Source organism: Achromobacter xylosoxidans (assembly GCF_001457475.1).
GTDB lineage: Bacteria > Pseudomonadota > Gammaproteobacteria > Burkholderiales > Burkholderiaceae_B > Achromobacter > Achromobacter xylosoxidans.
In genome coordinates this window covers 4,194,543-4,647,631 of record NZ_LN831029.1, presented here as the reverse complement: position 1 = coordinate 4,647,631, position 453,089 = coordinate 4,194,543, and the positions used below count along the sequence as shown (strand labels likewise).

Annotated in this window: 409 protein-coding genes, 2 tRNA genes, 2 pseudogenes and 2 riboswitches (2 of these 415 cut by a window edge); of the genes and pseudogenes, 223 read left to right on the top strand and 190 right to left on the bottom strand. The window is 68.4% G+C overall.

The window, feature by feature from the left end; all coding sequences use genetic code 11:
- From AT699_RS20880 to AT699_RS20860, 6 genes and pseudogenes are all read left to right on the top strand, one after another.
- Positions 1-356 carry the final stretch of a flavodoxin family protein gene (locus AT699_RS20880; RefSeq protein WP_024069734.1) on the top strand. It extends 727 nt beyond the left edge of the window, so 356 of the gene's 1,083 nt are visible here — the last part of the coding sequence; the start codon falls outside the window, past its left edge; the stop codon is at positions 354-356.
- Positions 357-413: 57 nt separating this feature from the next.
- Entirely contained in the window at positions 414-905 is a 492-nt protein-coding gene (locus tag AT699_RS20875; RefSeq protein ID WP_024069733.1) for a DUF421 domain-containing protein, read from the top strand.
- A gap of 166 nt (positions 906-1,071) precedes the next feature.
- Positions 1,072-1,179, top strand: a pseudogene (locus AT699_RS31170) (DUF892 family protein); the annotation flags it as partial.
- A gap of 34 nt (positions 1,180-1,213) precedes the next feature.
- A complete protein-coding gene (locus AT699_RS20870) occupies positions 1,214-1,468 on the top strand; it encodes a hypothetical protein (protein WP_058207444.1) in 255 nt (84 codons plus the stop codon).
- Between the two features lie 8 nt (positions 1,469-1,476).
- On the top strand, positions 1,477-3,396 hold the full coding sequence (locus AT699_RS20865) for a Transaldolase / Glucose-6-phosphate isomerase (RefSeq protein ID WP_024069730.1): 1,920 nt from the start codon (positions 1,477-1,479) through the stop codon (positions 3,394-3,396).
- Positions 3,393-3,779 carry a hypothetical protein gene (locus tag AT699_RS20860; protein ID WP_024069729.1) on the top strand — a complete coding sequence of 129 codons (387 nt, stop codon included), beginning with the start codon at positions 3,393-3,395 and terminating at the stop codon, positions 3,777-3,779. Before AT699_RS20865 ends, AT699_RS20860 begins: the two co-directional genes overlap by 4 nt.
- An 18-nt stretch (positions 3,780-3,797) precedes the next feature.
- On the opposite strand, the gene AT699_RS20855 is transcribed toward AT699_RS20860, so the two are convergent.
- Positions 3,798-4,889: a mechanosensitive ion channel family protein gene (locus AT699_RS20855; RefSeq protein ID WP_024069728.1), complete on the bottom strand. Its 1,092-nt coding sequence runs from the start codon at positions 4,887-4,889 to the stop codon at positions 3,798-3,800.
- Between the two features lie 116 nt (positions 4,890-5,005).
- Here AT699_RS20855 and AT699_RS20850 point away from each other — a divergent pair, with 116 nt between their 5' ends.
- The 16 genes from AT699_RS20850 (at position 5,006) to AT699_RS31680 (ending at position 21,078) form a co-directional block, all read left to right on the top strand.
- Entirely contained in the window at positions 5,006-5,716 is a 711-nt protein-coding gene (locus AT699_RS20850; protein ID WP_024069727.1) for a PIG-L deacetylase family protein, read from the top strand.
- On the top strand, positions 5,713-6,600 hold the full coding sequence (locus AT699_RS20845; RefSeq protein WP_024069726.1) for a glycosyltransferase family 2 protein: 888 nt from the start codon (positions 5,713-5,715) through the stop codon (positions 6,598-6,600). The genes AT699_RS20850 and AT699_RS20845 overlap by 4 nt, the downstream gene beginning before the upstream one ends.
- A 28-nt stretch (positions 6,601-6,628) precedes the next feature.
- Positions 6,629-7,108 (top strand): hypothetical protein, encoded by a 480-nt coding sequence (locus AT699_RS20840; protein WP_026382858.1) that lies wholly within the window; start codon positions 6,629-6,631, stop codon positions 7,106-7,108.
- A gap of 130 nt (positions 7,109-7,238) precedes the next feature.
- Positions 7,239-9,953 (top strand): ATP-binding cassette domain-containing protein, encoded by a 2,715-nt coding sequence (locus AT699_RS20835; RefSeq protein WP_058207443.1) that lies wholly within the window; start codon positions 7,239-7,241, stop codon positions 9,951-9,953.
- A 100-nt stretch (positions 9,954-10,053) separates the two neighbouring features.
- Complete coding sequence (locus AT699_RS20830; protein WP_411469338.1) at positions 10,054-10,839, top strand: BON domain-containing protein; 786 nt, start codon at positions 10,054-10,056, stop codon at positions 10,837-10,839.
- The gene (locus tag AT699_RS20825) at positions 10,836-12,107 is read left to right on the top strand and encodes a glycosyltransferase family 4 protein (protein ID WP_024069723.1); all 1,272 of its coding nucleotides are present in this window, start codon (positions 10,836-10,838) and stop codon (positions 12,105-12,107) included. The genes AT699_RS20830 and AT699_RS20825 overlap by 4 nt, the downstream gene beginning before the upstream one ends.
- Positions 12,108-12,122: 15 nt before the next feature.
- Positions 12,123-12,851: an SDR family oxidoreductase gene (locus AT699_RS20820; RefSeq protein WP_024069722.1), complete on the top strand. Its 729-nt coding sequence runs from the start codon at positions 12,123-12,125 to the stop codon at positions 12,849-12,851.
- Positions 12,842-13,465, top strand: coding sequence for a D-glycero-alpha-D-manno-heptose-1,7-bisphosphate 7-phosphatase (locus AT699_RS20815; protein WP_024069721.1), 624 nt, complete (start codon positions 12,842-12,844; stop codon positions 13,463-13,465). The genes AT699_RS20820 and AT699_RS20815 overlap by 10 nt, the downstream gene beginning before the upstream one ends.
- On the top strand, positions 13,465-14,574 hold the full coding sequence (locus AT699_RS20810) for a glycosyltransferase family 9 protein (protein WP_232254275.1): 1,110 nt from the start codon (positions 13,465-13,467) through the stop codon (positions 14,572-14,574). The genes AT699_RS20815 and AT699_RS20810 overlap by 1 nt, the downstream gene beginning before the upstream one ends.
- Positions 14,562-16,301 (top strand): carbamoyltransferase family protein, encoded by a 1,740-nt coding sequence (locus AT699_RS20805; RefSeq protein WP_024069719.1) that lies wholly within the window; start codon positions 14,562-14,564, stop codon positions 16,299-16,301. The genes AT699_RS20810 and AT699_RS20805 overlap by 13 nt, the downstream gene beginning before the upstream one ends.
- Positions 16,298-17,284, top strand: coding sequence for a glycosyltransferase family 2 protein (locus AT699_RS20800; protein WP_024069718.1), 987 nt, complete (start codon positions 16,298-16,300; stop codon positions 17,282-17,284). Before AT699_RS20805 ends, AT699_RS20800 begins: the two co-directional genes overlap by 4 nt.
- Positions 17,281-18,339: a glycosyltransferase family 9 protein gene (locus AT699_RS20795; RefSeq protein ID WP_024069717.1), complete on the top strand. Its 1,059-nt coding sequence runs from the start codon at positions 17,281-17,283 to the stop codon at positions 18,337-18,339. The genes AT699_RS20800 and AT699_RS20795 overlap by 4 nt, the downstream gene beginning before the upstream one ends.
- Positions 18,336-19,304 carry a glycosyltransferase gene (locus AT699_RS20790; RefSeq protein ID WP_373862783.1) on the top strand — a complete coding sequence of 323 codons (969 nt, stop codon included), beginning with the start codon at positions 18,336-18,338 and terminating at the stop codon, positions 19,302-19,304. Before AT699_RS20795 ends, AT699_RS20790 begins: the two co-directional genes overlap by 4 nt.
- A 2-nt stretch (positions 19,305-19,306) precedes the next feature.
- A complete protein-coding gene (locus tag AT699_RS20785; protein ID WP_054485690.1) occupies positions 19,307-20,320 on the top strand; it encodes a UDP-glucuronic acid decarboxylase family protein in 1,014 nt (337 codons plus the stop codon).
- Positions 20,321-20,439: 119 nt separating this feature from the next.
- Positions 20,440-20,619, top strand: coding sequence for a hypothetical protein (locus AT699_RS20780; RefSeq protein WP_020928704.1), 180 nt, complete (start codon positions 20,440-20,442; stop codon positions 20,617-20,619).
- Between the two features lie 81 nt (positions 20,620-20,700).
- Positions 20,701-21,078 carry a hypothetical protein gene (locus AT699_RS31680; protein ID WP_024069714.1) on the top strand — a complete coding sequence of 126 codons (378 nt, stop codon included), beginning with the start codon at positions 20,701-20,703 and terminating at the stop codon, positions 21,076-21,078.
- A gap of 85 nt (positions 21,079-21,163) precedes the next feature.
- Here AT699_RS31680 and AT699_RS20770 read toward each other — a convergent pair whose 3' ends face one another.
- The 11 genes from AT699_RS20770 to AT699_RS20720 form a co-directional block, all read right to left on the bottom strand.
- Complete coding sequence (locus AT699_RS20770; protein WP_024069713.1) at positions 21,164-21,430, bottom strand: hypothetical protein; 267 nt, start codon at positions 21,428-21,430, stop codon at positions 21,164-21,166.
- Positions 21,427-21,657, bottom strand: coding sequence for a hypothetical protein (locus tag AT699_RS20765; RefSeq protein ID WP_006384560.1), 231 nt, complete (start codon positions 21,655-21,657; stop codon positions 21,427-21,429). Before AT699_RS20765 ends, AT699_RS20770 begins: the two co-directional genes overlap by 4 nt.
- A 37-nt stretch (positions 21,658-21,694) precedes the next feature.
- Positions 21,695-22,243, bottom strand: a complete 549-nt coding sequence (locus tag AT699_RS20760) for a DUF4142 domain-containing protein (protein ID WP_020928701.1) — start codon at positions 22,241-22,243, stop codon at positions 21,695-21,697.
- 211 nt (positions 22,244-22,454) lie between these two features.
- The gene (locus AT699_RS20755; protein WP_049054761.1) at positions 22,455-22,751 is read right to left on the bottom strand and encodes a hypothetical protein; all 297 of its coding nucleotides are present in this window, start codon (positions 22,749-22,751) and stop codon (positions 22,455-22,457) included.
- Positions 22,752-22,820: 69 nt separating this feature from the next.
- On the bottom strand, positions 22,821-23,366 hold the full coding sequence (locus AT699_RS20750; protein ID WP_024069711.1) for a hypothetical protein: 546 nt from the start codon (positions 23,364-23,366) through the stop codon (positions 22,821-22,823).
- 42 nt (positions 23,367-23,408) lie between these two features.
- A complete protein-coding gene (locus AT699_RS20745) occupies positions 23,409-23,732 on the bottom strand; it encodes a BON domain-containing protein (RefSeq protein WP_024069710.1) in 324 nt (107 codons plus the stop codon).
- Between the two features lie 86 nt (positions 23,733-23,818).
- Entirely contained in the window at positions 23,819-24,247 is a 429-nt protein-coding gene (locus AT699_RS32265) for a hypothetical protein (RefSeq protein ID WP_020928698.1), read from the bottom strand.
- A gap of 84 nt (positions 24,248-24,331) precedes the next feature.
- Entirely contained in the window at positions 24,332-24,598 is a 267-nt protein-coding gene (locus AT699_RS20735) for a hypothetical protein (protein WP_006384599.1), read from the bottom strand.
- 69 nt (positions 24,599-24,667) lie between these two features.
- Positions 24,668-25,510 carry a PhzF family phenazine biosynthesis protein gene (locus tag AT699_RS20730; protein ID WP_054471904.1) on the bottom strand — a complete coding sequence of 281 codons (843 nt, stop codon included), beginning with the start codon at positions 25,508-25,510 and terminating at the stop codon, positions 24,668-24,670.
- Positions 25,511-25,584: 74 nt separating this feature from the next.
- Positions 25,585-26,214, bottom strand: coding sequence for a LysE family translocator (locus AT699_RS20725; RefSeq protein ID WP_024069708.1), 630 nt, complete (start codon positions 26,212-26,214; stop codon positions 25,585-25,587).
- 36 nt (positions 26,215-26,250) lie between these two features.
- Positions 26,251-26,655 carry a VOC family protein gene (locus tag AT699_RS20720; protein WP_058207621.1) on the bottom strand — a complete coding sequence of 135 codons (405 nt, stop codon included), beginning with the start codon at positions 26,653-26,655 and terminating at the stop codon, positions 26,251-26,253.
- A gap of 133 nt (positions 26,656-26,788) precedes the next feature.
- On the opposite strand from AT699_RS20720, the gene AT699_RS20715 reads away from it, so the two are divergent.
- On the top strand, positions 26,789-28,135 hold the full coding sequence (locus tag AT699_RS20715) for an aminotransferase-like domain-containing protein (protein WP_024069706.1): 1,347 nt from the start codon (positions 26,789-26,791) through the stop codon (positions 28,133-28,135).
- Between the two features lie 43 nt (positions 28,136-28,178).
- On the opposite strand, the gene AT699_RS20710 is transcribed toward AT699_RS20715, so the two are convergent.
- Positions 28,179-29,147 carry an AraC family transcriptional regulator gene (locus AT699_RS20710; protein ID WP_024069705.1) on the bottom strand — a complete coding sequence of 323 codons (969 nt, stop codon included), beginning with the start codon at positions 29,145-29,147 and terminating at the stop codon, positions 28,179-28,181.
- A gap of 203 nt (positions 29,148-29,350) precedes the next feature.
- Here AT699_RS20710 and AT699_RS20705 point away from each other — a divergent pair, with 203 nt between their 5' ends.
- Genes AT699_RS20705 through AT699_RS20690 form a run of 4 tightly spaced genes read left to right on the top strand, consistent with a single transcriptional unit; the run spans position 29,351 to position 33,748 of the window.
- Complete coding sequence (locus tag AT699_RS20705; protein ID WP_006385128.1) at positions 29,351-29,821, top strand: (2Fe-2S)-binding protein; 471 nt, start codon at positions 29,351-29,353, stop codon at positions 29,819-29,821.
- Positions 29,821-32,109 (top strand): xanthine dehydrogenase family protein molybdopterin-binding subunit, encoded by a 2,289-nt coding sequence (locus AT699_RS20700; protein ID WP_058207442.1) that lies wholly within the window; start codon positions 29,821-29,823, stop codon positions 32,107-32,109. Before AT699_RS20705 ends, AT699_RS20700 begins: the two co-directional genes overlap by 1 nt.
- 52 nt (positions 32,110-32,161) lie before the next feature.
- Positions 32,162-32,734 (top strand): nucleotidyltransferase family protein, encoded by a 573-nt coding sequence (locus tag AT699_RS20695; protein ID WP_197602764.1) that lies wholly within the window; start codon positions 32,162-32,164, stop codon positions 32,732-32,734.
- Positions 32,735-33,748, top strand: coding sequence for an XdhC family protein (locus AT699_RS20690; RefSeq protein ID WP_024069702.1), 1,014 nt, complete (start codon positions 32,735-32,737; stop codon positions 33,746-33,748). It abuts the gene before it with no gap.
- Between the two features lie 36 nt (positions 33,749-33,784).
- On the opposite strand, the gene AT699_RS20685 is transcribed toward AT699_RS20690, so the two are convergent.
- A tRNA-Cys gene (locus tag AT699_RS20685) sits at positions 33,785-33,858 on the bottom strand.
- A 167-nt stretch (positions 33,859-34,025) separates the two neighbouring features.
- Here AT699_RS20685 and AT699_RS20680 point away from each other — a divergent pair.
- From AT699_RS20680 to AT699_RS20665, 4 genes are all read left to right on the top strand, one after another.
- A complete protein-coding gene (locus tag AT699_RS20680; RefSeq protein WP_024069700.1) occupies positions 34,026-36,290 on the top strand; it encodes an Orn/Lys/Arg family decarboxylase in 2,265 nt (754 codons plus the stop codon).
- A 110-nt stretch (positions 36,291-36,400) separates the two neighbouring features.
- Positions 36,401-37,696 carry a MocR-like B6 salvage transcription factor PtsJ gene (gene ptsJ, locus AT699_RS20675; protein ID WP_047991338.1) on the top strand — a complete coding sequence of 432 codons (1,296 nt, stop codon included), beginning with the start codon at positions 36,401-36,403 and terminating at the stop codon, positions 37,694-37,696.
- A gap of 188 nt (positions 37,697-37,884) precedes the next feature.
- The gene (locus tag AT699_RS20670; protein WP_024069698.1) at positions 37,885-38,604 is read left to right on the top strand and encodes a glutamine amidotransferase; all 720 of its coding nucleotides are present in this window, start codon (positions 37,885-37,887) and stop codon (positions 38,602-38,604) included.
- Positions 38,583-38,819: a hypothetical protein gene (locus AT699_RS20665; protein ID WP_024069697.1), complete on the top strand. Its 237-nt coding sequence runs from the start codon at positions 38,583-38,585 to the stop codon at positions 38,817-38,819. Before AT699_RS20670 ends, AT699_RS20665 begins: the two co-directional genes overlap by 22 nt.
- Positions 38,820-38,863: 44 nt before the next feature.
- Here the strand turns inward: AT699_RS20665 and AT699_RS20660 are convergent, their stop codons facing one another.
- From AT699_RS20660 to AT699_RS20640, 5 genes are read right to left on the bottom strand one after another with little or no spacing between them, the layout of a single operon-like run.
- Entirely contained in the window at positions 38,864-40,207 is a 1,344-nt protein-coding gene (locus tag AT699_RS20660) for a four-carbon acid sugar kinase family protein (RefSeq protein WP_024069696.1), read from the bottom strand.
- The gene (locus AT699_RS20655; protein ID WP_024069695.1) at positions 40,204-41,481 is read right to left on the bottom strand and encodes a ribulose-bisphosphate carboxylase large subunit family protein; all 1,278 of its coding nucleotides are present in this window, start codon (positions 41,479-41,481) and stop codon (positions 40,204-40,206) included. The genes AT699_RS20660 and AT699_RS20655 overlap by 4 nt, the downstream gene beginning before the upstream one ends.
- Positions 41,482-41,500: 19 nt before the next feature.
- Entirely contained in the window at positions 41,501-42,040 is a 540-nt protein-coding gene (locus AT699_RS20650) for a VOC family protein (RefSeq protein ID WP_006384193.1), read from the bottom strand.
- Positions 42,041-42,099: 59 nt separating this feature from the next.
- Positions 42,100-43,992, bottom strand: a complete 1,893-nt coding sequence (locus AT699_RS20645) for a TRAP transporter large permease (RefSeq protein WP_024069694.1) — start codon at positions 43,990-43,992, stop codon at positions 42,100-42,102.
- 10 nt (positions 43,993-44,002) lie between these two features.
- Complete coding sequence (locus AT699_RS20640) at positions 44,003-45,025, bottom strand: TRAP transporter substrate-binding protein (protein ID WP_054498644.1); 1,023 nt, start codon at positions 45,023-45,025, stop codon at positions 44,003-44,005.
- Between the two features lie 111 nt (positions 45,026-45,136).
- On the opposite strand from AT699_RS20640, the gene AT699_RS20635 reads away from it, so the two are divergent.
- From AT699_RS20635 to AT699_RS20600, 9 genes are all read left to right on the top strand, one after another.
- Positions 45,137-46,198: a LacI family DNA-binding transcriptional regulator gene (locus AT699_RS20635; RefSeq protein WP_058207441.1), complete on the top strand. Its 1,062-nt coding sequence runs from the start codon at positions 45,137-45,139 to the stop codon at positions 46,196-46,198.
- An 82-nt stretch (positions 46,199-46,280) separates the two neighbouring features.
- Positions 46,281-46,490, top strand: coding sequence for a hypothetical protein (locus AT699_RS31675; protein WP_123767359.1), 210 nt, complete (start codon positions 46,281-46,283; stop codon positions 46,488-46,490).
- A 55-nt stretch (positions 46,491-46,545) separates the two neighbouring features.
- Positions 46,546-47,178 carry a UdgX family uracil-DNA binding protein gene (locus tag AT699_RS20630; protein ID WP_024069691.1) on the top strand — a complete coding sequence of 211 codons (633 nt, stop codon included), beginning with the start codon at positions 46,546-46,548 and terminating at the stop codon, positions 47,176-47,178.
- Positions 47,179-47,376: 198 nt separating this feature from the next.
- Entirely contained in the window at positions 47,377-48,501 is a 1,125-nt protein-coding gene (locus AT699_RS20625) for a TRAP transporter substrate-binding protein (RefSeq protein WP_020928681.1), read from the top strand.
- 150 nt (positions 48,502-48,651) lie between these two features.
- Positions 48,652-49,275 (top strand): TRAP transporter small permease subunit, encoded by a 624-nt coding sequence (locus tag AT699_RS20620; protein WP_006384200.1) that lies wholly within the window; start codon positions 48,652-48,654, stop codon positions 49,273-49,275.
- Positions 49,272-51,308: a TRAP transporter large permease gene (locus AT699_RS20615; protein ID WP_024069690.1), complete on the top strand. Its 2,037-nt coding sequence runs from the start codon at positions 49,272-49,274 to the stop codon at positions 51,306-51,308. The genes AT699_RS20620 and AT699_RS20615 overlap by 4 nt, the downstream gene beginning before the upstream one ends.
- Positions 51,309-51,946: 638 nt before the next feature.
- Positions 51,947-52,357, top strand: coding sequence for a hypothetical protein (locus AT699_RS20610; protein ID WP_006384202.1), 411 nt, complete (start codon positions 51,947-51,949; stop codon positions 52,355-52,357).
- Positions 52,358-52,371: 14 nt separating this feature from the next.
- Positions 52,372-53,253, top strand: coding sequence for a hypothetical protein (locus AT699_RS20605; RefSeq protein ID WP_035181213.1), 882 nt, complete (start codon positions 52,372-52,374; stop codon positions 53,251-53,253).
- Positions 53,254-53,612: 359 nt separating this feature from the next.
- Complete coding sequence (locus tag AT699_RS20600) at positions 53,613-55,997, top strand: catalase (RefSeq protein ID WP_024069688.1); 2,385 nt, start codon at positions 53,613-53,615, stop codon at positions 55,995-55,997.
- Between the two features lie 40 nt (positions 55,998-56,037).
- On the opposite strand, the gene AT699_RS32260 is transcribed toward AT699_RS20600, so the two are convergent.
- Entirely contained in the window at positions 56,038-58,200 is a 2,163-nt protein-coding gene (locus tag AT699_RS32260) for a transporter (RefSeq protein WP_024069687.1), read from the bottom strand.
- 74 nt (positions 58,201-58,274) lie between these two features.
- Entirely contained in the window at positions 58,275-59,267 is a 993-nt protein-coding gene (locus AT699_RS20590) for a DODA-type extradiol aromatic ring-opening family dioxygenase (RefSeq protein WP_024069686.1), read from the bottom strand.
- Positions 59,268-59,515: 248 nt separating this feature from the next.
- Between AT699_RS20590 and AT699_RS20585 the strand changes: the two genes are divergently transcribed.
- Entirely contained in the window at positions 59,516-60,643 is a 1,128-nt protein-coding gene (locus tag AT699_RS20585) for a helix-turn-helix transcriptional regulator (protein ID WP_006384207.1), read from the top strand.
- Positions 60,644-60,692: 49 nt separating this feature from the next.
- Here the strand turns inward: AT699_RS20585 and AT699_RS20580 are convergent, their stop codons facing one another.
- The 9 genes from AT699_RS20580 to AT699_RS20540 all read right to left on the bottom strand — a co-directional run bounded on the left by AT699_RS20580 (position 60,693) and on the right by AT699_RS20540 (position 71,343).
- Positions 60,693-61,577: an alpha/beta hydrolase gene (locus AT699_RS20580; protein ID WP_006384208.1), complete on the bottom strand. Its 885-nt coding sequence runs from the start codon at positions 61,575-61,577 to the stop codon at positions 60,693-60,695.
- 216 nt (positions 61,578-61,793) lie between these two features.
- Positions 61,794-62,903, bottom strand: a complete 1,110-nt coding sequence (locus tag AT699_RS20575) for an acyltransferase family protein (RefSeq protein ID WP_058207619.1) — start codon at positions 62,901-62,903, stop codon at positions 61,794-61,796.
- A 17-nt stretch (positions 62,904-62,920) separates the two neighbouring features.
- Positions 62,921-63,748 (bottom strand): class D beta-lactamase OXA-114f, encoded by an 828-nt coding sequence (locus tag AT699_RS20570; RefSeq protein ID WP_024069684.1) that lies wholly within the window; start codon positions 63,746-63,748, stop codon positions 62,921-62,923.
- A 38-nt stretch (positions 63,749-63,786) separates the two neighbouring features.
- Positions 63,787-65,490, bottom strand: a complete 1,704-nt coding sequence (locus tag AT699_RS20565) for a M56 family metallopeptidase (protein WP_024069683.1) — start codon at positions 65,488-65,490, stop codon at positions 63,787-63,789.
- Entirely contained in the window at positions 65,487-65,876 is a 390-nt protein-coding gene (locus tag AT699_RS20560; RefSeq protein ID WP_024069682.1) for a BlaI/MecI/CopY family transcriptional regulator, read from the bottom strand. The genes AT699_RS20565 and AT699_RS20560 overlap by 4 nt, the downstream gene beginning before the upstream one ends.
- 81 nt (positions 65,877-65,957) lie before the next feature.
- Positions 65,958-68,663, bottom strand: coding sequence for an autotransporter family protein (locus AT699_RS20555; RefSeq protein ID WP_024069681.1), 2,706 nt, complete (start codon positions 68,661-68,663; stop codon positions 65,958-65,960).
- A 73-nt stretch (positions 68,664-68,736) separates the two neighbouring features.
- The gene (locus AT699_RS20550; protein ID WP_058207440.1) at positions 68,737-69,978 is read right to left on the bottom strand and encodes a GGDEF domain-containing protein; all 1,242 of its coding nucleotides are present in this window, start codon (positions 69,976-69,978) and stop codon (positions 68,737-68,739) included.
- A 113-nt stretch (positions 69,979-70,091) separates the two neighbouring features.
- Complete coding sequence (locus AT699_RS20545; protein ID WP_006384929.1) at positions 70,092-70,475, bottom strand: VOC family protein; 384 nt, start codon at positions 70,473-70,475, stop codon at positions 70,092-70,094.
- 142 nt (positions 70,476-70,617) lie between these two features.
- A complete protein-coding gene (locus AT699_RS20540) occupies positions 70,618-71,343 on the bottom strand; it encodes a glutathione S-transferase family protein (RefSeq protein ID WP_024069679.1) in 726 nt (241 codons plus the stop codon).
- Between the two features lie 97 nt (positions 71,344-71,440).
- Between AT699_RS20540 and AT699_RS20535 the strand changes: the two genes are divergently transcribed.
- On the top strand, positions 71,441-72,349 hold the full coding sequence (locus AT699_RS20535) for a LysR substrate-binding domain-containing protein (protein ID WP_024069678.1): 909 nt from the start codon (positions 71,441-71,443) through the stop codon (positions 72,347-72,349).
- Positions 72,350-72,400: 51 nt separating this feature from the next.
- Positions 72,401-72,772: a four-helix bundle copper-binding protein gene (locus tag AT699_RS20530; RefSeq protein ID WP_232254276.1), complete on the top strand. Its 372-nt coding sequence runs from the start codon at positions 72,401-72,403 to the stop codon at positions 72,770-72,772.
- 60 nt (positions 72,773-72,832) lie between these two features.
- Here AT699_RS20530 and AT699_RS20525 read toward each other — a convergent pair whose 3' ends face one another.
- Positions 72,833-73,648, bottom strand: a complete 816-nt coding sequence (locus AT699_RS20525) for an IclR family transcriptional regulator (protein ID WP_024069676.1) — start codon at positions 73,646-73,648, stop codon at positions 72,833-72,835.
- Positions 73,649-73,770: 122 nt separating this feature from the next.
- Here AT699_RS20525 and AT699_RS20520 point away from each other — a divergent pair, with 122 nt between their 5' ends.
- The 3 genes from AT699_RS20520 to AT699_RS20510 all read left to right on the top strand — a co-directional run bounded on the left by AT699_RS20520 (position 73,771) and on the right by AT699_RS20510 (position 77,776).
- Positions 73,771-74,577, top strand: a complete 807-nt coding sequence (locus AT699_RS20520; protein ID WP_006384934.1) for an enoyl-CoA hydratase/isomerase family protein — start codon at positions 73,771-73,773, stop codon at positions 74,575-74,577.
- Complete coding sequence (locus tag AT699_RS20515; protein ID WP_024069675.1) at positions 74,574-76,676, top strand: acetate--CoA ligase family protein; 2,103 nt, start codon at positions 74,574-74,576, stop codon at positions 76,674-76,676. Before AT699_RS20520 ends, AT699_RS20515 begins: the two co-directional genes overlap by 4 nt.
- Positions 76,677-76,780: 104 nt before the next feature.
- Complete coding sequence (locus tag AT699_RS20510) at positions 76,781-77,776, top strand: tripartite tricarboxylate transporter substrate binding protein (protein WP_024069674.1); 996 nt, start codon at positions 76,781-76,783, stop codon at positions 77,774-77,776.
- A 61-nt stretch (positions 77,777-77,837) separates the two neighbouring features.
- Here AT699_RS20510 and AT699_RS32255 read toward each other — a convergent pair.
- The 3 genes and pseudogenes from AT699_RS32255 to AT699_RS31670 form a co-directional block, all read right to left on the bottom strand.
- A pseudogene (locus tag AT699_RS32255) lies at positions 77,838-77,921 on the bottom strand (VOC family protein); the annotation flags it as partial.
- 12 nt (positions 77,922-77,933) lie between these two features.
- The gene (locus AT699_RS20505) at positions 77,934-78,890 is read right to left on the bottom strand and encodes a DUF2332 domain-containing protein (protein ID WP_024069673.1); all 957 of its coding nucleotides are present in this window, start codon (positions 78,888-78,890) and stop codon (positions 77,934-77,936) included.
- 55 nt (positions 78,891-78,945) lie between these two features.
- Entirely contained in the window at positions 78,946-79,101 is a 156-nt protein-coding gene (locus AT699_RS31670) for a hypothetical protein (RefSeq protein ID WP_155523076.1), read from the bottom strand.
- A gap of 427 nt (positions 79,102-79,528) precedes the next feature.
- Between AT699_RS31670 and AT699_RS20500 the strand changes: the two genes are divergently transcribed.
- Positions 79,529-80,110: a hypothetical protein gene (locus AT699_RS20500; protein WP_024069672.1), complete on the top strand. Its 582-nt coding sequence runs from the start codon at positions 79,529-79,531 to the stop codon at positions 80,108-80,110.
- A gap of 241 nt (positions 80,111-80,351) precedes the next feature.
- On the opposite strand, the gene AT699_RS20495 is transcribed toward AT699_RS20500, so the two are convergent.
- Positions 80,352-81,005, bottom strand: coding sequence for an AAA family ATPase (locus AT699_RS20495; RefSeq protein WP_006384940.1), 654 nt, complete (start codon positions 81,003-81,005; stop codon positions 80,352-80,354).
- Complete coding sequence (locus AT699_RS20490; protein ID WP_047991306.1) at positions 81,005-81,367, bottom strand: hypothetical protein; 363 nt, start codon at positions 81,365-81,367, stop codon at positions 81,005-81,007. The genes AT699_RS20495 and AT699_RS20490 overlap by 1 nt, the downstream gene beginning before the upstream one ends.
- Before the next feature lie 254 nt (positions 81,368-81,621).
- Between AT699_RS20490 and AT699_RS20485 the strand changes: the two genes are divergently transcribed.
- The 5 genes from AT699_RS20485 to AT699_RS20465 all read left to right on the top strand — a co-directional run bounded on the left by AT699_RS20485 (position 81,622) and on the right by AT699_RS20465 (position 85,077).
- Positions 81,622-82,584 carry a Bug family tripartite tricarboxylate transporter substrate binding protein gene (locus tag AT699_RS20485; RefSeq protein ID WP_024069670.1) on the top strand — a complete coding sequence of 321 codons (963 nt, stop codon included), beginning with the start codon at positions 81,622-81,624 and terminating at the stop codon, positions 82,582-82,584.
- Between the two features lie 2 nt (positions 82,585-82,586).
- Positions 82,587-83,222 (top strand): glutathione S-transferase family protein, encoded by a 636-nt coding sequence (locus AT699_RS20480; protein ID WP_024069669.1) that lies wholly within the window; start codon positions 82,587-82,589, stop codon positions 83,220-83,222.
- Between the two features lie 13 nt (positions 83,223-83,235).
- Complete coding sequence (locus AT699_RS20475; protein WP_024069668.1) at positions 83,236-84,021, top strand: aldolase; 786 nt, start codon at positions 83,236-83,238, stop codon at positions 84,019-84,021.
- A gap of 118 nt (positions 84,022-84,139) precedes the next feature.
- Entirely contained in the window at positions 84,140-84,694 is a 555-nt protein-coding gene (locus AT699_RS20470) for a helix-turn-helix domain-containing protein (protein WP_006384945.1), read from the top strand.
- A gap of 17 nt (positions 84,695-84,711) precedes the next feature.
- On the top strand, positions 84,712-85,077 hold the full coding sequence (locus AT699_RS20465) for a cupin domain-containing protein (protein ID WP_024069667.1): 366 nt from the start codon (positions 84,712-84,714) through the stop codon (positions 85,075-85,077).
- 21 nt (positions 85,078-85,098) lie between these two features.
- On the opposite strand, the gene AT699_RS20460 is transcribed toward AT699_RS20465, so the two are convergent.
- On the bottom strand, positions 85,099-85,479 hold the full coding sequence (locus tag AT699_RS20460; protein WP_024069666.1) for a hypothetical protein: 381 nt from the start codon (positions 85,477-85,479) through the stop codon (positions 85,099-85,101).
- Positions 85,480-85,706: 227 nt separating this feature from the next.
- Here AT699_RS20460 and AT699_RS20455 point away from each other — a divergent pair, with 227 nt between their 5' ends.
- From AT699_RS20455 to pdxK, 19 genes are all read left to right on the top strand, one after another.
- A complete protein-coding gene (locus AT699_RS20455; RefSeq protein WP_230848831.1) occupies positions 85,707-86,390 on the top strand; it encodes an STN domain-containing protein in 684 nt (227 codons plus the stop codon).
- Positions 86,380-86,928, top strand: coding sequence for an RNA polymerase sigma factor (locus tag AT699_RS20450; RefSeq protein WP_020928616.1), 549 nt, complete (start codon positions 86,380-86,382; stop codon positions 86,926-86,928). Before AT699_RS20455 ends, AT699_RS20450 begins: the two co-directional genes overlap by 11 nt.
- A complete protein-coding gene (locus tag AT699_RS20445) occupies positions 86,925-87,920 on the top strand; it encodes a FecR family protein (RefSeq protein ID WP_024069665.1) in 996 nt (331 codons plus the stop codon). The genes AT699_RS20450 and AT699_RS20445 overlap by 4 nt, the downstream gene beginning before the upstream one ends.
- 125 nt (positions 87,921-88,045) lie before the next feature.
- Positions 88,046-100,636 carry a filamentous haemagglutinin family protein gene (locus AT699_RS20440; RefSeq protein WP_058207439.1) on the top strand — a complete coding sequence of 4,197 codons (12,591 nt, stop codon included), beginning with the start codon at positions 88,046-88,048 and terminating at the stop codon, positions 100,634-100,636.
- Between the two features lie 173 nt (positions 100,637-100,809).
- A complete protein-coding gene (locus tag AT699_RS20435; protein ID WP_058207438.1) occupies positions 100,810-101,508 on the top strand; it encodes an STN domain-containing protein in 699 nt (232 codons plus the stop codon).
- 11 nt (positions 101,509-101,519) lie between these two features.
- Positions 101,520-102,056 (top strand): RNA polymerase sigma factor, encoded by a 537-nt coding sequence (locus tag AT699_RS20430; RefSeq protein WP_223203209.1) that lies wholly within the window; start codon positions 101,520-101,522, stop codon positions 102,054-102,056.
- Positions 102,057-102,060: 4 nt separating this feature from the next.
- Complete coding sequence (locus AT699_RS20425) at positions 102,061-103,026, top strand: FecR family protein (RefSeq protein WP_024069662.1); 966 nt, start codon at positions 102,061-102,063, stop codon at positions 103,024-103,026.
- A gap of 193 nt (positions 103,027-103,219) precedes the next feature.
- Entirely contained in the window at positions 103,220-115,912 is a 12,693-nt protein-coding gene (locus AT699_RS20420) for a filamentous haemagglutinin family protein (protein WP_145964697.1), read from the top strand.
- Between the two features lie 319 nt (positions 115,913-116,231).
- Positions 116,232-117,848 (top strand): ShlB/FhaC/HecB family hemolysin secretion/activation protein, encoded by a 1,617-nt coding sequence (locus AT699_RS20415; protein ID WP_024069659.1) that lies wholly within the window; start codon positions 116,232-116,234, stop codon positions 117,846-117,848.
- Positions 117,849-117,885: 37 nt separating this feature from the next.
- Complete coding sequence (locus tag AT699_RS20410; RefSeq protein ID WP_024069658.1) at positions 117,886-119,808, top strand: DUF2341 domain-containing protein; 1,923 nt, start codon at positions 117,886-117,888, stop codon at positions 119,806-119,808.
- A gap of 13 nt (positions 119,809-119,821) precedes the next feature.
- Complete coding sequence (locus tag AT699_RS20405) at positions 119,822-120,241, top strand: ExbD/TolR family protein (protein WP_006384781.1); 420 nt, start codon at positions 119,822-119,824, stop codon at positions 120,239-120,241.
- A 17-nt stretch (positions 120,242-120,258) separates the two neighbouring features.
- The gene (locus tag AT699_RS20400) at positions 120,259-120,975 is read left to right on the top strand and encodes a Ferric siderophore transport system, periplasmic-binding protein TonB (RefSeq protein ID WP_020928605.1); all 717 of its coding nucleotides are present in this window, start codon (positions 120,259-120,261) and stop codon (positions 120,973-120,975) included.
- A 36-nt stretch (positions 120,976-121,011) separates the two neighbouring features.
- Entirely contained in the window at positions 121,012-122,715 is a 1,704-nt protein-coding gene (locus AT699_RS20395) for a putative porin (protein WP_024069657.1), read from the top strand.
- A 10-nt stretch (positions 122,716-122,725) separates the two neighbouring features.
- The gene (locus AT699_RS20390) at positions 122,726-123,421 is read left to right on the top strand and encodes a DNA repair protein (protein ID WP_223308521.1); all 696 of its coding nucleotides are present in this window, start codon (positions 122,726-122,728) and stop codon (positions 123,419-123,421) included.
- Between the two features lie 107 nt (positions 123,422-123,528).
- Complete coding sequence (locus AT699_RS20385) at positions 123,529-124,002, top strand: YbjN domain-containing protein (protein WP_024069655.1); 474 nt, start codon at positions 123,529-123,531, stop codon at positions 124,000-124,002.
- 104 nt (positions 124,003-124,106) lie between these two features.
- Positions 124,107-125,174: a peptidylprolyl isomerase gene (locus AT699_RS20380; RefSeq protein WP_024069654.1), complete on the top strand. Its 1,068-nt coding sequence runs from the start codon at positions 124,107-124,109 to the stop codon at positions 125,172-125,174.
- The gene (locus AT699_RS20375) at positions 125,107-125,589 is read left to right on the top strand and encodes an MbcA/ParS/Xre antitoxin family protein (protein WP_026383047.1); all 483 of its coding nucleotides are present in this window, start codon (positions 125,107-125,109) and stop codon (positions 125,587-125,589) included. The genes AT699_RS20380 and AT699_RS20375 overlap by 68 nt, the downstream gene beginning before the upstream one ends.
- Positions 125,586-126,068, top strand: coding sequence for an RES family NAD+ phosphorylase (locus AT699_RS20370; protein ID WP_020928601.1), 483 nt, complete (start codon positions 125,586-125,588; stop codon positions 126,066-126,068). Before AT699_RS20375 ends, AT699_RS20370 begins: the two co-directional genes overlap by 4 nt.
- 107 nt (positions 126,069-126,175) lie before the next feature.
- On the top strand, positions 126,176-127,039 hold the full coding sequence (gene pdxK, locus AT699_RS20365) for a pyridoxine/pyridoxal/pyridoxamine kinase (protein WP_006386102.1): 864 nt from the start codon (positions 126,176-126,178) through the stop codon (positions 127,037-127,039).
- 32 nt (positions 127,040-127,071) lie between these two features.
- Here the strand turns inward: pdxK and cynS are convergent, their stop codons facing one another.
- The 6 genes from cynS to AT699_RS20335 form a co-directional block, all read right to left on the bottom strand.
- Positions 127,072-127,515 carry a cyanase gene (cynS, locus tag AT699_RS20360; RefSeq protein ID WP_035182322.1) on the bottom strand — a complete coding sequence of 148 codons (444 nt, stop codon included), beginning with the start codon at positions 127,513-127,515 and terminating at the stop codon, positions 127,072-127,074.
- A 9-nt stretch (positions 127,516-127,524) separates the two neighbouring features.
- Positions 127,525-128,319 (bottom strand): ABC transporter ATP-binding protein, encoded by a 795-nt coding sequence (locus AT699_RS20355; protein WP_006386104.1) that lies wholly within the window; start codon positions 128,317-128,319, stop codon positions 127,525-127,527.
- 5 nt (positions 128,320-128,324) lie between these two features.
- Positions 128,325-129,167, bottom strand: a complete 843-nt coding sequence (gene ntrB / locus AT699_RS20350; RefSeq protein ID WP_024069653.1) for a nitrate ABC transporter permease — start codon at positions 129,165-129,167, stop codon at positions 128,325-128,327.
- Positions 129,167-130,552, bottom strand: a complete 1,386-nt coding sequence (locus tag AT699_RS20345) for a CmpA/NrtA family ABC transporter substrate-binding protein (RefSeq protein WP_020928596.1) — start codon at positions 130,550-130,552, stop codon at positions 129,167-129,169. Before AT699_RS20345 ends, ntrB begins: the two co-directional genes overlap by 1 nt.
- 132 nt (positions 130,553-130,684) lie before the next feature.
- The gene (locus AT699_RS20340; RefSeq protein ID WP_024069652.1) at positions 130,685-131,323 is read right to left on the bottom strand and encodes a response regulator; all 639 of its coding nucleotides are present in this window, start codon (positions 131,321-131,323) and stop codon (positions 130,685-130,687) included.
- Positions 131,324-131,335: 12 nt separating this feature from the next.
- A complete protein-coding gene (locus AT699_RS20335; protein ID WP_006386108.1) occupies positions 131,336-132,478 on the bottom strand; it encodes a sensor histidine kinase in 1,143 nt (380 codons plus the stop codon).
- 192 nt (positions 132,479-132,670) lie between these two features.
- On the opposite strand from AT699_RS20335, the gene AT699_RS20330 reads away from it, so the two are divergent.
- Together AT699_RS20330 and AT699_RS20325 are read left to right on the top strand one after the other, a co-directional pair.
- Positions 132,671-133,594, top strand: a complete 924-nt coding sequence (locus tag AT699_RS20330) for an ABC transporter ATP-binding protein (protein WP_024069649.1) — start codon at positions 132,671-132,673, stop codon at positions 133,592-133,594.
- On the top strand, positions 133,591-134,352 hold the full coding sequence (locus AT699_RS20325) for an ABC transporter permease (protein ID WP_006386110.1): 762 nt from the start codon (positions 133,591-133,593) through the stop codon (positions 134,350-134,352). The genes AT699_RS20330 and AT699_RS20325 overlap by 4 nt, the downstream gene beginning before the upstream one ends.
- Before the next feature lie 42 nt (positions 134,353-134,394).
- Here the strand turns inward: AT699_RS20325 and AT699_RS20320 are convergent, their stop codons facing one another.
- The 4 genes from AT699_RS20320 to AT699_RS20305 all read right to left on the bottom strand — a co-directional run bounded on the left by AT699_RS20320 (position 134,395) and on the right by AT699_RS20305 (position 137,649).
- The gene (locus AT699_RS20320; RefSeq protein WP_006386111.1) at positions 134,395-135,093 is read right to left on the bottom strand and encodes a glutathione S-transferase family protein; all 699 of its coding nucleotides are present in this window, start codon (positions 135,091-135,093) and stop codon (positions 134,395-134,397) included.
- An 81-nt stretch (positions 135,094-135,174) separates the two neighbouring features.
- Positions 135,175-135,567 carry a DUF4168 domain-containing protein gene (locus AT699_RS20315; RefSeq protein WP_006386112.1) on the bottom strand — a complete coding sequence of 131 codons (393 nt, stop codon included), beginning with the start codon at positions 135,565-135,567 and terminating at the stop codon, positions 135,175-135,177.
- A gap of 195 nt (positions 135,568-135,762) precedes the next feature.
- Positions 135,763-136,944: an acetyl-CoA C-acyltransferase gene (locus AT699_RS20310; RefSeq protein WP_020928590.1), complete on the bottom strand. Its 1,182-nt coding sequence runs from the start codon at positions 136,942-136,944 to the stop codon at positions 135,763-135,765.
- 45 nt (positions 136,945-136,989) lie between these two features.
- Entirely contained in the window at positions 136,990-137,649 is a 660-nt protein-coding gene (locus AT699_RS20305; RefSeq protein ID WP_054482198.1) for a 4'-phosphopantetheinyl transferase family protein, read from the bottom strand.
- A gap of 237 nt (positions 137,650-137,886) precedes the next feature.
- On the opposite strand from AT699_RS20305, the gene AT699_RS20300 reads away from it, so the two are divergent.
- Positions 137,887-138,447, top strand: a complete 561-nt coding sequence (locus tag AT699_RS20300; RefSeq protein ID WP_006386116.1) for a LuxR family transcriptional regulator — start codon at positions 137,887-137,889, stop codon at positions 138,445-138,447.
- A 20-nt stretch (positions 138,448-138,467) separates the two neighbouring features.
- Here the strand turns inward: AT699_RS20300 and AT699_RS20295 are convergent, their stop codons facing one another.
- From AT699_RS20295 to AT699_RS31660, 6 genes are all read right to left on the bottom strand, one after another.
- Positions 138,468-139,784, bottom strand: a complete 1,317-nt coding sequence (locus AT699_RS20295; RefSeq protein WP_006386117.1) for a TRAP transporter large permease — start codon at positions 139,782-139,784, stop codon at positions 138,468-138,470.
- A gap of 22 nt (positions 139,785-139,806) precedes the next feature.
- Complete coding sequence (locus AT699_RS20290) at positions 139,807-140,337, bottom strand: TRAP transporter small permease subunit (protein ID WP_006386118.1); 531 nt, start codon at positions 140,335-140,337, stop codon at positions 139,807-139,809.
- Positions 140,338-140,392: 55 nt separating this feature from the next.
- Positions 140,393-141,487 (bottom strand): TRAP transporter substrate-binding protein, encoded by a 1,095-nt coding sequence (locus tag AT699_RS20285; RefSeq protein ID WP_006386119.1) that lies wholly within the window; start codon positions 141,485-141,487, stop codon positions 140,393-140,395.
- 40 nt (positions 141,488-141,527) lie between these two features.
- A complete protein-coding gene (locus AT699_RS20280) occupies positions 141,528-143,087 on the bottom strand; it encodes a class I adenylate-forming enzyme family protein (RefSeq protein WP_024069647.1) in 1,560 nt (519 codons plus the stop codon).
- A 4-nt stretch (positions 143,088-143,091) separates the two neighbouring features.
- The gene (locus tag AT699_RS20275) at positions 143,092-144,273 is read right to left on the bottom strand and encodes an acetyl-CoA acetyltransferase (RefSeq protein WP_006386121.1); all 1,182 of its coding nucleotides are present in this window, start codon (positions 144,271-144,273) and stop codon (positions 143,092-143,094) included.
- Positions 144,274-144,519: 246 nt separating this feature from the next.
- Complete coding sequence (locus tag AT699_RS31660; RefSeq protein WP_123767357.1) at positions 144,520-144,753, bottom strand: hypothetical protein; 234 nt, start codon at positions 144,751-144,753, stop codon at positions 144,520-144,522.
- Here AT699_RS31660 and AT699_RS20270 point away from each other — a divergent pair.
- The 6 genes from AT699_RS20270 to AT699_RS20245 all read left to right on the top strand — a co-directional run bounded on the left by AT699_RS20270 (position 144,752) and on the right by AT699_RS20245 (position 161,867).
- Positions 144,752-156,883, top strand: coding sequence for a type I polyketide synthase (locus tag AT699_RS20270; RefSeq protein WP_024069646.1), 12,132 nt, complete (start codon positions 144,752-144,754; stop codon positions 156,881-156,883). The two genes, AT699_RS31660 and AT699_RS20270, sit on opposite strands and share 2 nt — an antisense overlap.
- A 93-nt stretch (positions 156,884-156,976) precedes the next feature.
- The gene (locus tag AT699_RS20265; RefSeq protein ID WP_024069645.1) at positions 156,977-158,308 is read left to right on the top strand and encodes a hypothetical protein; all 1,332 of its coding nucleotides are present in this window, start codon (positions 156,977-156,979) and stop codon (positions 158,306-158,308) included.
- Between the two features lie 2 nt (positions 158,309-158,310).
- On the top strand, positions 158,311-159,117 hold the full coding sequence (locus AT699_RS20260) for an alpha/beta fold hydrolase (RefSeq protein WP_223821446.1): 807 nt from the start codon (positions 158,311-158,313) through the stop codon (positions 159,115-159,117).
- Between the two features lie 75 nt (positions 159,118-159,192).
- The gene (locus AT699_RS20255; protein ID WP_006385414.1) at positions 159,193-160,338 is read left to right on the top strand and encodes an aromatic ring-hydroxylating oxygenase subunit alpha; all 1,146 of its coding nucleotides are present in this window, start codon (positions 159,193-159,195) and stop codon (positions 160,336-160,338) included.
- A gap of 12 nt (positions 160,339-160,350) precedes the next feature.
- Positions 160,351-160,962, top strand: coding sequence for a LysE family translocator (locus AT699_RS20250; protein WP_020928582.1), 612 nt, complete (start codon positions 160,351-160,353; stop codon positions 160,960-160,962).
- 8 nt (positions 160,963-160,970) lie between these two features.
- Complete coding sequence (locus AT699_RS20245; RefSeq protein ID WP_006385410.1) at positions 160,971-161,867, top strand: alpha/beta hydrolase; 897 nt, start codon at positions 160,971-160,973, stop codon at positions 161,865-161,867.
- 74 nt (positions 161,868-161,941) lie between these two features.
- Here AT699_RS20245 and AT699_RS20240 read toward each other — a convergent pair whose 3' ends face one another.
- Positions 161,942-162,757, bottom strand: coding sequence for a sulfite exporter TauE/SafE family protein (locus tag AT699_RS20240; protein WP_024069643.1), 816 nt, complete (start codon positions 162,755-162,757; stop codon positions 161,942-161,944).
- Between the two features lie 100 nt (positions 162,758-162,857).
- Between AT699_RS20240 and AT699_RS20235 the strand changes: the two genes are divergently transcribed.
- The gene (locus tag AT699_RS20235) at positions 162,858-163,628 is read left to right on the top strand and encodes an AraC family transcriptional regulator (protein WP_054437180.1); all 771 of its coding nucleotides are present in this window, start codon (positions 162,858-162,860) and stop codon (positions 163,626-163,628) included.
- A gap of 12 nt (positions 163,629-163,640) precedes the next feature.
- Here the strand turns inward: AT699_RS20235 and AT699_RS20230 are convergent, their stop codons facing one another.
- Entirely contained in the window at positions 163,641-164,072 is a 432-nt protein-coding gene (locus tag AT699_RS20230) for a hypothetical protein (RefSeq protein WP_024069641.1), read from the bottom strand.
- 413 nt (positions 164,073-164,485) lie between these two features.
- On the opposite strand from AT699_RS20230, the gene AT699_RS20225 reads away from it, so the two are divergent.
- Positions 164,486-164,689, top strand: coding sequence for a cold-shock protein (locus AT699_RS20225; protein WP_006385404.1), 204 nt, complete (start codon positions 164,486-164,488; stop codon positions 164,687-164,689).
- 40 nt (positions 164,690-164,729) lie between these two features.
- A complete protein-coding gene (locus AT699_RS20220) occupies positions 164,730-165,008 on the top strand; it encodes a hypothetical protein (protein ID WP_024069640.1) in 279 nt (92 codons plus the stop codon).
- 56 nt (positions 165,009-165,064) lie between these two features.
- Here AT699_RS20220 and trhA read toward each other — a convergent pair whose 3' ends face one another.
- Complete coding sequence (gene trhA / locus AT699_RS20215; RefSeq protein WP_045953616.1) at positions 165,065-165,709, bottom strand: PAQR family membrane homeostasis protein TrhA; 645 nt, start codon at positions 165,707-165,709, stop codon at positions 165,065-165,067.
- A gap of 277 nt (positions 165,710-165,986) precedes the next feature.
- Here trhA and AT699_RS20210 point away from each other — a divergent pair, with 277 nt between their 5' ends.
- From AT699_RS20210 to AT699_RS20200, 3 genes are all read left to right on the top strand, one after another.
- On the top strand, positions 165,987-166,169 hold the full coding sequence (locus AT699_RS20210) for a hypothetical protein (RefSeq protein ID WP_024069638.1): 183 nt from the start codon (positions 165,987-165,989) through the stop codon (positions 166,167-166,169).
- 20 nt (positions 166,170-166,189) lie between these two features.
- A complete protein-coding gene (locus AT699_RS20205; RefSeq protein ID WP_024069637.1) occupies positions 166,190-167,257 on the top strand; it encodes an extracellular catalytic domain type 1 short-chain-length polyhydroxyalkanoate depolymerase in 1,068 nt (355 codons plus the stop codon).
- Between the two features lie 154 nt (positions 167,258-167,411).
- Positions 167,412-167,924 (top strand): DUF1993 domain-containing protein, encoded by a 513-nt coding sequence (locus tag AT699_RS20200; protein ID WP_024069636.1) that lies wholly within the window; start codon positions 167,412-167,414, stop codon positions 167,922-167,924.
- Positions 167,925-167,971: 47 nt separating this feature from the next.
- Here the strand turns inward: AT699_RS20200 and AT699_RS20195 are convergent, their stop codons facing one another.
- On the bottom strand, positions 167,972-168,475 hold the full coding sequence (locus AT699_RS20195) for a VOC family protein (RefSeq protein WP_006385398.1): 504 nt from the start codon (positions 168,473-168,475) through the stop codon (positions 167,972-167,974).
- 124 nt (positions 168,476-168,599) lie between these two features.
- Positions 168,600-168,971, bottom strand: coding sequence for a DUF1428 domain-containing protein (locus AT699_RS20190; protein ID WP_006385397.1), 372 nt, complete (start codon positions 168,969-168,971; stop codon positions 168,600-168,602).
- 169 nt (positions 168,972-169,140) lie between these two features.
- Between AT699_RS20190 and AT699_RS20185 the strand changes: the two genes are divergently transcribed.
- On the top strand, positions 169,141-170,115 hold the full coding sequence (locus AT699_RS20185) for a GlxA family transcriptional regulator (RefSeq protein ID WP_006385396.1): 975 nt from the start codon (positions 169,141-169,143) through the stop codon (positions 170,113-170,115).
- 75 nt (positions 170,116-170,190) lie between these two features.
- On the opposite strand, the gene AT699_RS20180 is transcribed toward AT699_RS20185, so the two are convergent.
- Positions 170,191-171,579, bottom strand: a complete 1,389-nt coding sequence (locus AT699_RS20180; protein ID WP_230846715.1) for an MFS transporter — start codon at positions 171,577-171,579, stop codon at positions 170,191-170,193.
- A gap of 183 nt (positions 171,580-171,762) precedes the next feature.
- Between AT699_RS20180 and AT699_RS20175 the strand changes: the two genes are divergently transcribed.
- The 3 genes from AT699_RS20175 (at position 171,763) to AT699_RS31150 (ending at position 174,446) form a co-directional block, all read left to right on the top strand.
- The gene (locus AT699_RS20175) at positions 171,763-172,665 is read left to right on the top strand and encodes a LysR family transcriptional regulator (RefSeq protein ID WP_232254208.1); all 903 of its coding nucleotides are present in this window, start codon (positions 171,763-171,765) and stop codon (positions 172,663-172,665) included.
- A 183-nt stretch (positions 172,666-172,848) separates the two neighbouring features.
- A complete protein-coding gene (locus tag AT699_RS20170; RefSeq protein WP_006384270.1) occupies positions 172,849-173,661 on the top strand; it encodes an AAA family ATPase in 813 nt (270 codons plus the stop codon).
- Positions 173,658-174,446 carry an SIR2 family NAD-dependent protein deacylase gene (locus AT699_RS31150; RefSeq protein WP_232254209.1) on the top strand — a complete coding sequence of 263 codons (789 nt, stop codon included), beginning with the start codon at positions 173,658-173,660 and terminating at the stop codon, positions 174,444-174,446. The genes AT699_RS20170 and AT699_RS31150 overlap by 4 nt, the downstream gene beginning before the upstream one ends.
- A gap of 15 nt (positions 174,447-174,461) precedes the next feature.
- Here the strand turns inward: AT699_RS31150 and AT699_RS20165 are convergent, their stop codons facing one another.
- Entirely contained in the window at positions 174,462-175,508 is a 1,047-nt protein-coding gene (locus tag AT699_RS20165; protein ID WP_006384266.1) for a helix-turn-helix transcriptional regulator, read from the bottom strand.
- 370 nt (positions 175,509-175,878) lie between these two features.
- Here AT699_RS20165 and AT699_RS20160 point away from each other — a divergent pair, with 370 nt between their 5' ends.
- From AT699_RS20160 to AT699_RS20120, 9 genes are all read left to right on the top strand, one after another.
- A complete protein-coding gene (locus AT699_RS20160) occupies positions 175,879-176,520 on the top strand; it encodes a WYL domain-containing protein (RefSeq protein WP_006384264.1) in 642 nt (213 codons plus the stop codon).
- Positions 176,521-176,666: 146 nt separating this feature from the next.
- Complete coding sequence (locus tag AT699_RS31145; RefSeq protein ID WP_158646891.1) at positions 176,667-177,590, top strand: dynamin family protein; 924 nt, start codon at positions 176,667-176,669, stop codon at positions 177,588-177,590.
- Positions 177,587-179,842, top strand: coding sequence for a dynamin family protein (locus tag AT699_RS20150; RefSeq protein ID WP_024069629.1), 2,256 nt, complete (start codon positions 177,587-177,589; stop codon positions 179,840-179,842). Before AT699_RS31145 ends, AT699_RS20150 begins: the two co-directional genes overlap by 4 nt.
- 16 nt (positions 179,843-179,858) lie before the next feature.
- Positions 179,859-180,356, top strand: a complete 498-nt coding sequence (locus tag AT699_RS20145) for a hypothetical protein (protein ID WP_127913720.1) — start codon at positions 179,859-179,861, stop codon at positions 180,354-180,356.
- Between the two features lie 3 nt (positions 180,357-180,359).
- Entirely contained in the window at positions 180,360-183,638 is a 3,279-nt protein-coding gene (locus AT699_RS20140; RefSeq protein WP_006384260.1) for an ATP-binding protein, read from the top strand.
- Positions 183,635-184,237, top strand: a complete 603-nt coding sequence (locus tag AT699_RS31140; RefSeq protein WP_006384259.1) for an HNH/ENDO VII family nuclease — start codon at positions 183,635-183,637, stop codon at positions 184,235-184,237. Before AT699_RS20140 ends, AT699_RS31140 begins: the two co-directional genes overlap by 4 nt.
- The gene (locus AT699_RS20130; protein ID WP_006384258.1) at positions 184,234-184,641 is read left to right on the top strand and encodes an SMI1/KNR4 family protein; all 408 of its coding nucleotides are present in this window, start codon (positions 184,234-184,236) and stop codon (positions 184,639-184,641) included. Before AT699_RS31140 ends, AT699_RS20130 begins: the two co-directional genes overlap by 4 nt.
- A gap of 266 nt (positions 184,642-184,907) precedes the next feature.
- Positions 184,908-185,717 (top strand): DinB family protein, encoded by an 810-nt coding sequence (locus AT699_RS20125; protein ID WP_024069628.1) that lies wholly within the window; start codon positions 184,908-184,910, stop codon positions 185,715-185,717.
- 108 nt (positions 185,718-185,825) lie between these two features.
- Positions 185,826-186,773 (top strand): Dyp-type peroxidase, encoded by a 948-nt coding sequence (locus AT699_RS20120; RefSeq protein WP_024069627.1) that lies wholly within the window; start codon positions 185,826-185,828, stop codon positions 186,771-186,773.
- 6 nt (positions 186,774-186,779) lie between these two features.
- On the opposite strand, the gene AT699_RS20115 is transcribed toward AT699_RS20120, so the two are convergent.
- The gene (locus AT699_RS20115; RefSeq protein ID WP_020928567.1) at positions 186,780-187,226 is read right to left on the bottom strand and encodes an SRPBCC family protein; all 447 of its coding nucleotides are present in this window, start codon (positions 187,224-187,226) and stop codon (positions 186,780-186,782) included.
- A 97-nt stretch (positions 187,227-187,323) separates the two neighbouring features.
- The gene (locus AT699_RS20110) at positions 187,324-189,039 is read right to left on the bottom strand and encodes an NAD(P)H dependent flavin oxidoreductase family protein (RefSeq protein ID WP_024069626.1); all 1,716 of its coding nucleotides are present in this window, start codon (positions 189,037-189,039) and stop codon (positions 187,324-187,326) included.
- Positions 189,040-189,120: 81 nt separating this feature from the next.
- Here AT699_RS20110 and pdxR point away from each other — a divergent pair, with 81 nt between their 5' ends.
- From pdxR to AT699_RS20095, 3 genes are all read left to right on the top strand, one after another.
- Entirely contained in the window at positions 189,121-190,623 is a 1,503-nt protein-coding gene (pdxR, locus tag AT699_RS20105) for a MocR-like pyridoxine biosynthesis transcription factor PdxR (RefSeq protein WP_024069625.1), read from the top strand.
- 57 nt (positions 190,624-190,680) lie between these two features.
- Positions 190,681-191,469 (top strand): PhzF family phenazine biosynthesis protein, encoded by a 789-nt coding sequence (locus AT699_RS20100; RefSeq protein WP_024069624.1) that lies wholly within the window; start codon positions 190,681-190,683, stop codon positions 191,467-191,469.
- 144 nt (positions 191,470-191,613) lie between these two features.
- A complete protein-coding gene (locus AT699_RS20095) occupies positions 191,614-192,357 on the top strand; it encodes a sulfite exporter TauE/SafE family protein (protein WP_006384875.1) in 744 nt (247 codons plus the stop codon).
- A 51-nt stretch (positions 192,358-192,408) separates the two neighbouring features.
- Here AT699_RS20095 and AT699_RS20090 read toward each other — a convergent pair whose 3' ends face one another.
- Positions 192,409-193,638 (bottom strand): D-amino acid dehydrogenase, encoded by a 1,230-nt coding sequence (locus AT699_RS20090; protein WP_024069623.1) that lies wholly within the window; start codon positions 193,636-193,638, stop codon positions 192,409-192,411.
- A 44-nt stretch (positions 193,639-193,682) separates the two neighbouring features.
- A riboswitch (glycine riboswitch) is annotated at positions 193,683-193,769 on the bottom strand.
- A 1-nt stretch (position 193,770) separates the two neighbouring features.
- Positions 193,771-193,863, bottom strand: a riboswitch (glycine riboswitch).
- 137 nt (positions 193,864-194,000) lie between these two features.
- Here AT699_RS20090 and blaELC point away from each other — a divergent pair.
- Positions 194,001-195,293, top strand: a complete 1,293-nt coding sequence (gene blaELC, locus AT699_RS20085; RefSeq protein ID WP_024069622.1) for an ELC family class C beta-lactamase — start codon at positions 194,001-194,003, stop codon at positions 195,291-195,293.
- A 27-nt stretch (positions 195,294-195,320) separates the two neighbouring features.
- Here the strand turns inward: blaELC and AT699_RS20080 are convergent, their stop codons facing one another.
- The 3 genes from AT699_RS20080 to AT699_RS20070 form a co-directional block, all read right to left on the bottom strand.
- A complete protein-coding gene (locus AT699_RS20080; protein WP_024069621.1) occupies positions 195,321-196,334 on the bottom strand; it encodes a 3-hydroxybutyryl-CoA dehydrogenase in 1,014 nt (337 codons plus the stop codon).
- Positions 196,335-196,336: 2 nt separating this feature from the next.
- Positions 196,337-197,434, bottom strand: a complete 1,098-nt coding sequence (locus AT699_RS20075; protein WP_024069620.1) for an NAD/NADP octopine/nopaline dehydrogenase family protein — start codon at positions 197,432-197,434, stop codon at positions 196,337-196,339.
- Between the two features lie 190 nt (positions 197,435-197,624).
- Entirely contained in the window at positions 197,625-198,617 is a 993-nt protein-coding gene (locus AT699_RS20070) for an AraC-like ligand-binding domain-containing protein (protein ID WP_006384866.1), read from the bottom strand.
- A gap of 162 nt (positions 198,618-198,779) precedes the next feature.
- Between AT699_RS20070 and AT699_RS20065 the strand changes: the two genes are divergently transcribed.
- The 6 genes from AT699_RS20065 (at position 198,780) to AT699_RS20040 (ending at position 204,906) form a co-directional block, all read left to right on the top strand.
- Positions 198,780-200,183: a spinster family MFS transporter gene (locus AT699_RS20065; RefSeq protein WP_024069619.1), complete on the top strand. Its 1,404-nt coding sequence runs from the start codon at positions 198,780-198,782 to the stop codon at positions 200,181-200,183.
- Between the two features lie 169 nt (positions 200,184-200,352).
- A complete protein-coding gene (locus AT699_RS20060) occupies positions 200,353-200,778 on the top strand; it encodes a CopD family protein (RefSeq protein ID WP_024069618.1) in 426 nt (141 codons plus the stop codon).
- A 201-nt stretch (positions 200,779-200,979) separates the two neighbouring features.
- Positions 200,980-201,819: a MetQ/NlpA family ABC transporter substrate-binding protein gene (locus tag AT699_RS20055; RefSeq protein ID WP_058207436.1), complete on the top strand. Its 840-nt coding sequence runs from the start codon at positions 200,980-200,982 to the stop codon at positions 201,817-201,819.
- A gap of 91 nt (positions 201,820-201,910) precedes the next feature.
- Positions 201,911-203,026: a methionine ABC transporter ATP-binding protein gene (locus AT699_RS20050; protein ID WP_024069616.1), complete on the top strand. Its 1,116-nt coding sequence runs from the start codon at positions 201,911-201,913 to the stop codon at positions 203,024-203,026.
- The gene (locus tag AT699_RS20045) at positions 203,007-203,663 is read left to right on the top strand and encodes a methionine ABC transporter permease (RefSeq protein WP_024069615.1); all 657 of its coding nucleotides are present in this window, start codon (positions 203,007-203,009) and stop codon (positions 203,661-203,663) included. Before AT699_RS20050 ends, AT699_RS20045 begins: the two co-directional genes overlap by 20 nt.
- A gap of 46 nt (positions 203,664-203,709) precedes the next feature.
- On the top strand, positions 203,710-204,906 hold the full coding sequence (locus tag AT699_RS20040) for a trans-sulfuration enzyme family protein (RefSeq protein WP_024069614.1): 1,197 nt from the start codon (positions 203,710-203,712) through the stop codon (positions 204,904-204,906).
- 42 nt (positions 204,907-204,948) lie between these two features.
- Here AT699_RS20040 and AT699_RS20035 read toward each other — a convergent pair whose 3' ends face one another.
- Positions 204,949-206,025 (bottom strand): hypothetical protein, encoded by a 1,077-nt coding sequence (locus tag AT699_RS20035; protein ID WP_024069613.1) that lies wholly within the window; start codon positions 206,023-206,025, stop codon positions 204,949-204,951.
- Between the two features lie 36 nt (positions 206,026-206,061).
- Entirely contained in the window at positions 206,062-206,505 is a 444-nt protein-coding gene (locus tag AT699_RS20030) for a hypothetical protein (RefSeq protein WP_006384859.1), read from the bottom strand.
- A gap of 199 nt (positions 206,506-206,704) precedes the next feature.
- On the opposite strand from AT699_RS20030, the gene ppk2 reads away from it, so the two are divergent.
- Positions 206,705-207,964 (top strand): polyphosphate kinase 2, encoded by a 1,260-nt coding sequence (gene ppk2 / locus AT699_RS20025; protein WP_024069612.1) that lies wholly within the window; start codon positions 206,705-206,707, stop codon positions 207,962-207,964.
- A 22-nt stretch (positions 207,965-207,986) separates the two neighbouring features.
- Here the strand turns inward: ppk2 and AT699_RS20020 are convergent, their stop codons facing one another.
- From AT699_RS20020 to AT699_RS20005, 4 genes are all read right to left on the bottom strand, one after another.
- Positions 207,987-208,367: an RNA-binding S4 domain-containing protein gene (locus AT699_RS20020; protein ID WP_049055401.1), complete on the bottom strand. Its 381-nt coding sequence runs from the start codon at positions 208,365-208,367 to the stop codon at positions 207,987-207,989.
- 50 nt (positions 208,368-208,417) lie between these two features.
- Positions 208,418-210,118, bottom strand: a complete 1,701-nt coding sequence (locus AT699_RS20015; protein WP_232254210.1) for a putative bifunctional diguanylate cyclase/phosphodiesterase — start codon at positions 210,116-210,118, stop codon at positions 208,418-208,420.
- A gap of 147 nt (positions 210,119-210,265) precedes the next feature.
- On the bottom strand, positions 210,266-211,255 hold the full coding sequence (locus AT699_RS20010; RefSeq protein ID WP_006384856.1) for a tripartite tricarboxylate transporter substrate binding protein: 990 nt from the start codon (positions 211,253-211,255) through the stop codon (positions 210,266-210,268).
- Positions 211,252-212,112, bottom strand: a complete 861-nt coding sequence (locus AT699_RS20005; RefSeq protein ID WP_058207435.1) for an amidohydrolase family protein — start codon at positions 212,110-212,112, stop codon at positions 211,252-211,254. The genes AT699_RS20010 and AT699_RS20005 overlap by 4 nt, the downstream gene beginning before the upstream one ends.
- A gap of 103 nt (positions 212,113-212,215) precedes the next feature.
- On the opposite strand from AT699_RS20005, the gene AT699_RS20000 reads away from it, so the two are divergent.
- Positions 212,216-213,103: a LysR family transcriptional regulator gene (locus tag AT699_RS20000; protein ID WP_020928548.1), complete on the top strand. Its 888-nt coding sequence runs from the start codon at positions 212,216-212,218 to the stop codon at positions 213,101-213,103.
- Between the two features lie 144 nt (positions 213,104-213,247).
- On the top strand, positions 213,248-215,080 hold the full coding sequence (locus tag AT699_RS19995; protein WP_024069608.1) for an ABC transporter ATP-binding protein/permease: 1,833 nt from the start codon (positions 213,248-213,250) through the stop codon (positions 215,078-215,080).
- Positions 215,081-215,111: 31 nt separating this feature from the next.
- Here the strand turns inward: AT699_RS19995 and AT699_RS19990 are convergent, their stop codons facing one another.
- The gene (locus tag AT699_RS19990) at positions 215,112-215,915 is read right to left on the bottom strand and encodes an aspartate dehydrogenase (protein ID WP_024069607.1); all 804 of its coding nucleotides are present in this window, start codon (positions 215,913-215,915) and stop codon (positions 215,112-215,114) included.
- Positions 215,916-216,101: 186 nt separating this feature from the next.
- Between AT699_RS19990 and AT699_RS19985 the strand changes: the two genes are divergently transcribed.
- Positions 216,102-216,614 (top strand): GNAT family N-acetyltransferase, encoded by a 513-nt coding sequence (locus tag AT699_RS19985; protein ID WP_024069606.1) that lies wholly within the window; start codon positions 216,102-216,104, stop codon positions 216,612-216,614.
- Positions 216,615-216,662: 48 nt separating this feature from the next.
- Here the strand turns inward: AT699_RS19985 and AT699_RS19980 are convergent, their stop codons facing one another.
- The 4 genes from AT699_RS19980 to AT699_RS19965 all read right to left on the bottom strand — a co-directional run bounded on the left by AT699_RS19980 (position 216,663) and on the right by AT699_RS19965 (position 221,852).
- Positions 216,663-217,580 carry a BMP family lipoprotein gene (locus AT699_RS19980; protein ID WP_024069605.1) on the bottom strand — a complete coding sequence of 306 codons (918 nt, stop codon included), beginning with the start codon at positions 217,578-217,580 and terminating at the stop codon, positions 216,663-216,665.
- Positions 217,577-218,554 carry a Bug family tripartite tricarboxylate transporter substrate binding protein gene (locus AT699_RS19975; protein WP_024069604.1) on the bottom strand — a complete coding sequence of 326 codons (978 nt, stop codon included), beginning with the start codon at positions 218,552-218,554 and terminating at the stop codon, positions 217,577-217,579. Before AT699_RS19975 ends, AT699_RS19980 begins: the two co-directional genes overlap by 4 nt.
- 158 nt (positions 218,555-218,712) lie before the next feature.
- Positions 218,713-220,101 carry an amidohydrolase gene (locus tag AT699_RS19970; protein WP_024069603.1) on the bottom strand — a complete coding sequence of 463 codons (1,389 nt, stop codon included), beginning with the start codon at positions 220,099-220,101 and terminating at the stop codon, positions 218,713-218,715.
- A gap of 257 nt (positions 220,102-220,358) precedes the next feature.
- Positions 220,359-221,852: an MFS transporter gene (locus AT699_RS19965; protein WP_024069601.1), complete on the bottom strand. Its 1,494-nt coding sequence runs from the start codon at positions 221,850-221,852 to the stop codon at positions 220,359-220,361.
- A 157-nt stretch (positions 221,853-222,009) separates the two neighbouring features.
- Here AT699_RS19965 and AT699_RS19960 point away from each other — a divergent pair, with 157 nt between their 5' ends.
- On the top strand, positions 222,010-222,651 hold the full coding sequence (locus AT699_RS19960) for a TetR/AcrR family transcriptional regulator (protein WP_049055648.1): 642 nt from the start codon (positions 222,010-222,012) through the stop codon (positions 222,649-222,651).
- On the opposite strand, the gene AT699_RS19955 is transcribed toward AT699_RS19960, so the two are convergent.
- The 4 genes from AT699_RS19955 to AT699_RS19940 form a co-directional block, all read right to left on the bottom strand.
- Positions 222,638-223,588: a Bug family tripartite tricarboxylate transporter substrate binding protein gene (locus AT699_RS19955; RefSeq protein ID WP_006384921.1), complete on the bottom strand. Its 951-nt coding sequence runs from the start codon at positions 223,586-223,588 to the stop codon at positions 222,638-222,640. The two genes, AT699_RS19960 and AT699_RS19955, sit on opposite strands and share 14 nt — an antisense overlap.
- A gap of 55 nt (positions 223,589-223,643) precedes the next feature.
- Entirely contained in the window at positions 223,644-224,909 is a 1,266-nt protein-coding gene (locus AT699_RS19950; protein ID WP_024069599.1) for a carboxylesterase/lipase family protein, read from the bottom strand.
- 182 nt (positions 224,910-225,091) lie between these two features.
- Positions 225,092-226,042 carry an adenosine deaminase gene (locus AT699_RS19945; RefSeq protein WP_006384919.1) on the bottom strand — a complete coding sequence of 317 codons (951 nt, stop codon included), beginning with the start codon at positions 226,040-226,042 and terminating at the stop codon, positions 225,092-225,094.
- Positions 226,043-226,050: 8 nt separating this feature from the next.
- On the bottom strand, positions 226,051-226,971 hold the full coding sequence (locus AT699_RS19940; protein WP_024069598.1) for a LysR family transcriptional regulator: 921 nt from the start codon (positions 226,969-226,971) through the stop codon (positions 226,051-226,053).
- A gap of 163 nt (positions 226,972-227,134) precedes the next feature.
- Between AT699_RS19940 and AT699_RS19935 the strand changes: the two genes are divergently transcribed.
- The 5 genes from AT699_RS19935 (at position 227,135) to AT699_RS19915 (ending at position 230,964) form a co-directional block, all read left to right on the top strand.
- On the top strand, positions 227,135-227,797 hold the full coding sequence (locus AT699_RS19935) for a hypothetical protein (protein WP_024069597.1): 663 nt from the start codon (positions 227,135-227,137) through the stop codon (positions 227,795-227,797).
- 102 nt (positions 227,798-227,899) lie between these two features.
- Entirely contained in the window at positions 227,900-229,462 is a 1,563-nt protein-coding gene (locus AT699_RS19930; RefSeq protein ID WP_024069596.1) for a lytic murein transglycosylase, read from the top strand.
- Complete coding sequence (locus tag AT699_RS19925) at positions 229,459-230,094, top strand: class I SAM-dependent methyltransferase (protein ID WP_049054187.1); 636 nt, start codon at positions 229,459-229,461, stop codon at positions 230,092-230,094. The genes AT699_RS19930 and AT699_RS19925 overlap by 4 nt, the downstream gene beginning before the upstream one ends.
- A 91-nt stretch (positions 230,095-230,185) precedes the next feature.
- Complete coding sequence (locus tag AT699_RS19920; protein ID WP_058207434.1) at positions 230,186-230,761, top strand: GNAT family N-acetyltransferase; 576 nt, start codon at positions 230,186-230,188, stop codon at positions 230,759-230,761.
- Positions 230,758-230,964, top strand: a complete 207-nt coding sequence (locus AT699_RS19915) for an oxidoreductase-like domain-containing protein (RefSeq protein ID WP_006385007.1) — start codon at positions 230,758-230,760, stop codon at positions 230,962-230,964. The genes AT699_RS19920 and AT699_RS19915 overlap by 4 nt, the downstream gene beginning before the upstream one ends.
- A 52-nt stretch (positions 230,965-231,016) precedes the next feature.
- On the opposite strand, the gene AT699_RS19910 is transcribed toward AT699_RS19915, so the two are convergent.
- The 3 genes from AT699_RS19910 to AT699_RS19900 form a co-directional block, all read right to left on the bottom strand.
- Complete coding sequence (locus tag AT699_RS19910) at positions 231,017-233,443, bottom strand: TonB-dependent receptor (protein ID WP_070543066.1); 2,427 nt, start codon at positions 233,441-233,443, stop codon at positions 231,017-231,019.
- Positions 233,444-233,702: 259 nt separating this feature from the next.
- On the bottom strand, positions 233,703-234,752 hold the full coding sequence (locus AT699_RS19905) for a FecR domain-containing protein (RefSeq protein ID WP_024069592.1): 1,050 nt from the start codon (positions 234,750-234,752) through the stop codon (positions 233,703-233,705).
- Positions 234,745-235,272, bottom strand: a complete 528-nt coding sequence (locus tag AT699_RS19900) for a sigma-70 family RNA polymerase sigma factor (RefSeq protein WP_024069591.1) — start codon at positions 235,270-235,272, stop codon at positions 234,745-234,747. Before AT699_RS19900 ends, AT699_RS19905 begins: the two co-directional genes overlap by 8 nt.
- A 246-nt stretch (positions 235,273-235,518) precedes the next feature.
- Between AT699_RS19900 and AT699_RS19895 the strand changes: the two genes are divergently transcribed.
- Positions 235,519-235,785, top strand: a complete 267-nt coding sequence (locus tag AT699_RS19895; protein WP_024069590.1) for a CopG family ribbon-helix-helix protein — start codon at positions 235,519-235,521, stop codon at positions 235,783-235,785.
- 5 nt (positions 235,786-235,790) lie between these two features.
- Positions 235,791-236,060: a type II toxin-antitoxin system RelE/ParE family toxin gene (locus tag AT699_RS19890; protein ID WP_223203203.1), complete on the top strand. Its 270-nt coding sequence runs from the start codon at positions 235,791-235,793 to the stop codon at positions 236,058-236,060.
- A gap of 5 nt (positions 236,061-236,065) precedes the next feature.
- Here AT699_RS19890 and AT699_RS19885 read toward each other — a convergent pair whose 3' ends face one another.
- The 8 genes from AT699_RS19885 to AT699_RS19850 form a co-directional block, all read right to left on the bottom strand.
- Positions 236,066-236,503, bottom strand: a complete 438-nt coding sequence (locus AT699_RS19885; RefSeq protein ID WP_020928528.1) for an acetyltransferase — start codon at positions 236,501-236,503, stop codon at positions 236,066-236,068.
- 12 nt (positions 236,504-236,515) lie between these two features.
- Positions 236,516-238,255, bottom strand: coding sequence for a M14 family metallopeptidase (locus tag AT699_RS19880; RefSeq protein ID WP_024069589.1), 1,740 nt, complete (start codon positions 238,253-238,255; stop codon positions 236,516-236,518).
- A gap of 57 nt (positions 238,256-238,312) precedes the next feature.
- Positions 238,313-239,179 (bottom strand): ABC transporter permease, encoded by an 867-nt coding sequence (locus AT699_RS19875; protein WP_024069588.1) that lies wholly within the window; start codon positions 239,177-239,179, stop codon positions 238,313-238,315.
- Positions 239,180-239,184: 5 nt separating this feature from the next.
- A complete protein-coding gene (locus tag AT699_RS19870; RefSeq protein ID WP_006385014.1) occupies positions 239,185-240,108 on the bottom strand; it encodes an ABC transporter permease in 924 nt (307 codons plus the stop codon).
- Between the two features lie 187 nt (positions 240,109-240,295).
- Complete coding sequence (locus AT699_RS19865; RefSeq protein ID WP_006385015.1) at positions 240,296-241,828, bottom strand: ABC transporter substrate-binding protein; 1,533 nt, start codon at positions 241,826-241,828, stop codon at positions 240,296-240,298.
- A 53-nt stretch (positions 241,829-241,881) separates the two neighbouring features.
- Complete coding sequence (locus AT699_RS19860; RefSeq protein ID WP_058207432.1) at positions 241,882-243,735, bottom strand: ABC transporter ATP-binding protein; 1,854 nt, start codon at positions 243,733-243,735, stop codon at positions 241,882-241,884.
- Between the two features lie 9 nt (positions 243,736-243,744).
- On the bottom strand, positions 243,745-244,257 hold the full coding sequence (locus tag AT699_RS19855; RefSeq protein WP_054498689.1) for a winged helix DNA-binding protein: 513 nt from the start codon (positions 244,255-244,257) through the stop codon (positions 243,745-243,747).
- 159 nt (positions 244,258-244,416) lie between these two features.
- Entirely contained in the window at positions 244,417-244,905 is a 489-nt protein-coding gene (locus tag AT699_RS19850; RefSeq protein ID WP_006385018.1) for an Lrp/AsnC family transcriptional regulator, read from the bottom strand.
- Between the two features lie 122 nt (positions 244,906-245,027).
- Here AT699_RS19850 and AT699_RS19845 point away from each other — a divergent pair, with 122 nt between their 5' ends.
- A complete protein-coding gene (locus AT699_RS19845) occupies positions 245,028-246,509 on the top strand; it encodes an aminotransferase class V-fold PLP-dependent enzyme (RefSeq protein ID WP_024069585.1) in 1,482 nt (493 codons plus the stop codon).
- A gap of 55 nt (positions 246,510-246,564) precedes the next feature.
- Here the strand turns inward: AT699_RS19845 and AT699_RS19840 are convergent, their stop codons facing one another.
- Entirely contained in the window at positions 246,565-246,921 is a 357-nt protein-coding gene (locus tag AT699_RS19840; protein ID WP_006385020.1) for a hypothetical protein, read from the bottom strand.
- A gap of 136 nt (positions 246,922-247,057) precedes the next feature.
- On the opposite strand from AT699_RS19840, the gene AT699_RS19835 reads away from it, so the two are divergent.
- From AT699_RS19835 to AT699_RS19825, 3 genes are all read left to right on the top strand, one after another.
- Complete coding sequence (locus AT699_RS19835) at positions 247,058-247,675, top strand: class I SAM-dependent methyltransferase (RefSeq protein WP_006385021.1); 618 nt, start codon at positions 247,058-247,060, stop codon at positions 247,673-247,675.
- 198 nt (positions 247,676-247,873) lie between these two features.
- A complete protein-coding gene (gene fmdA / locus AT699_RS19830; protein WP_024069584.1) occupies positions 247,874-249,103 on the top strand; it encodes a formamidase in 1,230 nt (409 codons plus the stop codon).
- A 22-nt stretch (positions 249,104-249,125) separates the two neighbouring features.
- Positions 249,126-249,458, top strand: coding sequence for a zinc ribbon domain-containing protein (locus AT699_RS19825; RefSeq protein WP_020928519.1), 333 nt, complete (start codon positions 249,126-249,128; stop codon positions 249,456-249,458).
- A 151-nt stretch (positions 249,459-249,609) separates the two neighbouring features.
- Here AT699_RS19825 and AT699_RS19820 read toward each other — a convergent pair whose 3' ends face one another.
- From AT699_RS19820 to AT699_RS19770, 11 genes are all read right to left on the bottom strand, one after another.
- Complete coding sequence (locus tag AT699_RS19820) at positions 249,610-250,356, bottom strand: ABC transporter substrate-binding protein (protein WP_006385024.1); 747 nt, start codon at positions 250,354-250,356, stop codon at positions 249,610-249,612.
- 41 nt (positions 250,357-250,397) lie between these two features.
- The gene (locus tag AT699_RS19815) at positions 250,398-250,823 is read right to left on the bottom strand and encodes a copper resistance protein NlpE (RefSeq protein WP_006385025.1); all 426 of its coding nucleotides are present in this window, start codon (positions 250,821-250,823) and stop codon (positions 250,398-250,400) included.
- A 133-nt stretch (positions 250,824-250,956) separates the two neighbouring features.
- Complete coding sequence (locus AT699_RS19810; protein WP_024069583.1) at positions 250,957-251,874, bottom strand: SMP-30/gluconolactonase/LRE family protein; 918 nt, start codon at positions 251,872-251,874, stop codon at positions 250,957-250,959.
- 16 nt (positions 251,875-251,890) lie between these two features.
- Positions 251,891-252,889 (bottom strand): Bug family tripartite tricarboxylate transporter substrate binding protein, encoded by a 999-nt coding sequence (locus AT699_RS19805; RefSeq protein ID WP_024069582.1) that lies wholly within the window; start codon positions 252,887-252,889, stop codon positions 251,891-251,893.
- Positions 252,890-252,948: 59 nt separating this feature from the next.
- A complete protein-coding gene (locus tag AT699_RS19800; protein WP_006385028.1) occupies positions 252,949-253,899 on the bottom strand; it encodes a Bug family tripartite tricarboxylate transporter substrate binding protein in 951 nt (316 codons plus the stop codon).
- Positions 253,900-253,969: 70 nt separating this feature from the next.
- Positions 253,970-255,040 (bottom strand): cyclase family protein, encoded by a 1,071-nt coding sequence (locus tag AT699_RS19795; protein WP_006385029.1) that lies wholly within the window; start codon positions 255,038-255,040, stop codon positions 253,970-253,972.
- A gap of 11 nt (positions 255,041-255,051) precedes the next feature.
- Positions 255,052-255,999: an NAD(P)-dependent oxidoreductase gene (locus AT699_RS19790; RefSeq protein WP_024069581.1), complete on the bottom strand. Its 948-nt coding sequence runs from the start codon at positions 255,997-255,999 to the stop codon at positions 255,052-255,054.
- Positions 255,996-256,679 (bottom strand): RraA family protein, encoded by a 684-nt coding sequence (locus AT699_RS19785; RefSeq protein WP_006385031.1) that lies wholly within the window; start codon positions 256,677-256,679, stop codon positions 255,996-255,998. Before AT699_RS19785 ends, AT699_RS19790 begins: the two co-directional genes overlap by 4 nt.
- Before the next feature lie 37 nt (positions 256,680-256,716).
- The gene (locus AT699_RS19780) at positions 256,717-257,712 is read right to left on the bottom strand and encodes a Bug family tripartite tricarboxylate transporter substrate binding protein (protein ID WP_024069580.1); all 996 of its coding nucleotides are present in this window, start codon (positions 257,710-257,712) and stop codon (positions 256,717-256,719) included.
- A gap of 26 nt (positions 257,713-257,738) precedes the next feature.
- On the bottom strand, positions 257,739-258,605 hold the full coding sequence (locus tag AT699_RS19775; protein WP_038503988.1) for an amidohydrolase family protein: 867 nt from the start codon (positions 258,603-258,605) through the stop codon (positions 257,739-257,741).
- 7 nt (positions 258,606-258,612) lie between these two features.
- Positions 258,613-259,581, bottom strand: coding sequence for a Bug family tripartite tricarboxylate transporter substrate binding protein (locus AT699_RS19770; RefSeq protein ID WP_024069578.1), 969 nt, complete (start codon positions 259,579-259,581; stop codon positions 258,613-258,615).
- Positions 259,582-259,665: 84 nt separating this feature from the next.
- On the opposite strand from AT699_RS19770, the gene AT699_RS19765 reads away from it, so the two are divergent.
- From AT699_RS19765 to AT699_RS19735, 7 genes are all read left to right on the top strand, one after another.
- Positions 259,666-260,415, top strand: a complete 750-nt coding sequence (locus AT699_RS19765) for an IclR family transcriptional regulator (RefSeq protein WP_232067155.1) — start codon at positions 259,666-259,668, stop codon at positions 260,413-260,415.
- Positions 260,416-260,617: 202 nt separating this feature from the next.
- Positions 260,618-261,091 (top strand): OsmC family protein, encoded by a 474-nt coding sequence (locus AT699_RS19760; protein WP_058207431.1) that lies wholly within the window; start codon positions 260,618-260,620, stop codon positions 261,089-261,091.
- Positions 261,092-261,115: 24 nt separating this feature from the next.
- The gene (locus tag AT699_RS19755; RefSeq protein WP_006385036.1) at positions 261,116-261,763 is read left to right on the top strand and encodes a glutathione S-transferase family protein; all 648 of its coding nucleotides are present in this window, start codon (positions 261,116-261,118) and stop codon (positions 261,761-261,763) included.
- A gap of 77 nt (positions 261,764-261,840) precedes the next feature.
- The gene (locus AT699_RS19750) at positions 261,841-262,416 is read left to right on the top strand and encodes a GNAT family N-acetyltransferase (RefSeq protein WP_024069575.1); all 576 of its coding nucleotides are present in this window, start codon (positions 261,841-261,843) and stop codon (positions 262,414-262,416) included.
- Between the two features lie 64 nt (positions 262,417-262,480).
- Positions 262,481-263,026, top strand: coding sequence for a cysteine hydrolase family protein (locus AT699_RS19745; protein WP_024069574.1), 546 nt, complete (start codon positions 262,481-262,483; stop codon positions 263,024-263,026).
- A 6-nt stretch (positions 263,027-263,032) separates the two neighbouring features.
- The gene (locus tag AT699_RS19740) at positions 263,033-263,257 is read left to right on the top strand and encodes a DUF3820 family protein (protein ID WP_006385039.1); all 225 of its coding nucleotides are present in this window, start codon (positions 263,033-263,035) and stop codon (positions 263,255-263,257) included.
- Positions 263,258-263,403: 146 nt separating this feature from the next.
- Positions 263,404-263,736 (top strand): hypothetical protein, encoded by a 333-nt coding sequence (locus AT699_RS19735; RefSeq protein WP_006385040.1) that lies wholly within the window; start codon positions 263,404-263,406, stop codon positions 263,734-263,736.
- 97 nt (positions 263,737-263,833) lie between these two features.
- Here the strand turns inward: AT699_RS19735 and AT699_RS19730 are convergent, their stop codons facing one another.
- Entirely contained in the window at positions 263,834-265,060 is a 1,227-nt protein-coding gene (locus AT699_RS19730) for an MFS transporter (RefSeq protein WP_024069573.1), read from the bottom strand.
- 101 nt (positions 265,061-265,161) lie between these two features.
- On the opposite strand from AT699_RS19730, the gene AT699_RS19725 reads away from it, so the two are divergent.
- From AT699_RS19725 to AT699_RS19695, 7 genes are all read left to right on the top strand, one after another.
- Entirely contained in the window at positions 265,162-266,127 is a 966-nt protein-coding gene (locus AT699_RS19725) for a GlxA family transcriptional regulator (RefSeq protein ID WP_024069572.1), read from the top strand.
- Between the two features lie 65 nt (positions 266,128-266,192).
- The gene (locus AT699_RS19720; protein ID WP_223203202.1) at positions 266,193-267,071 is read left to right on the top strand and encodes a helix-turn-helix transcriptional regulator; all 879 of its coding nucleotides are present in this window, start codon (positions 266,193-266,195) and stop codon (positions 267,069-267,071) included.
- Positions 267,072-267,173: 102 nt separating this feature from the next.
- Complete coding sequence (locus AT699_RS19715; RefSeq protein ID WP_110134599.1) at positions 267,174-269,312, top strand: TonB-dependent siderophore receptor; 2,139 nt, start codon at positions 267,174-267,176, stop codon at positions 269,310-269,312.
- Positions 269,313-269,491: 179 nt separating this feature from the next.
- Positions 269,492-271,624 carry a TonB-dependent siderophore receptor gene (locus tag AT699_RS19710; protein ID WP_024069569.1) on the top strand — a complete coding sequence of 711 codons (2,133 nt, stop codon included), beginning with the start codon at positions 269,492-269,494 and terminating at the stop codon, positions 271,622-271,624.
- 59 nt (positions 271,625-271,683) lie between these two features.
- Positions 271,684-272,091, top strand: a complete 408-nt coding sequence (locus tag AT699_RS19705; protein WP_024069568.1) for a cupin domain-containing protein — start codon at positions 271,684-271,686, stop codon at positions 272,089-272,091.
- A gap of 44 nt (positions 272,092-272,135) precedes the next feature.
- Entirely contained in the window at positions 272,136-273,308 is a 1,173-nt protein-coding gene (locus AT699_RS19700) for a RhtX/FptX family siderophore transporter (protein WP_049055224.1), read from the top strand.
- Between the two features lie 64 nt (positions 273,309-273,372).
- Positions 273,373-274,626 (top strand): Hsp70 family protein, encoded by a 1,254-nt coding sequence (locus AT699_RS19695; protein ID WP_024069566.1) that lies wholly within the window; start codon positions 273,373-273,375, stop codon positions 274,624-274,626.
- A gap of 55 nt (positions 274,627-274,681) precedes the next feature.
- On the opposite strand, the gene AT699_RS19690 is transcribed toward AT699_RS19695, so the two are convergent.
- The gene (locus AT699_RS19690) at positions 274,682-275,605 is read right to left on the bottom strand and encodes a LysR family transcriptional regulator (protein ID WP_024069565.1); all 924 of its coding nucleotides are present in this window, start codon (positions 275,603-275,605) and stop codon (positions 274,682-274,684) included.
- A 397-nt stretch (positions 275,606-276,002) separates the two neighbouring features.
- Between AT699_RS19690 and AT699_RS19685 the strand changes: the two genes are divergently transcribed.
- Both AT699_RS19685 and AT699_RS19680 read left to right on the top strand, forming a co-directional pair.
- A complete protein-coding gene (locus AT699_RS19685) occupies positions 276,003-276,590 on the top strand; it encodes an NUDIX domain-containing protein (RefSeq protein WP_024069563.1) in 588 nt (195 codons plus the stop codon).
- Positions 276,591-276,608: 18 nt separating this feature from the next.
- Positions 276,609-276,944, top strand: coding sequence for a 2Fe-2S iron-sulfur cluster-binding protein (locus AT699_RS19680; RefSeq protein ID WP_020928492.1), 336 nt, complete (start codon positions 276,609-276,611; stop codon positions 276,942-276,944).
- On the opposite strand, the gene AT699_RS19675 is transcribed toward AT699_RS19680, so the two are convergent.
- The 6 genes from AT699_RS19675 to AT699_RS19655 form a co-directional block, all read right to left on the bottom strand.
- Complete coding sequence (locus AT699_RS19675; protein ID WP_038503983.1) at positions 276,941-277,408, bottom strand: SRPBCC family protein; 468 nt, start codon at positions 277,406-277,408, stop codon at positions 276,941-276,943. The genes AT699_RS19680 and AT699_RS19675 overlap by 4 nt on opposite strands.
- Positions 277,312-277,749: an ArsR/SmtB family transcription factor gene (locus AT699_RS31135; protein WP_006385054.1), complete on the bottom strand. Its 438-nt coding sequence runs from the start codon at positions 277,747-277,749 to the stop codon at positions 277,312-277,314. The genes AT699_RS19675 and AT699_RS31135 overlap by 97 nt, the downstream gene beginning before the upstream one ends.
- Before the next feature lie 132 nt (positions 277,750-277,881).
- A complete protein-coding gene (locus AT699_RS19670; protein WP_006385055.1) occupies positions 277,882-279,183 on the bottom strand; it encodes an MFS transporter in 1,302 nt (433 codons plus the stop codon).
- Between the two features lie 122 nt (positions 279,184-279,305).
- Positions 279,306-280,508: a hypothetical protein gene (locus AT699_RS19665; RefSeq protein WP_024069560.1), complete on the bottom strand. Its 1,203-nt coding sequence runs from the start codon at positions 280,506-280,508 to the stop codon at positions 279,306-279,308.
- Positions 280,509-280,522: 14 nt separating this feature from the next.
- Entirely contained in the window at positions 280,523-281,251 is a 729-nt protein-coding gene (locus AT699_RS19660; protein WP_026384438.1) for a helix-turn-helix domain-containing protein, read from the bottom strand.
- 124 nt (positions 281,252-281,375) lie between these two features.
- Complete coding sequence (locus AT699_RS19655) at positions 281,376-281,810, bottom strand: gamma-glutamylcyclotransferase family protein (RefSeq protein WP_024069559.1); 435 nt, start codon at positions 281,808-281,810, stop codon at positions 281,376-281,378.
- Positions 281,811-281,962: 152 nt separating this feature from the next.
- Between AT699_RS19655 and clpB the strand changes: the two genes are divergently transcribed.
- Positions 281,963-284,569 carry an ATP-dependent chaperone ClpB gene (gene clpB, locus AT699_RS19650; RefSeq protein WP_006385057.1) on the top strand — a complete coding sequence of 869 codons (2,607 nt, stop codon included), beginning with the start codon at positions 281,963-281,965 and terminating at the stop codon, positions 284,567-284,569.
- Positions 284,570-284,682: 113 nt separating this feature from the next.
- On the opposite strand, the gene AT699_RS19645 is transcribed toward clpB, so the two are convergent.
- From AT699_RS19645 to AT699_RS19630, 4 genes are all read right to left on the bottom strand, one after another.
- Complete coding sequence (locus AT699_RS19645; protein ID WP_006385058.1) at positions 284,683-285,123, bottom strand: helical membrane plugin domain-containing protein; 441 nt, start codon at positions 285,121-285,123, stop codon at positions 284,683-284,685.
- On the bottom strand, positions 285,120-286,310 hold the full coding sequence (locus AT699_RS19640; protein WP_006385059.1) for an NAD(P)/FAD-dependent oxidoreductase: 1,191 nt from the start codon (positions 286,308-286,310) through the stop codon (positions 285,120-285,122). The genes AT699_RS19645 and AT699_RS19640 overlap by 4 nt, the downstream gene beginning before the upstream one ends.
- 172 nt (positions 286,311-286,482) lie before the next feature.
- A complete protein-coding gene (locus AT699_RS19635; protein ID WP_024069558.1) occupies positions 286,483-288,129 on the bottom strand; it encodes a CehA/McbA family metallohydrolase domain-containing protein in 1,647 nt (548 codons plus the stop codon).
- 138 nt (positions 288,130-288,267) lie between these two features.
- Complete coding sequence (locus AT699_RS19630; protein WP_202730976.1) at positions 288,268-288,867, bottom strand: TetR/AcrR family transcriptional regulator; 600 nt, start codon at positions 288,865-288,867, stop codon at positions 288,268-288,270.
- A 226-nt stretch (positions 288,868-289,093) separates the two neighbouring features.
- Here AT699_RS19630 and AT699_RS19625 point away from each other — a divergent pair, with 226 nt between their 5' ends.
- Genes AT699_RS19625 through AT699_RS19615 form a run of 3 tightly spaced genes read left to right on the top strand, consistent with a single transcriptional unit; the run spans position 289,094 to position 291,645 of the window.
- On the top strand, positions 289,094-290,305 hold the full coding sequence (locus tag AT699_RS19625) for a Tm-1-like ATP-binding domain-containing protein (RefSeq protein WP_024069556.1): 1,212 nt from the start codon (positions 289,094-289,096) through the stop codon (positions 290,303-290,305).
- Positions 290,306-290,316: 11 nt separating this feature from the next.
- On the top strand, positions 290,317-291,147 hold the full coding sequence (locus tag AT699_RS19620; protein WP_020928481.1) for a phosphoenolpyruvate hydrolase family protein: 831 nt from the start codon (positions 290,317-290,319) through the stop codon (positions 291,145-291,147).
- Between the two features lie 54 nt (positions 291,148-291,201).
- Positions 291,202-291,645, top strand: a complete 444-nt coding sequence (locus AT699_RS19615) for an SRPBCC family protein (protein ID WP_024069555.1) — start codon at positions 291,202-291,204, stop codon at positions 291,643-291,645.
- A 69-nt stretch (positions 291,646-291,714) separates the two neighbouring features.
- On the opposite strand, the gene AT699_RS19610 is transcribed toward AT699_RS19615, so the two are convergent.
- The gene (locus AT699_RS19610; RefSeq protein WP_024069554.1) at positions 291,715-292,683 is read right to left on the bottom strand and encodes a LysR family transcriptional regulator; all 969 of its coding nucleotides are present in this window, start codon (positions 292,681-292,683) and stop codon (positions 291,715-291,717) included.
- 150 nt (positions 292,684-292,833) lie between these two features.
- Here AT699_RS19610 and AT699_RS19605 point away from each other — a divergent pair, with 150 nt between their 5' ends.
- The 4 genes from AT699_RS19605 to AT699_RS19590 all read left to right on the top strand — a co-directional run bounded on the left by AT699_RS19605 (position 292,834) and on the right by AT699_RS19590 (position 296,371).
- Positions 292,834-294,300 carry an N-acyl-D-glutamate deacylase gene (locus tag AT699_RS19605; protein WP_058207430.1) on the top strand — a complete coding sequence of 489 codons (1,467 nt, stop codon included), beginning with the start codon at positions 292,834-292,836 and terminating at the stop codon, positions 294,298-294,300.
- 33 nt (positions 294,301-294,333) lie between these two features.
- A complete protein-coding gene (locus AT699_RS19600; RefSeq protein ID WP_024069551.1) occupies positions 294,334-295,293 on the top strand; it encodes a tripartite tricarboxylate transporter substrate binding protein BugE in 960 nt (319 codons plus the stop codon).
- A 126-nt stretch (positions 295,294-295,419) separates the two neighbouring features.
- Complete coding sequence (locus tag AT699_RS19595) at positions 295,420-295,974, top strand: HdeD family acid-resistance protein (protein ID WP_058207429.1); 555 nt, start codon at positions 295,420-295,422, stop codon at positions 295,972-295,974.
- A 4-nt stretch (positions 295,975-295,978) separates the two neighbouring features.
- Positions 295,979-296,371: a CrcB family protein gene (locus AT699_RS19590; protein ID WP_006384302.1), complete on the top strand. Its 393-nt coding sequence runs from the start codon at positions 295,979-295,981 to the stop codon at positions 296,369-296,371.
- Positions 296,372-296,447: 76 nt separating this feature from the next.
- Here AT699_RS19590 and hpnE read toward each other — a convergent pair whose 3' ends face one another.
- Genes hpnE through hpnC form a run of 3 tightly spaced genes read right to left on the bottom strand, consistent with a single transcriptional unit; the run spans position 296,448 to position 299,483 of the window.
- On the bottom strand, positions 296,448-297,773 hold the full coding sequence (gene hpnE / locus AT699_RS19585; protein WP_020928474.1) for a hydroxysqualene dehydroxylase HpnE: 1,326 nt from the start codon (positions 297,771-297,773) through the stop codon (positions 296,448-296,450).
- Entirely contained in the window at positions 297,770-298,633 is an 864-nt protein-coding gene (gene hpnD / locus AT699_RS19580) for a presqualene diphosphate synthase HpnD (protein ID WP_006384298.1), read from the bottom strand. Before hpnD ends, hpnE begins: the two co-directional genes overlap by 4 nt.
- A gap of 19 nt (positions 298,634-298,652) precedes the next feature.
- On the bottom strand, positions 298,653-299,483 hold the full coding sequence (gene hpnC, locus AT699_RS19575) for a squalene synthase HpnC (RefSeq protein ID WP_006384297.1): 831 nt from the start codon (positions 299,481-299,483) through the stop codon (positions 298,653-298,655).
- Between the two features lie 172 nt (positions 299,484-299,655).
- Here hpnC and alr point away from each other — a divergent pair, with 172 nt between their 5' ends.
- Entirely contained in the window at positions 299,656-300,786 is a 1,131-nt protein-coding gene (alr, locus tag AT699_RS19570) for an alanine racemase (RefSeq protein ID WP_006384296.1), read from the top strand.
- A 264-nt stretch (positions 300,787-301,050) separates the two neighbouring features.
- Positions 301,051-301,770: an SDR family oxidoreductase gene (locus AT699_RS19565; RefSeq protein WP_020928472.1), complete on the top strand. Its 720-nt coding sequence runs from the start codon at positions 301,051-301,053 to the stop codon at positions 301,768-301,770.
- A 111-nt stretch (positions 301,771-301,881) separates the two neighbouring features.
- On the opposite strand, the gene hpaI is transcribed toward AT699_RS19565, so the two are convergent.
- Genes hpaI through AT699_RS19545 form a run of 4 tightly spaced genes read right to left on the bottom strand, consistent with a single transcriptional unit; the run spans position 301,882 to position 305,325 of the window.
- Entirely contained in the window at positions 301,882-302,682 is an 801-nt protein-coding gene (gene hpaI, locus AT699_RS19560) for a 4-hydroxy-2-oxoheptanedioate aldolase (protein ID WP_024069548.1), read from the bottom strand.
- Between the two features lie 14 nt (positions 302,683-302,696).
- Positions 302,697-303,500 (bottom strand): 2-oxo-hept-4-ene-1,7-dioate hydratase, encoded by an 804-nt coding sequence (hpaH, locus tag AT699_RS19555; protein ID WP_006384293.1) that lies wholly within the window; start codon positions 303,498-303,500, stop codon positions 302,697-302,699.
- A gap of 25 nt (positions 303,501-303,525) precedes the next feature.
- On the bottom strand, positions 303,526-304,275 hold the full coding sequence (locus AT699_RS19550) for a fumarylacetoacetate hydrolase family protein (protein WP_006384292.1): 750 nt from the start codon (positions 304,273-304,275) through the stop codon (positions 303,526-303,528).
- 21 nt (positions 304,276-304,296) lie between these two features.
- The gene (locus AT699_RS19545) at positions 304,297-305,325 is read right to left on the bottom strand and encodes a fumarylacetoacetate hydrolase family protein (protein WP_024069547.1); all 1,029 of its coding nucleotides are present in this window, start codon (positions 305,323-305,325) and stop codon (positions 304,297-304,299) included.
- Between the two features lie 210 nt (positions 305,326-305,535).
- Between AT699_RS19545 and hpaE the strand changes: the two genes are divergently transcribed.
- Both hpaE and hpaD read left to right on the top strand, forming a co-directional pair.
- Positions 305,536-307,002, top strand: coding sequence for a 5-carboxymethyl-2-hydroxymuconate semialdehyde dehydrogenase (hpaE, locus tag AT699_RS19540; RefSeq protein ID WP_024069546.1), 1,467 nt, complete (start codon positions 305,536-305,538; stop codon positions 307,000-307,002).
- 39 nt (positions 307,003-307,041) lie between these two features.
- Positions 307,042-307,893, top strand: a complete 852-nt coding sequence (gene hpaD, locus AT699_RS19535; RefSeq protein ID WP_006384289.1) for a 3,4-dihydroxyphenylacetate 2,3-dioxygenase — start codon at positions 307,042-307,044, stop codon at positions 307,891-307,893.
- Between the two features lies 1 nt (position 307,894).
- Here the strand turns inward: hpaD and hpaR are convergent, their stop codons facing one another.
- Together hpaR and AT699_RS19525 are read right to left on the bottom strand one after the other, a co-directional pair.
- Positions 307,895-308,341 (bottom strand): homoprotocatechuate degradation operon regulator HpaR, encoded by a 447-nt coding sequence (gene hpaR / locus AT699_RS19530; protein ID WP_006384288.1) that lies wholly within the window; start codon positions 308,339-308,341, stop codon positions 307,895-307,897.
- Positions 308,342-308,454: 113 nt separating this feature from the next.
- Complete coding sequence (locus tag AT699_RS19525) at positions 308,455-309,099, bottom strand: hypothetical protein (protein ID WP_020928470.1); 645 nt, start codon at positions 309,097-309,099, stop codon at positions 308,455-308,457.
- Positions 309,100-309,530: 431 nt separating this feature from the next.
- Between AT699_RS19525 and radA the strand changes: the two genes are divergently transcribed.
- The 3 genes from radA (at position 309,531) to AT699_RS19510 (ending at position 312,121) form a co-directional block, all read left to right on the top strand.
- Positions 309,531-310,895: a DNA repair protein RadA gene (gene radA, locus AT699_RS19520; RefSeq protein ID WP_045953247.1), complete on the top strand. Its 1,365-nt coding sequence runs from the start codon at positions 309,531-309,533 to the stop codon at positions 310,893-310,895.
- A gap of 12 nt (positions 310,896-310,907) precedes the next feature.
- Positions 310,908-311,681, top strand: a complete 774-nt coding sequence (locus AT699_RS19515) for a sulfite exporter TauE/SafE family protein (protein WP_020928467.1) — start codon at positions 310,908-310,910, stop codon at positions 311,679-311,681.
- Between the two features lie 200 nt (positions 311,682-311,881).
- A complete protein-coding gene (locus AT699_RS19510; protein ID WP_006384018.1) occupies positions 311,882-312,121 on the top strand; it encodes a hypothetical protein in 240 nt (79 codons plus the stop codon).
- Positions 312,122-312,323: 202 nt separating this feature from the next.
- Here the strand turns inward: AT699_RS19510 and AT699_RS19505 are convergent, their stop codons facing one another.
- The 3 genes from AT699_RS19505 to AT699_RS19495 form a co-directional block, all read right to left on the bottom strand.
- Positions 312,324-313,280, bottom strand: a complete 957-nt coding sequence (locus tag AT699_RS19505) for a 2-hydroxyacid dehydrogenase (RefSeq protein WP_024069544.1) — start codon at positions 313,278-313,280, stop codon at positions 312,324-312,326.
- Between the two features lie 110 nt (positions 313,281-313,390).
- Positions 313,391-314,362: a Bug family tripartite tricarboxylate transporter substrate binding protein gene (locus AT699_RS19500; RefSeq protein ID WP_006384016.1), complete on the bottom strand. Its 972-nt coding sequence runs from the start codon at positions 314,360-314,362 to the stop codon at positions 313,391-313,393.
- 73 nt (positions 314,363-314,435) lie between these two features.
- Positions 314,436-315,437 carry a tripartite tricarboxylate transporter substrate binding protein gene (locus AT699_RS19495; RefSeq protein ID WP_024069543.1) on the bottom strand — a complete coding sequence of 334 codons (1,002 nt, stop codon included), beginning with the start codon at positions 315,435-315,437 and terminating at the stop codon, positions 314,436-314,438.
- 229 nt (positions 315,438-315,666) lie between these two features.
- Between AT699_RS19495 and AT699_RS19490 the strand changes: the two genes are divergently transcribed.
- From AT699_RS19490 to garL, 5 genes are all read left to right on the top strand, one after another.
- A complete protein-coding gene (locus AT699_RS19490) occupies positions 315,667-316,596 on the top strand; it encodes a dihydrodipicolinate synthase family protein (RefSeq protein ID WP_024069542.1) in 930 nt (309 codons plus the stop codon).
- Between the two features lie 120 nt (positions 316,597-316,716).
- On the top strand, positions 316,717-317,430 hold the full coding sequence (locus AT699_RS19485; protein WP_006384013.1) for a FadR/GntR family transcriptional regulator: 714 nt from the start codon (positions 316,717-316,719) through the stop codon (positions 317,428-317,430).
- A 54-nt stretch (positions 317,431-317,484) separates the two neighbouring features.
- A complete protein-coding gene (locus tag AT699_RS19480; protein WP_020928463.1) occupies positions 317,485-318,591 on the top strand; it encodes an Ldh family oxidoreductase in 1,107 nt (368 codons plus the stop codon).
- Between the two features lie 115 nt (positions 318,592-318,706).
- The gene (locus AT699_RS19475; RefSeq protein ID WP_020928462.1) at positions 318,707-319,702 is read left to right on the top strand and encodes a Bug family tripartite tricarboxylate transporter substrate binding protein; all 996 of its coding nucleotides are present in this window, start codon (positions 318,707-318,709) and stop codon (positions 319,700-319,702) included.
- 66 nt (positions 319,703-319,768) lie between these two features.
- The gene (garL, locus tag AT699_RS19470) at positions 319,769-320,536 is read left to right on the top strand and encodes a 2-dehydro-3-deoxyglucarate aldolase (RefSeq protein WP_020928461.1); all 768 of its coding nucleotides are present in this window, start codon (positions 319,769-319,771) and stop codon (positions 320,534-320,536) included.
- Positions 320,537-320,584: 48 nt separating this feature from the next.
- Here garL and lysA read toward each other — a convergent pair whose 3' ends face one another.
- Positions 320,585-321,814 (bottom strand): diaminopimelate decarboxylase, encoded by a 1,230-nt coding sequence (lysA, locus tag AT699_RS19465; RefSeq protein WP_024069541.1) that lies wholly within the window; start codon positions 321,812-321,814, stop codon positions 320,585-320,587.
- 120 nt (positions 321,815-321,934) lie between these two features.
- On the opposite strand from lysA, the gene AT699_RS19460 reads away from it, so the two are divergent.
- Complete coding sequence (locus AT699_RS19460; protein WP_024069540.1) at positions 321,935-322,849, top strand: LysR family transcriptional regulator; 915 nt, start codon at positions 321,935-321,937, stop codon at positions 322,847-322,849.
- Positions 322,850-323,057: 208 nt separating this feature from the next.
- On the opposite strand, the gene rpsT is transcribed toward AT699_RS19460, so the two are convergent.
- The 7 genes from rpsT to AT699_RS19425 all read right to left on the bottom strand — a co-directional run bounded on the left by rpsT (position 323,058) and on the right by AT699_RS19425 (position 329,141).
- Complete coding sequence (rpsT, locus tag AT699_RS19455) at positions 323,058-323,321, bottom strand: 30S ribosomal protein S20 (RefSeq protein WP_006396042.1); 264 nt, start codon at positions 323,319-323,321, stop codon at positions 323,058-323,060.
- Positions 323,322-323,699: 378 nt separating this feature from the next.
- On the bottom strand, positions 323,700-324,671 hold the full coding sequence (locus AT699_RS19450; protein ID WP_006384006.1) for a FecR domain-containing protein: 972 nt from the start codon (positions 324,669-324,671) through the stop codon (positions 323,700-323,702).
- Positions 324,672-324,870: 199 nt separating this feature from the next.
- Complete coding sequence (murJ, locus tag AT699_RS19445; protein ID WP_006384005.1) at positions 324,871-326,430, bottom strand: murein biosynthesis integral membrane protein MurJ; 1,560 nt, start codon at positions 326,428-326,430, stop codon at positions 324,871-324,873.
- Between the two features lie 112 nt (positions 326,431-326,542).
- On the bottom strand, positions 326,543-327,301 hold the full coding sequence (locus AT699_RS19440; protein ID WP_006384004.1) for a 3-hydroxyacyl-CoA dehydrogenase: 759 nt from the start codon (positions 327,299-327,301) through the stop codon (positions 326,543-326,545).
- 131 nt (positions 327,302-327,432) lie between these two features.
- Entirely contained in the window at positions 327,433-328,089 is a 657-nt protein-coding gene (adk, locus tag AT699_RS19435) for an adenylate kinase (protein ID WP_006384003.1), read from the bottom strand.
- A 92-nt stretch (positions 328,090-328,181) separates the two neighbouring features.
- Positions 328,182-328,946: a 3-deoxy-manno-octulosonate cytidylyltransferase gene (kdsB, locus tag AT699_RS19430; RefSeq protein ID WP_006384002.1), complete on the bottom strand. Its 765-nt coding sequence runs from the start codon at positions 328,944-328,946 to the stop codon at positions 328,182-328,184.
- Between the two features lie 12 nt (positions 328,947-328,958).
- Positions 328,959-329,141 carry a Trm112 family protein gene (locus AT699_RS19425; protein ID WP_006384001.1) on the bottom strand — a complete coding sequence of 61 codons (183 nt, stop codon included), beginning with the start codon at positions 329,139-329,141 and terminating at the stop codon, positions 328,959-328,961.
- 195 nt (positions 329,142-329,336) lie between these two features.
- On the opposite strand from AT699_RS19425, the gene AT699_RS19420 reads away from it, so the two are divergent.
- Positions 329,337-331,574, top strand: a complete 2,238-nt coding sequence (locus AT699_RS19420; protein ID WP_024069538.1) for an IgaA/UmoB family intracellular growth attenuator — start codon at positions 329,337-329,339, stop codon at positions 331,572-331,574.
- Here the strand turns inward: AT699_RS19420 and lpxK are convergent.
- The 3 genes from lpxK to AT699_RS19405 are packed head-to-tail and all read right to left on the bottom strand — an operon-like array spanning position 331,571 to position 333,644.
- On the bottom strand, positions 331,571-332,620 hold the full coding sequence (gene lpxK, locus AT699_RS19415; protein ID WP_024069537.1) for a tetraacyldisaccharide 4'-kinase: 1,050 nt from the start codon (positions 332,618-332,620) through the stop codon (positions 331,571-331,573). The two genes, AT699_RS19420 and lpxK, sit on opposite strands and share 4 nt — an antisense overlap.
- Positions 332,617-333,030, bottom strand: coding sequence for an ExbD/TolR family protein (locus tag AT699_RS19410; RefSeq protein ID WP_024069536.1), 414 nt, complete (start codon positions 333,028-333,030; stop codon positions 332,617-332,619). Before AT699_RS19410 ends, lpxK begins: the two co-directional genes overlap by 4 nt.
- Positions 333,027-333,644 carry a MotA/TolQ/ExbB proton channel family protein gene (locus tag AT699_RS19405; RefSeq protein WP_020928454.1) on the bottom strand — a complete coding sequence of 206 codons (618 nt, stop codon included), beginning with the start codon at positions 333,642-333,644 and terminating at the stop codon, positions 333,027-333,029. The genes AT699_RS19410 and AT699_RS19405 overlap by 4 nt, the downstream gene beginning before the upstream one ends.
- Before the next feature lie 355 nt (positions 333,645-333,999).
- On the opposite strand from AT699_RS19405, the gene xseA reads away from it, so the two are divergent.
- From xseA to pcaF, 6 genes are all read left to right on the top strand, one after another.
- Entirely contained in the window at positions 334,000-335,364 is a 1,365-nt protein-coding gene (xseA, locus tag AT699_RS19400) for an exodeoxyribonuclease VII large subunit (protein ID WP_038503967.1), read from the top strand.
- A 67-nt stretch (positions 335,365-335,431) separates the two neighbouring features.
- On the top strand, positions 335,432-338,707 hold the full coding sequence (locus AT699_RS19395) for an ankyrin repeat domain-containing protein (RefSeq protein ID WP_053500780.1): 3,276 nt from the start codon (positions 335,432-335,434) through the stop codon (positions 338,705-338,707).
- Positions 338,708-338,836: 129 nt separating this feature from the next.
- Positions 338,837-339,415: a superoxide dismutase [Fe] gene (gene sodB / locus AT699_RS19390; RefSeq protein WP_006383994.1), complete on the top strand. Its 579-nt coding sequence runs from the start codon at positions 338,837-338,839 to the stop codon at positions 339,413-339,415.
- A 286-nt stretch (positions 339,416-339,701) separates the two neighbouring features.
- On the top strand, positions 339,702-341,429 hold the full coding sequence (locus AT699_RS19385; protein WP_024069532.1) for a methyl-accepting chemotaxis protein: 1,728 nt from the start codon (positions 339,702-339,704) through the stop codon (positions 341,427-341,429).
- Between the two features lie 96 nt (positions 341,430-341,525).
- A complete protein-coding gene (locus AT699_RS19380; protein ID WP_006383992.1) occupies positions 341,526-342,935 on the top strand; it encodes a chloride channel protein in 1,410 nt (469 codons plus the stop codon).
- Between the two features lie 120 nt (positions 342,936-343,055).
- Complete coding sequence (gene pcaF / locus AT699_RS19375; protein WP_006383991.1) at positions 343,056-344,261, top strand: 3-oxoadipyl-CoA thiolase; 1,206 nt, start codon at positions 343,056-343,058, stop codon at positions 344,259-344,261.
- A gap of 119 nt (positions 344,262-344,380) precedes the next feature.
- On the opposite strand, the gene AT699_RS19370 is transcribed toward pcaF, so the two are convergent.
- Positions 344,381-344,899 (bottom strand): DUF192 domain-containing protein, encoded by a 519-nt coding sequence (locus tag AT699_RS19370; protein ID WP_006383990.1) that lies wholly within the window; start codon positions 344,897-344,899, stop codon positions 344,381-344,383.
- A 92-nt stretch (positions 344,900-344,991) separates the two neighbouring features.
- Positions 344,992-345,237: a cold-shock protein gene (locus AT699_RS19365; RefSeq protein ID WP_006220277.1), complete on the bottom strand. Its 246-nt coding sequence runs from the start codon at positions 345,235-345,237 to the stop codon at positions 344,992-344,994.
- 226 nt (positions 345,238-345,463) lie between these two features.
- On the opposite strand from AT699_RS19365, the gene clpS reads away from it, so the two are divergent.
- The 13 genes from clpS (at position 345,464) to AT699_RS19300 (ending at position 368,774) form a co-directional block, all read left to right on the top strand.
- Positions 345,464-345,778: an ATP-dependent Clp protease adapter ClpS gene (gene clpS, locus AT699_RS19360; RefSeq protein ID WP_006383989.1), complete on the top strand. Its 315-nt coding sequence runs from the start codon at positions 345,464-345,466 to the stop codon at positions 345,776-345,778.
- A 231-nt stretch (positions 345,779-346,009) separates the two neighbouring features.
- A complete protein-coding gene (locus AT699_RS19355; RefSeq protein ID WP_232254283.1) occupies positions 346,010-351,154 on the top strand; it encodes an alpha-2-macroglobulin family protein in 5,145 nt (1,714 codons plus the stop codon).
- Entirely contained in the window at positions 351,151-353,373 is a 2,223-nt protein-coding gene (gene pbpC / locus AT699_RS19350) for a penicillin-binding protein 1C (protein ID WP_024069530.1), read from the top strand. The genes AT699_RS19355 and pbpC overlap by 4 nt, the downstream gene beginning before the upstream one ends.
- Before the next feature lie 55 nt (positions 353,374-353,428).
- Entirely contained in the window at positions 353,429-355,738 is a 2,310-nt protein-coding gene (clpA, locus tag AT699_RS19345) for an ATP-dependent Clp protease ATP-binding subunit ClpA (RefSeq protein ID WP_024069529.1), read from the top strand.
- A 271-nt stretch (positions 355,739-356,009) separates the two neighbouring features.
- Entirely contained in the window at positions 356,010-357,326 is a 1,317-nt protein-coding gene (locus tag AT699_RS19340; RefSeq protein WP_006383985.1) for a paraquat-inducible protein A, read from the top strand.
- 56 nt (positions 357,327-357,382) lie between these two features.
- A complete protein-coding gene (locus tag AT699_RS19335) occupies positions 357,383-359,047 on the top strand; it encodes a PqiB family protein (protein WP_020928439.1) in 1,665 nt (554 codons plus the stop codon).
- A 4-nt stretch (positions 359,048-359,051) separates the two neighbouring features.
- Complete coding sequence (locus AT699_RS19330; RefSeq protein ID WP_006383983.1) at positions 359,052-359,744, top strand: PqiC family protein; 693 nt, start codon at positions 359,052-359,054, stop codon at positions 359,742-359,744.
- A 168-nt stretch (positions 359,745-359,912) separates the two neighbouring features.
- Positions 359,913-363,734 carry a trifunctional transcriptional regulator/proline dehydrogenase/L-glutamate gamma-semialdehyde dehydrogenase gene (gene putA, locus AT699_RS19325; protein ID WP_024069528.1) on the top strand — a complete coding sequence of 1,274 codons (3,822 nt, stop codon included), beginning with the start codon at positions 359,913-359,915 and terminating at the stop codon, positions 363,732-363,734.
- A 187-nt stretch (positions 363,735-363,921) separates the two neighbouring features.
- On the top strand, positions 363,922-365,067 hold the full coding sequence (locus AT699_RS19320) for a branched-chain amino acid ABC transporter substrate-binding protein (RefSeq protein ID WP_006383980.1): 1,146 nt from the start codon (positions 363,922-363,924) through the stop codon (positions 365,065-365,067).
- A gap of 161 nt (positions 365,068-365,228) precedes the next feature.
- Positions 365,229-366,158, top strand: coding sequence for a branched-chain amino acid ABC transporter permease (locus AT699_RS19315; RefSeq protein ID WP_006383979.1), 930 nt, complete (start codon positions 365,229-365,231; stop codon positions 366,156-366,158).
- Positions 366,155-367,243, top strand: coding sequence for an ABC transporter permease subunit (locus AT699_RS19310; RefSeq protein WP_006383978.1), 1,089 nt, complete (start codon positions 366,155-366,157; stop codon positions 367,241-367,243). Before AT699_RS19315 ends, AT699_RS19310 begins: the two co-directional genes overlap by 4 nt.
- Positions 367,240-368,040 carry an ABC transporter ATP-binding protein gene (locus AT699_RS19305; protein ID WP_006383977.1) on the top strand — a complete coding sequence of 267 codons (801 nt, stop codon included), beginning with the start codon at positions 367,240-367,242 and terminating at the stop codon, positions 368,038-368,040. The genes AT699_RS19310 and AT699_RS19305 overlap by 4 nt, the downstream gene beginning before the upstream one ends.
- Positions 368,037-368,774, top strand: a complete 738-nt coding sequence (locus tag AT699_RS19300) for an ABC transporter ATP-binding protein (protein WP_006383976.1) — start codon at positions 368,037-368,039, stop codon at positions 368,772-368,774. Before AT699_RS19305 ends, AT699_RS19300 begins: the two co-directional genes overlap by 4 nt.
- Positions 368,775-368,845: 71 nt before the next feature.
- On the opposite strand, the gene AT699_RS19295 is transcribed toward AT699_RS19300, so the two are convergent.
- Positions 368,846-370,129, bottom strand: coding sequence for an MFS transporter (locus AT699_RS19295; RefSeq protein ID WP_038503956.1), 1,284 nt, complete (start codon positions 370,127-370,129; stop codon positions 368,846-368,848).
- A 132-nt stretch (positions 370,130-370,261) separates the two neighbouring features.
- On the opposite strand from AT699_RS19295, the gene AT699_RS19290 reads away from it, so the two are divergent.
- Together AT699_RS19290 and AT699_RS19285 are read left to right on the top strand one after the other, a co-directional pair.
- Positions 370,262-370,891 (top strand): TetR/AcrR family transcriptional regulator, encoded by a 630-nt coding sequence (locus AT699_RS19290; RefSeq protein WP_024069526.1) that lies wholly within the window; start codon positions 370,262-370,264, stop codon positions 370,889-370,891.
- Between the two features lie 176 nt (positions 370,892-371,067).
- A complete protein-coding gene (locus AT699_RS19285; RefSeq protein ID WP_006383972.1) occupies positions 371,068-371,289 on the top strand; it encodes a hypothetical protein in 222 nt (73 codons plus the stop codon).
- A 65-nt stretch (positions 371,290-371,354) separates the two neighbouring features.
- Here AT699_RS19285 and AT699_RS19280 read toward each other — a convergent pair whose 3' ends face one another.
- Positions 371,355-372,239 (bottom strand): LysR substrate-binding domain-containing protein, encoded by an 885-nt coding sequence (locus AT699_RS19280; RefSeq protein WP_024069525.1) that lies wholly within the window; start codon positions 372,237-372,239, stop codon positions 371,355-371,357.
- Positions 372,240-372,416: 177 nt separating this feature from the next.
- Between AT699_RS19280 and AT699_RS19275 the strand changes: the two genes are divergently transcribed.
- The gene (locus AT699_RS19275; protein ID WP_024069524.1) at positions 372,417-373,040 is read left to right on the top strand and encodes a glutathione S-transferase family protein; all 624 of its coding nucleotides are present in this window, start codon (positions 372,417-372,419) and stop codon (positions 373,038-373,040) included.
- Positions 373,041-373,065: 25 nt separating this feature from the next.
- Complete coding sequence (locus AT699_RS19270) at positions 373,066-374,115, top strand: LLM class oxidoreductase (RefSeq protein WP_006383969.1); 1,050 nt, start codon at positions 373,066-373,068, stop codon at positions 374,113-374,115.
- A 3-nt stretch (positions 374,116-374,118) separates the two neighbouring features.
- Here the strand turns inward: AT699_RS19270 and AT699_RS19265 are convergent, their stop codons facing one another.
- Positions 374,119-375,408: an Nramp family divalent metal transporter gene (locus AT699_RS19265; RefSeq protein ID WP_035181048.1), complete on the bottom strand. Its 1,290-nt coding sequence runs from the start codon at positions 375,406-375,408 to the stop codon at positions 374,119-374,121.
- Positions 375,409-375,532: 124 nt separating this feature from the next.
- On the bottom strand, positions 375,533-375,958 hold the full coding sequence (locus AT699_RS19260; RefSeq protein WP_006383967.1) for an OsmC family protein: 426 nt from the start codon (positions 375,956-375,958) through the stop codon (positions 375,533-375,535).
- A gap of 249 nt (positions 375,959-376,207) precedes the next feature.
- Between AT699_RS19260 and lhpI the strand changes: the two genes are divergently transcribed.
- From lhpI to AT699_RS19225, 7 genes are all read left to right on the top strand, one after another.
- Positions 376,208-377,152 carry a bifunctional Delta(1)-pyrroline-2-carboxylate/Delta(1)-piperideine-2-carboxylate reductase gene (gene lhpI / locus AT699_RS19255; protein WP_024069522.1) on the top strand — a complete coding sequence of 315 codons (945 nt, stop codon included), beginning with the start codon at positions 376,208-376,210 and terminating at the stop codon, positions 377,150-377,152.
- Positions 377,153-377,189: 37 nt separating this feature from the next.
- Entirely contained in the window at positions 377,190-378,362 is a 1,173-nt protein-coding gene (locus tag AT699_RS19250) for an ABC transporter substrate-binding protein (protein ID WP_024069521.1), read from the top strand.
- Positions 378,363-378,539: 177 nt separating this feature from the next.
- A complete protein-coding gene (gene ehuB / locus AT699_RS19245) occupies positions 378,540-379,451 on the top strand; it encodes an ectoine/hydroxyectoine ABC transporter substrate-binding protein EhuB (protein WP_047991190.1) in 912 nt (303 codons plus the stop codon).
- Between the two features lie 9 nt (positions 379,452-379,460).
- Complete coding sequence (gene ehuC, locus AT699_RS19240; protein WP_024069519.1) at positions 379,461-380,114, top strand: ectoine/hydroxyectoine ABC transporter permease subunit EhuC; 654 nt, start codon at positions 379,461-379,463, stop codon at positions 380,112-380,114.
- Positions 380,111-380,782, top strand: a complete 672-nt coding sequence (gene ehuD, locus AT699_RS19235) for an ectoine/hydroxyectoine ABC transporter permease subunit EhuD (protein ID WP_024069518.1) — start codon at positions 380,111-380,113, stop codon at positions 380,780-380,782. The genes ehuC and ehuD overlap by 4 nt, the downstream gene beginning before the upstream one ends.
- A complete protein-coding gene (gene ehuA, locus AT699_RS19230; RefSeq protein ID WP_024069517.1) occupies positions 380,779-381,549 on the top strand; it encodes an ectoine/hydroxyectoine ABC transporter ATP-binding protein EhuA in 771 nt (256 codons plus the stop codon). Before ehuD ends, ehuA begins: the two co-directional genes overlap by 4 nt.
- 123 nt (positions 381,550-381,672) lie before the next feature.
- Positions 381,673-382,785, top strand: a complete 1,113-nt coding sequence (locus tag AT699_RS19225) for an NADH:flavin oxidoreductase/NADH oxidase (protein ID WP_024069516.1) — start codon at positions 381,673-381,675, stop codon at positions 382,783-382,785.
- A 67-nt stretch (positions 382,786-382,852) separates the two neighbouring features.
- Here the strand turns inward: AT699_RS19225 and AT699_RS19220 are convergent, their stop codons facing one another.
- From AT699_RS19220 to AT699_RS19210, 3 genes are all read right to left on the bottom strand, one after another.
- Positions 382,853-383,503: a dUTPase gene (locus AT699_RS19220; protein ID WP_035181018.1), complete on the bottom strand. Its 651-nt coding sequence runs from the start codon at positions 383,501-383,503 to the stop codon at positions 382,853-382,855.
- Between the two features lie 95 nt (positions 383,504-383,598).
- Entirely contained in the window at positions 383,599-384,135 is a 537-nt protein-coding gene (locus AT699_RS19215) for a hypothetical protein (RefSeq protein ID WP_006383957.1), read from the bottom strand.
- An 11-nt stretch (positions 384,136-384,146) separates the two neighbouring features.
- Positions 384,147-384,785: a DedA family protein gene (locus tag AT699_RS19210; protein ID WP_006383956.1), complete on the bottom strand. Its 639-nt coding sequence runs from the start codon at positions 384,783-384,785 to the stop codon at positions 384,147-384,149.
- A 105-nt stretch (positions 384,786-384,890) separates the two neighbouring features.
- Here AT699_RS19210 and AT699_RS19205 point away from each other — a divergent pair, with 105 nt between their 5' ends.
- From AT699_RS19205 to AT699_RS19180, 6 genes are all read left to right on the top strand, one after another.
- Positions 384,891-385,931 carry a metal-dependent hydrolase gene (locus tag AT699_RS19205; protein WP_006383955.1) on the top strand — a complete coding sequence of 347 codons (1,041 nt, stop codon included), beginning with the start codon at positions 384,891-384,893 and terminating at the stop codon, positions 385,929-385,931.
- 204 nt (positions 385,932-386,135) lie between these two features.
- The gene (locus AT699_RS19200; protein WP_006383954.1) at positions 386,136-386,903 is read left to right on the top strand and encodes an IclR family transcriptional regulator; all 768 of its coding nucleotides are present in this window, start codon (positions 386,136-386,138) and stop codon (positions 386,901-386,903) included.
- A 90-nt stretch (positions 386,904-386,993) separates the two neighbouring features.
- Positions 386,994-387,698 carry a dipeptidase PepE gene (gene pepE, locus AT699_RS19195; protein WP_006383953.1) on the top strand — a complete coding sequence of 235 codons (705 nt, stop codon included), beginning with the start codon at positions 386,994-386,996 and terminating at the stop codon, positions 387,696-387,698.
- Positions 387,695-388,624, top strand: a complete 930-nt coding sequence (locus AT699_RS19190) for a DUF1177 domain-containing protein (RefSeq protein WP_006383952.1) — start codon at positions 387,695-387,697, stop codon at positions 388,622-388,624. Before pepE ends, AT699_RS19190 begins: the two co-directional genes overlap by 4 nt.
- Complete coding sequence (locus AT699_RS19185) at positions 388,621-389,310, top strand: AroM family protein (protein ID WP_024069515.1); 690 nt, start codon at positions 388,621-388,623, stop codon at positions 389,308-389,310. Before AT699_RS19190 ends, AT699_RS19185 begins: the two co-directional genes overlap by 4 nt.
- A gap of 13 nt (positions 389,311-389,323) precedes the next feature.
- Positions 389,324-390,313: a Bug family tripartite tricarboxylate transporter substrate binding protein gene (locus tag AT699_RS19180; protein ID WP_006383950.1), complete on the top strand. Its 990-nt coding sequence runs from the start codon at positions 389,324-389,326 to the stop codon at positions 390,311-390,313.
- Between the two features lie 106 nt (positions 390,314-390,419).
- Here the strand turns inward: AT699_RS19180 and coaBC are convergent, their stop codons facing one another.
- The 4 genes from coaBC to AT699_RS19160 all read right to left on the bottom strand — a co-directional run bounded on the left by coaBC (position 390,420) and on the right by AT699_RS19160 (position 396,116).
- Complete coding sequence (gene coaBC / locus AT699_RS19175; protein WP_020928415.1) at positions 390,420-391,616, bottom strand: bifunctional phosphopantothenoylcysteine decarboxylase/phosphopantothenate--cysteine ligase CoaBC; 1,197 nt, start codon at positions 391,614-391,616, stop codon at positions 390,420-390,422.
- A gap of 156 nt (positions 391,617-391,772) precedes the next feature.
- Complete coding sequence (lspA, locus tag AT699_RS19170) at positions 391,773-392,297, bottom strand: signal peptidase II (protein WP_045953244.1); 525 nt, start codon at positions 392,295-392,297, stop codon at positions 391,773-391,775.
- 2 nt (positions 392,298-392,299) lie between these two features.
- On the bottom strand, positions 392,300-395,161 hold the full coding sequence (ileS, locus tag AT699_RS19165) for an isoleucine--tRNA ligase (RefSeq protein ID WP_024069514.1): 2,862 nt from the start codon (positions 395,159-395,161) through the stop codon (positions 392,300-392,302).
- The gene (locus AT699_RS19160; RefSeq protein ID WP_026384487.1) at positions 395,151-396,116 is read right to left on the bottom strand and encodes a bifunctional riboflavin kinase/FAD synthetase; all 966 of its coding nucleotides are present in this window, start codon (positions 396,114-396,116) and stop codon (positions 395,151-395,153) included. The genes ileS and AT699_RS19160 overlap by 11 nt, the downstream gene beginning before the upstream one ends.
- Before the next feature lie 63 nt (positions 396,117-396,179).
- Here AT699_RS19160 and purN point away from each other — a divergent pair, with 63 nt between their 5' ends.
- Positions 396,180-396,845 (top strand): phosphoribosylglycinamide formyltransferase, encoded by a 666-nt coding sequence (gene purN, locus AT699_RS19155; RefSeq protein ID WP_006383945.1) that lies wholly within the window; start codon positions 396,180-396,182, stop codon positions 396,843-396,845.
- An 865-nt stretch (positions 396,846-397,710) separates the two neighbouring features.
- On the top strand, positions 397,711-399,081 hold the full coding sequence (locus tag AT699_RS32495) for an RsmB/NOP family class I SAM-dependent RNA methyltransferase (protein ID WP_047991655.1): 1,371 nt from the start codon (positions 397,711-397,713) through the stop codon (positions 399,079-399,081).
- Between the two features lie 190 nt (positions 399,082-399,271).
- Here the strand turns inward: AT699_RS32495 and AT699_RS19145 are convergent, their stop codons facing one another.
- Complete coding sequence (locus tag AT699_RS19145) at positions 399,272-399,556, bottom strand: hypothetical protein (protein ID WP_024069512.1); 285 nt, start codon at positions 399,554-399,556, stop codon at positions 399,272-399,274.
- 435 nt (positions 399,557-399,991) lie between these two features.
- On the opposite strand from AT699_RS19145, the gene AT699_RS19140 reads away from it, so the two are divergent.
- Genes AT699_RS19140 through AT699_RS19130 form a run of 3 tightly spaced genes read left to right on the top strand, consistent with a single transcriptional unit; the run spans position 399,992 to position 403,799 of the window.
- On the top strand, positions 399,992-401,200 hold the full coding sequence (locus tag AT699_RS19140; protein WP_006384332.1) for a DesA family fatty acid desaturase: 1,209 nt from the start codon (positions 399,992-399,994) through the stop codon (positions 401,198-401,200).
- Positions 401,197-403,488 (top strand): UvrD-helicase domain-containing protein, encoded by a 2,292-nt coding sequence (locus AT699_RS19135; protein ID WP_024069511.1) that lies wholly within the window; start codon positions 401,197-401,199, stop codon positions 403,486-403,488. The genes AT699_RS19140 and AT699_RS19135 overlap by 4 nt, the downstream gene beginning before the upstream one ends.
- 5 nt (positions 403,489-403,493) lie before the next feature.
- Positions 403,494-403,799 (top strand): chorismate mutase, encoded by a 306-nt coding sequence (locus AT699_RS19130; RefSeq protein ID WP_006384334.1) that lies wholly within the window; start codon positions 403,494-403,496, stop codon positions 403,797-403,799.
- 119 nt (positions 403,800-403,918) lie between these two features.
- Here AT699_RS19130 and AT699_RS19125 read toward each other — a convergent pair whose 3' ends face one another.
- From AT699_RS19125 to dapC, 13 genes are all read right to left on the bottom strand, one after another.
- A complete protein-coding gene (locus AT699_RS19125) occupies positions 403,919-405,238 on the bottom strand; it encodes a cytochrome-c peroxidase (RefSeq protein ID WP_024069510.1) in 1,320 nt (439 codons plus the stop codon).
- A gap of 188 nt (positions 405,239-405,426) precedes the next feature.
- Positions 405,427-406,089, bottom strand: coding sequence for a hypothetical protein (locus tag AT699_RS19120; protein ID WP_024069509.1), 663 nt, complete (start codon positions 406,087-406,089; stop codon positions 405,427-405,429).
- Positions 406,090-406,216: 127 nt separating this feature from the next.
- The gene (locus AT699_RS19115; RefSeq protein WP_058207428.1) at positions 406,217-408,838 is read right to left on the bottom strand and encodes a TonB-dependent receptor; all 2,622 of its coding nucleotides are present in this window, start codon (positions 408,836-408,838) and stop codon (positions 406,217-406,219) included.
- A gap of 365 nt (positions 408,839-409,203) precedes the next feature.
- The gene (locus AT699_RS19110) at positions 409,204-409,866 is read right to left on the bottom strand and encodes a lysozyme family protein (protein ID WP_145964696.1); all 663 of its coding nucleotides are present in this window, start codon (positions 409,864-409,866) and stop codon (positions 409,204-409,206) included.
- Between the two features lie 183 nt (positions 409,867-410,049).
- Positions 410,050-412,686, bottom strand: a complete 2,637-nt coding sequence (locus AT699_RS19105; protein ID WP_024069505.1) for a TonB-dependent receptor plug domain-containing protein — start codon at positions 412,684-412,686, stop codon at positions 410,050-410,052.
- Positions 412,687-412,890: 204 nt separating this feature from the next.
- Positions 412,891-415,461: a TonB-dependent receptor plug domain-containing protein gene (locus AT699_RS19100; protein ID WP_024069504.1), complete on the bottom strand. Its 2,571-nt coding sequence runs from the start codon at positions 415,459-415,461 to the stop codon at positions 412,891-412,893.
- 233 nt (positions 415,462-415,694) lie between these two features.
- Complete coding sequence (locus AT699_RS19095; RefSeq protein ID WP_024069503.1) at positions 415,695-416,627, bottom strand: FecR family protein; 933 nt, start codon at positions 416,625-416,627, stop codon at positions 415,695-415,697.
- The gene (locus AT699_RS19090) at positions 416,624-417,112 is read right to left on the bottom strand and encodes an RNA polymerase sigma factor (RefSeq protein ID WP_006386219.1); all 489 of its coding nucleotides are present in this window, start codon (positions 417,110-417,112) and stop codon (positions 416,624-416,626) included. The genes AT699_RS19095 and AT699_RS19090 overlap by 4 nt, the downstream gene beginning before the upstream one ends.
- A gap of 123 nt (positions 417,113-417,235) precedes the next feature.
- Positions 417,236-419,170, bottom strand: a complete 1,935-nt coding sequence (locus AT699_RS19085; protein ID WP_024069502.1) for an ABC-F family ATP-binding cassette domain-containing protein — start codon at positions 419,168-419,170, stop codon at positions 417,236-417,238.
- A complete protein-coding gene (gene prmB / locus AT699_RS19080) occupies positions 419,167-420,063 on the bottom strand; it encodes a 50S ribosomal protein L3 N(5)-glutamine methyltransferase (protein ID WP_024069501.1) in 897 nt (298 codons plus the stop codon). Before prmB ends, AT699_RS19085 begins: the two co-directional genes overlap by 4 nt.
- A 10-nt stretch (positions 420,064-420,073) precedes the next feature.
- On the bottom strand, positions 420,074-421,291 hold the full coding sequence (gene dapE / locus AT699_RS19075; protein WP_020928398.1) for a succinyl-diaminopimelate desuccinylase: 1,218 nt from the start codon (positions 421,289-421,291) through the stop codon (positions 420,074-420,076).
- On the bottom strand, positions 421,291-422,112 hold the full coding sequence (gene dapD, locus AT699_RS19070; protein ID WP_006386215.1) for a 2,3,4,5-tetrahydropyridine-2,6-dicarboxylate N-succinyltransferase: 822 nt from the start codon (positions 422,110-422,112) through the stop codon (positions 421,291-421,293). The genes dapE and dapD overlap by 1 nt, the downstream gene beginning before the upstream one ends.
- 28 nt (positions 422,113-422,140) lie before the next feature.
- A complete protein-coding gene (dapC, locus tag AT699_RS19065; protein WP_024069500.1) occupies positions 422,141-423,337 on the bottom strand; it encodes a succinyldiaminopimelate transaminase in 1,197 nt (398 codons plus the stop codon).
- 47 nt (positions 423,338-423,384) lie between these two features.
- On the opposite strand from dapC, the gene AT699_RS19060 reads away from it, so the two are divergent.
- A tRNA-Leu gene (locus tag AT699_RS19060) sits at positions 423,385-423,471 on the top strand.
- Positions 423,472-423,503: 32 nt separating this feature from the next.
- Here the strand turns inward: AT699_RS19060 and AT699_RS19055 are convergent.
- The 5 genes from AT699_RS19055 to AT699_RS19040 form a co-directional block, all read right to left on the bottom strand.
- The gene (locus AT699_RS19055; RefSeq protein ID WP_024069499.1) at positions 423,504-424,745 is read right to left on the bottom strand and encodes an Arm DNA-binding domain-containing protein; all 1,242 of its coding nucleotides are present in this window, start codon (positions 424,743-424,745) and stop codon (positions 423,504-423,506) included.
- A gap of 142 nt (positions 424,746-424,887) precedes the next feature.
- Positions 424,888-426,354, bottom strand: a complete 1,467-nt coding sequence (locus AT699_RS19050; RefSeq protein ID WP_024069498.1) for a hypothetical protein — start codon at positions 426,352-426,354, stop codon at positions 424,888-424,890.
- Positions 426,351-427,451: a DUF3850 domain-containing protein gene (locus AT699_RS31125; protein ID WP_197602763.1), complete on the bottom strand. Its 1,101-nt coding sequence runs from the start codon at positions 427,449-427,451 to the stop codon at positions 426,351-426,353. Before AT699_RS31125 ends, AT699_RS19050 begins: the two co-directional genes overlap by 4 nt.
- 102 nt (positions 427,452-427,553) lie before the next feature.
- Entirely contained in the window at positions 427,554-427,727 is a 174-nt protein-coding gene (locus tag AT699_RS31655) for a hypothetical protein (RefSeq protein ID WP_155523075.1), read from the bottom strand.
- On the bottom strand, positions 427,724-429,739 hold the full coding sequence (locus AT699_RS19040) for a DNA cytosine methyltransferase (RefSeq protein WP_024069496.1): 2,016 nt from the start codon (positions 429,737-429,739) through the stop codon (positions 427,724-427,726). The genes AT699_RS31655 and AT699_RS19040 overlap by 4 nt, the downstream gene beginning before the upstream one ends.
- A gap of 80 nt (positions 429,740-429,819) precedes the next feature.
- Between AT699_RS19040 and AT699_RS19035 the strand changes: the two genes are divergently transcribed.
- Positions 429,820-430,392: a hypothetical protein gene (locus AT699_RS19035; protein WP_058207424.1), complete on the top strand. Its 573-nt coding sequence runs from the start codon at positions 429,820-429,822 to the stop codon at positions 430,390-430,392.
- Complete coding sequence (locus AT699_RS19030) at positions 430,358-431,149, top strand: hypothetical protein (RefSeq protein ID WP_145964695.1); 792 nt, start codon at positions 430,358-430,360, stop codon at positions 431,147-431,149. The genes AT699_RS19035 and AT699_RS19030 overlap by 35 nt, the downstream gene beginning before the upstream one ends.
- Before the next feature lie 30 nt (positions 431,150-431,179).
- Here the strand turns inward: AT699_RS19030 and AT699_RS19025 are convergent, their stop codons facing one another.
- The 7 genes from AT699_RS19025 to AT699_RS18995 are packed head-to-tail and all read right to left on the bottom strand — an operon-like array spanning position 431,180 to position 434,089.
- Entirely contained in the window at positions 431,180-431,407 is a 228-nt protein-coding gene (locus tag AT699_RS19025) for a hypothetical protein (RefSeq protein ID WP_058207422.1), read from the bottom strand.
- Positions 431,404-431,619 carry a hypothetical protein gene (locus tag AT699_RS19020; RefSeq protein ID WP_024069495.1) on the bottom strand — a complete coding sequence of 72 codons (216 nt, stop codon included), beginning with the start codon at positions 431,617-431,619 and terminating at the stop codon, positions 431,404-431,406. Before AT699_RS19020 ends, AT699_RS19025 begins: the two co-directional genes overlap by 4 nt.
- Positions 431,616-431,996 carry a hypothetical protein gene (locus AT699_RS19015; RefSeq protein WP_024069494.1) on the bottom strand — a complete coding sequence of 127 codons (381 nt, stop codon included), beginning with the start codon at positions 431,994-431,996 and terminating at the stop codon, positions 431,616-431,618. Before AT699_RS19015 ends, AT699_RS19020 begins: the two co-directional genes overlap by 4 nt.
- Complete coding sequence (locus AT699_RS19010; RefSeq protein WP_197602762.1) at positions 431,993-432,523, bottom strand: hypothetical protein; 531 nt, start codon at positions 432,521-432,523, stop codon at positions 431,993-431,995. The genes AT699_RS19015 and AT699_RS19010 overlap by 4 nt, the downstream gene beginning before the upstream one ends.
- Positions 432,523-433,095, bottom strand: coding sequence for a hypothetical protein (locus AT699_RS19005; RefSeq protein WP_024069493.1), 573 nt, complete (start codon positions 433,093-433,095; stop codon positions 432,523-432,525). The genes AT699_RS19010 and AT699_RS19005 overlap by 1 nt, the downstream gene beginning before the upstream one ends.
- A complete protein-coding gene (locus AT699_RS19000) occupies positions 433,092-433,298 on the bottom strand; it encodes a hypothetical protein (protein WP_024069492.1) in 207 nt (68 codons plus the stop codon). Before AT699_RS19000 ends, AT699_RS19005 begins: the two co-directional genes overlap by 4 nt.
- Positions 433,295-434,089 carry a ParB/RepB/Spo0J family partition protein gene (locus AT699_RS18995; protein WP_024069491.1) on the bottom strand — a complete coding sequence of 265 codons (795 nt, stop codon included), beginning with the start codon at positions 434,087-434,089 and terminating at the stop codon, positions 433,295-433,297. Before AT699_RS18995 ends, AT699_RS19000 begins: the two co-directional genes overlap by 4 nt.
- Before the next feature lie 108 nt (positions 434,090-434,197).
- Here AT699_RS18995 and AT699_RS18990 point away from each other — a divergent pair, with 108 nt between their 5' ends.
- Positions 434,198-434,872: a hypothetical protein gene (locus tag AT699_RS18990; RefSeq protein ID WP_058207421.1), complete on the top strand. Its 675-nt coding sequence runs from the start codon at positions 434,198-434,200 to the stop codon at positions 434,870-434,872.
- Positions 434,873-435,103: 231 nt separating this feature from the next.
- On the opposite strand, the gene AT699_RS18985 is transcribed toward AT699_RS18990, so the two are convergent.
- The gene (locus tag AT699_RS18985; protein WP_024069490.1) at positions 435,104-435,337 is read right to left on the bottom strand and encodes a hypothetical protein; all 234 of its coding nucleotides are present in this window, start codon (positions 435,335-435,337) and stop codon (positions 435,104-435,106) included.
- On the bottom strand, positions 435,334-435,462 hold the full coding sequence (locus tag AT699_RS32390) for a hypothetical protein (RefSeq protein ID WP_024069489.1): 129 nt from the start codon (positions 435,460-435,462) through the stop codon (positions 435,334-435,336). The genes AT699_RS18985 and AT699_RS32390 overlap by 4 nt, the downstream gene beginning before the upstream one ends.
- Before the next feature lie 333 nt (positions 435,463-435,795).
- On the opposite strand from AT699_RS32390, the gene AT699_RS18980 reads away from it, so the two are divergent.
- Positions 435,796-436,686 (top strand): manganese catalase family protein, encoded by an 891-nt coding sequence (locus tag AT699_RS18980; protein WP_024069487.1) that lies wholly within the window; start codon positions 435,796-435,798, stop codon positions 436,684-436,686.
- 402 nt (positions 436,687-437,088) lie between these two features.
- Here the strand turns inward: AT699_RS18980 and AT699_RS18975 are convergent, their stop codons facing one another.
- A complete protein-coding gene (locus AT699_RS18975) occupies positions 437,089-437,610 on the bottom strand; it encodes a ferritin-like domain-containing protein (protein WP_058207420.1) in 522 nt (173 codons plus the stop codon).
- An 863-nt stretch (positions 437,611-438,473) separates the two neighbouring features.
- Between AT699_RS18975 and AT699_RS18970 the strand changes: the two genes are divergently transcribed.
- Both AT699_RS18970 and AT699_RS18965 read left to right on the top strand, forming a co-directional pair.
- Positions 438,474-438,887, top strand: coding sequence for a hypothetical protein (locus AT699_RS18970; protein ID WP_058207419.1), 414 nt, complete (start codon positions 438,474-438,476; stop codon positions 438,885-438,887).
- Positions 438,888-439,037: 150 nt separating this feature from the next.
- Positions 439,038-439,442 carry a hypothetical protein gene (locus tag AT699_RS18965; protein ID WP_058207418.1) on the top strand — a complete coding sequence of 135 codons (405 nt, stop codon included), beginning with the start codon at positions 439,038-439,040 and terminating at the stop codon, positions 439,440-439,442.
- Between the two features lie 642 nt (positions 439,443-440,084).
- On the opposite strand, the gene AT699_RS18960 is transcribed toward AT699_RS18965, so the two are convergent.
- The 3 genes from AT699_RS18960 to AT699_RS18950 form a co-directional block, all read right to left on the bottom strand.
- Positions 440,085-440,636 carry a type II toxin-antitoxin system VapC family toxin gene (locus AT699_RS18960; RefSeq protein ID WP_058207417.1) on the bottom strand — a complete coding sequence of 184 codons (552 nt, stop codon included), beginning with the start codon at positions 440,634-440,636 and terminating at the stop codon, positions 440,085-440,087.
- Positions 440,623-441,429, bottom strand: a complete 807-nt coding sequence (locus AT699_RS18955) for a hypothetical protein (RefSeq protein WP_058207416.1) — start codon at positions 441,427-441,429, stop codon at positions 440,623-440,625. Before AT699_RS18955 ends, AT699_RS18960 begins: the two co-directional genes overlap by 14 nt.
- 233 nt (positions 441,430-441,662) lie before the next feature.
- Positions 441,663-442,319, bottom strand: coding sequence for a S24 family peptidase (locus AT699_RS18950; protein WP_058207415.1), 657 nt, complete (start codon positions 442,317-442,319; stop codon positions 441,663-441,665).
- A 146-nt stretch (positions 442,320-442,465) separates the two neighbouring features.
- Here AT699_RS18950 and AT699_RS18945 point away from each other — a divergent pair, with 146 nt between their 5' ends.
- On the top strand, positions 442,466-442,696 hold the full coding sequence (locus AT699_RS18945; RefSeq protein WP_058207414.1) for a helix-turn-helix domain-containing protein: 231 nt from the start codon (positions 442,466-442,468) through the stop codon (positions 442,694-442,696).
- A gap of 11 nt (positions 442,697-442,707) precedes the next feature.
- Here the strand turns inward: AT699_RS18945 and AT699_RS18940 are convergent, their stop codons facing one another.
- On the bottom strand, positions 442,708-443,187 hold the full coding sequence (locus tag AT699_RS18940) for a hypothetical protein (protein WP_058207413.1): 480 nt from the start codon (positions 443,185-443,187) through the stop codon (positions 442,708-442,710).
- An 88-nt stretch (positions 443,188-443,275) separates the two neighbouring features.
- Entirely contained in the window at positions 443,276-443,563 is a 288-nt protein-coding gene (locus AT699_RS18935; RefSeq protein WP_145964693.1) for a hypothetical protein, read from the bottom strand.
- 266 nt (positions 443,564-443,829) lie between these two features.
- Between AT699_RS18935 and AT699_RS18930 the strand changes: the two genes are divergently transcribed.
- The 8 genes from AT699_RS18930 to AT699_RS18895 all read left to right on the top strand — a co-directional run bounded on the left by AT699_RS18930 (position 443,830) and on the right by AT699_RS18895 (position 447,780).
- A complete protein-coding gene (locus AT699_RS18930; RefSeq protein ID WP_024069484.1) occupies positions 443,830-444,357 on the top strand; it encodes a phage regulatory CII family protein in 528 nt (175 codons plus the stop codon).
- A complete protein-coding gene (locus tag AT699_RS18925; RefSeq protein WP_058207411.1) occupies positions 444,351-444,656 on the top strand; it encodes a hypothetical protein in 306 nt (101 codons plus the stop codon). Before AT699_RS18930 ends, AT699_RS18925 begins: the two co-directional genes overlap by 7 nt.
- Positions 444,649-444,954, top strand: a complete 306-nt coding sequence (locus AT699_RS18920; RefSeq protein WP_024069482.1) for a hypothetical protein — start codon at positions 444,649-444,651, stop codon at positions 444,952-444,954. The genes AT699_RS18925 and AT699_RS18920 overlap by 8 nt, the downstream gene beginning before the upstream one ends.
- Positions 444,945-445,427, top strand: a complete 483-nt coding sequence (locus tag AT699_RS18915) for a nuclease domain-containing protein (RefSeq protein WP_058207410.1) — start codon at positions 444,945-444,947, stop codon at positions 445,425-445,427. The genes AT699_RS18920 and AT699_RS18915 overlap by 10 nt, the downstream gene beginning before the upstream one ends.
- Entirely contained in the window at positions 445,424-446,269 is an 846-nt protein-coding gene (locus tag AT699_RS18910; RefSeq protein ID WP_024069479.1) for a helix-turn-helix domain-containing protein, read from the top strand. Before AT699_RS18915 ends, AT699_RS18910 begins: the two co-directional genes overlap by 4 nt.
- On the top strand, positions 446,241-446,999 hold the full coding sequence (locus AT699_RS18905; RefSeq protein WP_145964692.1) for a replication protein P: 759 nt from the start codon (positions 446,241-446,243) through the stop codon (positions 446,997-446,999). Before AT699_RS18910 ends, AT699_RS18905 begins: the two co-directional genes overlap by 29 nt.
- Complete coding sequence (locus AT699_RS18900; RefSeq protein ID WP_024069477.1) at positions 446,996-447,418, top strand: putative PDDEXK endonuclease; 423 nt, start codon at positions 446,996-446,998, stop codon at positions 447,416-447,418. The genes AT699_RS18905 and AT699_RS18900 overlap by 4 nt, the downstream gene beginning before the upstream one ends.
- An 80-nt stretch (positions 447,419-447,498) precedes the next feature.
- The gene (locus AT699_RS18895; protein ID WP_232254213.1) at positions 447,499-447,780 is read left to right on the top strand and encodes a hypothetical protein; all 282 of its coding nucleotides are present in this window, start codon (positions 447,499-447,501) and stop codon (positions 447,778-447,780) included.
- A 328-nt stretch (positions 447,781-448,108) separates the two neighbouring features.
- Here AT699_RS18895 and AT699_RS31650 read toward each other — a convergent pair whose 3' ends face one another.
- Genes AT699_RS31650 through AT699_RS31645 form a run of 3 tightly spaced genes read right to left on the bottom strand, consistent with a single transcriptional unit; the run spans position 448,109 to position 449,776 of the window.
- On the bottom strand, positions 448,109-448,798 hold the full coding sequence (locus AT699_RS31650) for a hypothetical protein (RefSeq protein ID WP_145964691.1): 690 nt from the start codon (positions 448,796-448,798) through the stop codon (positions 448,109-448,111).
- Positions 448,799-448,857: 59 nt separating this feature from the next.
- Positions 448,858-449,442: a hypothetical protein gene (locus AT699_RS18885; RefSeq protein ID WP_058207406.1), complete on the bottom strand. Its 585-nt coding sequence runs from the start codon at positions 449,440-449,442 to the stop codon at positions 448,858-448,860.
- 1 nt (position 449,443) lies between these two features.
- Positions 449,444-449,776: a hypothetical protein gene (locus AT699_RS31645; RefSeq protein ID WP_145964690.1), complete on the bottom strand. Its 333-nt coding sequence runs from the start codon at positions 449,774-449,776 to the stop codon at positions 449,444-449,446.
- 246 nt (positions 449,777-450,022) lie between these two features.
- Here AT699_RS31645 and AT699_RS18880 point away from each other — a divergent pair, with 246 nt between their 5' ends.
- The 3 genes in view from AT699_RS18880 to AT699_RS18870 are tightly spaced (each overlapping or abutting the next) and all read left to right on the top strand, a layout consistent with a single transcriptional unit that may run on beyond the window.
- On the top strand, positions 450,023-450,808 hold the full coding sequence (locus AT699_RS18880) for a hypothetical protein (RefSeq protein WP_024069474.1): 786 nt from the start codon (positions 450,023-450,025) through the stop codon (positions 450,806-450,808).
- Positions 450,805-451,302, top strand: coding sequence for a terminase small subunit (locus tag AT699_RS18875; protein ID WP_006387630.1), 498 nt, complete (start codon positions 450,805-450,807; stop codon positions 451,300-451,302). The genes AT699_RS18880 and AT699_RS18875 overlap by 4 nt, the downstream gene beginning before the upstream one ends.
- On the top strand, positions 451,299-453,089 hold the 5' portion of the coding sequence (locus tag AT699_RS18870) for a phage terminase large subunit family protein (RefSeq protein WP_058207405.1). The gene runs 285 nt beyond the window's last position; 1,791 of the gene's 2,076 nt are visible here — the first part of the coding sequence; the start codon lies at positions 451,299-451,301; its stop codon lies off the right edge, out of view. The genes AT699_RS18875 and AT699_RS18870 overlap by 4 nt, the downstream gene beginning before the upstream one ends.

The following is a 453,089-nucleotide window of genomic DNA, read 5'->3' as shown; positions in this document are numbered from 1 at the left end:
CGCTCAAGGCCAAGCAGGTCGAACTGGATGGCTGGCCCTACCCCAAGCACCTGGCCGGACGCGCCTATGGCCTGGTGGTGCACGGCGACGTGGCCGGCATCGAGGCGCAGCGGCGCGCGCTCAGCGACTGGCTGGACTGGATGGGGCTGGTCGACGCCGGCGCGTCGTCGCGGCTGGACCGCTATATCGGCTACTACCGGCCCTATGCCACCAGCCACGAGGAACTGGATCGCGACCGCGCGGTGCAGCAGGAAGTGCGCAACGTGGCGCGGGCCGTGGCGAATTTCATACCGCGGCTGCGGCGCGGCGCGATGGCGGGGCTGGAACGGGGCATCCGCGATCCGCGCCCGAAATGAATGGACTGCGGCGGCCCGCCGAGGAGGCGTCGCGGTTTCACGCGTGGGAGAAAGATCATGAGTCCTGACTGGTCGGAGATGTTCACCTTCTCGATATCGCCGCTCGAAATCATCATCCGCGGCTCCATCGTCTACTGGTTCATCTTCGTGCTGTTGCGCGTGGCCGGCCGCCGCGATATCGGCTCGTTCGGCGTGGCCGACATGCTGGTGCTGGTGCTGATCGCCGACGCCGCGCAGAACGCGATGGCCGGGGAATACAAGTCCATCGTCGACGGCCTGGTGCTGGTGTCGACGATCGTCGGTTGGACCGTCATCGTCGACAGGGCGGGCTATTTCTTCAAGCCGGTCGGCCGGCTGCTGGCGGCCGACAAGGTCTGCCTGATCCATGACGGCGTCATTGCGCGCCGCAACCTGCGGCGCGAGTACATCACCGAAGATGAGCTGCTGAGCGAACTGCGCCTGAAAGGCGTGACGGATGTCAGCGAAGTGCGGCGCGCCTACATGGAGGCCGACGGCAACATCAGCGTGCTCAAGAAGAAAGCGGATTGAAGCCGCCGCAACCGCGGGCCGGCTGTCGGCGCCGGACCGCGCCAGGCGGAATGCGCGGGGGGGCGGCACGGCGGTTGCTGAGTAGCGCGCGGCGGGCGCCACCTGGCCCGCGCATCCACCGCACGCACTTCAACCTCACGCACTTCACCCCCCACAGGAGTCAGCAATGACGCAGAAGACCTTGCAGGATCTGTTCATCCACGAATTGTCCGATATCTACAGCGCCGAGAAGCAACTGACCCGCGCCCTGCCGAAGATGGCCCGCGCCGCCAGCGCCGCCAAGCCCTGACGCATACCGGGAGACTGTCATGGCCACCACACCCGATCCCCGAGACGCCAATATGCCCGGCCGCAACCGGCCGGGGCCGCCGGACCAGTCGCCGGCGGAGCTGCCCGATCCGCCGGCGCGCAAGCGCGAACCGGATCGGCACGAGCGCTGGCCGCCGGACGGCCTTCCCAATCCCATGCCGGGCGTCGACCCGCAGCAGACCCCGGGCATCGACCGCCTTGGCGATACGGGTCCCGAACAACAGATATGGGTGCGCAGCTGGCGCTCGCTCTAGGAACCCCCATGGACATGTATGTGCCATCCTCTTTTTCCCCGGCGATCCGCGGACGCCGCTTGCGCCTGCCCGCGGACGCCGCCCATCCGCCCGCCGCTGGCCGACGGCCGCGCACCGCCCTGAATGGTTTTGCCTCGGCGCTGCCGCCGGCCCTGGCCGAGCGCCTGGACCAGCGCCTGGCGCTGGCGCACCGCGAAGCCTGGGTGCAGCGGCTGTGGGCCCGCGATGCGACGCTGTGGACCGGCGCCGATGAAGACCGGTGGCTGGGCTGGCTGCGGCCGGGCGCGGGTCCGGCCCGGCCGGCGCGCCTGGCCGCCATCTGCCGCCGGCTGTGCGTGGCGGGCCACGCCGACGCGGTGTTGCTGGGCATGGGGGGCGCAACCCTCGGGGCCGAAGCGCTGGCCCACATCCTGGGCGTGGCCGCGGGCGGCTTGCGCCTGCACGTTCTGGATTCGACCGACGTGGCGCAGATCCTGGCCCTCGAAGCCCGCCTGGACCTGACCCGCACGCTCTTCGTCGTGGCCAGCAAGTCGGGCGCCACGCTGGAATCCGGCATGCTGGCCGCGTATTTCCAGCAGCGCGTGGCCGCGCTGCTGGGACGGCGCGAGGCCGGCCGCCGCTTCGTCGCCATCACCGACCCCGGCACGCCGCTGCAGGCGCGCGCGCTGCGCGACGGCTACGCCGCCGTGTTCGAGGGCGAGCCGACGGTGGGCGGCCGCTATTCGGTGCTGTCGCCGTTCGGGCTGGTGGCCGCGGCATTGCTCGGCCACGATCCCGCCGCGCTGCTGCGGGCCATGCAGCCCATGCTGCGGGCCTGCTCGGCGCAGGTGGCGCTGCATCGCAATCCGGGGCTGGTGCTGGGCGCGCTGCTGGGCGAGGCCGCGCTGGCCGGCCATGACAAGGTCACGTTGCTGGCGGCCCCGGGGCTGCGGCCGCTGGGATGCTGGCTCGAACAGTTGCTGGCCGAGTCCACCGGCAAGGATGGCAAGGGCCTGATCCCGGTCGCGGACGAGCCCCGTTGCCAGCCCGCGGCATACCGCCGCGACCGCCTTTTCGTGCATCTGGCCAGCGCGCAGGCGCCGGACGCCGAGCTGGCGGCGCACGCGAGTGAACTTGCGGCCGCCGGCCACCCGGTGCTGACCTGCACCAGCGGCGCGGGGTTGGCGATCGGACAGGAGTTTTTCCGCTGGCAGGTGGCCACCGCCGTCGCCGCGGCGGTCCTCGGGGTCAACCCTTTCGACCAGCCCGACGTCGAGGCGAGCAAGGCGCGCACCCGGGCGCTGGCAGGCGGCGGGGCCGTCGCCGCGCAGGCGGATGAACCGTTGCTCGTGGAGGGCGCGCTGGCCTTCCATGGCAAGACCGCCACCGCCACCGCCGCATCCGCGGCGGCATTGCTGGCGGCGCACGCCGCGCCGGCCCGGGCGGGCGGGTACATGGCGCTGCTGGCCTATCTGCCGCGCGGACCGGCCTGCGAAAGGTGGCTGGCGTCCGCGCGCGACTGCATCGGACGCGGGACCGGCGTCGCCACGCTGGGTGGCTTCGGCCCCCGCTATCTGCATTCCTGCGGCCAGTTGCACAAGGGCGGCACGGCCTGCGGACGATTCCTGTTCATCACCGCGGACGCGCCGCGCGAACTGGCCGCGCCCGGCTATCCGGCCGGCTTCGGCGCAACCCAGGCCGCGCAGGCGCTGGGGGACATGGAGGAGCTGATGGCGCGCGGCCGCCCGTGCCTGCGCGTGCATATCCAGGGCGACCTCGACGCCGGGCTGGCGCAGCTGGACACGCTGTTGCGCAGGGCATTGGCGCCCGCCACGCTGCCGCCGCCGCTTGCGCCCGGCGCCGTCCAGGCAGAAGCGCGCGCCCGCCACGCGCAATCCCACACCGCGCCCATGCCGGGCGCGGCGACCGCTATCGGAGAGATTCCATGAAGACCACACTGATCATCGCTGCCGCGATTGCCCTCAACACGCTGGCTGTCGGCCCGGCCCTGGCGCAGGCCGGGCAATCCAACGGCGGCGCTGCGCCGCCCGCCGCCACGCCCGACGCCAGCAAGCATAAGGGCGAACCACGGCCGCCGGCGCAAGCGCCATCGCGGCAAACCCAGCCCGGGGCCGGCGCCCGGCACGAGCCGCCGCAGGGCGAGCCCCGGCCGGCCAAGGAAGACCGGCCGGCCGAGCGGCTCGGCGGCGAAGGCGGTTCGGACAGCCGCGGCGCGCCGCGCAGCCAGGGCGGCACCGGGTCGACCGGCCAGGGCGGCATGCCCGGCTCGGGCGCGTCGGCCGGCTCGGGCGGCACGACCGATACCCGTTGAACGACCGATACCCGTTGATCAAGCCGGCCCCGCGTCGGCGCGACGCTCGTCGCCGCCGGGCGGGGGGCGACGCGCCAGGTGCAGGATGCTCTCCGGCAGCGCCAGCGCGATGCCGGCGGCCTGCAGGTCGCGCATGACGCCCAGGTAGATGGCCTGTTGCAGGTCCATGTAGCGGTTGTAGTCGGCGCTCATCACGTAGTAGACCGCCTCGAATTCCAGCGCGCTCTCGGCCATCCGCGCCAGGTGCGCGCGATCGAAGCGGGTGTCGGGCTGCCGTTCGATCTGGGCGCGGATGATGCCGGGCACGGCCGCCACCTGGTCGACCGGGGTGCGATACGTCACCCGGATCGAAAAGACGATGCGCCGCTGCTGCATGCGTTTGTAGTTCTGGATCGTCTGCTTGAGCAGTTCGGTGTTCGAGCAGACGATCTGTTCGCCGCCCAGGCTGCGGATCCGCGTGGTCTTCAGGCCGACGTGTTCGATGCTGCCGGCCACCGTGCCGAAGACGATGAAGTCGCCCGCCTCGAAGGGCTTGTCCAGGCCGATGGAAATCGATGCGAACAGATCGCTGAGGATGGTCTGGACCGCGAGGGCCACCGCCACGCCGCCGATGCCCAGGCTGGCGACCAGCGCGGTGATGTTGACGCCGACATTGTCGAGCATGGCCAGCAGCACGATCACCCAGACCAGCGCCCGCAACAGGAACGAGAGCAGCGTGGCGGTGATCGACCCGGCCCGTCCGCGCGCGGCCACCGCATGGGTCAGGCCGACCTCGATGCCGCGGTCGAGCCACAGCGCCAGTTGCAGCGCCACCAGGACGAACCACAGGTGGCCCGCGCCCGAGCGCCCGGGAAAGGGCGCGCCGGTCAGGTCGGCGGCGACCAGCAGCGAGGCCAGCGCCAGGATCAGCCAGCTGGTCCGCCGCAGCACGCGCGCCGCCGCGCCGGCGGCGCCATGGCCGGCCGGCTGGGCCAGCCGCTCCAGGCGCGACCGTGCCAGCCGCAACACCAGCGTCAGCGCCAGGAACAGCGCGACTCCCAGCGCCACGGCGGCGAGCCACAGGGCAATGGGATGGTCGGCGGGCGCGCCGGAAAACCAGGACGTCAGCATATCGTCTCCTTCATGCGTGAATGCCGGCGGGCAGCAAATGCCGTGCCGCCGCTGGCGCCGGGCGAGGCACGGGAGTTGCTGTGGCGCTCAGTCAGATCGACAGGAATGGCTTGAACATGCCGGCTTCATATTCCCCCGCCGCCGCCGCGCGCGAAATCCTGCCATCGATGCCCCGCATCGTGGTCGTGTCGCCCCACCTGGACGACGCCGTGCTGAGCTGCGGCGCGCTGTTGGGCGCGCGGCCGGGCAGCACGGTGGTGACCGTCTACACCGGCATGCCGGACGCCGCGCATGTGCTGACGGATTGGGACCGCCGTTGCGGCTTCGGCAGCGCGGCCGAGGCGATGCGGGAACGGCGGCGGGAAGATGCCAGGGCCATGGCCCTGGTGCGCGGCCGCGGCCGGGCCCTGGGATTTCTCGACAGCCAGTACGCCGCGTGCGCCGACGCCTGCCTGCCGGCGCTGACCGAGGCGTTGATGCGCACGTTGGCCGAGCTGCGGCCGGACGCGGTGGCGATTCCGCTTGGCCTGCTGCATGCCGACCACGTCCGCGTCAGCGATGCGGGGTTGATGGTGCGCGATGCCTGGCGCGGGCCGGCCTGGCTGGCCTACGAGGACGTGCCGTACCGTTGCCTGCCGGGCATCGTCCAGGCGCGTTTCGCGCGGCTGCATGGCCGGGGCGTGATCGCCGCGCCGGCCGACTTCGCGCTGGATACGCGCGCCAAGCCCCGGGCGGTGGCGGCGTACGCCTCACAGCTCAAGGGTCTGCAACGCGCGCCGGCCGACCTGGGCCGCGAGGAACGCTACTGGCACCTGGTGGACGGATGACCGCCGTGGCGCTCCCGGACCCGCGCATCGCCATCGTGGTGCTGACCCGCAACCGGCGCGAGGAGCTTCGCCGCACGCTGGAGCGGCTGGTCTCGTTGCCACGCCGTTACGCCATCATCGTGGTGGACAACGGCAGCGAGGATGGCAGCGCCGATGCCATCGAGCGCGAGTTTCCCCAGGCGCAGGTGCTGCGGGCCGGCGCCAACCTGGGGGCGGCCGGCCGCAACCTGGGCGTGGCGCGCGTGACCACGCCCTATGTCGCGTTCTGCGACGACGACACCTGGTGGGCGCCGGAGGCGCTGGCGCGCGCGGCCGATATCCTCGACCGGCATGAATCGCTCGCGGTGCTCAATGCGCAGGTGCGGGTTGGTCCCGAGGCGCGGCTGGATCCGGCCTGCGCGGCAATGGCGCGCAGTCCCTTGCCGCCGCTGGCCGGCGTCGGGCCGGAGCTGGTCGGCTTCATGGCTGGCGCCTGCGTCATGCGGGTCGACGCCTTCCGGCGCGCGGGCGGCTACTGGCCGCGTTTCTTCATCGGCGGCGAGGAAGCGCTGCTGGCGCTGGACATCCGTGCCGAGGGTGGGCGCATTGCCTACGCGCCGGCCGTGCAGACCCACCATTGGCCGTCCGCGCAGCGCGATGCGCCGCAACGGCGCCGCCTGCTGGCGCGCAATGCCCTGTGGACGGCATGGCTGCGCCTGCCCATCGGTCTGGCGCTGGCCCGCAGCTGGGCGGTGCTGCGCGCCTTGCCCGGCTGGCGGCCCCGTACCCGCGCCTGCGCCGACGCGCTGGCGCAATGGCGCTGGGTCCGGCGTCATCGCCGCCCGGTGCCGCCCGAGCTGTGCCACGCGTTGCGGCGCGTCTGGCGCGACGACGTCCGTCATTGAAGGTCCTTTCATCGACAAGGAGAACACCATGAAATCCCTGCCCCTGGCCGCTTATTGGGAACGCGATGCGGCCGCCCAGGCCGTGCGGCTGGCCCTGCCCATGCTGGAGGCCGCGCGCGCCGACACCCGCGTCGGCGAAAGCGGCTTTCTGCACGTGGTCGTCATGAATCCGCTGGCCAGGCCGGGCGAATGCGATTTTCCCAGCGCCATCCTGTACGAGGAAAGCGTGGGCGATCCACAGCGCTGGGATGCCGACTATGGCGCGTTCGCCCGCGGCAAGGCCCGCCTGAGCTGGCGCACCGGCCTGTCCAGCCACGAGGTCATCGTGGCGCGCCCGCACTTGCTGCAGGCCAAGGATTCCACGGTATGGGGCAGCGTCTGCATCGACGGCATCGTGGTGGCGGTGAGCGGCGCCAATCCCTGGTTCGACGAGGCCTTCGCGGCCGCGGTGGCGCATCTGTTCAAGGCCGTCGTGCGCGGACGGCGGGAAGCCGCCCTGCGCGGCTGACATCCAGGCCCGCGTGCCGCCCGTCCTGGGCGGCACGCGGGCGGGCAAGGTCGGCGCGCGCAGGCCGGGCGCCGCCGGCGCGGAACGCGGGTTGCTGGCCACGCCCGCTCACCGGCGAGGAGGCCTGGCCATGAACGGATCCGACACGAAAAACGCCCGCGAAGCGCGCAACGCGGTGACGCGCACGATTCTGCAAGCCCTGTGGAAGTACCGGGGACGCACGGCCGCCGCGCTGGCGCTGCTGGTCGCCGCCAAGCTGCTGATGGTGCTGGTGCCCGTGCTGCTCAAGCACATCGTCGACACCTTGAGCGCGCCCGGCCTGCTGACGCTGCCGGTATTCCTGCTGCTGGGGTATGCCCTGGTGCGCTTTGGCGGCAGCGTATTCACGGAACTGCGCGACGTGGTGTTCTCCCAGGTCGTGCAGCGGACGGTCGCCGATTTCACCGTGTCGGTCTTTTCCCGGCTGCAAAGGCTGGGATCGCGCTTTCATGGCGCGCGCCAGACCGGCGCGCTGGCGCGGGACGTCGAGCGCGGCACCACCGGTGTCGGTTTCCTGCTGGGAACCGGCCTGTTCACGCTGTTGCCGACCTTGGTGGAGATCGTGTCGGTGGTGCTGATCCTGGTGATGGGCTACAGCGCCTGGTTCGCGCTCATCGTGCTGGTCACCTTCACGGCCTATTCCGCCTACACCCGCGTGCTGGTGCGCAAGCGCATGGCCTATCAGCGGCGTCTGAACGAACTGGACTCCAGGGCCAGCGGCCGCATGGTCGACAGCCTGCTGAATTACGAGGCGGTCAAGCTCAATGCCAATGAAGGGCTGGAGGCCGAGCGCTTGGGCGGCGTGCTGGGCGACTGGGCCCAGGTGGGCGTGCGCAACCAGCGCTCGCTGTCGCGGCTGCACGTAGGGCAGAGTGGCATCATCGCCTGCGGCGTGGCGGCGGTGATGGTGCTGGCCGGCCAACAGGTGGTGGGCGGCCAGATGACGGTCGGCGACCTGGTGCTGGTCAATGCCTACATTATCCAGATCTGCCTGCCCTTGAACACGCTGGGCCTGGTCTTTCGCCAGGCCAAGGAGGCGTTCGTCAATGCGGAGCGCGTCTGCGACCTGCTGCGCCAGCCGGTCGAGACCGGCGATGATCCGGCCTTGCCGTCCCTGGAACCCGGGGGCGGGGACATTCGTTTCGAAAACGTCGGCTTCGGCTACGAGCCGGGCCGGCAGATCCTGTGGAACATCGATTTCTCGGTGCCCGCTGGCACCACGCTGGCGGTGGTGGGGGGCAGCGGCTCGGGCAAGTCGACCCTGGCGCGCCTGTTGTTCCGCTTCTATGACGTGGACAGCGGCCGCGTGTCGATCAACGGCCAAGACCTGCGCGCGGTCAATGTGCGCAGCATCCGCCGCGCATTGGGAATCGTGCCGCAGGATACGTTGTTGTTCAACGAAACGATCGCCTACAACATCGCCTACAGCAAGCCCGGCGCCACGTCCGACCAGGTGGTCCAGGCGGCGCGGGGCGCGCGCGTGCACGAATTCATCGAAAGCCTGCCGGCCGGCTACGACACGCCGGTGGGCGAACGCGGCGTCAAGCTGTCGGGCGGCGAACGCCAGCGCATCGCGATCGCGCGGGCCATCCTGAAGAATCCCGCGATCATGGTATTCGACGAAGCCACCTCGGCGTTGGATACGCGCACCGAGCGCGCGATCCAGGCGGAACTGCAGCGCATCTCCACGGGCCGCACCACGCTGATCATCGCGCACCGCCTGTCGACCATCGTGCACGCGCACAACATCCTGGTGCTGGACCACGGCCGCATCGTCGAGCAGGGCAGGCACGAGGAGCTGTTGGCCAGGCAGGGCATGTACGCGCAGATGTGGGCCTTGCAGCGCCAGCAATCGGCCCTGGAAGAAGCGCAGGGGCGTTCGACGCGGCAGCCGGTCAATCTGGTCGCCGTGGTCGCCGGCGTGTTGGACGCCTCGCGCGAGGCCGCGCAGGAAAAAGGCGTCAACCTGTACACGCAGATCGGCGGCGAGGCCGCGCGCATCACCGGCGACCCCAGCGAGCTGCAGCAACTGGTGTGGAGCCTGTGCCTGCACGCCATCGCGGTCACGCCGCCGGGCGGGCGCGTGGGCATCCGCCTGCACCGCGAAGGGCCGCTGACCCGCTTGACGGTGACGGACGGGCGCGGCGAACCGGACCGCGACCCGGCGCTGTCCGATGCTGACTTTCACCTGAATCCAACCGACGCGCTGCGGGCGGCGGTGGCGATCGATCCGGCGCAGTTGGCGGCGCAGGCGCAACGCCAGGGCGGCGCGTTCCACGGCGCGCCCGCGAACGACGGCGGCCAGGCGTATTCGGTGGATTTCCCGGTGCGCGCGGTGGAGCCGGCCGCGTTGCGCACCGACATGAACCTGCCCGATCTGCACGGCGTGGCGGTGGTGCTTGTCGACGACCAGCCCGAAGCGCGCGAGATGGTCGCCGAGATCCTGCGCGAGCAGGGCGCGCGCGTCGCGCAGTACGCCGACGGCCAGCAGGTGCTGGCCGCGCTCGAAGCCCTGCCGGCGGCGCGCTGGCCGCAGGTGCTGATCTGCGACCTGTCGCTCGGCGATATCGATGGCTATGAAGTGATCGACCGCATCCGCGCGCTCGAAGCCGAGCGCGGCGCGGCGCTGGCGCATCGCCTGCCCGCCATCGCGCTGTCCGGCCACGCCAGTCCCGATTACCGGTTGCGCAGCCTGCTGGCGGGATTCCAGGTCCACCTGGCCAAGCCGGTCGATCCCAACGAGTTGCTGGCCACCGTCGGGACCTTGTTGCCGCCGTCGCCCGCCCGCGGCGCTTCCGCCGCCTGAGCGGCCCGGCACTTCTTACACGGCATAGTAAGAAGTACCGGATCGCGTCCGCCCGGCGCCACGGACGCCGCGCCGGCATGGCGTTCGCCGCAGCCTCATCATGTCCTCCCCACCCGCCGCGCCCGGCATCGCGGTTCGGCACAGCACTTGCGATATCGATGCATCCACGCGGGGCCCATACCCGCAGTTTTTCTTGAATCGCAACAGGAGAGCCGACATGAATCATCGACCCGGACAGGCGCCCCGCCAATACCAGGACGATCCCGACCGCGAGCCATGGCAGGACCCGGCCCCGTCCTATGGCTACCAGGGCCAGGGCACCCGCGCCGCGCCCGGCGCCCGCGGCACGCATGCCGGCGCGCGCAGCCGCAGCGCGGATCCGGGCCAGAGCAGCTACGGCGGCTTCAGCAATGAGGATCCTTCCTATCAGCGCCAGCAGGTGTACGGCCGCGAGCCGTCTCGCCGCGCCGCGCCGTCAGGTCCCGACTCGTACGGCAGCGAGGACGGCGGCTTCTACGGCAACCGGCCGCCGTGGCGCGACGATGCCGAGATGATGTCGTTCGCCACCGCCGAGCGCGGCGAACCGCTGGGCGGCATGACCTCATGGCGCGAGCGCCAGGCCGGACGCACCGACCCCAAGGGCTATGTGCGGTCGGACGAGCGCGTGCGCGAGATTGTGTGCGAATACCTGGCGCACAGCGGCCTGGACGTGAGCGACGTGTCGGTGGACGTGGCCGATGGCTGCGTCACCCTGACCGGCACCGTGCCGGACCGCCGCACCAAGCATCGCATCGAGGACTGCACCGACAGCTGCGCTGGCGTGCAGGACGTGGACAACCGCATCCGCATCGCCGGGGCGCCCGTCCGAACCGGAGCGGAACAATGAAAAAGATCGCCATCATCAGTGAACACGCTTCGCCGCTGGCGGTTGCCGGCGGCGTCGACAGTGGCGGACAGAACGTCTACGTCGCGCACGTGGCGCGCGAACTGGCGCGCGCCGGCCTGCAGGTCGACGTCTTCACCCGCAAGGACAATCGGGAACTGGAACCGGAACACGCCTGGATGCCCGGGGTCAAGGTGGTGCACGTGCCGGCCGGGCCGGAAGTCTATCTGCCCAAGGAGCAGATGCTGCCCTACATGGATGATTTCTCGCGCTATCTGCTGCGCCATGCCGGCAGGCAGGACAAGGCCTATGACATCATTCATGCCAATTTCTTCATGTCGGCCTGGGCCGCGCTGCCGCTCGCGCAGCGCTACGGCATCCCGCTGGCCGTGACGTTCCACGCGCTCGGCAAGGTGCGTCGCCAGCACCAGCAGGAGGCCGACCTGTTCCCGGACAGCCGCTTCGATATCGAAACCGAGATCGTGCGCCGCGCCGACCGCATCATCGCCGAGTGCCCGCAGGACCGGCGCGACCTGATGGCGTTGTACGACGCCGACCCGCGCCGGATCGACATCGTGCCCTGCGGCTACGACGCCGCCGAGATGGCGCCCCGGCCCATGACGCGGGCGCGGCAGGCGCTGGGGTGGGAGCATCAGGACTTCACCCTGCTGCAGCTGGGCCGCATGGTGCCGCGCAAGGGCGTGGACAACGTGATCCGCGCGCTCGGGCGCCTGCGCCATCGCCATGGCATCAACGCCAGGCTGTGCGTGGTGGGGGGCAATTCGGACGACGCCGATGCCACCGCCACGCCCGAGATCGCGCGGCTGCGCCAGATCGCGCAGGACGAGGGCGTGGCGCCGTGGGTGGAGTTCACCGGCCGCCGTCATCGGGATGACCTGGCGACCTACTACGGCGCCTGCGATGTGTTCGTGACCACGCCGTGGTACGAGCCCTTCGGCATCACGCCGGTCGAGGCCATGGCCTGCGGCCGGCCGGTGGTGGGTTCGGATACCGGCGGCATCCGCAGCACGGTGGTGCATGGCAAGACCGGCTTCCTGGTGCCGCCGCGCGACCCGGACAGCCTGGCCGAGCGGCTGGCCCAACTGGCCGCCGATCCCGCCCTGCGCGCCCGCATGGGCGAGGCCGGACGCCTGCGGGCGCGCCGACTCTACACCTGGAAGCGCGTCGGGCTGGACTTGCTGGCGGTGTATCGGCAGATGGCGGCGCAGGCGGCCCGGCCGGATCGGCATGCGCCGCGCATGGCGGCTTGAGATCAGGAGCGAAAGATGCAGGAATCCGATAGTTTGAAAGGGCGGGTGGTGCTGGTGACCGGCGGCGGCAGCGGCCTGGGACAGGCGCTTTGCAGCATGCTGGCGGGCGAGGGCGCGCGCGTGGCGGTGGCCGATATCGACGAGCGCCGCGCGCAGCAGCTGGCCGAGCGGCTCCAGGCAGAAGGCGGGGACGTCATGGGCTGCGTCATGGATGTGGGCGTGGCGCGTGATGTGCAGGACGGGCTGGATGCCGTGGTGCGCCGCTTTGGCCGGCTCGATGCCGTCGTCAACAGTGCCGGCATCGACGTCACCGCGCCCATCGGCAAGCTCGACGCCGATGTCTGGGAGCGCGTGCTGCGCACCAATCTGACCGGCCCCTTCCTTATGGCCAAGCTGGCCAAGGACCTTCTCAGTCCGGGCGGCCACATCGTCAATGTGGCCTCGACGGCGGCGCGGCGCGCCTGGCCCAATGCCAGCGCCTACCATGCCAGCAAGTGGGGCCTGATGGGGCTGTCGCATGCCCTGCATGCCGAACTGCGGGCTGAAGGCCTGAAAGTGAGCGCGGTGATCGCCGGCGGCATGCGCACCCCGTTCCTGCTGGACCGCTTTCCCGACATCGACGTGGATACGCTGCAGGACCCGGCCAATGTCGCCCGCGCCGTGCGCTTCGTGCTGACGCAACCGGCCGAGACGGTGGTGCCCGAGATCATGGTGCTGCCCATGCGGGAAACGTCATGGCCTTGAGGCCGGCGGTGTTCCTCGACAAGGACGGCACCGTGCTGGTCGACGTCCCGTTCAATGTCGACCCGGGGCGGATGGCGTATGCGCCCATGGCCCATGCCGGCCTGAACCGCCTGGGCGCCGCCGGCGTGGCGCTGGTGGTCATCAGCAATCAATCCGGCGTGGCGCGGGGCCTGTTCCCGCTGGCGGCACTGGAGGCGGTGCGGACTCGGCTGGCGGCGATGTTCCGCGCCGCCGGGGCGCGCCTGGATGGTTTCTACTGTTGCCCGCACCATCCGCAGGGCCGCGTCGCCGGCTACGCCGTCGAGTGCGCTTGCCGCAAGCCCAGGCCGGGCCTGTTGTTGCAGGCCGCCGCGGAGCTGGGCCTGGACCTGTCCGCGTCCTGGTTCATCGGCGACATCCTCGACGACGTCGAGGCCGGCCACCGCGCCGGCTGCCGTAGCCTGTTGCTGGACGTGGGCAACGAGACCGAATGGCGCGAGGGGCCGCTGCGGGTTCCGGATGCGCGCGCGCCCGACCTGGATGCCGCGGCGCGCCGGGTGCTGGCGGAGCGCGGGCGCGCAGACAGGGCGCGGGCGCAAGCGTTGGCGCCGTCCGGGCAGGCGGGAGGCGGATGATGGCGCCGCGGTGGCAGGACTGCGCCCACGTGCTCGGCGTGCGGCTGGACAACATGGGCGACGTGCTGATGTGCACGCCCGCGTTGCGGGCGTTGCGCCAGTCCGGCGCCACCCGCCTGTCCTTGCTGACTTCGACCTCCGGGGCGCGGCTGGCGCCGTTCGTGCCGGAGCTGGATACCGTCCTGGCCTACGACGCCGCGTGGATCAAGAATGAGTCGCGGGGAAATGCCGATGACGCGGACGCCATCGGGCGGCTGCGCGCCTTGCGGCCGGACGCGGCGGTGGTGTTCACCGCCTACAGCCAGAGCGCGCTGCCCGCGGCACTGCTGTGCCACCTGGCCGGCATCCCGCGCGTGTTGGCTTACTGCCGGGAGAATCCCTACCGCCTCATCACCGACTGGGTGCGCGAGACGGAGCCCGCCGACGGCATCCGCCACGAGGTGCAACGGCAATTGGACCTGGTGGCCGAAGTGGGGGCGCGCGCCGACCATGCCGGCCTGTCGTTCCAGGTGCGGCAGCAGGACCGGGTGTCGCTGGCCTGGAAGCTGCACCGCCAGGGCGTGACCGAGACGGGTGGCTGGATTTGCGCGCATGCCGGCGCCACCGCCCCTTCGCGGCGCTATCCGGCGGAACTGATGGTGCGGGCGCTGACCGCGCTGCGCGGCGACGGTCGCCGCATCCTGCTGCTGGGCGGCCATGAGGACCCGGCGCTGGCGCCGGCCCTGGCCGCCGCGCGGCCGCTGCTGCCGGGCCTGATCGACCTGTCGGGCGAACTCAGCCTGGGCGAGCTGGGCGCGGTGCTGGAGGCGGCCGACGTTCTCATCTGCAACAACAGCGGGCCGGCGCACATCGCCGCCGCGCTCGGGCGGCCGGTGGTGGATCTGTACGCACTGACCAATCCCCAGCACACCCCCTGGATGACCGCCGCGCGCGTGCTGAACCAGGACGTTCCCTGCCGATACTGCTATCGCAGCGTGTGCCCGCAGGGCCACCATGCCTGCCTGGCTGGTGTCGATCCCGAGCGCGTCGCGGCCGCGGCGCGGGAATTGCTTGGCGGCGGGCGGGCCGATGCCCCCGCCGCCAGGAAGGAGATGCCATGTTTACCCTAGGAATCAACGCAGCCTATCACGATTGTTCGGCCACCCTGGTGCGCGACGGCGCCGTGGTCGCGGCGGCCGAGGAGGAGCGCTTCACGCGCGTCAAGCATGGCAAGCGGCCGGTGCCGTTCACCACCTGGCAGCTGCCCTACCATGCGATCGATTACTGCCTGTCGGCGGGCGACATCCGCCTGCGCGATGTCGACCACATCGTCTACTCGTATGACCCGGCGCTGCTGGCAGGCAGCCGGCCGCTGGCCGGCGACATCACGCTGCCGCTGGAGCCTTCGCGCGCCGCCCTGGGCGCGGCGGGCGAATCGCCCTGGGACCCGCTGTTCCTTTCGTACCTGGTGAACGCGCCGCGCCAGCTGCTGGACGGCGTGCCGCACCACCTCAAGTCGCCGCGTTTCGACGCCCTGACGCTGGATCACATCATGGAGCGCTGGGTGTTCCTGGATCACCACCTGTGCCACGAGGCCAGCGCGTTCCTGGCGGCGCCCTGCGCGGATTCGGCCGTGCTCACCATGGACGGGCGCGGTGAACGCACCACCACCAGCTATGGCCATTTCTCCGATGGCGAGTACGCCCGGCTCAAGCAGATCGACCTGCCGCATTCCCTGGGGCTGCTGTACGAGGAAGTCACCCGCTACCTGGGATTCCTGCATTCTTCCGACGAGTACAAGGTGATGGCGCTGGCCTCGTTCGGCAAGCCCGAATTCCGCAAGGAGTTCCGCGATATCCTGCGGCTGGAGGAAGAGGGCGGCTATTCGGTGCAGCCGGCGCGGCTGGCCGAACGCTTCGGTCCGCCGCGCCATCGCGGCGCGCCGTTCGAGGACAGGCACAAGCATATCGCCAGTTCGCTGCAGTACGTGCTGGAGGAAACGGCGCTGCACATGGCGCAGTGGCTGCACGAGAAAACCGGCGCGCGCAATCTCAGCATGGCGGGCGGCGTGGCGCTGAACTGCGTGATGAACGCCCGCATCGCGCGCGATGGCCCGTTCGATAGCGTCTGGGTGCAGCCGGCCGCGGGCGATGCCGGCACCTCGCTGGGCGCGGCGCTGTACGTGGACTATCACCGGCGCGGCGGCAAGCGCGCATGGGCCATGGAGCACGCGTATCTGGGGCCTTCGTATGGCGACGAGGAGATCGAGCGCTTCCTGTACGGCGCCAAGCTGGATTTCCGGCGGCTCGACGACGTGGCCGGCGAGACCGCCGCGCTGCTGGCGCAGGAAAAGATCATCGGCTGGTTCCAGGGGCGCATGGAGTTCGGGCCGCGCGCGCTGGGGGCCCGTTCCATCCTGGCCTCGCCGCTGGACAGCGCCATGCAGGCGCGCCTGAACGGGCTGAAGGACCGCGAGGACTTCCGGCCGGTGGCGCCGGTCGTCATGGAAGAGCGCGCCACGCAATGGTTCGACGGCCGCGGCGCGGACGCCATCTGCGCGCCCTTCATGCTGTTCGTCTACGACGTGCTGCCGCACCGGGCCAGCCGCATTCCCGCGGTGCGCCATATCGACGGCACCGCGCGCGTGCAGACCGTGCGGCGCGACCAGAACTCGCGCTACTACGACCTGCTGGCCGCCTTCGAGCGCCTGACCGGCGTGCCGGTGCTGGTCAATACCTCGTTCAACACCCGCGGCGAGCCGGTGGTATGCACGCCGCGCGATGCGGTGGAGTGCTTCTGGACGTCGCCGCTGGACGCGCTGGTCATCGGTTCCTATCTGGTGGAGAAGCCGCGATGAACGCGCCCGCGACGCCTTCCGTTTCGGTGGTGGTGCCGACCTACAAGCGGCCGGCGCTGCTGGCGCGCTGCCTGGCCGCCTTGTCCCGCCAGGATTTTCCGCGCGACGCCTACGAGGTGCTGGTGTGCGACGACGCCGCCAGCGCCGCCACCCGGCGCCAGGTGGAAGGGCTGCGGCGCGCATGGGGCGGCATGCCGGCCTTGCGGTACCTGCCGGTGTCCGGCACCCGGGGGCCGGCCGGCGCCCGCAATCTCGGCTGGCGCGGCGCCAAGGCCGAAATCATCGCGTTCACGGATGACGACACCATCGCCCACCCGGATTGGCTGCGCCACGGCGTGCGCGCGCTGGACGCGGATGTCGCCGCGGTGACCGGGGAGACCGACATGCCGCTGCCGGATCCGCCCAACGATTATGAGCGGGACGCGGCCGGCCTGACCCGGGCCGAGTTCATCACGGCCAACTGCTTCGTGAAACGTTCGGCGCTGGTGGCGGTGGGCGGCTTCGACCCGCGCTACACCATGGCGTGGCGCGAGGATTCCGACCTGCATTTTGCCCTGCTCGACCATGGCATGGCGGTGCGGCGCGCGCGCCACGCGCGGGTGACGCACCCGCTGCGGCCGGCAGGTTTCGCGGCCGGGCTGGGCATGCAGAAAAAGGTAATGTTCGACATGCTGCTGCGCAGGAAGTATCCGCTGCTGTATCGCAGCCGCATCCGCGCGCGGCCGCCGCGCTTCTATCTGGCGGTCACCGCGTCCCTGGTGTGCGCGCTCGCGCTGGCGGCGCTGGGATGGCGCGCCGGCGCCATGGCCGCGCTGGCGGTGTGGCTGGGGCTCACTGCCCTTTTTTTCAGGCGGCGCCTGCGCGGCACCCGTCAGACCGTGCGCGACGTCGCCGACCTGGCGATCACGTCCGCCTGCATTCCGCTGCTGTCGATCGGCTGGCGCGCCATCGGCCTGTTGCGATTCGCCAGGGCCAGGCCATGACGGCCGCGCTGCTCACGCCTCCCGCGAACCGGATCGCCGTATTCCGGGCGCTGCAGCTGGGCGACATGTTGTGCGCCGTGCCGGCGCTGCGCGCCCTGCGCCAGGCCTTTCCGCAGGCCAGGATTTCGTTGATAGGGCTGGCCGGCGCGCGCGAATTCGTGGCCCGCTTCCACGCCTACGTCGACGAGTTGATCGAATTCCCTGGCATTGCGGAGTTCCCCGAGCAGGCCTGCCGGCCGGATGAATTGCCGGCCTTCTTTCGCCGGGTGCGGGCGGCCCGGGCCGACGTGGCTTTGCAGATGCACGGCAGCGGCGTCCATTCGAACCGGATCGTGAGCCGGCTGGGCGCGGCCCGCTGGGGCGGATTCGTGGCCGACGCCGGCGCGCAGATCGAGGGGCGGCGCCTGTGCTGGCCCGACGACCTGCCCGAGCCGCAGCGCTATCTGGCGCTGCTGCGCTTTCTGGGCCTGCCCGCCACCGACGACCGCCTGGAATTCCCGTGCAGCGACGAAGATGCCGCCGCCGCGCAGGCCCTTTTGCGCCGCCACGGGCTCGATCCGGCGCGCCTGGTGCTGATGCACCCGGGCGCGCGGCTGCGTTCGCGGCGCTGGCCGCTGGCGCGCTACGCCGAGGTGGCGCGCGCCTTGCGCGGCGCGGGTTGGCAGGTCGCCTTGACCGGCTCGGACGCCGAGCGGGCATTGACGCGCGAGTTGCGCCAGCGCGCGGGCCTGGCGCTGCCCGACCTGTGCGGCGCCACCACGCTGGGCAGCCTGGCGGCGCTGTTGCGCGCCAGCCGCCTGCTGGTATGCAATGACACCGGCGTCTCGCACCTGGCCGCGGCCATGGGCGCGCGCAGCGTGGTCGTCGCCTGCGGCAGCGATGCGCGCCGCTGGGCGCCGCGCGACAGCCGGCGCCACGTGGTGCTGGCCGCGCCCGTGCCGTGCCGGCCGTGCGCGTACGAAAGCTGCCCGATCGGCCACCCCTGCGCGCTGCGGGTCACGGTGGCCGACGTGCTGGCGCGGGCGCAGGAGCAATTGGCGCGGGGGCTGCCATGACCCAGTCCCGCATGCCGCGCGGCCGACGCCTGCGCATCCTGACCTGGCACGTCCACGGCAACTATCTCTATGCCCTGGGACAGGTGCCGCACGACTTCGTGATACCGGTACTGCCGGGCAATCCGGCCGGGTACGGCGCGCTGGGCAGCCGCATCCCCTGGGGGGACAACCTCGTCCAGGTGCCGGCGGCCGCGCTGCGCGACCAGCGCCTGGACTGCGTCCTGTACCAGTCGCGCCAGAACCTGGAGGATGCCCGCTTGCTGCTGGACGACGCGCAGCGCGCGCTGCCCAGCGCCTACCTGGAGCACAATCCGCCGGAACCGCATCCCACCGACACCCGCCATCCGTTTCACCACCCGCGCGGCCTGCTGGTCCACGTGACGCCGTTCAACGCGCACATGTGGGACAACGGCGATATGCCGGTGCGGGTCATCGAACATGGCGTGCCGCCGCCCCGAGTGACCTATGACGGCAGCGTGGCGCGGGGCATCGTGGTGGTCAACCACCTGGCGCGCCGCGGCCGTCGCATCGGCCTGGACCTGTTCGAGCGCATGCGCGCCCAGACCCCGCTGGACCTGATCGGCATGGACTCGCAGGCCCTCGGCGGGTTGGGAGAAGTGCCCAATATGGAAGTGGCGGCCTGCCTGGCGCGCTACCGCTATTTCTTCAGCCCGATCCGCTACGCCAGCCTCGGGCTGTCGCTGGTGGAGGCCATGCTCTGCGGCGTGCCGGTGGTGGGCTTCGGCGCCACCGAACTGCCCACCGTCATCAGCAACGGGGTGAACGGCTACGTGGACACGCGCATCGAACGCCTGGCGCAGGTGGCGCGGCAACTGCTGGCCGAACCCGAACTGGCCCGGGCGTGGGGGGCGGCGGGGCGTGAAACCGCCCTGCGCCGCTTCGGCATGGAACGCTTCGTGGCCGACTGGCTGAACGCATTCGACTCGCTTATGGAGGCGGCATGAACATGATGAATTTGCCAAAGGGGCGCGCCCTGGTGGCGGGCGGCGCGGGATTCCTCGGCTCCAACCTGTGCGCGCGCCTGCTTGCCGACGGCTGGGAGGTGATGTGCGTCGACAACTTCCAGACCGGGCGGTCGCGCAATGTGGCGATGCTGGCGGCCCATCCGCGCTTTGCCGTGGTGCGCCACGACATCGTCGAGCCGCTCGCCGATGTGCAGGTCGACCGCATCTACAACCTGGCATGCCCCGCTTCGCCGGTGCACTATCAGGCCGATCCCTTGAAGACGTTGCGCACCTGCGTGCTGGGCGCCATGCAATTGCTGGAGCTGGCGCGGCGCTGCGGCGCGCGCGTGCTGCAGGCGTCCACCAGCGAAGTCTATGGCGATCCGCTGGAGCATCCGCAGCGCGAAGGTTATTGGGGCCACGTGAACCCGGTGGGGCCGCGCTCCTGCTACGACGAAGGCAAGCGTTGCGCCGAGACCATCTTCATGGAGTACGCCGCGCATGAAGGCGTGGACGTGCGCATCGCGCGCATCTTCAATACCTATGGACCGCACATGTCGCCCGATGACGGCCGCGTCGTGTCGAACTTCATCGTCCAGGCGCTGGCCGGCAAGCCACTGACCATCTATGGCGATGGCACGCAGACCCGTTCGTTCTGCTACGTGGACGACTTGATCGACGGCCTGGTGCGCCTGATGGAAAGCGTGCCGCCGGACGTGCGGCCGGTGAACCTGGGCAATCCCGCGGAACTGACGATGCTGGAAATGGCGGACATGGTCCGCACCCTGACGGGCGCCAACGTGCCGCTGGTGCATCGCGACCTGCCGGTCGACGACCCGACGCACCGCTGCCCGGATATCTCGCTGGCGCGGGAGCGGCTCGGGTGGACGCCGCGCATCGCGCCGGTCGAAGGCATGGCGCGCACGGTGGCGTATTTTTCCAGCGAGGCCGGCGCCGTCCGGGGTGCCGCGGGGCCGTTGCGAACAGCCGCGGACGCGGCGGCGGGCGTGGCCTGAGGCTGGCGCCGGCCAGCCGCGCCATGACGCCCGCCGGGCATGGCGTTTGCTGCCGATGGGAACCCCCCGGATGGATTCCTCCCCCGGGGCGGACACACTCCGCAAAGACGAGGCACACCATGAAAGCCAAAGACAGCCACACCCATTCTTCCCTGGACGATACCCCGCGCGAGAGCCAGGCCAGCCACAGGGATACCCAGAACCGTTCGAAGAAGGCGGGCCATACCTCGCAGATCGGCACCGGCCAGGACCAGCAAAGCCAGCGCAATCGCGGCGCCGGCGCGCGCAGCAAGCCCTGAATCGCGGCGGAATCGGCGCGCGGCATCGCCTTGCGTGCTGCCTTCGCGCCCGCCTGCCTCGCGCACGGCCAGGAGAAAATCATGAGACATCATTCGTATCGCGGCCAGCGCCTGCAGGCGCTGGCGCTGGCCCTGGGCATGGCGGTCGGCCTGCCGGTCGCGACCCGCGTCGCCGCCGAGCCGGCCACCGGCGGCGCGGGACAGGGGGCGCAGGAATCCGGCAAACCCGCCCCGGCGCCCGCGCCCATGCCGCCCAACGCCGCGCCCGGGCCGTCCAAGGGCGACCCGTCCGCGCCGCCGCCCACCATACCGAAGGGCGCGCCGGCCGATGGCGCCACCCAACCCACGCCGGGGCAGGGCACGGTCCAGGGGTCCACGGCCAACCCGACGCCTGACGGCCGGTTGCCCGGCGGCAGGGCGGGCTCGGGAGGCAGCAAGAGCAACGAATTCGGGCGGTAGGCGGCGGCCGGGGGCGGGCGAATGCCGGCCCTGGCGCGCATGCCGCGAGGCTGGCCGCGCCAGGTCGCGGCGCCGCCAGCACGGTTCAGGCCGGCAGGCGCGACAGCAGGGTCAGCGTGGCCAGCAGGGCCGCGCCCAGCGCCCACAGCATCAGCGCCAGCCGCAGGCTCAAGGACAGTCGGGCGCGGCGCCGGGGCGGGTCGACGGCAAGGGGCAGTGGTGCGGCGGCGGGCGCCTGGTCGGCATTGGCCGCGGCAACCCGGGCGGCGCCTGAACTCGCCCGCGGCGGCGTCAGCGACACCACCGCGTTGCCGATCAGCACCGAAGACGAAGCCGTCTTGGGGTGGCTCATGGCGGGCTGCTCCATACCGACGCCTGCCGGTACTGCTCGGCCCGCGCCAGCGTTCTGTAGAAGTCGGCGCCGGCGCGGACCAGGGCCTCGATTTCCCGTGGCGACAGCTTTTCCTTCAGTGCCGCCAGGCTTTGCGCGTAGTCGGACAGGACCTCCGGCCAATCGGCCAGGGGCCGGTCGGAAACGGAGGTCGCCAACATGCGCGCCAGCAACTCATCACGGTCCATGGCACGATCCCCCGGGCAGCCATACCCGTCGCGGTCATTACTTGTCGGTGGCCTGTTTCAAGGTCTTGGCCATCTGCAAGTGCTGTTGCAGGGTGGGCAGCGTCTGGATGGCGAACTGCTTGACGTCGGGGTCCTTGACGTCGTTCGACGCCTTTTCGAACAGCTTGACGGCATCTTCATGCGCGCCCACGCCGATTTCGTCGGCGTAGGCCTTGTCGAAGCCCTCGTCGCGCAGGCCCAGCGCCTGCAGGCGCGCCTTCTGCACCAGCGAAGGCTCGGTGGGCACTTCGTACCCCTTGCTCTTGGCCAGCGCGGCCAGTTGCTGCCCGGCCTTGCCATGGTCATCGATCATCTTCTGCGCGAAGGTCTTCACCTCGCCGCTGCGCGCCTTTTCCAGGGCCAGCTTGCTGCCCTCGACTTCCAGGTGGCCGGCCTGGGCGGCGTTTTCCATAAAGTCGCGATCGCCGCTGTCCAGCTTGGTCGGGGCCGGCGCGGATGGGACGGCCTGCTGCGCCATGCCGGCTTGCGGGCCGCCGAGAGCGAACAGCGCGAACAGCGAAACCGTGGTCAGGGTGCGGAGGGTCATGGAATTCTCCTGGAGTTGGATAGGGCATCGTGAAAGGGGTGGCGAGCATCGATGACGGCCAGCCCATCAGGCCGCCTTGGGCAGCAGCAAGCCGCGTTCCCGGCGGCGGGGGGCGGACCACAACGCGGACCACAACGGGGCAGCGGTATTTTTTACCGCCGCGGCGCAATGCCCCGGTATCGCTTGACGGCGCATGGTTCAAGGGCGCGCCTCAGGCCGCGTCGTCGTCGGGCGCCGGGCCGGGACGCCCCCCGTTGCGCGCCGCGTCCGGCGGCGCATGCGACACGCCGGCGCCGGTTTCGTCGACCACGCCGTCGGGGGCGATATCGCTGCCGGCATCCTCCGGCGTCAAGGGGTCGGCGGCAGGCCGGTCGCCGGTGCCTTGGGCGTCGCTGTCGCTGTCGCTTTGAGGCGATGACGCCGGCAGATCGCTGGGAGAATCCGACGAGTCGCTGGGGCCGGCGGGGGGCGAGCCAATGGGGTCGGGAATACGGGAGGGGACGGACATGACGGACTCCTTGCGGGATAGCCTCGGGCTTGCCGGCACAGCATCCGGCGTTCCCGGGAGCGGCGTGGCCTATGCCCGCTTCACCCGCCAGGCGCGCCACCATTCCTGCGCGTACGGCGCCAGCGCCAGGCAGACAGAGGCAAGCAGCAACGCCGCCACGTGTCCGGCGGGAGCCGTGGGCAGGCTGGGGCGCAAGCGCCAGTCGGCGGCGACCGTTCCCAGTCCGAACACCGACAGGAACGCGTCCCAGTGGCGCGCGGCCACGATCAGGCCCGCCGCCAGGGGCAGGATCTCCAGGAAACTGTGCACGTGCTGCTCCAGCGGCGATACGCGTCGATGCCGTACGGCGTAGGAAACGTCCCACAACGCGGTGGCCTCGTGCAGGAAAAAGATCACGATCAGCAACACGAACACCAGCGCGTTGATTTCCAGGAACAGGCAGGCCAGCAAGCCAACCCCGATCTCGCCGAACATGAGCAGGTGCAGCGTCGATTCCTTCGGCCCGGCGGTTTGCGCGATGTGGCTGGCGCGATGGCACAGCCAGTCCGCGAACCCCGCCAGCAGCCACAGCGGCAGGATGAGATACCAGAGGATCGCGAACAGGGGATCATGCACGGACGCTTCTCCCGCCGGGCGCCTGCCGGATGAAGGGCCGCCTCACTGCGGCTTGCGGACCTGGATGTTGTTGCGCACTTCGTTCACGCCGGGCACCTGGCGCGCGGCCGCGATGGCGTTCGCGGCGCTGTCTTCGTCGTCGGCGAAGCCGCTCAGCTGCACCGTGCCGCGGTAGGTTTCGACCTGGATGGTGTTGGATCGCAGGCCGGGTGCGCGGATCAAGGCTTCGCGGACCCGCGCCGTCACCGCCACGTCGTCGGTGTATTGGCCGGTGCTGCGGCGGCCGCCTTCCGCGGCGCAGCCGGGCAGCACGATCACGCAGGCGATGCCGAGCAGGGCTGCGCGCAAGATCTGGATGGGAACCATGTGAATCTCCTGTTTGCGGAACGCGGCAGTGCGCTCCGCAAAGCGGCGCAGCAATCGCTATGCCCGTGGCGGCAGCGGGCCGTGGTTCAGCCCAGCCGCCGCAGCACGCGCGCCACCCGCGCGATGCCGCCCGTGCCGCTGGCGGCGCGGCCGACCAGCGTGGTGCCGGCCAGGGTCAGCAGCATGCGGCGCAGCGGCGTGCCGCCGCGCATGCCGCGCCGCATGAGCCATACGCCCAGGCCCAGCACCGCCAGGTGCTCGCCGGGAAAGCCGGGGCGGGCGGCGTCGATCTCGCGCATCCGGCGCAGCCAGGGAGCGTTGGCGGCGCGCCCGGCCTGCGCGGGATGCGGATCGTCGGCGGTGGCATCGGCCGGTTCGATGTCCTCTTCCGGCACGGCGTTGCCCGGCGCCTGGCCGCGGGCGTCCTCCGAATCGGCGGGAGCGCGCGGCGCGGGCGCGGCGGGGGAAGGGGGCGCCGCGCGTGGCAGGCGCGGCGTCGAGTCGGGATGGGGCATGGCGGGCTCCTGGTAACGGGAAGGCGCGGATGGCCAGGCCCCGTTGCCAGCAAGCGCCGCTCCCGCGTCCGGCGGGGCGCCGGCTCAGAAGCGCGTATGCCTGCCGAACGGCTGCTCGGCGGCGGTCGGCTTGTCGAAGGTCGCGGTGTCGCCGTTCAGGTCCGCCACGTGGATCTGCGCCAGGCGGGTCGCTTCGTCGATGGCGGATTGGGCGGACGCAAAGCGTTCATCGATGGCGATGCGTTCCCTGCCCGGACCGGCGGCGGGGGAGATCAAGGTGTACCCGATGCGCCAGGCGCCGTCGTCGTGGACCGGGCGTTCGATCTGGAAATCCCATTTGGTGTTTTCCATGGTGCCTCCTGTGGTGCTTGCTGTCAGGTGCTTCCATGCTAACGCGATCGATCCGGCCCTCCCAACCGCTCAAACGGCCTGCAGCGTGCCGCTCACATGGATGCGGGTGTCGCCGCCGACCCAGACCTGGCCGCTGTCGTCACGCGATAGATGGACGCGGCCGCGCCGGCCCAGGCGCGTGCCCTGGGCGGCGACATAGTCGTGGTCGATCCATCCCTGCGCGAAGAACCACTGCGCCAGCGCGGCGTTCAGGCTGCCGGTGACCGGGTCCTCGACGATGGCGCCGGCCGGGTCGGAAAAGAACGCGCGCACTTCGAATGCGGCCTCGCCGCCCGGCGCGTGAGGGCCGATCACGCCGATGTCGACCGGCGTCGGCCAGCGTCCGGCCGGTTCGAGCGAGAGCACCTTCTCCGCCGACGCCAGCCGGATTCCCAGCCATCCCGGGCCGTTGTCGACCCAGGCCGCGGCCAGGATGTCGCGGGCCTCGATGCCCAGCAGCCGCCGCGCCTGCTCCAGTTCGTCCGCGTCCGGCGCGCCCGCGCGGATCAGCGGCGGGGCGGCGAAGGCCAGCCGCCGCGGGTCGCGCCGGATGCGCACCAGTCCGGCGCCGCACTCCTGCATGACGTGGATATCGTGGCGCGGCGCATGTGCCGCCAGCCACGCGTGGCAGGTGCCCAGCGTGGGGTGGCCGGCAAAGGGCATTTCGCGGTCCAGCGTGAAGATCCTGACGCGGTAGTCGGCCTGCGGATGGGTCGGCGCGACCAGGAACGTGGTCTCCGACAGGTTGAACCAGCGCGTCAGGCGTTGCATGTCGGACGTCGACAGCGCGTCGGCGCCGCTGACGACCGCGACCGGATTGCCGGCAAGCGGGCCGGCGCCGAAGACGTCGACCATATGGACGGTGAGAGGCATCATGTCAGTGCGCAGTTCGATGAAAGGGAAGCCGCGCCGCGCGGCGCGGGCAGGGGAGGGCGATCCATGCGGGCTCAGCCGCGCCAGAACAGCAGCTTCAGCCCCGCGGCGGCGAACACCGCGGCGAGCGCGCCTTCGATGGCGCGCCGCGCTCGCGCGTACAGGGCCGCCATCGACGCGGTCGAGAACAGCAGCGCGTAGCCGCCGAACACGCCCACGCCCAGGGCCACGCAGCCGCCCACGATGGCCGGCAGTTCGTGGGCGGCGCCGTCCGGACCCATCCCGAGCGAGATGATGGCGGTCCAGGCCATGATGGCCTTGGGATTGCCGACGTGCATGAACACGCCCTGGCGGTAACGGGCGCCGAGTCGCCCAGTGCTGCCCGCCGCGCGCGGCGCCGCGCAGGCCGCGGCCGGCCGCAAGGCGGATCGGCCCGTGCGCGCGGCCAGGTACAACAGGTAAAGGCCGCCCGCGATCTTGAGAAGCGCCAGGGCCTGCGCATAGGCGTTGAGCACGGCGGCGATGCCGGTGGCGGCCAGCAGCGCCCAGAACAGCGAACCCGTGACGACGCCGGCCGCCAGCGCCAGGGCCGGACCGCGGCCGTCGCGCATTGCCGTGGCCATGATGGCCATGGTGCTGGGCCCCGGGCTGGCGGTGGCGATCAGATAGGTGCCATAGACCATGGCGAGGTGGCTGGCATTCATGCCGGCTTGCTCCGGGTGAGACACCGCCTTGCGCCCTCAGGGCAGCAGGTCGGCGCGGTGGACGATGTGGATCTTGTTGCCGTCGGGATCGCGCAGGTAGGCGCCGTAATAGCCGTTGCCGTAGCGCGGGCGGGGCCCGGGGGCGCCTGCGTCGGCGCCGCCGTGCGCCAGGCCGGCGGCGTGCGCCGCGTCGACCGCGCCCGTCGAAGGCGCCAGAAAGGCCGTCATGGCGCCGTTGCCCGCGCTCGTGGGTTCGCCGTCATAAGGGGTGTAGACGTAAAAGCGCGGCAGCGCGGCGTGCGCCGCGACCCAGCACAGCGCCGCCGGGCCGCCATCGGGCGAGACGGGGCGGCGGCGCAGTCCGAGCGGGGACAGCACTGCATCATAGAAGCGGCCTGCGCGTTCGAGATCGCGCGTGCCGACGGTAACGTGGCTGAACATGGGTTCCTCCAGGCCGGCCGACATCGCGGCCGGAGCATCCGGCAGCGAACGGGCGGGAGACTGCGGGATCAACGTTACACTATTGAAGACAGCAAAAAGTGTCATGTGACGCTTATTTTTGGAGGCCGCCCGGATGCTGCTGCAATCGCCCTGGATTCCCCGCCTGGCGAACATCGAGGCCAGCCCGGCCGAGCGCCTGGCGCTGGCGCTGGCCGACGATATCGTCGAAGGGCGGCTGGCCGGCGGCGACCGCCTGCCGGCGCACCGCGACCTGGCCAAGCGGCTGCGCATCGGCCTGGGTTCGGTGACCCAGGCCTATGTGTCGCTGGAGCGGCGCGGCCTGACGCGCAGCGTGCAGGGGCGCGGCACGTTCGTCGCAAGCCGGCAGGCGCCGGGCGACGCGGTAATCGACCTGTCTTCCAACGCCCCGCCGGCCGCCCTCGATGCGCGCGTGCTGGCGCGCACCCTGGCCGGCATCGCGCGCAGCATCGACGCCGACCATTTCAATCTCTACGCGCCGCCGGGCGGCCACCTGGAACACCGCCGCGCGCTGGCGCGTTGGCTCGAAACCGTCGGCCTGCCCGTGGAGGCCTCGCACCTGGTGTTGACCAGCGGCGCGCGCCAGGCGCTGTCATTGGCCATCGAACTGGCCTGCGGCCCGCGGGGGGTGCTGCTGACCGAGAGGCTCACGTATCCCGGCGCCCTGGCCCTGGCGCGGAGGCAGGGCTGCCGTGTGCGGGGCGTCGAGATCGATGGCGAGGGCATGGTGCCGCAATCGCTCGCCGCCGCGCTCGAGGCGACCCCGGCAACGGCGGGCCGGGCGGTCTACCTGACCCCGACCCTGCACAATCCGACGACCGCGACGATGGGCGCGGCGCGGCGGCGGGCCATCGTCGACCTTTGCCGCCGCGCGGGCGCATGGATCATCGAAGACGGCGTCTATTCGGTGGCGGCGCCCCATCTGCCGCCGTTGGCGGCCCTGGCGCCGGACCTCTGCCTGCACGTCAATGGCATGTCCAAGGCGCTCGGCCCGGGTTTGCAGATCGGCGCGCTGGCGCTGCCCGCCGCCTTGCGCGACGCGGCGCGGGAACGGTTGCGCGACCTGCCAGCGGGGCCGTCCGCGCTTGCCTGTGCCGTGGTGCAGGAATGGCAGGCCAGTGGCATGATCGCCGCATTGCAGCGCGACTTGCTGCATGAGGCGCGGCGGCGCGCCGGCCTGGCCGCGTCGATCCTCGGGACGCATGCCCTGGCGTTGTCTGCCGACGCCTATCATGCCTGGCTGCCGATGGCGAGCGCGGCGGCCCGGCGCTTCGTGGCCGCCGCCGCCGACAGGGGCGTGCGCCTGACGCCGCCGGAAAGCATGATGGTCGATGCCGCGGACCGCCGGGCGGGCGTGCGGCTCTGCCTGGGCGGCCCCGCTTTCGCGGACCTGGAGATGGCCCTGACGCGGCTGGCGGGCCTGCCAGGCCGGGCGGGATGAGCGGGGGGCGTGCCCGGACCCGGCGCGGCCGGCGCCTGCCCGCTCAGGCTCCCACGACGTCCGCGGGCGCGGGCCCGGCCGGCCCCGGGCTGGCGCCGGGCTGTCCGCGCAGGGCCGCGATGTCGCGCTTGGGCGGCACGCCATACAGGCGGCTGTACTCGCGGCTGAATTGCGAGGGGCTTTCGTACCCCACCTTGAACGCGGCGCTGGCCACGTCCAGGTATTCGTTCAGCATCAGCCGCCGCGCCTCGTTCAGCCGCAGCCACTTCTGGTACTGCAGCGGGCTCATGGCGGTCAGCTGGCGGAAATGGTGGTGGAACGTCGGCGGGCTCATCTGCACGCGCGCGGCCAGGTCCTCCACCCGCAACGGCAGCGCGTAGTGCCGCTTCAGCCATGAGATCGCCCGCGCGATGCGCTGGCCCTGGCCATCCACGGCGGTGATCTGCCGCAGCCTGGCGGCCTGGTCGCTCATCAACAGGCGGTAGTGGATTTCACGCAGCACCAGCGGCGCCAGCACGGGGATGGCGTCGGGTTCGTCGAGCAGGGCCAGCAGGCGCGTGAACGGCGCCAGGATGGTCGGGGTTGCCGTGCCGATGCCGACACCGATTCCCTGGGCGCGTTCGCGCGGCGCCAGCGTGTCGCCCTGGGCGATGAGCTCGGCCAGGATGCGCAGGTCCAGCTTCAGCGCCAGCCCCAGGCAGGGGCGCTCGGGCGTCGCCGCGGTGACTTCCGAATCGCCGGGCAGGTCCAGTGACGTGATCAGGAAGCGTGAGGTATCGTAGGGAAATGCCTGCCCGCCGATCCACATCTGCTTGGCGCCCTGCACGACCAGGACGATGCTGGGTTCGACCAGGCAGGCGCAGGCCGGCGCCACCGCGTCGCGTCGGAACAGGCCCAGCCCCGCAATGGCGGTGTCGAAGTCGCCCGGCCCCGGGGTCCGTCCGCCGATGACGCGCGCCAGCGCCTGGCAGGAAATGTCATGATGCGCCGCCGCATCGGGTGTCAGTGTCATGGTTGGCCGCAACCTCCTGGGCGCACTGTACTCGCCCGGGAACGGCTTGCACACAAAGTCATCAATCCCTCATAGGATCAGGCAAGAAATTCAGCGAAATGCGCTACCAGCGATGGGCGCGATTGCGGAAAATGCTTGTGGGCAGGCACGCTGGACCGTCCTTGCCCGCTCCCCCACCCGCCACGCCCCATGAGGATCCCGCCATGACACGATTGCAAGTCAACGGTCAGCCCAAGGAAGTCTCCGTTCCCGACGATATGCCCCTCTTGTGGGTGCTGCGCGACGAGCTCGGCATGACCGGCACCAAGTTCGGCTGCGGCATGGCGCTGTGCGGCGCCTGTACCACGCACCTGGACGGGCAGCCGACCCGCGCCTGTGTGACGCCCGTGTCCGCCGCGGCGGGCCGGGCCATCAGCACCATCGAAGGCATGGCGGCCGACCCGGTCGGGCGCACCGTGCAGCGCGCCTGGGTGGAAAACAACGTGGCGCAGTGCGGCTACTGCCAGGCCGGCCAGATCATGACGGCGGTGGGGCTGCTCAAGACCACGCCGGCGCCGACCGAACAGCAGATCGACGAGGCCATGAGCGGCAACATCTGCCGCTGCGGCACCTATCCGCGCATCCGCGCCGCCATCCAGCAGGCGGCCGCGCAACTGGCCCAGGGAGGCAAATGATGACGACCACGATGCAGGTTTCGCGGCGCGGTTTCCTCAAGGGCGGCCTGGGCGCGTTGACCCTGGCGGTGACCGGCAATGGCCTGGTGAGCGCGGTGTGGGCGGCCGACGAGCCCAAAAAGTATGGCGCCGATTCCATGCCGGGCGGCACGGTGGACGACCCGCTGGCGTTTGTCTCGATCGCGGCAGACGGCACCGTGACCATCGTGGCGCATCGCGCCGAGATGGGCACCGGGGTGCGCACCAGCCTGCCGATGGTGGTGGCCGACGAGATGGAAGCGGCCTGGGACCGGGTGCGGGTGGTGCAGGCCGATGCCGACGAAGCGCGCTATGGCAACCAGAACGTGGACGGCTCGCGCAGCGTGCGCCACTTCCTGATGCCGATGCGGCGCGTGGGCGCCGCGGCCCGCCAGATGCTGGAAGCGGCGGCCGCCGCGCGCTGGTCGGTGCCCTTGGCCGAGGTGCGCGCCACGCAGCACGAGGTCGTCCATGCGCCCAGCGGCCGGCGGCTGGGCTATGGCGAGCTGGCGGCCGACGCCGCCAAGCTGCCGGTGCCGGCGGGCGATGCGGTCAAGCTCAAGACCCGCGCCGAATTCCGCTATATCGGCAAGGACGAGGTGCGCCTGGTCGACCTGGAGGCCATCGGCAAGGGCGAGGCCATGTACGGCATGGACATGCGCCTGCCCGGCATGGTCTATGCCGTGGTGGCGCGCCCGCCGGTGGTGGGCGGCAAGCTGCGCCGCGTGGACAGCGCCAAGGCGCTGGCGGTGCCTGGCGTGCTGAAGGTGGTGGAGATTCCCGCCATGGCCGGCGCGCCCGCCTTCCAGCCGCTGGGAGGCGTGGCGGTGGTGGCCAGCAATACCTGGGCCGCGATGCAGGGCCGCGCCGCGCTCGCCATCGAATGGGACGATGGCCCCAACGCGGCCTACGACTCGGTCGCCTACCGCGAGACGCTGACCGAGGCCAGCCGCAAGCCGGGCAAGGTGGTGCGCGACCAGGGCGACGCGCCGCAGGCCTGGGCCAAGGCCGGCGAGACCGAGCGCTTCATGGCGGAATACCACGTGCCGCACCTGGCGCATGCGTCGATGGAGACGCCGGTGGCGACGGTGCGGATCCAGGACGGCGCGGCCGAGGTCTGGACCTCGGTGCAGAATCCGGCGGCCGCGCAGGAGGCGGTGGCCAAGCGCCTCAAGCTCAAGCCCGAAAACGTCAAGGTCCACGTGCTGCTGCTGGGTGGCGGCTTTGGCCGCAAGTCCAAGCCGGACTATGTCGACGAGGCGGCCATCGTGGCCCAGGCCATGCCCGCCGGCACGCCGGTCAAGCTGGTGTGGACGCGCGAAGACGACATCCACCACGACTACCTGCATACCGTGTCGGCCGAGCACCTGGAGGCCGTGGTCGGCAAGGACGGCAAGGTGCAGTCCTGGCTGCACCGCAGCGCCGCGCCGACCATCGCGTCGCTGTTCACCGAGGGGGCCAAGGGCGAGCAGTTGTTCGAGTCGGCCATGTCGGCCATCAACATGCCCTACGTGATTCCGAACGTGCGGGTCGAAACGGCCGAGGTCGCCGCCCACGCCCGCATCGGCTGGTTCCGTTCGGTGGCCAACATTCCGCATGCGTTCGCGGCGCAATGCTTCATCGCCGAGCTGGCGCACCGCGCCGGCCGGGACCACAAGCAGTATGCGCTGGACCTGATCGGCCCGGCCCGCCGCATCGATCCGGGCACGCTGGCGGACACCTGGAACTACAGCGAATCGCCCGAACGCTATCCCTACGACACCGGCCGCCTGCGCGGGGTGATCGAGGCGGCGGCCAGCGGCGCCAAGTGGGGGCGCGAGCTGCCGAAGGGGCATGGCCTGGGCCTGGCGTTCTGCTACAGCTTCATGAGCTACACGGCCACGGTGGTCGAGGTGGCGGTGGACGAGAAGGGCGAAGTGCGGGTGGTGGCCGTGGACATGGCGCTGGACTGCGGCCCGCAGATCAAGCCCGAACGCATCCGCGCGCAGATGGAAGGCGGCGCCATCATGGGCCTGAGCCTGGCGCTGCTGGGCGAGATCACCTTCGAGAAGGGGCGCGTCAAGCAGAACAACTTCTACGACTATGAAGTCCTGCGCCATAATGCATCGCCGCGCGTGATCCGCACGCACCTGGTCAACGACGACCATGCCCTGCCGCCAGGCGGCGTGGGCGAGCCGCCGGTGCCGCCGGTGGCGCCGGCGCTGTGCAACGCCATCTTCGCCGCCACCGGCAAGCGGGTGCGCAGCCTGCCGGTGCGCAGCGTCGCTTAGGACCACCGGGGCAGACCGCACCGCGAAAAGAGCCGATTCCGCCATGCCGCCAATGGATACACCTGTCGTCATCGTGCTGGCCGCCGGCCGGGGCGAGCGCTTTGCGCGCTCCGGCGGCGCCCGGCACAAGCTCGATACGCCCCTGGCCGGCATCGCGGTGTTGCAGCGGGTGCGGGATACGGTGGCGCGGTCGGGCCTGCCCTGCCATGTGGTGCTGCCCGGCGACGATCCGGCGGCCGGCATGGGCGATTCCATCGCCCGCGGCGTGCGCGCCACGCCGCGGGCGGCGGGCTGGCTGATCCTGCCGGGCGACCTGCCGCTGGTCGGCGCCGACAGCCTGCGCCGGGTGGCGCGGGCCCTGGCGGCCGCCACGGTGGTGCAGCCGTTCTGGAATGGCCGGCAGGGCCACCCGGTCGGCTTTGGCCGGCCCTGCTACGAGGCCCTGGCGCGGCTCTCCGGAGACAAGGGCGCCGCCGCGGTGGTGGCGGCGCGCCGGCAGGCCGGCGAGGTGTTGGCGCTGGCCCTGGACGATCCGGGCATCGTGGCCGATATCGATACATTGGAAGACCTGGCGCGGGCCGAGTCGCTGCTTGCCGCCCGCCAGTCCCTGCAAGGAGCGGACTGAATGGAAAGTGTGGATGTACGCGTGTTGCGCGCCGCGCGCGACTGGGCCATGGCGGGAGAGCGGGTGTTGCTGGCCACGGTGGCGCGCACCTGGGGATCGTCGCCGCGCCCGACGGGTTCGATGATGGCGCTGCGCGAGGACGGCCGCTGCGTCGGCTCGGTTTCGGGCGGCTGCATCGAGGACGATCTGGTGCTGCGCTATACCCGCGCCCACGGCGGCGCGGGCATGCCGCATGCGACGCCGGAACTGGTGCGCTATGGCGTCCACGCCGACGATGCGCACCGCTTCGGCCTGCCTTGCGGCGGCACCCTGGAACTGCTGCTGGAGTTCGATCCCGACGTCGCCGCGCTGGACACGCTGGTGCGGCAGCTGGAATCCGGGCAGCTGGTCCGGCGCAGCGTCGACTGCGCGACGGGCGCGGTGACGCAGGCGCCGGCTTCGGCGCCGCAGGCCCTGCATTTCGATGGCGCCACCCTGTCCAGCACGCTGGGGCCGCAGTACCGCATGCTGCTCATCGGCGCCGGCGCGCTGGCCGAGTACGTCGCGACCATGGCGCTGTTCAACGATTTCGCGGTCACGCTTTGCGATCCGCGCGTCGAGCACCTGGGCGCCTGGTCGGTGCAGGGCGTGCGCCTGACCACCGAGATGCCCGATGATGCCGTGCGCGCCATGCGTCCGGACACGCGCACCTGCATCGTGGCGCTGAGCCACGATCCCAAGCTGGACGACCTGGCGTTGCTGGAGGCGCTGCACAGCCCGGCCTTCTATGTCGGCGCGATCGGCTCGCGGCGCAACACCGACCTGCGCCGCCAGCGGCTGATCGAGCATTTCGACGAGACCGAGGAATCGCTCAAGCGCCTGCGGGCGCCGGTGGGCCTTTACATCGGCAGCCGCACGCCGGCGGAGATCGCCGTCAGCGTCATGGCCGAGATCCTGGCCGTCAAGAATGGCGTGGCCTTGCCCGCCACGCTCTCGGTGGCCGTCGCCAAGACGCGCGAACCGCGCGCCGCCTAGCGGCCCCGCCGCTGCCGCGCGCGGCCCCCAATGGCCTGGAGGCGCGGGCTGGAATCGAACCAACCTGGACGGATTTGCAATCCATCGCATGACCACTCTGCCACCGCGCCGTTACGTCCTGGTTTGTCCTGACGTGGATATAATTATGTCATAGGACAAAACAAAGGCAAGCGGAAAACCTGCATCGCATCGCGCCGTGAGGATTGCCGTGGCGCTGCGCCGTTGTCCTTGAAGCCGGGCTGCCCCGCGGGCGGCCATCCATCGATCGAGGACAACGATGCTGTTTCAATTTCCTATCGTCATCATTGACGAAGACTTCCGTTCCGAGAACACCTCCGGCCTGAGCATCCGGGTGCTGGCCGAAGCAATCAAGGCGCAGGGTTTCGAGGTGCTCGGCACCACCAGCTATGGCGATCTCAGCCAGTTCGCGCAGCAGCAGAGCCGGGCCAGCGCCTTCATCCTGTCGATCGACGACGAGGAACTGACGCATGGCGAAGGCCTGGCGCCGGCCTTGCTGGCGCTGCGGGAATTCATCGGCGAGGTGCGACGCCGCAATGCCGACGTGCCGATCTACGTCTACGGGGAGACCCAGACGGCGCGCCATCTCCCGAACGACATCCTGCGCCAGCTCCAGGGCGTCATCCATATGTTCGAGGACACGCCGGAGTTCGTTGCCCGCCACCTGGTGCGCGAGGCCCGCGCCTACCTGGAAGGCGTCAAGCCGCCGTTCCTGAAGGCGTTGCTGGACTATGCCGAGGATGGCTCGTATTCCTGGCACTGCCCCGGGCATTCCGGCGGCGTGGCCTTCCTGAAAAGCCCGGTCGGGCAGATGTTCCACCAGTTCTTCGGCGAGAACATGCTGCGCGCGGACGTGTGCAACGCGGTCGAGGAACTGGGGCAATTGCTGGACCACAACGGCGCCATCGGCGCGAGCGAGCGCAACGCGGCCCGCATCTTCAACGCCGACCATTGCTTTTTCGTGACCAATGGCACCAGCACCAGCAACAAGATCGTGTGGCATCACACGGTGGCTCCGGGCGATGTGGTCGTCGTCGACCGCAACTGCCACAAGTCCATCCTGCACAGCATCATCATGACGGGCGCCATTCCCGTGTTCCTGCGTCCGACGCGCAATCACTTCGGCATCATTGGGCCGATCCCGCGCGGCGAATTCGACGTCCAGGCCATCAAGGACAGGATCCGAGCCCACCCATTGCTGCGCCACGTCGACCCGGAGCAGGCGCGTCCGCGCATCCTGGCGCTGACCCAGTCCACCTATGATGGCATCATCTACCATACTGAGACGATCAAGGCCGCGCTCGACGGCTATGTGGATGTGCTGCATTTCGACGAGGCCTGGATGCCGCACGCGGTGTTCCACCCGTTCTATGGCGCCTACCACTGCATGGGCCGGCGGCGGCCGCGGCCGAGCCGCTCGATGGTGTATTCGACCCAGTCCACGCACAAACTCCTGGCGGGGATCAGCCAGGCCAGCCATGTCCTGGTGCAGGATTCGATGACACGCAAGCTGGACCGCCACCTTTTCAACGAGGCCTACCTGATGCACACCAGCACCAGTCCGCAGTACGCCATCATCGCCAGCTGCGACGTGGCGGCCTCGATGATGGAGCCGCCGGGCGGCACGGTGCTGGTGGAGGAAAGCATCGCCGAGGCCATGGATTTCCGGCGCGCGATGCGCGAGGTCGGTTCGCATCTGGCCGCGCACGATTGGTGGTTCAAGGTGTGGGGACCCGACGCCCTGGCGCCGGAAGGCATCGGCCCGGCCGAGGATTGGATCATCCGCGACGAGGGCGACGGACAGGACTGGCATGGGTTCGGGCCCCTGGCCGACGGCTTCAACATGCTGGATCCGATCAAGTCCACCATCGTGACGCCGGGCCTGGACCTGGCCGGCAATTTCGCCGCCGAGGGCATTCCGGCGGCGATCGTCAGCAAGTTCCTGGCCGAGCACGGCGTCATTGTCGAGAAGACCGGCCTGTACAGCTTCTTCATCATGTTCACCATCGGCATCACCAAGGGCCGCTGGATCTCGCTGGTGACGGCGTTGCAGCAGTTCAAGGAGGATTACGAGCGCAACCAGCCGATGTGGCGGGTGCTGCCGGATTTCTGCGCGAAACACCCGCGCTATGAAAACCGGGGATTGCGCGACGTATGCCAGTCCGTGCACGAGACCTATGCCGCCCACGATATCGCCCGCCTGACCACGCGCATGTACCTGGCCGACGTGACGCCCGCGATGAAACCCAGCGACGCCTACGCCTGCATCGCCCAGGGGCGCACCGAGCGGGTGGAGGTCGACCATCTCGAAGGCCGGATCACCACCAACCTGATCACGCCGTATCCGCCCGGCATTCCCCTGCTGATCCCCGGCGAGGTCTTCAACCGCACGATTGTCGAGTACCTGAAATTCTCGCGCGAGCTGAACCGCGAATGCCCGGGGTTCGGCACCGATATCCACGGTTTCGTGGAACTGCCCGACGAGGGCGGCAAGCCGCGCTACTACGTGGACTGCGTCGCGTAGCCGGCCGGGGGGCGCGCTTTCGCCGGCAAGGCAATCATGTCAAACTGGCGCATTGACTTCATGGCGCCATCGTTATGTCAGCGCCCTTGCCGGTATTGACCCAGGCCCATATGAAAATACAAGGAAAGACCGCCGCGGAGATCTTCGAGAGCGTGCGCGGCCTGCTGCAATCCGGATCGTTGCGGGCGGGGCAGGCGCTGCCGCCAGTGCGCGACCTGGCGATCGAGCTGGACGTCAACCGCAACACGGTCGCCGCCGCCTATAAGCGGCTGGCGACGGCGGGGATCGCCTTGACCCAGGGGCGCCTGGGGACGATCATCCGCGACCCGTCCGGTCCCCGGGAACAGGAGGGCGCGCAGGCGGATACGCCGCTGGCGGACCTGGCCAGCGGCAATCCGGATCCGGCCTGGCTGCCCGACCTGACCGCGGCATTCGCCGCGCGTCCGTACGTGCCCCGGCTGTACGGCGAAGCCACCGTCAACCCGGGCCTGGAAGACTACGCCCGGGGCTGGTTCACGCCGGACTGCCCGGCCGCGTTCGAGATCAACCTGACGCATGGCGCGGTCGACGCCATCGAGCGCCTGCTGGGTTCCTACCTGGTGTCCGGCGACCGGGTGGCGGTCGAGGACCCGTGTTTCCTCAGCAGCATCAACATGTTGCGGGTTGCGGGCCTGCAGCCGGTCGGGGTGCCGGTCGACGCGGAAGGCATGCAGGCGCAGGCGCTGGAAGCGGCGCTGGAAAAGGGCGCACGGGCCGTCATCCTGACGCCGCGGGCGCACAATCCGACCGGGTGCGGGCTGAGCGCGAAGCGCGCGCGCGCCCTGGCGCGCGTGCTGGCCCGGCACCCGCAAGTGATGGTCATCCTGGATGACCATTTCGCCTTGCTGTCCGAGGCCGCTTACCACAGCGCGCTGGCGCCGCAGACGCAGCGCTGGGCACTGATCCGGTCCTTCTCGAAGGCGCTGGGCCCGGACGTGCGGGTGGCGCTGGTCGCCAGCGATGCCGCCACCTCGCGCCAATTGCGCACGCGGCTGGCCTCGGGCACCGGCTGGGTCAGCCATCTGCTGCAGGACATGGTGGAAGTGACCCTGGGCCAGCCCCAGGTGGCCAGCCAGATGGCGCGGGCGCGCCAGGACTATGCCGCGCGCAGGCGGCAGCTGGAAGATGCATTGCGCGAGCAGGGGCTGCCCTGCCTGGAGAACGGCGACGGCCTCAATCTCTGGGTGCCGCTGGATACCGACGACCAGGCGGTCGCCCTGGCGCTGGCGCGCAAGGGCTGGCTGGTGCGGCATGGCGGCGCCTTCGGGGTCCAGGGCGGCATCAATGGACTGCGGATCACGCTTTCCGGCATGACGCCCGCCCAGTGCCGCAAGTTGGCGCAGGATATCGGGCACAGCCTGCGCTGAGCCACGGCGCGGCGCGCCATATCGGGTTGTCATTCAATGCTCGCGCGTCCGTGGCGGCCGCGCGTCGCTTGGTCGCGTCACGCTTTCTTATTTGTCCTGGATCTTGATAATATTTTGGCATAGGACAATAATAGCGAGCAACGCCACAGGCGCGTTGCCGCTACTGCCCATCCTGGAAGCCGACCCTCATGACCCTGAACGCCATTGCCTTGCGCCACGTCCACTTCGAAGACCTTGGCGTGCTGGAGCCGCTGTTGCAGGCGCGCGGCTACACCGTGCGCTATGTCGACACGCCGGTGGAGGACCTGCCGGTGGCGGACGCGCTGGCGACGGATCTGCTGGTGGTGCTGGGCGGGCCGATCGGAGCCTTCGATGAACCGCGCTATCCGTTCCTGGCGCGGGAGCTGGAACTGGTGCGCGCGCGCCTGGCGAATCGGGCGCCGACGCTGGGGATCTGCCTGGGCGCGCAGCTCATCGCGCGGGCCCTGGACGCCAACGTCTACCCGATGGCGGCCGGGCCGGAGATCGGCTTCGGCGCCCTGACGCTGACCGACCAGGGCCAACGCTCGGCGCTGGCCGGCCTGCGCGATACGCCGGTGCTGCATTGGCACGGGGACCAGTTCGACATTCCGGCAGGCGCCATCCGGCTGGCGGGCACGGCGGCGGGACCGAACCAGGCGTTCGAGTATGGCGACAGCGTGCTCGGGCTGCAATTCCACCTTGAGGCCGATTTGGGCAACTTCGAGCACTGGCTGGTCGGGCATGCCTGCGAACTGGCCCGCGCCGGCATCGACCCGGCGACGCTGCGGGCCCAGGCGCCGGCAGTGCAGGCCGACCTGCGCGGCGCCGCCCGCGCCGTCTTCAACGACTGGCTGGACCGCATCGTATGCTCAAACACCGAATCGTGATTCACCGCCACGGCCAACTGCTGGGTCATTTCGACGCCAACGCGCGCATGACGCGCCAGGCCGTGACGGAAATTCAAGGCCTGTTCAAGGCGGTCGACGGGTTCCGCTGCGAACTCTGGGTCGAGGCTGGCGAACGGCGCATCCTGGAAAGCGGGCCCGACGGGATCCGCGTGCTGGGCAGCGATACGTTGTTCATCCCCGTCGCGACAGGCTGATTGCCGCTCGGGCGCCGCCGTGCCGCGCCAGTCGCCGCGCTGGCTCAGCGGCCCGTCACCAGATCGTCGAACAACGTATCGCCGCCCATCTGCCCGCCTTTGAGCATCAGCTGCAAGCCGTTGGTGAGCGGATCGTCGCTGTGCGCGACGCTGACGGTGACGCCGGGCGCGAGCGTGCTGTGAAAGCCCAGGCCCCATAGCCCCAGCGCCAGCGTGGCGTGGCTGGAGGTGTCGCCACCGGCGATCCCCAGGCGCGTGAGCTTGCGCCCCGCGGCCGCGCTGGCGCGTACGATGCCCGCCACCAGCCGGCCGGTGGCGCGGGCGGTGGCGGCGGTGCGCTGCGGCGACAGGGCCTGGCCCGGTTCATCGGTGTGCACCAGCACATTGCGGCCCTGGGCCAGGGCGCCGGCCGCCTCCTGGATGCTGGCGCTGGCGTAGGCGGCCTCTCCCAGCAGGCGCTCTACATCCAGCGGCTGCCGCGCATAGCGCCGACTGGCGCCGATCTGGCGCGCCGTGACTGGCGACAGGCTGCCGGCCACCACCAGCACAGGGCCTTGGGCGGGCGGCAGCGCGGGCGCCGAGGACGCCGGGCCGGGGCCGGCGGCGCGCGCCAGCGCCTGCTGCACGCTGCTGGGGCCGACCACCAGCAGCGGCAGCGCCGAGGCGGCGCGCCACAGCAGCCGGCCGATCAGCGGCAGTTGCTCGTCGTCGACCAGGTCCAGCAGCAAGGGGCCGTCGGTCGTGTTCACGATGGCGTCGATCCATGGGTCCACGGCGCGCAGGTCGGCGGCGGCGCGCAGCGGCGGATAGGCGGTGTGCGGCAGCGAGGCGATGCCGGCCAGCCCCTGCGCCGCCAGGTGGCGGCGCAGGTCGGCCTCGTGCATGGGGGTGACGGGATGCGCGCGCATCACCGGGTGCCGGTCGATCCGGTGGACCTCGGCGGCGGCGCCGGCGCGCGCGAACAGGTTGGCGAAGCTGCAATAGCGCCCGATGCCGGGTTGGCCGCCGACGATGGGCACCAGCGGATTGAGCATGTGGCGCCGCAGCTCGGCCACGGCCGCGCCGATGCTGCCCACGTGCGGCGCGCTGTCGAAGGTGGAGCAGCACTTGTAGTGCAGGATGCGGGTGCCGGTGGCGGCCAGGAAGCGGCCGGCGGCGCGCAGCTCGGCCGTCATTTCGTCGGGCGCCATGCCGCGCGCCGCGCCGGCGATGCCGATGGCGTCCAGCGGGCCGGCGCGTTCAAGCTGTTGCGGCGTCGGCACGCCCAGGAACAGCAGGCTGCGCCAGCCGGCCAGCGCCACGTGCGCCAGGGTGTCGGTGGCGCCGGTGAAGTCGTCGCCATACCAGGTGACGCGCGGCGCGGCGGCGCGGGCGAGGCCGTCCGTCATGCGCGCGATCCGAAGTGCGCCAGCGCGCGCCGCAGCTCCGGGGCCTGGGCGGCGAAGGCAGCCAGGTCCTGGCCGGCGCGCACCGCCTGCCAGGCCTGGCGGATGCTTTGCACGCCGGCCGCCGGGCCGTCCGGATGCGCCAGGATGCCGCCGCCGGACATGAACAGCAGGTCGTCGGTGCGCACCGCGGCCCAGGTGGCGGGCACCGTGCCGGCCCACTGGCCGGACGAGAACGCCGGCATCACCGCGTCGTCGATGCCGGGCGTGAGCGGGGCCAGGCAATCGCGCGCGCTCTCGACCACTTCCGCGTCCGGCTGCGAGAACTTGCCTTGCAGGCCGTGCACGTGCATGTGGTCCACGCCGGCCAGCCGCCACAGCGTCTGGTAGGCCTGGAAACCGATGCCCAGCAGGGGGTGGCGCGACAGCGCGCCGTAACCGTTGCGATGGCCGTGCAGCGCCAGCGGCGTGTGGCGCCGCAGGGTCTGGATGGCGGAATGGCCGCACCAGTTCAGGCTGGCCATCACGCAGCTGCCTTGCTCGCGTTCGATCAGGTCGGCGTGGCGCCGCATGGCGTCGGTTTCGTCGGTGATGTTGAAGGCCACCATCACCTGTCGGCCGGTGCGTTCGCGGTGCGCCCGCACCACCGCCATCACGGCGGCCACGCGCTGCGCCAGCGGCGCATGGGCGGGGTTGGCGCAGACCTCGTCGTCCTTGATGAAATCCACGCCGGCCGCGCACAGCCGCGCCACCAGGTGCGCGGTCTGCTCGGGCGACAGGCCGACATTGGGCTTGATGATGGTGCCCACCAGCGCGCCACTGGCCACGCCGGTCAGCTGGCGCGTGCCGGCCACGCCGACCCGCGGCATCTCGAATTGCGCGCGGTAGTCGGACGGCAGTTCCAGCTGCTCCAGCCGCAGGCCGGTCACTTCGCCCAGGTCGTACAGGTTGCCGCCGACCGTGGCGGCCAGGGTCGGCAGGTTGGGGCCGATGTTGGCCACCGGAAAGGCGATGCGCACGCGGGCGCGGCGCAGCACGGCCGGCATGCCGCCCGGCTGGCGCGCCAGCCAGGCGTTGGGCAGGCTGGCCTGGCGGGCGGATTCGAGTTCCTGCACCGATTCGACCTGGGCGCGGGCGCGTGCCCGCAGCTCGTCTGTCTCGCCCTCGACGCGGGTGAAGGTGCCGCAGGACTGCTCGCCCGCCATCACCTCGGCGACGCGCGCCGGGTCCAGCGGGGTTTCGATCAGGTAGGTGGCGCGGATGACTTGGGTGTTCATGGATGGTTTCCGGCCGGCCTCAAAGCTGCTTCAGGTCGGGGAAGGGGCGCACCGGATCGCGGCCGTCCCAGTCGCGAGCGCTGTCGCGGATCAGGTCGAACAGGCGGCCCTTGGGGCCGGCCACCTCGGACAGCTCGATCACCGTGCCCGGGTGGTATTCGGTGTCGAAGTAGATGAAGCGGCCTTTCTCGCCGACCTCGCCCTGCATCTTCGGCACGAATCCCTGCGCCAGCAGGCGCGCCAGGTCGGCGTCATAGTCCTGGGTCCAGTAGGCCACGTGCTGCAGCCCGCTGCGGCCGGCCTGCTGGAAGTCGCGGTACATCGACGGCACGTCGTTGCGGGTCTGGATCAGCTCAACCTGCACGAAGCCCGAATTGGCCAGCGCCACCGAGTTGTGCGGCTCGTACGGCGCGCCGTCGTAGCGGTAGTTCACGATGGGCACCTTGGGGTTGTAGAACCAGGGGCCCACGCCCAGCGTGCGGCTCCAGTAGTCCATGGCGGCCTCGATGTCGGGCACCACATAACCGAGTTGGCGGATCTCGCCCAGGAAACGACTCATGTTGGATTCTTGTGTAGGAAGTGGCGGGAGGGCGCGGCCCGCGATGGGCCGCGCGGCTTTCAGGACGCGGATTTGAGAAACCCGATGGAAATCCAGGGAAAGGCGGCGACAATGACCAGCCCGACCAGCAGCGCCGCGATGTAGCCCCAGATCGGGCGGATGCCCTCGTCGGGATCGACACGGCTGATGGCGCAGGCGCCGTAGTAGCCGACGCCGAAGGGCGGCGCGAACAGGCCGATGCCCATGGCGAAGATGACCACCATGGCGTAATGGACCTCATGCACGCCGGCCTGCGCCGCCACCGGGAACAGCAGCGGCCCGAACAGCACGATGGCGGGAATGCCTTCCAGCACGCTGCCCAGGATGATGAAGGCCACGATCGACACGGCCAGGAAGCCGTAACTGCCGCCGGGCATGCCGGCCATCAGCCGCGCCAGGTCGCCCGAGAAGCCCGATTGCGTCAGGGCCCAGGCCATGGCGGTGGCGCAGCCGACGATCAGCATGATGGCGCCGGACAGCGAGGCGGTCTCGATCAGCATGGGCTTGAGCCGCGCCAGGTCGAAGCGCCGGTAGACCAGCGCGCCCACCACCGCCGAATAGACGATGCCGATGGTCGAGACCTCGGTGGCGGTGGCCACGCCTTCGACCACCGCGGCGCGGATCACGAAGGGCAGCGCCACGGCCGGCAGGGCGATGACGAAGAAGCGGCCGATCTCGCGCGGCGCGAAGCGCTGCGCCAGGCTCAGGTCTTCCTTGCGGTAGCGCCACCACACCACCGAGCACAGCGCCAGCCCCAGCACCACGGCCGGCAGCAGGCCGCCGGTGAAGAGGGCGGCGATGGACACGCCGGTGACCGAGCCGATGGTGATCAGCACGATCGACGGCGGAATGGTCTCGGTCTGCGCGCCGGTGGCCGACAGCAGCGCCACCAGGTCGCCCGGCTTGGCGCCGCGCTTGCGCATCTCGGGAAACAGCACCGGCGCGATCGCGGCCATGTCGGCGATCTTCGAGCCGGAGATGCCCGACACCAGGTACATCGCCCCGATCAGCACGTACGACAGGCCGCCGCGCACGTGGCCCAGCAGGCTGGCCAGGAACTGGATCATGGCGCGCGCCATGCCGGTCATCTCGATCAGCGAACCCAGGAAGATGAACAGCGGCACCGCCAGCAGCATCAGGTGCGACATGCCCTCGTCCAGGCGGCCCACCATCACCAGCATCGGCGTGTTGGTGGTCAGCGCCAGGTAGGAGAACGTCGCCAGCGCGAACGAGAACGCGATCGGCACGCCCGCGAACACGGTGGCGGCGACGATGCCGACGAAGAAGATCACCAGGTTGAGCTTGCCCAGCCCCGTGAACAGCGGCTGCGCCAGCCAGAACGCCGCGACCATCGCCGCCGCGCCGGCCAGCGCCAGCAGCAGGTGCGGCACGGTCTGCGTGCGTAGCAGCCGCAGCAGCGCCACCACCGCCATCAGGCCCATGCCGACCGGAATGGCGGCGGCGCGCCAGGCGTTGCTTAGTTCCAGCGCGGGCGTGATGATGAAGTGTTCTTCGTGTGCGTATTCGATGGCGGGCGCCAGGATCAGGAACAGGAAGGCGAGCGAGGCGGCCAGCGCGCCGGCCTCCAGCTGCGCGCGGCGCGCCGGGCCGATGTGGTTGACCAGCGCCGTCATGCGCATGTGCTCGCCGCGGCGCAACGCCACCACGGCGCCCAGCATAGACAGCCACAGGAACAGGATGGACGCCAGCTCATCGGACCACACCAGCGGGCTGTGGAACACGTAGCGCGCCACCACGCCGGCGAACAGCACCAGGATCTCGATCAGCACGATGGCGGCGGCCGCCAGTTCGATCAGGCCGCCCAGCGCCGCGTCCAGCGCCTCGCCGGCGCGCCGCAGCGGATGGGCCGGCAGCGCGGGCGCGGCGGCGTGGGAAGAAGAGAGCGAGGTCATGGACGCGGCCTCAGGCGAGCTTGCCGACGGCCTGCTCCAGCAGTGCCCAGGCTTCCTGGCCGAAGCGCTGCTGCCATTCGCCGTAGAAGCCTGCCTTGCGCAACTGGTCGCGGAAGCTGTCGGCGGCGGGCTGGTTGAACACCAGTCCCTTGCTTTCCAGGTCGGCCTGCACCGAGGCGTTGAGCTTCTTGATGTCTTCTCGCTGCGCCAGGCCGGCCTCGTTGATGCCGCGCGCCACCACCGCCTTCAGGTCCTGCGGCAGGCCCTCCCACATGCGGCCGTTGGCGATGAACCAGTAGCCGTCCCAGATGTGGTTGGTCAGCGAGCAGTACTTCTGCACCTCGTACAGCTTGGCCACCTGGATGATGGGCAGCGGGTTTTCCTGCGCGTCCACCACCTTGGTCTGCAGCGAGGAATAGACCTCGCTGAACTGCAGGCTGGCCGGCGCCGCGCCCAGGCCCTTGAACATCGAGATCGGCAGCGGGCTGACCGGCACGCGGATCTTCAGGCCATCCATGTCGGCGGCGCGGGCCACCGGCGCCTTGCTGCTGGTGGTCTGGCGGAAACCGTTGTCCCACATCTTCTCGAAGGCGTACAGGCGGCGCTGGGCGATGGCGGCGCGCACGTGGGCGCCGAGCGCGCCATCCATGGCGCCCCAGACCTGGCCGTAGTCCTTGAAGGCAAAGCCCACGGCGTTGATGGCGGCCACCGGCACCAGCGTGGCGATCACCAGCGCCGACGGCGTGAAGAAGTCGATGCCGCCCGAACGCACCTGGGCCAGCATGTCGGTGTCGCCGCCGAGCTGGTTGTTGGGGAAGATCTTGATGTCGACGCGGCCATTGCTTTCCTTGAAGATGCGGTCGGCGGCTTCCTGGGCGCGGATGTTCAGCGGGTGCGAGACGGGCAGGTTGTTGCCGTACTTGAGGGAATAGTCGGCGGCGCGGGCGATCAACGGAAAACCGCCGCCCAGGGCGGCCGCGGCGGGAAGGGCGCACAGGCGGCGCAAGGCACTGCGGCGGGTGAGCAGCTTCATGGTTGTCTCCAGAATCTTGGTTATGATGTTTTTTGAGGTGCCGCAGAAGTCCATCGCGCTGAGGCATGACGGACAATAGTGAACCGGCGCCCGCATCGTCAAACCCGAACAATGATGGTTTTTGATGTGAAAAAGTCCACTCGCGAACGCAAGCTGGCGACCCTGGCCGAGGTCGCGGCGCTGGCCGGCGTGTCCACCGCCACGGCCGACCGCGTGCTGAACCGGCGTCCGGGCGTGCGCGGCAGCACCGCGCAGCGCGTGCTCAAGGCCGCCGCCGAACTGGACTACCTGCCCGAGGCCGACCTGTACGCGGCCATGGCGCCCGAGCCCATGCGGCTGGTGATCCTGCTGCCGCGCGGCAGCAACCGCTTCCTGCGCATGCTGGGCGACAGCGTGAGCTACGCGCACGAGCATTTCGCGCCGCTCAACGCGCGCTGCCAGGTGGATTACGTCGAGAGCTTCAACCCCGAGGCCCTGGCGCAGACGCTGCTGCATCACGGCAAGCGCGCCGACGGCATCGCCTTCATGGCGCTGGAGCATCCGGTGGTGCGCGAGGCCGTCAACGCGTTGGCGCAGCAGGGCGTGCCGACCGTGACGCTGATCTCCGACCTGGCCAACAGCGCCCGCGTGGCCTACGTGGGCCTGGACAACCGCGCCGCCGGCCGCACCGCCGGCTACCTGCTCGCGCGCTTCATCGGCCCGCGCGCCGCGCACGTGGCGCTGATCGCCGGTTCGCGCCACTACCGCGCCCACGAGGAGCGCGAGGGCGGCTTCCTGCAGCTGTACGCCGAGCAGTTCCAGGCCATGCAGGTGGTGGACCTGCGCGAAGGCTACGACGACGCGCAGCGCAACTACGAGCAGACGCGCCAGTTGCTGGAGCAATATCCGCAACTGGCCGGCATCTACAACATCGGCGGCGCCTCCGACGGCGTGGCGCGCGCGCTCAAGGAGGCCGGCCTGCAGCATCGCGTGGTGTTCATCGGCCACGGCCTGACGCCGGACACGCGCGCGCTGCTGATCGACGGCACCATGGACGCCGTCATCACGCAGAGCCCGGTCGAGGCGCTGATGAGCTGCGTGCGCATCTTCTGCAACGTGCGCGACAAGCGCAGCCCCATGAGCGGGGTGGAGATGAACCGCAGCCAGGTGATCCTGCGCGAGAACCTGCCATAGCGCGGCACATCACTTGCTGCACAGGCTTGCCCGTCACGGCGTCCCGCCGTGGCGGCGAGCCCACGCCTGCGAGGACGCCGACATGAGAACCAAACCCCATTCCCACCAGGACTCCCCGGCCGACGCGCCGCACAAGCCCGTGCCTGAAAACGAACGAACCCTGTCGGACCGTCCGGCGGACCCGAACCGCAGTGGCGCCGGCCGCCAGATACCTCCGGGCATGGCCCCCGAGGACGTATGGGACCCGGGCCGGGCCACGCCCGGCGCGCCGCCGGTGGACAACCGTTCCTGACCTTCGGCCTCGCCTTGAAGGCGCCATTGCGTGCAAGCCCGATCGAGGAGACGGCATGAATGCCCACCCGCGGTCCGCCGATGACGCGGACGACGAGATCGACCCCGACCAGCACCCTCGCAAGCTTGCCGATTGCCGCCGCTGCGGCTTGTGGCGCAACGCCACGCAAGCTGTCGGCGGCGAGGGCAAGCGCCGCGCCACCATCATGCTGGTTGGCGAACAACCCGGCGACAAGGAGGACCTGGCTGGCCATCCCTTCGTGGGGCCGGCCGGCGCGCTGCTGGACAGGGCGCTGGAGCAGGCCGGCGTGAGCCGCGACGCGGTCTACATCACCAACGCCGTCAAGCACTTCAAGTGGCAACTGCGCGGCAAGCGCCGCATGCACAAATCGCCGGCGCAAGCCGAGATCGCCGCTTGCGGCTATTGGCTGGAACAGGAGCTCGACGACATCCGGCCGCGGGTCATCATCGCGTTGGGCGCCACCGCGCTCGGCGCGCTGGTGCCCGATCGCAAGCTGACCCTGAAGGCCGCGCTGGGCCAGTCGCTGCTGTGCGGCAAGACGCCGGTGCTGGTCGCATACCATCCGTCATTCGCGTTGCGCAGCCCGGACCCTGAAGGCCGGCAGGCGGCGTTCCAGACCATTGTCGAGGCGTTGCGGCGGGCGGGACGCCTGGCCGACAAAGCGTGAGGGCGCGGCGTCCACATGCCATAGGGTAAATCCCAGCAAACAGCTGATTGTCAGCTTACGTTCAGGAAGGTTTAATCATCGGACGACGCGGCGGCCGCCCCAGGCCTCGGTCCGACGTCGTATCGGCGCCGCGCCTCATGACGCCGCGAGCAGTAACTACAAGCTGGTCATGCATGCCCTTACAGGAGACAGCACACCATGCAACACGTTACGAAACCCCGCCGCAAGTTCATCTCGGGCGCGGCGGCCGCCGGCGCGGCCGCCCTGGCTTTTCCCGCCGTCACCCGCGCGCAGAACGCGCCGATTTCCCTGCGCTTCCAGAGCACCTGGCCCGCCAACGACATCTTCCACGAGTTCGCGCGCGACTACGCCCAGAAGGTCAATGACATGGCCGGCGGCCAGTTGAAGATCGAGGTGCTGCCGGCCGGCGCCGTGGTCAAGGCCTTCGACCTGCTGGACGCGGTGTCCGCCGGCACGCTGGACGGCGGCCATGGCGTGGTGGCCTACTGGTACGGCAAGAACACCGCCGTGGCGCTGTGGGGTTCCGGACCGTCGTTCGGGATGGATGCCAATATGCTGCTGGCCTGGCACGAATATGGCGGCGGCAAGGAGCTGCTGGTCGAGATCCAGAAGGCCATGGGCGTGAACGTGGTGTCGCTGATGTACGGGCCCATGCCGACGCAGCCCTTCGGCTGGTTCAAGCGCCCGATCTCCAAGATCGAGGACGTCAAGGGCGTGAAGTTCCGCACCGTCGGCCTGGCCATCGACATGTACACCGCGATGGGCGCGGCCGTGAACGCGCTGCCGGGCGGCGAGATCGTGCCGGCGCTGGACCGCGGCCTGCTCGACGGCGCCGAATTCAACAACGCTTCTTCCGACCTGGCGCTGGGCTTTCAGGACGTGTCCAAGATCTGCATGCTGCAGAGCTTTCACCAGAGCGCCGAGCAATTCGAGGTGCTGTTCAACAAGGCCAAGTACGACGCGCTGCCTGAACACCTCAAGCACATCCTCAGCTACGCCGCGCAGGCCTCCAGCGCCGACATGTCGTGGAAGGCGTCCAACCGCTATTCCCAGGACTACGTCAAGCTGCAGAAGGACCACAACGTCAAGTTCTACAAGACGCCTGACGCCATCCTGCAGCAGCAGCTCAAGATCTGGGACGAGATGATCGCCAAGCGTTCGGCCGAGAATCCGCTGTTCAAGAAGGTGCTCGACTCCCAGCGCGCCTTCGCCGAACGGGTCGGCCGCTGGCATGGCGACACCACGGTCAATTACCGGATGGCCTTCAACCACTACTTCTCGCGCGGCGGCAAGACCGGCTGACGCCTTTGCCGCCGCCCGTCCCCGTCGGGGCGGGGCGGCGGCGTCCGCGTCGCCATGGCGGGCGCGCGCTCACGCCGCCTGCGCCATGCCCGCCCACGGCGCCGCGCCGCGCGTGCGACGGGGCGGCGCACGTCTTCACCAGGACGTCCGATGATCCGATTCATCCGTTTCATAGACCGCATCTCCACCTTCGTCGGCAAGACCTTCGCCTGGCTCATCGTCATCCTGACCCTGCACGTATGCTGGGAGGTCGGCGCGCGCTACCTGCTGAACCAGCCGAGCGCCTGGGCCTTCGACCTGCAGATGATGTACTACGGCATCCTGTTCATGATGGCGGGCGCCTACACCCTGGCCAAGAACGGCCACGTGCGCGGCGACATCCTCTACGGATTCCTGCCGCCGCGGGTGCAGGCCGGGCTCGACCTGATCCTGTTCATCGTCTTTTTCATCCCGGGCGTCATCGCGCTGGTGTGGGCCGGCTGGCACTACGCCGGCTATTCCATCGCCATCCGCGAGCATTCCTCGCTGATGGCCAACGGGCCGCCCATTTACCCGTTCAAGGCCTTCATCCCGGTGGCCGGGGCGTTCCTGCTGCTGCAGGGCGTGGCCGAGATCCTGCGCTGCGTGCTGTGCCTGCGGCGCGGGGCGTGGCCCTCGCGCGAAGAGGACGTCGAGGAGGTCGACGTCGACAAGCTCAAGGAAATGGTGCACGTCAAGGACGAGGACATCGCCAGGCTCGACCGCTACGTCAAATCCGGAGGGCCGGCGCAATGAAGATCAACAAGGCTCTGTGGTTCGGCCTGTCGTGCATCGGCCTGGTGCTGCTGATGATCGCCTTCCTCACGCCATGGGACAACCTGGGCACCGGACACATCGGCCTGCTGATGCTGGCGCTGATCGTGGTGGCGATCATGCTGGGGTTTCCCACCGCGTTCACGCTGATGGGCATGGGCGTGCTGTTCACCTTCCTGGCCTACTACATGCAGAGCCATGACCCGGCGCGCTCGATGGGGCAGACGCTGGACCTGATGGTGCAGCGCACCTACGCCACCATGACCAACGACTCGCTGATCTCGATTCCGCTGTTCGTGTTCATGGGCTATCTGGTCGAACGCGCCAACCTGATCGAAAAGCTGTTCCGCAGCATGCACCTGGCGCTGGCGCGGGTGCCGGGCGCGCTGGCGGTGGCCACGCTGGCCACCTGCGCCATCTTCGCCACCGCCACCGGCATCGTCGGCGCGGTGGTGACGCTGATGGGCCTGCTGGCCATGCCGGCCATGCTCAAGGCCGGCTACAGCGTGCGCCTGACGGCCGGCGCCATCACGGCCGGCGGCTGCCTGGGCATCCTGCTGCCGCCTTCCGTGATGCTGATCGTGTACGGCGCCACCACCGGCGTTTCCGTGGTGCAGCTCTACGCCGGCGCGCTGTTTCCCGGCATCATGCTGGCGGCGCTCTACATGGTCTACGTCATCATCGTCGCCAAACTGCGGCCCGACATGGCGCCGCCGCTGGCCGAGGCCGAACGCGGCGTGGCGCTGCCGGCGGCCTCGGCGACCCTGGCCAGGCAGGGGTATACGCGCGCGCTGTCGGGCATGCTGGCCGCCTTGTTCAAGGGCCGGCGCAATCGCGACGTGCCGCTCTCCTACCTGGCGCGCAACATGACACTGGCGCTGGCGCCGCTGGCCGCCGCCGGATTGCTGGTGGGCGCGGTCCACTACGCGGTGACGCAGCCCGAGGTCGTGTACGACATACCCGCCGAGCTGCGGCTGGGCTCGGATGAATTCCAGTCGGGGTTGAGCGAGCCGCCGCTTGGCGGGCTGGCGGAGCCGCCCACCGATGGGCTGGCCGAGCCGCCGGCAGGCGGATTGGCGGAGCCTCCCGCCAGCGGCGTGACAGAGCCTGCCGCCAGCGGGTTGGCCGAACCGCCCGGAACGGATGGCGGCGGCCAGGCCGCCACGGCGCCGGGCGCGCCGCAGCGGGCGGGGGCGGGCGCCGCGAGTGGGAACGGCGCGCCCGCCGATACCGCGTCGACGTCCCCGACGGGCGGCGAGAAGCCCGCCCCGCGCGGCTTCTGGATCTTCCTTGGCGTCTGCGTGGCCGCGCTGGCCCTGTTCTACGGGCTGCTGACCTGGGCGCGGCTGGAGATCTTCAAGATGCTGCTGGGATCGTTCTTTCCGCTGGCGGTGATGATCGCCGCGGTGCTCGGTTCGATCGCCTTCGGCCTGGCCACGCCCAGCGAGGCCGCGGCCATGGGCGCGATGGGCGGCGCGCTGCTGGCCCTGGCCTATCGGCGCCTGAACCTGCCGGTGCTGAAGGAGTCGGTGTTCCTGACCGCCAAGACCAGCGCGATGGTGTGCTGGCTGTTCGTCGGCTCGTCGATCTTTTCGGCCGCGTTCGCGCTGCTGGGCGGTCAACGCATCATCGAGGAATGGGTGCTGTCGCTGGGGCTGACGCCGATCCAGTTCCTGCTGCTGGCCCAGGTCATCATCTTCCTGCTGGGCTGGCCGCTGGAGTGGACCGAGATCATCGTCATCTTCATGCCGATCTTCGTGCCGCTGCTCAACGCCTTCGGCATCGATCCGCTGTTCTTCGGCCTGCTGGTGGCGCTGAACCTGCAGACGGCCTTCCTGTCGCCGCCGGTGGCCATGTCCGCCTTCTACCTGAAGGGCGTGTCGCCGCCGCACGTGACGCTGAACCAGATATTCCTGGGCATGATGCCGTTCATGGGCATCCAGGTGGTCGCGATCTTCCTGCTGTACATGTTTCCGGGCATCGGCATGTGGCTACCGACGGTGCTGTATCGGTGATGGGGCGGAGCTATTTCCAGGAGAAATAATAAGCGTCTTCCGGCAAGGAGCGTCGGCAGAAAAATTTGGTGAGGCGAGTGAAGCCATGCTTTCCTTTCCCAAGGAAGTGGCATGGCAAATACCATGGGATTGTTCGCTGGCGAGACCCTGCCGCAGGAAGATGTCCGGTAGGAGGGTCGACGTGGATTTTGGGACCAAGTGGATGGATCGGGCTACGCTGATTCGCTTAGAATCCATGACTATTTCGTGCGAGCATCTGAAAGCAGCTCATCCGTGGGCGCAAGAAGGACGCCGAGTCTTGATCGTCAATTTCACCGGGGCGCTCACGTTTAATGGCATTGTTGCGCAATCCAATCCGCGCGCTCGTGGGCAAGTCGGCGGGCGCCATGGGGCAGTCTATCCATTCAGTTAGCATTGTCGAAATGCGGCCAGCCGAGGCGCGGCGTTGGCACGGGCTTGTTCAGCCGGTCATACAGAATAACTATGTATCGAGCACGTCTACGGCCAGCGGCAGAGTTCGAGCGGACTGGGCATGGAACTGGCCGCGCCTGAGAGCACGGGCAGGCCTGTATAACTTGCTTGGTTCCGTTGCGCGCTGGGGTTATGTCCGTTCGCTTTGCGTGGTCGTGGATGGTCCTATGCACAAGGCCGTTCCCATCGGGATGCTGGCGGCCGTCCCCAACCTTGAAACGACGGCGTTTGGCGTTACGGAAGGACGCGCGTTCACGTGGTATTTGGCGGATGCGCCCAAAGAGTTATATACAGGGGTACTGGGCATGCCCGTGCTTCAGGATGTTGCCCGGGTTTTGATAGACTGTTCCATTCAGCTGGCGTTGGACGGGGGGTACAAAGGTTCTCTCATTTTGCATGCCTCACCAGCTGGCGGCACCCGGCTTCAGCAGTTCTACCGCAGCCTTGGTATGCAACAACTCCCTAGTGGGGCGGGTGCGGTTACTCCGTTACGGTTTTTGCATAGCACCGATGAGTACTTCCTTTTTGACGATGTCCAGGCTGCGGCGTTCTGCGGTACATTCGGAGGACAACGGTAGTTCAGCCGCCGTCCATGGTGTTCTCGTTCCACATGACCAATTTTGTCGCCCGTGTCGACCCACATGTTCTGGCTTCCGCCCTCCAAGAAATTGAGGGACGGAGCTTCGATTTGACCTCGGAAAGCGGCCGGATGGATGCGGAGGCCGTGGTGGAACGTTTGCTGGGACGCTCCGAGTCTGAAGAGCAATTGATTGATGCGGTTGTCCGTATTGAAACCGCTCTTGGATCGCACCAGGAGCACGAGAATGTGCGAGGAGGCATCCGAACGCCTGCCTCAGCCACGTCGGCCGCTGGCTCCGAGATCATGAATCTGGAAGCGATGTCGCAGCAGACCGTGCCGCCGATAGGGTCGCTAGAGTTCGACCAATATATGGATGAAGTAGAGTCCCGGGCTTCCTCGAAGACATCGGGAGGCGAGGCAGTGGCTGCCCGCGAACCAGGTCCGTTTGTGGCTCACTATGACGATTTCGATCGGATCCTGCGTAATACTGAGCATCATCTACAAGCTTATCTGGTCCAGAGCAAGCGCCCCTTTCGCGATCGGTTCATTGCAGCGATCGAGGGCTTCGTTAACGCTTCGAAGCGGGAAGAAAGAACGACCGTGACGCACTATTCCGATCGGTTCGTCGTGTTAGTCCAATTTCACAGCGAGGCGTCGGAGTGGGTGTCTTTCGTATCGGAGGACGGTCTCTTTGTGCGTTTGCAGAATAGCGGCGATCGGCCTGTCGAGTTCGTGCTCAGGAGCGGGCATGATCAGGCGCCCGATAATGAACTGCTCCGGGCTTTTGAGAATAAGCCGGAGCTCGGTGTCAAGGTGATCCATGCGGCTCGGCGAGCCCTCTTTCACGAGACCCGAGACTCCGGTTCAACGGGCATGTCGTCGCTGACAAAATAGCTCGGCTTCCGGCCTTCCCTACGGCCTGGCCACTGAAATGGACCAGGATCGTCGTCATCTTCATGCCGACCTTCGTGCCGCTGCGCGATGCCTTCGGCATCGATCCTGTACTGACCCTTGACCTTCCAACGCTGGCATCGTCCACTCTGCCCGTTCCGTGCGCGAGCGCAGTTCCACCGTCCTGCGCGAGGCCAGGCCCGCTGCCATTGCGATGGCGCCCGCCACCACGGAAATTCTGGATATTCGACGCATGCGCGCGCAAAAAACACCCTGTGGCCGCCGCGGGTACGGCGCTTGCTGGTCCAGGCCGATTGCCCTCGGGCTGGCGTCGGCCAGCCGATACACCCAAGGAGATTGCCATGCCAGGCAGGAAATCCAGCAAGGCCCGGACGCAGGGCGCCGTCGACACCGCGTTCAACAATACGGACAGCGGACCCGCCGCGCCGCCCGCCCCGGATACCGGCTCTCCCGCCATGAAACGCGCGGCCGCCGTCGCGGCGACGGCGCAGGCGCAGCCGCAGCATGCCAACAAGGCGGACGAGTACGGCGAGGCGGGCGCGCGCTGTCCTTACCGGGGCGCCCAGGTTGCGCCGCCGGATGACTCGGTGGGGGCCAGTTCCCTGTCCGAACGCGAACGCAACGCCAAGACCGGCGAGCCGGCCGAGGCGGGCGTGAATGCGGTCGATGGGCAGCTTGGCCGGGTGCGGGCCGATGGGCAGGGCCAGGCGCTGACGACGAACCAGGGCGTGGCCGTGAGCGACAACCAGCATTCGCTCAAGGCCGGGTTGCGCGGCCCGGCGCTGCTCAAGGATTTCATCCTGCGTGAAAAGATTACGCACTTCGACCACGAGCGCATTCCGGAACGCATCGTCCACGCGCGCGGCTCGGCGGCCCACGGCTACTTCGAATGCTATGAGCCGCTGACGGACCTGACGCGGGCCTCGCTGTTCGCCGAGCAGGGCAAGCGCACGCCGGTCTTCGTGCGCTTTTCCACCGTCGCCGGCGAACGCGGGTCGAAGGACACCGCGCGCGACGTGCGCGGTTTCGCGGTCAAGTTCTATACGGACGAGGGCAACTGGGACCTGGTGGGCAACAATATGCCGGTTTTCTTCATCCAGGACGCGATGAAGTTCCCCGATCTGGTGCATGCCGTCAAGCCGGAGCCGCATCATGGCATGCCGCAGGCCGCCTCCGCGCACGATACCTTCTGGGATTTCGTGTCGCTGATGCCCGAATCGACCCACATGCTGATGTGGCTGATGTCCGATCGCGCCATCCCGCGCAGCTATCGCATGATGCAGGGCTTTGGCGTGCATACCTTTCGCTTCGTCAATGCCCGGGGCGAGGCGCGGTTGGTGAAATTCCATTGGAATCCGCTGCAGGGAACGCATTCCCAGGTCTGGGACGAGGCCGTGAAAGTGTCCGGCGCCGATCCGGACTTCCATCGGCGCGATCTGTGGGAAGCGATCGACGCGGGCCACGGGCCGCAATGGGAATTGGGCGTGCAGGTATTCACGGAAGAAGAGGCCGAGCGCTTCAGCTTCGATGTGCTCGACGCGACCAAGATCGTGCCCGAGGAACTGGTGCCGGTGCGGCCCATCGGCCGCATGGTGCTGGACCGCAATCCCGACAATTTCTTCGCGGAGACCGAGCAGGTGGCATTCTGCGCCGCGCACGTGGTGCCGGGCGTCGACTTCACCAACGATCCCCTGCTGGCCGGGCGCATCCATTCCTACGTCGATACGCAGATCTCGCGGCTGGGCGGACCCAACTTCCACGAGATCCCGATCAACGCGCCGCTGGCGCCGGTGCACAACAATCAACGCGACGGCATGCACCGGCAGGCGGTCCACCGCGGCCGGGTGGCCTATGAACCCAATTCCCTGGCCGGCGGCTGTCCGTTCCAGGCCGGGATGGAAGGGTATGTGTCGTTTCCCGAGCCGGTTGGCGGAGACGAACTGCGCGGCCATCCCGAAAAGTTCGCCGAACACTACAACCAGGCCAGCCTGTTCTACCACAGCCAGGTGGATTGGGAGCGCCGGCACCTGGCCAGCGCCTTTGCCTTCGAACTGAGCAAGGTGACCGTGGCCGCGGTGCGGCAACGCATGGTGGCCTCGCTGCGCAACGTGTCCGATGAGCTGGCGCAGTCGGTCGCGGACAGGCTGGGCATGGCGCTGCCCGAGCCGATGCCCCGGGCAGTGCGGCAGGTGCCGCGCCCGGAAGTGGAGCAGTCGCCGTCATTGTCGCTGACGGCCCGCCCGGGCCAGGCAGGCGTGGCGACGCGCAAGATCGCCATCCTGGTCGCCGAGGGCGTGGACGGCGCCGCGGTCTCGGCGGTGGCGCAAGCCTTGATCCAGGCCGGCGCGGTGGTGCGCCTGGTGGGGCAGCGCATCGGCCCCGTGGCCACGGCCGAAGGCGATGCGCTCGACGCGGATGCCTCGCTGGACAACCAGCCCTCCGCCGTGTTCGATGGGGCCGTGGTGCCGGGCGGCGGCATGGCCGTCGACCGTTGGCGGCAGGATGGACGCGCATTGGAATTCGTCCGCGACACCTATCGCCATGGCAAGACGTTGCTGGCGATGGGCGAGGGCGCCGACTTGCTGGAGGCTGCCGGCATCGATCCGGCCTGGCGGGACGACGGGCTGGTCGTGGACCCGGCGCCGGCCCAGGCCGCGACGCTGTTCATCGATTCGCTGGCGCGGCACCGGCATCCGGAGCGCGAGACTTCTCCTCCGCGGGTGTGACGGCAGGCATGGCGGCACGGCGCCCCCGCCGTGCGCCGTTTCAGAAGCTGGCGGCCAGGCGCAGCGCCGCCGTGTAGCCCTCGGCCCGGTTGCGCGCGCCGAATTCCTTGTAGATATGGAACCACACGGGCGGCAGGCCCGGCTGGTAGAAGCTCACCGCGGGGCCGAGCGCCATCACCCGCGAGCGATTGCCGCCTTGCAGGCCCGGCGCGTCGTCATCGCTGAATTGTCGGCTGTAGTAACCGCCGACGCCGAGAGTCCAGGGGCCGGCGTGCTGGCCCAGCGCGAACTCATGCCGGTATTCGATGCCGTTGCGGTAGCGGGTCGCGCGGTTGCGGGTGCTGATGTCGACCTCGAAGCTGGACGACACCTCGAATCCGCCTTCCGTGAGATAAGTGAAGTTGAATATGGGGGAAAAGGCCCAGTGGTTCAGGCCGGGGTTCACCAGCCGCTTGCGGTCGTAGTCGCCGGTGGGGGCGAGCACCTGGAACTGCGCATTGAAATGCAGCCGGGGCGAGGCGTCCCATTGCAGGATCAGGGGCAGCAGCAGCGTGTCGGCGATGCGGAACGTTTCGCCCTTGAGCCGCAGCGGGCCGCCCGGCGTGGGCACGTCGAAGGCCGCGCTCATGTGGAAGAAGGGCTGCACCACGCCGAAACCGTAGCTGGCGCCGAACAGCCTGGTCTGCGTCATGCGCAGGTAGGCGGCGCTGACGGTATGCACGCGCAGCGAGAAATCGTTGTCCAGCTTCGTGCCGTATTGGTCCTTCTGCACCGACGCCGTGTTGTACGAAGTGCGGAACGACAGTGTGCCGAACGGTGTGGCGGGCGGTGACATGCCGGCGCCGAAATCATAGAAGCCGTTGACGGTGGTGGGTATGCCGTTTTCGGTGGCGCTGGCGACGCCGGGCACCGTCATGCAAAGCAGCGCGCAGGCGGCCGCCCGCCAGGCATGGCGATGTCTCATGTTCTTCCCCTTGGATATTGGCATCGTCCGACACGCGTGGCGCCGGCGTTTTGTGTTGTCGGCCGGCCTGCGTGGCCGCGCGTCTAGCGCGCGCTGGCCGGGCGCCAGTCGGTGGCGGCGATCGGCGACGAACCGGATGCCGCCGTGATCCTGGACAGCACCCAGGGTTCGCTGAACGCGCCCCGGACGATGCGCGCGCGCCTCGTTCGGGATGTTCGCCAGCTCGCCCCACAGACAGGCCCAGCGCTGGCATTCGTCCGTCAGCGGCCGGGTCGCGGCTTCCCAGGCGCCGAGCGCTTCGGGAACGTCGCGCGGATCGCGCACATTGGCCATGTGGGCCGCCAACGCGAGACCGTTCTGCATGGCCATGCCGCCGCCCTGGCCCAGGTTGGGTGGTTGCGCATGGGCGGCATCGCCGAGGATGCAGGCGCGGCCGGCGGACCAGCGCTTGCTGTGCACGATCGTGTAGACGTTCCACAGCACTTGGGAGCGGTCGATGCGGTCCAGCAGGAACGACCATTCCGGGAAGCTCTCGCTCCAGCACGGCTGCACGCGGGTGTCGCGCGCCTGGTCGTCGTCCTCCCGGCAGGTCAGCGCCAGGTAGATTTCCTCCGTGTTGATCGGCGTGATGAGCAGTCGGCGCGTGCCGTTCCAGATCTCGATACAGCGTCCGCGCGCCGATGGCGGCAGCTCCTGCTGGGTGGCGCCGACGATGCTGCGCAAGGCGCCTTCCTGCGCGCGCTGACGGTGCAGTTCGAGTCCCAGCGCGCGCCGCACTGGCGAGGCGATGCCGTCGCAACCGATGACCAGGTCGGCGTGGGCGCGGTCGCCGTTGGCGAACACCAACGTGCCGTCGGCCTCGGCCGCCACCACTTCCGCGCCGGTGACGATGCGCGCGCCGGCGTCGCGCGCGGCGGCCTCCAGGCCCGCGAGCAGGTCGCTGCGCGCCACCGCCAGCACGCGCAGGCCCGGCGGCAACAGCGCGGGGACCAGCACCTGGCCCGTATGGTCGCGTTGTTCGACGCCTTCGGCCAGGAAGGCGTTGCGCATGGCGCGCTCATAAGCGCCGATCTCGGACAGCACGGCCAGGCCGTTGGACCACAGGTATATGCCCGAGCCCGCGACGCGCAGTCCGGGCCGGCTTTCGTACACGGTGACGCGCCAGCCGCGCCGGCCCAGCGCCGCCGCGGTGGCCAGGCCGCCGATACCGCCGCCGCTGATAATGGCTTCCAGTGTCATGTCGAATTCCTTTTGCGCCGGCCGTCTCGCCGGCGGCATGTTGAGAGATTGCCGAGGGGGGCGGGCGCGGCGGTTCAGGGCCGGGCCAGGCTCCTGGCGTAGCTGAGCAGCCCCACGCCGCCCATCCATTCCTGGACCGCCTCGTACATGACGATGTCTGCCGGCGCGTCGCGCATCGCGCCCATCAGCGCCGCCCACATGAGCATTTCGGCGCCCCCGGGTCCGGCGTCCTCGCGCACTTGCGCGTGGCGCAGCGCCAGCAGCGCCGCGCTGTCGCCGTCGGCCAGCCAGCGCAGCACCTGCCGGTCCCAGCCGACGTTGACCAGGTTCCGGCCGGAAGCGGCCATTTCGGCTTCACGCTGCAGGATCGCCAACGGCAGGTCCGGGTCTTGCGCGAACGCCGCCATGCCCTGGATCTGCCAGCGCAGCACGCGTTCCATGAGCGGATCGCCGGGGTGTTCCTCGTCCACCGTGATGGGCGGCCAATGGGACAGCCCGCCGCTGGCCATCAGTGCGATGCGCTCGCCGCGGCCCGCCAGCGCCTTGCGCACGGCCGCGCCCAGCGCGTGCGCCCGCCGCCAGGTGGGCAGCGGCGGCGCGAAACAGTTGATGAAGATCGGCACCACGGGAATGTCCGCGTCCGGCCACAGGTACTTGCGCGGCATGAGCACGTTGTGGACAAGTTCGGCCGATTCGCTACGGAACAGTTCGAACCCGTCATCCACCACGGACTGGTATATGGCTCGCGCCACGGCGGGGTGGCCTGGAATGGGCGCGCGCGGCATGCCCAGCCATGCCTCGGTGGCCAGCGTCGGGCCCCAGTGCGTGTCGCCCAGCGCGATGGCCATGCCCGGCATCGCGTGCAGCGTGTACATGTCGAAGTGATCGTTGACGAACGCCACGATCACGTTGGGGCGCGCCGCCGAGATCTGGCGCCTCACGGTCGCGAAGCCGTCCATCATGCGTTGCATCTGGTCGGCAGGCGGCTTGTCGGTCTGGCCGCCCAGTCCCGGCGTGTGGGTCATCGCGAACGCGGCCACGATCGGCGTATTCTGTTCTGGTGACATCGGTGGTCCTTGCTGTGCGTTGCCGCCGCGTCCCGCGGCGGGTAAGAGACGTGTCCGCCGCGCCGTCTGCTCCTCCTCAGGCGGCGCGGCTGGATGGACACGGTTCGGAGTATGGGCAGCGCGCCGGGGCTGGTCATCTCTCAAATTGCAGATGGCCGGGCCCGCCCGCGTTGCTGGCAAACCCCAGTTGCGCGGGGCCTGGAGTTGGCGGACGATTGGCGGCTTTCGGGTCGTTCGGTGCTCCGTCCATGGCCGTCAACGCGGTGTCTGATGCCTTTCTTCTCGATCTCTACGCGTGTTGCGCGGACGCGGGCCGGTGGACGCCGGTGCTGGACCGGCTATGCGGTGAAGTCGGCACCCTGTCCGCCGTGGTGCAGTGCATCGAACTCGATGGCGCGCGGGCGGTTCCCTATTGGGCCGCCTACGATTCGCGCATCGACATGGCCGCGTACCGCAGCGAGGTGTCGGACGCCAGCAACCCGCGGTTCGATTCCTGGCGCTTGCGCCGCGTGGCCTCGCGGCCCGGCCGCATCGCCACCGACCACGAATTGTTCCTGCCCGGGGAGACGGCCATCCGCGATCGGTTGCACGCGCAACTGCGCCGTGCCGGACTGGGGCGATTCATGGGAGCTATGGCGCCGCTGGGGGGCAACCGCTATGCTGCCCTGGTGCTGCATCGCGACCCGCGCGATGACCTGGATTTTTCGCCGCGCCACAAGGAGCGCCTGCGCAGGCTGATGCCGCATCTGCTGCAAGCGGCGGGACTGGCCCAGGCGGCGGCCGCCAGCCGCTGCGCGTCGACGCTGGTCGAGCACTATCTCGGCGCCTGGCCCCGCGCCCTGGCGCTGAGCGACGGGCGCGGCCGCGTATGGTGGGCCAATCGGCAGGCCCGGGCGCTGGACCATAGGTCGGTCGTCAGTCTGCGCGGCCAGCAGTTCAGTGCGCCGCCGTCGGCGCAGACGGCGCTGGTGGACGCCTTGTCCCACGCGTCGCAGACCAGCGAACCCGTTTTCCTGAAACTGACCGGCATACACGGAGCAATGCAGCTGGCGCTGCAGAGGCTGGATGGGCGCGGCGCGTCCGGGGAAGGGCTGGTGCTGGTTTCGTTCGTGGACGCGACGCAGCAGCACGGCCATTTTCCGATCGCCGCGCTGCGCGCGCTGTTCGGCCTGACGGAAGCGGAAGCGCGGCTGGCGAGCGCGCTGGTCGCGGGCAAGACGGTCGAGGCCTATGCGCGCGATCGCGGCGTGACGGTGGGAACGGCGCGTTATCAGTTGAACCAGGTGCTGGGCAAGGTCGGCGCGCGGCGCCAGGCGGATCTGGTCCGCCAGGTATTGTGCTCGGCCGCCGCGCTGGTGGTGCCAGGGCCCGACTGAATTCCGCCCGCCCGCGGACCACGGGATGCGGTCGGCGGGCGGGCCGCCATCACCCGGGGCGGCCGCTCAGCAGGAAGGCGCGCGCCCGCGCGATCCAGGGATGGCCGTCGTCCACGCAGCGGCTGCTGGCGGTGAAATGATCGTGGCCGGCCAGCAGGTCGAGGGCAACGGGCACCCCCGCCGCCTGCAACCGCTGCCGCATGTCGACCGCTTCGGCCGCGAGATTGCCCAGATCGTGCTCGCCGGCGGCGATATAGAAGGGCGGCGCTTGCGGATGCGCGTGCGACACGGGACTGGCCGCCTCCACGTCGGCGTCATTGGGGATGAAGCGGCGGCGTATCGCCAGCGCCGCCGCGCCGAAAGGCTGGTCCGGGTCGCAGGTCAGGTCGTACAGGCCGCTGATTGGCAGCACGCCCTTCACGACGTCGCCGGGCAGGCCCCATTCGCCCAGCCAGCGGCGGTCCAGGGCGGCCAGGCTGGCCAGATGTGCGCCGGCCGAATGGCCTCCCAGGAACAAGCGGTCCGGATCGCCGCCGTAGCGGGCGACATTGCGCCAGGCCCAATGCACCGCCGCGGCCACATCGCGCACGGCGGCGGGGTAGGCGTGGCCCGGGGCCACCCGGTACTCGACCGAAATGAACAAGGCCGGCGTGGCGCATATTGCCGGCGCCATGAAGCCCATCCATTCCTTGTAGCCGGTGGCGAAGGCGCCACCGTGCACGAACAGCAGGCTGGGCAGCGCGGCCGGGCATGCATGGGCGGGGGCATACAGGTCCAGGCGTTGGGCGGGATCCGAACCATGGGCGAGGTCGGGATGAAAGCGCAGATCCGGGCTGGCCGCGGCGCGGCGCGAGCGTTCCAGCACTGATTCGGCATAGGCCTGGCCGCCCGGCAGTCCGGCGGCGGGGCGAGGGGGCAGGGAATCGAAAGCCATGGTAGTCCTCCTGGTCAAGCATCCATGGCCCCACGGACGCGGCGGTGCTGCGCGTCATGGCGGGGCGGGTTAGCAGGGATTCTTGCGGCAGGAGGAGGCCGGCCACCGGCCAGCCTTGCGCTGGATGGTGGCCGTGCCGCGGGGCAAAGCGCGCAAATGATAGGCCGACAAGCGGGCCAGGGCAAGGTCCAGGAAGAAATGCCCGGCGTGGCGTCATCAGCGACGAGTGCGGTTGCCCCAAGTCCGCAGCCAGCGATTCAAGGGCGTGGAATAGACGCGCGCGACCCATATGCCCAGAAGGCACGAACCGATGAAGTAGCCCGGCAGCAGGGCGAGCCTGGCGTCGCCCGCCAGTTGCGCGGGCGGCAGCGCCGTGCGCAGCAGCCCCAGCACCAGCAGGTGCAGCAGGTAGATCTCGTAGCAGTCGCGGCCGCAGCGCATCAGCAGGCGCCGCGCCGGGCCGGGCGCCGAGGGGCTGGCCGCCGGCCCGCCGAGCAGCAGCAGGGCCGTTCCCACGGCGATGGCGCTGGCGCCAAGGATATTGCTCTGGCTGATCGGCCATGCCAGGTAGAGCGCGGCCATGGCGATCCCCACGAGCGCGCGGACCAGGGGGCGCCGCAGCGCCGGCCATGCGCGCCGCCGCGCCAGCGCCGCGGCGCAGCAGCCGATGGCGATCGCGTCGAAGCAGGCGGCATAGCCATACAGCCAGGCTTCGCCGGCGCCCTGATTGGCAAGACGGTAGAGCGGGCCGGCCGCGATCAGCAGCATGGCCAGCGCCAGCAGCAGCCAGGCGCGCCGCAACAGCACGTAGGCCAGCGGAAACAGCAGGTAGAAGGCCATTTCGACCGACAGCGACCACATCACGCCCAGGGGATAGTTGATCCATCCTTCCCGGATGACCAGCGCGTTCATCCAGGCCCCGAGCGCGGCGGCGTTGACGGTCCAGAGCGATACCGCGCTGTCGGCGCGGTTGCCGAACAGCGGCAGGCCGGCCAGCGCCAGCGCGTCGACCAGCAGCAGCGTCAGCACCAGCGTGGGCACGATCCGCGCCAGGCGCAGCAGCCAGAACGACGCCGGCCGGATGGCGTCCAGCCCGCCCCAGCGTTCGAGCGCGTTGCGGGTGATGAGAAATCCCGAGATGACGAAGAAGATCGTCACCGCGTAATTGCCGTTGCGCGCGACGGCGTGCAGCAGCGGCCAGCCCGGCGGGCCGCCCAGCGCCGTATCGCGCAGCGGATAGGCGATGTTGAAATGATGCAGCAGCACCAGCAGGATCGACAGGCCGCGCAGCGCGTCGATGCCGTCATCGCGCGTCGCGCCGTTCATGGCGGGGGCCGGCCGGATCACGGGCGCCACGCGCCGGCCATGGCCGGCCAGTCGCGCACCAGCTCGTCGCGGGCGCGCAGGCCGGCGTTGGGCCGGGTGGCGCGCTCATCCTGCAGCAGGCGGGCGTACACCAGCTGGCGGCCATCCTTGCGCGCCCAGCCGACGAACCAGCCGTAGGCATTGGCCGCCGTGTAGACGCCGTTGCTGCCGGGCGACCCGGTGCCGGTCTTGCCATACAGGCGCCAGCCATCGGCCTGGCCCACCTCGAAGAGGTTTTCGGCAAGCTCATAGGCGGCGGCCTTGACCGGCAATTGCCGATTCACCAGCTTGCGCAGGAAAGCCAGTTGTTCCAGCGGCGAAATGCGCAGCGACGAGATGATCCACGCGCCGTCGGTGCCGTTATGCTTGCCGGGCTCGCCCGAGACGTCCGCATTGCCGTAGCCGAACGCGCTGGTGTAGCGCTGGAAGCGGTCCTGTCCCAGCGCCTTGGCCGTCAGCTGTGAATACCAGACCACCGAATACTTGATCCAGCGCGCCGGATCGGTGGGCTGGCGCCAGGCGTCGCCGCCCCAGTCGGGATAGGCGGGCTGGTAGTTCCAGACCGGCTCGTGCGGGCCTTGCAGGATGCCGGCGTCGGCGCCCATCAGGGCGATGGCCAGCTTGAAGGTCGAGGCCGGCGTGTAGCGCTCGGCGCAGGCCTGCTGCGTGCCTTGCTGGAACAGGATGCGGCCGTCGGCGGCGTCGGCCACCACGGTGCACAGGACGGCGGCCTGGACGGGGCCGCCGCCCAGCGCGGACAGGGAAAGGGCTGCGCCAAGGGCGCACGAAAGGCGTCGAACGGTCATGGTCGATGAAGCGAAATGGGCAGGACGGATAAAAGGGTTCAGGCGTGGCCGGCGCGGCCGTTGAGCAGGACCAGCGTCAGGTCGCGGTCGTCGATATGCAGGCGCATCGCCAGGCAGCGTCCCGCTTCGGTTGAGTTGCCGGTCTTGGACAGGCGCACGTCCCAGTCCCGGGCGCCGACCAGCGGATTGGTGTTGTGATAGCTGAGCCGGCTGCCGGCCGCCTCGACCGTATCGGCAAGCGTGGTCGTGTCGCGCGCGATCTGCGGATAGGCGGCCGCCGCATCGATGATCCGGCCGATGTCGGCGGCGCTGGCGCGATTGGCGTTCGACAGGCCGGTCGCGTCCTGCAGCGTGGTGTGTTCCAGGCGCAGCGCGGCGGCCTTGCGTTGCAATGCCTCGGCGAACGCCGTTTCGCCGCCCGGATAGGCGCGGGCCAGGGCATGGGCGGCGCGGTTGTCCGATGCCATCAGCGCCAGCTTGAGCAGGGTGTCCAGCGTCACGCTGGCGCCGACCGGCAGCGGCGACGCGGCGCCCGAGGCGGTGGCCAAGGCATCGCGCTCGTCGATCCGGATGCGCCGCGACAGGTCTGGCGAAGTGTCCAGCACCACCATCGCGGTCACCAGCTTGGTGAGCGAGGCGATCGGCACGGCGTCGTTCTCGGCGCGGCCGAACAGCGTCGCGCCCGAGCGGCTGTCCAGCACCAGCACATGGGAGGCGCCACTGGCCTCGATCAGTGCCTGGACCCCCGGCATGCGTGCCATCAGTCGTTGCGCCTCTTGCGCCGACAGCGGCTGCGCCGGCCCGGCCGCCAGCGCCGACCAGGCGCCGAATCCGGCCAAGGCGCACGACATCGCCAGCGCCGGCAAGGCCACGGCGCGCCGGGCCGCGAGCGTGTCGGGACGCGCCAGGCGGCGGATGCGGTCGAGCAGGTCGCCGTCGCGCGCGGCGGGCGCCACCGGCGCCGGTGACTCGGTGGCGGCGCGCGCCAGGGCGTGCAGGGCCCGCGCCAGCGGCATGGGGCTGCCGATCAGGGTGGCCGCCATCTGGTCGGCGATGCGCTCGCGCTCGATCCGCAGGCGCCGCGACAGCCACCAGATCGACGGGTGAAAGAACAACAGCACCTCGGCCGCATGCTGCAGCAGGTTGACCAGGTAATCATGGCGGCGCACGTGGGCCAGTTCATGCGCCAGCAACGCGGCCAGCAGGTCCGCCGGCATGCCGGTGACGAGCGAGGCCGGCACCAGGATCACAGGCTTGAGCCAACCAGCCGTTACCGGCGTGGACAGGTTGCGCACCACGCGCAGGCCGACCGCGCGCGACAGCCGCAGGCGGCCGGCCATCCCGGCCACGCGCGCCTGCCAGGCGGGATCGGCCCAGGGCTGGCTGGCGCGCAGCACGCCACGCAGCCAACCCAGCCCCAACAGCACCCGCAGGGCCGCGAGCGCGCTGCCTGCCAGCCAGGCCGCCGCCAGCCACAACGGCCAGAGCGTGGCGGCCGCGCTCGATGCCGGCGCGGCCATGGGGGCGGGCAGGGCGCGCCAGGCGAGCGCCACGTCGGTTGCGCCGATGCCCACGCCGGCCAGCAGCGCCGCGCCCAGCAGCGCGTAGCGCAGCCGTGCATCGTCGCGACGGGTCAGGCACAGCAGCGCCAGCGTCGCCGCGTGCAGGCACAGGATCTTCCAGGCCAGCGCGGGCAGGCTGGCGCCGAGCGTCCAGGCCATGGCGAAGGCGGCGTCGCTCACAGCTTGTCGTCGCGCAGCAGGGCCTCGATCTCGGCCCGGTCTTTCCTGCTGACGTGGCCTTCGCGCAGGGCGGCCAGCACCAGGGCCTTGCCGGAGCCTGCGAAGGCCTTGCTGATCAGGTCCTTGACCAGGCCGCCCTGGGTCGCCTTCTGGCTCTGGGCGGCGGCATACACGTGCGAGCGCTCGGTTTCGTCGCGCGTCAGCAGGCCCTTGCCGTGCATGATCTGCATCAGCCGCAGCACGTTGGCGTAGGTGAGGCTGTCGCGCCCGGCCGCCATGGCCGCGTGGACCTGCTTGACGGTGGCCGGGCCGGTGCGCCACAAGGTTTGCAGGATATCGAGCTCGGCGTTGGTGGGCTTGCCGCCCGCCAGGGATTTCGCGGTCATGAAGGGATGGGTCCTGCGCAGATATAGAAAAAATGTTCTATATCCGGCAGGATAGGCGCTCTAGAAAATTCTGTCTAGATCCTAGAACATCATCCGGAAACCCACGGTGCCGGTGACGACGTAGCTGCCGGAGAAGTCCGCATCCGCGTCGACCTGGCCATAGACGGCATACCGCTTGCCCCAGGCGTAGTCGGCGCCCACGCCGAGATTGCCCCAGGTGCGCGACATGCGGCTTACCACCGGCACGTCCGCGACCTGGATCCGCGTGCCGTCCAGGAACTCGTGTTTCAGGTTGATCACGCCATAGACGTTGGACCGGCGGTCGCTCCCCGTCCCCTGGCCGTTGCTCCTGTAGTCCAGCGCGACGCCCAGGCGGCCTTGCAGGCTGTCGCCCTTGTCGCTTTCGACCCGCGCGCCGAACCTGTCGCTGAAGCGGTCAAAGCGCGTGGAGACATACGTCAGCTGCGCCTGCGGGACCAGGGCCAGGCCTTCGCGCAACCCGAACGCCTTGCCGGCTTCCAGGCCGAGTCCATAGCTTTGCGCCTTGCGGCCGTCCTTCAGCTTGCCCGCCAGGCGGGATTTCAGGTCGCTATCGAACCAGGTCGCCTGCGCCTGGGCGTCGACATAGACGCCGTCGCTGCCATACCAGGTCAGCGTGGGCGTCAGGCCGTAGCGGGTGGTGTCGATGGAGCCGTTGCCGTACACCGACGACACCCGGGTGTCGGAGGTGCCGTAGTGCAGGGCCAGCCCGCCCACCAGGCGCGAACCGTCCTCTTGGCCGGCCAGCACGCGGTCGACCCCGATCTGCATCTTCCAGTCGTCGATGTCCTGGCGCTGGCCGGTGGTGGACACGGCGGGTTCGAGGCGGCTGGTCGAGCCTTCCATGCGAGCCCACACCCCGTTGCGCCCGGCGCCCTGCGGATCGTAGAGACGATCGCCGACCCGCTGGCGCAGCGTGGGCAGCTTGCTCAGTTGCATCAGGGTGTTGGCGTAGGCTTCATACACCGGCACGCCGGGCTGGTACAACGGGCGTTGTCCGGCGGCCGGCGAACCGCCGGCTTGCGGCGCGCCAGGGTCGGCCAGGGACGACCGCAGATACCAACTGCCGTCGCCCGAGTCCTGTTGCAGCGTGTAGCCATAGGCGCCGGCCACCAGCGCCGGGCGTCCGCCGATCACGTAGTCACCGTTGGCAAGGTTGAATTGCCCTGCGGAAAGGCCGTTGACCTGCACGATCTGGATGCCGCGCTGGGTCTGCGCGCCGGCGCCGCCGATGTTCGTCACGGTGACCGGCGTGGTGCCCGCGGTGGCGCCGGTGATCACCAGCTTGTCGGTCGGCGAGTCATCGCCGCCCAGCCGGGTGCGGACTTCCAGGTTGCCGCCCTGCGCGGCGTAGTCGCCGGCAATCGTCAGCGTGCCGAAGCCGCTGCGCGGGCCCGGCGCGATGGTGCCTTTGTTGGTCGTCGCGCCGACGCGCCCGATCCCGGCCAGCCGCGCGCCGGCGAGCACGTCCACCGGTCCGCCGAGGACGCCATCGACCTGCAGCGTGCCGGCCTGCACCTGGGTGTTGCCGGTGAAGGCCGCGCTGTTGCCCGACAAGGTCAGCCTGCCGGCTCCCAGCTTGTTGAAGACGGACGTGCCCGAGAACGCGGTGCCCACGCCGACCTCGCGGCCGTTCGTGTCGAACCAGGCGCCGCCCGCCGCCACCGCCTGCGTGGCAAAGCCCTTCAGGAAATCGCCTTCGTCGCGGTTGGCGCGCAGGATGCCGCCGTCCAGATTGACGGTGACGTTGCCCGCGCCCTTGATGACCGAACCGGTCTCCAGCACGCCACGGCCGCTGGCGTCGCCTGTCAGGTTCAGCGTGCCGGTGGACGTGCCGTCAATGGCAACCCAGGTATCGCGGGCCGCGATGGCCAGCCCGCCTTTCGCCACGGTGAGCGATCCCGTGCCAGCCCAGCCGACATTGATGCGGTCGGTGGCCGAGAGGGTCGAGATGTCGCCTGTCGTGCTCGATACGGTGACCGTGCCGATGCCCCCTGCGTTCTGGCCGATGTAGATCGATGCCGGGGCGCCGGGCGAGGTCGAGGCCTCGGTATGCACCGTGGCGCCATCCTGGACAAGCAGTTCCCCGGTGCCGTCGAAACCAACGTAGATGTTGTTGAACGGGTTCCAGGCCGATGCGCGGCCCGATACCGTGACGTGTCCTTCGCTGCCGGTGTTCCAGCCGATCATCCCCTGGCCGCTGTGCACGGCGCCGCCATTGTCGATCTGCAGCGTGCCCTTGCCGCTGTCGCCAATCAAGAAGGCGTAGGTCGTGTCGAGATTCCAGGTCGATTTCGGCCCGGATACGATAGCCGTGCCGACACTGCCGGCACTGCTGCCAAGGGTGCCCGAGTAGCTTTGCGCCACGCCGCCGTCCAGAATCCGCAGTGTGCCGGTACTGCCCGGATCGGCGCCGATATACACGGGGCTGAGGCTGGTCCAGCTGGACGCCTTGCCGCTGCCGTCAACGCCCGTCACGGTCAGGGTGCCATCGCCGCCGTTGACATAGCCGATGAAGGCCCAATCGTTCCGCACAGACCCGCCATTGCTGATGGTCAGCGTGCCGGCGGCGGATTCTCCGACGGTCAGGTCTCCCCCTACCGTCCAGTCCGGCGAAACCAGTCCGGGCGTTACATCGCCGGTACCGGAGACGGACTGCGCGTTCGCGGGCTGCGCGAAGTTGGCCGCGGATGCGAGCAGGATTACCCACGTTGACAACACCGTACGATTGAAATTCTCTTCGACCACGACACATCCTCCCAGGTAGATTGCGCGCCGCACGCGAGCAGTACGGCATCCGACACGGTTTTTTTATAGGTGTTTACCCACGCTGGACGGCGGCGCGGGCTTCAAAGTCATGCGTGCTGCTTTCTCCACTCGCCGCGTCCCGGAACGCGGCCAGGCCCGGCCCGGCGTCCGCCTGCGCGTGACCCGCAACCGTGCAATTGCGTCCGCGTCGCTTCGCCGCGTAGAGCAGGTCGTCCGCGCGCTGGAGCGCGCTGGTGAAAGACTCGCCGGCCTGCGCCAGCGTCACCCCCATGCTGGCCGTGAAACGCGAATCGGGAGCCTGCGGCGCCCAGCGCTGCGCGACGAAATCCGCGCGGATCTCCTCGGCGATCGCGGCGGCGCTTGCCAGATCGGCCACGGGCAGCAGCAGCAGGAATTCTTCTCCGCCCAGGCGGGCGGCATGAGCCTGGGCGTGCGCCCGCGGCCGCAGCAGGGCGCCGAATCGCGCCAGCACCATGTCGCCAAACGGGTGGCCGAACCTATCGTTGATGCGCTTGAAGTTGTCGATGTCGGCCATGATCAGCGCGGTCGGCGTCGGGCCATCCGATAGCGGGCGCGCGGAACTGGAAGCGAGCAGGTTGTCCAGGCCCTGCCGGTTCAGCAGGCCCGTCAGCGCGTCGGTATGGGCGTGGCGGCGGTATTTCTCTATGGCGTCGTAGCTCGTCGCGATGAACACCGCGAAGGTCAGCACGATGCTCCCGAGCAGCCCGGTGTACTGGATCAGGATGCCCCACACGGACGTGCGCCATTCTCCCGCCGCGAGCGCGGGCGTCGGCGCGGCGAGGTACAGGATGCACTGGCCCGTCAGCACCAGCGCGATGAAGAGGAAAGCGGCGGTGAGCACCCTGTCCGAGGTGGTCGCGGCGTGCCTGGCGAAGGACAGCGTGGCGCGCCAGGTCACCAGCGCGCAACAGGCCTGGACGAAGAACGTTTCCAGCTTCGCGCTGGCGAACAGCACCACCGAGACCACCACCATCGCCGTCGAGGCTAGCAGGATCGCAACGTCAAAGCAGGGCGGCGCGTGGCGGCCGCGGCGGCCCTGCAGCGCGCGACAGGCCAGGATGACACCGCCCAGGATGAAGGCATCCTCGACCACCTGCTTGTACGGCGCCAGCCCGCCGGCCTGCACCAGCATGATGGCGTAGCCCGCGCCCAGGCAAGCCAGGGCGCCGCCCCAGCGCAGCGTGTTGAAGCCGATGAAGTGCGCGGCGCAGAGGCCGGCTGCGCACATCAGGATCGCCGCGGGCACGGACCACTCGAGAAGGGTTGCGGGCATGGCAGGGATAGGTGAAACGAACCAGTCCGGCACATGCCCGACCGACACAATCTGTGTCGAAAAAGATTACAGTGTGTCGCAATGTATCGCCAGCATGCAACAGTCAAGGATTGTCAAGCGTGATGGCACACCGCTTCGACGTTGTAGCCGTCGGGATCCAGGATGAAGGCGCCGTAATAGTGCGGGTGGTATTGCGGACGCAGCCCGGGGCCGCCGTTGTCGCGCCCGCCGGCCGCCAGCGCCGCGCGATGGAACGCATCCACCTCGGCCCGGTTGCGGGCGCGAAACGCTACATGCACGCGCGGCGTGCTGGGCGTGCCCTGGTGGATCCAGAATTCGCCGCCCGGGTCGCCGGCGTCGTCCGCCTGACCCACGCCGAAGCCCATGCCGGTGGACAGCTGCTTGCGCGGCACGTGGCCCAAGGCCGCCAGCGCTTGCAGGTAGAAGGCGCGGCTGCGTTCGAAGTCGCTCACGTGCAATTCGACATGATCCAACATATCGCTTTCTCCGGAGGTTGGCCGCCAGGGGCCGGACCTGCCAGCATAGGCCCGGCGACAGGGCAGGGGCGCTTCGATTTGCAACCTGGGCGCCGCGCCCCGCGCGCTGACACGCTTCGGCGCGGATAACGCCGCGTCCGCGTCACGCCGCGGCGCCGCCCGTATCGCGCAGTACCTGTTCGAGCGGGACCAGGCCCGTCATGGCGCCGCTGCCGATCGCCGGCTTGCCGTCTTCGATCGCCAAGGCGAAGCGAAACGCGGGATCGGCCTCGATGCGCCGGCGCAGTTCCAGGATGCGCGGATAGTCCCGCGGCTCGATCGCCTGATGGAAGTCGGCCCAGCGCGCCACGGCCGCGAACACCGCGTCCGCCAGCGTCGGCCGGCCGCCCAGCAGATAGTCGCTGTCGCCCATCATCGCTTCGAATTGCGCATGCCGCAGGGCGACGAATTGGCGGCCGAACTTGCGCAGGGTTTCCTTCTCGCCTTCGGTGGCTTCCTGCGCTTCCAGCGCGACCCACATGGGATAGAAGGCGCCGGTGAAGCCGGTGTTGAGAAAGGCCAGGTACTGGTGCAGCCGGTCGGCCTGCCGCGTGCCGGGCTCGAAGCTGATGCGTCTTTCGGTGTCGCGCGCCTCCAGCCACAGGGCGATCGCCATCGTTTCGGTGATGACCTGGCCTGCTTCGGTGATCAGCACCGGCGTTTCCACCCGGCCATTCAAGCGCTTGTAGGCGTCGGAGCGCATCTCGCCCAGCATGTCCACCCGGGTGATGCGATAAGGCTGGCCCAGCCATTCAAAGGCGGTCACGAGCCCGGCCGAGCTGCCCAGGGGAAAGCCGGCCGCGAGGATCGGTCCAGATGTGGGATTCATTTTCATTGCTCCGTTGGTTGACGCCTGGAAATATACGTTCGTGGACATTGATTGAATATATGGATAAATTGCGACTCAAAGTCCACAAATAGAGACCATGATGTTGAACCTGAACGATCTGCATTTTTTCGCCCAGGCGGTCGACAGCGGCGGTTTCGCCGCGGCCGCCCGGCGGCTCGGCTGTCCAAAGTCCACGGTCAGCAAACGGGTTGCGACGCTGGAAACAGCGCTTGGCGTGCAGCTGCTGCACCGCACGTCGCGCAGCTTCACGCTGACCGACGTCGGGCGCGACGTGTACGACCACGCCCGCGCGGTGATGATCGAGGCGCAGGCCGCCGAAACGGTGGTGCATCGGCGGCTGGCGGAGCCAAGCGGCACCGTGCGGATCACGGCATCGGTTCCCGTTGCGCAGTTTCAGCTCGCGGATCGCCTGCCCGTGCTGGCGCGGCGGTATCCGAAGCTGCGCATCCAGTTGCACGTCACCGACCGCTTCGTCGATCTGGTGCAAGAGGGCTTCGACATCGCCATCCGCAGCCATTTCGCGGCGCTGCCGGACTCGGACCTGGTGCAGCGGCGCATGGCCGAGGAGCCGATCACGCTGGTGGCCGCGCCGTCCTACGTCGCCGAGCGCGGCGCGCCGCAAGCGCCGCAGGCCTTGGGCGATCACGACGGACTGATGGCCGGCATGGCGACGAAGTCCTGGCGATTGGGCGACGCGAGCGGCCACATCGTGGAGGTCGCGCCGCGCCCGCGCTTGCATGCCGACGAATCCACGGCATTGATGCAGGCCGCGCAGGCGGGACTCGGCATCGTCTGCCTGCCGCGGACGATCTCGGCGCAGGCCGTGAGCGAGGGAACATTAATGCGGGTCTTGCCGGCCTGGACCGCCGGCCGCGTGACGACAACGATCTTGACGCCGCACAAACGTGGCCAGCTACCCGCCGTGCGCGCGGTGATCGATTTCCTGACGCAGGCAGAGGGTGCCGGCGATGGCGCGGTGGCCTGATCCTGACGGCTAAATACGCGCGAGGCAGGCCCTCGCCCCCCGGCATGGCGTTTGCTGGACAGGTTCGTCCCGATCAAACACAAGGAGGACACCATGCCTGGACATGACAAGGATATCGAGGCGTGTACGCGCCTTTGCCTCGACTGCTATCGGACCTGCCTGCAGACCGCGTCGCAGCATTGCCTGGAGGCCGGCGGCGAGCACGTCGAGCCAGGGCATTTTCGCCTGATGCTCGCATGCGCCGAGATCTGCCGGACGGCCGCCCACACGATGCTCATCGGCATCGAGCAGCATGGCAGAGTCTGCGCCGCATGCGCCGAAATCTGCCGCGCCTGCGCGCAAAGCTGCGCCGGCGTGAGTGACATGGCGGAGTGTGAGCAAGCCTGCAAGCGCTGCGCGCAGGCGTGCGAAAAAATGGGGTAGCGGCCGGCGCCAAAGTCGCCATGCGGGCGCGGCGGGAGCCTCTTACCGGATGAGGCCGCGTCAATCTTCGATCCCGACCGCCAGTTCATGCAGGATGCGCGCCTTCAAGGCCAGCAAGGCCGGTGCATGGCGTTGTTCCACGGCGGCAAGCGGCTCGTCGGTGGCCAGGCTCAGGTTCAATGCCAGGGCCGGGCCGCCGATACCTTCCAACGGCGTCGCGAGCGCGATGACGCCCGGTTGCCACGAGGCCGCGCAATAGCCCCGGGTCGACACCTTGGCGATCGCGCGCTCGATGTCCAGGCGGATCGGCTTCCAGGAGGCGCTGCGGTAGCCGTGCATGATCCGCGCCAGCAGTTCGCCGCGCGCCGCGCCGTCCAGCGTGGCGAGGTAGGCGCGTCCCAGCGAGGTCAGTTCGATCGGCACGCGCTGGCCGGCGACGACGGTGCGCAGCGAGGCCTTGCGGTTGTAGCGGATCGATTCCAGGTAGACCATTTCGGCGCGGTCGGCGCTGGCCAGGCCCACGTTGACGTGGCGCTTGAGCGACAGCTCGCGCATCAGCGGTGTCGCGGTCCGTAAAACCGGCGAGGCCGCGCGCATCGCGTGCCCCAGGCTGAGTACCGGCGCGGCCAGGCGGTAGGCGCGCGCGCGCCGATCGTGTTCCAGGAAGCCGCTGGTCACCAGGGTCTGGGTCAGGCGGCTGACCGTTGCCGCGGACAGGCCGGTGCGTTCGGCCAGTTCGCCGTTGCCGAGCAGGTCGGTGCCGGGCCTGAACGCGCGCAGGATTTCCAGCCCGCGCTCGAGCGACCGGTTCTGGCTGACGCCATCAAAGCGCGGGCGCCTGTCGGTGGGCGGTCGGGCGGGCTGTCTTGCGGTCATTCAATTCCACTCTATGGAAATAGGGGCGTGCCAGCCCCCCAATGTAGCGCCTACCGTGTCGTCATGCCAGAAGAAAGCTGCCCCGCCGGGCAGGACCGATCGAACAGCAACGGAGCGAGACGATGGCGGACTACGAATTCATCACACTGCAACGACATGAAGGGGTGGCGACGCTGACGCTGAACCGGCCCGAAAAACGCAATGCGATCAGCGATGCCATGCGCACCGAACTGATCCACGCGCTGGAGGCGGTGGCGCAGGACCGCGCCGTCCGGGCATTGGTGCTGACGGGGGCGGGAAAGGGGTTCTGCGCCGGCGGTGACATCGCCGGCATGCAGCGTCGCATCGAGGCGCCTGCCGGCGAGGTGGCGTTCAACGGGTGGTCGCGGCAGCAGCGGGTCCATCACGCCGTCAGCCTGCTGTACCACATGCCCAAGCCCACCATCGCCGCCGTGAACGGCGCGGCGGCCGGCCTGGGCGCGGACACGGCGTTGAGCTGTGATTTCATCGTGGCGTCCGAGCAGGCCTCCTTTGCCTGGAGCTACATCGCGCGAGGCCTGATCCCCGACGGCGGCGGCATGTATTTCCTGCCGCGCCGCGTCGGCCTGGCGCGCGCCAAGGAGTTGATCTACTCGGGCCGCAGGGTGTCGGCGGACGAAGCGCTGAAGCTGGGCATTGCCGACCGGCTGGCGCGGCCAGGAGACGAACTGGCCATGGCCCAGGGCTGGGCCGCCGAACTGTCCCGGGGCTCGGCCACGGCGCTCGCGCTTGGCAAGTCCATCCTGGATCAGAGTTCCGAACTGTCGGCCGACCAGGTGTTCGCCATGGGCAGCCAGGCGCAGGGTATCTGCTATACCAGCACCGAACACCGTGAGTCGGTGGCGGCGTTCCTGGCCGGCATGGCGCAGGCCAGGGAGCAGGCCCGATGAACCGCGTATGGCAATTGCTGCGGCCCCGCAGCGTGGCGGTGGTGGGCGCGTCGGCCGATCCGGCCAAGACGGCGGGCAGGCCGATCGCCTATCTGCGCAAGCATGGCTTTGACGGGCGCATCTATCCCGTCAACCCGAAGGCGGCCGAGATCGAGGGCCTGCGCTGCTACCCCGATGTACGGTCGTTGCCGGAAGCGCCCGACGTGGCCATCGTGCTGCTCGGCGCGCAACGCACCCAGCAGGCCATCCGTGAACTGGCCGGGATCGGCGCGGGCGCCGCCATCGTCCTGGCCAGCGGCTATTCGGAGACCGGCGAGGAGGGCGCGCGGCGGCAACGCGAACTGCGCGACGCCGCCGGCGCGATGCGGATCCTGGGGCCGAACACGATCGGGCTGGTCAACCTGACCGACCGCATCACGTTGTCGGCCAGCGGCGCCCTGGCGGCGGATCAGCTGGTCGGCGGCGGGATCGGGCTGGTATCGCAGAGCGGGGGGATTCTGGGCGCGCTGCTGTCGCGCGCCACCGCCCGCGGCATCGGATTTTCCAAGCTGATCTCCACCAGCAACGAAGTCGACCTGGACCTGGCGGATTTCATCGGCGCGCTGGCCGATGATCCGGCGACCCGGGTGATTGCGCTCTATGTCGAGACCATCCGCCACCCCGCCGCGTTTCGCGCCGCGGCGCGCAAGGCGATCCGGGCCGGCAAGCCGATCGTGGCCTTCAAGATAGGCCGTTCCGACTCGGGCGCGCAGGCCGCGGCGTCGCACACCGGCGCGCTGGCGGGGGCCGACGCCATGTATGACGCGCTGTTCGAGGAAGCCGGCATCATCCGCGCGCAGGCGTTTTCCGATCTGCTCGATATTCCGGCGGCGCTGGCGAGCGGGAGCCGGCTGGCGGGGCGCCGTATCGCCGTCCTGACGTCGACGGGCGGGGCCGGCACGCTGGTGGCCGACTGCCTTGGGTTGGCGGGCTTCGAACTGCCCGCGCCCGACGCGCCCACCGGCGCGGCCCTGCGGGCGCTGCAGACGGGCGAGCACGCGGCGCTGGACCGCAATCCCATCGACGTGACGCTGGCCGGCCTGCAGCCCGATGTGCTGCGCGGCGCCGTGCGCGCCGTCCTCGAGAGCGACGGGTATGACGCGCTCGTCGCCATCGCGGGATCCTCCGCTGTCGCCCAGCCGGAGTTGCTGGCCAATGCGTTGAGGGATGCGCTTGTTCCCGGCGCCAAACCCGTGGTGGCCTATATCAGTCCGCATGCGCCGCGGGCGGCCGAGTTGCTCAGTCGCCAGGGGATTGCCGCGTTCCAGTCCCCGGAAAGCGTCAGTGCGGCACTGGCGGCGATGTGGCGGGTCCACGCGCCGGCGCGGCCGCCCGCGGCCGACTCCACGGCGCCGTCGCCGGCGCCGGTGTCGTGCCCCGAGCACGGCTCCCTGGACGAAGCCCAGGCCAAAGCCCTGTTCGCGCGGTTTGGCGTGCCCGGCGTGCGCGAGATCGCGGTGCGTTCACCGGCCGAGGCGGTCGAGGCCGCCAGGCAATTGGGACCGCGCGTGGTTCTGAAGTTGCTGTCCGGCGACATTCTGCACAAGAGCGAGGTCGGCGGGGTGGCGGTCAATCTGACGCCCGACGAGATCGGGCCGCGCCTGCGGCGGATGGCCGCGGACGTGCAGCGCCACACGGGGCGGGTGGCCGAGGCGTTCCTGGTGCAGGAGATGGTGGCGGGAGCGGCCGAAGTCATCCTGGGCGTTCATCGCGATCCGCTTGGCACGGCGATTCTGCTGGGAATGGGCGGCGTGGTGGCCGAGCTGATCCGTGACACCACGCTGTTGCTGCTGCCCGAGGATGGCGCGGCCCTGACGGCATGGCAGGTCGAGGCCGCCCTGCGGCGGCTGAAGACCTGGCCGTTGCTCGATGGCTACCGGGGGCGTGACCGCGCCGATGTGCCCGCCCTGGTCGACGCCGTGCTCGCGTTTGCGCGGATGGCGCAAGCCCTGGGCGACCGGCTGGTCGAGGCCGAGATCAACCCGCTGTTCGTCAGGCCGCTCGGTCAGGGCGTCCGCGCGGCCGACGCCATTGCGATCATCGGCGCGGGCGCGGCCTGATTTCGATGGATGGAATTGGCGGGATGGCAGGCGGCCCTGGCATCCCTACACTTTTTCAAGGCGCCGCGAGCAGATCGGCGCTGGACAATACCAGGAGACAAATCATGAAGAACCAATGGATCCGGGCGCGCGGCGCCAAGGGGCTTGCCGCCGCGTTGGCGGCGCTGACTGCGATGGCGATGCCCTTGCTGGCGCGGGCCGCCTTTCCGGAGCGGCCGCTGCGCATCGTCGTGCCGTTCACGCCGGGCGGCGGCACCGATATCATCGCGCGCCAGTTGGCCAAGGGCCTGACCGATGCGCTGGGCCAATCCGTCATTGTCGAGAACCGGCCGGGCGGCAGCACGATCATAGGCACCGAGAACGTGGCCAAAAGCCCGGCGGACGGCTATAGCCTGTTGATGGCGACCTTCGCGCATGCCGTGAATCCCGCCATCCACAAGAAGCTGCCCTATGACACCGACAAGGCGTTCGCGCCGGTCGCGCTGATCGGCAAGTCGCCCAACGTGCTGGTGGTGTCGCCGAAGTCCAGGTTCAAGAGCGTGCAGGACATCCTGGCGTATGCCCGCGCCCATCCCGGCAAGCTGACCTTCGGGTCCTATGGCAACGGCACGTCCGCGCACCTGGCCGGGGAAATGTTCAAGAGCCTGGGCAAGGTGGATATCCTGCATGTGCCCTACAAGGGCGCGGGACCGGGCATCAACGACTTGATGGGCGGGCAGATCGATATGATCTTCTCGACCTCGGCCAGTGTCAGCGGCCAGATCAAGAACGGCCAGTTGCGCGCGCTGGCGGTGACGACCAAGGATCGCTCGCCATCCTATCCGGGCGTGCCGACGGTGGCGGAGTCGGGGGTGCCGGGGTATTTCGTCGACAGCTGGTATGGCGTGTTCGTGCCCGAGGGGACGCCCAAGGACGTCATCGATCGCTTGAATGGCGCCATCAAGACGGTGTCGGCAAATGCGGATTTCCAGGCGGCGCTGCAATTGGAGGGGCTGGTTGCCGAGGTGGGGACGCCGCAGGCGCTGGGCAGTTATGTCAAGGACGAAGAGGAGCGCTGGACCACGATCGTTCAGCAGGCGGGGATCCGCGACATGCCTTAGCGGCATGGCGATTGCGCGCCCGGGCGGGACGCGCATTCCCTTTCAACCCGGCGGGAGATGGTCAAACGGCTTCCAGGTTGTGGCCGTCAGGCCCGATGACAAAGGCGGCGTAGTAGTGGGGATGATAGTGCGGGCGCAGCCCCGGGGGGACCGTCAATCACAGCCATTGCAATGTGGCGCCATGCGGATCGGTCCAGGCGAGGGGGGTTCCGGCAACGCATAGCAAGAACATGCCCGGGGGCTGTTGCGCCGTGTCGGGCAGGAATTGAGGGAAGACCAGCGGGCTTTCGTTGCTGATCCAAATGCAGCGTGACGCCAGCATTGCCCGCGCGAATTCATTGCGCTGCGCCTGATCGGTCACATAGTTGAGGACGGCTGAGTGATACACCACGACGGTGGCATCTGCTGGCGCTTGCGCGACCACAGAGGCAAGGTCGCGCAGCAGATCGCCTCTGATGATCCGGGGCGGTTCGCGCCGACAGATGCGCAGCGCTGACCGAAGCCGTGCGAGCCGATGCTCGTCCTCGGGCCAGACAAGGGTTTCGAGCCATTTCAAATCTGCGTCGAGGCGGACATCGATCGGGCTTAAGTCCAGCCCCGCCCGCCACACAATGTCTGGATACCTGCGGGGCAGCGGTGGCGTGCCGGTGACCGCGCAGGACAGGACGGGGTAGTCCGAAACGCCCACGTCCGGTGTCAGGCGCTGCACGCCCCAGTCGTAGCCATACTTTTCCATCAGCAGGCATAGTCCCGCCGAGGCGCCCACCTCGATCAACGCAATCTTGCCCGGGATCGTGGCGATGGCGGGCATCAGTACCGCGCAGCGCCCGGGTTCGTTGGTCTGGGTGGAGCGGGCCAGCATGAGCGCGCGAATTTCAGCGCCATGGCGCGCCAGCGCCGCATCGAATTCCGCAGGTGATCGAGGCAAGCCCGCCGTATGCCGCAGCGCCGCGAACAGCAGGTTGGGCTGCTGCTTATCGGAAGGCAATCCGCGGAGAAATGTCAATGCGGAAAACGACTTCGCCACATGGAATGCCCATTGTTCGTACAACGGCGATCGCCCAGCAGCTTCGATTTTGGCAAACCTCAGATAGCGGTCGGCTATTCGATCCATGCCATGTCCTCTCCGGATGAATCAGGGCAGATTAGCATCGTCCCGCAACATCGACTCAGGGGGAGAATTCGCCGATATCGCTCCCCGGCGTCCCCGGCAGGACATCACGATGCCGCGCGACGAAACAGGCGAACATCACGGTGAACCGACCGGCGGCCGGGTTGCGATCCGCGACGGTCGCGACCCGGATGTCAGGTATCAGGATTCGCATGGCCAGGCGTATGAGGCGGGTTGGCCAGCGCCTGCGCGCGTAGCAATTCCCGCGTCCTCTGCGCGGTCCTCGGATGATCGGTACTGAGGCTTGCCCGGACTTGGAGCTTCAAGGACTTCTTGTGCAATCGTGCCGTCCGCAGGCGCGGCATGCACTCGCCGCGCTATGTCCGGGAGGCTGGTATCGCGGAATGCGGCGTCCGTGAGGAGCGTGTGCAATGGAGACGATGCCGAGGCGGCGCATTCCGCAATGAGTCTCCCAGATATTGATCGCCGCGGGCAGCCGGCTATCGGAGAGATGCCACTGCCCGCCGATGTCGCGCCAAACCGGGGGCCACGCGGCCACCTTCGCGGCTATAGTGTTGTGCCGTTCCGACCTCCCGTCCTGGCGGCGGGCCGGGACTTGTCTTTTGATTCAGGAAACTTGCATGACCATGACCGCCGAACAGTTCCACAAACGCATATGGGAGATCCTGGACCCCGTGGACGCCGCGTATTTCGAGGTGGTGGCCGCGCCCGCGCCCGATGCGGCCGCGATCGCGAGCCTGGAGGCCGCTGTCGGGTTCGCGCTGCCGGCGGCGTTCGCGGCCTTTTGCCAGCGCACCAACGGCCTGTGCGTGATGGCGCGCGAGGAAGTCTGGCCGCGCGCCAAGGAGTTCGAAGTCGGCCCGGCCTGGACCTTCTGGCGCGGCGTGGTGCTGTTGGGCATCGATGCGCCGGAGTTGCCTGAATGGGCCAGCATTTCGGCGCAACAGCGTCAGCTTGCCGAGGCCGGTCTGCCCGGCATCCTGCCGGTGCTGAAGATCGTGGGCGACGGCAGCCGGATCTGGGGCGTGGACCAGGCGGGGGCCGTCGTGGCGATCGACGACGGGGCTGATCCGGAGCCGGTGGGCGGCGATCTCATCGATCTTTATGCCGAGCAGATCGCCGACCTGATGCAGCGCCAGCAGGACATGGCGCTGCGACTGGCCGAACGCGCCAAGCACAAGCACGGCAAGCTGCCGGGATAGCGGGGCAGCGGAGCGCGGGGTCAGCGCGTGGACGCTGCCGTTTGGGGCGGATCGAAGGCCCGGACCGGCGGCAATGGTCCGTCATGGCGCTCAACCTGCACCGCCGTCAACTGGCCGCCGCAACCCTGCGCCAGCGACGCTGCCCACCGGCGCCTGGTGGCAAGTGGCGCGGGTGATCCCTCGCCGCGGGTCCAGCGTCCGCGCCTACCAGGTCCGAGGTGCCGCCCCGGCGCAGCCCTTTTTATACCGAGCGCAGGCTGCACTGCTCGCTGGCCGACAACGAGGCCTCAACGAGCGGCTTCGCCCAATCAGGCGTGTCCCGCATCTGCGCAAGCGAAGTGGGATAGTGCACCTGGCCCTCGTCCACGTAGAGGACCAGAGCCGGCTCAGGCACGGCCTCGCCAGGCTCTACGTCCACGCTGTTGTCGTAGATCCGCAAGCTGACCAGGTGCGGCATCAATTTCAGCAGATTGCGGCAGGACGTCTTGCAGCGTTCGCGGATGCGTTCTTCGGGGATGTCGTGGCCGCCGCGCGCCACCCGGGCCTGCACTCGCGCGATATGGTGCTCGGCGTCGCGCAGGCCGCAGTACCAGACCAGCACATCGTGTGTCGACGCCGCGGCGATGAGCTTTTCCACGATGGTCTGGCCGCCCAGGGTGGTTTCGAAGGCGAACGACCCGCCCGCCGCCACTGCCGCGTCCAGCCGCCGCACCCCTTCCGCCCAGGCCTCGGCATTGGCCTGTTCCTGGGATCGGCCCAAGCGCTGTACAAGCTCACGAGCGAAAGTGTCAGGGTTGAACCAGGCCATGCCGGCCTGAGTCAGGATATGGCCGCCCACTGAGCTTTTGCCGGCGCCATTCACTCCCGCCAGCACGTACAGAATCGGGCGTTCCATCAAAATGTGGATCCGGCCTTAACTCGGCCAGCCAACGGCCCGGGGTTGCGCATAACGCTTCGCAGGCGCTCGGCCGCGTCGGGGGCGGACAGCGCGGCAAGTCGTTGATCAAAGCTGCGGCGCAGGTCTTCGACCGGGTCTGGCACGGCGGCCTGGGCAGCGCTCAGCGCGTCCATGATCCGTGTGTACTCGGCCACCGTCATGATCACGGCCTCCGGCTCATCGTGGTTCGTGACGACGAGCCTTCCTTCGGCGGCGGCAAGACTGCGCACGACACCCCGCCAGCCGTCCTTCTTGACTGCCGAGGCGGGCTTCGTCGGCAGGCGGGTGATAGGTTCAGCGAGCAATGCGGAAGCAGCCATGATCGTTCTCCCTACAGCGGGTTTGATTGAGCCTTAATAGGTCTTTTGCCCATTTTACCCTTTTTCCCTTAATTGGCCTTATGGAACTGCACGGGGAGACTGTCCGCTTGAATCCACAGCCGAAAGCCGCCACTGGCAACAAGCGCCCCCCGCTCAGGGATTCCCCCAATCACATTTCCCTTGCGGAAAATCAATGCTCTATAGGACACTTTGTGTCATAGCCGCGATCCAGCGGCGGACACAAGGGGAATCCTATGAAGCGCATGATCATGGCCGCCGCGCTGGCGGTGGCCGCAGGGGCGGGTAGCGGCGCGCAGGCCGCGTTTCCGGATCATCCGATCCGGCTGGTGGTGCCGTTCGGCGCCGGCGGCATCACCGATATCGTGGCGCGCCAGGTGGGCAAGGGCATGGGCGATGCGCTCGGCCAGAGCGTGGTGGTGGAGAACCGGCCCGGCGCGGGCGGCGTGATCGCGGCGCAGGTGGCGGCGACGGCGCCGGCCGACGGGTATACGATCTTCATGGGCACGGTGGGCACGCAGGTGGTGAATCCGCTGATCTACGCCAAGCTCAGCTACGACGCCGACAAGTTCGCGCCGGTCGGACTGGTGTCCGGCTCGCCCTATCTGCTGGCGGTGCGCGGCGACCTGCCGGCGGCGAACTTCGCCGACTTCGTGACGTACGCCAAGGCGCACCCGGCCAAGCTGAATTTCGGTTCGGCGGGCACGGCCAGTTCGCCGCATCTGGGGCTGGAACTGCTGAAGCTGACGGCGGGCGTGGATATCGTGCACGTGCCGTTCAAGAGCGGCAGCGAAGCGGTCAACGCGGCCATCGGCGGGCAGGTGGACGTGGTGATGGATGCCAGTCCGGTGATCATGCCGCACGTGGCGTCGGGCAAGCTGCGCGCGCTGGCGGTGGCGGCGGACCAGCGCCTGCCGTCGGCGCCGCAGGTGCCGGCCGCGGGCGAGGCTGGCGACGCGGGGCTGCAGATCAGCTCGTGGAATGCGTTCTTCGCGCCGGCCGGCACGCCGCCGGCGGTGCTGGAGAAACTCAACGCGGCGCTGCGCCAGACGCTGGCCTCGCCTGAATTGAAGACGCGGCTGGCGGCGCAGGGCACGCAGCTGTACACCGGCGCGCCGGACGAATACCAGCGTTTCATCGCGGCCGAAAAGAAGAAATGGGCCGAGATCGTCAAGCGCGCCGATATCAGGATGGATTGACGATGACCACGCATCCCTTGGCGGGACAGCCGCTGGAACTGGCCGATACGCTGCGTTCGGGCAATGCCTGGAAGATCCGGCTGGCCTGCGGTTACATGGGGTTGGCGCTGACGCGCCGCACCTTCGATATCGTGCAGGGCGACCTGGAGACCGAGGCCTTCGGCCGCATCAATCCGTGGCGCCAGGTGCCCGCGCTGCGCACGCCCGAAGGCGTGTGGCTGGCGGAGTCGCAGGCGATCCTGTGGTATCTGGGCCGGGGCACGCCGTGGCTGCCCGAGGGGCGGCTGGCGCAGGCGCAGGTGGCCAGCTGGCTGAGCTTCGAGCAGACCCAGCACATGCACGCCTTCGCGCAGCCGCGGCTGTTGATCCACCTGCGCGGCACGGCGCGGGTGGATGACCCGGCGATGGTCGAGTGGCGCCGCGCCGGCATGCGCGCGGCGGCGTGGATGGAGGACCATCTGGCGGGCCGCGCCTTCCTGGTAGGCGAGGCGCCGACCATTGCCGACATCGCGCTGTATCCCTACACCAGCATGGCGGAGCAGGGCGGCTACGACCTGTCCGCCTTTCCCCACATCAACGCCTGGCTGGCGCGCATGCGCGCGCTGCCGGGTTTTACGCCGTTGTTGGAAACGGCATAGCAAGGAGTCAAAGATGGCCGATACGATGCATTTGGGCAAGGAAGAACTGATCGCGCGGGCCAAGGCCGAGATGCAGCGCCAGTTCGACACGCCCGACTGGACGCTGCGCGAGCGCCTGGCGCTGACCTGCCGCATCCTGTTCGACGGCGGGCACGATTCGGGCCTGGCCGGCCAGATCACGGCGCGCGCGCCGGAACCGAACCGCTACTACACCCAGCGGCTGGGCCTGGGCTTCGACGAAATCACAGCCGGCAACCTGCTGCTGGTGGACGAGGACCTGCGGGTGCAGGAAGGCGGCGGCATGCCCAACCCGGCCAACCGTTTTCATTCCTGGATCTACCGGGCGCGGCCGGACGTCAACTGCATCATCCACACGCACCCGCTGCACGCGGCCTCGCTGTCGATGCTGGAGGTGCCGCTGGAGGTCTCGCACATGGACAACTGCCCGCTGTATGGCGACGTGGCGTTCCTGAAGGACTGGCCGGGCGTGCCGGTGGGCAACGAGGAAGGCGAGATCATCTCGGCGGCGCTGGGCGACAAGCGCGCCATCCTGCTGTCGCACCACGGCATGCTGGTGGCCGCGGGCTCGGTGGAAGAGGCCTGCGTGCTGGCGCTGCAGTTCGAGCGCGCCGCGCGCATGCAGCTGCTGGCGATGGCGGCCGGCACGATCCAGCCGATTCCGCCGGCGCTGGGGCGCGAGGCGCACGACTGGATCCTGACGCCCAAGCGCTCGCAGGTGGGTTTTTCGTACTACGCGCGGCGGGCGTTGCGCCAGCACCCGGACGTGCTGGGCGCGTAGCGCGGTCCGCCCCGGGGCGCGGGCCGGTCATGGCGCCCCGGATGGGCAGGGGAGGCCGACTCGACGGCCGGACGGGTTTCGGGCATGCTTACCGGTCGTTTCCGCCATTTTCCCGCCCATGATCGACTTGCCTCACCGCCTGCGCGCGCTGCGCCGCCAACAATCCCTGTCCCTGGAACAGCTGGGCGAGCGCACGGGCCTGACCAAGAGCTATCTGTCCAAGCTGGAGCGGGGCCTGAGCGAGCCCTCGATCTCCACCGTGCTGCGGTTGGCCGAAGCCTATGGCGTGGGCGTGTCGCAATTGGTGGGTGGCGATGGCGCGGCGCAAGACGAGGTCGTCAGCCTGGTGCGGGTGGCCGATCGCGAAGCGCTGCAGCGGCGCGACCTGGGCACTGAATACCATTACGAATCGCTCGCCGGGCGCCGCAAGGTCAAGGCCATGGAACCCTTCATCGTGCACCCGCCGCGCGAGTTTCCCGACGCGGCCGCGGTGTTTCCGCACCCCGGCGAGGAATTCCTGCTGGTGCTCAAGGGCGCCATCGAGGTCCAGGTCGGCGAACGCGCGTTCCGGCTGGATGCCGGCGATTCGCTCTATTTCGATTCCGAACTGCCGCATCGCATGCGCACGGTCAGCCGCGGCGCGGCCGAGGTGCTGGTGGTGGCGGCGCATTGAACCCCAAGGAAAGCGCAGTGAAGCATGATCAATCGCGGCTGGTCCGCATCGACGCCGGCCCCATGAAGAATCCGGTGCCCGGCAAGCCCAAGCGTCCCCTCTCGGGCGACGCGGCGTTCCGCACCGTGACCGCGTTCGAAGGCAACGGCGGCCGCGCCGAGGCCGGCGTGTGGGAGAGCACGGCCGGCAGTTTCCAGTCCAACACCACCGGCTATATCGAATTCGGCTACATCGTCGAAGGCGCGGCGCGCCTGGTCGAACCGGATGGCACCGTGCACGAACTGACCGTGGGCGAGGCCTTCGTGATGCCGGAGGGCTATACCGGCCGCTGGGAAGTCGATACCTTCGTCAAGAAAATCTATTTCATCAGCCGCACGGCCTGAACGCGCGGCGCTGCAGACGCCCTACGGCGTCGGCCGCTGCGGATAGGCCGAGGTGCCGAAGGTGTTGCCCATGCGGTTGCCGATGGTGGCGGGCGTGGGAAGGCCCATCTGGTTGGGCGGCCGTTGCGTGATGGCTTCGGAGCCCAGCGTGGGCGGCGGCCTGGGCGCCGCGTCGGGCGCCATCTTCTGGTTCAGGCAACCATACGACAGGGCGCGGTAGCCGTTGACCTCGGTTTCGATGCAGGCGCCGCCGGGCGCGGGCCCGGCCGTCGACGCGGGCGGCGGCACCGGCGTGGCCTGCGCGGCGGGCGCGGTCTGGGCGCCCGCCGTCAGGGGCGCGAGCGCCAGCGCGGCCAGCAACAGCAGACCGGCGCGGTGCGGAAAGGGGCAAGGGATGCGCATGCGGGCTCCTTGGAAAAGGCCCGGCGGCCAGTGGCCACCGTGCCATCAGTATAGGGACAGATGATCGCGCGCAGGTGACGATTGCGTGGCGGGCCGGCGCCGCGTGCATGTGGCGTGTCACGATTGCGTCATTCACGCGTCCTAGCATGGCGCCTTTCCTTCGAGGCGGGTGCGCCGGCACTCGCGACAACGGCAATGCCTGGCATTTTTCCTCCATGTTGGCGTCCATGACCTTTGCCTGTCCGCCGGGCGGGGGCTGGATGGGACGCGCCTGCCTGGCGTTGGGGATGTGGGCGCTGGCCGGCGCGGGCAGCGCCGGGGCGCCGCCGCGCGAGATGGCATTCGCCATTGCCGCGCAGCCGCTGGACCAGGCGCTGGCGGAGTACAGCCTGGCCAGCGGCCGCACGGTGCTGGTCGACACCGCCTTGACCGCCGGCCGACACGCGCCCGCGGTGATAGGCACCTATACCCCCGGGGATGCCCTGCGCAGGCTGCTGGCGGGGGCGCCGTTGGCGATCCGCTATGCCAGCACGCATTCGTTCACGCTGGTGGCCGCGCCGCACACGGCGCCGGCGGTGCGCGCGGCCAGCGCGGCGCGGTTGCGAGACACGCCCTACGCGGCTGCGCTGCAAGGCGCGCTCAAACAGGCGCTGTGCAGGGGCTCGGGGGCCGAGCCGGGCCGCTATCGCGCCCTCGTCAAGCTCTGGTTCGACAAGGCCTGGCGCGTTGACAGGGTGGATTGGGTATCGGACACGGGATCGGCGCCATTGAATCGCCGGCTGGAGACCGCGCTGCGCGGGGTGACGGCCGGGCCATTGCCCGCCGGCATGCGGCAGCCGGTGACGATATTGCTGCGGGCCGGTGGCGCTGACGACTGCGCCGCGCCGCGAGGGGCGGGCCATGCGGGATGACAGGTCGCCGGGCTCGCTGCGCGCGCTGTTCCTGGAGCGCTACAACGATTTCCGCAGCCAGCTCAGGCGCCGACTGGGGTCCGATGACCTGGCCCATGACGCGATGCAGGAAGCCTTCCTGAAAGTGAACGACCTGCCGGCGAGTTCGTCGATCCAGCAGCCGGCGGCCTATCTGTTCCGGGTGGCGCTGAACATCGCCGAGGACCAGCGCCGCCGTGATTCACGTCTATTGACGGGGGTGGAGATCAGCGAGCTGATCGGCGGCACGGACGAAGCCGCCGATCCGGCACGCATCGCGCAAGGCCGCAGCCAGATCGACGCGTTCCGTCGCGCCTTGCGCCAGTTGCCCGAGCGCACCCAGCAGATGCTGTTGGCTGCCCGGGTGCACGACGTGCCGCATGCGGAGATCGCCAGGCGCTATGGCGTGTCGGAACGCATCGTATCCAAGGAGCTCAAGCGCGCATTGGTCCATTGCGGCAAGGTGCTGCAAGCGCAGGAGGAGCCAGCGCGACGCGCCGGCGAGGAAGACGAAACATGACGCTGACGGGGCTGCCAGGAAGGCGCAGGGGCGAGGCGTCGGCGCATGACCGCGATGCGCGCGAATGGTTGTTGATGCTGACTTCGGGCGCCGCAACCGAGGCCGATGCGCAGGCATTCCGCGCCTGGCTGCGCCAGGACGCGCGCCACGAGGCCGCGTTCGCCGAACAGAAGCGCCTGTGGCAGGCGCTGGGACCGGCGGTGCGCGAAGAGGCGAAGGCATGGGCCGCGCCGCGTCGTCCGTCGCCGTCGGGCCGGCGCGCCTTCCTGGGGGGCGCGGTGGCGGCGTCGGTCGCGTATCTGGCCTGGCGTCCTCCGCTGGGACTGTGGCCCGGCCTGGGAGAATTCGGCGCCGATTACCGCACCGCCACCGGCGAGCAGCGGCGGGTGGCGCTGGGCGAGGCGCTGGAACTGGAGCTCAATACTCAGACGCGCATCAACGTGCGCTCGGCGCCCGACGCCGGCGCGGTGATCGAACTGGAGGCGGGCGAGGCCGAAGTCCGCGTTGGCCGGCCGCTGAATGCGCGTGGCGAAGCGGCGGCGCCGGCGACACAGGTGGTGGCCGGCGCCGGCCGCATCACCGCGCGCGAGGCGCGGTTCAACCTGCGCTATCTCGACGGCGAAGCCAGCTTGTGCTGCCTGTCCGGCAGTTTGCGGCTGGCGCACGCGCGGGGGGCGTATGACGTGGCCGCCGGGCAGGAGCTGCGCTACGACGGCCAGCGGGTGATGCCGCCGGTGGCGGCGGATACCGAGGCCGTAACGGCCTGGCGCCGCGGCTGGCTGGTGTTCGATCGGGTGCCGCTGGCGGACGTGGTGGAGGAACTGAACCGCTATCGTCGCGGCCGCCTGGTGCTGCTCAACAGCCGGCTGGGCCGGCGCCGGGTGCAGGCGCGCTTCGCGCTGGCGCAGGTGGCGGACGCCGAGCAGTTGATTCGTGACGCCTACGGCGCCGAGGTGACTCGATTGCCCGGAGGCGTGGTGTTGCTGTCCTGAGCTGCCACCAATGTCGGGCCGGGAAGCTGCATGAATTATTTATGACAGGGTTCCGGTCGGCATTTTTCCATCCGTCTGTCTTGTTCCAGGTGGCGACACCCCGATAGGAATGAGGAAGGACGATCATGCAGACACGGTTGGCGCAACGCGGCGGTAGGGCATTGAGGGCGCGTAAGGCGGGGCGCGGGCGTCCGCGCTGGCGTCCGACACAGGTGTCGCAGGCGTTGGCGGTGCTGCTGGTGGCGGGCGGCTGGAGCGGCGCGGCGCAGGCGCAGGCGCGCGCCTTCAGCCCGGCCTGGTTCGCGGACAAGGGCGCGGTGCAGTCGACCGCGCAGCGCACCGGCCGCATGCCCGACGGCAGCCTGGCCGGCATCGGCAACAGCGCCCGCCAGCAGGCGCAGTCGCGCCAGCAGTTGCAGCGCTCGCTGGACAATCTGAATCGCACCGCCGCGGCGGTGGCCGCGCAGCAGGCGGCGCAGGCGGCGGCGCGCGCGGCCGCGGCGGCAAACGGCACCGCCGTGCCGGACGGACTGGCGCCGGGCGGGCTGTGGATCGCCGAGGGCGCGCAGGCCAAATGGGAGGGCGCCAACAAGCCGCGCACCGGCACCGAGGGCGGGCGCCAGCTGGTGACCATCGAGCAAACGCAGTCGCGCGCCATCCTGAATTGGGACACGTTCAACGTGGGCCGCAACACCACGCTGCGGTTCCAACAAAAGGCCGACGACGCGGTACTGAACCGGGTGGTGGGCGCGTCAGCGCGGCCCAGCCAGATCCAGGGCGCGATCCAGGCCGACGGCACGGTGCTGGTGGTGAACCAGAACGGCGTGATCTTCAGCGGCACCAGCCAGGTCAACGCGCGCAACCTGGTGGTGGCCGCCGCCACCATGAGCGACGCGCAGTTCCGCGGCAATGGCCTGTATGGCGACAATGGCCAGCCGACTTTCCGCGACGCCGCCGGCCGCATCGAGGTGCAGGCGGGCGCGCGCCTCCAGACCTCGACGCCGGCCTCCTCGACCACGGGCGGCGGTTATGTGCTGCTGCTGGGCAAGGAGGCCGTCAACGCCGGCACGATCGATACCCCGGGGGGCCAGGCACAACTGGCGGCCGGCGACAGCTTCGTCATCAAGCGCGGGCAGGGGACGGCGGGCAATCAGTTGTCCACCACCCGGGGCAACGAGGTGACGCCCGCGGGCGCGACGGGCCGTGTCGAAAACACCGGCCTGATCCAGGCCGCCCTGGGCGACGTGACATTGACCAGCGCCGAGGTGGCGCAACGCGGTGTGCTGTTGTCGAGCACTTCGGTGAACGCCCGCGGCACCCTGCACTTGGCCGCGGCGGGCGCGGATGGCCGGATCACGCTGGCCGCAGGCAGCGCCACGGCGATCCTGCTGGATCGGGGCGGCGACCTGGCGCTGGACAGCCAGCGCGATGGCCTGCGCGTGCCCCTGGGCGCGCAGACCGATGCGCCCATGGCCGCGGCAGGCAGCGACCGGCGCGACCTGTCCCGCGTGGAAATCCGCAGCGGCGGCACGGTCGATTTCGCGGCGGATTCCATGACGCTGGCCACGGGCGGGCAGATCGTGGTCCACGCCGCCCGGCGCAGCCTGCTGCGCGACGGCGCGGTGCTGGACGTGGCCGGCGCGGTGGGCGTGCCCGTCGCCATGGAAAACAACAACATCAAAATCAACGTGCAGGGCAACGAGCAGCGCGACGCCCCGCTCAATCGCGACAGCGGCAAGCTCAACAGCAGCGATGTGTGGGTGGATCTGCGCGAGCTGGTGTGGGTGCCGGCGGGAACCAACGGCTATGCCACCGATCGCTGGTACACGGCGGGGGGGCTACTGGAAGTGAGCGGCTATCTCGGCACGCGGCCGCACGCGGTCGGCGAATGGATGGCGCAAGGCGGCAATGTCGAGTTCAGTGGCGGCGACGTGGTGACGCGCGCCGGTTCGTCCATCAATCTGTCCGGCGGCACCCTGGACGTGCAGGACGGCATGATCCGCCAGAGCTGGTTGCGAGGCGCGGACGGCCGCTTGTATGAGGTGTCGCGCGCGCCGGTCGACCTGGCCTATGCCGGCCTGTACCTGGGGTACGAGGCGCGCAGCGCGCGCTGGGGCCAGACGAGGTATTTCTACAACCCGCTGCTCGCGCCGCGCGAGCGATTCGAGACCGGCTATACCGTGGGCCGCGATGCGGGCAGGCTGCTGGTGGGCACCAGCGGCGCGGTGCTGGAGGGCGAACTGCTCGGCGCCACCTTCCTGGGCGAGCGCCAGAGCGTCGCCGCGCGCTCTGACCTGGATGGCTACCAGCAATCGCAACGCGCCGCGGCGCGCGGCGCGCAATTGGTGGTGGGCGCCTACACGCCCTATTACGACAAGCGCACCGGGGCGTTGCGGTACACATTGGAACGCAATCAGAACACCGCCGCGCGCGTCGTGCTGGACGGGTGGGTGGCAGCCATCGCCGGCGGCCTGGAACTGGACACCGCCCTGCCCGCGGACCGCGGCGCCAACCTCTTGCTCGACAGCGCACGGTTGAGCGCGTCGGGCCTGGGCGCCGTCAGGATCGCCGCCGCCGACATTGACGCGCGCGCCGACCTGACGGTGGCGCCCGGCGGCGAGATCACGCTGTTTGCCGAGCGGGTGTCGGTGGACGCCACGTTGAGCGCGCGCGGGGGCGCGCTGCGCCTGGGCAGCGTCATGACGCAGGCCACGCCGACCGGCATGCTCGACACCCTGGCGGGCGGCAACGGCGCGGACGAGCGCGTGGCGCTGGGCGCGAACGCCCGCCTGGACGCGTCGGGGCTGTGGCGCAATCTGGCGCCGGCGCAGGCCGGCGCCCTGGCTTATCTGGATGGCGGCAGCGTGTCGGTGCGAGGACGCGGCGATCTGCTGCTGGATGCGGGCAGCACGATCGACGTGGGCTCGGGCGCCGCATTGCGCGCGCCGGGCAAGCTGACCGGCGGCAGGGGCGGCGACATCACGCTGGAGACGCTGGCGGCCGACGGTTCGGCAGGCGGCCGCTTGCGCCTGGCGGCCGACTTGCGCGGCTATGGGGTGGAGGGCGGCGGCACCTTGGCGGTAACGGCGCCAAAGGTGGTGCTCGGCGATGCCGGCGCGGCGGGCGACGGCGCGCTGGTGCTGGAGGCGGCGCTGTTCCAGCGCGGCTTTTCGCGCTACCAGATCGCGGGCAGCGAAGGCCTGGCCGTGGCCGACGACGCGCGCATCGACGTCGCGATGCCGGTCTACCGGCCCGGCGCCGATGCGGCCGAAGTGCCGACCGGCTCGCGGCCGGCCGTGGCGCTGCAAGCCTGGCTGCCGCCGGTCTATCAGCATGATCCGGTGGCGGCAACGATCACGCGCCGGCGCGGCGCCAGCCTGTCACTGCAGAGCGGCCGCAACCTGGCGACGGCCGGCGCCGACGTCGATGCGGCGCTGACGATCGGCCGCGGCGCGCGCGTCACCGTCGACCCCGGCCAGACCCTGCGGCTGCGGGGCGCGGGCCAGATCACGGTGCTGGGCGCATTGAGCGCCGCCGGCGGCAGGATCGACATCCGGCAATTGCGGCTGGGCGATATCGACGTGGCCGAGTCGGTGGAAACCGCCAGCGGACGGGTCCACGACCGGTCCATTCTGGTGGGAGAGCAGGCGCTGCTGGATGTCGCCGGCCGCGCCGAGGCTGGCGTGGACGCGCGCGGGCGCAGGTACGGCGTGGCGGATCAGGGCGGCGCCATCGTCATCGGCGGGGAAATCGACCACGAGCGCGCCACCGCGACCTCCTCCGATGCCTATGTGATCGTGCGGCCCGGGGCGCGGCTGGAGGCCTCGGGCGCCAGCGTGGATCTGGACGTGCAGGGCGTCGGGCCGCTGCGGCTGGACCGCGATGGCGGCCGGATTTCGCTCAGTTCGTACCTGGGCCTGCAGCTGGACGGCCAGTTGGCGGCGCGCGCGGGAGGCCCCGGGGCCGCTGGCGGCACGCTCGATATCGCGCTGGAAACGCCGTTGTACCGCCTATGGGGCGGTGATACGGCCACGGCCGCGGTGCAAGTGCCGCGCGAATTAGTGCTGACGAGCGGCGCCGCCGCGCGCGAGCCGCGTTATGGCCAGGCGCGGCTGGACCTGGCGCGCGTGTTGGCCGGCGCGGGCTTCGATCACATCGGCCTGTTGTCCAACGGCCTGATGTCCTTTGACGGCGCGGTCGACCTGGCGGCCGCGGGCAGTCTGCGGCTTTATGCCGGCGCGTTTTCCCTGGCGACGGGGGCCGACGCGGCGGACAGCCGGGTGATGCTGTCGGCCCCGTATGTGCGCCTGTCGGGCCCGGGCAGATACTTCGCCACCAATGGCCTGACGCGGCCCCGGGTGCTGTTCGGCGATGCGGCCACGGTGGGGGCGGGCAACTTCACCGTGCGTGCCGGCGGCTTGCTGGAGGTCGGCAACAGCCTGTCCTTTGGCACCCAGGGCCAGATCCAAGTCGCCGGCGCCACGCCGCTCGTGGTGACGCGACCAGGCTTTGACCGTGTCGAGCTGCGCAGCGGCGGCGACATGCGCTTCCTGGCCCCCAACGATGATCAGCCGCGCACGCGCCTGTGGACGCGCGGCGACCTGGATCTGGTCGCCGCGCAACTCTATCCGGCCACGGGAGCTGATGCGGAGGTGCTGGCCGGCCACACCCGCGACCTCGCATCCGGCGCACTGGTGTTCGATCCGGCGCGGACCTTGCGCGTCGGCCGTGTGGACGCGGCCGCGGCATTGCCGCCCGTGCCGTATTCCGCGTTCGGCACGCTGCGCCTGGCCGCCGCCAGCGTCGAGCAGGGTGGCGTGCTGCGGGCCCCGCTGGGCGCGATCGTCCTGGGCGACCTGAGCGAACGGTTGGGGACACGGCGCCTGACCCTGCTGCCGGGCAGCGTCACGTCCGTCAGCGGCGCCGGCCTGGTGATGCCTTACGGCGGCACCTCGGATGGGGTGTCATACCGGTTCCAGGGCGAGGAGGTGGCGCTGGTCGGCGTGGGCGGGGCGACGGGCTTCGAGCAGGGCGCCTATCTGCGCACCGGCATCACGCTGGCGTTTCGCGACGTGGATGCGGCGCCGGGCGCGTTGCTGGATCTGTCGGGCGGCGGCGAACTGGCCGGCGCTGGCTTCGTGTCGGGCCGCGGCGGTTCGACCGATGCGCGCTACTTTCCGCTGGTGCGCAACACGCCCGACGGCGGTTTTTTCCTGCCGGCCCTGGCGGACCATCCGGTCTATGCCATCGTGCCGGGCGCGCAACCCGGCTATGCGCCCGCGGGCGGCGAGGCAGGCGCGTCGAGGCCGGGCGTGGGGCGCCAGATCACGGTGGGCGCGGGCGTGCCCGGCTTGCCGGCCGGCACCTATACCTTGATGCCTTCCACCTTCGCGCTGTTGCCGGGCGCCTTCCGCGTCGAGATCAACGGCGCCGCGGCCGCGGGGCCGGCCATCGCGCCGATGCGGCTGCGCAACCTGTCATGGGCGGCCAGCGGCACGTTGTCCACTGCCGGCACGGCCTTGGCCGACAGTTTGCCGAGCCAGGTGATCCTGACGCCGGCCGCCGTGCTGCGAACCTATTCGCAATACAACGAGACCAGCTACGCCAGCTTCGTGCGTGCCGACGCGGTCAGGCGGGGCGTGCCGCGCGCGATGTTGCCGGCCGACGCGCGCACGCTGCGGCTGACGATATTCCCGGGGACGTCCGACGGCCAGGCGCTGCGCTTTGACGGCGTTGCCGATTTCCGGGCGGCGGCGGGCGGTTTCGCCGGCACCGCGGCGCTCAACGGCGGCAGCAGCCAGGTGGAAATCCTGCCGGCCGGCCAGGCGCCGAGCGCCGGCTTTGGCGGCGCATCGGTGCAGGCGGATGCGCTGGCGGCCCTGGGTGCCAACCGGTTGGTGATCGGCACCCTGCCGGTGGTCGAGTATGGACAGGGCGGCCGCTTCTACACCTTCCAGGGCGGCGCGCAGCGGGTGATCCTGCGGTCCGGCGCACAGCTGGCCACGCCCGAGATCCTGGTCTCGTCGCGCGAGATCGAAGTCGAGGCCGGCGCGGGGCTGTCGACGCTGGGACGCGGCGCGCCGTCGGTGGATTCGACGCAGGGCTATGCCTTCCAGCCTGGCGCGGTGGCGCTGTTGGCGCTGTCCAATGGGCGCCTGGATGTGCTGGCGCCCGACGCGCAGGCCGCCGGGTCGATCCGCATCGGCACCTGCGCGGCGGCGCCGTGTCCCTCGGCAACGGGGCTGTACTCCGAAGGCACCATCGCCGCGGCGGTCAACGGCGTGTTCGACCTGGGCGAGGCGGTGCGCTACGGAACCCGCAACCTGACGCTGGCGGTCGGCGCGGTCAATGTCGGCACGGCCACCGCGCTGGAGCAGGCGGCGGCGCGTGGCGTGCTGCCGAGCGGCCTGACCTTGAACCAGGAAATTCTCGCCCGGCTCCTGCGTGGCGATGTCAGTAGCGGCGCGCCGGGGCTCGAAGTGCTGACGCTGACCGCGCGCGACGCCATCAATTTCTATGGCTCCGTGGCGCTCGATACGCGCGACCCGGCCAGCGGCCGCTACAGCCTGGCCACACTGGCGCTGGGCACGCCGGCCCTGTACGGCTACGGTGAAAGCGGCGACGAGGCCGCCATCCGCACCGGGCATCTGGTCTGGAACGGGGCCACGCAGGCGCCCGGCGCGGTGGCGGCGGGCGGCGCCGGCACCGGCCGGGGCACCCTGCGCATTGACGCCGAGCGCATCGAGTTCGGCTACGGCCAGGGGGCGCAGCCCAACGGCGTGGACGACAACGCCCGCCTGGCACTGGGCTTCGGCGCTGTCGTGCTCAATGCCAGCGAACGCGTCACCGCGAACCATCGTGGCAGCCTGGCGGTGTACCAGTCGCAAGGCGCCTATGGCAGCGGTGGCTACGCGTACAGCGGTGGCGACCTGACGGTGAACACGCCGCTGCTGACCGGTGTCGCCGGCTCCGTCAACCGTTTCATCGCGGGTGGCGACGTGCGGGTCGTGGCGCCGGCGGGCGCGCCGGTCGCGCCGGTTCAGGCGCTGGGCGCGGAGCTGAGCCTGACGGGGGCGAACGTGCGGATCGGCGGGGCCATTGTGCTGCCCAGCGGCAAGCTGACGCTGACGGGGCGCGACAGTGTGTTGTTGGGGGCGGGCTCCACGCTGGACCTGGCGGGCCGCGCCATCGCCTTCAACGACGTATGGCGCTACAGCTGGGGCGGCGAACTGATCCTGGAAAGCGGCCTGGGCGCCATCCGCCAGGAAAGCGGAGCGTTGATCGACCTGTCGGCGCGCGAGAACGACGCCGGCGCCCTGCGCGCGGTGGCGCTGTCCCCGACCGGCGGCGAGGTGGCCTTGCTCGGCCGCATACTGGGCGGCGCGTCGGGGCGCTACGACGCGGCAGGCACGCTGGTGCCGTATCGGGCCGGCAGCATCGACATTCGCGCGCAGCGCCTGGGCGCGGCGGGCTCGCTGGATGCCGATTTCGACGCCCTGAATCAACGCCTGAACGAGGGCGGCGTGAGCGGCGCGCGCAGTTTCCAGATCAAGCAGGGCAACCTGACGGTGGGCGACGCCTTGCGCGCCAACGATATCAATCTGTCGCTGGACGGCGGCCACCTGACCGTGGCGGGCCGTGTCGACGCCAGCGGCGAACGGGTCGGCCGCATCCGGCTGGCGGCGCGCGAAGGGCTGACGCTGGCGTCCGGCGCCGTGCTCGATGCGCACGGCACGCTGCTGCGCGTGGACAGCTACGGCAAGATCATCGACGCGCCCAACCGCGCCGTCGTCGAACTCAATGCCGGCCAGGGCGTGCTGACCCTGGCCGGGGGCGCGCGCATCGACTTGCGCCATGGCACGGCGGCCACCCAAGGCACGGCGGCGGGGCAGCACGATGGCGCCGCGCGCGGCACGCTGGAATTGCTGGCGCCGCGCGTCGATGCGGCCGGCAACGCCGGCATCAACGGGGGCGGCGCGCCGGATGCCGCCGCCACATATGGCGACATTGCCATCGAGGCGCGCGGACCTCTGGCCATCGAGGGCGCCAAGGCAATCACGCTGATCGCCACGCAGCGCTACGACGATGCCCGTCCCGGTGATCCCGCCGAGCGCAGCGGCGGGCGCGAATACCAGATCATCGACCAGGATTACCTGAACGAAAAGCATGCCGACAGTGCGGCTTTCATGGGCCGCGCGCTGGCCAACGGCAACCTGCTCGGCGGCAAGCTCGCCGGCCTGAACAATGCCGTCTATCGCGACGTGTTCCATCTGCGGCCCGGCGTCGAGATCGTCAGCCGCAGTGCGGACGGCGACCTGGTCGTGCAAGGCGACCTGGACCTGTCGGGCTATCGCTATGCCAGCCTGAATCCGCGCACGCCGCTGGGCGCCGCGTATGGCTCCGGCGAGGCGGGCGCGCTGGTGCTGCGGGCCAAGGGCAACCTGGATGTATATGGCAGCATCAACGACGGTTTCGCCCCGCCGCCGGCGTCGCCGGACGACGAGAACGGCTGGATCCTGACACCGGGGACGCAGCCCTTCGGCGGTGACGTGGTCCTGCCGCGCGGGGGAGTGGAGCTGGCCGAAGGCACCGAGTTCCCGGGCGGGCGCACCCTGAATTACCCCTTGCCCTTGCAGGCGACCACGCTGGCGGCGGGGACGCGCCTGCCGGTGGAGGCGGTGCTGGACCAGAGCCTGTCGCTGGCCCCGGGCACGGTGGTGTCCGGGGACGTGCGCGATGCGGCCGGACAGTTGCTGTACGGGGCCGGCACCGTGCTGGCGCAGGCCGTGGAACTGCCTGCGGGGACGCGCTTGGGCGCGGGCACGCTGCTGGCGCAGGGCACGGCCTTGCAGGCGTTCACCTGGCCGGCGGACGTGGCCCTGCCGAACCTGCACACCACCCAGGGCAATGAGGCCAACGTGCTGCGTCTGGCGGGCACGATCACGCTCAAGCTGGGCGCGCTGATCCCGTCGCAGGCCAAGCTGATGCTTCCGGCCGGCACCGAATACGTGCCATTGCGGCCGGACGCCACGGCGGCGCAGCGGCGCAATTGGGCGTTGGCGCCGATGCTGCCCGCCGGCAGCCAGTCGTGGTCGGTCCAGCTGGTGGCGGGCGCCGACCTGGAGGCGGCCGATCCGCGCCGCGTCCTGCCGGGCGCAGGCCACCTGACGCTGGCCGACAGCCATTACAACGTCAGTCTGGAGCAGGGCAACGCCCGGCTGGTGTGGGGGCCTGACGCGCCGGATTACGGCGCCGAACCGGGCAAACCGGTGCCGGACGAAATGCAGTGGCTGTGCGATGTCACGCCCGGCCTGTGCGTGCCGCCGCCGCCCTGGGTGTGGGCCGAGGACAACTGGCTGGGGTTCCCCGGAGGCGAGCCGGTGGCCGATGGCGACCTGGCGCTGTGCAAGACATTTCCCGATCAATGCGTCGCGAACAAGACCACCCTGACGATCGTTAACCATACGCAGAACTTCAGCGTGCTGCGCACGGGCACGGGCGATCTGGCGCTGGCGGCGGGGGGAGACATCAGCCTGCGGTCGGCCTATGGCGTCTACACGGCGGGCACGCAAGCGGCCGACGTGGCGCCGGCCTACCTGCTGTCGCGCGGCCGTTATGGCGGCACGGTGCTGGGGGATGCCTACGCCTCGACCTATGAGCCGTTCGTGGCGGACGGGGCCTACCAGGCCTGGTATCCCGAGGCGGGCGGCAATCTCGACCTGTATGCCGGCGGCGCGCTGCGCGGCGACGTATGGGGCAGGACCGTGCCCGCGTCCCTCGAGGGACGCGTGATCGATCCCAGCGTCGGCGTCGGCAACTGGCTGTGGCGCCAGGGCACGGGCAGCGCCAACGGCGGTGACACACCCACGGCATGGTGGATCAACTTCGGCAGCTATACGCAGGCCCCTGCCTCGTTCAAGGATGGCACGCCTTTGCTGGCCGGTTTCACCGGATTCGGCGCGCTGGGCGGCGGCAACGTCAGCGTGCGCGCCGACGGCGACGCCGGCAATATCGACGCGCGCGGCACCGCTTCGGACCCGCGCAGCCAGGGCCTGGTCGTTGCGGTGGGCAGCACCGGCCGCGTCGCTGCCGACGGCGCCCTCGCATTGACCGGCGGCGGGGATATCGACGTGCGCATCGGCGGCCGGCTGAATCCGACCCAGAACGCGCGCGGACTGGTGTCGACGACGACGGGCGCCAAGCCCTTCTATGGCGACCCGGCCCTGGACCTGCAGGGCGCCCTGATCAACCTGCGGGGCAGCGTGCGCCTCTCGGCGGGCGCGGTGGGCGGCCTGGCGCTGCAATATGGCAACAACGCGACCCTGCAGGACGCCAAGGAAAGCCGCGGCTACGATCCCTACACGTCCACCCTGGCCAGCGCCACGGGGGGGCTGGTGCTGATGCCTGGCGACGCGGTCATGCGCGTTGATACGCGCGGCGACCTGGTGCTGGGCGGGGCTGGCGACCCTGGCCGTGTCGCAGTGCCCAACAGCACGCCGTTCCGGCTGCCCGACGGCACCGCGCTGGCGGGCGGCGGCTACAGCTGGTTTTCGATGTGGACCGACAGCACCGCCATTGAACTGGCCAGCGCTGGCGGCAACCTCGCGCCCAGCCGCCAGACCGCGCACAGCGCCCGCAATTCACCGCTGCAGACGGGGCGCAACACGTCGGCCTCGGACGCGCGCTATCTGTATCCGTCGATACTGCGCGCCACCGCCTACGACGGCAGCGTCTACGCCGGCGCGTCCGCGGGCTACCTGAACAGCGAAATCGATGGCGTGCCGTATTCGCTTACCCTGGCGCCGGGCGCTCGCGGCCAACTGGAACTGCTGGCCGGCGACTCGATCTACGCTGGCGGCTACGCCATCAATCGATCCGGCGCCGATCCGACCGTGATGGCGAGCGTGCGCAACCCCGCCTTCGCCGGTTATGACTCCCTGGCCAGCGATGCGGTATTGCTGGGCAACCAGGGGGCCGGCGGTGGCGCCGCGACGCGCGGTATCCATTACCCACTGTTCCATTTCGGCGCACCGACCGCGGGCGCCGCCGGCTCCAACGCCGTGACGCGGCTATATGCGCGCGACGGCGACATCGTCGGGTTGCGCAGCGGCGAGCTGATCAGCGTGGCGCAGGGGCCGCAGGCCGGCCTGAACTGGTTCGAGGCCGCCGGCCCGGTCTGGATGATGGCGGGACGGGACATCGTGGCCTCGGGCACCGACATCGGCAAGCCCACCGCGGTGCCCACCAGCAACGGCTATACCTTCGGGATCGGCGACGGTGTGTCCAGCGGCAATCTGTTCCTGCATCGGGACGGGCTCGATGTTTCGCGGGTCGCGGCGGGCCGCGACATCCTGTACAGCACGTTCCAGGTGGCGGGGCCGGGCGTGCTGGAGGTCACGGCGGGCCGCCACGTGCTGATGGCCGACCGGGCCGCCATCGGCAGCCTCGGCCCGGTGCTGCCGGGCGATCCGCGGCCGGGAGCGTCGATCGCCGTGCAGGCGGGGGTGGGCGCGGCCGGGCCGGACTACGCCGGGTTCCTGGCGCGCTACCTGGATCCGGCGCGGCTGGCCGATGCCGGCCGGCCGCGTGAAGACCAGGGCCTGCCCTTCAAGACCTATGAGGCGGAACTGCTGCTGTGGTTGACGCAGCGCTACGGTTTCGCGGGCAGCGGCGAGCAGGCGCGCGCCTACTTCGACGCCTTGCCCGCCGAGCAGCAGCGGATCTTTGCGCGCCAGGTGTATTTTGCCGAACTGCGCGCAGGCGGCCGCGAATACAACGACAAGTCAGGTCCGCGCAGCGCCAGTTACCTGCGCGGCCGCCAGGCCATCGCGGCGCTGTTCCCGGATACCGCGCCCGGTGCCTACCAGGGCGATCTCACGCTGTATGGCGCGGCCGGTATCCGCACCGCTTTCGGCGGCGACATCCAGCTGCTGACGCCGGGCGGACAGCAGGTGTTCGGCGTGGAAGGCGCGGCGCCGCCCGCCACGGCCGGCATCATTACACAGGGCGAAGGCGATATCCAGCTGTATGCGCTGGGCAGCATCCTGTTGGGCCAGAGCCGCGTCATGACCACGTTCGGCGGCGGCATCACCGCCTGGTCCGCGCAGGGGGACATCAACGCGGGCCGTGGTTCTAAGACCAGTGTGCTGTACACACCTCCCAAACGTGTCTACGACAGCGTCGGCAATGTGACGCTGTCGCCCGCCGCGCCCAGCACGGGCGCGGGCATCGCGACGCTGGCGCCGCTGCCCGAGGTGCCAGCAGGCGATGTGGACCTGTACGCCCCGCTTGGCACCATTGACGCGGGGGAGGCTGGCATCCGGGTCTCGGGCAACGTCAACATCGCCGCCTTGCAGGTGGTCAACGCGGCCAACATCCAGGCCCAGGGCGACAGCCAGGGCGTCCCGGTGGCGGCTGCGGCCAACACAGGCGCGCTGGCGTCGGCCAGCGCCGCCGCCAGTTCCGCGGTCAACGCCGCGCAGGATTCCGTCCAGCGCGCCCAAAGCCAGGCACGCCGGAACCTGCCATCGGTGATCACCGTGCAGATCCTGGGACACGGCGATGAGCCGCTGGCGGGCGCGTCCCGGCCGGCGGCGCCGGGGCCGGCCACCGGCTACGACGCCGCCAGCGCGGTGCAGGTCCTGGGGGCCGGGACGCTGGACGACAGCGAGATGCGCGCGCTCAGCCCGCTCGAGAGAAGTCGGCTGGCGATGTAAGGGCGGACGGCACGCGGGTGACGCGCACATGACGATTGCCGGGCGATGCGGCCTCGATCGTCACGCGGGCGTCACCCGACCGTCACATGCGGCCGCTACCATGCCGCTTCCGCCCTGCGTCCGGCCGTCGCCGGCACGCAGTCGCCACGCCATCTTAGAGACATCGGGGTGTTATGACAGTCACGCAGGCGCCTGGGGCCGCTTGGGCGTTCGCATGGTGGTTCGCGCTCGGCCTGTCGATGCTGCCGCCGGCCGCGCTGGCCCAGCAACGGGCCGCCGAAACCGCGTTGATCCCGTTCGACATCGCCGCGCAGCCGCTGGATGCGGCGCTGGCCGCGTATACCCAGGCCACCGGCATGGCGGTGCTGGTCACCAGCCGCGTGACGGCGGGCCGACAAGGCGCCGCGGTGCGCGGCCGCCTGGCGCCGCGCGAAGCGCTGCGCCAGTTGCTGGCCGGTACCGGCCTGCAGGCGCGCTACACCAGCGCGTCGGCGTTCACGCTGGTGGAGGCGGCGGCTCCCGCGGCGGCGGCGCGCCCGCCGGCCGCCGGCGCGCCGGCGGGCGCCGTGACGCGCTACGCCGGCGTGCTGCAGAACACCGTGACGCGCGCGCTGTGCCAATGGACCGGCGCGCAGTTCGGCCGCTACCGCGCCTCGCTGCAATTGTGGATCGGGCGCAATGGCGTGGTGCGCCAGGCCCGCGTGCTGGCGGGCACCGGCGACGCGCGCCGCGACGAGGCGCTGGCCGGGGTGCTGGCGGGATTGATCATGGACACGCCGCCGCCGGCCGACCTGCCGCAGCCGGTGACCATCGTGCTGGCGCCGCGCCCGGATCCGCGGGCCGATTGCCGCCTGGCCGGCGCGGCGGGTTGACGCGCATGGCCATGACCGGCGACGCCCTGCGCAACCTGTTCCTGTCCAAGTACCAGGAATTCCGCAAGCGCCTGCGCATCCGGCTGGGGTCGGAAGACCTGGCCAACGACGCCATGCAGGAAGCGTGGCTGCGGGTCGACAGCCTGGCCGAGACCGCGCCGGTGGAGTATCCGGCCGCCTATCTCTTCAAGATCGCCTCGAACATCGCCGAGGACCAGCGCCGCGCCAATGCGCGCATCCTGTCGATGGCCGAGATCGAGGAGCTGTACGACATGGCCGACGAGGCGGCCGGCCCGGCACAGGTGGCGGAGGGCCGCCAGCAGGTCGAGGCGCTGGAAGCGGCGCTGGCCGAACTGCCGCGCCGGCGCCAGGCGATCGTGATCGCGGCGCGGGTGGACGACGTGCCGCACCGCGAGATCGCCGAACGTTTCGGCATCTCGGTGCGGACCGTGGAAAAGGAATTGCGCGCGGGGCTGGAGCACTGTTGCGAGAAATTGGAAAAAAAGTATGTCCAGCGCTACGGTCCCCAGGCTCGGGAAACGTCTTAGCTATATGACACCCCTGTTCAGACGCTCCCGCCCCGGTGGCGACCCCGCGGCCGCGCTCAAGCGCGAGGCCCAGGCCTGGGTCGTGCGCCTGGCTTCGGGCCGGGCCAGCGTGGCCGATGGCGAGGCCTTTCGCCGCTGGTGCGGACAGAGCGCCGAGCACGCCCGCATCTTCAAGGAAACGCGCAGCGCCTGGCAGCAGTTGGCGCCGGCCGCGCGCCAGGTCCAGGCGGCGCAGGCGCGCCGTGGCCGCAGCGCGCGGCCGGCGCGGCGCGCCTTCCTGGGCGGCGCGGTGGCGGCCTGCGGCGCGTGGCTGGCGTTCAAGCCGCCGCTGGGCCTGTGGCCAGCCGTCGACGAACTGACCGCCGACGTGCGCAGCGGCACCGGCGAGCAGCGCCGGGTGGCGCTGGCGGGCGATGCCAGCGTGCAGTTGAACACGCAGACCCGCATCAACCTGTCGCGTAGCGGCCAGGCGCAGCAGATCGACCTGCTGGCCGGCGAGGTCGAGCTGGCGACGGCCGGCCAACCCGTCAGCCTGACGGCGGGCGCCGGCCGGATCAACGCCACGTCGGGCTGCGTCAACGTGCGCTACACCGACGGCCAGGTCCGCGTGACCTGCCTGGAGGGCAGCGCCCGCGTCACATCGCGGCAGGACTCGCTGGAACTGACCGCCGCGCAGCAGGTGGTGCTGGGCGCGGCCGGCGCCAGCGGACCGCGGCGGGTGGACCTGGACGCGGTCACCGCCTGGCGCCGCGGGGTGCTGGAGTTCAACGGTGTGCCGCTGGCGCAGGTGGTCGACGAGATCAACCGCTATCGCCCCGGCCGCATCGTGCTGGTGGGCGACCGCCTGGCGGGCAGCCTGGTGCAGGCGCGCTTTTCGCTGGACCAGCTGGCCGATGCCGCGCTGCTGATCCGCGACGTGTACGGCGCCCAGGTCACGTCGCTGCCCGGCGGCATCGTGCTGCTGAGCTGAGCCGGCCGCAGGCGGCCGCCGCCGCGTCCAAAACCTGAAATATGAATTTTTTGTGAAAAAGCGCAGTCGATGACGCTTCAGACGGTCTAGGCACCCATGCGCAGAATCGCCCGGTCCGCGCCGCCGTTTTTTCCCGGCGAACCGGCCCCGGCGCTGCAGATGCCAGATCCGATTCCAGGAAGGAAAAGCCGTCATGCCCAGCCGTAATCACGCTCTTGTTTCCCGCAGTTCCCCGCGGCGTTCGCGCCGTCCCGCCTGGCGCCTGAGGCCGGTGACGCAGGCGTTGGCGGTGCTGCTGGTGGCGGGCGGCTGGAGCGGCGCGGCGCAGGCGCAGGCGCGCGCCTTCAGCCCGGCCTGGTTCGCGGACAAGGGCGCGGTGCAGTCGACCGCGCAGCGCACCGGCCGCATGCCCGACGGCAGCCTGGCCGGCATCGGCAACAGCGCCCGCCAGCAGGCGCAGTCGCGCCAGCAGTTGCAGCGCTCGCTGGACAACCTGAATCGCACCGCCGCGGCGGTGGCCGCGCAGCAGGCGGCGCAGGCGGCGGCGCGCGCGGCCGCGGCGGCCAACGGCGCCGCCGTGCCGGACGGACTGACGCAGGGCGGGCTGTGGATCGCCGAGGGCGCGCAGGCCAAATGGGAGGGCGCCAACAAGCCGCGCACCGGCACCGAGGGCGGGCGCCAACTGGTGACCATCGAGCAAACGCAGTCGCGGGCGATTCTGAACTGGGACACGTTCAACGTGGGCCGCAACACCACGCTGCGGTTCCAGCAGAAGGCCGACGACGCGGTGCTGAACCGGGTGGTGGGCGCGTCGGCCCGGCCCAGCCAGATCCAGGGCGCGATCCAGGCCGACGGCACGGTGCTGGTGGTGAACCAGAACGGCGTGATCTTCAGCGGCACCAGCCAGGTCAATGCGCGCAACCTGGTGGTGGCCGCCGCCACCATGAGCGACGCGCAGTTCCGCGAGCGCGGCATCTACGCCGACGCCGACGGGAAGATCGCCACTTTCCAGGACGCGCTCGGCAAGATCGAGGTGCAGCCCGGCGCGCGCCTGGCCACCGCCGCGCCCGGCAGCGCCACGCGCGGCGGCGGCTACGTGCTGCTGGCGGGCAAGGAAGTGCTCAATGCCGGCGAGATCAGCACGCCGCAGGGCCAGGCGCTCCTGGCTGCCGGCGACAATTTCATCATCCGCCGCGGCCAGGGATCGGACAGCAACATCGCGTCCACCACCCGCGGCAACGAGGTGCAGGTGGCCGGCGCCGGGCTGGCGCGCAACACCGGCCTGATCCAGGCGCCGCAAGGCGACGTCACCCTTACCGCCCAGCGCGTTGAGCAGGCCGGCGTGGTGGTGTCGACCACCTCGGTCGACGCGCGCGGCACCATCCATCTGGACGCGCGCGGCAATGGCGCCGCCGTGACGCTGACCGAGAGCGCCGTCAGCGCCATCCTGGTGGACGCCGGCCTGGCGACGGCGCTGGACGGCCAGCGCGGCAGCCTGCTGCAACCGGCCGTGAGCGGCAATACCGCGCTGGTTCCCGGCGATGAATTCCGCCGCGACCTGTCGCTGCTGCGCATCAGCAGCCAGGGCACGGTGGATTTCCAGGGCGGCTCGCTGTCGCTGGCCACCGGCGGCCAGGTGGCGGTCAAGGCCGATGGCCGCGCGCTGGTGCGCGACGGCGCCCGCATCGACGTGAGCGGCGCGGTCGGCGTGAGCGTGTCGATGGAGTCCAACAACCTCAAGATCAACCTGCAGGGCAACGAACAGCGCGACGCGCCGGTCAACCGCGACAGCAAGCTGCTGAACAACAGCGAGGTGTGGCTCGACCGGCGCGACCTGGTGCGCCTGGCGGCGGGCAGCGGCGGCAACGACACCGACCGCTGGTACACGGCCGGCGGGCTGCTGGAAGTGGGCGGCTACCTGGGCACGCTGGGCGTGCCGGTGAGCCACTGGCTGGCGCAGGGCGGGGTGGTGCGCTTCGATGGCGCGGAGGTGGTCACGCAGGCCGGCTCGGCCATCAACCTGTCGGGCGGCACGCTCGACGTGCAGAGCGGCGAGATCCGCCAGAGCTGGCTGCGCGGCGAGGACGGCCGCCTGTACCTGGCCGACCGCGCGCCGGGCGACCTGCTCTACAGCGGCCTGTACCGGGGCTACGAGGCCGTGTCGCGACGCTGGGGCGAGAACGCCACGCGGCGCTTCTACAACCCGCTGATCGCGCCGCCGACGCGCTACGAGTCGGGCTACACCGTGGGCCGCGACGCCGGCACGCTGGTGGTCTCGACCCGCAACGCGGTGCTGGACGGCGATCTGATCAGCGACACCTACCAGGGCGACCGCCAGACGCGCGCGCCGGTGGCCGGCCAGGACGGCTACAGCCAGTCGCACCGCAACGCGGCGCGTGCGGCGCAGTTCGTGGTGGGCAGCTACAAGCCGTACTACGACACCGCCGGCAATTTCCTGCGCTACCAGCTGGGCGCCACCGGCACGGCCGCCGAGGTGGCGGTGGGCAAGGACCTGGCGGGCCGTTCCGCCGGCCTGGACCTGGCCGATGCGCTGCCCGCCGACCTGACGGGCAAGCTGTTCCTGGACGCCGACCGCCTGAACGGCTTCGGCCTGGGCGCCATCCACATCGCCGCCAGCCGCGGCATCAGCGTCGACGCCGCCTTGCGCAGCGCCGATGGCGGCGAGATCACTCTGTACGCGCCCACCGTCGACATCAACGCCGACCTGGTCAGCCGCGGCGGCCTGATCCAGGCCGGCAACCTGCTGCGCCAGCCTGGCCAGACCGGTCGCGTCGAGGACGTCGCGCTGGCGCCGGCGGCCGGCGCCAAGGCCGCGCTGCGCGTGGCGGGCGGGGTCGTGCTCGATACGCGCGGCGTGTGGAGCAACCTCAAGCAGGACCCGGCCGCGCAACGCGGCCTGGCCGTCATCGATGGCGGCGGCGTGTCGCTGCGCGGCACCGGCGACATGGCGCTGGCGGCGGGCAGCCTCATCGATGTGTCGTCGGGCGCGGCGCTGCTGACCAGCGGCGCGGTGCAGGGCGGACGCGGCGGCAGTGTGACGCTGGAAGCCAACGCCGTCAGCACGCAGGCCGAGTCGGGCGGCAAGGTGTCGCTGGCCGGCGCGGTGCGCGGCTACGGCGTGAGCGGCGGCGGGGCCTTCAGCCTCGCCAGCGGCGGCACCGTCGTGCTGGGCGGCCCGGCCGACGGCCTGGCGGCCGATGCCGTGCGGCTGGATCCGTCCTTGTTCCAGGCCGGCTTCGCCAGCTATGACATCAACGGCCATGGCGGCCTGCGGGTCGCCGAGGGCGCCGACATCGCCGTCGCCATGCCGGCATGGCGCATGCGGCGCGAAGCCGGCGCGCTGCCGGTATCGGGCGCCGACCCGGCCCAGGCCCTGGCGCTGTGGACGCCGCCGCTCTACACGGAAGATCCCAAGCGCGCCAGGCTGAGCCAGCGTGGCGGCGCCAGCCTGACGCTGCGCTCGGATCGCGCCGCCCTGGGCGGCGTGCTCGAGGTGGGCGAGGGCGCGCGGGTCGCGGTGGATCCGGGCCAGTCGATCCGCCTGGTCGGGGGCGACCAGATCACGGTGCTGGGCCGGCTGGTGGCGCCCGGGGGCCTGATCTCGATCCTGGACACGCGCGTGAATTCGCAGCAGAACTACACCCCCAAGGCCAACGGCCGCTCGGTGTGGATCGGCGGGCGCGCGGTGCTGGACGTGGCCGGCGACAGCCACGTCGCGCTGGCCACCGACGGCCGCCGCTATGGCGTGGCGCGCGCCGGCGGCAAGATCGAGATCGGCGGCATGCTGGACTGGGAAGCCGATGCCTACGCTCCGCGCCGGCCGATGGATCGGCACCTGATCCTGCGTCCCGGCTCGCTGCTGGACGCATCCGGATCACAGGCGCTGGTGGACCTGCCCGGCCGCGGCGCCACGCTGCTGGCCTACAACGGCGGCAGCATCGTGCTGGCGTCGGCCAACAGCCTGTACCTGGACGGCGACCTGCGCGCCGCCGCGGGGGGAGCGGGCGCGGTGGGTGGCACCCTGGGCGTGGCGCTGGCGCCCGCCTTCTACCTGAGAAGCCTGGCCGAGGCCGCGGTGCTGACGCCGCGCGTGCTGACGCTGTCGCAGCAGCGGGGCGCCCCGCTGCTGCCCGCCGACCTGCGTCCGGGCGAGCTTGCCGCGGACCTGCGCTATGGCGCCGGCGGCCTGGGCGTGGATCAGGTCCAGGCCGGCGGTTTCGGCAACCTGGCGTTGTTCGCGTCGGTAAGGGCCGAGAAGGGCCTGTCGCTGGCCATGCCCCAGAGCCTGCGCCTGTCGGGCCCGTTGATGCTGAGCGAGAACGCGCCCGCGGACAGCCTGGTGCACCTGGCGGCGCCCTATGTGTTCCTGAATCACGCGGCCTATGAGCCGCCGTTGGGGTCCGACAGCGTGGTGCAGGTCGGCATAGTGGCGCCGGATTGGCTCAAGCGCGGGCATCGCCTGGTGCTGGACGCCGGCATGATGGATCTGCGCGGCATGCGCGACTTGCGCAGCTTCGATGATGTCCAGATCAACCTGACCGGCGACCTGCGCCTGGCGAGGGTGTCGGTGGGCCAGGACTTCAATGGCAATACGCTGCTTGGCGCGCCGAACCGCCTGACCATCACCGCGGCCCAGATCTATCCCACCACCGGCGGCGGCGGCGGGATCGCCGCGGGCGAATACTACGGGCAGGGGGGCGGCAATGTACTGAGAAATCCGAATGCGGTGCTGACGATCCGGCGCGCCACGGATGAATTGCCCGATATGCCGTATTCCGCCTTCGGTTCGGTGACGCTGTCGGGGCCCAATATCGTCCAGGGCGGCGTGGTGCGCGCGCCGCTTGGCTCGATTTTCTTCATGGGGCCTGAAGACGCGCCGTCCAGCGTGCGTTTCCTGGCCGGCAGCGTAACGTCGATCAGCGGCCAGGGGCTGGTAATGCCCTATGGAGGGACAACCGACGGCATCAAGTACCTGTACGGCGGGCAGGAGATCCGCACCACGGGCGTGGGGGGCAATGATCTGAACGGCGCGCCGCCCCGCATGATCCAGATCAACATGAAATCCATCGTGGCCGACGCCGGCTCGCTGCTGGACCTGTCAGGCGGCGGCGAACTGACCGGCGCCGCGTTCGTGCGCGGACGCGGCGGTTCCGTGGACGTGCTCAAGTACGCCATGGCCGACGCCAATCCCGGCTTCGGTTTCAGCAAGTCCGGCAATGCCGTCTATGCCATCGTGCCCGGCTTCGGCGGCGACTATGCGCCGGCCACGAAAGACGCCGCCATGCCTGCGTACGGCCAGCGCGTCACCATCGGCGCCGGCGTGCCGGGCTTGCCGCCCGGCACCTACACGCTGTTGCCCGCCAATTTCGCCATGCTGCCGGGCGCGTTCCGCGTCGAGGCTGGCGCGCCGGGCGTGTTCGACGCCGCGCAGGCCGCGCCGACCCGCGGCGGCTCCTGGGTGACCACGGGCCGGATGACGGCGCCGGGCGTCAACCCGGGCGCGGTGGCCGCCAGTCAGCTGCTGGTGACGCCGGGCGACGTGGTGCGTCGCCATGCGCAATACAACGAAACCTCGTACAGCGCCTTTCTGGTGGCGAACGCGGCGCGCACCGGCACGCCGTTGCCGATGCAGCTGGCCGACGCGGGCATGCTGCGCCTGAAACTGACGCCGGGCGCGGGCCGCGAAGGCACGCCGGCCCTGTCGTTCGGCGGCGTGGCGCGCTTCTCCGCGGCGCCGGGCAGCACCGGCGCGGGCGGCACCCTGGCCGTGGACGTGCGCGGCGGCGGCCTGGAAATCCTGAGTCCGGGGCAGGCGCCGGCCCTGGCCGGCCCTGGCGTGGCCGTTTCCGCGGACGCGCTCAACGCCCTGCGTCCGGCGCGCATGGTGCTGGGTGGCGTGATAGGCGCCTCCACCCAGGCCGATGCGCTCGGTGCGATCAGCCTGGGCGGCGACGCCCAGCGCGTGCTGGTGCGCGGCGGCGCCAGCCTGTACGCGCCGGAGATCGTGCTGTTCTCACCCCACAACGGCAATATCACCATCGAGCAGGGGGCCGTCCTGTCCACCGTCGGGCTGGGGCCGGCGCCGCAGGACGCGCGTGGCGGCTATTACTATTCGGTCCAGTCCAACGGCGCGCTGGTCCTGTCCAATGGGCTGGTCAACCTGCGACCGCCGACGCAGGACGGCCGTGTGGCCATCGACATCGGCGCCTGCGCGGGTGTCTGCTCGGGAACCACGCGCCTGGTGTCCGAAGGCACCATCGGCGCCGCCACCAACGGCGCCTTCACGCTGCGCGACAACGTCGAGTACGGCACGCGCAACCTGATGCTGAGCGTGTCCGGCCTGAATCTGGGCTCGCCGCAGGCGCTGGCCCAGGCCGCGGCGGCAGGACAATTGCCGCCCGGACTGGCGCTGGACCAGGATGCCCTGGCGCGGCTGCTGCGCGGCAATACGGCGTTGGGCGCGCCCGCGCTGGAAAGCCTGATCTTCAATGCCGCCGAATCCATCAACGTGTATGGCGCGGTGACGCTGGACACCCGCGCCGCGGCCGGCCCCTCGGCCTTGCGGCGGCTGGTGCTGGGCGCGCCGGCGGTGTATGGCTATGGCGCGGCGGGCGACACGGCGCGCATCAGTGCGTCGGAATTCGTCTGGGCCGGCTCGGTCAGGGCCGCGGTGGCCGGCAACGTGCCGTTGGGCTACGACCAGCCCGCGGCGCCGGGCGGCGCGGTGCTCGATCGCCTGGGCGACGGCAGCCTGACCATCGCGGCCGATGTCATCCGCTTCGACTACTCGCCCTACACGGTGCCGGCCTCGCTGGTGCCGGCCAACCGGCTGGCGCTGGGCTTTGCCGCGGTCAACCTGGAGGCGGCCCAGATGATCACGGGCGTGTCGACCGGCAGCCTGCACGTCTATCACAAGCAGAACGGCTATGTGGCGGAAGAAGGCTGGCGCTACCAGGGCGGCGATCTGACGCTGCGCACGCCGCTGTTGACGGGTGAGGCGGGCGCGACGCTGGCGTTGCGCGCCGGCGGCGCGCTGGCGCTGACGGGCACCGGCGCCGTGGCGCCCGCCCGCGACGTGCTGGGCGCCACGCTCGATCTGAAGGCGCAGCGCGTCACGCTGGATTCGACCGTGGCGCTGCCGTCGGGCAAGCTGGCCGTCAAGGCCGATGGCGACATCACGTTGGGCGCGGGGGCGCGCATCGACCTGGCGGGACGCGCCTTCACGGCGTTCGATGCCACCCGCTACAGCTGGGGCGGCGACCTCGAACTGAACAGCGTGGCCGGCAACATCGTCCAGGCCGCCGGGTCGGTCATCGACCTGTCGGCGCGCAACCAGCGCGGCGGCCGCATGCAGGCCTTGGCGCGGGGCGCGGCCGGCGGCCGCGTGGCGCTGGACGGCGTCATTCTGGGCGGGGCCAGCGGCGAGCACGATGCCGGCGGCACGCGCGTGCCCTATGACGGCGCCGAGATCACCCTGCGCGCGCAGACGCTGGCGGATTTCGCCGGCCTGAATCAACGCCTGAACCAGGGCGGCGTCACCGGCGCCCGCCGCTTCCAGCTCAAGCAGGGCGATCTGGTGGTGGGCGACGAGGTGCGCGCGCGCGTGGTCGAGATCAGCGTCGACGGCGGCAGCCTGACGGTCAATGGCCGCATCGACGCCAGCGGCCGCCAGGTCGGCAGCATCCGCCTGGCGGCACGCGACGACCTGCGCATCAACGGCCTGCTGGACACGCATGGCACGCGCCTGCGTCTGGACAGCTATGGCAAGGTCATCGACGCCGCCAACCGCGCCATCATCGAACTGACCTCGCGCGACGGCACGCTGGCGCTGGACGCCGGCGCGCGCTTCGATCTGCGCGCCGGCACCGACGACGCCAGCCGCCTGGGCGGCCGCCAACTCGGCACGCTCGACCTGAACGCCCGCCGCCTGGGCGGCGGCGGCGAGCGCGGCGCCATTGCCGGTTCCGGCGACGGCGCCAATGACGTGGCCATCCGCATCACGGGAACGCCGCAGATCCTGGGCGCCAAGACCGTGGCCGTGAATGCCTTCCGCCGCTACGACGACGCGCCGCTGGCGCCCAAGCCGGACGTCAGCGGCAAGACGCCGCAGCTGATCACGCAGGCCTACCTGGACGGCATCGACGGCGAAAGCGTGGCCTACATGAACGCCGCGCTCGGCAATGGCGCGCTGGCCGCCCGCCTGGCGGCCCTGGGGCCGTACCACCTGCGTCCCGGCGTCGAGATCGTCAGCGCCACGCCCGATGGCAACCTGACGGTGTCGGGCGACATCGACCTGTCGAACTACCGCTACGGCCCCAACGCCAACCGCGCGGTGGCCGCGCTGCGCGGCTACGGCGAGCCCGGCAAGCTGGTGCTGCGCGCCGGCGGCGACCTGGCCATCCACGGCAGCATCAACGACGGCTTCGCGCCGCCGCCCGAGACCCTCGACGACAGTGGCTGGAAGCTGGTCGAAGGGCGGTTCCTGGACAATGGCCAGACGCCGTTCGGGGAAGACCTGGTGGTGCCCATCGATGGCGTCCAGCTGGAAACGGGCACCATCTTCCCGGCCGGCCGCGCGCTGAACTACGACCTGCCGGCGCAGGCCGCCACGCTGCCGGCCGGCACCGTGCTGCCGATGGCGGCGACGCTGAACGGCCCGCTGGCGCTACCCGCCGGCCTGGTGCTGACCGGCGACCTGACGCTGGCCGACGGCCGCGTGCTGCGCGCCGGCTCGGTGCTGCAGGAGGCGCTGACGCTGGGCGCGGGCGCCCGTCTGGGCGTGGGCTTTACGCTGCGCAACGAGGCGGCGCTGCAGGCCTTCACCTGGCCCAAGGGCGTGCCGCTGCCGGCCGCGCTCAAGGCCAGCGCGCGCCTGGACCTGGCGCGCGGCTCGCTGATCCCGTCACAGACCTTCATCGAACTGCCCGGCGACCAGCCCATCAACCTGCGTCCGGTCGGCCCGGACGGCCGGCAGGGCCGCAACTGGGCCCTGGCGCCGATGCTGGGCGAAGGCGCCAGCGCCTGGAGCCTGATGGCGGTGGCGGGCGCGGACCTGACCGCGGCCGACATGGCGGCGCGGCGCGCCGACGGGCAGGGCGACATCATCCTGGCCGACACGCACTACGGCCGGCTGGGCTTTGGCACCAAGACCATCACCAGCGTCTTCATCGGCGACCGTGTGCTGACGCAGCTCGCCATCACGGACCTTGGCTTGGACCCGTCGTTGCTCGGGACCTCGCCAAAGGCCATCGCCGAAAGCTTCTTCATGACCGAGGATGAGTTCTGCGCTGGCACGGGCTACTGCGAAACGGCCTCGCGCACGCTGACGCTGGCCGGGGCGATCATGTATTTCGGCGACCCTGCCTACGTCGGCTACTCCGTCAGGAAACTGGCGGAAGAGTGGTTCATCGATGAGAACGAGGTGTGCTTCGACGCCAGTTATTGCGAAGGCGGCGGCCGCATGGAGACCACCGTGAAGCGCGACTACCGCTACGCGGACCGCGCGCCGCTGTTCAGCGTGCTGCGCACCGGCACCGGCGACCTGTCGCTGCTGGCCGGGCGCGACGTTGGCATGGCCTCGGTCTACGGCGTGTACACGGCCGGCGCGCCCTCGTCGCTGGGGGCGCCGCTGGACGCGCGCTTCAACCTGCCGCGCGGCACCACCGACGATGACGCCGTGCTGGGCACCATCCAGCACGACGGCAAGTACGACGCGGCGCTGGCCGCCTATCGCGCCTGGTACCCGGACCAGGGCGGCAACCTGACCGTGGCGGCGGGCCGCGACATCTACGGCGATGCATGGAGCGCGAATTCCATGAACGCCCAGCGCTATGGCACCCAGGATGTCGAATACACCAAATACCCCAGCGCCGCGCTCAGCAACTGGCTGTGGCGCCAGGGCAGCGTGGGCATGCCGGGCGTGAACGACATCGCGTCGAGCTGGTGGATCAACTTCGGCACGTACGCGGCCAATGCCTCGACCAACAGCCAGCAGCCGCGGGTCGTGGGTTTCACCGGCTTCGGCACCCTGGGTGGCGGCAATCTCAGCCTCAGCGCCGGACGCGATGCCGGCGTGCGCGATGCGCGCGGCGACGCGCTGCTCAACAACAATCTGGCATCCGGCCGTTCGCAGGCCCTGGTGGCCGTGGTGGCCGGCACCGGCCGGGTGGTCGACGGCGACCTGGTGTTGACGGGCGGCGGCGACATGGATCTGCGCATCGGTGGCGCGTACAACCCCAATCTGCGCGCGATGCAGCAGACCGACGGCAGCGCTGGCACCGGCACCGGCTATGCCGGCAACTTCGAGGATGTCGATCTGAACGGGCTGCTGGTCAATCTGCGCGGGCAACTGGCGTTGACGGCGGGCCGCGTCGGCGGCATCTCGCTGTTCTATGGCGACGGCGCCCAGCTACGCGCGCCCGATATGTCCGCGGTGGGCGGAGGCAAGCCCATGGGCGGGCCGCGCCTGCTGCTGGGCGATGCGGTGGCCTCGCTGGATACGCGCGGCGACCTGGTGCTGGCCGATGCGCCGGACCCCGGCCGCGTGCGCCAGATCAACACCAGCCCCTACACCCAGGGCAGCCTGTCCAAGGGCGGCGGCGCCGAAAGCTGGTTCACGTTGTGGACGCCGGCCACGGCCATCGACCTGTTCTCGGCGGGCGGCAACCTGACGCCGCTGACCACCAACAATACCTTCAAGCCGGGCACCGACCTGCAGATCGATGAAACGACCCGCTTCGGCGCGCAGCGGCAGGTGAGCTACCTCTACCCGTCCAAGCTTGGCGTGACGGCGGCCGGCGGCAATATCATCCTGGCCGCCACCACGCGCGAGGCGGAAAGCGTCAACCACGTGCTGTTGCTGGCGCCGTCGTCCAGCGGTGAATTGTCGATGCTGGCCGGCGGCTCGATCTTCGCCGCGGGCGCTCACGCGGTGTCGATCTCCGGCGCGGACACGCCGCTGCCGACGCCGTGGCGCCCCGGCTTCATGGCCATCAATGCGGGCGAGAACAACGACCAGACCATCTTCAATGTCTCGGTCGAGGGCAACAAGGTCTGGCAGAACTCGCCCAAGCCGTTGTTCACGTTCGGTCCCAATACGCCATTGGATGCGTCGCCGCGCCAAGGCGGAACGGCAGTGGCGCGTTTCCATGCCGTGGATGGCGATATCGTCGGCCTGCGCGCCGGCGCCGAGACGCGGATCATGACGGATGCCTTGCAGGGGCGGCCGCGCACCGTGCTGACCTGGTACGAGGCCGCATTGCCGGTCTCGGTGCGGGCGGGGCGCGACATCCTCGGGATGAGCGCGCTGGGCCTGCACAGCAACGCCAACGACCTGTCGCAGGTGAGCGCCGGGCGCGACATCGTGCGGGCCGACCTGACGGTGGCCGGCCCCGGCACGCTGCTGGTGCAGGCGGGCCGCAACATTCGCCAGGACGACGTGGCCAGCATCGTCAGCGCCGGCGCCATCGTGCGCGGCGACGCGCGCCCCGGCGCCAGCGTTGCCGTGCTGGCGGGCGTCGGCCCGCAGGGGCCGGACTACGCCGGCCTGCTGGCGCGCTACCTGGATCCGGCGCGGGCGCTGGCCGCCGGCCAGACGCTGGGAGCCAATCCGGACCGCGTGGTGCAATCCTACGCCGGTGAACTGTCGCTGGCCGGCTGGCTGCGGCAGGTGTATGGCTACCAGGGCGACGAGGCCGGCGCGCCGGCGGAACTGTCGCAGCGCCAGGCGCAGCTGGATGCCGAGGTGGCGGCCGATCCGTCGCGCAAGCGCCGCGACCTGATGCAGGACTATCGCCAGGAAAGCGAGCTGCACCTGGTCAACTGGCTGCGCGCGCACCATGGCTACGACGGCGGCGAAGACGGCGCGCGCGCGGCGCTGGATGCCCTGGCGTCCGAGCAGCAGGGCATCTACGCGCGCCAGCTGTACTTCGCCGAACTGCGCAAGGGCGGCCGCGAGTACAACGAGCAGGGCGGCCCGCGCAGCGGCAGCTACCTGCGCGGCCGCCGCGTCATCGCGGCGCTGTTCCCGCAGACCGACGCCGAAGGCGCGCAGCGCTTGTACCAGGGCGACTTCACCATGTATGGCGGCGCCGGCCTGCGCACGCAGTTCGGCGGCAACATCCAGGTGCTGACCCCGGGCGGACAGCAGGTGCTGGGCATCGAAGGCGCGGCGCCGCCGGCGACGGCGGGCGTGGTGACGCAGGGGCAGGGCGACATCCAGCTGTACGCGCTGGGCAGCGTGCTGCTGGGACAGAGCCGCATCATGACCACCTTCGGCGGCCACATCCAGGCCTGGTCGGCCGAGGGTGACATCAACGCCGGCCGCGGCGCCAAGACCACCGTGCTGTATACGCCGCCCAAGCGCGTCTATGACGCCCTGGGCAACGTCACCCTGGCGCCGACGGCGCCGTCCACGGGCGCCGGCATCGCCACGCTGGCGCCGATCGCCGAGGTGCCGGCGGGCGACGTCGACCTGATCGCGCCGCTGGGCACCATCGACGCGGGCGAGGCCGGCATCCGCGTGTCGGGCAACGTCAACGTGGCGGCGCTGCATGTGGTCAATGCCGCCAACATCCAGGTGCAGGGCGACAGCAAGGGCATCCCGGTGACGGCGGTGGTCAACACCGGCGCGCTGTCGTCGGCCAGCGCGGCGTCCTCGGCCGCGTCCGGCGCGGCGCAGGAATCGGTGCAGCGCGCCCGCCAGCAGGCGCGCCAGAACCAGCCGTCCATCATCAGCGTGCAGGTTCTGGGCAACGGCAACGAACCGCTGACCGGCGCCGGCGCGACGCCGCAACCGCGCGCGGCCGCGCCGTCCTATCGTCCCGACGGCGTGGTGCAGGTGCAGGGCGTGGACAACGGCGGTTGATGCCGGGGTTGCAACCGGTCGGAAAAAATCCGGCCGGTTGTCATGCCCGCGTCATGAAAGCACGGCGCAAAACGCGTGGCAGGGCCCGGTGAAAACCGGGCCCTGATTCTTTTCTGCGCACCTTTTCCGCGGGCCGGCGCTGTTTCATGAAATTTTTCTTACAACGCGCAGTCCGCGCCGTCCGGGAACGTCTAGTAACAAGCAGAAGCTGTAGACGCGGGTATGCGGGCAGAAAGCCGTAACAGGATTGTCGCAAGCGCGCTGCACGGTAGCGGCCGGTGCCAGACCGGCTATCACACAAGGAACTGAGTGCATCGCTATGCATGATTTCGAGAGCAGGGGCGGCGCGCTGCGCGCCATGATGCGCGGCGCGCCGGGAGCGGTGGCGTTGGCGTTGGCCGTGAACGTGGCCTGGGCGCAGCCGGCGCCGGCCGCGCAGGAGGCGCGCCGCGTCAACATCAACGAGTACATCGTGCGCGGCAATACCGTGCTGGAAGCCCGCGACATCGAGAAGGCCGTTTATCCCTACCTGGGGCCCGACCGCACGCTGGCCGACATCGAGGCCGCGCGCGAAGCCTTGCAGGCCATCTACCAGGAACGGGGCTACCAATCCGTGTACGTCGATCTGCCCGAGCAGCAGGTGGCCGACGGCATCGTGTTCCTGCAGGTGGCCGAAACCAAGGTCGGCCGCGTGCGCGTGGTGGGGGCCAAGCACTATTCGCCGCTGGCCATCCGCGACGAGGTGCCGGCACTGCGGGAAGGCGAGGTGCCCAACTTCAACCAGGCGCAGGCCGAGCTGACAGACCTGAACAAGGGCGCCAGTCGCCAGGTGGTGCCGCTGGTCAAGGAAGGCCGCATCCCCGGCACCATGGATGTGGACCTCAAGGTCGAGGACAAGAATCCGTGGCACGCCAGCCTGGGCCTGAACAATGACTACAGCGCCGACACCTCGCGCCTGCGCAGCACCGCGTCGCTGGGCTATGACAACCTGTGGCAGCTGGGCCATTCGGTCAGCCTGACCTTCTTCACGGCGCCGCAGGAAACCGACAACGCCAAGGTCTGGTCCGGCTCGTACTCGATGCCGCTGGACAAGCAATGGAGCCTGCAGTTCACCGGCTACAAGAGCGACAGCAACGTTGCCACCATCGGCGGCACCAACGTGCTGGGCAAGGGCTATTCGTTCGGCATGAGCGCCATCTACACCCTGGCGCCGCAGGGCGATTGGTACAACTCGCTGTCGGTCGGCCTGGACTACAAGAAGTTCGACGAGACCACGCGCTTCGGCGGCAACGAAGACCTGATCCCGCTGAAGTACGTGCCGTTCACCTTCTCGTACAACGGCTACCGCTATTCCGAAGCGTCGCAGAGCAGCATCGGCCTGTCGCTCGTGGGCGCCAGCCGCTCGTTCTTCGGCCTGGGCAGCGACTGGAAGGAATTCGACGACAAGCGCTACCGCGCCAGCCCCAGCTTCGCGCTGCTGCGCGGCGACGGCACCCATACCCAGAACCTGTTCGGCGACTGGCAGCTGGGCCTGCGCGCCGGCTTCCAGCTGGCTTCGGGCGCGCTGGTGTCGAACGAGCAGTTCTCCGCCGGCGGCAGCACCAGCGTGCGCGGCTACCTGGCGGCCGAGCGCACCGGCGACGACGGCTTCCTGGGTTCGGTCGAGTGGCGCACGCCGTCGCTGGCGCGCTGGCTCGGCAGCAATGTCAACGAATGGCGCTTCTACGCCTTTGCCGATGCCGCCACGCTGCGCCTGCGCGATCCGCTGCCCGAGCAGGATTCGAGCTACTCGCTGGCCAGCGTCGGCCTGGGCACGCGCCTGCAGGTGCTGGACTGGCTGTCCGGCTCGCTGGACTGGGGTTATCCGCTCAAGGACGGCCCCAACACCAAGAAACACGATCCCCGATTGAACTTCAGCGTCCGCGCCAGCTTCTGAGCGCGCGCGAAACCGTATTTATCCCGGAGTCCTGACCATGCAACGCTTATTGATGCTCCTACTGACCGTGCTGGCCGGCGTGCTGCCGTCCGCCGCCAACGCCTGGTGGCAACCCGACTGGCAGTACCGCAAGCAGATCACCGTCGACAGCACGCCGCAGGGCGCGCCCTTGGGCGGGCCCGCTGGCCGCACGCCGCTGCTGGTGCGCCTGCACACCGGCAATTTCACCTTCGACGGCATCAACGAGAAGGGCGCCGACATCCGTTTCGTGGCCGGCGACGACCAGACCGTGCTGAACCACCAGCTGGAAGCCTTCGATCCGCTGCTGGGCATGGCGCTGGTGTGGGTCGACCTGCCGGACCTGGCCGATGGCCAGCGCCAGGACATCTGGATGTACTACGGCAACCAGAAGGCGCCGGCATCGGCCAACGGCCAGCTGACGTTCGATCCGAACTACACGCTGGTCTACCACTTCGACAATGCCGCCGGCGCCCCGCCGCGCGACACCACCGGCAACAGCAACAATGCCCAGACGCCCATGGCCGCCGCGGTCGACGGCGTGATCGGCCGCGCCGCGCAATTCGCCGGCGGCGCGCCGCTGATGCTGCCCGCCAGCCCCTCGCTGGCCGTGCCCGCCGCGGGCGCCTTCAGCTTCAGCGCCTGGGTGCGCGCCGACCAGCCGGCCGGTGAGCAGCTGGTGTATGCGCGCCGCGATGCCGGCAACGCGCTGCTGATCGGCATCAACCAGGGCGTGCCCTTCGTCGAAGTGAACGGCCAGCGCAGCCAGCCCGGCCAGTCGCTCACGCCGGCCGCCTGGCAGCACCTGGCCGTGACGGCCGACGGCAGCCGCGTCACGCTGTACGTGAACGGCCGCGCCACGTCCTCGCTGGCCGCCAGCCTGCCGCCGCTGAACACGCCCGCCGCCCTGGGCGGCGACGTGCCGGCCCCGGCCGTGGCCGCCGCGCCGGCCGCGCCCGCCAATGGCGAAGCCGGCGCCGCGCCGGCCGAAGCGGCCGCCGCCCCGGCGCCGCATGTGTACGCGCCGTTCGTCGGCGCCATCGACGAAGTGCGCCTGTCGCGCGTCGCCCGTCCGGCCGCGCTGCTGCTGGCCGACGCGACCTCGCAGGGCGCCGAGTCGCGCCTGGTGGCCTACGGCAACGACGAAGAACAGTCGGGCTTCGGTTTCGGCGGCCTGGGCTTCCTGCTCAAGGCCGTGCCGGTCGACGCCTGGGTCATCATCGCCATCCTGGTGCTGATGATGGTGCAGTCGTGGGTCATCATGATCAAGAAGAGCCGCAACGTGGCGCGCGTGGCCAGCGCCAACGAGACCTTCCGCGAGTCCTTCGCCAAGGTCGGCCAGCGCCTGGAGCTGCTGGCCGACGACGCCGCCCTGGCCAAGCGCCTGGAGCACGCCTCGCTGTGGCGCCTGTACCGCGTGGCGGTCAATGAAATCCGCACCCGCCGCGAACAGGGCGCCGACACCAGTTCGATCTCGGCCGCCACCATCGAAGCGATCCGCGCCTCGATGGACGCCGTGCGCACCAAGGAAAACCAGGTGCTGGGCGCCAAGCTCGGCTCGCTCTCGAACGCCATTGCCGGCGGCCCGTACATCGGCCTGCTGGGCACGGTGCTGGGGATCATGGTGGTGTTCCTGGGCACCGCCATGGCCGGCGACGTCAACATCAACGCCATCGCCCCGGGCATGGCCGCCGCGCTGCTGGCCACCGCCATGGGCCTGTTCGTCGCCATCCCGGCGCTGTTTGGCTACAACCGCCTGGTCTCGCGCAACAAGGAAGTCAGCGCCGACATGCGCGTGTTCGTTGACGAGTTCGTGACGCGACTGGCCGAAGTGCATGGCGAAAGCCAGGCCCAGGAAGCCGCCCACCAAGGCGGCGCGCGCGCCGCGGCCGCCGCCCGCCCGGCCGCGCGCGAGCCGCAGCCGGCCGCCGCCGAAGCATAAGGAGACGACCCCCATGGCTTCCGTATCCGCATCCCAGGACGACGATGACGACGCGCCCGTCGACGGCATCAACATCACGCCGCTGGTCGACGTGCTCATGGTCGTGCTGGTCATGTTCATCCTGACCGCCACGGCGCAGATCGCCGGCATCAAGGTCAACCTGCCCAAGGCCAGTTCGTCCATCGCCCTGTCGCAGCCCAAGACGAAGGCGATTTCCGTCAACGACGCGGGCCAGGTGTTCCTGGACGCCTATCCGGTGACCCTGCCCGAGCTGGAAGACCGGCTGCGCACGGAAAAAGCGTTGAACCCGGACTTTCCGGTGATCGTGCGCGGCGACTCCGCCGTGCAGTACCAGAAAGTGGTGGAAGTGCTGGACCTGCTGCGCCGGCTGGAACTGGCCCAGGTCGGGCTGGTCACCGGCAAGCCGCGATAGGAGCCGAGGCGACCGTCATGCCGCAACACGCATCCGATTCCCCGCGCACGCCGCACCCCGCGCGCCGCTGGCTCAAGCTGGCCGCGGTCGCGGTGGCGCTGATCGCGGCGGCCTACGCGCTATGGCGCTGGGCCAACGACATGGCCGGGGTGCGCCGCGAGGCGCCCAAGGCCACCGCGATCATCCCGCTGCCGCCGCCGCCTCCGCCGCCGCCCGAGCCGGAAAAGCCGCCCGAGCCCGAGCCGCCCAAGGAAGAGCCGGTGGCGCCGCCCGAGCCCGAGCCGCAGCCCACGCCCGAACCGCCCAAGCCGCAGGACGAGGCGCCGCCGCGCCCGGCTGACGACCTGGCCAACCCGATGCAGATCGATGGCGATGCCCAGGCCGGCACCGACGCGTTCAACATCGGCGCCGGCCAGGGCAAGGGCATGGCCGGCGGCGGAGGAGGGCGCGGTGGCAACGGCACCTACAACCAGTACGTCGCCTACGCGCTGCAGAAGATCCTGAGCCAGGACGATCGCACCCGCAATCTGAGTTTCCGCACGTACGTGGACATCTGGTTCGACGCCGACGGAAAGATCACGCGCGTGGCGCTGGGTCGCGCCGGCGCCGACGCCGAGATCGATGCCCGCGTGGTGGAGACGTTGCGCGCCGTGCCCCGTATCGACGAACGGCCGCCCGCCTCCATGGGCATGCCGATGCGAATCCTGGTGACGGGTCGCCGTCCCTCTCCCTGAAGTGCTGAATTGAACCGATCCTGGAGTGCCAAGAGAATGAAGTTCCAATTGAACCGGTTGGCGGCATCGCTGGCCCTGGCCGCGGCGGGCGCCGCCGCCGCGTTGCCGGTCACGGCCAACGCCGCGCCCGCCCCGTCCGAAAACGCCACCATCAACCTGATCCGCCTGCTGGTGCAGCAGGGCGTGCTCAAGCCGGAGCAGGCCGACGCCCTGGTGGCCCAGGCCGAAGCCGAAGCCAAGGCCGCCCGCGCCGCGCCGCAGGATCGCGGCGCCGCCGTGGCCCAGGCGGGCGACGTGCGCGTGCCGTACATCCCGCAGACCGTGCGCGACCAGATCCGCGACGAGGTCAAGGCCGAAGTGATGGTGCAGGCCAAGGAAGAGAACTGGGCCCAGCCCAACACGTTCCCCGACTGGGTTTCGCGCATCACCATCGATGGCGACGTGCGCGTGCGCGACGAGTCGCGCCTGTACTCGGGCGGCAACAGCAACGAAATCGTCGATTTCGCCAAGCTCAACGCCAAGGGGCCGTACGACCTGAACCGCAACACCAACGGCAACTATCCGCCGATGCTGAACACGCGCGAGGACCGCCGCAACCAGCTGCGCGTGCGCGCCCGCCTGGGCGTGCGCGCCGACATCTCGGAAGCCTGGACGGCCGGCATCCGCCTGGCCACCGGCAGCGACGACAGCCCGGTCTCGACCACCCAGACGCTGGGCGGCGGCATGGGCAAGAAGGACATCTGGCTGGACCAGGCCTACCTGACCTACCGTCCCGCCAAGTGGGCCACGGTGACGGGCGGCCGCATCGCCAATCCGTTCGAGTCCACCGACATGCTGTTCTCGAACGACCTGAACTTCGACGGCGTCGCCGCGATCTTCAAGCACCCGCTGGAAGGCCGCGACGTGACCCTGTTCGGCACCCTGGGCGCGTTTTCGACCGAGTACGGCTCGAACGGCTGGAACTCGTCGTCGTTCTCGGAAGGCAAAAGCGAAGACAAGTGGCTGCTGGCCGCCCAGGCCGGCGCCGACTGGAAGATCGACAGCCGCAACAGCCTGCGCGGCGCGCTGGCCTACTACCACTTCGACAACATCGCCGGCAAGCGCTCCAGCCCCTGCTCGCCGTGGGCCGGCCAGGAAAACTGCGACACCGACTGGTCGCGCCCGGCCTTCATGCAGAAGGGCAACACCCTGTTCCTGCTGCGCGACATCACCTCCAACCCGCAGGATCCGGCCAACACGCCGCAGCCGCAGTACGTCGGCCTGGCGTCCAAGTTCGACCTGCTCGACGTGAACCTGCGCTGGGACACGCGCGTGTTCAACGGCCTGGGCCTGCGCGTGAACGCCAACTACATCCGCAACCTGGCCTACAGCAAGAACAAGATGATGAACCGCTCGCAAGGCAACATCGTCAACAACTTCGGCGAGAACGGCGATGTCGAGAGCGGTCCCAACGCCTGGATGCTGCAGGCCACGCTGGGCCGGTCGTACGACCTGAAGGAGAAGGGCGACTGGCTGGCCTTCGTCGGCTACAAGTACATCCAGCCGGATGCGCTGCCCGACGCCTTCAACGATTCGTCGTTCCACCAGGGCGGCACCAACGCCCGCGGCTACTACATCGGCGGCGGCTACGCCTTCGACAAGAACGTGTACGGCGTCCTGCGCTGGATGAGCACGCGCGAGATCTACGGCGCGCCGCTGTCCATCGACACCATGCAGTTCGAGATCAACGCCAGGTTCTGAGGCCATGGACATGCATACCTTGTGGGATGAATCGCGCCAGCCGCGGGCGCGGGAACGCGGTCGGCGGCTGGCCGCCGCCGCGGCCCTGTGCGCCGCGGGCCTGAGCGTGGCGCTGCCGGCGCAGGCCGAGAGCATGGAAGAGCGCCTGCGCGCCCAGTTGCGCAGCACCACCCAGCAACTGCAGCAGCTGCAAAGCGAGCAGGCCCAGGTCAACGCCGCCAAGGCCGCGGCCGAAGCGCAGCGCGACGCCGCCCAGAAAGAACTGGCCGCCTTGCGCAGCCAGCTGGCGAGCGCCAAGGGCCAGGCCGAGAAGCTGGCCGGGCAGCAGGAGGCCGTGATGGAAAGCGCCCAGGCGCAGGTGGCCGCCAGCCACGCCCAGCTGGGCAAGTTCAAGGGCGCCTACGACGAGCTGTTGACGCTGTCGCGCGCCAAGGAGGCGGAACGGCAGACGCTGGCCCGCACCCTGGCGCAGCGCGACACCGAGGCCAAGGCCTGCATCGCCAAGAACCGCGAGATGTACGAGGCCGGCAAGGAAATCCTGAACGCCTACGAACGCATTGGCACCGGCGGCATCCTGGCCATGAAACAGCCGTTCGCCGGCAGCGCGCGCGTCAAGTTCGAGGAGCAGGCGCAGGCGTATGGCGACAAGCTGTACGACGCGCAGGTCGGCGCGACCGCGCCGGCGGCGCCGGCGGCCCAACCCTGAGCATCCAGTCGCTGTCTTATCTCTTTCATGCAGGGAGACTGTAATGAACGGCTTTGCCTGCGAACCGATCTCTCTGAATTGATCTCTTTTACCTAGGAATGACTGTAATGACCGACTCCAGCCTGATTCTCGACGTGAACGCCGAACGCCTGCAGGAACTGCTGCAATCCGCGGGCTATCGCGTCACCGTGTCCGAGCAGAACGGCATGGTGCAACTGCTGAGCGCCAGCCAGGGCGTGGGCTTTGCCGCGCGCATGGGCAACCCCGCCGTCGAACCCGGCAGCTACCTGGACTACACGCTGAGCTGCGCGCTGCGCGTGCAGGGCGAACTGCCGCCCGGACTGGCCGAGCGCTGGAATGTCGAAAAGCGCTTCGCCCGCCTGACGGTGCAGGGCGTGTTCCTGGTGCTGGAACTGGACGTGATCCTGGCCGGCGGCGTGTCCGAGAACTACCTGCGCGCCACCGCCGAACTGTGGGATCGCCTGCTGCAGGAATTCCTGTTGTTCCTGCGCGCCGAAGCCGGCGCCGATACCGACGCCGTTGAACCGCGGCAGGACGCCGCCACCGAGGCGCTGAACTGATCCATCCGCCAGGCCCGGCGCCTGGCGTTCGGGACGGCAACGTCCCCAACCCCCCAGGCCGCCGTGGCGGCGAATGGCGCATCCAAGCAAGCGAGGTTCCGACCATGAACATTCTTTCCAATCAGCCCGCGCGGCTGCGCGTGACCGCCGCGGTGCTGCTGATCGCGGTGCTGGCCGGCGCGGTGGCGCTGATGCGCGGCAGCCCGGCGCAGAGCAGCGAATCCAGTCCGGTGCCCGCCAAGGCGGCGGCCGCGCCGGAAAAGGGCGCGGCTCCGGCCGCCGCCGCCGCCCAGCCGGCCCCGGCCAAGGCGCCGGCCGTGGCCACCCTGGGCGCGGTGCAGGTGGACCGCGACGAACTGGTGCGCCAGCTGGAGGCGCTGCCGCCCGAGGCCCGCGCCCAGCTCAAGGGCAACCGCGCCGGGCTGGACCAGTGGCTGCGCGCCCGCCTGGCCGAGAAGGCGCTGGTCGAGCAGGCCCGCGCCCAGGGCTGGCAGGAGCGCCCCGAGCTCAAGCGCGCCTTCCAGGCGGCGCAGGAGCGCATCGTGCTGCAGACCTACCTGGATTCGGTCAGCCGCGCGCCCGACGACTACCCGGCCGAAGCCGACCTGCGGGCCGCCTACGAGCGCGCCAAGCCGCAGCTGGCGCAGCCGGCGTTGTACCGCGTCAGCCAGATCTTCCTGCCGGCGGCGCCGGGCGACGGCGACGCGGTGGCGGCCGCGCGCAAGCAGGCGCTGGACCTGGTCAAGCGCGCCCAGGCGCCCAAGGCCGATTTCGCCGCGCTGGCCAGGAGCCATTCGCAGGACGCCTCGACCCGCGCGCAGGGCGGCGACATCGGCTACGTGCCGCTGGCGCAGCTGACGCCGGAAATGCGGCCCGTGATCGAACAGCTCAAGGCGGGCGAGGTCGCGGCGCCGGTGCAGTCGGCGGCGGGCTTCCATATTCTGAAACTGGTGGATCTGCGCGCGGCCAGTGTGGCGCCGTACGAGCAGGTCAAGGATGAGTTGCGTGCCGCGTTGCGGACCCAACGCCAGGAACTGGCGGCGAGGGCTTACCTGGAGGGGTTGCTGAATGCAGGAACCGTCAGCATTGATGGCGCGGCCCTCAATGCCGCCTTCGACCAAACCGCGGCTGCCACGACGGCCCAGCCCGCCGTCGCCGCCCGCGCTCCCTGAGCCGGGCGGCATCGCGGCGGCGCTGGAGGCGCGGCTCAGCCAGGCCCTGGGCCAGTCCGGGCCGCCCGCCAGCCTGCAGTGCGCGGCCGCGCTGTTGCAGTCGTTGCGCGTTGCGTTCGCCGGCGAGCTGCTGCACTGGCTGGCGCTGGTGCCGCGGGTCGAACCCGGCCGGCCGCGCGATCCGCTGCGCGACCACAGCCTGGACCTGGCCGACCTGCGCGTGCTGTACCGGGCGTTGCGGGTGGCGTGGCTGGCCGAGCTGGTGTTCGGCGGCGTGGAAGATGCGCGGCGCTGGCTCTGCAGCCCCAAGCGCCGGCTGCATGGCCGGGTGCCATTGCTGCTGTGCCAGCACGGCCGCTACGCCGTGCTGATCGAACAGTGGCTGATCAACATCGATGAAGGAAACGGCCCATGACCGCGCTCTGGCGCTTGAGCAACAGCCAGGACCTGATGCCGCGCGCCCGCCCCGCGGGCCGCTGGCATGCCGCCGGCGCGGCGGTGGTGGTGCTGGACGCCACCCCCGCCGCCGCCGTGTTCGCGCGCCTGGCGCAGGCCGAGGTGGCGCATCCACGCGCCCTGCCGCGCAACTACTTCCTGCTGGAAGTGCGGGTGCCGGCGGCCGCCGTGGCCGAGCCGCGCCCGCCGGCCGGCTGGCAGACCGACCTGCAGGCCTCGCGCGCCTTCGGCAACGCCTGGCTGGCGCGCGGCGATACCTTGCTGCTGAAGGTGCCGTCGGCGGCCGGCAGCTGCCAGTACCTGCTGAACGCCGATCATCCACAGCTGGCGCAGTGCCAGATCGTCTCGTCGCTGGGCTACCCGTTCGCGCCGCACCTGGCCGGCATCGACGGCGCGGTGCTGGACGGGGCCGGCTGGCTGGCCGCCGCGCCGGACTGACGGGAAGGGCGGCGGCCCCGGCGGCGGCGGGGCCTGCCGCCGGCAAGAGGGGGGCGGCTGGGCATAGAATAGGGCGCATCCCGTCTCTGTCCGCAGGAGCCTTCCGTATGACCGCCATTCCCGCTGCCCCGACGCCCGGCGCAGCGCTGCCCGCCGTGACCGCGCGGGTCGACGTCGTTTCCATCCAATCCCAGGTCGTCTATGGCTGCGTCGGCAACAACGCCGCCATGCCGATATTCCGCCAGGCCGGGCTGCGGGCCGTCGCGCTGCCCACGGTCATCCTGAGCAATACCCCGCACTACCCCACGCTGCACGGCGGCGCGGTGCCGCTGGACTGGTTCCAGGGCCTGCTGCGCGGGCTGGACGAGCGCGGCGTGACCGCGGTGGCGCGCGTCGTGGTCTGCGGCTACCTGGGCCAGCCCGGCCAGGCCGACCTGCTGGCGGACTGGCTGCGCGGGCTGCGGGCCACGCGGCCCGAGCTGCGGGTGCATATCGATCCGGTCATGGGCGACCGCAACGATGGCCTGTACGTGGACGCCGGGCTGGTGGCGCAGTATCGCCGCAAGCTGGTGCCGCACGCCCATGGCATGACCCCCAACCATTTCGAGCTGGAGCAGATGGTGGGCCGGCCGCTGGCCTCGATCGACGAGGTGGCGGCGGCCGCGCGCGAACTGATCGCCGAAGGGCCGGAGTGGATCGTGGTGACCAGCGCCGCGCCGCAGACGGCCGCGCCCGGCACGCTGCGGCTGGCGGTGGTCACGCGCGACGACTGCGTGGTGCTGAGCCATCCCGAGATCGCCATCCCGCCGTCGGTGCACGGCACCGGCGACGTGTTCATGGCGGCCATCACCACCCGGCTGCTGGCCGGCGATGCGCTGGAAGACGCGGCGCGGGACGCGGCGGCGGCGGTGACCGGCGCCCTGGCCCGTACCCGCGACCTGGGCTGGGAAGAACTGGCGGTGGAAGGCTGACGCGGGCGGGCCGTTGTGCCCGCCCGGCCGCTTCAATACGTCTTGTAAGGCAGGAACTTGCCGCTCATCACGATCTGCACGCGGTCGCCCTTGGGGTCGGCCTCGCGCGTCAGGTCCATCTTGAAGTCGATGGCGCTCATGATGCCGTCGCCGAACTCCTCGTTGATGAGCGCCTTGAACGTGGTGCCGTAGACGTTGATCAGCTCATAGAAGCGGTAGATCAGCGGGTCGGTGGGCACCGTGGTGGGCAGCGAGCCCTTGTAGGGCACCACCTGCAGTTGCACCACCGCGTCGGCGGGCAGGTCCAGCAGGCGGGCGGCGGCCAGGGCCTGTTGCTCGGTCAGGGTCATCTGGCCCAGAAGCGCGGCGGTGGTCCATTCCTTGCTCTGGCCGACGGCCTCGGCGATGGCGGCCCAGGACAGCTTCTTTTCGAGGCGGCGGGTGACGATCAGTTCGGTGACTTCGGCGCGGGACATCATGGGGGTTCACTCCTTGTGGGAAGCCTTGTCGACCAGGAAGTCGACGAGATGGTTGCGGATTTCGTAGTAGCGCGGCTCGTGGTGCAGGCTGGCGCGGGTGCGGCCCCGTGGCAGGTCCACCTCGACCGACTCGGCGATGCGGGCATGGGGGCCCGCGCTCATCAGCAGGATGCGGTCCGACAGCAGGATGGCCTCGTCCACGTCGTGCGTGATCATGAAGACGGTCTGGCGGGTTTCCTGCACGATGGCGCGCAGTTCGTCCTGGATGGTGCCGCGCGTCAGCGCGTCGAGTGCGCCGAAGGGCTCGTCCAGCAGCAGCATGCGCGGCTGGATGGCGAAGGCGCGGGCGATGCCCACGCGCTGCTTCATGCCGCCCGACAGCTCGCACGGCTTCTTGTCGGCGGCGCGGGCCAGGCCGACCATGTCCAGGTAGCGCAGACTGTGCTCGCGCACCTGGGCGCGGGAATAGGCCGGCCAGCGCGAACGCACGCCGAATTCGACGTTCTGCAGCGCGCTCAGCCAGGGCAGCAGGGCGTGCGCCTGGAACACCACGCCGCGCGCCAGCGACGGGCCGGCGATCTCGCGGCCGTCCATGATGACGACGCCTTCGCTGGCCTCGTCGATGCCGGCCAGGATGTTCAGGATGGTGGTCTTGCCGCAGCCCGAATGGCCGATCACGCAGACGAACTGGCCCTGTTCGATGCCGAAGTCGATGTTCTCGAACACCGGCGCCGCCGGCCGGCCGTCGCGGCCTGGGTAGCGCTTGGCCAGCGCCTGCACTTGCAGAAAGGGTTGGTTCATGGCGTTCACTCCCGGTAGCTGACCAGCCGCGCGGCGCGCGCCAGCACGGTGTCCAGCAGCATGCCGATCAACCCGATGAAGAGGATGGCGCAGATGATGTTGGCGATGGACAGGTTGTTCCATTCGTTCCAGACGAAGTAGCCGATGCCGGTGCCGCCGATCAGCATTTCGGCCGCCACGATCACCAGCCAGGCGATGCCGACCGAGATGCGCATGCCGGTCATGATGGTGGGCGCGGCCGCCGGCAGGATCACCAGCAGGGCGGTGCGCAGCCGCGACACTTCCAGCGTGCGCGCCACGTTCAGCCAGTCTTGCCGCACGGCGCCCACGCCGAATGCCGTGTTCACCAGCATCGGCCACAGCGAGCAGATGAAGATCACGAAGATGGCGGAGGTGTCGGCGTCCTTGATGGTGTACAGCGCCAACGGCATCCAGGCCAGCGGCGAGATCGGCTTGAGCACCTGGATGAATGGGTCGAAGGCGCGGTAGACGGTCCTGGACATGCCGATCAGGAATCCCAGCGGAATCGCCACCAGCGCCGCCAGCAGGAAGCCGGTCAGCACCCGCGCCACCGAATACGCCAGCTGGATGCCGATGCCCTTGTCGTTGGGGCCGCGGTCGTAGAACGGATCGCGCAGGTGCTGCCACAATCGGACGCCGACCTCGGCCGGGCCGGGGAAGGGCGTCTGCGAACCGCTGGCGGCGGCGTTGCCAACCAGCGCCGCATAGGCCGGATCGACGGTCGCCGCGCCGGCGGCGGGGCGGGTGGCGACGTGCCACAACAGCAGGAACAGCAGAAACAGGATGACGGACAGGAAGGTCGCCCGCCAGGGTTGCACGGCCCGCATCAGCTCCTCCGGATCTTGAAGCCGGCCAGGTAGGCCTCGGGCTGGGCCGGATCGAAGGGCTTGCCCATCACGCTGAAGGTCTTAGCGGCGTCGGCGGGCGGGGTCAGGCCGGCCTCGCGCATCAGGCGCAGCGCGTCGGTCGCCAGGAACACCTCGTTGGCGACTTTCTGATAGTCGACATCGCCTTTTATCTGGCCCCAACGCTTCATCTGCGTCAGGATCCACACCGCGAACGAGCCCCACGGCATGGGATCGAAGTCGATGCGCTGCGGGTCCTTGAGCACGTTGCCCAGGCCGTCGGCGTAGGTGCCGGTCAGCACCTGTTCCACCACCGTGACCGGCTGGTTCAGGTAGTTGGGCGCGGCGATGGCTGCGGCAATCTCCTTGCGGTGGGCCGGGTCGCGGGCGTAGGCGGTGGCCTCGATGATGGCCTTGAGCAGGGCCTGGTAGGTATTGGGCTGGGCGGTCACGAATTCGCGGCTGGCCGAGAACGCGCAGCACGGATGGCCGTCCCAGATGGCCTTGGACAGGGTGTGGATGAAGCCCACGCCGTCATAGACCGCGCGCTGATTGACCGGGTCCGGCGCCAGGAAGCCGTCGATGTTGTCGGCGCGCAGGTTGGCCACCATTTCGGGCGGCGGCACGGAACGGATCTGCACGTCGGTGTCCGGATCCAGGCCATGTTCGGCCAGGTAGTAGCGCAACAGGTAGTTGTGCATGGAATAGTCGAACGGCACCGCGAACTTGAAGCCCTTCCAGTCCTTCGGATCGCGCCGGTCCTTGTGCTTCATGGACAGGGTGATGGCCTGGCCGTTGATGTTCTCCACGGCGGGCATGGTCCATGGCACGGCGCGGCTGGCGCCCACGCCCAGCGAGATGGCCAGCGGCATGGGCGACAGCATGTGCGCGGCGTCGTACTCGCCGGACATGGCCTTGTCGCGGATCAGCGCCCAGCCGGCGGTCTTGACCACTTCCACGTCCAGCCCCTGCTTGCCATAGAACCCCATCGGGTGCGCCATGATGATGGGCGTGGCGCAGGTGATGGGGATGAAGCCCACCTTCAGCTTCTGCTTCTCCAGCGGGCCGGCGGATTGGGCAAAGGCCTCCTTGGCGGCCGCCAGCGGGAACAGCGCGGCGACGGCGGCCATGGCCGTGCCCCCGCCGACCGCGCGCAGGAAGCGGCGGCGCAGCGCGTCCTGCGGGAACAGGGCGCGCATGACGGCGCCTTCAACGGCGCGGTCAAAGGCGGCGTCGCCGGACGCCGCGCCTGCGCGGGCCTCCTGGCCGCCCGCCGCCGCGCGCGCGTGCTCGGCCTGAGAGGCATGGCGGCCGCAGGCGCAGGCCAGGCGGCTGGCGGGATCGAACGGATTGCTGAACAGGGACATGGAGGCCTCCAGGGTTCGGAATGCCTCCATCTTGGGGCGCGCCGCCGGCGCCCGGTATCGCCGGTTCGACGATATCCGTGTAGGGGGCGCACTACACGGTGCGCGGCCGCGCCGGGCCGGTGCGCGTGGCGCTCAGCGCGCACCCAGGTGGTGCGCGCGGGCATAGTCCACCAGCTCGACCAGCGTGCGCACGCCCAGCTTCTCGAAGATGCGGGCGCGGTAGGTGGAAATGGTGTTCACCGACAGCGCCAGTTGCTCGCCGATGGCCGACACCGATTTGCCGGCCGCCAGCAGTTGCAGCACCTGGAATTCGCGGTTGGACAGCAGCTCGTGCGGCGGCCGGGTGCTGTCCTGGCGCACGGTGTGCGCCAGCAGTTCGGCAACGGTCGGCGTCACGTACATCCGGCCGGCGGCGGCATTGACCAGCGCCGCCAGCAGCTCGTCCGGGTCGCAGCCCTTGTTCAGATAGGCATGGGCGCCCGCGCGCAGGGCCCGCACCGCGAACTGCGATTCCGGATAGACCGACAGCATCACCACGCCCAGCGCCGGATGGTCGGCGCGCACCGTCTTGAGCACGTCCAGGCCGTCGCGCTCGCCCAGCGCCACGTCCAGCACCATCGCGTCGAAGGGCTCCTGGCGCAGCGCGCGCAGGGCGGCGGGGGCATCGGCGGCCTCCCGCACCAGGGCCACGCGCGGGTCTTCCTGCAGGATGCGGGCCAGGCCGCGGCGGATGATGAGGTGGTCGTCGACGATCAGCAGGTTCAGAGGCATGGCGTCGTCTCCTCAGGCCGCTTGCGGGTTCAGGCGCAGGCGGGCGCACAGGCCGGCGCCGGGCGCGCTGTCCAGCTCCAGGTCGCCGCCGATGGCGCGGGCCCGTTCGCGCATGCCCAGGATGCCGAAGGTCTGGCGCGTCTCGGGCAACCGCATGCCCACGCCGTCGTCTTCCACTTCCAGCAGCAGGCCATCCTCGCCCCAGACCGCGCTGACGCTGACGCTGCGGGCCCGCGCGTGGCGCTGCACATTGGTCAGCAGTTCCTGCACGATGCGGTAGACGGCGATTTCCGCCGCCGGCTCCAGGCGGCGGCTTTCGGTGTCGGGCGGGCACAGGTAGCGGCAGCGCAGCCCGCTGCGCGCCTGCAGGTCCTGAAGCAGCGTTTCCAGCGCCGCCCACAGGCCCAGGTGGTCCAGCACCACCGGCCGCAGGTCGTTGAGGATGCGGCGGGTGGCGTCCATGGCCGTCTGGGTCACCTCCAGCATGCGGTCCAGGTGGGCCTGCAAGGGCGGCTCGCCCGCCAGTTGCCGGCGCAGCCAGTTCAGGTCCAGTTGCAGCGCGGTGAACGAGGCGCCCAGGTCGTCGTGGATATTGCGGGCGATGTGGGCGCGTTCCTGTTCGCGCAGCGTGCTCAGGTGCGAGGCCAGCCGCCGCAGCGACTCATGGGCGGCGCTGAGTTCGGCGGTGCGCACCTGCACCCGCGCTTCCAGTTGCGCCCGGGTGCCTTGCAGCTCGCGCTCGATGCGCTTGCGCGCGCTGATGTCCGAAAACGTCACCACCGCGCCCACGACTTCCTGGTCGTTGCGGATCGGGTACGAGGCATACTGCGCGTCGAAGCAGGAGCCGTCGCGGCGCCACAGCACCTCGTCGTCGACCCGTTCGCCGCGGCCGTCGCGAAAGGCCTTGAAGATGCGGCAGTCGTGCACCGGCATCAGGCTGCGGTCGGCGTGGGAATGATGGATCAGGTAATGCATGTTGCGGCCCACCACCTCGTCGGGGGTGTAGCCCAGCATGGCGGCGCCGGCGCCGTTGATGAAGATGCAGCGGCCGCGCAGGTCGATGCCGTAGATGCCCTCGCCGGCCGATTCCAGCAACATTTCCAACTGACGGCGCCAGGCCGCGTGGTGCGACAGATGTTTCAGATCCGCGAACATAGCCTTTCGACGGGCCTGGCCGGCCCGATTCCCCTGGTTCGGGCGATTTCCGCCCTGTTTTTCCTTTCCGGGCAGTGTACGGCAGGCCGGCGCGGTTATCGCATTTATCAAACACACCGTTCCACCAGGCCGAACAAGCCGCCCGCGGCAGGCGGGTAAAATCAGCGGTTGTCCACCACGCTGGGAGCCAGAGTGCAGCCGGTCATTTCAGTTCAAGGCCTATCCAAGCGATACGCCTCGGGATTCCAGGCGCTCAAGAGCGTCGACCTGGAAATCCAACGCGGCGAGATCTTCGCCTTGCTCGGCCCCAACGGCGCCGGCAAGACCACGCTCATCAGCATCATCTGCGGCATCGTCAACCCGACCGAGGGCCGGGTGCTGGCCGACGGCCACGACATCCTCACCGACTACCGCGCCGCCCGCAGCGCCATCGGCCTGGTGCCGCAGGAAATCTCCACCGATGCCTTCGAAAGCGTGTGGAACACCGTCACCTTCAGCCGCGGCCTGTTCGGCAAGCCGGCCAACCCCGAGTACATCGAGAAGGTGCTGCGCGACCTATCGCTGTGGGACAAGAAAGACAGCCGCATCATGGCCCTGTCCGGCGGCATGAAGCGGCGCGTGATGATCGCCAAGGCGCTGTCGCACGAACCCAAGATCCTGTTCCTGGACGAGCCCACCGCCGGCGTCGACGTCGAATTGCGGCGCGGCATGTGGGACATGGTGCGGCGCCTGCGCGAAAACGGCGTCACCATCATCCTCACCACCCATTACATCGAGGAAGCCCAGGAAATGGCCGACCGCGTGGGCGTGATCCGCAAGGGCGAGATCATCCTGGTCGAGGAAAAGAACGCGCTCATGACCAAGCTGGGCAAGCGCCGCCTGACGCTGACGCTGAAGGCGCCGCTGCCGGGCATCCCCACCGCGCTGGAGCCGTTCCACCTGGAAATGTCGGCCGACGGCCGCCAGCTGGTCTACACCTACGACAACCAGGGCGGCGGCGAGATCTCCGGCCTGCTGCGGCGCCTGACCGAGCTGGACATCGAATTCACCGACCTCAACTCCTCGGAAAGCTCGCTCGAAGAGATTTTCGTCAGCCTGGTGCACGGACAATCATGAATTTCTACGCAATCCGCGCCATCTACCGCTTCGAAATGGCCCGCGCCTGGCGCACGCTGATGCAGAGCGTGCTGTCGCCGGTGATCTCCACCTCGCTGTACTTCGTGGTGTTCGGCTCGGCCATCGGTTCGCACATGGTGCAGATCGACGGCGTCAGCTACGGCGCCTTCATCGTGCCGGGCCTGATCATGCTGTCGCTGCTGACGCAGAGCGTGGCCAACGCTTCGTTCGGCATCTACATGCCGCGCTTCTCGGGCACCATCTACGAAATCCATTCGGCGCCCATCTCGTACCTGGAGATCGTCGCCGGCTACGTCGGGGCGGCCGCCAGCAAGTCCATCATCCTGGGGCTGATCATGCTGGCCACGGCGCGCCTGTTCGTGCCGTTCGAGATCGCGCATCCGTTCTGGATGCTGGGGTTCCTGCTGCTCACCGCCGTCACCTTCAGCCTGTTCGGCTTCATCATCGGCGTGTGGGCCGACGGCTTCGAGAAACTGCAGATCATTCCGCTGATGATCATCACGCCGCTGACCTTCCTGGGCGGCACCTTCTATTCCATCAAGATGCTGCCGCCGTTCTGGCAGGGCGTGACGCTGTTCAACCCGGTGGTGTACCTGGTCAGCGGCTTTCGCTGGGCCTTCTATGGCGTGGCCGACGTCAACGTCACGGTCAGCGTCGCCATGACGCTGGTGTTCCTGGCGGTCTGCCTGGTGGTGGTGCGCTGGATCTTCAAGACCGGCTATCGCCTGAAGACCTGAGCGCGGCGGCGCCACGGCTGCGTGGCTCCGCCCGCTTGCCGCTCAGGCGGCCGCGACCGGCGCCTGGCGCGCCAGGCCGCCATGCGCATCGAGCAGCCGCTCGCGCCATGCCGCCACGGGGTCGTCGGCCGCCAGCAGTTCCAGCGCGCTGGTGCAGCGCGCCCACATGAAGAACCCGAACACCGCGTAATCCGCATAGGCCGGCTGCTGGCCGGCCAGGTACGGCTGGCGCGCCAGCATCTGGCGCAGCGGCAGCAGCGAGGCGCGCAGCGCCGCCAGTTGTTCCTCGCGCAGGGCGGGCAGGTCTTCCAGGGGGCCGAAGCGCTTTTCGCGCGTGTGGCGGAAATAATCCTGGTCCTTGGCGTCGATCAGGGCGTGGATTTCCGGCAGCAGCAGGCGCGCCAGCGTCGGCACCAGGGTGGTGTCGGCCCAGGTGTTGGCGAACAGGCTCAGTGCGCGGCCGGTGTCGCCGCCGAACAGCGACGGGCGGTCGGGAAAGGTGTCTTCCAGGTAGCAGGCGATCTGCCACGAATCGCTGATCACGTGGTCGCCGTGCACCAGCACCGGCACCAGCTTCTGGCCCGAGAACTCGATCACATCCTTGTCGGTGAAGCGCCACGGCACGGTGTTGGCGGACAGGCCCTTGTGGGCCAGCGCCATGTGCGTTTTCCAGCAATGGGGGCTGAAGCGCAACGTCGGATCGGCGCCGGCCAGGTCATACAGGGTGAGATCGATGGTCAAGATGCCGCACTCCTTGGAAGTATCCCGGTAGGATACCGCCAAGGCGCGGCCAGCAGGGCAGGCGGGGAAAGACGGACGGACCTACTGCACCGTCGCGCCAGCCTTGCCCATCTTCATCAGGCGCTCCTTGAGCTGGGGATTTTGCTGCACGGCCTGGCCGATGCCATTGAATTCCTCCACGGACAGGCCATCGGCCTGCACCAGCTTGACCATCTTGGCGTCGGCTTCCTGGATCACTTTCTGTTTGTCCGCGTCGGTCTTGGCGGCGTCGACCTTGGGACGGTATTCGTCCACCACGCCCGACACCTTCTGCGACGCCGAGGCGAAGCGCTGCAGTTGCTGGTCGGTGGGCTGCACCGCTGCCGGCGCCATGGGCGTCTGGCTGGCGGGGGCGTTCTGCGCCAGGACGGGGGCACCGGACAGCGCGGCCGTCAACATGATGGCCGACAGGATTGCGGTTTTGGAATACGGCATGAAACCTCCTTGTTCCGGATGAATGTCCGACCATGATGGCAAGGCACCCCGGGAGGCTTCAAGTTTCGCAATGTGTTTTCCTGTGTCGGCAGGCCACGAGGGGCCGGCCGCGCACAGCAGGGCGGCGCCCGGAGGCGCCGCGGAAACGTTTACGCGCAGTTCTGTGACGTCTTAAAACGAGGGCGTGACCCTTTTTTAGACCATTTCCAGCGCGATCGCGGTGGCCTCGCCGCCGCCGATGCACAACGTGGCGACGCCGCGCTTGCCCTGCGTGGCCTTCAATGCGCCCAGCAGCGACACCATGATGCGCGCGCCCGACGCGCCGATGGGATGGCCGACCGCGCAGGCGCCGCCGTGGATGTTGACCTTGTCGCGCGGGATGTCGTGTTCCTTCATGGCCGCCATGGTCACCGCGGCGAAGGCCTCGTTGATCTCGAAAAGGTCCACGTCGGCGGTCTTCCAGCCGGTCTTGTCGTAGAGCTTCTTGATCGCGCCCACGGGCGCGGTGGTGAACCATTCGGGTTCCTGCGCGAAGCTGGCGTGGCCGACGATGCGGGCGATCGGCTTGCAGCCGAGCTTGCTGGCGGTGGATTCGCGCATCAGCACCAGCGCGGCGGCGCCGTCGGCGTTGCCCGACGAGGACGCGGCGGTGATGGTGCCGTTGGCGGCGAAGGCGGGCTTGAGGGTCGGGATTTTCTCGACGTTGAGCTTCTGCGGACGCTCGTCCAGCTCGATCACCGTGTCGCCCTTCTTGGACTTGATGGTGACGGGCACGGTTTCCCATTTCAGCACGCCGTCGCGCGCGGCCTTCTGCGCCCGCGAGACCGATTCCACCGCGAAGGTGTCCTGTTCTTCGCGGGTGAAGCCGTATTTGGCGGCGCAGTCCTCGCCGAACGTGCCCATGGCGCGGCCCACCTGGTAGGCGTCTTCCAGGCCGTCGAGCATCATGTGGTCGTACATGGTGGCGTGGCCGGCGCGATAGCCGCCGCGCGCCTTGGTCAGCAGGTAGGGCGCGTTGGTCATGGATTCCATGCCGCCGGCCACCACCACGCCATAGGTGTCGGCGATGATGCCGTCGTGCGCCAGCATCGCGGCCTGCATGCCCGAACCGCACACCTTGGACACCGTGATGGCGCCCACCGACGACGGGATGCCCGCCTTGATCGAGGCCTGCCGCGCCGGCGCCTGGCCCTGGCCGGCCTGCAGCACATTGCCCATCAGCACCGCGTCGACCTGGTCGGGCTTGAGTCCGGCGCGCTCGAGCGCGGCGCCGATGGCGACGGCGCCCAGCTCGTTGGCGGAGAGGGTGGAAAATTCGCCCTGGAAGGCGGCCAGCGGGGTGCGCGCGGCACTCACGATAACGATGGGATCAGACATTTGAACGCTCCTTGTCGATGGGAACAACGTAAGGGGGGAGATGCTTCAATGGCCAATTTCCAAGGCAGTATAGACGTGGCCTTGTGCACTGCGATAGCCGCATTCAAACAGGCGACCCGGCCCGAATTCCGGCGTCGCGGCGCGCAGCAGGCGCAGTTCCAGGCACTGCCGCGCCGGATCGATCCGGGTGACGGAAACGTCGGCGAAATCGAACGCCACCTGGGTGAGCGGCTGCATGCATTTGTAGAACGCCTCCTTGGCCGAGAACAGCAGCGTGGCGAACTCGGCGCGGGTCAGCGCGCCGGCATCGAACGCGCGTTCCTCGGGCCGCATGCAGAGCGATTCGATCGCCTCCACGGCGGAGGGGTCGGCAATCGCTTCGATGTCGATGCCGACCGCGCGCACGTCGCTGTGACGCGCCACCGCCACGCCTACCAGCCGCCGGCTGTGGCTGATGGAGCCGACGTAGCCCGCGGGCCAGATGGGTGAGCGGTCCGCGGCCACGCCGACATCGGTGGCGGGCGCGCGCAGCGCCGCCAGCAGCGCCGCCGCCAGCCGCCGGCCGGCCTGGAACTCCGCCTGGCGGCGCTGTGTCGGCGGCAGGCCGCCGGCAGCGCTGGCGCCGGGCGTGATCCATTCCAGCCGCTGCGCCAGGCGGGCGCTCAGCGGCAGCGAGGGCAGGGCCTCGGTCGAGTCGCCGGTCATGGCCGGTCGCCGCGGACAAGCGGCGCGAAAAAAGAGGTGGCGCGCAGGTGCATGAAAAGGAATGAAACGGGGTGGAAAAAACCGCCTGAAACCGCTGGAAAAAGCCCATTCCAGGTGCCGGAAGCTTCTTATACACTGGCGCCTCGAAGCCCGCACGGACAAGATGCGGGCCGCCAGAAAAGCGCCGCGGATTCCGCTGCGCAACGGCAAGACCGGCACGCTATCCGGGGAGACAATATGAGTGACTTTCACCTGACATTGCTCGCCTTCAAGGAATCTCCCGCGCCGCAGGTCATCTGCAGCGCGCGCAAGATCTCGGAATGCAATCACTCCTTCGCAAATCTGTTCGGCTACACGCGCAGGGAACTGGTGGGCAAATCGATACTCCAGCTTTACCCCTCGCTTTCCGATTTTCACCAGATCGGCCAGCGCTGCCTCAAACACCTGGAAAGCAATTGCTACTACGAAGACGAGCGCTTCATGCAGCACCGCAGCCGCGAGGTGTTCTGGGCGCGCGCGCGCGGCATCACCCTGACCCCGGAAGACCCTTTCGACCTGATGATCTGGAGCTTCGAGCGCATCGCCGAAAACTGCCTGCGCACGGCCAACCTGACGCGGCGCGAACGCGAAATATCCGCTTACGTCGCCAACGGCCTGAGCTGTAAGGAGATCGCCATGCGGCTGGACATCTCCTATCGCACGGTGGAGGTGCATCGCGCCCGCATCATGCGCAAGCTGGACGCGAAGAACACCGCCGAACTGGTGTCCAAGATCATCCTGGTCGACAACATGGCCTGAGCGGGGCCGCGCGTCCCGCTTCATTTTCCGAGCATCATCTCAGGCAGGATCGTGACGATGACCGGGAAGAAGAACAGGATCAGCGTGGTCACCACCTCCATGATGACGAACCACCAGGCGCCGTGGAAGATCCGCGTCAACGGCGTCTGGCGGTCTATGCCCGCGATGACGAACACATTCAGCCCGACCGGCGGCGTGATCAGGCCGATCTCGCACATCTTCACGGCCAGGATGCCGAACCAGATCGGGTCAAAGCCCAGCGACACCACCGTGGGGAACATGATCGGCAGCGTGATCACCAGCATCGAGAAGGCATCCAGGAACATGCCCAGCGGGAAGTAGGCCAGCAGCATCAGCCCCACCACCAGCAGTGGCGGGATGTCCGAGGACACGATCACCTCGGCGATCTGCTGCGGGATCTGCACCAGGCTCAGGAACAGGCTGAACAGGCCCGCGCCCAGCATGGTGAACAGGATCATCACGGTGGTGGTGACGGCGTTGCGCAGGCTTTCGACCAGCTTGCCGCCCAGCTCGCCGCGCGCCTGCCGGGCGCACAGCAGCATCACGAACGCGGCGAACGCGCCGACCGCGGCGGCCTCGGTCGCCGTGACGAAACCCAGGTAGATGCCGCCCAGCACGATCAGGAACAGCACCAGCACCTGCCAGCCGTTGCGGATCGACAGCACGCGTTCGCGCCACGGGCTCTTGGGCAGCACCGTCGCGGCCATCTGCGGCGAAGCGCTGATGACGCGGATGCCCAGGATGAACACCAGCGTCGACAGCAGTCCGGGCAGCACCCCGGCCACCAGCATCTTGCCGGCCGAGACCTCGGTCAGGGCGGCATAGAAGATCAGCAGCACGCTGGGCGGGATCAGCACGCCCAGCACGCCGCCGGCCGCCACCGCGCCCGCCGACAGGCGCGCGTCGTAGCCGGCGCGCTTCATCTCGGGGATGGCGACCGCGCCCACGGTGGCCGCCGTGGCCACGCTGGAGCCCGACGTGGCGGCGAAGCCGGCGCAGGTCAGCACGCTGGCGATGGCCAGCCCGCCGGGCATGTGGCCGACCCACTTGCGCGCCATGTCGAATAGCCTGCGGCCCACGCCCGCGTGATGGGCGAAGGCGCCCATCAGGATGAAGAGCGGGATCACGGTCAGCAGGTACGAGGCCGACTGCGCATACGAATACGACTTGAGCCGGTTCAGCACGAAAGCGCTGTCCTCGACCAGGACCAGGCCGGTGATGCCGGCCAGCGCCAGCGCGGCGAAGACCGGCGCGCCCAGCAGCAGGAATACGAAGATCAGGCCGGTGGCGACCAGGGTGATGGTGACGTCATCCATGGAGGGAATTCCCGCGAGAGGGTCAATGCGAGGCCAGCGCCGGGGTGGCGCGGGCGGCGGGTTCGGCGCGGCACAGGCTGCAGCCGGCCTGGGCCAGCATCTGCAGCGCGCCGAACCACAGGCCGAGGGCGACGATGGCCTTGGTCCACCAGATCGGCACCTCCACGTAGCCCCAGCGGAACTCGCGGATCTCGATCGATTCCAGCGCCTCGCCGGTGGCGGGATAGGCCAGCATCGCCAGCACCGCGGCGGCGGCCAGCCACGCCAGCGCGTCCATCCATTGCGCCACGCGCGGCGGCACCTTCTTGTGCAGCAGCGTGACGCGGATATGGGCGTCGTCCATCTGGGTCCAGCCCAGGCCGAAGAAGACGATCACGACCAGGCTCAGTTCGGACATCTCGAACAGGCCGGGAATGGAATGGCCGTAGATGGCCCGCACGATGGCGTCGAGCGTGATGCCGAACATCAGGAACAGCAGGAACAGCGTGGCGATGGCGCCGAACACGTTGGAGACGGCGCGCAGCGCCACGCCCAGTCGGGAGGAATAGTCCATGGGTCTCTGCCTGTGGCGGCCCGGCGCGCGCCGGGCCGCGGGGAAGGAAACGGCGTCAGGCTTCGGCGGCCAGTTCGTCGAAGCGTTTCAAGCTGCCCTGCGCGTCGTACTTGGCGATGGCCTGGTTGACCAGGGCCTGCATCGCCAGGCCGTCCAGGCCGGCGGGCTTGGCCACCCGCTCGACCCAGCCCTCGGTCTGCGCCGGCTGCACCAGGGTGCGCGCCCGGTCCTTCTCGGCCTGCGACAGCGACGAGAACTTGGCGCCCTCGGCCTTGGCGGTCTTGACGTACTGGCGCGCGGCCGCCTCGTAGATGCGCGCGTATTCGCCGCCGTAGATTTCGCTGACGATCTGGTCGCTGACCTGCTTGACCGGATCGGGGAAGTTGTTCCACACGCGGGCGTTGATGATGGTCGCGGCCGGGCCGTGCGGGCCGTCGCCGATATCGGTGAAGTAGGGCGCGATCTCGTGCAGCTTGTAGGCCACGGCGGTGATGAAGTCAAAGCCGTAGACGCCGTCCAGCACGCCGCGCTCCAGCGCGGTGTAGACCTCGGGCGCGGCCATCGGCACGGCGGTGCCGCCCAGGCGCTCGATGACCTCGTTGGCGGCGCCGTAGCCGCGGATGCGCTTGCCGCGGATGTCCTCGATCGAGTTGATCGGCTGGCGCGTCACCAGCGGCGCGTAGTACCAGTTGGTCCAGTACAGCACCTTGCTGTTGTAGCGCCGCTCCCATTCGTCGCGTAGCGGCTGGTACTCGGCGTAGACGTCGCGGCACAGCCATTGCAGCGCGTCCGAGCGGTGCATGCGGTAGTACCAGTCCAGCCCGCGCGTGACCGGCAGCTGGGCCTGGTAGTAGCCCGGCGAGATAAGCGACATTTCCGAGGTGCCGTCACGCACGGCGGACAGGTGCTCGCCGACCTTGTTGAGCGACTGCGCCCAGTAGCGTCGCACCTTGACCGCGCCGTTGCTGCGGGTCTCCAGCTGCTTCAGGTACCACTCGTCCAGCCGCGAGGGGCCCGACGTCTCGCTGATGTAGCTGTCGAACTTCAGGGTGACCGGCTTGGCCGCGGCGGCCGCGCGGCCGGTCCAGATGGCCGGGGCCGATGCGCCGGCCAGCAGGCTGGCGGCCTTGATGAAATCGCGTCTTCTCATGCTCTCCTCCTTGGGGGATTCCGGCTTCTGATACGCCGGTTCATCGGCCTGGGCTGGCATCTCCCTGACCGCCTGGTTCCGCGCTGCGCAAGGCTTCGCGCAATGCGGTCTTGAGAATCTTGCCGTAGCTGTTCTTGGGCAGCTCTTCATGGAATACGTAGCGCTTGGGCTTCTTGAACGAGGCGATTTCGCCGCGGCACCAGGCGTCCAGTTCCTCGGGCGCCAGGGTCGCGCCGGGGCGCGACACCACGAAGGCCACCACCTCTTCGCCCCATTGCGCGCTGGGCGCGCCGACCACCGCCACCTCGCGCACGCCGGGATGCCGCGCCAGCGTTTCCTCGACTTCGCGCGGGTAGATGTTGGAGCCGCCGGAGATGATCACGTCCTTGCTGCGGTCGGTCAGCGTCAGGAAACCCGAATGGTCGAGCCGGCCGATGTCGCCCGTGCGCAGCCAGCCGTCCACCAGCGTTTCGGCGGTGGCGGGATCGTTGCGCCAGTAGCCCTGCATCACGGCGTTGCCGCGCACCAGCACCTCGCCCTCGGTGCAGGACGGCACGGCCCGCAGCGCGGCGTCGACCACGCGCAGCTCCATGCAGCTCTGCGCGGTGCCGACCGAAGCCAGCCGCGCGGCGCGCTCGGGGTGGGCGGCATCGGCGATCACCTCGCGCGACAGCGCGGTGATGGTCATCGGGCTTTCGCCCTGGCCGTAGATCTGCACGAAGCGCTGGCCCAGCACCGCCAGGGCTTCTTCCAGGTCGGCCAGATACATCGGCGCGCCGCCGTAGATGATGGTCTTGATGCCGCGGCCGTCGCGGCCGCCGGCGCGCGCCTGCTCGACCAGGCGCTTGATCATGGTGGGCGCGGCGAAGAACGACAGCGGGCCGGTCTGTTCGGCCAGCGCCAGGATCTCGGCCGGCTCGAAGCCGCGCGATTCGGGCACGACGTGGCGCGCGGCCTTGCGCACGTACAGCACGTGGTACAGCCCGGCGCCGTGCGACATGGGCGCGGCGTACAGCATGCCGTCGCCGGGCTCCACGGTTTCCACGTCCACCGCATAGCACAGGCCCATAGCCACCAGATTGCGGTGGCTCAGCATCACGCCCTTGGGCCGGCCGGTGGTGCCGGAGGTATAGAACAGCCAGGCCAGCGCATCCGCGGCCAGCGGCGCCGGCGGCGCCCAGGGGCCGGTCCCGGCACAGGCCCGGGCGTAGTCGGCGCCGTCGATCTCCAGGTGGCGGCAGCCATCCGGCAGGCAGCCCGCCGGCAGATCGTCGAGCCGGTCGGTGAAGATCACGCTGGCGTCGGCGTTGGCGGCGATCCAGCCGACCTCCTTGGGATGCAGCTTGGGGTTGATCGGCACCGCCACCGCGCCCAGCCACCAGGCCGCATACAGCAGCTCCAGGTATTCGACGCGGTTGCGCGCGAATAGCGCGACGCGATCGCCCGGGGCCAGGCCATGGTCGCGTTGCAGCCAATCGGCCAACGCCGCGGCGCGGCGGGCGAAGTCACGGTAGTTCGCATGCAGGCGCAGGCCCGTATGCAGGGCCGGCCGGCCTCCGTGCTCCAGCGCGGCCGCCTGCAACCAGTTCGCGATATTCATGCCATTACGCCCGCACTGCCTCGAGCACCGACGCGTAGTTCGCCACGGCCATGCCGCCCATGTTGAAAACCAGCCCGAGCTCGGCGCCGGGGCGCTGCATGTCGCCGGCGCGGCCGGTCAGCTGGCGGTAGGCCAGCGCGTGCATCGACACGCCGGTGGCGCCGACCGGGTGGCCCTTGGCCTTGAGTCCGCCCGACAGGTTGACCGGCAGGTCGCCGTCGCGGCGCACCGTGCCCTCGGTGAGCACGCGATGCCCTTCGCCGGGCGCGGCCAGGCCCATGGCCTCGTAGATCAGCAGTTCGGCGATGGTGAAGCAGTCGTGCACCTCGGCGAAGTCCAGGTCCTGCAGCTGGATGCCGGCGTCCGAGTAGGCGCGCTGCATGGCGCGGTGCGGACCCTCGAACGCCAGCAGGTCGCGGCCCTCCAGCGGCAGCATGTCGTTGACCTGGGTGGCGGCGCGAAAGCGCACCTGGCGCGCATAGCGCGGCGCGCGCCGCTCGCAGGTCAGGATGACGGCGGCGGCGCCGTCGCTGATGGGCGAACAGTCGGTCATGCGCAGCGGCGCCGCGATCATGGGATTGCGTTCCGAGATCGTGTTGCAGAAGTCGGCGTCCAGCTCGCGCCGCAGCTGCGCCAGCGGATTGCGCAGCGCATTGGCGTGGTTCTTGGCGGCGATGGCGGCCATGACCGGCAGCGGGTCCTCGTAGCGCTCGGCGTATTTCTCGGCCAGGCGCGCGAACTGCTGCGGAAAGCTCATGGCGCTTTCGCGCGGATCGTTCTTGTAGCCGGCGCAGGCCAGCGCCTCGGTCACCTCGGGCGTGCTGCGCGAGGTCATCTTCTCGACGCCGATCACCAGCACGGTGCCGGCCGCGCCCGACTGGATCGCGCGCAGGCCGGCGTGGATCGCGGCCGAGCCCGAGGCACAGGCGTTCTCGCAGCGCGTGGCGGGCTTGAAGCGCAAGGCCGGATGCGCCTGGTGCACCAGCGAGGCGGGGAAGGCATCGGGCACCAGCCCCGCGTTGAAATGCCCCAGGTAGATCGCGTCGATCTCGGCGGGATCGACGCCGGCGTCCTCGATCGCCTCGTTGGCCGCCATCACGATGAGTTGCTCAAGATTCAGAGCGTCCAATTTGCCGAACGGCGTATGGCCGCTGCCCACGATCGAAACGCCCGAATGATCGAACATGTCCCTCTCCCCATGCACGGTGATGTGCGGCGGTGGTGTGCTTGTGCGATCAAGTGTAGGACTGCGCCAATACGTATCTCTATACGTGCATCCACGTACGCGAATACGTAGTGGGGGGATGCGTATGTCGGCCCGTACGTACCGGACGGGCCGCGCATCGATGCGCGAAATCGCGCCGTCGTGCAGCGGCGATATGACGCTCGAAATACGACATAGAGGCGCGGATTCAGGCGCTTTCGAGCATGTTCACATGTGTTCCAAATGGCGTTTGACCGCGCCAGGCGCGAACGGCCGGGACATGTTTTTTTGCTCGAAGAAATGGGGGTGTACGTACGTGTTTGGAGGCAGTGACGCGTCTGGAATTTTCAAATCATCTGTATAAGAATTCGTCGACGCGAGCATGCGGGCGGCAGGCAACGCATTAGAAAAAAACGTGCTGCCGCCAGGGTCAGAATGTCTTTCATAGGAAGAACAGATCATGACGAGTTTCGTATCGCTTTTGGTTGGAGACGGCAGTGTCCTGGTTCGTTGCGGCGAACTGCTGATGGCAAAGGGACACCGCGTACAGGCAGTGATTTCCACCGATTTGACCGTGCGCGCGTGGGCCGCCAAGGCCGGCATCCCGCAGTACGCGCTGGACGACGCGGTCAAGCCGGAATCCCGGCTGTCGGCCGACATCCTCTTCAGTATCGGCAACTACTCGGTGATCCCCGATGCGCTGCTCGAGCGCGTGCGGCGCATGAGCATCAACTACCACTATGGCCCGTTGCCGGAATACTCGGGCCTGCACGTGCCGGCCTGGGCGGTGTACGACCGCGCCACCGACTACGCCATCACCTGGCACCGCATCGGCGAGATCATCGACGGCGGCGGCATTCTCAAGCGCGTCGCGGTGCCGATCGAATCGACCGACACGGCCCTGTCGCTGGGCCTGAAGTGCGACGAGACCGCCATCCAGAGCTTCGGCGCGCTGGTCGACGACCTGGCCGCCGGCCGCGAGCGCGAGACGCCGCAGGACCTGTCGCGGCGCCGCTATTTCTCGCGCCATTCGCAATTCTCGGCCGAAGGCCTGATCGACTGGCACCAGGACGCCGAGCAGATCGCCGCCATGGTGCGCGCCACCGACCACGGCCCCTTCAGCAGCCCGCTGGTGTGGCCCAAGGCCTTGATCGATGGCCGTGTGCTGGCCGTGCGCAAGGTCAGCGTCGAGGCGCGCGCCGCGGGCGCGGCGCCGGGCGATGTGGTGGCGGTGGATGCCTTCGGCGCCAGCATCGCCACCGGCAATCGCGCGCTGCGCCTGGAAGCGCTGTGCACGCTCGAGGGCGAGGACGTCGCCATCGCCGACCTGGCCAGCGCCGGCAGCCTGCGGGCGGGCGCGCGCCTGGCCTCGGCCAGCGAGCAGGTCCGCGCCCAGGTCACGGCCGCCGGCACCGCCGCGTCGGGTTCCGCCGCCTTCTGGCGCGGCCAGTGGGCCGCCTGGCAACCGTACCGCCTGCCGTATGCGCGGCCGACCGCCCCCGAGACCAACACGGCGCCTATCGTGGGCAAGCTGCCCGCCGCGCCGCAGGGCGCCGGGCGCGAGCAGGCCTTCATCGAGCAGGCCGCGGGCGGCCTGTGCACCTTCCTGGCGCGCGCCTCGGGCGCGGCCGACGTCCACCTGGCGGTGGCGCTGCCGCGCACCGACGTGGACCCGGAGTGCCGCGATGTGTTCTGCGCCTGGGCGCCGGTGCTGGCGCACATGGACCCGGCGGCGCCGGTGTCGCGCAACCTGGACGCCGTGGCCGGGGCCTTGGGCCAGGCGCGCGAGCATGGCCTGATCCGGCGCGACCTGATCGGCCGCGACGCGGCGCTGGCCGCCCGCCATGCGCGCGGTGAACTGACGCCGGACGTGCTCGTGTCCAGCCAGGTGCCCGCGGCCTACGCGGTGGACGAGGACCGTCCGGCGCTGGAGTTCGTGCTGCTGGCCGGCAGTGAAGCCTTCGAACTGCATTTCAATCCGCGCAAGATTACGCGCCGCGCCGCGGCGCAGTTGGCCGCGCAGGTGGCGGACTGGTGCCGCCGCCTGCCGGCGTCGACCGACCGCAAGCTGGGCGAGGTCGAGGCCCTGTCGGCCAGCGAACGGCAATCGCTGGTGGAGCAGTTCAACGCCACCGGCGATGCCGCCACGCTCGGCGCGGTGGTGCACGAACTGTTCGAGCACGCCGCCGCCCAGCACGAGGGCAGGGTGGCGTTGCGCTGCGCCGACCAGTCCATGTCGTATGGCGAACTGAACGCCGCCGCCAACCGCGTGGCCGGCGTGCTGCGCGGCAAGGGCATTGGCCGCGGCCAGCTGGTGGGCGTATGCCTGGACCGTTCCATCGACATGGTCGTGGCGCTGCTGGCCGTGCTCAAGACCGGCGCCGCCTACGTGCCGGTCGACATGGCGTTCCCGGCCGAGCGCATTCGCCAGATGCTGGAGGCCGCCCAGCCGGCGCTGCTGATCGCGCCGCCGGCGGCGCGCGACGCCAGCCTGAGCGCCTGGGCCGAGCGCTGCCTGGATCTGGGCGCGGCCCTGGCCCAGGCCGGCGACGACAGCGCCAATGCGCCGTCCTCGGCGCAGGCCGACGACCTGGCCTACGTCATCTTCACCTCGGGGTCCACCGGCAAGCCCAAGGGCGTGGAAGTCACCCACGGCGCGCTGGGCAACTTCCTGCTGTCGATGCGCGCCGCGCCCGGCTGCGACGCCGGCGACAGCCTGCTCGCGGTGACCACGATTTCCTTCGACATCGCGGCGCTGGAGCTGTTCCTGCCGCTGATCAGCGGCGCCAGCGTGGTGATCGCGCGCCAGCAGGAAAGCCTGGACGGCCAGACGCTGCTGGACCTGATGCGCCGCCACGCCGTCACCATGATGCAGGCCACGCCCACCACCTGGCAGCTGTTGCTGCAATCGGGCTGGCCGCGCGCCGTGGCGCTCAAGCGCCTGCTGTGCGGCGGCGAAGCGCTGCCACGCGCGCTGGCCGACGAGCTGCTGGCGCGCGCCGAGTCGGTGTGGAACATGTATGGCCCGACCGAGACCACCGTGTGGTCCAGCGTCTGGCAGGTGCGCCCGGGCGAGGACATCGTCATCGGCCAGCCCATCGCCAACACCCAGCTGTACGTGCTGGACGCCAACCTGGCGCCGGTGCCGGCCGGCTTTGCCGGCGAGCTGTGCATCGGCGGCGCCGGCGTGGCGCGCGGCTATCACAAGGACCCGGCGCAGACGGCGGCGCAGTTCGGCGCCAACCCGTTCGCGCCCGGCGCCCTGTACCGCACCGGCGACCTGGCCTGCTTCAAGGAGCCGGGCAAGCTGGTGGTGCTGGGCCGCAACGACGGCCAGATCAAGCTGCGGGGCTTCCGCATCGAACTGGGCGAGGTCGAGGCCGCCGTGGCCAGCCACGAAGACATCGGCCGCGCCGTGGTGGTGGGCCGCAACGACCAGCTGGTCGCCTACTGCCTGCGCAACAGCGCGCCGGCCAGCGCGGCGCAGGACCGCCGCGCCGAGACCACCGCCGTGACCGAATGGCGCGATGTCTGGGACCGGGCCTACGAGCCCGGCGCGGCCGATCCCACCTTCAACACCGCCGGCTGGCACAACAGCTACGACGGCCTGCCGTTCGCCGCCGACGAAATGCGCGACTGGCAGCAACGCACCGTCGACCGCATCCTGGCCACCGGCCCCGAACGCGTCTTCGAGATCGGTTCGGGCACCGGCCTGGTGCTGTTCGGCGTCGCGCCCAAGGTCGCCCAGTACCGCGCCATCGACGCCTCCAGCCAGGCGGTCGAACAGATCAACCGCCACCTGGGCGGCCTGCCGCAGGCCTCGTGCGAACACCGCCTGGCCAACGATTTGCCGGAGGTGGAGCCGGGCAGCTTCGACACCGTGGTCATCAACTCGGTGGCGCAGTACTTCCCCAGCGCCGGCTATCTGCTGTCGGTGCTGGACTGGGCCACCGAGGCCGTGACCGAGGGCCGCATCTTCGTCGGCGACGTGCGCGACCTGGCGCTGCTCGAGGCATTCCATGCCGACGTGGCCAACTTCCAGGGCCTGTGCAGCCTGTCTCCCGACGAGCTGCGCCGGCGCGCGCAGCGCGGCCTGCGCTCGGAACGCGAGCTGGTGCTGGCGCCCGAGTTCTTCGCCAACCTGCCGGCGCTGTACCCGCAGATCTCGCGCGTTGAAATCCTGCTGCGCGACGGCGCCTACGTCAACGAGATGTCGCGCTTTCGCTTCGACGTGATCCTGCACGTCGGCGCGCCGGCTTCCGGCCGCGCCAGGCCGCGGGCCACGACGGCGCTCGATTGGGGCCGCGACGGACTCGATCTGCAGGATCTGGCACGGCGCCTGGGCAAGGGCGGCAAGCCGCTGGCCATCGCCAATATTCCCAACGGCCGCCTGGCCGACGTGCACCAACGCGTGGGCCACGTGCTAGAGGCGCAGGCCACTACCGGCCCGGGCCAGTGGGTCGACCCGCGCGACCTGGCGCAGGCGGCCGAGGCGGCCGGCTATCGCATGGCCATGCTGCCGAGCCGCGCGCGCGACATCTGGGCGTTCGACGCGGTGTTCTGGCAGGCCGGCGAACAGCCCGACCTGGGCTGGCAGGCGCCCCAGGCGCTCGACCGCGATGCGCTGGCGCAATGGGCCAACCAGCCCGCGGCCGGCGCGCCGCCGCGCCCCGCGCTGCAACGCGTGCTGCGGCCCTGGCTGGAAGCGCGCCTGCCGGGCTACATGATTCCGGACTTCTTCGTCGAACTGGACGAGTTCCCGCTGACGCCGAACGGCAAGATCGACCGCAAGGCGCTGCCCGAACCCACCGAGGTGATGCTGGAGCCGGCGGTGCAGCCCACCAATGAGCTGGAACAGCAGTTGCAGGCGGTCTGGGCCGAAGTGCTGGGCCATGACCGCATCGGCATCCACGACAGCTTCTTCAAGATCGGCGGCAATTCGCTGCGGGTGGTGCGGGTGCAGGCCGAGCTGCAGAAGCTGCTGGGCCGCAACGTGTCGACCTCGACGCTGTACGAGCATTTCACCATCAAGGACCTGGCCGCGCATCTGGCCGGCAACAAGAAGGCCGCGCTCAACACGCCCAAGCGCCGCAATGCCCTGGCCGACGAACCCATCGCCATCGTCTCGATGGCCTGCCGCCTGCCGGGCAACGTCAACAGCCCCGAAGACCTGTGGAACCTGCTGGAGCGCGGCGGCGACGGCATCGTCGAAGTGCCCAGGGAACGCTGGGACGCGGCCGCCATCTACGACGCCGACCCGGACGCGCGCGGCAAGTCGTACTGCATGCGCGGCGGCTTCGTGACGCCGATCGACCTGTTCGACGCGCCGTTCTTCGGCATCTCGCCGCGCGAGGCGCGGGCGCTCGACCCCGCCCAACGCATGATGCTCGAAGTCACCTCCGAGGCGATCGAGCTGGCCGGCTATTCGATGGACCAGTTGCGCGGCAGCCAGACCGGCGTGTTCGTCGGCATCGGCAAGGGCTACCACGAGTACGGCCTGGCGCTGGCCGGCGGCCTGGCCGACCTGGACGGCTACGTCGGCACCGGCTCGGCCGGCAGCACCATGTCCGGCCGCGTCTCTTACGTGCTGGGCCTGGAAGGGCCGAGCATGACGGTGGACACCGCCTGCTCGTCGTCGCTGGTCACCACCCACCTGGCCTGCAATGCCTTGCGCCAGGGCGAATGCGACCTGGCGGTGGCGGCCGGCGTGACGCTGATGCTGTCGCCCGACCTGCACGTGGAATTCAGCCGCCTGCGCGGCATGTCGCCGGACGGCCGCTGCAAGTCGTTCTCGTCCAGCACCGACGGCACCGGCTGGAGCGAAGGCGCCGCCGTGGTGGTGCTCAAGCGCCTGTCGGACGCCCAGCGCGACGGCGATCCGATCCTGGCCGTCCTGCGCGGCACCGCGGTCAACCACGCCGGCCACAGCGCCAGCCTGACCACGCCCAGCGGCCCGGCGCAGCAGCGCGTGATCCGCCAGGCGCTGGCCATGTCCGGATTGCAGCCTTCCGACATCGATTACCTGGAAGCGCATGGCACCGGCACCAAGCTCGGCGACCCGATCGAGGGCAATGGCCTGGCGGCGGTGTTCGGCGGCAGCCATACGCCCGAGCGGCCGTTGTGGGTCGGTTCGGTCAAGTCCAACCTGGGTCACACGCAGGCGGCGGCCGGCCTGGCGGGCGTCATGAAGGCGGTGCTGGCCATGCATCATGACAAGCTGCCCATCACGCTGCACGTGGTCGAGCCGACCCCGGCGGTGGACTGGGCCGCGGCGCAGATGGCGCTGGTGCAGCAGGAGCAGCCGTGGCCGGCGGGCGAACGGCCGCGCCGCGCCGGCGTCAGCTCGTTCGGCATCGGCGGCACCAATGCCCATGTCATCGTGGAAGAGCCGCCCAAGGCCGCCGCGCCGGCCCGCGCCGCCAAGCCGGCGGCCACGCCCGAGTCGCTGCCGTTCGTGCTGTCGGCCTTCACCGTGCCCGCGCTGCGGGCGCAGGCCGACAAGCTGCACCTGCACATGGGCATGAACATCCAGGACCGCTTCCTGGACGTGGCCTATTCGCTGGCCACCACCCGCACGCACTTCCGCAAGCGCCTGGTGGTGTTCGCCAAGGGCAAGTCCGACCTGCTGGACGCGCTGGCCTCGTACGGCCGCACCGGCGAGGTGCCGGCGGGCGCGGTCAGCATGGTCGATGACCGCGACCGCGAATGCCGCCTGGCCCTGCTGTTCACCGGCCAGGGCAGCCAGCTGCCGCGCATGGGCCACGGCCTGTACCAGTCCAACCCGGTCTTTCGCCAGGCGCTGGACGAGATCGCGCAGCGTTTCACCACGCTGGAAAAGCCGCTGCTGGAGGTGATGTTCGCCGAGGCCGGCAGCGACGAGGCCGCCTTGCTCAACCGCACCGACTTCACCCAGCCGGCCCTGTTCGCGCTGGAAGTGGCGTTGTGGCGGGTCTGGCAAAGCTGGGGCGTGCAGCCCGAATTGCTGCTGGGCCACAGCATCGGCGAGATCGCCGCGGCCCATGCGGCCGGGGTGTTCGACCTGGACGACGCCTGCCGCCTGGTGGCCGCGCGCGGCCGCCTGATGCAGGCGCTGCCCGCCGGTGGCGGCATGGCCTCGCTGGAGGCCAGCGCCGACGAGGTCGAGACGGCGCTGGCCGCGCTCGGCCTGGCCGCCCGTGTCTCGCTGGCCGGCCTGAACGCGCCGCAGCAGACGGTGGTGTCCGGCGACATCGACAGCATCGAAAAGGTGGTGGCGCACTTCAAGCAGCAACAGCGCAAGGCCAAGCGGCTGGAGGTCTCGCACGCGTTCCACTCGCATCTGCTGGAGCCGATGCTGGGCGCCTTCCGCCAGGTGGCGCAGTCGCTCGACTACGCCACGCCGAAGCTGGCCCTGGTCAGCAGCCTGACCGGCGAGCTGGCCAGGCGCGGCGAGATGACCCAGCCTGAATACTGGGTGCAGCAGGCGCGCCAGGCGGTGCGCTTCAACGCCGGCATGCGCACGCTCTACCAGCAGGGCATCAACGCCTTCCTGGAAATGGGTCCGCAGCCGGTGCTGTCCGGCATGGGCGCGGCCTGCCTGGCCGATGACGGCCCGGTGACCTGGGTGGCCTCGCTCAACCCGGCCAAGGACGAGACCCAGACCATGCAGAAAGGCCTGGCCGAGCTGCACGTGCTGGGCGCGCCGGTGGACTGGCGCGGCTTCTTCGCCCCGTATGGCGGCGAACGGGTCAAGCTGCCCACCTACGCCTTCCAGCGCGAGCGCTACTGGCTCGAACCCATGCCCACGCGCACGGTCGGCGCCGGCCTGAACGACGCCAATCACCAGTTGCTGGGCGGCGGCGTGCAGATCGCCGGCACCGACATGACGATGTTCACGACCGTGGTGGCGGCCGACGAGCCGGCCTGGGTGCAGGAGCACCAGGTGATGGACGCGGTGCTGATGCCGGGCACGGCGTTCTTCGAGGCCATGCGCGCCGCGGGCCGGCAGGTCAAGGGCCAGTGGGACCTGGCCGACGTGATCATCCTGGCGCCGATGGTGCTGGCGCCCGGCGTATCGCTGCGCATGCAGATCACCGTGGGCGCGGAATCGGGCGGCGCCCGCACCGTGCACGTCTACAGCGCGCCGGAGTCGGACGAGGACGGCGAATGGCAGCTGCATGCCGAAGGCAAGCTGGTGCCGGCCCAGGCCGCGCGCCAGGATTCGGTCGAGCTGCCGCCACCGGATGGCGATCCGATCGACGTGACCGCGCTCTACCAGGACCTGCATGAACTGGGCTACGGCTACGGCCCGACGTTCCAGGGCATCAATGCCGCCTGGCACGTCGACGGCGACGTCTGGGCGCGGGTGGCGCTGCCGGAAGCGGCCGCGTCGTCGGCCATCCGCTACGGGCTGCATCCCGCGCTGCTGGACTCGTCGATGCATTCGCTGCTGCTGACCCAGCGCCTGAAAGCGCAGGTGGGCGATGACGTGTTCGTGCCGTTCGAGGCCGAGCGCCTGTCGGTCTGGAAAGACGGCCTGGCCGAAGTGTGGGTCAAGGTGGCGGAGTTCGAGCTGGGCGAGGGCGAGTTCTGGGCCTCGCTGGACCTGTACGACACCAGTGGCGAGCACGTGGGCCGGCTGCAGCGCCTGCATGCGCGCCGCATCGACCGCGCGGCGCTGCGGCGCCTGGCGGCGGCCGGGGTCGACCGCTTCCTGTTCCGCACCGAATGGCAGCCGGTCGAGGCGCCCGAGGCCGTGTTCGGCGGCACCTGGGGCCTGCTGGGCGGCGCCGACGCGCCCTGGGCCGATGAGGTCCGTTCGCGCCTCATGCAGGCCGGCGCGCAGGTCGTCGATATCGCCCGATTGAGCGAGGCCGAGGCCTGCGATGGCGTGATCCAGCTGTGGGGCGGCGATGGCCAGGTGGCCGAGTCGTCGCGCCGCCAGGCCGCCAGCGCGCTGGTGCAGGTGCAGGAACTGGCGCTGGCCGGCTTCGCCAAGCCCGTCATCTGGCTGACGCGCGGCGCCGTCGGCACCAGCAGCGACGATCCGGTGTCCGACCTGGGCGCCAGCCCGTTGTGGGGCCTGCTGCGCACCGCGCGCAACGAGCATCCGGAACTGGCCCTGCGCATCGTCGACCTGGGCGAGACCGCGGCCGACCTGGACACGCTGGCGTCCGCGCTGGCGCTGGCGGACGAGCCCGAGTGCGCGCTGCGCGGCGCCAAGGTGCTGGCGCCGCGCCTGAAGAAGGCGCCGGCCAACGCCGGCCTGGTGTTGCCGGCCGAGGGCAACTGGCGCCTGGAGATCGCCACCAAGGGCCGCCTGGATCAGCCGCTGTCGGTCAAGACGCTGGTGGACGAGCCGCTCGCGGCGGGCGAGATCCGCGCCGCGGTCAAGGCCACTGGCGTGAACTTCCTGGACGTGCTGAACGCCCTGGGCATGGTCGAGATTCCGGCGCTGGGCCTGGAGTTCGCCGGCGTGGTCACGGAAGTCGGCAGCGCCGTCAAGCACCTCAAGCCGGGCGACCCGGTGCTGGGGCTGGCGCGCGGCGCCTTCGGTTCCTCCATCGTGGTGGACGCGCGCCAGGTCGTGGCCAAGCCCGACAATCTCAGCTTCGAGGAAGCGGCCACCATCCCCATGACCTTCCTGACGGCATGGTACGGCCTGCACGTGCTGGGCAACATGCAGGCGGGCGAGCGCGTGCTGGTGCATGCCGCGGCCGGCGGCGTCGGCATGGCGGCGGTGCAACTGGCGCTGTTGCATGGCGCCGAGGTCTACGGCACCGCCAGCGAACCGAAGTGGCCTGCGCTGCGCAAGCTGGGGCTGGCCGATGACCACATCGGCACCTCGCGCAGCCTGGACTTCGCGCAGACCTTCGCCGAAACGGCGTCGGGCCGCAGCTTCGACATCGTGCTCAACTCGCTGGCGCGCGAGTTCATCGATGCCAGCTTCGCCATGCTCAAGCCGGGCGGCCGCTTCCTGGAGATGGGCAAGATCGACCTGCGCGACCAGGCCTGGGTCGAGGCCAATCATCCGGGCGTGACCTACCGCGTCTACAACCTGCCCGAGGCCGGCGTCGAGCGCATCCAGGAAATGCTGGGCGCGATCGCCGCGCTGTTCGCCGAAGGCAAGCTCAAGCCGCTGCCGCTGCGCACCTTCCCGCTGGACAGCGCGTCCGACGCGCTGCGCTTCATCGCGCAGGCCCGCCACGTGGGCAAGGTGGTGCTGGTGCCGACGCAGCGCCGCGGCATGGTCGATCCGGACGGCGCGGTGCTGGTCACCGGCGGCCTGGGCGGGCTGGGCCGCTACGTCTCCAAGTGGCTGGTGCAGAACCACCAGGTGCGTGAGCTGGTGCTGACCTCGCGCAGCGGCATGCGTTCGCCGGATGCCGAGGCTTTCGTCGCCGAATTGGCCGAACTGGGCGCCCGCGCCACCGTGGTGGCGTGCGACGCGGCCGACGCCGACGGCCTGCAACGGGTCATGGGCGAGTTTGGCGAAGACCGGCCGCTGCGCGGCGTGGTGCACGCGGCCGGGGTGCTGGACGACGGCATGCTCGCCGGCCAGACGCCGGAACGCTTCGACACCGTGTTCGCGCCCAAGGTCGACGGCGCCTGGCACCTGCATCGCCTGACGCAGGACCTGCCGCTGGACTTCTTCGTGCTGTTCTCGTCGATCTCCGGCGTGACCGGCGCGCCAGGCCAGGGCAACTACGCCGCCGCCAATACCTTCCTGGACGCGCTGGCGCACCATCGCCGCGCCAAGGGCCTGGCGGCGACTTCGGTGGCCTGGGGCGCCTGGGACGGGCAGGGCATGGCCGCGCGCCTGAGCGACGCCGACAAGACGCGCTTCAGCCGCCAGGGCATGGAGGCGCTGGGCCCAACCGAGGCGCTGGACCTGTTCGAGGCCGCCGTGATGAGCGACGCGCCGATGGCCGTGGCCGCCGCGCTCGACCTGGGCCGCCTGCAGCGCACGCTGGAGGACAACAACGGCGGCAGCGCGCCGGCCCTGTACCGCGAGCTGTTCAGCCGCGCGGCGGGCGGGCGCGGCGCGGGCGGTGGCGCGGGCGGCGGCGCCGGCCTGCGCAAGCTGCTGGTGGAGACCGCGGTCGAACAGCGCGAGGCCGCGGTGCTGGAGGCGGTGCGCGCCGAGGTGGCCAAGGCGCTGGAGTTCGCCTCGCCGGAGGACGTGGACGTCAGCCTGCCGCTGCAGGATATCGGCATCGACTCGCTCACCGCCGTGCTGCTGCGCAATCAGCTCTCGGACATGACCGGCCTGGCGCTGCCCGCCAAGATCGCCTTCGACCATCCCAACCTGCGGGCGCTGAGCCAGTTCCTGCTGGAGAAGCTGACCGAGGCGGGGCTGGACAGCCAGGAGGCCCCGGCCGAGGCTGGCGCGGCGGCGAAGGAGGCGGCCGGCGGCCGTCGCCTGGACGACCGCGTGGCGCGTCGCGGCTACCTGGAGCCGGAACTGCAGTTCGACAACGTGCTGGCGATGGAGGCCGAGCCCGAAGCGGTGTTCGTCACCGGCTCCACCGGCTTTGTCGGCGCCTTCCTGTTGCACGAGCTGCTGCGCGCCAACATCATCGCCTACTGCCTGGTGCGGGCCGACGACGCCGAGAAGGCCATGGCGCGGCAGGTGGAGATCCTGCAGAAATACGATCTCTGGAAGCCGGAGTACGCGGCGCTGCTGAACCCGGTGGTCGGCGACCTGACCCAGCCGCTGTTCGGCCTGTCCGAGCACGAGTTCGACCAGTTGGCGAACCAGGTGGATGCCATCTGCCATTCGGGCGCGCTGGTCGACTGGATGCTGCCGCTGGACAACTACCTGGCGCCCAACGTGGTGGGCACGCACGAGGTGCTGCGGCTGGCCTCGCGCGGCCGCGGCAAGGCGGTGCACTTCGTCTCGACCGCCGCCACGCTGCCGCGCTACCTGGGCTACGAGGTGTCCAAGGACGAACGCGAGTACGGCTACCTCAGTTCCAAGTACATGGCCGAGCAGATGGTGGCGGCGGCGCGCTGGCGCGGGGCCAAGGCCTCGATCTACCGCCTGCCGTTCGTCGGCGCCAGCGCCAGCAGCGGCCATTTCCGGCTCGATCGCGGCGATTTCCTGCACAACCTGATCTCGGGCTGCATCGCCATGGGCAGTTTCCCGCTGCTGGGTTCGGACATCGGCGGCGTGCTGCCGGTGGACTACCTGGCGGGGGTCATCGCCCAGGTCATGATCCGCGACCAGGACCGCATCGGCCAGGACTACGACTTCGCCAACCCGCAGGCGCCTGGCTTCAACAGCCTGGTGCAGCACATCCGAGGCGCCGGCGCGCAGGTCGGCAGCCTGCCGTTCGAGCAGTGGCGGGAGGAAGCCCTGGCGTATGCGCAGGCCAACCCCAGGAGCGCCATCGCGCGCATCGCGGCGGTGCTGGACGGCCTGGGCGTGCAGAGCGACCTGGAGCAGATGTTCGACTGCTTCCCGGTGGGCCGGCAGGTGTTCGGCGGCGAGGTCTATCCCTGCCCGCCGGTCGATGCCCGGCACGTCCGGCCGTATGTGGAACGCATCCTGGCCGCCGCGCCGGCCGCCGCGCAAGCGCAGGAGTTGTCGCCGGTATCCCAGCCGGCTTGAGCAAGTTCGACCCGCCGCCGGGGCAGCGCCATGCAGGCGCTGCCCGCCGGGCGGCATCCTCAGACCGATTTCCACGACCCGTGGAGGATTTGAATGACTACCCTCGAATTGCAAGAGCAACCACAAGCCGCCGCCCCCGAAGCCCAGGGCACCGGCATCTGGCAGAAGACCGGCACGTTCCTGAACGAGGCGGCCGGCGTGCACGCCCGCCACCTGGTGCGCGTGCTGGACCGCTACAGCGCCGACCCGGCCGCCGTGGCCTCGCGCCTGCCGCCGAACCGCGCGCTCAACACCTGCTGCTTCTATCCCGAGCACCAGCCCACCCAGGTCATCCAGATGAACGTGGACGCCGACCTGGCCGGCAAGCTGCGCCGCGAACTGCGCCTGCAGGCCAAGGTGGCGGGCAGTTTCTCGGACACTTCGGTGGGCACCTATTTCCCGCTGTCCACCATGTTCGAGAACAGCGCGCTCTTCATCCCCTCGGCCAAGCGTTTCTACGACGACAACCAGGACAAGGTGATGGAGCACTTCCCGCAGGCGGCCACCACCGTGGTCAATGCCTTCGTGGTGCCCGCCGGCAAGAAACCCTACGGCACCCATTCGGCCAGCGGCATCGCGCTGCAGATCCCGTCGCTGGTCAAGAAGGGCCTGGGCTTTCCCAAGCACTACAAGAGCTTTCACACCGCCCTGACGCCGACGCCGATCACGCGCCAGCCCTTCGTCATCTTCGAGGACGCCGAGGTCGAGGCCCCGAACCTGAACTTCGTCTACATGAAGATGCTGGAGATGGACCTGGACGCCGAGGAGCGCGCCGCCGTCGACAAGGCGCTGTACCTGTACACCGAAGGGCTGCTGTCGGAAATCGACCTGCCTACGGTACGCGACTTCCTGATGGCCAAGTACTGGGAAAAGAAATACGCCGACAAGCCCTCGTCCGGCTGGTTCTGCGACTCCAAGGTGGGCCAGGCGCTGTTCTTCGACAACTACCGCGCCCACGCCGACAGCACCTTGCCGCAGGCCACCGAGGACCGCGTCACCATCGACTTCCGCTGCTTCTCCAAGGTGGAGTATCCGGCGGGCATGACCAGCGGCCTGGACTTCATCGTCGACCCCAAGGAGCGCGCCTACCAGACCAAGCGCAAGCGCGCCGGCATCGAGTTCCTGCTGACCGCGCTGGGCTACCACGACATCGACGAATTCCTGAAGATGATCTTCGGCACGCCCTACGGCCACATCAACCCGTTCGAGCTGCTGACCGACCTGCAGTTCGGCGTCTACAACAAGACCCGCCATCATCTGCTCGACCAGAACCTGGACGCGCACTACGAGCGGGTCGAGCGCCTGTACGAGCGGATCGAGCGCGACGGCGAATACGTGTTGCCGGAGCGCGCGCGCCAGTGCCTGGCGGCGATGGCGGGGAGTTGATGATGGCGGAAACCTCGCAAGATCCGGCCTTCGCCGCCATCCTCGACAAGTACTTCGCCATCACGCGGGTGCCGTATGACGCCTTCACCCGCGCGTTCCTGGGGCGCTGCCAGTCGTTCTCGGTGAAGGCCGACGGCGGCGTCTACAAGTACTACCGGCGCGGCGCCGGCCCCACCGTGGTGCTGGCGCACGGCATCCACAGCCACCTGGGCAGCATGGTGCCGATCGCCGAGCAGTTGCTGGACCTGGGCTACGAGGTGGTGCTGTTCGACATGCCGGCGCATGGCGAGGCCGCGGGCAGCGGCACCGACCCGGTGCAGGTGCGCGACTTCATCCGCAAGGTCTGCGCCCGGGTGGGCGACATCCACGCGGTGGTGAGCCATTCGCTGGGCGGGCTGTGGGCGCTGTCGGCCATGCACCAGGGGTTCCGCGCCGATGCCTTCGTCTCGATCTCGACGCCGTCCACCACGCGCTTCCTGGTCGAGAAGTTCGTCCAGCTCAACCAGCTCGACGCCGCGGTCGAGACCCGGCTCTGCGCCGAGCTGGAGCGGCGCTACGGCGCCTCGCTGTGGACCGACTATGCGCCCCGGCACATCGCCGGCGCGCTCGACGTGCCCGGCCTGGTCATCCACGGCGCCAAGGACGACTTCGTGCCGCCGGCGCATGCGCAGGAACTGTATGACGCGTGGCCCGGCGCCACGCTGGAGATCGTCGATGGCGCGGGCCACTTCGAGATCCTGGGCCTGGCCGCCGTGGGCAAGCGGGTCGGCGCCTATCTGCGGGAGGTGCCGGTGGCCGCCGCGGCATGAGCGGCCCGCCCCGGCGCCGGCGGGGCCGGGGCGTCTTTTTCCATAAAACGCTTTTGACAGGACTTGGGATCTCAGATGAAACACGCGACGCAAGTAGAAACCCTGCGCAAGATGTTCAAGCTGCGCGAAGTGGACCGCGACGAGGACATGCTGGGCCGGGTGGTGCAAGTGCCGGCCAGCGTCTATATGGACAACGCCGTGCTGGAGCGCGAACTGGAAACGGCCTTCCGCGACTATCCCCTGGTGGTGGGCGCCTCGACCCAGGTGCGCGAGCCGGGCTCCTACCTGCTCAGCCCGTGGGACCGACTGCCGTTCGTGGTGGTGCGCGACAAGGGCGGCGCGCTGCGCGCCTTCCTCAACGTCTGCCGCCATCGCGGCGCGCGCCTGGTGTCGGGCAATGAGAAGGAACTGAAGTTCTTCACCTGTCCCTTCCATGGCTGGGTCTACGGCCTGGACGGCGAACTGAAGGGCGTGACCAAGCCCTATAACTTCCCCGACCTGGACTGCGGCAAGCACAAACTGGTGGAGCTGGCGGTGACCGAGCGCTCGGGGCTGGTCTGGCTGCATCCGACGCCGGGCGCGACCATCGACCTGGACGCCAGCCTGGGCGCCGACATGAGCGAGGAGATCGCCGGCTTCAAGCTCGACGAACTTTCCCTGCACAGCCGCAAGGTCAGCACCCTGAACGCCAACTGGAAGCTGCTGCTCAAGACTTACCTGGAGCGCTACCACGTGCCCATCCTGCACAAGAACACCATCGGCCCGGTGTTCGAGAAAGGGGTGATCGCGCACTTCGAACACGGCCTGCACATCCGCATCGCCGCGGCCAAGACCAACCTGATGGACGCGGCCGCCGCCGACCCGCAGTCGTGGCGCATCCTGGACTACGCATCGGTGTTCTACACGCTGTTCCCCAATACCTTCCTGATCAACCACGCCAACATCGTCTCGCTCAATTCCTTCTATCCGATCGCGCCCGACAAGACCATCTGGACCCACGACATGCTGTACCGCGAGGCCGATTACGCCGGCGAGGAAGGGCAGGCGACGCTGGCGCAGCGCTTCGGCAACATCGACGCGGTGTTCCATCGCGAGGACTTCGGCATCGTCGAGGGCGTGCAGGCCGGCCTGCACTGCGGCGCCAACCCGCAGCACACGCTGGGGCTCGAAGAGGGGCTGCTGGGCATGTTCCAGCACAACATCGACCGCGTGACCGCCTGACGGAGCCGCGCCATGACCGGCATCGATTGGGTCTTCGTTTTGGGCACGGCCGCCATCCTGCTCACGCCCGGTCCGACCAACACCCTGCTGGCGGCCGCGGGGCTGGCGCAGGGGTTTCGCCGCGCCGCGCCGCTGGTGGGTTTCGAACTGGCCGGCTACCTGGTCGGCATCACGGCGTGGGGCCTGTTCCTGGCGTCGGCGCAGGCCGTTTATCCCTGGATAGGCATCGTGGTGCGCGTGGCCAGCAGCCTCTACCTGGCCCACGTCGCGGTCAGGATCTGGTGCGCGGCGGGCGAGGATGTGACGACGCGCAAAGAGCCCATCGGGCCCTACGCGCTGTTCATCGCCACGCTGCTCAACCCCAAGGGCCTGGTGTTCGCGTCGACCCTGTTCCCGCCGCATGCGTTCGAGCACATGCCGGGCTACCTGGCCGCGATGGCGCAGTTCATCTGCCTGCTGGCGCCGATCGCGTTCCTGTGGATCAAGTTCGGCGCCGTGCTCGCCGGGCAGCGCATCGGCTTCATCAACCCGGAACGATTGCAGCGTACCGCCGCGCTGGTAATCGGGGTATTCTCTGTATCGATTGTTGGGTCCGCCGTTCGCTTGTCTCTGCTACCAGGATGAAACGACGTATGACGACTGAAAACAAGCTCTCCGCCGTTGCCGCCGCCGACACGGGCGCCGCGCGCAAGCCTCGCAAGAAACCCTTCCTGGCCAGCGCCATCGGCGCCGTGTTCGGCTTTGCCGGCACCGTGGCGCCGGGCGCTACCGCCAAGGTGGTGCAGAAGCTGCTGTTCACGCCCACACGGCTCAAGCCCTCCGAGCCCGGACGCAGCGTGCTGGCGCAGGCGCGCGCCGAACCGCATGAGATCGACGGCCAGACCGTCTACTACTACGTCTGGGGCGACAGCGGCCCGCGCGTGCTGCTGGTGCATGGCTGGGGAGGCGACGCCGCGCAGATGACGGCCTACGTCGAACCCCTGCGCCAGCGCGGCTGCCAGGTCGTGGCCATCGACATGCCGGCCCATGGCCGCTCCACCGGCAAGCAGGCCTCGGTGCGCCACTTCGAACCCTGCGTGGCCCACGCCGCCCAGGCCTACGGACCGTTCCATGGCGTGATCGCGCATTCGCTGGGCGCGGCCGCCGTCACCTTTGCGCTGTCGCGTGGCTTTACCGTCGAGCGCGCGGTGTTCCTGGGGCCGGTCAGCCGCTACGACAGCGTCTGGGAATATTCGCGGCGCATGATGAACCTGCCGCCCAAGGTCATGCCGCTGGTGCTCAAGCGCGCCCAGGACTGGCTCGGCATCACCTTTCCCGAGATGGAGCCGGCGCGGCTGGCGCCGTCCATGACGACGCCGCTGCTGATCGTCCACGACCGTGCGGACCGCGAGAGCCCCTACGAGGATGCCGCCGTGCTGGCGCAGGCCTGGCCGGGCGCCGAACTGGTGGCCACCGAGAAGATGGGACACACCCGCGCGTTGCGCGATCCCGCGCTGGTGGCGCAGGTGGCGGCTTTCGCCGCGCAATAGCGTCGCCCTGGCGCGCTTGGAGCGCGGGGCGCGCCGGCCCGCGGCACGGCGCGTCGGACGGGCCGCGCGGCCGTTCAGGCCAGCGCCATGCTCAGCAGCACCAGCGCCAGCAGCGCCACGTACACCCGCGCATGCAGCCGGTCCGGGATGCGCGGGATCAGCGGCGCCGCCAGGCGGATTCCCGCCAGCGACCCCAGCGCCAATGCCGCGAAGGCCAGCAGGTCCACGTAGCCGATGATCCACGGCGCCAGCGGCGCGGGCAGCGCGCGCGCCGCCGCCATGTAGGCCAGCGTGCCGACAATGGCCACCGGCAGCGTCAGCGGATTGGCCATGGCCGCGGCCTTGGCCATGGCCAGGCCGCGCCGCCGCAGCAGCGGCACCGTCATCACGCTGCCGCCCACGCCCAGGAAGGTGGCGATCACGCCGATCACCACGCCGCCGCCCACGGTTACGCCCTGGCCCAGCGGCCGAGCCGCCTGCGCCTCGTGGCGCGCCATGAAGCCCTGGCGCAGCAGGCAGTCGAGGATGGTCACGGCCAGGTAGGCGATGAAGGCATAGCGCACCACGTCGCCGCTGGCGCGGGTGGCGGCCCAGGCGCCCAGCAAGGCGCCCACGCCGATGAAGCCGGCCAGCGGCCAGACATAGGCGCGCACGATGTTGCCGGCGCGCTGGTGCTTGCGGGTGGCGGCCACCGAGTTGACGATCATCACGCAGGTCGAGGTCGCCACCGCGATGTGCATCGCGGCCTGGCCGATGGCGTCCTGCGCGCCGTGGGTGGCGGTCAGCACGCCATACAGCACCGGCACCACCACGAAGCCGCCGCCGAAGCCGAACAGCACCGTGGTCACGCCGCTCAGGGCGCCAAACAGCGCCAGGGTCACATACAACATCGCAAACGTCCTTTCCGAGCAAAACGCCACGATAGGGCGGGGCGCGGTGGCTCGCTTTCGGGGATTGGACAATAATGTTCGCATTCCGGCCAATCCCGCCATGCGCAACACTCACATCGACCTGCACGACCGCCTGGACCGCGAGGTGGTCGCCATCGGCAACGACTATCCGCCCGGCCATCTGCTGCCGGCGCACACGCATCGCCGCGCCCAGCTGCTGTACGGCGCCACCGGCGTCATGCACGTGGCCACGCGCGACGGCAACTGGGTGGTGCCGCCGCAGCGCGCCGTCTGGATTCCCGCCGGGCTGACGCACCAGGTGCGGATGCAGGACGTCAGCACCCGCAGCGCCTACATCGAGCCGGGCGCGGCGCGTGCCGCCAGCACGGCCTGCGAAGTGGTGGAAGTGTCGCCGCTGCTGCGCCAGCTGCTGCTGGCCGCGGTGGACATGCCGGCGCGCTACGACGTGGCCGGCCGCGACGGCGCGCTGGCGGCGCTGCTGCTGCACGAAGTGGCGCGCGCGCCGGTGCTGCCGCTGCACATCCCGCTGCCGCGCGACAAGCGCCTGGCGCCGCTGTGCCGCGCCTTCATCGCCGCGCCCGACGTGCGCCAGTCGCCCGAGGCCTGGGCCGAGCGCCTGCACATGAGCCCGCGCACCTTCAGCCGCCACTTCCGCCAGCAGACCGGCATGGCGTTCTCGGCCTGGCGCCAGCGCGCCTGCGTGGTGCTGGCGCTGGCGCGGCTGGCGGCGGGCACGCCGGTGACGGCCATCGCGCTGGATTTCGGCTACCAGAGCCCGGCGGCATTCTCGACCATGTTCCGGCGCGTGCTGGGCCGTCCGCCCACCGGCTACCTGCAACAGCCCGAGTGAATGACGCGGACGCTAGCGCCGCAGCTTCATCGACACGTCGGTGTGCGTGCCACGGTCCAGGTCCGCGCCCAGGGATTGGCTCCAGTCTGGTAGCTTGAGCAATTCGTTGCCGGTTTCGCCCGCTTCGATGCGCCGCGCGATGTCATCGAGCAACTGCGTGCGGTTGGCAAATCCGCGTCCCTGCAGGCCGCGCGCGAACAACCGGTAGGTCAGGTTGGGTTCGACCCCCTTCATCACCCCGAGATTGAGGATGCGGCCATGTTCGTCGCGCAGCAGCAAGTGGCCTGGGCGGGCGTAGATGCGGTAGATGCGCCAAGGCGAGGCCACTGCGGCATGGTCGCGCGGCGCGGCCGGCCGCGTGGCGGGGGCCGGCGGCGTCGCGGGCGGGAGCAGTTTCACGCAGGCGTTGGCGAATCTGGCGATGGACCTTCTGATGACGCTCACGTGCGCTCCGCGACAGGCGCGCGCGGCGGTTGGGACGATTGCGCCGGGGAGCGCGGGGGGGTGCGATGCGCGGCGGGCGCCGCGTGTTTGCTGTGGTCATGGCGCATGGGCGTCGTCCTCCTGTATGGCGATACGGCGAGGTGACGCGCGTTCAAGCACCATGTCCGCAGGATACGCGCTTTCTCGCGCGCTGACGGCGTCTCCCGCCACGAAAGTGATTCAGGACATCACGGCCGCCCTAATTGGAAACACCCGTTGACTTTCCGGGGCTGGGCACCCATAGTCGATTGAAGCTGTTCGAGCATCGTGATTTTCGTCCGGTATCGCACCCTCCCAGGGGCGCCTCATTGTTCGCTATCCTTTCCTTGACTGGCTCTTTCTCGGGCAGCGCCCGTCATGCAAGGAGTGGAAATATGGAAACCGGAATCGTGAAGTGGTTCAACGACGCCAAGGGCTTTGGCTTCATCATGCCCGAAAATGGCGGCAAGGATCTGTTCGCGCATTTTTCTGAAATCGTCGGCGACGGCCATAAGGCTCTGGTCGAGAATCAGCGCGTCAGCTACGTCACCGCGCAAGGCGCGAAAGGCCCTCACGCAACGCAGATTCGCGCAATGTGAGCGCAGGCCCCCACGGCCCGTATCTCGGATGGGAGCGAACATGTTTCATAACAACATGGTCTACAAGGGTTACCGGCTGACCGCCAATGTTTCCCGCATTTCCGTGGATGGCAGCGGCAGGCCCGCTTTCACCGCGACCGTGGCGGTGGAGCTGGCCGCCGAACAGGATCGCCGCAACGACCACCACGTCGTGGTGCCCTTGTTCGCATCAGGCGGCTCTGTCTCCAGCCCCGTCATGGCGGTGGATGCGGCCATCCACCATGGCCGCTTGCTGGTGGACAGCCACGCGCGCTCCGCCAGCGCGGCGCTGCAACGGTAGGCCCGCCTTCGTAACCAGCCGCGATCGCGCCGACCGGCGCGGCGGGGCCGCGCTGCCTACGCCGCGTACCACAGCACCGCGAAGAAATGGCACACCGTGCCCGTCAGCACGAACAAGTGCCAGACGAAATGCGCATAGCGCCAGCGGTTGTCGAACACGAAGAACACCACGCCGCCGGTGTAGGCCAGTCCGCCCGCCACCAGCCACCACAGGCCGCCCTCGGGCACCCGTTCCAGCAGCGGCTTGACGGCGATGATGACCAGCCAGCCCATGGCCAGGTACAGTCCGGTGGAGATCGCCGGCCGGTTGAGCCGCTTGCTGGCTTTCAGGCCCACGCCCAGCAGGGCCAGCCCCCACACCAGCCCGAACAGCGTCCAGCCCCACGGCCCGCGCAGCGCGCCCAGCGCGAACGGCGTATAGGTGCCGGCGATCAACAGGTAGATGGCCGAGTGGTCGAGCACGTTGAAGAGGCGCTTGGCGCGGTTTTCGGGCAGCGCGTGGTAGATGGTGGAGGCCAGGTACAGCAGGCACATGCTGGCGGCGAACACCGCCGCGCCGGCGATGAAGGCGGCGTCGCCCTGGCGCGCGGCGGCGACGATCAGGATGGGGGCGGCGGCCAGCGCGCCGGCCGCGCCCAGGCCGTGGCTGATGGTGTTGGCGATTTCTTCGCCCAGGGTCTGGCGGCGGTCGTTCGGGAACATGGTTTGCTGGCGGCGCGTGGCTTGGATTCTCAGGGTTTCCACCATAAGGGTTTTGGGCCGCCACCTCAAGCCGGACCGCCGCGCGCGGGGGGATGGCTTGATTTTCTGCAAACCGCATCGCCGCCGGCATGCCTCAGGAGCATCGATGGAAAGTTACTGTGTGATACATTTCACACGCTCGATCAGCCGCCCGCAGAGGCGGCGCTTTTGCTGCATGGCGTTATCGAGGGCAGCGCATCCGGCGGGCCCGCAAGACTCTTCAAGGGGAGGCTCTTCTATGATTCCGGCAATCGGCCTGATGGTTGGGGCGTATATCATCACGCGCATGACCGCGATGTTGACCCAGCCTGGCACCAGCAAAGTCCTCAAGGTACTTTCCCTCATCACGATCGCGGTGGCGCTGGTGTCCTGTCTGGACCTGTTGACCGGCAGCGCGGCGATCCCGCCGGGCCGGTTCTGACGGGATTTCCAGCCCGAACCATGGCGCGCAGTCTGACCCATCTCTTTTTCAATGCCGCAAAGAAGCTGAGCAAGATCCAGCGCGCGGCCTTGCGCATTGCCGCGCCCCGGCGCGCCCGCAAGCGGTCCGCCCCGGCGCGCCAGGCCGTGGTCCGTTCCGGCGCGGCCAGCCCCGCGGCAGCCAATCTGGGCGGTGGCCGCTGGGAGGCCTCGCGGCAGTTTTCCGACGCCCATGGGCGGCGCCTCACGTTCGCCCGCTATACCCCGCCGGCCGCGCCGCGCCAGGGCATGCCGCTGGTGGTGATGCTGCATGGTTGCCGCCAGACCGCGCTGGCGTTCGCGCGCGGCTCGCGCATGAATCAATGGGCCGACGCGGGCGGCTTCATGGTGCTGTATCCGCAGCAGTCGATGACGCGGCAGGTGCAGCGCTGCTGGCGCTGGTTCCAGCCCGATTCCCTGCATGGCGGCGCCGAGGCCGACCTGATCGCCGCCTTGATCCGGGCCGAGGTGGCGCGCCATGGCCTGGATCCGCAACGTGTCTACATCGCCGGCCTGTCGGCGGGCGCCGGCATGGCGGCGCTGGTGGCGCTGCGCCACCCCGCGCTGATCGCCGCGCTGGCCATGCATTCCGGGCCGGTGGTGGGAGACGCGCACAGCGCCACGGCCGGGCTGCACACGATGCGCCGCGGCACGCTCAGGCCGCTGCTGCCGCTGGTGCAGGCCGTGGCCGACCCGGCGCTGTTCCAGCTGGGCATGCCGACCATGATCCTGCACGGGCAGATGGATCCGGCGGTGGCGCCGCGCAACGCCCGGCAGTTGTTCGAGCAGTTCCGCGCGGTCAATGGCCTGGCGCCGGACGAGCCCACCGTCGAGCGCGTGCTCGGCCTGGGGACCGAAAAGGCCTACCGCCGCGTCGACCTGCTGCGCGACCGCAAGGTGGTGCTGCGGTTGTGCGAGATCACGCGGGTCGAGCATGGATGGAGCGGTGGCGATGCCTCGGTGCGCTATCACGCGCGCAGCGGGCCGGATGCCTCGGCGCTGGCCTGGCGTTTCTTCCAGGGCCAGCGGCGCGTGCTCGTGTCTTCCTAGGACCTGTTGGCGCCATTGTTCAGGAAGCGGAAACAGACATGTCGCCTCGCCCGTCGCGCGCGTGCCATGGCGCGGCGGTAACATCGCGGCACGCCCGCGATCCCCGGCGCCGTTCCGGTCGCCGGCCAGGCAAGCCTATTCGGAACTTCCCATCATGTCCCTGTCCATTTACCAGGCCTCGGTGCCTGTCTTCATTCGCGGCCTGAGCGTCCTGGCCACATTGCTGGAAAAAGGCGCGGCGCACGCGGCCGCCAATGGCATCGATCCCGCCGAGCTGGTCAATGCCCGGTTGGCGCCGGACATGTATCCCTTGTCCGGCCAGGTGCAACGCGCCAGCGACGCGTCCAAGTTCGCCGTGCAGCGCCTGTCGCAGGTCGAGTCGCCGCGCTTTCCGGACGAGGAAACCACCTTCGAGCAGCTGCGGCAGCGCGTCGCCGACACGATTGCCTACCTGCGTTCGGTGCCGGCCGACAAGCTCGACGGCGCCGAAGACCGCAGGATCACGCTCAGCTTCGGCGAGTTCAAGCCCGAATTCCAGGGCGACGCCTACTTGCTGACGTTCGCGCTGCCGAATTTCTACTTTCACATCACCACCGCCTACGACATTCTGCGCCACGCCGGCGTGCCGATCGGCAAGCTGGACTACCTGGGCCCATACCCGGCCTGACGCCGGGCGCGCGCGCCGGCGGCGCGCCGCCGACCGCGCATTGCCATTCAACCCGGCTTGCGGGCCGGATCGCCGCAGCCTTCCATCGGGCCCATCTTGGCCATGTTCGCCTGGATCTCCTCGGGCGTCAGGTCTTCCTTGTGGGTGGCGATGGACCAGCGGTGGCCGAACGGGTCCACCACCTGGCCATAGCGGTCGCCCCAGAACATGTCGGCCGCCGGCATGGTGACCTGCGCGCCCGCCGCCACCGCCTGCTTGATTGCCGCGTCGACGTCTTCCACGTACAGGTGCAGGGTCACCGGCGTGCCCTTGAGCGCCTTGGGTCCCAGGCTGCCCCACTCGGGAAAATCGTCCATCAGCATCACCACCGAATCGCCGATGCGGATGGCCGCGTGCATCACCTTGCCGCCTGGACCGGGCAGGCGCGCCAGTTCCTGCGCGTCGAAGGCCTTGCGATAGAACGCGATCGCGTCCGAGGCGCCTTCGCACACGATGTGCGGGGTCAGAGTGTGCATGCCGTCGGGAATCGCCTGCTTTGCGGGGGTCGCCATGATGTGTCTCCGAAATTCCTGGATGAAAGTTGCTCGTGGAAGGGGCGGCGCGCCTGCGCGAACCTGCCCGTCCTTGTCCTACGACGAACGGAGGCCGCCGGGATCGACACGCCGTCCGGTTTTTTTACTGGGCGCGGGCCGATTTGCCGACCAGCGTGGTGAATCCGCCCCAGCACATGCGTTTGAAGTCGAACACGCCTTCGCACGACACGCTGTTCAGGCGCGGGTCGGCCATGACCTTGGCGTTGATGCGGTCGCGCTCGGCCTTGCTGGTGAACACGATCCACGAGAACACCACCGTCTCGCCTTCGCGCGCGCTGGCCGCGGCGCTGAACGAGCCGAAGCCTTCGCCGTCGATGTCGTCCGCCACGCATTCGCGATATTCCAGCGCGCCGTTCTCCAGCCAGATCGAGCCGGCCAGATCGGCCATCTTGCGGTAGGCCTCGAGGTTGGCCTTGGGGACGCTCAACAGGTAACCGTCTATGTACTGTTCCATCTGATGCTCCTTGATTTGGTGTTGTTGTGGGCCCCGGCGCGGAACCCGCCAGTCCGCGCGGGCCATGTCGGCAGCGATGCCGGCAGATGTCACTGTATCGGGATCGGCGGCGCTTTCAGATAGGCGTTTGCGACATTCTTGAGGGTGGATTGCGACAGGCCGCAGGCGTATGCTTGGCGGCATGAAAAACATCGCGTTCCTGCTGCCCAGCGGCGCCAATATCGCTTCGCTGGAAACCGCCCGGCACGGCTTTCTGGTGGCCAACGAATACCTGGCCGCGCAGGGGCGGCCGGCACGCTTCACGGTGCGCACGCTGGCCGCCACGCGCCAGGTCAGCCTGGACGACGGCCGCATCACCGTGCAGGCCGACCTGGTGCTGGACGAGGCCCGCGATATCGACATCTGCATCGCGCCGCCATTGCTGGGCGCGGTGTCCGACGCGGTGCTGTCGAACCGCGATCTCATCGAGTGGCTGTCCCGCCACTACCGCGGCGGCGGCGAAGTGGCCAGCCTGTGCCTGGGCGCGGCCTTGCTGGCCGCCGGGGGCCTGCTGGACGGCCAGCAGGCGGTGGTGCATTGGGCCGCGCGCAATCTGTACGCCAACCTGTTTCCGTCGGTCGACTGGAGCTGCGACCGCGTGGTCCAGTCCGGCAACGGCATCTACACCAGCGGCGGCGCCTTCTCGGCGGCGCACCTGGTGCTGCACCTGATCGAGAAATACACCGACCGCGACACCGCCATCTGGTGCGCCAAGTACTTCCAGCTGGACTGGAGCCGCCAGAGCCAGCTGCCGTTCTCGGTGTTCATGGGCCAGAAGTCGCACGCCGACCAGGTGGTGCGGGCGGTGCAGGATTTCATCGAAAGCCGCTACACCGAGAAGATCACCGTCGAGGACCTGGCCGACCGCCACGCCATGGGCCGCCGCACGCTGGAGCGGCGCTTTCGCCAGGCCACCGGCAACAGCATCGTCGAATACGTGCAGCGGGTGCGGGTCGAGGCCGCCAAGAAACGCCTGGAAAGCTCGCGCAAAAGCGTGGCCGAAGTGATGTACGAGGTCGGCTACAACGACACCAAGGCCTTTCGCGACATCTTCAACAAGTACTGCGGCATGTCGCCGGTGGGCTACCGCGAACGCTATCAATGACGGCGGGCGGCGTTGCCGCAAGCCGGAGGCCGCGCGGTTCGCCGGAACGCGCGGCGCCCGGCCTGGGCCTGGCCGCTACGAGGCCGCCAGGGCCTGGCGGGTCCGCCGCGCCAGGCGTTCGAGCAGGGCGCTGCTCAGGCAACCGGCCAGCGCGAACGCCACCGCCACCCACAAGGCCCAGGTGGCGCCGCCGCGGGCATTGAAGGCAAAGCATGCCGCCACGAACGCCGCGCCCATGGTCTGGCCCAGCAGCCGCGCCAGGCCGGACAGGCCGCTGGCCACGCTGGCGCGGTGCGCCGGCACGCTGAACATGATGAAGCGCTGGTTGGGCGACAGGAACAGCCCGAACCCCGTGCCGCACAACGCCATGGGCAGCATCACCGCCCACATCGGCGCGCCGGCCGGCAGCCCGCTCACGGTCAGCAGGCCGGCGGCCAGCAGCGCCAGGCCGACCGCGCCCAGCAGGCTGGCGGACATGCGGTCCGACCACCTGCCCGAGAACGGCGCCAGGCAGGCCCCCATCACCGGCCAGGGCGCGATCAGCATCCCGACTTCGGCGATGCCGCGGCCGAGCGTCTGGTTCAGCAGGAACGGCAGCGCCACCATGGCGGCGCCCTGCGCCGCGAAGGCCAGCACGCACACCAGCACGGCCATCGAGAAGGGCGCCAGGCGCAGCAGGTCCAGCGGCACGATCGCGTGCGCGCTCAGGCGTTCGCGGCGCAGCAGCAGCGCCCAGCTCAGCGCGCAACATGCCCAGATCAGGGCCGTGCCCCAGTCCGGTTGCGCCGCGCGTTCCAGGCCCTGCACGGCCAGCCCGAACGCCAGCGCGCACAGCACGGCCGCGCCGGCGTCGAGCGCCTTGCCATCGCCGGGCAAGCGTGGCAGGTGCCGGCCGGCCAGCATCAACGCCACCAGGCAGAAGGGCACGTTCACATAGAACAGCCAGTGCCAGCTCAGCACCGTCAGCATCGCCGACGCCAGCACCGGCCCGCCGGCCAGCGACGCCGCCGCGATCATCGCGTTCAGGCCCATGCCGCGGCCCAGTTCCTCCTTGCGATAGATGGCGCTCACCAGCGCCATGTTGCAGCCCATCAGCGCCGCGGCAGCCAGGCCCTGCGCCGCCCGCGCCGCTTCCAGCGACCACAGCGACTGCGCCGCGCCGCACCAGACCGAGGCGGCCAGGAACAGCCACAGCGCCGGCAGGAACACCCGCCGGTGCCCGATCTTGCCCGCCAGCGCGGCAAGCGGCAGCATCGTCGCCACCATGACCAGCTGATAGACGGTGACCACGCCGATCACGTCGGCCGCGCCGACGCCCAACTGCGACGCCATCGACGGCAACGCCGTGTTGGTCATGGAGGTATCGAGCGTCGCCATCGAGATCGACAGGGACACGGCCAGCATCGCGTAGCGGCGCGCGGCGGGAGTCAGGGGGGCGGGGGAGGAAGCGGGGGAAGCTGGCATCGCGGACTGAAGGGGGAGACAGAAAACGGGAGGCGGAAAAGACGGTGGCAGGTGGAACAGACGGTCCCAGTATGAAAGCCGCGCTTCTTGCGGTGAATAGCAAAATCCGGAAAGCAGCCTTGCAGATATGAAATACTGGAATCGTTTAGGATCGCCGCGGAGCGCGTCGAAAGCGAGGGCAGAGTGAACCGATCGGAAGGCATGGCGCTGCTGGTGGCGGCCGTGGACCAGGGCAGTCTCAGCGGCGCTTCGCGCGTCAGCGGGATTTCATTGGCGTCCGTCAGCCGGCGCATCAGCGCGCTGGAGGAGCGCGTGGGCACCCGCTTGCTGGTGCGCTCGACCCGCGCCCTGCGCCTGACCGAGGCGGGGCAGCGCTATTACGCCGAGGCCAAGCGCCTGCTGGCCGAGATGGACGAACTGGAAAGCAGCATGCGGATCGACGCCACCGAGCCCTCGGGCCGGCTGCGCGTGACGGCGCCGACGCTGTATGGGCGGGTGCACCTGCAGCCCTTGCTGGCGAAGTTCCTGATGCAGCACCCCAAGGTCGCGCTCGACCTGCATTTGCTGGACCGCCCCGTCAACCTGCTGGAAGAGGGCATCGACCTGGCCGTGCTGGTCGGCGAACAGCCCAGCTCCAGTCTCGTCGCCCGGCGCCTGGGGTCCATCCGCTGGGTGCTGAGCGCCTCGCCCGATTACCTGGCGCGGCGCGGCATCCCTCACAGCCTGCAGGACCTGGCGCAACACGATGGCCTGGTGTACAGCCACCTGGCGACGGAGGATGCGTGGACGCTGATGGACAAGGGCAAGCCCACCATCGTGCGGGTGGCGACCCGCATGCGCTCGAACACGGTAGATGGCGTCGTCACGGCCGCCGCCGCAGGCGCCGGCATCGTCTATGCGCCCGCCTGGGCCATCGCCGACCACGTTGCGGCGGGCCGCCTGCGACCCTTGATGGTGGCTTCGGAAACCCCGCCCCGTCCGGTGTTCGCCTTGATGACGCACCAGCGGCTGATGGCCGGCAAGGTACGGTCGCTGGTGGAGTTCCTGGTGGAAAAACTGCGGGAAAAGTCCCTCAACGAGCTGTGACCTGGCACCCGCGAGTGGCGTTTTCCCCCGCAGGCCGGCGTTCAGAGGCCGTCCAGCAGCGCCTCGCCGGTCTCGCTCGCCGACTTGCCCTGGTTGACGGCATCGGTCAGCGTCGTCACGAACCCCGTCAGCACCAGCTTGGTGTCGGGATCGGACAGGCGGATTGAGCCATGTTTTGTCCGAATGACGTCACAGAATGCGCTCCTGTTGAAATCCTCGGAGCAATTTGTGAACTCGCCAGAATTCTTGCCGCCGGAAGCGGTATGCCAGGACGCGGTGCTGGAACCGCATCAGATCGACCAGCTCAATACCAGTATTCCTTCTTCGGAAATCAGTCATGCCCTGGTCCGGTTGAACTGCAAGCGGATCGCCTTGCATGGCCCATCGGGTACGGGAAAGACAACGTTGGCGCGCTGGTTGGCGGCTCAGCTCGGACGGCCTTTGTTGATCGTGCGCACAGCGGATCTCCTGCCGACCGCTGGCGCCCAACGGATCGCTGCCATGACGTCCCAAGCGTGCCATCAAGGCGCCGTCCTGCTATTGGAGGACGCGGATTTTCTGCTGCACCGGGGGCGTCCTGGCAGAGAGATATGGGAAGTGGCGCTTGCGCACGAGGTCGAGTCCGCGCTGGGCAAATATCAAGGTGTCGCCATTGCATCGAGCAGCCTTTGCGAAGTGCCGGATCCGGGCTCGTTGCGGCAGTTCGAGATGAATATCCGCGTCGATTATCTGAGGGAGGAGGATGCCTGGACGCTGTTCATGGAAGCCGCCGCCAGCTTGAACATTGAAGATCTGCTGACGGTGGCGCCGCGCGAGCTTGCCCGGCTTTATCTGCTTGCACCCGCGGATTTCGCTAGCGTTGTGCGGCAGGCGAGGTTTCGACCTGTGAAAGACCTGCGCGAACTTTACGTCCGCTTGTATGCGGAGTTCAGCCTGAAACTGCGGCCTTGGGAGCGACTTGGGGCTTTGCGCTCGCAGGCGCGGGGCATGGCATGAAACATCGCAAGCTTCGTCTGTCGTGTGAATTGCTGAATATGCTGCGTGCACCCCGAGAGGTCGTTGTCATCACGGGTTCGGGATTGGGGGTCGCCAGCGGCCTGCCTGCCAGCCGCGACGGCCTTGCTGGCCTTTGGAGCCGGCATGACCCGCAAGATCTGGCCACGGCCGAAGGATTCAGGCGTGATCCCGCATCGGTATGGGCGTGGAATTCGGACCGTCGGGTGCGTGCCAGTAGGGCGATGCCAAATGCGGCGCATCGGGCGATAGCGGAATTGGCGAAAGTCGTCCCGTTGATGACGGTCATTACCCAGAACGGCGACAATTTGCACGAGCGCGCGGGAACACGGCGTACGATCTATCTACATGGCCGATTGGATGATGCCTGGTGTCCTGCCTGTGGGGTTCCTCACGTTTCTCAACCCTACGGCAACAACTCTGCCAATCGATCGCCCAGACCCGCCCATTCGGCGCCTCCTGCATGCCGGCTCTGCGGGGCATTTGTGCGTCCCGGCCGTCTCTGGCATGGAGAAAGGCCGCAGGCAGCATTGTGGAGGACTTGCTACATCGTGGCCACGTCCGCGCATCTTGTGCTGACCGTCGGTACGTCCTGCCAATCCCCAGCCGCGGCCGAGCTCTGTTATGCGGCGCTGGCGGCGGGTGCGAAACTGGTGCAGATCAATCCAAATCCGACCCCAATGGATCGATTGGCCTCGCATAATTTGCGCGGCAAGGCCGAAATTCTCCTGCCCTTGCTTCTTACATACGGGTGGCCCGGCACCTGACTGTGTTTCCGCGGGTCAGGTATAGCGTTCGACCAGTCGTCGGGCGTTGTCGGCAAAGCTGGTCCGGACCGACTCGGGTTGCAGGACCTCGATGGAGCAGCCGTAACCATGCAGCAGTTGCCATAACATGGTCGAAGGCTTCACTGTCGCCCGCAATACAAATCCGCCGTCGCATTCCTGCATGCGCTGATCCTGCGCCAGCCAGAATTCGCGCAGCGGATGACGGCGGGGGCGGCCATCCTCCATCAGGGGCTCATCAACCTTGAGTACGATTTCAATGTTCTCACTGCTGTGAAAATTGAGGGCGTCCTCCCGCCGTACGTAGTCCTCCAGGTCGAAAGAAGGATCCTCATCAGCGGCCTCGTCAAGTACTTGTACGTGGGATAAGCGGTCCATCCGGAAGAGAAATCGCCGCCCGGGACGTTGCGTTCCCCAGGCCACCATATACAAGACGCCGGCCCGGTCGACCATGGCCAGCGGCGTCATGACGTAGATCCGTTCGGCGGGCGCTTTCTCGCCGAATTGGGTGTTGCGAAACGACAGCTTTCGTCCGTAATACAGGGCTTCCGTGACGGGGCGGTACACGTCCGCGCTGAAACGGGGGAGCACGACCGGATGTGTGCCGTCGATGCGCAAGGTCTTGCGCGCCCAGCTGTGCGCACGGCCAGCGCCCGGATGTCCTTGGTGGGCGGCAAGAAAGCGCGTGGCATCCGCGAAGGTGTCGGCCAGATCCTCCAGTACGACCGTTGGCAGATGGCGGTCTGCCACTTGCTTTAGCGCACACATGGCCATCGCCATGTTGACATTCATGTTCTGGATATTGAATTCGCTGCGTCGAATCGTGCGATACCAACGGGTTGCCCGGGTTGCGCCGCGGAAACCCACGCTGTCGAGCTTGAGCAAGGTCCGGCGGATCTGGCGTGAATCCGGGACCGGCTGATGCATGCTGGCAAGTCGTTCGCGAATTTCCGACATCGATATGCCACCGTCTTCGGATTCTTCGTCTTCGATATAAGGAAGAATTCTCAACAGGCTGGCCAGCAGAAGTTGTTGTCTATCCATTTAAACCAATCACAAATCGGCATGCTGCGCGATTCTATCCCCGGTGCGGCCGAAATATGCGTGGGTCGCGCGTTCTAACGAACCCTCAGGGCGGCGAATTACTTTCGCTGCGACACGATATGTCGCAGCGGTTTTCCTTGAGGAAGGGTGGGTTGCCACGGTTGATCACGCTTTCTCTTGATTTGAAGTCAAGGGCATGGCCCAGGATGAGCGCAGGAGTGTTTTTCGTGGGGGGCGTCATTAATAATGCGGGTATTATTATCTGACGCATTCAGTTACTACCAGAAAACGCTATGCCTGAGTTACAGATTGGCTTCGTGGCACAACTTCCCTGTTCTGTCGGACTTGCGGCGCCCCCGTATTCCGTCCGATGACCACGCGCCCCAAAAATCTGGCCACGTTGCGCATGGCCCTGGATTTGATTCAGCGCATCCCCCATCACCGAAAAATTACCGCGGTCGAGTTGCATCGGCAATTGCTGGCCGCGGGCCATATTCGTGATCTGCGCACGGTTCAACGGCAGCTGGAAATGTTGAGCGTGCATTTCGATGTCGAACGGGACGATCGAAACAAGCCGTTTGGATATCGCCGCAGATCCCGATATTCGAATGCCGTGGAGGCGGACAGCGAGTCGACGCCGCCATTGGCGTACACGGCGACAAACCCTCGCAGAAAAAACGTGTTGCATGCGGTCAGCGACGCCCTTGGTGCCGGGCGCTGGCTGGAATTGAGCTACGGCAAGGACGGCGCGCCCTCTTTGCCTGACAAGGTGGGGCCATTGGGGCTGACGCAGCACGGCGATGACGTTTTGCTGGTGTACAGCGTGCTGGCTCCAGTGCGCGTGGGCTGTCTGGCGCTGGACCGCATTGTCGCGGCACGCGTCACGAACATTCCCTTTGAACGCCCGGAGGGATTCCGGCTGCAACGCTTGGATGCAGAGGCGGTTGCGGACGTGGACGGTATGGAAACGATTGACGAGTGGGCTCAACCGGGTGTCTGTCATCAATGCTGAGTCGCAGGGGAGTACGAAGCGGTGCCCGCGCCGCGACGAGAGCAACAAAGGCGGCCGGCGGTCCGGGAACAAGAGAAAAAAAGACGGCGCTTCAAGTCGCTCCGTCGACGGCGAAGAAAGCGGCGCCGCGTTTTAATGTGCTGGTGATGGCGACGGTCAGCGCTGGCAAGAGCTCGCTGATCAATGCCCTGATCGGCCGCGAATTACTGCATTCGGCGAATGAGGCGACCACGGCGTGCGTGGCTTCCATTGAGCATCGCCCTGGCCAAAGCGGGTTTCATGGACGCTGCCTGTCGAGTACGGGGCGCGAACTGGTTCGTCACGACGACGTTTCCGCTGATCAGATTCGGAGCTGGAATGGCGACGCTCACGTACGCCGGATAGATCTGAGCGGCCCTTTTCGCAGTTCCAGGGGCCTGGCCAACCGGTTGGTATTGCTCGATACGCCGGGCCCAAACAACAGTATGGACGCCGACCACGAAAAACGCGTGTTCGACGCCTGGCGCAAGATCCCGGTCCAGTTCGTGCTCTACGTGTTGGATATCGGCCAGCTCACGACTGCGGACAACAAGGCGTTGTTGCTCAAGCTGCGTCGGCGGATCAAGGCCCGGCCCGGCCTGCGCATCGCGTTCGTTCTCAACAAGGTTGACTTGCTTGACCGAGAGCGTGGCGAAGACCTGCAAGCCTATGTGGCGCAGGCTCGCGCTTTTCTGGAAGAGGCCGGCTTTGCTGAGCCGATGGTCATTCCCACCATGGCGGCCGCTGCCCTCTACGCCACCATGGCCCGGCATGACGAGCCGCTGACCCGGGGGCAGCGCGCCAGGCTGCGGCAGGCCTTGCAGGCTATGGAAGACCACGAACAAGGACTGGTGTCAGCCGCGATCGTCCCGGCAGCGGTGCGGCGGCGCGTGCTCAAGGATCTGTCCGAACTCGAGCCGATCCGCCCGGCCCTGTCTGGCGGCGACCAGGCGCTTGCCACCGAAAACTGGCAGCGCTTGGTTTGCATGAGCGGCATCAGAACCATCGAACACCTGATCAAACATCAACGCAATGCCTACGAAAAATCATGAACTGCATCGATATCACCCATAATCCATTTATCGTTGAGACGACCTTCCTGATCAACGGCGAAGTGCCGGCCGAAGGCTGCAAATTATCGAGTTATCGCGAAAGCCGCCTTCAGACCTGGATAGAGCGGCTGTTTGACGAGTTGAGCCAACTCTTCAATGGCGATGACCGGTTCAAGGTCAGCTTCAAGGGCGTGGAATCGGATTATCTGGATGTCGCGGAGGCCGCGCAGGCAGCCAGGAACCGGGGCATGCAGGTGGAGCTTGATTGGGTTCGCACCGAGCATACTGAAGTACGGTTGGAAAAGATCCGCGAACTCGTGGACGAAGCGCTATCGCACCCGAAGCTGCAGTCCTACTTCAACGACAACGCCGATGCGAAAGCCGCATTGGACGAGGCGCTCGGCAACGACTTCGATGTCTGTGTCGTCGCCACCATGTCTGCGGGCAAATCGACGTTGATCAACGCGATGCTGGGCCGCGATTTGCTGCCCGCCGCGAACGAGGCGACGACGGCCACGATCGCCCGGATCGTTCATAACGGCGACCTCGGGGAACGCTTCAGCGCCGCCCGCATTACCCGTGATGGAGAGCGGGCGGAAGCTTCCGAGCAGGCCGGGCTTGAGTTGATTCAGCGGTGGAACCGGATGGAGGATACGGCCACGATCGAGCTCGAGGGGGCGATTCCGGCCGTCCGGGACCGCGACAATGTACGTCTGGTGCTGACCGATACCCCCGGGCCGAACAACAGCCAGGATGAGAATCACGAGCGAGTCACCATGGGTTTCATCCAGGATTCGCGGCGCAATCCGCTGATCCTGTATGTCCTGAACGCCAGCCAGCTGAGCATTGACGATGACCGCAATCTGCTCGAATTGGTCGGCCAGGCAATGCGCAAGGGCGGTAAACAAAGCAAGGATCGTTTCATCTTCGTGGTCAACAAGATGGACGTGTTTGATCCCGAAAAGGGCGAGGATCCGAAAGAAATTCTGGAACGGGTGAAACAGTACCTGGTGAGCAACGGCATCCAGAATCCCTTGGTCTATCCGGTATCCGCGAATCTGACGCGCCTGATTCGCAAGCCTGGCGATCTGCATTCACGCAAGGAACGAGGCGATTACAGCGCCATGGCGGAGCTGTTTGACCTGGAGCCTTGCATGAATATGCTCCAGTACATGCCATTGACGTCCCGGGTCAGCATGGCGTTGGCCGACAAGCAGTATTCGCGTCTGTTGCTCAGCAGCGGCCTGCCGGCAGTGGAGACAATGATCGACGAATACATCGACAAATACAGCTTGCCCCATCGAGCCAAACGCGCCAGCGAGGCGCTGAGCCGGATCATTGAAATGGGCCTGAACGAGGCGGACCTGGCCGACCAGCTGAATACGGACGAGCGCGCGCTGAAAAAGCTCAATGATGAGCTGGAAGGCTTGCAGCAGCGGCGCGCGCGGGGATCCGATGTGGACGCATATGTCGAGGAATTGCGCTCGAGCGAGAAGAGCCTGCCGTCACGCGCGATCGAAACCATTGTCGAACTGGAAACCGAGATGAATGCGTCGATTCGCAAGGTGTCGGATGGCTTCTCCGGAAAGAGCGAATTGTCCAAGGCGAAAGCCAGGGTGGAGCAAGCGGCTTCCCAGCTTCGTTTCGAGTACAACAGGCTCACCAATATGTATCAGAGCGCATTCGAGGCCAGCCAGAAATACGTGGCCGAAGAATTGCAGAAGGCGTACCAGGAATACGTTCTCGAGATCTTCCAAGACTATGAGGAGCTTGAGTTTCCGGCCATGGAGAACCTTCGGAGAAGCGTTGCCGATATCTCCTTGAATCTGGACATACGCAAGGCCGAGGTCGAGCGGGAGCAAGTGGTGGTCGGGTACCGGAAAGTCAGCACGAGCCGGTGGTACAACCCGTTTTCATGGGGCGACGAGAAGTCCGTGCCTGTCTTCGGTGACGAAGAATTCGTCGATCTCGCGAAGGTGTGGAAGAGCAGGCAAACCCAGGTGCAAGCGGAGTTCACCAACCTGAGCCTGGCCGAGGTCGCGCGGATTAACGCGGGCAGGGATCAGTTGGTCGACCAGTTCCTGGCATTCATGGCCGACGAGTTCGACCAAAGGTTCAACGAATTGGTGGAATCCGTGAGGGACAAGGCGCGTGACCGCGATGCCCGCGAGCGGGCCGTGGAAGAAGGCAGGGCGTTGCGCGCATGGATTGCCACATTCAAAAACAGGCTCGAAGCCACGCTGGCGGTCTGAAACGGAGCATATGAGCATGACGACGAATTTCATTCCATCCGACAATCTCAAGAACTACGTCGAAGCGGGCGACTTGAATTCGGCGCGTTCGGCGCTGGTCATGGAGCTCGATGACGCCGAGCTTGAGGCAGCCGACCTGCGCGCCGCGCAAGCCTGGGCGGCCAGCCGCGTGGCCGGCCTGTACGAGGCATACGCCGAATCCGCCTTCGCACGCGCAATTGACCGTGAAGAAGACCATTGGAAGGTCGAATATTTCGATACGCAGATGGTGTATTTGAAGATGAACTTCTGCGAGGCGCGTTTTTTGCATCTGATTGCCGTTCGCCAGAAGTTACGGGATGCCAGCGTGGGAGGGTTTCAGGCCAAGGCCGCGCCCGAGGATGTTTCGCGCGGCAACCATCACCCTGCGGCGTCGCCTTCGAAATCGGCACTGCCTCCGGCGGTGCGCGCGCTCTTGATCGTCGGCGGCGCTGCCGCTGCGCTGGCGTTGTTTCTGACCATGTGGGGGAAATAGGCCGTGAACGCAGTCATTCCAAACGCCGTCGCATTGCAACACGTCCGTGAGAACGCGGCCCAGACGCTGGATGCCGCGCGCGTGCTGATCAACCGCAGCTATTTGTCCGAGCTGCAGCATTACGCCGTTCGGCCGTATTCGAGCGCGACGCCTGCGTTCAAGTCCGCCGCCGATCTGCGGATATTCCGCATTGATCGCATCGTACAGAATAACAAGCAGTCCGTCCTGGAAAGCACCACCGCTGCCTATACCGCGTTGGGCGCGGCGGGCCATGCCGTGTTCCTGCTGCTGCGGTCGGACGGTGTCGAGACGGAGGTCTATATCGGTAGCCGGGGTAAATCCGGCAAGATGCTGGGGCACAACGCCGGCGAGCTGCTGCGCGAAACGTTCCGGGGGCATTTCAGCGGCAGTGCGCTGCAGGCGCTGAACCAGCAGGCGGTGGACAGTCTGCTCGACGGGGTTGCGTCGAGCAAGGACGACCCTTCTTCCAGCGTTACCGCGGTCACCGGGGTTCCCGCCTTGTCCAGCGTGGATCGGGAGCAGTTTGCGCAAGGGTTGGAGCGGTTTATCGACGCCGCCGAGCAACGGGTGTATCAAGCGATCATTCTGGCCGAACCCATTGCCTTGCAGGATCTGGACCTGATCCGGACCGGCTATGAGCAGGTTGCCACGCAGCTGTCGCCATTGCTTACGCAACAACTCGCCTTTGGTGTCCAGGAAAGCGACAGTATCGGCTTCAGCATCAGCCAGGGGTTGAGCGAATCGCTCGGTCATAGTCTTGGCTTGACCTGCACGACAGGTCAATCGCAGACGCGCGGTACGTCGACCACGGAGACCACGGGCAGTTCCAGGACTTCCAGTTCACAAACCGCAGCCTCGAAGACCGGCAGCATCATTGGTGCCTCGGCAGGCGTGCTGGCCGGTTCATTCTTCGGTCCCTTGGGGGTGGTGATTGGCAGTCAGGTGGGAGCGGCGATCGGTACTGTCCTCAGTGAGCAGGAGTCGACAGGTACGAGTCGCTCCCAGGCGGAAGGCCGCAGCGAGAGTCACACTGATTCCTGGGGGGAGTCGAGGGCGAAGACGGAATCCGTCACCCACTCGACCAGCCGTACGGACTCGCGTTCGGCGAACCGCACGACCGGCGCCAATCGTCAGGTTTCGATCGACTTGACCGACAAGAGCATCGAGCAGTTGCTCGGGCGGATAGACCATCATTTGATGCGTATCGACGAGGCCAAGACGTACGGCGGTTGGAACTCGGCCGCCTATTTCATCGGCGATAGCACCGCCTCTTCCGAGGCCTTGGCCAGCCTGTTCCTGGGGCTGATCCGCGGCAGTAAATCCAGCCACGAGGACTTTGCCCTGACCACCTGGAACTCGGCGCGAAAGTCGGCGGCACTGGATTGGTTGGCCGCGGTCAGCCATCCGCAGCTCGATCATCATTTCTCGAAGCGTATTCCGATCCCGTACGTTACTCCGGCGACCCTGGTGTCGGGACGGGAATTGGCGATTCAGCTGAGCCTGCCACGCCGATCCACGTCTACCGTGGCGGTAGTGGAAACACAGGCTTTCGGCCGCAAGGTCCAGTATGTGGATGGCCGGCGAGCCGTTCCTGCCGGCAAGGGCACGCGTACGTTGAAGCTGGGACAGATGCGCCACCTCTGGGAGAATCTTCCGCAAAGCATCACTCTTGCGTTGGACCAGTTGACGAGCCACGTCTTTGTCAGCGGATCGACGGGCGCAGGCAAGAGCAACACGATGTATCAGATTCTCAGCCAGATCGAGGCCAATGAAATCCCGTTCCTGGTCATCGAACCGGCCAAGGGCGAGTACAAGCACGTATTCGGCCACAATTCCCGCGTCAGGGTGTATGGCACGAATCCCGCGCACTCCGAACTGTTGCGCATCAATCCATTCCGCTTTCCTGAGGCCATTCATGTGCTCGAGCACGTGGATCGCCTGATCGAGATTTTCAGTGTCTGCTGGCCCATGTACGCGGCAATGCCGGCGGTATTGAAAGAGGCTCTGCTGCTTGCCTACGAGCAGTGTGGCTGGGATCTGGAACTGTCCGTCAATCCTGGCTACGCGGATCTATATCCGAGTTTCGGTGATCTGCTTGCCACGCTGCACAGCGTGATCGATGCGTCGGTCTATTCACAGGAAGTGAAAGGCAACTATATCGGCTCGTTGACGACCCGGGTCCAATCCCTGACCAATGGCCTGAATGGCCGGATCTTCGCCGCCGACGAGATTGATGCCGACGATCTGTTCGAACGTTCCGCCATTGTCGATCTGAGCCGTGTCGGTTCCGCGGAGACCAAGGCTTTGATCATGGGCGTCCTGGTCATGCGCTTGAATGAACACCGGATGGCGAAAGGAGGCATGAACCAACCCCTGCGCCACGTTACGGTGCTTGAGGAGGCGCATCATCTTCTGAAGCGCGACCCCGTCGGCACGGGCGCCGAAGGCGCGGGCGTGGCAGGGAAATCGGTCGAAATGCTGACCAACGCCATCGCCGAAATGCGCACCTATGGGGAAGGATTCATCATTGTCGATCAGTCTCCCAACGCGGTCGATGTCGCGGCGATCCGTAATACGAACACCAAGATCATCATGCGCTTGCCCGACGAGGCGGACCGGCGTCTGATCGGCAAATCGGCCGGGCTGCGTGATGATCAACTGGAAGAGATTGCGCGCTTGCCCAAGGGCGTGGCCGTCGTGCACCAGAACGACTGGCTGGAGCCCGTGCTTTGCCAGGTGACGAAGTTCGAGGGCGAGACACGTCCCTATGCCTATGAGGTGCCGCGGCAAGCGGCTAGTTTCGCGCGCGAGATGTTCAATCACCAGGCGCTGCGCTTGTTATTGGCAAAACGGGTTCATGCGCCCTATCCGGTGGATCTGGGTGTTGTGGAGCGCGGCTTGCGTGGGCTGCCCCTGCGGGCGCCGGACAAGATTGCGGTGCATGACGTACTACGCATGTTTCGTCAGGGGGAAGCCATTGCCCTATGGCAGCCGCAAGCATTTGAAAGCCTGGCCCGCCTGGTCGTCAATGTGCTTGGATGCCGACCCGAGATACGCAAACTGATCGAAACAGCAGCGGATTATGAACAGCTGCAGGCGGGCTTGGACGCCATCGTCAGGGCGCTGGTCCGGCATGTGGAGGATGACCTTTGCTTGGCGATACAGCAGTGCGTGATGAAAGACTATAGCCTGCAACGCGACAGCCACCTGGAAATCTACGCCGCTTGGCGCACCAACATCGAAAACAGGAAATCAGCATGAATTTCGAACACCTGCGGGCCGTTGGAGGCGATGCCCCGTGCCGTCTGGCGCAGTTGGCCTGGGATATGCCAGGAAAATGCGTACTGATCGCGGAACTGGACCGGCCGATGGTGGTGACGCAAGACATGCGCCAGGATCTACCGCCGCTGAGCGATGAGCGACGGGACCGGCTTGAGAGCCTCGGCTACCCGGACACGATTCTGGACGCCATCGGTAGCGACGCCGAAGCCAATATTTATGAAAATGCGGATTTGAAACCAGAGACGGTCAATGGAAAGGACGTGTTGATCCGCGGTGATATCGATTATGACCGGGAGGATGCGTTCGGCAAGACCAATCTGGAAAGAATGCGGGATGGCCGTGCGCCGCTCGACGACGGCGGGAAACCCATAGAGCTTCACCATATAGGCCAGTCGCAGGATTCTCCCCTTGCCGAACTGACGGGTTCGGAGCATCGGGGCAACGGCAATGACAATATCCTGCACAATAAATTGAAGGAATCGGAGATCGATCGGGGAAATTTTGGCGACGAGCGTGGCGACCATTGGAAGGCGCGTGCCACGCAGATTGATAATCAACGTGATCGGGAAACGTCATGAACGAACTTACCGCGCTGGTCGAGCGCAACCATGCCACCATTCGTCCCGCCCGGGGCGAGGATATTCAGCAGCTGGGAGAGAGCCTGGGCTTCGCTCTGGCCGATGAATACGTCGATTATCTGTCCACGTTCGGCGTCATTGTGTTTGGCGCCACTGAAACCTACGGGTTGGGAGTTCCGCCGGACTATTACTTGAATGTGCGGAACATGTACGCCGATCTGAGCCGCGACGCGACTTATCCCAGGCTCGCGGTGCCGCTGGTCGATGCGGGTGACGGGCGCTACTACCTGTATGACAATGGCAGTCGACGAATCCTGTTGTGGGCGACACCCAATGGGGGCATCGTCCAGACCCTGAATGAAGGACTTGAAGCGTTTTTGGTCAAGCAGATCTTTCGTCCTTGACATGGCCCGTGCCGTGGCACGGCAGCACAAATTGGCGGATTGGCCGCGGTGTAACGCCGTCGCGGCAATTGCGCCGGCCGCAGGCTCATCTGCAGCGGGAGCAGGCCGGCCAACACTGAACGCAACGCACGGGAGCGCCATCATGTCTGCCACGGCCAGGCGCGGCGCCATCCCTGTCGGTTCGGCCGGTGCTCCGGCATCCTTCCGGTGTTGACGGTGCTCGGCTGGTAACGTATCGTTTTGCGCAGTTACCGGCCACCCCGCCCATGCATTCCCGTTTCGACCGATTCCGCGCCACCCCTCTCGGGCAGCAGCTCGAGGCCCTGATTGACGAGCCGGGCCGCTACCTCGAGTACGCGGCGCTGTCGCGGGTCGGCGTGGCCGCCGTCGCCGCCATCAGCGACGACGTCGAAACGATGTTCCCCGAAGTCGCGGCGGACACCACCGCGCGGCAGTTCTGCGGCGCGCTCGTGGCCGACCTGATGCGGCGCCATGGGCATGAGGTGGTGCAGGCGCGCGGCCGCGTGGCGGGCGCGATCTTCAGCTATGGCGCGGTGTTCAGCCCGCGGCCCGTGGCGCTGCCGTTCGCCGGGGTCATCGACGGGCTGGCGCGCATGCCGGACGCCGTGGCCAGCCTGATGGCGCGCGTGCCGGCGCCGTGGCGTACCCGCCGGCCCGACGGAACCGGGTTTTCGGCCACCGAACACGTCTGCCTCCTGCGCGGCCTGGATACCGTGTTCGTCCAGCGCATCGAGGCCATTCTCGCCGCGCCGCTGCCGCGCATCGATTCCGTCGACGGCAGCGCCCTGGCGGCCGAGCGCGATTACCAGGAGCAGGACCCGGACGCCGCGCTGGCCTCGTTCCGCCGCGGCCGGGCGCAGTTGTGCGCCTCGCTGCGCAAGCTGGACGCGACGGCGCTGGCGCGGTGCGGCCTGCGCGACGGCCTGCACCGCATGACGCTCGAACAGATCGTGCGCGAGCTGCTCGAGCACGACCGCACCCATTGCCAGGAACTGGAAGAACTGCTCGCCGAACTGGCCCCGCCGACCGCTCGTGGCGAACGCGGCGCCGCATGAGCCGCGGCGCCCGCCGCCACGCCCGTGCCGCGGGTCCGCGACCGCATCGGCTATATTGCCAGCGCCCCTTTTCTTTCTCGCGGGCCGCCGCCGGCCCCATCGAATCCCATGCCTGAAAAACCCGTAGAACCGCAAGCCGTCCTCAGCCCCAACGCCCGCTACGCGATCTTCATCGTCGCCACGCTGAACCCCGGCGCCGACAACGCCGCCGCCGTGCGCGCCTGGTGTGAAGACGTCGGCAACCTGGTGCGCACCGTCGGCACGCGCGCGGTGGCCGCCGACCTGTCCTGTGTCTGTGGCTTCGGCTCGGCCGCCTGGGACGCGCTGTTCGGCGCGCCGCGGCCCGCCGGCCTGCATCCGTTCCGCGAGATCGGCACGGGCGAGCGCGTCGCCGTGTCGACGCCGGGCGACATCCTGCTGCACATCCGCGCCGAAGCCATGGACGCCTGTTTCGAGCTGGCCACCTTGCTGGTGGCCGCGCTGGGCTCGGCGGCCACGGTGGTCGATGAAGTGCACGGCTTCCGCTACTTCGACCGGCGCGCCATCATCGGCTTCGTCGACGGCACCGAGAACCCGCAGGGGTTCGAACTGCCCGGCTACACCCTGATCGGCGACGAGGACGAAGCCTTCGCCGGCGGCAGCTACGTGCTGGTGCAGAAGTATCTGCACGACATGAGCGCCTGGGAAAAGCTGTCCACCGAACAGCAGGAACTCATCATCGGCCGCCGCAAGCTCACCAACGTCGAGCTGCCCGACGACGTCAAGCCGTCGTACTCGCACAGCGCCCTGACCACGCTGGAAGAAGATGGCCAGGAGATCAAGATCCTGCGCGACAACATGCCGTTCGGCCGCGCCGGCGCCGGCGAATTCGGCACCTATTTCATCGGCTACGCGCGTTCGCCCAAGCCGATCGAACAGATGCTCGAGAACATGTTCGTGGGTCGTCCTGCCGGCAACTACGACCGCCTGCTCGACTACAGCCGCGCCGTCACCGGCAGCCTGTTCTTCGTGCCGTCGGCCGAGCTGCTGGACGAGCTGGCCGAACGCGCAGGCTGATCGGCCTCAGTCGGGGATCTGCGGCTCGACCAGCCGCATCAGCTGGGCCAGCGATTCCTGCCAGCCCAGGTAGCACATCTCCGTCGGGATCACCGCGGGGATGTTCTCCTGCACCACGGTCATCTCCGTGCCGCAGGACACCTTGCGCAAGGTGATCGTGGTCTGCATGCGGCCCGGCAGGTTCGGGTCGTCGAACTCGTCGGTGTAGCGGATCTTCTCGCCCGGCACCAGTTCCAGGTATTCGCCGCCGAAGCCGTGGGCGTGGCCGGTGCCGAAATTGCGGAACGCCATGCGGTGCCTGCCGCCGACCTTGGCATCAAGCTCGAAGACCTCGCAGGTGAAGCCATACGGGGGCAGCCAGCGCACGACCGCGTCCGGCTCGAGGAAGGCGCGGTAAACGGTGTCGGGTGATGCGCGCAGGACGCGATGCAGGGTAACAGTGCCAGTCGTCATGATGAATCCGCCTTTGAAGGAAGTGGTGCGTATCGGGACGACGTATGAGCTTGGGGCGGATCGACAGGCCCGGCATTGGGACAAACCCTGAGTCCGGTCAAGCAGCCGCGTCCGCCATCTCCCGCAACAGCACGTCCTCGTAGAACGCGCCGATCGGCAGCGTCCGGTCGCGCACCTGGATCTCCAGCACCCAGATGCCGTCGGCCGGCACGAATTCGGCCTGCGCCAGCCGGTGCCGGCCGTACAGCGCGTGCGGAAAATCCGCCACCCGGTGGCCCGGCACCTCGCGCACCAGCTCGCAGCCATAGTCGCGCGCGTAGGCCTCGGCGCGGTCGTACAGGGCCGCGCCGGTCAGCCCGCGCAGCCAGTCCTCGCGGGTGCGCCGGAACACCTGGCGCGCGGCTTCGGCGCAGCGCCGGCGGTCGGCATCCGCGCCCAGCACGAAGGTGTCGCCATAGTCGCCCTCGTAGCCGTCCCAGACCGGGCCGATGTCCACCACGAACACGTCATCGTCGCGCAGCCGGCGCTGGAAGTCGGTAGGCTGCACCGCCGGCGACTGCGAGTCGGGGCCGAAGCGCACGTAGGTCGGATGCCAGTTGTGCGACGCGCCCATGCGGCGCAGGTGGGCATCGGCCGCCGTGACCGCCTCGCGCGTGGTCATGCCGGGCCGCAGCAGCGCGGCAATCTCGCGCACCGCCTCGCGCGACCGACGGCGGGCGTCGAGGATGCCGTCCAGGCTGAAGCGCTGGCCGACCTGTTCCCACGGGTGGGCCGGGGCCGGCGCGACGCGCGTGGCGGGCCGATCCCGCGCCGGCACGAAGGCCTCGGACACGAAGCGGTCCGGGGGCAGGCCGGCCGCGCACAACCGATCACGCGCCGCGCGCACCATGGCCGGGTTGCCGCAGGCGTAGGCCACCGTGCGCGGCCAGTCGTGGTCCGCGGCCAGGGCGGCGTCCTGCACGTGCCAGGCGGGCGCGGCGGATGCCCGCGATAGCACCGCCTGCCATTGGAACCCGCTGTGCTTGCCTTGCAGCGCGTTGAGCAGCGGGCCCGCGTAGCAGTCGTCCTCGTCGCGGCCGCCCCAGTAGAGCGTGACGCGCCTGATGCGCGGGTCCTGCAATGCCGCCATCATGATCGCGTGGACGCCGGCATAGCCGGTGCCGGTGGCCAGCAGCACCAGCTCCTGGACCGCCTCGGCCCAGCCCCGCGCCGGCCAGACGCAGGCGCCGTGCGGGCCCGCCAGGGTGAGCGTGTCGCCGGGCATCAGGCGCGGCAGCACCCGTTCGGTGAAACCGCCGCCGGGCATGCGCCGGATGTGGAATTCGAGCCGGGCGGGGCCGGCCGCGGCCGGCACGCTGGCGATGGAGAACGGGCGCTCGCCGCCATCTTCCATCAGGAAGCGCACATGCTGCCCGGCCTGCCAGGTGAAGGCACCGGCGGCGTCGTGGGGCGCCACGATCAGCCGGGTCACGTCGGCGGTCAGCGGCACCCGCGACAGCACCGTCACCGGGTAGTGGCGCGCCGGTTGCGCCGGCGCCTGCCAGTGCGCAAAGCGCAGCGCCAGGTCGCCGGTCGCCCGGCACTGGCACATCAGCAATTCGTCGGCGGCGGTGACATAGGTGCGCTCGGTGGGCGGCGCGATGCGGGCGTAGGCGCCGCCGGCCACCTGGGCCCGGCATGAACCGCACTCGCCGCGCTGACAGGAAAACGGCACGGCCACGCCCTGGGCCAGCGCGGCTTCCAGGATCGAGGTGCTGCCATCGCTGGTGAAGCGGCCGTGCTCGAGGATAATGGCGTGGGCGGGCGTGGACATGGCGCGATTCCGGTGGCGTGCCCCGGGGGGCGATGGGGGCAATGTAGCGATAGAATGGCTCGATGAAATAGGGCCATTTTCATGAACCAGACCAAGCCACTTTCGCGCGATACCCGCCAGGAGGCCAGCCTGGACCTGCCGGTCGATCCGCCGCGCCCGGACGAATCCAAGCAGTCCTGGGTGTACCGGCAGATCCGCGAGCGCATCCTGCGCGGCGTCCTGCCCTCGGGCGGGCGGCTGCCGTCCACCCGCAGCCTGGCGGCGCGCTGGCATGTTGCCCGTTCCACCGTCGAGGCCGCCTACGACCAGTTGCGCGGCGAAGGCTATACCGCCGGCGCGGTCGGGTCCGGCACCTATGTGGCGGCGGTCATCCCGGACAATTTCTTTCGCCACGGACTGCCGGGCGATACGGCCACGGCACCCGCTGCCGCCACGCGCGGCGCGCCGCGCTCGGCCCCGCGGGATGCCGACCGTTCGGTTCCTCCCTTGCGGCACGAACCGCCTTTCACCGCGCGCGGCGCCGACGCCTCGCTGTTTCCTATGGCGGCCTGGCGCCAGGGCCTGCTGGCCAGCGCCCGGCGGGTGACGGCGGCGCAACTGGCGCGCGAGGATCCGCAGGGCTGGTATCCCCTGCGCGAACAGATCGCGCGCTATCTCGGCGCGGCGCGCGGCATTGCCTGCGATGCCGACCAGGTGGTGGTGCTGACCGGCATCCGCGACGGCCTCGATCTCAGCGGGCGCCTTCTGCTCACGCCGCGCGACAAGGTGCTGGTGGAAGACCCCGGCTACCTCAACGCCATGCCGCTGTTCAGCCAGTACACGCGGCGCGTGGTGCCGGTGGCCATCGACCAGCACGGCTTTTCGGTGGCGCGCGCCCGCCGCCATCGCGGCGTCAGGCTGGTGCATGTGACGCCGGCGCACCAGTCGCCCACCGGCGTCACCATGCCGGTGTCGCGCCGCCTGGAGCTGCTGGACTGGGCCGAGCAGGCCGGTTGCTGGATCCTGGACGACGACTACGACAGCGAATTCAACTACGACGGGGCGCCGCTGGCGGCCCTGAAAAGCCTGGACCGCGCCGACCGCGTGATCCACTGCGGCAGCTTCAACAAGACCCTGTTCAACGCCCTGCGCATCGGCTACGCGGTGCTGCCCCGGCCGCTGGTGGCGGACTTCGCCCGCGCCCGCTACCTGACGGGCCGCTCCGGCAGCATCGTCGAGCAGATGACGCTGGCGGCGTTCCTGGAGAACGGCGGCTTCGCGCGCCACGTGCGGCGGGCGCGGCCGGTCTATGCGCAGCGGCGCGATCGGGTGCTGCGCATGTTGCGCCAGGCGGTGGGCGCGGCGCCGCTGCAAGTCAGCGGCGAACATGCGGGCTTTCACCTGGTGTGGTGGCCGCCGCCCGGCATCGACGTGGCGGCATTGCTGGCGCGGGCGCGCACGCTGGGCGTGGGGCTGCAGCCGGTCGCGGAATTCTGTCGGCGCGTGTCCTGGCCGGCGGGCGTGGTGATCGGCTACAGCGCGCGCCAGGAGGCGGAACTGGACAGCCTGGAGGCGCTGCTGCGGGAAGTCGCGGGCGTTTCGTAGCAAAATGCGGCATGGCGGCGCCGCGTCCCGCCTTCACCGTTTTTTCCAGGATTCCTCATGCCGCAACTCGATCTCTACCAGGTGGACGCTTTTTCCGCCGCGCCCTTTGGCGGCAACCCCGCCGCGGTGGTGCCGCTGGAGGCATGGCTGCCGGACGCCACGCTGCAACGCATCGCCGAAGAGAACAACCTGTCCGAGACCGCCTACGTGGTGCGCCGCGGCGACATCCACGAGCTGCGCTGGTTCACGCCCGCGGTCGAGGTCGACCTGTGCGGCCATGCGACCCTGGCGACCGCCTGGGTGCTGTTCGAGCAATTGGGCGCCAGCGAAGAGGTGCTGCGCTTTGCCACCCGCAGCGGCGAACTGCGGGTGCGGCGCGCCGGCGACGGGCTGGCGATGGACTTTCCCGCCAGGCGCCCGGTGGCCGAAGCCATCCCCGACGGCCTGCTGCGGGCGCTCGGCCTGCCGGCGGCGCGCGCGCTGTACCGCACCGACGACTACCTGGTTGTGATCGACGACGAAAGCCTGATCGACGGCCTCGCGCCCGACTTCGCCGCGCTGGCGGCGTTCGACGTGCGCGGCGTGGCGGTGACGGCGCCGTCCACCCGCTACGACTTCGTGTCGCGCTGGTTCGGGCCGCGCGTCGGCGTCAACGAAGACCCTGTCACGGGGTCGGCGCACACCTCGCTGGCGCCTTATTGGGGCGAGCGGCTGGGCAAGACCCGGCTCACCGCCGAGCAGGGCGGGGCGCGCAAGGGCCAGCTGCGCTGCGAGCTGCGCGACAACGGCCGCGTCATCATCAGCGGCCAGGCCGCGTTGTACCTGCGCGGCACGATCTTCCTGTGAACCGCGCCGCCATCACCGAAAACCTATTGCCTCATCAACACTTCAAATAAGGCCGCCGCGACACGCGCCTAGAATCTGCCGTCACGAGAGCCGGACGGAACGATCCTTCCGCCGCCGGACACGACAACAAGGAGACGCAGGGCAATGGATGCGGTGTGGATAGTCGCCGTCGGGGCGGCCGTGGCGGGATTCGTGCAGGGCCTGTCGGGCTTTGCCTTCGGCATGGTGGCCATGTCGTTCTGGGCCTGGGTGCTGGATCCGCGGCTGGCGGCGGCGCTGGCCGTGTTCGGCGCGCTCACCGGCCAGCTGCTGGCGGTATTCTCGGTGCGGCGCGGCTTCAACTGGCCCTTGCTGTGGCCCTTCCTGCTCGGTGGCCTGGCGGGTATTCCGCTGGGCGTCCTGATCCTGCCGCACCTGGACATGGACTGGTTCAAGGCCGTGCTGGGCGCGCTGCTGGCGCTGTGGTGTCCGGTCATGCTGATGGCGCAGCGCCTGCCGCGCATCGGCGGCAATCGCTGGGGGGACGGCGCGGTCGGGCTGGTGGGCGGCGTGATGGGCGGCATCGGCGGCTTCGCCGGCAGCGTGCCGACTCTCTGGTGCACGCTGCGCGGTTTCGGCAAGGACACGCAGCGCGCCGTGATCCAGAATTTCAACCTGTCGATGCTGGCCGTGACCATGGCCACCTACCTGGCCACGGGCATCGTCACGCGCGACATGGCGCCCATGTTCGCCGTGGTGGCGCCGGCCATGCTGATCCCCACGCTGCTGGGCACGCGCCTGTACATCGGCATCTCCGAAGTCGCGTTCCGCCGCCTGGTGCTGGGGCTGCTGACCTGCTCGGGACTGACACTGCTGGCCTCCTCGGTGCCGCGGCTGCTGGGGTATTGAGGGCCGATCCGCGTCCGGCCCGCTCCCGGCCTGTGCTCTGCCGCAATGGCTTTACGACAGTCCCACCCCCTCCCGCACGCTCGCCGCCAGCATCTGCGCCGTGGCCGCCGACAGCGTCCAGCCCAGGTGCCCATGGCCGGTGTTGTAGAACACGCCGGGCCGCTTGCCGGGGCCGACGCGCGGCATCATGTCGGGCATCATCGGCCGCAACCCGCACCAGGGCACCACGCGCGCCGTGCGCACGCCGGGAAAGTGGCGGCGGGTCCAGTCCACCAGCGGCTGGATGCGCTCGGCGCGGATGTCCAGGTTGAAGCCGTTGAACTCGGCCGTGCCGGCCACGCGGAAACGGTCGCACAGGCGGCTGGTGACGATCTTGGCGGCCTCGTCCAGCAGGCTCACGCTGGGCGCGGCGGCCTGGCTGGCGGCGTCGTCCAGGTGCACGCTGATCGAATAGCCCTTGACCGGATAGATGTTCAGCCTGTCGCCCAATTGCCGCGCGAACTGGCGGCTGGCGGCGCCGGCGCAGACCACGATGGCGTCGGTTTCGTGCTGTTCGCGCCGCGTGCCGTCCTCGCGCGCCAGGTCCAGCACATAGGGCAGGCCGTCGCGGCTGATGGCGCGGATGTCGGCATCCTGTTCGAAGCGCACGCCGCGGCGCGCGCAGGCCCGCGCCAGGCCGCTGGTGAACTTGTGGATGTCGCCGGTGGCATCGGACGGCGTATAGAAGCCGCCGTGGCAGGGCGTTTGCAGCGTCGGCTCGATGCCGCGGATTTCCTCCGGCGTGACCGCGTGCCGCTCCAGCCCGCCTTCGCGCAGCAGCGCGTTGGCGCGGCGCGCGGTCTCGAAGCTGGCGGCATCGTGGTAGATGTGCAGGATGCCGCGGCGCTCCAGGTCGAAATCGATGCCTTCCTCCTCGGCCATGGCGTACAGGTGCTGGCGCGCCTCGATCGCCATGCGGGTGGTGGCGATGGTGTTCTGGCGATAGTTGCGGATCTGCCCCATGAACTGGGCCAGCCATGAATACTTGTGCCAGCTCGGACGCGGATTGAGCAGCAGCGGCGCGTCGTGGCGGCCGAGCCAGCGCAGGCCTTTCAGGATGGTGGCGGCGCTGTTCCAGACTTCGGCATTGCTGGCGGACAACTGGCCGCCGTTGGCGTAGGACGTCTCCATGGCGGGATAGCGCTGACGGTCGTAGACGGTGACGTCGTAGCCCAGTTTGCTCAAGGCGTAGGCGGACGTGACGCCGGTGATACCGGCGCCGATGATGGCGATGCGGGGCATGATGGCTCCAGATGGCGTGGCCACGATCCGATGATCGCGGCACCCCATCTGTCTCTGTACCTGAGAGCTTCATCCGGGCGCGATGGCGCGGGCTCCCCTTCGGTGGGCGCCAGGCGCCTCTCTCCAGATTGTCTAGACCGCGCAGTCCTGTTGCCTGAGAGTTTCCGGGGCGGTTGCTCCGTCGGCGCCCGCCACGGGGGGACGGGACTCTTCTGCGGGGTTTTGAATCGACGCAGTGAGAATAGCCAAAATCTGCCGCGAGCGGGACTCAGGGTTAATACCAGGAAGGAGGCGGATAGGCTCTACACTGGGCGCCAACCCGCGCGGCACGCGCCGGTCAGAAAACGAAAGGACGATCCCGCATGCGCGCTCCGGCAATGTTCCGTATTTCCCTGTTATCCACGACGTTGGCGCTGGCCCTGGCCGGCACCGCCTCGGCCAGCCCGGCCGTTGCGCAAGCGCCCGCCGCCAAGGCAGCCACGGCATCGGCCTCCGCATCCACGCCCGCATCTTCGCCGACATCCACGCCGGCATCCCCCGCCCAGGCGTCCGCGACACCGGCATCCACGCCCGCCAAGGCCGATCGCGCCACCGCCGCCGTCGACGCCGCGGTGGCCGAGGTCATGCGCCAATACGGCATCGACGGCATGGCCATCGGCGTCAGCCACAATGGCGAGCAGCGCTTCTTCAACTATGGCGACGCCTCGCGCCAGCCGCGCCGCGCCGTTTCCAGCGACACCCTGTTCGAACTGGGTTCGATCAGCAAGACCTTCACCGTCACGCTGGCCGCCTACGCGCAGGCCACGGGCCGCCTGTCGCTGGCCGACAGTCCGGCCAAGTGGGTGCCCGAGCTGCAAGGCAGCGAATTCGCCAAGCTGACGCTGGTGAACCTGGCCACGCACACCGCCGGCGGCTTTCCCTTGCAGGTGCCGGACGCGGTCCAGAACACGGCGCAACTGATGGACTACCTCAAGGCCTGGACCCCGCAGTATGCGCCCGGCACGAAGCGCACCTATGCCAACCCCAGCATCGGCATGCTGGGCGTGGTGGCGGCACGCGCGCTGGGCGAGTCCTACGTGGCGGCGATGGAGCAGCAGCTGTTTCCCAAGCTGGGCCTGCGCGACACCTGGCTGGAGGTGCCGCCGCGCAAGATGCCCGACTACGCCCAGGGCTACGACAAGCAGGACGCGCCGGTGCGCGTGAACCCGGGCGTGCTGGCCGACGAGGCCTACGGCGTGAAGTCCAGCGCCCGCGACATGCTGCGTTTCATCGAGATCAATCTGGGCGCCGTGCCAGTTGACGCCACGCTGCAGCGTGCCATCGCCGAGACCCACACCGGCTATTACCAGTTGGGCGCGATGACGCAGGACCTGATCTGGGAACAGTATCGCTACCCGGTGTCGGTGGACGACCTGGTGCGCGGCAACTCCGCCCAGGTCGCGTTCGAGACCCTGCCGGTCAAGGCCCTGCAACCACCGCTGGCGCCGCAGCAGTCGGTGTGGGTCAACAAGACCGGCGCCACCAATGGCTTTGGCGCCTACGTGGCATTCGTGCCGTCGCGCAAGCTCGGCATCGTGATCCTGGCCAACCGCAACTATCCCAACGAGGCGCGGGTGCGGTTGGCGTTGCGGGTGCTCGAGGCGCTGGCGCCGTGAATGCCGCCGCCCGGCGCGCGGCGGCCTTCAGGATCGGGCCGCAGGGGGCGCCTGGCCGGCCGCCCTGGCGCCATCGAACCTCGGCAGCAACCCCATGATCTCCAGCCGCGCGCACAACTCGCCCAGCCGCCGCAGCTTGTACGCTTCGACATCCATGCCGCCATAGTCGTAGAAGCCTTGCCCTTCGCGCAGGCCGTTGCGCCCCTGTTCCATGTTGCGTTCGATGATGGCCGGGGCCGCGAAGCGCGCATCGAGCGCGCCGGACAGGTAGCGCGAGGCGTAGTAGAGGATGTCGCCGCCGCCCCAGTCGATGAACTCCAGCAGGCCCAGCACCGAGAAGCGCAGGCCGAAGCCCAGCCGCACGGCGGTGTCGATGTCCTCGGCGCTGGCCACGCCTTCCTCGACCATGCGGGCCGCCTCGTTCATGGCCAGCGCCTGGATGCGCGGCACGATGTAGCCGGCGGCGGGCGCGCACCGCACCGGCGTCTTGCCGGCCAGGCGCAGCACCGCCAGCAGGTCCTGCAACGCCGCGTCGCTGGTCCGCGGGCCGGGGCTCACCTCCACCAGCGGGATCAGGTAGGCGGGATTGAGCCAGTGCGCGTTCAGGAAGCGGCCGGGCGCGCGCACCATGTCGGCCAGTTCGGTGACCAGGAAGGTCGAGGTGGTGGAGGCGATGACGCTGTCCGGCGCGCAGGCCTCGCCGAGCCAGTCGAAGGTGTCGCGCTTGATGTCCAGTTGCTCGGGCACCGCCTCGAACACCACGCGGGCGCGGGCCAGGTCGGCCAGGGCGTCCTCGCGCGCCACCAGGCGCACGCGGCCCAGCGCGGTGTCGGCCTGGGCCTCGTCCAGCAGGCCCAACCGCACGAGCGTGCCCAGTTCGCGCCGCAGGCCGCCCAGCACGCGGGCGAAGGTTTCGGCGCGCTCGCCGCGCGCGCGCGGCTTGATGTCGATCAGCGTAACGTCCAGTCCGGCATGGATGTATGACAGGGCGATGCCCATGCCCATGCGGCCGGCGCCGACCACGCACAAGGTCCGTTCCATGGTCAGCATCCTTGCGCGAGCAGCGCGGCCATGTCGGCGCGCGACAGGGCGTCCAGCCCCAGCGCCTCCAGCGTGCGGCCCTCGGCGTACAGGTCGCGGCCGGTCACGGCCGAGGCCACGCTCAACAGGCCCTGCGCCACCGGCGTGGGCACGCCGGCCCAGCGGCCGGTCGACACCAGGAACGACAGGCCCAGGCGCGTGTCTTCCAGCATGTAGCGGTGCGTGCCCAGGTCGATGGTTTCGCGCCAGTCGCCGCTGTCGGTCAGCTTGCCGTGGGCGCCGCGGCCATACATCCATTCGTCGCCCTCGCTGGCATAGTGATCGGCCAGCGGGAAATGCGGCGCGGCGTAGCCCAGCGCGGCGCGGATGGCGATGCGTTCGGCGTCCAGCGCGTCGGTCACGCGGCGGATCGACGGCTGCGTGCCCTCGTTGTGGATGTCCCAGCGTTCGAAGTGTTCGAGCGGACCTGCGTTCATCAGGATCAGCGGCGGGTGGATCACCGGGCCGGCGTTCATCAGCGCCCCGGACAGCGCGTCCTCGATCGGCTCGACGCTCGGATAGGCCTGCGCCAGCGTTGCCAGCGCGGAGCCGGCCAGGCGACTCGGGAACACGCCGGTGGGCAGGCGCGTGGCGTAGGCGCTGATGACGACGCGGTCGCCGTGCTTGCGCGCCAGATAGGGCAGGGTGCCGGTCTCGGCAAAGGCGACCTCGGCCGGATTGCCGGCCTGGCGCAGGGCGCGGGCAAACAGATAGCTGCCGAAGGTGCCGGGCGGCAGGAACACCACCTGGCCGTCGCGCAGGTGCGGCGCCAGCTCGGGCGCCAGCGCCGCATGCGAGGTGGACGGCAGCGGAATCACCAGCAGTTGCGCGCCCGCGGCGGCGGCGGCCAGGTCGGCCGTCAGCTCGATCTGGCCGGGCGCCTCGCCCAGGGCGATACGGCGGGTGCCGCGATAGTCGGTGACTTCCAGGGCGCCGGCGCGGCGCAGGCTGTCGAACGCCGCCGCGTCGCGGCGCCACAGGCGCACCCGATGTCCTTTTTCCGCCAGGTCGGCGGCCGCCGCGTAGCAGCCGTGGCCGCCTCCAATAACGCCGATGCGCATGATCGAGCTCCTTCGTGAGAGCTTCGATCCTAGCGATGGCCGGCACGGCGGACTGCGCCGCAGGCGCAAGCGGAATACGGAATCGGCAAGGGAATGCGCGGCGGGGCGCGGCCCGCTGCGTCGGCAGGCGCGACCCGCCACCGCAATGGGCCTGGCGCCCCGCGCTTGAACAGACCTCGCGCGCCGCCCTTCAACAGGCGCGGGCGCGGCCCTGCCGGAGCGTGTCGGACGGCAGGCAGCCGTAGCGCTTGCGGTAGTGCGTGGCGAAATGGCCGAAGCTGGTCACGCCGCAGCGCAGCAGGATGTCGGTGACGCTGTCGCCATCGCCGGCGTTGCCCAGCGCCGCGTGCGCCAGCGCCAGGCGGCGGTTGCGCAGGTAGTCGCTGGGGCTCTGCTGCAGGAACTGGGTGAAGCCGTTCTGCAAGGTGCGGATCGAGACGCCGCAATGCGCGGCCAGGTCGGGCAGGGCGATGGGCGCGTCGATGTGGTCTTCGATGTAGTCGCGCGCGCGCCGCACGTGCAGCGGCAGCGGCTGGCGGCGATCGGCGCGCAGCGCCTCGGAATAGTTGTGCGGCAGCTGCATCAGCAGCAGCGAGACCAGGTAGTCGGAAAAGCCCGCCGCCAATGTCTGCGTCACGCCTTCGATGGCGGGGTGCTGGTACAGCCTGCACAGGTAGTCCAGCGTTTCCTGCACCGCAGCCAGGCCGGCCGAACCGGGCGCCGCCTCCAGGTCGAACACCAGCGCCTGGCGCAGCGGACGGTCCAGCAACTGTTGCAGCTGGCGTTCCAACGCCTGCCGTTCGACCCGCAGGATCAGGCTGCGGCAATCCGGGCCGATGCGCAGCACGCTGCGCTCGGAGGGCGACGAAATGGTCAGGCCGCCTTCGCGCAGGGCCGCGCTGCGCTTGCCCAGCGTGACCTGTCCGGCGCCTTGCAGCGTGACGCGCACCAGGTAGTAGCGGGCGATGTCGCCGGCGTCGATCTCGACCTCGGCGCCATAGTGCAGGTCGAACAGCGCGGCGCTGCCGAAGAACACGCCATACAGGCGCGATTGCAGGGGATCGCCGCGCGCCACGCACATGCGGTGCGACCACAGGTGCTGGCTGACCTGGTCGGTGATCTCGGAAAGATTGCCCGAATCCAGCAGGCAATGGCGTTGCAGCGGGTAGGTATCGTGGAACATGCTTTCCTGCGCCCCGGGAATAGCCGTTGCGCGCCCGGTATAGAGCCGGCCGGCGCAAAGGCCTACAACAGATGCAGCCATCGGAATGGCGAACCAGACAGCGGGACGCCGCCACCGCCTCGATGCGGCCGGCGCGATCCCATTGCGATACAAGGGAAGAACATGACGGGCGATACCGGAACCGACGCGGCGCAGAAACGCTATGCCTATGAATGGTATGTCGTCCTGATCTGCATGCTAGCGTACATATTTTCGTTCGTCGACAGGCAGATCCTGGCCCTGATGATCGAACCCATCAAGCGCGACCTGCAGCTCTCGGACACCCAGTTCAGCCTGCTGCACGGGCTGGCCTTCTCGCTGTTCTACGCCTTCATGGGCATCCCCATCGCGCTGCTGGCCGACCGCTATTCGCGGCCCCGCATCATCGCCATCGGCGTGGCCTTCTGGAGCCTGGCGACCGCCGCCTGCGGCCTGTCGAAGAACTTCGGCCAGATGTTCCTGGCGCGCATCGGCGTGGGAGTGGGCGAGGCGGCGCTGTCGCCGGCCACGTATTCGATGCTCAGCGACATGTTCCCGCGCCACAAGCTCGGGCGCGCCGTGGGCATCTATTCGATCGGCTCGTTCATCGGCGGCGGCCTGGCTTTCCTGATCGGCGGCTATGTCATCGACCTGCTCAAGAGCGTGGATAGCGTGCGCCTGCCCGGCGTGGGCGAACTGCGGCCGTGGCAGGTGACGTTCTTCATCGTCGGCCTGCCCGGCGTGCTGGTGGCGCTGCTGATCCTGCTGACCGTGCGCGATCCGCAACGCAAGGGCCTGCGCCACGACGCCGACGGGCGGGCGCAGAAGCCCACCGCGGGCGCATTGTTCCGCTTCCTGGGTCGCCATCGCGGCACCTTCTGCTGCCATTACCTGGGGTTCTCGTTCTACGCCATGATCCTGTTCTGCCTGCTGGGCTGGACGCCGGCCTTCTACATGCGCAAGTTCGGCCTGTCGCCGGTGGAGGCGGGCTACATGCTGGGCACCGTGGTGCTGGTGGCCAACACCGCCGGCGTGTTCTGCGGCGGCTGGCTGATGGACTGGCTGGCGCGGCGCGGCTACAGCGACGCGCCCCTGCGCGCCGGCGTCATCGGCGCGATCGGCATGGCGCTGCCGGCCGTGGCCTTCACCCAGGCGAACGGGTTGTGGCTGTCGGTGGGCCTGCTGCTGCCGGCGATGTTCTTCGCCTCGTTCCCCATGCCGACGTCCACGGCGGCCATGCAGATCCTGCCGCCGAACCAGCTGCGCGCCCAGGTGTCGGCGCTGTTCCTGCTGATCTCCAACCTGGTCGGGTTGGGGCTGGGCACCACGGCGGTGGCGCTGCTGACCGACCGCCTGTTCCGCGACCCGGCGGCGGTGGGGCATTCCATGTCGCTGCTGATCGGCGTGGCCACGCTGCTGTGCATCGGCCTGCTGGCGGCAGGCTGCGGCAAGTACCGGCGCAGCCTGGCGCGGGAAGAAGGCGAGCGCGCCGCACCCGCCGCGCAGGTTGCGGCGCCGGCGCGCGCGCCAGCCGGGCAGACGCCGTGACGCGCGCGATGCCGCAAGCCCGGTGAGGCGGCATACGGCTGCCGCGCCCGCGCCGGGGCGCGGCGGTCAGGCCGGGCCATCCCGGACCGGCGTCCGCCTTTGTCCTGGCGCAAACCTCCAGGCCCCGTCCAGCCCCCCGCGATTCGCCACTGCGGCGATAATCGCGCGCATGACCTACCAATTACTCAAAATGCTGCATGTCGCCGCCGTGGTCGCATGGCTGGGCGGCTCCCTGTTCGTGTCGCTGTTCCTGCTGTCGTCGCAGCCGCCCGACAGCGACGAGGCGCCCAAGGAACGCAAGATGCTGGGAGCCCTGCGCCGCTGGACGCTGTTCGTCACCACGCCGGCGATGGTGCTGGCCTGGCTGGTCGGCCTGCACCTGGCCGTGACCTTCGGCTGGTTCGCCATGACCTGGATCTGGATCAAGATCGCGCTGGCGCTGGTCCTGTCGGGCCTGCTGGGTGTACAGAGCGCGGCCTTGCGCGGCCAGGCCCAGGGCGGCGCGAAGCGCGCGCCGCTGGTCGACCTGTACGCGCCGCTCACGGTGGTCGCCGCGGCGGTCATCGTGACGCTGGTGGTGGTCAAGCCGTTCTGAGGCCCGGCCTGCGGCGTGGCCACGCGGCGCCGGCATGCCGGGCCGGCGCGCGCCGTCGGCGCGGGGCGCGGCCGCTTATGCGCCGGCGCCATATCCAAACACCCCCGTAATAACGACTCAACGAAGTATTCGTTCGTGGCCGCGGGGGCCATCCCTAGAATCGTCTCCTCATAACCGTATCGACTGAGAGGCGATTTCCATATGACTCCCCGTACTTACAGCGCCCGCGCGGGCACGTTGGCCAAGGCCCTGCTGGGCGCCGTGCTGGCCGCCGCCGCCATGTTCCACGGGCCGGCGTTCTCCGCCGATCCCAAGCCGCTCAAGGTCGGCGTGCGCGGCGGCGTCGACGAACAGATCTGGGAAGTGGTGGCGCAAGTCGCCAAGAAGAACGGCCTGGCGGTCGAGCCGGTGGTCATCACCGGCACCGCCAGCCCCAACGAGGCGCTCAACAACGGCGACCTGGACGCCAATGCGTTCCAGCACATCCCGTTCCTGAACGACCAGATCAGGCAGCGCGGCTACAAGCTGGTGTCGGTCGCCAATACGCTGATCTCGCCCATCGCCTTCTATTCGAAGAAATACAAGTCGCTGCAGGCCCTGCCCGAGGGCGCCAAGGTCGGCATTCCCAACGATCCCAGCAACCAGACCCGCGCGCTGGTGATCCTGCGCGACCAGGGCCTGATCACGCTCAAGGACGGCTTCGATCCGGCCACCGGCACCGCCACGCTGGCCGACGTGACCTCCAACCCGCGCAAGCTCGACTTCGTCGAAAGCGCCTCGGTGGTGCTGGCGCGTTCACTGCCCGACGTCGACACCGCGGCCATCGTCAACAGCTTCGCCTACCAGGCCGGGCTGATCGCCACCCGCGACGGCATCGTGGTCGAGAAGAAAGAGAACAACCCCTACGTCAACATCATCGCCGTGCGCGAGAAAGACAGGAACGCGCCCTGGGTGCCCGAGCTGGTCAAGGCCTACCACTCCGAGGAAGTGCGCCAGTTCATCCTGAGCAAATACGAAGGCTCGGTGATCCCGGTCTTCTGAGCCGGAAGGCGCGGCGGCGCCAGCCGGCGCCGCCGCCATCCTCGTTCGCGGGGCGGCACGCGCCGCCGCGCGGGCGGCTCGGGAACACAGCATGATGCAACACGACATTCCCCTGGCGGATCCGGCCCTGCGGCCCGCCGCCGACGCGGCGCGCGACGCCCACATCGTTTTCGACGGACTGCAGAAACGCTACCAGGGCCCGCAGGGCACGGTAACGGCGCTGTCCGATATCTCCTTTGCCATCGGGCGCGGCGAGGTGTTCGGCATCATCGGCCGCAGCGGCGCCGGCAAGTCGACCCTGCTGCGCTCGATCAACATGCTGGAGCGGCCCAGCGCCGGCCAGGTGCGGGTCGACGGCGTCGACGTCGGCGGCCTGGACGAGGACGCGCTGGTCGGCCTGCGGCGCCGCATCGGCATGATCTTCCAGCACTTCAACCTGCTGTCGGCCAAGACGGTGGCGCAGAACGTGGCCCTGCCGCTGCGCGTCGCGGGCGTCAGGCCGGCCGAGGCGCGCGCCAAGGTCGACGCGCTGCTGGACCTGGTCGGATTGCGCGACAAGGCCGACACCTATCCGTCCAAGCTGTCCGGCGGCCAGAAGCAGCGCGTGGGCATCGCCCGCGCCCTGGTGCACGACCCCGAAATCCTGCTGTGCGACGAAGCCACCTCGGCGCTCGACCCCGAAACCACCCAGTCGATCCTGGCGCTGCTGCGCGACATCAACCGCAAGCTGGGCCTGACGGTGGTGCTGATCACGCACGACATGGCGGTGATCCGCGAGGTCTGCCACAAGGTGCTGGTGCTGGACGGCGGCCGCAAGGTCGAGCACGGCGAGGTCTGGCGCGTGTTCGGCAATCCGCAGGCCGACGCCACCCGCGCGCTGTTGCGGCCCTTGCAGCATGACCTGCCGGCCGACCTGGCGGCGCGGCTGGCGCCGGACCTGGCGGGCCTGTCGGGCAGGGCCGGCGTGGCGGTGCTGCGCCTGCGCTTCACCGGCCAGGGCCGCCCCGACGGCGTGTCGCTGCAGGCGCTGGCGGCGCTGGGCCCGGGCGCGACGTTGCTGCACGGCGGGCTGGACCGCCTGCGCGGCCACGCCCAGGGCAGCCTGCTGGTGTCGGTGCCGGCCGCCGTTCTACAGGAAGAGGCCGCGCGCGCCGCGCTGGTGGCCGATCAGATCGAGGTTCTGGGCTATGTCGCTGCCGATGCTTGATAAATACCTGCAGGCCTTCCTGCAGACGCTGACCATGGTGGGCGTGTCCGCGCTCATCGCGATCGCCGCGGGCCTGACGCTGGCGGTGATGCTGACCGTCACCGCGCCGGGCAACCTGTATCCGCGGCCGCGCCTGAACAAGGCGCTGTCGATCACCGTGAACACGTTCCGCGCCATCCCCTTCATCATCCTGCTGGTGGCGATGCTGCCGTTCACGCGCATGCTGGTCGGCACCACGCTCGGCACCTGGGCCGCGATCGTGCCGCTGTCTGCCAACCTGGTGCCGTTCTTCGCGCGCATCGCCCAGGTCAGCCTGAACGACGTCGACCATGGCCTGGTGGAAGCCGCGCGCGCCATGGGCTGCCGCCGCTGGCACATCGTGCGCCACGTGCTGCTGCCCGAGGCGCTGCCCGGCATCATCGGCGGCATGACCGTCAGCGTCATCGCCATGATCAACGCCTCGGCCATGGCCGGCGCGGTGGGCGCCGGCGGCCTGGGCGACCTGGCGATCCGCTACGGCTACGAACGCTATGAAACCCGCGTGATGTTCGAAGTGATCGTGATCCTGATCGCGCTGGTCTCGATCGTGCAATTCACCGGCGAATGGCTGTCGCGCCGCGCCGATCACAAGCGTTGACGGCGCCGCGCCGTCCGCTTTCCTGAACCGATTTCCGGAGACTCCCATGTCCGACACGCAACACCACGGCTTCGCCACCCGCGCCATCCACCTGGGCTATGACCCGCTGGACGAACAGGGGGCGCTGTCGCCGCCCCTTTACCTGACGTCCACCTACACCCAGGACAGCATCGAGGCCTTCGACCGCATCCGCCTGGGCGAACAATCGGGCTACGTCTACGGCCGCACCCGCAACCCGACCCAGGCCTTGCTGGAAGAGCGGCTGGCCTCGCTCGAAGGGGCCGAGGCCGGCGTGGTCACGGCCTCCGGCATGGCGGCGATCTCGGCCACGCTGCTGTCGCTGCTGCAAAGCGGCGACGAGATCGTGGTCGACCAGATCGTCTACGGCACTGCCTTCACGCTGTTCGCGCAGGGGTTGCCGCGCCTGGGCATCAACGCCGTGTTCGCCGACTTCACGCGCCCGGAAACGGTGGCCGCCGCCATCGGCCCCAAGACCCGCGCGGTCTATTTCGAGACGCCGGCCAACCCCAACCTGCGGCTGGTCGACATTGCCGCCATCTCGGCCATCGCGCGCGGCAAGGGCCTCTTGACCATCGTCGACAACACCTTCGCCACGCCGGTGCTGCAACGGCCGCTGCAGCACGGCGCCGACATCGTGCTGCACTCGGCCACCAAGTACCTGGGCGGCCACGGCGACCTGCTCGCCGGCGCGGTGGTCGGCCGCAAGCAGCACATCGACGCGATCCGCTTGCAAGGCCTGCGCTACTTCACCGGCGCGACGCTGTCGCCGTTCACCGCCTTCCTGGTGTTGCGCGGCCTGAAGACGCTGGAATTGCGGGTCGAGCGCCACAGCGAATCGGCATTGAAGGTGGCGAAGTTCCTGCGCGAGCACGCGGCGGTAGCCGACGTGTTCTATCCGGGCCTGGCGGGCACGGCCGGCGCCGAGATCGCGCAGCGCCAGCAGGCGGCCGGCGGCGGCCTGGTGGCGTTCGAACTGAAGGGCGGGCTGGCCGCCGGCCGGCGCCTGCTCGACAGCCTGAAGCTGGCGCGCATCGCCGTCAGCCTGGGCGACCCGGAAACCCTGATCCAGCATCCGGCCACCATGACGCACGCCAGCTACACCGCCGAGGGCCGTGAGAAATACGGCTTGTCGGAGGGGCTGCTGCGATTGTCCGTGGGCCTGGAAACCGCCGCGGACATCCTGGCCGACCTCAAGCAGGGACTGGACCGCGCGGCGCGGTGACGGCGAGCCGCCCGGCGCCACGCAGGTTCGAGCGCCGGCCCCTCAGCGCAGCACCGAGGTCAGGCTGTCGAACTGCTGCGCCTCCAGCCGCGCGCGTTCCTCGGTCAACTGGCGCACGGCCAGCTGGTGCGCGCGGAAGCGGTTCAACAGGCTGTCGCGGTCGAACACGATCTCGTTGTGTTCCACGCGCCAGGAACGGCGGTTGTCGTCGAGCAGATTGATCATCTTCTCGAACTCGGCCAGCGTCTGGCGCTCCAGGTCCCAGTTGCGGGCCAGCATTGCGCGTTGCTGCGGGCGCGCCTTGATCGCGCCCTCGACCATCTGGTTCTTCTGCTGCTCGCTCAGGTCGAGCGAACGGATGGTGGCGGGCACGTCCCCCAGCAACCGCTGATTCTGCTGGCTGTATTTCTGCACCACGCGCTGCGATTGCTCCAGGATCAGCCGGCTCTCCACCAGCCCTCGGTCGCGCGCCAGTCGGTTGGGAATGAACAGGTCGGACAGCCGCACTTCGTCCAGTTCCCGCATGTAGGCGCGGTACTGCGCCACCCGTTGTCCCAGCATGATCTTGACGCCGCGTTCGATCTCGCCATACACGCCGCGCGCCTTGGGTGTGGCGTCGATGTCCGGCACGTCGCCGGGCGGATGGTCGGGGGCGTTGATCGCCGCGCGCATCCACTCGCCGGTGCGGCGGATCTCGGCCAGGGCAGTGGTTTTTTGCGCCTCGCGATAGGCCGAGAGGCTGGCCAGCGCGGCGACCGCCACCGCCAGCACCACGCCGATGGCGAATGCGGCGCGCATGCGGTGCAACGGGGTGCGAAAGCGCTTGAACAACGACAGCACGCCGATCGCGATGGCAGCGGGCAGCAGCAGCAGGAGCGCGCAGCCCAACGCGCTGCCGACGCGGTAGCCCAGCGATTCGGCCGCGCTGGCCGCGCCGGGCGTGTCGTCGCGCTTGATGGCCAGCAGCGCCAGCCACAAGCCGATGTACAGGACCCAGGTCCAGGCGCGCAGCGCCGCGCTGGGCAAGGGCCGCGCGGCAGTGGCCGGCGGCGGGGGCAGCGGCGTGTCGGCGCCTTGCAGGGTGGGTTCTCTACGCGTGTCCACGGCGGCGCCGGTCATGAAATATTCTGCATCAGATGTTACCGTGCAGCCCGGTCAGGCGCAACGCGGCTCGCGCCGCCAGCCCACCCATTCGCCCTCGCCGGCAAAGTGCCGCGGTCCGCGGGCGGCCTGCGCCAGGCCCTCGCGTAGCGGCCGCAAGTCCAGCCCCGGCAGATGGCGCAGCAGGGCGGGCGGCAGCGCGTCGGCGTCGAGATGCTCCTGGCCGAACTCCACCGCCATCGGCGTGCCGTCTTCGATGACGCGCAGGTACCACAGGCCTTCCATGTAGTCGCCGTACCAGGGATCGGGGAACAGCGCCGGCGTGAAACGAAAGCCGAACTCGCACACGGCCTCCCAGGGCCAGGACTGCCGCCGGCCCGTGCCGTCGGGCACGCCCAGCGCGCGCGTGAAGCCCGCGTCATCGAAGCGGATGGTCTCGGCGTAGGGATCCGGGGCGGCGGGCGGGCGAACGAAAAGCCGTTTGAGGCGTGACCACATGCTGGCGGCAAGGCGATGGCGATGGCGGCAGTGTAGCGGGGCGATCGGGCGAGGAATGCTGCAAGAATGTTACAAGCATTGATTCACATCAACTCCGCGCCCCACCGCGCGGGGTAGGGTAGATGTTTTTTCCTGACGGCTCGCCGGCGACCGGCCGGCCGCGTCGGATCGCTCGACACGCATAGCAAGGACTGTATTGATGACGGACAAGATCGCGCCAGCCTCCGAACCTCCCGAAACCGGCAAGGACGACCCCCGCGCCGCCAAGCGCACCGCCGCGCCGCGGCGCGCGCGCACGGCTGCCAAGCCGGCCGCCAGGCAAGCCACCTCCAGGCAAGCCACTTCCAGGCAAGCCGCCGCCGAACGGTCCACCGCCAAACCGCCTGCCTCCAAACGCTCCACCGCCAGGCCGTCCTCGCCGCAGCCGCCCGCCTTGCCTGCCCTGGAGCCCGCGCTGCGGGCGCGCAAGCGTGTCAGCGCGCGCGAAGTCGCGGCGCGCCAGGAAACCACCGCGGTGTTGGCGGACATCGCCCGCCGCTACCAGGTGGGGCAGTCCGGCGAAGCCCACGAAGCGCTGCGGGCGGTCATCGAGGAACTGTCGCCGGACGATGCCGTGGCGGTGCATCGCGCGCTGCTGCAGGCCAACACCCAGGCCCCGGCCGCCCGGCGCAATCCCGACGAGGAACTGGCCACCGACTGGCGCGAAGGCATCTATCCCTATCGTCACCGCATGCTGCGGCGCAATTACGAAAAGCAGAAGTACGCCCTGCAGGTCGAGCTGCTGAAATTGCAGGCCTGGGTCAAGGCCACCGGCCAGCGCGTGGTGATTCTGTTCGAGGGCCGCGACGCGGCAGGCAAGGGCGGCACCATCAAGCGCATGATGGAACATCTCAATCCGCGCGGCGCGCGCGTGGTGGCGCTGGAAAAACCGTCCGATACCGAGCGCGGCCAGTGGTACTTCCAGCGCTACGTGCAGCACCTGCCGACCGCCGGCGAGATCGTCATGTTCGACCGCTCCTGGTACAACCGCGCCGGCGTCGAGCGCGTGATGGGTTTTTGCTCGGAAGAGGAATACCTGCAATTCCTGCACCAGGTGCCCGACTTCGAACGGCACCTGGTCACCAGCGGCATCCACCTGATCAAGTTCTGGTTCTCGGTCAGCCAGGAGGAGCAACGCCGCCGTTTCCTGCAGCGCAAGGTGCATCCGCTCAAGCAGTGGAAACTCAGCCCGGTGGACCTGGCGTCGCTCGACAAGTGGGACGACTACACCCGCGCCAAGGAAGCCATGTTCGCGCACACCGACACCGCCGATGCGCCGTGGATCGTGGTCAAGTCCGACTGCAAGAAGCGCGCGCGCCTGAACGCCATGCGCTACGTGCTGACCCGCTTGCCGTACGAAGGCAAGAGCGGCGCGCCGGAACTGGCGCTGGATCCATTGATCGTGGGGCGGGCGCTGTAGCCGCGCCGCATGCGGGCGCGGCCTACTTGCCGCGCATCTGGTCGATCAGGCGCCTGTCGCGCTTGGTCGGCCGCCCCGCCGCGATGTCCAGCGCCGGCTCGGGCGCCAGGCGCCGCATCTCGGCCGCGCGTTCGCGCGCGGCCACGCTCTCGGGGGTTTCCTCGTACAGCTGGCGCGCCGCCGGCGCCGGGCCGCGCACGCCGCTGACCGCCACCACCCGCACGTGCACCGCGGGATCTTCCTTGCGGATGCTGACCACGTCGCCGGCGCCGACCTCGCGCGCCGGCTTGGCCGGCTGGCCGTTGACCTGCACGCGGCCCTTGCCGATCTCGTCCACCGCCAGGCTGCGCGTCTTGTAGAACCGCGCCGCCCACAGCCATTTGTCGATCCGTATCTTGTCCATCGTCGTCATCGCGAAATTGCGCCATCAAGCGCACATGATAGCGGCTGGCGTCACGGTCCCTCGCGCAGCAGCGCGGCGAAGGCGCTGGCGGGCAGGGCGCGGCTGAAGAGAAAGCCCTGCATCGCATCGCAGCCTTCCTCGATCAGCATCTGGCGCTGCGCCTCGGTCTCCACGCCTTCGGCCAGCGTGCGCATGCCCAGCGAATGGGCCAGTCGCACCACGCCGCGGATCACGGCCGTGGCGGTCGGCACCTTGCCCAGCGCCCACACGAACGACTGGTCGATCTTGAGCGTGTCGATCGGCAGCCGCACCAGGTAGGCCAGGCTCGAATAGCCCGACCCGAAATCGTCCAGCGACGCCGAAATGCCGGCCTCGCGCAGCGCCGCCAGAATGCCGGAGGCTTTCTCCACGTCGCTCATCAGCGAGTTCTCGGTGACTTCCACGTCCAGCAGCGTCGGCGGCACGCCATGCACCGTCGCCAGGCGCACGATGGTCTTGGGCAGGTCGGGCGCGACCAGCTGGCGCGCCGACAGGTTGAACGAGATGCGCGGCACCGGCAGGCCTTCGGCCAGCCATTCGCTGATGTGCAGGCAGGTGGCGTTGGCCACCCATTCGGTCAGCGCCGATTCCAGCGGTGAATCCAGGATCACATCCAGGAATGCCGCTGGCCCGAGCAGGCCGCGGGTCGGGTGGCGCCAGCGCAGCAACGCCTCGGCGCCGCACAGCGAACCGTCGTGCATGCTGACCTGCGGCTGGAAGTGCAGTTCGAACTGGTTGTTGGTCAGTGCGCCCTGGATGTCGCCACGCAGCGACAGGCGCGCGCCCAGGCCCTGCATCAGCTCGCGGTGATAGGCGCGCACCTGGAAGCGGCCGGCCGACTTGGCGGCATACATCGCGGCGTCGGCGTAGTTCAACAGCGTTTCGGCGGACTCGCCGGGCGAGTTCAGCAGCGCGATGCCGATGCTGGCGCCCAGCGACAGCGAGCGTCCGTGCACATCGCTGGGACGCGACAGGGAATTCAGGATTGAATTGGCCAGGGCTTCGGCCGCGCGTTCGTTGGTGTCGCGCAGCACCAGCAGGAATTCGTCGCCGCCAACGCGGGCGCAGAAGATCGACGGCGTCAGGAATTTGCGCAGGCGATCCGCCACGTCGCACAGCAGCAGGTCGCCCTCGGCGTGGCCGAAGGCGTCATTGACTTCCTTGAAGCGGTCCAGGTCCAGGAACAGCACGGCCAGCGTGGCGCCCCGCGCGGCCAGCGCGGGTTCGGCCTCGGCAATCGCCGCCGACAGCGTCTCCATGCACTGGCGCCGGTTGGGCAGGCCGGTGAGGTAATCGTGGGTGGCCTGGTACTTGAGCTGCGCGGTCTCTTCGCGTTCGCGCGAGACGTCGCGCAACAGGATCGCCAGGCCGCCTTCATGGGGAAAGGCGCGCGCTTCGAACCAGGTGGCCAGGGGCGCGTAATAGCCGGTGTGATGAGCGGGGCGGCCGGTCTGCGCGGCCGCGCGACAGGCATCGTAATAGCCGGTGCCGACCAGGTCCGGACAGCTGTCCCACAGGCCGTGGCCCACCAGGTCCTGCCTGCTGCGCCGCAGCAGCCGTTCGGCGCCCGGATTGAGATAAGCGACGCGCCAGTCGCGGTCCAGCGACAGGAAACCGTCGGCCAGGGCATCGAGCGTGGAGCCGTCGACGCCGGCCGCCAGGCGCGCCGCCGCGTCGGGGGAGGGGGATGAGTCGTCGCTTGCCTGGTTCATCACGTTCCGGATTTCCCTGAGCACGATCAATGTGCTGTTTTATCGCATCGGCGAGTCGGCGTAAAAGCAAAAAAAACGGCGCCCCGAAGGGCGCCCAAGACCGGCAAACCGGTATGCGGGCGCAGGGCGCCCGCCAGTACTCAATCCTCAATCCAGCTTCAGGCCGGCTTCCTTGACCACGCGCTGCCACTTGTCGATCTCGGCGCGGCGGAAGGTGTCCAGCTCGGCCGGCGTGGAGCCGATCGGCTCGGCGCCGATGCCTTCGAGCTGTTCGGCGATCTGCGGGTCCTTCAGCACCTTGGCCAGCGCCTGCGACACTTTGTTGACGATTTCCGGCGGCGTGCCGGCGGGCGCGAACACCGCGTTCCATTCGTAGGTTTCATAGCCGGGCACGCCGGATTCGGCGATGGTGGGCAGGTCCGGCGCGGCCTTGGAGCGTTGCGCGCCGCCGACGGCCACCGCGCGCAGCTTGCCGTTCTTCACGTGCTGCCAGGCCGAGCCCATGCTCGCGAACATCACCGGCACCTGGCCCGACATCACGTCGATCATGGCCGGGCCGCCGCCCTTGTAGGCGACGTGCTGCAGCTGGGTCTTGGCCAGCAGGTTGAACAGTTCGCCGGCCAGGTGCTGGGCCGAGCCGGGGCCGGCCGAGGCGAAGTAGACCTGTTCCTTGCCGCCGGGCTGGCCCAGGCGGATCAGGTCGGCCACCGTCTTCACTTCGTACGACGGCGTCACCACCAGCACGTTGGGCACGCGCAACAGCAGCGACACCGGCGCGAAGGCGGTCAGGGTGTCGAACTGCATCTTGGGGTGCAGGGCCGGGTTCTGCGCGTGGTTGGAGGCGTCCAGCATCAGCGTGTAGCCGTCGGGCTGGGCCTTGGCGACCACCGCCCCGCCGATCATGCCGCCGGCGCCGCCACGGTTTTCAATGACCACCGGCTGGCCCAGTTCGGCCGCCAGCTTGGGGCCCAGCAGGCGGGCCACCACGTCCACCGTGCCGCCTGGCGGGTAGGTCACGACCAGCGTGACGGCGCGCTCGGGATAGGCGGCGGAGGCCGCGCCGGCGGCGCTGGCCAACAGGCCGGCGGCGGCCAGCAGGCTGGCGCGGCGCGCGAGGCGTTTGAACAGAGGGGTCATTGGAATTCTCCTTGGAATTGGAACAGCCGCAACGGCGTGTCGGCGAGTACGGCGCGCCGTTGCGCGGGGTCATCGATCCAGTCGTCCAGCCACTGCGTGGCAGCGGCATACGACGCCAGGTGGCGATGCTCGGTATGGGGCCAGTCGCTGCCCCACATCAGGTGGGCCGGCGTGTAGGCGTCCAGCAGTTGCCGCGCGGCCTCGCGGCCCGACGTGGCACAGGCGGGGCCGGTCCAGTTGCGGTAGGGGGCCGACAGCTTGACCCAGACGCGGCCGCTGCCGGCTTGCCGCAGCAGGTACTGGAAGCCGGGGTCGGCGATGCCTTGCGCCGGATCGGGGCGGCCGAAATGGTCGACCACCACGCGGCATTCTGCCTGCAGCAAGGCCGGCATGATATCGGCCAGGCGCGCGGCCTGCACGTGGATCTCGACGTGCCAGCCGAGCGCGTTGACGCGCTCGAGCAGGTGGCGCCAGGCGGGCGCCGCCAGGTCGGGCAGGTCCAGGCCGATCAGGTTCAGGCGGATGCCGACCACGCCGGCCGCGGCCAGGGCCTGCAGCCCGGGGTCGTCGATGGCGGGGTCCACCACCGCCACGCCACGCAGCCGCGCCGGCGCGGCGCGCAACGCCTGGAGCAGATGGCTGTTGTCGGTGCCCAGGAAGCTGGGCTGCACCAGCACTCCATGCGACAACCCATGCCCGTCCAGCAGCTCCAGGTACTGGGCCAGCGTGGCGTCGTAGTCGGGCGTGTGGCGGCGCGTGTCCGCCAGGGCCAGTCCCTGGTGGAAGACGTGGGCGTGGGTGTCGACGGCGGCGGTGGCCGGTAGGGGCAAGGCTGTCTCCTGCGATTTGCGGTGCATGCCCCAAGGGGGTGCACATCTGTAAGGTTCTGTAAGCGGGATTCTAGGCAGACAAGGTATAGTTTTCTATTCTGTAAAACTGCTTTATTCATATTGGATTGATATGGAAACCCGGCACCTGCGCTATTTCCTGGCCGTGGTCGACCACGGCAGCGTGAGCCGCGCCTCGGAATGGCTGGGCATCGCCCAGCCCGCCCTGAGCCAGGCCCTGGGCCGCATGGAAAAGGACCTGGGCGTGCGCCTGTTCGAACGCTCGCGCCAGGGTTCCACGCCGACGCCGGCGGCCCTGGCCATCCTGGAGGACGTGCGCGCCAGCATCGCCCGCATCGATGCCGCCGCGCGGCGCGCCCGGGAGATCGGCCGCGGCAGCGCCGGTCAGCTGACGGTGGGGCTGGTGTCGTCGGCGCTGTTCAACACCTTGCCGCGGGCGTTGCGCGAGATGCGGCGGCAGGCGCCCGGCGTGCGCGTGATCCTGCGCGAGATGAGCAACGCCGAGCAGGCCGAGGCCCTGCAGACCGGCGAGATCGATATCGGCCTGATGCACACGCCGGTGGCGGTGGGCGGCCGCATGCGCGAACGCCAGCTGCTGCGCGACCGGCTGGTGGCGGCGGTGCCGGACGAGTTCGACGTCGCCGCCGACGGCCAGGTGTCGATGGCGCAGATCGCCCAGGCCGGCCTGGTGATGTATCCGCAGTCGCAGCTGCCGGCGTTCTACGCCGACATCCTCGATGCCATGCGCAAGGGCGGCCATGACGCCCAGGTGGCGCAGGAGGCCAACCGCACGCTGACCGTGCTGGCCTGCGTGGCGGGCGGCTGCGGCGTGGCGCTGCTGCCCAGCTGGATCCGTTCCATGGATTTCCGCGGCGTGCGCTTTTGCGAGGTGCGCGACGGCGAACGCCTGCCCAGCTTCGACCTGAGCGCCATCTGGCCGGCCCGTTCGGTGCCGACGCTGGCTGACCTGTTCGCCAACCTCGACCTGGGCGGCGACTGAGATTTCAGACTGAGCTTTCAATCCGCCCGGAGAATGCCTTTCAATTCGTCCGAAGAACGCTTAAGCCACGCTTAAGACGGCATTTTCGCCGGAACTGCGACATCCCCGCCGCTCTAAACAGAAACGGCTTCGACGGGATGATTCATGGACCTGGACTGGCAGCAACAGTTGTGGGAAAGCGCGTGGTGGATGGCGCGCGCATTCGGCATCAGCGCCATCGCGCTGGCGCTGGTCGCGTGGGCGCTGTCGCGCTGGACCGATTGGGGACGCAAGTTCTGGCGCCTGGCCTGGCCCTACCTGACGCCGCGGCGCAGCTGGCGGCCGCTGCTGACGCTGGCCGCGCTGCTGTTCCTGGCGATGTTCTCGGTCCGCATGACCGTGCTGTTCTCGTTCTGGTACAACGGCTTCTACAGCGCATTGCAGGCGCTCGACCCGAGCGCGTTCTGGCGCTTGCTGGGCATTTTCTCGATCCTGGCCACGGTGCACGTGGTGCGCGCGCTGATCGACAGCTACGCCGGCCAGGCCTTCGACATCCATTGGCGCGTCTGGCTCAACGATCGGCTGACGGGCGATTGGCTGGACGCGCGCGCCTACTATCGCGGCCATTTCATCGAAGAACCGGTGGACAACCCCGACCAGCGCATCGAGCAGGACATCGCGGCGTTCGTGACCGGCTCGCGCACGCTGGCGATCGGCGCCCTCAGCGCCGTGGTGTCGCTGGTGGCGTTCACCGCGATCCTGTGGAACCTGTCCGGCGCGCTGGACGTGGCGGGGGTGGAGATCCCGCGCGCCATGGTGTTCATGGTGTACCTGTACGTCATCGTGGCCACGCTGTTCGCCTTTCGCATCGGCCGGCCGCTGATCCGCCTGAACTTCCTGTCCGAACGGCTGACCGCCAACTTCCGCTACGCGCTGCTGCGACTGCGCGAGAACGCCGAGAACGTGGCCTTCTACCAGGGCGAGGCGGTCGAGCGCGCCGCGCTCTGGACGCGCTTTTCGGCCTACATCGCCAACCTGTGGGCGCGTGTGTACCGGGGTTTGAAGTTCGACGGCTTCAACCTGGTCGTGAGCCAGGTGGCGGTGGTGTTTCCGTTCCTGCTGCAGGCGCAGCGCTTTTTCAGCGGCGCGATCAAGCTGGGCGACGTGATGCAGACCTCGCAGGCGTTCGGCCAGGTGCAGGATTCGCTGTCGTTCTTTCGCACCTCGTACGACGCGTTCGCGCAGTACCGCGCCACCCTCAACCGCCTGGCCGGCTTCCTCGATGCCAACGCGGCGGCGCGCGCGCTGCCGGCGATCGAGGCGCAGCCGCTGCCGGACGCGCTGCAGATCACCGGACTGGACGTGTCGCGTCCCGATGGCCGGGCGTTGCTGCGGAGCCTGGATCTTTCGCTGCGTCCGGGGCAGGCGCTGCTGATCAAGGGGCCGTCCGGCAGCGGCAAGACCACCTTGCTGCGCGCCCTGGCGGGCCTGTGGCCCCATGCGCGCGGAACGGTGCGGCGGCCGCAGGGCGCGGCGGCGCTGTTCCTGTCGCAGCGTCCCTATCTGCCGCTGGGCAAGCTGCGCGATGCCGTGGCCTATCCCGGGCATGCGCGGCCGGGGGACGATGCGCGCCTTGCGTTGGCACTGCGCGCGGTGAACCTGGGGCACCTGGCCGGCCGGCTGGATCACGAGGCCGACTGGTCGCGCATCCTCTCGATCGGCGAACAGCAGCGCGTGGCATTCGCCCGCGTGCTGTTCAACCGGCCGGCCATCGTGTTCCTGGACGAGGCCACCTCGGCCACCGACGAAGGGCTGGAACACATGCTGTACGGCTTGCTGCGCGAGCAACTGCCCGGCGCCATGCTGGTCAGCGTCGGCCATCGCAGCACGCTCGATGCGTTCCATACCCACCGGCTGGATCTGGATGGCAAAGGCGGCTGGAACACCGGCTCGCTGGCCGCGGGGCCCGTGCCGGCGTTGGCGTGTGCGGCGGCCTAGTGCGCTGTCCCGCAGATACGCCCGGCGCCTGTCAGGTGCCCACCCGCAGCGGACCGGTCAGCTTGCGCAGCGCCGCGATCACGCTCTGCGCGGTGATGCGGCCGGTCTTGGGATTGGCCGACGGGATGTTCTGGATTTCCATCGAGAACGAGGCGGAATCGGACACCACTTCGACGCGGTGCACGTTGCGTTCCAGCGACGGGTCGGCCCAGATCTCCAGCGTGGTGCGGTCCGGGCCGATGCCGGCCAGCGACACGCTCACGGCCACGTTCAGGTTGGCCGGGAAACCCACCGCCGCTTCGCGCGGCGAGCCGCGGAAGATCAGGCGCGGTTCGGTGATGCCGTCGATGTCGATGTTGTTGTCGGTCAGGTAGGGCGCGCCCAGCAGGCCGCGCACCGGCTTGCGCGTGATCATCGTGACCGAGTGGATCTCGCCCTCGGCCGCGGCGGTGATGGCGTCCAGTCCCAGGATGGCGCCGGACGGCACCAGGATCTGGCCCTGGTGGCGCCGCGCCAGTTCGATCAGGTCGTCGTGGCGCAGCAGCGCGCCGGAACTCAGCACCACCAGCTTCTTGCCGGCCTTGAGCACCGGCTCGGCCAGTTCGCGGAACACGGCGGCGGGAGCGCATTCGACCACCACGTCGCAATGCCCGGCCAGTTCGCCGATGGTGGTGAAAACCGGCGTGGCGTTCTGCCAGGCTACCGCGGGCGCGGCCTTGGGATCGCGCACCGCCACGGCGGCCAGGGTCAGGCCGGGCAGGCCGGCGTCCAGGGATTGCGCCACGGCCTGGCCGATGGCGCCGAAGCCGGCGATGCCGACGCGGTAGCTGTTCATGGAGTTTTCCGGAAGGTGGGGCGCGGCGCGCCGCGCAAGCTTGGAAGCCGGCCGGCGGCAGCTGATCCGGCCAGGGTCGGCGGTCACTGTAGCGATGGCCCGGGCAGGCGTCAATCGGATGCCGGTGGCGCGGGCCGCGCGGCGTACACTCGCCCTTCGTGTCCCACCATCACCAGGAGCAGGGCCATGCGGATTTCCGCTGAAACCCCCGACGAGATCGCGGCCATCTTCGCCTTGACCCAGGAGGCCTTTCGCGACCACCCGCACAGCCAGCATACCGAGGGCTACATCATCGACGCCCTGCGCGCGGCCGGCGCGTTGACGCTGTCGCTGGTGGCGCATGAAGCGGGCATGGCGGTGGGGCACGCGGCCTTTTCGCCGGTCGCCATCGGCGACGGCGCGGCCGGCTGGTACGGGTTGGGGCCGGTGGCGGTGCTGCCGGCCATGCAGGGCCGTGGCATCGGCGCGGCGTTGATCGAGGCGGGCCTGGCCGAGCTCGAAGCGCGCGGCGCGGCCGGCTGCGTGGTGCTGGGCGAGCCGGCGTACTACACGCGCTTCGGCTTTGCGCGGATGCCGGCGCTGACCTATCCCGGCGTGCCGCCGGAGTACTTCATGGCGCGGGTTTTCACGCGCCAGGCGGCCGGCGAAGTGGCGTATCACGCGGCGTTCGCGGCCACCGGGCCGGTCGCCGCGGGCTGAGCCCGCCAGCGCGTCGCGGCGTGGCGGCCGCCGCTCCGGCCGGCAGGTTCAGGCCAATCCGCCCGGCGGCGTGAACTCGGGCCCGGTGTAATCGTGCGCGACCTCGATCTCGCCGCGCGCCAGCCGCGCCGACCACTCGTCCAGCAGGCGCCGTTCCTCCGCCGATACCTGCGCGCCCAGCACCAGCCGCAGCGCCGCGCCGGTCTCCAGGCCGAAACGCGTGACGCCGCCCACCCGCAGCGCGCCGGCGGCGTGATCGGCGGCGGCGCGTTCCACGCACAACCCCGAATCCGCCAGTGCCGACGCCAGGTATACGGCCGGATCGCGCGCCACCCAGTCGAGCACATTGCCGATCTGCCACAGGCGGTGGCGGCGGCAGGCGCGCGTGATGCCCTCGCGGCCTCCATCCATCATCGCGAACACCACGCCGGCGCCCGCGGCGGCCAGCGCATCGGTCCAGGTCTCGGCCAGGGCGGGTTCGTGCTGATTGCCGCAGAAACCCGTCAGCGGATCCTGCCCGCGCACGCGCCGCACGCCATCGGCATAAGCGGCGCGGCCCTTCAGGCCGGGCCGCACGCGCTCTCCCGACAGGTGCGCGGCGCCGCCGCGCGCGCCGGCCAGCACGCCGGCCAGGAAAGCGCTGTGCTCTTGCAGGATTTCGTACGACGCGACGTTGCTGCCGTGATGGCTGCCCTGGGTGATGGCGAACTGGATGCGCGGAAAGCGCGGCGCCACCCGCGCCACCGGCGCGTCGCCCTGGCCGCCGTGCACGATGACCAGGTCAGGCGCCGTGGCGCACAGCGCCGCCAGGCGCTCGGCGCGCACGGCGGGATCGTTGGCGGCGATCCACTCCAGCGCAAGCGCATGGCCCGCGCGCGCGGCGCGGGCGGCGCCCTCGACAGCGGCCTCGTTGAAGCCGCCGCGACCCGGCTGGCCGAACAGCACCAGCAGTCGGCGCGCGCTCACAGGCTGGCTCCGGTGGCCCTTACCACCGGCTCCCAGTCCTCGGCCTGGCGCCGCACGAAGTCGGTGAATTCGCTGGACGATTTATGCGCCAGCACGAAACCCTGGCCCTCCAGCTTGGCGCGGATCTCCGGCGTTTGCAGCACTTGCGCCAGCGCCATGTGCAGGCGTTCGCTGACGCCGTCGGGCAGGCCCGCCGGACCGGACAGGCCGACGAAATTCTCGGCCACCAGGCCCGGATAGCCCAGTTCTCCCACCGCGGGAATCCCGGGCGCCTGCGGCACGCGCTGCTGCGTGGTCACCGCCAGCAGCCGCAGTTGGCCGTTGCGCAGGAACGGCAGGTTCTGCGGCAGGGCGTCGACCGCCATGCGGATCTGTCCGCCCAGCAGGTCGTTGCGCATCGCGCCCGAGCCTTTGTAGGGAATGTGCTCGAGCCGCGCGCCGGTCTGGCGCGCATACAGTTCACCGACGATCTGCCCTACCGAGGCCAGGCCGCCGCTGCCGTACTGCACCGGCGCGGGCTGCGCCTTGATCCACTCGGTCAACTGCGCGAAGGTCTCGACCGGCACCGAGGGATGCACCACGAAGGCCGTTGGCACCGCGCCGATATAGGCCACGTGGCGGAAGCTGGCCAGCGGATCGTATTGGTGCCGCGGCATGAGCGCGGGCGAGATCGACAGCGGCGCCGAGTTCGACATCAGCAGGGTGTAGCCATCGGCGGCAGCCTGCGCCACTTGCGTCGCGCCGATGGTGGAGCCGGCGCCAGGTCGGTTGTCGATGACGATGGACTGGCCCAGCAGGTCGCCCAGCGCGGGCGCGATGACGCGCGCGGCGATATCGCTGGCGCCGCCCGGCGGAAAGGTCACCACCAGGCGGATGGGCCGGTCGGGCCAGTTGGCGGCGCGCGCCCGGCGCGGCCGCGCCAGGGGCAGGGCCAGCGTGCTGGCAAGCAGGAATCGGCGGCGGGAGATCGGCATGGCGGGTCGGCGCTTTGGTGGCAAAGGGCCGTACTGTAGGAAACCGCGCCGCGTCCCACAAAGACTTTGTGGCGGTTTGCTTATGCCCACCGCGGGGCGCGGCGCGCATTGCGCGCGCCGCCTGCGTGCGCCACCGGCTGCGCGCCGGCGGCACGTGCTCAGCTGCCTTTCTTGGCCTTGGCCATGTAGTCCACCGTCAGGTTCGACAGCGCCCGCACGCCGTTGATCAGCCCCGACTCGTCCACGTAGAAGCGCGGCGAATGGTTGGGCGCGGCGGTCTCGGGATTGACGTCCTTGGGCGTGACGCCCAGATAGAAGAACATGCCCGGCACCTTCTCCTGGTAGAACGAGAAGTCCTCCGACGCCGTCGACTTGGGCTGCAGGCCGTAGTTGCCTTCGCCCGCCACGCGCCGCAGCGTCGCGCCCATTTCCTCGGTCAGGCCGGGGTTGTTGACGGTGGCGTTGTACAGCTCCACCACGCGCACGTCGGCCTTGGCCCCGGCGCTTTGCGCGATCTGCGTGGCGGTGCGTTCGATGCGCTGGTGGATGTCCTTCTTCATGCCTTCGTCATACGTGCGGATGGTGCCCGTCATGGCGACGCTGTCCGGCACGATGTTCATGCGGTTGCCGCCGTGGATCGCGCCCACGGTGATGACGGCCGGCTCCAGCATGCTGTTGATCTGGCGGCTGGGAATGGTCTGCAGGCCCAGGATGATCTGCGAACTGACCACGATCGGGTCGATGCCCGACCACGGCCGCGCGCCATGCGTCTGCTTGCCGGTCACGTCGATCCAGAACTGGTCGGCCGCGGCCATCGCCGGGCCGCTGCGCCACGACAGCTTGCCCACCGGATAGCTGCTGGACACGTGCAGGCCGAAGATCGCGTCGACCTTGGGATTTTCCAGCACGCCTTCCTGCACCATCATCTTGGCGCCCCAGATCTTCTTGCCGTCCGGCTCGAAGTCGGCCGGGCTTTCCTCGGCCGGCTGGAAGATGAACTTGACGCTGCCGGGCAATTGGTCCTTCATGCCGGCAAGCACTTCGGCGGTGGCCATCAGGATGGCGGTGTGGGCGTCATGGCCGCAGGCGTGCATCACGTCCACTTCCTTGCCCAGGTAGGTGCCCTTGGCCTTGGAGGCGAACGGCACGTCCACCTGTTCCTTCACCGGCAGCGCGTCCATGTCGGCGCGCAGCGCCACCACCGGGCCGGGCTTGCCGCCCTTGAGCAGCGCCACCACGCCGGTGCCGGCCACGCCGGTCTTCACTTCCATGCCGAGCGCGCGCAGATGGTCGGCCACCAGCTTGGACGTGCGCGTTTCCTGGTTGCCCAGTTCGGGGTGCTGGTGGATGTCGCGGCGCCAGGCGATGAGCTTGTCTTCGATGGCCTTGGCGCGCTGGTCGATCTGCGTGGCCAGTTCGGGGGCGGGCGCGGGCGCCAGCGGCCCCTGCGTGCCGGGCGCGCTTTGCGCGGCGGCCGGGCCGCTGAACGCCAGGTGCGCGGCCAGCGCCAGCGGGGCCAGCCGGAACAGGATCTTGCGGTGTTGCATGGCATGTCTCCTCTTGGTTGTTAACCTGTTATTGGGCGGAGATATTACCGGAGCGCACCCGCGATGGCGCGCTTGTTACGCCTGCTTAAAAACGCGGCTGTTTGATTCCGGGCGCTGGAATTCCGCGCCTTGGAATTGCGCGTCCCGCCCGGGTTTCGGCCGCTCGCCGCGAGGCCCGCGCAGCGTCGTCGTATCCACGCGGCGGCGGTTCGCGCGGCGGCGTCCGGCGTCGCCGCGACGATGCGCGCGCCTGTCGCCTACGCGGCCCGCAGCACCGGCCGCGCGCCGCGCGTGACCCACAACAGCAGCAGCGCCGCCAGCAGCGAGGCCACGCCGGCGCCGGCCATGGCGGCATGGAAACCGTCGGCCAATGCGTCGGCGAACAACGCCGCCACGCCATCGGGTTGCGCCGGCAGCACGTGCTGGGTGACCGCCACGCGCGCCACCGCCCGCGCATCCGCCTGGCCCAGCCGCGTCAGCGCCGCGGCCAGGTGGTCGACCGCGCGGCCGCTCATCAGCGCGCCCAGCAGCGCGATGCCGATGGTCATGCCAGTCTGGCGCAGCGCGTTCATGGTGGCCGAAGCCATGCCCGAGCGCTCGCGCGGCACCGTCGCCATCACCGCCATGCTGGTGGCCGGGACCGCCAATCCCATGCCCAGGCCCAGCAGCACCATCAACGATCCGGAAAGCGCGTAGGGCGTGTGCGCGTCGAAACTCATCATGCCCAGCATGGCCGCGCCGACCATGCCGTAGCCGGCGATCATCAGCCGCGGCAGGCCGAAGCGAGGATTCAGGCGGCCGAACACCGTCGACACGATCCCGGTGGCCACGAATTGCGGCGCCAGCTGCCAGCCTGCCTCCAGCGGCGACAGGCCGCGCACGTGCTGCAGGTAGAGCGAGAAGAAGAACAGGCTGCTGTAGGCGCCGAATCCCATCACGAACGAGGCGAAGTTGGTGCTGGCGAAGCCGGCGTCGCGGAACAGGCCCAGCGGCAGGATGGGGCGCGCCACGGTGTGCTCGACCCACAGGAAGGCGACCAGCCCGATCGCGGCCACGGCCAGCGCGGCGATAGTGGCCGGCGCCTGCCAGCCGTGCTCGCCGGCGGTGATCAGGCCATAGGTCAGCGCGCCCAGCCAGACCACGCTCAGGGCCTGCCCGACCGGATCGAAGGCGGCATGTTCGGGATGCGCGCTTTCCTGGATGCCCCAGGCGCCCAGCGCGATCGCCAGCGCCCCCACCGGCAGGTTGATCAGGAAGATGCTCTGCCAGCTGAAGTGCGCCACCAGCAGGCCGCCCAGCATCGGGCCGACGATCAGCGAGATGGCATTGCACGACGCCCACAGGCCGATGGCGCGGGCGCGCTCGGCGGGGTCGGGAAAGGCCTGGGTCAGCAGCGACATCGCGCCCGGTATCAGCAGTGCGCCGGCCACGCCCTGCACCGCGCGGCCCGCCAGCAGCAGCGGCAGGTTGTCGGCCAGCCCGCAGAACGCCGAGCCGATCGTGAACAGCACGACGCCCGCCAGCCACGAACGCTTGCGGCCATAGCGGTCGCCCAGGGGCCCGGCCGACAGCATGAACGCCGACAGGAACAGCGCGTAGGCGTCCACCACCCATTGCAGGCCGGCCATGTCGATGCGCAGCGCCGCCTGCATGGTGGGCAGGGCGACGTTGACGATGCTGATGTCCAGGATGGTGATGAAACTGCCCAGGTTGACGGCGATCGCCAGGGCGCGGCGGCGGGAGGCAAGCATGCGGAAGGGCCGTGAAGGGGATGGAAAATCGTATTCTAATAATCGACTGACCGTCGGTCAATAAATAAAAAGACGCATTCCCGATTGTTCCCGGGCCGCGCGCCAGGCGCGTCCTCTACACTGGAGATCGTTGAAAATGAAAGGATTCCCGCCCGCGATGGCCTCCGCTTCCGCCAAGTCCGCCGCCAGGACGCCCACGTCCGCCGAGCCCGCGCCGCGCACCAAACCCGCGCCGGTGCGCCTGGACGAATTGATGGCGGCCGCCGAAGACCTGTTCGTGCGCCAGGGCGTCGAAGCCACCACCATCGACCAGATCGTGGCGCGGGCCGGCGTGGCCAAGGGCACCTTCTATCACTACTTTTCGTCCAAGGCGGATGTGCTGGCGGCGCTGCGCGCCAAGTTCTCGCAGGGGTTCCTGGACCGCATCGACGCGGCCATGGCGGCCTGTGCGCCGGACGACGGCGTGGCGCGGCTGCGGGCCTGGACGCGCGCCGGCGTGCACGCCTATTTCGACGGCTATGCCTTGCACGACGTCGTGTTCCACGACGTCAACCACCCGCATCGCGGCGCCGCCGAGCGCGCGGCGGTGCTGGCGCAGGCCGAGGCCATGTTGCGCGCCGGCCAGCAATCCGGCTGCTGGCGGCTGACGCAGCCGGGTTTGACCGCGATCCTGCTGTACCACGGCATGCATGGCGCGGTCGATGACGCCATCGCGCGCGGCGCGGCCGACGCCGACGCGCTGGCCGCCAGTCTGATCCCCCCGTTCCTGCGGCTGGTGGGCGCGCCTACTGCAGCTTGATCCCCAGTTCCTTGATCAACGGCCCCATCTCGGCGCGATCGGCGGCGATGGTGTCGGCCAGCTCCCGCGCGCTGCCGCCGATCGGAATCATGCCCAGCGTTTCCATCTGCGCCTTCATCGCGGGTTCCTTGAGGATGTCCGCCACCGATTGCTGGATCCGCGCCACGCGCTCGGCCGGCACGCCGGCTGGCGCCATCAGGCCGATCCACGGCTGCGGCGCATAGTCGCCCATGCCCGATTCGCGCAGGGTCGGCGTGTCGGGCAGGCCGGCGAAGCGGGTCGGGCTGGTGATGGCCAGCGCGCGCAGGCGGCCGCTGTCGATCAGGCCTTTGGAGCTTGAAGGCGCGTCCAGCCCCACGTCGAGTTGTCCGCCGATCAGGTCGTTCTGCGTCTTGCCGGACGAGGACGACGGGATATACAAGGCCTTGATGCCGGCGCGCCGCGCGGTCTGTTCCCACACCAGGTGGAAGGCCGTGCCGATGGAGAACGAGCCCACCGCCAGGCTGCGCGTCTTGCTCTCGCGCACGAAATCCTGCCAGGTCCTGATCGGGCTGTCGCTGGGCACGATGAAGATGAACGGCGTGCGCGCCACCAGCGCCACCGGCTGCAGGTCTTTCTGCGGATCGAACGGCAGGCTGTCGACCGCGAACGGCACGATGGTCACCGACGACGCCACCACCATGCCCAGCGTGTAGCCGTCGGGCGCCGACTTCACCAGCGCGCCGGTGCTGATGATGCCCGACGCGCCCGGCTTGTTCTCCACCACCACCGGCTGGCCCCAGGCGGTCGACAGCTTGCTGGCGAGCACGCGCAGCATCACGTCCACCGGGCCGCCTGGCGGGTTGGAAACGATGATCTTGACCGGCTTGTCCGGATAGGCCGCGCCGGCGGCCGCGGGCAGCAGCAGGGCGAGCGCGAAGGCGAGTTGCTTGAGCATTGGTATTCCCCTTGTCGGTGTTGGATGCGCCGGGTCTTGCGCCCGGCGTCCGGCTTCAGGCCAGGACTTGCTGATGCGGCGCGGGCGCCCAGCCGGGCGCCTCGCCGCGGATGAATGCGATCCAGGCGCGTTGCGTCGCCCGGGCCAGCGTGGCGGCCTGCGTGGGCGGCAGGCCGCGCAGCATGGGCGCGGCGGCAAAGGCCGCGAGCGTGTCGAAGACGAACGGCAGCTCGATGCAATGGCAGGCCCGGAAGCGAGGCGTGGGCGCCACGTCGAAGCGCGCCAGCCAGGCCTGGCGGCCCTGCGCGGCGGCATCCGCGGCCCATTGCCGCGAGGGCGCGCCGAACACGGCTTCGCTGGCCAGCGCGCAGTCGGGGCCGTCGCCGTCCGGGAAGGCCGCCATTTCGTCGCGGGTGTAGCTGACCAGCACGTCCGCGCGGCCGGCCGCCGATTTCAAGGCGGGCGCGATGTCGGCGGGCAGCACCTGGCCGTCCAGCACCGGCCCGAACAGGCTGCGGCGGCTGCCTTCGGCCTCGAGGGCGGCAATCACCTGGGGCGCCCGCTGCGCGCTCAGCAGGCGCTCGACCGGCAGGGCGCGGGCCTGTTCAAGATCGCCGGCGCCGGCGGCGTCCAGAAACACCTGCCCCAATGCCGCGGCCTGCGCGCTGCTGCGAAAGCCGCGGCCAAGCGCCGCGCTTTGCAGGATGGCGCGGCCAAAGCGCGGGCGCCGCGCCAGTATGGCGCAGATCGACGACGCGCCGGCCGACTGGCCCATCAGCGTGACGCGGGCGGGGTCGCCGCCCAGGTCCTGGATGTTGTCGAGCACCCAGTCGATGGCGCATTCCTGGTCCAGCAGTCCCACGTTGGCGGTCTGGCCGGGCACGTGCAGCCAGCCCAGCGCGGCCAGCCGGTAGTTCACCGCCACCACCACCAGGTCGCCGCGCGCCGCCAGGGCGGCGCCGTCATACCAGTCGAGCGCGCCGCCACCGCTTTGCCAGGCGCCGCCATGCAGCCACACCACCACCGGCCGGCGGCGCTCATCGGCGGCGGGCGTCCACACCGTCAGGTGCAGGCAGTCTTCGGCCTGCGGCGCCTCGAAGTCACCCATGGCGCCGCGCAGGCGCGACGGCAGTTGCGGCGCCACGCTGCCCGGGCGGGTGGCGTCGCGCGGACCTTGCCAGCGGGCCGGCTCGGGCGGCGCGAAGCGCAGCGCTCCGACGGGCGGCTCGGCGTAGGGAATGGCGCTGAAGCGGCACACGCCGCCGTCGCGCAAACCGGTCAACATGCCGGCGCGCAGCCGGGCCTGGACGGTGTCAGTCATGTGGTCTTGCCCCTTGTCGTCATGGTCTCTGGCGGGCGGCGCAGGGCCGCCGTCCGCTCGGGACTATGGTAGGGACGAAAGGGGCCGGGCGGGCATGCCGGTTTCGAACCGGGTCATGCGCAACCCGCATGGCCGGGCCGCGGGCGCGGACCGGCCCATTCGGACCGGCCTACTGGACCGGCCTACTTCAGGATGCGCGCATCCATGCTGTTGTCGGCCAGCGCCTGGGCCTGCGCCTGGCTCATGCCCAGGTGCTCGTAGAGCGCGTGGAAATTCTCGGTGACGTAGCCGCCGAAATAGGCCGGATCGTCGGAGTTGACCGTGACCTTCACGCCGGCATCCAGCAGCGACAGGATGTTGTGCTGCGACATGTGTTCGAACACGCGCAGGCGGGTGTTCGACAGCGGACACACGGTCAGCGGGATCTGTTCGTCGATCAGGCGCGCCATCAGGCGCGGGTCCTCGGCGGCGCGCACGCCATGGTCGATGCGCAGCACCTTCAACAGGTCCAGCGCCTCCCAGATGTATTCGGGCGGGCCTTCCTCGCCGGCATGGGCCACGGCCGGCAGGCCCTCGGCGCGGGCGCGGTCGAAGACGCGTTGGAACAGGCGCGGCGGAAAGCCCTTTTCGCTGCTGTCCAGGCCCACGGCGATGAAAGCGTCGCGGTAGGGCAGCGCTTCTTCCAGCGTGCGCATGGCCTGTTCTTCGGGCAGGTGGCGCAGGAAGCTGAGGATCAGCCCGCTGCTGATGCCGAGCTTCTTGCGGCCGTCCTCCAGCGCCTGGCTGATGCCGTCCAGCACCACCTTGAACGGCACGCCGCGGTCGGTGTGGGTCTGCGGATCGAAGAAGGGCTCGGTGTGCACCACGTTCTGCTCGTGGCATTTGACCAGGTAGTCCCAGGTCAGGTCGTAGAAGTCCTGCTCGGTGCGCAGCACGTCGGCGCCGCGGTAGTACAGGTCGAGGAATTCCTGCAGGTTGCCGTAGTTATAGGCCGCGCGCAGGGCATCCATGTCGGGCCACGGCAGCGCCACGCCGTTGCGGTGGGCCAGCCGGAACAGCAGCTCGGGTTCGAGCGTGCCTTCCAGGTGCAGGTGCAGTTCCGCCTTGGGCAAGGTGTTGAGCCAGTCGTACATGGGCGCTCCTAAGTAGGGGTATTGATGGCCAGCGCCACGGTATCGGCGAAGGCGCGGGCCTGGCGGGTGCTGGGACGGTCGCGGCGCCAGATGGCCGCCAGCGGCGATCTGCGCAGCGCCGGCCGGGCCGCCAGCACCAGCACTTCGCCGCGCGCCGCGCGCACCGCCGCGACGCTGCCCGGCAGCATCCACAGGTAAGGACCGACCGTGAGCATCTCGCGGCCGAATTCCAGCGACAGGGCGCCGATCATATCCGGAATCGGCAGGCCTTCGCGGTGCAGCACCATTTCCAGTTCGCCGCGGATGCGGCTGCCGGGCAGGGCGGTGATCCACGGATAGGCCACGCAGTCGGCCAGCGTGGCGTCGGCGCGGTCCGCCAGCGGATGATCGGGGGCGCAGACCAGCACCACCGGGTCGTCCAGCAGGTTGGCCGAGCGGTAGATGCGCGGATCCACCGTGGACGAGAAGCGGCTGATCAGCACGTCCAGCGCGCCCGCGTCCAGATCGTCGATCAGCCGCTCGTGGGTGCCGATCTCCAGCGTCAGCGTGATGCGCGGATAGGCCTGGCGAAAACGCGTGGCCGCCTGCGCCACCGGCCAGCCGGCGAACATCGAGAAACAGCCCACGGTCAGGCTGCCCTCGTCGCCGCGCGACAGCGCCGCCAGGTCGATCTCGGCCTTGCGGAACCCGGTCAGCAACTGGCGCGCGTGGCGGCACATGGCCTCGCCCAGCGGCGTGCAACTGGTGCCGCGGGCGGTGCGCTCGAACAGCCGCGCGCCCACCAGCTCCTCGATCTCGGCGATGGCGCGCGACAGGCCGGATTGCGTGCTGTGCAGCTGCGCCGCCGCCTTGGACATATTGCCCAGCTCGGCCACCGTCAGCACGATTTCCAGGTGCCGGGTGCGGAGTTTTCCTTTGAAGGGCGTCATGGCGGGCAGGGCAGTGGCGATGCGCCGATTATTCTCCCGCGCCGGGTCCTTGGCAACGCGGCCCTGGCGTTTCGGTATAGTTCGTCGCCAGGGAGGCGGCTGTGCGATGCGCATGACGACAAGGCGGGGATCCGGGCGGCGCAGGGCCGCGCCAAGATGGCTGATGGCGGCGCTGGCGCTGGCGACGCTGGCCGGCTGCGGCGTGTCGACCGTGGACGAGGTGCGCGTGGCCTGGCCGCCATTCAAGGACGGCACGGCGCTGGTGTTGCCGTCGGACCCCGCGCAATGTCCGGACCTGTCCGGCACCTACCGCGTCGCGGGCGAACCGCGCGCGGGCGAGGCGGCCGCCGGGGTTGGCGACCTGCGCCGTTTCCTGGCCTACACGCTGGACCTGCCGGGCCTGCCGGATACCGCGGAGCACGCCTGGCGCCCCACGCCGGCCGCCCGCGTCACCTTCAACGCGGCGCCGCAAGGCTGGCAAGTGGTGGCCGACGACGGCCAAGGGGGCCGGTTCACGGGCCTGCTGCCCCTGCGCGACGCCACGGCCGGCGTCGACCGCCCGGCCGACGGCCCGCTGGCGGCCCTGCCCGGCGTCCAGCATTTCGGCGGCTGCACCCAGGGCCGTTTCTGGATCAGTGCCCGGCGCGACTGGCGCCAGTACGAATCCATGGGCGTGTTCCGCACCGTGGCGCTGCTGCGGCCACAGGCGGGCGGGCTGCTGGTGAGCGTGCGGCGCGAGTCGCACAGCATCGGCCTGCTGCCGTGGTATTCGTCGGATGAGGTGCGGTCGCAGTATTGGTTCGGACCGGAGCGCGCGAGCCGTTAGCGAAGCACGGGTAACGCCCCATTTCTCTTGGCAATGCGCCGGTTCGATTTCGGCGCCCGCTCGCGGTACGATCCGGGCTGACTTCGATTTTTCAGGATAACCATGCGACAGAATGCGCTTCGCACCCGAATCGATCCCCTGGCGCGCGCGGTGCTGGCCGCCGCGCTGAGCGTTGCCGCCCTGGGCACGGCCCAGGCCCAGTCGCCTGCTTCGGCCACCGGCACGCGCAGTCCCGGCGCGCAGCCCGCCACGTCCGGGCCGGTGCTGACGCCAAAGCGCAGCTTCGACGATCCGGCCACGCCGGCCGCCGCGCCCGCCGCCACGCCCGTGGCGACGCCCGACGATACGCGAGCCGCCCCGCCGACGAACGCGCACGCACCGGCCCCGGCGGCTGCTCCCGCCGCCGCCCCGGCCGCCGCGCCTGCCGTGGCGCCTGCCGTGGCGCCGGCCCAGGTTCCCGCCGCGACCGCCACGCCGGCCGCGCCCACGGTCATCATCCCGACCGAACTCGACACCAAGGCGTGTATCGCCAAGCTGCGCAAGGGCGCCACCGCCAACGGCCTGACCGTGGCCGACTGGGACAAGTACACCGCCAAGGCCAAGCTGCTGCCCACCACCGTGGCATCCGCCCAGGGCCAGCCCGAGGGCCGTGAAAGCTGGTGGGACTACATCGCCAAGACGGTCGACGAAGAACGCGTGGCCGACGGCCGCGCGGTGCTCGCCAAGTACGGCAAGCAATTGGGCGACATCAGCCAGCAGTACCAGGTGGACCCGGCCACGCTGGTCGCCATTTTCGGCATCGAGACCAACTACGGCCGCCAGGTCGGCAAGACCGACGTGCTCAATGCCTGGCTGACCCGCGCCTGCACCGAGAACAAGACACTGTGGGAAAAGAACGCCTACGCCTCCGTGCGCCTGCTGCGCGACGGCGTGGTGCCGGCCGACAACTTCGTCGGCTCCTGGAGCGGCGCCTTCGGCATGACGCAGTTCATCCCCACCTCGTTCTACGAGCTGGCGGCGGACGGCGACGGCGACGGCAAGATCGACCTGTACAACTCGCTGCCCGACGCCCTGGCCTCGACCGCCAACCACCTGCGCAAGCGCCGCGCCAAATGGACCCACGGCCTGCCGGCGGTGGTGGAGGTGCGCGTGCCGGCCGACGTGGCCGCCGCCATTCCGCCCGCGCCCGACGCCGAATACGTCGGCTCGCAGGACCGCCGCAGCATCGCGCAGTGGGCCCAGGCGGGCCTCAAGCAGGGCGACGGTTCCGCGCTCAAGCTGGCCAGCGGCAACGACCAGCAGGCCTACCTGTTCGCGCCCACCGGCGCCAAGGGCCCGGTGTTCCTGGCCACCGTCAATTTCGACGCGATCCTGCACTACAACCAGTCGCGCCGCTATGGGCTGGCGGTGGCGTTGCTGCTGAACCGCCTGCAGGGCGGCCCGGCGCTGGCCACGGCCTGGCCGACGGACGACCCCGGCCTGTCGCGCGCGCAGATCAAGGAAGTGCAGGAGATGCTCAACGCCCGCGGCTATGACGTCGGCACCGCCGACGGCATCCCCGGCGCCAAGACCCGCGACGCGGTGCGCGCCGAGCAGGAAAAGCGCAACCTGCCGCAGGACGGCCGCGTCGGCAAGCGCATCTACGACGCGCTCAAGGCCAAATGAGCGCCGCCGATCCCGCGCAAGCTGTCGACGGCGGCGGGGCCGTGGTCTCGGGCACCCAGGGTTACGGCGAAAACGCCGCGGCCCTGGCCGAGCAGTACGAGAGCATCGCCTTCGCCGACGTCCACCGCGACGTGGCGCACCTGATCCCGGCGACGCCGTCGCGCATCGCCGACATCGGCGCCGGTTCGGGCCGCGACGCCGCCGCGCTGGCGCGCATGGGCCACCAGGTGGTGGCGGCCGAACCCACGCCCGAGCTGCGGCGCGAGGGCCAGCGCCGCCACGCGCTGCCCAACCTGGAATGGGTCGATGACGCCTTGCCCGAACTTGCAGGCCTGCAAGGGCGCGAGTTCGACGTGATCATGCTGACCGCCGTCTGGATGCACCTGGACGCGGACGAGCGCGCCCGTGGCATGGCGGCGCTGGCGGCCCTGCTGGCGCCCGGCGGCCAGATTCTGATGTCGCTGCGCCACGGTCCGGTGCCGCCCGGCCGCCGCATGTTCGATGTATCGGCCGAGGAGACCATCGCGCTGGCGGCCGGGCATGGGCTGTCGGCGCATCATCTCGTCAGGCGCGAAGACATGCTGGACCGCGCCGACGTGCACTGGAGCTTCCTGGGCCTGCGGCGCGGCTAGCAGGGTGTGTCCACGGTGCGAAAGTGCGATGGCATGCAGGGGCGGGCATGGATATGATGCAAGGCACCGTGTGTGTCCATGCTTCGAGATCATGCCGTCCGCCCTGCTGCCCGAATCCTTCGTCACCCGGCGCCTGCGCGCCGAGCGCATGTCGTCGACCCATCTGCCCTTCATCGCGGCGATGCACGCCGACGCTGCCCTGATGGCCACCATGGGCGGCACCCGCGACGCCACGGCCAGCCGGCGCTACGTCGAGCACAACATGCTGCACTGGGCCGAACATGGCTATGGCATGTATGCGCTGAGCGAGCGCGACAGCGGCGCACTGGCCGGCCGAGCCGGCCTCAAGCTGGCGCTGTCGGGCAAGATCGAGCGGGTCGAGATCGCCTACGCGTTCCTGCCCACCTGTTGGGGCCGGGGCTACGCCTCGGAAATCACCCGCGCCCTGCTGGCGCTGGGATTCGAACGCCTGCCGGTGGACGCGCTGAGCGCCGTGGCCATACAGGCCAACGCCGCGTCGCTGCGCGTCATGGAAAAATGCGGGATGCGCTGGATCGAGACCACCGGCGAAGGGGAGGCGCGCAAGCTGCGCTACGAGATCCGGCGCCAGCAATGGCGGGCGCTGGCGGACGAGGCGGCGCCGATCGGCGCTAACATGCGGCCATGAGTCCCGCGAATACCCCCGATACCCCGAACACCACTCCGCCCGTCGACGACGATCCGCCGCCCGTCCCGCCGGAGGCCCCCGCGCCCGAGGAATGCTGCAACAGCGGCTGTATCCCCTGCGTCTACGACACCTACAACGAAGCCATGGACGAATACCGCGCCGCGCTCAAGGCGTGGCGGGCGCGGCATGGCGAGGCGGGGTAGGGGGCAAGGGCCACCTAAGTGCGCAGTCGCACGTCATGCGATGGGCCGCAAGTCAGAAATCCACGCTGACCGCCAGCTTGACCGTGCGTGGCGCGCCGACGGAGGAAAAGCCGTTCCACGCGCCTGACCAATAGCGCTGATTGAAGGCATTCTCCACGCCCGCACGGAAAGCAACAGGGTGCGCCGCCAGCCGGGTGACGTACCGGGCGCCCAGATCGACCCGAGTCCAGGCCGGCAATTTCTGCGTATTGGCGTTGTCGGCATATTGCCGGCCTGTGTGGATGGCCGTGGCCCGGAGCGTCAGGCCGGGCAACCACGGGGTATCCCATTCGGCGCCCAGGTTGACCAACCAGGTGGGAACGCCCATGGCCATCCTTCCGTCCAGCAGCCCGGCGCGGGTCCGTGTGTTGATCGCCTTGAGATAAGTCGCTCCGCCCAGCAAGCGCAATCCCGGTGTCACCGCGCCGGCGATGTTCCATTCAAGGCCACGATTGCGCTGTTCTCCGTCGGGCGCATATCTGTTGCTGCCGTTGTCCTTGATGAGACTCGGACGAGTGATCTGGAATACGGCAAGGGTATTCAGTAGATTGCCTGCATCCCACTTTGCCCCCAGTTCCATCTGCTTGCTTTTGTACGGCGGGAAGACCTCGCCAAAGTTGGCGGCAGTGGTATCCGTGACTCTGTCGCCCTGCGAGAGTCCTTCGATATAGTTGGCGTAAATGGAGACGGGGGGGGCCCATGGCTTGACGACGAAGCCAACGGCGGGCGTAAGCGCTTGTTCATCATATCGGGTAGTCACGGCGCCCGACGGCGCATAGTTCTTCGTTCGGACGCGCTGCTGCCGCGCGCCCAGCGTCAGCAGGTACTTGTCCTGCGAGAACGAAAGCGTGTCGCTGAGGGCAATACTGCTGAAGGTGGAGTCGGACGATTTTGGCACCATGGCCGGGCCGACCGTCAGCGTGGGTTGGCTTGGCCTGTAGATGTTCGACGCCCACATCGTCACCGGGCCTTGGACGGCGCCGCCGGCTTGTTGGATGGCATTGCCGCTGAAGGTGATCTCGTGTCCGACGGGGCCCGTGCGCAGACGTCCGCGAATGCCGGCATTGGCGGCGTTGACGTTGGAGAAGCTTCTCGTATTCTTGGCCATGCCCATGTAGTCGCCCGAGGCTTGCGCATTCATGCCCAGCGCGTTGTTCATGTAGCCGGAACTGCTTTGATGCTTGGTGCCGATGGCCGCGAATCCGGTCCAATGTTCGTTGAAATCGAATTCGAGCGAGCCGATGAGCGCCTTGCTGCGCTCGGAGGAATACGCCCCCGGCATGGTGTTGGTCGCAGGATCGGGAGCCGCAGGAACGTGTTCGTTGGCGAAAGTGGTGAAGAGCGGCATGGCGCCGCGCTTCTTGCCATCGATGCTGTAGGCATCCAGCGCGATGCGCAGCCGCTCTGCGCGAAAGTCGAGCGCCACCGCGGCCATTTCCCGCTTCTCTCTCTGGCCGTCCAATGCGGTGTTGCCATTGGATGTGGCGGTATTGACCCGGATGCCGAATTCATTCTCCTGTCCGAATCGTCGCCCCATGTCCAAATGGGCGCCCAGCTCCGAATCCGAGGCATACCTGGTAGTCAGGCGGGTCAACGGCTTGTCGCCAGCGCGTTTGGGCACCAGGTTGATGACCCCGCCCACGGAACCGGCCGGAGTCATGCCATACAACAGAGCGCCCGGGCCTTTTAGCACTTCCACCCGTTCAAGGAACTCCGTGGCGACGCGAAAGCCCGGCGTCAGACCGAAAAGGCCATTCCAGGCGAAATCCGTGCTTGGCATGTGGAAGCCCCGCACATTGAAGAATTCTGTCGGACCCGATTCGGGGAACGTCTCTCTTACCGATGCGTCCGCCCGCAACACCTCGGCCACCGTATCGGCCTGCCAATCCTCGATCATGCGCGAGGTATAGCTGCTCGTGCTGAACGGCGTTTCCATGACATCCTTGTTGCCCAGCAAGCCCAGGCGGCCACCCCGGGCCACGTGGCCGCCGGCATAGGGCTCGGGCACTGCCGATGGCGCGGATGGCGTTGCCGTTACGCGCACAGCAGGCAAGGTCACGGCACGGCTATCCGGCGTGGACTGATGCAAGACATAGCTACCATCAGCCAGGCGTACTGCCTGCAATCCTTGGCCCTGAAGCAGCCGGGCGAAGCCCTGTTCGACGGTCGCCGCGCCGGACAGGCCAGGCCCGTACCTGCCTTGTGTCAGGACGCCTGGCGCGGATAACAATATCCCTGCTTCTTCTGCGTAGCGGTTCAAGGTCGTGTTGAGCGGGCCGGCGGGAATGTCGTAACGGCGTGCCGGCGCGGCGGCGGTCTGCGCCTGTGCGGCGGGCATCGCGCCCATGGAGGCGAGCAGCGAGCCCGCCATGGCTAGGTTCAGTGCCAGCGCCAACGGACGCAGCGCGGGGCCACGCGGGCGGATAATGGGACGTGGCATCAATTGATCTCTCCGGAAGTGACTTGGATGGAGAGACGACCATCGATGGCAGGCACGGTTTTCCGTCGCGTTCCGTGGGCGGGCCGGATCGGGACGAAAGGCTCGCGTTCCTCCGATCATCGTCTCTTATGCACTAAACCGAACTGGACGGAAAAAGGGGAACTGCCTTTGGTCCTATTGAGGAGGCGAGGCCGGTACGATGCGTGCGGATCAAGGAAGGTGACCGACGCGGGCGTGATGCCTTTCAACTCGGGGCGGTTCAGCGACCTTCGACCGTCGTCCACCACGGCAGGCGACGGCGTACCCGGATGGGCAGGGTCTGCTCCAGCATGGTCAGCGCCCGGTCCGTATCGTCGGTCGGGAAGACGCCCATGACGCGAATGTCCGCCACTTCCGGGGCGACGCCGAGATGGCCGTGGCGATAGCGGCCCAGTTCGGCCAGCAAGTCCGCCAGGCGGATGTGGTCCGCCGGCACCACGCCGTGAACCCAGGCTTCACGCATCGGATCGGCGCCCGCCAGGGCGCGTATTTGCTGGGTGTCGAACGTGGCGGCTTGCCCGTCGTGAACCTGCAGTGTCCGTCCCGCGTTCGTGCGGATTTCCATTGAGCCCTCGAATACGTCGACGCGCGTTGATGCGCGGCCCAGGAGCACCGAGTAGCGGGTGCCCAGGGCTTGCAGCCGGCCATGCACCGTATCCACGTAGAACGGGCGCCGCAGCTTGTCTTGCGCGGTCTGGACCAGGATTTCGCCGCCCAGGACGATGAGGCGCCGTTCCTGGCGCCGGTAGTCCACGTCCAGCGCGCTGCGGGTGTTGAGCCATACGCGCGAACCGTCCGTCAACACCAGGCGCTGCCGCTTGCCGGTGCCGGTGTGGTGGTCGGCCCGCAGCGCCGCCACCATCTCGGGCAGCGGCGTGTAGCGCCAACCCAGGGCGAACAGGCCCAGGCCCATGACGCCGGGAATGACTTTCAGGGCCTGGCGTCGGGCATTCACCGCGCGTCGCGCCGCCTCGCCGCTGGCGACCGCGGCTGTCGTGCCCGGTGGGCCATAGCCGCGCAACGGGTCGAACTTGCGGCTGACCTTGTCGATACAGGCCCAGGCGGCCTGATGCTCCGGCGCCTGCAGCCAGGCCTGCCAGGCGACCCGATCCGCGTCGGTGGCGCGCTCGTCGCGCAGTCTGGCGTACCACTGCGCCGCCTGCTCCAGGCTCTGGATACGGGGCTTGGTTCGCGCCGCGGCAGGCGCGGTTGCCGCGGCCCGTTGGCTCCGCGGGGGGCGCTTCGCTTTGCCGGGCGCGGGATCAGTCACCCCGGCCGGCCTCGATCAAGGCGCATTGCAGCATGGCCTGGGCGATGTACTTCTTGACCATGCGTTCGGAGACGGACAACTGCGCCGCGATGGCGCGATAGGGCATCCCGTCCACCTGAGCCATGATGAAGGCGCTCGCCGCCTTTTGCGACAGGCGGCCGAGCATCGCGCCGATTTGCAGCAGGGCCTCGACGACAAGCGCCCGATCCTCGGGCGACGGCGCCAGCGGCTCGGGCTGGGCGGCCAGGGTTTGCAGCCAGACGCGTTCGATTTCGCGGCGACGCCACAGGTCCACGCACAGGCCGCTGGCGGCGGTGCGCAGCCAGGCGCGAGCCTGGAGAAAGCCGTGGAACTCGCGGCCCACCGGTTTGGCCAATAAGCGCAGGAAGGCGTCGTGCGCCAGATCCGCGGCATCGGAATCGTTGCCCAGGCGGCGTTGCAACCAGCTCCGCAACCAGCCGTGATGATCGTGGTAGAGGGTTTCCAGCGAGGGAGGCGAGGGATAGGCGGGGGCGCTCATGCACAAGTCACCATGCCACGGGGTGACCGAAGGATCATGGTTTGTCTATTGACGGGGAATGATTTTTATTATCGTATGGCTATCAAGCGTCCGAACCGGGCGATTGTCTGAAACCGTCTTGTCTTGTGCGGGGACGCCTGGCTTCTGCCCTGCCAAACCGCATCTGATGATCTTTTTTGATTAAGAATTAATCACTTCGATTAAAATAGGCTGCCCATGCTGACAGTACCCCTCTGGAGATACAAGATGAGTCCCGCAACCAAGGTGCTGACCGCACATGTGCCGCTTCCGTTGGCCGAGAAGGTCGATCAGATGGCTGTGCGCCTGGACCGATCTCGCGGCTGGATCGTGAAGCAGGCACTGTCCGCTTGGATTGCCCAAGAGGAGGAACGTGACAAGCTCACCGAGCAAGCGCTTGCTGACGTGGATGCTGGTCGGATTGTGGATGACCAAGCCGTGCAAGCCTGGGCGGAGAGCCTGGGCTCTGACCAGCCATTGCCGCTGCCGCGATGATGGAAATGAAGTGGACCAGCAAGGCGCTTTCCGATCTGGCGCGCTTGCATGAATTCCTGGCGGCGGTGAATAGGCCCGCGGCCGTACGGGCTGTGCAAGCGCTGGTCAAGGCTTCAAGTGTTTTGCCGACCAACTCCCGCATTGGCGAGCAGCTATTTCAGTTCGAACCGCGCGAGGTACGCAGGATATTGGTCGGGGAGTACGAAATACGTTACGAGATCCGGGATTCGATCATCTACGTATTGCGACTGTGGCACACCCGGGAGAACCGCTGACGGCCTCAGCCCGCCAGCTTCATATGAATGATCGGCCGCGGCCGCCCCGCGTCGTCGGTTTCCGAGCGGCCCACGTCTTCAAAGCCATAGTGCTTGTAGAAACCATGCGCCTGCGGGTTCTGCTCGTTGACGTCGACCCGCAGGCTGCCGTGCAGCGACAGCGCGAAATTCAGCAGGCGCCGCCCGGCGCCCTTGCCGCGTTTGTTGGCGTCGACGAACAGCATCTCGACCTTGTTGCCGTTCAGGCCCATGAAGCCGGCGACTTCGCCGGCATCGTCCTCACAGACCCAGACGCGGACCGACGGCAGGTAGGTGTTGAGCACCTGCGGGTACATGGCCTGGATTTCCTTTTCGGACAGGAACGTATGGGTGGCCCGTACCGAACGGAGCCAGATGTCCACCAGGGCGAGATCGTCGCCGTGGTTGCGTTCTCGGATGTTCATGTCGGGCGCTTGCTAATGTCCGGAGCGGTGGATATCGGTCGCCGCCAGGACGGTTTCCATTTGCACAGTATGCGCGAAAACGAAGCGGTCTCCGTACACGGTTTCATCCGGAAACTCGGAGATCAGCGCCATCGGCAGCTCTTCCCGGTCGGTCTCCGTGACCTGCACGGGAATGCCGTTCAGCACATCGAATCCGGTTTCGAGCGCGTGCGCGTGGAATAGTTCAAGCTGGCGCGCATTGAATTCGACCAGGCCGGGCACGTTGCGGGCCAGCCGCGCCGTCACTCCCTCGATCAGGCGGCGGGCGCGCTCGCTCCAGCCCGGGTGGTGGCGCAGCACCAGGAAGAAGCCCTTGGGGATGGTCCACAGCTCGAAATTGCGCGGCAGGTAGCCCGACAGGGGGCGGGTCCACTCGTGGGCCGGGTAGCCGTGCAGGTTGATGTGCAACTGCGCGCCGCTGATGGCGTGGGCCTGGTGGCGGCCTTCGCGTTCGAAGAATGGCGCGTGCTCGCGGTAGGCGATGTCGTCGCCCAGCGCGCTGTAGCGCGAGGCGTGCAGCATGTGGCGCGGATGCTGTTCGCGCAGGCGGTTAAAGAGCGCGTAGCCGTCCGGATTCTCGGCCGCGATCAGCGCGAAATGGGCGTCGCCGCGCGCCTTCAGCGCTTGCGCCGCGCGCAGCGCGCCGACCACGCCGGAGGTCTCGTTGGCGTGCTGCGCGCCCGAGATGAAGACCGCCGGGCCGGGCCCGCGCAGGTAGGTGCCCAGCACCGGGCGTCCCTGGCGCGAAACGGCCTGGAAGGCGTCGCCGCCCAGCGCGGCCATGCAGCCGGCGATCTGCGCGGCGGCCAGCGGCTGGCGCAGTTCGGCCAGCGGCGCGTCCAGCGCCACGGGCGCCACCGGCGCCGGCGGCGCGAAGGGTTCCAGCGTCACCTGCACGCGCGCCGCGCCGTCGTGGCGGCGGATGTCGGGAATGATCTGGCCGGGTTGCAGGCCGCGGTCGCCGGAGGGGCGGCCGGAATGGTGCTGGAAGTGTTCGAGCAGCGTGAAGTACAGGTCTTCGTGCAGCGCCTCGAAGGTGCTGACGATTTCCTCGTCGACCGGCAGCGCGAAGTCCATGCCGGGCAGGTCGACGCGGATCTCCAGCCGGTCGAAATACGGCTCGTGCGCGCCCCAGGGATGGTTGCGCACCGTGTCGACGATGCTGCGGAAGGCCTGCTGGTATTCGGTGGCCTGGGCCGCGTCGGTCTGGATGGCGCCGTCGGCGTCGCGCACGCGCAGCCACCCGGTGGGCGACAGTTCGGGCTTGCCGTCCTGCGCCTGGCCAAGCTGGTTGGGCGCGAACACGCGATCTTCACGGCGTCGGCCGTCGGCGTAGACGAGCGTGACGTCGTAGTGCAGGTCGGACGCGCCCGGCTTCATCGTCACGCGCACGCCTTGCAGCAGCGCCACCAGCGGGTAGGCTTCGAGGGTGAAGCGCTTGGCCTGGGCGTGCTCGTGCAGCGGGTAGCGCAGCTCGACCGCCACCAGGCCGTCGCGCTCGACCTCTTCCAGGAAGTAGTGCAGCAGCGGCTTGTAGGCGCTGCGAAAGCGCGCCGTCACGCCGGCCTGCGCCAGCCGCGCCTCGGCTTCGCGGCGCGCATCGACGCCCTCGAACAGCCAGCCTTCGACGGCCGCGCCGCGCCAGGCCGGGGCCTTGTAGGCATGGATCCAGGCGTCCAGCGTGCGGTCGAATGTCTTTTCCAGCAATGCCATCGTCAGTAGTCCTCAAGTGCCTGCCGCAGCAGGCCGCCCCAAGGCGGGGGCATACATTTACACCTTGCCGGTGGGGTCCAGGCGGTCGCGCAGCCAGTCGCCCAGCAGGTTCAGCCCCAGCACGGTCAGCATGATCGCCAGGCCGGGGAATACGCTCACCCACCACGCCGTCTGCATGTAGGTGCGGCCATCGGCCAGCATACCGCCCCAGCTCGGGATCATGGGATCCACGCCCAGGCCCAGGAAGGTCAGGCTGCTTTCCAGCAGGATGTTGTTGGCGACGTTCAGCGTCATCAGGATCACCAGCGGGCCCAGCAGGTTGGGCACGATGTGGTGGCGGATCATGGCCAGGTCGCGCACGCCGAAGGCGCGCGCCGCCAGCACGAATTCGCGTTCGCGCAGCGCCAGCACCTGGGCCCGCACCACGCGCGCGTATTGCACCCACTGCGAGATGATCATGAAGAAGATCACGTTGAACAGGCCGCCGCCCAGGATGGCGATGAAGGTGATGGCCACCAGGATGAACGGCAGCGCCAGTTGCACGTCGGCAAAGCGCATCACGATCATGTCCCAGAAGCCGCGGTAGTAGCCGGCGATCAGGCCCATGATGATGCCGAGCAGGGCGCCGCCCAGCACCGACGCGAAGCCCACCAGCAGCGAGATCTTGCCGCCGACGATGACGCGCGCCAGCACGTCGCGGCCCAGCGGGTCGGTGCCGAACAGGTGGGCGGCGCTGGTGAAGGGCGCCATCAGGCGGGCGGTCAGGTCCATGGACTCGCCGCCATCGGGGAACAGCCAGCCCGAGGCCAGCACCAGGACGATCATGATGCCGGTCAGCATGGCGCCCAGCACGAACTCCAGCGAGCGGTAGCGGCTGCGCGGCTTGATTGCCTTGGGGGCGGCGGGGGAAGTAGTCGTCTGCATGGGGCTCACCGCGTGCGGATACGGGGATCGACGATGCCGTAGGCGATGTCGACGATCAGGTTGACCAGGACGATGACGGCGGCCAGCACGGTGACCGTGCCTTGCAGCACCGGGTAGTCGCGGCCGGAGATGGCGTCGAACGCCAGCGTGCCCAGGCCGGGCCAGTTGAACACCATCTCGATGACGACGATGCCGCCGATCAGGCCGCCGAATTGCAGGCCCAGGTAGGTGATGAGCGGAATGGCGCAGTTGCGCAGCGCGTGCTTGTACAGCACGATGCGTTCCTTCAGGCCCTTGCTGCGCGCCACCATGATGTACTGGGCCGACAGCGTCTCCAGCATGGTGGTGCGCACCAGGCGGATGTTGGTGGCCGACAGGATGATGGCCATGGTCAGCGACGGCAGCACCAGGCTGGCCGGACCGCTCCAGCCCGACGGCGGCAGCAGCGGGAAGGTGATCGACAGCAGCAGCACCAGCATCAGCGCCAGCCAGAAGTTGGGGAACGACAGCCCCACCAGCGACAGGATGCGGATCGCCTGGTCGGTGGGCTTGCCGCGCTTGATGGCGGCCTGGATGCCCAGCGGCAGCGAAATCAGGATCGACGCGATCAGCGAGGTGAACGCCAGCATCAGCGTGGCCGGCAACGCGTCGCCGATCAGCTTGGCGACCGAGGTGCCGCCCATGAAGCTGCGGCCGAAGTCGCCGTGCAGCAGGCCTTGCATGTAGCTCAGGTATTGCTCGTGGAACGGCCGGTTCAGGCCCAGCGCCTGGCGGATGTTGGCCAGGTCCTGCTCGGTGACGCTGCCCGAGCCCTGGCTGAGCATCAGCGCGGGGTCGCCGGTCAGGCGCACGGCATAGGAGACGAGCAGCGTCACGGCCACGATCACGAAGACCGCCTGCAACACGCGTTTAATCAAAAATCCGGTCATGAGGCTCCGCCCGGGCTTTCGCCCCGGCGAATCAGTAGGGTTAATGCGTCAAATACTTCAAGTGCTTCACAAGCATCACGGCGCCGATTCGAGCACCGCCCCCTGGCGGGATGCCGGGGAGCCGGCTTTGCCGGTCCCCTGGCATGCCCCCTCGAGGGGGAAGCGCGCAGCGCTTCGGGGGTGGGCTTTACTCCACCGCAGTTTCCAGGAACCGGAAGCGGATGTCGCCCGGCACTTCCAGGCCCTTCACGCGCTTGTTCACGCCGACGATGGTGTTCAGGCTGTACAGCGGCAGTTCCAGCGCCTGGTCGGCCACGTAGCCGGCGATCTCCTGCAGCATGGCTTCGCGCTTTTTCACGTCATAGACGGTGCGCTGCGCTTCCAGCATGGCGTTCAGCTTGGGATCGTTGTCGTACGGATTCCACTTCTGGCCCGAGTGGTACATCAGGTAGGCCGTGTTGTCGTAGTCGTAGGTCCAGCCGCCCCATTGGTTCTGCCACATCTCGCCGGTCTTGCCGCCGGGGATGATGTCGTTGAGCAGCACGCCGGTTTCGTACGGCTTGATGGTGGCGCGCACGCCCACCGCCTGCAGATAGCCCGACACCGCCTGGGCCACTTCGCGGAAGTTCGAATCGCTGCCGCGCACGTCGATCTGCACCGTCGCGCCCGGCTTGATGCCGGCGCCGGCCAGCAGCTTCTTGGCTTCGGCGGGGTTGAAGGGCAGGGGTTTCTGCTCGGGGTTGTAGCCGAACGACTGCGGACCCTGGAAGCTGGCGATGGTCTTGGCCTGGCCCAGCAGGAGTTGCTTGACGATGGTGTCGCGGTCCACCGCCATGATCAGCGCGCGGCGCACGTCGCGGTTCTGGGTGATGCCGTTCTTGGTGTTGTAGCGCAGCGCGAAGGCCACCGGGCCGCCGGTCGAGATGACGTCGGCGTTGCCCGACTTCTTGACCGTCTCGATCAGGCCCAGCGGGATCAGGGTGGCGATGTCCACGCGCCCGGCCTGCAGTTCGGCGACCTGGGTGCCGGGCTCGCTGATGAAGCGGTAGACCACCTTGTCCAGCTTGGGCTTGCCGCCCCAGTAGTCGTCATTGCGCGCCAGGGTCACGTTGACCTTGGGCTGGTAGCTCTCGAACTTGAACGGGCCGGTGCCGACCGGGTGGGTGTTGAAGTTCTCTTCGCCCTTTTCCTGAATGTACTTGGGCGGCACGATCATGGCGCCGTAGCCGGCCAGCTTGGTCAGCAGCACCGGATCGGGTTGCTTGAGGATGAAGTCGACGGTGTATTCGTCCACCACCTTGACCTCGCCGATCGAGTCGTAGTTCGACTTCTGCGGGCCTTTGGCCCCTTCCGCGCCCAGCAGGCGCTCGAACGTGAACTTGACGGCCTCGGCGTTGAACGGCTCGCCATTGTGGAACTTGACGCCCTGGCGCAGCGTGAAGCGCAGGCGCTTGTTGTCGTCCAGGTATTCCCACTTGGTGGCCAGGCCGGGTTGCAGCTTCAGGTCGGCGCCGCGCATGGTCAGGCCGTCGTACAGGTTGCTGCCGACCGAACCCCAGAACGTCACGAAGGTGTCGATCGGATCCCAGCTGCCCGGATCCTGGTTGATGGCGACGTTGAGCGTGCCGGCGGCCTGGGCGGTCGACAGGACCGCGGGCAGCGCGCCGCCCAGCGCCAGGGCCAGGGCGGTGGCGGTGAAGGTTTTGCGTAGGGAGAGCATGTTCAACTCCAGGACGGGAAATCGGCCGGGCCGACGTGTAGAAAACGGAAGGTTCAGGCGGCGCGGGCCACGCGGTGGCCGGGCGCGAATTCAACCAGGGGAATGATCGCCGGCTCGTCGCCCACGCGCCGCACCGGGCTGGGGATCTCGCCCTCGATCAGCGAGGTGTCGATGTGGCGGCCGGGCTCGGCCACCGGCACGGCGGCCAGCAGCTTGCGGGTGTAGGCATGCTGCGGCGATTCGAAGATCTGGCGGCGCGTGCCCAGTTCCACGATCTGGCCCAGGTACAGCACCGCCACGCGGTGGCTGACCTTCTCCACCACCGCCATGTCGTGGGTGATGAACAGGTACGACAGGCCGCGGTCTTTCTGCAGGTCCATCAGCAGGTTCAGGATCTGCGCCTGGATCGACACGTCCAGCGCCGACACCGATTCGTCGGCGATGATCAGCTTGGGGTCGCTGGCCAGGGCGCGGGCGATGCAGACGCGCTGGCGCTGGCCGCCGGAGAATTCATGCGGATAGCGGCGCGCGTGCTCGGGTTTCAGGCCCACCTGTTCCAGCAGCTCGCCGACGCGGCGCGCGATGGCGGCCTCGTCGGTCAGCAGGCGATGGGTGCGGATCGGCTCGGCGATGCTGAAGGCCACGGTCTTGCGCGGGTCCAGCGAGGCATACGGATCCTGGAAGATGTACTGGATCTCCTGGCGCAGGCGCTGGCGGCCGGCGGCGTCCATCGAGAAGATGTCCTGGCCGTTGTAGCGCACCGCGCCCGAGGTCGGCGCCACCAGCTGCTGCAGGGTCTTGCCGATGGTCGACTTGCCGCTGCCCGATTCGCCCACCAGCGCCAGCGTTTCGCCGGGGTAGACGTCGAAGCTGACTTCCTCGACCGCGTGCACGCGGTGGGTGACACGGCCGAACAGGTTGTGGCCGACGTCAAAGCGCGTGGTCAGCTTCTCGACGCGCAGCACCGGCTCGTCGTAGCGGGCCGTGTCCTGCTCGCGGGTCTCGCCCACTTCGCGCAGCGTGTCGCCTTCCAGCACCGTCTGCGGCGTGCGCAGCGGCAGGTCGCGGCCGGTCAGGCTGCCCAGGCGCGGCACGGCGGCCAGCAGGGCGCGGGTATAGGGATGCTTGGGCGCGCGGAAGATCTCTTCCACCGGGCCCTGCTCGACCTTCCTGCCGCGCAGCATCACCACCACGTCGTCGGCCATCTCGGCCACCACGCCCATGTCGTGGGTGATGAAGATCACGGCGGTGCCCAGGTCGCGCTGCAATTCGCGGATGGTGTTCAGGATCTGCGCCTGGATGGTCACGTCCAGCGCGGTGGTGGGTTCGTCGGCGATCAGCAGGCGCGGCTGGCACGACAGCGCCATCGCGATCATCACGCGCTGGCGCATGCCGCCCGACAATTGGTGCGGATAGCGGTCCAGCAATTGCTCGGCGTCCGGCAGGCGCACCTTCTCCAGCAGCGCGCGCGCCGCCTTGCGGGCGGCCGAGCGCGACAACTGCTGGTGCAGCATGATGGCCTCGATGATCTGGTCGCCGATGGTGAATACCGGGTTCAGCGAGGTCATCGGCTCCTGGAAGATCATGGCGATGTCGTTGCCTCGGATCGCGCGCATCCGCTCGTCGGACGCGGCCGTCAGGTCGACCTCGCGGTCGTCGCCGTCGCGGAACAGGATCTGGCCGGTGGCGATGCGGCCGTTGTTGTAGTCCGTCAGCCGCATGATGGCCATGGACGTCACCGACTTGCCCGAGCCGGACTCGCCGACGATGGCCAGCGTCTTGCCCGGCCGCACGTCGAAGTCCAGGTTCTCGACGGCGCGGAACACGCCGTTTTCGGTATTGAAGTCCACCGAGACGCCGCGCACGGAGAGCAGCGGCTGGGCGGAGGAGGCGGGAATGCTAGACAACGTGGATTCTCACAGCGAGGTGGCGGCGCGCGCGGCCTGGTCGTACAGGCCCGACAGGGCGCGCAGGGTATTGGCCAGCTGGTGGCTGGCATCGTCCGCGGCGGGGGAGTCGATGAAGGGTTTCACCAGGCATTGCTCGCGCACTTCGGCGTAGCGCTGGATCGCGGTGGCGCCGGCATCGGTGGTGGTGTAGATCACTTCCTTGCCGGTCTTGGCGCTTTGCACCACGCCCAGCCGCTCCAGCTTCTTGAGCGAATAGTTCACCAGGTGGGTGTCTTCGACATTGAGCGTGAAGCAGATGTCCGCCAGTTTCTTGCCGCGGCCGCGATGGAACACGTGGTTCAGCACCAGGATGTCCAGCGAGGTCAGCTCGGGCAGCCCGGCACAGGCCATGCAGCGGACCATCCAGCGGTTGAAGGCGTGCGAGGCGATGATCAGGCCGAACTCCACCTCGGACAGCTCCGGGGCGGACGAGGCAAGATGGGAGGAGGAAACAATGGCGTCCCGGACGGAAACGGACATGGGCGGCGGTGGGGACGGATCGACGACAAAACGTTGGCGAATTATTGACGATTTGTGGATATGGAGGCATCCGGGATAACCCGTGGATATAAGCCGCCCCGGGACATCATGACTGCCGGTTATTCAAGCCGCCGCGCCGCCCGCGGCCAACCGTGGGCGCTACGCGTTGCCCACGGACTCCTGCAGCAGCCCCAGGTCGGGCGGCCGGTTCTCGATGATGGCTTCCATGCTGAAGAACCCCGTCACCGTGGACAGCTCGAAATCGGTGATCAGCTTCTGGTAGAAGCGGTCGTACCCCGCGATGCCGCGGCAGACCACCTGGATCAGGTAGTCCCAGTCGCCGCCGATGCGGTAGAACCCGGTCACTTCGGGCAGGCGTTCCACGTGCTTGCGGAAACCGTCGGCCCATTCCTTGGCATGGTGGCTGGTGCGGATCATCACGAACACCGTCAGGTCCAGCCCGAGTTCCGCCAGGTTCACCTCGGCGCGGGTGCCGCGGATGATGCCGCAGGCGTTCAGCCGCTGCAACCGCCGCCAGCACGCGTTCTGCGACAACCCCACCCGATCGGCCAGCTCGCGCTGCGACAGCGAACCTTCGCGTTGCAGGCAGGAAATGATATTCAGATCAAACTTGTCTATTTTTTCCATATATTCGTTCAAACGATCGAATTTTGACGATTTTAAGGAAAATTTAGGTGAGGTTTCAAATTTCCTTCCATCGTATGATATTTCGCTAACTTTCCTGCCAGCCGTTTCATCGAATCCACACCATGTCCACCCAAGCGACCCCGGCCGCCACAGGGCCGTTGCGCCAGTTCCAGCAATCCCTGCAATCCCCCGACATCATCGCCAGCCTGGCCGACGGCCTGATCGGCAAGGACGCCGTCATCGAAGGCCCGTTCGGCCTCAAGCCGCTGGTCTACGCCGATTACGTGGCTTCCGGCCGCGCGCTCATGCAGGTCGAGCGCTTCGTGCTCGAGCACGTGCTGCCGTACTACGCCAATTCGCACACCGAGGCCTCGTTCTGCGGCGGTTTCATCACGCGCCTGCGGCGCGAGGCGCGCGCCGTGGTCGGCCGCTGCTGCGGCGCGGGCGACGAGCATGCCGTGATCTTCTCCGGCTCGGGCGCCACCATGGGCATCAACCGCCTGGTGCACCTGCTGGGCGTGCCGGCCGCGCTGGCGGCGGGCCGCAAGGTGCGCGTCGTCATGGGCCCCTACGAGCATCACTCGAACATCCTGCCGTGGCGTGAATGCGGCGCCGATATCGTGGTGTTGGCCGAAAGTGCGCAGGGCGGGCCGGACCTGGACGAGCTCGACGCCGCGCTGCAAGCGCCGGCGGGCACGCTGGTCATCTGCGCGCTGTCGGCCGCCTCCAATGTCACCGGCATCATCGCCGACGTCGAAGCGATCACGCGCCTCGTCAAGCGCGCCGGCGCCCGGATGATCTGGGACTACGCCGGCGGCGCGCCGTACCTGGACATCCGCATGACGCCCGCGCCCGACGCGCCCATCGACGCCATCGTGTTCTCGCCGCACAAGTTCATCGGCGGGCCCGGCGCCTCGGGCATCCTGATCGTGCGCCGCGACGCGGTCGTGCCGACCACGCCCACTTTCCCGGGCGGCGGCACCGTCAAGTTCGTCTCGCCCATGAACCACGACTACAGCGCCAGCCTGGAAGCGCGCGAAGAGGCCGGCACCCCCAACGTGGTCGGCGACATCCGCGCCGCGCTGGTGCTGCTGGTCAAGGAGGCGCTGGGCGCCGACCTGATGGCGCGGCGCAACGCCGCCTTCGTGCAGCGCGCGCTGGCCCGCTGGCAGGACCATCCCCGCCTGGAACTGCTGGGTTCATTGAGCGCGCCGCGCCTGCCGATCTTCTCGTTCCGCGTGCGCAACGGCCAGGGCGGCTACGTCCACCAGCAACTGGTCACGCGCATGCTGAGCGACCGCTTCGGCATCCAGGCCCGCGGCGGCTGCGCCTGCGCCGGTCCCTACGTGCATCATCTGCTGGAGATCGACGAGGCCGAATCGGCGCGCATGCGCCAGGCCATCCTCGACGGCCGCGAGATCGAAAAGCCGGGTTTCATCCGCCTGAACTTCAGCGTGCTGCTGTCGGACGCCAAGGCCGATTTCATCCTCGATTCGGTGCTGGCCCTGGCCGCGGACGCCACCGAGTTCGAAGACCGCTACGACTTCGACCCCGCCCGCGCCATCTTCTTCCCGCGGCCCGCGGCGGCGGCAACGGCCGCCTGACGCGCCTGGCCGTTGCGAAGCGCGCGGAGCCCGCCCGCGCGTTGCGGCGGCCGCGCTATTGCTTCATGTAGGGGCCGCAGGTGTCGATCCACGCGCTCTTGCGCGCGGCCAGGTTGTCCGAGCGGTCCTGCATCGCGCGCGCGGTCTGCTCGGGAAACTTCCCGCCGTTGCGCGCGCATTGTTCGTAGTCGTCGACCAGCGCGAACTCCATGTCCAGCAGGTCCAGCCGCCCCTGGCACAGCAGCCCGTTCAGTTCCTGCCAGTTGGCCGTCTCGCGCCCCTTCTGCACGCCCACGGCTTCCTGGTAGCGGGCCACGCCCGCGTCGAACCGCGCCACGCATTCCTCGGCCGCGTGGGCCGGCAGGGTACAGGCGAACAGGAAAAGGGCGGACAGGGGGCGAAGCGGGAACATGGACTGGGACTTCCGTTGCGGGCCGGCCGCGAATGCGATGGACGCATCATAACTGTCGTGCAATATCGGACCAGTCCAATAGGCAGGTCCGCGTGCGCAAAGCATATTGCTTTCCCTCGGAGCAGGAGGGAATGTGATGCGCAAGTTGCGCAAGTTGAAATATATCGCCAATCGGGCGCTGTTCAGGCTGTCGCCTGTTCTGGCCGAACGCGTGGGAATCGATTTCAGGCTGGATACGCCCAGCCGGGTATTTCTCGAGACGCGCGTGTTCGCCTATCTGAACCGGCTGGCCGCCTTACAGCGCGAACCGCAACAGTTGCTGTTCCTCGGCCTGGATAAGCACAACTGGCACTATCCCAGGCTGCTGCGCGCGACCTTCCATTCGTTGGATATCTCGCCGCGCAATGCGGTCTACGGCCGGCCGGGGCTGCACCGGATCGGCGATGCGCTCGACATGGCGGAACACTATGGCGCGGACGCCTTCGATGTGGTGGTCGCCAACGGCCTGCTTGGCTTCGGCATTGACGGCGAGGCCGGCCTGCGCCGCCTGCTGGCGCAATGCCACGCGGTGCTCAGGCCTGGCGGCGTGCTGGTGCTGGGCTACAACGATCTGCCGGAGCGCACGCCGTTTCCGGTCGAAGTGAGCCCGGAATTCGAAGAGTTCGTGCCCGCCATCGATGGGGTGATCGCTTCGCGCCACATGGTCGACGATCCCTATCGGCACGTTTACTGCTTTTGCCGCAAGAGTGGCTGAGGCTCGGACCGGGGCCGGGTGTCGAAGGGGCGTGTGACGGCTTCACTGTGAAAAAACCCAGTTTACCGTCGCCCGAAACTGTCCTACCGTGCATGACGAATCAGTCGCTGGCGACGCGCCCCGGCACGTCAGGCACCTTGGCCGGCCCCTGATGGCAAGTTCTGTTTTATCAACACGTTGCGTTGGAGATGAAAGAGAATGACCGATACCCTCATCCAGGTCGACCTGGCCCAGTCCCCCTACGAAAACAAGCAGATCCACAACCGCTGGCATCCGGATATCCCGATGGCCGTCTGGGTCAAGCCCGGCGACGATTTCATCCTGGAGACCTACGACTGGACCGGCGGCGCCATCAAGAACGACGACAGCGCCGATGACGTGCGCGACGTCGACCTTTCCACCGTGCACTTCCTGTCCGGCCCCGTCGGCGTCGAAGGCGCCGAGCCCGGCGACCTGCTGGTGGTGGACCTGCTGGACATCGGCGCCAAGCCCGACAGCCTGTGGGGCTTCAACGGCTTCTTCAGCCGCAACAATGGCGGCGGCTTCCTTACTGACCATTTCCCCCATGCGCAGAAATCCATCTGGGATTTCCATGGCATGTTCACCTCGTCGCGCCACATCCCGGGCGTCAGCTTCGCCGGCCTGATCCATCCCGGCCTGATCGGCTGCCTGCCCGACAAGAAGCTGCTGGACACCTGGAACCAGCGCGAGCAGGCGCTGATCGACACCAACCCGAACCGCGTGCCGCCGCTGGCCAATCCGCCCGCGCCCAAGACGGCGCACATGGGCGCGCTGCAAGGGGCCGACCGCGACCGCGCGGCGGCCGAGGGCGCGCGCACCGTGCCGCCGCGCGAGCATGGCGGCAACTGCGACATCAAGGACCTGTCGCGCGGCGCGCGGGTGTTCTTTCCGGTCTACGTCAAGGGCGGCGGCCTGTCGGTGGGCGACCTGCACTTCTCGCAGGGCGACGGCGAGATCACCTTCTGCGGCGCCATCGAAATGGCCGGCTGGGTGCACATGCGCGTCACGTTGATCAAGGGCGGCATGGACAAGTACGCCATCCTCAACCCGATCTTCAAGCCCAGCCCGATCACGCCGGCCTACAAGGACTTCCTGATCTTCGAAGGCATCTCGGTGGACGAGGGCGGCAAGCAGCACTACCTGGACGTGAACGTGGCCTATCGCCAGGCCTGCCTGAACGCCATCGAATACCTGAAGAAGTTCGGCTATTCGGGCGCGCAGGCGTACTCGATACTGGGTACGGCGCCGGTGCAGGGGCACATCAGCGGGGTGGTGGACATTCCCAACTCCTGCGCCACGCTGTGGCTGCCGACCGAGATCTTCGATTTCGACATCCAGCCGTCGGCCTCCGGTCCGGTCAAGCACATCAAGGGCGGCATCGACATGCCCTTGTCGCGCGACCGCTAGGCCTTGCGCGCAGGAGACCGACATGCCCATGTATGACTACGCCTGCGCCGATTGCGGCGAATTCACGGCGCTGCGGCCGCTGGCGCAGTGGCGCGACCCGGCCGACTGTCCGCGATGCGGCGCGGCCTCGAACCGCATCGTCGGCGGCGCGCCCGCGATCTCGGCGCTGTCGTCGGCCGTCAACCGTGCCCATGCCGCCAACGAACGCAGCGCCAACGAACCGCGCAGCTCGCGTTCGGGCCACGGCATGAACTGCGGTTGCTGTTCGGGCGCCCGCCGGTCCGGCAAGACCCGCGCCACGCCCGACGGCGCCAAGTCCTTCGCCGGTTCGCGGCCCTGGATGATCAGCCACTGACGGCGGTTGCGATCCCTGTCGCTGGCGGCCCGCGCTGCGGGCCGCCAGCGACGGTTCACAGCAGGCGGCGGCGCGGCCGGCAAGGCGCGTGATGCCACCGCGTGCAAGGCTCGCGGCGAGCAATCGAGCGGGGTGGCGGCTACGCTGCCTTTTATTGCGGCGCCGCTTCCAATGGCGCCACGGCGGCGCCCTGGATCTTGTGGCGCGCCAGCGCCTCGGCCACGAACCCGCTTTTCTTCATCGCTTCGACAAAGGCGGCCAGGTACGCGCTCGCCTTGGCGCCGCGGCTCTTGGGCACGCCCATGGCCTGGCGGATCAGCATGAAGTGGCCGTCCAGCAGGCGCAGGCCGCCCAGGCGGTGCGCGTCGGCCTCCAACTGTTGCCTGACGCCGGCCGCCACTTCCATGTTTTCCTTCACGAAGGTGTCGACCACGGCGGGCGAGGTGGGCGCGCGAAAGAGTTCGGCGTGCTTGATCTCGCGCGTCAGGTACAGGTCATAGGCGCTGCCCTTGCCGACCACCACGCGCTGGCCGGGTCGGTCCACTTCTTCCATGCGGGTGATGGGGGAATCGTCGCGCACCAGGTAGGCGCCTTCGATCACCACGTAGGGCGCGGTGAAGGCGATCTGTTCGCCCCGCAGCGGATCGATCGCGAAGAAGCCCACGTCAGCCTGTTCGGCGGCGACCGCGTTGACCGATTCGCCGGCGGACTTGAACACCACCAGCTCCAGTTTCACGTCGAGCCGGCGCGCCAGTTCGGTGGCCAGGTCGACCGACACGCCGCCGGGCGCGCCGGTGTCGGGATGGGTGTTGGCAAGGATGGGATTGCCCAGGTTGATGGAGGCGCGCAGCGCGCCGGTCGGGGCAAACGCGTCGAGCAGTTCGTGATCGGTCTTCATGGGTCTTCCTTCCTTGGGGGGCATTTTCCGGCGCGGCGGCGCTATTGCGCGCGCCGCAGCACGTAGTGCGGCGCCAGCGGGCCGGTGGGCCGGGTGCCGTCGCGGTACAGCATGATCACCTGGTTCTCGGCGATGAAATAGCGCTGGCTGTCGCCCGAGGCGTCCAGGCGGATGGTGCTGCCATCGGATTCCCAGCTGAAGGTGCCGGCGACCGTTTCAGGCTGCGGCTCGCGGTCCAGGTACTGGGTGGCGCGCTCGTAGCGGCCGTCCTGCATCAAGGTCAGGCGGGTGCGGATGCCGGGGCAATCGGCGCAAGGCAGGGTGCCTTCGTAGCTGCCCGGCCAGTCGAGCGAATCGCGCGCCGTGTGATTGTCCACGGGCACGGAACGCGCGCTGATCGGTTTGGAGGGGGCGCAGCCGGCAAGCAGGGCGACTGTCAGGGTGCAGGTCAAGGTGGTTCTCATCATGGCGAGCTCCTGTGTTGCGGTGCGCCCACGATACGGACGCATGCCCATCCTTGCTGAAACGGGATGTAAAGGCAAGCGCGGCGCGCCCGTCGTGGATGCGTGGGATCCCGCCGGGCCCGTCGGCCGGAGCGCGTCAGCGCGGGGCCGCGGCCAGCAGGCCCGGATGGGGCGCGCGGGCGATGAGGATGGTGCCCGTCAGCGACTCGGTGCAGAACAGGGTGCGGCCGTCCTCGCCGCCAAAGGCCAGGTTGGTGGTCGACATGCCGTTGGGGCTGCGCCAGACGATCACCGGCTCGGCGCGATGGTTCAGCAGCCACACGTAGCCCAGGCCCGGATTGCAGACCAGCAGATTGCCTTCGCGGTCCACCGCCAGTCCGTCCGGGCCGCTGGGACCGTACGAGGTGAAGAACTGGCTCACCTTGCTGACGCTGCCGTCCGCCATCAGCGGCACGCGCCAGACGCAGTTGCCGCGCGTCACCGCCAGGTACAGCACCTTGCCGTCCGGCGACAGCGCCACGCCGTTGGGGCTGGGCACGTTGTCGAGCAGGCAATCCAGCCGGCCGTCGGGGCGCAGGCGGTACAGCCGGCCGCTGGGATCGTGCAGGCCGCTCTGGCCCTGGTCCGTGAAGTAGATATTGCCGTGCGCATCGAAGATCAGGTCGTTCACGCCCTTGAAGCGCTCGCTGTTGCGGCGGGCCAGGTAGGGCGCGACCTGGCCGCTGGCCACGTCCAGGACCATCAGGCCATTCTTGTAGTCCGTGATCAGCAGTCGGCCGTCGTCCAGGAACTTCATGCCGTTGGGCTCGCCGTCGTATTCTGTCACCAACGACCATTGGCCGTCGGGTCCGATGCGGAACACCCGCCCCCACGGAATGTCGGTGACGTACAGGTTGCCGTGGCGATCGAACACCGGGCCTTCCAGGAACGAATCGACCGGCGCGCCGCCGCGGTTGGCGTCGGCCCAGTCGCTGCGCTGGGGGCGGCGGAAGTTGTCGGGCATGGCGCTCCATGCGTCCAATTGCGCCACCTGGGGCGGTTGCGGGAAAAACATGGCGTCTCCTCGGTGTCTATTTGGCGTCGTAGCCGATGCTGCGGGCCACGTTGCCCCACATCACGTTGCTGTCGGCCAGGATGCGGCCGAATTCCGCCGCGTCGGCGGCGCGCGGCTCGGCGCCCATCTTGGTGGCGAAGGTCTGCATTTCCTCCGACGCCATGGCCTTGGTGACTTCGCGTTGCAGGCGTTCTGTGACTTCCGGCGGCGTGCCCTTGGGCGCCCACAGGCCGGTCCAGTTGACCACGCCGAAATCCTTCACGCCAGCCTGCGCGAATGTCGGCACGTCGGGAAGCACCGCCAGCCGCTTGGCGCCGCTCACGGCCAGCAGGCGCAACTGTCCACCCTGCGCCGGCCCCATCAGGCCGGTGGTCGAGGCGAACTGGAAGTCGATCACCTTGCCCAGCACCGCCTGCGTGGCTTCGGCGGCGCCCTTGAACGGCACGTGCATGAATTTCACGCCCGTCGCCCGCGCCAGCCCTTCGGCGGCAAAGTGCGGCGTGGTGCCGGCGCCGCCCGAGCCGTACGTCACCGAGTCGGGCTTGGCGCGCGCCCGCGCCAGCAGGTCGTCGAGCGTGCGATAGGGGCTGTCGGCCGCCACCGCCAGCGCCATGGGCGCGAAGATGAAGGCCGTGACCGGCTGCAGGTCCGCCGCCGGATCGAAAGGCAGTTTCTTGAAGATGTGCGGCAGCAGCGAATAGGTGGTGTCGTTGGCCACCAGCGTGTAGCCATCGGCCGGCGCGCGGGCCACCTGGCTGACGCCGATGGTGCCGGTCGCGCCGGGCTTGTTCTCCACCACGAAACTCTGGCCGGTCTGCGTCGACAGCATCTGCGCGACCTTGCGCGTGGCCACGTCGACCGCGCCGCCCGGGCCGTAGGGCACCACGATCCGCACGGGGCGGTTGGGCCAGGCGTCGGCGGCATGGGCCACGCCGCCCGCCAGGAGTGTCGCGGCGGCCGCGACGAGCAGCGCGGCGCGCCGGGGCGAGAAGCGGGTTCGATTACGGTGATTCATTTGTCGTCCTCTGTTTTTATGCGGGAATGTCATTCGGCCTTGAGCCCTCGCTGGCCGCGTCATTCCTTGTGGATGCCGGCCTCGGCCAGAATACGGGCCGAGCGTTCCATCTGGTCGTCGATGAAGGCGCGGAATTCGGCGGCGGTCGAGCCCACCGGCTGCGCGCCGAGTTCCTGCAGGCTGTGGCGCAGCGCCGGGTCCTGCAGCGTGGCGCGCAACGCCTGCTCGATGCGCGCGGCCACCTCGGGCGGCACGCCGGCCGGCGCCAGCACGCCATTCCACTCGTACACCGAATACTGCGGCACGCCGCTCTCCGCGACGGTGGGCAGGTCGGGCAGCGCCGCGATGCGCTCGGGCGACGTGATCGCCAGCGCGCGCAGCTTGCCGCTCTTGACCAGCGGGTAGGACGCCGCCATGTTGCTGAACATCATGTCGATCTGGCCGCCCATCAGGTCGGTCAGCGCCGGCGCGCCGCCCTTGTAGGGGACGTGGGTGAGTTCCAGCTTGTTGCCCTGCGCGTACCAGGCGGCGGCGATGTGTTGGGCGGTGCCCTGGCCGGGCGTGCCGAACGTCAGGTGGCCCTTGCGCGCGGCGGTCGTGAGGTCTTCGATGCGCTGGTAGGGCGACTGCGCCGGCACCACCAGGAGGTTGGGCGTCAGGCTGATCAGCGAGATCGGCAGGAAATCCCGCCGGCTGTCGTAGCTGAGTTTCTTGTAGAGCGAGGGATTGATGGCGAACGCCGTGGCGTCGTAGAGCAGCGTGTAGCCGTCGGCGGCGGCGTGCGCCACGCTGGCCGCGCCGATGGTGCCGCTGGCGCCGGGCTTGTTCTCGACCACGACGGTCTGGCCCAGGCGCGCGCCCAGTTTCTGGGCCACCAGGCGGGCCTGGGCATCGGCGGCGCCGCCGGCGGAATAGGGCACCACCAGCTTGAGCGCGCGGTCGGGGTAGTCGGCGGCGGCCACGCTGGCGCAGAACGCAAGCGCCAGGGGTAAAAGGCGGAACAGTTTCACGAGATCGTCTCCTTGTGGAAAGCGCGCCGCCTGTGCCGGCGGCTGCGCCTGGTTTGCGGTTTTCAGCGTTTCAGACCGTGGCGATGGGCGTGGCTGGCGAGCCGGCCGCGCCTGGCAGGCGCAGCGGGGGCGCGGTCAGCAGGAAGCGGTGGCGCCCGTTGGCGCGCAGCCAGCGCGCCAGCGGCGTCAGCCACCACAGTTCACCCAGGTGGATGCCGTTCTTGAACAGGCAGTGCTCGTGCAGCGGCAGGCGCGGGCGGCGCAGCGGCGTGGCCGCGCCCCCCAGGGCTACCGGCCGCACCAGCTCGACGGCGGGGTTGTCGGCAATCAGGCACGCCAGGCGCGTGTCGACGATCCAGCGCAGCAGGCGCGCATCGTCGCCGTCCAGGCCGCTGCCGGTGGCGTGCAGGCGCGCGACGTCGGGCTGGCGGTTCATCGACATCAGCGTGTCGCCGAAGCCGGTGTGCAGGCACACCATGTCGCCCGGCTCGATGGCCACGCCGTCGGCCTCCAGGATGCGCATCAGCGCGTCGTAGCCCACGGCGGTGCGCGTGCGGCCGACATGGGCCTCCAGGTCGATCAGCACGGCGCGGCCCTGCACGCCATGTTCGGCCAGTTGCTCGATGCCGAGCGCCCCGGCGCGGGGGCCGGGAAAGCGGGCCCAGTCCGCCACGGCTTGCGGATCCTCCGCGGCCGCCAGGATTTCGGCGCCGGCCCGAAAGCCGTTGTAGAACACCGCCTCGGCCTGCCCGTCGCCATCGGCATCGAACCGGCTGCCCATGTGCGCCAGGCTGTCCCACTGGGTGGAATACTGTGTGTTCATCAGCAGCACGTCGTCGCACACCACGTCCGTGAGCAGCGGGTCTTCCGACGCGTAGGACCAGCAAAAGCCCTGGGCCCCGGCGCTCTTGCCATCGCGCAGCGTGGCGTAGCGCTGCGGCGGCAGGCGCCGCGGGTTCAGCGCCATGCCGCCCGGCACGTCCAGCGGCAGCGACAGGCAGAACGTCAGGCCCTCGCGGACCTCCGCGATGCCCTGCAGCACCTTGGCGCGGTCCACCAGATTCATGCGGCCGCGCTGGTCGTCGGGTCCGAATTCGCCCCAGTTGCTGTCCGGCGGCGCATGCTTCCATCGTTGCGGCATGGCGCGGCTCCTCAGGCGGGGGCGGCCGCGCGGGCCAGCACGTCCAGCGCATTGCGCGCGGCGGCCACGCCCATGTTGACGTAGGCGGCGCTGGTCACTCCGCCGACGTGCGGACTGAGGAGAATGCGCGGCTCCTGCTGGAAGGGGTGGCCGGCCGTCATCGGCTCGACGGCGAAGCTGTCCAGGCCGGCGGCGCGCACCTGGCCCGAGCGCACCGCCTGCAGCAACGCGTCTTCGTCGACCAGGCCGCCGCGCGCGGTGTTGACCAGGACCACGCCAGGCTTGCACTGCGCCAGCGTCGCCGCATTGACCAGGCCGCGGTTCTCGTCGGTCAGCGGGCAATGCAGCGACACCACGTCGGCCTCGCGCCAGATCGCGTCCAGCGGCACGCTGGCGATGTACTCGGGCAGATCGCGCGCGTAGGGATCGAAGCCGATCACGCGCATGTTCAGGCCGTGCGCCATGGCGGCCATGCGCCGGCCGATGGCGCCCAGGCCCACCAGGCCGATGGTCTTGCCGTCCAGTTCCAGGCTCTTGTGCGTCGACTTGTCCCAGTGTCCGGCGCGCATGCGCCCATCCAGGCCCACGACCGATTTGGCGCAGGCCAGCAGCAGCGCCAGGGCATGCTCGGCCACGGCGGCGGCGTTCACGCCCACGGCGGCCACGACCTGGATGCCGCGCTGGGCGGCGGCGGCTTTGTCGATGGTGTCGGTGCCGCTGCCGTGCTTGGAAATCACGCGCAGCGCGGGCGCGGCGTCCATGGCGGCGGCGCCCACCTTGCTGTAGCGCACGATGATGGCAACCGGGTTGTGCTCGCGGCACAAGGACACGATGCCCTCTTCGCTGGGCGTCTTGCCGGCAAACACCAGATTGAAATCCTGCAGCAGCGCGACGGCTTCCGGGGCCAGGTCGGCCGCGGTCACGACGATGGCGGCCTTGCCTGTGGCGATGTTGTTCACAGCGCTTCCCCTTCCTTGAGCACGCCGGCGGCGCGCAGCGCGGCCGTCAGCCACTTGGCCTCGGTGTCGCCGGCCTGGATCGCGGCGATGCGCGCGGCCTCGTCGCGCACCTTCTTTTCGGCGGCCGGCAGCAGGCCTTCGATTTTCTCGCGTTCGACCACCACTACGCCGTCGGCGTCGCCGATGACGAAGTCGCCGGGATGCACGGTCACGCCGCCGACCGACACGGGATGGCCGATGCGGCCGGGCACGTTCTTGGTGGGGCCGTTCGGGTTGGTGCCGGCGGCGAACACCGGATAGTCCATTTCGATGATCTCCACGCTATCGCGCGCCGCGCCATCCATCACCACGCCGGCGATGCCCAGCTTGCGGCAGGCGTTCATCATGATGGTGCCCATCAGCGCCGAGCTGAGGTCGCCCTTGCCGTCGATCACCAGCACGTCGCCCGGCTTGGCCAGCGAAATCGCGGCATGGATCATGAGGTTGTCACCGGGGCGCACTTCCACCGTCAGCGCCGTGCCGGCCAGCTTCATGCCGGGGTGCAGCGGGCGGATGCGGCCGCTGAGCGCGCCGCGGCGGCCGGCCACGTCGGCCAGGATGGCCGGTTGCAGTGCCGCCGCGCGGCGCACGATGTCGGCGCCGACGCGCGGGAAGTCCTTGATGATGTCCTGGTTTGCCATGAGTGTTCCTGTGGAGGTGAGAGTCGGAAGGGCAGGGTCAGGCCGGCTTGATGCCGGCGTCGCGGATGACCTTGCCCCATTTGTCGAAGTCCGCCCTGCGGGTGGTGTCCAGGGCCTGCGGCGTGCCGCCGGCCAGCGTGATGCCGAGCTGCTCGGCCAGCGCCGTCAGCGCCGGGCTCTGCAAGGCGCGTCCGATCCCGGCGTTGAGCCGGGCGATGACGGGCGCGGGCGTGGCGGCGGGGGCGAACACGGCCTGCCATTGCTCCACCACGAAATCGCTGAAGCCGGCCTCGGCCATGGTTGGCACCTGCGGCAAGGCCGGCAGGCGCCGCGCCGACGTGGCGGCGAGCGCGCGCAGCGCGCCGGTCTGCACGTGCGGCAGCGCGGCCGCCGCGGGAATGAAGGCGAATTGCACCTGCCCGGCCAGCGTGTCCTGCAGCGCGGGCGTGTCGCCCTTGTAGGGCACGTGCAGGAACCGCGCGCCGCTCTTTTGCTGCAGCAGCTCGCCCTGCATGTGCAGGATCGTGCCCGTGCCGCCCGAGGCATACGCCAGGCTCTGGGGCGCCTTTTTCGCGGCCGCGATCAGGTCGGCGACCGTGTGGAACGGCTGCTCCCTGCCCACCACCAGAAGATGGGGAATGGTGCCGATCATGATGACGGGCGCGAAGTCCGCCACCGGGTCATAGGTCAGCTTGCCGAGCACGTGCGGCGCGATCGCCTGGGGTCCGATCGAGGTGCCCAGCAGCGTCAGGCCGTCCGGCTCGGCGCGCGCCACGCGGGCTGCGCCAATGGTGCCGGTGGCGCCGGGACGGTTGTCGACGATCACGCGCGTGGCCAGCAGCGCGTCCAGTTGCTGCGCGATGGCGCGGCCCAGCACGTCGGTGCTGCCGCCGGCCGGATAGGGCACCACCCAGGTGATGGCCTTGCCGCCGGGCCAATCCTGCGCGGCGCGCGCGCCGAAGGCCGCGCCGGCCGCCACGGCCGCGCCCAGCGCGAGGAAGCGCCGGCGCGAGAGGAAGTAAGAGGTCTGCATGCGTTGTCTCCGTGTTGTTCTGGTATTCATGCCGCAAAGCCGTACAGGGTCGCCGGGTTGTGCACCAGGACCTGGCGCAGCCGGGCGCTGCCGGCCCAGTCGGCCAGCCGATCGAGCTGGCGCGCGTCGTCGGGCATGGGCTGCATGCCGGCCGACGCCGAGGCGTGGGGCCAGTCGCTGCCCCAGACGATGCGTTCGGGATTGGCGTCGAGATAGCCGCGGGCCAGCGCGTCCAGCGCGGGATCCTCGACGCTGTGGCGCGGGCTGACGAGGTAGCCGCCCGACAGCTTGAGCCAGGCGCGGCCCTGGCCGAGCAGGCGCAGCACCAGGGCATGGGCCGGATGCGCGCCGGCCTGCGCCGGACTGATGCGGGCCATGTGATCGAACACGATCGGCGCCGGCAGGGCCGACAGCAGGCCATCCAGTTGCGCCAGCCGCTCGGGCGGCATCAGCAACTGCACATGCCAGCCCAGCGGGGCGACCCGCGCCGCCAGCGGCAGCACCTGGTCGATGGTGCTAGTGACCCCCAGCGAGAGATTGAGCCGGATGCCGCGCACGCCAGCGTCGTGCAAGGCTTGCAGTTGCGCGTCACTTTCGCTGCCATCGATCACCGCCACCCCGCGCGCCTGCTCGCCCAGTTGCGCCAAGGCGTCGAGCATGGGGCGGTTGTCGGCGCCATAGGTCGACGGCGTGACCAGCACCGCGCGCTGGATGCCAAGGCGGGCCTGGATCGCGCGGTACTGCGCCATGGACGCGTCCGGCGGCAGCAGCCTTGCGCCCTTCACCGTCGGGTAGCGGGCGTCATACGCGTGGAGGTGGCAGTCGCACGCCCCGGGCGGGGCGGCGGTGGCCGGCCTGGCGTCGCCGCTGGAGTAGGCGTAAAGGGCAGCCACGGCCGGATCACTCCACCTTCGCGCCCGAGTCCTTGACGATCTTGCCCCAGCGGATGCGGTCGTCGTGGATCAGCCTGGTGAACGCTTCCGGGGTGTCGGTGAGCACGCGCGCGCCCTGTTCCTGGTACTTGACGCGCAGCTCCGGCGTCTGGAGCGCCTTGTTGAACTCGGCATTCAGGCGCTGCACGATGTCCTTGGGCGTGCCGGCCGGCGCGGCCAGGCCGAACCAGGTCACGGCCTCGAAGCCGGGGAAGCCGCGCTCGGCGATGGTGGGCACGTCGGGCATGTCGGGCACGCGCTGCGCCGAGGTCACCGCCAGCGCCCGCATCTTGCCGTTGCGCACGTGGCCGATGAGCGTCGGCACGGAAGACAGATACATGTCGATCTGCCCGCCGATCAGGTCGTTGGACGCCTGCGCCGCGCCCTTGTAGGGGATGTGCGTGAGCTGGATGCCCGCCGCGTTCTGCAACTGCACCGCCGCCAGGTGGGCCACCGTGCCATTGCCGGAGCTGGCGAAGTTCAATGTCCCCGGCTTGGCCTTGGCCGCCGCGATCATGTCCTCGAAGGTCTTGAGCGGCGAGTTGGCCGGCACCACGATCACCAGCGGCGCATCGGCGACCAGGCCGATGGCGGTGAGGTCCTTCTCGGGGTCGTAGGGCAGCTTGGCGTACAGCGTCGGGTTGATCGCCAGGTTGCTGGTCTGGCCCAGCACCAGGGAATACCCGTCCGGCGCCGACTTGGCGACGGCGTCCACGCCGATGTTGCCGCCCGAGCCGGGCCGGTTTTCGGTGACGATGTTCCAGCCGGTGTTGCCGGCCACCTTGATCGCCGCTTCGCGGGCCAGCACGTCGGTGCCGCCCCCGGGCGGGAACGGCACGATCAGCCGGATGGGTTTGTCGGGGTAGCCCTGGGCCGCGCCCAGGCTGCTCATGCACACAAGGGCCAGGCCCGATAGCAAGCGTGCGAACGGCTTCATGTTTTGTCTCCGATGTTTGTTTTTGATGGGAGGAATTGTCGGGGGATGTTCCACCTAATACAATACGAGTTCATACAGCGGAACATGTTTCATATGATGAACGATGACCTGACCCCGGAATCCCCCGACGCGCCGGGCGAAGAGGGCGTAGTGGCGGTGCGCCGCGCGATGCGGATCCTCGAAGCCTTTGGCGTGGAGGACCCCCATCTGTCGCTGGCGGAACTGAGCCGGCGCACCGGCTGCCATCGCTCCACCGTGCTGCGGCTGGCGCGCACGCTGGCCATGGACGATTACCTGGCGCAGCGGCCCGACGGCACCTGGCGCCTGGCGCGCGCCGCCGGCTGGCTGGGCGCGTGTTACCAGGCCACCTTCAACATCGTCGAGGTGGTCCAGCCGATCCTGCGCGAGCTGTCGGCGGCAACCGGCGAAAGCGCGACGTTCTACGTGCGCGAAGGCAAGCAGCGCATCTGCATGGCGCGGGTCGAGGGCCCCAAGTCGATCCGGCACCACGTGCGCGTCGGCGCGGCCCTGCCGCTGGAACTGGGCAGCCCGGGCCGCGTGCTGCTCGCCTTTTCCGGCGAACCGGGCGAACCGTATGAATCGGTGCGCCGCGCCGGCTACATGGTGTCGCTGGGGGAGCGCGATCCCGAGGTCTCCAGCATCTCCGCGCCGGTCTATGGCATCAACTGGACGCTGCAAGGAGCTGTCTGTATTTCGGGGCCGATTTCGCGCCTGGGCGAAAGCGTGCTGCATGAGTTGAAGGAACCGATCCTCGCCGCGGCCAGCCGCCTGTCGCGCTCGCTGATGGGGGCGCGGCAAGGGCAGGGGGCCTGACGCCGCTGCGGCGACCGGCCAGGCCTTGCGCCGTGGCCCGCATGTCCGCCGCCGCCCGCCATCCTGGCCGTATCGGCGCGGCGCGCCGAGGCGGGCCGCGCTACGCTCATCGGCGGCAGCGCTCGTCGCCGTCCCCCGCCCGACGCATGCGCTACGCTATCTATCTTTGCGCGCCGGCGTGGCGCGCCGCGAGGAAGCCGCAATGAAAGGCGAACACCATTACGACGTCGGCGTGACCTGGACCGGCGATACCGGCAAGGGCACCGCCAGCTACACCGCTTATGCCCGCGACCACGTGATCCAGTCGCCGGGCAAGCCCGATATCGCCGGTTCGGCCGATCCCGCATTCCGCGGCGACGCGGCGCGCTGGAATCCGGAGGACCTGCTGGTGGCCTCGCTGTCGGCCTGCCACAAGCTCTGGTATCTGCACCTTTGCGCGGTCGAGAACATCATCGTCACGGCCTACCGCGATGACGCGCAAGGTGTCATGCGCGAAGATCCGCAACGCGGCGGCGCCTTCGTCTCGGTCACGCTACGGCCCGAGGTCACCATCGCCGCGGGCGGCGACGCCGGCCTGGCCGAGGCCCTGCATGCCCGCGCGCATCATTTCTGCTTCATCGCCAATTCGGTCAACTTCCCCGTGCTGTGCGAGCCGCGCATCGTCGTGGCCGGCTGACGCGCCGCTCGAAGGGGGCTTGCGATGCTGACGATCTGGGGCCGGCGCAGTTCCTTCAACGTGCAGAAGGTCCTGTGGCTGGCGGGCGAACTGGGCCTGGCGTATGAGCACGTGCCGGCCGGCGGCCAGTTCGGGCTGCTCGATACGCCCGACTTCCTGCGGATGAATCCCCATGGCCGGGTGCCGCTGCTGCGCGACGGCGACACGGTGGTGTGGGAGTCGCACGCGATCCTGCGCTACCTGGCCGCGCGCCATGGCGCCGACGCCTTCTGGTCGGCCGATCCGGCGCGACGCGCGCGCGCCGATGGCTGGATGGACTGGGCCCAGACCGCGTTGCAGCCGGCCTTCCTGGCCGGCGTGTTCTGGGGCTATTACCGCACCCCCGAAGCGCAGCGCGACCTGCCGGCCATCGCGCGCAGCCTGGCCGCCACCCATGCCTGCCTGCGCCAGCTAGATGCGGTGCTGGCCGCGCAGCCCTACCTGGACGGCCAGGCGCTGACACTGGCCGACATTCCCGCGGCCACCGCGCTGTACCGCTACTACGAGCTGGACATCGACCACGAGCCCCTGGCCCACGTGCGGGCGTGGTACGAGCGCCTGCGCGAACGCCCCGCCTACCGCGAACACGTCATGGTGCCGTTCGGCGAGTTGAAGGGCCGGCTGGATTTCTGAGGGCGCGCTGGCCTGTTAAGCTGTCCCATGGCCGGCGCGAAGGCGCGCCGGCACTATCTTTGCGACGTGGCTTCCCCATGCTCCTGCCTCTTGCCGACTGGCCGCAACGCGCGCCTGACCTGGGTATCGCCGGCCTGCGCCTGCGTCCCTTGCGCGACACCGACGCGACACACTGGTATGCCTATCTGCGCGACGACAACGTGACCCGCCACACCAGTTGGCAGCTGGACGGCCCGGACGCGCTGGCGCCATTGATCCGCGGCTATGCCGACCCTGCCGCCAGCCACTGCGTGCGCCTGGCCATCGTCGAGGCCGACGACCGCCTGATCGGCACGATCGGGTTCAACGAGATCGCGCCGGGCGCGCGTCGCGCCGAAATCGCCTACGACCTCGCGCCTTCGCACTGGCGCCGCGGCATCGCGTCGCGGGCCTGCGAGGCCATGACCGCGTGGGCCCTGCAGACGCTGGGCCTGACGCGGGTGCAGGCCACGGTGCTGGACACCAATACCGCCTCGGCCGGCGTGCTGGAACGCTGCCATTTCCACCGCGAAGGGCTGCTGCACCATTACCGGCAGGTGCGCGGCGAGCCGCGCCATTTCTGGATGTACGCGCGCATCTGGCCGCCCGCGCTGGTCGGCGCCGAATGCGGTTAGCCCGCCTTTCCGTTCCCGTGGGCCCGGCCTTGCCGGGCCGCGACCCACTTTTTCCGAGAGAACCATGACGTCCGCCCTGATCGTGATCGACGTGCAACGCGCCCTGTTCGAGACCACGCCTGAACCCGCCGATGCCAGCGCCGTGCTGGCGCGCATCAACGACCTGGCCGAGCGCGCCCGCGCCGCCGCCGCGCCCGTGGTCTACGTGCAGCACGAGGCGGCCGGCAGCCCGCTGGCGCAAGGCGAACCCGGATGGCAGCTGGATACGCGCCTGCGGCCGGCCGACGGCGACATCCGGATACGCAAGAGCACCCCCGATTCGTTCCTGCGCACCGGCCTGGGCGAGGCCTTGTCGCAGGCGGGCGTCACGCAGCTGGTGGTGTGCGGCTACGCCAGCGAATTCTGCGTCGACACCACCGTGCGCCGCGCCGCGGCGCTGGGCTATCCGGTCACCTTGGCGGCCGACGCCCACACCACCCAGGACAAGCCGCACGCGCCAGGCGCGCAGATCCGCGCGCACCACAACACCACGCTCTCGTCGATGACCAGCTTCGGCGTGAAGATCGCCGCCGTGCCGGCGGCCGACATTGCCTTCGGCCAGGCGAGGTAGCGGCCCATGGATCCCGAACTGCTGCAGCTGCTGGTGACGCGCACCATGCCTTTCGGCAAGTACCAGGGGCGCCTCATCGCCGACCTGCCGGGGCCGTACCTGGCCTGGTTCGCGCGCAAGGGTTTTCCGCCGGGCGAACTGGGGCGCCTGCTGGCGTTGATGCACGAGCTGGACCACAACGGCCTGTCGTCCTTGCTGGCGCCCTTGCGCCAGCCGCCGGCGGCGCGCTGAACGGCGCCGGGGAAACCGCAAGAAACAAATCTCGCGGCTGGCGTAGCGTCTTGGCACGCCCCGCGGGCGCGCGTGGGGCTACGATAGACCGGCGCGTCACCGGGCGGGGTATCTGGCCCGGGCGCGACCAACAAAGAGAGGTCGTCATGAAGAAACTCCCGTTCACCGCCGTCCTGCTGGCCCTGGCCTGCCTGGGCGGCGCGGCCCAGGCGCAGAACGCGGCGCCGGTCACGCAGGAATTCCAATATCCCAGCCAGCGCTCCAAGGACGGCAGCCTGTCGCCGCCTTCCACCTTGCGCATGACCGTCACGCCCGATCCGAACTCGGCGCCGGCCGTGATCCGCGACACGCCCGAGAGCCAGGCGCAATACGTGCGCTGCCGCGAGGTCTCGGACCGCGCCGCCGTCTCCAACGCCCAGATGCAGGCCGGGGTCGCCCAATGCCTGCGCGAACTGGAGCAGCGCCGCCAGCAGCAGTAAGCGCCGCGCCCGCGGGGCTTGGCCCGGCCGGCCCGCTGCACGTCGGGCTCGGTCAGGTCAGCCCGCTTCAGGTCAGCCCGCTTCAGGTCGGACCTGGTCAGGCCGGGCCGGCCGCCGTGGCGGCCCGGGCCGAGCCGCGCGCCCAGTGCCAGGTCATCAGGCCGGCCGCCAGCACCACCGGCAGCATGGCGGCGTTCAGGACCTCCCAGCCAAACGCGTCCAGCGCCGGCCCGGCGGCCAGCGTCGCCACCGCGGTGGCGGCATAGCGCAGCATCTCGGCCGCGCCCTGGGCGCGGGCGCGCTCGGACGGGCGGTACGACTGTGCCAGCAGCGTGGTGCCGCCCACGAACATGAAATTCCATCCCACTCCCAGGCAGAACAGCGCCGCGTAGAACGCCGGCAGCGACGGCGAGGCCATCGCGATCAGCGCGCAGGCCACGTTCAGCAGCATGCCCGCGCCCAGCACCTTGGCCAGGCCAAAGCGCTGGATCAGCGCGCCCGCGAAAAAAGCCGGCGCGTACATGCCGACCAGATGCCACTGCATGATGTTGGCGCCGTCGCCGATGCTGTGGCTGCACGCCACCGCCGCCAGCGGCGCGGCCGTCATGATGAACATCATCGACACCGATCCCACCACGTTGTTGGCCAGCGCGGCGATGAACACCGGCTGGCGCGCCACCGCGCGCAGCGGCCGCGGCGGCAGCCCGGCCTGCGCCTCGCCCGCGGCCACGGACGTTTCGGTATCGCGATAGAAACCGAACAGCAGGGCGGCGGACAACAGCGCCAGCAGCGCCACCATCAGGTAGGCGCCGGCGAACGCCACCGGCGCGAACAGGTCGCGGCTCCAGGCCGCCAGCGCCGGCCCGGCGATCGCGGCGATGACGCCGCCGGTCATCACCACCGAAATCGCGCGGCTCTTGGCGGCCGGTTCCACCGCGTCCGCCGCCGCCAGCCGGTAGTACTGCGCGAACGCCTGGAACACGCCCACCAGCGCGGTGCCCGCGCAGAAGGCCCAGAAGTGGTCGTGGAACACCGCCCACACCGAGATGCCGCCGCCCGCCGCGCCGGCCAGGGCGCCCAGCGCGAAGCCGTTGCGGCGGCCGATGCGCTGCATCAGCAGCGAAGCGAACCACGTCACGACAGCGCCGGCGACGGTGATCAGCGCGAACGGCAGCGTCGACAGCGCCTTGTCCGGCGCCAGCATGTGGCCGGTCAGCGCGGTCAGCGTCAGGTCGATGGAAATCGCGGCGATGAACAGGCCCTGGCACACGGCCAGGATACGGGCGTTGCGGCGGCCCGTGGCGGGCGAGGGCGAGGAGGGCATGGGAAAGGAAGGGGCGGACAGGTCGGGTTTGACAGGCCCCACTGTATCGACGCACACTTTGGCGTGAATGACATAATTCCCTCAAAAAACGCCAATCCGTCATGACCCACCACGTCGCCTTCCTGCTGGTGCCCGATTTCCAGCTGCTGGACATGTCCGGCCCCGCGGCCGTGTTCCAGACCGCCGGCCGTTTCGCGCGGACGGCGGCTGGCCCGGCATACCGGGTCCACGTCGTGTCCGAGCATGGCGGCGAAGTGCGTAGTTCCTGCGGCATTGGCGTGCAGACGCGACCGTGGCGCGGCACGCCGGCCGATACCCTGGTGGTGCCGGGCGGCGAGGGCGCGCGCGAAACCGCCGTCACCGCCGCCTTGCGCGCCCGCCTGCTGGCCCAGCGCCAACAGGGCCGGCGGCTGGCCAGCGTGTGCACCGGCGCGCTGGTGCTGGCCGCCGCCGGCCTGCTCGATGGGCTGCGCGCCACCACCCATTGGCGCCATGCCGCGGCGCTGGCGCGCAACCATCCCACGGTCCGGGTCGAGCCCGACCGCATCCATGTGCGCGACGGCGACACCTGGACGTCGGCCGGCATCACCGCCGGCATCGACCTGGCGCTGGCCATGGTCGAGGCCGACCTGGGGGTGGACGTGGCGGCCGAGACCGCGCGCGAAATGGTGGTCTACCACCGGCGTTCGGGCGGCCAGTCGCAGTTCTCGGCCCTGCAGGACCTGGCGCCCGACAGCGAACGCATGCGCGCCGTGCTGGAGCATATCCGCGGCAACCTGGGCACGGCGCTGACGGTGGAACAACTGGCTGGGGTCGCCTGCGTCAGCCCGCGCCAGTTCCTGCGCAGCTTCAAGGCCGAGACCGGCGAAACGCCCGCCAAGGCGGTCGAGCGCATTCGCGCCGAGACCGCGCGCGCGCAGATCGAACAGGGCGATGGCAGTATCGACAGCGTCGCCCGGCGGGTCGGCTTCACCGACAGCGAACGCATGCGCCGCGCCTTTCTGCGGGTCTACGGCCAGCCGCCACAGGCGCTGCGGCGCGCGGCGCGCAATGCCGCGTTGGCATGAAACGGGTGAAACGGTAATAATAGTCACTCTCAATAAAGCGTCGGATCCCGCCCGGGCCCGCCACCGTGACCGCTTCGCATCCTGAACTCGACTGGGCCGTTCCGGCCGCCACGCCAGCCATGTCGCTGGCCGGCGGCACGTTGCGCTTCGAGCGCGGCGAGCGGGTGCTCGAAGACCTGACACCCGGCCTGAAGCTGGTGCTGGTGCTGGAAGGGGAGCTGCGCTACCGCGTGCCGGGCGCGCCGACCGCGCAAGTCAGCGGACCGCTGCTGCACCTGAGCCTGTGCCGCGACCCGCTGCGCATGGAGCACGAGTTCGGCGCGCGCCGGTCGCTGCGCTTTGTCTCGCTGCGCACCTCGCTGGACCACCTGCGCAACTCCCTGTCGCTGGAACCCGCCGACATCGTCCGCCTGCTGCGCGCGCCGTGCCACGATGATTCCTACGCCGAGGCCAACCTGCGGCTGGCGCCGCCGCTGCAGGCCCTGGGCCGGCAGATGCTGGCCTGTCCCATGCAGGGCGCGCTCAAGCGCATGTACCTGTCCGCCAAGGCCCTCGAACTGACCGCGCTGGCGCTGGGCGCCCTGCAGCCGGCACAGGCCGCGCCGCCGCCGCCCGGCCTGTCGCGCGCCGATACCGAACGCCTGCACCACGCGCGCGACCTGCTGCTGGCCGATCTTCAGCATCCCCCCACCTTGCCCGAGCTGGCGCGCCGCGCCGGCGTCAACGTCAACAAGCTCACCACGGGCTTTCGCCGCGTGTTCGGATGCAGTGTCTACGCCTTCGTGCGCGAGCAGCGCATGGCCCAGGCGCACGCGCTGCTCGCCGCCGGCGAGATGAGCGTGTCGCAGGCCGCCTATGCCTGCGGCTATACCGATTCGCACTTCACCAAGGCCTTCCAGCGGCGCTACGGGGTGCTGCCCAGCGCGCTGGTTCCTGGTCGCTGAACATAGCAAGAGTCTTACAAACGCTTGCGCGCTGCGGATTCTCCTTCAAATTGTATGAGAATAATTCTCAGTATCAAAGAAGGAGAAGTACCCATGCGTTCAATGTCCAGGAACAAGGCGCGGCGCGCGCGGGCGGCGCGCCATTGGCCGCTCTGGCTGGCGGTGGTGGCGGGGCCGGCGCTGGCCGGCGACGCCAGGGATGCCAAGGACGCGGCCACGCTGCCGGCAGTCACCGTCAGCGGCGAACGCGAGGCCGCCAGTGCGCAACAGCCGACATTGGGCAAGCTGCCCTTGAGCGTGCGCGAGACGCCGCAATCGATCTCCGTGATCGGGCCGGAGCAGATGCGCCAGCAGAACCTGCAAACCCTGGACGACGTCATGCGGCACGCCACGGGCATCACGGTGCAGCCGCACCATCACCTGACCACCGCCTACTATGCCCGCGGCTTCCAGATCGAATCTTTCGAACAGGACGGCGTGCCTGCCATGATGGGCAACCGCGCCGCCGCGCCGGAAGACATGGCCATCTACGAGCGCGTCGAGATCCTGCGCGGCGCCAATGGCCTGTTGCACGGCGCCGGCAATCCCTCGGCCACCGTCAACCTGGTGCGCAAGCGTGCGCAGCGGCAATTCGCCTTCGGCGGTGAACTCAGCGCCGGCAGCTGGGACAACTATCGCGCCCAAGTCGATCTGGGCGGACCGCTCAACGACAGCGGCAGCGTGCGCGGCCGCGTCGTCGGCGTCATGGCCGATCGCGGCTTCTTCTATGAAGGCGCGAACGAGAAGACCGGGCTGTTCTACGGCACCGGCGAGGTCGACCTGGGCCCGGACACCGTGCTGTCGGCGGGCCTGCTGCACAGCCGCGTGCGCTCGCATCCGCCGCCCAGCATGGGCGGGCTGCCGCGCTACAAGGACGGCGCGCCGATCGGGCTGCGGCGCTCGGTCAACCTGGAATCCGCCGGCAGCCGTTCCGACTGGAACACGACGCGCGTGTTCGCGGACCTGGACCACCACTTCGGCCAGGGCTGGCGCGCGCGGCTCAGCGTCGATCATCTTCGCTCCGATTCCGAGATGAAGTACCTCACCGTCAACGGCGGGATCGACCGCGCGACAGGCCTGGGCGCCAAGCTGTCGGGAGGAGGTATCAAGTACGACAACAGCCAGACCAGCATCGATGCCTACGTCGGCGGTCCGGTGGAACTGTTCGGGCGGCGCCACGAACTGCTGTTCGGCGCCAATTCACTGCGGACTTCGTACGAGAACCTGAATGCCGATGTCACCAGCCCTCAGTTGAACATGCCGATGGACGTGTTCCACTGGCATCCGCGCGACGTGCCCGGCTACGACATCGGCCCCTACAAGTCCGCGGGCATCAATCGCGACCGCGAGCAGGGCGTGTACGGCATGGGCCGCTTCTCGCTGGCCGATCCGCTGACGCTGGTGCTGGGCGGGCGCATGGACTGGAGCCGGCTGCAAGCGCCCAAAGCCAGCCAGCGCACCAATGCCAAATTCACGCCCTATGGTGGCCTGATCGTCGACCTGGACCGGCAGTGGTCGCTGTATGGCAGTTACGCGCAGGTATTCATGCCGCAAATTGACCAGCTCGATCGCAACGGCCAGCCGCTCGATCCGGTCACGGGCACCAACTACGAGGCCGGCGTCAAGGGCGAACTGATGGACGGCGCGCTGAACGTATCGCTGGCGCTGTTCCAGATCCAGCAGAAGAACCGCGCCCAGGCCGACCCCTCGGTGGTGTGCGTGGGCAAGCGCTGCCCCTCGGTCGCCGGGGGCGAGGTCCGCAGCCGCGGCTTCGAGGCCGAGGCCGCCGGCGCCATCACGCCCTACTGGACGGTGGCGGCGGGCTACACCTTCAACACCACCAAGTACAAGGTGGACACGCGCGCCGAGGGCCAGCCCTACGCCAGCTTCACGCCCAGGCACATCTTCCGCCTGTGGACCGAGTACGCCCTGCCGGCACTCGAGCGGCGCCTGAGCGTAGGCGGGGGCGTACAGGTGCAATCGGGCTTTTACAACGTGGCCAAGACCATCACGCTGCGCCAGGGCGGCTACGCGCTGGCCGACATGCGCGTGGCCTACCGCGTCGACAAGCACGTGACGGTGGCGCTCAACGCCAACAACCTGTTCGACCGCGTCTACTACCAGCGCCTGAACGATGCCAGCTGGACCAACTACTACGGCGAGCCGCGCAATTTCATGCTGACGGTGCGCGCCGAGTATTGACCGTCGTCATCGGCTGAGGCGGCCGCGCGCGTCGCATGGCGCGTCCCGGCCGCCTCGGCCCGCCCGGTAAAAAACTTCCGCAATCGCCAGCGAGACTTCCGCAATCGCCAGTGGCGCGCCGGGCCGCTCTCTAGAATGGTTTGAGAATAATTCTCAGTAACCAGGAAAGAGGAACTGCGGTGCGATCAAGGTTCAGGAACAGGGCGGCACGGCCGCGCAAGGGCGCGGCGCGCCATTGGCCGGTGTGGCTGGCGTTGACGGCGGTGGGGCCAGCGCAGGCCCAGCAGGCGGGCGATGCGGCAACGCTGCCGGCGGTGACGGTCAGCGGCGAATCCGCCGCCACCGCGCCGACGCCCACCATGGGCAAGCTGCCTTTGACGGTGCGCGAGACGCCGCAATCGATCACGGTGATCGGCCAGGAACAGATGCGGCAGCAGAATCTGCAGAGCCTGGACGAGGTGATGCAGCACGCCACCGGCATCACGGTGCAGCCCTACCAACTGCTGACCACCGCCTACTACGCCCGCGGCTTCAAGGTCGATTCGTACGAGCAGGATGGGGTGCCGGTGCTGATGGGCAACATGGCCGCGTCGCCCCAGGACATGGCGGTGTATGAGCGCGTCGAGATCCTGCGCGGCGCCAACGGCCTGTTGCACGGCGCCGGCAACCCCGCCGCCACCGTCAACCTGGTGCGCAAGCGTCCGCAGCGCGAGTTCGCCTTCAGCGGCGCGCTCAGCGCCGGCAGCTGGGACCGCTACCGCGTCGAGGCCGACCTCGGCGGCCCGCTCAACGACAGCGGCAGCGTGCGCGGCCGCATCGTCACGGCGCTCGAGGACCGCGGCTATTTCTACGACGTGGCGGACCAGAAGTCGGCGCTGTTCTACGGCATCGGCGAGGTCGACCTGGGCCCGGACACGGTGCTCTCGGCCGGCCTGCAATACCAGCGCATCCGCTCCACCACCAACATGGCGGGCGTGCCGCGCTACAAGGACGGCGGCGATATCGGCCTGAAGCGCTCGACCTACCTGGACGCCGCCTGGGACCGCTTCAACTGGAACACGACGCGGGTATTCGCCGACCTGGAGCACCGCTTCGGCCAGGGGTGGAGCGCCAAGGTCAGCGCCAACTATCTGACCGCCGACAGCAACCTGAAGTACGCCGGCGCCTATGGCGCGATCGACCGCCAGACCGGCCTGGGGTCGGCGCTGATGGGCGGCGCCTACAAGTTCGACAACACCCAGGCCAGCGTCGATGCCTACGTCAGCGGCCCGGTGCAACTGTTCGGCCGCCGCCACGAACTGCTGCTGGGCGGCAATGCCCAGCGCACCACGACCGAGCAGTACACCGGCCAGTTGTTGCCGGCGCTGCGCGTGCCGGTCAACGTGTTCGACTGGGACCCGCGCAGCGTGCCGGAGCCGGGCGTGGGACCCTATACCTCGCCGGGCGAGACGCGCGCGCGCCAGCAGGGCGTCTACGGCATGGGCCGCTTCTCGCTGGCCGACCCGCTGACGCTGGTGCTGGGCGGACGCATGAGCTGGTGGAACCAGGACGCGCCCGCTTCGCGACAGCGCATCGATCCCGAATTCACGCCCTACGGCGGGCTGATCGTCGACCTGGACCGCCAATGGTCGCTGTACGGCAGTTATGCCGAGGTGTTCCAGCCGCAGACCCAGCTGACGCGCGACGGCCAGGGGCTGGACCCGGTCACCGGCACCAACTACGAGGCCGGCATCAAGGGCGAACTGATGGACGGCGCGCTGAACGTATCGCTGGCCGTGTTCCAGATCCGCCAGAAGAATCGCGCGCAGCAGGATCCCGCCTGGCCCTGCGTCGGCCAGAACTGCTACTACGTGGCTGGCGGCGAGGTGCGCAGCCGCGGCTTCGAGGCCGAGGCCAGCGGCAACATCACGCCGTACTGGACGGTGGCCGCGGGCTACACCTTCAACACCAGCAAGTACCTGACCGACACGCAGGCGGGCGGCCAGCCGTTCGCCAGCTTCACGCCCAAGCACATCTTCCGGCTGTGGACGAACTATGCGCTGCCGACGATGCAGCGGCGCCTGAGCGTGGGCGGCGGCCTGCAGGTGCAGTCCGGCTACTCGACCGAGTCGGGCCCGGTCACGCTGCGCCAGGGCGGCTACGCGCTGGTGGACCTGCGCCTGGCCTACCGCGTCGACAAGCACCTGACCGCCGCGCTGAGCGTCAACAACGTGTTCGACCGCGGCTATTACCAGAGCCTGTCGGGCACGGCCTGGAACAACCGCTACGGCGAACCGCGCAACCTCATGCTGACCCTGCGCGCCGAGTATTGAACGGCGCGCCCCACACGGGCGGCGCGCGCCGCCCGGCCATCATTCGAAGGAGTAACGGATTGGCCACGCTCATCCCCCCGCCAGTGTTCGACTGGCTCGATCATTTCATGGCGCTCGGCGCCGACGGCGCCATGCGCGATATCGGCAAGCTGCGCCGGCTGGCGCCGCACGAGGGCTGGCTGGTCGGCGTCAAGGCCGCGGCCTGCGACGCCGACGTGCATGGCGACGTCTGGGAACGCCATCCCGCGGGCGAGGAAATGCTCTGCGTGCTGGAGGGCCGCGTGGTGCTGACGCTGATGGACGCGACCGGCGCCGAGACCGACGTGCTGCTGGACGCGCGGCGCAGCGTGGTGGTGCCGCGCGGCGTGTGGCACCGGCTGCACGTGGCCTGTCCGGCCCGCATCCTGTTCGTCACGCCCGGGCATGGCAGTGAACACCGCCGCGCCGGCGCGGCCTCGCAAGCTTGAAGGAAATCGACGTGAAGCCTATCGCCAATGCGCGCCTGTTCGTCATGATCGGCGCGCTGTATTTTTCCCAGGGCATTCCGCTGGGCGTGGCCATGGAGGCGCTGCCCACGCTGCTGCGGCGCGATGGCGCGCCCCTGCATGCGCTGGCCTGGCTGCCGCTGGTGGGGCTGCCCTGGGTGCTGAAGTTCCTGTGGGCGCCGCTGGTCGACAACCGCTGGCGCGCCACGCTCGGCCGGCGCCGCAGCTGGATCCTGCCGATGCAGGCCGTGGTGCTGGCCTGCCTGGCGGCGGTGGCCATGACCGGCATCGCCGCCGCCAGCGCGCCCTGGGTGGTGGGCCTGATGGCATTGGCCTCGCTGGCCAGCGCAACGCAGGACATCGCCACCGATGGCCTGACCGCCGAGCGCTTCCAGGGCCAGGCCCTGGCGCGCGCCAACGCCGTGCAGGTGGGCGGCACCATGGTCGGCTTCTTCGCCGGCGGGCCCGGTTGCCTGGTGCTGGCCGGCCGGCTGGGGCAGGGCGGCGCGCTGGCGCTGCTGGCCGCGGTGGTGGCGTTCAGCCTGCTGATGGCGCTGGGGTGGCGGGAAACCGCGCTGCCCGAACCCGCGGCCGCGCCGCGGCGCGCCTCGCTGGCCGGTTTCGCGCGCCGGCCCGGCGCCTGGGCGCTGGTACTGGCGGCGTTCCTGTCGGCGATGACGGCGGTGGCGGGCTATGGATTGTCCAAATTGTTCCTGGTCGATGCGGGCTGGCCGGTGGACGCGGTGGGGCAGCTCGGCATGGCCGGCGGCGCGGTGACGGTGCTGCTGGGGTGCGGCGGCGGCGCCTGGCTGGTCGGGCGCCTGGGCGCGCGCGGCGCATTGGCCCTGGGGCTGGCGGCCTCGGGCGCGGCCGCGGTGGCCTGGCTGGCGCAGGCGCGGGGCTGGGCCGCGCAGCCCGCGCTGATGGCCTACCTGGCCCAGGCGCTGGGTTCGTTCGGCGCCGGCGCCGCCTCGGTGGCGCTGATGACGCTGGCGATGCGCTTTGCCGCCCGCGGCACGCAGGCCGGCACCGACATGACGGCGGTGCAGAGCGCGCGCGACCTGGGCGAAATCCTGACCTCGTCGCTCATCACCGCGCTGGCCGCCCAGCTCGGCTATGCCGCCGGTTTCGGCGGCGGGCTGCTGGCGGCCGTGGTCACGCTGGTTTTCGTGGCGCTGGCGCTGCGCCGCCCCGGGTGACATGGCGGTTCGGGCGGTTGCGGCTACACTTGTGCGCCGTTTTGCTTTCAGCCCCCGAATTTCCATGATTTCCACCGCATGCGGCGTCGACTTCGGCACGTCGAACTCCACCGTCGGCTGGAGCCGCCCCGACCAGCGCGCGCTCCTGGCCCTTGAAGACGGCAAGACCACCTTGCCCTCGGCCATCTTCTTTCACGATGAAGACGCCGAGGTCAGCTACGGCCGCGCGGCCATCTCCGACTACCTGGCGGGCTACGACGGGCGCCTGATGCGCTCGATGAAGAGCCTGCTGGGCAGCTCGCTGATCGACGGCTCCACCGAGGTGCAGGGCCGCTCGATCCCGTTCCGCGTGCTGCTGACGCGTTTCATCGCCGAGCTCAAGCGCCGCGCCGAAACCGCCGCCGGCCGCGACTTCACGCGCGCCGTGCTGGGCCGGCCGGTGTTCTTCGTCGACGACAACCCCGCCGCCGACCAGACCGCCCAGGACACCCTGGGCGAAATCGCGCGCAGCGTCGGCTTCACCGACATCGAATTCCAGTTCGAGCCGCTGGCCGCGGCCTTCGACTACGAGTCGCAGATCGACCGCGAGGAACTGGTGCTGGTCATCGATATCGGCGGCGGCACCTCGGACTTTTCGCTGATCCGCCTGGGTCCGGGCCGCGCCGCCAAGCCGGACCGGCGCGACGACATCCTGGCCTACGGCGGCGTGCACATCGGCGGCGTGGACTTCGACAAGCAGCTCAGCCTGGCGCACGTCATGCCGCTGCTGGGCCTGGGCAGCCAGTTGCGCAGCGGCAAGGACGTGCCGTCCACGCAGTACGGCAACCTGGCCTGCTGGCACACCATCAACCAGGCCTACACCCGCAAGGCCGCCGAGCACTTCGCCTACATCCGTGCCGAGGCCGGCGACCGCGACAAGATCGACCTGCTGCTGAACCTGGTCAAGCAGCGCGCCGGCCACTGGGTGGCGGTGCAGGTGGAAGAGGCCAAGATCGCGCTGTCCGAGGCGCCCGCGGCGCGCATCGACCTGTCGCGCATCGCGCCCGAACTTGGCGTGGACGTGAGCCGGCCGTCGTTCGACAACAGCGTGGCGCGGCTGATCGAGAAGATCGAGCAGACCGTCGGCACCCTGCTGCGCGACGCGGGCGTCGCGCCCGCCGATGTGGACACGGTGTTCTTCACCGGCGGTTCGAGTCGCGTGCCGCGACTGCGCGAATGCGTCTCGGCGCTGGTGCCGCAGGCGCGCAGCGTCGAGGGCGACCTGTTCGGCAGCATCGGCGCCGGCCTGGCGCTGGACGCGCGCCGCAAGTTCGACTGAGGCTCGGGCGGCGCTTGCCGCCCACACCGCGCGGCCGCCGCGCCGCGCGCTTTCGTCACCACGTCGCCAGCATCGCCGGCACCCGTTCGGCCAGCGCGTCGATCGCGGTGCGCGTCTTCGACGGCAGGTAGCGCGCCTGGGGCCACACCGCATGCACCGGCTGCGCCGCCATGCGGTCGCCGTGCATCAGCACATCCAGTTCGCCGGTGCGCACGTAGTGCGACAGCATCCAGCAAGGCAGCCAGGCCAGTCCGGCGCCCGCGATGGCCGCGTCGGCAATGGCTTGCAGATCGTCCATGCGCAGGCGCGGCGGCACGCGCAGCTGCACCACCTCGCCGTCCGCCTCCATCAACGACCAGCCCTTTTCGACGCCGCCACGGGCGTAGGCCACGCCCACGTGCTGGCGCATTTCATCCAGCGTTTGCGGGCGCCCATGCGCCGCAATGTAGGCCGGCGACGCGCCTATGCCCATGGTCTGCAGGCCCAGGCGCCGGGCCACCAGGCTCGCGCTGTCGGGTAGGGCGCCGATGCGGATGCCCAGGTCGTAGCCTTCCTCGATCAGGTCGACCACGCGGTCGTTGAACGAAATCTCGATCTGCAACTGCGGATGCCGCGCCGCCAGTTCGCGCAGTACCGGGGCCACGCAATGGCGGCCGAACACCACCGGCGCGCTGACGCGCAGGCGGCCCTGTGGCGAGCGGCGGCCGCTGTCCAGCTCCGCCTCGGCGTCGTACAGCTCGGCAAGCGCGCGCACGCAGCGGTCGTAATAGGCCTGGCCGGCGTCGGTCAGGCTCTGCTGGCGCGTGGTGCGATGAAACAGCCGCGCGCCCAGCCGGGCCTCGAGCCGCGCGATGGACTTGCCGACCGCCGAACGGGTCAGGTTCAGGCGCTCGGCCGCCAGCGCGAAACTGCCGGCCTCGGCGGCCTGCACGAAAACCTCGATGCCGCCGAGCCGGTCGTGGGGGAGGGGTGTAGCCATCATGCCTTCCTGGGCGTCGCCGCCTGCGATTGAATTGGTTCCTTAAAGGCAACATTGGCGAGAATGAATGCCGCCACTGGATCGTATAGTTCCCATATATCGTACTGGCGCCAGGCCACGGCGTGAGGCTTTTTTTGCCGCCGGGCCGCCCCAAGGCAAAAACGCCCCCTCGGGGGGCAGCGACCCGCGCAGCGGCGAGCGTGGGGGGGCTTTCTCTGCCGCCGGCCGCGCCTGTGCCGGCCGCGTTCGAGCGCCTGGCCTCGGGCCGTCACTTCGGCAAGATCGTGATCCGCGTCGACGCCTGAACGGCGCGGAGCCGATGGTAAGCTGCAAGCTCTTCGCGCGCGGGCCGGCACGGTTTCGCGCTGCCCCCGCGCTGAACTCCATCACGCCCGCCATGACCGACAAGCCCGATTCCCATCTGTACGAAGAACGCGTCTCCAGCGAGGCCGCCTACGACGGCCGTTTCCTCAAGATCCGCAACGACGTGGTGCGCCTGCCCAACGGCAACACCTCCACCCGCGAATACGTGGTGCATCCGGGCGCGGTGGTGGTGATCCCGCTGCTCGACGACGGCCGCGTGCTGCTCGAGCGCCAGTATCGCTATCCGATCGGCCGCGTCATGACGGAGTTTCCGGCCGGCAAGCTCGATCCCGGCGAGGACCCGCTGGCCTGCGGCAAGCGCGAACTGCTCGAGGAAACCGGCTATACCGCCACGCAGTGGGCCCGCGCCGGCGCCCTGCACCTGGCCATCGCCTATTCCACCGAGATCATCCACATCTACTTCGCGCGCGGGCTGCGCGCCGGGCCCCGGCAACTGGACCAGGATGAATTCCTGGACGTATTCAGCGCCGACCCCGCCGATCTGTACGCCGCCTGCGCCAAGGGCGAGGTCACCGACGCCAAGACGCTGACCTGCACGCTGTGGCTGCAGAACGTGCTGTCCGGCGCCTGGCAGCTGGACTGGCAGGAACACGCCGCCTGAGCGCCGGGGACAACGCCCATGCCGTCCTTTGCCGTGCTGTTGCAGCCGTCCGGGTGGCGCTTCGACGCCGATGCCGACACCTCCGTGCTGGCCGCGGCGCAGGCGGCCGGCATCAAGCTGCCCAGTTCCTGTCGCAACGGCACCTGCCGCGCGTGCATGTGCCAGCTGCGCGCGGGCGCGGTGCGCTACCGCATCGAGTGGCCCGGCCTGTCGCGCGACGAAAAGGACGAAGGCTGGATCCTGCCTTGCGTGGCCCACGCCACGGCGCCGCTCGAGATCCTGTCGCCACACGCCGAACGCATCACGGCCGCGCCCGAGGCGCCGGCGCGGCCCTTGACGGGCGCGCGCCGTTAGCGGGGCCGGGAGGGCGCCTGCGCCGCGCCGGCCAGGTCGGCCGCCAGCCGGTCCATCGCGCCGGCCCAGCCGCTGCCATGGCTGTCGCGGGTGGCCTCGTCGACGAACGGGGTCTGCAGGAAGTCCAGGTCGGTGCCGTGGTCCGCGGGCGTAAATGTCAGCGTGATCAACGACGTTTCCTGCGGCGCGTCGCGCCAGGTCCAGGTGAAGACCAGTTTGCGCTGCGGCTGCACTTCCCGGTATTGGCCCCGGGCGTAGTGCGCCAGCCCGTCTTCGGTCGCAAAGCCGATGTGGTAGGCGCCGCCGACCCGCAGGTCGGTTTCGGCCAGCAGCACTTCGCGTGTTTCGGCGGGGCCGAACCAGCGCATCAGCGCTTGCGGTTCGGTCCAGGCTCGCCAGACGCGTTCGACGGGGGCGTTGAAGCGCCGCCGGAGGCGCAATTCGAGGTCGGTGTCGGTGGACATGGGTGGGTCTCCTCTTCGTGGTAAAGGTAGCGGGCCAGCGAGTCGAGCTGCCCGTTCCAGAATTTCTCGTAGCGCGCCAGCCAGTCGGACGCCGACCGCATCGGCCCGGCCGACAAGGTGCAGCGGACCACCCGGCCATCCTTGGCCCGGGCGATCAGGCCGGCGTCCTCCAGCACCCGCAAGTGCTTCATGAAGGCAGGCAGCGACATTGCATGGGGCCGGGCCAGCGTGCCGACGGAAGCCGGGCCCGGCTCCAGGTCGGCCAGCACCCGGCGCCGGGTGGTATCCGCCAGGGCGGAGAACACACGGTCCAGTTGAGCGTCGTCGAGCGGGGAATTCATTAACTTAACCATAAGGTTAAGTATTGGCCGAAGCGGCTGCCACCGCAAGCCCCCGGGCCGCACGCTTACACTTTTTTTCAAGGGACCCCGGCGCGACGGGCGAATTGCCGCGCCGCGCCGTGGGAAGCCGGATCACTCGTGCCGGTGCATCGCCGACTGGTGCTTGGTGTCGCGCATGGTGGCGTACACCAGCAGCGAAATGAAGATCACGCCCGCCAGGTAGTAGTAGAACCACTGCTCGTGGCCCTGCTGCTTGAACCACAGGGCGATGGCCGGCGCGGTGCCGCCGAAGATGGACACGGTGATCGCGTATGGCACCGCCACGCCGGTGGCGCGGATGTTGGTGGGAAAGAGCTCGGCCTTCACCACCGCGTTGATCGAGGTGTAGCCGGCGGTGAAGAGCCAGGCCGCGCAGATCAGCAGGAAGGCGATGAACGGCGAGCGGGTATGCGACAACGTCATCAGCAACGGCACCGTGAGCAGCGCGCCCGCGATGCCGAAGAACACCAGCAGCGGCTTGCGCCCGATCTTGTCGGACAGCGCGCCGTACAGCGGCTGCAGGATCAGCGCGAAGATCAGCGACGCGGCGATCACGTAGGTGGTGACGATGTCGGAGAACCCGGCCGTCTGCCGCACGAAGGTCTGCATGTAGGTGGTGAAGGTGTAGAACGCCGCCGTGCCGCCGGCCGTCAGGCCGACCACGATCGCGACCTCGCGCGGATAGCGCAGCAGGCCGCGCAGCGAGCTGGTCTGCGGCTTGTGCTGGCTGGCCTGCTTGTAGGAATCGGTTTCCGGCATGTCGCGCCGCATGACGGCGGTGATGATGGCGAGCATGGCGCCGATCACGAAGGGAATGCGCCAGCCCCATTGCACCAGCTGCTCGTGCGTCAGGAACACGTTCTGCAGCAACAGCAGCACCAGGATGGCGCAGAGCTGCCCGCCGATCAGCGTGACGTACTGGAAGCTGGAATAGAAGCCGCGGTGGTTCGGATCGGCGATCTCGGTGAGATAGGTGGCGCTGGCGCCGTATTCGCCGCCCAGGCTCAGGCCTTCGATGACCCGTGCCAGCGCCAGCAGCGCCGGCGCCGCCAGCCCGATGGAGGCATAGGTGGGCGTGACCGCGATGATCAGCGACCCCACGCACATCATGCCCACCGACACCATCAGCGACAATCGTCGCCCGTGGCGGTCGGCCAGGTGGCCGAACAGCCAGCCGCCCAGCGGCCGCACGATGAAGCCGGCGGCGAACAGCGTGGCGGCGTTCAGTTGCTGCACGACCGGGTCGTGCGAGGGGAAGAAGGCGGGGGCGAAATACAGGGCGAAGGCGGTATAGGCGTAGAAGTCATACCATTCGACCAGGTTGCCCATGGAGCCGACGAAGATCGCCTTGATGCGGCGTTTGGCGTCGGGCATGTCGAGATACGCTTGGCTCATATCTGTCTTCCACGGAGACGGTACCCGCCTATGTTGCGCCTGTCGGCGCCAAATTGCACCCCTGCGTCCGTCCGGGATATTCGTTCAGTTTCGCGTCAATAACCAGCACATGGCTTTCCGGGCTATTTGCGCGGCGGCTCGATCACCGTGCAGGCGGCCGCGCCGGCTGGCGCGATCGCGTTTTCACCCAGCAGCGCGCGCGCGCCGCAGACCGAGCTGAACATGCCCTTGTTGTCATGGCCGACGCCGGTCACTTCGAAGCCGGCGCGGTGCAGCGTCACGGGGTGGTTGCCGCGCGCCGCGACGATGCGCTCGTATTGCAGGTAGGCCGTGCCGCGCGCCAGCCGCGTGGCGCCTTGCGCCTCGGCGCCGCAGGTCTTGTCCAGCAGGCGGTGCTCGGGGTTGTTGTCCGCGCCGCCCAGCAGGTAGGTCACGTCGCGCTCCGCGTAGCGGATGAACAGGCGCGTGTCGTCGGTTTCCTGCGCGTACGCCGGCAACTTGTCGGTGCCGTACTTGTACTGGTTATAGGTGGGGCAGATGCCGCGTTCGTAGGGCGCGTAGCCCTTGCCGTCGGGGCGCGGGCGCTCGCGGGTCAGGTACAGGTAGGAGGAGGGATTCGCGATCACGTAGCGGATGGCGATGCCGTCGCGCCGCAGCGGGCCGTCGACGGGATTGAGCACCGCATAGCGCTGCACCAGCTGGCCGCCGCCGGAGTGGCCGGCCAGCACGATGCCGGCCAGTATCGGCAGGCGCTTGCGGTCGTCCAGGCTGCGCAGCAGGTCGTCGATCACCTGGAACGAGCTGACCGGCGCCGGTCGGCCGCTGGCCTGCACACTGTCCTCGCCGTCCTCCCAGCTGGCCTTGCGCCACGCGGCCATGCCGGCGAAGCCCGAGTCGATCGAGCCGACGAAGCGCGGCGCCAGGATCAGCGTGTCATTGGCGCGGGCGGGATTGGCGGCCAGCAGCGTGGCGACGGTTTCGTAATAGGCGTCGGCGTTGCGCTTGACGCCGTGGAACACGATCACGATTTGCTTGATATCGCGCAGGTCGGCGCGCGCCAGGTTCCGGTTAGCATAGACCGGTACCTTGTAGCGATGGCCGGGCCTGCCCAGTTCGAGCGTCTGCCAGCGCGGCACCGCCACCCGCTTGGGCGCGGGCACGGGTTCGTCGTAATCGTAGGGATCGGGCAGCGGCGTCTGCGCATGCGCCGCCAGGGGTAGCAGGGCCGCCAGGGCCAGCGCCGCCGCGCACCAGGCCCAGGGCGAGCGCGACAGGCGCGGCGCCGGGCAGGGCTGTGCGGCGCCGGGTGCGGCGGTGCGGCGCATGGCGCGGGCGGGCGTCAGCAGCCCTCGTGGCCCAGCAGTTGCTTGAGCGCGGGCTGGTCCAGGATGCGGACTTCGCGCTGGTTGATGCGGATCAGGCCGTCGCGCGCGAAACGCGAGAACAGCCGGCTGACCGTCTCCAGCGTCAGGCCCAGGAAGTTGCCGATTTCCTCGCGGCTCATGCGCAGCACGAACTCGGTGGACGAGTAGCCCAGCGAGGCATAGCGCTGCGACAGGTTCAGCAGGAACGCGGCCAGGCGCTGCTCGGAACGCATCGAGCCCAGCGACGCCAGCATCTGGTGCGAGCGCGTGATCTCGCGGCTCATCAGGCGGCGGAACTGCTGCTGCAGCGAGGGCAGGTGGGCGGCCACGCGGTCGACTTCGTTCAAGCGGATCACGCAGACTTCGGAGTCTTCCAGCGCGACGGCGGCCGAGACGTGCTTGCCGTCGAGCATGCCGTCCATGCCGACGATCTCGCCGGGCAGGTGGAAACCGGTGATCTGGATCTGGCCGGTGGCGTCCTCGAGCTGCGTTTTCAGGCTGCCGAAGCGCACGCCGTAGACGGCGTCCAGGGGGTGATCCAGCGAATACAGCGTCTTGCCCTTTTCAAGGCGCACACGCTCTTTCACCAGCTCGTCCAGCTTTTCCACTTCGGCGGCTGCCATCCCGACCGGGACACACACGTGGCCCAACATACACGTGGAACAGTGGGCGGCATCAGGGGCAACGGGAACCCGTTTTTGCATACGATGACCTTTATAGTGCCCGGACCCGGCGGGTGGCCTGGACGGGCTTAAAGCGTGAAGACAGGTACCCATTGTAGTCCGTTGTTACTACGGGTGTCTTACGGGGCGGTTTTGCAGTAGAACCTTACGGCGATACGGGGTGTCCGCGGGCCTGGCGGTAGGCGATCCAGTCGTCCGCGGCGACGTCCGGCGCCGCCCCGCGCCAGGCCGGATCGATGGGGTAGTACTGGCAGGCCACCGCGGCGGCGCCGGGCGGCGCCAGCGGGCGGGCCAGTACAGGCCGGCGCACGAAGCAGCCGGGCCGGCCGGGCGCGTATTCCTCGATCTCGTCCATCAGGGCGAGCAGGGCCGGGCAGACCGCGTAGATGTCGCCGCGCACGCGGCGGCCGTCCCGCACCGGGACCAGTCCGGGCCAGTCGCCGAAGTCCACCAGCGCGCCCGGCACGGTGGCCGCGCCGAGATGGCGGGCGGGCGGCAGCGCGCGCCGCGCGGCCGCTTGCGCCAGGTCGTTGATTTCGCCCGCGCGTAGCGTGCCGTAGACAAAAACGTATATGCTCATAGTTCAGATTGTTGCTGCACGCGGATGTGTCCACGGACATAAAGCCATGAGGCCGGCGAGGTATTGAAATTCTCGCATCCGGCCGCATATTCAGGTCATCGAGCCCGCCGGCGCGTATCGGTCAGGCTCACCAACAAGCCACAACGACCATTATGCGATTCGACAAACTGACCACCAAGTTCCAGCAAGCCCTGGCCGACGCTCAGAGTCTGGCCGCCCGCAACGATCACCCCTACATCGAGCCCGTCCACGTGCTGTCGGCGTTGCTGTCCGACCCCGACAGCGGCGCCGGCAGCCTGCTGGCGCGCGCCGGCGTGGCCGTCAACCGGCTGCAGCCGGCCCTGGATGCCGCGCTCAAGGCGCTGCCCCAGGTGCAGGGCGATGACAACGTCCAGGTCGGCCGCGACCTGCAGGGCGTGCTGACTCGCACCGACAAGGAAGCCGCGCGCCGCGGCGACACCTACATCGCCAGCGAACTTTTCCTGCTGGCCCTGGCCGACGACAAGGGCGAGGCCGGCCGCATCCTGCGCGAGGCGGGCCTGCAGAAAAAGGCCCTCGAAGCCGCCATCGACGCCGTGCGCGGCGGCGAGAACGTCTCCGGCGCCGAAGGCGAATCCAACCGCGAGGCGCTGGCCAAGTACACCCTGGACCTGACCGAGCGCGCCCGCCAGGGCAAGCTCGACCCGGTGATCGGCCGCGACGACGAAATCCGCCGCACCATCCAGATCCTGCAGCGCCGCACCAAGAACAACCCGGTCCTGATCGGCGAACCCGGCGTGGGCAAGACCGCCATCGTCGAGGGCCTGGCGCAGCGCATCGTCAACGACGAAGTGCCCGAGACCCTGCGCGGCAAGCGCGTGCTGTCGCTCGACCTGGCCGCGCTGCTGGCCGGCGCCAAGTTCCGCGGCGAATTCGAAGAGCGCCTGAAGGCCGTGCTCAAGGAACTGTCGCAGGACGACGGCAGCAACATCGTCTTCATCGACGAGCTGCACACCATGGTCGGCGCCGGCAAGGCCGAAGGCGCGATGGACGCCGGCAACATGCTCAAGCCGGCGCTGGCGCGCGGCGAGCTGCACTGCATCGGCGCCACCACGCTGGACGAATACCGCAAGTACATCGAAAAGGACGCCGCGCTCGAGCGCCGCTTCCAGAAGGTGCTGGTCGACGAACCCGATGTCGAGTCCACCATCGCCATCCTGCGCGGGTTGCAGGAGCGCTATGAGATCCACCACGGCGTTGAGATCACCGACCCGGCCATCGTGGCCGCGGCCGAACTCTCGCACCGCTACATCACCGACCGCTTCCTGCCCGACAAGGCCATCGACCTGATCGACGAGGCCGGCGCCCGCATCCGCATGGAAATCGATTCCAAGCCGGAAGTGATGGACAAGCTTGACCGCCGCATCATCCAGCTCAAGATCGAGCGCGAGGCCGTCAAGAAGGAAACCGACGACGCTTCCAAGCGCCGCCTGGGCGTGATCGAGGACGAGCTTGAAAAGCTGCAACGCGAATACAACGACTTCGAGGAAATCTGGAAGGCCGAGAAGGCCGCGGTGCAGGGCACCCAGGCCATCAAGGAAGAGATCGACAGCGTGCGCGCCGAAATGGCCGAGCTGCAGCGCAAGGGCCAGTTCGACAAGCTGGCCGAGCTGCAGTACGGCAAGCTGCCCGACCTGGAAGCGCGCCTGAAGGCCGCCGAGGTCGGCGCCGCTGAAGCGGCCGAGGAGGCCGAGGGCGGCGAAGGTCGTCCGCGCCTCTTGCGCACCCGTGTCGGCGCCGAGGAAATCGCCGAGGTCGTGTCGCGCGCCACCGGCATCCCGGTATCCAAGATGATGCAGGGCGAACGCGAGAAGCTGCTGCACATGGAGGAATACCTGCACAAGCGCGTGGTTGGCCAGGACGAGGCCGTGCGCCTGGTGTCCGATGCCATCCGCCGTTCGCGCGCGGGCCTGGCGGATCCGTCGCGCCCGTACGGTTCGTTCCTGTTCCTGGGCCCCACCGGCGTGGGCAAGACCGAGCTGACGCGCGCGCTGGCCGAGTTCCTGTTCGACTCCGAAGAGCACATGATCCGCATCGACATGAGCGAATTCATGGAGAAGCACTCGGTGGCGCGGCTGATCGGCGCGCCGCCCGGATACGTGGGCTACGAAGAGGGCGGCTACCTGACCGAGGCCGTGCGCCGCAAGCCCTACAGCGTGGTGCTGCTCGATGAAGTCGAGAAGGCCCACCCGGACGTCTTCAACGTGCTGCTGCAGGTGCTGGACGATGGCCGCCTGACCGACGGCCAGGGCCGCACCGTGGACTTCCGCAACACGGTCATCGTGATGACGTCGAACCTCGGTTCGCAGCATATCCAGACGCTGGCCGGCCAGCCGTACGACGTGGTCAAGGAAGTGGTCTGGGGCGAACTCAAGCAGACGCTGCGGCCCGAGTTCCTGAACCGCATCGACGAAGTGGTGGTGTTCCACGGGCTGGAAGCGCAGCACATCGAGTCCATCGCCCGCATCCAGCTGCGCCGCCTGGCCGAGCGGCTGGAAAAGCAGGAGATGCGGCTGGAAGTGACCGAGCCCGCGCTGGCCGAACTGGCACGCGATGGCTTCGATCCGGTGTTCGGCGCGCGTCCGCTCAAGCGCGCGATCCAGCAGCAGATCGAGAACCCGGTCGCCAAGCTGATCCTGGAAGGCCAGTTCGGGCCGCGCGACGTGGTGCCGGTGGATTGGCGCGACGGCAAGTTCGTCTTCACGCGCACATTGCAATAAGCGCCTACGCGCCGCCCGTCCAGGCGGCGTGTACAGAAAGCCCCGCAGGCGATCGCTTGCGGGGCTTTGTTTTGCCGGGCCGGGACCCGGGGGGGCGGTGCCGGCCTACCGCATCAGGAGGCGGCGTAGTCCTGCCGCTGATCACCCAATTGCCGGCCCAGCCCTTGCAGCGTCCGCAGCACGAGCGCCAGCCCGCGCCGCGTATCCTCGTCGCGCGAGAGCTGGAACAGTCCGCCCAGGCCCGGCGGGCGCGCCTCTTGCAACCCTTGCGCCTGGGCCGCGCGCCAGGCGTTGGACAGGGTCCAGGCGGCGCCCGTGGCCTGCTCGGACAGCGCGCCCAGTTTTTCCACCATCGGCGCATCGAGCAGGTCGACCAGGTCGGACGCCAGCGCCAGCAGGTCGACGATATTGTCCAGGCGTCCGCTGTCGGCCAGCGGTTGCAGCTTGTCCGCCAGTTGCGCCAGCGCATCGTTGCCGCCGGCCGCGGGCGGCGCGTCGAACACGGCGGCGCATTGCCCGGCCGCGGGCAGGCTGTTGTCGTGCGGAGCGTTCATAGCATTCCCCTGGCGACGGACCAGTACAGGCCCCGGTTGAAACCATGCCGCAGCAACCCGCCCAGCTTGGTCGGCGGTGTCGGCCGCACGTCATGGGTGTAGTCGTACCAGAGCGGCATGCCGGCGTTCAGGCCCATCTGCGCCACGGCCTGGACCCGGCCGTCGTACGCGCTGCAGGGATGGCCCAGCCGGATCTCGCCGGCGATGTTGTTGGCGATGACGGGCGCCTGGTTGTGGCACGAGCCGCCGGCCTTGCTGACCGGCAGGTCCACGGTGTCGCCGATCACGTACACGTTGCGCAGGCCGTAGACCTGCATGGTCTCGTGATCGGTCGGCAGCCAGCCTTCGTTGTCGGGCGCCTGCGAGGCGCCCGATTCCAGCACCGCATCGACCGCGCGGATCGGCGGCGTGGCCATGAGGATGTCGAAGGGTTGCTCGACGCCTTCTTCCGAATAGGCGATGCGCCGGTCGGGGTCCACCTTCGCCAGCGTGAAGCCGCGCTGGAACCGGATGCCGCGCTGTTCGAAGATGGCCGGCAGCACTTCGCAGGTGGGCTTTTGCAGGAACAGGCAGTTGCGCAGCAGTTGCGAGGTGGTCGGGTAGGTGTAGACGATCTCGACGCGCTCGCGCACGCCGCGGCGGCGCAGATAGTCATCCAGCATCAGCGTGGTCTCGATCGGCGCGATGCCGCACTGGTGCGGCACGTTCGGCGTCTTGGGAAAGGTGACGCTGACGAATACGCGGCCGCGCTCGATCGTGGCCAGGCGGCTGGCCAGTTGCCGCGCCGGCTCGTACTGGTAGAAATGATCGCCCGCTTCGCGCAGTCCCTCGATGCGCTCGGGGGCGGGCACGCAGCCCGTGGCGATGACGAGGTAGTCGTAGCCGTGGCGCTTGCCGCCGCGGGTGTGCAGTTGCTGGGCATCGAAATCGAAGCGCGTCACCTTGTCGACGCGGAACTCGATCTCGGGCCGCAGCAGGGAACGTTCGGGGCGTTTGAGTTCTTCCTGAAAGAACAGATTGAACGCCACATACATGAAGGCCGGCTTGTAGTAATGATCCGGCGAATCGGACAGCAGCATGATGCTGACCTTGCCGGCCGTCACTTCGGGGTAGAGCTTGTGCACCAGTTGGTTGGCCAGCATGGTGCCGCCGACCCCGCCTCCCACGACAACAATTCGCTTGCTCATAAAAATCCTCCGATGAGAATAATCAGGAACCAAGTGCAGTTGCGCCCTCATATGTAGCAAGCGAGGGGTTGGAGGTCAACAAAATAACTGTGACTTATAAAAGAGAATCCGTGCCGCTCGCGTTTCGGGCCGGGCCGGCGCGGCTCGACATGCCGCGCCGGCGCGAGCCGTCCTACTGTTTGACGGTGACGAACACCGGATTCGAATAGAACCACAGGTCGTTGTAGTTGCGCGCGTTGATGGCGTTGAAGCGGGCCGCGTTGTCGGCCAGGTCGATCTTGGCGTCCGCCAGCGGTTCGCCGTTGGCGGTTTCACCGGCCACGTCGGGCGCCAGGTTGGTGCCGCGCAGGCGCAGGTACTGGCTCTTGTCCGCGGTCAGCTTGACCTTGATGACGCTGTAGCCGTCCTGGTCCACCGTCCAGTCCTTGCTGGTGTAGCGGCCCAGCACCCGGGTGCTCGGATTGGTGGCATTGTCATAGGCCGGGGTGCCGGCGGCGGCGCGGGCGCCGACGTCGCCCACGATCAGGTCGACGTGATGCACGGTCGGCTTGACGTAGGTCGGGTTGCCGCTTTCGATCGGGTACTCGTAATGGTTGCTGCCGGGGCTGCGGAAGCGGATGGTCACTTCCACCTGCTCGCCCTTGGCCGCCACCAGTTCGCCGCCCATCTGCGCGGTGCCCGAGGCGCCGCGCGCCTGGAATTCGAGCGCGTCGATCAGGTCGCCGAACACGCCGAACAGGCGGCCGCTCTTGAGGCCCGCGACCACCGCCGCCATGTCCTTGCCGTCCTTCCAGACATAGGTCTTGGCGTATTCGCCCGGCGCGTAGCCGCTGCTGTACTGGCCGGTGGCGTTGACGCGGAAATGGAAGTCCGAATCGGCCACGGTCCAGATGCGGCGGCCTTCGCCCAGCAGCGCGTCCCAGGTGCCGCCGAGCTTGGCCACCAGGTAGTCGACGCCGCCGTAGGTGCGGTTGGGCAGTTTGTCGGCCGTGTAGGCCTCGGCGTAGCCGCCGCGGTCGGGTTCCATCTGGTTGCCCACCATGCCTTCGATGGCGAAGAAGATCGACGGCGCCAGGTCGTGCATCTCACGCAATTGGCCGATGGTGTACTTGCCGGCGTAGCGCGACGGGTGATTCAGCAGCATGTAGCTGTCGGGGTGCCTGTCGCGCAGCCACTTGAGCGCCGTCAGCGAATCGGCGTGGGTGGTGTAGGCGCGCGCCTGGCCGGCCAGGTCCGATACCAGCTGCGGATCGAACAGGTTGGCGGCCTTGTTGGTGTAGAGGTATTCGAACTCGGCCACGGCGCGCAGCGACTTCTCGGACATCGGGTCGTCGGTGCCGATGCCGATGTTGACGTGATCGTGCGTGGGCATGTCCCACTCGAACGACGAGAAGATGATCTTGCCGGCGTAGCGGCCCGCGGCCTGTGCCTGCTTGATGAACGGCACTTCGTAGCGCGCCATGCCGGTCGAGAACGGAATCGATCCGCCCGGGATCGCCAGGCCGGTGTGGTCGCGTCCGGACATGCGCAGGTGGTTCGAGAGCGCGGCCCAGTCCAGTTTGTAGCGGTCGAAGGCCTGGTCCAGCACGCTTTCCAGCGTGGTCTGCGCGTCGTCGGACTGGATGGTGTGCACGTGCAGGTCGCCGGCGCTCCAGGCGCCCGTGCGGACCGGCGGCGTGGGGTCGGTCACGACCGGGGGCGGCGTGACGGCGGGGGTCTCATCGTCGTCATCGCTGCCGCCACAGGCGCTCAACAGGGTTACGCAAGCCAGCGACAGCGGCATCAGGGTCCGCCGCAGGCGGGTTACTTCGAACTGCATTCCATGCTCCAGCGTCATGCGGGCCGCAAGGAGGCGCGGCGCCGCGAAGGCCCGCACTATGAGGCGCGCGGGTGACGTGGCAATGACAGGGTATGCGGGGCGAGGCCGTGGCTGCGCCTCGGGCGGCGCGCGCGGCGCTCAGCGCCTGCGCGGATCCGCCGCCGGCGCGTCGGCGACGTCGGCCAGCGCCTGCCGGATGATGGCATTGGCGGTCCAGCGGGCGACCTCGGTGACCTCGGCCTGGCCGAGGCCCCAGATGTCCTTGAGCACCAGGAACACTTCGGTGCCGTAGACCAGCGACAGCGCCTGCGCCACGCGATCCTGCTGCGCCGGCGTCAGCACGCCGGCCAGCGGCGCGATGGCGCGCCTGAGGATGTCGACGCGATGGCCGCGCACCAGCCGGGGTTCGTTGCCGGCGCGGCCGGCGCTGGCATCCGCATGCTGCTGCAACGACACCTGGATGGCGGCGCGCAGCGGCGCTTCGTGCGCTTGCAGGCGCGGATAGGCGAAACGCAGCAGTTCATCCACGCGGGTGGCGGCGTCCGGCGCGGCCGAGTCCCACGCCAGGATCGGGCCCAGGCTCTCGTCGACCACGGCGGCGATCAGTGCGCTCTGGCTGGGAAAGTAGCGGTAGGCGGTGGCGCGCGATACCTGGGCATGCTCGGCCAGTTCCGCCACCGAGGGCGTGATGCCTTGCGCCATCAGCCGCTGCGCGGCGTCCAGCAGGATCTTGCGCATGCGCGCGCGCGGCCCGTGCGGCGGCTCGCCGCTGGCGGCGGCCTGGCGGCTGGCGGGCGCGATGAGGCGCGCGGGCGCGGCCGGCGGCTTGGGGGCGGGTGTCGTGGTTTGACGTGAGACAGGTGTCTCAGTATGATTCTTTCGTCTCATTTCTTGATTCTACAGGCCCTGGGCGGCCCCAGACATATCGAGGCGCGCACCGAGTGTAGCCGCCCGCGGAGGAGTCATGACGCATTCGAATCGGCGGGTCTTCGTGGCCGCCACCTTCGATACCAAGGGCCACGAGGCCGAGTACGTGGTTGCGCTGCTCAAGCGCGAAGGCCTGGACGTGGTCTCGGTGGACGTGTCCACCACGGGCGCGGCCAGCGCGGCGCAGGTGCAGGCGCGGGAAGTGGCCCGCAGCCATCCGCGGGGCGAGCAGGCCGTCTTCACCGGCGACCGCGGCACCGCCATCGCGGCCATGGCGCTGGCGTTCGAACGCTACGCGGCCGCCAACTCCGATATCGGTGCCTTGCTGGGCCTGGGTGGTTCCGGCGGCACCGCGCTCATCACGCCGGCCATGCGCGCGCTGCCCATCGGCGTGCCCAAGCTGATGGTATCGACCATGGCGTCGGGCAACGTCGCGCCCTACGTCGGGCCGTCGGACATCGCGATGATGTATTCCGTGACCGACGTGGCCGGCCTGAACCGCATCTCGCGCCGCGTGCTGGCCAATGCCGCCGGCGCCATCGGCGGCGCCTTCCGCCTGGCCGCCAGCGTAGCCGGCGACGGCAGCCGTCCGGCCGTCGGCATCACCATGTTCGGCGTCACCACCGCCTGCGTGCAGCAGGTGACGCCGCTGCTCGAATCGCGCTACGACTGCCTGGTGTTCCACGCCACCGGCACCGGCGGCCAGTCGATGGAAAAGCTGCTCGACAGCCATCTGTTGTCCGGCGTGCTGGACCTGACCACCACCGAGGTCTGCGACTTCCTGTTCGGCGGCGTGCTGGCCTGCACCGAGGACCGCTTCGGCGCCGTGGCGCGCACCCGGGCGCCGTACGTGGGTTCCTGCGGCGCGCTCGACATGGTCAATTTCGGCGCCATGGATTCGGTGCCCGAGCGCTACCAGGGCCGCACCTTCTATCCCCACAACCCGCAGGTGACGCTGATGCGCACGACGGCGGAAGAGAACCGCCGCCAGGGCGAATGGATCGCTGAGCGGCTGAACCGCTGCGACGGCCCCGTGCGCTTCCTGATCCCCGAAGGCGGCGTGTCGGCGCTGGACGCGCCGGGCCAGGCATTCTGGGACCCGCAGGCCGACGCGACCTTGTTCGAGGCGCTGCAGGCCAATCTGGTGCAGACCGCCGACCGCCGCCTGGTGCGCGTGCCCTGCCACATCAACGACCCGCTGTTCGCCCGCACCGCGGTCGAGCAGTTTCTCGACATCGCCACACACTGAGGATTGCCGCCATGCCGCGCTTTGACCGTAACCAACTGCTGGACAAGTTCCGCGCCATGGTGCGCGACCGCACCCCCATCGTGGGCGGCGGCGCCGGCACCGGACTGTCCGCCAAGTGCGAGGAAGCGGGCGGCATCGACCTGATCGTGATCTACAACTCGGGCCGCTACCGCATGGCCGGGCGCGGCTCGCTGGCCGGCCTGCTGGCCTACGGCAACGCCAACGAGATCGTGGTCGACATGGGCCGCGAAGTGCTGCCGGTGGTCAAGCGCACGCCGGTGCTGGCCGGCGTCAACGGCACCGATCCGTTCTGCGACTTCGACGTGTTCCTGGACGATCTCAAGCGCCAGGGTTTTGCCGGCGTGCAGAATTTCCCCACCGTGGGCCTGATCGACGGCACCTTCCGCGCCAACCTGGAAGAGACCGGCATGGGCTACGCGCTGGAAGTGGACATGATCCGCCTGGCGCACGAAAAGGGCATGCTGACCACGCCCTACGTGTTCAACGAGGACGACGCCGTGGCGATGACGCAGGCCGGCGCCGACATCATCGTCGCGCACATGGGCCTGACCACCGGCGGCTCGATCGGCGCCGAGACCGCGCTGACGCTGGATGACTGCGTCGCCGCCATCGACCGCATCGCCGCGGCCGCGCTGGCCGTGCGTCCGGACGTGATCGTGCTGTGCCACGGCGGCCCCATCGCCACGCCCGAGGACGCTGCCCACATCCTGCGCCACTGCCGGCATTGCCATGGCTTCTACGGCGCCAGCTCGATGGAGCGCCTGCCCACCGAACAGGCGCTGACCGCCGCCACCCGCGAGTTCAAGCAACTGACGTTCTGAGTTTTCCCCTTCATCCGTTTCCGCCGGGGCGCCGCGCGCCCGTCAGGAGTCCGCATGCCGCATACCGTCTACACCAGCGCCATCGTCCAGGCGCCGCTGGCCAAGGTCTGGCCGCTGTTTCGTGATTTCAATGGCCTGGCGGGGTGGCATCCCGGCGTCGCGCAAAGCCGTCTGGAAGAAGGCGGCCGCCACGATGCCATCGGCTCGGTGCGCTACCTGTCGCTCAAGCCCTCGGGCTTCGTGCGCGAGCAATTGCTGATGCTGGACGATCCGGGCACGGCGCTGCGCTATTCGATCATCGAGACCGACCTGCCGATGCGCGACTATGTCGCCGGCGTCGCCTTGCGCGCGATCACCGAGAGCGGTGCCACGCTGGTCGAATGGTGGGCCGACTTCCGCGTCGAGGATGGCGCCGACCTGCAGGCGGTGGCAACCGCCGTGGGGCAGGGCGTGTTCGCCGCCGGACTGGCGGCGCTGGACGAAAAGCTGCGCGCCTGAGCGGCGCGTATCGTCGCGGCGGGGCGGGCGCATGCCCCGCCGGCGTTGCCACGGCGACGCCGATGCGCCTCAGGCGCGCCGGCGGGTCGCGCCCGCGGCCAGCTTGCAGCCGGCCGGCAACGGCGCGCCGCGCAGGTAGTCGCGGATGGCGCGGATCAGCGCTTCGGCGGCCGGACTCAGCGCGTGCTCCTTGTGGCGGATGATGCACAGCGTGCGCACCACCGTGGGCCGCGCCAGCAGCGCGTAGTCCAGTCCGGGTTCCAGCACGCGTTGCGCCGCCAGCGCCGGCAGCAGCGCCACGCCCACGCCGGCCTTCACCAACGCTGCCTGGGAAGTGGTGCTGGAGGCCTCGTAGAACGGCGCGGCGGCTTCGATCGGCAGGTCCGCGCGCGCCCGCAGCAGCGCCATGATGCCGGTCTCGTCCACCACCCCCACCAGCTTGCGGCCCGCCAGGTCGGACCAGCGCATGGCGCCGTCGCGCCCCGGCCGCAGGCTGGCGTCGTCGCGCCGGTACAGCACGCCGAAGCGATCCTCCAGCAGCGCGTCGAACTGCAGGCCGGGCGCGTCGGCCCAGCGGCTGGTCAGGCCGAAATCGACTTCGCGCGCGGCCACCTTGCGCTGGATGCGGCCGGAGTTGTCGTCGCTCAGGTACAGGCGGATGGCGGGGTACTGCGCCGCGAATGCCGCCGCCGCCGGCGCGATCACCTGGGTGATGGCCGAGGGCGCGGCCGCCACGCCGACACGGCCGCGCTCCAGCGCGCCGAAGCGCACCACGTCCTCGATCGCGCCGTCGAAATCGGCCAACAGGCGCATCACGCGCGGCAGGAATTCCTCGCCCGCCGCGGTCAGCAGCACGCGCCGGCTGGTGCGCGCGAACAGCCGGGTGGCCAGCGCTTCCTCCAGCTGGCGCACCAGGCTGGTGACCGACGACTGGGTCTGGAACAGGCGCTTGCCGGCGTGGGTGAAACTGGACTCCTGCGCCACCGCGACGAACGCGGTCAGGTGCTTGAGGGTGACGTGCTTGGGCAGGCGATACATTTCAAATCACGATAGATGGATCAATAAAAACAATTTTTCCAGATTGATCGGCCGGACGATACTAGGGGCTTCATCAAGCACCAGGGCCGTCCACGGGCGGCCCGCACAAGCGGCCGGCGTCATCGCCGGCCCCATCAAGGCGGAAGTTGCATGCAGGAAAAACTGGATCTGGTCATCGAAGGCGGCTGGGTGATCGACGGGCTGGGCGGGCCGCGCCGCCGCGCCGACGTCGGCATCCGTGGCGAGCGCATCGCCGCCATCGGCGACCTGTCGGCCGCGCCAGCGGACCGGCGTCTCGATGCCGGCGGCAGGATCGTCGCGCCCGGCTTCATCGATACCCATGGCCACGATGACCTGATGTTCGTGGAAAAACCGGGCCTGGAATGGAAGACCAGCCAGGGCATCACGTCGGTGGTGGTCGGCAACTGCGGCATCAGCGGCGCGCCGGCGCCGCTGCCGGGCAATACCGCCGCGGCGTTGGCCCTGCTGGGCGACTCGCCGCTGTTCGCGGACATGGCCACGTACTTCGGCGCGCTGGAGGCGCAGCGGCCGATGATCAACGTGGCCGCCCTGGTGGGCCACGCCAACCTGCGCCTGGCCGCCATGCGCGATCCGGCGGCACAGCCCAGCGCGAAGGAGCAGCGGGCGATGGAGCGCATGCTGGCCGACGCGCTGGAGGCCGGCGCGGTGGGATTCAGCACGGGCCTGGCCTACCAGCCCGGCGGCGTCGCCGAGCAAGCCGAACTGGACGGCCTGGCGCGCGTCGCGGCGGCGCGCGGCGCGCTGCACACCAGCCACATCCGCAACGAGGGCGACGCAGTCGAGGCCGCCGTCGACGAGGTGCTGGCGGTCGGCCGCCGCACCGGCTGCGCCACGGTGCTGTCGCACCACAAATGCATGATGCCGGCCAACTGGGGCAAGAGCGCCGCCACGCTGGCCAACATCGACCGCGCCCGCGCCGCCGGCGTCGACGTGGCGCTGGACATCTACCCGTATCCGGGCAGCTCCACCATCCTGATACCCGAGCGCGCCGACCAGATCGACGACATCCGCATCACCTGGTCGACCCCGCATCCCGAATGCGGCGGCCAGTCGCTGGCCGAGATCGCCGCGCGCTGGGGCTGCGACGCGGTCACGGCGGCGCGCCGCCTGTGCCCGGCGGGCGCGATCTACTTCGCCATGGACGAGAACGAGGTGCGCCGCATCTTCCAGCACGAATGCTGCATGGTCGGCTCGGATGGCCTGCCCAACGATGCCCATCCGCACCCCCGCCTGTGGGGCAGTTTCACGCGCGTGCTGGGCCGCTACGTGCGCGAAGCCGAACTGCTGACGCTGGAGGCCGCCGTGGCCAAGATGACCGCGCTGCCGGCGCGCGTGTTCGGCCTGGCCGATCGCGGCCGGCTGGCCGTGGGCGCCTGGGCCGACGTGGTCGTGTTCGACGCCGACACGGTGTGCGACCGCGCCACCTGGGACGCGCCGACGCTGGCCTCGGCCGGCATCGAGCACGTGCTGGTCAACGGCTGCGCGGTGTTCCCGCAAGCCCCCCCGTCGCATCGCCCCGGCAGGATCCTGCGCCGCGACGCCAGCGTCGCGGGCGCGCCGGAATTTTCCCGATGACAAGCAGAACCGATCCCCACAGGAGACAACCCCATGATCCGCAAGACTTGCGCCGCCCTGGCGCTGGCCGCCCTGTTGCCCGCGGCGCACGCCGAATTCCCCGACCGTCCCATCACCTTGATCGTGCCGTTCCCGGCCGGCGGCCCCACCGATATCGTCGGCCGCCTGGCCGCCGCCAAGGCGGGCGAGATACTGGGGCAGCAGGTCGTGGTCGAGAACCGCACCGGCGCCTCCGGCACCATCGGCATGGCCGCCACCGCGCGCGCCAAGCCGGACGGCTACACCGTGGGGCTGGCGACCGTCAGCACCCATGGCACCGCGCCGCACCTGTTCCCCAAGCTGGCCTACGACCCGGTCAAGGACTTCACGCCCATCAGCAACCTGGTGACCAGCCCCAACATCCTCAGCGTCAACCCGCAATACCCGGCGAAGACGCTGGCCGAGTTCGTGTCGCACGTGCGCGCCAATCCGGGCAAGGACGGCTACGCCAATGCCGGCGCCGGCGGCGTCAATGACCTGGGCATGATCTGGTTCCTGCAGATCACCGGGGGCAAGATGAACAGCATCTCGTACCGCGGCTCGGCGCCGGCCTTGACCGACACGGTGGGCGGCGTGGTGCCGGTGATCTTCGACAACTTCCCGTCGTCGCTGCCCTACATCAAGAGCAATCACCTGCGGGCGCTGGCCATCACCGGGACCGCGCGCAACCCGCGCCTGCCGGACGTGCCGACCTTCGCCGAGCAGGGCTACAAGGATTACGACGTCACCGCCTGGTACGGCGTGGTGGGGCCGGCGGGCATGCCGGCGGACGTGCGCGACAAGCTCGCGCAGGCCTTCGCCCAGGCGGTGCGCGACCCCGCCACCGCCGCCAAGATGGAAGAGACCGGCGCCTTCCCGCTGGGCAATACGCCGGCCGAGTTCGGCGAACAGATCCGCGCCGAACGCGATCGCTGGAAGTCGGTGATCGAGCGCGCGCAGATCAAGCTGCAATAAGGCCGGGAGCCGGCCGTCTCCGGGGCGGCGGCCTTTCCGGCCAACCGGGTCACGGCGGCCAGGCGGTCCACGCGCGGGAAAATTCAAATAAGATAGGTCACCCGTTACGTGTTACCGGAGGTCGTCATGCTTGACTCGCAAGTCGTGGATCAGATCGGTCGTCACTGGGGTTGGGTGGCATTGCGCGGCGTCGTCGCCATCCTGTTCGGCCTGATGGCCATGTTCATGCCGGCGATCACCTTGTCGGCGCTGGTGCTGGTGTGGGGCGCGTTCGCGCTGGCCGACGGCGTGCTGGCGCTGATCGCCGGCATCCGCATCCGCGAGCGCGGCAAGCCGCTGTGGGCGCTGATCATCGTCGGCCTGTTGGGCGTGGCGGCCGGCATCGCCACCTTCCTGTGGCCGGGCCTGACGGCGTTGATCCTGCTCTACATCATCGCCATCTGGGCGCTGGTGGCGGGCGTGTTCCAGATCGTCGCCGCAATCCGCTTTCGCAAGGAAATCCGCAACGAGTGGTTCCTGGCGCTGTCCGGCCTGGTATCTATCCTGTTCGGCGCCATGCTGGTGTTGCAGCCGGGCGCCGGCGCACTGGCCCTGGTGTGGGTCATCGGCATCTACGCCGTGTTCTTTGGCATACTGCTGCTGGTCTTTTCCTTGCGCCTGAAGCAGCACCGCGCGCCCTGAGTCCATGTCCGCCTACCAGACCCTGATTCCCCTGAACTTCCTGGCCGTGGGCCTGGGCGCCATGTTCGGCGCCTGGGCGCGCTGGCTGGTCAGCCTGTGGCTCAACACCGAGTCGTGGCCCTGGGGCACGCTGGCGGTCAATCTGGCCGGGGGATATCTGGTGGGACTGGCGCTGGCGCTGGTGGCCGGTCATCCGGAATGGCCGGCCTGGGTGCGGCTGGGGGCCATCACCGGTTTCATGGGCGGGCTGACCACGTTTTCGACTTTCTCGGCTGAAACCGTGGCGATGCTCGAGCGCGGCGCCTATGGCGGCGCGCTGGGCTACGCCGGCTTCAGCCTGCTCGGGTCCCTGTTGCTGACGGGCCTGGGACTGGCGACGGCCAGCCTGTTGCGCTGAATCTGCCGCTGCCCGCGCCAAGGCGGCGCGGCGCGCGCCGATACGCGCCGGCGCATTGCCATGGGCGCTGCGCGCCTCAGTCGTCCGCCCGCGGATTCAGCACCCGCGCCGCGTCCAGGCCGCTGCGCACCGCGCCTTCCAGCACGCCGGGGTAGCCGGTGTCGGTCCAGTCGCCTGCCAGCGCCAGCGTCGGCCACGGCGTGCTGTTCAACGGCCGGGTCAGGCCCGGCACCGCCGCAAAGGTGGCGCGCTTTTCGATGAACAATTCCGCCGCCGCGACTTCCGGCATCGGCGGCAGCCGCTGCGGATAACCGGCGGCCTGCTCGGCCACCTGGTCGATGAGGGCCTCGATGGCCTGCTGGCGGTTGCGTTCGGCCAGGCCGGTGGCCGCGCTCGCCACCACCGCCAATTCACCGGCCTGGGCGTCGCCGGCCAGTTGCGCGCGGTCGAACAGCCATTGGCCGATATGGCCGCGGCCCGGTTCCTCGCGCAGCATCATCATGGGTTCGGGCAGGCGCCACGGGCCGGCCAGGCGCAGGTTGAGGGTGGCGATCGGCAGATAGTCGAAGGCCCGCAGCGCGTCCAGCAGGCCGGTCGCGCCCACTGCGCGCAGCGGCGCATCCAGCAGGCGCGCGGCGAACGCCGGCGGCACCGCCAGCACGGCGGCGTCGAAACGTTCCTGGTTGATGTCGATGCCGTCTTGCGAGGGCCGCAGCTGGCGCACCGTGCTGCCGTAGCGCATCGTGACCTGGCGCGCGGCGGCGTCGGGCCACAGCGCCGACAGGTCGGTGCAGGGCAGCAGCAGGTCGCTGTCTTCACGGCGGCCGGCCAGGCTGTCGCGCAGCACGCGGGCGAACAGCGCGGCGCTGGCGCTGGCCACCGGCGTGTTCAGCGCGGCCAGGCACAGCGGTTCCCAGACCTGGCGGATCAGGGCGTCGGACTGCGCGTGATAGTGCAGCAGCTGCTGCACGGTCCAGTCGCGCGGCGGGGTCCAGGACATGGCGCGCAGGCCGCGCATCAGGCGCAGCGTGGCGTAGCGGTCGGCCCACGACAGGCCGCGCGCGCCCAGGATCGCCACCGCCATGTGCAGGGGCGCGGGCAGGCGCGGCGCCGACAGGCGGAAGCGCCCATCCAGGCTGGCCAGCCGCAGCGGGCGGCGCATCAGCAGGGCATCGGGATTGCGGCCCACGCGGCGCATCAGCGCCAGCGTGTGCTTGTAGGCGCCCGACAGCAGGTGCTGGCCGTTGTCCAGCGGCGATTCGAAGCCATCATGGAATACGCGCCGGGCGCGGCCGCCGGGCGTGTGGCCGGCTTCGAACACGGTGACCTTGGCGCCGGCCTCTCGCAGGGCGACGCTGGCCGCCAGGCCCGCCCAGCCGGCGCCGATGACCGCGGCCTTCACCGCGCCAACCGGCGGACCAGCCCGCGTCCGCCGCCCACCCAGGTTTTCCACGCCAGCCACAGCTTGCGCAGCGGCGTCAGCGAGATGCGCTGGTGCAGCACCTGCCAGTTGTCGCGCTCGATCTCATCGAGCAGGGCATGGTAGATCGCCGCCATCATCAGGCCGGGACGCTGCGCGCGCCGGTCGGCTTCGGGCAGGCTGCGCATCGCCTCGCGGTACAGCTCGCGGGCGCGCTCGGCCTGGAACTTCATCAGCGCCGAGAAGCGTTCGGAATATTCGCCGTTCAGGATGTCCGAGGCCTTGACCTCGAACTGCTGCATGTCGTTGACCGGGATGTAGATGCGGCCGCGGCGGGCATCGTCGCCGACGTCGCGGATGATGTTGGTCATCTGGAACGCCAGGCCGAGCTTCTCGGCGTAGACCAGCGTGGCCGGATCGGTGTAGCCGAAGACGCCGGCCGACAGTTCGCCGACCACGCCGGCGGCGTGCCAGCAATACTTGCGCAGGCCGGGCCAGTCCAGGTAGCGGGTCTGGTCCAGGTCCATTTCCATGCCGTCGACCACCGCCAGCAGGCGCTCGCGGGTGATCGAACAGCTTTGCAGGTGCGGCTGCAGCGCGCGGGTCACGGGATGGTCGGGCTTGCCGTCGAACATCTGGTCGACCTGCGTGCGCCACCAGGCCAGCTTGATGCGCGCCAGCGACGGGTCGGTGCATTCGTCCACCACGTCGTCGACCTCGCGGCAATAGGCGTACAGCGCCGTGATGGCGCGACGCCGCTCGGGCGGCAGGAACAGGAAGGAATAGTAGAAGCTGGAACCGCTCTTGGCGGCTTTCTCCTGGCAGTACTCGTCAGGGGTCATAGTTGGCAGGGCCGGTTGCTTACTTGATGGAGCGCCAGAGCATGATGGCCCAGTCCTTGGCGCCCAATTCGGGTCGGTTCATGAATACATCGTAGCCGCTCGCCTCGATCCGCTCCAGCACGCGCAGCCCGCCTTGCACCACCAGGCGCAGCTCCAGGCCGATGCGGCCCGGCAGGCGGCGCGCCAGCGGAGCGCCGAAGTGTAGCAGTGCGCGGGCGCGTTCCACCTCGAACGCCATCAGGGCGCGCCAGCCCGGCGTCAGGCGGCAGGCGGCCAGGTCCTCTTCCGAGACGTCGAAGCGGTTCAGGTCTTCCTGCGGCAGGTAGACGCGGTGCTTGTGCCAATCGACCCGCACGTCCTGCCAGAAGTTCACCAATTGCAGCCCGGTGCAGATGGCGTCCGATTGTTCCACGTCGCGCGGATCGGTGGCGTCGAACAGGTGCAGCATCAGCCGCCCGACGGGGTTGGCCGAGCGGGTGCAGTAGTCGGCCAGCGTGGCGTAATCGTCGTAGCGCTTGACGCTGATGTCCTGCTCGAAGGCCGACAGCAGGTCGTAGAAGGGCGTGATGGGCAACTGGTGGCGGGCGATGGTGGCCGCCAGCGGCACGAAAATACCGGCCAGTTCGGGGGCGCCGGGGGCCGGCACCGCGCCCGGTTCGGCGCCGATACGATGCAGCTCGGCGCGGAATGCGGCCAATTGGGCCAACCGTTCGTCGTCGCTGGCCGCGCCTTCGTCGGCGATATCGTCGGCGGCGCGGGCGAACCGGTACAGATCGGTCACGGCGCCACGCAGCCGACGCGGCAACAGCAGCGAGGCGACGGGAAAATTCTCGTAGTGATCGATGGGCATGGGTCTGGTCCTGCGGTCCTGCGGGGTTGCTTTTTTGCGCGGCGCTCCGGCCGCGCCGGCGCAAGTGCGGCCCAGGCGGGAGGCCGACCCATTTTAGATGACCGGCGCGCCCGCGGCCCCGCGCCGCCGCCGCGCCGATCAGTTAGACTTAAGCGCCACAGGATCTCATACCATGCCCCGCCCAATTTCCGCCACCGTTTCCGTTTCCGCCCTGGCCCACAATCTGGCCGCCGTGCGCCGCCACCTCGACCAGACCGCCGCCGCCGCGTCCGGCGTGGCGCCGTCGATCTGGGCGGTGATCAAGGCCAATGCCTACGGCCACGGCATCGAGCAGGCGGTCGCCGGCTTCTCCAAGGCGCAGGGCCTGGCCATGCTCGACCTGGACGAAGCGGTGCGCTGCCGCGAGGCCGGCTGGGGCGGGCCGATCCTGCTGCTCGAAGGCTTCTTCAATCCGTCCGATCTCGACATCGTCGACCGCTACCACCTGAGCGTCACGGTGCACCAGCGCGAGCAGCTCGACATGCTGGCCCGCGCGCGCCTGTCGCGGCGGGTCGACATCATGCTCAAGCTCAACAGCGGCATGAACCGGCTGGGTTTTTCCCCGGCCGCCTATCCCGCCGCCCACGAGCGCGCGCTGCTGCTGCAACAGCAGGGCGTGATCGGCTCGCTCGGCAAGATGACCCATTTCGCCTGCGCCGACGGTCCCCAGGGCATCACCGAGCAACTGGCCGTGTTCAATTCGGTGACGCATAAGATGGCGGCGGGACCCATCAGCGTCTGCAACTCCGCGGCCACGCTGCGCTTTGCCGAGATCGCCGTGGGGTCCGAGGCCCAGGCGCACTGGGTCCGCCCCGGCATCTGCCTGTACGGCGCCTCGCCATTCGCCGACGCCGAGGCCGCCGCCTTCGGTCTCAAGCCGGCCATGTCGCTGCGCTCCGAGATCATCGCGGTGCAGGAATTGAAGGCCGGCGATTCGGTTGGCTACGGCGCGTTGTTCCGGGCCGACCGGCCCATGCGGGTCGGCATCGTGGCCTGCGGCTACGCCGACGGCTATCCGCGCCACGCCGCCACCGGCACCCCGGTGGTCGTGGCCGGCATCCGCACCCGGTTGGTGGGCCGGGTTTCGATGGATATGCTGATCGTCGACCTGGACCCGATTCCGGCCGCGGGCGTCGGCGCCCCGGTTTCGCTGTGGGGCGAAGAGGGGCCGTCGGTGGACGAAGTCGCGCTGGCGGCCGGCACCATTGGTTACGAGCTGCTCTGCGCCCTGGCGCCCCGCGTCCCGGTCACCCGGGACGCCTGATGCGTTCCGGCGCGGTCGCTGGCCACCCCTTGATCGTTTTTTGAGCACTCCCGGCGCGTTTTTCCGGCGCCTGGGCAGCGGGCGCCTTCCAAGCGCCTGATTTTTCTCCGGAAAGCCGCGCGCCCGATCCGAGGCGGAGGGTGTCCGGCACGCAAGAATTGCTACGCAATTTACAAGACAGGTAACGCCGGATGGTGTCTACTTGAAGACCGGGCGCCCAAGCGCCCGTTTTCGCCCCAGTAACGAACAACGAGGTTTCGATCCATGAAGGACAAATGCGTGCTCATCACGGGCGCCACCAAAGGCATAGGCTGGGCCCTTACTCAGCGGCTGTCCGACATGGGTTGTCATGTGGTCGGTATCGCGCGCAATACCGGCGATGTGGACTTTCCCGGCTACCTCTATGCCTGTGACCTGGCCGACGCCGGCCGCACCGAGGAAGTGCTGCGCGAGATCCGCGAGAAATTCCCGGTCGATGCCGTGGTCAACAACGTCGGCATCGCCTCGCCCCAGCCGCTGGGCGAGATCGACCTGGCCACCCTCTACAACGTGCTGGACCTGAACGTGCGCGTCGCCGTGCAGGTCACCCAGGCCTTCATCGAATCGATGAAAGCGCGCCGCGCCGGCCGTATCGTCAACGTCTGCAGCCGCGCCATCCACGGCGGCCTGGAACGCACCGCCTATTCGGCCGCCAAGAGCGCGCTGGTCGGCTGCACCCGCACCTGGGCGCTGGAGCTGGCCGAATACGGCGTGACCGCCAACGCGGTGGCGCCGGGCCCCATCGAAACCGAGATGTTCCGCGCCACCCGCCCGGCGGGCAGCGAAGGCGAAAAGCGCGCGCTGGCCTCGGTGCCGATGAAGCGCCTGGGCACGCCGGCCGAAGTGGCCGCCGCCATCGCCTTCCTGCTGTCGGACGACGCCGGCTTCATCACCGGCCAGGTGCTGGGCGTGGATGGCGGCGGCAGCCTGGGCGGCCGCTCCTGATCGCCCGGATCGGGCCAGGCGGCACGGCCCATCTGGCTACGCCGTTCCTGGCCTCCGATGGAAAAACCGGCGCCCGTGGGCGCCGGTTTTTTCCGTTGCTTCCCGCCGGGCTCAGTACGGCCCGCCGGCCTTGCCGACCGGCTTGAGGTCCTTGAACTCGCCGGCCAGCTTTTCGGCCGCGCGCGCCAGCAGCACCGCGTCCACGCCCACCGCGACGAAGGTCGCGCCCAGCGACAGATAGTGCCTGGCCTGCGCCACGCCGCTGTGCAGGATGCCGGCCGCCTTGCCCGACTTGACGATGCGGCCGATGGCCGCGTCGATGGCGCGGGTGACTTCGGGATGGTCGGGCTGGCCCAGGTAGCCCATGCTGGCCGACAGGTCGGCCGGGCCGATGAAGGCGCCGTCGACGCCGTCCACCGCCAGGATGGCTTCCAGCGCATCGACGCCGCGCGGCGTCTCGATCTGCACCAGCACGCACATCTCGTCGTTGGCGCGCTCCAGGTAGTTGGGGATGCGGTTCCAGCGCGACGAACGCGCCAGCGCGCTGCCCACGCCACGGATGCCGGCGGGCGGATAACGCACCGCGGCCACGGCGGCGGCGGCCTCTTCGGCCGACTGCACCATCGGCACCAGCAGCGTCTGGGCGCCCGTGTCGAGGATCTGCTTGATCTGCACTGGATCGTTCCAGGCCGGGCGCACCACCGGCGCCACCGGATAGGCGGCCACCGATTGCAGCTGCGCCAGCGTGGTCTGCAGCGTGTTGGGGGCGTGCTCGCCGTCGATCAGCAGCCAGTCGAAGCCGGCGCCGGCGATGATCTCGGAGGTGTAGGCGCTGGCCAGCCCGGCCCACAGGCCGATCTGGGGCGTGCCGGCGCGCAGCGCGCGCTTGAACTGATTGGTCAGGATATCCATGGGCCGCGTTGAGGTCAGATGAAATGGCAGTTGACGGAGCCGAGCACGCCGTAGTCGACGTTGAAGGTGTCGCCGGGGCGCGCGGCCACCGGACGGGTGAAGGACCCCGACAGGATGATCTCGCCCGCTTCCAGCGCCACGTCGTGCGCGGCCAGCTTGTTCGCCAGCCATACTACGCCATTGGCGGGATGGTTCAAGACGCCGGCGGCCACGCCGGTTTCTTCGATCACCGCGTTGCGCGACAGGATCGCGCCGATCCAGCGCAGGTCCAGTTCGCCGATCTTCACCGGCCGGCCGCCCATCACCACGCCGGCGTTGGCCGCGTTGTCGGCGATGGTGTCGAACACCTTGCGCGGGCGCTTGCTGTCGGGGTCGATGCCGTGCGAGCGGGCATCGATGATCTCCAGCGCCGGGATCACGTAGTCGACCGCGTCGTACACCTGGAACAGCGTCACGTTCGGGCCTTGCAGGCGCTTGCCCAGCACGAAGGCCAGCTCCACTTCCAGGCGCGGCAGGATGAAGCGGCCGGCGGGAATGTCGCCGCCGTCCTCGAAGAACATGTCATCGAGCAACATGCCGAAATCGGGCTCGTCGATCTGCGATGACAGTTGCATGGCGCGCGAGGTCAGGCCGATCTTGTGGCCGCGCTTGACGCGGCCTTCGCCCAGCTTGATGTCCATCCAGGCGCGCTGGATGGCGTAGGCGTCGGCGATGGTGATGTCGGGGTGCTCCAGCGAGATCTGGCGGATCTGCTGGCGGCTGCGTTCGGCGTCGTGCAGGCGCGCCGCCAGGGCGCGCACGGTGGAAGTGTCAAGCATGCGGGGAATATCCAGGTAAGGGAAATCAGGCGGGGCAGGGCACCAGCGTGTTGACGAGCCGGCCGATGCCGTCGATTTCGGTCACGACCTCGTCGCCCGGCTGCACGTTGACGATGCCGTCGGGCGTGCCGGTCAGGATCAGGTCGCCGGGCGACAGCGTCATGAAGCCGCTGAAGTAAGCGATCAGGGCGGGGATGTCGAACACCATGTCGCGGGTGTTGCCGCGCTGGGTCTCGACACCGTTGACGGTGGTGCGCAGGTCCAGGTTCATCGGGTCGGCCACGTCGTCGCGGTCCACCAGCCACGGCCCCAGCGGCGTGCAGGTGTCGCGGCTCTTGACGCGCAGGTTGGGGCGATACCAGTTTTCCAGGTAGTCGCGCAGCGCGTAGTCGTTGGCCACGGTGTAGCCGGCCACGTAGTCGTAGGCCTGCGCGCGCGTCACGTTGCGGGCGGTCTTGCCGATCACCACGGCCAGCTCGCATTCGTAGTGCATGAAGCCCACGTCGGCCGGCCGCAGCGTGCGCGCGCGATGGCCGACGAAGGTGTTGGCGGCCTTGAGAAAACCCAGCGGTTCGGCCGGCGCCTTGAACGCCAGTTCCTTGGCGTGGTCGGCATAGTTGATGGCCAGCGTGAAGGTGGTGCGCGGCTCGATCGGCGGCAGCCAGGTCACCGCGTCCTCGGCCAGCAGGCGGCCGTCCGCCAGGCGGATCTGGCCGTTGCCAGCGTCGGTGGCGGCGTGGATGGCGCCTTCGTAGGCGATGCGTGCGTGTTTCATGGCGGGTTCCGTGAGGGCGCCTCAGGCGCCGGCGATGAGCGTGTTGCCGAGCGCGCCGACCTGGGCGATGCGGATTTCGTAGCGTTGCCCGGCGCGCGCCAGCGGGGCGTCGGCGCGGGCGCCGGCCAGCAGGATGTCGCCGGGTTCGAAGCTCATGAATTCGGTGACGTCGGCGATCAGGCGCGCCACCGGCCGCACCAGGTCGGCGGTGCTGGCGCGCTGTGCCAGCGCGCCGTCGACCCAGACCTCGATGCCGAGCGCGTCGGGATCCGGCACCGCCGCGACCGGCGCCAGTTCGCGGCCGATCGGGCAGAAGCCGTCGCGGCACTGCTGCTTGAGCGCGGGCCGGAAATAGCTGTCGTGCGGCGCCGACAGGTCGGCCACCACGCGATAGCCGGCCACGTGGGCCAGGGCCTCGGCTTCGCTGACGCGGCTGGCGCGGCGGCCGAACACGATGCCCAGGCTGGCGCCGATGCGCACTTCGGGCACGTCGGCCGGCAACGCGATCGCATCGCCGTCGGCGGCATAGGTGTTGGCCGGCTTGATGTACAGCACCGGCGCGCGCGGCGCGGCCTGGTAGGGCGGCGCATTCATCGCCTCGCCCAGCGCGGCCAGCGCCTGGCGCGTATTGAGCGCCGCGCCCGCAACGGTGCGCGGCAGCGCGGCGGCGCGGGCCGCCAGGTATTCGCGATAGTTGCTGTGCTTGTAGTTGAGCACCGCGTCGGCTTCCTCGACCTGCAGCGACAGGCCCAGCGGCCGGCGCGCCATTTCCGGCGCCAGCGCGTCGCGCAGGGCCTGGAACGTGCGCTCGCCCAATGCCGCCTGCTGCGCGGCGCTGCGGCCGTGGCCGATGCGCAGCAGCACGTGCACGAAAGCGTTGTCGGGATGGCCGTCGGCGATCAGGTAGTCATCGATCCGCACGGCGCGGCTGCGGGCGCCCGCCAGCGGATACAGGCTGCCGTCGCCCACGGCGGCGTCCTGGACCGCGCGCATCAGGGCGCGGGTGTCCAGGTCGAGGTTGGCGGAATACTCAATCCAGATATGGGGCATGGCAGGCGCGGGACCGGGCCGATATAGTTAGCATGTTAATCATAATAGTGAAAAACCGGGGCCGCGGCAATCGACGCGGCTGGCGCGCGACAGGGGTTTTCCGCCGTTGACAGTGGCGCGAAGGCAAGCATAAAGTTAACTCGTTAACTAAATTTTCGCATTGCCGCCGGATTCCCTCCGCCGGCCATCGCGGGACGCGAGGAGACGCACGTGAGCATCAAGCACTGGATCAACGGCAGGCAGGTCGATAGCACCGACCGCTTCACCACCTTCAACCCGGCCACGGGCGAGGCCATCGACGAAGTGGCCGCCGGCGGCCAGGCCGAGATCGATGCCGCCGTTGCGGCCGCGGCCGAGGCTTTTCCCAAGTGGGCCGGCATGCCCGCCAAGGAGCGCGCGCGCCTCATGCGGCGGCTGGGCGAACTGATCGACCGCAATGTGCCGCACTTGGCCGAGCTGGAAACGCGGGACACCGGCCTGCCGATCTCGCAGACGCGCAAGCAGCTGATTCCGCGCGCCTCCGAGAACTTCACCTTCTTCGCCGAAGTCTGCACCCGCATGAACGGCCACACCTACCCGGTGGACGACCAGATGCTGAACTACACGCTCTACCAGCCGGTGGGCGTGTGCGCGCTGGTATCGCCCTGGAACGTGCCTTTCATGACCGCGACCTGGAAGACCGCGCCCTGCCTGGCGCTGGGCAATACCGCCGTGCTGAAGATGTCGGAGCTGTCGCCGCTGACGGCCGACCAGCTCGGCCTGCTGGCGCTGGAAGCCGGCATTCCGCCCGGCGTGCTGAATGTGGTGCAGGGCTATGGCGCCACCGCCGGCGACGCGCTGGTGCGCCATCCCGGCGTGCGCGCGATCTCGTTCACCGGCGGCACCGTCACCGGCAAGAAGATCATGGCGAGCGCGGGCGGCATCAAGAAGTTCTCGATGGAGCTGGGCGGCAAGTCGCCGGTGCTGGTGTTCGACGACGCCGACGTCGAGCGCGCGCTGGACGCCGCGCTGTTCACCATCTTCTCGCTCAACGGCGAGCGCTGCACCGCGGGCTCGCGCATCTTCGTGCAGGAATCGATCTACGATGACTTCGTGCGCCGCTTCGCCGAGCGCGCCAACCGCCTGGTGGTGGGCGACCCGACCGATGAAAAGACAAACGTGGGCGCGATGATCACGCGCCAGCACTGGGAAAAGGTCACCGGCTACATCCGCCTGGCCGGCGAAGAGGGCGCGCGCATCCTGGCCGGCGGCGCCGACGCGCCGCAGGGCATGCCGGCGCACCTGGCGGGCGGCAACTTTGTGCGTCCCACCGTGCTGGCCGACGTCGACAACCGCATGCGCTGCGCCCAGGAAGAGATCTTCGGCCCCGTCGCCTGCCTGATTCCGTTCAAGGACGAGGCCCATGGCCTGGCGCTGGCCAACGACGTCAAGTATGGCCTTGCCTCTTACATCTGGACCAGCGACATCGGCCGCGCCCACCGGCTGGCGCGCGGCATCGAGGCCGGCATGGTGTTCATCAACAGCCAGAACGTGCGCGACCTGCGCCAGCCGTTCGGCGGCACCAAGGAGTCCGGCACCGGCCGCGAGGGCGGCGAATACAGCTATGAAGTGTTTGCCGAGATCAAGAACGTCTGCGTCTCGATGGGCAGCCACCACATTCCGAAGTGGGGCGTCTGAAGGACGCCCGGATACCGAGAACAACAGGAGACAAGCATCATGGGCAAGCTCGCGCTGGCGGCCAAGGTAACGCATGTGCCGTCCATGTATCTATCTGAAATGCCCGGCCGCCATCACGGTTGCCGCGAGGCCGCCATCGAGGGCCATCGCCGCATTGGCCAGCGTTGCCGCGACCTGGACGTCGACACGCTGGTGGTGCTGGACGTGCACTGGCTGGTGAACGCCGGCTACCACATCAACTGCAACGAACGCTTCGCCGGCCGCTACACCAGCAACGAACTGCCGCACTTCATCAAGGACATGGACTACGCCTACCGCGGCGATCCGGCGCTGGGGCGGCGCATCGCCGAATGCGCCGGCGCCGCCGGCGTGCCTGCCCGCGCGCACGAGATCGCCAGCCTCGAACTGGAATACGGCACGCTGGTGCCGATGCGCTACATGAATGGCGACGACCGCTTCAAGGTGGTGTCGGTGGCGGCCTGGTGCGCCTGGCACGCGTTGGACGACAGCCGTCGCTTCGGCGCGGCCCTGCGGCAAGCCATCGAGCAGAGCGACAGCCGCGTGGCGGTGCTGGCCAGCGGCTCGTTGTCGCACCGCTTCAACGATAACGGCAGCCCCGAGGCCGCCATGCACCAGATCAGCCGCGAGTTCTACCGCCAGGTCGACCTGCGCGTGGTGGACCTGTGGCGCCAGGGCGACTGGAAGACCTTCTGCGCCATGCTGCCGGAATACGCCGAGCTGTGCGTGGGCGAGGGCGGCATGCATGACACCGCCATGCTGCTGGGATTGTTGGGCTGGGACGCCTACGACCGGCCGGCCGAGATCGTCACCGACTACTTCACCAGTTCGGGCACGGGGCAGATCAACGCCATCCTGCCCGTGCCCGACTGATTCATTCCGAGGCGGGGTCGCGCTTGATCAGCTCGACCATCGCGTCGACGTCGGTGTACAGGCGCTCGAGCAATTCCTTGCCGATCCGGTCTTCGATTTCCTGGTACTTGGCGTCCACTTGCGGACGCATGCGGTCGATCAGCTTGTTGCTCTTGGGCGTCAGGGAAATCTCCTGGCGCCGCTGGTCCGCGCTCGAACGCACCCGCTTGATCAGGCCCTGTTCCTCCATGCCCGCCAGCATGCGCGTCAGGCTGGGGCTGAGGATCTGGCAACTGCGGGCGATCTGGTTGGGCTCCATCGCGCCCACTTCGCTCAGGGTGCGCAACACCCGCCATTGCTGCTCGGTGACGCCGGCGGCATGCAGGATGGGGCGGAAATGCGCCATCAGGGTTTCGCGCGCGTAAAGCAGCAGGTGGGGGAGGTTGCGGTGGTGGAAGCTGGGACTCATGGCGGCTATGTTAGCAAGAAGCCGTTCTTTTTCTGTTTGATTTCCGGGGACATCAACGTCCAGGCCCGCGACGGGCGCGGGCCTGGCAAACGAACGGGGGAAGGAAAAAAGGGTCAGGAAGCCGGGTTCTGCTGCGCCAGTTCCTGCAGGTCGTCGGGCAGCGTCAGGTCTGGCGCGCCTTGCTGCAGTTCACGCAGCGCGGCCACGGCGTCTTCCTGCTGATCGTCCTGCATCAAGGCACGGATGTGCGCCACGCGCGCCTCGATGTCCTGGTCGCTGAAGGCAACGGGCTCGGCGCTGGCGGTTTGTTCGGCCGCGGGCTCCAGCGCCGCCGCCTGGGGCGCCGGCTCGGCCGTGGCCAGCTGGGGCGGGACGTTGGCTTGCGACTCGGCCGGCGGTTGCGCGGCGCGCTGGATTTCCGGGGCGGCCGCCTGCTGCGGCGCGGGCGCGTCGGTGCCCACCAGGCGCGGTGCCGGCGCGCGTTCGGGGCTGGCCTCGGCTTCCTGCGACACGGCCAGTTGCGGCGTCATGTCGATCATCTCGGCGTTTTCGCGCATGTCGGTCCAGGCGAACAGGCCGGCCACCAGCGCCGCGCAGGCGGCCGCGGCCCAGCCCGGATGCCAACTGTGGCCGGGATGCCAGGTGCGGCGCACGGCCGCGTCCAGTTCGGGGCTGCCGCCGGTCCTGGGCTTGCGATACACGGCGCGCAAATCCAGTTCGTCGTCTTCGTCGAAGGGGGGGCGATAGGCAATGCTCATGCGCGTACTCCTCGCGCAGGCGCCTGGTGGCAGGGCGCATGCGCGTTTGACCTTTGCCCGCGCCGCGCCGGTGGTCCGGCGATCTCGTCCAGGCTGGGGGTCGTGTTCCGGTTTAGGTGGCCGCATGCACGGCCGACAGCTTGCAATGCGCCGCGATTTCCGTCGTGCCGTCGGGGTGGACGGCGGCGCCGGGTATGCCGCCATATAACCGGCGGTTCAACATTGCGCATCAACCGGTGATTATGCGCGATTTGCAGAAATCTGCCAGTGAATTTCTTGTGTTTGCATGGTGTAACTGCATGGCGTCCCTGTTTCTGCAAGCAGATTGAAAGCGGTATGCACCGGCATGGGGCCAAATGGGCTGGAAAAGCGGTGTCGCGGCCGCGCGCCGGCGACCCCGCGACCCGCCTGCTGCCGGTAAACTTGCGCCCATGGCCAAGACCCGAACCGTATACGTGTGCGCCGAATGCGGCGGCACCACCCCGAAATGGCAAGGCAAGTGTCCGCACTGCAATGCCTGGAACACTCTGGAAGAAACCGTCGAATCGTCCGTGCCCGCGGCGGCCGCCTCGCACCGCTACGCGCCGCTGGCCTCCAGCAGCCCCGTGCGCAGCCTGTCCGAGATCGAGGCGCGCGAAACCCCGCGTACCCCCACCGGGCTGGAGGAATTCGACCGCGTGCTGGGCGGCGGCCTGGTGGCCGGCGCCGTGGTGCTGATCGGCGGCGATCCCGGCATCGGCAAGTCGACCCTGCTGCTGCAGGCGCTGGCGTCGCTCTCGGAAAGCACCAACGTGCTTTATGTCACGGGCGAGGAATCGGCCGAGCAAGTGGCGTTGCGCGCGCGCCGGCTGGGTTTGCAGACCGGCAACGTCAACCTGCTGGCGGAAATCCGCCTGGAGGCGATCCAGGCGGCGGTGTCCGAGCAGAAGCCCAGCGTGGCCGTGATCGACTCGATCCAGACCCTCTACAGCGGCGAACTGACCGCCGCGCCCGGCTCGGTGTCGCAGGTGCGCGAGTGCGCCGCGCAATTGACGCGCCTGGCCAAGCAGACCGGCATCGCCATCGTCATGATCGGCCACGTCACCAAGGACGGCGCGCTGGCCGGACCGCGCGTGCTCGAACACATCGTTGATACGGTGCTGTACTTCGAGGGCGACACGCACTCGTCGTTCCGCCTGGTGCGCGCCTTCAAGAACCGCTTCGGCGCGGTCAACGAGCTGGGCGTGTTCGCCATGACCGACCGCGGCCTGCGCGGCGTGGCCAACCCGTCGGCGCTGTTCCTGTCGCAGCACGAGCAGCAGGTGGCCGGCTCCTGCGTAATGGCCACGCAGGAGGGCACCCGTCCGCTGCTGGTCGAGATCCAGGCGCTGGTGGACAGTTCCCACGCGCCCAATCCGCGCCGCCTGACGGTCGGCCTGGAGGGCAACCGCCTGGCGATGCTGCTGGCGGTGCTGCACCGCCATGCCGGCGTCTCGACCTTCGACCAGGACGTGTTCGTCAACGCCGTGGGCGGGGTGCGCATCACCGAGCCCGCGGCCGACCTGCCGGTGCTGCTGGCCATCATGTCGTCGCTGCGCGACCGGCCCCTGCCGCGCGGGCTGATCGCCTTCGGCGAAGTCGGCCTGGCGGGCGAGATCCGGCCCGCGCCGCGCGGCCAGGAACGCCTGCGCGAAGCCGCCAAGCTGGGCTTCTCGATCGCGCTCATCCCCAAGGCCAATGCGCCGCGCCAGCCCATCGAGGGGCTGGAGATCTGGGCGGTGGACCGGCTCGACGCCGCGCTCGACAAGCTGCGCTGACGGGAGCCTCACGTGAGTCTGTTGCTGATCGCCCTGTGCCTGGGCGCGGGGTGCCTCATTGGCTTCATGGGCGGCGTGCTGGGCATCGGCGGCGGCATGATCGCGATTCCGGCGCTGGTGCTGCTGATGGGCATGTCGCAGCAGCTGGCGCAGGGCACCGCGCTGATCATGGTGCTGCCCACCATCATGATGGCGGTGCGCAAGTACAACCAGCAGACCCGCATCGACCGCCGCGTGGCGCTGGCGGGCGCGGGCGGCGCGGTGGTGTTCACCTGGGTCGGCGCGCGGCTGGCGCTGGGCATCGATTCGGGCGTGTTGCGCCTGAGCTTCGCCGTGTTCCTGTTCTTCATCGCGCTGTTCTACGCCTGGCAGACCTGGCGCGCCGGCCGCGCCCGGCGCGCGCCCAGGGCCGGCGGCAACGCCCCGGTGTTCACGCCGCGCCGCGCCACCGCGCTGGGCGTGCTGTGCGGCACGCTGGGCGGCTTCTTCGGCGTCGGTGGCGCGGTGTTGGCGGTGCCCATCATCACCACGGTGTTCCGGCTGCCGCAGACCACCGCGCAGGCGCTGGCGCTGTGCATGGTGATCCCGGGTTCCGCGGTGGCGCTGGTGACGTACTCATGGGCCGGCCAGGCCGACTGGCTGGTGGGCCTGCCGCTGGCGGCGGGCAGCCTGCTGTTCGTGCCGGTCGGCGTGCGGCTGGCCTATCGTCTGCCTGAACGCAAGCTGAGAGCCAGCTTCGCGGCGATGCTGTTCGCCACCGTGGCGCTGTTGGTATTTGAAAGCTGAGCGCCGCTCGCCGGGAGTCGATTGTCACGATCCCATGACGAAGCGTTAACGTCGGAAAGGGCGCGAAAATTTCCCGCGGCGCGCTGAACCTTCGGCGGGGCGCCGGTTCCAACGGAGTACGGGTCATGCGGCGATGTTGCCGCCCCGTGTCGGAAAGGCCAGGGGCCAGCCCCGGGCCTTCACCATTAGGAGTTCATGTAATGACGACCCACTCCCGTATCGCTGCGTTCCTGTCCACTTCGGCCTTGTGCCTCGGCCTTGCCGCCGCGCCTTCGGCGTTCGCGGCGGGCGCCGATGCCACGACCAAGTCGGGCGAAACCAAGACCCAGGCGCAGCACAAGCATCACAAGTCCGACAAAACGTCCGCCAAGCAGGGCACCGAGAAATCGGGCGCCGCCAAGATGGACAAATCGGGTACCGCCACGGCGCCCGCGAAGTAAGGCAGTCACGCAGCATCGGACCGCGAGGTCTGGCAGTTCCTTTGCACGACGGACGGGTTTTCGGACCTGGAAGTCGAAAGCCTCTCGGTATGGGCGCCGGGAGGCTTTTTCGTTTGTATTGCCTGCGTTTGTGTTGCCCGTATTCGAGCCACTTGCGTGGGCGCCGACGGCGCTGGCCGCGCCGCCGTTCCCGCCCGCGTCGTCAGTCCACCGGCGTGATCACGCGGCCGGTGTCGAAATACGCCGCCAGGTTTTCCAGCATCAGGTCTTCCATCGCCTGGCGCGTCTCCAGCGTGGCGCTGCCGATGTGCGGCAGCAGCACCGCCTGGTCGCTCTTGATCAGCGCCTCGGGCACCTTGGGTTCATGCTCGAACACGTCGAGCGCGGCGCAGCCGAGCTTGCCGGCCTCAAGCGCGGCCACCAGCGCGGCCTCGTCGATGACCGGACCGCGCGCGATGTTGACGATGATGCCGCGCGGGCCAAGCGCTTCCAGCACCTCGCGGTTGACCAGGTGGCGCGTGGCGGGACCGCCCACGGTGGCCACGACCAGGAAATCGGCCCAGGCCGCCAGGTCGGTCAGCGAGGCCTCGTAGCCGTAGTCGACGTCGTCGCGCTTCCTGCGATTGTGATAGCGCACCTGCATGTCGAAGCCGAGGCCGCGGCGGGCGATGGCTTCGCCGATGCGGCCCAGGCCGACGATGCCGAGCTTCTTGCCGCTGACGCGCTGGCCCAGCGGAATGCTGCCATGCACCTGGCCCCACTGGCCGGCGCGCACGAAGCGTTCGCCCTGGCCCATGCGGCGGGCGCCGGCGATCATCAGGCCCCAGGCCAGGTCCGCCACGCAGTCGGTCAGCACGTCGGGCGTGTTGCTGACCTGCACGCCACGCGCATGCGCCGCCTGCACGTCGATGGTCTCGTAGCCCACGCCCCAGCTGCAGATGGCCTTCAGGTCGGGCAGGGCGTTGATGAGCTCGGCATTGGCGCCGAAGTTGGCCGAGGTGACGACGGCGGTGACGCCCTTGCCCAGTTCGGCCAGGGCGGCCTTGCGGTCGGGCTGCTTCCAGAGCTCGATGACGTCGTAGCGCTCCGCGAGGCGCTGGTTGGCGGAGGGCGAGCCGGCCAGCGAGCCGACCTGGATGATGCGATGCTTGGTGGTCATGTTGTCGTACAGGTGGGTGGCGAAACCTTCATGCTACTTGATCCGGCCTTGAATCCGGCTGAGAGGGGGCGGGCGGCGCGGCAGGCCGCCGGCCGCGCCGCCCGGCGGCCTTATTCCAGCTGGATGTTGGCCTTCTGGATCACGTCCTTCCAGCGCTTGACCTCGGCCTGCTGGAACGCGCTGAACTGCTGCGGCGTGTTGGCCACCACTTCGAAGCCCAGCCCCTGCAGCGTCTTTTCGGTCTGCGGGTCGCGCAGGGCGGCCTGCAGGGCCTTGGTCAGCTGTTGCACCACGTCCGGCGGGGTGCCCTTGGGCACCGCGAAGCCCTGCCACGAATACACCACCATGTCCTTGATGCCGGCCTCGGCCAGCGTCGGCACGTCCGGCAGATCGGCCGCGCGCGCATCGCCGGTGATGGCCAGCGCCTTGAGCTTGCCGGCCTTGATGTGGGTCTGCACCGCGCCCAGGTTCTGGAACGACACGTTGACCTGGCCGCCGATCAGGTCGGCGATGGCGGCGCCCCCGCCGCGGTACGGCACGTCCACGCCCGAGGTCTGCGTGCGCTGGCGGAACATCACCGCCGACAGGTGGTCGGACGAACCCGTGCCGGACGAAGCGTACGACACTTTGCCCGGATTCTTGTTCGCATAGTCCACCAACTCGGCCACCGTGCTGGCCGGGAACGACGGCGAGGCCACCAGCACGTTGGGGTTGCGCACGGCCTGCGTCAGGTATTCGAAGTCCTTGCTGGGGTTGTACGAAAGATTCTTGTACAGCGCCTCGTTGATGGCGAAGGTGCCGATCGAGCCGACCATCATGGTGTAGCCGTCGGGCGTGGAGCGGGCCAGCGCCTGCGCGCCGATGGCGCTGTTGGCGCCCGGCTTGTTCTCGACCACGAAGGTCTGGCCGAGCGCCTTCGTCAGCCCGGGCGTGACGCTGCGCGCGGTGATGTCGGACGAGCCGCCCGGCACGAACGGCACGATCATCGTGACGGGCTTGGTGGGATAGCCGGCGGCGTGGACCGCCGGCCCGGCAAGCAGGGCGGCGGCGGACAGCGCGACCGCGCATATCGATCTGTTCATGGTGTCTCCTGGTTCGCGTGATGATGAAGAACCCGGCGCCCACGCGTGGCGGCCGGGTCCGGACCGGCGCCGGTCAGTCGACCTTGGCGCCCGATTGCTTCACGACCGCGGCCCACTTGACGGTTTCCCGCGCCATGAACTGGGTGAACTGTGCCGGCGTGTTGCCCGACGGCGTGGCGCCCTGGGCCTGCAGCTGGGCGCGTACCGGCGCCTGCTGCAGCGCCGCGGCGACATCGCGCTGGATCTTGTCGACGATCTCGCGCGGCGTGCCGGCGGGGGCCAGCAGGCCGAACCAGCTGGAGGCCTCGTAGCCCGTCACGCCCGCCTCGGCCAACGTCGGCACGTCCGGCAGCGCCGGCGAGCGCGTGGCGGTGGTGACCGCCAGCGGCCACAACTTGCCGCCCTTGATGAAGCCCATCGACGAGGGCAGGTTGTCGAAGATCAGGTCGGCCGAGCCCGCCATCACGTCGGTCAGCGCCGGGCTGCTGCCCTTGTAGGGCACGTGCGTCATGCGGGTGCCGGTCATGGCCTGGAACAGCTCGCCGGACAGGTGGGTCGAGGTGCCGTTGCCGGTCGAGGCCATGTTGACGCTGCCGGGATTGGCCTTCAGGTACTTGATCAGGTCCGCCACGTTGCGGATGCCGTGCTTGTCGGCGAAACCGGGATTCAGTTCGAGCACGTTGGGCACCGGGATCACCAGCGTGACCGGCGTGAAGTCCTTGACCGGATCGTAGGGCAGCTTGGCATAGACGGACTGGTTGATGGCATGGGTGCTGACGGTGCCCATCAACAGGGTGTAGCCGTCGGGCGTGGCGCGGGCGGCTTCGGCGGTGCCTACGTTGCCGCCCGCGCCCGCCTTGTTGTCCACCACCACCGCCTTGCCCCAGGCCTTGCCCAGTTCGGCGGCCACCACGCGCGCGGCAATGTCGGCCGTGCCGCCGGCCGGGAAGGGCACGACGATCCTGACGTCGCGCGCCGGGTAATCGGTGCTGGCGCCGGCCGCGCACGGCAGCAGGGCTGCGGCGGCCAGGCAGGCGGCAAGGGCCAGGCGGCCGCGCAAAGGGGCTGCAAGCATGGAAATCGTCTCCTCGTGTGCGCGTGGCCGCGCATCGTTTGTGGGGTGTTCCTGCCGGGCCGGAGCCCGCTTGAATGCTGCCGGCGTCTGTCGCGCCCTGCCGTCGTGATGCCGATGACTTGTAAAACGAATATAGGTATTGAGGGTCTACTTGTCAACCAAGTATACTTTTTGGAAGCCACTCATCTAACAACTGGATTCCGCCGCGGAATCCACCAGGAGACCCGCCATGAAAACCTCCCCGGTCACCGTCCAGGACCTGCAGCGTTCCGTCATCGCGGTGCCGCCGCTGGCGCGCCACGCGGACCTGTCCCTGAACGAAGCCGCCAACCAGGCCCTGCTGCGGCACCTGGAGGCGGGCGGGGTGCGCAACGTGATGTACGGCGGCAATGCCAACTTCTACAACGTCGGCGTGGGCGAGTACGCGCGCATCGTCGACCTGCTGGCGTCGCTGGCCGGGCCGGACACCTGGATCCTGCCGTCGGTCGGTCCGGATTTCGGCAAGATGATGGATCAGGCGGCAATCCTGCGCAGTCGCGCCTTTCCGACGGCCATGCTGCTGCCCATGTCGTTTCCCTACACCGATGCCGGCCTGGCCGATGGCGTGCGCCGCTTCACCGATGCGCTGGGCAAGCCCGCCGTGGTCTACATCAAGTCGGCCGATTACCTGGCGCCGGCAACGGCGGCGCGCCTGGTCGAGGAAGGCCGCATCGTCGCGTTCAAGTACGCCGTGGTGCGCGAGAATCCGGCGCGCGACGCCTACCTGTCGGCGTTGCTGCAAAGCGTGGACAGCAACCGCGTGGTCAGCGGCATTGGCGAACGTCCGGCCATCGTCCACTACCGCGACTTCGGGCTGAAGAGCTTCACCTCGGGCTCGGTCTGCGTCGCCCCGCGCGGCTCGATGCGCCTGCTTCAGCTGCTCAACGAAGGCCTCTATGACGAAGCCGAAACGGTGCGCGCCAGCTACCTGGGCCTGGAGGACTGCCGCGATGCGATCAGCCCGATCCGCGTGCTGCACGACGCCGTGACCCTGTCCGGCGTGGCCGACATGGGGCCGATGCTGCCGCTGCTGACCGGCATCTCCAGCGCCGAGCGCGAACGGGTGGCGCCGGTGGCGCGCGCGCTGGCCGCCTGGGACCGCGACGCCGTGGCGGCCTGATGGCCGCGCGCGCGGCATTGACGGTACGATGAGCGCTGCCGATACGCCCCAGGAGATTTCGTGGCCCGACCCAAAGCATCGCCCCCGTCCGCGCCGCCCGCGTCCGCCGAGCCGGACGCCATGGGCGCGCTGGTGCTGGAACGCGGCCACCGCGTCCGGCTGGCCGACCAGTTGTACGGGCAGATCTTCGAGCAGATCGTCGCCGGCAATCTCAACGTCGGCGACAAGCTGCCTTCCGAGAACGAGATCTCCGAACGCTTCGGCGTATCGCGGCCGGTGGTGCGCGAAGCCTTGCTGCGCCTGCGCGCGGATGGCCTCATCACCGCCCACCAGGGCCTGGGCACCTTCGTCAGCCACCAGCCGGCGCCGCGCCTGACCGCCTTCAGCGATGTGGGCAACGTCGGCGCCTACCTGCGCGCGCAGGAACTGCGCGTGGCGCTCGAAGGCGATGCCGCGCGGCTGGCGGCGCTGCGCCGCACCGACGAGCAATTGCAAAAGATCGAAGCCGCGCACGCCGCCTTCGCCGACAGTCTGGCGCGCGGCCAGATGTCGGCCGAGGCCGACCTGGCGTTCCACGCCAGCATCACCGAGGCCACCGGCAACGACTTCTATCTCGGGGTGCTGGAAAGCATCCACGAGTCCATCAACGGCTTCATGCGCCTGACGCTCAACCTGACCCGCACCGGGTCGCGCCAGCGCGCCCAGCGCGTCCTCGACGAGCACGCCACCATCCTGGACGCGATCCGCGCCCAGGACGGCGAGCGCGCCCGGGTCGCCATGCAATTCCACCTGGGCCAGGCCCGCCACCGGCTGGTCGACCGCGAACGCGATTGACCGGCCGCTCGCGCCGTCCGGGAGCTTCACACTGACAACAGCAGGAGACATCGCGTGCAAGGCAATGGTTCGGCAGGAACAGCGGCATCGGCGGGGCAGGTGCGTGAACAGATTCTGATCGTGTTGCAGGCCTGGGGCATGGCGCCCGACCTGGCCGCCATCACCGCCGGCCTGATGGCCGAGACGGATCTGCTGGGCATCGATTCGCACGGCATCTCGATGCTGCCTTCATACGAGGAAAAGCTGCGCGCGGGCACGCTCAGGCTCGACGCGCGGCCGCGCCTGGTGCGCGACGGCGGCGCCAGCGCATTGCTGGACGGCATGGGCGGCCTGGGCTACCCGGTGTCGGCGCAGGCCATGAACCTGGCCGTCGACAAGGCGCTGGAACACGGCGTGGGCGCGGTGTCGGTGTGCAATTCCCACCACTTCGGCGCGGCCGGCGTCTATGCGCGCATCGCGGTCGAACGCGGCGTGGTCGGGCTGGTCACCAGCAGCGCCAACGGCGTCATCATGGTGCCCACGCGCGGCGCCATGCCGATGCTGGGCACCAATCCCATCGCTTTCGGCGCGCCGGCCGCGCACAACGAGCCGTTCGTGCTCGACATGGCCACCACCACCGTGGCGGCCAACAAGGTCAAGGTGTACGACTTCCTCGGCAAGCCGCTGCCGCCGGGCTGGGCGGTGGACGGGCGGGGCGAGCCGGTCACCGCGGCCGATACCGCCATGCAGTTCATCTTCAAGCATCCCGAAGGCGGGCTGACGCCGCTGGGCGGCACGCCGGCCATGAGCAGCCACAAGGGCTACGGCCTGGCGATGATGGCGCAGATCCTGGGCGGCACGCTCAGCGGCAGCGCGCTGGCGGCGCGCCGCAACGTCACCCGGCGGCCGGGCGAGCCGGACGACGTCGGCCATTTCTTCCTGGCGCTCAATCCCGACGCGTTCCGCGCCAGCGGCTCATTTGAATCGGACATGGACGACCTGATCGACACGCTGCACGACACCCCGCCGGCGCGGCCCGACGAGCCGGTGCTGGTGGCCGGCGAGCCCGAGGCCGCCGAGCGCGCGCGCCGCCGGATCGACGGCATCCCGATCCCGCCCGCGCTGGCCGTGCGCCTGCGCGAGATCTGCCAGCGCGCTTCGGTGCCTTATCTGCTGGACTGAATGCGCCGTCCGGTCGCATGACGTTTTCCCCGCCGCGCGGCAACGACCGCGCGGTGATCCACCGACCCGGCCCACCGGGCGGCAAGCATTAGAAAAACACGACAAGGAGACAACCATGCAACACAAGACATCGCCGGCGCGCCGCCGGCTGGGACTGGCCGCCATCGCATTGGGCGCGGCCGCCGCGCTGGCGCCGGGCCTGCTGCTGGCGCAGGACTGGCCGACGCGGCCGGTCAAGCTGATCGTGCCGTTCCCCGCGGGCGGCAGCACCGACGCGGTCGGGCGCCTGCTGGCCGCCGAACTGTCCAGGGAACTGGGCCAGAGCGTGGTGGTCGAGAACAAGGGCGGCGCCAACGGCAACATCGGTTCCGACGTGGTCGCCAAGGCCGAGCCCGACGGCTACACGCTGCTGCTGTCGGGCGTGGGCTCGAACGCCATCAGCTATTCGCTCTACCAGAGCATGCCGTACCGCGACAGCGACTTCGCCCATATCTCGCTGCTGGCCACCGGGCCCAACGTGCTGGTGGCCAACATGGATTTCCCGGCCACCAACTTCGCCGACTTCATCAAGCTGGTGCGCGCCAATCCCGGCAAGTACACCCACGCCAGCTCGGGCAACGGGTCGTCCGGCCACCTGGCCATGGAAATGCTCAAGCAGGCCGCCAAGCTCGACCTAGTGCACGTGCCCTACAAGGGCGGCGCCGCCGCCATCACCGACATGATCGGCGGGCGCGTGTCGGTGATGTTCCTGAACCAGGACTCGCTGCTGCCGCAGGTCAAGTCGGGCAAGCTGCGCGCCCTGGCGGTGGCCAGCGCCCAGCGCAACCCGGCCTATCCGGACACGCCCACGGTGGCGGAATCGGGCTATCCGGGCTTTGCCGCCGAATCGTGGTTCGGCCTGTCCGCGCCCGCCAAGACGCCGACGGCCATCATCCAGCGCCTGAACCAGGCCACCGTCAAGGCCCTGGCTTCACCGGATATCCGGCAGAAGCTGGAAAGCGTAGGCTTCGTGGTGGTGGGCGACGACCCCAAGGCGTTCTCGGCCTTCGTCCAATCCGAAATCACCAAGTGGGGCGCGGCGGCCAAGGCCTCCGGCGCCCGCATGGACTGAGGAATCGGTATCAACACACCCCGCGCGCCGGGCGCCCGGGGTTCATTCGATGGGAAACACGCAGCGATGACTTCACCCTTGCCCAACCGCTTTCGCCAACGCATCCTGGCGCGCGAACGCCTGATCGGCTTCTGGATGTGCATGTCCAGCCACGTCACCGCCGAACTGGCGGGCCTGGCCGACTTCGACTGGCTGCTGCTGGACGGCGAGCATTCACCCAATACCGTGCCGATGTTCCTGCAGCAGTTGCAGGCCCTGCAGGGCAGCGCCAGCGCCGCCATCGGCCGACCCACCTGGAACGACCCGGTCGAAATCAAGCGCCTGCTGGACATCGGCTTCTACAACCTGCTGATCCCCTTCATCGAATCCGAGGACGACGCGCGCCGCGCGGTGGCCGCGACCCGCTATCCGCCGCAGGGCATCCGCGGCGTGGCCGGCATGCAGCGCAGCAACCGCTACGGCACCGTGCCGGATTACCTCAAGACCATCAACGACAACATCTGCGTGCTGCTGCAGATCGAGAGCCGTCCGGGCATCGAGGCGGTCGACGAAATCGCCGCGGTCGAGGGCGTGGATGGGGTCTTCATCGGCCCATCCGACCTGGCCGCGGCCCTGGGCCACCTGGGCAATCCGGGCCATCCGGAAGTGCAGGAAGCCATCCGCCACCTGTACCAGCGCGTCACCGCGCAGGGCAAGGCGGTGGGCATCCTGGCGCCGGTGCAGGCCGATGCGCGCCGCTACCTGGACATGGGCATGCACTTCGTCGCGGTCGGCACCGATCTGGGCGTGTTCAAGCAGGCCACCTTCGCCTTGCGCGAGGCCTTTCCCACCTGATCCTGCCTGAGCGCGCGGCCGTCGCGTTCGCCACGGCCGCGCCTTGCCTTACTGGTCCAGCGCCAGCAGGTCGGCGACCGTCTGGCGGCGGCGGATCAGGCGCGCCTCGTTGCGGTCCAGCAGCACTTCGGCCGCCAGCGGCCGGGTGTTGTAGTTCGAGGACATCGACGCGCCGTAGGCGCCGGCGTTGTGGAACACCAGGAAATCACCGATGCGCGGCCGCGGCAGCGACTGGTCCGACACCACGCCGCCGGCATCCTGCGTGAACACGTCGCCCGATTCGCACAGCGGGCCGGCCACGGCGATGCGGGTCTCGGCCGTGGGCGGCGTGGCGCCGTCCGGCGCGTGCACCGAGATGCGGTGGTAGCTGCCGTACATGGCCGGGCGCATCAGGTCGTTGAAGCCGGCGTCCACCAGCGCGAAGTCGCGCTCGGGGCGGCGGTTGATCGCATGCACTTCGGCCACCAGCGCGCCGGCCTCGGCCACCAGGAAGCGGCCCGGTTCGATCTCCAGGCGCACCGCGTGGCCCAGGCGCTGTTCGATGCGCTTGCGGGCCGCGTCCCATTGCTCGAAGTAGTGGTCGCAGTCGATGCGCGGCTCGCCTTCGCGATACGGAATCGACAGGCCGCCGCCGGCCGAGATGGCCTCGATGTCGTGGTCCAGCGAGGCGACCACGTCGACCATCGCGTCGCACACGCTGGACAGGTGGCCGTAGTCCACGCCCGAGCCGATATGCATGTGGATGCCGACCAGCTTCAGGCCGTAGCGGCGCACGATGCCGATGGCGGCGGCGACGTCGTCGATCCAGATGCCGTGCTTGCTCTGCGGGCCGCCGGTGTTGGTCTTGTTGCTGTGGCCGTGGCCGAAGCCCGGGTTGATGCGCAGCCACACGCGGTGCCCCGGCGCGTGCTGGCCGACGCGTTCGAGCATGTCGAGCGAGCCGGCATTGACCGTGATGCCGTGCTTGACGACGGTGGCCAGGGTGGCGTGGTCGATCAGGTCGGCCGTGAATACCACGCCGGCCGGCTCGCCCGCGGGCTCGAAGCCGGCGGCCAGGCTGCGCTCGATCTCGCCCAGCGACACCGCGTCCACCATCACGCCCTCGGCGCGCATCAGGCGCAGGATGTGCAGGTTGGAGCAGGCCTTCTGCGCGTAGCGGATGGCGTCGAAGCGGCGCAGTTGGGCGATGCGTTCGCGGATGACGGCGGCATCGTAGACCCACAGCGGGGTGCCGTGCTCGGCGGCGAGTTGAGTGAGCTGGCGCGGATCGAAAGCCATCGCGGGTGAACCTTGTAGCGGGGGGGGAAAGGGAAATCAGGCCGGCATCATGCCCCAGCGAGCCCATCCAGTAAAATGCTTATATTTTCCACGTCGATTCATTCCTGATATGGACAGGGCATGCTGACCCATCGCCACATCGAAGTGTTCCGCGCCCTGATGATCGCCGGCAGCGTCACCAAGGCCGCCGACCTGTTGTTCACCTCGCAACCCACCGTCAGCCGCGAGCTGGCGCGCATGGAACAGGCCATCGGCTTCGCGCTGTTCGAGCGCGTGCGCGGCCGCTTGCGGCCCACCATGCCGGCGCTGGCGCTGTATGACGAGGTCCGGCAGTCCTATGCCGGGCTGGAGCGGGTCGCATCGACCGCCGCGCGCCTGCGGGCATTCCAGGATGGCCAACTGGCCGTGATCGCGCTGCCGGCGTTTTCCCATTCGCTGCTGCCGGGCGCGTTCCGTCGCTTCAGCCAGGCCCATCCGGGCGTGAGCCTGGCGCTGGAGGCGCAGGAATCGCCGTTCCTGGAGGAGTGGCTCACGGCGCAGCGCTACGACCTGGGATTGACCGAACACGACCTGGAGCCGGCCGGCACGCGCCTGGAGCTTCTGGTGGAGGTCGACGAGGTCGCGGTGCTGCCCGACGGCCATCCGCTGCTGGCGCGGCAGGCGCTAGACCTGGCCGATTTCGCTGGCGAGCCCTTCGTCAGCCTGTCGGCCAGCGACCCCTACCGGATCCAGATCGACGAAGCCTTCGCGGCCCAGGGCGTCCTGCGGCGCGCCATCATCGAGACGCCGACGGCGGTCTCGGTGTGCGCGTTCGTGCGCCAGGGGCTGGGCCTGGCCATCGTCAATCCGCTCACCGCGCTCGATTTCGCCGGGCGTGGCCTGCATATCCGGCCACTGCGGCGGTCGTTTCCGTTCCGGGTCAATCTGGTGTTCCCGGAGCATCGTCCCAGGAACCCGCTGGTTGATCCCTTCACCGCCATGCTGCGGGACGAAGCCGCGCAGATGCGCGCCCGGCTGGCGGCCCGGCCGCAGTGAGGGGCTGCTCAAAAACGGGTGGCTCAAAAACGGGCGACTCAAAAACGGGCGACTCAAAAACGGGCGACTCAAAAACGGGCGACTCAAAAACGGGTGGCCCAAAATCAAGAACGGGCAAAAGCGCCAGGCAACAAAAAAGGATGCCCGTGGGCATCCTTCTTCATTTGCCGTATTCATGACGCCCCGCATGGCGGGGCGGCAGAATGGCTTAGGCCAGCGCCTTGATGGCGGCGGCCAGGCGGCTCTTGTGGCGAGCGGCCTTGTTCTTGTGGATGATGTTCTTGTCGGCCACGCGATCGATCACGCTGCTGGCCTTTTGGAACACTTCGCCAGCCGCAGCCTTGTCGCCAGCGGCGATGGATTGGCGAACGCGCTTGATGGCGGTGCGCAGCATCGAGCGCAGGCTGGAATTGTGCTTGTTGCGCTCAACGGATTGGCGAGCGCGCTTGCGGGCTTGGGCGGTATTGGCCATGTTGCTATGTAAGTTGAATTCGGCAAAGTCGAACATTTTAGCAAGTCCCCGAGGGATTGCAAGCTTTAAATGCCGTGTCTGCCGATGGAGCGCCCGTCAACCGGGCGGGGGGCGCTGCGAGGAAAACCCCTCGGGCTGCAGAACCCGGGTGATATACCCGGGCTGAGACCTGATGGGCGTCGATGGGATCGATCCATGGAACTGCCCATGGAATATCCGTGGAAAACCTCCGCGGGAAAAATCCCTGGAATGGAACCATCGGATAAATCCCGGGCATCGACGCCTGACGGCGGTCCTGCCGCGCCTACTGGATAAAAATACGGTACTGAGTATACAACGAAGCGGCTTTTCGTTACAGCGCGGTGTCGGTGGCCGTGGTCAGGCCGCGACGTTGATCGAGACGAACCAGGGCGTATAGCGCCGCACGTGGATGGGCATCTGGTCCTGCAGCGCATCCAGCGCCGCGTCGGTGTCGTCCAGCGGGAAGTGGCCGGATACCGGCAGGCCGCCGGCGGCCATGGAGACGCGCAGCGTGCCGCTGCGGTAGGGGCGCAGGGCGGCGATGACTTCGGCCAGAGGGCGGCCGCGGGCGTCGACCCAGCCGGCTTCCCAGGCGGCTTCGGCCACCAGTTCGGCGCGTGGCGTGTCGATGCGCGAGACGTCGAAGCGCGCGCCGGTGCCGGCGCGGACGATGCCGTGGGCGCCGGCCATGGTTTCCACCACGACTTCGTGTTCATGCACCACCACCACCGTGCGCTGGGCCTGCTGGCGCACCATGTAGCGGGTGCCCAGGGCGCGCACGGTGCCCTCGGCGGTCTGCACCAGGAAGGGACGGCGCGCATCGGGCGCCACCGACACGGTGACGGCGCCATCCAGCAGGCGCACCTGGCGGTAGGCCGGGGTGAAATCGAGGTTGACGCGGCTGCGCGCGTCCAGCAGCAGCTGGCTGCCGTCGGACAGGATGTAGCGCCGGCGCTCGCCGGTGGCCGTGGCGGCATCGGCCGCGACATTGCTCAGGGGGTAGAAGGCATTGCCCACGTAGGCGGCGCAGGCGCCCGCGCTGGCGAGCGCCAGCGAGCCGGCCAGGAAGCGTCGGCGCGGCGGCACGCCGACGGCTGCGGGGGCCGGCGCAGGGGGAATCAACGGTGGCGGGGGCGCCGTGGCATAGCCGGCCGGATAGGCGTCGCCCAGTCGGCCGAAATTCGATCCCGTCAGAGTGCCGGTCAATTGCTGCCAGGCATTCTCATGAAGAGGATCTGCTGCTCGCCACGCCAGGAAATCGTTGTAGTCCTGCGCTGTCGCTTTACCGGAGCGCAGCAGCAGCAACCAATTGATTACTTGGTCCGCCATGGGGTGTCCTTGGGCGTACTTCACTTCATCACGCCGCCTGCGAAAGCGTCAGGCGGGAATCCTTTCGATGGCAATTTGTAAATAATAAAGGTTTTTTACCAAAGATTACCGCCTCCTTGTCAATTCTTGACGGATCAAATGCAAAAAAAGCCGGCGGGTAGCCGGCTTTTTGCGGAGGTTGTGGCGAGAATGCCCGAAATCAGCCCGCCGCCCGGCGTCCGAAATCTCGGGGACGGAACCCAAACAGTAACAACATGCCGAAGTAGACCGCGCCGCTGGCCGCCAGCACGCCGCCCAGCCAGAGCGCGCGGTATCCGGTATGGGCCTGCAGGCCGATCCAGTCAATACGGCCGTCGGCGTAGACCAGCAGGGCCGCCAGCGCCGCCAGGGCCGGAATCAGCCGCAGGGCGAAACGGCCCCAGCCCGTGCCGGGCTGGTAGACGCCACGGCGCCGCAGCCCGATCAGCAGCGCCAGCGCGTTCAGGCAGGCGCCCAGGCCGATGGCGAGCGCCAGGCCGGCGTGGGCCAGCAGCGGCACCAGCGCCAGGTTCATCAACTGGGTCAGGACCAGCACGCCGATGGCGATCTTCACGGGCGTGCGGATGTCCTGCTTGGCGTAGAAGCCGGGCGCCAGGATCTTCACCGCCAGCAGCCCGATCAGGCCGGCCGAATAGGAAATCACGGCCAGCCGGGTCTGCAGCACGTCCTGCGCCGAAAACGCGCCGTAGTGGAACAGCGTGGCCACCAGGCCGTCCGACAGCAGCGCCATGCCCACCGCCGCCGGCAGGCCCAGCAGCAGCACCAGCCGCAGGCCCCAATCCAGCAGGGCGCTGTAGCCGCCATGGTCGTCGCGGGCATGGGCCGCCGACAGGCTGGGCAGCAGCACGGTGCCCAGCGCCACGCCCAGCAGCGCGGTCGGGAATTCCATCAGGCGGTCGGCGAACGACAGCCAGGTGACGCTGCCGGGCGTGAGCCAGGTGGCGATGTTGGTATTGATCAGCAGCGAGATCTGCGCCACCGATACGCCGAGCGTGGCCGGCGCCATCTGCTTGAGGATGCGCTGCACCGTCGGGTCGGCCCAGGCCTGGCGAAAGCGCAGCGAGAAGCGCGGCGTCAGGCCCAGCCGCGCCAGCGCCACCCACTGCACGGCCAGTTGCGCCACGCCGCCTATCATCACCCCGATCGCCAGGGCGTAGACCGGCACGTCCATGCGCGGCGCAAGCCAGAGGCAGGCGCCGATCATGGACAGGTTCAGCAGGACGGGCGTGAACGCCGGCACCGCGAAGCGCCGCCAGGTGTTTAGCACGCCCGAGGCGAACGCGATCAGCGACATGCAGAAGATGTAGGGGAACATCACCCGCGTCATCCAGACGGCGGCGCCGAATTCGGTATCGCGGGCCGCGCCGCGCAGGCCGCTGGCCATGGCCGACACCACCCACGGCGCGGCCACGATGCCGATCAGCGTGATCGCCATCAGGGCCGCGGTCAGCAGCAGGGCCACGCGGTCGAGCAGGGCGCGGACCTCGGTTTCGGAACGGTTGTTGCGGGCATGCCCCAGGATCGGCACGAAGGCCTGGGCGAAGGCGCCCTCGGCGAACAGCCGGCGCAACAGGTTGGGAATGCGGAAGGCGACCCAGAAGGCGTCGGTGATGGGGCCGGCGCCGAAGGCGCGCGCCACCAGGATGTCGCGGACCAGCCCGGAAATACGGGACAGCAGGGTGAAGCTGCTGACGGTGGCCGCGGAACGGAACAGGCTCATGGGGGTGACGGCGAAAGAAAACGGGCGGGCCTGCCCGGGGTATTGCAAGGAAGCGGCGCCGGCTCGCCGGCGCCCAAAGCATCGCCCCCTCCGGGGAGGGGGCGTTGGGCGATTACTTCGGGGGCATCCGGATGGCGCCATCCAGGCGGATGGTCTCGCCATTCAGCATGTCATTGGTGATGATGGCGTGCACCAGCTTGGCGTAGTCCTCCGGACGGCCCAGGCGGGCGGGGAAGGGGATGCTGGCGGCCAGCGAATCCTGCACTTCCTGCGGCATGCCGAAGATCATCGGGGTGCCGAAGATGCCGGGGGCGATGGTCATGCAGCGGATGCCGGTCTTGGCCAGGTCGCGGGCGATCGGCAGCGTCATGCCAGCCACGCCCGCCTTCGATGCGGCGTAGGCCGCCTGGCCGATCTGGCCGTCGAACGCGGCGACCGACGCGGTGTTGATCATCACGCCGCGTTCGCCGGTGGGCTCGGGCGTGTTGCCGCTCATGGCCTCGGCGGCCAGGCGCATCATGTTGAAGCTGCCGATCAGGTTGATCGAAACGACCTTCTGGAACAGATCCAGCGGATGCGCGCCGTTCTTGCCGACGATCTTGGCGGCGGGGGCCACGCCGGCGCAGTTGACCAGGCCGAACAGGGTGCCGAGTTCCTTGGCGGCGGCAACGGCGCGCTGGCCGTCGGCCTCTTGCGTCACGTCGCAGTGCACGTAGCGCTGGCCGAGTTCCTTGGCCAGTTCCTCGCCGGGACCGTCCTGCAGGTCGGCGATGACCACCTTGGCGCCGTTGGCCACCAGCATGCGCACGGTGCCGGCGCCCAGGCCGGATGCGCCGCCGGTAACGATGAATACCTTGTTCGCGATTTCCATGTCTCTACCACCAGATCAATTCAAGGGATGAAAACGGCGCGCCGGGCGCCGGATGCGACAAGGCCTTCGGGCCGGGGCCGGAACGCGTTGCGTCCGGCCGGCGCCGAAGGCCTGGGCCTGCGAAGCGCCGATCAGCTCTTGACGGCTTCGAACAGGCGCGACTTGATTTCCTCGACCGCGCCGACGCCGGAGATCTTGCGATATTTCGGCGCGTCGGCGGGGCTCTGCTGCGCCCACGACGAGTAGTAGTCGACCAGCGGACGGGTCTGCTGGCGATACACGTTCAGGCGGTTGCGCACCGTTTCCTCGCGATCGTCGTCGCGCTGGATCAGGTCTTCGCCAGTGATGTCGTCCTTGCCTTCGACCTTGGGCGGGTTGAAGCGCACGTGGTAGCTGCGGCCGCTGGGCTGGTGCACGCGGCGCCCGCTCATGCGTTCGATGATGTCTTCTTCGGGGACTTCGATCTCGACCACGTAGTCCAGCTTGACGCCGGCGCTCTTGAGCGCGTCGGCCTGCGGGATGGTGCGGGGGAAGCCGTCGAACAGGTAGCCGTTGGCGCAGTCGGGCTGCTTCAGGCGATCCTGGACCAGGCCGATGATGATCTCATCCGAGACCAGGCCGCCGGCGTCCATGACCTTCTTGGCTTCGATGCCCAGGGGCGTGCCGGCCTTGACCGCCGCGCGCAGCATGTCGCCGGTGGAGATCTGCGGAATGCCGAAATGCTGGGTGAGAAACGCGGCCTGAGTGCCTTTGCCGGCGCCGGGAGGTCCGAGCAAGATGAGACGCATGAGTGCTCCTGAATGGGGTTTATTTTTTGTGATCCGAGCGATTATGCCGCAATGCAACAGCCTCTGCGGGGCCGCGCCATGCGAAATAACCCTTATATACGATTGCTGTAGATCAAGCGAACGCGTTCCAGGTCGGCCGGGGTATCTACGCCAGCGGCCGGAGGATGCGACGCCTGGTGGACGACGATGACGTGGCCGTGCTCCATGGCACGCAACTGTTCCAGCGATTCGAACCGTTCCAGCGCGCCTTGGGGCAGGGTGGGGAAGCGGCGCAGGAATGACACGCGGTAGGCGTACAGGCCGATGTGGTGCCAGGCCGGCAGCCCCTCGGCCAGCACGCGCTCGCCGCCGGCCAGCGCATCACGCGCCCACGGGATCGGCGCGCGCGAGAAATACAGCGCGCGGCCGTCGGTGGCGCAGACCAGCTTGACCACGTTGGGATTGAACAGCGCCTGGGCGTCCGCCAGCGGACAGGCGCAGGTGGCGATGTCCGCCTGCGGGCTGTCGGCCAGGCGCGCGGCCACGGCGTCGATGAGTTCGGGTTCGATCAGCGGCTCGTCGCCCTGCACGTTGACCACGATGGCGTCGTCGGGCAGGCCGAGTTGTTCGACCGCCTCGGCCAGCCGGTCGGTGCCGGTGAGATGGTCGCCGCGCGTCATCAGCGCCCGCACGCCATGGGCCTGGGCGGCCTGCTGCACGCGCGCGTCGTCGGTCGCGACATAGACCTGCGCGGCGCCGGACTGCGCGGCGCGTTCGGCGGTGCGCACCACCATCGGCTTGCCGGCGATGTCGGCCAGCGGCTTGTCGGGCAGGCGGGTCGAGGCGGCCCGCGCCGGAATCAGGGCGATGAAGCTCACGATAGGGACGGGTCAGGAAGAAGCGGGGGCGTCGTCCAGCGAGCGCGCCTCGGATTCAAGCATGACGGGAATGCCGTCGCGCAGCGGGAAGGCCAGGCGGTCGGCGCGGCAGACCAGTTCGGCCTGGGTCCGGTCGTGTTCGAGGCGGCCCTTGCACAGGGGGCAGACGAGGATGTCGAGAAGGCGGGATTCCATGAGCGCGATTCTAAAACAGTTTGGGCGCGGGCAGCCCGCGAGCAGCCGCCCGGCACGCCGGAAAGGGCGGACGCCGGGCCGCCGGATTACTTGTTCTGTTAATTATTGTCATATTTTGATGCGGCCGTAAGAAATTGCGGGACGGATAGTGGCCTATGATCCGCCGCGACGTGAGGAAAGAGGAAAAACAGGACAATGGATTCCAACACCATACGCATCGGCCTGATGCTCATCATCCTGGTCTGGTCGGTCATCAGCGCCATCACCTACATGGCGCGCCGCAGCGGCAACAAGGGCGCGCTGCGCGAACTCAAGCAGGAAGGCCAGCCGCTGCGGCGCCTGAGCGCGCAGGAGCAGGCGCTGGTGCAGCCGTTCCTGGTGCGGCCCGCCAAGCCCACCCAAAGCGTCGCGCTGCTGAATGACGGCGTGTTCCCGCTGCGCGGCGCCTTCGTGCGCCACGGGCTGGAATCGGGCCACGGCGCGGCCACCATGCACGACACCCTGGGCGGCGTCGACGTGGTGCTGCCTTATGACGCCCGCGACTATCTGCGCGAGGACAACCAGGCCGAAGTCGTGATGACGGAGAAATTCGCCATCGTGGTGGCGCTGAACGGCGAATTCGACCTGGCCGGCGGCCGCGAGCGCGAGGCGCGCCGGCAGAAACAGAACCAGCAATGGTCCAGCGGCAAGCTGGGGGCGATGCAGAACGTGGTCGATGCCGACGCCGTCACCGCGGATGGCGCGGGCCAGGCGCCAGACGCCCAGGCCGAGCACGAGTTCGCCGAGGCCATGCGGGTCGAGATCCTGAGCCAGCGCGAGGAAACGCCCGCCGAAATCGCCTGGCGCCGTCCGGCCGGCATCGCCTTCTGGCCCGCCATGCTGTGGCTGGCCGCGTTCGTCTGCCTGGGCGTCGCCGCGGCGGGCGGCGGCATGGCGTGGCTGGCCTCGGCCGCCGCGCCCGCGCTGCTGGCGATCTGGCTGACCTGGCGCCGCCGGCCGCTGGGCGCGGCGCAGAAGGTGAACCGGGTGCGCGGCGAACTGAACGCGATCGTGCTGACCAATCCGGCCAACGCGCAGGCGGTGTCGACCCGGTTGTTCCTGGGCGACAAGGTGCCGGTGTCGCTGCCCGACCATTGGCGCGCCAACCTGGAGTTGCCGGACGACGGCCGCGTCGACGTGGACCTGCGGGTGGAAGACTATGCCGTGCTGCGCCTGGGCAATCGTTTTTCCGTGGATGAAGAGCAGCGCCTGTTCCCGCGGGTGGCCTGGGGCCGGCACGTGACGCTGGCGCTCGCCGGCCTGCTTGCCGGCGCGGCGCTGGGCCTGATCGGCGGCGGCGATCTGCATGGCGACATCGCGCTGGCGTCGGCCTGGGCGCGCGGCGCGCAGCCGCGGGTCTACGACACGGCCGCGGCGCTGGCCCAGGATCCGCCCGCGCCCGGCGACGTGGTGGCCTTGAAGGGCATGGGCCGCTGCCAGTTCCAGCCCGATGCGTACCGTCAGGACGAGGTGCGCTTCGACTGCGAGCGGATCCGTTGGCAGGGCGATGCGATCCAGGCCGACGAGCTGCGGGTGGCTCCGGCCGCGCTGGCGCTGTATTCCGGCGGTTTCCTCAAGACCCGGCCCAATCCGATGATGGACCTGCTGGTCCGCAACCAGATCTACGGCAGCATGGCCGGCAATCCGCTGGCCGCCTACAACGCCCGCAATGTGTCGGCGGTGACCGTGAACCGCGTGACCGACCTGGTGCTGACGATCGAACTGGCCTGCGAGGCCGCCACCGGCCAGGCCATTGCCGAGTGCGACCGCCTCAAGGCCGAGACGGCCGACAGCCTGATGCTGGCGCGCGACGAGCCGGACAGCTGGCTGGCACTGCTGCGGCTGGCACAGGGCGGGGCCCTGAAGCAGCGGGGCAATGCCGATGATGGCGTCATCATCACACGTGCCGCCAACCTGCTGCGCGGCCTGGCCAGGAGCAGCATGGAGCCGCAGGTGCGCGAGGCCCTGGCGCGCGCGGGCAATGACCTGATGGCGCGCCAGCGCGGCGGCGTGGTCCTGCAAGTGTGGCCGGGCCGCTACGCCGATCTGCCGCAATTGTCGCCGCGCGACGACATGCCTGATCTGTTGCAGTCGTGGGTCCACCAGACCGCGATGCTGGCGGCCGATGGGGCCCGGCCGTTCCAGGCAGGCGGCGTGGTCACCGCGGTCGGGCGCGAGGCGTCCGGCGCCACCGTCGTCGACATCGATGCGCGGCGTTCGCTGGACGATCCGTGGCCGTCGCTGGCGCGCGTGCTATGGCTGGCGTTGGCACTGCTGCTGGTGGCCGTGCACGTGCCCCTGGCGGCGCTGCGGCTGCGCGCGGCGGCGGCCCGCAAGCGCGGCCTGGCGGAATACGCGCGGCGTCCGGTCGCGGCGCGGCCCGCCTTCTTCTAGGACCGGCGCGGGGCGCGCTGGCGCAGCGCCTGCGCCAGCCAATCGAACAGTTGCGGGTCGGAAAAACCGGCCCGCACCGGCACTTCCCACAGGCGCGCATCGTGCAACGCGGCGCACTTGATCGCGTCCTTGGACGTGACCAGGATGGTCTGCGCGGCCAGCGCCTGGAACGGCGAACTGGCGTAGTCGTGGTGGTCGGGCAGCGGCAACGTCGCCGCCAGTGTGATGCCCTGCGAGCGCAGGGTGGTGAAGAAACGTTCGGGATTGCCGATGCCGGCGGCCGCTGCCACGTCCGGCTGGCCGGCGAAGGTGGCCAGCGGCCGGCGCGAGCCGCCCTCGATCTGGCGCGCCTCTCCAGGTTCCAGCCACATGTCGGCCTGGCGCGGCCCCGCGCCGGTCGGCGCCGCCGCGCGGCCGTCGGGCACGCCGATATTGGTGATCACCGCGTCCACTTCGCGCAGCCGGCTGGCCGGTTCGCGCAGGGGGCCGGCGGGCAGCAGCCGGCCATTGCCGACGCCGCGCCGGTCCTGCACCACGATTTCCACGTCCCGCGCCAACGCCAGGTGCTGCAGGCCATCGTCGGAGACGATCACGTCCACCCGCGGATGCGTCTGCAGCAGCGCCTGGGCCGCCAGCGCGCGGCGCGGGTGCACCGAGATGGGCGCGCCGGTGACGCGCGCGATCAGCGCGGGTTCATCGCCGAACCGGGCGGCGTCCAGCTCGCCCTGGCCGACCCGCGCCTGGGGCCCCAGCTTCACGCCGTAGCCGCGGCTGACCACGCCCGGCGTGTAGCCGCGGGCGCGCAGGCCCTCCACGGTGGCGATGACCATCGGGGTCTTGCCGGTGCCGCCGACGTAGATGTTGCCGATCACCACGACCGGCACGGGCGCGCGGTAGGCCGGCTTGCGGCCGTCGCGATAATCGGCGCGCTTGCGCGCCACGACGCGGGCGGTCAGCGCGGCCAGCGGCCGCAGCAGGGTGGAGAGCCAGCCGCCGTGCTGCCATTGGCGCGCAAGCAGCGAGGCCTTGGGGGACGGCGCGCTCACCGGGCGGTCTGGGCAGCGAAGTTGACGCGGCCGATGCCGGCCAGGCGGGCTGCTTCCATCACGTTGATCACGGACTGGTGCGTGGCCTGGGCATCGGCGTTGATGATCACCAGCGGTTCGGTCTTGCCGGCGGCGGCCTGGCGCAGCAGGTCGGCGATCTCGGGCGGCGTGGACACGTCGATCAGGGTGCCGTTGAGGGCGTAGCGCCCGTCCTGGCTGATGGCCACTTCCAGGGCCGGCGGGGTTTCCTGCTCGGCCGACGCCTGCGGCAGCGTGACCTTCAACTGGGTGTAGCGGGCGAACGAGGTGGTGGCCGCCAGGAAGATCAGAATGACCAGCAGGACGTCGATGAGCGGGATCAGGTTGATGTCCAGCTCGTCGCGGTCGCCCCGGACGCCACGGAAATTCATGGGCGGTCCTCGCGCGAGGCGGGCGAGACGGCGCGCGCCAGGCGCGCCGCGGCGATTTCCATGGTGTTCAGGTAACCCTCGACCCGGCCGCGCAGGTAGCGGTGGGCGATCATGGCGGGAATGGCGATGAGGATGCCGAAGCCGGTGTTGTACAACGCGATGGAGATGCCGCGCGCCAGCTGCGCCGGATCGCCGCCTTCCGGCGTGTACGAGCCGAAGATCTCGATCATGCCGACCACGGTGCCGAACAGGCCCATCAGCGGCGCCACCACGGCGATGGTGCCGATGGCCGGGATGTAGCGGCTCAGGTCATGGGCGACGGCGCGGCCGGTGTCCTCGACCACGCTGCGCAGTTCCTCGCGCGGCAGGTGGCGGTGGCGCATGACCTCGGCCAGCACGCGGCCCAGCGGGGAATTGCGTTCCAGGCGGTTCAGCGCGTCGGGGCTGTCCTGGCGGTTGCGCAGCATCTCGGCCACCTGCTCGTTCAGGCCGCGTGGCATGACCTGGCTGCGGCGCAGGGACAGGAAGCGCTCGAAGATCAGCGCCAGGCCCAGCACGGAAGTCGCCAGCAGGGGCCAGATCGGCCAGCCGGCCTCGCGCAAGATGGAAAGCAAAACGGTTAACTCCAGGGGAGGGCCGAAGGGCGCGAAGGGGGCCGCGCGTCGGCATCTGATCAAGCCGAAACTGTAACGGCGCGACGGGGATGTGGCAAGGGCGGCCGGCCGCCAAGCTATCCACAGAATTTGTGGATAATTCTGTGCAAAACTTCGCCGGAACGCTTGCGGGCACAGGGCTTGCGCTTGTTTGCGCTTATTTCGAGCAGCCGGTGTTGGGTAAAAATTCCATAAAAATCATATCCTTAGGTCGAATTTGCTGGCTTTCGGGCCAGCCGCGGCAAAAATGCCCGGACGCGGTATCATTGCGGCCCGCTACGTATGCCCTGTGGACAGGTACGCATCGGAAAGCCTTATGACAATTGAACTTGCAGTCACAAACAACGTATTCACGCGGGATATCCTGACAGTTGCCCAGCTGAACCAAGCAGTGGGGCAGTTGTTGGAGCGCAGCATCCCGGCGCTGTGGGTGCGCGGCGAGATTTCGAACTTCACGCAGGCGGCTTCCGGGCATTGGTACTTCACGCTCAAGGACAGCCGCGCCGCGGTGCGGGCCGTCATGTTCCGGGGGCGCGCCAGCGCGGTGGGTTTCGTGCCGCGTGCCGGGGACCAGGTTGAAATCAGGGTCAGGGTGTCGCTGTACGAGCCGCGCGGCGACTACCAACTGCAGGTCGACGCCATGCGCCGCGCCGGTATCGGCAACCTCTACGAGGCCTTCCTGCGCCTGAAGGAGCAGCTCAACGCGGAAGGCCTGTTCGATCCCGCCCGCAAGCGCGAACCGGTGCCGCTGCCACGCGCCATCGGCGTGGTCACCTCGCTGCACGCCGCCGCGCTGCGCGACGTGCTGTCGGCGTTGGCCCGGCGCGCGCCGCAGGTGCCCGTCATCATCTATCCGGCGCCGGTGCAGGGCGCCGACGCCGCCGGCCGGCTGGCGGCGCAGATCCGCCTGGCGAACGCCCGTTGCGAGGTCGACACGCTGTTGCTGGTGCGCGGCGGCGGCAGCATCGAGGATCTCTGGAGCTTCAATGACGAGGCCCTGGCGCGCGAGATCGACGCCAGCGCCATCACCACCATCAGCGGCGTCGGCCATGAAACCGACTTCACCATCGCCGACTTCGTCGCCGACGTGCGCGCGCCGACCCCGACCGCGGCCGCCGAGCTGGCCTGCGTGCCGCGTTCGGAACTGCTCGGTCGCGTCATGTATGCGGCCGAGACCCTGGCGCGCGGCCAACAGCGTCGACTGGAGCGGGCGGCGCAGCGGCTGGACCGCGCCGCCGCGCAACTGGTGTCGCCGGCCCAGCGCCTGGAGCACCAGCGCGAACGCCTGAACAGCCTGAGCTACCGCCTGGCCTCGGCCTGGGCCGGTCCGCAGGCCCGCCGCGGCGCCCGCGTCAATCTGCTGGCGCAGCGCCTGGCACACCGCGTGCCCGACGTCCGGCGCGGCGCCGAACGGCTGGCCGCAGTGACGCGTCAATTGGGCCAGGCGCACGCGCGCCTGCTGGCGCGTCGGCGTGACCAGCTGGCCGCGGCCGGCGCGCAACTGCGCGCGCTCGATCCCGGCAATACGCTGGCGCGCGGCTATGCCATCGCCCGCGACGCCGACGGCCGCATCGTGCGCGATGCGGCCGGCCTGGCGGCGGGGCAGGGCCTGGACCTGAGCTTCGCGCAGGGCGGCGCCCGCGTCGAGGTCAAAGAGGTCCGCGAAACGCGGGAGCCCTGACGCCGGCGCGGCAGGGCGGTGCAAGGTCAACTCGGCCCGCGCAATGGCCGGCCGGCGAGGTGGAACAATGCGGTTGAACACACGCAAGTCGGCGCGCGCGGCGCGCCCCGTTGCCCGGCGAGCGGCCCTGTGGGCGGCTCTGCTCGCCACCTCCATCGTGACGGCGCAACCGGCGCAAGCCGACGGCGCCCCGACCAGGACGGCAAAGGCCGCCACGCGCGCCGCGGCCGTCTCGGCGCCCGATATCCCGCTGGATCCGCCACCGCCGCCCGCCGCGCCCGTCACCGGGCCGGCATCCAAGGCCGATTGCGATTGCACCTCGCCCTATCGCGACTACCGCGCGGCCGAAACGTCCGACACCCGCGCCCTGTTCAGCGCGGTGGCCGCCGGCGACGAAGCCGCGTTCAGCGCCGCGTTGGGCAAGGTGGAGCGGCCGGGCGACTATGCCCTTGACGGCGTGCCGCTCCTGCACGCGCTGTTGACCCCAGCGGGCAAGCGCGGCAAACACGTGTATTGGGACATGCCGGCGCAAGAGGCCGCGCGCTTGCGCCAGGCCTATCGCGACGCGCTGCCAGCGCGCACGCGCATGCTCCAGGCCCTGCTGGCCACCAGGCCGGCGCTCGACGACATCACCTACGAATCGCGCCGCCCGTCGCTGCAACTGGCGCTGCTGTATGGCTCGCCCGAGATGATGGACATGCTGCTGGCCGCCGGCGCGCGGCCCGACCAGCGTGGCGACGAGAACAAGACCCCGCTGGAATTCCTGCTCAACCGCGACTTCGAATTCGCGGTGCGCATGACCTACCTGCCCAGGCTGCCCGATCGCCAGGAAACCACCCGCATGGTGCTGGCGCTGCTCAAGGCCGGCGCGGCGCGGCCGTTTGCCTACATCGACGAACATGCCGATGACGCCACGCGGCGCGCGTTCAAGGACGCGGACGGCCAGCCGCGCAAGGCCGCGGATTATCTCGCGTGGGGACCGCTGGTCGAACTGACCGAGGGCGCCGAGGTGGTGCGGGCTCTGGCCGCCACCGGCACCCGGCCGGCCTACGACGATGGCGCCAGCCCGTTGGCGCTGGCGGCCTACACAGGCAACGCCGGCGCGACCGCGGCGCTGGCCGAAATGGGCCCGCGCACCACGCCGGACAAAGCCTACGGCGCCACCGGCGACCTGGATCTTTGGCTGGACGCCGCGCAGGCCGCGGTCGTGGCGGGCCATGGCGACATCGCCGCGCCGCTGTTGCGCTCGGGCATGCCGTTCAGCCAGCGCGGCCCGCGCAACGGCACCGATCCCGCCGTCTTCGTCAGGATGCAGGCCGAGGAACAGCCCATCATGAACCTGGCCGCGGCCAAGGGCGACACGGCGACGCTGCAACGCCTGCTGGCATTGGGCGCCCCGGTCGACGGCGACGCCGGCGACGCGCATGGCGACACGCCGCTGGCGGACGCCGTGCGCGCGGGCCAGACCGATGCGGCGCGCGCGCTGCTGGCCGGGGGCGCGAATCCGGCCGCGTGGCGGCAAGGGTATGAGCGCAAATCGGCCATCGAGCGCGCCATCGAGGCGGACAACGCGGCGCTGCTGCGCGAACTGCTCGCGGCCACGCCGCGCGAGGCCTTGCAGGCTCTGCTGGCCGACTCCGCGCATTCGCCGCTGGCGCTGGCCCTGCGCCAGCCCGGCAGGCAGGGCGCTGCCATGTTGCGGCTGCTGGCCGATGCCGGGCTGGACCTGAAAACGCTCGATGCGGACGCCATACGCCAGGCGCTGGAGAATCGCGATGCGGCAATGGCCACGTACCTGATCGAGGCCGGCGTGCCCGTCAATCCGGCGCCCGCCGCCGCCACGTCGAACGATGCGTTCGACGGCAAGGGAATGCCGCCGCTGCTGGCGGCGGTGACTTCGGGCCAGGCCGCGATGGTCGACCTGCTGCTGGCCAGGGGCGCCGACCCGCTGGGCCTCGCGCCGGACGGTCGCAGCGCCTTGTACTGGGCCATTGCCGGTGGCGACGATGCGATGCTCGAGCGCCTGCTGCGCGCCGGCGCCAGGATGGACGATCCGCGCCTGCCTCGCGCGCCCGCGCCTCACGCCTTGCTGAATGCGGCGCTGCTCTCCGGCGACATGGCGCGGGTCGCGCGCGTGGCGCAAGGCAGCGGGCAATCCGCCGAGGCCGCGTGCCTGCCGTCGGGCGGCGAATATGTCCTGCTGGACCGGCCGGGCTATTTCGCGCAACTGCAGGCGGCCGGCTATCGCGGCGCGCGCGATGATTGCGCGCGCCAGGAAGGGGGGCTGCCGCAACGCCTGCTGTCGGCGTTGCTGCGCGACCGGCAACTGGCGGTCGCGCGACGCGACACCGTGGTCGACGTATTGCGGCGCGTGAAGGAAATGGGCGCGGACCTGGACGCGCCGCAAGGCGAGCGCGGCGTCACGCCGCTGGGCGCGGCCATCGAGCTGGGCCGCGCCGACCTGGCCGAAGCCCTGCTGGCCGCGGGCGCCAGCGCGGACGCGGCCGATGCGCAGGGGCGCAGCCCCGCCTGGTTGGCGCTGGCCAGCGGCCAGCCACGGATGCTGGCGTTGCTGGCGCGGCACCAGGCGCGCTTCGACGGCGCGGCCGCGCCGTCGGGGCAGTCCTTCAACCAGACGCTGGCATGCCAGGCGGCGCCGGACTTCGCGGCGGTGTTGCAGGCGGCCGGCGTCGTGCTTGAACAGGCCTGCCCGCGCGCGCGGGCTGCTGGCAAGGCGACGGCCAAGTCGGCCGCCCGTATCCCCGGCCATTACTATCTGCGCGGCGTGCGTGAAGTGGGCAGCGAGCTGCTGCTGTCGGCCGACGGCAGCTTCGATTACCTGATGAGCTACGGCGCCACGGACATCCAGGCCAGCGGCACCTGGCGCAGCGATGGCAAGCAGGTGATCCTGGACACGCCGCCGATCCAGCCGTTTTCGGCGATCGGCAAGGTCGGCGCGGATGCGCGCGCGGCCGATGGCGACCAATTGACGGTGCGCGTGTACTACCAGGGGCGGCCCGTGAAGGTCGACGTGGCCATGTCCTCGGCCAGCGCCGATTACGCCGGCACGCCCAAGCAGTCGGAAGGGGCCGATGGCGTCAGCGCGCCGATCGCGCCGGGTGACCTGAAGGCCCTGGCCGTGTTCGTGCCCTTGCCCTCCGGCGCGCGTTGGCACAGCGTGGATGTGAGCAAGTCCGATATCACGGCGCGTGCCTTGCGCATCGATCTGGAATTGCCAGAATCCGCCAGTCGCACGCCGTTGCATATGACATTGGCATTGCGCGCCGATGGCGCGCTGGTGGCCGCGCAGGGCGGGCGCGAGCTGCGCTATGAGAAAGAGTAGCGTTTACGCGCGCGGTCATAAACACATACCTGTTAACCCCGCGTCGCCGCGGGGTTAACGCGGTATCCTCGTAGAGTTGCCGATACAATTGAACGGCTTGATCGTGCACTCAACAGAAGGAACCGACACATGGCACATACTCTTCCCCCCCTGCCTTACGAACTGGACGCGCTGGCTCCGCACATCTCGAAAGAGACGCTGGAGTTCCACTACGGCAAGCACCACCAGACCTACGTCACGAACCTGAACAACCTGATCCCGGGCACCGAGTTCGAGAACCTGTCGCTGGAAGACATCGTCAAGAAGTCCTCGGGTGGCATCTTCAACAACGCCGCGCAGATCTGGAACCACACCTTCTACTGGAACAGCCTGGCTCCCAAGGCCGGCGGCGCGCCGACCGGCAAGCTGGCCGACGCCATCAACGCCAAGTGGGGCAGCTTCGACGCCTTCAAGGAAGCCTTCAACAAGTCGGCCGCCGGCAACTTCGGTTCGGGCTGGACCTGGCTGGTCAAGAAGGCCGACGGCTCGGTCGACATCGTCAACACCAGCAACGCCGCCACCCCGCTGACCACGGCCGACAAGCCGCTGCTGACCTGTGATGTCTGGGAACACGCGTACTACATCGACTACCGCAATGCCCGTCCCAAGTACCTGGAAAACTTCTGGGCCCTGGTGAACTGGGACTTCGCGGCCAAGAATTTCGCCTGATTCCGCTGCGCGCCCGTCGCGCATCGCCAAGGCCGAGGCCCCTCGCATCGCGAGGGGCCTTTTTGTTTTCCGTGCCGTGGAAATGCCGCCGTAATTCTGTATTACATGGTCAAATTTTGTATATTGTCGAATCCATTTTGTCGAAAATGAGAATGAATCTCCCGTTCCTCCGGCCTAACCCGGGGAAAGGCAGCCGCTATTGTTGATGGCAGTCTGCGGCTGAGCCATGGGGCCAAGGACCGCGGCATGGCCGCCCGGTACCGTGGTGTCTGACGGGAAGGCAAGCATGTTGCGGTTTTTTTCGAGATTGCATATCGGCGCGCGCATCGGCGTGCGCCTGTCGGGCGCGTTCCTGCTGGTGGCCTTGCTGGGCGGCATCATCGGCGCGTTCGGGGTGTGGGGGCTGGCCCGCATCAACGACATGAATGATCAGATCGCCCAGATCGAATTTCGCGGACTGTCCGACATCAAGGAAGCCAACATCAGCCTGATCGCGGCTGGCCGGGCGCGCAAGAGTTTCCTGGCGGCCACGTCCCAGGAGGAACGCCAGGCGCTGCGCGCCGAATTCGACCGCGATGTCGAAAACCTGGAGCGCCTGCGCGCCAAGGCCGCGCAGAACTTCATCCGCGAAAGCGGCAAACGCCTGCTGGCGCAATTCACCGAAGCCGAGGAGCTCTGGAAGCGCGAGGCCATCGAATTCTTCGACAACGCGCAATCGCTGCCCCTGGCGCAGGTCGATCCCGCCATTGCCAGCATCACCAAGCGCGCGGCGGCGTCGTCGGGCAAGGCCGAGAGCCTGATGAGCGAGTTGGCGCAGGCCAAGGAAGAAGCCGCCGATCAGGCGGTGCACGAAGTCACCGATCTGTATCGCAGCACCCGTCTCATCATGATCCTGCTGTCGCTGGCCGGCGTGGCCCTCGGCCTGCTGCTCGGCTGGCTGGTGACGCGCGGCATCACGCGGCCCCTGGGGCTGGCGGTGGACGCCGCGCGTCGTGTCGCCAATGGTGACCTGAGCGGCAACATCCAGGTCACTTCGCGCGACGAGACCGGCGACCTGATGGCCGCGCTCAAGGCCATGAACGAGAGCCTGTCGCGCATCGTGCGCGACGTGCGCGACGGCTGCGAAAGCATCGCCTCGGCCTCGTCGCAGATCGCGCAGGGCAACGCCGACCTGTCGCAGCGCACCGAGGAACAGGCCGCGTCGCTGGAACAGACCGCGGCCTCCATGGAACAGCTCACCAGCACCGTGCAGCAGAACGCCAGCAATGCCGGCGAAGCCGAGAAGCTGGTCACCCAGGCCTCCGAGGTGGCGATCCGTGGCGGCGAGGTGGTCGACGTGGTGGTGCAGACCATGAGCGCCATCTCCGAAAGCTCGCGCCGCATCGCCGATATCACCAGCGTGATCGACGGCATCGCGTTCCAGACCAACATCCTGGCGCTCAATGCCGCGGTCGAGGCCGCGCGCGCCGGCGAGCAGGGCCGCGGTTTCGCCGTGGTGGCGGGCGAAGTCCGCACCCTGGCACAGCGTTCCGCCGTGGCCGCCAAGGAAATCAAGGCCCTGATCGACGAATCCGTCCATCGCGTCGAAGGCGGCACGCGCCAGGCCGACGAAGCCGGCAGCACCATGCGCGAGGTGGTCGATAGCGTGCGCCAGGCGGCGATCCTGGTGCACGAAATCGCCAGCGCCTCGGCCGAGCAATCGACCGGCATCGGCCAGGTCAACCAGGCCGTGGCGCAAATGGACACCGTGACCCAGCAGAATGCCGCGCTGGTGGAGCAGGCCGCCGCCGCGGCCGGCAGCATGCAGGATCAGGCGGGCCGGCTGTCGCAACAGGTGCGCCGCTTCAAGATCGATGCCGGCGTGGTGACGATGGGCGCGGAGCCGCAGGCCCGCCTGATCCAGGCCGGTCGCGCCACGCCGCATCCGGCGCCGGTGGCGCCGCGCCAAGAACCGGTGGTGGCGCGCCCGGCGCTCAAGCACAGCCCGGACGAGGACGACTGGTCGTCGTTCTGAAGCGCGGATGCCGCGGTTTGTGGGCTGGCCGTCAGGCGGCGATGGTAAGGTGTAGCCACTTCCGGTTCAGCCTTGTCCTGCCGCCTGGCTTCGCTCATGTCCCTGCCCACACCTTTGCGCCGCGTCGCCACCGGCTCGCGCCATCTCCTGCGCCGCAAGCTGCGCCAAACCAACCGTCTGTCGCGCAAGAGCCTGCCGATGGCCCTGTTGCTCGGCGGCGCGGCATTGGTGGCGCTGGTGTCGCTGGGCTTTGCCTATCTGGCCGACCTGGCGTTGGAGTGGAATCGCGAATGGGTCGGCCGCGCCGGCTGGCTGGCCTTGCTGGTGCTGCCTTGCGCGCTGGCCGCCCTGCGCTGGGCCACGCTGCGGTTCGCGCCCAATGCCGCGGGCAGCGGCATTCCGCAGGTCATCGGCGCCTTGTCGCTGCCGCCCGGGCCAAGCCAGCGCAGCCTGGTGTCGCTGGCGCAGGTGTTGTGGAAGATCCCGCTGGCTTTTTGCGGCATGCTGGCCGGCGCCTCGATCGGACGCGAAGGGCCGTCGGTGCAGGTCGGCGCGGCCGTGATGCTGGCCTGGGGCGACTTCTGGAAACGCCGCGGCCTGCAGCTGCGCGGCTTCCATGCCAACGAATTGCTGGCGGCAGGCGCGGCCGGGGGGCTGGCCGCGGCATTCAATGCGCCGCTGGCCGGCGTCATCTTCGCCATCGAGGAATTGGGGCGCGGCACCGTGCTGCGCTGGCAGCGGCTGGTGCTGATCGGCGTGCTGGCCGCCGGCTTCCTGGTGGTCGCCGTGCAAGGCAACAACCCCTATTTCGGCACCTTTGCCGGCGCGCCGCTGGCCCACGGCATGCTGTGGTGGGTACTGATCTGCGCCGCGCTCAACGGCGCGCTGGGCGGCATCTTCGCGCGCCTGCTGGGCAAGGGGCCGGCGGCGATGGCGCCCGCGTCGTGGCGCGCCTGGATCCGCGCGCACCCCATCTGGACCGCCTTCGCCATGGGCCTGGCCCTGGCGCTGATCGGCCTGGCCACGGCCGGCAGCGTCTACGGCACCGGCTACGGCGCGGCGGCCGACCTGCTGTCGGGCGAAACCCAGCACGCGCTGCCCGCCGGCTTTGGCCTGGCCAAGCTGGCCGCCACCGTGGCGTCGTATTGGGCCGGCATTCCGGGCGGCATCTTCACCCCCGCGCTCACCACCGGCGCGGGCATTGGCCATCACATCTGGGAGCTGGCGGGCGAGGGCGTGGACCAGCGCGTGCTGGTGCTGGTGTCGATGGCCGCATTCCTGGCCGCCGCCACCCAGGCGCCGCTCACGGCGAGCGTGGTGGTCATGGAGATGACCGGCAGCCAGCCGATGCTGTTCTGGCTGCTGGTCGGCTCGCTGCTGGCCTCGGGCGTGTCGCGCCAGTTCTGCCCGCAGCCGTTCTATCACCTGGCCGCCGGGCGCTTTCGGCGCCAGGCCATCGTCGAGGCGGGGCGCGCGGCGCGCACGGGCACATCAGCCGTACGGTGAGTGAACAGCTGCTGGACACCGTCCGTGCAGCGGACATCCGGGGAATGCACCAACTTGGCGCGAAAACCGCTGCGTTAAGATCGACCGCATTCCATTTTTCCACTTCAATCCGAGCATCCCATGACCGTGCATGCCTTTATCTGTGACGCGATCCGCACCCCCTTCGGCCGCTATGGCGGCGCGCTGGCTTCCGTGCGCCCCGACGACCTCGCGGCCGTCGCCATCAAGGCGCTGGTGGCGCGCAACCCCGGCGTGCGCTGGGAAGAGCTCGACGATGCCATCATGGGCTGCGCCAACCAGGCCGGCGAAGACAACCGCAACGTCGCTCGCATGGCCACGCTGCTGGCCGGCCTGCCGGTCGAAGTGCCCGGCGCCACCGTCAACCGCCTGTGCGGTTCGGGCCTGGACGCCATCGGCAGCGCCGCGCGCGCCATCCGCGCCGGCGAAGCCGGCCTGATGCTGGCTGGCGGCGTCGAAAGCATGAGCCGCGCGCCGTTCGTCATGGGCAAGGCCGACAGCGCCTTCTCGCGCAACGCCGCCATCTACGACACCACCATCGGCTGGCGCTTCATCAACAAGCTGATGAAGGCCCAGTACGGCGTCGATTCCATGCCGGAAACCGCCGAGAACGTCGCCGACGATTTCAAGATCAACCGCGAAGACCAGGACCTGTTCGCGCTGGCCAGCCAGCAGAAGACGGCCCGCGCCCAGCAGGAAGGCTTCTTCGACGCCGAAATCGTGCCGGTCTCGATCGCCCAGAAGAAGGGCGATCCGATCATCGTCGCCAAGGATGAACACCCGCGCGAGACCAGCATCGAGGCGCTGGCCAAGCTCAAGGGTGTGGTGCGCGAGGGCGGCACGGTCACGGCCGGCAACGCCTCGGGTGTCAACGACGGCGCCGCCGCGCTGCTGCTGGCCGACGAAAAGGGCGCTGCCCGCCACGGCCTGACCCCGCGCGCCCGCGTCGTCGGCATGGCCACCGCCGGCGTCGCGCCGCGCATCATGGGCATCGGTCCGGCGCCTGCCACCCGCAAGGTGCTGGCCCAGACCGGCCTGACGCTGGACCAGATGGACGTGATCGAACTGAACGAGGCGTTCGCCGCCCAGGGCCTGGCCGTGCTGCGCCAGCTGGGCATCGCCGACAACGATCCGCGCGTCAATCCCAATGGCGGCGCCATCGCCCTGGGCCATCCGCTGGGCGCCAGCGGCGCGCGCCTGGCCACCACCGCGATCAACCAGTTGCATCGCACCGGCGGCCGCTATGCGCTTTGCACCATGTGCATCGGCGTGGGCCAGGGCATTGCCCTGATCATCGAACGCGTCTGATTTTGCGGCGGCCTCCGCCCGGGCCGCGTCCGCCGGCGCAAGCCGCCCGGCGCGCCGGGCGGACATGCAAAAAAGGGAGCCCGCGGGCTCCCTTTTTTGCATGTCTCGCGGCGGCCGTCTCAGGGCAGGCCGTCGATCTTGCGGCCAGACTTGATGCCGTGCGCCTCGTACCAGCCCTGCGCCATTTCCAGCGCGTAGCGCACCGGTTTCTTGGAACAATGGGCGTCGTCGGTCTGCGGGGCCATGTCTTCGATGTTGACGATCGTGCCGTCGTCGGCGATAAAAGCGATCGACAGGGGCAGCAGGGTATTGCGCATCCAGAAGCACTGCACGTCGGGCTGTTCGAACACGAACAGCATGCCGTCGTTGCCGGGCAGTTCCTTGCGGAACATGAGGCCATCGCGGCGGGTGGCTTCCGTGTTGGCGACTTCTGCGCGGATAATATGGATACCGGCCGCCAGTTGCGTGGTGGGCAGCGGCGCCTGCGGACCCGACGGGACCTGCGCGCCGGCCGCCAGCGGCAGGGCCAGCGCGGCGGCGCTCAGCAGTGCCGTTGCCGTCCTGCGCGATGCCGCTTTAATGAACGCCGTCTTGAACAACGTACGACCGACATGAAACAAAGCAGCATTCTTCAGCATAACCCGACGCAGTAATAAGAAAATAACAAGGCGGGGCCCGAAAGCCCCGCCTGATAATGGCGCAACCTTACCGTTGCGCTGTAAAGGGTAACTCAGGCAGCGGTGATATTGAGCGCCTGTTTGCCTTTGGGCCCCTGGATTATCTCGAAAGCCACTTTCTGGCCTTCTTTCAGGGTTTTAAAACCATTCATCTGGATGGACGAGAAGTGGGCGAACAGATCTTCACCGCCGTCGTCGGGCGTAATGAAGCCGAACCCCTTTGCATCGTTGAACCATTTGACGGTACCCGTCGATTTGGGATTGTCCCCTTGGACGGCGGTTGCGGTCGTATCAGACATGCGGACTGCCTCATTGAATCGTATGTTGACAGAAGGGCATCGCGGCCTAGACCCCTGTCCCCCCTCCGGCTTCCTGGCAGATTTTCGATGAGTTGAAAACCCCAGAATGCGTGGATAATGCGCCGCTTTTCTTTGCGGAGTCAAGTATGGAAACTACGCATTTCTACGTGTAATTTTGCGTAAGTTACATGCAAGCCGTCCCCTGATTAAATAGAATAGCCGCCCTATGAGTTCTACCTTGGATACCCAGCACGATTTGGCCGTCGAAAAGGCACCGGCCCGCGCCGCGCCGCCTCCGATGTACCAGGTCCTGTTGCTCAATGACGACTACACCCCGATGGAGTTCGTCGTGAAGGTGCTGCAGAAGTTCTTCAATAAGAATCATGAAGAGGCCACGCGCATCATGTTGCAGGTGCATCACGAAGGCCGCGGCGTTTGCGGCGTCTATCCGCGCGACCTCGCCGCCACCCGGATCGCCCAGGTGGCGCAGTATGCGCGGGCCCGCCAGCATCCCTTGCAGTGCGTGATGGAACCGGTCTGAACTCGCAGGAACAGCGCCGCCACGACTGGCGGCGTTCTGCTGTACAGGGTTGCAAAAGCAGGAACCGCGCACCGAGAAGCGCGCGGCATTATCAGGTCGGCAGCTCCGCCGCAAAGGAGCATTGCATTCGAGTAGGCGGGGAGGTTTGCCGTGAGTGGAAAGAACAGCAAGACCTGGCTGGCGGTAGCCGGCGCGATCGTGGTGGCCGGCGCCATCGGCGTGGGATGGTGGATGGGCAAGGGCGGCCAACCGTCCGCGCCCGCAACGCCGCAGACGGCTACGCCGGCGGCGACCACGGCCGCGCCCGCCGCGACGGGCGGCGCCGCCAAGCCCGAGGCCCTGCCGGCCACGGCCACGGTTGGCACTGCCGACGCCTTCGCGGTGCTCAATTGCCAGCCGCGCCAGTACAACGATTCGCTGGCGCTGGCGGTCACCTTCACGCAGTCGGTCGAGGCCAAGGCCGACCTGAGCAAGTTCCTGCAGGTCACCGACACGGGCGCCGCCTCGGGCAAACCCGACCAGGACACCGAGCGCAGCGCCAACGGCCAGCAGCCGAGCTCCGTCCAGCCGGGCGACGCCGCGCCCAAGGGCAAGATCGTCCAGGGCAACTGGGTGGTCGGCTCCAATCCGCGCATGGTGTATTTCCCCTACGTCCAGCCGCAACGCTCGTATTCGGTTTCGGTGCGCGCGGGCCTGCCGGGCCAGGGCGACAAGGTTGCGCTGGCCACGGGCTCGCACTGCGACGTGGTGACCGACGCCATGCCGCCTTCGTTCTATTTCGCCAGCCGCGGCGTGGTGCTGCCGGCCGGCCAGAACGGCGGCCTGCCGGTGGCGACCGTCAACATGCCCGAAGTCGACGTGCAATTCCTGCGCGTCGCGCCCGAGCGCGTGCCGGAACTGTTCGAGTCGGTGCTGGGCATCGGCCGCAGCACGGCCTCGTCGGATGAAGAGGAATCCGGCGGCTACGACGAAGACGATTGGCGCTATGCCGGCAACCGCAGCCTGAAGGGCTCGGTCAGCAACTGGGACCTGGACCGCCTGAACACGCTGACCACCAGCGTCTACCAGGGCCGCTTCCTGACGGACGACAAGCCGAACCGCCGCCACGTCACCTTCCTGCCGGTCGAAGGCATCAAGGAATTGCAGGAACCCGGCATCTACGTCGCGGTGATGAGCCAGCCCGGCCGTTTCCGCTATGAGTACCAGGTCACCTATTTTTATGTCAGCGACATCGGCCTGCACGCGCGCCGCTACAGCGATCGCATCGAGGCCTACTCGGTGTCGCTCAAGAGCGGCCAGGCGATCTCCGGCGCGCTGTTCGAACTGGTGGACGGCGCCGGCAAGGTGCTGGCCAAGGCCCAGGCCGACGGCCAGGGCCACGTGCGCTTTGACGGCAGCTTCACCAACGCCCGCGTCATCCGCGCCTCGCGCGACAAGGAAATGACCGTGCTGGCGCTGGCCGAACCGGCGCTGGACCTGTCCGAATTCGATACCGGCGGCCACATTTCCCGCCCCAACAACCTGTTCGTCTACGCCGGCCGCAACCTCTATCGCCCCGGTGAAACCTTCCACGTGTCGGTGCTGCCGCGCGACCTCGACGGCCGCGTGATGCCGCCGTCGCCGCTGACAGCGACCCTCAAGCGCCCCGACGGCCGCGTGGTCTCGACCAATCTGTGGCAGCCCGCCAAGGACCTGCAGGGCTACGTCGAACGCGCCATCGATCTGCCGCCGGACGCCCAGACCGGCGCCTGGATGCTGGAATTGCGCGTTGATCCCGCTTCGCGCGCGCCGGATGCCTCTTGGAAGTTCCAGGTCGAGGAATTCCTGCCCGAACGCATGAAGATGGCGCTGACCTCCGACCAGGACGTGTTGTCGCCGGACGACACCCTGACCGTCGACGTGCAGGGCGACTATCTGTATGGCGCGCCGGCCGCCGGCAACCGCCTGCTGTCCAGCTTCCAGGTCAAGCGCGACCGCTACGCGTTGCCGCAGCAATGGCCCGGCTTCATTTTCGGCGACGTGGACGATGATTCCCGCCGCCATTTCGAGGAACTGCCGGAAGCGGCGCTGGATTCGACCGGCGCCGCGCAACTGGAGGTCGAACCGCGCACCGAAGGCACCCATTCGCCGATGAAAGTGCGGGTTTCGGCCAGCCTGCTGGAATCGGGCGGCCGCCCGGTGGTGCGCTCGATCGAGCGCAGCGTCTGGCCCGCCGACAAGCTGATTGCCGTGCGTCCGCAGTTCGACAGCGATGTCGCGCGCGAAGGCGCCCCGGCCGCCTTCGAAGTGCTGCGCGTGGACGCGCAGGGCAAGATCGCGCCGCTGGCGCAGGCCCAGATGCGCCTGTACCGCGAGGAACGCCAGTACTACTGGCGCTTCGACGACCAGCGCGGCTGGAACAGCGGCTACACCGAAACCGAGGAACTGCTGGACTCGCGCGAGATCGCGCTGAAGGACCGCAGCCAGTTCACGGTGCCGGTCAAGTGGGGCCGCTACCGCCTGGAAATCGCCGATCCCGAGACCGGCGAAACCCTGCGCTACCGCTTCTACGCGGGCTGGGACGCCCAGGACGCCGACGCCATGGGCAACCGCCCCGATCGCGTCCAGATGAAGCTGGAAGGCGTGCCCGCCAAGCCGGGCGACAGCGTCAAGCTGACCCTGACGCCGCCGCACGACGGCCAGGCCCTGATCACCGTCGAAGGCGACCGCATGCTGTGGTCGACCTGGGTGGCCGTGAAGGCGACCGGCACGCAAGTGGAAATCCCGATCGACAAGAGCTGGAAGCGCCATGACCTGTACGTGGCCGCGGCGGTGTTCCGCCCCGGCAGCGAAGGCGACCGCGTGACGCCGGCGCGCGCGCTGGGCCTGACGTTCCTGCCGATCGCCAGCGCCGACCGCAAGCTCGACGTCAAGCTGAGCGCCGCCGCCAAGACCGAACCCGAGACCAAGACCACGGTCCGCGTGAAGGTCGATGGCGCGCAGGGCAAGCAGGCCATGGTGACGCTGTCGGCGGTCGACGTCGGCATCCTCAACATCAACCAGTACCGCACGCCCGATCCGCTGGACTTCTTCTTCGGCAAGCACCGCTACGCGCCCGAACTGCTGGACATGTACGGCAAGCTGATCGAGAAGATGGACGGCACCAAGGGCAAGCTGAAGTGGGGCGGCGACGCCGCCATGCGCGGCGACAGCAAGAGCCTGCCCAAGAAGGTCAAGCTGGTCGACCTGTTCTCGGGTCCGGTCAAGCTCAACGACAAGGGCGAGGCCGACATCCCGCTGGACCTGCCCGACTTCAACGGCACGCTGCGCCTGATGGCCGTCGCGTTCACCGCCGACAACTACGGCAGCACCGACGCCGAAATGGTGGTGGCGGCGCCGATCGTGGCCGAGCTGAACACGCCGCGCTTCATCACCCCGGGCGACCAGGCCGCCATCGCGCTGGACGTGACCAACCTGAGCGGCTCCGACCAGAAGGTGACGGTCAAGCTGGAAGCGCTGGATCCGGTCGGCATCGTCGACGGCACCCGCACCGTGACGCTCAAGGACAAGCAACGCACCACGCTGCGCTTCACCGCCAGCACCACCGGCTCGTATGGCCTGGGCCTGATGCGCCTGACCGTGGACGGGCAGGGCGGCGCCAAGCCGATCCACATCGTGCGCGAATCAGTGCTGCAGGTGCAGCCGGCCTACGCGGCCGAGCGCCAGGTGCGCCGCCTGCGCCTGAACCCGGGCGAGTCGAACACGCCGCAGGCGTCGTGGGTGGCGTCCTACTATCCGGACTCCACCACGGTCAGCATGACGGTCTCGAACCGTCCGCCGATCAACGTCAACCGCGTGGTCGAAGGCCTGCTCAACTACCCCTATGGTTGCACCGAGCAGACCATCAGCGCGACCCTGCCGTGGGTGCTGATCGACGAAGAAGCGGCCAAGCAGTTCGGCCTCAAGCCGCGCACCCAGGCCGAGCGCGAAGCCAAGGTGGCTGGCGCCATCGGCCGCCTGTCCGGCATGCGCAACGCCGTCGGCTCCTACAATCTGTGGAGCAGTTCTTCGGCGCGCGACGTGTGGCTGACGGCCTACGCCGTGGGCTTCCTGCAGGATGCGCGCGACAAGGGCTTCACCATCCCCGAGGCCTCGCTGGACCGTTCGCGCCAGTGGCTGCTGGAGCAGGTGCAGCAGAGCAGCGGTTCGTTCGGCACCTGGTCGGCCAACCTGAAGCGCGACTTCGAGTCGGGCCGCCTGGACAGCAGCGGGCTGAGCGTGCTGCGCGAAGACCATCGCCGCTTCGCCGGCCTGGCCACGGCCGCCCTGGCGCTGGCGCGTGACAAGAAGGCGCCGCTGTCGACGGTTCGCCAGCTGTTCGACAACTACCAGGACCGCGCGCGTTCGCCGCTGCCCCTGATCCAGCTGGCCGCCGCGTTCAAGCTGATGGGCGACGAAGGGCGCATGAAGAGCGCGCTCGACCTGGCCATGACGCGCGAATACGGCATCACCCGCCGCGCCAACAGCTACTACGACGACTGGCTCGGCGACTACGGCAGCGCCGTGCGCGACTACGCGCTGGCGTACGCGCTGGCCAACCAGTACGAGCTGCGCCATGACCGCGTCGAGAACCTGATGACGCAACTGGCCGCGCGCATGGGCAACCGTTCGTACCTGTCGACGCAGGAACAGATGGCCCTGCTGCTGGCCGCGCGCGCCGCCGGCGGCGACAAGTCGACCCCGTGGCAGGCCGCGCTGACCGTCAACGGCGTGCGTAAGGAGCTGGAAGGCGGCAGGTCCGACCGCACCGTGTCGCTGAGCGCGGCCGAGCTGGCCGGCACGCAGTTGCTCAACACCGGCAGCCAGTCGCTCTTCATCGAGTACGACATCCAGGGCAGCCCGACCACGGTGCCCGCGCCGCGCAACGACGTGATCCAGCTCAAGCGCGGCTGGTACCGTCCGGACGGCAAGCCGTGGGATGGCGGCACGCTGCAGACCGGCGACATGCTGGTGGTGTGGGTCCAGGCCAGCGCCAACCAGAACATCCCGGATGGCCTGCTGGTGGACCGCGTGCCCGCCGGCTTCGAGGTCGAGAACCTGAACCTGTCGCAAAGCCCCGAAATGCAGGACTGGAGCATCGGCGGGCGCCGCGTGGCCGACGCAATGGCCGACCCCAACATCAAGCACCGCGAATTCCGCGATGATCGTTATGTTGCGGCGGTTTCGCTGGGTCGCGGCAAGGTGGACGTGTTCTACCTGGTGCGGGTCGTGACGCCGGGCCGCTACGCGGTGCCGTCGACCGTGGCCGAAGACATGTACCGGCCCGAGATCCGTGGCGTAGGCGAGCAATGGAGCACGGTCGAGATCCGCGATCGCAGCGCCAAGCAGCGTCCTTGAACACCGCCGCCACCCCGCCGGCGGGCGCCTCGCGCGCCCGCCGCTGGCGGCGGCGCGGACTCTTCGTGGCCAGCGTGTTGTCAGCGCTGGCCGCGTTGTTATTCGTGCTCGACCGCCTCTATCCCTTGCCGACCATCGACTCCGGCGGCGCGGCCGTGGTGGTCGCCGCCGACGGCACGCCGCTGCGCAACTATCCCAGCCGCGACGGCATCTGGCGCTACCCGGTCAAGCCTGACCAGGTGTCGCCGCACTACCTCGATACGCTGCTGACCTACGAGGACCGCTGGTTCTACTGGCACCCCGGCGTCAACCCGGTGTCGCTGGCGCGCGCCGGCTGGCAATGGGCCACCAACCGCCGCATCGTTTCGGGCGGTTCGACCCTGACGATGCAGGTGGCGCGCCTGATCGACCCGCAACTGGCCGGCAAACCGTCGCGCTCGATGAGCGCCAAGCTGCGCCAGGCCTGGCGCGCGGTGCAATTGGAAATGCACTACAGCAAGGACGAGATCCTGTCGCTGTACCTGACCCACGCGCCCATGGGCGGCATTGTCGAGGGCGTGGAAATGGGCTCGCGCCTGTGGCTGGGCAAGCCGGCGCGCGATCTCAGCCCGGCCGAGGCCGCCATGCTGACCGCCTTGCCGCAGGCCCCGTCGCGGCTGCGGCCGGACCGCCATCCCCAGGCCGCGCAGGCGGCGCGCGACAAGGTCCTGGACCGCATGGTGGAGCTTGGCCGCTGGACGCCGGCCGAGGTCGCCGACGCCAAGATCGAGCAGGTGGTGGCGCCGCCGCTGCGGGCCCGCTGGCTGGCGCCGCTGGCGGCGCAGCGCCTGTTGCAGGAGGCCGGCCGGCCGCAGGCGGGTTCGCGCCGTCCCGGCAGCCGTCCGCCGCTGCTGACCTCGACGCTGGACGCCGACATGCAGGCCGCGGTCGAGCGCATGCTGCTGGACCGCGTCGACAACCTGCCGCCCAAGGTTTCGATGGCGGTGCTGGTAATGGACAACGACACGCTGGAGGTCAAGGCCTACGCCGGTTCCGCCGATTTTTCCGATGATTCCCGCTACGCCCACGTGGATATGGTGCGCGGCGTGCGCTCGCCCGGCTCGACGCTCAAGCCGTTCCTGTACGCCCAGGCGCTGGACGACGGCCTGATCCACTCGGAAAGCCTGCTGATCGATGCGCCGCTGTCGTTTGGCGGCTACGCGCCGGGCAATTTCCAGGCGTCGTTCTCGGGGCCGGTCAGCGTGGCGCAGGCGCTGCAGCGCTCGCTCAACGTGCCGGCGGTGGACCTGCTGGACCGCGTCGGGCCGACCCGCTTTGCGTCGGTTATGCTGACGGGCGGGGTCTGGTTACGTTTGCCAGCCGGGGCCGAACCGAATCTGAGCTTGATTTTGGGCGGGGGCGGCACCACATTGGAAGAACTGGTGGGCGCTTATCGGGCCCTGGCCCGTGGCGGCATTTCCGGGCGCGCGCGCCTGCGGCCGGAGCAGCCCCGGGTCGAGTCCCGTATGATGAGTGCTGGCGCGGCCTGGATTGTGCGTGACATCCTGGAAGGCGGCGGCCACCCGGACCGGCCCTTTTATCAGTCGGGCAGCCCGGCGCGGCAACTGGCCTGGAAAACCGGGACGAGTTTCGGATTCCGGGATGCCTGGGCGGTCGGTGTGACCGACAGCTGGACGATCGGCGTGTGGGTAGGCCGGCCGGACGGCACCCCCAACCCCGGATTTTTCGGGGCGAATGTGGCGGCGCCGCTACTACAGGATATCGTGGCGGCCCTGCCGGAAGGCGCCCAGCACGTGCGCGTGCGGCCCGCCACGGTGCAGCCGGTCGTGACCTGCTGGCCGCTGGGTTACCGGCTGGGCAGCGTGCCGTCGGGCGAATGCCCCGAGCAGCGCGCGGCCTGGGCCTTGAATGACACGGTGCCGCCGTCGTTCGCCGGCTATGCCGATGCCACCCAAGGGCCGTTGCGCCTGGGGGGCGTGGCCACCGGGTCGGTATTGCGGCCGGTGCCTGGCAGCGCGCAGGTGGCGGTGGATGTGGATGTGCAGGGCGCCGAAGGCGAAGTTTGGTGGATGCTCGATGGTCGCGTGGTGGGTCATGCCGCGTCGGGTCGTCCGTTTAATCTGGTGCTGACGCGGGACGGACGGTATACGCTTACCGTCATGGACGCGCAAGGCCGTCATGACAGCGTGGTTTTTGAAATCGCTGGCGTTACGCCCTGATCGGCATAGAATATGAATCGTGTATTTGCCCGCTTCGATGCGTTACGGAGGAAGCGTGATTTCCCAAGAGCTTGAAGTCAGCCTGCATATGGCTTTTGTCGAGGCCCGTTCGGCCCGGCACGAATTTATTACCGTCGAGCACCTGTTGCTCGCGCTGCTCGATAACGCTTCCGCCGTCGAAGTGTTGCGCGCCTGCGCCGCCAACCTGGATGACCTGCGCCGCAACCTGCGTCAGTTCGTTTCGGAAAACACGCCGGTGATCCCCAGCGGCGCGGAAGTCGACACCCAGCCCACGCTGGGTTTCCAGCGCGTCATCCAGCGCGCGATCATGCACGTGTCCGCGGGCGGCACCGGCAAGAAGCCGGTCACCGGCGCGAACGTGCTCGTGGCCATTTTCGGCGAAAAGGATTCGCACGCCGTGTACTACCTGCAACAGCAGGGCGTGACGCGGCTGGACGTGGTGAATTTCCTGTCGCATGGCATTACCAAACAGCCACAGGTGGAGTCCGCCGCCGTGCAGAAAGAGCAGCAAACCAATGGTGAAGAACAGGGCGAATCGCGCCAGTCGCCGCTGGACCAGTATGCGACCGACCTGAACGCCGCGGCGTTGGCCGGGCGCATCGACCCGCTGATCGGGCGCGAGCACGAAGTCGAGCGCGTGATCCAGGTGTTGTGCCGCCGCCGCAAGAACAACCCGCTGCTGGTCGGCGAGGCCGGCGTGGGCAAGACCGCCATCGCCGAGGGCCTGGCCTGGCGCATCACGCGCGGCGAGGTTCCCGAGATCCTGCAGGCCGCGCAAGTGTTCGCGCTGGACATGGGCGCGCTGCTGGCGGGCACCAAGTACCGCGGCGATTTCGAGCAACGCCTGAAGGGCGTGCTCAAGCAGATCCGCGGCAATCCCGACGCCATCCTGTTCATCGACGAAATCCACACGCTGATCGGCGCCGGCTCGGCGTCGGGCGGCACGCTGGACGCGTCCAACCTGCTCAAGCCGGCCCTGTCCTCGGGTCAGCTCAAGTGCATCGGCGCCACCACGTACACCGAATACCGCGGTGTCTTCGAGAAAGACCACGCGCTGTCGCGCCGCTTCCAGAAGATCGACGTGGCCGAGCCCAGCGTCGAGCAGACCGTGCAGATCCTGCGCGGCCTGAAGAGCCGCTTCGAGGAACACCACAACGTGCGCTATTCGGCCGCGGCGCTGTCGGCCGCCGCCGAGCTGTCGGCGCGCTTCATCAACGACCGCCACCTGCCCGACAAGGCCATCGACGTGATCGACGAGGCCGGCGCCGCGCAGCGCCTGTTGCCGCGTTCGCGCCAGAAGAAGGTGATCGGCAAGGTCGACATCGAGAACATCGTTTCCAAGATCGCGCGCATTCCGCCGCAGTCGGTTTCCAACGACGACCGCAGCAAGCTCGCCACGCTCGACCGCGACCTCAAGACCGTCGTGTTCGGCCAGGACAACGCCATCGAGGCCTTGTCCGCCGCCATCAAGATGGCGCGCTCGGGCCTGGGCAAGCCGGAAAAGCCGATCGGCGCCTTCCTGTTCTCCGGCCCCACCGGCGTCGGCAAGACCGAAGTCGCGCGCCAGCTGGCCTTCACGCTGGGCGTGGAGCTGCTGCGCTTCGACATGTCCGAGTACATGGAACGCCATGCGGTGTCGCGCCTGATCGGCGCGCCGCCGGGATACGTCGGTTTCGACCAGGGGGGCTTGCTGACCGAGGCCATCACCAAGCAGCCGCATTGCGTGCTGCTGCTCGATGAAATCGAAAAGGCCCACCCGGACGTCTTCAACATCCTGCTGCAGGTCATGGACCATGGCACGCTGACGGACAACAACGGCCGCAAGGCGGACTTCCGCAACGTCATCCTCATCATGACGACCAACGCGGGCGCCGAGACCTTGAACCGTCCGTCCATCGGCTTCGCCAATTCGCGTGTGGTGGGCGACGAAATGGCGGAAATCCGCCGCATGTTCACGCCCGAGTTCCGCAACCGGCTGGATGCGATCATCCCGTTCGCGCCGCTGGATCGCGAGATCATCCTGCGCGTGGTCGACAAGTTCCTGATGCAGCTCGAAGACCAGTTGCACGAGCGCCGCGTCGAAGCCGTGTTCACCACGGCCCTGCGCGAGCACCTGGCCAAGGAAGGCTTCGACCCGCTGATGGGCGCCAGGCCGATGCAGCGCCTGATCCAGGACACCATCCGGCGCGCGCTGGCCGACGAGCTGCTGTTCGGCAAGCTGGTCGATGGCGGCACCGTCACGGTGGACCTGGACGAGGCCGGCAAGGTCACGCTGGACTTCGACGACCACGGCAAGCCGCCGTCGGCCGCCCCGGACAAGCAGGAAGTCGAACTCGTCGAATGAGGGCCTGCTCCCCCTAAAAGAAGCCTCGCATGAGTACCCAAATGAGTGACTATCAAGGCGCGAAGCGCAGTCGTGGCGGCCCCCCGGCGAGCATTCGCAACGCTGAGAGGCGCTCATTTGGGTACTCACCCTTCGGGCAGGCCTGTAATCGGCTGCCAGGCGTCGTTGCGCTCACCTTGCGTGGCGGAGCCACGCGGCGGCGATCACGCCTAGCCTGGCAGCCGATTACAGGCCTGTGCGAGGCTTCTTTTAGGGGGAGCAGGCCCTGCCTATGACGACCGCGGAGAGCCAGCCGCTGATCGAGTGCGAGCACTGCGCAAGCATCTATCGCCGACATCAGCTCGAACCTGGCGAGACCGCCAATTGCGCCCGCTGCGGTGCCACCCTGTGGCGCTACAGCGGGCTTACTTTGTCCAATTGGCTGGCGCTTGCCATCGCCGCGCTGATCATCTTCGGCGTGGCCAATGCCTATCCGGTCGCCTCGATGTCGGTGCAGGGCATGGTGCAGCAGGCCTCGCTGCTCGATGCCATCGACATCACCTGGCGCCAGGGGCATTACACCGTGGCCGTCATGACCGGGCTGGCGGGCTTCGTGCTGCCGCTGGTCCAGCTGGCGGTGTTGTTGTGGGTGCTGGGCCCGCTGTCGCGCGGCGTCGAGCCGGCGGCGTTCCGAGGCGCGATGCGATTGCTGGGCCTGTTGCGGCCATGGTGCATGGTGCCGGTGTTCCTGCTCGGCGTGCTGGTGGCGGTGGTCAAGCTGGCCGGCATGGCGGCCGTTTCGCCCGGCATCGGCCTGTTCGCCTTTGGCGTGCTCACCATCTTCCTGACCATGCTGGGCCGCCTGACGCCGCACGTGCTGTGGCGCTACGCCGAAAGCGAGGGCGTGGTGCCGGTGCACGTGCCCGAGGCCGGCCCCGACGTGGTGCTGACAGGCTGTCATGTCTGTGGCCAGGTGCAGGCCGTGCCGCGCGACGCCGATCCCGAGGAAGAACACCACTGCGTGCGTTGCCACGCCGTGGTCCATTACCGCAAGCCTGATCACCTGAATCGCACCTGGGCCCTGTTGCTGGCGGCCGTGGTGTTCTATATTCCCGCCAACGTGCTGCCGGTGATGAAAGTCAGTTCGGTGCTGGGCGACAGCGCCCACACCATCCTGGGCGGCGTGGTGGAACTGTGGGACATGGGCTCCTGGGACATCGCGCTGATCGTCTTCATCGCCAGCGTGGCGGTGCCGCTGACCAAGTTGCTGGCGCTGATCCTGTTATTGTTGACCGAGCAGTGGCGCAGCACCACCAACCTGCGCCCGCGCACGCGGCTGTACCAGATGGTCGAATTCATCGGCCAATGGTCGATGCTGGACGTGTTCGTCGTGATCCTGCTGGCGGCCCTGGCCGATTTCCAGGGCCTGATGGAAATCAGTGCCGGCGCGGGCGCCGCGGCCTTCGGCGTGGTGGTCATCCTGACCATGCTGTCAGCCATGAGCTTCGACCTGCGCCGCAGTTGGGACCTGGAAGCGGTAAGTGAGTTGGACGCCACGGAGCCGGCAGCGGGCCGGCGCCCGGCGTCCGCTGGCGTGGAAGCGGGCTGAGTCCGGCGCGGCGCTGTCTGCCGCCTGGCGTTGTTCAAGAAGAAAAGGAAAAACCGATGTCCGACCAAGCACCTGGATCTGGTGAAGGGAAGTACGCGTCACCCACGATCTCGCGCAAGCGCAAGAGCCGGATTTCATGGATCTGGCTGGTGCCCGTCGTTGCGGCGCTGATGGGCCTGTCGCTGGTGGTGCGCACCTGGATGCAGGCCGGCCCCGACCTGTCGATCGAATTCAATACGGCCGAGGGGCTGGAAGTCGGCAAGACCCAGCTGCGCTACAAGGACGTGAACGTCGGCACCGTCAGGTCCATCGGTTTCAACGCCGATCGCAGCAAGGTGGTGGTGCAGGCCGAGCTGTCCAAGGATGTGGCCGATCTGGCGCGCGAGGGCACCAACTTCTGGGTGGTGCGCCCGCGCCTGGACGTCAGCGGCGTGTCGGGCCTGGGCACCTTGTTGTCCGGCGCCTACATCGGCGTCGATGCGGTCGAGGGCAAGGACTCGTCCAAGAAGGCGACCAAGTTGCATTTCGTCGGCCTGGAAACCCCGCCCGCCGTGACGCATGACCGCGCCGGCAAGCGCTTCAAGCTCAAGGCGGCGGACCTGGGGTCGCTGGACATCGGTTCGCCGGTGTATTTCCGCCGCATCAACGTGGGCCGCGTGATCGGCTACGAACTCGACAAGACCGGCAATGCCGTCAATGTCGAGGTATTCGTCGACGCGCCCAACGACAAGTTCGTGACCAATGGCACCCGTTTCTGGAACGCCAGCGGCGTGGACTTCAGCGTCAACGCCGAAGGCCTGAAGGTCCGCACCCAGTCGCTGGTGTCGATGGCGGTGGGCGGCGTGGCGTTCGAGCCGGTCTACAGCGCGCGCGACGCCAACACGCCGGCGGCGGCCGATACGCACTTCGAGCTGTATGCCACGGAGGCGGCGGCCAAGGCCAACCCGGACGGCGAAGCCTTCCCGATCCGCATGCGCTTTGATCAGTCGATCCGCGGTCTGGCGGTGGGCGCGGCGATCGACTTCTCGGGCATCACGCTGGGCAACGTCACCCAGATCAACATGGATTTCGATCCCGTCAGCAAGCGCTTCTTCGCGCTGGTGGACGCCACGCTGTATCCGGAACGCCTGGGCCGGGTCTACGACGAGGTGCGCGAGCACGCCATCAAGGACGGCGACGAGGCCGGCGGACGCCTGCTGGGCATCATGATCAAGCATGGCCTGCGCGCCCAGTTGCGTACCGCCAACCTGCTGACCGGCCAGCTGTACGTGGTGCTGGACGAGTTCCCCAACGTCAAGCCGGTGGAATTCAAGATGACCACGCCGGCCATGATCCCGACCGTGCCGGGCCAGCTCGACCAATTGCAGCAGCAGGTCAGCAACATCGTCGCCAAGATCGACAAGATTCCGTTCGACAAGATCGGCGAGGACCTGCGCACCACGCTGGCCAGCACCTCCAAGCTGATGAACCGCCTGGACAAGCAGGTCGCGCCCGAGGCCCAGGGCGTGCTCAAGCAGGCGCGCGACTCCATGGCCAACCTCAATGCGCTGCTGGCCTCGGATGCCTCGCTGCCGGTCAACGCCGAGAAGGCCATGCAGGAATTGAGCCGCGCCGCCCGTTCGCTGCGGGCGCTGGCCGACTTCCTGCAATCGAATCCCGAATCGCTGCTGCGCGGCCGCGGCCAGGACCCGATCCCCGGCGCCGGCCCCGTCAGGAACTGAACCCATGACCCGACTCCGTTTCCGCCCCTTCCCGACTTCCCGTTCCGGCGCGTTTGGCCGCGGCCTGGCGTTGCTGGCCCTGCCGCTGCTGCTGGCCGCCTGCGCCTCATCGCCGCCCGTGCATTACTACACGCTGCAAGGGCCGGCGCCGAAGCCCCCGGCCGTGCCCCGCGCAGCCGCGCCGTTCCTGCTGGAAGTGCAGGGTGTCAACGTCGCGTCGCAGGCGGATCAGCCGCAATTGATGGTGCGCACGGGCGACGGCAGCGTGGCGGCGATGTATTCCGAGCGCTGGAGTTCGCCCTTGGGTGACGAGATCCGCGGCGCGCTGTCCGACGCGCTCAAGCACGACCTGGGCGCGCTGGACGTGCAGGTGGTCAAGCCCGGTCCCGCCGCGCCGGTGTGGCGGGTCCAGACCGACGTGCAGCGGTTTGACCTGGTGTCGGGCAGCATGGCGCAACTGGACGCAACCTGGCGGGTGCGGCCGGTAAACCTCAAGGGCCAGGGTCTGCTGTGCCGCAGCGTCGTCACCGAAACCGTGACGCAGGCCGGCATACCGGCGCTGGTCGCCGCGCAGCAGCGCGCGGTGGCCGCGCTGGCGGGCGCCATGGCGTCCGCCATGCGCGGGCAGACGCCGGATAGCGGCGGCGCGGTACAGATGCTGGGCTGCTCGCCGCTGCCCGATGCGGACAAGTCATAAACGGGGACGGGCAGAGCGCCAAAACCTGCCGTGATCTCAAACGGTTAACCCCTAGGGTTAACCTTAATACAAACCAGGTTGCAACCTGACTAGCATACGGTCCTACCGATGCCGGGCCCCTTTGCGTGCCCGGTGTGACCTCTGCCATGCGACAGGAAGCAATCTCTTATGGCCAGCACCACCCTCGGCGTCAAGGTCGATGACGCGCTGCGCGACCGCCTGAAGGCCGCCGCGCAAAAACTCAATTGCACGCCGCACTGGCTGCACAAGCAGGCGATTCTCGCCTACCTGGACAAGATCGAGCGTGGCCACCTGCCGGCCGAGATGTCCCACCTGGGCGGCGACGAGGGAGGCGATGAAGACGGCGGTGAGCACCAGGCCGCCGCCACGCCGCCGTTCTACGAGTTCGGCCAGGACGTGCAGCCGCAATCGGTGCTGCGCGCGGCCATCACGGCGGCCTATCGCCGGCCCGAGCCCGAGTGCGTGCCGCTGTTGCTGGGCCAGGCACGCATGCCGAACCTGGAAAAAGTGCATGCGATGGCCACCGACCTGGTCAAGAAGCTGCGCGGCAAGCGCAGCGGCGGCGGCGTCGAGGGACTGATCCAGGAATTCTCGCTGTCCAGCCAGGAGGGCGTGGCGCTGATGTGCCTGGCCGAGGCGCTGCTGCGCATTCCCGACCGCGCCACGCGCGATGCGCTGATCCGCGACAAGGTCTCGCGCGGCGACTGGAAATCGCACATGGGCGGTTCGCAGTCGCTGTTCGTCAACGCCGCCACCTGGGGCCTGATGATCACCGGCAAGCTGGTGGCCGTGAGCAGCGAGCAGTCGCTGTCCAAGGCGCTGACGCGCCTGATCGGCAAGGGCGGCGAGCCGCTGGTGCGCAAGGGCGTGAACATCGCCATGCGCATGATGGGCGAGCAATTCGTGTCGGGCCAGACCATTTCCGAGGCGCTGGCCAACAACCGCAAGATGGAAGGCCGCGGCTTCCGCTATTCGTACGACATGCTGGGCGAAGCGGCCACCACGGCCGAGGACGCCGAGCGCTATTACGCTTCGTACGAGCAGGCCATCCACGCCATCGGCAAGGCCGCCGCCGGCCGCGGCATCTATGAAGGCCCCGGCATCTCCATCAAGCTGTCGGCGCTGCACCCGCGCTATTCGCGCGCCCAGCGCGAACGCGTCATGGCCGAGCTGCTGCCGCGCGTGAAGGCGCTGACCATCCTGGCGCGCAGCTACGACATCGGCCTGAACATCGATGCCGAAGAAGCCGACCGCCTGGAAATCTCGCTGGATCTGCTGGAGGCGCTGTGCTTCACGCCCGAGCTGGAAGGCTGGAATGGCATCGGCTTCGTGATCCAGGCCTACCAGAAGCGCGCGCCGTTCGTCATCGACTACGTCATCGACCTGGCGCGCCGCAGCCGTCATCGCGTGATGGTGCGCCTGGTCAAGGGCGCCTACTGGGACAGCGAGATCAAGCGCGCCCAGGTCGATGGCCTGGAGGGCTATCCGGTCTACACCCGCAAGGTCTACACCGACGTGGCCTACCTGGCCTGCGCCCGCAAGCTGCTGGGCGCGCCGGAAGCCGTGTATCCGCAGTTCGCCACCCACAACGCCTACACGCTGTCGGCGATCTACCAGCTGGCCGGCCAGAACTACTACCCGGGCCAGTATGAATTCCAATGCCTGCACGGCATGGGCGAACCGCTGTATGACGAGGTGGTCGGGCCGCTGGCCCAGGGCAAGCTGAACCGTCCGTGCCGCATCTACGCCCCGGTCGGCACGCACGAAACGCTGCTGGCCTACCTGGTGCGCCGCCTGCTGGAAAACGGCGCCAATACCTCGTTCGTCAATCTGATCGGCGACGAGAGCATTCCGGTCGAGACCCTGGTGGCCGACCCGGTCGAGGCCGCCTCGCGCATCGTGCCGCTGGGCGCGCCGCACGAGAAGATTCCGTTGCCGCGCGAGCTTTACGGCAATCCGCAACAGGGCGCGCGCGCCAACTCCGCCGGCCTGGACCTGAGCAACGAACACCGCCTGGGCTCGCTGTCGGCCGCGCTGCTGGCCAGCGCCGCCACGCCCTGGCGCGCCGCGCCCATGCTGGGCGAGGGCGACGGCGCCTGGGACGCGGCGCGCGCCATCGAGGTGCGCAACCCCGCCAACCTGCGCGACGTGGTCGGCCATGTCATCGAGGCCAATGGCGAAGAAGCCGAGGCCGCCCTGCGCGCCGCGGCCAATGCCGCGCCCATCTGGCAGTCGACCCCGGTGGCCGAGCGCGCGCAATGCCTGCGCCGCGCCGCGCAACTGCTGGAAGAGCAGATGCAGACCCTGCTGGGCCTGATCGTGCGCGAGGCCGGCAAGTCGCTGCCCAACGCCATCGCCGAAGTGCGCGAGGCGGTGGACTTCCTGCGCTACTACGCCGACCAGGCCGACCGCGAATTCAGCAACGACACGCACCGCCCGCTGGGCACGGTGCTGTGCATCAGCCCCTGGAATTTCCCGCTGGCCATCTTCACCGGCCAGGTCGCGGCCGCGCTGGCCGCCGGCAACACCGTGCTGGCCAAGCCCGCCGAGCAGACGCCGCTGATCGCGGCGCAGGCGGTGGCGATCCTGCGCGCCGCCGGCGTGCCGGCCGGCGCGGTGCAACTGTTGCCCGGCCGTGGCGAGACCGTGGGCGCGCAACTGGTGGCCAGCCCCGGCGTGCGTGGCGTGATGTTCACCGGCTCGACCGACGTGGCGCGCATCATCGCGCGCACGCTGGCCGATCGGCTGGACGACGACGGCCATACCATTCCGCTGATCGCCGAGACCGGCGGCCAGAACGCCATGGTGGTGGATTCGTCGGCGCTGTCCGAGCAGGTGGTATTCGACGTGCTCAGCTCGGCCTTCGATTCGGCCGGCCAGCGCTGTTCCGCGCTGCGCGTGCTATGCGTGCAGGAAGACAACGCCGATCACGTCCTGACCATGCTGCGCGGCGCGATGCGCGAACTGAGCGTGGGCAACCCGGACCGCCTGTCGGTCGACGTCGGCCCGGTCATCGACACCGAGGCGCGCAACGGCATCCAGCGCCACATCGACGCGATGCGCACGGCCGGCCACCGGGTGGACCAGGTCGAGCTGAACGGCGAATGCCGCCACGGCACCTTCGTGGCGCCCACCATCATCGAGATCGACCACATCAGCGAACTGACGCGCGAAGTGTTCGGCCCGGTGCTGCACGTGGTGCGCTACGCCCGCGATGAGCTGGACGCGTTGCTGGACGCCATCAATGGCACCGGCTACGGCCTGACCTTCGGCGTGCACACCCGCATCGACGAAACCATTGCCCACGTGACCGGCCAGGTCCATGCCGGCAACGTCTACGTCAACCGCAACATCGTCGGCGCGGTGGTCGGGGTGCAGCCCTTTGGCGGCGAGTGCCTGTCGGGCACCGGCCCCAAGGCCGGCGGCCCGCTGTATATGTACCGCCTGCTGGGCACGCGGCCCGAGGGCCTGCCGCCGGCGCTGGACGCGGCGGCGCCGCTGCCGCAGCGCATCGCGCTGCCGGGTCCCACGGGCGAGACCAACACCTATATGGTGGAACCGCGCGGCGCGGTCTACTGCGTGGCGGCCACCGAGGCCGGCGCGCGCGCCCAGTGGGCCGCGGCGCGCCTGACGGGCAACCACGCCTGGTTCGCCGACACGCCGGCGGCGCAGGCGCTGCTGGCCACGCTGGATGCCGAGCAGCAGGGCCAGGCGGGTATCCTGGCCGATGCCGAGGTCGACCAGGCCGACTACCACGCGGTGCTGTTCGAGGGCGACGGCGACACGCTGCGCGCCCTGAACCAGCGCATCGCGCAGCGTCCGGGCGCGATCCTGGCGGTGCATGGGCTGACCTCGGACGCGTTGGCGGCCGGCGCCGCGTATGTGCCGGAACGCCTGCTTACCGAACGTTCCATCAGCGTCAATACGGCCGCGGCCGGCGGCAACGCCAGCCTCATGACCATCGGCTGAGCGTGACCGAGGGGTAACCCTTGGGAAACCAAGGGTTATCTCCAATATCTAGCGAGGTTGCACTGGAAGCAAAATCCGGTCGCACCTGAAGTTCGATTGTGGCAACCCGGCAATCGCACTCAAATAGATCACCTGGCCCAAAAGCCCAGGTATAACAAAGCCACATCCGACATACCGGAGGATTCCAATGAAGTTTCGCACCACTTTGAAGCTTGTCGCCGCCAGCATCGCCGCCGTCGGCATGGCCGCGGCCGCGCAGGCCGCCGACGTCAAGTTCGGCTTTGCCGCGCCCCTGACCGGTCCCCAGTCGCACTATGGCGAGGACATGCAGAACGGCCTGAACCTGGCGCTGGAAGAAGCCAACAAGAAGGGCGTGAAGGTCGACGGCCAGCCCGCCAAGTTCGTGCTGGTGTCGCGCGACGACCAGGCCGACCCGCGCGTGGGCGTGCAGGTGGCGCAGCAGCTGGTCGACGAGAACGTCGTCGGCATCCTGGGCCACTTCAACTCGGGCACCACGATTCCCGCTTCGCGCGTCTACCACGAAGCCGGCCTGCCGCAGATCGCCATGGCGACCTCGCCCGAGTACACCAAGCAGGGCTACGAAACCACCTTCCGCATGATGACCAGCGACACCCAGCAGGGCGCCGCGGTCGGCAAGTTCATGGTGCAGAGCCTGAAGGCCAAGAAGGTCGCCATCATCGACGACCGCACCGCCTACGGCCAGGGCCTGGCCGACGAGGTCGAGAAGGCCGTCAAGGCCGCCGGCGGCCAGGTGGTGCGCCGCGAGTACACGACCGACAAGGCCAACGACTTCACGGCCATCCTGACCAACATCAAGGGCTCGGCGCCCGACGCCATCTTCTACGGCGGCCTGGACGCGCAGTCCGGCCCGATGAAGCGCCAGTTGGCCACGCTCGGCCTGAAGGCGCCGCTGGTCTCGGGTGAAATGACCCGCAGCGACACCTTCATCAAGCTGGCCGGCGACGCCGCCGACGGCACCTACGCCTCGCTGGCCGGCGTGCCGCTGGACAAGATGGCCGCGGGCAAGGACTTCGAGCAGCGCTACCAGGCCCGCTTCAAGAAGGCCCCCGGCGTCTACGCGCCGTACGCCTATGACGGCGCCTGGAACATGATCGCGGCGATCGAAGCGGCCGGTTCGGCCAAGCCCGAGAAGTACCTGCCGGAACTGGCCAAGCTGAACCGCAAGGGCGCCACCAGCGAGCACATCGCCTACGACAAGAACGGCGACCTGAAGGAAATCTCGGTCACCATCTACGAAGTCAAGAATGGCAAGTGGGAGATGGTTGAAACGATGGTCAGCCAGGCCAACTAAGCTGCCTGACCCGGCCAGGACGCGGCGCCGCCGCGCCTGGCCATCTTGATTGACCCCGCGCGCGCCGCCCGGCGCGGCGGCGATTTGCGCGAAGGCGGCCCCCGGGGCCGCGCCGCATCCGATCCTCGCGCGATTTTTCCAGGCTTATTTCCACGGCCCCTATGGATATCTTCATTCAACAACTGATTAACGGCGTCACGCTCGGCAGCGTGTACGCCCTGGTCGCCCTTGGCTACACCATGGTGTACGGCATCATCGGGCTGATCAACTTCGCGCATGGCGACGTCGTCATGATCGGCGCGATGGCGGCCACCACGATCGCCATCTCGCTGGTCGGCGGCGACCCGTCCGCGTCCGCCTTCATGGTGCTGGGCCTGGGCCTGCTGGTGTCCGTGCCGCTGTGCATGGCCGTGGGCTGGACCGCCGAGCGCGTGGCCTACCGGCCGCTGCGCCGCGCGCCGCGCCTGGCCGCCCTGATCACCGCCATCGGCGTGTCCATCATCCTGCAGAACGTGGCGATGATGGGCTGGGGCCGCAACTATCTGAACTTCCCGCAGGTGCTGACGCCGCAGGTGTTCGAGATCTTCGGCGCCCGCATGAGCACGCTGCAGATCGCCATCGTCGCGATCGCCGCGCTCATCATGGGCGGGTTGCTGGCCGTGGTGCACAAGACGCGCCTGGGCACCGCCATGCGCGCCACCGCGCAGAACCGCGAAGTGGCCGGCCTGATGGGCGTGAACATCAACACCGTGATCTCGGCGGCGTTCCTGATCGGCTCGGCGCTGGCCGCGGTGGCCGGCATGATGGTCGCCACCTACTACGGCGTGTCGCAGTACACCATGGGCTTCATGCTGGGCCTGAAGGCCTTCACGGCCGCGGTGCTGGGCGGCATCGGCAACCTGGTCGGCGCCATGGCGGGCGGCCTGCTGCTGGGCATCATCGAATCGCTGGGCGCCGGCTACATCGGCGACCTGACCGGCGGCTTCCTGGGCAGCCACTACCAGGACGTGTTCGCGTTCTTCGTGCTGGTGCTGGTGCTGATTTTCCGTCCGTCCGGCCTGCTGGGCGAGCGTGTGGGGGACCGCGCATGAGCACCACCCTGAAAAACAGCGGGCTGTCGACCCGCAACCTGATCGGCATCGCGCTGATCGGCATCGTGCTGGCGGTGCTGCCGTTCGTGATCGGCATGGCCGGCCAGAGCTGGGTCCGCATCCTGAACTTCGCGCTGCTGTACGTGATGCTGTCGCTGGGCCTGAACATCGTGGTGGGCTTTGCCGGCCTGCTGGACCTGGGCTACATCGCGTTCTACGCGGTGGGCGCCTACACCTGGGCGCTGCTGGCTTCGCCGCACTTCGGGCTGCACCTGCCGTTCTGGGCGATCCTGCCGATCGCGCTGGCGGTGGCGTGCCTGTTCGGGGTGCTGCTGGGGGCGCCGACGCTCAAGTTGCGCGGCGATTACCTGGCCATCGTGACGTTGGGCTTCGGCGAGATCATCCGCATCTTCCTGAACAACCTGAACGCGCCGGTCAACATCACCAACGGCCCGCAGGGCATCAACCGCATCGATACCTTCAAGGTGGGCGAGTTCGCCTTTGGCCGCACCGAGAGCCTGCTGGGCATCCGCGTGACCGGGCCGGAGAAGTACTACTACCTGCTGCTGGCGCTGACGCTGATCATCATCCTGGTGTGCGTGCGCCTGCAGAACTCGCGCATCGGCCGCGCCTGGGAAGCCATCCGCGAAGACGAGATCGCCGCCAAGGCGATGGGCATCAACACCCGCAACATCAAGCTGCTGGCCTTCGCCATGGGTGCCTCGTTCGGCGGCGTGGCGGGCGCGCTGTTCGCGTCGATGCAGGGTTTCGTCAGCCCCGAGAGCTTCTCGCTGATGGAGTCCATTTCCATCCTGTGCATGGTGGTGCTGGGCGGCATGGGCCACATCCCGGGCGTGATCCTGGGCGCGCTGATCCTGGCCGCGTTGCCGGAATTCCTGCGCGCCGTGGTCGAGCCGGTGCAGCAGATGGTGTTCGGCGCGGTGGTGCTGGATCCCGAGGGCATCCGCATGCTGCTGTTCGGCCTGGCGATGGTGTGCGTGATGCTGTTCCGTCCCGCCGGCCTGTGGCCGTCGGCCGTGCGCAAGCGCGAGCTGGCCACCAAGACGCAGGGAGGCGCGGCATGAGCAAACTGCTGCAAGCCCAGGGACTGGGCAAGCGCTTCGGCGGCCTGCAGGCCCTGTCGGACGTCAGTTTCGACATCGAGCAGGGCGAGATCTACGGCCTGATCGGCCCCAACGGCGCCGGCAAGACCACGCTGTTCAACGTGCTTACGGGCCTGTACATCCCGGAAGACGGCAGCTGCACCTTCAACGGCGCCTCGATGTCGGGCAAGAAACCGCACGAGGTGGCGCACGCCGGCCTGGCGCGTACCTTCCAGAACATCCGTCTGTTCGCCAACCTGAGCGCGATCGAGAACGTCATGATCGGCCGCCACATGCGCACCCGCGCCGGCGTGCTGGGCGCGGTGTTCCGCACCCGCGGCACGCGCGCCGAGGAAGCCGCCATCGAGGCCCGCGCCCAGGAGCTGCTGGACTACGTCGGCATCGGCCACCGCGCCAACGACGTGGCGCGTTCGCTGCCCTATGGCGACCAGCGCCGCCTGGAAATCGCGCGCGCCTTGGCCACCGATCCCAAGCTGCTGGCGCTGGACGAACCGGCCGCCGGCATGAACGCCTCGGAAACCGTGGTGCTGCGCAAGCTGATCGAGAAGATCCGCGACGATGGCGTCACGGTGCTGCTGATCGAGCACGACATGAAGCTGGTCATGGGCCTGTGCGATCGCGTGCTGGTGCTGGAATACGGCAAGGTGCTGGCCATGGGCAAACCCGCCCAGGTGCAGCGCGACCCCAAGGTCATTGAAGCGTATCTGGGCGCGGGCGCCGCCCAGGATCCGCTGATTCATCAGGAGCGCCCGGCATGACGACGGCAAGCAAACCCCTACTGGAACTGCGCGGCCTGCAGGTCGCGTACGGCGGCATCCGCGCGGTGCGCGGCATCGACCTGCGCGTGGACGAAGGCGAACTGGTGTGCCTGATCGGCGCCAACGGCGCCGGCAAGAGCACGACGCTGCGCGCCATCTGCGGCCTGGTGCCGCTGGCCGGCGGCGAAGTGGTCTACGGCGGCCAGTCCATCGGCGGCCAGAAGTCGCACGAGCTGGTGCGCCAGGGCCTGGTGATGGTGCCCGAGGGACGCGGCATCTTTGGCCAGCTCACCATCGAGGAAAACCTGGCGATGGGCGCCTACATCCGGCGCGACGCCGCGCAGGTGCGGCAGGACACCGACCGCGTGTTCACGCTGTTCCCGCGCCTGGCCGAACGCCGCAAGCAGGCGGCGGGCACGCTCTCGGGTGGCGAGCAGCAGATGGTGGCCATGGGCCGCGCGATGATCGCGCGTCCGAAGCTGCTGTTGCTGGACGAACCCTCGATGGGGCTGGCGCCGCTGATGGTCGAGAAGGTCTTCGAGGTGGTGCGCACCATCGCCAGCGAAGGCGTCACGATCCTCTTGATCGAGCAGAACGCGCGCCTGGCGCTGGAGAACAGCCACCGCGGCTACGTGATGGAATCCGGCGAGATCACGCTGTCCGGTCCTGCCGCCGACATGCTGCACGATCCCAAGGTGCGCGCCGCGTACCTGGGGGAAGTGGAAGAGGCGTAGCCGCGTTCCGCTTGCCGCATGAGAAAAGCCCGGCCGCCAGGCCGGGCTTTTTTTTGTGCCGCGCTGGCGGGCTACGCGGGTTGCGCCACGACCCGCTCGCGCCCGATCAGCAGGGCGATGACGGCGGCGACGAGACCTGTGGCGCCGGCCGCGACGAAGGCCATCAGGTAGCTGCCTTGCGACTCGCGCACCACGCCCGCCATCCAGGCCGCGCTGGCCGCGCCCAACTGGTGGCCGGCGACGATCCAGCCGAACACGATGGGCGCCTCGCGATCGCCGAAGGCTTCAGTGGCCAGGCGCAGCGTGGGCGGCACGGTGGCGATCCAGTCCAGGCCGAAGAACACCGCGAAGATCGCCAGGCCGTAGAACGAGAAGTCGGAATAGGGCAGATAGATCAGCGCCAGGCCGCGCAGCCCGTAGTAGACGAACAGCAGCTTGCGCGGATCGTAGCGGTCGGTCAGCCAGCCGGAGGCGGTGGTGCCGAACAGGTCGAAGATGCCCATGATCGCCAGCAGCCCCGCCGCCTGCACTTCGGGCATGCCATGGTCGCCGCACAGCGCGATCAGGTGCGTGCCGACCAGCCCATTGGTGGTGAAGCCGCAGATGAAGAAGGTGGCGAACAGGAACCAGAAGGTGCGGGTGCGGGCGGCGCGGGACAGGGCGCCGAAGGTGGCGGCGATCATGCCGGTGCGCGGCGTGGCGGGCGCGGGCGGTTCATGCGGGTCGCTGCCGAAAGGAACCAGGCCGACGCTGGCGGGGCGGTCGGGCACCAGCCACCAGGCCACCGGCACCAGCGCGGCGGCGGCGCCCGCCACGGTCCAGACCACCCGGGTCCAGTCGCCGGACGACGCCAGCGCCGCGAGGATGGGCAGGAAGATCAGCGTGCCGGTGGCGGTGCTGGCGGTCAGCAAGCCCATCATCAGGCCGCGATGCTTCGTGAACCAGCGGTTGACCACCGTGGCGCCCATGACCACGGCGACCGCGCCCGAGCCGACGCCGGAGAACACGCCCCAGGTCAGCAGCAGGTGCCACGGCTGGGTCATGTAGGCGCTGGCGGCGGTCGAGAGGGACATCACCGACAGCGCCGCGATCAGCACGCGGCGCACGCCGAAGCGTTCCATCGCGGCCGCCGCGAACGGCCCCACCAGTCCATACAGGAAGATGCCGACGGCGGCCGAGAACGAAGTGGTGCTGCGATTCCAGCCAAAGCTTTGCTCCAGCGGCACCAGCAGCACGCTGGGAGACGCGCGCAGGCCGGCCGAGACCAGGAGCGCCAGGAAGATCACGCCGACGACCACGAAAGCGTACTTCTGTCCCGCGCGGCGGAAGGGGATGGGAGGGTGGGCTATACTCATGTTACTGACCGGTACGTAATTGGGTCTGCGAATGGTACGTACCGGTCAGTAACGCCGTCAAGCGATATTTTCTGACGGCCGGTTTTCAGGGCTGCCGGCGTATGACGACCGGTCTCAGCAAGGAGTTTTCGAATGGCCAGCAAATCCCCCGCGGGCGGCAACGACGTCAAATCTGCCGCCACACCCGCCGCCAAGCCGCCCCTGGCGGCCGACCGCATCCGCCAGACGGCGCGCGAGATGTTCTACCGCGACGGCATCCGCGCGGTGGGGGTGGACGCCATCGTCAACCAGGCCGGCGTCACCAAGCCCAGCCTGTATCGCAGCTTCTCGTCCAAGGACGAGTTGGCGGCGGCCTATCTGCGCGACTACGACGCCGAATTCTGGGCGCGTTTCAACGCCGCCTGCGATGCCCACCCGGGCGACCCGCAGGCGCAACTGCGCGCCTACCTGTCGGGCCTGAGCGTGCGGGCGGTGCAAAGCGGCTATCGGGGCTGCGGCCTGACCAACGCGGCGGTCGAGTATCCGGAGGCCGGCCATCCGGCGCGGGAAGTCGCCGTCGCGCACAAGCTGGAACTGCGCCGGCGCCTGACCGCGATGGCGGCCGAAATGGGCGCGCCCGATGCCCAGGCCCTGGGCGACGGCTTGCTGCTCCTGATCGAAGGCGCCTTCGTGTCGAGCCAGTTGTTCGGCGAGGGTGGGCCGGCCGGCCGGGTGGCGGACATGGCGGACATGATGATCGACGCTCATCTCGGCCGCCGTTGATTGCTGCGATGCACAATAATGGTGCCGGATACGGTGCCGGATGCACCGATGTGGTGGTGTTTGTACCCATTTCGCAACGCCGAAAATAATGCTAGGCATTTTTATTGCAACGCAGCAACCACGGATCTAAGATGAATTCGTGTTGTTCCCCATCGCGCTTTCTCAAGGAGAGAATCATGAGCGATACCGCGTTGAAAAATGCCCGCATGTCGGATGCGCTGGAGCAGTCCTTGATCCGCGAGGCCATCAAGGCGGAAACCCTGTCCGGGCCGTTCTCGCGCTCGGGCTGGCGCCGGCTCAAGCTGCGCATGCGCCGGTTCGGCGGCGCCATCGGTGAAGTGCTGCACGACATGGACGCCGGCCGCCGCCAGCATCCTGTGATTTCCGCCCACCGTTGAGCGGCGCATCCGCGCCAGGAGAAAAACGCCAGCTTTCGCTGGCGTTTTTTTATGCCCGACAGCCTTCAGGCCGTGCCCGCCGCGGCGTCGATGATCCAATCCAGGAAGGCCCTGACTTCCGGCCGTTCGGCCGCGCCCGGCACGGTGACGGCGTAGTAGGCGAATCGCGCCGGCCACGGCTTGTCCAGCACCTGCGCCAGCCGGCCGGCGGCGATCTCCTGCTGCGCGTACTGCTGCGGCACCAGGGCCAGCCCCTGGCCGGATTCCGCCGCGCGGATCAGCAGGAAGTCATCCTCGAAGGCATTGCCGCGTTCGGCGCGCGCATCCGCCGCCACGCCGCTGGCCGCCAGCCACAGCGGCCAGTCGGCGCGGTCCGAGTCATGCAATAGCGGGTAATCCAGGCAGTCGGCGGGTTCGCGGATCGCGCCCGGCGCGACCAGTTGCGGACTGGCCACGGGCACCAGCACCGGCGCCATCAGGCGCACGCTTTCCAGTCCCGGGTAGTCGCCCAGGCCGTGGCGCAGGGCGACATCGACCCGGTCGCGGCGCAGGTCGGTCAATGCCGAGGTTGCCTCCACGCGGATCTCGATTCCGGGATGCAATTGCTTGAACGCGCCCAGCCGCGGCACCAGCCACGAGGCGGCGAAGGTGGCGACCGTGCTGATGGTCAAGGTGTGTTGCCCCTTGCTGGCCTCCAGCGCCGCCATGGCCTGGTCGATCTGCGCGAAGGCCTGCAACAGGGCGGGATGCAGCGTGGCGCCGGCCGGCGTCAGGCGCAGGCCCTGGCGTTCGCGGGTGAACAGCGCCAGGCCGACGCGGTCTTCCAGCAGGCGGATCTGCTGGCTGATCGCGCCCGGGGTGACGTGCAGCGCCTGGGCCGCGGCCTTGATGCTGCCGCGTTGGCCGACTTCGACGAAGGTGCGCAGGGTCTGAAGCGGGACGGAGGACATCGAGTTTAGTTTTTCTAAAGCATGAGGGCAGAAATCATCGCTTCTGATTATAGGAGCTTGTTGCCATCATGGCGCGGTCGGCTTGAATTTCCGACGCCACGAAAACTAAACCGAGAGGATCGCTTTGATGACCCCTGCAGCCCGTGTCCGGCAGCCTGTCCAGGTCGGGGCACAGCCATGATCGACCTGTATACCGACAGCTCCCCCAATGGTTTCAAGATCACCATCGCGCTGGAGGAGCTGGGCCTGCCCTATACCCTCAGGCACGTGCATATCGACGCGGGGGAAAACCGGCGGCCGGCATTCCTGCGGCTCAATCCGCACGGCCGCATCCCGGTGCTGGTCGACCATGCCACCGGCATCACCCTGTTCGAGTCGGCGGCGATCCTGCTGTACCTGGCCGACAAGACGCGCCAGTTGTTGCCGATCGATCCCCCGGCGCGCTGGCAAGCGATCCAGTGGCTGATGTTCCATGCGGCCAGCGTCGGTCCCATCATCGGCCAGCGCGTGCACTTCGAGATTTTCTCCGCCACCCCGCAGCCCGAGGCGATCGAACGCTACCGCGGCCTGTGCGACGCCGCGTTCGGCGTGCTCGACGGGCAGCTGGCGCGGCATTCCCATGTCGCGGGCGAAGACTATTCGATTGCCGATATCGCGCACTTCGGCTGGACCCATATCGCCCGCATCGTCGGCTTCGATTTCAGCGCCCACGCCCATTTGAGCGCGTGGCACGAACGCATCGCCGCCCGGCCGGCGGTCCAGCGTGGCGTCACCTTGCCCGCGCCGGCCGTCGGCGCCTGAACCTGCTCAATCATGGAAACGCAAAATGCTTGAATCCACCACGACGTCCTCCGTATCCATCCCCACCGGCGCTTCCGCGCCGGCGTTCGCCGCCCATCCGGGTTATTGCCGCATGTTCGCGCCCGGCCAGCTCACCCTCGGCATGTTCCTGCCGCTGCGCTTCTACAACGGCGACATGCAGGTGCTGGCGGGGCAGTCGGAGCTCGTGACCGAGATCGACCGGCTCGGCTTTGCCGCCGTCTGGGTACGGGACGTGCCCTTGATGGACCTGGGCTTCGGCGATGCCGGACAGGTGTTCGATCCCTTCACCTACCTGTCGTTCCTGGCGGCCCGAACCCGTTCGATCGCGCTGGCCACCGGCAGCGCCATTTTCTCGTTGCGCCATCCGATCGACCTGGCCAAGGCCGCCGCCACCATCGACCAGTTGTCGGGCGGCCGGCTGGTGATGGGCATCGCCTCGGGCGACCGGCCCTCGGAGTTTCCGGCCTATGGCATCGAACACGAGCAGCGGGCCGAGCGCTTCCGCGATGCGGTGGCGTACTTCCGGCGGCTGCTGGGCAGCGCGGGCGGCACCATCGAATCGCCGTTGGGCCGCACCCTGAGCGGCACGCTGTTGCTGCCCAAGCCGGCAACGGGCGTGATCCCGCTGATGGTGACGGGCGGCTCCGGCCAGTCGCCGGCGTGGATCAGCGAACATGCGGACGGCTGGTTGAGCTATCCCGGCCCGTCGCACGACAAGAGCGGGCCGGCGCGGCTTGCCGACAAGATCCGCATCTGGCGCCAGGGCATACCGGACGGCGGTTTCCGGCCGCACATGACCAACGAGTGGCTGGATCTGGTCGACGACCCCGACCATCCGCGCACGCCGCTGCAGGGCGGCTTCGTGTTGCGCACGGGCAGGAACGGCTTGATCGCGTTGTTGCGGGAGTGGCAGGCCGCCGGGGTGAACCACGTGGCCCTGGGCATCCAGTTCTCGGAACGGCCGGCGGCCGAGATCATCCATGAGCTGGCCGAGGAGGTGCTGCCGCATTTTCCGTCGCTGCCGGGGCCGGCCCCGCGCGACGGCCGCTGGTGAGGATCACAGCACCATGTCCACCAGCAGGTAGCCGTCCAGCAGGATGATGCCAACGGTGGCGACCACGGCCGCCCAGGCCCAGGCGCCGCGCAATACGTGGCGGCCCATCACCTGCCTGCGGCGGGCCAGCACCACCAGCGGACCCAGCGCGAAAGGCAGGGCCAGGCTCAGGATGACCTGGCTCAGCACCAGCAACTGGTCCGGGTCCTGGCCGCCGGTGAAGGCCAGCAGGGCGGCGGCCACGGCGCCGGCGATCAGCCGGGTGGCCAGCGCGCGGCGGCGGTCGGACCAGCCGCTGTTGATCTGGAAGCCTTGCGACAGCATGCGGCCGGCCAGCACGCCGGTGATGGTGGAGCTTTGGCCCGCCGCGTACAGCGCGATCGCGAACACGATGGCGGCGCCGATGCCGAAAGTCTGGCCGATCACGGCATGGGCGTCGTCCAGGCTGGAGACGATGATGCCGGAGCCGGACAGCGAGGCCGCGGCGACGATCATGATGGCCGAGTTGATCAGCATGGCCACGCCCAGCGACAGCACGGTGTCGTTGCGCGCCACGCGCATGGCCAGGTCGCGCGCGTCGGCCGGCAGCACGCGGGCGCGTTGCGCCAGCGAACCGGAGTGCAGGTAGAGGTTGTGCGGCATCAGGGTCGCGCCCAGGATGCCCAGCGCGATCAGGAAGCCCTGCGGATCGCGCAGTGCCTGCCCGGTGCGCGCCATGCCGTGGGCGACGTCGGTCCAGGCGGGATTGGCCTTGAACAGGAGGAACACGAACGAGGCCGCCACGATCGACAGCAGCACGGCGATGACGCGCTCGTGGCGGTCGGCGTTGCCGCGCGTCAGGGCCAGCACGGCGAAGGTGCCGACGCCGGTGACGGCCACGCCGCCCAGCAGCGGCAGGTTGAACAGCAGGCGCAGCGCGATGGCGCCGCCGATGAGTTCGGCCAGCGCGGTGGCCAGGATGGCGGCCTCGCCGGCCAGCCAGGCCGCCTTGGCGGTGCGCGGCGACAGGTGGCGGGCGGTGAGGGTGGCCAGGTCTTCGCCGGTGGCCAGCGCCAGGCGCGAGACCAGCACCTGGAAGCCCAGCGCCAGGATCGCCGATGCGATCACCACCAGCAGCAGGCCGTAGCCGAAGCCGCTGCCGCCGGCGATGTCGGTGGCCCAGTTGCCCGGATCGATGTAGCCCACCGCCACCAGGATGCCGGAGCCGACCACGCGGCGCAGGTTGGCGGTGACCTGGGCGTCCTGGCCGTAGGCCGCATTGCCGCCTGAAATCGCGTAGATGAATCGGGTCATGGTGATTTCCTGAGAATGGTTCTCATTTTCCATTTCTCGGGCATGACCGTCAAATTGATTTTCAGCAAGCGCGGGATAGGGCGGGCCAATGGCGCCGCCCGTGCCGCGGGCCGGCCGCGGCCGTTCAGGCCTTGAGCTTGGCGTCCATGGTGATCTTGGCGTTGAGCACCTTGGAGACCGGGCAACCCTTTTCGGCCTTGCGCGCGGCATCCTCGAAGGCCTGGGCGCTGGCGCCGGGAATCACTGCTTCCACGGTCAGGTGGACGGCGGTGATGGCAAAGCCCCCCTCGACCTTGTCGAGCGTGACCTCGGCCTTGGTGTCCAGGCTTTGCGCCGTCAGGCCGGCTTCGCCCAGGATGTTGGACAGCGCCATGGTGAAGCAGCCGGCGTGCGCGGCGCCGAGCAGTTCTTCGGGATTGGTGCCCGGGGTGTCGCCGAAGCGCGTATTGAAGCCGTAGGGCTGGTTCTTGAGCGCGCCGCTCTGCGTGGAAATCGTACCCTTGCCCGTTTTCAGATCGCCCGACCAGGCGGCGGTTGCGGTTTTCTTCATGCGTGACTCCTGTTGAGGGAACGCGCCCGCGACGGACGCGTCCGGTTGGGGGAGAGCGCGGCCCGCCTGGCGGCGGCGCGCGTTGCCGGAAGGGGCACGGACCATGATACGGCGCGCGCGCCGGGGCGTCGCCTGCCTGGCGCCCGCATCCGGCAAGCCGATGTAACCGCCGCTTGCGCCGCCTTGCCAGCGCCGCGTGGCGCCGTCACACTTCGCCCCTGGATCAACCCGAACAGGCATTGGATACAGATGGTAGTGATCGACACCGAACAAACCCGCCGCGCATTGTCGTTCGACGCGGCGATCCCGGCCTTGCGCGAGGCGTTCCGCCAGGGCGCCCACGTGCCCCCGCGCCACGTCCACGCCATCGAGTCGGGCGGCGCGCACGGCACCACGCTGATCATGCCGGCCTGGAACGAGCAGGGGTATTTCGGCGTCAAGGTCATCAACATCTTTCCCGAGAACACGCGCCAGTCGCTGCCCGGGCTGCACGCCACCTACAACCTGTACAGCGCCCGCACCGGCGTGCCGCTGGCGCAGGTGGACGGCGACCTGGTGACGGTGTTCCGCACCGCCGGCGCGGCGGCGCTGGGCGCGTCCTACCTGGCGCGCGAGGATGCGCGGGTGCTGACCATCGTCGGCTCGGGACGCATTGCCGGGCTGGTGGCGCAGGCCATGCGCACGGTGCGGCCGATCGACAAGGTGTGGGTCTGGAACGTGCGTCCGGCCGGCGCCGAAGCGCTGGCGGCGGCGCTGCGCGAGCAGGGCTTCGACGCCAGCAGCACCGTCGACCTGGAACAGGCCGTGCGCCAGGCCGACATCGTCAGCTGCGCGACGCTGTCGACCGTGCCGCTGGTGCGCGGCGACTGGCTGTGCCCGGGCACGCACCTGGACCTGATCGGCAGCTTCAAGCCCGACATGATCGAGACCGACACCGCCTGCTTCGACGGCACCACGGTCTACGTGGACACGGACGAGGCGCCCACCAAGGCGGGCGACCTGCTGGCCGCGTTCGAGGCCGGCGTGCTGGCCCGCGACGAGATCCGCGGCAATCTCACCGACCTGGTGCTGGGACGCGCGCCCGGCCGCACGCAGGCGAGCGAAGTGACGGTGTTCAAGGCCGTCGGCAGCGCGCTGGAGGACCTGACGCTGGCCGCGCTGGTCTACGAGGCCTGCAGCGGTCAGGCAAAATAACGCCATCCGCTGTTTTTCCATCCTGCGAGCTGTCGTCATGTCCCGCTTCTTCCTTCGCTACGCCTGCGCTGTCGCGCTGGCGGTTCCCGCCCTGTCCGTCCAAGCCGAGATCGTGATCGGCGTGGATGTCTCCACCACCGGCCCGGCCGCTGCGATCGGCATCCAGACCAACAACGCCATCCGCCTGTGGCCCAGCACGCTGGGCGGCGAGCCGGCGCGCTACGTGGTGCTGGACGACGGCACGGACGTCAGCCGCGCGGTCAAGAACCTGCGCAAGCTGACCTCGGAAGACAAGGTCGACGCCATCGTCGGTCCCAACACCACCGCCGCGGCGTTGGCCGCGCTGGACGTGCTGGCCGAGACCCGCACGCCGATGATCGCGCTGGCGGCCTCCAGCGTGATCGTCGAGCCGCTGTCCGACCCCAAGCGCGCCTGGGCCTTCAAGATGCCGCAGAACGATTCGCTGATGGCGACCGTGCTGGTCGAGGACATGAAGAAAAAGGGCTTCAAGAATGTGGCCTTCATCGGCTTCGCCGATTCCTACGGCGACAGCTGGTGGAAGGAGTTCTCCGCGGCCGCCGGCAACGACGTCAAGGTCGTGGCGCAGGAACGCTTCCAGCGCACCGACGCGTCGGTGGTGGGCCAGGTGCTCAAGGTGATCGCCGCCAAGCCCGATGCCGTGCTGATCGCCGGCGCCGGCACGCCGTCGGCGCTGCCGCAGAAGACGCTGCTCGAACGGGGCTACACCGGCGCCATCTACCAGACCCACGGCATCGGCACGCTGGAATTCCTGCAGGTGGGCGGGCGCGATGTCGAAGGCACGCTGTTCCCCACGGGCCCGGGCGTGGTGGCGCGCGAGCTGCCCGACTCGAACCCGGTCAAGACGGTGGCGGTGGACTTCGCCGACAAGTACGAGCGTCAGTATGGCGCCAACACCCTGACGCAGTTCGCCGGCGACGCCTACGGCGCCTGGATGCTGCTGGATTCGGCCGTGGCGCGCGCCCTCAAGACCGGCGCCAAGCCCGGCACCCCGGAGTTCCGCGCCGCGCTGCGCGACGCCCTGGAAAGCACCCGCGACCTGGTCGTGCCCAACGGCGTGCTCAATATTTCCAAGGACAACCACCAGGGCTTCGACGAACGGGCCCGCGTCATGGGCGTGGTGCGCAACGGCAAATTCTCGTATGCGGAGGCGGCCCCGGCGCAGAAATAGGGGACGACATAGTCGTCTACCCTTCGTAACGAGTTTTCACCCGCCATAGGGTGGAGATAGGGAAAAGCAGGCTTCGGCCTGCTTTTTTTCGTCCATATCATTAGAGGTGAAATGATTTAATGTCGTATCATTTTTAGCGAAGCGATGTACCTAGAAATAAATCAGGGAGAAAAAACCATGATCGTCCAACGCACCCGCCGCGTCCTGCTGGCCCTGGGCCTGGGCCTGCTGGCAGCCTGCTCAGACTCCGGTTCGGACAAGCCCGTCCAGGGGGCCAGCGCGCCCGCCGCCGGCGCCAGCACGCTGGAAGCCGCCAAGGCGGCCGGCAAGATCCGTATCGGTTACGCCAATGAAGCGCCGTTCGCCTTCATGGACAGCAAGGAGGCCAAGGTCACCGGTGAATCGGTGGAAATCGCCCGGGTAGTGCTCAAGCGCATGGGCATCAACGAGGTCGAAGGCGTGCTGACCGAATTCGGCTCGCTGATCCCCGGCCTGCAGGCCAAGCGCTTCGACATCATCGCGGCCGGCATGTACGTCACGCCGGAGCGCTGCGGCCAGGTGGCGTTCTCGAACCCGACCTATGGCGTGGGCCAGGCGTTCCTGGTCAAGCAGGGCAACCCGAAGAACCTGCACAGCTACGAGGACGTGGTGAAGAACCCCGACGCCAAGCTGGGCGTGGTGGTTGGCGCCATCGAGGCCGAATACGCCGCCAAGGTCAAGGTGCCCGCCGGCCAGATCGTGGTGTTCCCGGATGCGGTCAGCGCGCTGTCCGGCGTGCAGGCCGGCCGCGCCGACGCCTACGCGGCCACGGCATTGACGGTCAACGACCTGATGGGCAAGACCGACGCCGGCAGCGGCCTGGAGAAGGCCGAGCCGTTCACCGATCCGGTGATCGACGGCAAGGGCGTGCGCGGCTACGGCGCCTATGCCTTCCGCACGGACGACAAGGCCTTTGCAGATGCCTTCAACGCCGAGCTGGCCAAGTTCATCGGCACCGAGGAACACAAGAAACTGGTGGCGCCGTTCGGCTTCACGCCCGAGGAACTGCCCAAGGACGTCACGGCCGCCAAGCTCTGCGCCGCGAACTAGGGGGCGCCGATGCAGCTCATATCCGAACATATCGCCGAGCTGGTGCCGCCACTGCTGGAAGGCCTGGCGGTGACGCTGGAGGTCATGGCGGGCGCCGTGGTGCTGGCGGTGCCGCTGGCGCTGGTGGCCGGGGTGGGGCGCCTGTCGACCGTGCGCCCCGTGCGCTGGCTGGCGTCCATCTACGTCGAGGTGTTTCGCGGCACCTCGGCGCTGGTGCAGCTGTTCTGGTTCTATTTCGTGCTGCCGCTGTTCGGCGTGCAACTGCCGGCCATGCTGGTGGGCATCGTTGTGCTGGCGCTCAATGCCGGCGCCTATGGCGCCGAGGTGGTGCGCGGCGCGATCCGCGCGGTGCCGCCGGGCCAGCGCGAGGCCGGCGTGGCCCTGAACCTGACGCGTGGCCAGATCATGCGCCGCATCGTGGTGCCGCAGGCCATTCCGGCCATGCTGCCGCCGGCCGGCAACCTGCTGATCGAACTGCTCAAGAACACCGCGCTGGTGTCGCTCATCACGATCACCGACCTGACCTTCCGCGGCCAACTGCTGCGCAGCGAAACCCTGCGCACCACCGAGATCTTCACGCTCATGCTGCTGCTGTACTTCGCGGTGGCGCTGCTCATCACCGCCGGCGTGCGCCTGCTTGAACGGAGGGTCCGCGTCCGATGAAACCGATATTCGACTGGTCCTTCGCGCTGGAGATCCTGCCCACGCTGGGCTCGGCGCTGCTCATCACCATCCAGGCCACGGTGCTGGGCATGCTGGTGGCCGTGACGCTCGGCCTGGCGCTGGCGCTGCTGCGGCGCTCGCGCCTGGCGGTGCTGTCCTTGCCCACGGCCTTCGTGATCGAGTTCGTGCGCAGCACGCCGCTGCTGGTGCAGATGTATTTTTTGTTCTACGTGCTGCCCCTGACCGGGGTGCAGATGTCGCCGCTGGCGACCGGCATCGTGGCGCTCGGGCTGCACTACGCCACCTATTGCGCCGAAGTCTACCGCGCCGGCATCGAGGCGGTGCCGCGCGGCCAGCTGGAGGCGGCGCGGGCGCTGAACATGTCGCCGTGGCGCACCGCCGTCGGCGTGGTGCTGCCGCAGGCGATCCCGCCGGTGGTGCCGGCGCTGGGCAACTACCTGGTGGCCATGTTCAAGGACACGCCGCTGCTGTCGGCGATCACGGTGGTCGAGCTGCTGCAACAGAGCAAGATGATCGGCTCCACCACCTTCCGCTACACCGAGCCCCTGACGCTGGTCGGCGTGCTGTTCCTGGCGCTGAGCCTGATCGCGGCCTGGGGCGTGCGCGGCCTGGAGGCCCGCCTGCAACGATATGGAGGAAAGCGATGAGTTCCAGCATCACCATCAAGAACCTGCACAAGCGCTATGGCGAGCTGGAGGTGCTCAAGGGCATCAACCTGGAGATTCCGGCAGGCCAGACCGTGGCCGTGATCGGGCCGTCGGGTTCGGGCAAGTCGACCCTGCTGCGCGTGCTGATGACGCTGGACCAGCCGACCAGCGGCGAGATCGAGATCGACGGCGAGCCGATGTGGACCGACGCCCAGGGCCGTCCGGCCGGCCCCAATTCCGAGCACCTGCGCAAGGTGCGCGGCAAGATCGGCATGGTGTTCCAGCACTTCAACCTGTTCCCGCACATGACGGCGCTGGGCAACGCCATGGAGGCGCCGGTGCACGTGCTGGGCCTGCCGCGCGACCAGGCGCGCGAGCGCGCGGTGGAATACCTGGAGATGGTGGGGCTGGGCGACAAGCTCGACGTCTACCCGGCGCAGTTGTCGGGCGGCCAGAAGCAGCGCGTCGGCATCGCCCGCGCGCTGGCGATGTGCCCGGAGATCATGCTGTTCGACGAGGTCACCTCGGCGCTCGACCCGGAGCTGGTGGGCGGCATCCTGCAGATCCTGCGCGACCTGTCGGCGCGCAAGAGCATGACCATGATCATCGTCACCCACCAGATGAAGTTCGCCGAACGCAGTTCCGACCGCACGCTGTTCTTCGACGAGGGCAACATCGTCGAGGACGCCGAGTCGCAGACGCTGTTCAGCGCGCCCAAGGAAGCGCGCACGCGCCAGTTCCTGGACAGCGTGATCGAGGGGCAATAAGCCGCGGTAATAAAGGGCGGGCCTCGTCCCGCCCTAAACCCCCACGCGGGCGTCGGGATTGGCGGCGCGGGCGGATGCCGGCGCTATGCTGTGCATCCGCGTCCATCGCCCGGAGCCTTACGCATGAGTCATCTTTTCAGTCCCACGTCAGTCGGCAATGTCGAACTGGCCAACCGCATCGTCATCGCGCCCATGTGCGAATACTCGGCCGACGAGGGCCGCGCCACCGACTGGCACATGATCCACCTGGGCCACCTGGCCCTGTCCGGCGCGGCGCTGCTGTTTACCGAGGCGACCGCGGTCGAGGCCGATGGCCGCATTTCCCCGGGCGACCTGGGCCTCTGGTCCGACGAGACCGAAGCCGCGCTGGGCCGCGTGGTGCAGGCGGTGCGGCGCTATTCGCCGATCAAGCTCGGTATCCAGCTGGGCCACGCCGGCCGCAAGGCGTCGAGCCATGCGCCCTGGGAGGGCGGCCAACTGGTGCCGCCGGAGCAGGGCGGCTGGCAGGGCTGGGCGCCGTCGGCGCTGCCGCACAAGGCGTCCGAGCCGGCGCCGCGCGCGCTCGACGCGGCCGGCCTGGCGCGGGTGCGCGACGCCTTCGTCGACAGCGCTCGCCGCGCCATCCGCCTGGGTTTCGACGCCATCGAGCTGCATGCGGCCCATGGCTATCTGCTGCACCAGTTCCTGTCGCCGCTGGCCAACCAGCGCGACGACAACTACGGCGGCTCGCTGCAGAACCGCATGCGCTTCCCGCTGGAAGTGTTCCGCGCGGTGCGCGAGGTGACGCCTTCGTCGGTGGCGCTGGGCGTGCGGGTATCGGCCACGGATTGGGTCGAGGGCGGCTGGGATCCGGCGCAGACCGAAGCGTTCGCGCTGCGGCTCAAGGAATTGGGCTGTGAGTTCATCGACGTCTCCAGCGGCGGCGTTTCGCCATTGCAGAAGATCCCGGTGGCGCCGAACTACCAGGTGCCGTTCGCCGACGCCATCAAGCGCGCGGTCGGCCTGCCCACCATCACGGTGGGCCTGATCACCGAGGCGCAACAGGCCGAGGACATCCTGGCGCAAGGGCAGGCCGACATGGTGGCGCTGGCGCGCGGCATGCTGTACGACCCGCGCTGGCCCTGGCATGCCGCCGCGCAACTGGGCGGCCAGGTCAATGCGCCGCGCCAGTACTGGCGGTCGCAGCCGCGTGAGTTGAAGGACCTGTTCGGCGAAACGCACTTCGGCCAGCGCTAGCGGCCGAAGCTGTCGCGCAATGAAAAACGCCGCGTGACGCGGCGTTTTTTTCGGGCGGGCGTTGCGCCTACAGGCGCGAATAGGCCGCTTCCAGTTCGCGGTGCAGGACGTCAGCGAAGTCGGCGCGGGCGGCGTCGTGCTGCGCCAGCAGGCGCGCCAGCACCACGTTGTCTTCCTCGCCGTTCCAGATCTTGATGTAGGTGCCTTCCTTGTAGCCATGCTGCTGGCGGAAGATGTTCAGCACGTTCTTGGAAACGTACTGGGTATAGGCATCGTTCCAGCTCATTTCGCAGGCGGTCATGCTCTGCTCGAGCAGCTTGAAGCTGGCGCGGCCGCACACCGCCAGGCCGCCGATCAGTTCGAGCAGTTCGGGCACGTTCAGGCTGGCCAGCGCATAGCTCTTGCCGTCCAGCGTGATCGAGGCGGGGCCGGCCAGGTCGGCCACCAGCGCGGCGGCGGCGGCGTTGACGTCGCCCTTGGCCTGCACGATGGTATGCGACAGGTAGAAATGCAGGATGTCGACCAGTTCCATCTGCACCTGGGGCAGGTCGATGGTCTGCTTCTTCCACCACTTCCAGCCGTAGTGTTCCAGGGCCTCGGCCGATTCGACGAAGGCGGCGCGCAGGAAGCGGGCGCCGCCGTTGATCCAGTCCGGATTGATCATGCTGTTCAGGTCGCCTTGCAGCTTCAGCATCGTGGCCGCCTGGGCCTGGTTCAATCCGACAACGTTATTCACTTTCACTCCGGGTATTCATGGGGTCTATGCGAGGGCGGCGGAAATGTTAGCACCATTGCCGCCGAGGCCGGGCCGCTTCAGCCGTCCTTGCGGTACGACGAGGTCTTGAGCGGCGGCAGCTTTTCCAGCGGTCGCTTGCGCGGGTCGCGCGCGCCGCTGGCCGCCTTGAACAGCATCAGCGCGAAAAAGCCCAGGAACACCGCCGGCATGAAGTCGTCCAGGTCGAAGCGCGGCGCGTGCAGCGCCTTGAAGGCGACGTTGACGGCGGCCCAGCCGGCCACGGCGCCGGCGATGGTCAGGAAGATGCCCTGCTTGCGCTGGCGCGCGCGCTTGGCCAGCGAGACCGCTTCGGCGTCGGTCTGGCCCGGGGCGACGGTGGACGGCACGCTGTCGGCGCGGTGCGATTGCGGCGGCGCCGTCTTGCCCCAGGCCAGGTCATTCAGGGATCCCGGGCTCGGGGCGGGCGCCGGCGTGGGCGTGGCGACCGGCGCGGTCGCTTGGCGCCTGGTCTCGGCCTTGCTCGGCACCCGTCCGGGCGTGGCGCCGCCCGCGCGCGACAGGTTTTCGATGTAGCGCGCGAAGTCGCCGTTCTTCGGCTCCATGTCGATGGCCATGCTGTTCTCCGCTAATTGCCGCGACGGATGCGCGCCGGCTGCCGGCGTTTGCGCATCATCGCGACCAGGAGTCCGCATCCTAGCAGCACCGAGAGTCCCGCGCCGATCATCATGGCGATCTGTTGCGCGTTTTCGGCCGCGCCCAGGCTGCGCGCGGTGATGTAGCCGGGCGCCAGCATCAGCGGCATCCACAGGATCGCCGACAGCACGTTGGCCATCTGGAAGCGGCCGTGGGCCATGCCCATGACGCCGGCCACCGTGGGGATGGTCGAGCGGATCGGTCCCAGGAAGCGGCCGACCAGCACCGAGGCGAAGCCATAGCGGTAGAAAAACAGGCGCGCCCGTGCCACGGCGGTACGCTGCTGCTTGAGTGGCCAGCGCCGCAGCACGTTGGGGCCGGCCCAGCGCCCCAGCCCGTAGGACAGCGCATCGCCGACGATGGCGCCGGCGATGCCCCATGCCATGATGCTCCACGGATCCAGCGTGCCGGCGCCGATCAGGCCGCCGGTCAGCAGCATCAGCGCGGTGGCGGGAATGAACAGGCCCAGCAGCACCATCGATTCTCCCAGCGTCAGCAGGAAGGTGATGGGGCCGGCCCAGGCCTGGTTGGTCTCGATCAGCACGCCGATCTTGTCGATGTATTGGTCCATGAGGCGGAAGTTGAAAATTAGCTGAATGCAATCGGGTATCTTAACGCCTGCATTGTGGACGCCGCGTGAAAGCGGCGCGCCACAGAAGGCTATCGTCGGAGTTCTATGGATTCGGTTACACAAGCCGTGCTGGGCGCGGGCATACAGGGGGCGCTGCTGGGGCGCGTGCAGGGGCGGAGGGCGCTCATCTACGGCGCGGCGCTGGCCACCGTGCCGGACCTGGACGTACTGATGCGCTACCCGGATCCGGTCTCGCTGATGACCTACCACCGGGGCTTCTCGCATTCGATCTTCGTGTTGACCGGCTTGGCGGCGCTGCTGACATGGTTGATACGCAAGTACTGGCCGCAAGCGCAATACAGCGCGGGGCGGCTGTTCCTGACCCTGTGGCTGGTATTGGTGACGCATCCGCTGCTGGATGCTTTCACCGTCTATGGCACGCAGCTGTTTTGGCCATTGCCATCGATCCCGGAAAGCTGGTCGGCCATCTTCATCATCGACCCCGTCTATACCGTGCCATTGCTGTTGGGGGCGGTGTACGCGGTGATCGTCGGCATGACCCGCAACGCCCGCCGCTTCCTGGCCGGGGCGCTGATCTTCAGCACCGCCTACCTCGGGTTCGGGCTCGCCGGCCGCATCGCCGCCGAACACCGGGTGCGCGATGCGATGCAGGCGCAGGGCATCGCCATTACCGAGCTGCGGGCCATTCCCATGCCGCTCAATACCTTGCTGTGGCGCGTCGTCGCCAAGACGCCCGACGGCCATTACTACGAGGCCGTCAGCAGCTGGTTCGACCGCGAGCCACCGGAATGGCTGCGCCTGCCGCTCAACCCGGAACTGGGACAGGCGCTGGCCGATATGCCGCTGCTGCAGCGCCTGCGCTGGTTCACCGATGATTGGCTGCGTTATGACGCCGTGGGCGATGCGCTGGTGGTGACCGACCTGCGCATGGGCGTGGCCGGGCACTACAACTTCCGCTTCAAGATGGCCGAGCGGCAGGCCGACGGCGGCTGGCGGCCGGTGACCCCGTCCAGTTGGCCGGGCGACCGTGGCGGCTGGGCGGAGTTCAAACTGGTGCTGGGACGCATCCTGCACGCGCAACCGCCGCTGCCGCTGGCGCAATGGGCCGAGACCGCGACGCGCTAGAGCGCGCCGATCGGCGCCATCGGGAAGGCCCGCCCGACATGGCGGGCTTTTTTTCGTCCCGTCGGCATGGGGCCTGGTGAGAGGCCGCGCTTCGCGGACGGTGCTGCCGCCAACCCGAGGGACCGCCCGTATTGACCGGAAATCCGCCGTTGCATTATTCTTGTTCCCTATTAAGGAACAGCAGTTCCGATTTTTGGAACAATAATGAGCATTCTCGATGGCGTCCAGCGGGTGTTGGCGCTTTACGCGCAGGGCGAGGCGGAACTGAGCTTCACCGACGTGGCGCAGCGCCTGGCCATGCCCAAGAGCACGGCCTCGCGCCTGTTGAACCAGATGCAGCACTACGGCCTGCTGGACCAGGACGCGGCCACGCGCCGCTATCGCGCCGGCGCCTTGCTGTCGCAGGCGGTGCGCGCCGGGCAGGCCGCGACGCCGCTGGACGAGGCCTGCCGCAAGGTGCTGGCGCGCCTGTCCGACGACAGTGGCCTGACCGCCTACCTGTCCACCCTGAACCAGCGCGAAACCGTGGTGCTGCAACGCCTGAACGGCTCGCATCCGGTGCAGGTGCTGTCGCCGCCGGGTTCGCGCCGCGCCGCCTCGGACACGGCCATGGGACGCGCGCTGCTGTCGCGCCTGACCCAGGACGAGTTCGACGCGCTGTACGGCACCGATCCAGCCCGCCCCCTGCCGATGGAGGGCAAGGATTGCCCGGCCACCGTGGGCGAACTGGCGCAGCGCGTGGCGCAGATCCGCGCCGACCATTACGGCGTCGCCATCGACCAGGCCATGCCTGGCATCGGCGCCGTGGCGGCGGCGGTGCGCGATCCCTCCAGCGGCGAACTGCGCGGCCTGTGCCTGTCCTTCGTGTCGTTCCAGGTCGACGCCGCCCGCGTGGCGGCGCTGCGCGAGTCGCTGACGCGGCAGGTCGCGGCGCTGGGCCGCGAATTGAACGATCCCTATTGGCTGGCCTGACGCGCCGGCGCGAACCCGATTGACCGTATTGCCCTATCCAGCCGCGCGTGCGCGACACCCCGACTTTCCCGATTCCACGGAACTCCACTCATGAACCTTCTGCTTCTCAGCAATTCCAGCAGCGACGCCGGCTACCTGGTGCACGCGTTGCCCGACATCCGCGAACTGATCGCCGCGCTGCCGGCTGGCGCGCCGGCGGTGTTCGTGCCGTACGCGGGCGTCACCCGCAACTGGGACGACTACACCACCTTGGTCACCACGGCGCTGGCCGACGCGGGCCTGGACATCCAGCCGCTGCATCGCGCCGCCGATCCCGTGGCCGCGCTGGAGAATGCCGCCGTCATCATCGTCGGCGGCGGCAACACCTTCAACCTGCTCGGCCAATTGCGCCGCCAGGGCCTGCTGAGCGTGGTGGCGCGCCGCGTGCGCGAAGGCGCCGCCTACCTGGGCTGGAGCGCCGGTTCCAACCTGGCGTGCCCAAGCATCTGCACCACCAACGACATGCCGATCACCGACCCCGAAGGCTTCGATGCGCTCGGCCTGCTGTCCTTCCAGATCAACCCGCACTACACCAATGCCCATCCTCCCGGCCATCGCGGCGAAACGCGCGCGCAGCGCCTGGCCGAGTTCTGCACGCTGAACCCGACCATGCCGGTGCTGGGCCTGCCCGAAGGCGCCGGGCTGCGCGTGCGCGGGGCCGCCATCACGCTTGTCGGCCCGCACGATGCGCCGCTGTTCATCGGCGCCGCCGAGCCGCGCGTGTTCACGCCCGGCCCGCTGGAGATCCCGGCATGAAGCAGGTCATCGACACCATCGAACTGCTGTCTTCGGCCCACATCACGGGCGAGGCGGTGGCACAGGCGCTGCGCGCGGCCGGCGACTGCGAGGTCGAGGTCACGCCGCTGGAGCGCGACGGCGCGGCCACCGAGTTCCTCTCCATCGTCATTCCGGGCGCCGACCCCGCCGCGCCGCAATTGGGCATCGTCGGCCGCCTGGGCGGCATCGGCGCGCGTCCGGCCGTCACCGGCCTGGTGTCCGACAGCGACGGCGCCGTGGTCGCCATCGCCGCCGCGCTCAAGATCATGGCCATGGCGCGCCAGGGCGACGTGCTGCCCGGCACCGTGCGCATCCGCACCCACATCTGCCCGCGCGCCGGCACCCGTCCGCACCATCCCGTGCCGATGATGCGCTCGCCGTTCCCGATGCGCGAAATGATGTCGCACGAAGTCGATCCGCGCATGGACGCGATCCTGTCCGTCGACACCACCCGCGGCAACCGCCTGGTGAACCGCCGCGGCGTGGCGCTGACGCCGGTGGCCAAACAGGGCTATCTGCTGCGCATTCCGGAGACCATGCTGGACGTGATGGGCTGGGTCAGCGGCGAGCTGCCCCTGACGCTGCCGCTGACCACGCAGGACATCACGCCCTACGAAAACGGCCTGTGGCATGTCAATTCGCTGATGCAGCCGGCCATCGTCACCGACGCGCCGGTGGTCGGCGTGGCGCTGACCGCGCAGACCGCCGTGCCGGGTTGCGCCACCGGCGTGACCAACGCCGTCGACGCCGACGTGGCGATGCGTTTCTGCATCGAGATCGCCAAGCTCTTCGGGCAGGGCGCCATGACCTTCTTCGACGCCGCTGAATGGGACGCGCTGCAGGGCCGCTATGGCTCGATGGCGCATCTGCAGACCACCGGCCGCGAACCGGGCGCCGCGCAATGAGCGCGCGTCGCCCGCGCCGCGTGGCGTTCTTCACCATCGGCCAGTCGCCGCGCAGCGACGTGGTGCCGGAAATGGCGCCGCTGCTGGGCGAACACGTGCGCATCGACGAGTTCGGCGCGCTCGACGGCCTGGATGCGGCGGCGCTGGCCGCGCTGGCGCCGCGCCCGGGCGAGTATCGCTTCGCCACGCGCATGCGCGACGGCGCCCAGGTCGAACTGGACGCCGCCGCCGCCGAGGCGCGGCTGGCAGAGGTGATGCGCGAGGCCGACGCCGCCGGCTACGACGCGCTGGTGCCGCTGTGCACCGGCACCGCGATCGCGCCGATGCGCACGCTGGTGGTCGAGCCGCAGCAGGTCGTCGACCACCTGGTCGCCGGTTTGGCGCAGCACTGCCGCAAGGTCGGCCTGGTGGTGCCGCTGCAAGCCCAGGTCGACGCCTTCCACATGGCCGTGCCGCTGGAGTGCGCGACCACGGTGGTGCATGCCTCGCCCTACGAGGCCGACGCGGGACGCGCGGCGGCCAGTTTCAAGCAGGCCGGCCAGGACCTGGCCGACTGTGATTTTGTCGTCATGCATTGCATGGGTTACGCCGAGCGCATGCGGCAGGCGGTGGCACAGGCGTCGGGTCGCCCGGTGCTGTTGTCCAACCGCCTGGTCGCGCAGGCGCTCGCGCAAATATTGGAATAAGGGAATCGACTTCATGTTCAGCCGTACTTTGCAACGCGCCGTGGGCGCACTGTTCGCCGCCAGCACCCTGGCGGCGGCGCCGGCCCTGGCCGCCGACGCCTGGAAACCGACCAAGCCGGTGCGCCTGCTGGTGGGTTTTGCGCCCGGCGGTTCGGCCGACACGCTGGCGCGTCTGCTGGCCGAGCCGCTGTCGCAGCGCCTGGGCCAGACCGTGGTGGTGGAAAACCTGGCGGGCGCCGGCGGCAACATCATGGCCTTCCGCCTGTCGCAATCGCAGCCTGACGGCTACACCATCGGCATCGCCGCGGCCGGTTCCATGGCCATCACCCATGTGCTCAACGCCAAGGGCACCAGCTACAAGCCGACCGACTTCACGCCCATCACGCTGGCGGCGGTGCAGCCCAACGTGGTCATCGTCAACAAGGACGTGCCGGCCAACAACCTGGCCGAACTGAAGGACTACTTCCAGAAGACGCCGACCGCCACCTACGGCACCGCCGGCGTGGGCATCTCCAATCACCTGATCGCCGAAACCATGCTGTACAAGCTGGGCGTGAAGGTGCCGCACGCGGCCTACCGAGGCGCGGCGCCGGTCATCACCGACCTGCTGGGCGGCCACATCGCGATGACGATGGACAACATCTCCACCGCCGCGCCGCTGGCACTGCAGGGCAAGGTCAAGGCCATCGGCGTGGCCTCGCTCAAGCGCTCGGCGCAGTTGCCCAACGTGCCCACGCTCGACGAGCAGGGCCTGAAGGGCTTCGATATGCCCACCTGGCAGGGCGTGTTCGCCCCGGCCGGCCTGCCGGCGGACGTGCTGGCTGCCTATTACGCGGCGCTGCAGGACGTGCTCAAGCAGCCCGCCGTGAAGGAAAAGATGGCCGGCCTGGGTTCGGAACCCGTCACCGGCATGACGCCCGAGCAGTTCGGCCAGTTCCTGGAGAACGACCGCAAGCAGTGGGCCGACATCGTGCGCGCCGCCAACATCAGCCTGGAGCAATAAGCAGGCTGTCGCGTCCGCCGTTGCCGGCAGGCGCGGCGCGCGCCGCAAACAAAAACGCCAGACTCGCGTCTGGCGTTTTTGTTTGGCGGTTCGCGGATGGGCGGGATCAGGCCGGCAGCCGCGCCGCGATCTCGGCGATCAGGCGGCGCGCGGCGTCCAATTTGTCAGCCGCCGGCAGCGGGTGCGCGCCCTGCGCGTCGAACAGCACCAGTTCGGTGGTGTCCGCGTCCATCACCTTGTGCGCCAGGTTGCCCACCAGCAGCGGGATGCCCTTGCGCTGGCGTTTGGCCTCGGCGTGCTCGGCCAGTTTTTCGGTCTCTGCCGCAAAACCCACGCACCACGGCCCGTCCTTCAGTTTGGCCACCTCGGCCAGGATGTCCGGGTTGGGCTCGAACTCCATCTGCGGCGCGCCGCCGCCTTCGCTGGTCTTCTTCAGCTTCTGGTTGCTGACGTTCTTGACGCGCCAGTCGGCCACGGCGGCCACGGCGATGAAGATGTCGGCGTCGGCGGCGCTGGCCATCACGGCGTCGTGCATCTGGCGCGCCGTCATCACCGACAAGGCGGTGACGCCGCGCGGCACCGGCAGGGCGGTGGCGCCGGTGATCAGCGTGACGCGGGCGCCGGCTTCGCGCGCGGCGCGGGCCAGGGCGTAGCCGGTCTTGCCCGACGAGCGGTTGCTCAGCACGCGCACCGGATCGACCGGCTCGGAGGTGGGGCCGGCGGTCAGCAGCACGTGACGGCCGGCCAGCAGCTTGGGCTGGAAGAAGGCGATCAGGTCGGCCAGGATCTCGTGGGCTTCGAGCATGCGGCCGTCGCCGGTCTCGCCACAGGCCTGTTCGCCGGCCGACGGGCCCAGGATGCTGATGCCGTCGGCGCGCAGTTGCGCCACGTTGCGCTGGGTCGCCGGGTTGGCCCACATCTCGCGGTTCATGGCGGGCGCAACGAGCAGCGGGCAGGCGCGCGCCACGCACAGCGTCGACAGCAGGTCGTCGGCCATGCCGTGCGCCAGCTTGGCCATGAAGTCGGTGCTGGCCGGCGCGATCAGCACGGCGTCGGCGCCGCGCGTCAGGTCGATGTGCGCCATGTTGTTGGGCACCCGCGGGTCCCAGGCATCGACGAACACCGGGCGGCCGGACAGGGCCTGCATGGTCACCGGCGTGATGAAGTGCGTGGCGGCTTCGGTCATCACCACGTCGACGATGGCGCCTTGTTCGGTCATGCGCCGCACCAGCTCGGCGATTTTGTAGCAGGCGATGCCACCGGTCAGGCCGAGGACGATGCGTTTGCGGGCGAGGTCGAGCATGGGCGTCGGACGGCGTTTGGATACCGTCGAATCAGGGAACGGACAGTGATTTTATTCCGCATTGCCGCATCGCGCCGTTCGCCATGCGTGCAGGGGGGGCTCAAACAGGAAAAAACCCGGCCAAGGGCCGGGTTTCGAAGGGGGCGGGGGAGGGCGTCAGGCGCGCGGCTTGCGGGCCCGCAGCAGCTCGTCCAGCACCAGCAGCACGGCACCGCAGGTAATCCCCACGTCCGCCACATTGAAGGCGGGGTAGTACCAGTCGCGCCAATAGAACAGCAGGAAGTCCACCACGTGGCCATACACCACCCGGTCGATCACGTTGCCGATGGCGCCGCCCAGGATCATCGCCAGCGCCAGGCAGAAGCGCGGCTGGCCGCGGGTGCGGCGCAGGATCACGGTGATGACCACGGCGGCGATGAGGCCCAGCGCCGTGAACAGCCAGCGCTGCCAGCCTTCCTCGGACGCCAGGAAGCTGAATGCCGCGCCGCGGTTGTACAGCAGCGTGAAGTCGAAGAACGGCAGCAGGTTCAGGCGCTCGCCGTACTGGTACGAGGTGTTGAAGTACACCTTGGTCAGCTGGTCCAGCACGATGATGGCCAGCGCGATGCCCAGCCAGCGGCCCACCCTTGCGGGGGGCGCGCCGGCGGATGCCCCGGTGGCCGTGCCTTGAGGGCCGGCCATGCTCAGGCCTTGTCGCGGGCTTCGCCCGAGCCGAACAGGTTGGACACGCAGCGGCCGCAGATCTCGGGGTGATCGGGGTCCTGGCCCACATCCAGGCGCCAGTGCCAGCAGCGCTCGCACTTCTTGTGCTTGGAGGGCGTCACCTCGATGCGCGTCTCGCCTTCGCCGGCGTGCACGGTGGCGCGCGAGACGATCAGCACGAAGCGCAGGTCGTCGCCCAGGCTGGCCAGCAGTTGCTGGTCTTCGCCGCTGGCGTACAGGTCGACCTCGGCCTGCAGCGACGAACCGATGTCGCCGGCCGTGCGCACTTCTTCCAGCTTGCGCTGGACCTCGGCGCGGATGGCGCGCAGGCGCGTCCACTTGGCCGACAGGGCCTCGGCGTCGGCGAACGGCGGCAGCGCGTGGTAGACCTCGGTGAAGATGGTGACGCGAGCCGCGTCGGCCTGGTGCTTCAGGGCCGAGCCGACCAGTTCCTTCCAGGCCTCTTCGGCCGTGAACGACAGGATCGGCGCCATCAGCTTGAGCAGCGTCTGGGTGATGTCCAGCAGCGCGGTCTGCGCCGAGCGGCGGGCCACGCTGTCCACCTTCGAGGTGTACAGGCGGTCTTTCAGGATATCCAGGTAGAACGCGCCCAGGTCTTCCGAGCAGAACGTCTGCAGGCGCGAGACCGCCGGGTGGAAGTCGTAGCGCTCGTAGTGGCCCTGCACCTCGGCCTGCATCTGCGCGGTCATGGCCAGCGCATAGCGGTCGATCTCGAACAGCTCGCCGTAGGGCACGGACTGTGACACGGCGTCGAAGTCGGCCAGGTTGGCCAGCAGGAAACGCAGCGTGTTGCGGATGCGGCGGTAGCCTTCGACCACGCGCTTGAGGATCTCGTCGGAGATCGACAGCTCGCCCGAGTAGTCGGTGGAGGCGACCCACAGGCGCAGGATCTCGGCGCCCAGCGAATCGGACACCTTCTGCGGCGCGATCACGTTGCCGACCGACTTGCTCATCTTGCGGCCCTGGCCGTCCACCACGAAGCCGTGCATCAGCAGGGCCTTGTAGGGCGGCTGGCCATACAGCATGCAGCCGGTCAGCAGCGACGAATGGAACCAGCCCCGGTGCTGGTCGGAGCCTTCCAGGTAGAGGTCGGCGGGCCAACCCAGTTCGGCGCCGTGCGAGCCGGCGAAATCGCCGTCCTTGCCGCCCAGCACGGTGGCGTGGGTGCTGCCCGAGTCGAACCACACGTCCAGCGTGTCGCGGTTCTTTTCGTACTGGTCGGCTTCGTCGCCCAGTAGCTCGCGCGGGTCCAGCGTCTGCCAGGCCTCGATGCCGCCTTGCTCGACGCGTTGCGCGACCTGTTCCAGCAATTCGGAGGTGCGCGGATGCAGCGCGCCGGTTTCCTTGTGCACGAAGAAGGCCATCGGCGTGCCCCACTGGCGCTGGCGCGACAGGGTCCAGTCCGGACGGTTGGCGATCATGGCGTGCAGGCGGGCGCGGCCCCAGGCCGGGTAGAAGGCGGTGGCGTCGATGCCGGCCAGCGCCGATTCGCGCAGGGTCGGGCCGCCGTTCTTGGGCTTGATGTCCATGCCGGCGAACCATTGGCTGGTGGCGCGGTAGATGATGGGCGTCTTGTGGCGCCAGCAGTGCATGTAGCTGTGCTTGTGCTTTTCGACGTGCATCAGCGCGCCGGCTTCCTTCAGGGCCTCGACGATCTTGGGGTTGGCGTCCCAGATCGACAGGCCGCCGAACAGCGCCAGGCTGTCGACGTACTTGCCGTCGCCCATGACGGGGCTGATGAAGTCGGTGTCCTTCATGCCGTGCTCCTTGCACGAGATGAAGTCCTCGATACCGTAGGCGGGGGCCGAGTGCACCACGCCGGTGCCGGAGTCGGCCGTGACGTAGTCGCCCAGGTAGACCGGGGCCTTGCGGTCGTAGGCGGCTTCGAACTGCGCCAGCGGATGCCGGAATTCGATGCCCGACAGCGCCGCGCCGGGGGCGGTGGCGATGACTTCGCCTTCCAGGTTCCAGGCCTTCAGGCAGGCTTCGACGCGTTCGCGCGCGATCAGCAGCAGCGGGCCGAACTTGGGCGCGGGCGACACGCGCACCAGCGCGTATTCGATTTCGGGGTGCAGGTTCAGCGCCTGGTTGGACGGGATGGTCCAGGGCGTGGTGGTCCAGATGACGATGGCGCCATCGTCGACCTTGTCCAGGCCGAAGGCCTTGGCCAGCTTGTCGTGCTCGGCGAACGGGAAGGCCACGTCCACCGCCGGATCGACGCGGTCGGCGTATTCGACCTCGGCCTCGGCCAGCGCCGAGCCACAGTCGAAACACCAGTTCACGGGCTTGAGGCCGCGGAACACGTAGCCCTTGTCCAGGATGCGGCCCAGGGCGCGGATCTCGTCGGCTTCATTGCTGAAGTTCATCGTCATGTAGGGACGATCCCACTCGCCCAGCACGCCCAGGCGCTTGAAGTCCTTGCGCTGGCGGTCGATCTGCTCGAGCGCGTAGGCGCGCGCCTTGGACTGCACCTCGGCCACGGGCAGGTGCTTGCCGTACTTCTTTTCGATCTGGATCTCGATCGGCATGCCGTGGCAATCCCAGCCCGGCACGTAGTGCGCGTCGTAGCCGGCCATGTTGCGGCTCTTGACGATGATGTCCTTCAGGATCTTGTTGACCGCGTGGCCGATGTGGATGTCACCGTTGGCGTAGGGCGGGCCGTCGTGCAGCACGAAGCGCGGACGGCCGCGGCTGGCGGCGCGGATGGCCTGGTAGACGTGGTTTTCCTCCCACTGCGCAATCCAGGCGGGCTCGCGCTTGGCAAGGTCGCCCCGCATGGGGAAGGGGGTATCGGGCAGGTTGAGGGTCTTTTTATAGTCCATGAACGGCAAAATAGGCGCGCGCGTTTCGCGCGTCTTCGGCGATGGCGGCAGTCAGGGAAGGGAGATCAGGAAATTTTTCTTCGTCCCGCAGCTTTTGCAGGAATTCGACACGCACGAGTTTACCGTATGCGTTGACGGTCTCGTCGAGCAGGTGCGCTTCCAGCAGCACGCGGCCGCGGTCCTCGACCGTCGGGCGCACGCCCAGGCTGGCCACCGCGGGCAGGGCGCGTTCGGCCAGGCCGTAGACCTGCACCACGTAGATGCCGGAACGGGCCGCGCAGCGTTCGGCCACCCGCAGGTTCATGGTTGGAAAGCCCAGGGTGCGGCCCAGTTTCTGGCCGTGGATCACGTGGCCGCTGATATGGAAGGGGTGGCCCAGCAGGTGGCGGGCGCGGTCCAGGTCGCCCACGGCCAGGGCGGTGCGCACCTCGGAACTGGAAATGCGGTGGCCGTGGCGGTCGGTGACGTCGGCCAGGGTCTGCACCTCGAAGCCATGGCGCAGGCCGGCTTCGCGCAGCAGGTCGATGTCGCCGCTGCGCTTGTGGCCGAAGCGGAAGTCCTCGCCCACCAGCAGCCACTTGGTATCCATCCCCCGCACCAGCAGGTTCTCGATGAAGGCGTTGGCCGACATTTCGGCCAGGCGGGCGTTGAAGCGCTCGACCACGACCTGGGAAATGCCGTAGCGCGCCAGCGCCGCCAGCTTGTCGCGCAAGCCGGAAATGCGGGTCGGCGCCAGTTCGGGGCGCTGGTTGAGCGTGGCGAAGTACTCGCGCGGGTGCGGCTCGAAGGTCATCACGGCGGGCGTCAGGCCCCGGTCGCGCGCGACCTGGCAGACGCGCGCCAGCATGGCCTGGTGTCCTCGGTGGACGCCGTCGAAATTGCCGATGGTCAGCGCGCTGGGAGCGCGCTGGGCGGGCGGCGGAAGGGATCGGTGGATGCGCAGCGGTGGTTTCACGAGCGAGAGTTTACAATTTTGGATTACGGGATTGTTCGTCATCCCCAATTTGGATCGCTCATCTTGCCGGAAACCTCTACACCACCGCGTCGCATCGTCATCCTGATCTCGGGACGAGGCAGCAACATGCAGGCGCTGGTCCAGGCCTGTCGCCAACAGGGCTGGCCCGCCACGATCGCCGCCGTGATCGCCAGCCGCCCGGACGCCGCAGGCCTGGAATGGGCCGCTGCGCAGGGCATCGCCACCGCGGCCCTTTACCACAAGGACTACGCCAGCCGCGAGGCCTTCGACGCCGCGCTGGCCGCTGAAATCGACCTGCACGCGCCGGATTACGTCATTCTGGCCGGCTTCATGCGGGTGCTGACCCCGGGCTTCGTCAACCGCTACAGCGGCCGGCTCGTCAACATCCATCCGTCGCTGCTGCCGGCGTTTCCGGGGCTGCACACCCACGCGCAGGCGCTGGCCACCGGTGTGCGCGTGCATGGCTGCACCGTGCATTTCGTGACGCCGGTGCTGGACCACGGCCCCATCATCGCCCAGGGCTGCGTGCCGATCCTGGCCGGCGATACGCCGGAAAGGCTGGCCGAGCGCGTGCTGGAAGTCGAACACCAGGCTTTTCCGGCCGCCGTGCGCTGGCTGGCCGAAGGCCGGGTTACCCTGACGAATGACCACCGGGTGGACGTGCAGGGCGATCCCGACCGCCTGTTCACCTGGTCCGCGGCGGCCTGAGCCGACGCCCGCCGCGCAGCCGGGCCGCCGACGGCCCTGAATCGCATTTATCGGGCGGCATGTGTCCGCCCCACTGGAATACACCATGAGCAAACCCCAATCTCCGCGTTCCCGCCCGGCAGCCGCCGGAGAGCGTGACGGCCGGTCCTTCTTCTCGCGCCCCAAGGGCGAGGCCCGCGCCGCCCAGGAGCGGGCGCCGCGCCCCGAGCGCGCCGCCGGTGGCCGGGAAGGCCGCGAAGGCCGTTCGGACGAGCGCCGCGACAGCCGTCCGACCCCGCGTCCGTCCTATGACGCGCCGCGTGGCGAGCGTGGCGCGTACGGCTCGGACCGCCGCGAAGGCCAAGGCCGTGGCGGTGAACGGGGTTCCTTTGGCTCGGACCGCCGTGAAGGCCAGGGCCGCCCGGATTCACGTCCCTCCTATGGCTCCCCGCGTGGCGAAGGCCGTGGCGGCGAGCGCGGTTCCTTCGGTTCGGACCGTCGCGAAGGCCAGGGTCGCCCGGATTCGCGCCCGTCCTACGGCGCTCCGCGTGGCGAAGGCCGTGGCGGCGAGCGCGGCTCCTTCGGTTCGGACCGCCGTGAAGGCTTCGGCCGTCCGGATTCGCGTCCCTCCTATGGCGCTTCGCGTGGCGAAGGCCGTGGCGGCGAGCGTGGTTCCTTCGGTTCGGACCGCCGTGAAGGCCAGGGCCGTTCGGATTCACGTCCCTCCTATGGCTCCCCGCGTGGCGAAGGCCGCGATGGCGAGCGTGGGTTCCACGGTTCCGACCGCCGCGAAGGCCAGGGCCAGCGTGACGCCGCCCCGCAGAAGCCGCAATTCAACCGCCCGCGCCTGTCGTATGCCGCCAGCCGCATCGACCAGGTGCAGCGCGTGCTGGGCGAGATCCTGCAATGGACCTACCCGGCCGACGCGGCCCTGTCGCACTGGCTGCGTGGCCATCCCGGCCTGGGCGCGCGTGACCGCTCGGAAGTGGCCGAAGCCGTTTACGACGTGCTGCGCCACCTGCGCCGCTATCGCCAGTTCGGCGAAAGCGGCGTCGGGCCGGCTTCGCGCCGCCTGGCCATCCTGGGCCTGGCCGCCACCCTGGGCAAGGAAACGCTGCAGGAAGGCCTGGACCCGGCCGAAGCCGAATGGCTCCAGCGCGTCCTGCAGATCGACCTGGCGACGCTGCCGCGCGCCGTCCGTGGCAGCATCCCCGACTGGCTCGACGAGCGCCTGGGCGCCATGGACAGCCCCGAAACCCTGATCGAGGCGCTCAACCGCCAGGCCAGCCTGGACCTGCGCGTCAATCCGCTCAAGGTCGAGCGCGACGCCATGCTCGCCGAACTGCAACAGAGCGCCGGCCGCTACGAACCCGTGGCCATGCCGTACTCGCCCTGGGGCATCCGCATGGAAGGCCGCCCGGCCATCAACCGCTGGCCGCAGTTCGAGAACGGCAGCATCGAAGTACAGGACGAGGGCAGCCAGTTGTTGGCCCTGCTGGTGGCCCCGCGCCGCGGCGAAATGATCATCGACTTCTGCGCCGGCGCGGGCGGCAAGACCTTGCTGCTGGGCGCGCTGATGCGGTCCACCGGCAGGCTCTACGCCTTCGACGTCTCGGCCGCCCGCCTGGCGCGCGCCAAGCCGCGCTTTGCCCGCAGCGGCCTGTCCAACGTGGTGCCGGTGGCGATCGACAGCGAAAACGATGCCCGCGTCAAGCGCCTGGCCGGCAAGGCCCAGCGCGTGCTGGTCGACGCGCCGTGCAGCGGCATCGGCACGCTGCGCCGCAATCCCGACCTGAAATGGCGCCAGCACCCCGAAGCGCTGGCCGAGCTTGGCCAACTGCAGGAACGCATCCTCAACAGCGCCGCGCGCTGCGTCGCGCCCGGCGGGCGGCTGGTCTATGCCACCTGCAGCCTGCTGGCCGAGGAAAACGAAGTGCAGGCCGAACGCTTCCTGGCCAGCCATCCGGACTTCGAGCGCCTGGACGCCGCCGAGATCCTGGCGGGCCGTTGCGACAACCTGAAGCTCGAAGGGCCGTACGTCCAGCTGCGTCCGGACGTCCACGGCACCGACGGCTTCTTCGCCGCCGTTTTCGAGCGCCGCAAGAAGAACGCCGCCGCGGGCGAGGACGCGACGCAGGCCGCCATCGAGGCCGATGCCGAGGCGCTGCCGGAAGAAGGGGCCGAAGCGGCGGTTGCGGATGCGGATGAGACTGTCCCCGCAAGCGCTGCCGCCGACCAGGACAAGCCTTCGGCTTGAATCCGCTGCCGGTCAGGCCAACGGCGGGTCCATCGATGGGCCCGCCGGCGGCGGCACGGCCGCCTTCCCGGCGGATGACTTGCGGAAGCGGCGCGGTAGCCGCGCACGGCGGCCATGCGGGGAGGCGCTGAAAGAGCCGCTCAGGGTGCCGCTTACGCGCCGCTCGGGGGCGTTCGGGGTGGGGGAGCGCTCAGGGAGCCGGCGCGATGCCGAGCGTGGCGCTGTAGCGGCGCGTTCCCACCGTCTTATTCTGGTATTTGACTTCCCACGCCAGCGAATCGGACCCAGGCTGCCTGGCCTGGTAGACCAGTTGCGCGATCGGCACTGTCTTATATGCGCAACGTCCCGAGTCGCTGGACTGGCCGCGGGTCTGCACGATGCTGGCGGTGCCCAGCCGCGGCTGCAGGGTGATGGTCACGCGCGGCGCGCGCAGCGCCAGGCAGTCCGACCCGCGGATCTCGTAATAGGACGCCAATACGGCTATGTCCCCGGTTTTCAGCGACTGCGCGGCGGCCGGTGCAGCCACGGACGCGATTGCGGCGCTCAAGGCGGCAACGAAATGGGGACGGGTTATTTTGCGGAACATCGTATGACGGTGGGAGCGGTGACGGCGGACCGAAGTGTGCGCCAGGCGCGTGGCGCCTGCAAGACAGCGGCCCAGCCTGACAGGAACTTTAATCGCGAAAGAAGGCCAAAACCCAGTGATTGCGCGAAGACGATTCCCCGCCAGGAAAGCGCCAGTCGCGTCGCGAACGGGCCGCCAACCCGGCCGCGAGCTTGCCGTCAAAATGTCAAAAGCAGGGCTTAGTCCTTGATTTCGCTCAACAACTATTTTGAAACTCCGTTGTCATAACGCGGCAAAGGTAAGCTAAACTTCAGGCACTCTTCAAGCGAGGCTCACTACAGCTTTATGGATTACATCCTCTCCTTCATTGCCGGCGGTTTGACCCAAGCCACTTGGTGGCAGATCGTCGTTTTCACCCTGGTCATGACGCACATCACCATTGTGTCCGTCACCGTCTTCCTGCACCGCAGCCAGGCGCACCGGGGCCTGGATCTGCATCCGGCCGTCATGCACTTCTTCCGCTTCTGGCTCTGGATGACGACCGGCATGGTCACCAAGGAATGGGTTGCCATCCACCGCAAGCATCACGCCAAGTGCGAAAAGGAAGGCGATCCCCATTCGCCCATCCTGTTCGGCATCTGGAAGGTGCTGTTCCGCGGCGCCGAGCTCTACCGCGAAGAATCCAACAACAAGGAAACCATGGCCAAGTTCGGCCACGGCACGCCTGACGACTGGCTCGAACGCAACGTCTACAGCAAGCACAGCCTGTGGGGCGTGCTGACCATGCTCGCCATCGACATCGCCCTGTTCGGCGCGATCGGCGTCACGGTGTGGGCGGTGCAGATGGCCTGGATTCCCTTCTGGGCGGCCGGCGTCGTCAACGGCATCGGCCACTACTGGGGCTATCGCAACTACAACAGCCCGGACACCAGCACCAACGTGTTCCCGTGGGGCATCGTGATCGGCGGCGAAGAGCTGCACAACAACCACCACGCCCACGGCACGTCGGCCAAGTTCTCGGCCAAGTGGTACGAGTTCGACATCGGCTGGTGCTACATCAACATCCTGAAGTTCCTGGGCCTGGCCAAGATCAAGAAGGTCGCGCCCAAGCTCAAGCTGGATGACTCCAAGACCGGCATCGACCTGCGCACGCTGCAAGGCGTGATCACGCACCGCTACGAAGTCATGGCCCGCTACGCGGACGTGATCAAGAGCGCCGCCCGCGAGGAACTGGCCAAGCTGAAGGCCTCGCGCCAGGACGGCAACGCCGAATGCGGCTGGAACAAGCTGCACAAGGTGCGCCGCGCCATCCACCGCAACGAGGACATCCTGCAACCGGAGCAACTCGAAGCCGTGGACAAGGCCATCGCCCAGAACAAGTCGCTGTCGACGCTGGTGCAGATGCGCCGCGAACTCGGCCGCATCTGGGAAAGCTCCAGCGCCAGCAGCGAACAGCTTCTCCATGACCTGCAGGCCTGGTGCCAGCGCGCCCAGCAAAGCGGCATCGCCGGGCTCGAGCAATTCGCTCAACGTCTGCGCCGCTACGCGGCATGATGCTAGAGAAACTCAATCCTGAACAACGCGCCGCAGTAACGTTAGAACCGCAGCACGCCCTGGTCCTGGCCGGGGCGGGCAGCGGCAAGACCCGGGTGCTCACCACCCGCATGGCCTGGCTGATTCAAACCGGCCAGGCCTCGCCTTTTGGGCTGCTGGCGGTCACGTTCACCAACAAGGCCGCCCGCGAAATGCTGGCGCGCATGTCGGCCATCCTGCCGATCGATACGCGCGGCCTCTGGATCGGCACCTTCCACGGCCTGTGCAACCGCATGCTGCGCGCGCATCATCGCGACGCCGGCCTGCCGCAGACCTTCCAGATCCTCGACGTCACCGACCAGCTCGCCGCCATCAAGCGGCTGATGAAGGCCAACGGCGTCGACGACGAAAAATACCCGCCGCGCGACGTGCAGCGCTTCATCAACGGCGCCAAGGAAGAGGGCCTGCGCCCCGCCGACGTCGAAGCCTATGACGCGCATCGCCGCCGCCTGATCGAGATCTACCAGCTCTACGAAGCCCAGTGCCAGCGCGAAGGCGTGGTCGACTTCGCCGAGCTGCTGCTGCGCGCCTACGAACTGCTGTCGCGCAACGCGTCGGTGCGCGAGCACTACCAACGCCGTTTCCGCCACATCCTGGTCGACGAGTTCCAGGACACCAACACGCTGCAGTACAAGTGGCTGCGGCTGCTGGCCGGCGGCGGCGCGGCGATCTTCGCCGTGGGCGACGACGACCAGTCGATCTACGCGTTCCGCGGCGCCAACGTCGGCAACATGTCCGACTTCGAGCGCGACTACGCGCACGGCACCGTCATCCGCCTGGAGCAGAACTACCGCTCGTACGGCCACATCCTGGATTCGGCCAACGCGCTCATCGGCCACAACAGCGGCCGCCTGGGCAAGAACCTCTGGACCGACCAGGGCGAAGGCGAACCGGTGCGCGTCATCGAGCAGCCCTCGGACGGCATGGAAGCGCAATGGATCGTCGACGAGATCCGCTCGCTGATCCACGAAGGCAGCCTGCGGCGCGAGATCGCCGTGCTCTACCGCAGCAACGCGCAGTCGCGCGTGATCGAACACGCCATCTTCTCGGCCGGCATACCCTACAAGGTGTATGGCGGCCTGCGCTTCTTCGAGCGCCAGGAAATCAAGCACGCCCTGGCCTACCTGCGCCTGATGGCCAATCCGCACGACGACACCTCGTGGATGCGGGTAGTGAATTTCCCCACGCGCGGCATCGGCGCGCGCACGCTGGAACAGCTGGCCGACGCGGCCCGCGCGCACGATTCCAGCCTGTACGCGGCCGTGGCGCTGGTGGCCGGCAAGGGCGGCTCCAACCTGGCCCAGTTCGCCCAGCTGATCCATCGCATGACCGAGGAAACGCGCGACCTGCCGCTGCCCGAAATGGTCGAGCACATGCTCGAGGCCAGCGGCCTGAACGCGCACTACAAGGCCGAGCGCGAAGGCGCCGAGCGCCTCGAAAACCTGAACGAACTGATCACCGCCGCGGCGGTGTTTGCGTCCGAGGAAAACTACGACGGCATGCCCGCCGGCGTGGTGCCCGAGCAGGCCACCTCCAGCACGCTGATGCCCGGGGTGGTCGATGCGGCGCCGGTGGCGTCCGACGGCCTGACGCCGCTGGCGGCTTTCCTGTCGCACGCCGCGCTCGAGGCCGGCGACAATCAGGCCCAGCAGGGCCAGGACGCCGTGCAGCTCATGACCGTGCACGCGGCCAAGGGCCTGGAGTTCGACGCTGTCTTTATCACCGGCCTCGAGGAAGGCCTGTTCCCGCACGAGAACAGCATCCTGGAGCAATCCGGCCTGGAAGAAGAACGCCGCCTCATGTACGTGGCGATCACCCGCGCGCGCCAGCGCCTGTACATCAGCCTGGCGCAAAGCCGCATGCTGCATGGCCAGACGCGCTACGCCATGCGTTCGCGCTTTCTCGACGAAATTCCCGAGCAGCATCTCAAGTGGCTGTCGCCCAAGGCCGGCCTGGCGCCGGCGCTCAGCGCCGGTGGCGGCTGGAACGGCAACCGCGGCGACGCCTTCGGCCGCAAGCCCACCAACACCATTGCGCCGCGTCAACCGCGCGGCACGGCCTCCGGCGTCACCGTCGGCGACAAGCAGTATCGTGTAGGGCAGGGCGTGCACCACGCCCGTTTCGGTGACGGCACCATCGTCAGCCTGAGCGGCGCGGGGCAGGACGCCCAGGCGGAGATCCATTTCCGCGATGTCGGGTCCAAGACGCTGGCGCTGGGCATCGCCAAGCTGGATATCGTTCAAGGTTGAAAGACATGGCCAATCAAGATTCCCCGAAAGCCGAACTGGCATCGCTGCGCGCCGAAGTCGACGAGATCGACCAGCAGATCATCCTGCTGCTGGGGGTGCGCTTTCGCTGCACGGACATGATCGGTGAGCTAAAGCAGGCCAACGACATGGACCTGGTGGATCCGGTGCGCGAGGACCAGCAGGTCCAGCGCATCCGGCGCCTGGCCGAAGAAGCCGGCGTGCCGCCGGCCCTGGCCGAGACCATTCTGCGCGAAGTGATCGACACCGTGGTCGATCACCACACGCGCCTGCGCGAACGTCCCTATTCGTGATGCGCGCCTGACGGCCGCTGTCCGCCAGGGCGCGGCCGTTCGCGCAGCGAAAGGTCCAATGGCCGCGGCTTTCGCCGCGGCCATTCTTTTTTCCAGCGCCGCGTTGTCGGCGGAGCGCACTACAAGGTCTTCAGGAACGCCAGCAGCGCGTCGATCTCGGCCGGGCTCAGGTCGAGCGGCTTGATGTGCGCCGACTTGCGCGGCGCATGCGGGTCCGGGGGATCGGCCGGCGGCGCTTCGCGGCCCATGCCGGCGTTGTACATCCGCAGCAGCCCCCGCAGGTCCGGGAACAGGCCGTTGTGCATCCATGGGCCGGCTTGCGCCACGTTGCGCAGGCTCGGCGTGCGGAACCTGCCCAGGTCGGCGGGATCGCGCGTGGCCTCGTAGCGCCCCAGGTCCTGGTTGCGGCGGCCGTAGAACGACAGGCCGATGTTGTGGAACTGGTGGTCGGTCAATAGCGGGCCGTTATGGCAGTTCATGCAGCGCGCCTGGGTGCGGAACAGGTGCAGGCCCAGCAGTTCGGTGTCGTCCAGCGCATCGGCGCGGCCGGCCAGGAAGTCATCGAAGCGCGTCTTCTCGGGGCGCAGCGAGGCCACGTAGGCGGCCAGTGCGCGCGCCAGGTGGTCGGCGTCGATCGCGGATGCCGGCGTCGATGCCGTCGTGGATGCCGTTGAGGTAGCCGCCGATGAAGCCGATGCAACTATTGGTGAAGCCGATGCAGCCGTTGGAGACGCCGCCACCGGCGCGCCGCCGAACGCCTCCAGGAAGCGCTTGGGATACATGTCGGTCTGCCGCAGTCGCGCCACCGCTCCGGCGGCGTCGTGGTTCATTTCCCGCGGGTCGTGCAGCGGCCCCATCACCTGTTCCCTGAGGCTGGCCGCGCGGCCATCCCAGAACAGCCGTGGCGCGAACGGCGCGGCATACAGCGGCGTGGAGCGGCGTCGGCCCATCAGCTTGTCCTCGCCCACCGCGAGCGGCAGGCCGTCGGTGAAGGCGCGCTGCGGCTGGTGGCAGGAGGCACAGGACACCTCGCCCTTGCGCGACAGGCGGGTATCGAAGAACAGCATCTGGCCCAGCGCCACGACTGCCGGCCGCGCCACGTCGGCGGCCAGTTCGGCCTGGCCGGGATTGGCGGCGGTCCATTGCAGCGGGGGGCTGGCGACGGGAGGGACCGGCGCCCATTCATGCCATTGCACGCCGGCGTCGATGGTGGGCGCGGGCCAGGCGGCCGCGGGTCCGGAATAGCGCGCGCGCAGGCAGGCGATGTTCCAGCCCGTCGGGTCGTGGCAAGCGGCGTTGGACGCCATGCCGGATGGCGTGGAGGCGGGCTGCTGGCCAGAAGCGCTGGACGCGGTGGCCAGCAGGAGGGCCAGCGGGATGGCACGCAGGACGGTGGCCAGGGCGTTCGGCCGGAGCCGGGATTTGCCACGCAGAGGCATCGATACGTTCCGTGTCGCGTTGGTGTCAGGCGTAGGACGCTGCGACATCTGCAATACCTCAGCACGCAATCGATGAATAATCTATATGGATTTCGATTTTTTGATTGATGCGTGAGATTCGATCGATGACCCGTGCCAGGCGCCTTTTGATTGGCGCCGCGTCGTGGCCGGTCCTGCTTTGCGGTCCCTCATTCGCCAAGAAGGCGGAACGCTCCGTCGGGATCCCGTTCGACGATTCCGCGCCGTTCCGCTCGCGACAGCAGGGGTTCCAGGATGTAGTCGATATACGCCATGCCATCCGGGCCCATCTTGATGCATCCCGCGCTGTCACCCGCCACCGGATAGCCGGTGTAGGCCTCGGCGTCGAGCACGAGCGCGCCGGGGCAGGGGGAGGGATGGGCGGCGGTCAGCAACCGGGTGTCGTCGGTGACATGCTTGCGGTAGAGATCGCGCGCGGTGTCCTTGAACAGGACCGGCCCGCCCCGCCCGCCGTGGTGCATGACGAAAACGAATTCCCCCAGCGGCATGTCGTCGGGGATATGGCGATTGGTGGCGGGACTGTGGTACCAGGCCACGTAGGTCGCCAGGTCGGTGTAGAAGGCGGCGATCTGGTTGCCGGGGGCGTCCTTTTCGCCGGCGGCTTGATGGTGCGCGTACCAGGCCTCGTCCGTGTACTGGAACAGGCCCGATGCGCTCGAGCCGGCGTCGGCGGAGCGCGGCGAGGCGCCGAACGCCGATTCGATATAGGCTATGTCCGCCGCGATCTGGATGGTCGGGGGGCTGAAGCCGCGCTGTCGGCCATGGTCCACGATGGCGGCTTTGATTTCGGTCTGGGATCGGCTCAATGCCATGCAAATGCTCCTGCGTGACGGCGCGGCTGGCGTCCCCGTGGAGAACCCGCGCCGTGGCCGGTATGGCCACGGCGCATGTTAGGGATGAAGGCTGTGACGCTCCATGGCGCATGGTCTGATTTGTCGGTCAGAAGCGATAGCCGACCTGCAGCCAGAGTTCGCGTCCGGATTGATAGGTGCTGTTGTCGGCCGCCAGGTTGGGATTGCTTGCGACAATCGCGGGCATGCGGTTGAGCAGGTTCAGGATTTCCACCGTCAGTTCCAGGCGCGGCAGGAAGGTCGGCTGCCAGGTGAGCTGCGTGTCCCAGGTCCAATAGGACGGCAGGCCGCCCGACTTGTAGCTGTCCAGCAGGTACGGCGCGGGACCTTTGCCGACATACATGACGCCGTCGCGCTTGCCGCGCCAGTTCAGCATGTTGCTCCAGGCCAGCCCGGCCTTGGGGTAGGTGCCGGTGAGCGCGAGGGTGGCCACCTGGGGCTGGTAGAAACTCCTGGGCGGCAGGTCGATGACACGGATCTCCGAGCCGTTGTAGATCACCCGTTCGTCGGGGCCGCGGGCGTCGCCGCCATAGCCCGTGACCAGATCGGTGTTGGTCTTGCGCTTCTGCCAGCTCCACGAAGCTTGCATGGTCCAGCGGGTGGGGCCGGCATGCCAGGGTTCCAGCGTGTGCAATGTCAGGCTGACGGCGTCGGTGGTGGAGCCGCCGCCGTTGCGGTATTTGAAGCCCGTATTGATCTTGCCGGTCTTGATCCACTGCTGCCGGCCGTTGCGGCGCACATAGCTCAGCGAGCCCTCCAATCCCGCCACGCGCTGGCGCAGCGCCAGCGCCCATTCGTCGTCATACGGCATGCGCAGGCCGCTGTAGTCGACCGAGAAATCCTGCTCGTCCGCGGGTACCGGCTTGCCCTCGAAGTTCGTCACGCGTTTCAACAACCGCAGGCGCCTGGCTTCGAGCGCGGTTTCCAGGACGGGGCCGCCGTAGTAGCGCAACCAGCCGCCGCTCAGCAAGGTGTTGCCCGACCCGAACACGTCCCAGTCCAGGCGCGTGCGCGGCGCCACGTTGTTGCCACGGAACAGGCTCTCGTGGTCATAACGCAGCCCGGCATCCAGCGCCAGGCGCCGCCATTCGATGCGGTCGGAAAGGTACAGGGCGGCCGCGCGGGAGCGCGCGCGCACATTGCCCGGCCGCCACAGCGACAGGTTGGTATCGACGTAGGTGTCCGCGCTGCGGTAGGTGCGCGTGTAGGCCGTGGATAGTTGCGGACGCTTGAAGGCCGCGTCGATCTGTTGCACGTCGATCCCCGCGTACACGTTGTGCGTGAACGCTTCGGTGCGCAGCGGATCGAGATCGATACGGCTCTTGAGCACCAGGGTGTCCTGCTGCTTCTGTTCGCGGCCGAAGCCGCCCTTGAAATACGACGGCAACCCATACGGGCGCGTCGTCACCCACTCGCGGCTCATGGAGCGGCGGTTGCTCATGGCATGGTCCCAGCCGGCTTGCAGCATCAGGCGTCCCGCGCCCAGGCGGTGTTCCAGGTTGCCGCTGACGCCATAGGCGCCATGGTTGTTGTCCCAATGCGTGTCGCGGAACAGGTTGCTGGCGAGCGTTTCGCTGCGGTCGCTGTATTTCAGCGTCACGTCGGCCACCGTGTCGGCGCTGGCATGCACGCTGAATTTTCCCAGGAAATTGTCGACGCGATCGCTATAGATGTTGGGCGTGCGCAGGGGCTTGCCCTTGTCGTCCACGCTCATGATCCAGCGTTCGATCCTGGACTGCCGGTGCGACATGGCCAACACCAGGCCGGCCTTGGCGTTGACGGCGATGTCGGCCACGGCCGAATAGAAGCGTTTTTTCCATCGCGGCGTGAAGCCGGGTTCTCCCTGGGCCCATTTGTTCTCCTGGCCGGGCGAGACGCGCTGTTGGGTCATGTTCGACGTATTCCAGCGGTAATCGAACTTCAGGTGGTTCTCGCCGGAAAAGCGGCGCAGCCGCGCATCGACGACGCCGCCGTTGAAACGCCCGTACTCGACCGGGATGAAACTGTCGCGCACTTGCACGGCTTGCAGCAGACTGGTGTCGATGAAGTACGACTGCGGATTGCTGGGCACGTTGCCCCCCACCTGGGCCAGCTGCTTGTTGGCCGGGTCGACGCGATTGGTGGCGTCGATGCCATCGATCTGGAACAGGTTCTGGTAGGGACTGGCGCCGTGGAACGAAATGTCCTCGACATCGAGCGAGCCGCGATTCCGCGAGCCGGCCGCGCCCGGGTTGGTGCGTACCGCCGGGTGGTTGGCCACCAGCGTGCTCAGGTCGCGGTTGGACGATGGCGTGGCGGCGATCTCTTCCTGGTCGTAGAGGCGCTCGCCGACCTGATCGCCATAGACGCGCACGGGTTCCAGCCGCGAGGTGCTGGCCGGGTCCGGCTTGTCGACGTAGATGATGTAGCGGTTTTCGCCGTCCGCGCGCAGCGCCAGGCCCGAGCCTTCCAGCATCTGGTCAAGCGCCAGTCGGGCCGGAAACCGGCCCCGCACGACCGGCGACATCTTGTTCGCCACCGCGTCGGGCGGGAACGAGATCTCCAGCCCGGATTGGCGGCCCAGTTCGACCAGCGCGTCGCCCAGCGGCAGGGAGGGGATGCACAGGCGCAGGGTGTCGGTCAGCGGCTGGGCGGCCGCGGGAATGGCCAGACCCAGCAAGGTGCAGAAAAGAAGCGTCGATGTGCGTGTGGGGTGGAAATGGCGTGGCATGAGGGCGTCCCTGGCTCCGTGGATGTCGGCAGTGGGACGCAGCAAGCCAGCCAGGACCTCAGCTGTGAAGCAACGAACGGTCGGTCATATCGTCCGATTCCGTTGGAAGCGGTAGCCGACTTGCAACCAGAGTTCGCGAGTGGATTCTTGTTGACTGTATCGAGTCAGTTGTTGACATCGACACCTGCGAGCCGGCACAGGTCCCGGCAGAGGCTGGCGCACGGGATTCCTATGTGAGACATGGCCGCCTCGGGCGGGTGCAGTAGGTGATGCAACGGTTTGCGCCGACCATGCATGGCGCGAGGCAGGATTTCTATTGCGTTTCTATCGTGTATCGCGCGTATATATCCAATTGCCGCCAGGCATCATCGGTAGATATAGAAAGAGTTTGTCGGATCGCTGTCGACTATTCCCTGCCGCTCGTCATCCGTGAGGAAGGGTTCGAGGTTGTAGTCGATATACACGATACCGTCATCTCCGCTCTTGATGCACCCCACTCTGTCGTACTGGTCCTTGGCGTAGCCGTCGTCGATGTATGTATCGGCATCTACCGCCAATGCGCCGGGGTATGGTCCGGGATTCGCCAGCCTTATCTCTGGAGGAAGGGCTTTGAGGTGATCCCGATAAACTTTCAGACCGGGGGCGCCAATGAAGTCGGTGGTGGAACGCCCGTCGTGGTGCTTCACGTAGGCGTACTCTCCCAGGGACAAGCCATCCGGGATATTGCCGTTGGTGGCTGGGTCGTTGAACCAGGATGAGTAGGTTTCGAGATCGTTGTACAAAGCTGCGATCTGGTTCATTGGATCAGCCTTGCCCCCCAGGGCGCTGTGAAATGCGTCCCAGGTGCCGTCCGTGTACTGGAATAGGCCCGAAGCGGTTGAGTTGGGATTCGCCAACGATGAGCCAAACGACGATTCAAGATAAGCGATGTCCGACGCTATCTGTATCAGGTCGTCGGAAAACCCGTGTTGTCGGCCATATTCCACGATAGCGGCCTTGGTGTCGGCTTGAGATTCGTTGAGTTCCACTTGCATGCTCCCGCGGGGCATCGCGACGCGATGCGGTCATTCCGGCAGGAGCGCGCGGCGCGTTCCATGTGAGAGCGACCGTATGTGATGGTAGGGGCCGAGGGATCAGTACGCTACGGCATGCGGTCTGATTCCCCCGAGTGCAAGATTCGCCCGGCGCATAGGATGAATGACCAGCCTGGATCAATAGCGGTATCCGACTTGCACCCAGAGTTCGCGCCCAGATTGATAGGTACGATGGTCCGCCGTGAGTCTGGGTCTATTGCCCGTGACTGCTGGCATGCGATTGAGCAAGTTCAGAACTTCGATCGTCAGTTCCAGGTTGCGCGCGAAGGTGGGCTGCCATTTCAACTTGGTGTCCCAGGTCCAGTAGGATGGCAACCTTTCCGATGTGTAGCTGTTGAGAAAGTCCGGAGCCGGTCCTTTGCCTGCATAGAAAATCGCGTCGCGGGCACCGCGCCAGTTGAATGCGTTGCTCCACGTGAGGCCCGCTCCCGGATACGCGCCGGTCACGGTCAAGGTGGCGACTTGCGGTTGGAAGAATGAATTGGTTGGCAGGTCGAAGGCGCGAATCTGCGCATTGTTATAGAGCACCTGTTCATCAGGGTCCCCCGCGTGGTCGTTATAGCCCTTGGCCAACTCGGTATTGGCCCGGCGCCGCTGCCAGCCCCAAGTGGCGCGCATGGTCCAGCGGGTTCTTCCCAGGGCCATCGGATGAAGCGTATGTACGGTCAGGTTGATGCCGTCGGTCGTGGAACGACCATCGCTGTTGTAGCGGGAAGCATTGGCGTCGATGTTGACGTTTGTCCACTGGTCCCGCCCGTCGCGATGCACATAGTTCAGCGCGCCCTCCAAACCCGCCAATCGTTGGCGCAGCGATATCGCCCATTCATCGTCATACGGCGTGCGCAGCCCTTTGTAGTCCACCGTGTACGGTTTGCGGCCATTCGCCCTCGGGTTTCCGTCCTTGTCCGTCTCGTTTATTTTCAGGCGCGCACGCTCCGCCTCCATGGCGATGCCCAGTATCTGTGCGCCGTAGTAGCGGGACCATCCCATGCTCAGCACGGTGTTGTCCGTTCCGAACATGTCCCAATCCAGGCGCGTGCGGGGCGCCAGATTGTTGTTGCCAAGAAAACTGTCGCGGTCGTAGCGCAGCCCGGCATCCAGGGCCAGCCGTTTCCATTCGATACGATCCGACAGATACAGGCTGGCAGTGTGATGCTTTACCTCAGCTGTGCCGGGCAGGTAGTGGGTTCTATTGCTATCTTGGACAGTGCCATCGGGGAACTGGCTGCGGCGGTACGCATACGCGTCCTGAAATCGCTTGAATCGGGCGTGGGTCTGCTCCAGCTCGGAACCTGCGTAGACCGTATGGGTAAACATGCCGGTGCGTCGCGGATCCAGGTCAACGCGACCCTTGAGAACTTCCGTGTCCTGCAGCGTCTGTTCCTTGCCAAAGCCCACCACCGAGTACTGCACTTTTTTGATCGGCGGAGTGAAATAGGATACGAACTCTTCACGAACGGACTGCCGGTGGCTGGTGGCGCGATCCCATCCCGCTTGTAGTGAGAAGCGCCCACCCTGGAATCGATGTTCCAGTTTGCCGTTGACGCCGCGTCCGCTGTGATAATTGTCCCAGGTTGTGTCGCGGAAATAGGCGTCGGCCAGAGCCTGGTGATACTCGCTGTATTTCAGCGTCAGGTCGGCGACGGTGTCTGAGGACGGACGCACACTGAATTTTCCCAGGAGATTATCGATCTGGTTGCTGTAGGTTCCTTCGCGCAACTCCGGTTGGCCCTTGCCGTCAACGCCCATGGCTGCTCGCGTGATGTCGGATTGGCGACGAGATAATGCCAATACCATGCCGGCCTTTTCGCTGAATGCGACATCGCCTAGTGCCGAGTAAAAGCTCTTCTTCCACCTGGGTGAATAGTCGAAGTGGCCCTGTGACCACTTCTGTTCGTCGCCATGCGCCGTGCGCTGTTGTGTCATGTTGGAGTTGTTCCAACGGTAGTCCAGTTTCAGATGGTTCTGCCCGGAGAAGCGGCGCAATTTTGCATCCACCACGCCGCCAGTGAAGTGACCGTATTCCACAGGCACAAAGCTGTCATGCACTTGCACCGCTTCCAGCAGACTGGTGTCGACGAAGTAGGACTGCGAATTGCTGGGTACGTTGTTTACGACCAGGTTCGGATTCTTGCTAGCCGGATCAACGCGGTTGGTGGCGTCCATGCCATCGATCTGGAACAGATTCTGGTAAGGGCTGGCGCCATGGAATGAAATGTCCTCGACGTCCAACGATCCCCGATTCTTCGAACCGGCCACGCCCGGGTCGGTGCGCACCGCCGGATGCGTGGCCACCAAGGTGCTCAGATCCCGGTTCGACGATGGCGTTTGCGCGATTTCCTCGCGGCTGTAGACGCGTTCGCCGATCTGCTCGCCATAGATCCGCACCGGCTCCAGCCGCGATACGGAGAACGGATTGGTCTTGTCCACGAACACGATATAGCGGCCCGGTCCGTCGGCGCGCAGCGCCAGGCCGGAACCTGCCAGCAACTGGTTCAGCGCCGCCAGCGCCGAGGTTTCGCCCCGCAGGGCGGACGAGACCTTGCCGGCCACGGCGGCCGGCGGAAACGAAATCTGCAGGCCCGACTGGCGGCCCAGCGCCAGCAAGGCGTCGCCCAGCGGTTGCGCTGGAATGTCGTAGGCGAAGGTGCGGTCGGGCGACTGGGCCAGGGCGGGCGCGGTCGTGGCCAGCATGGCGCAGAAGATCGCGATCGACGCGGAGGGGCGGAAACGGCCGTTGAAAGAGCGGGGCATGCAAGCGTCCTTGGCTGAATGAAAACCAGCCATAGGACGCCGCGGTCGGCGCAGTACCTCAGCGCCAAAACGGCGAATGTGCGCGGCGGCGTGTCGAAGTCAGACCAGATGAATGCTCGCGCCGAATGTAAGGCCCGTTTGTCAGGTCCGTTTTTCAGGCCCGTTTGTCAGTCCCGCTGGTCAGTCCCGCTGGTCAGTCCCGTTTCAGAACCGATATCCCACCTGCAGCCACAGTTCGCGTCCCGACTGGAAGGTGCTGCGGTTGGTCTTCAGGTTCGGATTGCTGGCGGTGACCGCCGGCATGCGATTCAGCAGGTTCAGCACTTCCACCGTGAATTCCAGGTTGCGCGCGAACGTCGGCTGCCAGGCCAGCTTGGTGTCCCAGGTCCAGTACGACGGCAATTCGCCCGATTCGTAGCGGTCGAGGGATTGCGGCCGCGGGCCGACGCCGACGTAGATGGTGGCGTCGCGCTTGCTGCGCCAGTTCAGCTTGTTGCTCCACGTCAGTCCCATGCGCGGGTAGGCGCCGATCAGTGTGAGCGAGGCGACCTGGGGCTGGTAGAAGGTGCTGGGCGGCAGGTCGATGGCGCGGATCTCCGAGCCGTTGTAGATCACCCGGTCGTCCGGGTCGCGCGCATCGGCGGTGTAGCCCGTGACCAGGTCGCCGTTGGTCTTGCGCTTCTGCCAGCTCCACGATGCCTGCATGTTCCAGCGCGTCGGCCCCAGGCGCCAGGGCTCCAGCGTGCGCAGCGTCAGGCTGACGCCGTCGGTGGTGGAAAAGCCGTCGTTGGCATAGGTGTAGCCGGCCGCGTCGGTGCCGCTCTTGGTCCATTGGTCGCGGCCGTTGCGATGCACGTAGCTCAGCAGGCCTTCGATGCCCGCCATGCGCTGGCGCAGCGACACCGCCCATTCGTCGTCATACGGCATGCGCAGGCCGCGGTAATCGACGAAGTACTCCTTGCCGCCATCGGCCACGGGCCTGCCCTTGCTGTCGAGCACCTGGCGGCGCAGGCGGCTGCGTTCGGCCTCCAGCGCCGTCTCCAGCACCTCGCTGCCGTAGTAGCGCGACCAGCCCGCGCTCAGCAGCGTGTCGCCGGAGCCCAGCACGTCCCACTCCAGGCGGGTACGCGGCGACACGTTGGTGTTGCCCAGGAAGGTCTCGCGGTCGTAGCGCAGCCCGGCATCCAGCGCCAGCCGTTGCCACTCGATGCGGTCGGACAGGTACACGCTTGCCATGCTGTATTTCACGTTGACCGTGCCGGGCAGATAGTGGACCTTGCTGAAGTCCTGGTAGGCGCCCTTGTTGTCGTAGACGCGGCGGAACGAATACGAGTCCTGGAAGCGCTTGAAGCCCGCCTCGACCTGCTGCAGGTCGGCGCCCGCGTACAGGCTGTGGGTGAAGATGCCGGTGCGCACCGGATCCAGGTCGACGCGGCCCTTGAGGGTCCAGGTGTCCTGCCGCGTCTGCTCCTTGCCGAAGCCGCCCGCGGTGTATCGCGGCAGCCTGTAGGGTTGGTAAGTCACCAGCTCGTCGCCGACGGACTGCCGGTCGCTGGTGGCGTGGTCCCAGCCGGCCTGCAGCGCGAAGCGCCCGCCCTGGAACAGGTGCTCGAGGTTGCCGCTCAGGCCGTAGGCGCCGTGGTTGTTGTCCCAACGGGTGTCGCGGAACAGGTAGCTGGACAGGGTCTCGCTGCGGTCGCTGTATTTCAGCGTCAGGTCGGCGGTGGTGTCGGCGCTGGCGCGCACGCTGAACTTGCCCAGGAAGTTGTCGACGCGGTCGCGATAGGTGTCCTGGCCTTGCTGCGGCTGGCCGTCGTCGTCCACCCCCATGTTCCAGCGCGTGATGTCGGATTCGCGGCGCGACATGGCCAGCACCACGCCGGCTTTGTCGTTGAAGGCGAAGTCGCCCACGGCCGAATAGAAGCGCTTCTTCCATTCGGGGGAATAGCCCGGCTGCCCCTGCGCCCAGCTGTTCTCCTCGCCCTCGGACACGTGCTGTCGCGTCATCTTCGACGTGTTCCAGCGGTAGTCGAACTTCAGGTGGTTCTCGCCGGAAAAGCGGCGCAGCCGCGCATCCACCACGCCGCCGGTGAAGCGGCCGTACTCGACCGGCACGAAGCTGTCGTAGACGCGCACCGATTCCAGCAGGCTGGTGTCGATGAAGTACGACTGCGGATTGCTGGGCACGTTGCCGACCTGCAGGTTCAGGTTCTTGCTGGCCGGGTCGACGCGGTTGGTGGCGTCGATGCCGTCGATCTGGAACAAGTTCTGGTAGGGGCTGGCGCCGTGGAAGGAAATGTCCTCGACGTTGAGCGAGCCGCGATTCTGCGAACCGGCGGCGCCCGGGTTGGTGCGCACCGCCGGATGGTTCGCCACCAGCGTGCTCAGGTCGTGGTTGGAGGAGGGCGTGGTGGCGATCTCCTCCTTGTCGAAGACGCGTTCGCCGGTCTGCTCGCCATAGACGCGCACGGGCTCCAGCCGCGAGGTCGAGAATGGGTTGGCCTTGTCGACGAACACGATGTAGCGGCCAGGACCGTCGGCGCGCAGGGCCAGGCCGGAGCCGGCCAGCAGGCGATCCAGCGCCAGCAGCGCCGAATATTCGCCGTGCAGGGCGGGGGCCATTTTGCCGGCCACCGCGGCCGGCGGGAAGGAGATTTCCAGGCCGGACTGGCGTCCCAGCGCGAGCAGCGCATTGCCCAGGGGCTGGGCCGGCATGTCGTAGGTTTGCGTGCGCGCCGGCGGCTGGGCGCCAACGGGCGCGGCAATGGCCAGCATGAGGCAAAGAAGGGCGGCCGGGACGCCGGACCGGCGCCTGCCGTCAAGAGGAAAAGGCATGAAAACGTCCTACGCTGTGGTGATGTCAGCCGTAGGACGCGACGTAGGACGAAACCCCTCATTGCGGAATTGATGAATAATTTATATTGATTCTTATTTACCGATTGGGAAATGCCCGCCATGCCCGCGACGGGAATCGCCGCCGGCCGGGAAGGCCCGCGGCGGAGCCGTGGTCAGCGCAGGATCAGAAGGCCGGGCAGGTCGGTGATCTCGACCTTGGTCTGCGCCAGCAGCAGGTCGAGCGCGCGCCTGGGATCGGCGATGCCGGCCGTGCCGGACACGCGCGTGGCGCGCGCCCGCTCGCCCCATACCAGGATGCGCTTGCCGGTGTAGCGCGCCAGCTGCGCGGCAGCGTCGGGCAGCGCGGTGTCGTTGAAGGCCAGCAGCCCCTGGCTCCAGGCGGGCGCGGTTTCGGGCGTTGCCGGGTCGCGATCGATGCCGTTGGCCGAAACCCTCATGCGTTGCCCGGCGTCCAGTGTCTGCGGTTGCCGGTCCGCGCAGGCCAGGCATTGCACCGCCACCTGGTGCGTGTAGACGGTGATGCGGGTTGTGTCGCTGTCGCGAGCGACCGTGTAGCGGGTGCCCAGGGCCGTGGCGGTGGCGTCCGCCGTGACGACGGTGAAGGCGGGGCCGTCGGCGCTGCGCGGCGCGGCCTCGAACAGCGCCCGGCCGGCCAGCAGGCGCACCTCGCGCCTGTCGGGGCCGAAGTCCAGGGCGATCGCCGAATGCGCGTCCAGGATGGCGCGTGAACCGTCGGGCAGGGCGACGCGCAGCGGCTGCGTGTCGCTCGCGTAGTCGGCGCCGGGCTGGAAGTCGCGCAGCGTATAGGCGGTGATGCCGGCGGCGGCGACGAGCGCAAGCGCCAGCGCCGTGCGGCGCTTGCGGGGCGGGCGCGCGGCCAGCTTGCCACGATCGATCTCGCCCATGCGGCGCCACACCCGCGCCAGCCGCTCGTAGGCGGCGGCATGGCGCGGATCGGCGTGGTACCAGGCGTCGAATTCGGCCTGCGCCTGCGGGTCCAGCGGCTGGCCGCTGCGGCGGATGACCCAGCGCGAGGCCTGCTCGTCGGCGCTCGCGGCGGGGCCAAGGGCGTCAGTCCTGCTCACGCCGACAGCGCCAGGTCGCAGGCCAGCAGGATGCGCATCATGTGTTTCTCGACCGCGCTGACCGAGATCGCGAGGCGCTCGGCGATGGCGCGGTAGGTCAGCCCTTCGTGGCGATGCAGGACGAACACGTCGAGGCTGCGGCGCGGCTGGCGCAGCAGCGCCGCTTCGAGCCGGCGCAGCAGCTGGTTGGCCGAGGCCACTTCCAGCGTGTCGGCCTCGAAGGCCGGCGGCTGCGCCGCGGCGTAGTCGGCGACCGTGCTCAGTTCGCGGCCGCGGCGCCGATGCCAGTCGGTGGCGATATTGGCCGCCACGCGAAACACATAGGCGCGGTCGTTGTCCGGCAGGGTCTTGTCCTGGAACTCTGCCAGCTTGATCCAGGTGTCCTGGGCGCAGTCCTGGGCCACGTCGCGCGAGCCCGTGCGCATGGCCAGAAAGCCCAGCACTTCGCGGTAGTGCCGGAGAAATACGTCGGTAAGCGAAGACATGTCGCTGACGCCTCGCGCCAGATAGAGTCAGATTCGCGTCAAATTATAAATGATAATTATTATTGTTATTGAGTATTGCCTGCCGATGGCAAGGGCGGACGGCGCATGCCGTCCGCCCGCGGCTCAGGCTTCGCCCTGCTCGATCTCTTCGAGCGAGCCCTGCAGCTCCAGCCACTGTTCTTCCAGCGTTTCCATGCGCTTGCCGTGTTCGCCATGTTCGGCCATGACCTTCTGGCGCTCGGCGCGGCGCGCGTCGGAATACAGGTCCGGGTCGGCGATGACGGCGTCCAGCGCCTGTAGCTTGGCCCGCAGTTTCTCCATCTCGGCCTCGACCTTGGCCAGCTTGGCTTCCAGCGGCTTGCGCAGCGCCGACAGGCGCTGGCGCTGCTCGGCCTCGGCGCGGCGTTGCGCCTTGCGGTCAACCACGGCCTCGCCGTTCTCGGCGTTTTCGCGGGCGGCCTCGGCGCGTTCGCCGGCGTTGCGGGCCGCCAGCCAGTCGCGGTAGTCCTCCAGGTCGCCGTCGAATTCGCGCACGGCGCCGTCGGCCACGATCCAGAAGCTGTCCACGGTGGTGCGCAGCAGGTGGCGATCGTGCGACACCAGCAGCATGCTGCCGCCGAACTCGGCCAGCGCCGCGGCCAGGGCCTCGCGCGTTTCGACGTCCAGGTGGTTGCTGGGCTCGTCCAGCAGCAGCAGGTTGGGCTTCTGCCAGACGATCAGCGACAGGGCCAGGCGGGCTTTCTCGCCGCCCGACATGGGGCCGACCTTGCTGTTGACCGTGTCGCCCGAGAAGCCGAAGCCGCCCAGGTAATTGCGCAATTCCTGCTCGCGCGTTTCCGGCGACAGCCGCGCCAGGTGGGCCAGCGGCGTGTTGTCCACGTCCAGCATGTCGAGCTGGTGCTGGTGGAAGTAGCCGATCGCCAGCCCGCGCGAGGCGCGGCGTTCGCCGGCCTGCACCGGCAGTTCCTCGGCCAGGGTCTTGATCAGCGTGCTCTTGCCGGCGCCGTTGGCGCCCAGCACGCCGACGCGGCTGCCGGCGCGCACCATCAGCGTCACGTCGCGCAGGATCGGCACGTCGTTGCCGGCCGCGTCGGTGTAGCCGGCCGACAGGTGTTCCAGCGTCAGCAGCGGATCCGGCACCTGCTCGGGCGAGGGGAGGCGGATGTCGATGCCGGCCTCGGCGTGCAGCGGCGCCAGCACCTGCATGCGCGCCAGGGCCTTGACCCGGCTCTGGGCCTGCTTGGCCTTGGAGGCCTTGGCCTTGAAGCGGTCGATGAAGCCTTGCAGGCGCGCCGCTTCGCGGGTCTGGCGTTCGTAGGCGATGTTGGTCTGGCGCAGGCGCTCGGCGCGTTGCGTCAGGAAGTCGCCGTAGCCGCCGCGGTAGCGCACCAGCTTGGCGTGGTCGAAATGCAGGATGGACTTGGCCACCGCGTCCAGGAACTCGGTGTCGTGGGAGATCAGCATGACGGTGCCGGGATAGGCGGCCAGCCATTTCTCCAGCCACAGCATGGCGTCCAGATCCAGGTGGTTGGTGGGTTCGTCCAGCAGCAGCAGTTCGGACGGCGCCATCAGCGCGCGCGCCAGCGCCAGGCGCATGCGCCAGCCGCCGGAGAAACTCGCCACCGGCTGGGTCCATTCGGCCGGCTTGAAGCCCAGGCCGGCCAGCAGTTGCTCGGCGCGCGAGGCCGCGCTCCAGGCGCCGGCCTCCACCAGCGCCGCCTCGACCTCGGCGATCTGCGTGCCCTGGTCGTCGGTCAGCTCGGCGCGGCGTGCCTGCAACGCGCGCAGCGGCGTGTCGCCGTCGATGACGAATTCCCGCGCGGGGCGGTCGTCGGCATGCAGTTCCTGTTCGACGCTGGCGATGCGCCAGCCGGCCGGCAGCGCCAGGTTGCCGGCGTCCAGGTCCAGCGCGCCGGTCAGCAGCGCGAACAGCGACGACTTGCCGGCGCCGTTCTTGCCGACGATGCCGACGCGTTCGCCGGGGTGCACCACGAATTCGGCGTCGTCCAGCAGCACCTTGGTGCCGCGACGCAGGGTCAATCCAGAGGCGCGGATCACGTCGTCAACTGCTCGCGGGTCAGCAACAGCAGTTGGTCGGAGGCTTGCTCCGTATCCAGCCACATCGGCGACAGTTCAGGGAAGGCGGCTTCGAAGAAATCGCGCTCGTGGCCGATCTCCAGCACCAGCACGCCGTTCTCCGACAGGTAGCGCGGGGCCGCCTGCAGGATGCGGCGCACCAGGTCCATGCCGTCGGCACCGCCGGCCAGGGCCAGCTGCGGCTCGTGGCGGTATTCCTGCGGCAGCACGTCCATCGAGCCGCTGTTGACGTAGGGCGGGTTGCAGACGATGACGTCGTACTGGCGTTCGGGCAGGCTGTCGAACAGATCGCTCTGGTGCAGCGCCAGCCGGTCGGCCAGGCCGTAGTCATCGACGTTGCGGCGGGCGACTTCCAGCGCGTCGGGCGACACGTCGACGGCGTCCACCTGCGCGTACGGGAAGGCCAGCGCCGACAGGATCGCCAGGCAGCCCGAGCCGGTGCACATGTCCAGCACGCTGTCGACGGCCTGCGCGTCCTGCACCCAGGGCGACAGGCCTTCGTCCAGCAGTTCCGCGATGGGCGACCGCGGCACGATGACGCGCGCGTCCACGTAGAAGCGATGCCCGCGCAGCCAGGCCTCGTTGGTGAGATAGGCGGCCGGCACGCGCTCGGTGACGCGGCGGTCGATCAGGTCCAGCACGCGGTTGCGTTCTTCGTCGAGCACGCGGGCATCCAGGAAGGGTTCCAGCGTGTCCAGCGGCAGGTGCAGCGCGTGCAGGACCAGGTAGACCGTCTCGTCCCAGGCGTTGTCGCTGCCGTGTCCCAGCGCCACCTGGGCGGCGTTCAGGCGCGATACGCCGTAGCGGATCAGGTCGCGCAGGGTCAGCAGTTCTTGGCGGGCGTTTTGAGGCATGAGAGGCTTTTTACTTGGCGGGCAGGAGGAGGTTTTCCAGCGTGCGCCGATAGATGTTCTTGAGCGGGTCCAGCGAGGCCAGCTCGATACGTTCGTTGACCTTGTGGATCGTGGCGTTGCACGGGCCGAACTCGATGACCTGCGGGCAGATCTTGGCGATGAAGCGGCCGTCGGACGTGCCGCCGGTGGTCGACAGCTCGGCCGTCACGCCGGTCTCGTCGCGGATGGCCTTGACCAGCGCATCGGTCAGCGAACCGCGCGGGGTCAGGAAGGGCTCGCCGCCCAGTTCCCAGTCCAGCGTGTATTCCAGGCCATGGCGGTCCAGCACTTCGTGCACCCGCGCCTTCAGGCCTTCCGGCGTGCTGGCGGTGGAGAAGCGGAAGTTGAACAGCGCTACCGCCTCGCCCGGCACCACGTTGGTGGCGCCCGTGCCCGAGTTCAGGTTCGAGACCTGGAACGTGGTCGGCGGGAAGTATTCGTTGCCCTGGTCCCATTCGATCGCGACGATCTCGGCCAGCGCCGGCGCCAGCTGGTGCACCGGGTTGCGCGCCAGGTGCGGGTAGGCCACGTGGCCCTGGATGCCCTTGACCGTGAGCTTGCCCGACAGCGAGCCGCGGCGGCCGTTCTTGCAGGTGTCGCCGAGCACGTCGCCCGAGGTGGGTTCGCCGACGATGCAGTAGTCCATCTGCTCGCCGCGCGCCTTGAGCGCGTCACAGACGATGGCGGTGCCGTCGATCGACGGGCCTTCCTCGTCGGACGTGATCAACAGGGCGATCGAGCCGCCGTGCCGCGGGTTGGCCGCCACGAATTCCTCGGCCGCCACCACGAAGGCGGCGATCGAGCTTTTCATGTCGGCGGCGCCGCGGCCATAAAGGTAGCCATCGCGCTCGGTAGGCACGAACGGATCGCTTTCCCACTTCTCGCGCGGGCCCGGCGGCACCACGTCGGTGTGGCCGGCGAAGACCGCCAGCGGCGCCGTGTCGCCACGGCGCGCCCACAGGTTGGTGACGCCGCCCTGGGCGATGGTCTCGCAGGTGAAGCCGATGCGCGCCAGGCGCGCGGCCAGCGTCGCCTGGCAATCGGCGTCCGCCGGGGTGACCGACGGACGGGCGATCAGGTCCTTGACCAGATCCAGAACAACCGAGGGAGGTTGGCCCTCCTGCCGCTGCGCGGCTGCCTCCCCAAGGGAGGGTGCACGCCCTTCGGGCGGCCGTGCGGTCGTGCGCATTACGCCCTCAGCAGATCGTTGATGCTGGTCTTGGCGCGGGTCTGCGCGTCGACACGCTTGACGATGACGGCGCAGGCCAGGCTGTGCGAGCCGTCGGCCGAGGGCAGCGAGCCCGGCACCACCACCGAACCCGACGGCACGCGGCCGTAGGTGACCTTGCCCGTGGCGCGGTCATAGATCTTGGTGCTTTGCGACAGGTACACGCCCATGGCCAGCACCGAGTTCTCTTCGACGATCACGCCTTCCACGACTTCCGAGCGGGCGCCGATGAAGCAGTTGTCTTCGATGATGGTGGGGTTGGCCTGCAGCGGCTCGAGCACGCCGCCGATGCCGACGCCGCCGGACAGGTGGACGTTCTTGCCGATCTGGGCGCACGAACCGACGGTGGCCCAGGTGTCGACCATGGTGCCTTCATCGACGTAGGCGCCGATGTTGACGTAGGAGGGCATCAGCACCACGTTGCGGCCGATGAAGGCGCCGCGGCGGGCGACGGCGGGCGGCACCACGCGGTAGCCGCCTTGCTTGAAGGCGTTGTCGCCGTATTCCGAGAACTTGAGCGGCACCTTGTCGTAGAACTGCAGCGGGGCCTGGCCCATGATGGCGTTGTCGTACAGGCGGAACGACAGCAGCACGGCCTTCTTGATCCACTGGTGCACGACCCAGTCGTCGTTGATTTTCTCGGCCACGCGCAGGCGGCCCAGGTCCAGCCCGTCGATGGTGTGTTCGACGGCTTCGCGCACTTCGGCGCTGGCGTCGACGGGCGACAGGTTGGCCCGGTCGTCCCAGGCTTTTTCGATGGTGGTCTGCAGGTCGAGAGTCATAGCGGCTCAGCTTTTCAAAAAAGGTTGATCAAACAGAAGTATGTACGAAATGGGCGATGCGTTCGGCCGCCTGCACGCAGTCGGCCAACGGCGCCACCAGGGCCAGGCGGATGCGGCCCTGTCCCGGATTCACGCCATGCGCTTCGCGCGCCAGGAAGCTGCCCGGCAGCACGGTAACACCTGTACGGCCGTACAGGTCGCGCACGAAGGCGGTATCCGAGCCCGGCGTGGCCGCCCACAGGTAGAACGAGGCTTGCGGCCGCGAGACGTCCAGCACGTTCTGCAGGATCGGCAGCACGGCCTCGAACTTCTCGCGGTACAGGCGGCGGTTGTCCTTGACGTGGGCCTCGTCGGTCCAGGCGGCGATGCTGGCGGCCGACACCAGCGGGCTCATGGCGCTGCCATGATACGTGCGGTACAGCAGGAAGCGGCCGATCAGCGCGGCATCCCCGGCCACGAAGCCCGAGCGCAGCCCCGGCACGTTGGAACGCTTGGACAGGCTGGAGAACGCCACCAGGTTGCGGTAGTCGTCGCGGCCCAGGCGGCGCGCCGCCTGCAGGCCGCCCAGCGGCGGATTGCCTTCGTCCAGGTAGATCTCGGAATAGCACTCGTCGGAGGCGATCACGAAGCCGTAGCGGTCCGACAGGGCGAACAGGTCCTTCCATTCGTCCAGCGACATGACGTTGCCGGCCGGGTTGCCCGGCGAGCAGACGAACACCAGGCGGGTCTTTTTCCTGATGTCTTGCGGCACCTGGTTCCAGTCGCAGGCGAAATTGCGCAGCGCGTCGGCGTTGACGTAGTAGGGCGTGGCGCCGGCCAGCAGGGTGGCGCCTTCGTAGATCTGGTAGAACGGGTTGGGGCAGATCACCACCGATCCAGCCGACGGATCGATCACCGTCTGGGTGAAGGCGAACAGGGCCTCGCGCGAGCCCAGCGCCGGCAGCACCTGGGTCTCGGCATCGGGCGCCGGGATGCTGTAGCGCCGCGCCAGCCAGTCGGCGATGGCCCGGCGCAGTGCGGGATCGCCCTTGGTTGACGGATACACCGACAAGCCGCCAAGATGATCGCGAATGGCCTGCCCCACGCGTTCGGGCGCGGCGTGCTTGGGCTCGCCGATCGACAGGTTGATGGGCGTCAGGCCGTCCGGCTGCGCGCTGGCCGAGGCCAGCAGGGCGCGCAATTTTTCGAACGGGTAGGGGTGCAGGGCATCGAGGCGCGGATTCATGACGCAAGATTTTAACAAGCAAGCTACAATAGCGGGCTTGGCTTAACGCGAAGGTGGCGAAATTGGTAGACGCACCAGGTTTAGGTCCTGACGCCGTAACAGGTGTAGGGGTTCGAGTCCCCTCCTTCGCACCATCAATTCCCAGCAAAAACAATGACTTAGGATTTTATCCTGTCATTGTTTTTGGCTGTTTTGGGGCTGTTTTGGCTCCGGAATGACTACTTAATGCCAGCTTTTCCGCGAACAAATCCACGGCCTTGCCGCCGGCGTTCAGATCAGCGGAAGGCATCCATTTTCCGTACACGCGGATGATCATGGCCCAGTCCTTGTGGCCCATCTGCTGCGCTACCCACATGGGGTGTTCGCCCGCCGATAGCATCATGCTGGCGAACGTGTGGCGCATCTGATACGGGCGTCGATATCTCACCTTCGCACGCTTTAGCGCCGTGGCCCAGACTTTCTGAACCGCCTGGCTGCTCGACCATCGCTCACCCGTTCCCGGGTTCCGGAACAGTTCCCCGTGAGGTTCTGCGCCTACCCAGGTGTGCGCTTTCTGGCCGTTGATCGCCGCCAGGGCCGGCGCCAATATCTTGACCTCCCGCCGGCTGGATTTCGTTTTAGGAAGCTCTGCTACTCCCTTAGCAGCCCGCGTGATGGCTTTGCGCACCAGCACAACGCCGCGTGCAAAATCCACGTCTGACCAGTTCAATGCTATCTGCTCACTGGGCCGAAGTCCCGTCCAGAGGGCGAAGAGGGCATAGTTGCGGGTCTGTTCCGGCAACTTGCTCAGGATCGCCGCCTGCTCGTCGGGCGTGAACGGATCGACCTCATCGTCGTCGCCTTCCTCAACCGGCTGGGCCTGCCTGCTGTAGTGCCGACCCCGCATGCAGTTCTCGTCTAGTAGCTCGTCTTCGACCGCATCATTCAGCGCCGACCGGAGGCAGCTTTGAATGTTGGAAAGTCGCTTATTGCTCACCGGCTTGTCGCCGCCAAGGCCTGCGAGCCAGGACTTAATTGCGGGCCATTTCAGGTCGCCGAGCATTTCTTTGCCGAACTTGGGGATCAGCAATCCGAGCACAATGCTTCGATACCCTTGGTACGTGCTGGATTTCAAGGTCGGCTTCCGGGCGTCGAGCCATCCGTCCAGGTACTTCTCAACCGATAGGATCTGTCCCGGCGTGTCTGCGTAGGTTCCGGCGCGTGCGCTATTGGGAAATGTGGCGGCGTAGTCGAAAACGCCCGTCGAAATCGCGTGCAGAATCGCCGCCCGGTGCTGCTCGGCCCGCTTCAGGTTAGCGGGCGTGGGCTTGAGAGGAATCCGCTCACGGCAGCGGCGACCCTTGTACTGGAACGTGATTTCGATACTGCTTTCCGAGGCGGCTTTAACACCCCTCCCGTCTCTACCCATTTTTCGTAGCCCTCCATGTCTATGAGAATGCGTTCATCCGGCGCCCGGATCCACTCCTTGTCTTCCCGCCAGATTCCGTCTCGAATCTTCGAGCGGATCGCATCCTCTGTATAGCCCGTGATGGCCGAGGCGCGGGAGATTGTCACGAATCTGACCATTCTTCACCTCCGTTTCCGCTGGCCTTGGCGGGATGTGCTGCGCAGGGATGGCGCAGGGAGCCGTCACCGCTGGGGCAGGTGCAGGGGGCGGCGGCCTGGGCTTGCTCAGCCGCCCTCCACTGTCGGTAGAGTTCTAAGCTGCTCATGGCGGTCGCTGGCCGGCTCGTGACGCCCCGGTGCTGATCCAGCCAGGCCAGCACCTCACCGCCTACAGGTCGAACTTCAGCCGCCGCTTGCGAAATGATTTGCACCTGGTCGGCAGTCAGCGTGTCGGGCGCATGCGAGCAGTTGAAAGAAACCCGCAGTATCGCGGCCCCATCGGAGCCGATGGAGTAGACCAGCGTTTCGAATTCGAACGTGATGATTTGGAAGCCGTCCTTAAACACGGAGGCCAGCATCACGTCCAAACCCAGGGCTTCGGAGATCGGCGCCATGCGTTCGCGCAGGATCTTGTCGACCCTATCTTTCGCGGTGTCAGGGGCGCTTGCCTCGGCGGCGCGCTGCTGGCTGCCGTCCTTGTCCGCCTGGGGCTGCTTGAGGGCGCGGATGCGGGCCGCAGCTTCACGCGACAAGGTGTCCCACAGGCTGCCAGGCACCCATTCCCGGCCGGCCTTGCGATGATCCTCCAGCGCCGCCGCCGCTTTCTCCAGTGCAGCGCTGTGTCCGGCGTCGAATCCATCGGCCCGGCCACGGGTGTATTCAGCGTTCAGAGCACTGGCCTGGGGCGCGGCAACGAGAGGCACCCACACGCCGGACACCTTGCGCGCTTCTTCGATGCGGTCGTTGTGGATCGGCCCTTCGTACCAGCCGTCGGATCGCGGTCGATACCAGAACAGCACCTCCCCGGCGCGCTGCTGGCCGCCGTACTTGTCCTCCTTGGGGCGCTCGGGTCGAACCTGTCGGCTCAATGCCTCACACGCCTGGCTCAAGCGGCGAACCTGATCAATGACAGGCTCGCGCGGCATGGCGTCCAGGGCGTCGATTTCGTCCGGCGTATGCACGTTCGCGATTGCTGCCAGCGCCGGGATAGCCGTGTCCATGAACTTGCGGATAGCGGCTTTCCAGTCGTTCTCGGCGCTGGCCTGCTTCTCTGCCAACAGTTCCGCGATCTGGTGGCACGCGGCCACGTAAGCGCTTTGCAGCTTGGCGAAATCGCTCTCGCTGGCCCGGGGCGCAGCATGCAGGAATAGCGGCTCCGGCTCTTCGCCGAGTGCGCAGTAGCCGCGCGCCTCGACCACATCGAAGAACAGCATGCAGGGTGAACCTTCCTCATCCCGCGTCAGGTAGGCCACCGGCTGCGCCTCCCCGACTACAGTGCTGGCATCAAGGGCGATAGCCCGCGCCGAAGCGTATTTTTCCAACAACGCATGAGCGAATCGGATGAGCCCGTTCTTGTGCTGAATGGCAAACCCTGCGGCGAGCATTTCAATTTCGTTGTCGCTCGGTTTCATAGTTGTGCCTCGCTATCGGAAACTGCCTTTGACTTTCTGGAGCATTCACACTCGCTGGCCTGGGGCGCGGCATCGCGGAACAGAGCTACCACGGAGTAGGGGCCGTCCTCGGGATTGTCGCGGTTCAAATGGTCGACCACCTCGGCCTGGAGTTCGTCGCGGTCGCCGGAAACGCAGAACTCTTCGAAGTGCGCCTTGCCGTCCGGCCCCATGATTCCGTACATGAAGGGCTCCCCGGCTACAGGAGCGCTTGCCGGATGATGGCATTTGCCCTCGCCACGGCATTGACCCGGCAGGTCGCACATGCGGAACGAGCAGTTGTCGAAAGGCGGCTTGAAATGCCGCGCAGCCGCGCGTTGCAAAACGTCTTCGCTGACACCTGCAATGCGGCACATCGGCGGCCGGGGCTTCGTTGGCTCATCGGCTACAGGGGCGCTTGCCAGGGCGGCGCGGGCCTTCCAGCCTTCCCAGCGGGACTTGTGCCTGCTGGCGTCCCAGGCGTTGTATTCGGTCACGGCATACCCGTTCCCAATCCACTCGCAGTGAAGTGGCACGGGAAATTCCGCCTCAAACGCCGCCCGCTCATCGGCTACGGGGGTGCTTTCTCCCGCAGCGTGAGGGAGACGGAACGACAGGCAGCACCAGCCGTCGGCGAGCCCGTAGCCCGTCAGCACATGGCTGACGAACCGCTGGCATTCGCGCCCGGTGTATTCCAGCGGCGCGCCCGCCCGCATTTCCGCGCCGGTGTGCTTCGTTTCGCGCAGGCCCAGTACGTCGCCAACGGCATAGCCTCGGTCGTTCAAGCGGATTTCGAAGGTCTTCGCGCCGGACAAGACCGCCTGGAAGACGTCCGGATCGGTCTTGAGAATGTGGTAGCGTTCCCTCTGCGTCTGGGCGGCGTTGTTTTCTCTCATGTTGGTTCCTTTTTCTGTTGTGGCGCAGCCATTCGGCAAATGCCAGTGCGGGCACCACAACCAGGGGTTGTCAGGTTCTTCGGTATCCCAGGTCCATCCTTCAGGCAGCGGGTCCAGCGTCGGTGGCGCCTTCCCGCATACCGCACAACCCGCCCACATCAGCGTCACCAGATCCTTTTCCATTCTGGTATTCCTCAAACGTCTTGGGATTGCCACAACGGCATATGCGTGGCCAGCACGGGTAGCAATTCCAGGCGTTGCCCAGGGCGGCGTTGCTCTGGTTGGTCATGTCTTTCCATTCCATTTCGGTCGCCGCCTCTCGGCGGCGAGTTCGCGGCGAAGTCGTTTGATTTCGTCGCTCGCCTCGCTGATGACGGCGGCCACGCCCCACTGGTCAGTGTGGCGCACAGAGTCCGCAGCCGCGCGCAAGCGAACCAGGAGGGCGGGCTGGGCGGTCATGCGGCCATCCTCAAGAAGAGTTCGCGGGGTGCGTTAGCGGTGATCAGGGCGACGGCTGGGGGCGGGCTGACGCTGTTGCCCACCATGTGAACCTGCTCAGTCTTGGTGAACCGGCGGCCGTCATGCCCTCTGTCGATGATGTAGCCCGGCGGGAAGCCCTGTAGGTTGTAAAGCTCGGCCGGTGTCAGCATCCGCAGGCGAATGTCCACTACCACGTAGGGCGTGCCCTTGATGTAGACCGTCACCAGCGCCAGGCGGTCCTTGGTCGTGACGGTGCCGGCCGGCTCGCGCAGGTCTCCCAGCTGACCGCCCTCGCCGTAGTAGCGCATCAGGAATGCCGCGACCCGCAGTGCGCCGGCTTCGTCCTCGGGGGACAAGTCGTATTCAACAAGGCCATATCTGGCCGCGCCAGCCAGGATCGTTTGCGCCGGTTCTGCCAGCGCCGATCCCATCACGTGCTGGCTCATTGCGGTCAGATGCGCCGCGACCAGCCCGTGGTGCTGTCCAGCTGCGGCCATGGTGGCGGCCGGCTCGTCGGCTGCCGTGCCGATGCTGTGCCGGCGCAGCGTGGTCAGGTGCGCCGTGATGAGTTGCTGCTGACTGCCGCTGTTGGTGATCGTGGAGGCCGGGCGCCGCAGGTCATGGGCTGGCGTGGCGTTGAATCCGCCATTGGCCTGGACCATGAAGCCCGTAGCGACAGAAAATCCGCCGTTGCTTGCGGTGAGCGTACCAACCGGATCGGCAGGGTCGTTGCAGCCGTAACTCCAGCGACGGGCGCCCGGCTTGCCCTCGCCGTGGCCGGCTTGAACGAGATAGCCTGCGGCTACTGCATGCTTGACGCCGCCAGCCGTAGCCACGCCGATCGGCTGCTGGAGATCGAGGCATCGCGGGGCCTGGCCCTTGCGCTCGCCATACCCTGCTTGAATCAGCACGGGAGTCGACAGCATCAGTTCGCCTCGATGTGCGGCCGTGATCGTCGGCGCAGATTCCTGGATATCGTGCATGCGGTCGCTGCCATGGTGGGTAGCAGGAACAAGCGCCGGCGCGACGACAGCATGCGAGCCGCCCCGGGGTTTTGCCGTGATGGTGCTGATCGGCTGGCTTGCCGCATGGGAGCCGTCCCGGCTCCAATTGGCGATCGGCACGATGAACGGATCCGCGCTGTCCAGCACGTATCGTTTCATGCCGCGGGCGATGCGCCGCATCGTGGCGTCGGCGAGAGGGCGGGGGCGGTTGAAGATGCTCTTGCCCTCGATGGTCCAGTCGATACCGTCGGCAGCTGCGCGCCGCGGACGCTGGGCCTTGCCGGGATTCTTGAAATGGGTCGCGGTAGGCCAGACGATCGGTTGTCCATCCCGACGCGCCATCATGAAAAGGCGGGTGCGAGTAGTGCCGGCGCCATAGTCGGCCGCGTTGAGTTCGCGCCACTCGACGGTATAGCCCTGGCCGCGCAGAATTGCCACCAGGCGGCGCCAGTGGCGCCCGAAGTCCTTGGGATCTGGGATGAGGTACTGATCCTGAACAGGAACGCGCTCGCCCTTGGCGGCAACCGTGCCATCGAGGCGAATCACACGGCCGGTTGCGGGGTCGCGCTTGGCGATGAGGCGGCCCCACTTCAGTATCTGAACAACGTTCTCCAGGCTGACAATGTCAGGTCTTACCGTGCCGGTCCACCGCACGGTTACCCAGGCGAGCGCGCGGATTGCCTGGTTGCGCGGCTGGCCGCCCTTGGCCTGGCTGTGATCGGTGCAGTCCGGAGACAAGTGCAGCCAGCCCACTTCCGCGCCGCCCGTCGCCTGGCGCGGGCACACCTCCCGCACGTCGGCGATGAGGTGTTTCGCCTGGGGGTGGTTGACCTGGTGCATGCTCAGGGCGGTCGGATTGTGGTTGATGGCGATGTGAACGTGCTGGCCGGTCGCCATTTCATAGGCGGTAGACCAGCCGCCACCTCCGGCGAAGATGTCAACGATGAGCTTTGCAGATAATTGAAGGTTCAATTGAGGGGTAAGCATGACTGCCTTCGCTAGTTAGATGAAAATGCGTGCCCGGTCGAGTAACATTCCGCCAACAAAAACTGAGATGAGAGGAAAAGATGGCGGAGCGCCAGCGGGCGAATTGGACTTACGAATCCGCGATCGATATCGGCCGCCAGCGCGGTATTGAGGTCCTTCAGGGTGAACTCGAGGAAAACGAGAAGCGTCCCGGGCACCTGAAAGAGTTCCCGGAAGCAATCGCGGCAGTGCGTAGAGCGATTGCGGTGCTTTCAGTTGAAAAGGCTCAATCGGAGTTGAGGCGGTTAGAGCAGAAGGAGGAAGCTGACGCCGCGAGACATAAGCACGCAGAGGACATGGACAAGGCGCAGTTGTCGGTTGCTGAGCGAGCCGCGGTCGCGAGCGAGAAGCAGGCGGATGCTGCCGTTCGTGCGGCTGCCGCGACCGAGGACGCCGCCAAAGCCGGCTGGGAGTCTGCGTTGGCGGCAAGCCGGTCGGCATACGCTGGCGAGATGTCAGCCTCTGCTACTGAGATCTCTGCACAAGCAGCACGGGACAGTGCCGACACTGCGAAAAAGGCGCTGCTAGCGTCCCGCATTTCAGCAATCTGTTCACTTCCCGGGCTGATTGCAGGGCTATATGCTGCCTACACCTATTTTTCGCAACGAACCTGATGGACCGAAGTGCCTTAAAAGCCTGCGGGTGGAGTTCAGTCGACGAAAGGCGGTAAAAATGGGTACGAGCGTTTTCAAGTGGATTTTCGCGGTTGGCTGCGGCGCGGCCATTACTTTTGTGATCGCTTTCTTCCTGGATCAGTGGTTTCCCAGCGGAAACTTCGCTAATTGGGTCCAGGGAATTGGTTCGATACTTGCGATCATCGGTGCTGTATGGGCGGTATCGGTGCAATCAAGGACCACTCTGGACTCCGTCCGAAAGAACCTTGATTGGACAGAAGAGCGCCAGCAGCGAGCGGTAATGGCGGTAGTTGATGCAGCCAAGGACCGCGTCGACAGGATCTTGAATGCCATAAACTCCGGGGACGACTGGCAGCGAGCGTTGCTTTCGTCGTACGCACGACCCATCATTGACGGGATCATTGGAGCGTTACGCGGATTCCCCGCTCATCAATTGCCGAATGGAGCGGTTGTAACGGCCTTTCTCCTCCTTCAACAGCATCTAATATTCTTCGCCGATAACGTTGACGAGCTGATCGCAGGACCGTGGAAGCACCCCGAAATCAAGGATGTGTTAGAACAAGCGCGACACACGTGGGAAGCTTCGCGCAAGCCGGAAGATAGAGAGCACATGCTATCAATCGTACGTGTATCCAATGACGCTCTACGGCAAAACGTTTACACACAAGCCGACCAGATTCGCATACATGTTGCTACGCTCCATGCCGAACTGGGGAGCGGGAAAGCCGCACATTGATTTGCCGGATCGCCAATTCGTCCGCGTTTACTATCGTCGCTTTGTGCCTCGCTTAGGCGCGTGTACGGTGATATCCCGGTTGTTGCCGCCGTCCACATGGACGTTCTTGTCCGTTTCGAAGCCCCGCGCCTCCATATACGAGACCAACAGCGACACAAAGGCGCCTGTCGCTACCTGCAACGCCATGGCCGGGTCGCGCTCGGCGAGTTGCCCATAGAGGTCGCTGACCTGTTCAAGCAGTTCGTCTTCGGTGGTCATTTGCTGTCTCCCGAGAGGATGACGCGAACGGCTACGGGCTCGCCGACCACTGTCATGTCGTTGTGCTTCTGGAGGGCGATATGCAAACTTTGCTTGGCCTCGCGGATTACCTGTTCACGCAGGCTGGCGAACGTCGCGGCCTCGTTCCAGGCGCCGACATGCACCTCGACCTTCAGCGTTACCAGCACGGATGCGGATGTGGGCGTGGTCATGCTGCCTCCCTATCGATGTTGCGATACATGCGGTCAACCGCCTTCTGCCTGGCGTCCAGCTTCCGCGTGCGCGAAATGTGATCTTGCAGGGCCTTGTCGTATGGTTCGATCTCGCGCAGTAGACGAAGCCTTTCGTGGATGTCTTTGCTGGCATTGCATTGGATGGCCAGGGCATCCCGCTTTTTGAGATCCGGTTTTTCCGCATCCCAGCGGGCAAGCTCCGCGTCGTAGTCAGCCATCAGCTTCTGGCTAGCGGTCTTCCAGCGGATGAAAAGCAGGTCTCGGCGATTGATGCGCAGGAAGAGCCCTTTTTCACGCACGAAGGCGATGATTTCTTCCTTCGTGAACTCGTTGAGGATATCGATGCCGGTTGTCATTTCTCACCGCCTTTGCCCTGCTGGGCTGCATTGCGGACCCAGACGCATACCGGCCCCCAGTCTTCGGTGTCATGGATGGACAGGACAAACCAGCCTTCCCCCTCGGGGCGGGGCGGTTCCCATGCGCTGATGTTGGAATCGCCGGCATCGCCCCAGTACGCGACTACGGCCGGGTGGTCCTCGGCTTCGCTTTCGAGATAGGCGACGCGGCACTCCAGCTGCTGCGCATCGAACCATGCGCGAGCTTCCTCGGCTCGATCCTCATCGAAAGACGGGTGCGCCGGGTGTGTCCAGTAGCCGTCGCTGTCGCGTTGGACAGGGGCGGGCTGAAGGGGGGCGGTACGGGGGCGTGATTTCGACGTGTAGCCCTTCCAGGAGTGCCAAGTGAGGCCGCAGGCGCAGACCAGGGCGCCGAGGCCGAGGGCGGCTTTAATCGGCTCCTGCTGGATTGCGGCGGTGATGCCGAAGGCGGCCCAGACGAGGATCGCCATGGGGAGCATCCAGTGGGTGGCGAGGAATTGGCGCATTACTTTCTCCCTTGCTGGGCTGCAATGGCGGCGTCGATACCAGCGTTGATTTCTGTCGCGAGGTCGCGTTCGTCCTGTTCAAGCTCGGTTTCGCGGTCCTCGGGGTCGATCAGACGAGCGCCGCCGTAGCCACCTTCCAATGACAGTTCGATGCTGTAGCCGAAAGGCAACTCGGCGCATGCTCGCCCGATTGCTGCGCCAACCGCCGCGTCCCGCGCGTCACCAGCAGCGGGAGCATGGCGGCGCAAGGCGTTCATCGCTTCGTACAGCAGCAGGGTGGCGGTATCTTCGCGCCCGTACCGTCCGATGTACTGTTCGATGCGTTGCGCGACCTCGGCCGGGGCGCCGTATTCCTGCGCTCGGGTGTGGATCGCCGCATTGTCCTTGGCGTTGGCCTGACCCTGTTCCATGCCTGCGAACCAGCCGGCCTGGTGGTCGGCGGTGTTGCCTGTGCGGGCGAGGGTGTCGTCGGGCACCGCGGGCTGTTCGGGGGCTGCGGGCACGTTCAGGACGGCGGCCATGAGGTTGCCGAGTGCGGCGTCGGGGCTGGTCTTGGGGGCGGGGGTGTTCATGCTTCGCTCCGTTGCTGGGCCGCGTCCACCGCGGCGTTGATTTCGCTGGCGTCCTGCTGCACTTCGTAGGTCTTGCCGCAGAAGGTGCGGACGTAAGCGCGGATGCCGTGCCAGGCGCTGCTGGCACCGGCTTGCTGAATGCTGGCGATGGCGTCGGCGGCCAAGTAGACGGCGGCGCCTCTGGAGTCGGTGAGCTTGATCACGCTGCAGCCCCTTCCTCTTCGCCCAGCACCCAGCGCAGGGCGGCGGCGTAGTCACCCTGGGAGGCTTCCAAGGCGGCCTGGATCTGCTTCCGGGATTTCACGCGGGGGCGCTCGCCCATGACGGCGGCCTGCTTGCGGCTGCGTTCGTGCGCCTTGACGCCCTGGCCGGCCTGGACCAGCTCGGCGACCTTCGTGCGTTGCTCGGCGACAGGCAGCTTGGCAAGTGCCTTGGCGTGCGTGAGGGTGATCTGGCCCGCCTCGACGGCGTTCTGCACGACCTTGGGGCTGTCCAGCAGTGCGAGCGTGTCGCGCACCGTAGCGACGGAGCAGTTGTAGATCACAGCGATCTGGTCTTCGCCTCTCCCGAGGGCAAGGTGCCGGCGCATCTTCTCGGCGCGGCCGAGCGGACTGTCGGCTGTGCGGGCCTCGTTCTCGCTGGCGATGGCGTCCAGAGCCGATTGCCGCTTGCCGGCGTACACAACAGCCGGAATCTGTCTCTCGGGCTCGCCGCGGTGGCGCCGCCATTCGTTGGCGAGTCGGGCCGCCTTGACGCGCTGGCGCCCGAATACCACCTCGGTTTCGCCTGTCTCGGGGTTCTTGGATACGGCGATGGGTTCCAGCACGCCCTGGTAGTCGATATTGCGGGCGAGCGCTTCGTCCACAGGCAGATGTACACGCGCGTCGTAGAGCGGGCTGTTTTCGTCGGTGACGAGGGTCAGTTTGGCGGGGTCGAAGTTGAGCAGGTTGCTTTGGCCTTCAGCGCCATAAACGTCTTTCGATTTTTTTGCCATGGTCTGTTCAGATTGATGTGAGTGGACAAAAGCGGGCTGGCCTGCCTGGCGGGGCGGCTGACACCTTGGGAGGGTTGGGATACGATGCGCAGCCAAAGGAGACGCATCATGGAAGAGCGAAAGTCTGTTTCGTGCGGTGAAGCTTTGACGGCGCTGGGCGTTATCGGCCTGTGCGTAGCCTTTGCATTGCATTACCCGGAAAAATCCGAGGACTGGGCCGCCTGGATGCAGGCATTTGGCTCAGTGGCAGCTATTGCGGGTGCCGGGTGGATTGCCCGCGGGCAGGTCCGTGAGGCGCAGCGCGTGGAGCAAGAGCGGCGCGATGCGGAACAGAAGTCGGGTGCGGAAGCCCGGAAAGAGCAGCTTCAGGCAGTTGCGGTTTTTGTCGAGCAGTTGTTTGCGACTCTTGACAAGACGGCTGTTCATTTGAGCGGTGAGATCATGCCGAATCAAATGACTGGATATTCGAAAACACGCGTCGCCCCGCTCAAAGTTGCTGTGTCAGCCCTAAGCGAGATTCCTCTCCATCAGGTGCCGCAGGCGTATATCGGTCTGCCCGTGCTGAACATCCGTAATTGCGCCGCCCACGTAGTTCAAATCTTGGAGGACACTGCGGGCGATCGCGCGGCTACGGAGGCGGAAAGTGTGCGCCGGTTGAAAAGCGCCGCGGATGCCGTTCTAGAGTATCGAGATAGGGCACGCCGCGACGTGGAGGAGATAAGGCGGCTGACAGCAAAGTACGACGGCACAAATTCGCCAGTCACCTTGGCCCGTCTGCAATAGCTGGTTTCGCGACTTTGCCTTTTCGCCATATGTTGCAGATGGTCTGCGGCGACACGCCGTAGCATTCGGCCAGGTTGTAAGTGGTCAGTCGCCCGCGCGCGCCCTGGATAAATGCGATTTCCTCGGGCTGTATAGGCTCGGCCTTGGGGTCTTCCCAGCGTAGCCGGCGGCGAGGCAAGGGCACGGGCGGAATCCACCCAGCGCGGTCGCGCAGGATGAAGTCAATTCCGTTCATAAGACGCTACGCAGGATCCAGCCCAGCGCCTGCGGGCCAAAGAAGAAGAACGCGGCCAGGCCGGCGGCGGCAGGCCACGCCCACCAAGGGATATCCGCATCCCGGCTCCAGTTGCCTTTGCCGGCGTGGTCACGGCGTGCGACGAAGTCGCCCAGCGTGCGGGCGGCCTTGGCGGCGATGCGCAGGGGGCGGATGCGTGCCGGGGGCGCGCTTGCGCTGATCGTATTCATTGGGTGGCGCTCCAGGGATCGGCCGCGACGTAGCGGCGTGAGAGGTAGTCGCCGAGGGGCGCCAGCACCAGCCGCGCGAACGCGAACAGGCCCAGGCCCCAGGCGAGGGTTTCGATGTAGGTCATGGGGATTTGCGCGGATGCGCGGTGGTGAGGCTTCGGGGAGCGGGTCAGAGGCCCAGTAACTTCAGAAAGTCACTTTCAGCGCCGGTGACGTGGCGGTGCGGCCCGCTCTCCGAAGCCGCCCCGGCGTGCAGGGCAAGGCTTGCGGTGTTACTTGCTGAAGTCGCGGCCGAAGTTGGCAATATCGATCAATTCTTCCAGGAAGCGGATAAGCGCGGCGAACATGGTCGGGCTCCATATGTTGTTAAGAAAGGGGGCAAGTCTTACGTTGCGGCACGGCAATTGCTTCCAGCGTTCCGACCCGGCCAATGGAGGACGGGAAATCGGGAGATGACCATGTTTGCTCACAACAAACGCTTGCAGTACACCGTGCGCGTCGCGCAGACCAACCCAGGGCTGGCCAACCTGTTGGAGCAGTTCGGGGGGCCTCAAGGGGAATTGGCAGCTGCCTGTCGTTACTTCACTCAGGCGCTGGCGGAGGACGACCCGGGACGAAAAGACATGCTGCTTGATATCGCGACCGAGGAACTGAGCCACCTGGAAGTTATCGGTACGTTGGTGGCCATGCTCAACAAGGGCGCGAAGGGCGTACTGGCCGAGGCTACCGAATCCGAAGCCGAGATCTATCGCCGCCTGAACGGGCCGGGCAATGATTCGCACGTGACGCAGGTGTTGTTCGGCGGCGGGCCGGCCCTAGTCAACTCCGGCGGCCAGCTGTGGAATGCCGGCTATATCGATACCATCGGCGACCCTTCTGCGGATCTGCGTTCGAACATCGCCGCCGAGGCGCGGGCCAAGATCATCTATGAACGGCTTATCAACGCCACTGACGATCCGGGCGTCAAAGAAGCGCTGGGCTTTCTCATGACGCGTGAAGTGTCGCATCAGCGTTCTTTCGAGAAGGCGCTGTATTCGATGGAACCGAATTTCCCGCCCGGAAAGCTGCCAGGCGACCCCAGCTTTGCGAACGTCTACTTCAATATGTCGCAGGGCGAGGGCGATATGCGTGGATCGTGGAACAGCGACGAGAACTTCACCTACGTTTCTGAGCGCGATGCGCAATGCGCGATCGACGGAGACGGCCTGGCATCGGTAGGTCTTACCGAGGATGAAACGTTGGCGTTGCAAGCCATGGTCGCCCGTACCGCGTCGGATCCTGCTGCCGACCCGGTGACCGGGACCGAACTTGGCGACGGCAGCGTGGTGACGGATCGCCGCGAGGAATAATTAGATCTGTCACTGCTGCGCACGGCAGGCGCGGTGCCCCAAGCTGCGAAGCTGGAAGGGTACGGCGCCTGCGCCATGATCCGCCTAGCGACTCTTGGAGTTCGCCATGAAAAACAGAAAATTCATGATGTGGCTATTGGTGGCCCTTCTACTCATCGGGCTACTCCTGATGTTTCCGCCCTGGTAGTCCAGGTCGTCATGCGCCGCCGATACCCCGCACGACCTTGCCGGTTCCGCCACAGTTAGGGCAGGGTTTCCGATCGATATTGCCGCTGCCCTGACACGCGGGACATGGTACGTCGCCCGTGCCGGGCGTCCCAGGGGCGGCCTCATCGCCAGGGTTTAGATCGCTAGGCATCGGCACGGGGGACGGCATGCTGGCCTCCATCGGTGGGGTGAAAATTAGCGCTTTGCCAATGCGTCTGGATCATTGGCGCGGGCCAGAAAATGTCGCACCAGGGCGGGAGAATTGTGTTCGAGCCACTGGGCCATGGCCCGTTCTTCGGCCAGAATGCGTTCGCAGACTGCCGCGGTCTCGGTGTCACCGACGAATTCGGCCGCTTCCTTGAGCTGGCTGTAGGCCGCAATCTCCAGGTTTTCGAAGGCGAAGCTGAACATCGCGCCTTTGACTACTTCATCAGAGGCAAATACGCCGGCGAATCCTTGAAAAGTCGCCATGGCCTTGCCCGTCAAGTCTTTGAGCAGCGATGTATCGCCACCGCGGCGCTCAATGCACTGGCGCACCAGACGCTGCTGTTCGCGTGTCTCTTCAACGTGTTGCTGGATGCGTTGGCGAAGGTCTGGGTAGCTCTCGATGCGCGAAAGCATGCTGTTCAGCATGGTTTCCGCTTGCTCCTCCATGGCGTGCGCGTCTCTGAGCCAGTCCAACAAGTGTTCGTTCGCTTGCGAGTTATCTCGTTCCATTGTGATCTCCAGTCGGTCCGCCGTCCCGCGAGTGCGGCAGGCTGGCGGGACTCAGCATCTGGCGTTCCCACCGAATGGCGAGGCAGCGTTTCTAAAGGTCACATCGGGCGCAATTCCAACACTGCCGTCTAGTGCTTAGGCACTGGGCCAGGATGGTGTTTTCATGACCTTTTGGTGGGTGATAGGGTTTGCGCTTGACTCATTCACCGGGAGGAGCGATGAACATTCATGACGCAGACTCTTATATCCGCGCCTACACCGACGCGCTTAGATTCTTGGTGGGCAGTCGGCCCGATGAGCAGGCCCGCCTATTGGCTTGGGTGGAGAAGGAACTAGAGCAATTGCCTGAAGGCTTCGAGGGGTTCCAACGGACCGTAGCCATCAATCCGCATCCACATATTGAGCCGGAAGACCGCGCACGACGAGCGGCCCTTAGGCAGTTGAGAGGCCAATTGCAGACTCACTTTACGGGTGAGCCGTAGAGATTGGTCGGGTGGTGATGCTTCGGTAAGCGCTAACCCGCAGCTCTGGACGAAATCCACACTGGCCGGCTTCCCGGCGCCGCTCCGACGTGCTGGGCATGGCTTTCGGTGCTACTTGCTGAGGTCGCGGCCGAAGTTGGCAACGTCGATCAGTTCTTCCAGGAACCGTATGAAGGCGGCGAGCATGGGGAAGTCTCCAAGGGGATCAGGCAACAGCGCCTGCCGATACCTCGCACGCGGGGCATGAGCTGGAACTGATATCTGGGCCGACTTTCTTGAGGGTCGACATGTGGCTGGTGGATCTCGAATGTGCCCGGCCTGCGTTTCTGATTTAACCTAAGCTGGCCCGGAAAGATTGAGCGATACGCCAAGGAGACCGATATGTCTACTGACTTCGCTAGAGCGATACTTGTCTTTTTGCTGGCTCCGTTTTCCAGCTATATCGTCTGGGTGGGCTACTCGCTGATGTGGTATTGGGACAAGCAGCCGGGTACGGAGCCATGGCTTTCTGCGCTTTTCATGACATTTGTCACCGCTTTCATTTATCTCCCTCTGGCCGTCGTTGTCTTCGGACTATGGGTTTATTGGACTGGGAAGGCCGTGAACACGCTCCCGCGGCTGATAATCAGCGGGTTGGTCTGTGGCGGCCTAGTGGGCCTTGCATTTGCAAGGCTCTATGGCGTGGTTGTGCTATTTCACGGGCTATCCGTCGGTGCCATTGTCGGCACTACGCTGGCGCTGGGCACGCGGCGGGTTCAGCGCCAATACGCCGTGAGGCGTGAGCCGGGCAGTTGAGAATGAAACAATGGCGCACTGGAGCGCGTATGAGTGGAGGTAGAGGGCACCATAGGGCGCAGTTATTCAATTAGCGATGACATTCGCTGGCAATGATGACTGCCCATTTTCCACACTACGCGGGCAAACAAGCTAGATCGTGAGGAACGCATGTACACAGTGACCGTTGTCGGGGATCGACCCGACTTCAGGTGTTTTCTGGACTTGCTTTATGGCCCTGGGCGGGATGTCGATACCGACGGTGATTCGTTTCCCGTGAGCAGCCGCTCGTGGACCTACCTCTACGTGAAAGATCGTGAGAGCGAAGATCCCTGCGTGGAGATCCAGGTTAACGAGGCAGATGGCGCAATATTCAATGTGCAGTCCGAATCATCGAGATTGGAAGAGCTGGCTGCGCTGTACCTGTTCCTGACCTGCGGCGGTTCGATTTCCTTTACAGGTCAGGAGCTTGACGAGGCTTCCGTCCGTTCGTTGTGCGAGAAATATTCCGTCGAGCTTGGCCGAGCAGGCAGCTCCATATGGCAATTGTCGACGGATGAGTCCCCGCGTCCGTAGGGCAATGGGCCAGTCCTAAGCGCTGGGTGGCTTCGGTAAGCGCTGACCCGCAGCGCTGGCCGAAACCCGCTTTTCAGCGGAATCGGGTTGCCGGCATTCCATCCGGCGTGACCGTTTTTGCTCTTGGCCGTCTACGCCTCACCCTGTTGACCGTGTACCGCGCTATGTCGGGCTGGATACGGTAGGGACACCGCGCAGAGCTACGGCCATGCCCGTAGGTGCGATTGAGCCGGGGAACGCCCCACAGGTGGGGCGAGCAACATCGGCGGCAGGTTGTTAAGGAGCGGAACTGGCTGCTGACCCTCTACTAAGCTGGCTTCCGCCTAGGCCGTTCTGCGAGTGGCTGTGCAGCTGTCGAATGAATAGTGCCACTAGTTATTTTTATTGTCAATAGTGCCGCTATTTATTCTGCCGTGAGAAAGCCCGCTCTGGGCGGGCTAGGGGAAGGCGCTCAGTAGGCTGGCGTGGCCCAGAGGGCCACTAGCACTACTAAGAGCCAGATCATGATGCGGGTCATGTGATGCTCCTGTAGCCAGGCTACCGTTCACCTAGTACATGGATAGTCATGATCAATTGGAGATAGTCAGGCTTCGGGCAACAAAAAATCCACCCGGAGGTGGCTGGGATAGGGCTGATGGTTGCTCAGTCCTCTGTATCGGAGTCTTCGTTCCCGGCGGCGGCAAACTGAAACTGAAGCTGTTCCGCCTTGGGAGCGCAAATCTTCAGTCGATGGCCAGCAACGTTACCGTCCAGAGTGATTAGACCGCCAGAGTTACCGCCTTGCCGAGCGCCATCGAACGTATGGAATTCAGTAGCCTCATAATGGACAGCCGTTGCCAGATGGATGGCGTCTGGAACCCTGACATTTTGTAGGACGCCCTTCTTCGCTGCTGCTTTGTGGAAATTGCGTATTTCGCCAGCGAGCGCCATAACTTTGCTGCCCGCCTCCAGTTCGACGATTGATCGCCCTTCGAAGGCCAACTCCAACTGCTTTTTCTGAGCAGCCGTCAGTCTGAGGTCGAGAATTTCAGCTCGCCAAAGTACGGAAATCATGACTATGGCTCGTCCTCGATCAACCATATCGAGGACTTCAGCCAACCCTGCCATTTCTGCGGGATCTTCCCGCTTCTCGCCGGTGATCCATGCGATCAGCGGCGCCGTATCCCAATAGAAGCGCGGTTTACCAGTCGCCATTTCTGACCTTGTTTACGTAGTCCTCTGACTTCATACCGTCGCACGCGCCGGGCGCGAGCCCGCGCAGGCTGGACAGAGAGGGGACCTCAGATCTTTCGGGGAGCACCTCGATGCTGCGGACCTTGATCAGGTGCGGGTGCTTTTCAGCTTTTTTGAAGTGAAGTTCCCCGGAAATGCGGACGGAGCGGTTAATCCCTGCGAGTGCTTCCGCCAACATTCCACTAGGGAAAAAACATTTGACACTGCGCGGCCCAACTATCGGGTACACCTTGAAGTAGTTACGTTGGTTGTGTACATCGATCACGTCCAAACTGCCGACTACAGACCCCTCTTCGACTTGATCAGGCCCGAGTATTTCATCAACTCTGACGTTCAGATTTCGAGGCAAGTCTATTGGCTGGCCATTGTCGAACTGGAGAATGACCTCAGCGACGTGTTTGCGGAGCGGACCCGATAGGGAGCCATAAGACTCCATCAAATCTAGGCTTGCGTCCGTCGGGCGCTTTCCAGAGATCACCTTTCGGATATCCCTGTCTAGCCGCGAGACAACCCGGCGAGCGTAAGAGGGGCCGCTAGTCTTAGAAACCGCCTCCAGCTCAAAGGTTGCCGGGCTATTCATCGTGATTTTCGTTACACGGTAGTACAGGGAAGGGGCCTTGCTGCCCGAAACAGACATGTCGATTTGATTGAGCGTCTGCTTGAGGGCATTCAATTGGTCGATAAGATCACTGAGGCGAAGGCTGTCGCCAGCTTCTTCCCCTTTCATCGTGATCTTGAATTTGCTCGACTTCATGGTGGTCCTCGCCGTCCGTGGCTGTCTCCGATTGTCCTGATCCAGCCGCGGAAGGTCAACCTCTGTCGCCCGTGTCCAGCCCAATCCACATACCCCGCCAACACGCACCCCAACGGCCGGCCGCGACCGGAAGAACCAGGTACATGGCTAGGAGCGTTGGGGGAGTGATGTCACAGCCCCTTCACCCGCTGCCCCGCCTCATCATCCCGCAGCTTGGCCCAGACGAATGGAAGTCACAGTTCGAACCCGCACCAGAAGACTCGCCCTTCGATTCGGTCCCTGCCATTTAAGGGTATGTCTGGATACTCGCTGGCCTTGTCCTTGTTATGCGACCGTGCGAACCATTTGTCGCCTGATTTGATCAACTGCTTGACGTACAGCTCTCCATCGCACCATACGATGAAGAGTTTTCGGTTGACCGGCTCGCGCTTGTTGCGGTTTGCCAACACCACGGCGCCATGGACGATGTGCAGGTCAACCATGCTGTCGCCGTCGACTCGGAAGGCCAAGACGTCGCTCGGCTTTGAGGCGTTCTTTAGGAGCCAGTCCCTCCGAAACATCAGGTCCTTCCCCGACTCCGCGGTAAGAACTAATGCGCCTCTGCCGGCGGATGCCTTGGCGTCAACCATCCGCACAGATGCATGGATAGAGCCTGGGTCTGCTGGTGCTAAGTCGACGCCTACCGCCAGCCCCTCGATTTCGTCAGCCAGCCGGGGGCTGAAGCTCCTTACTGGAACGTTCAAGGCAGTGGCAAAGGCGACGGCCTTTTCCGCGTTCAGTGGAGTGGCGGCGTTAAGGAACTGCCACACGGCTCCCTGCGTTCCGACTCCCGAATCGGCTCCGAAGGCAGCCTGCGATACTTTGACTCGATCCTGATAGATCGTCTTCAATGCAGCCGCTTCCTCCCGATGGACGGGGAGGATCTTGGCTTTGCGGGGTGTCGAACGAGTCATGGGCAGAGAATAGCTACGCTATTAAAGTGTGCAACGAGTGGCGCTATTGACTAGGGCCTTGAACTAGTGGCACTATTTGATGTATGCGACCAATTTCTATCATCCGCCAAAGGCTTGGATTGACCCAAGCGGCACTAGCTGCTGGTTTGGGAATGACCCAGGGGAACATCTACCACTATGAGCGAGGCCAGACGATCCCGCCCGAAGTGGCAGAGCGACTTATTGAGTACGCCAAGACTCTAGGCCTGGATCTCACCTTTGACAACGTCTACCGCGGTCTTCCTGGGGGAGCGGACCAACAGGAGGTGGCGTGATGCCGAATGCGTCATTGGGGCCACGCAAAGGTCACCTTGCAACCGGGGCACTCGAGGTAACGACCACCGCCCAGCATCCCTCTGCGTTGCAGGACGACCTTGTCCTTTCCCGGCCCGTCGAAGCACTTCTGACAGACGTAGTGATCCGGCTCCGAGAGTCCTGGGTCGCCGGTCCCGCCAAGTGCTGGGGTGGGATTCACCCGATAAGCGAATTGGCCGTCACTGATGGCGACAAGCGTGTAGCGGCCGCGTTCTGCGAGGGCTTCTCTAACTTCTCGCAGTTCCTGTGTGGCCTGGAAGTTCTCATGTTGCAGCGCGTTGATGGCAGCGCCGAGTTCGAACAAACGCTGCTGGGCATCGAGCAGCTTTTCGTTCATGGCCCGGACTATGTCCATCGCCTTGGCCTCGTCCCTGATGGACAGCGCACCCTTTCCGAGATCGATGGCGCCATTGATAGCGGTGACTGCACTGCTGATGAGGGAAAAGTCCATGGAAATCACCTCAGATTGGAAGAGAGTTGTGCAAGAGGGCCAGGCGCTGCTCCACCCGTAGATCTAGGGGCGGAGCTTGACGCGACTGTCACCGCGGCTGTCGGTCGGATTCTGCAGAAGCGTCGATTTCCGACATCACCGGGAAGCCTCCAAGAGCTTGCTGGAGCTTCCTCACTACGGAGTACCAGCCTTCCTTCAGTTCGGGAGAGCGATCCAGGGGTGAACCAGGCTCCGCCATCGCCGAGAACACCCGAGATAGTTCCGCCTTCAAGAGATCCGGCTGAGGGTGGGTGAGGGCCATCGCTAGTACCGCCATCGACAGCGCACTGGCCATCCCAAGGGCCATTCGTGCGTCGCTTGTAGAGCCATTTTCCATGGTCAGCCCCCTCCGGATCGGGGCGAATCGGTTGAGTGGAACCTCCGATTCTAAGGGGCTGACCACCCATTTTCAGGAGGGAGCGCATGTGTAGCGAGACGACGCCGGCCCAGCCGGCACCGCAGCCGGTGTTGCCGGCCAAGCAAAGCGACAAGGTCCAGATTGGGCCGCTGGACATTTGAAGTCTGTTCTTCATGTCGCACATCGTAGGGCGGGGGGCGCTACCCCGAAACCCTGATCGCACCTGGATTTCAAGGTAAGACCTGATGACCCATCGTTATACCCAGATTGACCCGCATGACGCGCTGTACATCAGCGTTCAGAAGACGCCCGGTGGCGTTGAAGAGTTGGCGGCGTTCATGACCAACCGCCGCGGCGTGTCGATGCACGCAGAAACCCTGCGCCAGAAGCTGCGCAAGGTGAAGGGCCAATCCATGTCTCTGGACCTGTTCGAACTCGCCACCGAGTGGATGATGGAGAAGCAGGGCGGGGAGGCCTACGCGCGGGATTGGCTGCTGGCGCTGAACCTGCGGCACGGTGTGTCCGCCAACATTCTGCCGCCGGCGCCCCAGCACCCGAACGAGGTCGACGCGGCGCGCCAGAAAGTCATGGAAATGTCCCACCTCAACGGGGAACTGTCGGCAGTGGCGATTGAGGCGCTGTTGGATGGTGATATCTGTGAGGAAGACGCCTCCGCCATCGTGATCGAGTGCCGCAAGATTGTGGAGAAGGCCCAGCGCCTTGAGCGGAACGTAGTGCGCGCCGCAGGCGACAAGGCGAGGGCGGGATGCTGACGCGCGGAGATTCGGGGCGCCCGGTGCGTGCGAGGCGCGCGCCTGCGGCTGGCAAGGGGGCGGCGCTGTCTCGCGTGGCGGCCATGATGTGCGGCAACGCGAAGTTTCAGGAGTGGGTTGTGTCCCGCATCGGCGTCGCCCCGCAGGGCGTGAGCGACAACCAGCACGCGGCGCAGTTCGTGCGCAACGCCTGCGGGATCGAGAGTCGCGCCCAGCTGGACCACAACGCCAGGGCCGCGACATTGTTCCATGAGGCGGTGCGAAAGCCGTTCCTGAAGTGGAGCGGCGTGTATGCGTGACACGTTGCACATGTTCAAGGGCTACCGCGTGCCGCCGGCTACGGTCGAAGCGGTGCGGCAGGCCATTATCGACACGCGCAGCGAGATTGACTTGACCGCATTGCGCGCCCTGGTGCTGCCGGCGTTGGTCGCCGTCGACCCCTGGCCGCGCACCACGCGAGAGGACGCCGCGATTGCCGCGGTCGACGCGTTCCTGTTCGACGCGGTACGCGCCGGCCTGGTCAAGCGCCATTCGAACGGCTGGCGCTTTTCCCATTGGCACCGCGTCAAAAAGCAGCAGGGGGCGGCATGTCGTTGAGCCGCAAGGCGCCATTGCGCCAGAAGACGCCCATGAAGCGTGGCGCGCCCATGCGCCAAGGCGCGGCCCTGAAGTCGCGCGGAAAGCGTATGCCGGCCCGTCGCAGCACGCCGCGTGCCACCAAGACGATGTACCGCAACCGGGCCTTGCTGAATCTGGCCAAGGGCAAGCCCTGCAAGCTCCAGATCCCGGACGTTTGCATTGGTGGCACGCAGACCACAGTCGCCTGCCATTCGAACCAGGCGCGCCACGGCAAGGCCGGTTGGCTGAAGGCGCACGACTGGGCCACCGCCTGGGGCTGCGTCGCGTGCCACGCCTATATCGACCAGAACACCACTGGCGCGAGTTACGACGAAAAGGTGGCCTTGTGGGAAGCGGGATTCGAGCGGACGCGCCTGTCGCTGATCGTGCTTGGCCTGTGGCCCATCGAGGCCGAGATTGGGTATCAATTTTTGTATGGAGAGTCGCCATGAGCGTGAAAGTCATGGGGATGGTGTTTGACCGGTATCCGAACGGTGGCGGGGAAATGATCCTTGCGCTTGCGCTCGCGGACCATTCCAGCGACGACGGGACTGGGATCTACCCCTCGGTCGCGTCCCTGGCTGAGAAGACGCGTCAGTCGGTGCGGGCGGTGCAATACCAGCTGCGCGGCATGGAGAAGGCCGGCTGGCTGATCCTGGTCAACGCGGGCAATGGGGGGCGCAATATGCGCCGTGAGTACCGGATTTCCGAGGCTTGGATAAAGGGTGCAGATTTTGCATCCCTCAAATCGGCCGCGCCCAACCAAGAAAACGGTGCAGATTTTGCACCCGTCGAAGAAGCCGAAAAGGGTGCAAACCACGACACAAAGGGTGCAACTGACGACCTAAAGGGTGCAAACGGCGACACGAAAGGGTGCAACGGGTTGCACCCGCATATAACCGTCATAGAACCGTCAGAACCATCAAGAACCGTCAAAGGCGCGCGCAAGCGCCCGCCGGGGTTTGATCCGATGAGCCTGGAGTTGCCGGACTGGCTCGATGCGGAGCTGTGGGGGCGCTGGGTGCGTCACCGGGTACAGATCCGCAAGCCGTTGACCGAAGAGGCCGCCAAGCAGCAGGTCAAGGACTTGGCGGGCTTCCGCCAACACGGGCACACGCCAGAGAGCGTCATCGCCCACGCCATCGGAAAAAGCTGGCAAGGGCTGTTTGCGCCGAATGGAGTCGTAGTCGGAGCTTCGCCCCGGCCCAGCAAGTTCAACCCCACCGCACACGTAAACCGCAATCGCACCTCAGGAGCAAACGACTATGACGACGGTCGCACAATCGACGGCTAACCGGTCCATGTGGGCCGTGCCGATGGCGAAGCTGGACGGCATTTCCCTGATCGACCATCTGTGGAATCGGCTTTCGGGCACCTACGGTGGGCGCTGGTTGAAAGACTTCCCAGACATGCAGAGCATCGAGAACTGGAAAGATGCCTGGGCGGAAGCGTTCGATGAGGAGCGCTTGACACCGCAGGATGTGGCTGAAGGGCTGCGGACGTGTCGCCGCATGTCGCCCGAATGGCCGCCCAGCGTCGGGGAGTTCATCCGGGCCTGCCGACCGGATCTGGAGCCCGAGGTGGCTTTCCACAAGGCGGCAGCGGGAATGGTCGCTCGCCACAACGGCGAACAGGGCCATTGGCCGCACCCGGCGATTTTCTGGGCGGCGGTGGAAGTGGGGGCGCACGACATGCAGCATTGCTCATACGCCACGATGAAAGCGCGGTGGGATCGGACGTTGAACGAGGTGCTGGCCCGTGGCGAGTGGAAGCCCGTCCCCATTGTCGCCAAGGCCTTGCCTGCTCCGCCCGTGACGGCAGCCAGCCGCGCCCAGGCAGAAGAGCAGATGCGCAAGATCGGCGCGACGGGGATCATGGACCAATCTGGGCGGGATCCGTTGCGTGGCTGGAAGCGCATCATCGCCGAGACGCAGAACCCGAAGGGCCGGCGCTACTCCCCGGGCGTCGTGGCGATGGCGCACAACGCGCTGCGCTTGGGTGCGGGCCTGGGGGCGCTGGCATGAGCGCGCTGTCTCGCAACAAGGGCGCAGCCTACGAGCGCCGTATCTCCAACATGCTGACCGAGGCCACGGGTACGCGTTGGCGCCGCCGGGTCCGAAACCACGAAGGCGACAGCGACGTGGTGGCCGATGATCCGGCGTTCGAACGAATCAGCGTGGAATGCAAGCACGCGAACACGCTTTGCTTGCCCGCCTGGTGGCGCCAGGCCCAGGCGCAGGCTGGCGAAACCCGCATTCCCATGCTGGTCTACAAGCGCACCGGCATGGCGGGCGACCTAGTGATGTTGGACGCCCACGACGTGAACCCGCGCACCTTCCCCGTGCGGGGGCGCTACACGGTCACGCTGGACTGGGCTGCAGCGATGCAATGGATGCGGGAAAAGCTGCCTTCGAAAGTCACTTTTTCTCCGGGCATCTACTGATGCGACCCACCGGATTGTCGGCAGACGACCTCTTGTGGAACTGGGCGCGCTGGTGCTGGTCCGGCCCGACCGTGGGCAACATGGCCCAGTTCATCCCGGAAGAGGATGAATTCCGCCCCATCCTGATCGACCAGGCCGTGGCCGTCGACGGCTTGCACAAGGCGCTGCCGCGGCATGAGGCCATGATCATCATCGCGGAGTATCCCCAGCGGCACGAGCGCTTCGCGGGCTTGGAGTCAGCGACGCGGGCGGAGCGGGCCCGAGACTGGATTAGCAGGATTACCGGACTATATCTAACCCACGCCCAGTACAAGCAGTGCCTGGGCTTCTTCAAAGACAAGGTGCAACGTGAAGTTTGGTAAAGAGGTCATTGAACTTATGGCGGCGTGTCCGGGCCGCGACTTTCGCATGATCGAACTGGTGCGACATGCAACAGGGGGGCGGGAATTGACCACGCGCGAGCGCAACGCAGTGCGCCAGGGCGTGCTACGAGTGGTCCAGGAATTGATCAATATGGGATCCGTGATGCGTCGACCATCGCGGCCCGGCGTTCGCAATTCTGCCTCGTATCGCTGGAACAGTGCGACATGAGGTAGGTGCAGAGTGCGACCGGATACGCGACAATTCAATCCGCCACAACTACGCCCGTAGCAAACTAAAGCCCACATGCTAACGCTGTGGGCTTTCTATTTAAGTCATGTACTTGTACATGGCGCCGCCGATGGCAAGTGCTGCGAGAACGTAAGGCGCCAGCACCTCAAAAGCACCGTGGCTAAAGATCAAATTGTGCAACGTGCTTCGTCCCCACAGACTTACGAATTGCAGAGAATTCAGCGTGATGTTGCTCATTTCGGCATATTCTTCGTTGAAGTCGTCGTTGCCGTAGCGATGCTCGAATTCTCCAGGCTCATCGTCCGACCATTCCGCGCGATAGAACAACGTTCTTCCGACAATAGCTAGATTAGGAACGCCCACGTCCCGCATGCTAAAGCGCCGCAGCCCCGTTCCTTGAGTCGCTTCACTCTTGGCGGCCTTTTCTCGAAGAAGTTTCTGCTCCCTTTCGCGTTGACGCTGATTGCGGATCTTTAATTCTCGACGGCGAGGGTAGAGCTTGGCGTACGTCTGTACGCGACGTTGGTGGTCCTCCCGCCAAGCCGCGCGAGAGCGGATGCGCGCCTCGCTGAAGTGGTATCGCCCTAGTAGATATAGGATAAAAAACACGCATGCCAACCAAACGCGTGGGGTATGAGCTGCGTCGACAGCGCCGAGTCCGCACAGAGATGCGATGGCTGGGAGCCGGTAATCCAGAAAAGAGGCTGCAAGAACAGCCGCGGAGACCGCAACGAGATTGCGGCGAAGTTTGTCTTCGGTGTCGTCCATACGAAATAGATTGACCCGCGTCGCCTCGAGAGCGGGGGGCTGTTATGGCGTAAATGAAGTTACTTGGGTTGCGCCGCGTCGCCGCGGGGCAAGTTTGCGACCACTTTGACGTCGAAAATGGTCTCAATTAGCTCTTTAGGACCGTATTTCGCACCCCAGACAACAATCACGAGCAATACGCCTAGAATCACAGTGGCGATATTCGCCCAGATATTTTGACGCACGGTTTTCCAATAGGGCTGGGCTTCAGAGAGTTTTCTTATCAACTCATCGGAATGGTTCTGAGCCTGCTCTTTTATCTTGTCTTGGTAGTTCGCTTCGGCATCCTCGAGCGCCTGGCTCAGAATGCCTCCCGTAAACGTCGCCAGCACTTTCTCGGCCTCTGCTCTAAGGCCCTCGCGGGAGGCCGGAAGCGAAAAGCTCCTGCGCACCTCAGCTAGCTGTTGTTCGTCCGGGGCGCGGCCGTGGTCCTGAATGAACGATTCAATGTAAGCGACCTTGTTTCTCTTATAAAGCGAATATGCGATAAGTCCGACCAAGTCGTCCTCGCTTTCCAAAAGGAGGCTGTAAATCCTGTCGTGCGCGCGGGGTGCCTCCGATGCGCCTGCTGTCCCCGGCGGCAACGCGGGCTGAACGTCGAACATCTTATTTTTTCTTTTTGGTGGTGTAGTAAAGCCCGGAAAGTGCCCGTTTGGCCGCTTCCTTGAGCTGGTCGGGATTGACGCGAATCACGCCTGTACTTGCGGAGCTTTTGATGACCCAACCTCCGCCGGAGGCTGGGGCTACCGACGATGAGGAGACTGCTCGCTGGTAGCTCGCGCGCACGCGGGCCGCCAAGGCCTCGTCCGCTTGATCAGAAGGTCGCTGTCCCACCGAGCGCCCGTTCACCTTTTTGACGCTGGCGGTGTCTACCGTCTTGGAGACGATCGGCTCTGCCTTAAGGGTGCGGCGCGGGGACTTGGGGATGAGGGGTTTCATACGAGCCTTTATACGATTCCATGCGATTTCGCGCAAATGCTACCCCAATCAGGGCGGGGTCCCCAGGGAAGTCGACGCCTTAAGGGTAATTCGAACCCCGGACGCTCGCTAGTCACGGGGCGTCCGTAGGGGGGTAATAATAATTTCGGCCGGATATCCCGGTATTTCAAGGACTTGCGGCCGGCTGGCGCTGCATGCTGCCCCCCTCCGCCCAGCGGGAGGGGGTTATATGGGCGGGAGGGTGTCATGCTGAAGTTCACTTCGAAGCTGCGCGACGGCGTCGATTACTACGCTGCGATGCGGCGCCAGCTGCCGTATGCCACTTCGGTCGCGCTGAACCGGACCGCAGATGCGGTGCGGCAAGCCCTGGTCCAGCAAACCCAGCAGGTGTTTGACCGGCCTACGCCATACACCTTGAATGCGCTGCGTGTGGTACGCGCGAGCAAAGGGAACCTCGTCGCAACCATTGCATATCGTGATGGAGCCGGCAAGGGCACTTCGGCCGATCGCTACCTGGCGCCGCAGGTGCTTGGCGGTGGACGTAGGCTGAAGCGGTCGGAAAGGGCGTTGCAGCGCGCAGGCCTGCCGGCGGGCATGTTTACTGTCCCGGCTGCAGCTGCTGAACTGGACGCCTACGGCAACATGTCCCGCGGGCAGATTGTTCGGCTTCTGTCCTACTTCGAGGCGTTTGGAGAGCAAGGCTATCGCGCGAACGCCACGGCTCGAAGCCGCGCGCGAACGGCGAACGTCGGCACCTCGCGTGAAGGCTACCGGCGCATCAACGGGGTCCAGTACTTCATTTCGCGGGGTAAGGGGTCGATGAGCGGCCAGCGGCGCCAGGTCCTACCCGCCGGCATTTGGCGCAAGAAAGGTACGCACGGGGCCGATGTGGCGCCAGTCCTGCTGGCGGTAGAGCAGCCCCAGTACACGCCTCGCCTGCCGTTTTACGAGACAGCCGCCGCCGTGTATGGCGAGCGCTTCGATGTGGAGTATTCGACCGCCCTGGACGCTGCATTGGCGACTGCAAGATGATTGACCTGGACAAGAAAACTACGCAAGCAAGGTTCGCGCAGCTGGTCGGGGTCACTCAGCCCGTTATTAGCGGTTTGCTGATGCGTGGGGTGCTCACCAGTGGCGACACGCTGGGAAACTGGCTGTTGGCGTACTGCGGAAATCTTCGGGACGCTGCCGCCGGGCGCAACCGGGACCCCGAATCGAAGGGGTTGGATCCCGCTGAGGAAAAGGCGCGCTTGAACGCTGCTCAGGCTGACAAGGTGGAAATGGAAAACGCCGAGCGTCGCGGCGAACTTGCGCCGGTCTCGGTGCTCGAGGAAGTGCTGGTGCGCGCCGGGACGAAGGTGGCGGCCACGTTCGATGCGATTCCCGGCATTCTCAAGCGCCGCCTGCCGAACCTGACCGACGCGGATCTGACGATTGTTCGCCGCGAGCTGGCCAAGGCGCGCAACGCCGTGGCCGCCCTGTCCTTGGAGGATATTGAATCGGAAGATGATAACGAGGGTGAATGATGCTCGTAGAAGACAACCGCGCGGGAGTTGCCCGCGCGCTTCGTCGCGGGCTCGCATCCTTTGGCGCCCCGGAGCCGATGACGCTTCGGGAATGGGCGGAGCGACATTTCTACCTGTCCGCCGAGTCATCTTACGTCGAGCAGAACTGGGAGGCGTGGCCCTTTCAGCGCGCGATTCTTGCGTGTATCGGTAGCGATGACCTACACGAAGTAGATGTCATCAAGTCGGCCCGGGTCGGCTACACCAAGATCGTGCTCGCCGCGGTCGGGTATTTCGCCGAGCATCGGCGTCGCAATCAGGCACTCTGGCAGCCGACCGACAGCGCGCGGGACGAGTTCGTCAAGACCGAACTAGAGCCCATGCTGCGTGACGTAGAAGTCATGCATCCGATCTTTCCGACCCGGCTGGCGCGCCACAAGGACAACACGCTGCTGGTGAAGAAATTCATCGGGAGTGCGTTGCACCTGCGGGGCGGCCGGGCTGGAGACAACTATCGTCGCTTGTCGGTCAGTGTGGCAATCCTTGACGAATTCAGTTCGTTCGACTCCAACATTGATGGGGAAGGGGACCCGGGCCAATTGGCCGCCAAGCGCCTGGAGGGCGCGACGTTTCCCAAGATGGTGATCGGCTCGACGCCCAAGCTTAAAGAGACATGCCTCATGGAAAAGCGGGCGGCTGGCGCGGATGCGCGGTATGACTACCACATCCGTTGCCCGCACTGCGACGAGCATCACGCGCTCACCTGGGGCGGTAAGGACGAGCCCCACGGCTTCAAATGGCTGAACGATGACCCCGAGACGGTGCGGCATCTGTGTCCGCACTGCGGCACGCTGATCGCCCAGGGCGAGTATCTGGCCGCGGCCGAGGATGGGTTCTGGTACGGGTCCGATGGAACGACTATCGACCGAGATGGAGTTTTCCGCGACGCTGCGGGCGACGTTATCCCGGCGCACAAGCGGGTCGCCTTCCACGTCTGGACCGCCTATAGCCCAATGGTCAGTTGGGCGAAGATCGTCCGGGAGTTCCTGGACGCGTATGCGAAAGCCGAGCAGGGCGACGATGAGCCGCTGAAGACCTTCTGGAATACCACCCTGGGCCAAGCCTGGGAAGGCGAAATCGAGAAGATTGAGGCCGACGAGTTGAAGCGGCGCGCCGAAATTGAGGCGTACCGCTTGCCAGGCCAAGCCGAGAATGTGGTTCCGCTGGGATGCACGTTGCTGCTGGCCGGCTGCGACACGCAGGGCAATCGCGTCGAGGTGGCAGTTTGGGGCTTCGGCCGTGGCTGCGAAATGTGGACTGTCGATCACCAGATTTTCCACGGCAACCCTGCGGAGGACGAGGTCTGGAACAGCGTGGCGGAATACCTGTTTGAGCGCCGGTTCCAGCACGAGGGCGGCCAGCAGATGAGTATCTACGCGACCGCGATCGACTCCGGGGGGCACTATTCGAATGCCGTATACGACTTCGCCCGCCGCAATAAGGCGCGGCGCGTGTACGCGGTGCGCGGGCGCCCATTCGGTGAGAAGGCGATCAAGGATGGCGCTGGCCAGGTCGACATCGACTGGCGCGGCAAGCGCGTAAAGAAGGGCGTAATCCTGTGGCATGTGGGAACCAACCGCGCGAAAGACTTGTTACATAGCCGGCTGGCGATCGAATCTCCCGGGCCCGGATACGTTCACCTGTCCGCGGACCTGTCCGACGAGTGGTTTCGCCAGTTCTCTGGCGAAGTGCGGGTTGCTCGCAAGACGGCTACGGGTGTTCGCACGCTTTGGACGGCGATTCGCAAG

Bases quoted from the DNA above. Each gene is read 5' to 3' on its own strand.
- AT699_RS19805 (WP_024069582.1), bottom strand. From the start codon at position 252,889: ATGAATCACCGTAATCGAACCCGCTTCTCGCCCCGGCGCGCCGCGCTG.
- dapC (WP_024069500.1), bottom strand. From the start codon at position 423,337: ATGAATCCGCGCCTCGATGCCCTGCACCCCTACCCGTTCGAAAAATTG.
- AT699_RS20110 (WP_024069626.1), bottom strand. From the start codon at position 189,039: ATGTCCACGCCCGCCCACGCCATTATCCTCGAGCACGGCCGCTTCACC.
- AT699_RS20415 (WP_024069659.1), top strand. From the start codon at position 116,232: ATGCATGATTTCGAGAGCAGGGGCGGCGCGCTGCGCGCCATGATGCGC.
- AT699_RS20325 (WP_006386110.1), top strand. From the start codon at position 133,591: ATGAATTTCTACGCAATCCGCGCCATCTACCGCTTCGAAATGGCCCGC.
- AT699_RS18940 (WP_058207413.1), bottom strand. From the start codon at position 443,187: ATGGACTTTTCCCTCATCAGCAGTGCAGTCACCGCTATCAATGGCGCC.
- AT699_RS19930 (WP_024069596.1), top strand. From the start codon at position 227,900: ATGCGACAGAATGCGCTTCGCACCCGAATCGATCCCCTGGCGCGCGCG.
- AT699_RS20190 (WP_006385397.1), bottom strand. From the start codon at position 168,971: ATGGAACAGTACATAGACGGTTACCTGTTGAGCGTCCCCAAGGCCAAC.
- ileS (WP_024069514.1), bottom strand. From the start codon at position 395,161: ATGGACTATAAAAAGACCCTCAACCTGCCCGATACCCCCTTCCCCATG.
- AT699_RS20275 (WP_006386121.1), bottom strand. From the start codon at position 144,273: ATGTTCGATCATTCGGGCGTTTCGATCGTGGGCAGCGGCCATACGCCG.
- AT699_RS19910 (WP_070543066.1), bottom strand. From the start codon at position 233,443: ATGCCACGTCCCATTATCCGCCCGCGTGGCCCCGCGCTGCGTCCGTTG.
- AT699_RS20195 (WP_006385398.1), bottom strand. From the start codon at position 168,475: ATGGCGACCCCCGCAAAGCAGGCGATTCCCGACGGCATGCACACTCTG.
- AT699_RS19005 (WP_024069493.1), bottom strand. From the start codon at position 433,095: ATGAACACCCCCGCCCCCAAGACCAGCCCCGACGCCGCACTCGGCAAC.
- AT699_RS19335 (WP_020928439.1), top strand. From the start codon at position 357,383: ATGTCCGACCAAGCACCTGGATCTGGTGAAGGGAAGTACGCGTCACCC.
- AT699_RS20240 (WP_024069643.1), bottom strand. From the start codon at position 162,757: ATGTTGTATGTGACCCTGGCGCTGTTTGGCGCCCTGAGCGGCGTGACC.
- AT699_RS19265 (WP_035181048.1), bottom strand. From the start codon at position 375,408: ATGACCCGATTCATCTACGCGATTTCAGGCGGCAATGCGGCCTACGGC.
- AT699_RS20055 (WP_058207436.1), top strand. From the start codon at position 200,980: ATGACTCCCCGTACTTACAGCGCCCGCGCGGGCACGTTGGCCAAGGCC.
- AT699_RS31660 (WP_123767357.1), bottom strand. From the start codon at position 144,753: ATGATCTGTTCTTCCTATGAAAGACATTCTGACCCTGGCGGCAGCACG.
- AT699_RS18995 (WP_024069491.1), bottom strand. From the start codon at position 434,089: ATGGCAAAAAAATCGAAAGACGTTTATGGCGCTGAAGGCCAAAGCAAC.
- AT699_RS20730 (WP_054471904.1), bottom strand. From the start codon at position 25,510: ATGCCTCTCACCGTCCATATGGTCGACGTCTTCGGCGCCGGCCCGCTT.
- AT699_RS19305 (WP_006383977.1), top strand. From the start codon at position 367,240: ATGAGCAAACTGCTGCAAGCCCAGGGACTGGGCAAGCGCTTCGGCGGC.
- AT699_RS19295 (WP_038503956.1), bottom strand. From the start codon at position 370,129: ATGAGTATAGCCCACCCTCCCATCCCCTTCCGCCGCGCGGGACAGAAG.
- cynS (WP_035182322.1), bottom strand. From the start codon at position 127,515: ATGTCCCGCGCCGAAGTCACCGAACTGATCGTCACCCGCCGCCTCGAA.
- AT699_RS18975 (WP_058207420.1), bottom strand. From the start codon at position 437,610: ATGGAACGAGATAACTCGCAAGCGAACGAACACTTGTTGGACTGGCTC.
- AT699_RS20150 (WP_024069629.1), top strand. From the start codon at position 177,587: ATGAACTGCATCGATATCACCCATAATCCATTTATCGTTGAGACGACC.
- AT699_RS19500 (WP_006384016.1), bottom strand. From the start codon at position 314,362: ATGAACAGATCGATATGCGCGGTCGCGCTGTCCGCCGCCGCCCTGCTT.
- clpB (WP_006385057.1), top strand. From the start codon at position 281,963: ATGCGATTCGACAAACTGACCACCAAGTTCCAGCAAGCCCTGGCCGAC.
- AT699_RS19210 (WP_006383956.1), bottom strand. From the start codon at position 384,785: ATGGACCAATACATCGACAAGATCGGCGTGCTGATCGAGACCAACCAG.
- AT699_RS20780 (WP_020928704.1), top strand. From the start codon at position 20,440: ATGAAAGCCAAAGACAGCCACACCCATTCTTCCCTGGACGATACCCCG.
- ppk2 (WP_024069612.1), top strand. From the start codon at position 206,705: ATGACGGACAAGATCGCGCCAGCCTCCGAACCTCCCGAAACCGGCAAG.
- AT699_RS20120 (WP_024069627.1), top strand. From the start codon at position 185,826: ATGCCTGAAAAACCCGTAGAACCGCAAGCCGTCCTCAGCCCCAACGCC.
- AT699_RS18990 (WP_058207421.1), top strand. From the start codon at position 434,198: ATGGAAGAGCGAAAGTCTGTTTCGTGCGGTGAAGCTTTGACGGCGCTG.
- AT699_RS19615 (WP_024069555.1), top strand. From the start codon at position 291,202: ATGCCGCATACCGTCTACACCAGCGCCATCGTCCAGGCGCCGCTGGCC.
- AT699_RS20180 (WP_230846715.1), bottom strand. From the start codon at position 171,579: ATGCCAGCTTCCCCCGCTTCCTCCCCCGCCCCCCTGACTCCCGCCGCG.
- AT699_RS19840 (WP_006385020.1), bottom strand. From the start codon at position 246,921: ATGTTCCCGCTTCGCCCCCTGTCCGCCCTTTTCCTGTTCGCCTGTACC.
- murJ (WP_006384005.1), bottom strand. From the start codon at position 326,430: ATGAGCCTGTTCCGTTCCGCGGCCACCGTCAGCAGCTTCACCCTGCTG.
- AT699_RS20745 (WP_024069710.1), bottom strand. From the start codon at position 23,732: ATGGTTCCCATCCAGATCTTGCGCGCAGCCCTGCTCGGCATCGCCTGC.
- AT699_RS19450 (WP_006384006.1), bottom strand. From the start codon at position 324,671: ATGGCGGACCAAGTAATCAATTGGTTGCTGCTGCTGCGCTCCGGTAAA.
- AT699_RS18895 (WP_232254213.1), top strand. From the start codon at position 447,499: ATGGCCCAGTTCATCCCGGAAGAGGATGAATTCCGCCCCATCCTGATC.
- AT699_RS20715 (WP_024069706.1), top strand. From the start codon at position 26,789: ATGCTGCTGCAATCGCCCTGGATTCCCCGCCTGGCGAACATCGAGGCC.
- AT699_RS19835 (WP_006385021.1), top strand. From the start codon at position 247,058: ATGCGCAAGTTGCGCAAGTTGAAATATATCGCCAATCGGGCGCTGTTC.
- AT699_RS19600 (WP_024069551.1), top strand. From the start codon at position 294,334: ATGATCCGCAAGACTTGCGCCGCCCTGGCGCTGGCCGCCCTGTTGCCC.
- AT699_RS19610 (WP_024069554.1), bottom strand. From the start codon at position 292,683: ATGTATCGCCTGCCCAAGCACGTCACCCTCAAGCACCTGACCGCGTTC.
- AT699_RS20790 (WP_373862783.1), top strand. From the start codon at position 18,336: ATGACCCAGTCCCGCATGCCGCGCGGCCGACGCCTGCGCATCCTGACC.
- AT699_RS19760 (WP_058207431.1), top strand. From the start codon at position 260,618: ATGAAAGGCGAACACCATTACGACGTCGGCGTGACCTGGACCGGCGAT.
- AT699_RS18985 (WP_024069490.1), bottom strand. From the start codon at position 435,337: ATGAATACGATCAGCGCAAGCGCGCCCCCGGCACGCATCCGCCCCCTG.
- AT699_RS20395 (WP_024069657.1), top strand. From the start codon at position 121,012: ATGAAGTTCCAATTGAACCGGTTGGCGGCATCGCTGGCCCTGGCCGCG.
- AT699_RS19950 (WP_024069599.1), bottom strand. From the start codon at position 224,909: ATGACTGACACCGTCCAGGCCCGGCTGCGCGCCGGCATGTTGACCGGT.
- AT699_RS20765 (WP_006384560.1), bottom strand. From the start codon at position 21,657: ATGGACCGTGATGAGTTGCTGGCGCGCATGTTGGCGACCTCCGTTTCC.
- ntrB (WP_024069653.1), bottom strand. From the start codon at position 129,167: ATGCGGGCCGTGCAACCCTGGCGGGCGACCTTCCTGTCCGTCATCCTG.
- AT699_RS19130 (WP_006384334.1), top strand. From the start codon at position 403,494: ATGGCCAATCAAGATTCCCCGAAAGCCGAACTGGCATCGCTGCGCGCC.
- AT699_RS20645 (WP_024069694.1), bottom strand. From the start codon at position 43,992: ATGACCTCGCTCTCTTCTTCCCACGCCGCCGCGCCCGCGCTGCCGGCC.
- AT699_RS19115 (WP_058207428.1), bottom strand. From the start codon at position 408,838: ATGCCACGCCATTTCCACCCCACACGCACATCGACGCTTCTTTTCTGC.
- AT699_RS19365 (WP_006220277.1), bottom strand. From the start codon at position 345,237: ATGTCTGATACGACCGCAACCGCCGTCCAAGGGGACAATCCCAAATCG.
- AT699_RS19505 (WP_024069544.1), bottom strand. From the start codon at position 313,280: ATGACCACCAAGCATCGCATCATCCAGGTCGGCTCGCTGGCCGGCTCG.
- AT699_RS19320 (WP_006383980.1), top strand. From the start codon at position 363,922: ATGAAGTTTCGCACCACTTTGAAGCTTGTCGCCGCCAGCATCGCCGCC.
- sodB (WP_006383994.1), top strand. From the start codon at position 338,837: ATGGCACATACTCTTCCCCCCCTGCCTTACGAACTGGACGCGCTGGCT.
- AT699_RS32265 (WP_020928698.1), bottom strand. From the start codon at position 24,247: ATGCCCCATCCCGACTCGACGCCGCGCCTGCCACGCGCGGCGCCCCCT.
- AT699_RS20270 (WP_024069646.1), top strand. From the start codon at position 144,752: ATGACGAGTTTCGTATCGCTTTTGGTTGGAGACGGCAGTGTCCTGGTT.
- AT699_RS20825 (WP_024069723.1), top strand. From the start codon at position 10,836: ATGAAAAAGATCGCCATCATCAGTGAACACGCTTCGCCGCTGGCGGTT.
- AT699_RS20165 (WP_006384266.1), bottom strand. From the start codon at position 175,508: ATGGATAGACAACAACTTCTGCTGGCCAGCCTGTTGAGAATTCTTCCT.
- AT699_RS20785 (WP_054485690.1), top strand. From the start codon at position 19,307: ATGATGAATTTGCCAAAGGGGCGCGCCCTGGTGGCGGGCGGCGCGGGA.
- AT699_RS31670 (WP_155523076.1), bottom strand. From the start codon at position 79,101: ATGCGAATCCTGATACCTGACATCCGGGTCGCGACCGTCGCGGATCGC.
- AT699_RS20570 (WP_024069684.1), bottom strand. From the start codon at position 63,748: ATGACCGTTCGACGCCTTTCGTGCGCCCTTGGCGCAGCCCTTTCCCTG.
- AT699_RS19625 (WP_024069556.1), top strand. From the start codon at position 289,094: ATGACGCATTCGAATCGGCGGGTCTTCGTGGCCGCCACCTTCGATACC.
- AT699_RS19545 (WP_024069547.1), bottom strand. From the start codon at position 305,325: ATGCCCCATATCTGGATTGAGTATTCCGCCAACCTCGACCTGGACACC.
- AT699_RS19895 (WP_024069590.1), top strand. From the start codon at position 235,519: ATGAGTCCCGCAACCAAGGTGCTGACCGCACATGTGCCGCTTCCGTTG.
- AT699_RS19590 (WP_006384302.1), top strand. From the start codon at position 295,979: ATGTCCGCCTACCAGACCCTGATTCCCCTGAACTTCCTGGCCGTGGGC.
- AT699_RS20160 (WP_006384264.1), top strand. From the start codon at position 175,879: ATGACCACGCGCCCCAAAAATCTGGCCACGTTGCGCATGGCCCTGGAT.
- AT699_RS18905 (WP_145964692.1), top strand. From the start codon at position 446,241: ATGACGACGGTCGCACAATCGACGGCTAACCGGTCCATGTGGGCCGTG.
- AT699_RS19630 (WP_202730976.1), bottom strand. From the start codon at position 288,867: ATGCGCAAGATCCTGCTGGACGCCGCGCAGCGGCTGATGGCGCAAGGC.
- AT699_RS20035 (WP_024069613.1), bottom strand. From the start codon at position 206,025: ATGACCGGCGCCGCCGTGGACACGCGTAGAGAACCCACCCTGCAAGGC.
- AT699_RS19025 (WP_058207422.1), bottom strand. From the start codon at position 431,407: ATGACCACCGAAGACGAACTGCTTGAACAGGTCAGCGACCTCTATGGG.
- AT699_RS20515 (WP_024069675.1), top strand. From the start codon at position 74,574: ATGAACCGCGTATGGCAATTGCTGCGGCCCCGCAGCGTGGCGGTGGTG.
- AT699_RS31125 (WP_197602763.1), bottom strand. From the start codon at position 427,451: ATGGAAAAGGATCTGGTGACGCTGATGTGGGCGGGTTGTGCGGTATGC.
- AT699_RS20670 (WP_024069698.1), top strand. From the start codon at position 37,885: ATGACCCTGAACGCCATTGCCTTGCGCCACGTCCACTTCGAAGACCTT.
- AT699_RS31140 (WP_006384259.1), top strand. From the start codon at position 183,635: ATGAATTTCGAACACCTGCGGGCCGTTGGAGGCGATGCCCCGTGCCGT.
- AT699_RS19190 (WP_006383952.1), top strand. From the start codon at position 387,695: ATGAAGCAGGTCATCGACACCATCGAACTGCTGTCTTCGGCCCACATC.
- AT699_RS18970 (WP_058207419.1), top strand. From the start codon at position 438,474: ATGTCTACTGACTTCGCTAGAGCGATACTTGTCTTTTTGCTGGCTCCG.
- AT699_RS20535 (WP_024069678.1), top strand. From the start codon at position 71,441: ATGATGTTGAACCTGAACGATCTGCATTTTTTCGCCCAGGCGGTCGAC.
- AT699_RS19020 (WP_024069495.1), bottom strand. From the start codon at position 431,619: ATGACCACGCCCACATCCGCATCCGTGCTGGTAACGCTGAAGGTCGAG.
- pepE (WP_006383953.1), top strand. From the start codon at position 386,994: ATGAACCTTCTGCTTCTCAGCAATTCCAGCAGCGACGCCGGCTACCTG.
- AT699_RS20690 (WP_024069702.1), top strand. From the start codon at position 32,735: ATGGAAAGTGTGGATGTACGCGTGTTGCGCGCCGCGCGCGACTGGGCC.
- AT699_RS19205 (WP_006383955.1), top strand. From the start codon at position 384,891: ATGGATTCGGTTACACAAGCCGTGCTGGGCGCGGGCATACAGGGGGCG.
- AT699_RS20100 (WP_024069624.1), top strand. From the start codon at position 190,681: ATGCCGCAACTCGATCTCTACCAGGTGGACGCTTTTTCCGCCGCGCCC.
- AT699_RS19825 (WP_020928519.1), top strand. From the start codon at position 249,126: ATGCCCATGTATGACTACGCCTGCGCCGATTGCGGCGAATTCACGGCG.
- AT699_RS19010 (WP_197602762.1), bottom strand. From the start codon at position 432,523: ATGCGCCAATTCCTCGCCACCCACTGGATGCTCCCCATGGCGATCCTC.
- AT699_RS19900 (WP_024069591.1), bottom strand. From the start codon at position 235,272: ATGAGCGCCCCCGCCTATCCCTCGCCTCCCTCGCTGGAAACCCTCTAC.
- AT699_RS19380 (WP_006383992.1), top strand. From the start codon at position 341,526: ATGTCCCTGCCCACACCTTTGCGCCGCGTCGCCACCGGCTCGCGCCAT.
- AT699_RS20435 (WP_058207438.1), top strand. From the start codon at position 100,810: ATGACAGTCACGCAGGCGCCTGGGGCCGCTTGGGCGTTCGCATGGTGG.
- AT699_RS20075 (WP_024069620.1), bottom strand. From the start codon at position 197,434: ATGCGCATCGGCGTTATTGGAGGCGGCCACGGCTGCTACGCGGCGGCC.
- AT699_RS19105 (WP_024069505.1), bottom strand. From the start codon at position 412,686: ATGCCCCGCTCTTTCAACGGCCGTTTCCGCCCCTCCGCGTCGATCGCG.
- AT699_RS20265 (WP_024069645.1), top strand. From the start codon at position 156,977: ATGACTACCCTCGAATTGCAAGAGCAACCACAAGCCGCCGCCCCCGAA.
- AT699_RS19425 (WP_006384001.1), bottom strand. From the start codon at position 329,141: ATGGAATCCCGCCTTCTCGACATCCTCGTCTGCCCCCTGTGCAAGGGC.
- AT699_RS20280 (WP_024069647.1), bottom strand. From the start codon at position 143,087: ATGAATATCGCGAACTGGTTGCAGGCGGCCGCGCTGGAGCACGGAGGC.
- AT699_RS19395 (WP_053500780.1), top strand. From the start codon at position 335,432: ATGCGGTTGAACACACGCAAGTCGGCGCGCGCGGCGCGCCCCGTTGCC.
- AT699_RS20525 (WP_024069676.1), bottom strand. From the start codon at position 73,648: ATGACCGCAAGACAGCCCGCCCGACCGCCCACCGACAGGCGCCCGCGC.
- AT699_RS19090 (WP_006386219.1), bottom strand. From the start codon at position 417,112: ATGTCTTCGCTTACCGACGTATTTCTCCGGCACTACCGCGAAGTGCTG.
- clpS (WP_006383989.1), top strand. From the start codon at position 345,464: ATGAGTTCTACCTTGGATACCCAGCACGATTTGGCCGTCGAAAAGGCA.
- AT699_RS20875 (WP_024069733.1), top strand. From the start codon at position 414: ATGAGTCCTGACTGGTCGGAGATGTTCACCTTCTCGATATCGCCGCTC.
- AT699_RS19495 (WP_024069543.1), bottom strand. From the start codon at position 315,437: ATGCTTGCAGCCCCTTTGCGCGGCCGCCTGGCCCTTGCCGCCTGCCTG.
- AT699_RS20510 (WP_024069674.1), top strand. From the start codon at position 76,781: ATGAAGAACCAATGGATCCGGGCGCGCGGCGCCAAGGGGCTTGCCGCC.
- AT699_RS19725 (WP_024069572.1), top strand. From the start codon at position 265,162: ATGACCCACCACGTCGCCTTCCTGCTGGTGCCCGATTTCCAGCTGCTG.
- AT699_RS19640 (WP_006385059.1), bottom strand. From the start codon at position 286,310: ATGAGCAAGCGAATTGTTGTCGTGGGAGGCGGGGTCGGCGGCACCATG.
- AT699_RS20170 (WP_006384270.1), top strand. From the start codon at position 172,849: ATGACGTCACAGAATGCGCTCCTGTTGAAATCCTCGGAGCAATTTGTG.
- AT699_RS20815 (WP_024069721.1), top strand. From the start codon at position 12,842: ATGGCCTTGAGGCCGGCGGTGTTCCTCGACAAGGACGGCACCGTGCTG.
- AT699_RS19310 (WP_006383978.1), top strand. From the start codon at position 366,155: ATGAGCACCACCCTGAAAAACAGCGGGCTGTCGACCCGCAACCTGATC.
- AT699_RS20470 (WP_006384945.1), top strand. From the start codon at position 84,140: ATGATCGACTTGCCTCACCGCCTGCGCGCGCTGCGCCGCCAACAATCC.
- radA (WP_045953247.1), top strand. From the start codon at position 309,531: ATGGCCAAGACCCGAACCGTATACGTGTGCGCCGAATGCGGCGGCACC.
- AT699_RS19370 (WP_006383990.1), bottom strand. From the start codon at position 344,899: ATGCTGAAGAATGCTGCTTTGTTTCATGTCGGTCGTACGTTGTTCAAG.
- AT699_RS19420 (WP_024069538.1), top strand. From the start codon at position 329,337: ATGGATTCCAACACCATACGCATCGGCCTGATGCTCATCATCCTGGTC.
- AT699_RS19125 (WP_024069510.1), bottom strand. From the start codon at position 405,238: ATGCCTCTGCGTGGCAAATCCCGGCTCCGGCCGAACGCCCTGGCCACC.
- AT699_RS19870 (WP_006385014.1), bottom strand. From the start codon at position 240,108: ATGACCGGATTTTTGATTAAACGCGTGTTGCAGGCGGTCTTCGTGATC.
- prmB (WP_024069501.1), bottom strand. From the start codon at position 420,063: ATGCCTCAAAACGCCCGCCAAGAACTGCTGACCCTGCGCGACCTGATC.
- AT699_RS19680 (WP_020928492.1), top strand. From the start codon at position 276,609: ATGCCGTCCTTTGCCGTGCTGTTGCAGCCGTCCGGGTGGCGCTTCGAC.
- AT699_RS19330 (WP_006383983.1), top strand. From the start codon at position 359,052: ATGACCCGACTCCGTTTCCGCCCCTTCCCGACTTCCCGTTCCGGCGCG.
- AT699_RS19285 (WP_006383972.1), top strand. From the start codon at position 371,068: ATGAGCGATACCGCGTTGAAAAATGCCCGCATGTCGGATGCGCTGGAG.
- AT699_RS20770 (WP_024069713.1), bottom strand. From the start codon at position 21,430: ATGAGCCACCCCAAGACGGCTTCGTCTTCGGTGCTGATCGGCAACGCG.
- AT699_RS18955 (WP_058207416.1), bottom strand. From the start codon at position 441,429: ATGAAGTCGAGCAAATTCAAGATCACGATGAAAGGGGAAGAAGCTGGC.
- AT699_RS19925 (WP_049054187.1), top strand. From the start codon at position 229,459: ATGAGCGCCGCCGATCCCGCGCAAGCTGTCGACGGCGGCGGGGCCGTG.
- AT699_RS18930 (WP_024069484.1), top strand. From the start codon at position 443,830: ATGACCCATCGTTATACCCAGATTGACCCGCATGACGCGCTGTACATC.
- AT699_RS19355 (WP_232254283.1), top strand. From the start codon at position 346,010: ATGGGCAAGGGCGGCCAACCGTCCGCGCCCGCAACGCCGCAGACGGCT.
- AT699_RS20255 (WP_006385414.1), top strand. From the start codon at position 159,193: ATGAAACACGCGACGCAAGTAGAAACCCTGCGCAAGATGTTCAAGCTG.
- AT699_RS19940 (WP_024069598.1), bottom strand. From the start codon at position 226,971: ATGACGCCCTTCAAAGGAAAACTCCGCACCCGGCACCTGGAAATCGTG.
- AT699_RS19960 (WP_049055648.1), top strand. From the start codon at position 222,010: ATGGCCTCCGCTTCCGCCAAGTCCGCCGCCAGGACGCCCACGTCCGCC.
- AT699_RS20420 (WP_145964697.1), top strand. From the start codon at position 103,220: ATGCCCAGCCGTAATCACGCTCTTGTTTCCCGCAGTTCCCCGCGGCGT.
- AT699_RS18935 (WP_145964693.1), bottom strand. From the start codon at position 443,563: ATGGAAAATGGCTCTACAAGCGACGCACGAATGGCCCTTGGGATGGCC.
- AT699_RS19955 (WP_006384921.1), bottom strand. From the start codon at position 223,588: ATGCTCAAGCAACTCGCCTTCGCGCTCGCCCTGCTGCTGCCCGCGGCC.
- AT699_RS20205 (WP_024069637.1), top strand. From the start codon at position 166,190: ATGGCGCGCAGTCTGACCCATCTCTTTTTCAATGCCGCAAAGAAGCTG.
- ehuB (WP_047991190.1), top strand. From the start codon at position 378,540: ATGATCGTCCAACGCACCCGCCGCGTCCTGCTGGCCCTGGGCCTGGGC.
- AT699_RS19140 (WP_006384332.1), top strand. From the start codon at position 399,992: ATGGATTACATCCTCTCCTTCATTGCCGGCGGTTTGACCCAAGCCACT.
- AT699_RS18875 (WP_006387630.1), top strand. From the start codon at position 450,805: ATGATTGACCTGGACAAGAAAACTACGCAAGCAAGGTTCGCGCAGCTG.
- AT699_RS20300 (WP_006386116.1), top strand. From the start codon at position 137,887: ATGAGTGACTTTCACCTGACATTGCTCGCCTTCAAGGAATCTCCCGCG.
- AT699_RS20560 (WP_024069682.1), bottom strand. From the start codon at position 65,876: ATGACCGCGAAATCCCTGGCGGGCGGCAAGCCCACCAACGCCGAGCTC.
- AT699_RS20385 (WP_024069655.1), top strand. From the start codon at position 123,529: ATGACCGACTCCAGCCTGATTCTCGACGTGAACGCCGAACGCCTGCAG.
- AT699_RS20220 (WP_024069640.1), top strand. From the start codon at position 164,730: ATGTTTCATAACAACATGGTCTACAAGGGTTACCGGCTGACCGCCAAT.
- AT699_RS20185 (WP_006385396.1), top strand. From the start codon at position 169,141: ATGCTTGGCGGCATGAAAAACATCGCGTTCCTGCTGCCCAGCGGCGCC.
- AT699_RS19745 (WP_024069574.1), top strand. From the start codon at position 262,481: ATGACGTCCGCCCTGATCGTGATCGACGTGCAACGCGCCCTGTTCGAG.
- adk (WP_006384003.1), bottom strand. From the start codon at position 328,089: ATGCGTCTCATCTTGCTCGGACCTCCCGGCGCCGGCAAAGGCACTCAG.
- AT699_RS19815 (WP_006385025.1), bottom strand. From the start codon at position 250,823: ATGATGAGAACCACCTTGACCTGCACCCTGACAGTCGCCCTGCTTGCC.
- garL (WP_020928461.1), top strand. From the start codon at position 319,769: ATGACTTCACCCTTGCCCAACCGCTTTCGCCAACGCATCCTGGCGCGC.
- AT699_RS20245 (WP_006385410.1), top strand. From the start codon at position 160,971: ATGACGACTGAAAACAAGCTCTCCGCCGTTGCCGCCGCCGACACGGGC.
- AT699_RS20345 (WP_020928596.1), bottom strand. From the start codon at position 130,552: ATGTCCCTGTTCAGCAATCCGTTCGATCCCGCCAGCCGCCTGGCCTGC.
- AT699_RS20840 (WP_026382858.1), top strand. From the start codon at position 6,629: ATGAAATCCCTGCCCCTGGCCGCTTATTGGGAACGCGATGCGGCCGCC.
- AT699_RS20845 (WP_024069726.1), top strand. From the start codon at position 5,713: ATGACCGCCGTGGCGCTCCCGGACCCGCGCATCGCCATCGTGGTGCTG.
- AT699_RS20585 (WP_006384207.1), top strand. From the start codon at position 59,516: ATGGCCGTCAACGCGGTGTCTGATGCCTTTCTTCTCGATCTCTACGCG.
- AT699_RS18960 (WP_058207417.1), bottom strand. From the start codon at position 440,636: ATGGCGACTGGTAAACCGCGCTTCTATTGGGATACGGCGCCGCTGATC.
- AT699_RS20680 (WP_024069700.1), top strand. From the start codon at position 34,026: ATGCTGTTTCAATTTCCTATCGTCATCATTGACGAAGACTTCCGTTCC.
- hpnC (WP_006384297.1), bottom strand. From the start codon at position 299,483: ATGCCCATCGATCACTACGAGAATTTTCCCGTCGCCTCGCTGCTGTTG.
- AT699_RS20045 (WP_024069615.1), top strand. From the start codon at position 203,007: ATGTCGCTGCCGATGCTTGATAAATACCTGCAGGCCTTCCTGCAGACG.
- AT699_RS19485 (WP_006384013.1), top strand. From the start codon at position 316,717: ATGGGCGCGCTGGTGCTGGAACGCGGCCACCGCGTCCGGCTGGCCGAC.
- AT699_RS19620 (WP_020928481.1), top strand. From the start codon at position 290,317: ATGCCGCGCTTTGACCGTAACCAACTGCTGGACAAGTTCCGCGCCATG.
- AT699_RS20480 (WP_024069669.1), top strand. From the start codon at position 82,587: ATGACCACGCATCCCTTGGCGGGACAGCCGCTGGAACTGGCCGATACG.
- AT699_RS19795 (WP_006385029.1), bottom strand. From the start codon at position 255,040: ATGCCGCAACGATGGAAGCATGCGCCGCCGGACAGCAACTGGGGCGAA.
- AT699_RS20705 (WP_006385128.1), top strand. From the start codon at position 29,351: ATGACACGATTGCAAGTCAACGGTCAGCCCAAGGAAGTCTCCGTTCCC.
- AT699_RS19605 (WP_058207430.1), top strand. From the start codon at position 292,834: ATGCAGGAAAAACTGGATCTGGTCATCGAAGGCGGCTGGGTGATCGAC.
- AT699_RS19855 (WP_054498689.1), bottom strand. From the start codon at position 244,257: ATGTCCGTTTCCGTCCGGGACGCCATTGTTTCCTCCTCCCATCTTGCC.
- AT699_RS19865 (WP_006385015.1), bottom strand. From the start codon at position 241,828: ATGCTCTCCCTACGCAAAACCTTCACCGCCACCGCCCTGGCCCTGGCG.
- AT699_RS20310 (WP_020928590.1), bottom strand. From the start codon at position 136,944: ATGTCTGATCCCATCGTTATCGTGAGTGCCGCGCGCACCCCGCTGGCC.
- AT699_RS19260 (WP_006383967.1), bottom strand. From the start codon at position 375,958: ATGAAGAAAACCGCAACCGCCGCCTGGTCGGGCGATCTGAAAACGGGC.
- AT699_RS32260 (WP_024069687.1), bottom strand. From the start codon at position 58,200: ATGACACTGGAAGCCATTATCAGCGGCGGCGGTATCGGCGGCCTGGCC.
- AT699_RS20225 (WP_006385404.1), top strand. From the start codon at position 164,486: ATGGAAACCGGAATCGTGAAGTGGTTCAACGACGCCAAGGGCTTTGGC.
- AT699_RS19315 (WP_006383979.1), top strand. From the start codon at position 365,229: ATGGATATCTTCATTCAACAACTGATTAACGGCGTCACGCTCGGCAGC.
- AT699_RS19645 (WP_006385058.1), bottom strand. From the start codon at position 285,123: ATGAACGCTCCGCACGACAACAGCCTGCCCGCGGCCGGGCAATGCGCC.
- AT699_RS20065 (WP_024069619.1), top strand. From the start codon at position 198,780: ATGACGGGCGATACCGGAACCGACGCGGCGCAGAAACGCTATGCCTAT.
- AT699_RS19770 (WP_024069578.1), bottom strand. From the start codon at position 259,581: ATGAAGCCGTTCGCACGCTTGCTATCGGGCCTGGCCCTTGTGTGCATG.
- AT699_RS19035 (WP_058207424.1), top strand. From the start codon at position 429,820: ATGGCGGAGCGCCAGCGGGCGAATTGGACTTACGAATCCGCGATCGAT.
- AT699_RS19660 (WP_026384438.1), bottom strand. From the start codon at position 281,251: ATGCAAAAACGGGTTCCCGTTGCCCCTGATGCCGCCCACTGTTCCACG.
- AT699_RS20405 (WP_006384781.1), top strand. From the start codon at position 119,822: ATGGCTTCCGTATCCGCATCCCAGGACGACGATGACGACGCGCCCGTC.
- AT699_RS20005 (WP_058207435.1), bottom strand. From the start codon at position 212,112: ATGCACCGCAAATCGCAGGAGACAGCCTTGCCCCTACCGGCCACCGCC.
- AT699_RS20375 (WP_026383047.1), top strand. From the start codon at position 125,107: ATGCCGCCTTCGACCAAACCGCGGCTGCCACGACGGCCCAGCCCGCCG.
- AT699_RS20030 (WP_006384859.1), bottom strand. From the start codon at position 206,505: ATGTGGTCACGCCTCAAACGGCTTTTCGTTCGCCCGCCCGCCGCCCCG.
- xseA (WP_038503967.1), top strand. From the start codon at position 334,000: ATGACAATTGAACTTGCAGTCACAAACAACGTATTCACGCGGGATATC.
- AT699_RS19410 (WP_024069536.1), bottom strand. From the start codon at position 333,030: ATGAATTTCCGTGGCGTCCGGGGCGACCGCGACGAGCTGGACATCAAC.
- AT699_RS20805 (WP_024069719.1), top strand. From the start codon at position 14,562: ATGTTTACCCTAGGAATCAACGCAGCCTATCACGATTGTTCGGCCACC.
- AT699_RS19915 (WP_006385007.1), top strand. From the start codon at position 230,758: ATGAGTCCCGCGAATACCCCCGATACCCCGAACACCACTCCGCCCGTC.
- AT699_RS19965 (WP_024069601.1), bottom strand. From the start codon at position 221,852: ATGCTTGCCTCCCGCCGCCGCGCCCTGGCGATCGCCGTCAACCTGGGC.
- AT699_RS20285 (WP_006386119.1), bottom strand. From the start codon at position 141,487: ATGAGAAGACGCGATTTCATCAAGGCCGCCAGCCTGCTGGCCGGCGCA.
- AT699_RS20335 (WP_006386108.1), bottom strand. From the start codon at position 132,478: ATGTTCGCGGATCTGAAACATCTGTCGCACCACGCGGCCTGGCGCCGT.
- AT699_RS20020 (WP_049055401.1), bottom strand. From the start codon at position 208,367: ATGGACAAGATACGGATCGACAAATGGCTGTGGGCGGCGCGGTTCTAC.
- AT699_RS20540 (WP_024069679.1), bottom strand. From the start codon at position 71,343: ATGAATCCCACATCTGGACCGATCCTCGCGGCCGGCTTTCCCCTGGGC.
- AT699_RS20200 (WP_024069636.1), top strand. From the start codon at position 167,412: ATGTCCCTGTCCATTTACCAGGCCTCGGTGCCTGTCTTCATTCGCGGC.
- AT699_RS31680 (WP_024069714.1), top strand. From the start codon at position 20,701: ATGAGACATCATTCGTATCGCGGCCAGCGCCTGCAGGCGCTGGCGCTG.
- putA (WP_024069528.1), top strand. From the start codon at position 359,913: ATGGCCAGCACCACCCTCGGCGTCAAGGTCGATGACGCGCTGCGCGAC.
- AT699_RS19215 (WP_006383957.1), bottom strand. From the start codon at position 384,135: ATGGCCATCGACATGGAGCCGAAGAACGGCGACTTCGCGCGCTACATC.
- AT699_RS19460 (WP_024069540.1), top strand. From the start codon at position 321,935: ATGCTGACCCATCGCCACATCGAAGTGTTCCGCGCCCTGATGATCGCC.
- AT699_RS20655 (WP_024069695.1), bottom strand. From the start codon at position 41,481: ATGAACACCCAAGTCATCCGCGCCACCTACCTGATCGAAACCCCGCTG.
- AT699_RS18910 (WP_024069479.1), top strand. From the start codon at position 445,424: ATGAGCGTGAAAGTCATGGGGATGGTGTTTGACCGGTATCCGAACGGT.
- AT699_RS19340 (WP_006383985.1), top strand. From the start codon at position 356,010: ATGACGACCGCGGAGAGCCAGCCGCTGATCGAGTGCGAGCACTGCGCA.
- AT699_RS20060 (WP_024069618.1), top strand. From the start codon at position 200,353: ATGACCTACCAATTACTCAAAATGCTGCATGTCGCCGCCGTGGTCGCA.
- AT699_RS19995 (WP_024069608.1), top strand. From the start codon at position 213,248: ATGGACCTGGACTGGCAGCAACAGTTGTGGGAAAGCGCGTGGTGGATG.
- AT699_RS20095 (WP_006384875.1), top strand. From the start codon at position 191,614: ATGGATGCGGTGTGGATAGTCGCCGTCGGGGCGGCCGTGGCGGGATTC.
- AT699_RS20665 (WP_024069697.1), top strand. From the start codon at position 38,583: ATGCTCAAACACCGAATCGTGATTCACCGCCACGGCCAACTGCTGGGT.
- AT699_RS20870 (WP_058207444.1), top strand. From the start codon at position 1,214: ATGGCCACCACACCCGATCCCCGAGACGCCAATATGCCCGGCCGCAAC.
- AT699_RS20445 (WP_024069665.1), top strand. From the start codon at position 86,925: ATGACGCTGACGGGGCTGCCAGGAAGGCGCAGGGGCGAGGCGTCGGCG.
- AT699_RS20010 (WP_006384856.1), bottom strand. From the start codon at position 211,255: ATGACCCCTCTGTTCAAACGCCTCGCGCGCCGCGCCAGCCTGCTGGCC.
- AT699_RS31135 (WP_006385054.1), bottom strand. From the start codon at position 277,749: ATGAATTCCCCGCTCGACGACGCTCAACTGGACCGTGTGTTCTCCGCC.
- AT699_RS19780 (WP_024069580.1), bottom strand. From the start codon at position 257,712: ATGCAGACCTCTTACTTCCTCTCGCGCCGGCGCTTCCTCGCGCTGGGC.
- AT699_RS19135 (WP_024069511.1), top strand. From the start codon at position 401,197: ATGATGCTAGAGAAACTCAATCCTGAACAACGCGCCGCAGTAACGTTA.
- AT699_RS31675 (WP_123767359.1), top strand. From the start codon at position 46,281: ATGAGAACCAAACCCCATTCCCACCAGGACTCCCCGGCCGACGCGCCG.
- AT699_RS19785 (WP_006385031.1), bottom strand. From the start codon at position 256,679: ATGGCAAACCAGGACATCATCAAGGACTTCCCGCGCGTCGGCGCCGAC.
- AT699_RS19850 (WP_006385018.1), bottom strand. From the start codon at position 244,905: ATGGAAAAAATAGACAAGTTTGATCTGAATATCATTTCCTGCCTGCAA.
- AT699_RS19655 (WP_024069559.1), bottom strand. From the start codon at position 281,810: ATGAGCATATACGTTTTTGTCTACGGCACGCTACGCGCGGGCGAAATC.
- AT699_RS19030 (WP_145964695.1), top strand. From the start codon at position 430,358: ATGCTGCCTACACCTATTTTTCGCAACGAACCTGATGGACCGAAGTGC.
- AT699_RS20250 (WP_020928582.1), top strand. From the start codon at position 160,351: ATGACCGGCATCGATTGGGTCTTCGTTTTGGGCACGGCCGCCATCCTG.
- AT699_RS20545 (WP_006384929.1), bottom strand. From the start codon at position 70,475: ATGTTGGATCATGTCGAATTGCACGTGAGCGACTTCGAACGCAGCCGC.
- AT699_RS19490 (WP_024069542.1), top strand. From the start codon at position 315,667: ATGAAAACCTCCCCGGTCACCGTCCAGGACCTGCAGCGTTCCGTCATC.
- AT699_RS20720 (WP_058207621.1), bottom strand. From the start codon at position 26,655: ATGTTCAGCCACGTTACCGTCGGCACGCGCGATCTCGAACGCGCAGGC.
- AT699_RS20520 (WP_006384934.1), top strand. From the start codon at position 73,771: ATGGCGGACTACGAATTCATCACACTGCAACGACATGAAGGGGTGGCG.
- AT699_RS20820 (WP_024069722.1), top strand. From the start codon at position 12,123: ATGCAGGAATCCGATAGTTTGAAAGGGCGGGTGGTGCTGGTGACCGGC.
- AT699_RS19525 (WP_020928470.1), bottom strand. From the start codon at position 309,099: ATGAGCATTGCCTATCGCCCCCCCTTCGACGAAGACGACGAACTGGAT.
- AT699_RS31145 (WP_158646891.1), top strand. From the start codon at position 176,667: ATGGCGACGGTCAGCGCTGGCAAGAGCTCGCTGATCAATGCCCTGATC.
- AT699_RS20485 (WP_024069670.1), top strand. From the start codon at position 81,622: ATGAAGCGCATGATCATGGCCGCCGCGCTGGCGGTGGCCGCAGGGGCG.
- AT699_RS20090 (WP_024069623.1), bottom strand. From the start codon at position 193,638: ATGCCCCGCATCGCCATCATCGGCGCCGGTATCACCGGCGTCACGTCC.
- AT699_RS18900 (WP_024069477.1), top strand. From the start codon at position 446,996: ATGAGCGCGCTGTCTCGCAACAAGGGCGCAGCCTACGAGCGCCGTATC.
- AT699_RS19665 (WP_024069560.1), bottom strand. From the start codon at position 280,508: ATGCGCCGCACCGCCGCACCCGGCGCCGCACAGCCCTGCCCGGCGCCG.
- ptsJ (WP_047991338.1), top strand. From the start codon at position 36,401: ATGAAAATACAAGGAAAGACCGCCGCGGAGATCTTCGAGAGCGTGCGC.
- AT699_RS19920 (WP_058207434.1), top strand. From the start codon at position 230,186: ATGCCGTCCGCCCTGCTGCCCGAATCCTTCGTCACCCGGCGCCTGCGC.
- AT699_RS20735 (WP_006384599.1), bottom strand. From the start codon at position 24,598: ATGGAAAACACCAAATGGGATTTCCAGATCGAACGCCCGGTCCACGAC.
- AT699_RS20475 (WP_024069668.1), top strand. From the start codon at position 83,236: ATGGCCGATACGATGCATTTGGGCAAGGAAGAACTGATCGCGCGGGCC.
- AT699_RS20725 (WP_024069708.1), bottom strand. From the start codon at position 26,214: ATGAATGCCAGCCACCTCGCCATGGTCTATGGCACCTATCTGATCGCC.
- alr (WP_006384296.1), top strand. From the start codon at position 299,656: ATGCCCCGCCCAATTTCCGCCACCGTTTCCGTTTCCGCCCTGGCCCAC.
- AT699_RS20695 (WP_197602764.1), top strand. From the start codon at position 32,162: ATGGATACACCTGTCGTCATCGTGCTGGCCGCCGGCCGGGGCGAGCGC.
- AT699_RS19510 (WP_006384018.1), top strand. From the start codon at position 311,882: ATGACGACCCACTCCCGTATCGCTGCGTTCCTGTCCACTTCGGCCTTG.
- AT699_RS19685 (WP_024069563.1), top strand. From the start codon at position 276,003: ATGACCGACAAGCCCGATTCCCATCTGTACGAAGAACGCGTCTCCAGC.
- AT699_RS20425 (WP_024069662.1), top strand. From the start codon at position 102,061: ATGACACCCCTGTTCAGACGCTCCCGCCCCGGTGGCGACCCCGCGGCC.
- AT699_RS20440 (WP_058207439.1), top strand. From the start codon at position 88,046: ATGCAGACACGGTTGGCGCAACGCGGCGGTAGGGCATTGAGGGCGCGT.
- AT699_RS19990 (WP_024069607.1), bottom strand. From the start codon at position 215,915: ATGAACAGCTACCGCGTCGGCATCGCCGGCTTCGGCGCCATCGGCCAG.
- AT699_RS20660 (WP_024069696.1), bottom strand. From the start codon at position 40,207: ATGACGGACGGCCTCGCCCGCGCCGCCGCGCCGCGCGTCACCTGGTAT.
- hpnD (WP_006384298.1), bottom strand. From the start codon at position 298,633: ATGACCCCTGACGAGTACTGCCAGGAGAAAGCCGCCAAGAGCGGTTCC.
- AT699_RS19970 (WP_024069603.1), bottom strand. From the start codon at position 220,101: ATGCAACACCGCAAGATCCTGTTCCGGCTGGCCCCGCTGGCGCTGGCC.
- AT699_RS31655 (WP_155523075.1), bottom strand. From the start codon at position 427,727: ATGACCGCCCAGCCCGCCCTCCTGGTTCGCTTGCGCGCGGCTGCGGAC.
- AT699_RS19935 (WP_024069597.1), top strand. From the start codon at position 227,135: ATGGCGGCGCTGGCGCTGGCGACGCTGGCCGGCTGCGGCGTGTCGACC.
- AT699_RS20295 (WP_006386117.1), bottom strand. From the start codon at position 139,784: ATGGATGACGTCACCATCACCCTGGTCGCCACCGGCCTGATCTTCGTA.
- AT699_RS20040 (WP_024069614.1), top strand. From the start codon at position 203,710: ATGTCCGACACGCAACACCACGGCTTCGCCACCCGCGCCATCCACCTG.
- AT699_RS20795 (WP_024069717.1), top strand. From the start codon at position 17,281: ATGACGGCCGCGCTGCTCACGCCTCCCGCGAACCGGATCGCCGTATTC.
- AT699_RS20050 (WP_024069616.1), top strand. From the start codon at position 201,911: ATGATGCAACACGACATTCCCCTGGCGGATCCGGCCCTGCGGCCCGCC.
- AT699_RS19735 (WP_006385040.1), top strand. From the start codon at position 263,404: ATGAAGAAACTCCCGTTCACCGCCGTCCTGCTGGCCCTGGCCTGCCTG.
- rpsT (WP_006396042.1), bottom strand. From the start codon at position 323,321: ATGGCCAATACCGCCCAAGCCCGCAAGCGCGCTCGCCAATCCGTTGAG.
- AT699_RS19475 (WP_020928462.1), top strand. From the start codon at position 318,707: ATGCAACACAAGACATCGCCGGCGCGCCGCCGGCTGGGACTGGCCGCC.
- AT699_RS20600 (WP_024069688.1), top strand. From the start codon at position 53,613: ATGCCAGGCAGGAAATCCAGCAAGGCCCGGACGCAGGGCGCCGTCGAC.
- AT699_RS19695 (WP_024069566.1), top strand. From the start codon at position 273,373: ATGATTTCCACCGCATGCGGCGTCGACTTCGGCACGTCGAACTCCACC.
- AT699_RS20355 (WP_006386104.1), bottom strand. From the start codon at position 128,319: ATGAACCAACCCTTTCTGCAAGTGCAGGCGCTGGCCAAGCGCTACCCA.
- AT699_RS20070 (WP_006384866.1), bottom strand. From the start codon at position 198,617: ATGTTCCACGATACCTACCCGCTGCAACGCCATTGCCTGCTGGATTCG.
- AT699_RS19120 (WP_024069509.1), bottom strand. From the start codon at position 406,089: ATGGCATTGAGCCGATCCCAGACCGAAATCAAAGCCGCCATCGTGGAC.
- AT699_RS20260 (WP_223821446.1), top strand. From the start codon at position 158,311: ATGGCGGAAACCTCGCAAGATCCGGCCTTCGCCGCCATCCTCGACAAG.
- AT699_RS20460 (WP_024069666.1), bottom strand. From the start codon at position 85,479: ATGCGCATCCCTTGCCCCTTTCCGCACCGCGCCGGTCTGCTGTTGCTG.
- AT699_RS19730 (WP_024069573.1), bottom strand. From the start codon at position 265,060: ATGCCCTCCTCGCCCTCGCCCGCCACGGGCCGCCGCAACGCCCGTATC.
- hpaR (WP_006384288.1), bottom strand. From the start codon at position 308,341: ATGAGTCCCAGCTTCCACCACCGCAACCTCCCCCACCTGCTGCTTTAC.
- AT699_RS31645 (WP_145964690.1), bottom strand. From the start codon at position 449,776: ATGAAACCCCTCATCCCCAAGTCCCCGCGCCGCACCCTTAAGGCAGAG.
- AT699_RS20605 (WP_035181213.1), top strand. From the start codon at position 52,372: ATGGTGTTCTCGTTCCACATGACCAATTTTGTCGCCCGTGTCGACCCA.
- trhA (WP_045953616.1), bottom strand. From the start codon at position 165,709: ATGTTCCCGAACGACCGCCGCCAGACCCTGGGCGAAGAAATCGCCAAC.
- AT699_RS20650 (WP_006384193.1), bottom strand. From the start codon at position 42,040: ATGAGTCGTTTCCTGGGCGAGATCCGCCAACTCGGTTATGTGGTGCCC.
- AT699_RS20835 (WP_058207443.1), top strand. From the start codon at position 7,239: ATGAACGGATCCGACACGAAAAACGCCCGCGAAGCGCGCAACGCGGTG.
- AT699_RS20800 (WP_024069718.1), top strand. From the start codon at position 16,298: ATGAACGCGCCCGCGACGCCTTCCGTTTCGGTGGTGGTGCCGACCTAC.
- AT699_RS19670 (WP_006385055.1), bottom strand. From the start codon at position 279,183: ATGAGCCAAGCGTATCTCGACATGCCCGACGCCAAACGCCGCATCAAG.
- AT699_RS19100 (WP_024069504.1), bottom strand. From the start codon at position 415,461: ATGCTGGCCATTGCCGCGCCCGTTGGCGCCCAGCCGCCGGCGCGCACG.
- lysA (WP_024069541.1), bottom strand. From the start codon at position 321,814: ATGGCTTTCGATCCGCGCCAGCTCACTCAACTCGCCGCCGAGCACGGC.
- AT699_RS20760 (WP_020928701.1), bottom strand. From the start codon at position 22,243: ATGACCCTCCGCACCCTGACCACGGTTTCGCTGTTCGCGCTGTTCGCT.
- AT699_RS20700 (WP_058207442.1), top strand. From the start codon at position 29,821: ATGACGACCACGATGCAGGTTTCGCGGCGCGGTTTCCTCAAGGGCGGC.
- dapD (WP_006386215.1), bottom strand. From the start codon at position 422,112: ATGACTCTCGACCTGCAGACCACCATCGAAAAAGCCTGGGACGACCGG.
- AT699_RS19755 (WP_006385036.1), top strand. From the start codon at position 261,116: ATGCTGACGATCTGGGGCCGGCGCAGTTCCTTCAACGTGCAGAAGGTC.
- lspA (WP_045953244.1), bottom strand. From the start codon at position 392,297: ATGGCCGGCCCTCAAGGCACGGCCACCGGGGCATCCGCCGGCGCGCCC.
- AT699_RS20490 (WP_047991306.1), bottom strand. From the start codon at position 81,367: ATGGCTGCTTCCGCATTGCTCGCTGAACCTATCACCCGCCTGCCGACG.
- AT699_RS19550 (WP_006384292.1), bottom strand. From the start codon at position 304,275: ATGAAACACGCACGCATCGCCTACGAAGGCGCCATCCACGCCGCCACC.
- AT699_RS19890 (WP_223203203.1), top strand. From the start codon at position 235,791: ATGAAGTGGACCAGCAAGGCGCTTTCCGATCTGGCGCGCTTGCATGAA.
- AT699_RS19820 (WP_006385024.1), bottom strand. From the start codon at position 250,356: ATGAAGACCGATCACGAACTGCTCGACGCGTTTGCCCCGACCGGCGCG.
- AT699_RS19985 (WP_024069606.1), top strand. From the start codon at position 216,102: ATGCGGATTTCCGCTGAAACCCCCGACGAGATCGCGGCCATCTTCGCC.
- AT699_RS20340 (WP_024069652.1), bottom strand. From the start codon at position 131,323: ATGCCTCTGAACCTGCTGATCGTCGACGACCACCTCATCATCCGCCGC.
- AT699_RS18945 (WP_058207414.1), top strand. From the start codon at position 442,466: ATGCGACCAATTTCTATCATCCGCCAAAGGCTTGGATTGACCCAAGCG.
- dapE (WP_020928398.1), bottom strand. From the start codon at position 421,291: ATGCGCACGACCGCACGGCCGCCCGAAGGGCGTGCACCCTCCCTTGGG.
- AT699_RS32390 (WP_024069489.1), bottom strand. From the start codon at position 435,462: ATGACCTACATCGAAACCCTCGCCTGGGGCCTGGGCCTGTTCGCGTTC.
- AT699_RS20145 (WP_127913720.1), top strand. From the start codon at position 179,859: ATGACGACGAATTTCATTCCATCCGACAATCTCAAGAACTACGTCGAA.
- AT699_RS19765 (WP_232067155.1), top strand. From the start codon at position 259,666: ATGTTTCATATGATGAACGATGACCTGACCCCGGAATCCCCCGACGCG.
- AT699_RS20590 (WP_024069686.1), bottom strand. From the start codon at position 59,267: ATGTCACCAGAACAGAATACGCCGATCGTGGCCGCGTTCGCGATGACC.
- AT699_RS19055 (WP_024069499.1), bottom strand. From the start codon at position 424,745: ATGGGTAGAGACGGGAGGGGTGTTAAAGCCGCCTCGGAAAGCAGTATC.
- fmdA (WP_024069584.1), top strand. From the start codon at position 247,874: ATGACCGATACCCTCATCCAGGTCGACCTGGCCCAGTCCCCCTACGAA.
- AT699_RS20830 (WP_411469338.1), top strand. From the start codon at position 10,054: ATGTCCTCCCCACCCGCCGCGCCCGGCATCGCGGTTCGGCACAGCACT.
- AT699_RS31150 (WP_232254209.1), top strand. From the start codon at position 173,658: ATGAAACATCGCAAGCTTCGTCTGTCGTGTGAATTGCTGAATATGCTG.
- hpaD (WP_006384289.1), top strand. From the start codon at position 307,042: ATGGGCAAGCTCGCGCTGGCGGCCAAGGTAACGCATGTGCCGTCCATG.
- AT699_RS18965 (WP_058207418.1), top strand. From the start codon at position 439,038: ATGTACACAGTGACCGTTGTCGGGGATCGACCCGACTTCAGGTGTTTT.
- AT699_RS19875 (WP_024069588.1), bottom strand. From the start codon at position 239,179: ATGCAGACGACTACTTCCCCCGCCGCCCCCAAGGCAATCAAGCCGCGC.
- AT699_RS18915 (WP_058207410.1), top strand. From the start codon at position 444,945: ATGTCGTTGAGCCGCAAGGCGCCATTGCGCCAGAAGACGCCCATGAAG.
- AT699_RS20430 (WP_223203209.1), top strand. From the start codon at position 101,520: ATGACCGGCGACGCCCTGCGCAACCTGTTCCTGTCCAAGTACCAGGAA.
- AT699_RS19565 (WP_020928472.1), top strand. From the start codon at position 301,051: ATGAAGGACAAATGCGTGCTCATCACGGGCGCCACCAAAGGCATAGGC.
- AT699_RS20755 (WP_049054761.1), bottom strand. From the start codon at position 22,751: ATGTCCGTCCCCTCCCGTATTCCCGACCCCATTGGCTCGCCCCCCGCC.
- AT699_RS20850 (WP_024069727.1), top strand. From the start codon at position 5,006: ATGCCGGCTTCATATTCCCCCGCCGCCGCCGCGCGCGAAATCCTGCCA.
- AT699_RS19945 (WP_006384919.1), bottom strand. From the start codon at position 226,042: ATGTACGACTGGCTCAACACCTTGCCCAAGGCGGAACTGCACCTGCAC.
- AT699_RS20625 (WP_020928681.1), top strand. From the start codon at position 47,377: ATGCAACACGTTACGAAACCCCGCCGCAAGTTCATCTCGGGCGCGGCG.
- AT699_RS19715 (WP_110134599.1), top strand. From the start codon at position 267,174: ATGTCCAGGAACAAGGCGCGGCGCGCGCGGGCGGCGCGCCATTGGCCG.
- AT699_RS19280 (WP_024069525.1), bottom strand. From the start codon at position 372,239: ATGTCCTCCGTCCCGCTTCAGACCCTGCGCACCTTCGTCGAAGTCGGC.
- AT699_RS20580 (WP_006384208.1), bottom strand. From the start codon at position 61,577: ATGGCTTTCGATTCCCTGCCCCCTCGCCCCGCCGCCGGACTGCCGGGC.
- AT699_RS19635 (WP_024069558.1), bottom strand. From the start codon at position 288,129: ATGCAGTTCGAAGTAACCCGCCTGCGGCGGACCCTGATGCCGCTGTCG.
- AT699_RS20855 (WP_024069728.1), bottom strand. From the start codon at position 4,889: ATGCTGACGTCCTGGTTTTCCGGCGCGCCCGCCGACCATCCCATTGCC.
- AT699_RS20615 (WP_024069690.1), top strand. From the start codon at position 49,272: ATGAAGATCAACAAGGCTCTGTGGTTCGGCCTGTCGTGCATCGGCCTG.
- AT699_RS19700 (WP_049055224.1), top strand. From the start codon at position 272,136: ATGATCGGCGCGCTGTATTTTTCCCAGGGCATTCCGCTGGGCGTGGCC.
- AT699_RS20115 (WP_020928567.1), bottom strand. From the start codon at position 187,226: ATGACGACTGGCACTGTTACCCTGCATCGCGTCCTGCGCGCATCACCC.
- AT699_RS20015 (WP_232254210.1), bottom strand. From the start codon at position 210,118: ATGAACCAGGCAAGCGACGACTCATCCCCCTCCCCCGACGCGGCGGCG.
- AT699_RS19690 (WP_024069565.1), bottom strand. From the start codon at position 275,605: ATGGCTACACCCCTCCCCCACGACCGGCTCGGCGGCATCGAGGTTTTC.
- AT699_RS19440 (WP_006384004.1), bottom strand. From the start codon at position 327,301: ATGGAAATCGCGAACAAGGTATTCATCGTTACCGGCGGCGCATCCGGC.
- AT699_RS20630 (WP_024069691.1), top strand. From the start codon at position 46,546: ATGAATGCCCACCCGCGGTCCGCCGATGACGCGGACGACGAGATCGAC.
- lhpI (WP_024069522.1), top strand. From the start codon at position 376,208: ATGGTAGTGATCGACACCGAACAAACCCGCCGCGCATTGTCGTTCGAC.
- AT699_RS18885 (WP_058207406.1), bottom strand. From the start codon at position 449,442: ATGTTCGACGTTCAGCCCGCGTTGCCGCCGGGGACAGCAGGCGCATCG.
- AT699_RS19750 (WP_024069575.1), top strand. From the start codon at position 261,841: ATGCTCCTGCCTCTTGCCGACTGGCCGCAACGCGCGCCTGACCTGGGT.
- hpaI (WP_024069548.1), bottom strand. From the start codon at position 302,682: ATGGATATCCTGACCAATCAGTTCAAGCGCGCGCTGCGCGCCGGCACG.
- AT699_RS20495 (WP_006384940.1), bottom strand. From the start codon at position 81,005: ATGGAACGCCCGATTCTGTACGTGCTGGCGGGAGTGAATGGCGCCGGC.
- AT699_RS20550 (WP_058207440.1), bottom strand. From the start codon at position 69,978: ATGCCCGCAACCCTTCTCGAGTGGTCCGTGCCCGCGGCGATCCTGATG.
- AT699_RS19050 (WP_024069498.1), bottom strand. From the start codon at position 426,354: ATGAAACCGAGCGACAACGAAATTGAAATGCTCGCCGCAGGGTTTGCC.
- AT699_RS20575 (WP_058207619.1), bottom strand. From the start codon at position 62,903: ATGAACGGCGCGACGCGCGATGACGGCATCGACGCGCTGCGCGGCCTG.
- AT699_RS20640 (WP_054498644.1), bottom strand. From the start codon at position 45,025: ATGAAGCTGCTCACCCGCCGCAGTGCCTTGCGCCGCCTGTGCGCCCTT.
- AT699_RS20290 (WP_006386118.1), bottom strand. From the start codon at position 140,337: ATGGACTATTCCTCCCGACTGGGCGTGGCGCTGCGCGCCGTCTCCAAC.
- ehuA (WP_024069517.1), top strand. From the start codon at position 380,779: ATGAGTTCCAGCATCACCATCAAGAACCTGCACAAGCGCTATGGCGAG.
- AT699_RS31650 (WP_145964691.1), bottom strand. From the start codon at position 448,798: ATGGACGACACCGAAGACAAACTTCGCCGCAATCTCGTTGCGGTCTCC.
- AT699_RS19270 (WP_006383969.1), top strand. From the start codon at position 373,066: ATGCTTGAATCCACCACGACGTCCTCCGTATCCATCCCCACCGGCGCT.
- AT699_RS20860 (WP_024069729.1), top strand. From the start codon at position 3,393: ATGAAGACCACACTGATCATCGCTGCCGCGATTGCCCTCAACACGCTG.
- pdxK (WP_006386102.1), top strand. From the start codon at position 126,176: ATGACCGCCATTCCCGCTGCCCCGACGCCCGGCGCAGCGCTGCCCGCC.
- AT699_RS19975 (WP_024069604.1), bottom strand. From the start codon at position 218,554: ATGCCGATCTCCCGCCGCCGATTCCTGCTTGCCAGCACGCTGGCCCTG.
- AT699_RS20865 (WP_024069730.1), top strand. From the start codon at position 1,477: ATGGACATGTATGTGCCATCCTCTTTTTCCCCGGCGATCCGCGGACGC.
- AT699_RS20000 (WP_020928548.1), top strand. From the start codon at position 212,216: ATGGAAACCCGGCACCTGCGCTATTTCCTGGCCGTGGTCGACCACGGC.
- AT699_RS19740 (WP_006385039.1), top strand. From the start codon at position 263,033: ATGGATCCCGAACTGCTGCAGCTGCTGGTGACGCGCACCATGCCTTTC.
- pcaF (WP_006383991.1), top strand. From the start codon at position 343,056: ATGACCGTGCATGCCTTTATCTGTGACGCGATCCGCACCCCCTTCGGC.
- AT699_RS19845 (WP_024069585.1), top strand. From the start codon at position 245,028: ATGTCCACCCAAGCGACCCCGGCCGCCACAGGGCCGTTGCGCCAGTTC.
- AT699_RS20810 (WP_232254275.1), top strand. From the start codon at position 13,465: ATGGCGCCGCGGTGGCAGGACTGCGCCCACGTGCTCGGCGTGCGGCTG.
- AT699_RS19885 (WP_020928528.1), bottom strand. From the start codon at position 236,503: ATGAACATCCGAGAACGCAACCACGGCGACGATCTCGCCCTGGTGGAC.
- AT699_RS20620 (WP_006384200.1), top strand. From the start codon at position 48,652: ATGATCCGATTCATCCGTTTCATAGACCGCATCTCCACCTTCGTCGGC.
- AT699_RS20400 (WP_020928605.1), top strand. From the start codon at position 120,259: ATGCCGCAACACGCATCCGATTCCCCGCGCACGCCGCACCCCGCGCGC.
- AT699_RS18925 (WP_058207411.1), top strand. From the start codon at position 444,351: ATGCTGACGCGCGGAGATTCGGGGCGCCCGGTGCGTGCGAGGCGCGCG.
- AT699_RS19595 (WP_058207429.1), top strand. From the start codon at position 295,420: ATGCTTGACTCGCAAGTCGTGGATCAGATCGGTCGTCACTGGGGTTGG.
- AT699_RS18880 (WP_024069474.1), top strand. From the start codon at position 450,023: ATGCTGAAGTTCACTTCGAAGCTGCGCGACGGCGTCGATTACTACGCT.
- AT699_RS19015 (WP_024069494.1), bottom strand. From the start codon at position 431,996: ATGACAACCGGCATCGATATCCTCAACGAGTTCACGAAGGAAGAAATC.
- AT699_RS18980 (WP_024069487.1), top strand. From the start codon at position 435,796: ATGTTTGCTCACAACAAACGCTTGCAGTACACCGTGCGCGTCGCGCAG.
- ehuC (WP_024069519.1), top strand. From the start codon at position 379,461: ATGCAGCTCATATCCGAACATATCGCCGAGCTGGTGCCGCCACTGCTG.
- AT699_RS20455 (WP_230848831.1), top strand. From the start codon at position 85,707: ATGACCTTTGCCTGTCCGCCGGGCGGGGGCTGGATGGGACGCGCCTGC.
- AT699_RS19675 (WP_038503983.1), bottom strand. From the start codon at position 277,408: ATGTCCACCGACACCGACCTCGAATTGCGCCTCCGGCGGCGCTTCAAC.
- hpaH (WP_006384293.1), bottom strand. From the start codon at position 303,500: ATGCTTGACACTTCCACCGTGCGCGCCCTGGCGGCGCGCCTGCACGAC.
- AT699_RS19275 (WP_024069524.1), top strand. From the start codon at position 372,417: ATGATCGACCTGTATACCGACAGCTCCCCCAATGGTTTCAAGATCACC.
- AT699_RS20450 (WP_020928616.1), top strand. From the start codon at position 86,380: ATGCGGGATGACAGGTCGCCGGGCTCGCTGCGCGCGCTGTTCCTGGAG.
- AT699_RS19200 (WP_006383954.1), top strand. From the start codon at position 386,136: ATGAGCATTCTCGATGGCGTCCAGCGGGTGTTGGCGCTTTACGCGCAG.
- AT699_RS20505 (WP_024069673.1), bottom strand. From the start codon at position 78,890: ATGGATCGAATAGCCGACCGCTATCTGAGGTTTGCCAAAATCGAAGCT.
- AT699_RS19185 (WP_024069515.1), top strand. From the start codon at position 388,621: ATGAGCGCGCGTCGCCCGCGCCGCGTGGCGTTCTTCACCATCGGCCAG.
- coaBC (WP_020928415.1), bottom strand. From the start codon at position 391,616: ATGCTCGACCTCGCCCGCAAACGCATCGTCCTCGGCCTGACCGGTGGC.
- AT699_RS20380 (WP_024069654.1), top strand. From the start codon at position 124,107: ATGAACATTCTTTCCAATCAGCCCGCGCGGCTGCGCGTGACCGCCGCG.
- AT699_RS20305 (WP_054482198.1), bottom strand. From the start codon at position 137,649: ATGACCGGCGACTCGACCGAGGCCCTGCCCTCGCTGCCGCTGAGCGCC.
- blaELC (WP_024069622.1), top strand. From the start codon at position 194,001: ATGCGCGCTCCGGCAATGTTCCGTATTTCCCTGTTATCCACGACGTTG.
- AT699_RS19880 (WP_024069589.1), bottom strand. From the start codon at position 238,255: ATGGCATTGCTGGAAAAGACATTCGACCGCACGCTGGACGCCTGGATC.
- AT699_RS19810 (WP_024069583.1), bottom strand. From the start codon at position 251,874: ATGTTTTTCCCGCAACCGCCCCAGGTGGCGCAATTGGACGCATGGAGC.
- AT699_RS19250 (WP_024069521.1), top strand. From the start codon at position 377,190: ATGTCCCGCTTCTTCCTTCGCTACGCCTGCGCTGTCGCGCTGGCGGTT.
- AT699_RS19225 (WP_024069516.1), top strand. From the start codon at position 381,673: ATGAGTCATCTTTTCAGTCCCACGTCAGTCGGCAATGTCGAACTGGCC.
- AT699_RS20500 (WP_024069672.1), top strand. From the start codon at position 79,529: ATGACCATGACCGCCGAACAGTTCCACAAACGCATATGGGAGATCCTG.
- AT699_RS19385 (WP_024069532.1), top strand. From the start codon at position 339,702: ATGTTGCGGTTTTTTTCGAGATTGCATATCGGCGCGCGCATCGGCGTG.
- AT699_RS20610 (WP_006384202.1), top strand. From the start codon at position 51,947: ATGCACAAGGCCGTTCCCATCGGGATGCTGGCGGCCGTCCCCAACCTT.
- AT699_RS20390 (WP_223308521.1), top strand. From the start codon at position 122,726: ATGCATACCTTGTGGGATGAATCGCGCCAGCCGCGGGCGCGGGAACGC.
- AT699_RS19290 (WP_024069526.1), top strand. From the start codon at position 370,262: ATGGCCAGCAAATCCCCCGCGGGCGGCAACGACGTCAAATCTGCCGCC.
- AT699_RS19300 (WP_006383976.1), top strand. From the start codon at position 368,037: ATGACGACGGCAAGCAAACCCCTACTGGAACTGCGCGGCCTGCAGGTC.
- AT699_RS20315 (WP_006386112.1), bottom strand. From the start codon at position 135,567: ATGCCGTATTCCAAAACCGCAATCCTGTCGGCCATCATGTTGACGGCC.
- AT699_RS20410 (WP_024069658.1), top strand. From the start codon at position 117,886: ATGCAACGCTTATTGATGCTCCTACTGACCGTGCTGGCCGGCGTGCTG.
- AT699_RS20125 (WP_024069628.1), top strand. From the start codon at position 184,908: ATGCATTCCCGTTTCGACCGATTCCGCGCCACCCCTCTCGGGCAGCAG.
- AT699_RS19040 (WP_024069496.1), bottom strand. From the start codon at position 429,739: ATGCTTACCCCTCAATTGAACCTTCAATTATCTGCAAAGCTCATCGTT.
- AT699_RS20635 (WP_058207441.1), top strand. From the start codon at position 45,137: ATGATGGTTTTTGATGTGAAAAAGTCCACTCGCGAACGCAAGCTGGCG.
- AT699_RS20235 (WP_054437180.1), top strand. From the start codon at position 162,858: ATGCGCAACACTCACATCGACCTGCACGACCGCCTGGACCGCGAGGTG.
- AT699_RS20080 (WP_024069621.1), bottom strand. From the start codon at position 196,334: ATGGAACGGACCTTGTGCGTGGTCGGCGCCGGCCGCATGGGCATGGGC.
- AT699_RS20210 (WP_024069638.1), top strand. From the start codon at position 165,987: ATGATTCCGGCAATCGGCCTGATGGTTGGGGCGTATATCATCACGCGC.
- ehuD (WP_024069518.1), top strand. From the start codon at position 380,111: ATGAAACCGATATTCGACTGGTCCTTCGCGCTGGAGATCCTGCCCACG.
- AT699_RS20710 (WP_024069705.1), bottom strand. From the start codon at position 29,147: ATGACACTGACACCCGATGCGGCGGCGCATCATGACATTTCCTGCCAG.
- pdxR (WP_024069625.1), top strand. From the start codon at position 189,121: ATGAACCAGACCAAGCCACTTTCGCGCGATACCCGCCAGGAGGCCAGC.
- AT699_RS18920 (WP_024069482.1), top strand. From the start codon at position 444,649: ATGCGTGACACGTTGCACATGTTCAAGGGCTACCGCGTGCCGCCGGCT.
- AT699_RS19180 (WP_006383950.1), top strand. From the start codon at position 389,324: ATGTTCAGCCGTACTTTGCAACGCGCCGTGGGCGCACTGTTCGCCGCC.
- AT699_RS20370 (WP_020928601.1), top strand. From the start codon at position 125,586: ATGACCGCGCTCTGGCGCTTGAGCAACAGCCAGGACCTGATGCCGCGC.
- AT699_RS20130 (WP_006384258.1), top strand. From the start codon at position 184,234: ATGAACGAACTTACCGCGCTGGTCGAGCGCAACCATGCCACCATTCGT.